Raw genomic sequence first — 456,111 nt, 5'->3', positions numbered from 1 at the left:
GCATCCCGAAGGATGTGCATTTCGTGCTGATCGAAAGCGTCGCCGACCATATCATCGACACGCTCTTCCTGCAGGACGAGAAGGTCGAGGAGGTCGAGGTGAAGATCGTCAAGCTCGCCATCGCCGAGGAGGGCGAGCAGATCGGCATCACCATGCGGCGGTCGCGGAAATGACGCAGAAGCTGGCGCTGGTGACGGGTGGGCTCCACCGCGTCGGCGCCGCGATTTCTGCTCGCCTCGCCCGCGAAGGCTATGCGCTGGCGATCCACAAGCGCAGTCCGGGCGAGGCCGACCCGGTGCTGGCGGACGCACTCGCCGAGACCGGCGCGATCAGCCACCGCTTCGCCGCCGACCTCGCCGATCCGGCGGCGGTCGCCGCGCTGGTCCCCGCGGTGATCGAGAAATTCGGGCGCGCGCCCGACCTGCTCGTCAACAATGCCGCGCTGTTTGCCGAGGGCGCGTGGCAGGATTTGTCCGCTGCCGCGCTCGCCGAAATGATGCAGGTCAACCTGTCCGCGCCGGTGATGCTGGCGAAGACGCTCGTCGCCGTCAGCGAGGGCCAGCGCCCCGCGATCGTCAATATCGTCGATCAGCGCGTCGCGCATCCGGTGCCCGACCAGATCGCCTACAGCCTGTCGAAATCGGCGCTATGGCAGGCGACGGCGACGCTGGCGGTCGCGTTCGGGAACTGCGCGCGCGTCAACGCCGTCGCGCCGGGGCTGACGCTGGCGACCGAGGATTATTCGGCAGCGCAGGTCGAACGGCTGGCAAAGCGGATGCCACTCCGCGCGCTGCCGACGCCGGCGCAAATCGCCGATGCGGTCGTCTATCTGGCGCGCGCCGAGGCGGTGACCGGGCAGACGATCTTCGTCGATGGCGGCGCGCACCTTACACCGATGGGCCGCGATTTCGTGGCGCTGGAGCGGGATTGAAAATCCTTCCTGTCGCGTAACGATGGGGAGGTGGCAGCGCGAAGCGCTGACGGAGGGACCAAAGCACTGCCGTGGCGGCCCCTCCACCACTCGCTTCGCGAGCGGTCCCCCTCCCCATGGCTTCGCCACAGGGAGGATTGGGCGTCAGTAAATATGCACCGCCTTGGTGACGAGATAGCCGTCGAGCCCCTCGGGCCCGCTCTCGCTGCCGAAGCCCGATTCCTTTATCCCGCCGAACGGCGTGTCGAGTGCCGAAATCACGAAGCTGTTCACCCCGACCATGCCGCTTTCGATCGTGTCGACGATGCGGTTGATCCGCCGGCCGTTCTCGGTGAAGGCGAAGGCGGCGAGGCCGTAGGGCAGCCGGTTCGCCTGTTCGAGCGCCTCGTCCTCGCTGCCGAACGGGCGGATCAGCGCCATCGGGCCGAAGGGTTCATTGTTCATCGCATCGGCCTCGACCGGCACGTCGGCAATCGCGGTCGGCTGGAAGAAATAGCCGTTGCCCGTCGCCTCGCCGCCCGCGATGACGCGCGCGCCCTTCGCCTTCGCATCGGCGACCAGCGCTTCGAGCGCGGGGATGCGCCGCGCGTTGGCGAGCGGGCCCATCTGCGTTTCGGCGTCGAGCCCACTGCCGATCTTCACCTTTTGGGTGCGCTCGGCAAAACCCTTGACGAAGGCATCGTAAATGCCCTGCTGGACATAGAAGCGCGTCGGCGAGATGCAGACCTGTCCGGCGTTGCGGAACTTCTGCCACACGACCTTGTCGAGCGTCGCTTCGAGGTCGCAATCGTCGAATATCAGCACGGGGGCATGGCCGCCGAGTTCCATCGTGATGCGCTTCACCCCATCGGCGGCGAGCTTCATCAGATGCTTGCCGACCGCGGTCGAGCCGGTGAAGCTGACCTTGCGGATCACCGGGCTGGCGAGGAGATGGCGGCTGATCATGTCGGGATCGCCATAGACCAGCTGGACGACGTCCCCCGGGATGCCCGCATCGGCGATGCAGCGCATGATCGCGCTGGTGCAGCCCGGGGTTTCCTCGGGCGCCTTCGCGATCACGACGCAGCCCGCGGCGAGCGCGGGGGCGATCTTCTTGACCATCAGGTTGACCGGGAAATTCCACGGGCTGAAGCCCGCGACCGGGCCGACCGGATGTTTGGTGACCATCGCGCGCTGGCCGAGCGGGCGCTGCAGCACGCGGCCCTCGATGCGTTTGCCTGCTTCCGCGAAATAGTCGAACAGGCCGGCGGCCGAAAGCACCTCCCCGCGCGCCTCGGCGATCGGCTTGCCCTGTTCGAGCGTCAGCAAGGTCGCGATATGTTCGACGCGCTCGCGGATGATGCCCGCGGCCTTGTGCATCAACGCGGCGCGTTCGTCGGGGGTTTTCGCGCGCCACACGGGCCAGCCGCGTTCCGCCGCCGCGAGCGCCTCGTCGAGGTCGGCGGCGGTCGCCACGGGCAGTTCGGCGATCGTGCCCGCGGTCGCGGGGTTGAAAACCGGCCGCTCGTCGCGCCCCTCGCCGCTCCGCCACGCACCGTTGATGAAGAGCTGGAGGTCGGCATCGTAGGTCGCTGTCATAGGAGGCACTTTCGCTACACCCCCGAAATCCGTTCGTGTCGAGCGAAGTCGAGACACCCATCGATGGTGCGCAAGGCCGAGAGGCGTCTCGACTTCGCTCGACGCGAACGGGAAGAGGGGCTTGGTCTAACAGATGTCGCCCATATAAGGCCGCTCAGCGATAGTTAAAGCTGATGCTGATCCGTTCGCCCTTGCCCGAATGCGGCATCACTTCGTGTCGCAGCCAGCTTTCCCACAAGAACACGCGGCCCGCAGCGGGTTCGGCATAGACGAAGGGGCGTTGCTGCTCGGGCGCGTCATCGGTGCGCCCGGGCGCGGCCATCAGCATCGGCAGGCGCGGGTCTTCGAGCTTGAGCGCGCCCGATCCCGGCGGGACCGCGACGTAGAAGGTGCCCGACACGATGCTGTGCGGGTGGATATGGCCGCTATGGGTGCCGCCGGGTTTCAGGATGTTGACCCACAGGCTATCGAGCTTCAGCGGCTTGGCGAGATCGAAATGGCACGCCTTGGCGAACGCCTTCACCTCTTTGTCGAGCAGCTTCTTGAGGTCGTAAAAGGCCGGGTCGCGTTCTGGCAGGTCGCCGAGGCTGGCGTAGCTGGTGTAGCCCTTGTAGCCATGCGTGCGGCTCCACGCCTTCCCCGCGCCATCCTCTTCGGCGAACAGGCGGCAGCTCTCCTCCAGCTCTTCGAGCAGGTCGGGCGTGCCGATGTCGGCTTCGTAGAAATTGGTGGCGAAGAGTGTGCGAACGGGCATGATGGCCGCAAAGCATAGGAAGTGCGGACACGCAAGGGAGATGGGTATGGCCGAGTTTGAACTGATAGCCGACGGATTGCGTTTTCCCGAGGCGCCGGTCGTGATGGAAGACGGCAGCGTCATCGTCGTCGAGATCGAGGCGAAGCGGATCACGCGCTGCTGGCCCGGCGGGCGGAAGGAGGTCATCGCGACCCCCGGCGGGGGCCCCAACGGGCTCGCCATCGGGCCCGACGGCAAGCTTTATTGCTGCAACAACGGCGGGTTCAACTATGTCGAATCGAACGGCTATCTGGCGCCGCACGGTATCGCCGACGATTATTCAGGCGGGCGGATCGAGCGCATCGATATCGAGACGGGCGAAGTCGAGGTGCTGTACAAGTCGGGCGATCATGGCGTGACCTTGCGCGGGCCCAACGACATCATGTTCGATACGCACGGCGGCTTCTGGTTCACCGACCATGGCAAGGTCGACTATGCCGCGCGCTGCCACGACATCGTCGGCATTTTTTACGCGAAAGCCGACGGCAGCTTTATCGAAGAAGTGATCTTCCCGAGCTATAATCCGAACGGCGTCGGCCTGTCGCCCGATGGCAGCAAGCTTTACGTGGCCGAAACCTACACCTGCCGCCTGACCCAGTTCAACATCGTCGCGCCGGGCAAGGTCGACGACGCCGCGGGCCCCGGCGGCCCCGGCATCCCGCTCTATCGTCCTGCGGGCTATAAATTCTTCGACAGCCTCGCGATGGAAGCGAACGGCAATATCTGCGTCGCGACGATCGGCGAGTGCGGGATCAGCGTCGTCTCGCCCCAGGGCGAGCTGGTCGAGTTCGTCGCGACCGACGATATTTTCACGACCAACATCGCCTTTGGCGGGCCCGACCGGCAGGATGCCTATATCACCCTGTCGGGCACGGGGCGGCTGGTGAAGACGCGCTGGGCGCGGCCGGGGTTGCAGCTGCAATATTAAAGGACGCCGAATGCACGAGGAAACCCATAGCGTCACGCGGATCAGCTGGCTGCGCGCCGCGATCCTCGGCGCCAATGACGGGATCGTCTCGACCGCCAGCCTGATCGCGGGCGTCGCGGCGGCGGGCGCGTCGGAGGCCTCGATCCTGATCACCGGCAGTGCCGGGCTCGTCGCGGGCGCGATGTCGATGGCGGCGGGCGAATATGTGTCGGTGAGTTCGCAGGGCGACGCGGAGAAGGCCGATGTCGAGCTGGAGAAACGCCACCTCGCCGCCGATCCCGAGTTCGAGCTGGAGGAACTGACGCAGATTTACCAACAGCGCGGGCTCGACCGCGCGCTCGCCGAGCAGGTCGCGGAGCAACTGACCACACACAATGCGCTCGACACCCATTTGCGCGACGAGTTGGGAATGACCGATGCGATGGCGGCGCGGCCGGTGCAGGCGGCGGCGGCTTCGGCGGCGAGCTTTTCGGTTGGCGCGGCGCTGCCGCTCGCGACCGTACTCGTCGATCAGGGCGATTCCTTGCCGTGGACGGTTTCGGCCGCGTCGCTGGTCTTCCTCGCGGTCCTCGGCGCACTCGGCGCATGGGCGGGCAAGGCGCCGATGCTCCGTCCCGTGATGCGCGTGACCTTTTGGGGTGCTTTTGCAATGGCGGCGACGATCGCGATCGGGTCGCTGCTCGGGACGGTGGTGGGCTGATCCGCCTCGCCACCGGGCCCGAATGCCATTCCGGTTCGCCCGACCGCGATTGTCAGGCGCGCTCTCATCTGTATGACTGTCGTCCATCCCGCATTCGTGGGCACGTCAATCGGAGGGGTCCGGAATGAGTTCGACGAGCTGGGCGATCGACATCGATCGCGACGATATCACGCAAGCCAAATTGGTCGAGGACGCGGGCGCACCGCTCGCACCGGGACAGGTGCGCGTGCATCTCGACAGCTATGCGATGACGGCGAACAACATCACCTATGCGGTGTTCGGCAAACCCGCGGGCCTGTTCGGCAACGATCAGGGCTATTGGGATTTCTTCGCCGAGCGGGACGCACCGGGCCGCCTCCCTGTCTGGGGTTTTGCCACCGTGACCGAAAGCCAGGCCGACGGCGTGTCGGCTGGCGATCGCTTCTATGGCTATTATCCGATGGCCGAGAATGCCGTGCTGACTGTCGGCAACGCGGGGCCGGGCGGCTTCACCGATGTCACCCCGCGACGCACCACCCTGCCTCCCATCTACAACAATTATCAGCGGATCGAGGCGCTGACCGATTATCGCACCGCCGACCATGATTATTGGCCGGTGTTCCGCCCGCTCTTCCTGACCGGCTGGCTGATCGGCGACCAGTTCGAGGACGAAGGCGATTATGGCGCCAGCCAGATCCTGATCGCGAGCGCGTCGAGCAAGACCGCGATCGGGCTCGGCTTCACGCTCAAGCGGCGCCCGGAGCCCCGCCCCGAAACGGTCGGCCTGACCAGCGCGGCCAATGTCGACGCCCTCGCCGCGCAGGGCATCTATGACCGGGTGATCAGCTACGACCAGATCATGACGCTCAACGCCGCGACGCCTGCCGCGCTCGTCGATATGGCGGGCAATGGCGCGGTGACGCGCGTCGTGCACAGCCATTTCGGAAACAACCTCAAAGCCTCGATCATCGTCGGCAAGTCGCACTGGGACGCGCAGGCCGACGTCGAAGGCTTGCCCGGCCCCGAACGGCAGGGATTCTTCGCGCCCGGCCGCAGCCAGAAGCGGATCGCCGACTGGGGCGGTGCGGCGTTCGGGCAGAAGATCGCAGAGGCATGGCTGGCCTTCATGGACGTTGCGCCGCGGCTCACGTCGATCGACAAGCGCAGCGGCGACGATGCGGCGGTGGCTGCCTATCATGAAATGCTTTCGGGCCGAGCCAATCCCAGCGCCGGGATCGTCGTCGAACCCTGACCGTCATAGTTGACGTTAACGTCAATCTACGCTCTAGCCATGCCATGTCCCGATACACGCATGTCATCTTCGATTTCGGCGGCGTCATCACCGCCTCGCCCTTCGAAGCCTTCAACCGGCTCGAGGAAGAGCGCGGCCTGCCGCGCGACTTCGTGCGCCGCGTCAACGCCGCCGACCCCGACGGCAACGCATGGGCACGATTCGAACGCGCCGAGATCGATGCGGCGGCGTTCGACACGCTGTTCGCGGCCGAGGCGAAAGCGATGGGTCACATACTGGAAGGCGAAGCGGTGCTGGCGGTACTGGCAGGAGCGGTGCGTCCGGCGATGGTCGCTGCGCTCGATACGCTGAAGGCGAGCAACTTTGGCATTGCGTGCATCACCAACAATGTTCCGTCGGGCAAAGGTGCCGGGATGGCGCGAAGCGAGAAACTCGCCGCCGAGGTCGCGGCGATCATGGCGCGCTTCGACCATGTCATCGAATCGAGCAAGGTCGGCGTCCGCAAGCCTGACCCGCGGATTTATGAAATGATGTGCGAGGCGCTCGGCGCCGAGCCCGCAAACTGCATCTATCTCGACGACCTCGGCATCAACTGCAAGCCGGCGAGCCAGCTCGGCATGCACGCGATCAAGGTAACGAGCGGCGAGCAGGCGCTCGCCGACCTCTCGGCCGCGCTGGGGATGGAACTCCCCTGACAATCAGCCTTTTGATCGCGCGTTGAAAGGCGGCTTTGGGGGAGTGGCCGGTCGTGCACCCCGGCGAAAGCCGGAGCACACGTCTCTATCGGCCGCGTCCGGCCGAAAGCGGCGGCATCGCAGGAGCCAGCCTCACCCGCCCAGCATCGCCTCGACCCACTGCGGCACCAGCTGCGTCGCCGGGCCGTGGCGCGCCTCGTCGAACCAATGGCTGCCCTGGCTCGGTTCCATATTGAGCTCGAGCGTCATCGCTCCCGCGGCGCGCGCCTCGCGCACGAAACCCGCGGCGGGATAGACCGCGCCCGAGGTGCCGATCGACACGAACAGGTCGGTGCGGTTCAGAGCCTGGTAAATTTCCTCCATCCGGTAAGGCATTTCGCCGAACCAGACGATGTCGGGACGGAGGTGCCCCGTCACACCGCACGCGCTGCACGCGGGACGACCCAGCAGCGGGCCGGTCCACGGCACGCGATTGTCGCATGCGGTGCACCAGGCATTCAGATGCTCGCCGTGCATGTGGATCAGCCGCTTCGCCCCCGCGCGCTCATGCAAATCATCGACATTTTGCGTGACGATCAACAGCTCGCCCGGCCATTCGGCGTCGAGCCGCGCGAGCGCGCGGTGCGCCGCGTTGGGCGTCTTGGTCCGGATCGCCTCGCGCCGCATGTCGTAGAAGCGCAGCACCAGGTCAGGGTCGCGGGCAAAGGCCTCGGGCGTCGCCACATCCTCGACGCGATGCTGTTCCCACAGGCCGCCGGCGTCGCGAAAGGTGTCGATGCCGCTTTCGGCCGAAACCCCGGCGCCGGTCAGGATCACGATATTCTGGATTGGAGACATGCTATCCTGTTCTTCTTGATTCGAAGGCGACAACCGCTAGGCGGGCGACATCGTTCAGCATGACGGGGGCACGAAAGGCAAGCCATGACCAGCATCGGCATTATCGGCAGCGAGGGCCGGATGGGCCTCGCGCTCGCCGCCGCCATATCGGAGGCAGGACAGCGCAGTTGCGGCATCGACAAGGGCGGCAATGTCGCGAAGCTCGCGGCGGAGGCCGACATTCTCGTCGATTTCTCGTCGCCCGCCGCGCTCGAGGCGACGCTCGACGCCTGCGTCGCGGCGCGCAAGCCGATCGTCATCGGCACGACGGGGCTCGAGGAGCGCCATCATTATCTGATCGACGATGCCGCCCGGGATATTGCGGTGCTCCAGACCGGCAACACCTCGCTGGGCGTCACGCTGCTCGCGCATCTGGTGCGCGAGGCGGCGGCGCGGCTCGACCCCGAATATGATATCGAAATCCTCGAAATGCACCACCGGAACAAAGTCGATGCGCCGAGCGGCACCGCGCTGCTGCTCGGAGAGGCGGCGGCCGAGGGGCGCGGGATCACCCTCGCAACCTGCTCCGAACGCGGCCGCGACGGCCTCACCGGCGCACGCGGCCACGGCAGGATCGGCTTCGCGAGCCTGCGCGGTGGCACCGTCGCCGGCGACCATGACGTGATCTTCGCGGGCCCCGAGGAGATGATCACCCTGTCGCATCGCGCCGAAAACCGCATGATCTTCGCGCGCGGCGCGGTGCGCGCGGCGCTGTGGCTGATTAACCAGAAGCCCGAACGTTACAGGATGCCGCAGGTGCTGGGGCTTTCGTAAGCGCGATGAAGAAGTCCGACATTTTCGAATTCTATCGCCGTCTCGCCGAGCTGAACCCCAGTCCCGAGACCGAGCTGGAGTTCGGCAACACCTATCAGCTGCTCGTCGCGGTCGTGCTTTCGGCGCAGGCGACCGACGTCGGGGTGAACAAGGCGACGCGTCGGCTGTTTCAGGAGGTGAAGACCCCGCAGGCGATGATGGAGCTCGGCGAAGACGGCCTCAAGCAGCACATCAAGACGATCGGGCTGTTCAACGCCAAGGCGAAGAATGTCATCGCCCTCAGCGAAATCCTCGTCCGCGACCATGGCGGCGAGGTGCCCGCCGACCGCGACACGCTCGTCGAGCTGCCCGGCGTCGGGCGCAAGACCGCCAATGTGGTGATGAACTGCGCCTTCGGGGCGGAAACCTTTGCGGTCGACACGCATATTTTCCGCGTCGGCAACCGCACCGGCCTCGCCCCCGGCAAGACGGTGCTCGCGGTCGAAAAGAAGCTGGAGAAGGAAACCCCGGCGCCCTTCCGCGTCGGCGCGCACCACTGGCTGATCCTCCACGGCCGCTACACCTGCAAGGCGCGCACCCCCGAATGCTGGCGCTGTCCGGTCGATGACCTTTGCCGCTACAAGCCCAAGACGCCGGCCCCCAAGACGAAGAAGGCGGCGTGACGGGAGCACCGGCTTAGGGGTGCGACGCGAGCCGTTGGCCGGGAACCCCGCCCGGTTCAGTTGAGTGCCTTGGCGAGGTTCAGCTTTGCCGCGCGCTCGAAAATCCGTGTGAGCACCGGCTCGGTGTCGGCTACGCGCATCGCGACGTGGAATTCGACCGGCGCGAGCGCGGGCATGGCGTCGATCAGCGCCAGCGCGCCGCTCGCGACTTCGCTGCGCACCATCGGCCGCGGAAAGATGCCGATCCCGCCGCCCGCCTTCGCGATGTCGATCATCGTGCGCGCGTTGTTGCAGAGGTTGAGCGATTTTTGCGCGATTCGCGACGCCGCGATCGCGTCGCGCATCCGGCCGTGGATCGGCGAATGGCTGGCGAGCGACCAGACCGGAAGCGTCGCTTCTCCGCCGGCAAAAGCCGAGGCGACCGCGGGGCTGGCAAGCCACACCAGTTCGACCGCGCCGATCGGGCTCGTTTTCAGCGCCGGATGCGCGATCGGCCCCGCCGCGAAAGCGATGTCGGTGCGCCCGGTGAGCAGTTGCTGGATCAGGTTCGCGGTGAGGTCGATTTCGATTTCGAGACCGACGCCGGGCATATCGGCCTTCAATCCCGCGACGAAGGCGGGAAGGCAGCTCGCCGCGGCGATCTCCCCCGCGCCGATCCGCACCACCCCGCTCGCCTCGCCATAGCCGCCGCTGCCGAGCAGCGCGACCTGCATGTCGCGTAGCAAGGGATCGCAATCGCGCACCAGCTTGCGCCCCGCCGCGGTGAGCGACATTGCGCGCCCTTCGCGGCGGAACAGCGCCGTGCCGAGACGCTGTTCGAGTTCGCGCATCCGCGCCGATACCGTCGGCTGGGTGGTGTTCAGCCGCTCGGCCGCGGCCGAAAAGGTGCCGAGCCGGTCGATCCACAGCAAGGTTTCGAGATGATAGAGCGAGACGCGATTGATAGACATCGTGTATGTATAATCCAAAAATCGAACAATTAGAATTGATGGATCAAATGCGCCAAGGTCGCGCACGAAACATTCAGGAGAGCCGTCCCATGGGGAAGAAGCAATATCCCGACGCCGCCGCCGCCCTCGAAGGCCTGCTGTTTGACGGCATGCAGATTTGCGCCGGCGGTTTCGGCCTGTGCGGCATCCCCGAACGGCTGATCGACGCGATCCGCGACGCGGGCACCAAGGATCTGACGATCGCGAGCAACAACGCCGGGATCGATGGCGAAGGGCTCGGCAAGCTGCTTCGCACCAGGCAGGTCAAGAAGATGATCAGCAGCTATGTCGGCGAAAACAAGGAGTTCGAGCGGCAGTATCTGGCGGGCGAGCTCGAGGTCGAATTCTGCCCGCAGGGCACGCTCGCCGAGCGCTGCCGCGCGGGCGGAGCGGGCATTCCCGGCTTCTACACCAAGACCGGCGTCGGCACCCTCGTTGCCGAGGGCAAGGAGGTGAAAAGCTTCGACGGGCAGGATTATATCCTCGAACGCGGCATCTTTGCCGACCTCGCGATCATCAAGGGGTGGAAGGCCGACGAGAGCGGCAATTTGATCTTCCGCAAGACCGCGCGCAACTTCAACCAGCCGATGGCGACCGCGGCGAAAATCTGCGTCGCCGAGGTCGAGGAAATCGTGCCCACCGGCAGCCTCGACCCCGACTGCATCCACCTGCCCGGCATCTATGTGAAGCGCCTCGTCCTCGGCGCGCCGTACGACAAGAAGATCGAATTCCGCACCACGCGCCCGCGCGAGGCGGCGTGATGCGCGCGCTCCCGCTTGCTGCGGCGCTACTGCTCGGCGGCTGCGCGAGCGCGCCGGCAGAAGTGACCACGGCGCCCGCTCCGCCGCCAGCCGCTGCGCCGGTCGAAACCGCCAAACCGCCGGCCCCGCTGCAATATCTCTATGGCTCGCCCGAAGCCGCCGTTGCTGTGGGCGCCACCAATGCGCGCATCGCGAACTATGGCGCGTGGCGGATCAAGGCGCGCCCGAAGGACAGCGTCGTGCTGGCGGCGGGAGCGACGATGGACGCCCCGACGTTCGAGCCGTGCGGCAACAAGCCCTTCGCCGCGGTGTTCGACGCCGACGAGACTTTGATCTGGAACCTCGGCCCCATGCGCTATTTCGCCGAGAAGCGCACCGGCTTCGATCTCAAGGTATGGGACCAGTGGGAAAAAACGGGCGCGGGCAAGGCGGTCGCGATGCCCGGCACGGTCGAGATGGTGAGCAAGCTGCGCGCCGCGGGAATCACCGTCATCGCCAACACCAATCGCAGCGCCGCCAATGCCAAGGGCAGCGAAGATACGCTCCGCGCCGCCGGGCTTGGCGAGTTCAAGCATGGCGAGACCCTGTTCCTGATGGGCGACGATGCCGGCGGGTCGAGCAAGGATGGACGCCGCGCGACGATCGCATCGCGTTACTGCGTGATCATCCTTGCCGGCGACCAGCTCGGCGATTTCAGCCAGCAGTTCAACGTCAAGGACCTGCCCGCCGCGCAGCGCATGGCGCTCGCGACCAGCGCGGGTGCCACCGCACTCTGGGACAAGGGCTGGTTCCTTTTCCCCAACCCCGTCTACGGCCCGTGGGAAAAACTGGGCTGGGGCGACGCCTTCCCCTCCGACAAGCAATGGGAGCCAAGCCAATGAGCTGGACGCGTGATGACATGGCGGCGCGCGCCGCGAAGGAACTGCAGGACGGCTATTACGTCAACCTTGGTATCGGCATCCCGACTTTGGTCGCGAACCATATCCCGGCGGGGATGACGGTGACGCTTCAGTCCGAAAACGGCATGCTCGGCATCGGTCCCTTCCCGCTCGAGGGCGACGAGGACGCCGACCTGATCAACGCCGGCAAGCAGACGATCAGCGAATTGCCACAGTCGGCCTATTTCTCTTCTGCCGACAGTTTCGCGATGATTCGCGGCGGGCATATCGACCTCACCGTATTGGGCGCGATGGAGATCGCCGAAAATGGCGACATCGCCAACTGGATGATCCCGGGCAAGATGATCAAGGGCATGGGCGGCGCGATGGACCTCGTCGCCGGGGTCAAGAAGATCATCGTCGTGATGGAGCATAATGCCAAGGACGGCAGCCCCAAATTCATTCCCGAATGCACGCTGCCGCTGACCGGCAAGAATGTCGTCGATATGATCATCACCGACCTCGCGGTGTTCAAGCGCGAGGATCACGACAGCCCGTTCAAGCTGATCGAGCTCGCACCGGGGGTGACGGCGGACGAAGTCGCGGCTAAGACAACGGCCAATTATGAGGTCGCCATCTAAACACGGGTCAATGAAGCGGGTCCTTGCCTGCCTCGTCGCTATCGCCGCACTGGGATCGGCCGGCTGGTTCGGCATTCACGCCTTTGGCGACAGCCAGCCCCTTGCCAGCGTCCCGATCCCGATCCAGGCCGCTGAAAACCTGCCCGACACGCCCGCCGAATGGCGCGGCCGGATCGACTATCGCGCGTTCGACCGGCAACTCGCCGACCTGTCGCAGCGACCCGAAATGGCAGGGCTGGCCGTGGCGGTCGTCGAAGACGGCGAATTGCGTTTCCTGCGCACCTATGGCTTCGCCGATGCCGCGACCGGCGCGCCGGTAACGCCGCAGACGCTGTTTCGCTGGGCCTCGGTCTCCAAGACCGCCACGGGCGCGCTCGCGGCCGCGCTGGCGAAGGACGGCGCCGTCGACCTCAATCGTCCGATTTCGCGCTGGCGCACGTCGCTGCGCTTGCCCGGAGGAGCGGAAGAACGCGTCACGGTGGGCGATCTGCTCGCGCAGCGCACCGGCCTTACCAAAAACGCCTATGACGAGAAACTGGAGGAGGGGCAGAGCCCCGAGCTGCTGCGCGCGAGCCTGGCGCTCGCACCGCTGCAATGCGAACCTGGCACCTGCCACACCTATCAGAATATCGCCTTCGATGCCGCGAGCGAGATATTGGGACGGGCCGCGAACGAGCCTTTCTCCAACGCGGTCGAGGACCGGTTTTTCCGCCCGCTCGGCATGGTCAGCGCGGGTTACGGGATGGCGCGGCTGACGGGCGCGAAGGATTGGGCGAGGCCGCACCGCGGCGCGCAGGTCCGCCCGGTCAAGGAGGCGTATTGGCGCGTTCCCGCCGCCGCCGGGGTCGAAAGCGACATCGTCGATTTCGCCAAATGGATGCAGGCGATGATGGGCAGCCGCCCCGACGTGCTGCCGGCACCGGTGCTGGAACTGGCCCATCGCCCCCGCGTCGGCACGGCGCGCCTCTATGGCGGCGCCCTGCGCCAGGCGACGGGTGACGCGGGCTATGGCCTCGGCTGGCGGAGCTTCACTTATGACGGCTACCGGCTCGCGGGCCATTCGGGCGCGGTCGCGGGCTATCGCGCCACGATGATTTTCGAACCCGCGACGCGGACGGGCGTTGTCGCGCTGTGGAACAGCGATTGGGGATTCCCCTTCCGCATCCCGTTCGCGGCGCTCGACAGCTATCACCGGCGGGAAGATGCACGCTGGCTCGATCTCGGCGAGCTGCCGCCGGCGAAGCGCACGGCCGTCGCGACCAAGCCGGTTGCCGAGGCTCCCAAAGGGTAACGCCCCTTGCTCCCGCGCCCGGCGCCTGTGTATCAGGCGCGCGTCCACACAGGCGGGAGGAGAATGATCGATGCGCGTGCTATTGACCGGGTCGTCGGGCTGGCTCGGCCGCACTCTAGCCCCGTTGCTGGTCGAGCATGGCCATCGCATCACCGGGCTCGACGTCGTGCCCGGCGCGCATACCGATGTGATCGGCACCGTCGCCGACCGCGCGCTGATCGAGCGCGTGATGGGCGAGCACGGGATCGAGGCGGTGATCCATGGCGGCGCGCTGCACAAGCCCGATATCGTGCGCTATCCGCGGCAGGCTTTCGTCGACGTCAATGTGACGGGCACGCTGAACCTGATCGAGGCGGCGGTCGCGGCGGGCAACGATCGTTTCCTCTTCACCTCGACGACTTCGCTGATGGTACGCGCCGATGTTCGCGCGGGCGCAGGCGTAAAGGGCGCATGGTGGATGGACGAGGATTTCGCGCCCGTCGAACCGCGCAACATCTATGGCATCACCAAGCTCGCCGCCGAACAGGCCGTCAAGCTGGTCCACCGCGAGCATGGCATCAACGTGGCGATCCTGCGCACCGGCCGCTTCTTTCCCGAGGATGACGACACCCACGCGACCCCGAGCGGCGAAAATCTCAAGGCCAACGAGCTGCTGAACCGCCGCCTGACGGTCGAGGATGCCGCGGGGGCGCATCTCGCCGCGCTCGAGGCGGCGCCGCAGATCGGCTGCGACACCTTCATTCTCTCCGCGCCGCCGCCCTTTGCACGCGAAGACGCCGAAGAGCTTGCCCGCGACGCGCGCGCAGTGATCGCGCGCCAGTACCCCGACGCCGCCGCGCTATACGCCACGAAAGGCTGGGTGCTTCCCGATATCATCGACCGCGTCTACGACCCGTCGCGCGCCGAGCGGCGCTTCGGCTGGCGCGCCAAGAGCGACTTCGGCAGCGTGCTCGCGGCATTGCGCGACGGCACCGACCTGCCCTTCGCGCATGATCCCGACTACACCTCCCCCATTATCGCCCAGGAGCGCGACGCATGTATGTGCTGATCACCGCCAACCGCAATTATTCGAGCTGGTCGCTGCGCCCGTGGATGCTGATGCAGGGGCTCGGCATCGCGTTCGAGGACCGGATCGAGCCCTTTGCCAAGCCGGTGAATTATGACGCTTTCCGCAGCTTTTCGCCGACCGGCCAGGTCCCGGCGCTCGTCCACGAAGGGCGCACCATATATGATTCGCTCGGCATCGCGCTCTATCTCGCCGACCGGCACGACAGCGTGTGGCCGGCAGAGCCCGATGCGCGGGCCTGGGCCCAATGCGCGGTCGCCGAGATGCACAGCGGCTTTTCGGCGCTTCGCAACGATTGCACGATGAATGTGGGGGTGCGGGTAACGCCGAAGCCGATGTCGGATGCGCTAAAGGGCAATGTGACGCGCCTCCGCGAGCTGTTCGAGGAAGGGCTGGCGACGTTCGGCGGCCCGTGGCTGGCGGGTGCCGATTTCTCGGCGGTCGACGCCTTCTTCGCGCCGGTCGCGTTCCGTATTCGCACTTATGGCCTCGACGTCGGCGCCGGACAGGCGTGGACCCGCCATATGCTCGCGCATCCGGCGATGCCGGAGTGGGAGCGGCAGGCGCTGATCGAGGAATGGCGCGAGGAAAGCCACGAGGCGGAGCTGATGGCGGCGGGAGTGATTACGGCGGACTATCGAAACAGCTAGATAGTCCAGACTCCGTCATTGCGTGCGAAGCGAAGCAATCTCCAGCCAGGGGCCGCGCGCAAGAAGGAAAGCCGGGAGATTGCCGCGTCGCCTTCGGCTCCTCGCAATGACAAGTGTCAGTCGGCGATAGCCTCCCGCACCACCGCCACGCCTGCCTCGCGCTGCGCCTTCAGTTCGGCCTTCAGCTTCGCCGGGTCGCGCGCGAGCACGAAGCCGAAGCTCACCCCGCCTTCCTTGCCGATCGTCGCATGGTGGAGCTTGTGCGCCTGCACCAGCCGCTTGGCATAGCCGCGCCGCGGAACCCATTTGAAATAGCGCTGGTGGACGAGGCCGTCGTGAACCAGCGTATAGATGATGCCGTAAAAAAGGATGCCGAGCCCGATCCACGTCCCCGGCTCCCACGCCGCCGCGCCGAGGATCATCGGACTGCCGAGCGCGAACATCGAGATGCTGAGCGCGGCGCCGAAGATCGCGAACAGGTCGTTCTTTTCCAGCAGTTTATCATGCGGCTCGTGATGGTCGCGGTGCCAGGCCCAGCCGAAACCGTGCATGATATATTTGTGGCTCGCCCAGGCGACAAATTCCATCGCCACGACGGTGGCGAGGATGAGGGCAATGATGGCGAGCATCGACATGGGGCGATTATAGGCGCGTTGCATGCGTGAGGCCACACTCCGCTCGTCGACCACCATTGCGACCGAAAATTGCGTTTTTGATCGCCACCGGCTTGCAAAGTTATGCCGCAGGCGTAAGTGAGCCGCATGACTCGGCCCCGCACGCTTTATGAGAAAATCTGGGACGCGCATGTCGTCGAACAGCGCCCCGATGGCACCGCTCTGATCTTCATCGACCGCCACCTCGTCCATGAAGTCACCAGCCCGCAGGCGTTTGCGGGGCTTCGCGCAAGCGGGCGCACGGTGCGCCGCCCCGACCTGACGCTCGCGGTGCCCGACCATAATGTGCCGACGACCGCGCGGCTCGACGCGGCGGGCAACAAGCTGCCGATCGCCGACCCCGAAAGCGCCGCGCAATTGGCGGCGCTCGAGAAGAACGCGCCCGAATATGGCATCCGCTACATCGACGCGGTCGCGCCCGAGCAGGGCATCGTCCATGTCGTCGGGCCCGAGCAGGGCTTTTCGCTGCCCGGCACGACGATCGTCTGCGGCGACAGCCACACCGCGTGCCACGGCGGCATCGGCGCGCTCGCCTTCGGTATCGGGACGAGCGAAGTCGAGCATGTGCTCGCGACGCAGACCCTGCTGCTCCAACCCGCGAAGACGATGGAAGTGCGCGTCGAGGGCGACGTCGGCCCCGGTGTCAGCGCGAAGGACATCATCCTCCACATCACCGGCGTGATCGGCGCCGCGGGCGGTACCGGCCATGTCATCGAATATACCGGCAGCGCGATCCGCGCGCTGTCGGTCGAGGGCCGTTTGACCGTCAGCAACATGGCGATCGAGGGCGGCGCGCGCGCCGGACTGATCGCGCCCGACGAGACGACCTTCGCTTACCTGAAGGGCCGGCCCTATGCGCCGAAGGGCGCCGACTGGGACGATGCGGTCGCGTACTGGAAAAGCCTCGCGACCGATCCGGGCGCGACCTATGACAAAGTTGTGGTGATCGACGCCGCCGATATCGCGCCGAGCGTGACCTGGGGCACGAGCCCCGAGGACGTCGTGCCGATCACCGGCATCGTCCCCGACCCCGCGAGCTTTGCCGATCCGTCGAAACAGGCCGCCGCCGCGAAATCGCTCGCATATATGGGCCTCACCCCCGGCACACGGATGCAGGATGTCGCGGTCGAAAATATCTTCATCGGCAGCTGCACCAACAGCCGCATCGAGGACATGCGCGCCGCCGCCGCGGTGATCAAGGGTCGCCACAAGGCCGACAATGTCAGATGGGCAATCGTCGTGCCCGGCAGCGGGTTGGTAAAGGCGCAGGCCGAGGCCGAGGGGCTCGATCGCATCTTCATCGACGCGGGGCTCGAATGGCGCGAACCCGGCTGTTCGGCGTGCCTTGCGATGAACCCCGACAAGGTCCCCGCCGGCGAACGCTGCGCCTCGACCAGCAACCGAAATTTCGTCGGTCGCCAGGGCCCTGGCGCGCGCACGCACCTCGTCAGTCCGGCGATGGCGGCGGCGGCGGCGGTGACGGGCAAGCTCACCGACGTGCGGGAGCTCATGGCATGACCCCGCTCGACAAGGTCGAAGGCCGCGCGATTCCGTTCGGGCTCAAGAATGTCGATACCGACGTGATCATCCCCGCGCATTGGCTGAAGACGACGACGCGCGAGGGCATGGGACGCGGGGCGTTCGAATCGCTGCGCGCCGATCCCGATAATCTGTTCGACAGCGCCGATTTCAAGGGCGCGCCGATCCTGATCGCGGGCGACAATTTCGGGTGCGGGTCGAGCCGCGAGCATGCCGCTTGGGCGCTCGGCGATCTTGGCATCCGCGTTGTGATCGCGCCCAGCTATTCGGACATTTTCTCGGGCAATGCGGTGAAGAACGGCATCCTGCCCGTCGTATTGCCGCAGGCGGCGATAGATCGATTGATGGAAGTCGCGGCCACCGATCCGGTCTTCGTCGACCTTGAGCATCAGACGGTAACGACGCAGTTTCAGGATCGTTTCAGCTTCGACATCGACCCGTTCCGCAAGATGTGCCTGCTCGAAGGGCTCGACGAGATTTCGCTGACCGAAAAGAGCGATGCCGCGATCGGCGCCTATGAACGACAGCTCGATGCGGATCGTCCATGGATGCGGCCCGCCGCGTAAGACCGAAAAAATATCATAAAGAGGAGAAGATGATGAAGGCTCTCTTGTCGACCGCAACCGGCGGCCCCGAAACGCTGACGCTCGGCGAACTGCCGCGCCCGACGGCGGGCAAGGGCCAGATCGTGATCGATGTGAAGGCCTGTGCGGTCAACTTTCCCGACGTGCTGATCATCGAGGATAAATATCAGTTCAAACCCGAACGCCCCTTTGCCCCCGGCGGCGAAGTCGCGGGGCTGGTCGCGGAGATCGGCGAGGGCGTGACCGAGTTCAAGGTCGGCGACCGGGTGATCGCGGGTTGCGGCAACGGCGGCATGTCCGAAGCCGTCGCGGTCGGCGTCCACAATGTCTATCATTTGCCCGAGGGCCATGATTTCGCCGAGGGCGCATCGCTGCTCATGACCTATGGCACCAGCATTCACGCGCTCGTCGATCGCGGCCATATCAAGGAAGGCGATACCTTGCTGGTCCTCGGCGCATCGGGCGGGGTCGGCATTGCCGCGGTTGAGCTGGGCAAGGCGTTCGGTGCGCGCGTCGTCGCGGGCGTGTCGAGCGAAGAAAAGGGCGAGATCGCGCGCCAGGCCGGTGCCGACGAGGTCGTCGTCTATGGGCGCCAGCCGTTCGACAAGGACCAGTCGAAGGAACTCGCGAACAAGTTCAAGGAAGCCGTCGGCCCGAATGGCGCCAACCTGGTCTATGACGCGGTCGGCGGCGATTATGCCGAGCCCGCGCTGCGCTCGATCGCGTGGGAGGGACGCTATCTCGTCGTCGGCTTCCCCGCCGGCATCCCGCGCCTGCCGCTGAACCTGACCCTGCTCAAGAGCTGCGACGTCGCAGGCGTGTTCTGGGGCGCCTTCGTCGCGCGCGAACCGGTGCGCAATCGTGCCAATATCGCGCGGCTGTTCCAGCTGTGGGAACAGGGCAAGATCAAGCCGCGCGTTACCGGCACCTATGCGCTCGCAGACGGTGGCAAGGCGATCGCCAAGCTCGGCGACCGGACCGCGGTCGGCAAGCTGGTCGTCACCGTCTGAAATATCGCCCCGACCCCGCGCTGGCCGATGCGCTTCGCGCGCGCGCCGCATCGGGGCGGATCGAGGTGCGCGTCACGCCCGGTGCGAACCGCGACGAGATCCGCATCGAGGGCGAAAGCGTGCAAGTCCGCGTCACATCACCGCCGGCTGACGGCGCCGCGAACGAGGCGGTGCTGCGCCTGCTCGCTGCCGCGCTCGGCCGGCCCCCGCGCGATTTGACGCTGCTTCGCGGCGCGACGGCACGCATCAAGCTGATCGGAATTGCGACGAGCCGATAGCGGCGGATTAACCAATTGGCAGGGGCAAGGCGCTATGGACGGAGGCAGGACTAGCTGGGGCCAAGGTGGAGCAATGGCGAAACGCGGATCAAAACGCGAAGAAGGGGACGCGAGTATCGCGAATATTTCGCGTACCCGCCGCGCGCAGCTTGTCGCCGAATTCGAGGGCGAGCTGGGTGTCGACTACAAGGCGCGCGCCGCGGCCGAAGAGGCCGAGCGCCGCTGGATCGCGCGCAAGACGTTCATCGTCTGGACCATCGCGCTGATGTTCTTCGCCATCGCGTGCCAGAAATTGTGGCTGATGGGCAAGGACGTCGACGTGCCCTTTTCCGACATCAACCCGGTGCGCAGCCTGTTCGGCGATTGATGCCGGCCGACGCCCCGGCGCGGATCAATAGACCCGCGCCTTCGGCTTGATATAGTCGACGTCGTCGGACAGCGTATATTCGTGGACCGGGCGGTAATCGAGGCGGACGCCGCCACCCTTGCCGCCCCAGCCTTCGAACCATGCCACCGTATGCTTCATCCAGGTCGCATCGTCGCGGTTCGGGAAATCCTCGTGCGCGTGGGCGCCGCGGCTTTCCTTGCGGTTGAACGCCGAGTGCATCGTCACCGTCGCCTGGCTGATAAGGTTATCGAGTTCGAGCGTTTCGACGAGATCGGTGTTCCAGATCAGGCTGCGGTCGGTGACATGGACGTCGTTCATGCGTTGATAGGTCTTGGTGAGCTTTTCCTTGCCCTCGGCCATCAGTTCGTCGGTGCGGAACACCGCGGCGTGGGCGGACATCGCGCGCTGCATCTCGGTGCGTATTTCCGCGGTCGGCGATCCGCCATTGGCGTTGCGGAAATGGTCGAGACGCGCGAGCGCGAGGTCGGCGCTGTCCTTGGGCAGCGGCTGCTGCGCCGCGCCGGGGGTCAGGATTTCCTTCAGGCGATGGCCCGTCGCGCGGCCAAAGACAACGAGGTCGATCAGGCTGTTCGAGCCCAAACGGTTCGCGCCATGCACCGAAACGCACGCGGCTTCGCCGACCGCGAACAGGCCGGGGACGACCGTGTCGGGCCCATCCTTGCCGAGCGTGACGACTTCGCCATGATAGTTACAGGGGATGCCGCCCATATTGTAATGAACCGTCGGCACGACGGGCAGCGGCTGGCGCGTCAGATCGACGCCGGCGAAAATCTTGCCGCTCTCGGTGATTCCGGGCAGGCGCTCGGCGAGCACCGCGGGATCGATATGATCGAGGTGCAGGTAGATATGGTCGTTGTGCGGCCCGACGCCGCGGCCCTCGCGGATTTCGAGCGCCATCGAGCGCGAGACGACGTCGCGCGACGCCAGATCCTTCGCCGACGGGGCGTAACGCTCCATGAAGCGCTCGCCTTCGCTGTTGGTGAGGTAACCGCCCTCGCCGCGCGCGCCTTCGGTGATCAGCACGCCTGCGCCATAGATGCCGGTCGGGTGAAACTGGACGAATTCCATGTCCTGCAAGGGCAGGCCGGCGCGCAGCACCATGCCGCCGCCGTCGCCGGTGCAGGTATGCGCCGACGTCGCGGTGAAATAGCAGCGGCCATAACCGCCCGTCGCGAGCACCACCGCCTGGCTGCGGAAGCGGTGGATGCTGCCATCCTCCATGCACAGCGCGATCACGCCCCGGCATTCGGGGCCATTGGCGCCATTTTCCATGATCAGGTCGAGCGCGAAATATTCGATGAAGAAGTCCGCGTCATATTTCAGCGACTGCTGATAGAGCGCGTGGAGCATCGCGTGGCCGGTGCGGTCGGCGGCGGCGCAGGTGCGCTGCACCGGCGGGCCTTCGCCCATATTCTGCATATGGCCGCCGAACGGGCGCTGATAGATGGTGCCGTCGGCGTTGCGGCTGAACGGCACGCCTGCATGTTCGAGTTCGTAGACCGCGTTCGGCGCCTCGCGCACCATATATTCGATCGCGTCCTGGTCGCCGAGCCAGTCGGAGCCCTTGACGGTGTCGTACATATGCCATTGCCAATGGTCGGGCGAATTGTTGCCGAGGCTGGCGGCGATGCCGCCCTGCGCCGCGACGGTGTGGCTGCGCGTCGGGAACACCTTGGTGATGCAGGCGGTCTTGAGGCCCGCTTCGGCGCTGCCCATCGTCGCGCGGAGGCCCGAGCCGCCGGCGCCGACGACGACGGTGTCATAGATATGGTCGATGATCTTGTAGGCTTCGGTCATCTTACATGCCCCCAGGAGCGAGCCCGGCGGCGGGCGCAAGCGCGATACGGACAATGGCGAAGATGCCGTAGGCGGCGCCGCCGATCGCGTAGAAGTTCAACAGGACGAGCGACAGGATCCGCGTCGCCTCGCCGTGGACATAGTCCTCGATCATCACCTGCAAGCCGAGCCGCAGGTGCCAGAAGACGCTGACGACCATCAGGATCAGCGCGAGCGCGACCATCGGGTCGGAGGCCCAGCGCAGCACGGCGCCATGATCGCCGAGCGGCAGGCGGAACATCGAGACGACGAACCAGGTGACGAGCAGGACGTTGCCAAGCGCGGTCAGGCGCTGCTGGATCCAGTGATGCGAGCCATGGTGCGACGAGCCGAGCCCGCGCACGCGGCCGAGACGCGTTCCGTTACCCATTGAGCGCCTCCGCAAAGACAGCGAGCCAGACGGCGGCGGTCGCCGTTACCGACCCGACGAAAACAAGGATAGACCAGAGCTTGTTGGTCTTGAGCTCATAGCCCGCGCCGGTGTCGAGCACGAAATGGCGCAGCCCCGAGAAGAGATGCTGAAAAAAGGCCCAGGTCAGGCCGACGAGCACCACCTTGCCGAGAATATTGGTGACCTGGTGGAAAGTCCCGACCTCCGGGCTGGGGTCGTGCCACACGCAGGCGATAAAGGCCGCATAGGCGTCGGGACCGGCGGCGAGCGCGCCGAGCCACCAGAGGAACATCAGCCCGCCGACGATCGCGAGACCGTCGCCACTGACGCGGTGGAAGATGGAAACCGCCATCGCGGGGGTCCATTTATACACCTGTAAATGCGGGGAGCGCGGACGCGCGCTTGGTTCGTTGCCAGCCATATCAGCCCTGTCTTGACTCTAAACGGTCGATGCGCCGCCGGTTAAGCCTTCCCGCCGCGATATGCAATTGCTTAGGAGCATAGGGGAATAAAAGCTTGGGCCCGGGGGTGTGGTGCGACCATGGGTTGCCCTTGCTTTCATCGTCATCCCGGACTTGATCCGGGATCCACGACGACGGCGCGGCCATGGATCCCGGATCAAGTCCGGGATGACGAAGCTGGGATAGGCGATCGGCCGTCTTCCACCCCGAAACCGCCACCGCAGTTCCGCCGATCAAGCTATTCGCGACGTCGGATAGGGCGTGCCGTCCTTGTGGAAATAACCGTCGGGCGTGAAGAGCATGTCGATGTCCGAATAGCCGCCGCCGGTGTCGTGCGCCTTGCCCCCGCCAAGCGCGACGAAGACGCAGTCGGCGTCCGATTCATTGATCAGATGATGGCCGTTGGTGCTGCCCTTGGGCCAGACCGCGATATCGCCGGCGCGCATCGGCCAGCGGCCGTCGTCCTCGACCAGCACCGCCTCGCCCGAAATCATCACGAGCATCTCGTCCTCGCCGTCGTGCCAGTGGCGCTGCGACGACCAGGCGCCGGGTTTCAGCACGACATGACTGGCGGCGAAATCGCTGAGGCCGGTGGGCGGCGCGAGGCGGCGGTACCAGCGGCCTTGCACGGGTTCGTCGTAGGGCGGCGGATAGCCGGTCGTGTTGGTTTGCGGGATGCTGTCGAGATCGAGCTTGGGCATGGCAGTCCTCATGTATTTTGTTCCTTCTTTGTTTCGCACAAAGGTGCGGCGATGCAAAGCCTCGACTTGAACGCGAACGAAGGAGTAAGGGGGCGGACATGACCCATCATGTCGATCCCGTCGAACTCGCCAAGGCACTGATTGCCGCACCGAGCGTCACCCCCGCCACCGGTGCCGTGTTCGACGCGCTGGAGGCGGCGCTGGTCCCGCTGGGGTTCACGGTCGAGCGGTTCATCGACGGCATCGAGCCAGACGGGCCGGTCGAAAATCTGCTCGCGGTGCGCGCGGGCGAGGGGCCGGTTCATTTCGGTTTCGCCGGGCATCTCGACGTCGTGCCGCCGGGCGTCGGCTGGACGGGCGACGCCTTTGCGCCCGAGATCCGCGGCGAATTGCTCTATGGCCGCGGCGCGGTCGACATGAAGGGATCAATCGCGGCCTTCGTGGCGGCCGCGGCCGCGACGCCGATCGACGCGGGCACGATCAGCCTGATCATCACCGGCGACGAGGAAGGCCCCGCAATCTTCGGCACGCGCGCGCTGATGGAGCATATGGAGGGTCGCGGGGTGAAGCCCGACATGATCGTCGTCGGCGAGCCGACCTCGGTAAACCGGCTCGGCGACATGGTGAAGATCGGGCGGCGCGGGTCGGTCAATATCTGGATCGACGTGCCGGGGACGCAGGGGCACGTCGCCTATCCACACCTTGCCGACAATCCGATCCCCAAGCTGGTCAAGATATTGTCGGACATCGATTCGGTGAGCCTCGACGCGGGGACCGACTGGTTCCAGCCGTCGAACATCGAATTCACCGACATCGAGGTCGGCAACGGCGCGACCAACGTCATCCCCGCTTCGGCGCGCGCGCGGCTGTCGATCCGTTTCAACGACCGGCACAAGGGCGCCGACCTGGTCGCGATGATCGAGCGGATCGCACGCAACGTCGAACCCGAGGCCAAGGTGCTCGGCAAGATTTCGGGCGAAGCCTTTCTGACCCCGCCGGGCGAGCTGTCCGAACTCGTCGCCGAGGCCATCCATGCCGAGACCGATTTGCGCCCCGAAATGTCGACGACGGGCGGCACATCGGATGCGCGCTTCCTCCATGCGCTGTGCCCGGTGGTCGAATTCGGGCTGACCAATGCGACGATGCACAAGCTCGACGAGGCGGTCGCGGTCGAAGATCTGCACAAGCTCACCGCCATCTATCGCGGCATATTGATGCGCGCCTTCCTTTAATCCTCGCGGGATCGCCGCAGGATCACATAGACCGCCCCCCCGCCGCCGTGGCTGATGTGCGCGGGGCGGAGCGCGACGATCTGGTCGGCATAGGGCGAATAAGCAAGCCAGTCGGGAAGCGAGGCGCGGATCGCACCGCGCGGGCGCGGGTCGCCGTGCATCATCGGCAGGCGGTCGGCGCCGGGACGCAGCCGCCCCGCGACGACGAGCAGCACGCGCGCGCCGCGCAGCAGCGCACGCCCGATCGCATCGTCGAGCAAGGCCTGAGCCGAAGCGAGGCTGTGGCCGTGAAGGTCGATGCTCATGTCGGGGCGGACAAGCCCCTTCCTCAGGCGGCGGTCCCAATGGCCGTCGAGCGTTGCCTGACTGTGCGCGCGCCGCGGCGGCGGAAGCTTCACCGCGGGACGCGGTGCCGCGGCCGGCGCGGCGGTGCCGCGCGGGGTCGGTTTGGGCGGCTTGACGGTCGGCGGTGCCGCAGGGGCGAGCGGCGCCGTCGGCCTCGGCAGCGGCGTTACCGTTGCCGCGACCTTTTTCCACAGCGCCGTTTCGTCGGGAGCGAGGCGCCGCGGCACATCAAGGCGCCGGGATCAGCCGCGCGATGCTCGCGCGCGGGAGCAGGAGCAGCGCCGAACCGCGCGCCGCCATGCCGCCCGCGATCGCGCGCGCATCCTCGCCCGCGCCCCAAAAGCTGTCGAAGCGGTTGGCGCCCTTGATCGCGCCGCCGGTGTCCTGCGCCACCCACAGACCGTTCGGTTCGGCGCGGTCGAGCGAGAGGAAGACGGGCGCGCCGAGCGGCACATATTTGGGATCGGCGGCGACGCTCGCGCGGCCGGTCACGGGCACGCCGAGCGCGCCGAGCGGGCCAGGGCCGGTGAGTTCGCGGAAGAAGACCCAGCTGGGGTTCTCGTTCATCACCGCGGCGCCGCGCACCGGATCGGCGCGCAGATAGTCGAGGATGCCCTGCATCGATGCCTGCCCGCGCTGTAATTCGCCGCGGTCGAGCAGCAACTTGCCGATGCCGACATAGCCGCGGCCGTTCTGCGTGTCGTAGCCGATCCGCATGACGCCGCCGTCGGGCAGGCGCAGGCGGCCCGAGCCCTGCACCTGCAGGAAGAAGAATTCGGCGGCGTCGGCTGCCCAGGCGATTTCGAGTCCGCGCCCCTCGAGCGCACCGCTTTCGATCGCCGTGCGGTCGTAATAGCGGACAAAATTGCCGTCCTCGACTCGGCCGCGGATCTTGCGGCCCTTGAGGTCGTCGGCGAACTGGCCGAGATCGACTTCGACGAGGTCGGCTGGGCGGCGGTAGATGGGGATGTCATAACCCGGCCGCTGGTCCCGCGAAGCGGCGATTTCGGGTTCGTAATAGCCGGTGACGAAAGCGGTGCCCGCGCCGACCTGCACCGTGCCGAAATAGCGCGCGAAGAAGGTCAGCGCGTCACTGTCCGCCCAGTTTTTCGCCGCGCTGCAGCTTTCGCCCCAGTCGGCGCCCAACGTCAGGCCGCTCGTATCGGTGCGCCGCTGCACCGAAGGGCAGCTGATGCGGAAAGCGGCAAGCGCGGCTGCCGCCTGCTCGGCGGTCACGCCGAGCGTTGCGAAATCGGGACCGGCGATCACGCCGCTGGCGGCGGCGGTCGTTGCCTCGGCCGGGGTCGCGGCGGCAGGAAGCGGCGCGCGCGGGGTGGCGGGAACCGGCTGCGCCGCGGCGCCGGGGCGCTCGGACGGGCGCGGCACATAGGGACGCGGGGTGCCGGCCGGTCGCGATGGCGCGGGGGTGGCTGTCGCCGGGCGGCTGCCGTCCGCCGCAGGCACGACCGAGGCGCAGCCCGACAGCAGCGGCAGGGCGGCGAACAGCGCGAATCCGAAAGTCCGCGCGCGCGGCGCCCCCACCGCCCGGATCATGCGATCAGGCCGATTCGGCTTCGTCGAGCACCCAATTGGGGTCGTTGCTGCCGATCTGGCGGCGGAAGGTCCAGAGATCGTCGGCCTGTGCCGCGTCGCTCATCGACCCGGCGATCAGCTTGCCGTCGGCATCGCGTGTGATCGCGCTGATGTCGGCGTGGTAGCGCACGGTCACGCGCGCTTCGCTGCGGCTCATCTCGACTGCGGTGATCTTGGCCGAATCGATACCGATCAAGCGATTTTCCAACGTTTCGCCGCGCGCTTCGCGGGCTTCGATCGCTTCGACGAAAGCGTCGTAGCTGTCATCGTCGCAGAGGTCGCGCAGCGTGTCGCGGTCGCCCTTCCAATAGGCCTCGAGGATCATGCGATACGCCGCCTCGGCGCCTTCCATGAAGCGGCCGGCGTCGAAATTCCGGTCGGTCGCGAGCAACTGGCGCAGGCCGGCCTCGGCACCGGGCTCATAGACCAGCCCCGCCGTGTCGGCGGATGCGGGCACCACGGCCGGCGCGCCGTCGCCTTCGTCGAGGCGGACCGGCGTCGCGGCTGCGCGCTCGCGCGGCAACACGGGCTCTTGCTCATGCCCCGTGCGCTTGCCGAGCACCGAGTAGAGCCGCATCCCGAGGAAGGCGGCGATCATGGCGAGCAGGACGATCGAAAAAGCGGTCACGGGCAAAAGTCCAATGCGGAGAGCAGAAACATATCTGTCGATACATAGGCGATACGCCGCCTAGTTTCAAATAGCCATGACCGCTCCGGCGGGGCAGGTCAACGATTCCCCCTCAACCGGCGCACCCCTCAGGCGGCCATTGTGCTGGCTGCCGGGCGCTGCTAAGCGCCCCGGCAACCGTGCGCCGCGGTTCCGTACAGCCGCGCGGATGCGGATATTGTTTCCATCTTTTAGCGAAAGTTCCTTTCATCATGGCCGACGAAACGAGCCCCGACCTCAACAATCCCGCCCTGCAGCCGAACGGCGAAGACACGAGCCCGGCGATCGGCCTGATCTCGCAATATGTGAAGGATCTTTCGTTCGAAAATCCGAACGCGCCCGCCGTCTATCAGTGGCAGGAAGCGCCGCAGGTCGATGTCCAGTTCAACATCGCCGCCGACAGCGTCGGCGACAATCTGTATGAAGTGACGCTGAAGATCGACGTGACGTCGAAGACCGAACAGGGCACGAGCTTCGTGATCGACCTGAAATATGCCGGGTTGTTCGGCGTCCGCAACGTCCCCGACGACCAACTGCAGCCCTTCTTCCTTGCCGAAGCGCCGCGCATCCTCTTCCCCTTCGCGCGCCGCGTCGTCGCCGATGCGGTGCAGGATGGCGGTTTCCCGCCGCTGCTGCTCGAACCGATCGATTTCCACGGCCTGTTCATGCAGCAGGTGCAGGCGACGCAGGCCGAAGCGGCCGGCGAAGTCACGGTCGGCCAGGCATAAGCCCCTGAGCGGGGCGGGCTGAAGACTTGAGCAGCCTCGTCAAAAGCGTGGGGACGATCGGCGGCCTGACGATGGTCAGCCGCATTTTCGGCTTCGCGCGCGACATGCTGCTCAGTCGCATTCTCGGCGCCGGCGGCGTCGCCGACGCGTGGCAGCTCGCCTTCCAGCTGCCCAATATTTTCCGCCGCCTGTTCGCCGAAGGCGCATTCGCCGCCGCCTTCATCCCGTTGTTCAACCAGCGGATGACGAAGGACGGCGACCATGGCGAGGCGCGCGCCTTCGCCGACGCGGTGCTCGCGGTGCTGATCCCGGTGCTGATCGTCTTTTCGGCGCTGCTGCTGATCGTCATGCCGTGGGTGATGGGGCTGTTCGCAAGCGACGCGCTGCAGGCCGACGGCGAAACCTTCGACCTTGCCGTCCTGATGGCGCGGATCGCCTTTCCCTATCTGGCTTTCATGAGCGTCGCGACTTTGTTCGCGGCGGTTCTCAACAGCCTGTCGCGCTTCGCCGCCGCCGCCGCCGCGCCGATCCTGCTCAACATCTGCCTGATCGGTGCGCTGCTGCTCGGCCTCGCCACCGGCGACGGCGGCGAAGCGGCGAAGGCGGCAACCGGGCTCTATCTGGCGATTTCGGTCTCGCTGTCGGGCCTGTTCCAGCTCGCCTGGCTCTATTATTGGATACGGCGGTCGGGATTTCGCCCCGCGTTGCGCCGACCGCGGCTGACGGCGGGCGTGCGCGAAATGGGTGCGCTGATCCTGCCCGCGGTGTTCGGTGCCGGCGTCTATCAGATCAGCCGCTTCATCGACCTCTTCTTCATCGCGACGCTGCCCGACAAGAGCATCACCTATCTGGCAATGGCCGACCGGCTCAACCAGCTGCCGCTCGGGATCATCGGCATCGCGCTCGGCACGGCGATCCTGCCCGCGCTGTCGCGCTTCGTCGCACAGGACGATCGCGACGGCGCCTTCCGGCTGCAGAGCAATGCGGTCGAACTGGCGATGCTGCTCACGGTGCCCGCCGCCGTCGCGCTGTTCGTCGCGGGCCCCTCGATCACCAGCGCCTTTTACGTCGGCGGGCAATATAGCGCCGCCGACGGGCTTGCGACCGGCGCGGTCGTCGGCGGGCTTGTCGTCGGCCTGCCCGCCTATGTGCTGGTCAAGGTGCTCGTCCCCAATTTCTTCGCGCGCAAGGACACGCGCACGCCGGTGTGGACCGCGGCGATTTCGCTGGCGGTCAACATCGCGCTCAACCTGCTGCTGATCCCGCCGCTCGGCATCGTGGGGCTTGCGCTGGCGGGGTCGGTCGCCGCCTGGTGCAATGTGGCGATGCTCTATGCCATCCTCCACCGCAGTGGAATGTTCCGCCTGACCGGGCAGGTGGCGGGACGAATCGCGCGCATCGTCCTCGCCGCGGCGGCGATGGCGGCGGCGCTCCATTATGCGATCCCGCTGGCGGGCGGCGCCTTCACCGGCGGCGTGCTCGAACGGATCGTCGCGCTCGCCGCGCTCGTCGCGACGGGCGCGGTCATATTCTTCGGTTGCGCCTTGCTGTTCGGCGTGGTCAATCGCGACACCGTCGGCCAGCTGCGCCGACGCCAACTCTAAACCTCAGACGGGACGATCGACATGCGGACGCTATCGGGCATCCAGCCCACCGGAAATTTGCACCTCGGCAATTATCTGGGCGCGATCCGCAACTGGGTGCGCATGCAGGACGAGATGGAGGGCGAGAAGCTTTATTTCCTCGCCGACCTGCACGCGATCTCGATGCCGCATGTGCCCGCCGAGCTGACCGCCAACACGCGCGCGATGACCGCCGCGCTGGTCGCCTGCGGGATCGACACCGACCGCTCGATCCTCTTCAATCAGGCGCGCGTTCCCGCGCATGCCGAGCTGCAATGGCTGCTGAACGGCACCGCGCGGCTCGGCTGGCTCAACCGCATGACGCAGTTCAAGGACAAGTCGGGCAAGAATCGCGAAAGCGCGTCGGCGGCGCTCTATACCTACCCGGTGCTGCAAGCGGCCGACGTGCTGCTCTATCAGACGACGCACGTCCCCGTGGGCGAGGACCAGAAGCAGCATCTCGAGCTCGCGCGCGACATCGCGCAGAAATTCAACAATGATTATGCCAGCGAAGCGGCACCGGTGTTCACGCTGCCCGAACCGATCATCCCGGCGGGCATGGCGCGTATCATGAGCCTGCGCGACGGCGCCGCGAAGATGTCCAAGTCCGACCCGTCGGACATGAGCCGCATCAACCTGACCGACGATGCCGACACGATGATGCAGAAAATCCGCAAGGCGAAGACCGATCCCGAGGTGCTGCCGTCCGAAGCCGAAGGGCTTGAGGGACGTCCCGAGGCGCGCAACCTTGTCGGCATCTATGCCGCGCTTGCCGATACGAGCGTCGATGCGGTGCTGCGCGACCATGCGGGGCAAGGGTTCGGGGCGTTCAAGCCCGCGCTCGGCGAATTGCTGATCGAAAAGCTGGGCCCGATCAACGCGCGCTTCGTCGCACTCAAGGACGATACCGCCGCGCTCGACGCGATCCTCGACAAGGGCGCCGGGAAGGCGCGTGCGCTCGCGAAGCCGACGCTCGACGCCGCCTATGCCGCACTGGGGCTTTGTCGCTGACGCTTGTGCGCGCGGTTTCGGCATTGTTTCAGGGCGAAATTTCTTGTCTTGGCGTTTCGCGTCCCCATATCGGTACGTGGAACGCCGTGCGACGAAACGGGTTCAACCAAGGTTAAGTCGCGTCGGCATAGTCTATGGTATGAAAGCGCGGCGTGAACGCGCAACCGAATCACGGAGCCAAGACGATGAGCAAGATCAATTTCCGGCGGCTGGGCCTGGCCGTCCTGACGGGCGCGGCACTCGCGCTCGCGGGCTGCGCGACCCCGTTCAAGGCCGATGTCGCGCGCTTCCAGTCGCAACTGCCCGCGCCGCAGGGCCAGAGCTTCGTCGTCGAGGCAAGCAACCCCGCGCTGCAGGGTGGCATCGAGTTCGGCCAATATGCGAATATGGTCGCGGGCGAACTGACGCGTTACGGCTATCGCCCCGCGGCGAACGGCGAACGCGCCGACCTGGTCGTCCGCATGGATTACGGGGTCGACAAGGGCCGCGAACGCGTCGTGTCGAGCCCCGGTTTCGGCGACCCCTGGTACGGCGGCTATTACGGCCGCGGCTTCTATCGCCCGGTGATCGTCGCGGGCCGCGGCGGGCGGCGCTATGTCTATGGCTATCGCGATCCCTTCCTGTGGGGCGGTTTCGGTCCCGGCTGGGGCTATAACGACGTGTCGAGCTACACCGTCTACACCAGCGGGCTGAACCTGCAGATCAACCGCGCCGCCGACGGCTCGCGCCTGTTCGAGGGCCATGCCGAGGCGCAGTCGCGCGACAATAATCTGCAGGCGCTGGTCCCGAACCTCGTCGAAGCGATGTTCACCGACTTTCCCGGCAATTCGGGGGAGCGGGTTCGGATTACGGTAGCGCCGCCCGAAAAGGGCTGAGCGATCTCGACGCCAGAAAATAAAAGGCCCGCCTTCCGGAAGGAAAGCGGGCCTTTTTTGGGTTTGGAGAGGCAGCAATGTCGGCTTTCTACCGAGAGCAGACATCAAATTCTCGTCACCCTGGCGGACGATCAAACCACCTCCCGCAGCATGGGGATATCTCCGGGGATAATCCCGGTATAAACTTGTCGATCAGCTGTTGAGGGCGCGGCGGATCGCGGCGATCTCGGCGTCGAGTTCGCTGTCGGCGACGCGGAGCGCCTCGACCGTGCGCACCGCGTGGATCACCGTCGAATGGTCGCGCCCGCCGAAGCGGCGCCCGATCTCCGGATAGGAGCGCGGCGTGAGTTCCTTGGCGAGATACATCGCGACCTGGCGCGGGCGGGCGATCGCGCGCACGCGGCGCTTCGACGCCATTTCGGACTTGTCGAGCCGGTAGTGTGCGCACACCGCGCGCTGGATCTCGTCGATCGTGATGCGCGGGCGCGCGCTGCGGACATTTTCGGCGAGCCGGTCTTCGGCCAGCGTCAGGTCGACGGTCGTGCCGGTGAGCGCGGCGTAGGCCAGCAGCTTGTTGAGCGCACCTTCGAGCTCGCGGATGTTACGCGTGAAATGCTTGACCAGATAGGCGACGACCGCGTCTGGCACCTCGACCATTGGCATCGCGGCGAGCCGCTGGCGGATGATGCGTTCGCGAAGATCGTCCTCGGGCGCCTCGATATCGGCTACGAGTCCGCCCGAGAGGCGCGACAGGAGCCGCGCCTCGACGCCGTCGAGCATCGCTGGCGGGCGGTCGGCGGTGACGACGAGGCGCTTGCCCGCCGTCATCAGGTCGTCGATCGTGTGGAGCAATTCTTCCTGCGTCGAATTCTTGCCGATCACGAACTGGAGATCGTCGAGCAGCAGCAGGTCGGCGGCGCGCAGCCGCGCCTTGAATGCCATCATGTCGCCGCCGCGCATTGCGCCGACGAATTCGAGCATGAATTTCTCCGCCGACATCAGGATGATGTTCGCGGTCGGGTGCGCCGCGGCATAATCCTGCGCGATCGCCTGGAGGAGGTGGGTCTTGCCCTGCCCGGTGCCCGAGCACAGATAGAGCGGGTTGAACTGCGGCGCCTCGACCATCGCCATGCGGCGCGCGGCGTTGGCGGCGAGGATATTGCTGCGCGCGACGACGAAACGGTCGAACGACAGCCGCGGATCGAAACCGAGCAGCGCGGGATTGGCCGCGGGCGTCGGCGCATCGAAGCGCGGCAGCGGCGGTGCCGCGAGCGCCGCGGCGCGATCGTCGGCGGCGGCCCCGCCACGCACCATGACGCCGCGCACGGCGGGCAGCTGCTGCCGCCACGCGAGTTCGAGGCGGTCGCCGAACCGCTCGTTGATCCAGTTTGCCGAGAAGCGGCTGACCGTTTCGAGCGTGATCACGCCCGAGAGCGAGCAAAAATCGGCAAAGCGCACAGGCTTCAGCCAATGATCGAAGGTGCGCGCGCCAAGGTCGCGACGCAGCCCTTCCGCCACGCGCGGCCAAAGCGTTGCAGCATCGCCGCTCATCGCTCCGCCCTTTGCGTTTTGCTCATGCCGATTGCTGCTCTCTATCACGCCGTGCCGCCCCCTCAGGTCCCCGCGCGCCGGATATTTCGGGCGACCGCCACGCGCCGATCCGTCAGCTGCGCCAAGGCACAGCTTTCCTGTCCGGACAAGCGGTCCGAAAAGTTGCGAATCATGTCGATGTGGCGGCCACCGGCGAAGGCCGACGACGCCCCTGTCTAGTCAGGGCGCGGCGAGTCGATCAAGGGCTGGCCATGTAAAAATACTGAAATAAAAATCTTGACTCACCGGGGGGACCGGAATCCCGCCAAGACGCGATTTTTTCTATTGTTTTCAGTATCTTATTTGTGACAATCCGGAGGCAAAACAACGAATCGCCGTAAATCCGTCACTTACCGCGGTGCAACACTATTGCCACGGCGTTGTCACAATATCCGATGCAAAAAAGGACCCGCGGGCAAGATGCCGGCGGGTCCTTTTTGTTCCCTTTCGGGACGCGATGAATCAGGCGATCGCGTTCACGCTCTTGGTCAGGCGCGAATATTTGCGGGCCACGGTGTTCTTGTGGAGCACGCCCTTCGCGACGCCACGCGCCATTTCGGGCTGCGCCGCCTTCAGCGCGGCAGCGGCGCCATCCTTGTCACCGGCGGCGACGGCGGTTTCGACCTTCTTCACCAGCGTGCGAATGCGCGAAACGCGATTCTTGTTCACGATGGTGCGCGCGGTGTTGCGGCGGATGCGCTTCTTTGCCTGCGGCGTATTGGCCATAAATTCCTCTAGTCTTTCAAACGGTCTACATGGTCGGAGCACAGCCTCAACGGAGCAGCCGAATCGTGCGAGGTGCAGCGAATCAATGTCCGGATGCGGCCGGTTCCGGACGCCCGGACCCTGCTCGAAGGGTGCGCGCATAGCGGCGACAGGCGATTTGGTCAATGGGTTTACGGGAAAAATCCCGCACTAGCGCTGGCATTTGGGGCAATAGAAGGTCGAGCGGCCCGATTGCACGATCCGCGCGATCGTCCCGCCGCATTCGCATTGCTCGCCTTCCCGGCCATAGACGCGCCAGTCCTTGGCGAAATAGCCGAGATCACCTTCGGGGCCGAGAAAATCGCGCAGGGTCGAGCCGCCGGCCGCGATCGCGGCGATCAACACCTCCTTGATCGCGGGGACCAGCAGGGCGAGCTTCGCCCTGGAGACATCGGCGGCGGGCTTCACCGGCGAAATACGCGCCATGTTGAGCGCTTCGCAGACATAGATGTTGCCGAGCCCCGCGACGATGGTCTGGTCGAGCAGCATCGCCTTGACCGGCGCGCGCCGCCCGGCGAGCGCCTTTGCCAGATAGGCGGCATCGAACGCTTCGGACAAGGGTTCGGGACCGAGCGTCACAAAGGCGGAGAAGCGCGTCAGCGGGTCGCCGCTCACCAGGTCGACCGAACCGAAACGGCGCGGATCGTGGAGGAAGAGCCGATGCCCGGCGCCGGTTTCGAGCAGCAGATGGTCGTGCTTGGCCGCCGCGCCGCCCTCGGTCCGCCAACGCCCCGACATGCCGAGGTGGAAGATCATATGGTCGTCGCGGTCAGTCGAGATGACGCCATATTTGGCGCGGCGCGACAAGGTCGTGACCGTCGCCCCGGTCAGCCGCTGCGCAAGGTCGGCGGGAAAGGGCCGACGCAGGTCCGGACGAAATGTGGTGACCGCCGTCAGCCTTTGCCCTTGGAGAAAGGGCGCGAGGCCGCGGACGGTGGTTTCGACTTCGGGCAACTCTGGCATATCGCCTGTCGGGCTACGCGCCATTTGCGCGCGCGACAAGGCCCCGCTAAAGGCCGTTCGACTTTATCTCTCCCCCGCAAAGGCGCGCACTCCATGGCCACCCCCGATACCGTCAGCTTCGGCTATGAACAGGTCCCCGCGGGCGAGAAGACCGCGATGGTTGGCGAAGTGTTCAGCCGCGTCGCGCGCAAGTACGACATCATGAACGACGCGATGTCGGGCGGCATGCACCGCCTGTGGAAAGACCGCTTCGTGCGCCGCGTGAAACCGCGCGAGGGCGAGACGATCCTCGACATGGCGGGCGGCACCGGCGACATCGCCTTTCGCATGGAGCGCTTCGGCGCCAGCATAACCGTCGCCGACATCAACCCCGACATGCTCGGCGTCGGCGTCGAACGCGCCGCCGAGCGCGGCATCGACAGCCTCGTCTGGTCCGAGCAGAATGCCGAGAAGCTCTCCTTCCCCGACCAGTTTTTCGACGCCTATACGATCGCCTTCGGCATCCGCAACGTCACCGACATCCCGGCGGCGCTGAAGGAAGCGCACCGCGTGCTGCGCTATGGCGGGCGCTTTTTCTGCCTCGAATTTTCGACCAACGAATGGCCGGGTTTCGCGCAGGCCTATGACGCTTACTCGCACCACCTCGTCCCCAAGCTCGGCAAGCTGATCGCCGATGACGAGGACAGCTATCGCTACCTGATCGAATCGATCCGCCGCTTCCCGCCGATGCCGAAGTTCGCGCAGATGATCCGCGACGCGGGCTTCACCGCGGTGAAGGTCGAACCGATCCTCGGCGGTCTCGTCGCGATCCACAGCGGGTGGAAAGCTTGACCCGACCCGTCACCCATATCGTCCGCCTGCTGAAGTGGGGGCGCATCCTTGCGCGCCACGGCGCGCTGCGCGGGATCGAGACCGCGCCGCAGACGCCGCCGGGGGTGAAGCGGCTGTGCCGCCTCGCGCGGCTCGGGACGATTCAGCCCAAAATCCCCGATTATGCCGCTGCCTTTCAGGCGATCGGCCCTGCGGCGGTCAAGCTGGGCCAGACGCTCGCGACGCGCCCCGATCTGGTCGGCGAAGAGGCCGCGCGCAACCTGCTGAGCCTGCAGGACGCGCTCGCGCCGGTCGCGTTCGAGCGCATCCGCCAGGAAATCGAGGCGACCTTCGAGGTTCCGCTCGAAAGCCTTTACAGCGCATTCGACCCCGAACCCGTCGGATCGGCGTCGATTGCGCAGGTCCACCGCGCGGTGACGACCGACGGGCGCCAGGTCGCGGTCAAGGTGCGCCGACCCGGCATCGACAAGCAGTTCGCGCGCGACATCGAAACCTATGAATGGGCGGCCGCGCATCTCGAAGCCTTTGGCGGCGAAGCGTCGCGCCTCCGCCCGCGGCAGGTGATCGCCAATTTCCGCCGCTGGACGCTGCGCGAGCTCGACCTGCGCCGCGAGGCCGCCTCGGCGTCCGAACTGGCCGACGCGATGGCGGCGGTGCCCGAATATGAGGTGCCCGCGATCGACTGGGACCGCACCGCCAGCCGGGTGATGACGCTGGACTGGATCGACGGCATCAAGATTTCGCATCGCGAGCAGCTCATCGCCGCGGGGCACGACATGGAAAAATTGTCGGCGAACCTCGTCAACGCCTTCCTGCGCCAGGCGATCGCCGAGGGCTTCTTCCACGCCGACATGCATCAGGGCAATTTGTTCGTGAAGGCCAACGGCACGATCGCGGCGGTCGATTTCGGAATCATGGGGCGGATCAACCGGCAGGCGCGCTACTGGCTTGCCGAGATCCTCTATGGGCTGACCACGGGCAATTACCGCCTCGTCGCCGAAATCCATTTCGAGGCGCAATATGTGCCCGACTATCACAATGTCGAAGAATTCGCGACGGCGCTGCGCGCGGTCGGCGAGCCGATGCGCGGCAAGCCGGTGAGCGAGCTCAGCGTCGGGCAGATGCTCGACGGGCTGTTCGCGATCACGCGCGACTTCGACATGCAGACGCAGCCGCACCTGCTCCTCCTCCAGAAGACGATGGTGATGGTCGAGGGCGTCGCGACGATGCTCAATCCCAAGATCAACATGTGGGACGTCTCGGGTCCCTTCGTAAGCGCATGGATCCGCGACGAACTCGGCCCCGAGGCCGCGCTCGCCGACGGTCTGCGCGAACAGGGCAAGACGCTGGCGTTGATCCCCGACATCATCCGCCGCCTCGACGCGCAATTGCCGAAGAAGGGCGCTGCGCCGCCTGCGCCGCCGCTGCCCGACATTCCGCTGATGTGGGACAAGGGCGAGAAGCGGCGCTGGTGGCGCTATGCGCTGACCGCCGTCGCGGGGGCCGCGGCGGGAGCCGGCCTCCTCAACTGGCTCGGCTGAGCCGGCCAGCGCGTGCGGCCTTTGGTTACCGGACATTTACCCTAAATCATTATGGCCTGACCTCGACCAACCCCGGACGTGAAATCCGGATAGAGCCGAGGTTTCATGCGCCACGACATATTGATTGCCGATTCGCCGCTGACGATCGATGCGCTGCCGCTCGATGTCGCGGTGGTCGTGCCGACGCTCAACGAAGCCGCCAATGTCGAAAAGCTGATCGCGAAACTGTCGGTGGTGCTCGCCGGACGCGGCTGGGAAGTCCTTTTCGTCGATGACAATTCCGCCGACGGGACGAGCGAATTGGTGCGCCGCATCGCCCGCGAATCGCGCCATGTCCGCATCGTCCAGCGCGTCGGCCGGCGAGGCCTGTCGTCGGCGGTGGTCGAGGGCATTTTGGCGACCGCAGCACCCATCGTCGCGGTGATGGACGGCGACCTCCAGCATAGCGAGGACGCGCTGCCGCGGCTGATCGACGCGATTGCGGACGACGGAGCCGATATCGCCGTCGGCACGCGCTATGTCGCGGGCGGCGGGATCGGCGACTGGAACAGCGACCGCGCACGGATGAGCCGGCTCGCGACGCGCGCCGGACAGATCGCGCTCGGCACTGACGTCAGCGACCCGATGAGCGGCTTTTTCGCGATCCGCCGCGACGCCTTCGAGCGCGCCCTGCCGCGCCTCTCCGCGATCGGTTTCAAGATATTGCTCGACATATTGACGTCGAGCCCCACCCCGCTGAAGGTCGCCGAAATCCCCTATCAATTCCGCAGCCGCGAGGCGGGCGAGAGCAAGATCGGGGCGCGCGTGATCGCCGAATATGCCGAACTGATCGCCGACAAGACGATCGGCCGCTTCGTGCCCGTGCGCCTGATCAAATTCCTGATGGTCGGCGGGCTCGGCGTGTTCGTCCACCTCGCCGTGCTGCGCGCGGTGCTCGGCACGGGCAGCGCCTTTGTCGCCGCGCAGACGGCGGCGGTGATGACCGCGATCGCCTTTAACTTCTTCCTCAACAACAGCTTCACCTATGCCGACCGCAAGCTGAAAGGCTGGCGCCTGCTCGGCGGCCTTGCGAGCTTCTATGCGATTTCGGCGCTGGGCGCGGTGGCCAACATCGGCATCGGCACCTGGATGGCGGGACAGGACGAACGCTGGTGGGTCGCGGGGGTCGCGGGCGTCGTCGTCGGCGCGATCTGGAACTTCGCCATGTCGTCGGCGCTGACCTGGCGCAAATGACCGGCGCGGCATCCGGCTGGAACCGTTTTGGCGGGGTATCGCGCCCGGTGGCGGCGGCGGTGCTGGCGCTGCTTGCCCTCGTGATGCTGTGGGGGGCGACCGGCGGCGTCGGGCGCGATCACCTCCGCACCGCGGCGCCGACTTCGGCGCGGTTCGACGGGCTCGTCGGCGATCATGCGCTCTATGCGCGCATTGTGCAGCGTATCGACGCTGGCGAATCCTATTATGCCGCGGCGGCGGCCGAGCACCGGGCAGGAAATTATCCGCTGCGCCCGTTCGTGACGGTCCGCCTGCCGACGCTCGCCTATATCCTCGCCGCACTAGGCGAGCGGAATATGATGCTCGCGCTCCTCCTGATCGGCGGCGCGGCGATCCTCTTCTGGTACCGAAGAATGCGGACCGAGGCCGGTCTGCCCCGCTATGCGGCGGTGGGCGCGCTGTTCGTCGCGGCGAACCTGACGCAACTCGCCGCGCGCGAGTGGCTGTATATTCACGAGGTGGCGGCGGGCGTCCTTCTCGCACTGGCGCTCGCGCTCCATCGCCCGGCGCGGCCGTGGGTGACGATGGCCCTCGTCGCGGCCGCGCTGGCGATCCGCGAGACCGTCCTGCCCGTCGCGATGCTGTTCGGGCTGTTCGCGCTGATCGACCGCGACTGGCGCGCGGCCGCCGGGTGGATGGCGGTCGGTCTGGCCTTTGCGGGCGGGCTCGCTGCCCATATCGCCGCGCTCGCCGCGGTCACATCGCCGGCCGACGCGGCGAGCCAGGGCTGGCACGGGCAAGGCGGCTGGATCGCCTATCTGTCGTTCGTTCAGGCTTCGTCGCTGCTGCGTTTCTTCGCGGGCTGGACCGGCGCGCTGCTCGTCCCGCTCGCGCTGCTCGGGTGGGCCGCGTGGCGCTCGCGGCTCGGGCTGGCCGTGCTCGTCGTCCAGCTCCTTTATGCCGCGCTGCTCATGCTCTTTGCGCGGCCCGCCAATTTCTATTGGGCGATGCTGGTCACGCCGACGCTGTTCATCGGTCTTGCCTTCGCGCCCGCCGCGCTCGCCGCGCTGGCGCGTTCGCTGTGGCGCCCGGCACTCACCGTGGCTCCCGCCGCCTAGCTATCCTTGAACTGGCGCGCCGAAGCGCATAACTGGGGAGCGAAGGAGACGGCGATGAATCACCCCCTGTCGATCGCCGCCTGCGGCGGACCGGCCTGCCCCCGCTGATGGCCGCCCCGCGCATCCTGCTCATCATCGGCGGCGGCATCGCCGCGTACAAGAGCATCGAGCTTGTCCGCCTGCTTCGCAAGGCAGGCATGACCGTGCGCTGCGTGATCACGCGCGCGGGCGAGCAGTTCGTGACCCCGCTGACGCTCGCGGCATTGAGCGAGAACAAGGTCCATACCAATCTCTTCGACCTCAAGGACGAGGTCGAGATGGGGCATATTCAATTAAGCCGCGAGGCCGACCTGGTCGTCGTCGCGCCCGCGACCGCGGCCCTGCTCGCGAAAATGGCCGCTGGCATCGCCGACGACCTTGCGACGACGCTGCTGCTCGCGACCGACAAACCGGTGCTCGCGGCGCCCGCGATGAATGTGCGAATGTGGCTGCACGCCGCGACGCGGCGCAATGTCGCCACGCTGCGCGGCGATGGCGTCACGGTGATGGAACCCGACGAGGGCGAGATGGCGTGCGGCGAATATGGCCCCGGCCGCCTGCCCGAGCCCGAAACGATCAAGGCGGCGATCGATACCGCCCTCGCCCACGCGCCCGCCGCAATACCGCTCACCGGCCAGCCCGATTTCGCGCCTGCGAACCATCGCCCGCTGTTCGGACGCCGCATATTGGTCACCGCGGGGCCGACGCACGAGCCGATCGACCCGGTGCGCTATATCGCCAACCGCTCGAGCGGGAAGCAGGGCTTCGCGATCGCCGCCGCCGCCGCCGAGGCGGGCGCGGAGGTGCTGCTGATCGCAGGGCCGGTGCCGCTGCCGACGCCGCCCGGCGTGATCCGCGTCGATGTCGAGACCGCGGTCGAGATGGCCACCGAAGTCGCCGAGGGCCTGCCGGTCGATGCGGCGATCATGGTTGCCGCGGTTGCCGACTGGCGCGCCGCCGACGCGAAGGCGCAAAAGATCAAGAAGGATGGCAGCGGCACCGTCGCGCCGCTCGCGCTCGCCGAAAATCCCGACATATTGGCGAGCGTCGCCAAAAGCCCGGATCGCCCGCCGCTGCTGATCGGTTTCGCCGCCGAAACCAACGACGTCATCGCGCACGCCGAGGCCAAGCTCGCGCGCAAGGGATGCGACTGGATCGTCGCCAACGACGTGTCCGCCGACCCGATGGGCGGCGAAAGCAACCGGGTGCATATCGTTAGCAAAGACGGCGTAGACAGCTGGGACCGGCTCCCCAAACCGGCCGTCGCCCGCAAATTGATGGAAAAGATCGCCGATGAACTCGACAAGCATGTCCCCCTTGCAAGAGATTGAAATCGCCATCCAGCGCCTGCCGAACGGCGGCGGCCTGCCCCTGCCCGCCTATGCGTCGGATGGCGCGGCGGGGATGGACGTCGTCGCGGCGGAGTCGCTGACGATCCGCCCCGGCACGCGCCACGCGGTCGCGACGGGCTTCGCGATGGCGATTCCCGCAGGGTATGAGGTGCAGGTGCGACCGCGTTCGGGGCTCGCGCTCAAGCATGGAGTCACCTGCCTCAACACGCCGGGAACGATCGACAGCGATTATCGCGGCGAAGTGAAGGTGATCCTCGCCAATCTGGGCGACGAACCCTTCGAGATCAGGCGCGGCGACCGCATCGCGCAACTCGTGCCCGCGCCAGTCCAGCGCGCCGCCTTCGCCGAAGTCGAGACGCTTGACGAGACGGCGCGCGGCGCGGGAGGCTTCGGGTCGACCGGGGTCGAAAGCGACGCCGTCGACGAGACGGCGGACACGTTGGGCCTTGCCTCGCTGTCGGGCATCAAGCTGCGCCGCCCGGGCGAATAATGCTCGGCGACGCCGAACTCGACCGGTACGCACGCCAGATCATCCTTCCGGCCTTTGGCGGCGCGGGACAGGCGAAGCTGAAGGCGGCGCATGTCGCGCTGATCGGTGCGGGCGGGATCGGTTGCCCGGCGATCACCTATCTGGCGGCGGCGGGCGTCGGAAAGCTGACGATCATCGATCACGACCGGGTCGAGCTGTCGAACCTCCAGCGCCAACCGCTGTTTACCGACGCCGACCTGGGCGCGCGCAAGGCGGAGGTTGCGGCAGAGGCGGCGCGGCGGATCAATCCGCACGTCGATGCCGTTGCGGTGGCGCAGCGGCTCGACGACGCGAACGCCGAAGCGCTTCTGGCGGGCGCGAACCTGATCCTCGACGGCTGCGACAATTTCGCCACACGGCTTGCGGTCAACCGCGCGGCGGTGACGCTCCAAATTCCGCTGCTCAGCGTCGCGATCGGCGCGTTCGAGGGACAGGTCGCGCTGTATGAGGGCTGGCGCGCGGGCCATGCCTGCTACGCCTGCCTCGTCGGCAACGATCCCGACCGGCCGGGGATCAACTGCGCCGAAACCGGCGTGATGGGCGCGCTCGCGGGGATGATCGGGACGATGGCGGCGCTGGAGGCGGTGCGCGCGCTTTCCGGCTGGGGATCCCCGCTCGCCGGCCGCCTCGCGATCGTCGATATGCTCGACCGTCGCTGGCGCGAGGTCCGCGTGCCCGAGGACCCCGAGTGCCCGATATGCAAGGCCTGAACATCATCGTCGCGGTCGCCGAGGGGCGGCGGCTCTATGCGGCGCTCGAGGCGGGGATGGCGGCGGCCGCGCTCGGGCGCCGGGTGCGCATCTTCCTGCAGGGCGAAGCCGCGGCGCTGCTGCGCGATCCGGTGTCCTTTGCCGGCGACGAGGCGCGCCGCGCGGCGGGCCAGCCCGACCTTGCCTGGCTGGTCGAGGAAGCGGTGGCGATGGAGGTCGCGCTGTTCGTCTGCCAGTCGGGCATGGCGCTCGTCGGCATGGCGGCGACCGATCTGGTGCCGCACGCCCGCGCTGCGGGACTGGTCAGCTTCATCGCCGACGTGGGCGCCGATGACCGGCTGATCGTCTATTAGGGACACAGACCCTAGGGGTTGTCGCAGACCTTGATCGCGTCCGGTTCGGGGCGTTTGCCCTTGGGCACGAAGCGCGCGAGATAGCCGCCGGCGTGCTGCTTGTCGTCGTAGGAGACGAGCTTGTAGCCCACCGCCTGAAACTCGCAGACGAGCAGACGGAAGGGCGTGCCGTGCTGCGCGATCGGGCGGTCGCCATCAACGACGATCACCTGCCCGCCCGCCCGCAGCGCCGGGCGGAGGCGCCACAGGAAGGCGTAGGGTTCGCCGATCTCGTGATACATATGGACCATGAAAACACGGTCGAAGCTCGCGCCGGGCAAGCGCGGATCGTCGACCGCGCCGAGTTTCAGCGAAACATTATCGAGCCGTTCGCGCGCGACGCGGTCGGCGAGCCGCTCGATTACTTCGGGCATGATGTCCTGCGCGAGCACGCGGCCATTGGCGCCGACGCGCTGCGCGAGGCGGACGGTATAATAGCCGTCGCCCGCGCCGATGTCGGCGACGGTCATGCCGGGACGGACGTCGGCCGAATCCATGACGTCGTCGGCCTCGTTGACGCGATCGCGTGCTTCCTCGGTCGACCATTTGGTCGAGGTGATCGGTGCCACCGGGCGGTCGGCGGGAGGAAATTTACGCGCCGTTTCGATGCGGTCGCTGTCGTCGCCCCAAGGCGCATCGCAACCACCGAGCAGCGGCAGGAGCGCAAGGAGGGCGAGCGCGCGGCGGATCAATCGATGTCCTCCACCTCGACCTTTTCGCCGGTCACCTTCTGCGACAGCGCCGCCGCCATGAACGGGTCGAGCGCGCCGTCGAGCACGTCGCCGGGGGCGGTCGAGGTCACCCCGGTACGCAGGTCCTTCACCAGCTGATAGGGCTGGAGGACGTAGGAGCGGATCTGGTGGCCCCAGCCGATTTCGGTCTTCGCCTGATATTCGCCCGAAGCCGCGGCTTCGCGCTTCTGAAGCTCGGCCTCGTACATCCGTGCCTTGAGCATCCCCATCGCGGTCGCGCGGTTCTTGTGCTGCGAGCGGTCGTTCTGGCTCGCGACGACGATCCCGGTCGGGATGTGCGTGATGCGGACGGCCGAGTCGGTCGTGTTGACGTGCTGCCCGCCCGCGCCCGAGGCGCGATAGGTATCGATCTTGAGGTCGCCCTCGTTGATCTCAATCTCGATATTGTCGTCGATCACCGGATAGACCCAGACGCTCGAGAAGCTGGTGTGGCGGCGCGCCGAGCTGTCATAGGGCGAGATGCGGACGAGGCGGTGGACGCCGCTCTCGGTCTTCGCATAGCCATAGGCATTCTCGCCCTTCACCAGCATCGTCGCCGACTTGATGCCCGCCTGTTCGCCCGCCTGATATTCGACGAGTTCGACCTTCATTCCGCGCTTTTCGGCCCAGCGCATATACATGCGCTGGAGCATTTCGGCCCAGTCCTGGCTCTCGGTCCCGCCGGCGCCGGCATGGACTTCGATATAGGCGTCATTGCCATCGGCCTCACCCGCTAGCAGCGCCTTGATCTTGTCTTCCTCGGCGCGCGCCGCGAGCGCCGCGAGCGAAGCCACCGCCTCGTCGACCATCGCTTCGTCGCCTTCCATCTCGGCGAGTTCGATCAGCTCGGCGGTGTCGGCGCATTCGCTTTCGATCGCGCGCGTGGCCGTGATCGCCTCGTCGAGACGGCGGCGTTCGCGCATGACCTCTTGCGCCGCCTTCGCGTCGTTCCACAGCGTCGGGTCCTCGACCTTCGCATTGAGTTCGTCGAGCCGCCGCACCGCGCGGTCCCAGTCGAGAAAGCGGCGCAGCAACGCCAACGCGGCGCCAATCTTGTCGATATGATCCTGCGCTTCGGCGCGCATGTCCTTGCTCCTGAAATATGTTGGTCCCGCCCTTAGGGCTTCGCGCGCCGCATGAAAAGGCGGCGCGAAAGGAGATGTACGGCGTCAGATGATACCGCCGCGATCCTCCAGGAATTCGCTGTCGCTGCGCCGGCCCGGACTTTGCTGAACGGGCGCGTCCTGACGCCGCGGTGTCTTGACGGGCTTGATCTCTTCTTCGCGGATCGTCCGCCGCGGCTCGCTTTCGGGCTTGAAGGCCTCCCAGATGATCGATGCCTTGGGATCGGTGCCCGGCCAGCTGCCATAGACGCGCCGGCCCGACTGGCGATCGATGCGCACCATGCGGACGCCCTTTGGCGCCGCGAAGGGAATCGGCTGGCGATCGGCGAGCGCCGCGAGCGCAAAATCCTTGAAGATCGGCGCGGCATAGCTGCCGCCCTGCGCATAGCCGCCCATGCTTCGCGGCTGGTCGAAGCCGATATACATGCCCGCGACCACATCGGGCGTGCCGCCGACGAACCAGACGTCGTTCGGCCCCGTCGTCGTCCCGGTCTTGCCGAATAGCGGCACGCCAAGGTCGCGCAGCCGCACTGCGGTGCCGCGCTGGACGACGCCTTCGAGCATATGGACGACCTGATAGGCGGTGATCGGGTCCATCAGCTGCTTGCCCGACTTGGCGAAGCGCGGCATCGGCCGCCCGTCCCAATCCTTTTTGTTGCAGCCTTCGCACGGTTTCCAGTTCGCCGGGAAGATCACCTTGCCGCGGCGATCCTGCGCATAATCGATCACGCGCGGCTTGAGTTCACGCCCGTGATTGGCGAGCATGGCAAAGGCGTTGGTCATCTTCTCGACCGTTGTCGATCCGGCGCCGAGCGCGGTCGATAGATAGGGTTCGTGCTTGCCGATGCCCATCCTGCCGATCATCTCGACGACCGGTTCCATGCCGACCTGACTCGCCGCGCGCACCGTCATCAGGTTGCGCGACTGTTCGAGACCCCAGCGCATCGTATGCTCGCCGCTGCCGCCCGAATTGCCGAAGTTGCGGAAGCATTTGTTGCCCAGCGCCGCGCCCTGATAGACGCAGAACGGCCCGTCGACGATCATCGTCGCCGGCGTCATGCCATTGTCGAGCGCGGCGGCGTAGACGAAGGGTTTGATCGTCGAGCCCGGCTGGCGTTCGGCCTGCGTCGCGCGGTTGAAGGGAGACAGGCGGACGTCGAAGCCGCCCTGCACCGCATAGATGCGGCCCGAATGCGGGCTTTCGACGACCATGCCGCCCGATACTTCGGGAATGTTGCGCAGCGCGTAGCGGTCGGCTCCGGTCGATTTGACGGCGATCAGGTCGCCGGGGCGCATCGCCGAAAAGGCGCTGCCGCCCGTCTTGCGATAACGCAGGGTCGCGGCGCTCGCGGGCAGGCGTCCGCTATCGCCGTTCGCAAAGCCGATCCGCGCCTCGCCGCCCGATTTAGAGAGCACCGCGGCAACGCGCCAATTATCATAGTCGATGCCGATAAAGCTCGACGCCAGGCGGCTCTGCCACTGATCGTCGGCCTCGATCGTCGCGATCGGCCCCGACCAGCCCTTGCCCGCATCATAGCGCTGGAGCCCCTTGCGCAGCGCCATCGCCGCCGCCTGCTGCATCTTGCCGTCATAGGGCGTGCGCACCCAGAGGCCGCCGGCATAGACGCTGAGCGGGCCGTCCTCGGCGGTTTCGCCGAACTGCGCGATCAACTGGCGCCGCACCTCTTCCATATAATAACCGCCGACCTGCGCGATCGCGGTATTGCCACTGTTGGTCAGGCCGAGCGGCATCGCGCGCGCGGCGTCGCGCTGCGCCGCGCTGATCCAGCCATTATCCTCCATCGATCCGAGCACGAAATTGCGGCGCGCCAGCGCCTCGCGCTCGAAGCGCGCGCGGCCATATTTCTCGGGCGCCTTGGGCAGAATCGCGAGGAAGGCCATTTCGTGGAGCTGAAGCTGGTCGACATCCTTGTCGAAATAGGCGCGGCTCGCCGCCTGGACGCCGAAGCTGCGGCGGCCGAGCGGAATTTCGTTGAGATAAAGCTCGAGAATCTGTTCCTTGGTCAGCGCATTCTCGATGCGCATCGCGAGTATCGCCTCGCGCACCTTGCGGCGATAGCTGAGCTCGTTCGTGAGCAGGAGGTTCTTCGCGACCTGCTGCGTGATGGTCGAGGCGCCGATCGGACGGCCGCTGCTCGTCAGGTTGGTGATGATCGCCGAGGCGATGCCCGGATAATCGATGCCGCCGTGGCTGAAGAAGGTCTTGTCTTCGGCCGCGAGGAAGGAGCGCACCAAAAGCTGCGGATATTCGCTATATTCGAGCTGGACGCGGCGTTCACGGGCATAGCTGTGCACCGGCTTGCCCTCGCCATCGCGGACCATCGTCGGCAGCGGCGGCTCATAGTCGCGCAGCTGGTCGACCGAGGGCAGGTCGCGCGCGAAAACAGCCCAGATCAGCGCGATGCCGAGCAGGCCGGCAAGCACCAGATAGCCGAGCCAACGGAACCAGCGCCGCGTCCACATGTCGCGGAACCAGGCGATGACGGCATTGCCGTCGCGGCGGAGGCGAAGGCGGAAATCGGGCGGACTGTCGGCGGCCATATGCCCCGCCTCTAAAGCCTGTGTCGCCGAAAGGGAAGCATGGTTGCGGCGAGGCGGGCTATGAGGCGCTGTCGGCCAGATCGAGCAGCGTCCGGCGTAGCATCGAGGCGACTTCGGCGAAGACGGTGCCGGACGAAACGCGATCTTCTTCGTAAAGCATTTCGTCGACCGCAAAGCCGATCTCGACCGCGAGCCGCAGGGGCGTCCACAGGGTTTGGCGGTCGGCGCCGGGAAGATGCGGGCCACAGGCGTCCGTCAACCGGTCGGCAACATCGCGATGCGATTCGAGTCGGACGTGGACAAGTTGCGGCGACGCGTGGAGTGCGCGCAAAATCCACACCGCCCCCGGTTCGGCGCGCGTCACAGCCGCATTTTCGGCCAGCAGTTCGCCGATATGATCGGCCATGTCCGCGATTCCGGCCGGAGCATGGCGCGCCAGCCAGGCTTCGAGGACGGTGTTCTGGCGTTGCATCAGCCGCCGGCCGAGCGCTTCGAGCACCGCATATTTGTCACCGAAATAACGGTAAAGCGCGGGCGGGGTGAGCCCGGCGCGCGCCGCGATCATATTGGTCGAGATCCGTTCGATTCCGACCTCGGCAAGCAATTCGCCCGCGACGTCGAGCAGGCGTTCGCGCGTCTGGCGCGCGCGATCCTGCTGCGGCGGGCGGCGGGCGGCTACGCTCATCGCGCGCGGCCGCGCGCGCTGACCGGCCAGATGTCGATGAGCGCGTCGCCGGAAACGACATGGTAGAAATCATAGAGATTCACCGTCGGATCGCAGTGCGGAACGGTCAGGCTGACCGGATCGCCGGGGGCGAGTTCGGTCCCGATTTCGGGCGCGATGAGCGCGGCATGTTCGTCGCCCATGAAAGCGAAAAAGGCCGTTTCGGACGCGCCGCGCTGCACCACCGCGACACCGCCGTCGGTCGAGAGCGACTTGTAGCCGGCATCGATCGTGACGAGCCCGCTGTGGTTCGCGCTGACGACGCGCGCATCGACCGACAGCGACACCTCGAACGGCGACGCTTCACCACCCGTGATGTCGCAATCGAGATATTGCTTGTCCATGAAGACGTATGACCCGGCCTGCAACTCGGTGAAGACGCCGAGGTCGAGGTCTATCCGGTGCGTTCCCGTGCCCGATCCGGTGACGATGGCGGGCGCGAAGCCGGCATCGGTCAGCGCGGCGATGACCTCCTGCAGATAGGCGGTGCGCTCGACGATCGCGGCGCGGCGATCGGCATAGCTTTCGATATGCTGCTGCGACCCGCAATAATATTGGACGCCGCGATATCGAAGCTTGGATGACCGGTGGATCGCCTTGGCGAGTGCGACCGCCGCCTCGGCCGAGGCGACACCGGTGCGCGCGATCCCCGGGTCGATGTCGATGACGACGTCGAGCCGCGCGTCGGCAGCGGCGAGCGCGACCTGCACCCGTTCGGCGACGGCGGGATGGTCGACCACCGCCATCAGCCCTTCGGCCCGCGCGGCGAGCCCCGCCAGCCGCTCGACCGCGCGCGGCGCAGCGACGGGCGAGGTGATGAGGATGCCGGTCACGCCGCCATCGGCCAGCACCTCGGCCTCGCCGATCTTGGCGCAGCAGACACCGACCGCGCCCGCCGCGATCTGGCGCTTGGCGATATCGACGCTTTTATGCGTCTTCGCATGCGGGCGCAGCGCGACCCCCTTGCCCGCCGTCAGCGCGGCCATCGCCGCAATATTGCGGTCGAGCGCCTCGACGTCGAGCACCAGCACGGGCGTGTTGAGGTCAGCGCGCGATCCCTGGCGGCCGATCAGATGTTCGTGCAATTCGCGGTCGGTCGTCATGCGAAAAAGGCCTCCAGATGCGGATTGAGAAATTTGCCGCGCGGGTCGGCGGCGTGGCGCACGGCGCTGTAGCGCCCCGCCATCGGATAGAGCGCCGTGACGTCGGCACGGTTCAATGTGTGACGCTTGGCCCAGTGCGGTCGCCCGCCGGCGCTTCGGAAGATCGCCTCGGCCTCGGCGAACAGGGAAGCCCATGGCATCTTCGCATATTGGTGCATCGAGATCGCGGCGACCGGGCCCGCGTTCATCGGGCTCATCCATATATCGTCGGCGGCGACGGTGCGATATTCGAAGGGAAAGGCCACCGGCAGACGTTTCCTTCGGATCCAGCCGACGATCTCGTCCAGCGTGTCGAGCCCGACGGCACGCGGCATTTCATATTCCATCTCCTCGAAGCGGACCGTGCGGTCGGACGGAAAGATGTTGTGCGCGGGGCCGCGGCGGCGGCCCGAAATGCCGCTTTTCATCATCAATCGCTGGAGAAAGGGGGTCAGGAACGGCAGGCGCGCCGAGATATCGAGGATACGGCGAAAGGTCGCCTCCTCCATGTCGGTCGTCGTCGGCGGCGGGTCGCAGGGATCGCAGGGATCGAGCGTCTTCAGGATCACATGGTCGCTGTGCGGGAAGAACCAGAATTCGATATGGCGATGCCGCTGCGCCAGTTCGTCATGGCTTTCGCGGATTTCGGCCCAGCGTCGTTTTTCGATCCGTTCGGCGAGATGAAAGGCCGGGACGACAGCGACCTCGATTTCGGTCGCAACGCCGAACAGCCCGAGCGACAGGCGCTGCGCCTGATAGAGATCGGCGTTGGTCGTCGCATCGCACCAATGCACATCGCCCTCGGCATCGACGAGGCGGAAACCGCGCGCGAAGGTCGAAAGCGAACCAAGATCGACACCGGTGCCGTGGGTGCCGGTCGCCATTGCGCCGGCAAGCGATTGCGGATTGACGTCGCCCTGATTGGCGAGCGCCAGCCCCTCCTCCCACAAGGCCGCGGTGAGCCGGCGGATGCTCCAGCCGGCCGGAATACGCGCGGTCCGGCGGTCGGCGGCCACGCGGATCGTGCCCGCCATATCTTCGAGGCTGAGGATCAGCTCGCTCGATTCGCACAGCGGCATGAAGCTGTGCCCAGCGCCGGTGACGCGCAATTTGCTGGCGCTGCGGACGAGCGCCGCCAGCTCATCCTCGCTTTGCGGGCGCGCAAGGGCGGCGCTCGCGGTCACGCTGCCCGACCAGTTGCTCCACGCCATACGCCTCTCCCAACCCGCCGAGGCTGGCGGCGCACGAAAAGTTAGTCAAGACTATATATTGCCGGAAGGGCGGTTCATCGCTCCGCGATCCGGCGGGCGAAGTGGATCTGCACCGCTTCGCGAACGCCGCGTGCGACCTTCTTCTGGCCGGCGGACGAAGCGAGGAATTCGATATCGTCCTTGTTCGAGATGAAGCCGGTTTCGAAAAGCACCGATGGGGTGTCGGGCGCCTTCAGCACGATGAAGGAGGCGAAGCGGTGCGCGGTGGTGCGGAATTTGACCTCGTCGGACGCCTCGCGCTGAAGCAGCCGCGCGAAGTCGGAGGCGACGTTCATCGACTCGCGCTGGGTGAGGTCGAGCAGGATCGCCGACACGTCGCCGCTATGCGCGCCGAGATCGACGCCATTGATGATATTCGCCTTGTTCTCCCGCGCCGCCAGCCGCGCCGCCTCGCGGTCGGAAGCGACCTCTGACAGCGTATAGATCGACGCGCCGCTGGCCTCCTGGTTTTCGGCGGCGTCGGCGTGGACCGAGATGAACAGGTCGGCTTTCAGCCGCCGCGCGATGCCGTAACGTTCCTCGAGCACGAGGAAACGGTCGTCCGAGCGCGTAAGCGCGACGCGCACCCGGCCCAGCGCGAGCAGATCCTTTCGGATCGCGCGGGCCAGCGCCAGCGTGATGTCCTTTTCCCGGCTGCCGTCGTGCGGCGAGATCGCGCCGGGATCGTGCCCGCCGTGACCGGCGTCGATCACGACCAGCGGCAGCCGCGCATCGGCAGGGCCATCGATGCGCGGCAGCGTCACCGCGGGCTTGGGCTTTCCGATCGGGACGGTCACGCTGTAGCGCTTTTCCGGGCGCTTGGCGCGAAAGCCGGCGAATGATCGCGGTTCGCCGCGCGGAGCCCGCGAAGCAGGCCCAAATTCGCCCGTTATGAGGGGGCGCGGATCGCCATCGATCGCGCCCGCCTGCCCCGGCGATGCTGCCGGGAGGGCTCCGATCAGGCCAATCAGGACGAGCAGCGGACTCATGGCCTGTCTATGCCGTCCACGGCGGGCGATGGTCCAGCTTTATTCGGATTCGTCGGCGCCCGGCACGTCATCGCGGTGAATCCGCCCTTGACCATGGCGGGACAATGCCGCGCCGACCGGCGGGTCAGCCGCCGATTCCGCAAACGCAACCCGATGGTTTTCTTGCAACACCTCCACGCCATCCCATCTTTCTGCGGCGGTTGTGGTTGCCGTCGGTCCGTGCCGATGCTAGCACGCCATCACTGACGGTGTCGTTCCCGGTGCCGTCCGGCCTTTTGAGGGGAGGGCCTGTTCCGCGAATATGCGGATCATGGCCGCCTTGGCGCCGGACATATTGGGAAGGACAAGCCTGCCGCCAGTCCACCCGGTTGACCGGACAGTCGGGGCGTTCGCAAGGCGCCCGCCCTGCCCGCCCGCTCATCCCGTAACAGGTTGATGCCGTATGAGGCTTGCCATGCCCTCTTCATATCCCGACGCGGGCGCTTTCGCCCCGGCCGTCGCCGGATTTGAAGACCGCATGCGCGTCCAGGACCGGACGCAGGCTCCTTTCGGCAATAACGTCTTTTTTCCTTTCATCCGTATCCGCCGCGGCCTTCCGCAAGGAGGGTTAGCGGGATTTTTTGATGGCGCGCCGAGGCGCGCTTGGAGTGTAACTAATGACCACGCGCATGTTGATCGACGCGCGGCACCGGGAAGAAACCCGGGTCGCCGTCACCAAGGGAAACCGAATCGAGGAGTTTGATTTCGAGTCCGCCGAGCACAAGCAGCTCAAGGGCAATATCTATCTGGCCAAGGTGACCCGCGTCGAACCGTCGCTGCAGGCGGCGTTCGTCGAATATGGCGGCAATCGCCACGGCTTCCTCGCCTTCAGCGAAATCCACCCCGACTATTACCAGATTCCGAAAGAGGATCGCGAAGCACTGCTCCGCGAAGAGGCCGAGCACGCCGCCGCCGCCGCGCAGCGCGCCGAGGAGGACCTCGACGAGCTCGAAGGCGATGTCGCCGACGTCGAATATCATGACGAAGACGAAAATGGCGACGCCCCCGCCCCCGAAACCATCGGCGAAGACGCCGACGGCGACGAAGGCGACGCTGAAAACGGCGACGCCGAGGACGGGGAAGAAGGCGCCGAGGAAGGCTCAGAAGGAACCGGGGACGGTCGCGGCGACCGCAAGCGCCGTGGACGCGATGGCCGCAAGGGCGGCCGTGGCCGCGGGCGCGGGCGTCGGGGTGACGACGAGGACGGCGAGAGCCGCATGTCGCTGCGCCGCCGCTACAAGATCCAGGACGTCATCCGTCGCCGCCAGGTGATGCTGGTGCAGGTCGTCAAGGAAGAACGCGGCAACAAGGGCGCTGCGCTCACTACCTATCTGTCGCTCGCCGGCCGCTATTGCGTGCTGATGCCGAACACGATGCACGGTGGCGGGATCAGCCGGAAGATTTCGAACGGCGCCGATCGCCGCAAGCTGAAGGCGATGATCGACGAGCTCAATCTGCCGCCGACGATGGGCTGCATCGTGCGCACCGCGGGGATGAGCCGCACCAAGGTCGAGATCAAGCGCGACTTCGACTATCTCGCGCGCCTGTGGGACGAAATCCGCGAGAATACGCTGGGTTCGAGCGCGCCGGCGCTGATCCATTCGGACAGCGACCTCGTCAAGCGCGCGATCCGCGACATCTATCACAAGGACATCGAGGAAGTGCTCGTCGAGGGCGACGAGGGCTACAAGGCCGCCAAGCAGTTCATGAAGCTGTTGATGCCGAGCCACGCGCGGCGCGTGAAGCAATATGCCGATCCCGTGTCGCTCTATCAGCGTTACGGCGTCGAGGATCAGCTCGCCGGGATGCTCAATCCGGTCGTCCAGCTGAAATCGGGCGGCTATCTGGTGATCAACCCGACCGAAGCCTTGGTGTCGATCGACATCAATTCGGGCCGATCGACGCGCGAGCATAATATCGAGCAGACCGCGCTCAGCACCAACCTCGAGGCTGCGGCCGAAATCGCGCGCCAGCTGCGCCTGCGCGACATGGCCGGGCTGGTCGTGATCGACTTCATCGACATGGATCATGGCTCGAACGTCCGCAAGGTCGAGCGCGCGATGAAGGATGCGTTGAAGAACGACCGTGCGCGCATCCAAGTCGGCCGCATCTCGGGCTTTGGCCTGATGGAGATGAGCCGCCAGCGCTTGCGCACCGGCGTGCTCGAAGCCTCGACGCGTCCCTGCCCGCATTGCGAAGGCACCGGCCTCGTCCGCACCGCCTCGTCGGCGGGTCTCAGCGCACTGCGCCTGATCGAAGAGGAAGCCGCGCGCGGCAAGGGTAACAAGATCACCCTGCGCGCGAGCCAGGAGGCGACCTTCTACCTCCTCAACGAAAAGCGCCGCGAACTGCGCGAGATCGAGGAGCTTTATGGCGTCACGGTCGAGATCCTGCCCGATGGCGAGACCGAAGGTGCGCGCATGGCGGTCGAAGTGAGCGGTCCGCCGCCGATCGCCCGCCGCAGCTTCGCACCGATCACACCGATCGAGGACGATGACGACGACTATCCCGAGGACGAGGAAGAAGAAGCCGAAGAAGAGGCCGCCGAAGATCGTCCTGCGCGTTCGCGTGACCGCGAAGAAGGCGCGCGCGACCGCGAGGAAGGCGATGCCGACGGCGAAGGCCGCAAGCGCCGCCGCCGCCGCCGCCGCGGCCGCCGCGGGCGTCGCGACGAGGAAGGCAACGAGACCGCTGACACCGTCGAAAGCGGCGAGGAAGGCGAAGGCGATGCCGCCGGGGCCGGCGCAGACGAGGAGGCTCCCGCCGACGCAGCCGTGGCTTCCGAGGCGGAGGCCGAAGAGGCCGAAGCCAAGCCGCGGCGCCGCCGCGGTGGCCGGAGCCGCAAAAAGGCCGACGCCGAGGAAAACTCCGGTGAGGCCGTGGCCGAAGAAGCGGCACCGCTAGAAGTGGCCGAAGCGCCGCCCGAACCGGTTGTCGAGGAAGCGCCGGCCGCCGAGGAGAAGCCGAAACGCAAGCGCGCGCCGCGCAAGACCAAGGCCGCCGCGGCCGCCGAAGCCGAAGCTGCGGAAGCCGCTGCAGAGGCGCCGGTCCCCGAAGTGCCTGCCGTCGAAGCGCCGACCGAAGCCGAACCCGCCAAGCCCGCGCCAAAGAAGCGAGCAAGCCGGGCGAAGAAAGCCGTCGCCGCCGAAGCCGCCCCCGAAGCCACGCGCGAGGCCGAACCCGTCGCCGCCAATGGCGACGAGTCGGGCGAAGGCGCCGAGGGCGAACCGCGCCGCGGCTGGTGGCAGCGCACATTTGGCAACTGATTGACCAAGTCGATCGGGCGGAAACTGATCCGCGGCAACCGATCGCAGAATCTGCAAGCTGACCTTGCGTCCGCGCGTGCTGGCCCCCAATAAGCCTTTATGGCTTCACTCGGGGTTCAGGCGCGCGGCGCAAGAGAGGCGGGGATGACCGCTTTCCCGCCGCAACCCGCGTCCGGGGCGCAAAGGCTGCGCCCCATTTTCCATATCCTGCTGACTTTGCTCGCGATGGTCGCGATCGCGATGCGCCCGGCAGCGGCGCAGTCGATCCTGCGCGACGCCGAGACCGAGGCCTTGTTCCAGGACATGATGGACCCGCTGCTCGTCGCCGCGGGGCTCCGGCCCGGACAGGTGCGTGTCCACCTGCTCGGCGACCGCAGCATCAACGCCTTCGTCGCAGGCAGCCAGGATATTTACGTTTTCAGCGGGCTGATCGAGGCGGCCGACAGCGCCGAAGAGGTGCAGGGTGTGCTCGCGCACGAACTCGGCCATGTCATGGGCGGTCACGCGATCCGCGTCAACGAGGGCGCCAAGGCGGCGAGCGGCATTTCGCTGCTCAGCCTGTTGCTCGGCGCCGCGGCGATTGCCGCCGGCGGCGGGGAGGCCGGCATGGGAATCATGATGGCCGGCCAGCAGGCGGCGCTCGGCAAGTTCCTCGCGTTCAGCCGCGTTCAGGAATCGACCGCCGATGCCGCGGGCGCGCAATATCTGTCGAAAGCGGGGATCAGCGGCCGCGGCAGCCTCGCCTTCTTCAAGAAGCTCCAGAACCTCGAATTCCGCTATGCGGTGAAGCAGGACGACGACCAGGCCTATGGTCGCACTCACCCGATGTCGGGCGACCGTATCCAGACGTTACGCGAGGTCTATGTCATCGATCCCGCGTGGAACAAACCCGCCGATCCCGCGATCGAGAAACGATTCCAGCGCATCAAGGCCAAGCTTTCGGGCTATATGTCCGACCCGGAGCGAACGTTGCGCCAGTTTCCGGAGAGCAACAGCAGCATCCCCGCGCGCTATGCTCGCGCCTATGCCTGGCACAAGAGCGCCTATCCGCAAAAGGCATTGGCGGAGGTTGAGGGATTGCTCGCGACGAACCCGAACGATCCCTATTTCCTCGAGCTCGAAGGGCAGGTGCTGCTCGAATCGGGGCGGCCCAAGGACGCCATCCCCCCGCTGCGCAAGGCGGTTTCGCAGTCGCGCTCGCAGCCGCTGATCAGCGCGACGCTGGGCCATGCACTGATCGCGACGGAGGATCCCGCCAATTACCCCGAAGCCGAAGAGGTCCTGAAAACGGCGGTGGCACTCGACAATGAAAATCCTTTCGCCTGGTACCAACTCGGCATCGTCTATGCGAGCAAGGGCGATCAGGCGCGCGCCGCGCTCGCCTCGGCCGAACGCTACAGCCTGGAGGGTGGACAGGCCGGGCTCGCGCTGCGTAATGCCGAAATGGCGATGCAGGGACTGCCCCAGGGCTCCCCCGACTGGATCCGTGCACAGGATATTTCGATGGTGGCTCGCGCCGAGGTGGAACGCGAGCGCAAACGGCGTTAGATTCAAGCAGGGCAAACGGGCACCGCATCGCCAATAATGATGCGCAAGGGCGTGAGGGTCAGCTCCTATGAATGGGACGGCTGAGGTTTGGGGCAAATTTGTTCAGTGCGAGGAAGAGCGGCGCAGGCATATGGGAATATTCCAAGGCGCTCTGACGCGGCAATGGACAAATTTGACCAAATCCCCGAGGGACGGAAAAATGGCTTCCCTCTCGGACCAAATGTCCCTTGGACATAGAACCACTATGACCGGCGGGCCATTCGGCCCGATATGTTCGCCATTTTTCCGCCTCAGCCGTCCCATTCATAGGACCTGACCCTTAGTGACTGACCGAAAAGACGATTATTACCAGCCGTGGCTGCGCGATCCCGCGCCGACGTCGGGCATGGGCGCGCCGACACCGGACGAAGGATTGGCGAAACCGAAGGAGGAGCCCCCCGTCGGCATCGACCTGACACGCTATAACAAGCCCGAGAAGCCGCGCGGCGAGCCGCTGGTAAAGCCCGAGGCGATCAAGGCCGGTGCCGCGAACCTGTGGGACCGCATCCAGGGCGGCGTCGAGGCCTTTGCCGACTGGACGATCCGCGTCGGCGAGCGCGCCGATATTCCCGCACGCGTCGAGGCGATGGAAATCCCCCGCCGCTCGCGCGAACTGGCAGCGAGAACCGGCGCGGCGACCGCGCGCGCGGCGCGCGCCGCGGGACGCGGATCGGCGCAGGCCGGTCGCGCGGCGGCCAAGGCGGGCGGTGAAGCGTGGGAAAAAATGGCACTCGGCGACAAGGCGCGGAAGCTGTCGAGCGAGGCCGGGCGCGGGCTTGGCGAGGTCGCGGGCAAGACCAGGGCGGGGGTCGTCGATATTGCCAAGGCCGGAAGCGAAAGCCTGCGCGAGCAGCTGGGCGATGCGGCGACCAAGCTGCGTCCCGCGCCGCGCGAGGAAATGGCGCCGCCGCCGTCGGGGCTCGAACAATTGCTCGCGCGCGAAGAATCCGAAGCGAAAGCCGCAGCGACGGCGGCCGCCGCGCCCGACCTGCCACTCTTCGCGGGTGACACCGCAATCCCGGCCATGGCGAAGCCTGCTCCGGCGAACGCGGCGGCCATGGCGGAAGGCGACGACCGTTCGCCGATCGCCCCACCGGCGAAGAAGCCCGCGGGCGCCAAAGCCATGTCGGCGCAGCGCCTGCCGCAAATCAAGGGGACCGGGATGGAAGGCGTTGCCACGCGCGCATGGGGCCTTGCGCTCGGCGGCCTGTTGCTACTCGCGCTCGTCTTCTGGCTCGGCGGCCGTTTCGGCGGCGGAATGAGCAAGGCCGAGGTTGAAACCATCGTCGCCGACTATATCAAGGCGAACCCGCAGATCATTCCCGAGGCGCTCGAAGCGCAGCGCAACGGCGAAATCGCGAAGGCGATCGACGCGATCCGCCCGGCGCTCGAAAAGCCCTATGCCGGCGCGTGGGCAGGCAACGCCGACGGCGATGTCACGCTGGTCGTGTTCACCGACTATGCCTGCGGTTTCTGCCGCGCGAGCGTGCCCGACGTCGACCGGCTGATCCGCGAGGACAAGCGCCTGAAGGTCGTGTTCCGCGAGCTGCCGATCATCGCGCCGCAGAGCCGCGACGCCGCGATCATGGCACTCGCCGCCGCGCGGCAGGGCAAATATGACGCCTTCCACCACGCGATGTTCCGGGCATCGTCGCTCGACCCCTCGGCGATCGCCGCGGCGGCGGAAAAGGCGGGCGTCGTGACCGACGGCAGCGCCGACGCGACCGCGAACGAGGCGCTGTTCCAGCGCGAACTCGACAGCAACCTCGCGATCGCGACCCAGCTCCAGCTCAACGCCACCCCGACGTGGGTCGTCGGCGACCAGCTGTTCCAGGGCCAGATCGGCTATGACGCGCTGCGGCAGGCGGTAGCCAAGGCCCGCGCGGCGAAAAGCTGAGGCGGGGGCATTTGGCGACCGTCACGCTCGATCAGGCGCTCGCCAACGCCCGCCAGCTCCTGAACGGCCAGCCCGGGGCGGCGCTGGCGCAGGCGCAGGCGATCATCGACGAAGTGCCGACATCGGCGGCGGCGCACCGCCTTGCCGCGCATGCGCTGCGCGCGCTGAACCGCGAAGGGGAAGCGCAGGCGGCTTCGCTCGCCGCAGTCGGCGCGACGGCCCATGACCCGGCGATGGTCGATGCGGCGCTCGCGCTTTCCGAAAACCGGCTGCCCGACGCCGAGGGCGCGCTGCGCCAGCGACTGCGCGAGGATGCGACCGACGTCGCGGCGATCCGCATGCTCGCCGAGGTAGCGGGGCGGCTCGGGCGCTATGAGGACGCCGAAAAGCTGCTTTCGCGCGCGCTTGCGCTTGCGCCGGGTTTCGGTGCGGCGCGCGCCAATCTCGCGACCGTCTATTACAAGCAGAACCGCTTTGCCGAGGCGGCCGAAACGCTCGAGGCCGTGCTCGAAAGCGATCCGGGTAATCCCGCGCACGCGAACCTTCGCGCCGCCGCGCTCGGGCGCATCGGCGGGTATGACGAAGCGCTCGCGCTTTACGAGGAACTGACGCGCCGTTTTCCCGATCACGCCAAGCTGTGGATGAGCTATGGCCATATGCTGAAGACCGTCGGGCGGCAGGAGGACGGCATCGCCGCCTATCGTCGCGCGCTCGCCGCCGATCCCGGGCTCGGCGAAATCTGGTGGAGCCTCGCGAACCTCAAGACGATCCGCTTCGACGCCGCCGATCGCTCCGCGATGGAAGCGGCGCTGGTTGCCGCCAAACCCGAAAGCGACGCGCGCGCCGACGACCGCCTTCATCTCCATTTTGCGCTCGGCAAGGCGTATGACGACAGCGACGAGCACGAACCCGCCTTTCGCCATTATGCCGCAGGCAACGCGATCCGTTCCGCCCAGCTCGGCTATCGCGCCGCCGAGACGCGCGCGACGGTCGATGCGATCATCGCCGCCAGCACAGCCGAATTCTTCGCTGCGCGCGCCGGCGCGGGCGACCCGGCGCCCGATCCGATCTTCATCCTCGGCATGCCGCGCGCGGGGTCGACGCTGATCGAACAGATCCTGAGCTGCCACTCGGCGATCGAGGGCACGATGGAGCTGCCCGACATCCCTGCGCTCGCGCTCGGACTCGGTCGCGAGACAAAGCAGGACGGACGCCGATGGATCGAGGCGCTGGCCGAGGCGCCGCACGCCCAGCTCGCCGAACTGGGCGCGGCCTTCCTCGATCGCACCGCCGTGCAGCGCAAGACCGGCAAGCCCTTCTATATCGACAAGCTGCCGAACAACTGGCTCTATACCGTTTTCATCCGCCTGATCCTGCCCAATGCGAAGATCATCGACGCGCGGCGCGCGCCCCTCGATTGCTGTTTTTCGAACTTCCGGCAGCATTTCGCCAAGGGGCAGGCTTTCAGCTACGGCCTCGCCGATGTCGGCGCTTATTACTGCGATTATGTCCGGCTGATGGCCCATATCGACGCCGTGCAGCCGGGGCGCGTCCACCGCGTGGTCCACGAAGCGCTGCTCGACGAACCCGAGGCCGAAGTGCGCAAGATGATCGCCTATCTGGGCCAACCGTTCGAGGAGGCGTGCATGGCGTTCCACGCCAACGCGCGCGCGGTGCGCACCGCGTCGAGCGAACAGGTGCGCCGCCCGATCAATCGCGACGGCGTCGGGCAATGGCAGCCTTACGAAGAATGGCTCGGCCCGCTGAAGGACGCATTGGGGCCCGTGCTCACCGCCTATCCGGCCGTGCCCGCCGATTTCGGCTGAGCACGTCCACGACAAAACGTTGCCTTTCGGCAACAGCAGGCGACATTTTCGACCAACGACCGCTGCGCTGCACAACAATGCTTGCGCTTGCGCTGCGCCGCGTCATTCTCCGTCACAGGACTGTCATCTGAGGGGGATCTCATGCGGAAGCTACCGGCAGTATTTACCAAAAGCGGCGCCTTTCTGCTCGGCAGCACGATCCTGTGCACGTCGGGAACCGCGCTCGCGCAGGAGGCGAGCACCAACGACGACCGCGACATCGTGGTCACCGCGTCGAAGCGCGAACAGAATTTGCAGGATGTGCCGCTCGCGATCACCGCGATCGGAACCGAGCGGCTCGACGAGCTGCAGGTCAAGGAATTTCAGGATGTCGTCAAATTCCTGCCGTCGGTGACGATCCAGACCGCTGCGCCCGGGTTCAGCCAGGTCTATTTCCGCGGCGTCGCGTCGGGCGAGAACGCCAATCACTCGGCGTCGCTGCCGACCGTCGGCACCTATCTGGACGAAATGCCGATCACGACGATCCAGGGCGCGCTCGACATCCACGCCTATGATTTGGCGCGCGTTGAGGCGCTCGCCGGGCCGCAGGGAACGCTTTACGGTGCAAGCTCGATGGCGGGGACGATCAAGCTCGTCACCAACCAGCCCGACACCAGCGGCACCTATGGCGAGGTAGGAGTCGAGGTCAACAATGTCGCGCACGGCGATTTCGGCGGCGTGGTCGAGGGCTTCATCAACGCCCCGCTCGGCGAGCGGGCGGCGCTGCGCCTTGTCGGCTGGTATCGCCATGACGCGGGCTATATCGACAATATCCCGGGAAGCCGAACCTATCCGATCAAGCAATTTGTCGGCGACGACCTTGTCGACCTGCCCGGCGACGACATTGTCCAGACCAATGCGGGCCTTGCCGAAAAGAATTACAACGACGCCGACACCTATGGCGCGCGGCTCGCGCTCGGGATCGATCTTGACGACGACTGGACGCTGCGCCCGACGATCATGGGCCAGATCCAGAAGACGAACGGCAGCTTCGCCCAGGAACGGTCGAGCGCCGTCACCGACAAGCTGCAAACCGTCCAGTACAACCCCGAATCGTCGAAGGACAAATGGCTGCAGGCCGCGCTGACGATCGAGGGCAAGCTCGGCAATTGGGATCTGACCGTGACCGGCGGGCACCTGCGCCGCAAGACCGACGTCGAGAGCGACTATTCGGACTATGCCTATTTCTATGACGCGCTCTATGGATCGGCGGTCTATTTCTACGATAATGCGGGCGACCAGATCAGTCCGAACCAGTATATCCAGGGCATCGACCGCTATCGGCGTAATTTCTTCGAAGCGCGCGTCGCCTCGCCCGCCGATGCACGCATCCGCTTTATCGGCGGCGTGTTCTGGCAACGGCAGAAGCATAATATCGAACAGCATTACATCATCGACGACCTGTCCGACGATCTGCAGGTCCCCGGCACCGTCGACAATATCTGGCTGACCAAGCAGATCCGCGTCGACCGCGATTATGCCGCATTCGGCGAGATCAGCTTCGACATCACCGACCAGCTGACGCTGACCGGCGGCGGGCGGGTGTATAAATATGACAACAGCCTCGTCGGCTTCTTCGGCTACAACAACCCCGGCTTCAGCGGCAATCCGGTCTATGCCTGCCAGGGGCCGGCGGTGGTCGACGGGTCGCCCTGTACCAACCTCGACAAGCGGACGAAGAAGACCGACTTCATCCACAAGCTGAACCTCACCTACAAGTTCAGCGACGACGCGCTCGTCTATGCGACCTGGTCGCGGGGTTTCCGCCCCGGCGGGATCAACCGGCGCGGATCGTTGCCGCCCTATGGCTCGGACACGCTCGACAATTACGAGTTCGGGTGGAAGACGAGTTGGGGCCCGGTGCGTTTCAACGGCGCGATATACCAGCAGGACTGGAACGACATCCAGCTCTCCTTCCTCGGCCTCAACGGGCTCAGCGAAATCCGCAATGCGGGTGTCGCGCGGATTCGCGGGATCGAACTCGACCTCGGCTACCGCCAGGACGGCTTCTCGATCAACGCGGGCATGAGCTATAACGACGCCGAAATCCGCCGCGATTTCTGCGCCATTGCCAATGACGCCTTCGACTGCACGCTGCCGGGCGCCGACGGCGCCGACAACGCGCTGCTCGCGCCGAAGGGCACGAGCCTGCCAGTGACGCCGAAGTTCAAGGGCAACATCGTCGCGCGCTATGAATTCCCGGTCGGCGACCTCGGCGCGCACGTCCAGTTCGCGGTCAACCATATCGGCAAGCGTCGCAGCGACGTTCGCACGCTTGAAAATGGCATCAAGGGCATGTTCGACGCCTATACGACCGCCGACGTCAGCGTCGGGGTGAAGGGCGAGAGCTGGAAGGCCGAGCTTTTCGCGACGAACCTGTTCGACAGCAACGGGGTCATCAACGCCGGCGTCCAGTGCCTCGAAACCACTTGCGGCGATCCCGACGGGGTAACCGCGAACGGCGGCGTCTTCTATGACACGGTCATTCGCCCGCGCCTGATCGGCATCAAGGTCAGCAAGGAATTCTGATCGGGTGACCCAGTCACCGACCCGCAGCGAGGGGCCGGGCCGCAAGCTCGGCCTTTCGATGTGTATCGCGCTCGTGATGGGCAATATGATCGGGTCGGGGGTGTTCCTGCTTCCCGCCAGCCTCGCGCCCTTCGGCTGGAATGGCGTCGCGGGCTGGGCGATCACGATCGCCGGCGCGCTGGCGCTCGCAATGGTCCTCGCGCGGCTGACCGTCGCCTTTCCGCAAGCGAGCGGGCCGACCGCCTTCGTCCAGCTCGCCTTCGGGCGCATCCCCAGCTTCATGATCGGCTGGGCCTATTGGGTGTCGGTGTGGACCGCCAATGTGACGCTCGCGGTCGCAGCTGTCAGCTTCCTCAGCCTTTTCGCGCCCGCGCTCGGGCAGCATATGGCGATCTCGACGCTCGCGCTGATCTGGATCGTCACCGCGATCAACTGGCGCGGCGCGCGCGCCGCGGGCCGCTTCCAGGTCGTGACCTTGCTGATCAAGCTGATCCCGCTGCTGACGGTGATCGTCCTTATCCCCGTCGCGTTCGGCGGCGCGGTGCCAGTCGCAACCACCCCCTTTCCGGCCGAGGGGCTGTCGCTGACGGCGGTCAGCGGATCGGCGATCCTGACGCTGTGGGCGTTGCTCGGCTTCGAATCGGCGAGCATCGCGACCGACAAGGTCGAGGATCCGGTCGTCACCATCCCGCGCGCGACGATCATCGGCACGCTCGCGACGGGAATCCTCTACCTCATCGTCTGCTCGGCGGTCGCGCTGATGCTGCCCGCGGACGAGGTTGCGAAGTCCGACGCCCCCTTTGCGCTGTTCGCCGAAACCTATTGGGGGCATGGCCCGGCCTTGTTCATCGCCGCCTTTGCCGCGATCAGCGCGATCGGCGCGCTCAACGGCTTCACGCTGATCCAGGCCGAACTGCCTGCGACGCTCGCGCGCCAAGGCCTGTTCCCCGCGCGCTTCGCCGCGACCAACCGCCACGGCACGCCCATTGTCGCGCTGTTCAGCGCGAGCCTCCTCGCGACCGCCTGCGTCGTGCTGAACAGCAGCAAGTCGACCGCCGAGATGTTCACCTTCATGGCGATATTGTCGACCTCGGTGACGCTGTGGCTCTATCTCTCTTGCGCCGCCGCCGCGCTGCGGCTGCGTGTCGCCATCCCGGTCGCGCTGATCGGCCTCGCCTATTCCGGCTGGACGCTGTGGGGGGCCGGGCCGAATGTCAGCGCGATGAGCCTGATCCTGATGGCGGCGGGGCTGCCGCTTTATTGGTGGACGCGCGAAGCGGCGCCGACCTCAACGCCATCTGGGCGCGAAGAAACCCCGGTCGCGTAGAATCACCTGCGCCGCATTATGCCCCGGCGCGCCGGTCACGCCGCCGCCCGGATGCGTGCCCGCGCCGCACATATAGAGCCCCTTTACCGGTCCGCGATACCCGCCGTTGCCGAGCACGGGGCGCGCCGACCAGAGCTGGTCGAGGCTCATATTGCCGTGCATGATGTCGCCGCCGACGAGCCCGAACTTGCGTTCGAGACCCTTGGGCGAGAGGCGCGTCTGCGCGATGATGCTCGCGCGGAAACCCGGCGCATGCTTCTCGACGGTGTCGAGGATAGCGGCGGCAGCGGCTTCTTCCTCGTCGTCCCAGTCGCGGCCATCGGGCAGCACCGGCGCGAATTGCTGGCAGAACAGGCTGGCGACATGGCTCCCGGGCGGCGCGAGGCTGTCGTCGACGGTCGACGGGATCAGCATCTCGACGATCGGCGCCTTCGACCAGCCATGCTGTTTCGCGTCGAGGAAGGCGCGGTCCATATAATCGAGCGTCGGCGCGAGGATGATCCCCGACTGGTGATGTTCGCCCGGCTCGGGGAGGCAGGTAAAGCGCGGTAGTTCGGACAGCGCGACGTTCATGCGGAAGGTGCCGCTGCCCGCCTTGAAGCCCTTGATCCGGCGCTCGTACCCCGCGGGCAGGTCGCTGGGGTCCATCATGCGCTCGTAAAGCAATTTCGGCCCGACATTGGCGATCACGCGCGCCGCCGCGATTTCCTCGCCGCCGGCCAGCTTGACCCCGACCGCCTTGCCGGCGTCGACGAGCACCTTGTCGACCGGGCTTTCGAGGCTGATCTCGACCCCCAAGTCGCGGCAGACCTTGGCCATGATCTCGGTGATCCTGCCCATGCCGCCGATGCTGTGGCCCCAGGCGCCCTTCTTGCCGTTCACTTCGCCGAAGACGTGATGAAGAAGGACATAGGCGCTGCCCGGCGTGTCGGGGCTGGCATAATTGCCGACGACCGCGTCGAAGCCGAAGGCGGCCTTGACCGCTTCGCTCTCGAACCAGCTATCCAGCATCGTGCGCGCCGATTTCGTAAACAGGTCGAGCACGTCGCGCTGCTGTTCGAGGCTGAGGGTCGCGAAGCGCCGCCCCTGCCGCGCGCCGTCGATCAGCGTGCGAAAGCCATCACCGATGTTGGGCGGAACCTTCAACGCAAGGTCGCGGAGCAGTTCGGCGACATTTTCGAGCGCGTCATAATATTGCGGCAGCACCTCGGCATCACGGTGGCTGAACTTTCGGAACTCGGCCTGCGTGCGTTCGAGCCCGCCTCCGAGCTTGAGGTAGCCCCCATCTTCCTGCGGCAGGAAATTGCTGATCGGACGTTCGATGACGCGATAGCCATGATCGGCGAGCTTCATGTCGGCGATGACCTTCGGCTGGAGCAGGCTGACCGTGTAGCTCGCGACCGAGTTGCGGAATCCCGGCGCAAACTCCTCGGTCACCGCGGCGCCGCCGACGATGTCGCGCGCCTCGACGATCCGCACCTTCAGCCCCGCCTTGGCGAGATAGAAAGCGCAGACGAGGCCGTTGTGGCCGGCGCCGATAATCAGGGCGTCATAGGCTTTGGTCATGAAAATTCTTTCGCAAGCGGGGATTGGACATGCTGGCGGCCGAAGCCGAGGCCGAGGATACGGCCCGGGATGCGGCGGAGCAGCGGGATGCGGTCGAGCAGGCGAACGGCAAGCGGCACGCGGGTGATTTCGCCGCGAAGCATCGGTTCGATGATATTCTGATGCGCGAAGCGCTGGAGCCCCTGCATCCGCGTCGTCGGTTTCCAGCGGCGTTCCTGGACCTTGACGAGCAGCGGGTCGGGGTTTGCGCCCGCAGCCATCGGTGCGGCGAGGATATTGGCGGTGGCCACGGCATCCTGCACCGCGAGGTTTATGCCCACCCCGCCGACCGGCGACATCGCGTGCGCCGCGTCGCCGATCGCGAGCAGGCCCGGCCGCGACCAGCGCGTGAGGCGATCAAGCGCGACGGTGAGCAGTTTTACGTCGTCGAAGCTGGCGATCGTGTCGATCCCGGCGGAAAGACCAGGGACGAGCGCGGTGACATCGTCGCGGAAGGCGGCGATCCCGCTCGCTTCGATCGCCGGCAAGCCGCCCTTTTCGATAATCCGCGCGCATTGCCAATAATCGCCGCGCGGGATGGCGACGACCATGCCGCGCGCGTCGATGGTGCCGAGCGGCACGTCGGTCGGGGCGTCGGCGGGCATCGGGATACGGAACCACAGCACATCCATCGGCGCGCCAAGATCTTCGAGCGGCAGGTCGGCGGCGTCGCGCAGCACCGAGCGGCGGCCGTCGGCGGCGATGACAAGGCGCGCGGCCAATGTCTCGCCCGTGGTCAGGGTCACGCCGTTCACGCGGCCTGCGGCGTCGAAGGTCGGTCCGGCGGCTTCGGTCGACATGCGCAGGTCGAAGGTCGGATAGGCCTTCCCCTGCCGCGCGATGAAATCGAGCAGGTCCCATTGCGGCATCATCGCGACGTACGGCGCGGCGACGGGCAGGCTTTTGAGCGACGCGATCGTGTAGCGCCCGCCGAGCAGGTCGAGGGTCATCGTGTCGACCTTCGCATGCGGCAGGTTCAGCAGCTGATCGAGCAGCCCGATTTCGTGGAACAGGTCGAGCGTCGAGGGGTGCACCGTGTCGCCGCGGAAATCGCGGAGGAAATCGGCGTGTTTTTCAAGGATGGTGACGGGCACCCCGGCGCGCGCGAGCAGCAGGCCCGCGACCATACCGGCGGGGCCGCCGCCGACGATGATGACTGGATCGCTCATACTCCCCTCCCGCTTGCGGGAGGGGCCGGGGGAGGGCCTGTCCCGCTGACAATCGACCGGGAGGAAACAGGCCCTCCCCTAGCCCCTCCCGCAAGCGGGAGGAGAACTCTTACCGGCTCCACCCCGGCGGCGGCGCTGTCTCAAGCCGCGATTCGGGGATCAGGTCGCGCATCCGCGAACAGAAATGCTTGAGGCACACTTCCTTGTCGCTGAGCGGCCCCATGGTGAAGCTCTTCGACGCCATCCCCTGCTGGACGCGGGTGATGAGCGCGGTGTCCTCGGCATTGACCTGGCGGTTGATGCGCCAGTTCAAATAGCGCGCGGCCTTCATCTCGCGGCGCTCATCGGGAAGGACATAGCTAATCTCGCGGATCAGGCAGGTGGTCGGCCCGGTGGGCAACCATTGCATGAAATCGACCTGGTCGGGATAGATGTCGAAGGCGACGTTCGGCCAGAGCTTGAAATAGAGCCAGTGGCGCTGGTTGGCTTCGGGCAGGTGTGGCACCGGGGGCAGCAGCCGCTGGTACATGCGTTCGGACCAGTTCACCGACGGCCGATCGATCAGATCGCCCCACATGCGGTCGACATTGTCCTCGGCCTCGACACCATAGCTTTTGCCGAACAGGCGCGTGAGGCCGGGGTGCGCGACGGGGATGTGGAGGCCGTCCGAATAATTGTCGCCGACATTCTTCCAGTTCACCTCGCGCGGACGCAGCGTGACGCGGCCGAGCGCACCGAGGGCCTCGAAGCGATAGGGCGCGACCTGCGCCTCATAGGGCGCCATCATTCTCGCCACCGACGGACCGCCGTCATCTTCGAGCCGCACGAACCAGAAGCCGCGCCATTGCTCGAGACCGACGGGAACGAGCCCGGCCCTGCCCTTGTCGAGTGTCGGATAGCTGGCCGAGTCGGGCACGCCGGTCAGCCGGCCGTCGAGTTCGTAGGTCCAGGCATGATAGGGGCAGACGAGCTTTTTCGCGCAGCCCGCCGCGCCGTCGAGCAGCCGCGAGCCGCGATGGCGGCAGACGTTGGTAAAGGCGCGAACGACATGATCGATGCCGCGCACGACAATCACGCTCTCGCCGCAATAATCGATGCTGTGCCAGTCGCCGGCGTTCGGAATGTCGCTGTCGTGACAGACGACCTGCCAGCTCGGGCGGAAGATGCGTTCCATCTCGGCGGCGTGGAAATCGGGATCGCTATATGTCCAGGCGGGCAGCGACCAGCCGTCGAGCGGGTCGCGATCGGGTGCGTGAAGCGGTGCAGTTGCCATGGCTCGTTCCTTGTTATACAAACGTATAACAGTATGCAGCCCGCTCGCCAAGCCTTTACGCGCGAAAGCGCCGATGCCCGCCGGGCGGACCTGATCGAGGCAACCGCGGCGTGCCTCGCCGAACACGGCCTTGCGGGGACGAATGTGCGCGCGATCTGCGCAAAGGCGGGGGTGTCGCCGGGGTTGCTGCGGCATTATTTCGGGGGCATCGACGATCTGGTCGCCGCGACCTATCAGGCGACGAGCGACCGGATGGACGCGATTTTCGCGGGCGCGGTCGAGGATGCGGACCATGATCCGCGCGCGCGGCTGACCGCCTATCTGACCGCAAGTTTCCGCCCGCCGGTAACCGATCCCGATCTGCTCGGCGCGTGGACCGCCTTCTGGGCGCTGGCGCGCAGTGACGCGCGCATGGCGGACATCCACGCGGAAAGTTACGCCGGCTATCGCGCGCGGCTGACCGAGTTGCTGACGGCGTGCGACGCGCGCGAGCCCGAGCGGCTCGCGATCATGCTCACCGCGATGGTCGACGGGCTGTGGCTCGAACTGTCGCTCGACGCCGCGAGCTTCGGCGCCGAAGCGGCGGTCGCTATGGTCGAGCGGGCGGTGGGGGCGTTGTTGCCATAGCTGTGCGCCTGCGAAGGCAGGGGCCCAGCCCCGGCCTTCTTCGCATGCGGCGGTTTATCACATAACCTCAGGTGATAGGCCCCTGCCTTCGCAGGGGCGCGGCCTCATTTCGACAAATCGCGAAGCAGGCTGTCCCAATGCGCGAGCGCGGGGGCAATGGCGTCGACGGGCACGCGCTCGTTGAGGCCGTGGGCGAAGCTGTCGCTTGCTTTCGAGAAGAGACCCGCGACGCCATAGCTCGGCACGCCCTGCGCGCGGAAATGATAGGAGTCGGTGGCGCCCGCGCTCATCGACGGAATGATCGGCAAGCCCGGGGCGCGAGCATGCACCGCCTTCTTCACCGCCGCCATCACGTCGGGCCGCAGGGGCGAAGCATCGCTGGCGCTGGCGTCGGGATCGGTGTTCACCTTGACCGCCGGATCGGCAATCACCTTTTCGAGTTCGGCGCGCACGGTTTCGACCGGCACGCCGGGAAAGATACGGCAGTTGATGTTCGCGGTCGCGCGCTGGGGAAGCGCGTTCTCGGCATGACCGCCCTTGACCAGCGTCGGCACGCAGGTCGTGCCGATCTGGCCGACATATTCCGGTTCGGCGCGAATCTTGGCGATCGCCGCGGCGTCGGCGGGATTGGCGGCGAACGCCCTCAATGCCGCGCCGATCTCGCCGCCGACCTGGTCGGCGACGATCGGCATGCCGACCCTGGTCAGCTCATTCTGCTGCGGCGTGAAGCGATAGGCGCCGACCTTGGCGAGCGCGTTCGACAACTGGACGATCGCGTTGACGGGCGAAGGACGCGAGCTGTGGCCACCCGCGTTGGTGACTTCGAGCGTGAAGTCGGCATAGGTCTTCTCGCCCGCCTGCAGCCCATAATATTGCGGCTTGCCATCCTCCGCGATCAGCCCGCCACCGCCGTCGCCATTCAGCGCGAATTCGGCACCCTTATATTTGGCGGCCAGCGCGCGCGTCGTCGTCATCTGCGTTTCCTCATCGCCCGACAAGAGCAGGATGATCGAACGCTTCGGCTTGAAACCGTCCTTCTTGAGCTGCGCCATCGTCGCGACCATCATCGAAACGTCGAACTTGTTGTCCTCCGACCCGCGACCGAAGATATAGCCATCCTCCTCGACCGGCACGAAGGGATCGCGCGTCCAGTCCTTGGGATCGGCCTCGACGACGTCCATATGGCCGAGCAGCACGATCGGCTTCTGCTTCGTCGTGCCTGCGAGCGTCGCGGCGAAGGTCGCCGTTTCGCCCATCGGGGTGATCTCGATATCGCTGTCGGCATAGCCCGCCGCCTTGAGGACGCTCGCATAATAGGCCGCCAGTTCGGGCACCTTGCCGCGCCCTTCGACGGTCGGGATCGCGATGCTGTCCTTCAATATCTTCTTCGCCGCCTCCGTGTCGGCGGGCTTGGCGTGGACGGGCGCGGCGGCGAGCAGGGCGGCGGCGAGGGCGAGCGGGGCGATGAGGCGGTGCATGGCAGCGGACTATGCCGCGTCGGCCCGGCTTCGCAAGGGGGCATCGGCGCGCGAACCCGACGCGCCGTTCAGCCAGGCAGGATTTGCGCGACGGCGGCGCCGGCGATCCGCGCGCTGGCGAGGAGGCGGGGCAGGTCGTGTCCGGCGCGCGCTTTCGCCGAAAGCCCCAGCATGATCGTGCCGACATAGTCGGTCACGCTGTCGGCGGCTTCCGGATGGCGGACGGCGATATAGTCGCGAATCGCCTGCTCCGCTGCGCCACTCAGTGCCCGCGCGGCCTCGCGCGCGCCCTCGTCATTGCAGCGGGTCCCTTCGAGCACGAGGCATCCGCCAGCGTGGGTGCCGGACGCGTAATGGCGGGCGGCCTCCTCCAGCAAGGCGGCAAGCGCGTCTGAGACCGGGGTATCGGCGCGCAGGATGTCGGCGAGCGGGATCGCCGCGGTTTCGGTCCAATGGTCGAGCACGCGCGCGTAGAGGCCGGCCTTGCTGCCGAAAGCGGCGTAGAGGCTCGGCGGGTTGATACCGAGCGCATCGGTGACGTCGGCGACGCTGACCGCGTCATAGCCGCGCGCGTGAAAGAGGTGCTGCGCCGTCGCGACCGCCGCGTCGGGATCGAAGCGGCGCGGACGTCCACGGGCACGGGCACGGGATTTATTTGTAGTCACTATTACAAAATACCTTGACGTTGGCCTTGGGAGTTTTATGTAGTGCTCCCTACATTAATAAGCAAGGAGTCTTCCTGTGTCTGCATTCCAAGGAAAATCCGTTCTCGTCCTCGGCGGCAGCCGGGGCATCGGCGCGGCGATCGTGCGCCGCTTCGCCGCCGACGGCGCGAACGTCGTCTTCACTTACAACGGTTCGCGCGAGGCAGCCGAAACGCTGGCGGCCGAGACCGGGACGAGTGCGGTGCCGACGGACAGCGCCGATCGCGACGCGGTGATCGCGCGGGTGCGCGAGAGCGGCGCGCTCGACATATTGGTCGTGAACGCGGGCTACGCGATTTTCGGCGACGCGCTGGAACAGGATCCCGACGCCATCGACCGGCTGTTCCGCGTTAACGTCCACGCGCCCTACCATGCGTCGGTCGAGGCGGCGCGGCACATGCCCGACGGCGGGCGGATCATCGTGATCGGGTCGGTCAACGGCGACCGTATGCCCGTCCCCGGCATGGCCTCCTATGCGCTGAGCAAATCGGCGCTGCAGGGCATGGCGCGCGGACTGGCGCGCGATTTCGGGCCGCGCGGGATCACGATCAATGTCGTGCAACCGGGGCCGATCGATACCGATGCGAACCCGGAGGACGGCCCGATGCGCGAACTGATGCACGGCTTCATGGCGATCAAGCGCCACGGGCGGCCCGAAGAGGTCGCGGGCATGGTCGCCTGGCTGGCGGGCCCCGAAGCGGGCTTCGTCACCGGCGCGATGCACACGATCGACGGGGCGTTCGGCGCCTGATGCGGCTGGGGCGGCGCCCCCCGCCCCCCCCCCAAGGGGGAGAGCGGCGGGATTCGACCGGAGTTAGCCGTACCCCGGCGAAAGCCGGGGTCCAGAATTCCCGCGCTGGCGTTGCGCTTTTACGCACTGGGCCCCGACATTCGCCGGGGTGCACAAGGGTCAGCTCCCCACCCCAAAGCCGGCGTCGTCGCGGCTAACGCCGCGCGGCGAAGAAGTCCCTCAGCAGCGCCGCCGCCTCGGCTTCGCCGATGCCGTCGTAGATTTCGGGGCGATGGTGGATCGTGGGCTGCGCGAAGGTCCGCGGACCGTGGACGACCGCTCCGCCCTTCGGGTCGTCGGCGCCATAATAGAGCCGCGCGATTCGCGCATGCGCGATCGCGCCCGCGCACATCGCGCAGGGTTCGAGCGTGACATAGAGATCGCACCCGTCGAGCCGTTCGTTGCCGAGCTTCGCCGCCGCGATGCGAATCGCGACGATTTCGGCGTGCGCGGTCGGATCGTGTGATTCGCGCGGGCGGTTGTGGCCCTCGGCGATGATCTCGCCATCCTTGACGATCACCGCGCCGACGGGCACTTCGCCCCATTCGGCGGCGATACGGGCGAGATCGAGCGCGCGGCGCATCGGTTCGGGCAACGGAAAACGGGACATGTTCCCCCGCTAATCGCTTGACGAATCTCCGGCAAGCCGATAAGCGCGCGCCTTTCCCGGCTCACTCCGGTTCTGCATTGCCCGTTTCTCGGGAAGTGCCCGGACGCCGATCCGAAATTTTTTGACGAGGACGAAGACGATGTCGCGCATCTGCGAACTGACCGGCAAGGGCCGCCAGGTTGGCCACAATGTCAGCCACGCCAACAACAAGACCAAGCGCACCTTCCTGCCCAACCTGCAGAATGTGACGCTGCTGTCGGACGCCCTCGGCAAGGGCGTAAAGCTGCGCGTGTCGACCCACGGCCTGCGCACGGTCGAGCATAATGGCGGCCTCGACAACTGGCTGCTCAAGGCCGGCGACGACCAGCTGTCGGCTTCGGCGCGCAAGGTGAAGAAGGAAGTCGCGAAGAAGCTGGCCGAAAAGGCCGCTTAGGCGCTTTGATCCGGCGCGGTTCCGGCCGGAACCGTCTCGGGGCACCAAGAACGCAATCAGGCCGCCGGGTTACTGCGCGGCCTTTTTGCTGTCCGGCATCCTTTTCGGCGGAAGGTCCACCAATTCGAACTGCAGCAGCAGGCTGCGCTGCCAGACGTTGAAATTATCGTCGGCGACGAGCCAGAGAAAGGTGCGGCCACCTTCGACCGACACGGCCGCGCCCTCATAATTTTCGGCGAGCGGCCAGGGCACGCGGCCGATTGTCCGCGCGCGAAGGACGGCGTCTTCCTGGATATCGGCGGGATCGGCGATTGCGATGATCGTCGTGAACACCGGATCGAACCCAAGCCGCCGATGGACGAGCAGGATGCGCCCGTCGGGCAGCGGCGCGGCATCGCTGACCAGGCCGCGCCCGTCCGACGCGTAGAAGAAGCGAAAGGGCTTCGGCCCCGGCGCCGCCGGATCGCCGGTAAAGACCAGCGCCTCGCGCCCGCGCGGATCGTCGTCGGCGTCCTCCGAAAAGACGAGCGTGCGCCCGTCGGCGAGCCGCACCATCGCTTCCGGCCCGCTGTTCGTGGGCCAGCGCGGCGGGGGGAGCTTGCGGCGCGCCTCGATGACCGCAAGGCCGCGATCGAGCCGCCAGATCTGGTTGATCCCTTCTAGCGCGATCCAGCTCTTTCCGCTGGCGCGATCGACGAACATCGCTTCGGCATCGACCGTCGATTTGCGCGCCGGGCGCCCGTCGGGGGTAGGAAGCGCGCGAATCCGGACGTCGGAAACCGCGCCGCGCGAACCGAGCGTGAACCGCGTCCAATAGCCATTGTCGCCGATCAGCTGGAAACCGCCCACCCCTCTCTCAGCCCCCGTCCGCGCGAGCGCAGAGAAGCCACCGAAGCGGCTGTGCGGGCTGACGAGGTGCCATCCGCGCACGAAGCGCATCGTGCCGCCCGCTTCCGCCGTGAAGCGTAGCGGGCGCGCGGCGGCGCTCTCGGTCAAGTCGACGCGCGGAAAGCGCAGGACGGTTCCGGGCATCGGCCCGAGCGCGGCGAAGGCCAGGGCGGCGTAAAGGAGGCGGCGCATCGCGGCGGGTTAGGGTGCCCGCATGGGAAAGGGAAGCGTTTCGGCGCGGAAAGCTGAACAACAGCCAACAATGATGTTCAGGCTTGGCTCAATGCGAATCGGGCAAAACCCCTTCATCGACCACAGCCCCAAAGGGCCAAACGACGAAAGAAGGAGAACGACGATGAAAAAGATGGTGACCCTCTCGATCGCCGCCCTGATGTCCACCGCGACGCTGGGCCTGGCAGCACCCGCCGCGGCGCAGAACGGCTATTACGACCGCGACGGCTATTCGAGCTATTACAGCGGTTATGACCGCGACGACCGTCGCTATGACCGCCGCGATTATCGCCGCGACAACCGCCGCGATTACCGCAACAACCGCAATTATTACCGCGGCGATCGTCGCAACTATCGCCAGTGCGACAAGGGCACCGGCGGGACGATCATCGGCGCGATCGCCGGCGGCCTAGCCGGTCATGAAATCGCCGGTCGCGGCGACCGCACGGTCGGCACGATCATCGGCGGCGCCGTCGGCGCCATCGCCGGCCGCGCGATCGACAAGGGGAACGACGGCTGCCGTTAAGAGGCAGGCCCGACCCCCAATAACTTCCTCTCCCACTTCCCCCGTCCGGCCCCGTGCCGGGCGGGGTTTTCCTTGTTCCCCGGCACCTGGACGGGGCCTTGCCATAATCGCGGGGGGAGCCTAGGTTCTGCGCCAAGTGCACGTTCGCGGTTTTGCGGACGCGTGAGCAGACAGGTAATAATAGCCATGCGGCAAATGGCAGCGCCATCGCGGCGACCGCCGCGGCCCGGCCCGGCGGCAAAAGGACGAAAAGCGGGCGGCGAATCGCGCCCCGTGCCGATCACGCGGTCGCGCAGCTATGCCGCGATCGACCTTGGCACCAACAATTGCAGACTCCTGATCGCGCGCCCGCAAAATGGCGAGCTCGTCGTCATCGACGCTTTTTCGCGCATCGTCCGGCTGGGCGAAGGTTTGCACGGCAGCGGCCGGATCAGCGACGCGGCGATGGACCGCACCGTCGCCGCGCTGGCGATCTGCGCCGACAAGCTGCGCCGCCGCCATGTCTCGCTGTCGCGCGCGGTGGCGACCGAGGCGTGCCGCCGCGCGAGCAACGGCGAAGAGCTGGCCGAACGCGTCCGCCGCGAGACGGGGATCGTCCTCGACATCATTTCGGCCGCCGAGGAAGCCCGGCTCGCGGTGCTGGGCTGCCACAATCTGATGGAGCCCGGCGAAGGCCCGGCGCTGATCTTCGACATCGGCGGCGGATCGACCGAGTTGATGCACGTCGATGTGTCCGACCATGACGTGCAGATCCACGACTGGATCAGCGTGCCGTGGGGCGTCGTGTCGCTGACCGAGCACGCCCCCCTGCCCGACGACAGCCTGGCGGGGCGCCAGGCGGCCTATGCGCATATGCGCGAGGTGACGCGCGAAGCCTTTGCCGGATTTGCGGCGCGCGCCGAACGCTTCACCGGCCAGCCGCTGCGCCTGCTCGGCACCAGCGGCACCGTGACGACGCTCGCGAGCGTCTTCCTGAACCTGCCGCGCTACGACCGGCGCGCGGTCGATGGCCTTGTCGTTCCCGCCGACGCGATGCGCGACATCAGCCGCCGCCTTGCCGACGCGAGCATCGCCGACCGCGCCGAAATCGCCTGCATCGGCCGCGAGCGCGCCGATCTGGTCGTCGCCGGCTGCGCGATCCTCGAAAGCATCATCGACCTGTGGCCCGCCGCGCGCGTCGGCGTCGCTGACCGCGGTATCCGCGAAGGCATTTTACGCTGTCTCGCGATGCAGGGGCGCGACATTCCCGTCACGCGCCGCGAGTATCGCAAATGAGCGGCGGAAAGGGGGGCGCCAAGGGATCGGGGGGGCGCGGTGGCCTGCACGTCCGCGTGAAGACCGCAAAGCGGCGCAGCGTGTCGTCGACGCGCTGGCTGCAACGCCAGCTCAACGATCCCTATGTGCGCCGCGCGCAGGCCGAAGGCTATCGCTCGCGCGCCGCGTACAAGCTGATCGAACTCGACGAGAAATTCGGCTTCCTCAAGAAATCGCGCGCGGTCGTCGACCTGGGCATCACGCCCGGCGGCTGGTCGCAGGTCGTGCGCAAGGCGAACCCGCGCGCGCGCGTCGCCGGGATCGACCTGCTCCATTGCGAGCCGATCGAAGGGGTCGAAATCCTCGAGATGGATTTCATGGACGATGCCGCCCCCGATGCGCTGATCGAGGCGCTCGGCTCCGCCCCCGACCTCGTGATTTCGGATATGGCGGCGAACACCGTCGGCCACCCGCAGACCGACCATCTGCGCACGATCGGCCTCGCCGAGACCGCCGCCGATTTCGCGGTGCAGAATTTGCTGCCCGGCGGCGTTTTCGTGGCGAAAGTGTTCGCGGGCGGCGCCGATCGCGAATTGTTGACTTTACTAAAGCGACACTTTTCAACGGTAAAGCACGCCAAGCCGCCCGCGAGCCGCAAGGGGTCGCCCGAACTTTATGTCATCGCCCAGGGGTTCAAGGGGCGCAGCGATGCCACGGAGACCGAGACGGATTAATCGGGGAATGGGTCGAACCGGGGGGAGAATTTTGATGGGCAAGACGAGGCAGTCGGTGGCGGCTGTAACGCTGGCGGCGCTGATGCTGGCATCGTGCGGCGGCGGCGACGGCGGGACATTGGGTAGCAATCCGGTCACGGTCACCCCGACGCCCAGCCCCACGCCGACCCCGACGCCGAATTGTGCGCTCGCCTCGCGCCAGAGCTTTGCCAAGGCAGTGATCGACGAATGGTATCTGTTCCCGGGCGACGTCGCGAGCGGCGTCAATCCCGGCAGCTACAGCGACGTCCAATCCTATATCGACGCGCTGGTTGCCCCAGCGCGGGCGCTGAACAAGGACCGTTTCTTCACCTACATCACCTCGATCGCCGAGGAGAACGCCTTCTTTTCCAGCGGATCGAGCGCGGGGTTCGGCGTGCTCATGGCCTATGACGCGGCGGGTCAGCGCGTCGTCATCGCCGAAGCCTATGAGGGCGCGCCGGCCTTTGCTGCGGGGATCGACCGCGGCACCGCGATCGTCGGGATCGGCACCAACAGCGGCAATGTGCGGAGCGTTGCGAGCATCGTCGCCGCCGAAGGGACGGCGGGACTGGCCGATGCGCTCGGCCCGAACGATCCGGGGGTGAGCCGCGTGCTGCGCATCACCGACGCGGCCGGCACGCGCGACGTCACCGTCGCCAAGGCCGATTATTCGCTCGACCCGGTTTCGGACCGCTATGGCGCCAAGGTCATCACCGAGGGCGGGCGGAGCTATGGCTATCTCAACCTGCGCAGCTTCATCTCGTCGGCCGACGGCCAGCTGACCAATGCCTTCGCCGATTTCCGCGCGCAGGGCGTCACCGACATCATCATCGATTTCCGCTATAATGGCGGCGGTCTGGTTTCGACGGCCAATCTTATGGGCGACCTGATGGGCGCGGGGCGCGCCGGCCAGCTCTTTTCGCAGACGCGCTTTCGCAGCAGTAAGTCGAGCGAGGACGACGAGCATCGCTTCGCGCCGGTCGCGCAATCGATCGCGCCGACGCGCATCGCCTTCATCGGAACCGGATCGACCGCCTCGGCCAGCGAGCTGGTGATCAATTCGATGCTGCCCTATCTCGGCGCCGACATGACGCTCGTCGGCAGCAACACCTATGGCAAGCCGGTCGGCCAGATCGCGCTCGACAAGGCCGAATGCGACGACCGCATGCGCGTGGTCGCATTCGCCACGGGCAATGCCGCAGGACAGAGCGATTATTATGACGGGCTCGCACCGAAGATCGCGAACAGCTGCGCCGCGAACGATGATCTGACGCTCCCGCTCGGCGACCCGCGCGAGGCGTCGATCCGCGCCGCGATCGACTTCCTCGCCGGCAACGCCTGCCCGACCCGGATCGCCGATGCGAGTGCCGGCGCGGCGGCGCGCAGCAGCCGGATGCTGGTGCCCGCGGCCCCCGCGATGCTGGTGCCCGAGCGCCCGAGCGCGGCGCAGCGGGAATTGCCAGGGCTGTTCTGACCGATCGCGCGCTCCCGTCGCGGCGATTGACCGCGGCCGCCAAAACCGGCTAACGGCCGCGGCAAGCGACAGGTTCCTCGGCGACGGGGACTAAGAGGGAACGGGAAAACCCCGGCTGCCCCTGCAACTGTACGCGGCGAGCCATCGGCCACATGCCATTGGGACTTTCAGTCCCGAGAAGGCGGCCGACCGGCGCTGACCCGCAAGCCAGGAGACCTGCCCGTCGCCGTCGTCTTTCGACCGGACAGGGTGTGCCGGGCGGACGGGGGTGAACCCGCATGACGACAAGCTTGGCCGCGTTCGCGCGCGGGCTCGATGTCGTGCGTCCCCAAAGGACAACCCATCGAGCCCGCGCGCGCGGGCGGCATTGTCGATGGGTTGATTATATGTTCAAATTTATTTTCCGAAGTTCGATCTGCCTTGCCGCCGTCGCGGCCTCCTCCGCCGCGGCCGCCGAGGACGCACCCTCCGCACACGCCGTCGCCGCCGACGGCGACAGCATCATCGTCACCGCGACGCGCGCGCCGCTGGCGCTCGACGAAGTGCCGTCGTCGATAACCGTGCTCGACAAGGAAGCGATCGACCGCGCGCAGGATATCGGCGTCACCGAATTGCTGCTCCGCACGCCGGGTATCAGCATCTCGCGCAACGGCGGCTATGGCACGTCGACCTCGCTGCGCATCCGCGGCGCCGAGTCCGAGCATAGCGTCGTCGTCATCGACGGGGTGAAGCTCAACGATCCATCATCGACCGGCGGCGGCTTCAACTTCACCAATTTGCTGGCGGGCGATATTTCGCGGATCGAGGTGCTGCGCGGGCCACAGTCGATCCTATGGGGCAGCCAGGCGATCGGCGGGGTCGTCAATATCGTCACCGCCTCGCCCGAAAAGGCGCTCGAAGGCAGCTTCGACCTCGAGGCTGGGTCGCGCCAGACCGTCAGCGCGCGCGCCGCGGTCGGCGGGCGAACGGGGCCACTCAGCTGGCGCCTCGGCGGCCAGCGTTTCACCACCGACGGCATTTCGTCGCACGCCGAGGCGTTCGGCGGCACCGAGCGCGACGGCTATCGCAACAGCAATGTCTCGGGCCGCGCCGAACTGGCGCTCGCCGACAATGTCAGCGCCGAAGTGCACGGCACTTATTCGAGCGGCCGGGTCGAATTCGACGGCTTCAACACCGATAGCAACGACTATGGGCTGAACAAGGAATTCGTCGGCTATGCGGGGCTGAATTTCGACCTTGCCGGCGGGCGATTCCGCAACCGGATCGCTTTTGCCTATACCGACACGAACCGCGACAATTTCAACCCTGACCGCGCGCGGCCGCGCAGTTTCGAGGCCGACGGCGCGAACAAGCGCTGGGAATATCAGGGTAGCTTCGACGTCAGCGCCCGCATCACCGCGATTTTCGGGGTCGAAAACGAACGCTCGGACTTTCGCAGCCGCTCGCCCTCGGCATCGCTTGGAACCCCGCTCCCCGATTTCGTGCGCGGCAAGGCCGAGATCACGAGCGTCTATGGCCAGCTCGGCGTCGAGCCGGTTGACGGGCTGACGCTCAACGGCGGCGTCCGTTACGACGATCATGATCGCTACGGCGGGCAGACGCTGTTCGCGGCGGGTGGCGTGTGGCGCCTTTCGACGGGCACGGTGCTGCGCGCGAGCTATGGCGAGGGGTTCAAGGCGCCGGGGCTTTACCAGCTGTTCAGCGAATATGGGAATGTCGGGCTCGACCCCGAGGAAGCGCACGGCTGGGAAGCCGGGATCGAACAGCATCTTCTGGGCCGCAAACTCGTCGTCGGCGCGACCTGGTTCGATCGCACGACGACGAACCAGATCATCTACAATGGCTGTTCGACGCCCTCGACCGATCCGCTCTGCACGGTTCCCGGCATCAACCCGCCCACCCCGCGCTTCGGATATTATCTCAACGTCGCGCGCAGCGAAGCGCATGGCGTCGAAGGCTCCGCGGCGCTCACCCTCGGCGCGCTGACGGTGGACGGCAATTATAGCTGGATCGCCTCCGAGGATCGTTCGGCGGGCGCCAATTTCGGCAATTGGCTGCCGCGCCGCCCGCGCAATACCGCCAATGCATCGGCAAGTTATGGCTTCGGCTTCGGGCTCGAACTCGGCGCGGCGTTGCGCTGGTCGGGCAAGAGCTATGACAATGCGAGCAACGCCCAGCGGCTGGGTGGCTATACGCTCGTCGACCTGCGCGCAGAAGTTGCACTGTCCGACGCGGTGAAGCTGTTCGCGCGTGCCGAAAATATCTTCGCCGAGCATTATATGACGGCCTACCGCTATGGCTCGCTCGGCCGCAGCATCTATGCCGGCATAAGGGGGCGTTTCTGATGCTGACACGCGTCGATCCCGGGCCCGCGGTGGTGGTGTGCAATAGCTGCCGCCACAGCCGCGCGGCCCAAGTCGATGCCGAAGGCGTGCGTGGCGGCGCGCGGCTGGTCGCGGCGCTGAAGCGTCTCAAGCTCGCCGAGCCGCGCTACGCCGGGATCGCGGTGCAGGACATGGCATGCCTCTTTGCCTGCCAGGATCATTGCACCGTCCATCTGCGCGCGCCGGGCAAGATCGGCTATGTGCTTGGGCGGTTCGGCGGCGACGAGGCCTCAGCGCGCGCGATTCTCGACTATGCCGTCCATTATGCGGCGAGCGCGCATGGTCGCGTCGCCTATTCGCTGTGGCCCGAGGGCGTCAAAGGCCATTTCATCGCTCGGACACCACCACCGGGATTTGTTGGCGAATGACCTGTTTTCTGTCGATCGAAGCCTTCGAGGCCGCTCTCGCCGAGCTGCGCGACCCCGATGCCCATGCCGCCGCCGATGCACGCGTGCGGCAGGCCGAGCTGACCAAACCCGCCGGATCGCTCGGGCGGCTCGAGGATCTGGCGATCTTCTTCGCCGGCTGGCAGGGCCGCGCGCGGCCACGGATCGCGCGCGCGCGCGCCGCGATCTTCGCGAGCAATCACGGCGTCACCATCCACGGCGTCAGCGCCTTTCCGCCGAGCGTGACCGCGCAGATGGTCGCCAATTTCGCGAACGGGGGCGCAGCGATCAACGCCTTGTCGGAGGCGGCGGGGGTCGAGCTGACGGTGGTCGCGCTCGACCTCGAGCGGCCGACCGCCGATTTCACGAACGCCCCCGCGATGGCCGAGGCCGAATGCCTCGACGCGCTGAACCGCGGCGCGGCGGTGGTCGAGGCCGATCTCGACCTGATCCTGCTCGGCGAGATGGGTATCGGCAATTCGACCGCCGCCGCCGCGCTCTGCGCGCGCAGCTTTGCCGGCGGCGTGACGGGATGGGTCGGCCCGGGGACCGGGGTCGACGGCCACGGCGTCGCGCGCAAGATCGAGGTGATTGAACGCGCACTCGCCTTCCATGGCGCTGCGCCGCGCTCGGCTTTCGAAACGCTGCGCCGCGTCGGCGGGCGCGAGATCGCGGCAATCGCGGGCGCCATCGTGCGCGCGCGCCAGCTGGGCGTTCCGGTGCTGCTCGACGGCTTTATCTGCACATCGGCAATCGCGCCGCTGGCGGCGGAGAATCCCGCGATCGTCGGCCATTGCATCGCGGGCCATTGCTCGGCGGAGCCGGGGCACAAGCGGCTGCTGGCATTGCTCGGACTCGACCCTTTGCTGTCGCTCGATATGCGGCTCGGCGAAGGCAGCGGCGCGGCGGTCGCGGCCAATATCGTCCGCAGCGCGCTCGCGGCGCACGACCGGATGGCGACCTTTGCCGAGGCGCAGGTTTCGGCGTCGCTGTGAGCGGCTTCGCGCTTCATTTGCTGCGCCACGGCGCGCCCGAAACGCCGGGGCTGCTGATGGGGCGCACCGACGGCTCGCCGACCGCGGCAGGCATCGCCGCTTGCGCCGCGCAAGCCGGAGGCCTCGGCATCGAACGCCTGATCGCGTCCGACCTTCGCCGCAGCCGCGACGCCGGCGAAGTCATCGGCGACGCGATCGGCGTGCCGCTCGCGATCGATCCGCGCTGGCGTGAACTCGATTTCGGCGACTGGGACGGCGGGCCAGCCAGCGCGGTCGACGCGCAGGCGCTCGGCCGTTTCTGGGACGATCCCGACACCAACCCGCCGCCGGGCGGCGAACGCTGGTCGGCGCTGGTTGCGCGGGTGTCCGCGGCAATAGCGGATCTGTCTCCGGTCCCGACGCTGGTCGTCACCCACGGCGGGGCGATGCGCGCGGCGCTGCACCATCTTTGCGGATTCGACCAGCGCCAGCTCTGGGCCTTCGACCTCCCCTATGCGGCACTGCTTTCGCTCCGCGTCTGGCCGGGTGAGCGGCGAAGTGCACAGATTGCAGGGCTTTACCCATGAAAGGGCTGATTATCGCGATCCAGTTCCTGACGCGGCTGCCGACCCCGCGCGTCGCGGTGTCGAGCGACGAATTCGCGGCGTCGATGCGCTGGTTTCCCGCTGTCGGGCTGATCGTCGGTTTTCTCGTCGCCGGCGCGGGTTGGACCGGGGCGCGGATCGATCCATGGACCGGCGCGCTTGCGGCGCTGGTCGTATGGGGCGCCGTCACCGGCGCGCTGCACCTCGACGGGCTGGGTGACATCGCCGACGCGAGCGGTGCGGCGCACAAGCACCGCGACCGGCTGCTCGCGGTGCTGGGCGACCCGCATGCCGGGAGCTTCGCGGTGGTCGCGATCGCCCTGCAATTGATCGCCAAGCTGGTGCTGCTCCACGCATTGCTTGAGCGCGAGGCGTTCGTCGCCATCGCGCTCGTGCCTTTCGCGGCGCGGATCGGCCCGCTGATATGGTCGCGCGTGCTGCCCGACCTGCACGCGGGGCTCGGCTCGCGCTTCCGCAATGTGGTGCGTCCGGCCGATTTGCTGATCTGGGCCCTGCTGCTCGTCGCGGCGGCGTGGGTATCGCCGTCGCTGCTCGCCGCGCCGCTCGTCTTCCTTTTCTGGGGCTGGTGGCTGATGCGCCGGATCGGCGGGATTTCGGGCGACGGGCATGGCGCGGGCATCGAGATCGGCGAAAGCCTGCTCCTCGCAGCCGCGCTGGTGCTGGCGCATTTCGCATGAACGATCGGTGGATCTGGCATGGCGGGGGCATCGAAGCCGCGAAGCGCCATTTCGGCGAAGGCGACTGGATCGACCTGTCGACGGGTCTCAACCCGCATCCCTGGCCAGGCGCCGCGAGCATGGTGTTCGACTGGCGGCGATTGCCCGAGCCCGAGGCCCTCGCACAGCTCGAAGCCAACGCCGCCGCCTGTTTCGGGGTCGATCCGCGTTACGTCTGCGCAGTGCCGGGCAGCGAGATCGGGTTGCGCCTTGTCGGCGCGCTGATCGGGGGCGCCGCACGCCATGTCGTTCCCGGATATCGCACGCATGGTGAGATGATTCCGGACAGCATAGCGACCGACCGCGACGACGCGCCGGGCGCCGCAGGGCATTTGATCCTCGCCAACCCCAACAATCCCGACGGGCGCACCATCGCCGCCGAAGCGATCCGCGAATTGCTCGACCCCCGCGACGGCTGGCTGCTCGTCGATGAGGCCTTTGCCGACGCCGACCCGGCGCAGAGCGTCGCGGCGGCGGTCGATGACGCGCAAAGGCTGATCGTCTTTCGATCGTTCGGCAAATTCTTCGGCCTTGCGGGGGTGCGGCTCGGTTTCGTCCTCGCCCCGCAGGTGATCGTCGCGGCGCTGCGAGCGCGGCTCGGCGCATGGCCCTTGTCCCAAGCGGCCATCGCGATGGGCACCGCCGCCTATGTCGATTCCGGGTGGATCGCCGCGACGCGGCGTCGCCTCCCCGATGACGCTGCGGCGCTCGATGCGATGCTGGCGCGACATGGTTATCGCCCGGCGGGCGCCTGTCCCCTCTTCCGCCTGATCGAGGCCGACGACGCGCGCGCCCTGTTCGAGCATCTCGCCCGGCGCGCGATCCTCACCCGCCCCTTTGCCGAGCAGCCGCGCTGGCTGCGTCTCGGCCTGCCCGCCGACGCCGCGGCGCTCGCGCGGCTCGACGCCGCGCTTGGCCGTGGCTGAGCCCGTCGCGCTCACCGCGCTCGCGCTCGACGCGGCGCTCGGCTGGCCGCGCGCGCTCTATCGACGCGTCGGCCATCCGGTCGGGCTGTTCGCGCGGATCATCGCCGGCTGCGAGGCGCGGTGGAACCGGGCCGAATATGGCTTTGCCAGGCGGCGCGCGCTGGGTGCTTTGGCGCTTGGCTTGCTGTTGTTCGGCACGGGCGGCGCCGGCCTCGCAGTCCAGACGCTGCTGCTCGCGCGCTTCGGGGCATGGGGCTGGATTACCGTCGCGATCCTCGTTTGGCCGGCGCTTGCGCAGCGCAGTCTGTTCGATCATGTCCGCGCGGTCGGCGAGCGGATCGATGCCGGCGACCTGCCCGGTGCCCGCGCGGCCGTCGGGATGATCGTCGGCCGCGACACCGCCGCGCTGGGCGAAGCCGGGGTCGCGCGCGCCGCGATCGAAAGCCTTGCCGAAAGCTTTTGCGACGGGGTCGCCGCGCCGCTTTTCTGGCTGCTGATCTTCGGCCTGCCGGGCGTATGGGCGTATAAGGCGGCGAACACCGCAGACAGCCTGATCGGCCATCGCGAGGACCGCTGGCGCGCCTTCGGCTGGGCGGCGGCCCGCACGGACGATCTCGCGAACTGGATTCCCGCGCGGCTGTCGGGGCTGCTTCTGTGTATCGTCGGCGGCGGATGGCGCATCATGTGGCGCGACGCGCGCAATCACGCCTCGCCCAACGCGGGCTGGCCCGAAGCGGCGATGGCGGGCGCGTTGGGGCTTCGGCTGGCGGGCCCGGTCGCCTATGACGGGGTGATGCACGACAAGCCATGGATCGGCGATGGGGCCAGCGACGCAGGCGGCGGTGATATCGACCGCGCGCTCGCCGTCTATTTGCGCGCCTGCCTGCTCCTGTGGCTGAGCGCGGGGGGCGCGGCATGGCTGCGCTGATGCTGCAGGGTACGGGGTCCGATGTCGGCAAGTCGGTGCTCGTCGCGGCGCTGTGCCGCTGTCTGACCAATCGCGACCTTCGCGTACTTCCATTCAAACCGCAGAATATGTCGAACAATGCCGCGGTCACCGCCGACGGCGGTGAGATCGGGCGCGCGCAGGCGCTGCAGGCGCTGGCGTGCCGCGCGGAGCCGCACAGCGACATGAACCCCGTGCTGCTGAAGCCGCAGGCCGACCGCACGTCGCAACTGATCGTCCACGGACGGGTGCGCGGCACATTGGGCAGCGGCAATTTCCGCGAGGCGCGGGGCGCGCTGATGGCCGAGGTGCTCGAAAGCCATGACAGGCTGCGGCGCCAGTGCGACATTATCATCGTCGAAGGCGCCGGATCGCCGGCCGAGATCAACCTGCGCGCGGGCGACATCGCCAACATGGGCTTCGCGCGCGCCGCGAACGTGCCCGTCGTGCTGATCGGCGATATCGACCGCGGCGGCGTAATCGCGTCGGTCGTCGGGACGCGCGCGGTGATCGAGCCCGACGACGCAGCGATGATCCGCGGTTTTCTGATCAACAAGTTCCGCGGCGACCCCGCGCTGTTCGAGGACGGCTATCGCGCGATCGAGCGGCGGAGCGGCTGGCCGGGGCTGGGCGTCATTCCCTGGCTGAGCGCGGCGGCGCGCTTGCCAAGCGAGGACGCGGTGATCCTCGACCGCGCCGCCGACCCGCAGGAGGGGCGCAAGCTGATCGCCTGCCCGATCCTGCCGCGCATATCGAATTTCGACGATCTCGATCCGCTGAAGCTCGAACCCGGAGTCGAGGTCGTGATGGTGCCGCCGGGGCGGCCGATTCCCGCCGAGGCGGCAATGATCGTGCTGCCGGGATCGAAAGCGACGATCGCCGACCTCGCCGCGCTGCGCGCCGAGGGCTGGGATATCGACATCCGGGCGCACCACCGGCGCGGCGGGCTGATCGTCGGACTGTGCGGCGGATATCAGATGCTCGGGCGCCGGATCGCCGATCCGCTGGGGATCGAAGGCGCACCTGCCGAGGTCGAGGGGCTGGGCCTGCTCGATGTCGAAACGACACTCTCGCCCGCGAAAATATTGCGCCGCGTGCGCGGCACCGCATTGGGTGCGCCGGTGGAAGGCTATGAAATGCACATGGGCGAAACGCGCGGCCCCGGTGCGGCGCGGCGCATGGCGATGCTCGAGGATGGCGCAGAGGACGGCGCGATCGATCCAGCGGGCCGCGTGATCGGCTCCTATCTGCATGGCCTGTTCGCGTCGGCCGACCTGCGCCGCGCGCTACTCGCGCGGATCGATGTCACGGCAAGCGGACGCGATTATGCCGCCGATGTCGACACCGCGCTCGACGATATCGCCGCCGAGTTCGCGCGCTACGCCGATGTTGACGCGATGCTGCGGATCGCGGGGATCGGCGGATGAGCGAGCCGTCGCTGTTCGTGCTCGGCGGCGCGCGGTCGGGCAAGAGCCGCTATGCGCAGGCGCGCGCCGAGGCGGCCGGGGCGAACCCCGTCTTCGTCGCGACCGCCGAAGCCTTCGACGACGAGATGCGCGAGCGCATCGCGCGCCATCGCGCCGACCGCGATATGCGCTGGACGACGGTCGAGGCGCCGCGCGAACTGCCCGCCGCAATCGATGCCATGAATGGAGAAGGAGCCGTCGTGCTCGTCGACTGCCTGACGCTCTGGGTGTCGAACCTGCTGCTCGCCGACGCAAATATCGCGCGCGCCGGGCAGCAATTATGCGATGCGATCGGCCGTTTCGAGGGCACGCTGATCCTCGTCGCCAACGAGGTCGGCCTCGGCATCGTGCCCGACAACGCACTGGCGCGGGCGTTTCGCGACGCGGCCGGGCAGCTCAACCAGTCGGTCGCCGCCACCGCGGCGGAAGTCGTGCTGGTCACCGCCAGCCTCCCGCTCACGCTCAAACCGCGGCATTAGTCTCTACGCTGCGCCAATCATGGTGAACGCACTGTTTACCATGACCATGAAGCAGATTCTCACTTCGCCCCGGCAAAGCGGGCGGCATGAGCAAGTCTGCCCATCCTGTCTACGGCGAGTCGCGGTGGCTTCCTGTCGCCATCGTGATGGCGGCCGCGGCGATGACGCCAACCGCCGTCCATGCATCGCCCAAGCTGCTCAACGTGAAGACGTTGGCGGGCGGCAAGGCGGCGTGCAGCGTCGCCGCGAGCCATGCGGGGACGCAGGCTCCCGCCGATATTTCGCGCGCCATATTGGGCGGCGCGCCGAGCGCGCTCGACCGTATCCGGGCGGAGCAGGGAGCGGAAACGACCGCCGTGCCGGTTACCGCGGGCCTCGCCGGGACGCCCGTCCAGCGGGCGCTCGAACCCGCAAGTCAGCGCCCTATTTCCTTCGCGCTTCCCGCCACCGGCTGCAGCGCCCCCTCTATCCTTCCCTCCTTGGCCGAAGCCGACGCGGCGTCCGAACTCGGCACGCGCGCGATCCCCGTCAGGCGCACGCGCTTCGACGCCCGCTGGAACCGCGTCCGCCGCGCCGCGCCCGCGGCGCTGATGCAGGGCAAGCTTCGCAGCGCCAACGCCTCGCCGGGCCTCGCCGAGCCCGAGTTGCTCGCGCGCGTCAACCAGTGGGTCAACCGCGAGATCGCCTATGTCGGCGACGACCGCAATTACCGCCAGCGCGATTTCTGGGCGACCGCCGAGCAAACGATCGCGCGCGGCAAGGGCGACTGCGAGGATTTCGCGATCCTGAAGATGCAGATGCTGCGCGCCGCGGGAGTCGATGCCGAGCGGATGAAGCTGGTGCTGCTCCGCGATCTTGCCGCCAACGCCGACCATGCCTTCCTGCTCGTCCAGACCGATGCCGGCAAGCTGGTGCTCGATAATGTGACCGACCGGCTTTACGACGGGAGCCAGGCCAATGCGGTGCGCCCGGTGCTGTCGTTCAGCGGCAACCGCCGCTGGGTCCACGCCTATCGCGGCGCGCAGCCGTCGCCGGACCTTGCCGCCCTCCCCGCGTCGGAAAAGAGTTACACACTGGCGCTGAACGATCAGCGTTCGGTGAGCGCCGATCCGCTGACCTTCAAGACCGGTTTCAGCAAATAGCTCAGCACCGACTTTTTGCCGGTCACGATCTCGACATCGCATAGCATGCCCGGAGTGATCGGCAGGCGCCGGCCGTTCGAGGTCAGATAGCTGTTCGACGTTTCGACGACGACGGTGAAATAGGCCTGCCGCTCGACCTCGTCATAGATACTGTCGGCCGACACGCGCACGACCTTGCCGTTGAGGCCGCCATAGATCGAGAAATCATAGGCCGTGACCTTGACGTTCGCGGGATCGCCGACCTTGATGAAGGCGATGTCGCGCGGCGTAACGCGCGTCTCGATCAGCAATTTGTCGCCCAAGGGCACAATCTGCATGATCTGTTCACCCGCGTTCACATAGCCGCCGAGTGTGTTGACGAGCAGGTCGTTGACGACGCCGCGCGCCGGCGAGCGGATTTCGGACCGCGCAAGCCGGCCCTCGGCGCCGCGGATCGTTTCCTCGTTGACCGCCATCTTCGTCGTCAGCTGGCTGCGTTCGTTGAGCGCCTCCTGCTGGAAATCGAAGCGTGCGCGCTGCACCTCGGCGCCGGCTTCGCGCACCGCCGCCTGCGAGCGCGAGATCGCCTGGCGCGCGGCGGCCAGCCGGCCCTGGATATCGACGACCTCGCGCTGCGCGGTCAACAGCTCGGTCTGCGGCACGACGCCCTTTGCCGCGAGCGGTTCGAGCATCGCGACCTGTTGGCGCGCGAGGCGCAGGCTGCTTTCGAGCGACGAGGCGGTGGCCTGCGCTTCGCCCATGTCGCGGCGGCGCTGTTCGACGCTGGCGGACAGCGCGGCGAGCTGGCTTTGCAGCGACGAACGCCGCACCTGGGCAAGGCGCGCTTCGTCGCCGCAATCGGCCCCGGCGCAAGCCGCGCCGCTGCCGCCTTCGCCCGCAAGGCGCGCGGCGCGCTGTGCGAGACGGGCGTTTTCGGTTTCGAGCTGGCCGAGTTCGGACTGCGATGTCGTATTGTCGAGGCGAACGAGCAATTGTCCCTTCTTCACCGTTTGCCCCGACCGGACGAGGATTTCGCGGATCGTCGACGGTTCGGACGACTGGATGATCTGCACCTTCGACGAAGGGATTACGCGCCCCTGCCCGCGCGACACCTCGTCAACGCGCGCGATGCTCGCCCACAGCAGGAACAGGACGAAGCCGGCCGCAGCCGCGACCATGATCTGCTCGCTCCCACGAAGGCGCTGCCAGAATTTCGCGATTCCCATAGTTAGGTTCCGGGCTGGATTTCGGGCGCGGCGTCGGCGCCCTGCTGGCTGGTCAGGCTGTCGAAACGCGCCTTGCTCTGGGTCGGATCGGGAATGTTCGGCACCCAGCCCTTGGTGACATCGACGCGGCCGCCGACGTCGTTGTCGGCGCGGTGATCAGTGGGGTCGCGCGGCAGCGGCACGCCCTGGGTCGCGATCACTACGCCGGGCAACGCCTCGGCAGCCGCCGCACCGCCCGCATAGAGCTGGCTGAAGGCGGGAATATATTCGGCGCCGGTATAGGCGTCGGAAAAGGCCCCGGGCTTCCCCCACGATCCCGGCCAGCGATAGAAGATATGCGCGCCGATCTGCTCGATCTTGGTCAGCTTGGGCGCCCAGCGCGGCAGGACATAATTGGCGTGATAGTGCGTCGCCATGCCGACGCTGATCTCGACATGGCCCGCCAGCGCGGCGCGCGCGATCTCGGCCGAACGGCGCCAAAGCGCGGGCACCGGCGGACGGCGCATCGAGCCGTCGCACGCGAAGCTGAACTGGCAGCCGGGGCGCGTGCTGCCCTGATAGATCACGCCGCAGACGGTGTTCGGATAGGCAGGGTGCTTCATGCGGTTGAGGATAACCTGCGCGACCGCGGCCTTGCCCGCGTCGGATTCGGTCGCGGCCTCATAATAGATCGCCTGCGTCAGGCAGCGCTGCGCGTTGGTCGCCTGCACCAGCGAAACCACCGGCATCATGAACGGCCGCGCCGCCTCGACGGGCAGCGTCGACACGGGAAGCAGCGCATTTCGCGCGACGGCATCGGCGCCCTCGGCGGCCGGAACGATCGAGTCGGTCTCGGTTTCGGTAATCAGCTTCGCGATCGCCTTTCGCTTCGCCGCTTTCGCGGTTTCGGCGGGATCGGCCGTCCAGCTGGCGACAACGCCCTCGACGAAGCGCGCGAGGCGATCGTTCGATGCGGCGAAAAGGATTGCCGCCGCAAACAGCGTGAGCCCCAGCAATATGAACTTCAGGCTCTTCGACGGCCGCCGCGTATCGGCGTCCGCCCAGGGAACCTCGGCGCGGGCCGTACCGTCGCGCCCGATGTTGAGCTCTGGGATCATGATGCCGGTTCCTTGGGCGCTGCGTCTTTGCTCGACCGCGCGAGGATGTCGGCGCGCGGGCCGTCGGCGACGATCCGACCGCCGTCGATGACGATGATGCGGTCGCACATCTGGAGGATCGCTTCGCGGTGTGTCGCAATGATCAGCGTTTGCGATTTCGCGACGGCCTTATCGAGCGCCTCGATGAAAAGCCGTTCGCTCTGCGTGTCCATCGCGCCGGTCGGTTCGTCGAGGAAAAGCAAGCGCGAGGGCGAGGCAAGCGCGCGCGCGATGGTCAGGAAGCCGCGCTGGCCGCCCGACAACTGGCCGCCGCGTTCACCGGTGCCGCGGTCCAGCCCCGTCTCGTCGCGGCCCATGAAGCGGTCGGCGCCGATCGACTGCAGGGTCGCAAGCAGTTCGGCGTCGGTCGCCGCCGGCGCGCAATATTGCATATTCTGCTTGATCGAACCGCTGAACAGCACGGCGTCCTGCCCGACGAAGCGGAATTGCGAGCGCAGATAGATCGGCGAGTGCTGGCGGCTGTCGAGCCCGTCGATGAAGATATTGCCCGCATCGGGCGCATAGAGGCCGCAAAGCAGCCGCCCGAGCGTCGATTTGCCCGACGCGACGCGGCCGACGATCGCGATCCGCTCCCCCGCCTCGATTCGGAGGTCGATGTCGGTGAGCGACGGCGCAGCGGCTCCGGGGTAAGTGAAGGACAGCCCTTCAACCGCGACGTCGCCCTTGTCGATCGTCAGGTTCAGCGCGCTGCTGCCCATGCGGCGTTCGTCGTCTGCGTCGATCATCTGCTGGATGCTCGCCATCGTCGTCAGCGCCTGCCGCCCGCGCGTCATCAGGAAAGCGAGTTGGCCGACAGGGGCCATCGAGCGTCCGGCGAGCATGACGATCGCGATGATCGCCCCCATCGAAATCTTGCCGGCGTCAAAGAGGTAGAAGCCGCCGATGATGAGCGCGAGGCTGGAAAATTGCTGGCCGAGCGTCGCGAGGTTGATCGCGGCGGCGCCGGTCCGGCGCAGCGTCGCCTGGGTCCGCGTGCTGGTATCGACCATCCGGCGCCACTGGCCGAGTACCTGCCCCTCGGCGGCACAGCTCTTGACCGTTTCGGCGCCGCCGATCGCCTCGACCAGCATCGCGTGCTGGATGCTCATGTCGGCCTGGTTATCGAGCGAGGCCTGCATCATCCGCCGCTGAAGGAAGAAACCCGCAATGCCCATCACCGCAATGATCGCGAGCGGGACGAGCGCAAGCCAGCCCGCGAGCACCGCGATCATGATCAGGAAGAGGAAGAGGAAGGCGAGGTCGACGATCAGCACGATCGTCGTCGAGGCGAAGAAATCGCGCACGCTTTCGAATTCGGACACGCGCCGCGCGAGCATCCCGGTGCTGCCGCGCCGGTCGGCGAGCGGCATGTTGAGCACCTTCGAGAAAATCTTCTCGGACAATTTGACGTCGAGGTCGCGGCCGAGATCGTCGAGCAAGGTCGAGCGCGCGAGGCGTAACGTGAATTCGACCGCAAAGGCGAGCAGCGCGCCGATCGCGAGGACCCACAGGCTCGACACCGCCTTGTTCGGTATGACGCGGTCATAGACGTTCATCGTGAACAGCGGCAGCGCGAAGCCGAGCAGGTTGATCATCAGCGCCGCGCCGAGCACGGGATAGAAGGACCGGCGCACCCGCCGCACCTCGCCCCAGAACCAGTGGCGCTTCGCCGGTTCGTCCCACGGCCGCTCCTCGGCGCGGATCGCGGTCGGATCGGCGGCGACGGCCACCGCCTGTCCGGCATAGCTGTCCTCGACCGCCGCCGCGTCGGCCCAGAAAGGCAGGGCAGCGCCGGGTTCCCAGACGAGATATTGCTCGTCCTTCGCCTCAAGCAGCACCGCGCATGTGCCATCGGTGCGGCGGACGATCGCGGGCAGGTCGCGCGCCAGGTTCCGTACCTTGCGCGCATAGAGCCGCTCATTGTTGATGAAGCAGAGGTCGAGCGCGGCTTCGGCCTGATGAAAGGGAAGGAAGCCGCGCTCGTCGCGCGCGAGCGCCGACAGCGCGCCACGCTGGAAATTCTGCCCGAAATGCTGCGCGACAAAGAGGATGCAGGCGATAAGCGGATCGCCCGGCGCCTCCCTACCGATACGCGCAATCGTGGATTGATCCTGCAACATGTCTGGTTTTTCTACTTGGAATCAATCCACTGCTGATCATTGCGGATAACGGCGACGCTGAAGCTCGGCGGGCGCCGGCGGGCCGTAGCCGACCTCTTCGCGTGCATAGACACGGCGCGATTCGGGTGCGGCCAGATTGAACGCGTCGAGCAGATTGTTGGTCGAGGCGAGGATCTGATAGACCGCGAACATCTCCGAGAAGCGCGCGGTTTCGGCGCGGACCTGGACATTGAAGCGCGTGTTCTGCGCATCGAGCACGTCGAGTAGCGAGCGGCGACCGACCCCGAACTGGTCGCGGTACGACAGAAGCAGCTCGTCGGTCGCCTTGCTCTGATCGACCAGGTCGCGGAACACCGCGGTCTGCGTCTCGCGCGCATTCCATGCGCGGCGCGTGTCGGCCTCGGCATTGCGTTCGGCCTCGTGCAAGCGGAAACGGCTCTCGCTCGCGCGGCGCACCATCTCCTGATATTTCGCGCGGTTGATCCCGCCGTCGAAAATATCCCAGCGCATCACGACGCGGCCGAGCAGGTCGTTCGTCTCGCCGCGGAAGGCGTCGATATCGTCGCCGATCCGGCCCGACAGCTCGAGCCCGATCGTCGGGGCGAAATCGCCCTTGGCCTTTTTGGCTTCGGCGTTCGACGCATCGACGTCGGCCTGTGCCTCGAGCACTTTCGGATGCCGCGCGCGGGTGAGACCGACGGCTTCGCTGAGGCTCGCGGGCAGCTTTTCGGCCATCGCCGGCGGCATCTGCACCTCGTCGACCTGAAGCCCGCTCAGCGCGAGCAGTTCGATCCTGGCATTTTGTAGCGCTTCCTTGGCTTCGCTGACGCGCACGCTCGCCGCCTTGGCACGCTCCTGCGCCTGTTGCAGATCGGCGATGCTGATCGAACCCGCGGTCACCCCGCTCGACAGGTCGGAGACGAGGCCGTTGTGGAAGGTCATATTGTCTTCGGCGGCAGCGACGACGCGCTGCTGGAGCAGGATGTCGAGATATTGCCGCGCGCTTTGCAGCGCGATGAATTCGGAGCGCTCGACGACGCGTAGCGCCGCCCCGTCGACGCGCGCCGCCTGGCGCAGCTTCTCGCCGCGGCGCCGCCCGAAGTCGATCAGCGTCTGTTCGGCGCGAATCCCGGCTTCGAGCGGGTACAGCTCGTCGTTGGCGATGCCGAGCGCGCGACGGGTCGCATTTTCGAGCCGACGGACGCCCGCCGACAATTCGAGCGTGACGCGCGGCAGATAAAGGCCCTTCGCCTGCTCGAGCTCGAACTCGATCGCCTGCTTGTTCATTTCGGCCTGATGGATCTGCGGGTTCGAATCGATCGCGACCGCCATGACATTCTGCATGCTGGTCGGCTCGGCCGAAGCCGAGGCCGCGAAGAAGGCCATAGCGAGTGCCGAGGCAAGGCCTGCGAGCTTGTGTTGCGGTCTCATCACTGTCCCCCCATCCCGTTCACTTCGACTTCGACGCGCCGGTTTTCTGGCGTCCGCTGGCCGTCGACGGTCTGGACGCGCGGCTGGCGCTCGCCCATTCCCGAAACGGCGATCGCGCCTGCGGGAATCCCCGCCCCGCCCATCATGTCGGCGATCGCGTGCGCGCGGCGCAGCGCGAGGCCGTCGTTATAGCTATCGGGGCCCGACCGGTCGGTGTGGCCGACGACGGTGAAATTCGCCCAGCCGCAGCGTGCGCGGTTTTCGGCCATGAAAGCCACCGACTGCGCCGCATCGGCGGGCGGGGTGGTCGAATCCCAGTCGAAATAAAAGGTCGACGCGACCTCGGGCGGGCAGTTCTCGGTCGAGGGCGGCGCGGGCGGCACCAGCGGCGCCTCGGGCGCGGGCTGCGGCGCGCGGGTCATCATGCCATAGGCGAAATCGCAGCGGCGCAGGCTTTCGGCGTCCTTGCTGTTCGATTTCAGGAACCCCATCGCGATGCCGCACTGGACCTTCGCCTCCGACGCCCAGGCGTAGCTGCCCGTGTCCGCCGCGGTGACAGCTGGATCGACCGACATCGCCAGCGCCGCATCGTAACGGCTCCGCACCTCGGTCTTGAGTTCGTCGATCGGCCGATCGGCCAGCGCTTGCGCCATCGCGACGCCCGGCTGAGCGAGTAGCAGCCCCGCCAGCGCCCCCGCCATCCATTGTCCCGGTTGATATGCCATGATCTAATCGCCCTCCCACTAGGTCTTTTTGGTCCTGAAATGCGGCGGTCAGGCCGTCGCCAATTGATGAAGATCCTGCTCGATCGCCGGATGCGGCATGATCGCCGCGCCGGGCGCCACGCTCTGGCCCAGGAAGTGTGCGAGGTCGAAAGCGGGCGTTTCACCGCCCGCGACCTGCGCCGCCCCGCCTTTCGCGACGGCGTCGATCAACTGATCGACCGCGTTGCGGCCCTCGATGACTTCCGCGAGCACCGCGGTCGCGGCCGGGTCATGCGCCGCCGCATCGGCGACGCCTGCGTCGGCCGGCAGCGCGGCGAGTGCGAGCAGTCCGTCCATCAGGCCATGAGCCGGGGCCATATGGTCCGCGACCTGATCGAACAGCGCGTCCGCATCGCGCTCGGCGGGCGCGTCGGTCCCCGTATCGTTGCGCCAATCGCCCCGATCCTCGTCGATCGAAGCGGCCGCTGGGTCGTCGGGCGTCGCCGCGGTCGATAGCACGGACGGCGCATCCTCCACCGATTCGAGCGCCGTTTCGTTCGCGATAGGCGGCGTGGTCGCGCCGGAGATCCCGGTCGCCGCGACGGCGCCGCTTCCCTCCGCCGTATCGACGGCAATCGCATTTTCGCTCACCATCTTGTCTATGACCGGACCGTCCGGCTGCGCGTCATGGACCAGCGCGACCAGCGACGCCGCCACCAGCGAGCTCGTCAGCGCCTGGGTGCCCGCCGTCCGTTCGGCGTCGTTCGCCGCGCGGGGGGTGATGAACGACACGTCGCCGACCGCGCCGCTGCTGCCGTCGGTTCGCGTGAAGCTCGCCTCGCCATGGACGATCACCTCGCCCTCGCCGGCGACATAGGCATTGCCGTCGGACGTCAGCGCGATGCTGACGATGCCGAGGTCGGCGAGCGAGCGGAACTCGCCCGCGTCGGTGAGGCCGTCGCCATTCGCGTCCTGCCACACGCCGAAGCTGGCGAATTCGGCGTCCCCGGCGCTGAGCCGGCCGTCGCCATTGCTGTCATATTGCAGCCGCAACCCTTCGAGGTCGGTCGAGCCGGCGACCGAGAAGCTGATCTCGCCGCCATGATTGGCGATGCCGTCCCCGTTGGCGTCGCGAACTAGGATGCCGTCGCCGCGGCCCGCCCACGAGGTCGCCTCGCGCACACCGTCGCCGTCATGGTCGAAGGCGGCTCCCGCAGAAGACGGGACGAAATCGAGCCCGTCGCCGCCGAGGTCGAGCGTCACCGGCGTGACGCGGGTGCCGATCAGCGTCGTCAGATTGGTGATCGTGACGCCCTGCAACTCGATGAGGATATCGTTAGCCGGGTTCGCATCGGCCCCGACCTGCTGATAGACGAAGGTCCGCGTGCCCGCGACGAAAGCGACGGTGGTTCCCGCCGGGCCGAGGTCATTGCGCTGCAGATAATCGACCGCCGCCGCGACATGCGCGTCGCTCGACAGGGTGAGCGCGTTCGCGAAGCTGTTATTGTCGTCGAACGTAATCACGCCGTTGGTGACCGAATGCGAGCGGATCGCTTGTCCGCTGATCGTCAGAACCGAGTTTGTTCCGTCCACCGCGCCATTCCCGTCGGGGACCGGCGTTCCGGGGAGGTTCAAAATATCGGCAGCGAGATTGAAATCAGTGATCACGTCGTGCCCTGTGATCGTCCCGCCATTCCCGCTGCCACCCAACGTCGGGTGGCTGTCGCCCGCGTTGAAGACGTAGGTGTCGCCCCCGGTCCCGCCGGTCATGACATCGCGGCCCGTGCCGCCCTGGATCAGGTCGTCACCACCCCCGGCGTTGATCGTGTCATTGCCTTCCTGACCAAGGATGATGTCGTTGCCGGCGCCGGCATTGATCGTGTCGTTGCCGCCCGTCCGGCCGCTTTCCTGCGCCAGCGCCGTATAATTGGCGCGGACATAGGCGATCGTGTCCTGACGATTCCAGTCGGCGCCATTGCCGGCGGGATCGATCGCTTCGGCGTTCACGCGGCCTTCCAGCGTCTGGAACACCGCCCAGCCCGACCCCGGCGACAGGTTCACGCCGAGCTGCGCCGCGAGGGCGTCGGTGTAAAGCACGTCGCCGAAAATGATGTCGGCGCCGTCGCCGCCGTTGATCGTGTCGTTCCCCGCCGCGGCAAGGTCGGTCGAGCCGCCAAGCACCTGAAGCACCGCCGCGAGCTGTTCGGCGGACGTCGCGTTGGTCGCGCTGCCGGTTCCACCCGAAGCATTGCCATCCTCGACATCGCTGAGCCGCGCCAACAGGCTCGCATTGACGTTGACCCCCACCGAATCGATCGAATAGCCGGTCGCGAGGATCTGCTGCGGTTCGTTCGTCCCATCCGAGCCCAGCACCTGGTTCATCGAATTCTGGACGTTGGTGGCGTCACCGTCGTCGCCGTTGCCGCCATTGTTCCAGACGGTCGGGTTGCCGTCGGACACGAATACGACCTTGTTCACGTCGGCGCCGGTGATCCCGTTACCGCCGTTGATCCAGCTCAGCGCATCCTGCAGGCCGTCCTCGTAATTGGTGCTGCCCGATGCCGTCATCCCGTTGACCGCAGCCTTCGCCGCCGTGACCTGCGCCGCCTGGACCACGCCGTTCACGATGAGGTTGAAGGTTCCGAGATTGTCGCCGTCGCTGTCGAAATCGATCACGGTGATGCGCACATCGAGCGCGCCCGATTGCGACAGGCTGTCGATCAGCGCGTTCACGCCGTTCTTGAGCGCCTGCATCCGCGAAATCGTGCCGCCGCCGAACGCGATCTGGGTCGTCATGCTGCCCGAGCTGTCGAGCACGAGCACGACATTCGCCTGCTGCCCCTCGGTGATCGTCACCGATCCGGGGTCGCCGACGAGCGTGTCGTCAAACGCGCCGCCCGCGATCGCTCCGTCGGGCAGACCCTGCGGATTGGCGACGACATGGTCGGTCGCCTCGCCGCCAACGTCGCCGGTCGCCGACCCGATGACGAGCAGCGGCGATGCGGTCGTGATCGCCAGCGACCCCGGCGCGGTGTCGCCGTCGCCATCCACGATCGTCACGGGGACTTCGAAATTCACCGGATTTTCGGTCTGGACCACCGCGCCGAAGTCGCCGATCTTGAACGTGTCGCCGCCCGCGTGGTGGAATTCGATGCTGTTGTAACCGTCGGCGGTGAAGCCCGCGAGACGGGTGTCCGCGACGACCCCGTCGATCGTCGCTTCGCCGCCGCTGAAGCTGACCGTATAATTCTGCCCGCCGACATTATAGATGCCCGCGGTGGTCACGATCAGCGTCGAACCGTTGTAGCTGATCGCGACCCCGGTGATTATGTCCTGGACCCCGTCGCCGACGTCATTGTCGGTGTCGATGTCGTCGCGCGCGACGATGCGGACGCTGCTGCTGCTGTTGATGTTGGAGAAGAAGGCCGACGCGCCGTTGGCCGAATAATGCGAATCGAACGCGTGAGTCTGATTGGCGATCGGCGCGTAGTCGTTGTTGCCGGGCGTTCCGGTGAGATCGACGACGAAATCGATGCGGACCGCCTCGGTCGGACCGACGCTGTTACCGTCCGATACGCCGGTGTTGGTCGCGTTCGCGTTCATCTTGCCGCCGTCGACGCCGTTCGTCATCGGCGTGATGAGAATGTCGGGGCTGTTATTGTCGCCGGCCAGGGTAAAGCCGATCCACGCGGTGTTGCCGCCGACGATGTCATAGCCGCCGCTGTTGAAATCGATCGTCGCCGTCGAATCGAGCTTCTGGACCATCTCGACCTGATATTGATCCGCATGGCCCGCGGGTTGCAGGCGGATGATGAAGACATCGTCGCCATTCGGCTTTTCAGCGGTCAGGACGGTGCCGTTCGCCGAAATGACATAGGTCAGCATCTGGCCGCCTGAGGTCAGTTCCTGCGCTTGCAGCGCCGCGATCGTCGCGGCGGTGAAAATCACGCTTCCGGGCCCGTCGCCGCCATAATTATTGTCAACGTCGCCGTCGCTATCGAGCGACTGATACACCGACGCGCCCGGCGCGTTGATCAGCGCGGCGGCGAGCGGCGCGATCGCAGCCGGCGCGTCATCCTCCAGCCCGATGGTCAGCGCGGCCGCATTGGTCACGGTCGTCGTGCCGTCGTTCGCGCTTACCGGCACCACAAGCGACAGCGCATCCTCGAGCGTCGTGTCGGGGTGATCGATCGGTCCCTGCAGCGATACGGTGAAATTGCCGCCATTGTCGATCGCGACGCTGATGATCGTTTCGGTCCCGACCTTGCCGAGCAAGAGCTGCGGGTTGGTCGTGTCCCACACGATCGGCTGGCCGCCCGAGAACAGGGCGGTCGCGGGCGCACCGAGCGACAGCGTCAGCGGATCGCCATCGGGGTCGCCGACCGCGATGGTTCCGGTGCGGAGCGTGAGGTTGGTGGTGTCGACAGTCCCGGCGCTGTCGGGCAATCCGCCCGCGAGGCCCTCGTCCGACACGGCGGTCGTCGCCGATCCGATCGTCGGCAGGTCGTTCGCGCCGTTGATCGTGATCGTCAGCGTGGTCGTCGACTGGTCGCCGTCGCCGTCGGTGATCGTATAGGTGAAGGTTTCGGTCAGCGTCTCGCCCACGCCGAGCGCCTGCACCGCCGCATTGCCGTTGTTCAGCGCATAGGTGTAGCCGCCGCCCGCGCCCAGCGTCAGCGAACCATAGCTGCCCCCCAGCGCCGCGCCGACATTGCCCGCCACCGCCGTCGCCGACGTCCCCACGGCAACGCCGGTCACGCTGGCGCCATCGGCGCCCTGTGTGTCGGCGCTGCCCGGCGCGTTGGTCGTGCCGATGCCGGTCATGACATTGCCCGTCGCCCCGCCCGGCGCGTCCTCGGTCACCGCATCACTGTCGGCGCGCGCCGTCGGCAGGTCGTCGGAGACGGTGACCGCCACGCTGCCCGTCGCGGTGTCGCCATCGGCGTCGGTCGCGACGACGCCTACCGAACCGAGGTTCGCCAGATCGTCGAGGTTCAGTCCCGGATGGCTGTCATAATTGTCATTGAGCGTCGCGGTGACCGACGCGCTGTTGCCGACGCGCACCAGGTCGAGCGTAACGACGAGCCGCGCGCCGTCCGAACCCGTGACCTGCGTATCCGACACGCGCACCCAGGTCAGCCCGCCGCCAAGGCCCGCAAGGCTGTTCGCGAAGACGATCGAGGCGATCGCGTCCGAGCCCGGCGTGAAGACGAGCGTGTCGTTCGCCGAATCCGGACCCGCCGGGGTCGATCCGTCGGACAGATTCTGGTCGTCGAGCGCGAGCGTGATCGAACCGCCGCCGAGCGGACCGGCGCCGTCGGTCAGGCTGATCGCCTGCGTCGCGGTCGCGATATCGCCGTCGCCGTCGGTGATCGTGTAGCTGAAGCCGGCATCGACCGCCGCCGCGTTGTTCACCGGATTGGGATCGAATGTCCAGACGCCGGTCGCGGTGAAACTGTAGATGCCGTTCGCGGTCGGGATCACGGTCGTTCCGGCCGCGGCGATCAGGGTCACATTGCCGCCGATCGTCACCGAGGTCAGCGTCGCGCCGTCGGCGCCCTGCGTGTCGTTGGCGAGCAGATTGCCGCCGACCGGAGCCGCGTCTTCGGCCACTACAATGTCCGCATCGGCCGCCGCCGTCGGGATATCGTCGACGATGTTGATCGACAGCAGGCTGTCGGTGTTGTCGCCGTCGGCGTCGGTCAGCTCGACGACGAAATCCTCGAACAGGCTGTTTTCGCCCTGCACAGCGCCATGGGTTTCGGCGGCGCCTAGCGTATAGCTGTAGCTGACCTCGCCGTTCGCCGGATCATAGGCGGTGATGTCGAGCGTGTTGCCGAGCGGCGTGACGATCGTCGCCGGCGTGAAAACGCCATTTGCGATGACCTGCACCCCGTGGACCGACAGGTCGGCAACGCCGTCGGGCGCCGAGATGGTGAAGCTGCCCGTCTGCGTGAGCGACTCCTTCATCGTGTCGGACCCGGCGGGCAGGTCGTCCTCGTCGACCACCGCGTCGCCGCCGTCGAGCTTGGGCGTCAGGTTGGTGATCGTCACGCCGTCGTCGGTGCCGGTCAGCGTGACCGTCAGCGTCGCGGGATCGCTGTCGCCGTCCTTGTCGGTGAGCGTGTAGGTGAATATGTCCGTCAGCGTCGCCCCCGGCGCCAAGCCGTCGATCGCCGCCTGCCCGTCAGGGGTCAGCGTATAGGTCTGGGTGCCGTCGCCATTCAGGGTGATCGTCCCATAGCTGCCCGTCAGGCTGGTGAAGGTCCGGCTGCCCAACCCGTCGGCGCCATTATTGTCGTTGGTATCGACGTCGAAGGTGACAAAGCTCGGCCCGCCCTCAGTCAGTCCCGCGCTATCATCGTTCGCCACCGGCGCATCGTCCCGGAAAACGAGATTCTGGCCGATGTTCGCGGTGGCGCTCGCGGTATCGCCGTCCCCGTCGGTGACCGTCGCGGTCAGGGTGACCAGATTGTCGGCGACAAGACCCGCCGGCTGGTCGGGCCCGCTGTCGGGCGCGTGGACCACGGCGCGGATCTGGTCGAGCGTGACCGTCCCGTCCGCCGCGACGCCGATCGTGAAGACGAGCGCGTCCGAGGTCGCGGTCCGGCCCTGGACCACCCCGCCGACGACGCTGAGCACGACAGCTTCGTTGGTCGCGGTGTCGACAAGACCCGTCGCTCCCGCGTTGATGCCGAGCGCATAGGTCGTCGGGTTGGCGAGGGCCGCTCCGTCGGCGCCGAACACCGGCGTGAACACCGATGTAAAGCTGGCCTGCGCATCGGTGCCCAGCGCCGTTTCATCGACCGTCAGCACCGGCTGCGTGCCGCCTGCGGTGACTGTCGGCGCGTCATCATCAAAGGTGATTTCGAGCGTGCCGGGCGCGGTCGATCCGTCGCTGTCGCTGACGACGAAGCCGAGCGTCGCCGACGCGTCATTTTCATCGCCCTGTGCGGTGTGCAGCACATTGTCGAGCAGAGTGACCGTATAGGCCCCGGTCGCAGGGTCGGTGACTTCGACCGTGAACAGTGCGCCACGCGGCCCGGTGGCCGTCAGCGTGCCCGCGTTCCAGTCATAGGTCACCATTTCGGTGCCGACCATTGCCGTCTGGCCGTCCATCGCGGCAAAGCTCACCGACCCCGCGCCGTCACCGCCGAAATCGAGGTTGAGCGCGCCGCTGAACGTCGCCTGGTCATTGTCGCCGTCGCCGTTTGCGTCGGGAAGATCGCCCGTCATGCTCGCGGGATTGCCGCCGAGCAGCGCATCGTCGTCGACCGACGCCTGCGTCGTGCCCGCGGTGGGGACATTGGCATCGACGATCGTGAAGGTAATCGGCGCGGTCGATGTGTCGCCGTCGCCGTCGGTGACCGTATAGGTCGCCGACGCGCTGCCGGTGCCGGCGACGGCGGCATCGGCGGTGAAGCTGTAGCTGCCGTCGGCCTTCACCTTGATCGTGCCATCGCCGATGTCGATGCCCTGCGAATAGCCGTCCATGCCGAAGACCAGCGCCGTGCCGTTGATTTGGGTGACGCTCGCCCCGTCGGCGCCTTCGACGAAGTCGAGCGTGCCGGTGACGGTCGCGCCCTCGGCGACATTCTGGTTCGGCTCGGCCGCCGCGGCCGGCACGTCGTCGATGACGACGATGTCGAGGCTGGCGTTGGCACCCGACCCGTCGCTGTCGGTGACGGTGACCGGGAAACTGTCGGTCACATTGTCTTCGCCCGCTGCCGGATGGGTCAGCGTGTTGTCACCCAGAACATATTCATAGGTGAAGGTGCCGCCGATCACCGAGCCGTCGCTCGCGGTGACGGGAGTGAAACCGGTGATCGTCACCGTGCCGAGGGGGCTCGTGGTCGTCAGGCCGGGGGTGAAAACGCCGTTCACCATCACCGGCGCGGTGCCGATGGTGACGTCGTCGAGGCCGTCGGGCGCGGCGACGGTGAAGGAACCCGTCTGGGTCAGCGCCGCGGCATCGGGCGACGAGCCGTCGGCCAGGTCGTCCTCGTCGACGATCTCCTCGCCGCCGGGAACCGCCAGGCCATTGATCGTGACCCCGTCGTTGGCACCGTCGATCGTGATGGTCAGCGTCGTGGTGGCGGGATCGCCATCGCCGTCGGTGATCGTGTAAGTGAAGGTCTCGGTCAGCGTCTGGCCGGCCGAGAGGCCCTGCACGGCCGTGTTGCTGTTATCGAGCAAATAGGAATAGCTGCCGTCGGCGTTGAGCGTCAGCGTGCCATAGGTGCTGACGAGCGGCGCGCCGACCGTGCCGCCAACGAGCGCGGTGACGGCCGCACCGTCGGCGCCCTGCGTATCCGCGGCGCCATCGGTGGCGTTCGCGTCACTGCCGCCACTGCCGGTCAGGACGTTTCCGTCCGCGATCAGCGCGCCGTCTTCGGCGACGCTGTCCGCATCGGGGTTCGCCGCCGGAATATCGTCGATGACTTGCACGGTGACGACGCCGGTTGCGGGGTCGCCGTCGGTATCGGTCGCCTGCACGGTGACCGTTCCCAGCGCCTGCGTCTGCGCCGCATTGGCGAGCGCGTGCGGCAGGTTGTCGGCGAGGGTTACGGTGACGCTTGCGGTCGCGGTCGCGCCGGGCGCGATGCTCGCGGGTGCGGTCAGACCGATCGTGATCGCGGCGGGACCGCCCAGCGTCAGCGAGCCGGTGATCGTCTGCCCGTCGGGCGCCATCGACCAGAAGATGTCGGTACCGGCGCCGTCGAGATTGGCGACGAGGCCCGCGACCCCGGTAAAGACGAAGCCCGAGAGCGTGTCCGAACCCGCGGTGAAGCTGAGGTTGCCGCCAGCGGTTTCGGCATTGCTGGCCGGATCGCTGCCGATGGCATCGAGCGCCGCCTCGTTCACGGTCAGCGTGATCGGCTTCGCGTTGCTCGGGTTCGCGCCGTCTGTGATCGCGATCGTCAGGCTGTCCGACGTCGGATCGCCGTCGCGATCGACCGCCGACAGGATGAAGGTCGCGGACGGATTCGTGGCGTCATCCTGATCGGCCGCCGCCGCGAAGCTGAAGCTGCCATCGGCGCCCACCGTCAGCGTGCCGGTCGGCTGCGCGATCGACACGCTGCTCCCCGGCGTCAGCGCAAGCGTGGCGCTGCCGCTGCCGAAACTGACGAGCACCGACGCGACGCCGTCGGCGCCCGCATCGAGCGTCCATGTGCCGTTCGCGGTCGCGCCTTCGACGACGCTCGTCGGCGCATCGGACACGCTGAGCGTCGGAAGGTCATCGACGATGGTGACGCCGAACGCGCCTGACGACTGGGTGCCGTCGCTGTCGGTGACGGTGAAGCCGATGCCCGTCAGAAGATCGCTGTCCTCGACGCCGGGCAGCGCCTGATCGACCGCCTGCGACAGCGTGACCGTATAGCCATAGGTGACTTCGGTCGCGCCGGGACCGGCGGTCGCGCTCGTCAGGCCAATACGGATCACCTCATTGCCGCCGACCGAGCCGACAAGATCGTCGCCAACCTTGGCAAAGGTTACCGGCACGCCGCCAACGGTCAGCTGCGTATCGAGCGCGGCGGCATCGTTCAGGACGAGCGAACCCGCCAGCGTCGCGGGAACATCGCTGCCGAAATCGACAATGATCGTGCCGCTCGCGCTCGCGCTGCCCGTCGAGGTCACCTCGCCCGCGAGGCCGTTGTCGATGTTCGCGCCCGCAAGCCCGTCCTCGTCGACCGTCAAATCGGCCACCTTGCCGATCTGCGGCGCCGAATCGGCGACGAGGGTGATCGTCGCGGTGGCGACGTCGGTGTCGCCGTCGCCGTCGGTGATGCGATACTGGAAGCTGACGGTGCCGCTTTCCTGCGCCGCGGGGGTGTAGGTGAAGCTGCCGTCGCCATTGTTCACGAGCGTGCCGGCGCCGGTCAGCGAACCGGCGACAAGCGCGACCGCAGACGGCTGGACACTGTCGGCGCCCTGCCCGTCGTTGGCGAGCACGTCGATCGTGACGGGCGCATTCTCGACCGTCTGCGCCGTGCTATCGTCGATCGCGTCGGGCACATCGTCGGTGATGCGGATGTCGATCGCCGCGCTGGCACTCGATCCGTCCGCGTCGGTGACGGTGACGCCGACGCTGTCGGTGCGGTCGTCCTGACCCGCGGCGGGATGGTCGGTGCGATTGTCGGTCAGCGTATAGCTATAGGTGAAGCTGCCGCCGATCACCGATCCGTCTGAACCGATAACCGGCGTGAAGCCGATGACCGAGAGCGTGCCATAAGCGGTCGTGACCGATTGCGGCGTGAAGCTGCCGTCGGCGGTAACCAGCGTCAGCGGTGCCCCGAGCGGCACGCCGTTGAAGCTGTCGAGCACGACCATGCCCATGCCGTCGGGGGTCGATACGGCGAAGCTGTCGCCGTCGGTCACGCCGTCGGGGGTCGTGTCCGACCCCGGCGCTTCGCCCGCGCGCGCCGGCAAATCATCCTCGTCGACGAACAATTCGGCGCCTTCCGCGTCGAGGCCGGTGATCGTCACGCCGTCGTCGGCGCCGGTTATGGCGATTGTCAGGGTCGCGGTGGCCGTGTCGCCGTCGCCGTCGGTGATCGTGTAGGTAACGCTGTCGGTCAGCACCTCGCCGACCGAAAGGCCCTGCACCGCCTGCGACGCATTGTCGAGAGCGTAGCTATAGCTGCCGTCGCCGTTCAGGGTCAGCACGCCATAGCTGGTTGCGAAGGCGGCGCCGATCGTGCCGCCGGTCACCGCCGTGACCGCCGCGCCGTCGGCGCCTTGAGTGTCGGCGACGCCGTCGGTCGCATTGGCGTCGCCGCCACCCAAGCCCGTGAGCACATTGCCGTCGGCGACCGCCGGGCCGTCTTCGGTCACGTTGTCGCTATCGTCGCGCGCGGTCGGGACGTCGTCGACGATGCGGACATCGAGGCTGGCGTTCGCGGTCGATCCGTCGCTGTCGGTAACCACGACATCGAAGCTGTCGATGACGCTGTCCTCGCCGTCGGGACCATGCGTCAGCGTATTGTCGGCCAGCACATATTCATAAGTGAAGGTGCCGCCGATCACCGAACCGTCGGCGCCGGTGACGGGGGTGAAGCCGGTGATGTTGACCGTCCCGAGCGGACTGGGCACCGTCGCGGGCGCGAACACGCCGTTCGTCACGACCTGGACGCCGCCGATGGTCACATTGCCGAGCCCATCGGGGGTCGAAACGGTGAAACTGCCGTCCTGTGTCAGCGCGGCGGCATCGGGCGAGGAGCCATCGGCAAGATCGTCTTCGTCGACGGTCAGTTCGGCGCCCTCTCCATCGAGGCCATCGACCGTCACGCCGTCGTCGGCACCGTTGATGGTGATCGTCAGCGTGGTCGTCGAGATGTCGCCGTCGCCATCGGTGATCGTGTAGGTGAAGCTATCGGTCAGCACCTCGCCAGCCGACAGGCCCTGAACAGGCTGCGACGCATTGTCGAGGACATAGCTGTAGCTGCCGTCGCCGTTCAGCGTCAGCGAGCCATAGGCGCCCGCAAGCGGTTCGCCGACGCTGCCGCCCGCCACTCCGGTCACCGTCGCGCCGTCGGCGCCTTGAGTGTCGGCGACGCCGTCGGTCGCATTGGCGTCGCCGCCGCCCAAGCCCGTCAATACATTGCCGTCGGCGGTCGCCGGACCGTCTTCGGTTACGCTGTCGCTATCGGCGCGCGCGGTCGGCGCGTCATCGACGATGGCGATATCGAGCGTGTCTGTCGCCGCGTCGCCATCGACGTCGGTGATGGTAAGGTCGAAGCTGACCCTTGTGCCGTCGCCGTCGAGCGTGTTGTCGATCAGGGTATAGACATAGGTGACCGATCCCTCGCCGGTCGCCGGATCGTAACTATAGCCGGTGACGACGAGCGTTCCTGTTGCGTCGCTCGCGATCGTCTGCGGCAGTGCGCCGGGCGTCAGCGTTACGCCGCCGATCGACACGCTGCCGACGCCGTCGAGCGAAGTGAAGGTGATGGTGCCGCTGGTCGAAGCGCCACCACCTTCACCGCCCCCGAAGGCCGAACCCGGGGTCTCGCCATCGCGGCCCGCCAGGTCGGCTTCGTATACGATAGTCCCGTCATCACCTTCGCCCGGGACGAAAGTGATGACGGTCGGCGCATCGGCGATACGGATCGTCAGGGTCGCCGTCGATGTATCGCCGTCGCCATCGGTGATCTGGTATGTGAAAATATCGTCGACGCCGCCCGGCGTTCCCGGATCGCGGACATAGCTATAGCCACCGTCGGCACCGATGGTCAGCGTGCCATATTGGCCCTGCACCGTCCCCGGCTCGGAGAAACCGCCTTCGCCATCCGCGCCGCGGATGCCCGTCAGCACGGCGTCGTCGGCGCCCGGCGTGTCGGCGCCCGCCGCGTCACTCGTCGTCCCCGCGCCGGTGAGCACATTGCCCGCCTCGGGCGCGAAGCTGCCCGCCGCGACCGCGTCGGTATCGGCGCGCGCGGTCGGGACGTCGTCGACGACATCGATGGTGAGCGTCGCGGTCGCGGTGTCGCCGTCGCGATCGGTGACGACGACGGTGAAGATGTCGGTCGGATCGCCGTTCGCATCGCTGTTGTCGGCCAGCGTGTAGCTGTATCCGACATTGCCTGGCGTCAGGCTGGTGATCGTCAGCTGGCCGAGCGGGGTCGTGATGACCTGGCCGACGGCGGTGACCGCGGTGCCGTTGATCGTGATCGCGTCGAGGCCGTCGGCCGCGTCATAGACGATCGATCCGGTGGTGGTTTCGCTGTTCGCTTCGCTCGCGCTGCCTGCGGGTTCGCCCTCACGCACCGGAAGCCCCGCCTCGTCGACGCTCGCGGTGGCGGCCGCAGCGCCGGCGGGCTGGTCGGGAGTGACGATGACGATCTCGGGTTCGTCGTCGGGCACGGCGGGCAGCAGTTCGCGGTCCTCGGGCTGCGAAAAGGCGAGTTCGGTGTACGGCAGGAGGTCGCCGAGCGCATAGGCGTCCTGGATCGGCCCTTCGGGGTCGGCGAAATTGCCGCCCGAGCTGCGGGTTCCGGCTTCCGGATTCAGTTCGCCCAGATTTTCGAGCAGCTGCGCGACCGTGCTCGCGGGCACCGTGTCGCCATCGATGACGATCGAGGGAATATCGACCGCGCCGTTCGGAATGATCAGTATCTGCCCGTTCGGCAGCGTGACGATCAGGTCGGCGCCCGACACGCTGATGTCATCGACCGATGCGCCGGCGGGCAGGACAATGCGTCCGCTCGCGTCGGGAACGAGGATCGCCTGGATGGCGAGCGGCAGCGCCGATGCGGCCGCGGTCACGTGCGCGGCGGCGACCAGAAATTCGCTATCCGAAACGGCCTGGCTCGACTCTCCCGTCGATCCGCCTCCGCGTTGAAGCCCCGCATTTCCGTTCCGTGCCGGATTGTCGAAAGCATCCATATCTATTTCCCTCGCCCGCACCTCGCCCTGCCGCAAAAACGGCACAGCAAAATTTCCACCAATGTCAGTGCGACCCACTGTCCGAGCGACTCGGACCTTCCCCACCCATCAGGAGAGCATGGATTCTCGAGACTCTGCAAGCGTGTTAACAATTTTTTAGGAAAAGCGGCCTCGCGCTTAACCGTCGCCCATCGGACGCAACATTATCAGCCGGAAGAATCTTACTATTCAATTAGATGAAACAACTTGATGAAGCCGTAGCCTGTTCGCCCGGCGGCCGATTGCGTCCCAATTCGACCCACAAGAAGCTTCGGCTCGTCGCAGTTTTTTCCGGCCCACGGCAACATATCCGTTTAATTGTTAAGTGGCGAGCGTCGCTGCGGTTCTTCACCCCGCCCGATATTTTGCGCCTCCAGCCCCGGCGATCGGGTCGGCAACAAGGCAATTTTAAGCTTGTCGTGCGATATCCGGTCGCCAAAGGAGACGTCGGTGAGATCCTTGCTGGCCCATATCGCCGGACCGTCCGAAACGGCCGACCGCAGGCGGACGCAGCGGCGCACGCTGCGGCTCGACGTTGCGGCGCGATCGGCGACGGCCGAAGCCGCGGTCGTCATCCGCAACCTGTCGCGAACGGGGCTTTTGATCGAGACCGACGCCGCCTTTTCGCTCGGCGAAACCTTTCTGCTCGTCCTCCCCGAACTCGGCGCCGCCCCGGCACGCGTCGTGCGCGAGGACGGCCGGCGCTTCGGGTGCGAGTTTCTGACGCCTGTCCCGGCAAGCGCCATCAGCGCCGCGCTGCTCAAGGCGCCGCACGACGACGAGGATGAGGATGCCGGCGCCGCGGCCGTGCGCGGCTTCGGGGAGCTTTATACGCGGCGCGCACCCAGCGCGGTCCTGTTCACGGCGCTGACGGCCCTGTTCACCGCCGTGATCCTGCTCTTCATCGTCGCACTCGCCTCGCTGACCTTCGCCTAGGCCCGGTCGATCGCCCCCGCGTCGAGCAACGGCGCGGCGTCCATGTCGCCCGCGCCGAGCAGGTCGGCCAGCCGTTCGGCGCCCGCCAGCAGCATCGCCTGTTCCCATGCGGGAAGCGCCGAAAAGCGGTCCGCGAATATTTCCTGCAGCATATCGGGCGCCTCGGCGAGGCAGCGCCGCCCTTTCGCCGTTGCCTCCAACAGCACGCGGCGCTTGTCCTGATCGCTCCGCGACCGTGCCGCGAGATCGAGCGCGACAAGGCGGTCGACGATCGCGGTGATCGTCGCATGGCTGAACTGCAGCCGCCGCGCGATCAGCCCCGGGGTCACCTCCTCACCCACATCGATCTCGCGCAGCACCAGCAATTGCGACGGCGTCAGCCCCGTCGCCGCGGCCAGCCGGCGGGTGCCGCCGTCGGTCGCGCGCAGCACGCGCCGCAAGGCCTTCAACGTCGCGTTCGCAATTTCGGAGTCCATGCGCCCTGTTAGCCGTCCGGCCCGCGCGCGCCAACGCATTATCGCCGATTGCGCAGGCCTGACACAGCGATGTCATATATTTCGATATATGAAATAAAATTACGGCGACGGGTTGAACGCCCGGCTTCAATTCTTATATTTTGCGCGACTCGCGGCCTTTCAGCGCCGCATGAATCCGAAATTTATTTCAGGAGATGAAAGATATTAGATCGGCAAAAAGACGAAGAGTCATTGCCTCCAGGGAAAGATTGGGATGCGGTGCCGGCCTCGGCGAACGATGTGCGGTTCCGGCGCCCGCGCGCGGCCGACGGACCGGCGGTGACGGCGCTGATCGCCGCCTGCCCCCCGCTCGACCGCAACAGCCGCTATTGCAACCTGCTCCAGTGCGAGCATTTCGCCGATCAATGCGTCATCGCCGAAAAGGCGGGGCGGATCATCGGCTGGGTATCGGGCTATCGCCCGCCTTCGGATCCCGCGGCTTTTTTCGTCTGGCAGGTGGCGGTGTCCACCGAGGGACGCGGAAAGCAACTCGCGAGCCGCATGATCGCCGACCTGCTGGGCCGGCCCGCACAGGACGGCGTGACCCACATGATCACCACGATCACCGCCGATAATCAGGCATCGTGGGGATTGTTCCGCAGCCTTGCCCGCAAGTGGGACGCCGAACTCGAACGCAGCGCGCTGTTCGAACGCGAAGTCCATTTCGCGGGCGCCCACGCCACCGAATATCTGGCCCGGATCGGGCCGATCGACCGCACGAAGATAGACGCAGAACAGGGATAAGATGATGATTACGACACCCCAGCCGTCCGGCGCGATTCCGGACAGGAGTATCTATGAGCGCCGCGAATCGGCGGTGCGCAGCTATGCCCGCTCGATGCCGCGCCAGTTCGGCAAGGCCGAAGGCGTGTGGATGCACGACGATCAGGGCGGGCGCTATCTCGACTTCCTGTCGGGCTGCTCGACGCTCAACTATGGCCATAACCACCCGATCCTGAAGCAGGCCTTGCTCGACTATATCGCCGCTGACGGCATCACGCACGGGCTCGACCTGCACACCGATGCCAAGCAGGATTTCCTCAACACCTTCGAGGAGCTGATCCTGAAGCCGCGCGGGCTCGACCATCGTGTGATGTTCACCGGTCCGACGGGCACCAACGCCGTCGAGGCCGCGATCAAACTCGCGCGCAAGATCACCGGCCGCGAAATGGTAATCGCCTTCACCAACGGCTTCCACGGGATGACGCTGGGGGCGCTCGCCTGCACCGGCAACGCCACCAAGCGCGGCGGCGCGGGCGTGCCGCTCAGCCACGTCGCGCACGAGCCCTTTTATGATTATTACGGCCCCGAGGTCGATACCGCCGAACTGCTCGAACAACGTCTCGCCGATCCGTCGAGCGGGCTCGACGCGCCCGCGGCGATCCTGGTCGAGACGGTGCAGGGCGAAGGCGGGCTTAACGCCGCGTCGCCCGAATGGCTGCGCCGGATCGCCGAGATCGCGAAGGCCCACGGCGCGCTGCTGATCGTCGATGACATCCAGGCCGGCTGCGGCCGCACCGGCGGCTTCTTCAGCTTCGAGGATATGGGTTTCACCCCCGATATCGTGACGCTGGCGAAATCGCTGTCGGGCATGGGGCTGCCCTTTGCACTGACCCTGCTGCGTCCCGAACTCGACCAATGGTCGCCGGGCGAGCATAATGGCACCTTCCGCGGCAACAACCATGCCTTTGTCACCGCGACTGCCGCGCTCCGCCATTTCTGGAGCACCGGCGATTTCCAGCGCGACGTCGAACGGCGCGGCGAGCTGCTCGCGATGCGGCTGGGCCGCATCGCCGCCGAACATGGATTCGAAACGCGCGGCCGCGGCATGATGCGCGGCGTCAATGTCGGATCGGGCGAGCTTGCCGGCGCCGTGACCGCCGCCTGCTTCGACGCTGGCCTCATCATCGAGACCAGCGGCGCGCATGACGAGGTGATCAAGGTCCTCGCCCCGCTCGTGATCGACGACGCCGTGCTCGGCGCCGGACTCGACATCCTCGAAACCAAGATCCGCGAGGCGATGGCCAGCGATTATGCCGTCGCCGCCGAATAATCACAGGAGATATCCACATGATCCTTCGCAACCTCAACGCCATCCGCAAATCCGACCGCAACGTCCGTTCGGACGGCTGGGCCAGCGCCCGTATGCTGCTCAAGGACGATGGTATGGGCTTTTCCTTCCATGTCACCACCATGTTCGCGGGCACCGAGCTCAAGATGCACTATCAGAACCATCTGGAGGCCGTCTTCGTGCTCAAGGGCACCGGCACCATCGAAGATCTGGGAACGGGCGAAATCCACCGGCTCGAACCCGGCGTGATGTACGCGCTCAACGACCATGACCGCCATATCGTGCGCCCCGAAACCGACATTCTGACGGCCTGTGCCTTCAACCCGCCGGTGACCGGCAAGGAAGTGCACGACGAAACGGGCGCTTATCCGGCCGACGCCGACCTCGTCGCCGCCGACTGACAATCAGAAAACAGAAAGGGAGACGTCCGATGCAAGACCTCTACCCCTCACGCCAAGCCGCCGAGGCCGAAATGCGGCCGCGGCAGGATCCCGTCGTCCATAGTCAATGGAGCAATGACGCGCCGATCAGCCCGGCCCAGGCCGCGCAGTTCGACCGCGACGGCTACATCGTGCTCGAGGACATCTTCTCGGCCGACGAAGTCGCCTTCCTGCAAAAGGCGGCGGGCAATCTGCTCGCCGATCCGGCGGCGCTCGACGGCGACACGATCGTCACCGAGCCGCAGGGCAACGAGATCCGCTCGATCTTCGAGATTCACGCGCAGAGCACCGCAATGGCGCGGCTCGCCGCTGACGCGCGGCTCGCCGACGTCGCGCGCTTCCTGCTCGGCGACGAGGTTTATATCCACCAGTCGCGCCTCAACTACAAACCCGGCTTCACGGGCAAGGAGTTCTATTGGCACAGCGATTTCGAGACGTGGCACGTCGAGGACGGCATGCCGCGGATGCGCGCGCTGTCGATGTCGGTGCTGCTCGCCGAGAACACCCCGCACAACGGGCCGCTGATGGTGATCCCGGGGTCGCACCGCACTTACCTCACCTGCGTCGGCGAAACCCCCGACGACCATTATCTGAGCTCGCTCAAGAAACAGGAATATGGCGTTCCCGATGAGGAAAGCCTCGCCGAGCTCGCGCACAAGCACGGCATCGTCGCGCCGACCGGCAAGCCCGGCACCGTCATCCTGTTCGACTGCAACCTGATGCACGGGTCGAATGGCAACATCACGCCCTTCCCGCGCGCCAACGCCTTCCTTGTCTATAATGCGGTCAGCAACCGGCTCGAAAAGCCGTTCGGCGTCGACAAACCGCGCCCCTGGTTCCTCGCGCATCGCGGCGAACCCAAACCGCTGACGATCGAACGCGGCCCGCTCGCCGAGACGGTGCCGGCATGACCTGGCATAGCGTCGAGAAAATCGGCGGCACATCGATGGCCGCGACGGCGACCCTGTTCGACAATGTGCTGATCGCAGGGCGCTCGGGCGCCGACCTCTATAACCGCATCTTCGTCGTCTCGGCCTATGCCGGGATGACCGACCTGCTGCTCGAGAACAAGAAGAGTGGGGCGCCGGGCGTCTACGGCCGCTTCGTCGCCGACGACGATGCCGACGGCTGGCGCGAGGCGATGGAAGCCGTCCGCCGCGCGATGCACGAACGCAACGCGGCCATGTTCGCGCGGCCCGAAAGCCGTGCCGAAGCCGATGCCTTCGTCGATACGCGCATCGCCACGGTCGCGTCGTGCCTCGACGATCTGGCCCGCCTGCGCGCGCACGGCCGCTTCTGCGTCAAGGAACAGCTGATGACGGTGCGCGAGCTGCTCGCCGGGATCGGCGAGGCGCACAGCGCGCACAGCACGGCACTGTTGCTGCGCGACCGCGACGTGAACGCGCGCTTCGTCGATCTGACCTTGTGGGACCAGGACGACCTCAGCAGCCTCGACGAACGGATCAGGGAGGCTTTCGCCGCGATCGACCTCGCCACGACGATGCCGATCGTCACCGGCTATGCCGGCTGCGAGGGCGGCATGGTGCGGCGCTATGCGCGCGGCTATACCGAAATGACCTTTTCGCGCCTCGCCGTCCTGACCGGCGCGCGCGAGGCGATCATCCACAAGGAATTTCACCTGTCGAGCGCCGACCCCAGGCTGGTCGGCGAGGACAAGGCGCGCAAGATCGGCCGCACCAATTACGACGTCGCCGACCAGCTTGCGAACCTGGGGATGGAGGCGATCCACCCCGGTGCCGGGCGCGGCCTGCGCCAGACCGACATCCCGCTGCGCGTGCGCAACACGTTCGACCGCGAGGATGGCGGCACGCTCGTCACCGGCGACTATGTCTCCGACGTCCCGCGCGTCGAGATCGTCACCGGCATCCGCCAGTTGCAGGCGCTGCAATTCTTCGAGCAGGATATGGTCGGGGTGAAGGGTTATGACGCCGCGATCCTCGACGCGCTGACGCGCCACCGCCTGTGGATCGTCAGCAAATCGTCGAATGCCAACACGATCACCCATTATCTGTCGGCGAGCGCCGACGCGGTGAAAAAGCTGATCGCCGACCTGCAGAAAGACTATCCCGAGGCCGCCATCTCGGCGCAGCCGGTGGCGATGATATCGGCGATCGGCAGCGATATTTCGCGCCCCGGCCTCGTCCCCGACGCGCTGCGCGCGCTCGACGATGCGGGCATCGCGATGATCGCGATGCAGCATCAGATCCGCAATGTCGATGTCCAGTTCATCGTCGAAAGCCGCGATTTCGATGCGGCGGTGCGTGTGCTACACAAGGCGCTGATCGAGGACGTCGACGCGAGCGCGGAGGGCCGGCGCGCCGCTTGACGCGGCGGCCGGGCGCGGCCGATGTTCGCAACGATCCTGCCCGTGCGGAGCCTGCTGGTCGCGATTTTCGTGATGATGGCGGGCAGCGGATTCCTCTCGACGCTGATCGGGCTCCGGCTCGAACGCGCGGGCAGCGGGACGATGGTGATCGGTGCGGTCGCGACCACCTATTTTGCCGGGCTTGTACTGGGGGCCTTGCGGGCCGGCGACGTCGTGCGCCGCGTCGGCCATATCCGCGCCTTCGCCGCCTTCGTCGCGTTGCTGTCGGCGAGCACGCTCACCTATGCGCTGTTCCAGCACCCGCTGCTATGGGCGGCGCTGCGCTTCGTCGACGGGCTGTGCGTCGCGGGCGTATTCATCTGCGTCGAAAGCTGGCTCAACGACCGCGCCGAGGCGAACACGCGCGGCACGGTGCTCGCCTGGTACATGGTCGCGCTCTATTCGGGGCAGGCGCTCGGGCAGATGCTGCTGCGTTCGGGCAGCAGCGCGCCGCAAATCCCGTTCGAACTCGCCTCGATCCTGATTTCGCTCGCGATCATCCCCGTTTGCCTGACGCGCGCCGCCGCGCCGTCGCTCGAGGATGCGGCCTCGCTGCCGCTGCGGCGCCTGTTCGAAGCCTCGCCGCTCGGCGTCGCGGGCGCGGGGATCACCGGGCTGCTGCTCGGCGCCTTCTATGGCCTTGCCGCCATCTACGCGCGCCGGATCGGCCTCGGCCTCGGCGACACCGCGACCTTCATGATGACCGTGATCCTCGGCGGCGTGGCGCTGCAATGGCCGCTCGGCCGCCTGTCGGACCGCTACGACCGGCGGCGCGTCATCATCGCCTGCTTCGCCGCGACGCTTGGCGTCAGCATCGCGCTTGCCATGGCGCCGACCGGCGTCCTGCTGCTCGGCCTCGGCGCGCTGTTCGGCGGGCTCAGCTTCGCGCTCTACCCGCTGTGCGTCGCCTTTGTGAACGACCGGCTTTTGCCGTCGGAGCGCGTGACCGCGAGCGGCCAGCTCGTCCTTCTCTATTCGACCGGCGCCGCGCTCGGTCCGCTTGGCGCCGCGGCCTCTATGACGCTGGCGGGCGCGGGCGGGCTCTTCCTCTTCATCGCGCTCGCGGCGGGGATGATGCTCGCCTTCGGGCTGTGGCGCCTCGCGACCAGCGATCCGGTGCCCGGCGCCGCGCAGCAGGATTTCCAGATCCTGCCGCGCACGACGCCGGTCGCGGCGCTGCTCGACCCCGCCGGTCCCGATTCTCCCGCCAGTTCCGACTCCCATTCGCAAACAGGTGACCCATGGAAAAGCCCGTAACGACCCACGCCCCGGGGCATCCGCCCCCCTTTCGCAAGCCTTCGCCGCTGCATCGCGCGGTCGGCGCCTCGGCGCTCGGCAATGCGGTCGAGTGGTTCGACTATGGCATCTATGCCTATGGCGTCACCTATATCTCCGCAGCGCTCTTCCCCGGCGATACCGAGGAAGCGGTGCTGTTCGCGCTCGCGACCTTTGCCATCTCCTTCCTCGTCCGGCCGCTCGGCGGGCTGTTCTGGGGGCCGCTCGGCGACCGTATCGGTCGCAAGTCGGTGCTGGCGATGACCATCCTGCTGATGGCGGGCGCGACCTTCGCGGTCGGGCTGATTCCCTCCTACGACAGCATCGGTTTCTGGGCGCCCACCTTGCTGATCCTGCTCCGGATGCTCCAGGGCTTTTCGACCGGCGGCGAATATGGCGGCGCGGCGACCTTCATGGCCGAATATGCGCCCGACGACCGGCGCGGCTTCTATGGCAGCTTCCTCGAATTCGGGACGCTTGCGGGCTTTTCCTTCGGCGCCGCGCTGATGCTCGGCTATTCGCTGCACCTTGGCGACGCGGCGATGCACGAGTGGGGCTGGCGCATCCCCTTCCTGATCGCGGGGCCGATCGGGCTGATCGGCATGTATGTGCGCTCGAAGATGGAGGATACGCCGATTTTCCGCGAGGAAATGGCATCGGCCGAACGGCGCGAGCCGCCGGGGCTCGGGGTCCTTGTCCGCGACTATTGGCGCCCGCTGCTCGTCGTCGGCGGCCTCGTCGTCGCGCTCAACGTCGTCAACTATTCGCTGCTCAGCTATATGCCCACCTATCTGCAGCGACGCATCGGCCTGTCGAACGAAGAGGCGTTGCTCGTGCCGATCATCGGCATGCTCTTCATGATGCTCTTCCTGCCCTTCGCGGGGGCGCTATCCGATCGCGTCGGCCGCCGCGCGATGTGGCGCTGGTCGCTGGTCGGCCTGCTGCTGCTCGTCGTGCCGCTCTATATGCTGATCGGGACGGGGTTCGCCGGCGCGCTGATCGGCTTCATGGCGCTCGGCCTGCTCTATGTGCCGCAGCTCGCGACGATCTCCGCCACTTTCCCCGCGATGTTCCCGACCGCGGTACGCTTCGCGGGTTTCGCGATCGCCTATAATATCTCGACCTCGATCTTCGGCGGCACCGCGCCGATGATCGGCAGCGGTCTGATCAGCCTGACCGGCGATCCGCTGATGCCCGCCTATTATATGATGCTCGCCTGCCTCGTCGGCCTCGCCGCGCTGCGCTACATGCCCGAAACCGCTGGCCGTTCGATGCGCGAAGATCCGTTCAGGCCCGCGCCGGCCGCCGAAAATTGATCGGCGCGCGGCCGGTCGGCACCAGCGGAGGCCCGCGGGCATGGTGTTACCGCTATTCGGAAACTGGAGCGGGCGAAGGGATTCGAACCCTCGACCCCAACCTTGGCAAGGTTGTGCTCTACCCCTGAGCTACGCCCGCTCTGGCGGCTGGAAACCGGTCGGTTCCAGCGGGTGAGGCGGGCGATTAGCACCGGCCTTTTGACTCGGCAACCCCTGATTGCGCATTTTCTCCGAAGGGTTGGCATATCGTCCGCAAATCCCACATAAGCGGGACAAGCGTCCGATCCGCATCGGCGGTGGCGGCGCACATTCTGAACAGGAGCATGTTTTCGTGGCCACTCTCGGTCTGAATCCGCAGGAAAAGGAAGCCGTCGAAGCCTTCCGCCGCGACGTCGTCGAACCGTCGATGAGCAATCTCGTCATCCTCGATTTCTGGGCCGAATGGTGCGGCCCGTGCAAACAGCTCGGCCCCGTGCTCGAAAAGGTTGCCGAGGATTATGCCGACAAGGGCGTCCTGCTGGTCAAGGTCGACGTCGATGCGAATCGCTTCATCGCCGGCCAGTTCCAGGTCCAGTCGATCCCGACCGTCTATGCGATCTTTCAGGGCCAGCCGGTCGCGAACCTGACCAACGCACGCACCGAAAGCCAGCTCAAGGCGATTCTCGACCAGCTGCTCGCACAGCTGCCGATCGAAAGCGCGGCGAAGGACCTCGCGGTCGAGATCGCACCGCTGATCGACATGGGCGAAAGCGTGCTCGCCGAAGGCGACGGCGCGCGCGCCGCGAGCATCTTTGCGCAGATCCTCGAGATGGCGCCCGATAATGCCGCGGCGCACGGCGGGCTGATTCGCGCGTTCGTGCTGACCGGCGATGTCGAGGGCGCGCAGGCGGCGCTCGACGCGCTGCCCGCCGAGATCGCCGCGGATCCTGCCATCGCACAGGCGAAAAGCGCGCTGGCGCTCGCCGCCGACGCCCCCGACCCGGGCGAACTCGCGGCGTTCGAAGCGGCGGTCGCGGCGAACCCCGCCAATCATCAGGCGCGCTTCGACCTTGCGAGCGCGCAGATCGGCGCCGGCCAGCGCGATGCCGCCGCCGACAATCTGCTCCACATCGTCGCGGCCGACCGCGAATGGAACGACGATGCGGCGCGCGCTAAGCTGTTGTCGCTGTTCGAAGCCGTCGGGCTCGAAGACCCGTGGGTCGCCGCGCAGCGCCGCCGCCTGTCGTTGATCCTTTTCGGCTGATGGGCGAAACCGCGCCTTTGACGATCCAGCGGATCGCGATCTTTCCGCTCACCGGCGCGGTGCTGTTCCCGGGGCTGCACCTGCCGCTGCACATTTTCGAGCCGCGCTATTCGGCGATGGTGCAGGAGGTGCTGGCGCGCGACCGGCAAATCGGGATGATCCAGCCGCGCCAGCTTCCCGGCGAAGAGGATCGTGAACCGCCCGCGCTCTATGACGTCGGCTGCGTCGGACGCATCGTTGATGTCGAGGCGCTCGACGAAGGGCGCTTCAACCTCGTGCTCGAAGGCGTCGCGCGTTTTCGTGTCCGTCGCGAGCTCGACGTCACCACGCCGTTTCGGCAGGTCGAGGCGGAGCTCGAGCTTGAGGGTGAAGACGATGCCGTGCTGGCGAGCATCGAACGCGCGAGCCTCGAACGCGAAGCCAAGCGTTTTGCGGCGCGGCAGGGCTATGTCGTCGATTGGGATTCGGTCGGCCAGCTCGACGACGCGACGCTGGTCAACGGCATCGCGCAGGTCGCCCCCTTCGATGCGGCCGCGAAACAGGCGCTGCTCGAAGCGAGCCCGATCGACGCGCGCGCCGAACTGGTCGTCCAGCTGATGCAATTCTTCGGCCGTTTCGACAGCGACGACGGGCGCGCGACGCTGCAGTAACTTTCAGTGAAGCTTGCGGACCGGCGCATGCCGCGCGATGTCGGCGAGCGCCCGGCGCACGATATGACGGTCGCTTTCGCGTAGACGTTCGGCGGCGTCGCTGACCGTCAGATGGCGGCGAACGAGATCCGTCTCGGTCGCAAGCCGCGCGTCCATCCGGGCGCCGTCCGCGCGCGATGCGCTTGATTTTGCGCGGCGACGGTCTGCCCAGTCCTCGACCAGCCGGTCGGCCAGAAGCGCGGCGAGATTGTCGGCCGCGCCTTTTTCGGTCCCGATTTCCGCCGCCGGATCGAGCAGCCACTCGTCGCCGTCTTCCGCCTGTAACGCGTCGATCGACAGCGTCGCGGTGACGTGGCGGCGGCCGGCGCAACGCTGGTCGCCGTGAAGGCGAAGCCGCAGCGCCTGCAACTCGGCACGGATTTGCCAGTTCACATAGGTGGTGAAGCGCGCCCGCGCGGGATCATAGCGTTCGGCGGCGCGGTGGATCGCGATCGCGCAGACCTGCGCCGCGTCCTCGGCGACGTCGGAAAGGCCATAGCTGCGCGTGAAATAGCGGATCCGCGGCGCCGCCAGCGCTGCGAGCCGCGCAAAGGCGCGATCGGCGAGCGCCCGTGCCCGCGCGCCCGGCGCCGCGTCGAGCGCGGTGCGCGCCCGGATATAGTCTGTCACAGCCGTTTCGAGTGCATCGCTTTTTGCCGACATGGCCCCCTCCCCATCCTGCCGCGGCACGGTGCCGCGCGGTTGAGGATAGGCGGGCATGCTTAGCGCCCGCCTGTCCGGGACCTAGGTAGTAATACCTAGATTTCGGCGCCCGCGAGCAGGCGCGGCAGGTCGCCCGCCTCACCGCGCGCTTCGTCCATGAAGAAGCGTTTGAGCATCGGCATGCGCTGCACCGCGCCGAGCCCGGTGCGGCGGACCGCTGCCGCCGTGCGTCCCGGAATGCCGAACAGCCGCGTCAGCCCGTCGGTCGCGAGGCTAACCATCATATTGTCGAGCCCGCGCCAACGCTGGTAGCGCGCGAGCAGCGCCGCATCGCCGAGGTCGAGCCCGAGCCGCGCGCCCTCGACGAGCACTTCGGTCAATGCCGCGACGTCGCGCAGGCCAAGGTTGAGCCCCTGCCCCGCGATCGGGTGAATGCCGTGCGCCGCGTCGCCGACGAGCGCGATCCGGTCGGCGACGATCGAGGCGCTGTGGTGGAAGCCGAGTGGATAGGTCATGCGCGGCGCGACAAGTTCCATCGCACCAAGAACGCCGCCCGCGCGTTTCTGCAGTTCGGCGACGAAGCCGCGCTCTCCGAGCTTGGCGAAGCCGGGACCGTCCTTCTCGGACACGGTCCAGACAAAAGCCGAGCGGTGGCGCCCCCGTTCATCGTCGACGAGCGGCAGCAGCGCGAAGGGCCCCGACGGATAGAAGATTTCGTGCGCGACATGGCCGTGCGGCTTTTCGTGCGCGACCGCGCCGATCATCGCGTGATGATGGTAGGACCAGTTCGCGATGCTGAATCCGGCGGCATCGCGCGTCGGCGAGCGGCGACCCTCGGCCACGACCAGCAGCGGCGCCGCGAGCTTCGTGCCGTCGGCGAGCGTCAGCGTGACGCCATGCCCGTCGATCTCGCGCGACACGACGGCGGCGGGCATCGCAAGTCGCACCAGCGGCGCATTGGCGAGCGCGGCAGCCAGCGCGAGGCGCAATTGACGATTTTCGACCATCGTGCCGAGCGGCGGATCGCCTTCGGCGGTGACGAAATCGAGTTCGCCGCCGCGTCCGCTATCGGGCGCACCGTCGCCCACCTTGATGGCGCGGATCGGACAGCCGTGCCCGGCGAGGCGGTCGGCGATCCCCAGCGCCTCGAACATCTGCCACGTCGCGCTCGCGATCGCCGAGGCGCGGCCGTCGAAGCCGAGCGCGATCGTCGCGACGGGATCGGCGGGATCGACGACCTGGACCGACAGGCCGTGGTGGGCCAGGGCAAGGGCGAGCGCCTGGCCGACGAGGCCGCCGCCCGAAATCAGGACATCGCTGCGCAGGAGTTCGGTCATGGTTTCGCCCTAGCGCGCGGTGGGACGGTTGGAAAGGCTGTGGGCGAGCGCGGGGCCCCGCTTGACGGCGAGTCCGCCCCATGCGCATATCGCCGGATCAACTGACAGGGACCGGAACAAGAGCATGGCTAGCCGCAAGGCCGCACCCGCAAAGGCCGATTGGCGTACGGTTTTCCGCCAAAGCATCGCGCGATCGCTCGTGATCGCGGCGGCGGTGGCGCTCGGGCTCTTCACGCTGTTCCTCACGCTCGCTCTCCTCACCTACGACAGCACCGACGCCGCGCTCAACACCGCGGCGCACGGCACCGCCGCCAACTGGATGGGCAGCGCGGGCGCCTGGTTCGCCGACCTCGGCCTGTCGATCGGCGGCATCGGCGTCGCGCTGCTGCTGCCGCTGCTCGGCATCATCGCATGGCGACTCTGGACCGGCGAAGCCCAGCCTTATTGGCCGCGCCAGCTCGCCTACAGCTTCATCGGCATCCTGCTCGTCGGGCTAGGCGCCGAGCTCTGGTCGCCGGCGACGAATGCCCCGCTGCCCGCGGGCTGGGGCGGGATCATCGCGCTGCTGCTCGGCGGCGCCATCGCGCCCCTCTTCGCTCAGGCGGGCGAACCCGCCGCGGCGCTGATCCGCTTCGCTACGATCCTGCTGCTCGTGGGGCTGGGGTTGTGGCTCGCATGGCGCGCGCTCCGGCTCGAAAAGGGCTGGGCGTCACGGTTCAGGCTACCCGCCGCCCAAAACAGCCGCGTCGTCGAGCCCCCCCGCGTCGCGCGCGCCGACGACCGCGCGCCCGGCCCGATCGAGCCCACCGTGCGGCCGCGCGCCGTGGCCGAGCCGGTCGACCGCGCTCCGCCCGAAATCGCCGATCCCGCGCAGCGCACCGCGCCGTCGAAACCCCGGCCCAAGCCGCAAACCGAGCTGTTCACCAATTACCAGCTGCCGTCGATCGACCTGCTTGCCCCTGCGCCCGAGCGGCCGGCGGGACAGATCGACAAGGCGGCGCTCGAGCGCAACGCGCGGCTGCTCGAATCGGTGCTCGAGGACTTCCAGGTCAAGGGCGTCGTCACTGCGGTGCGCCCAGGACCGGTTGTCACCATGTACGAGCTCGAACCCGCACCGGGCACCAAGGCGAGCCGCGTGTCGAACCTCGCCGACGACATCGCCCGCAACATGTCGGCGCTGTCGGCGCGCATCGCGCCGATCCCCGGGCGCACGGTCATCGGCATCGAGCTGCCCAACGCGCAGCGCGAAGCGGTGGTGCTCCACGAAATCATCGGCAGCGCGCTGTTCCAGGACCAGACCGGGGCGCTGCCGATCATCCTCGGCAAGAATATCAGCGGCGACGCGATGATCGCCGACCTCGCACCGATGCCGCACCTGCTGATCGCGGGCACCACCGGCTCGGGCAAGTCCGTCGGCCTCAACGCGATGATCCTGTCTTTGCTCTACCGCCTCGGCCCCGACCAGGTGAAGATGATCATGATCGATCCAAAGATGCTGGAACTCAGCGTCTATGACGACATCCCGCACCTGCTCGCCCCCGTCGTCACCGAGCCCAAGAAGGCGATCCGCGCGCTTAAATGGGCGGTCGAGCAGATGGAGGACCGCTATCGCATGATGTCCTCGCTGTCGGTGCGCAACCTCGCCTCGTACAACGACAAGGTGCGCGGCGCGCTCGCCAAGGGCAAGTCGCTGGGGCGCCGCGTCCAGACGGGCTATGACCCCGACACCGGCCAGCCGGTCTATGAGGAAGAGACGCTCGACTATCAGCCGCTGCCGCAAATCGTCGTCGTCGTCGACGAACTCGCCGACCTGATGATGACCGCGGGCAAGGAGGTCGAATTCCTGATCCAGCGGCTCGCGCAAAAGGCGCGCGCGGCGGGCATCCACCTGATCCTCGCGACGCAGCGCCCGTCGGTCGACGTCATCACCGGCGTGATCAAGGCGAATTTGCCGACGCGCATCAGCTTCAACGTCACGTCGAAAATCGACAGCCGCACCATCTTGGGCGAGGCGGGCGCCGAGCAGCTGCTCGGCAAGGGCGACATGCTTTACGTGCCCGGCGGCAAGCAGATCACGCGCATCCACGGCCCCTTCGTCTCCGATGACGAGGTGCGCGCGGTCGCCGATCACTGGAAGGCGCAGGGACGCCCCGACTATGTCGAAAGCGTCACCGAGGATCCCGAGGATGGCGGCTTCGCGATGGAGGGCGCCCCTGCGGGCGGCGACAGTGCCGAGGACCGCATGTACGCCAAGGCCTGCCAGATCGTCGCCGAAAGCCAGAAAGCCTCGACGAGCTGGCTGCAGCGCCAACTCCGTATCGGTTACAACAGCGCGGCGCGCCTGATCGAGCGGATGGAGGAGGAAGGCATCGTCAGCCCGCCGAACCATGTCGGCCGCCGCGACGTACTCACCGACCAATATGGGCAGCCGCGCTGAGGAACCTTTTTCCCGGTTCGCGACTTGAACAGCGTCTAACGGCGGGGTTCAGCGCGGGTTCAATGCCCCGATGCGAGGAATCCTCCAATCAATCCGAAAAGATGAGAGCCCGATGATTTTCAAGACCACCCTCCCCCGCGCCCTTGCGTGGACACTCGCTCCCGTCGCCGCCGCCGGTCTTGCAATCGGCGCGCCCGCGATCGCCCAGTCGGCGAACGCGCTGGCTTCGGTGCAGTCGCACCTCAAGTCCACCAGCTCGATGACCGCCAACTTCGTGCAGACCGACCGCAACGGCCAGCGGCTGGGCGGGCAGCTCACGCTGAAGCGCCCCGGCAAGATCCGTTTCCAGTATCAAAAGGACGTGCCCTTGCTGATCGTCGGCGATGGCAGCCGGCTCACCGTGATCGACTATGAAGTGAAGCAGGTACAGAGCTGGCCGGTGAAGAATTCGCCGCTCGGCGCGCTGCTCGATCCCGACCGGGACCTGACCAAATATGCCAAGGTCCTGCCGACCGGGAACAACGATGTGCTGAGCGTCGAGGTCAAGGATCCGAAGCGCCCCGAATATGGCACGATCACCATGGTGTTCGTCCGCGACGGCGCGGCACCCGGCGGACTGCGTCTGCGCGGCTGGGTTGCGCTCGATTCGCAGAACAACCGCACGCGGATCGACCTCAGCAACCAGAAATTCAACGTCGCGGTCGCCGATTCGGCTTTCCGCTGGACCGATCCCCGCCCGAAACGGCGCGGGCGTTAACCCTCGCGCCATCATCGCGTCGGTCCGGCGCCACGGCCGGCGCCGATTTTCCGGACCAACCGTCGCCCTGGATCGACGAACTGCACAGGCGACGCCGAAGCGGGATTTTTGTTCAGCTTGGCGACAGGGAAGGGCGGTTATTCCATCTCTCGAAGGCGCCAACACGGCCCCCGGATTTGGGTTTCCCCCTGTTGCCCCTCCCGGGCTGCCAGGCACCTTCATTCAAGAGCGTGACGAACGCTGACCTTGAACCCCCGTTCCACCGCCCCTGGGACGGGGGTTTAATTTGTCCGGTGTATTTTCTGCCGCCAACGCGGCGGGGCCGCAACAACGACCTCGTTGCGAACCGAACCGCGCGCCGATAGAGCCGACCCCATGACTCGCACCAGCATTGCTTCGTGGAACATCAACAGCGTTCGCGCCCGCATCGGCATCGTCGAGAAATTCCTGCGCGAAGAAGCCCCAGACATCCTCTGCCTTCAGGAAACCAAGGTCGAGTGCAGCCTGTTCCCGCCCGAGATGTTCCGGCGGCTGGGCTACGAGCATATCGTCACCCACGGCCAGCGCATGCACCACGGCGTCGCGATCGTCAGCAAGATGCCGCTGACCGACGTGCGCAAATATGACTGGCAGGCGAATGGCGAGGCGCGCCACGTCGGGGTGACGCTGCCGTGGGGCGTCCGCCTCGACAATGTCTATATCCCCGCGGGCGGCGATATTCCCGACCGCGATCTCAATCCCAAATTCGGGCAGAAGCTCGATTTCTTCGGCCGCATGACCGAATGGTCGGGCGCGCTGAACGGCACGCCGACGGTGCTGACGGGCGATTTCAACGTCGCGCCGCTCGAAAGCGACGTCTGGAACCACAAGGCGCTGCTCGACGTCGTCAGCCACACGCCGGTCGAGGTCGAAACGCTGGCAAGGCTGCAGGCGGCATCGAACTGGGTCGATCTCGGTCGCCACTTCATCGAAGCGCCGACGCCGCTCTACACCTGGTGGAGCTACCGCGCGAAGGACTGGGAGGCGTCGAACCGCGGCCGCCGGCTCGACCATATGTGGGTGACGCCCGACCTGACGGCGAAGGCGGTGTCGCATCGCATCGTCCGGCCGGCGCGCAGCTGGGAACGGCCGTCGGACCATATCCCGCTGATCACCGAGTTCGACTTTTGAGCGATATCGGAGCTCGCCGGGCAGCCCGCGCCATAGACGCGCTGCGGCGTGGCTGGCCGTTCCGCATCGCGGGCGGCGATGGCGCGCTCGACCTGCTCGCCGTCGAAAGCGCGCGCGATGGGGCGCTCACCGACTTCGCCAGCCAGGATGTGCTGCTGTCGGGCGAACGCGCCGTTACGCTCAAGCTCACCAACCAGCGCGCCGCCGCGACGCCCGGACCGGTGCGGCTGGCCCATGCGGCCGATACGGTCGCGGCGGCGCTGGCGATTGCCGACCCGGCGCTTGACCTCGCGAATCCGCTTAAAGGGCCCTTCCGCACGGTCTCGACCGGGGGCGAAACCGCTGCCGCGGCCGCGATGACGATGGCCCGTCATGCCGGGCTGCTCCCGGCCTTTTTCGTGCGCGAAGCGACCGGCGATGCCGAGACCGAATGCGGCGTCGACGATGTCGCCGCGCTGCTCGATCCCGCCCGGCTCGAAATCGCGGCGCGCGCGCGCCTGCCCGTCGCGGCGAGCGAGAGCGCCGAAATCGTCGCCTTCCGTTCGCCCGAGGAGGCATCGGACCATGTCGCGCTGGTCATCGGCGAGCGCGATGCGAATCCGCCCGTGGTGCGCCTGCACAGCGAATGCCTGACCGGCGACGTGCTCGGCAGCCTCAAGTGCGATTGCGGGCCGCAGCTCCACGCCGCGCTCCACGCTATGGCCGATGCCCCGTGGGGCGTGCTGCTATACCTGCGGCAGGAAGGGCGCGGGATCGGCCTCGTCAACAAGCTGCGCGCCTATGCGCTGCAGGACCAGGGCTATGACACGGTCGATGCGAACCTGAGGCTCGGCTTCCCGGTCGAAGCGCGCGATTTCGCAATCGCAGGACGGATGCTCTATCTGCTGAATGTCCCCCGCATCCGGCTGATGACGAACAACCCCGAAAAGGTCGCGCGGCTGGAGAAGGAAGGGGTCGAGGTCGTCGAACGGCTGCCCCTCGCGCTGCCGACGAACAAGTATAACGAGCAATATCTCGCGACGAAGCGCGATCGCACGGGGCACCAGCTTTAGGCGAACGTCATTGCGAGCGAAGCGAAGCGATCTCCAGCTATCGTCCTAAAAGACCGATGGCTGGAGATTGCTTCGTCGCTACGCTCCTCGCAATGACGAGGTGTTGGATTAATGCACGAAGCGCGCCACCACGTCGCGATAGCTGCGGCTGACCTTCACCTGCGCGCCCGATCCGAGCACCAGGAAGCATTCGCCGTTGGTGTGCGGCTTCACCTGCTTGACCTGGCTGAGGTTCACGATCGTCGAACGGTGGACGCGCTGGAAATTGCGCGGGTCGAGCCGCTTTTCGAGATCCTTCATCGTCTCGCGCAGGATCAGCGAATTGTCGGCGGTATAGATGCACATATAATCGCCCGCCGCATCAATGCGTTCGATGCTATCGACATCGACGCGAAAGATCTGGCCGCGATCCTTGATGTTGATCATCTTTTCATAACGGTCGGCGGCGTGCGCGTCGGGCTGCGTTTCGGCGTCATAATCCTCGACCGCTTCGGGCGCGACTTCGGCGAGCACGGTCTTCAGCCGCTCGACCTCGGCCGCACCGCGCTTTTCGGTAAGTCGCTGGCGGACGCGGTCGAGTGCGTCGGCCAGCCGCTCGGGCTCGACCGGCTTCACCAGATAATCGACCGCCTGCGCCTCGAAGGCGCGGATCGCATGGTCCGAATAGGCCGTGACAAAAACCACCAGCGGCGGTTCGACTTCCATCAGTCCCTGAATCACCGAAAAACCATCGAACCCCGGCATCTGGATGTCGAGGAAAACAAGGTCGGGTTTGTGGGTCTTGATCTTTCTTATCGCCTCGCGGCCGTTCTGTGCGGTGTCGACAATTTCGACATCGGCATGCGCTTCGAGCCGCAATTGCAGGCCCTGGGTCGCCAATTTCTCATCATCCACCAGGATGGTTCTGATCGTCATGTGCGTTCGGTTCCAATCGTCATTTGCCCGTCGGGCTGGAACGGAAACTCGATGACCACCGTGAATCCGCCTTCACCGCCCATATGGACGTCGAACCGTTGCTGATCGCCAAAAGCCTGCGCCAGCCGGTCCCTGATGTTGGCTAAACCCACACCGGTCGATTCCGTTGCAACGCCAGTGGTGGGGTCGGTGGGGTCGGCTGACAATCCCGCGCCGGTGTCGGACACGGTGATCCGGACATTTTGACCGGCCAGCTGTGCGGAAATCGTGATATCGGCGCCTTCCTCCTGCGGCGTCACCGCATATTTGATCGCGTTTTCGATGAGCGGCTGAAGCAGAAGCGACGGCAGACGCGCGCGCGAAACCGCCGGATCGATCGCGAAATGCGGACGCAGTCGTTCCTCGAAGCGCATCTTTTCGATATCGAGGTAGAGCTTCAGCGTCTCGATCTCCTGCGCCAGCGTCACCTGCGCGGTCGGCTCGTTCGCGAGCGTGTAGCGCAGGAAGGCCGAGAGGCGCGACAGCATCGCGTTGGCGGGTTCGGCCTGCTTCAAGAGCACGAGCGTCGAAATGCTGTTGAGCGTGTTGAACAGGAAATGCGGGTTGAGCTGGTAGCGCAGCATCGCGAGTTGTGCCGACGCCGCCTGCGCCTCGAGCCGGATGACGCGATCATTCTGCTCCTCGAGTTGGAGGAAATAGTTGATCGCGAAATAGAGCGCCGACCAGGCCGCGAGCGACGTCGCGTCGATATACATCGCGCCGAGCAACAGGCTGGTGAAGCCCGCCTCGCTCGCCGGATTCTGGATCTGCGCCACCCATGCATCGATGAACGCCCAGAGCGCGGTCGCGACGCCGGCGAGGCCGAAGCTGACCCCCCACATGAGCAACGGGCGGCGGCTGATCAGCGCGCGGTAGCAGACCGACAGGATCAGCGTCAGCGAAAAGCCCGTGATCGCCGAAATCGTCTGTGGGATGAAAAAGGTGAAGGCCTGCCCATTGGCAAGCCCCGACACACCGCGCAGCCCAAGCCACGCCGCCCATCCCAATATCTGCAGATTCCAGAAGGCCCGGACCTTGTTATCGAAGAAGGGCCCGGGCGAAGTCAGTCGAAACAGCGGCATGAGGATCCGTCGTATGGCGATGTCAGTGGCCGCGCGCAGGGTAGCGAACGGCGGCGTGGCGGATCATTCCGCCGCGACCGTCGCCGCGGGATTGTCCGCGCGCACGCGCGCCTGCCCCAGCGGCTGCAGCTCCGAGCGATGCTTCCACAGCAATTCCTTGTATCCGATCACCCGGCCGTCGTGCGCGGTCAGCGTGACGGGGCCGATCGGCTGTTCGTCGCGCGCATCGACCAGCACCGGGGTCGAAGGCACGCCCGCGCCCCATTTCTCGCCCCATTGGCGCAGCGCGATCATCGCCGGCAGCAGTTCGATACCCTTTTCGGTGAGCTGGTAGCGGACCTTGCGCCGGTCCTCAGCCATGACCTCGCGCGCCATGATGCCATGGTCGACGAGCTTCGACAGCCGGTTCGACAGGATGTTGCGCGCGATGTTCAGTTCCTGCTGGAACTCCTCGAAATGATGGACGCCGTTGAACGCGGCGCGCAGGATCATAAACGACCATCGCTCGCCCATCGCCTCGAGCGCGAGCGGCAGGGCGCAATTGCCCCCATCGAGATCGTTCAACAATTCGCGTAATTTTCCCATGGCCAATGCCCTAACGTAAAATCGCCCCGTGCGCCAAAAAAATATAAGACCTTCGTTGCATTTCGCAACTCAATTGCTACGGCGCGTTTCGCGGCCCATCGGGCGCGCAAAACAGGAGGTCCAGATGCCCATATTCAAGCTTTCTCCCCTTTTCGGATCGCTGCCGCTGGCTGGCACGGCGCTGATCGGCGGCCTCGCGCTCGTCCCCGCCGCAGCGACGGCGGCGGGTGGAACCTATTACAGCGCCGAACTCGCGAGCCCCGCGCCCAAGGCCCGCTTCGTCGCGCGCGATGTCGTCTGGGCGTGCAAGGATGCCGGCTGCACAGCGGGTCAGGGCACGAGCCGTCCGCTGATTATGTGCGCGGCGCTTGCCAAGGCGGCTGGGCCGGTCGCGAGCTTCACCGCCGGGGGCAAGGCACTCGACGCCGACGAACTCGCGCGTTGCAACAGCGCCAAATAATCGGGAAAGCGAAAGGACCGCCGCATCATGGCGGCGCGGCGGTCCTTGCACGGCTCGGTGCGAGCCGATCAGCCCGCTATGCGGTTGCGCGCGACGACGAGCGACCAGCGTAGGATCGCGGGGGCCTTTGCCAAGACATGCGCGGGGTCTGCACGAAAGGCGCGGCCGACGAGGTCGAGCCGCCAGCGGCGGCGGCTGCGCAGCGCGAGCCCGAGCAGGATTTCACTGCGGCTGTGCGCCGGCAGTGTTTCGGGCAAGGCGCGCTCGACTATCTCGGCAGTCAGCGCCTGGATTCTTTCGGCACGCTGGCTCGTCAGGCTGCCGTCATGTTTGCGATAGAGATAGAGATCCTCGTGCAGGGCGACGAAGGCGAAGCGCTGCGCGGCGCGTAGCCAGAAGTCATAATCCTCGACACCGAACAGCGCGGTGTCATAGCCGCCGAGCGCCTCGGTCACGCGCGCGCGATAAAGGAAACAGGCACCGACATTATTGCCATAGAGCAGCCGATCGACCGGGCCGACGCGCGAGCGGCCGAGTTCGCCCCCAGCATCGTCGATCAGCATGAAATCGGCATGGACGATATCGGCGTCGGGCTTTGCGTCCAGCGTTGCGACGAGGCGGTCGAGCATCTGGGGTCGGAGGAGGTTGTCGTCCGAGGTCCAGCTGTGCAGTTCGCCGCACGCCACGGCAAAGCCGTGATTGAGCGCCGCGGGCAGCCCGACATTCGCATCGAGCCGCAGCAGCCGCACGCGCGTGTCGCGCGCCGCGGCGTCCGCCATGATCGCGGGCGAGGCGTCGCGCGAGGCATCATCGACGAGGATCAGCTCGAAATCGGCGAAATCCTGCGCCAGGACCGACTCGATAGCCTCGGCGAGCCAGCGCGCACCATTGTGCACGGGCATCACCATCGACACCCGCGGCGGCGCTGTCGAATCGAGCGTTTCGGTCCCCATCTCTGATCGTCCTACCCGCGACGAACGATGCTTCCAACGGGCTTTACCAAAGTTGCTAACGACTTCGGCCCCGCGCACACAAATTTCGCATTGCAATATATGCAACATGAACGACATTGGGGACTAAGGGTCAGGACCCACCTATTGCACGATCGAGGTTTGAAGCGATTTTGTTCAGGGCAAGGAAGCGAGGCGCAGGCATATGAGTATATTCCAAGGCTCGCTGACGCGGCCATGGACAAAATCGGTCAAATCCCGAAGGGACGTCGAAATGGCTTCGATCTCGTCCCCGCGCGGCCTTGCTGATGGAACCACCATCTGCGGCGACCACGCGAAGCCGATATCTTCGCCATTTCGACGCCTTGAACGTGCAATAGGTGGGTCCTGACCCTGTGCTGAGGCAATATGAACTTGTCGAGCGCGTGCGCGCTTATGATCCCGACGTCGACGAGGCGCTGCTGAACCGCGCCTATGTGTTCACGGTACAGAAGCATGGCAGCCAGAAACGCGCGTCGGGCGATCCCTATTTCAGCCATCCCGTCGAGGTCGCGGGCATCCTGACCGACCTGCATCTCGACAGCGAGACGATCGTCACCGCGCTGCTCCACGACACGCTCGAGGATACGCTCACGACGCCCGAGGAAATCGAGCGGCTGTTCGGCCCCGATGTCGGCCGGCTCGTCGATGGCGTGACCAAATTGTCGAAGATCGAAGCGCAGACCGAGAATGAGCGCGCGGCGGAAAATCTGCGCAAATTCCTGCTCGCCATGTCGGACGATATTCGCGTGCTGCTGGTCAAGCTCGCCGACCGGCTGCACAATATGCGCACGCTGCATTTCATCAAGAATCCGGACAAAAGGCGGCGCATCGCCAAGGAGACGATGGACATCTATGCCCCGCTCGCCGAGCGGATCGGCATGTATGAATATATGCGCGAGATGCAGCTTCTCGCGTTCAGCGAACTCGAACCCGAAGCCTATGCGACGATCACCGGCCGCCTCGCCAAGCTGACCGCGGGGGGTAAGGACAAGGTCGCGGGGATCAGCCGCGAGTTCAAGGAACTACTCGCCGGGGCGGGGATCGAGGCCGAGGTATCGGGACGCGAAAAGCACCCCTATTCGATCTGGCGCAAGATGCAGGAACGTCACGTCAGCTTCGAGCAGGTGACCGACATCATCGCTTTCCGCATCGTCACCCCGACCGACGCCGACTGCTACGCGGCGCTGGGGCTGATCCATCGCAAATGGAAAATGGTCCCCGGCCGTTTCAAGGATTATATCTCGACGCCGAAGCGCAACGGCTACAAGTCGTTGCACACGACGATCATGCACCAGCAGAATATGCGGATCGAAATCCAGATCCGCAGCCTGGGCATGCACCAGCAGTCCGAATTCGGCCTCGCCGCGCACTGGGCGTACAAGCAGGGCGGCTCGGCGCCCGACGGTCAGGCGGGGTGGATTCGCGACCTCATCGAAATCCTCGAACAGACGCACGACCCCGAAGAGTTCCTCGAAAACACGCGTATCGCGATGTATCAGGACCGCATCTTCGCCTTCACCCCCAAAGGGAGTCTGCACCAGCTGCCCAAGGGCGCGACCCCGGTCGATTTCGCCTATGCCGTCCACACCGGGCTCGGCGACCGCACGGTGGGGGCAAAGGTCAACGGGCGGCTCGTCCCGCTGCGCACCCAGCTTTCGAACGGCGACACCGTCGAAATCCTGTCGTCGGACAAGCAGACGCCGCAGCCCACGTGGCTCGGATTTGCCGTCACCGGCAAGGCGCGCGCCGCGATCCGTCGCCACGTCCGGTCGAAGGAAAAAGTCGAACTCGCGGCTTTGGGCCGCAAAATGTATGACGAGATGGTCGCGCGGCTGCCGAACAAGGTCGGCGACAAGGCGCGCGCTGCCGCGCGCGAACGGCTGAAGCTCGACGACGATACGGCGCTCTATGTCGCGATCGCCAAGCAGCGGCTGACCGACAATGCGGTGCTCGAAGCGCTCGTGCCCGGCATCACCGCCGAGATGAAGACCAAGCCCGGAAAGCTGGTGCAGGGCGCGGCGGTATCGATCGCGGGGCTCACTCCCGGGGTCGCTTACCAGCTCGCCGATTGCTGCCATCCCGTTCCCGGCGACCGCATCGTCGGCCTGTCGCGCCCCGGCGAGGGCATCGAGGTGCATGTCATCGACTGCCCGAAGCTCGCCGACGGGATCGACGCCGACTGGATCGACCTGCGCTGGCAGGAGGACAGCGAGGGCGGCAACGCGCGGCTGTGCATCGTTATCCTCAACGAACCCGGCACGCTCGCCGAAATGTCGGGCATCCTCGCGGCCAATTCGGCGAACATCACCAATTTGCGGCTGTCGAACCGCGAGGGCGGTTTTCACACCTATGACGTCGTCGTCGAGGTGCGCGACGTCCAGCATGTGATGCGTATCCTGTCGGCGCTGCGTGCGTCGGACACGGTGGTGCAGGCCGAACGGCTTTAGGCAGGATTGGGACGCCCGCCTTGGGGTGGTGAGCTGCCGTTCCCTTGTTCGTCATCCCGGACTTGATCCGGGATCCACTGCGGCGCTGAAGTCATGGACCCCGGATCAAGTCCGGGGTGACGATGAAGGAGAACGCACTTCCAGTCGAAACCCGACGCTCCCCTCAATTCGCGTAAAGCAGCGGCGGCCTCCACGCGCTTTCATCGACCTCGTCGCGCACCTTGTAGACCATCCCCTTGCTGTTCAGGAACAGCTTCTCCATTTCGCCGCGCGTGAAGGGGCGCGAGCCGACACGCCCGAACACCGCCATCTGCCCGCCGGTTTCGTCGACCGCGCGGTCGCGGTCGAGACCCTTCGACAAAGCGAGCGCCGGCGACGGTGTCTTTGCCCACGCGATCAATTCGGGGGTCGGCTTGGGCGAGAAGCCATAGAGGCCTGGATTGTCGGGGCTGGTGAGCTGGAGCACCTTGATCCCGTTCCGGCCGTCGGCGACATAGCCGAAGAGCGACGCATTGGTCGATGCGACGATGACGTCCTCGGCATCATTGAGCGCGCCGCCAAAGGTCAGCCCCGGCCAGACGACCGGCGCCGCAGGACGCGTCACATCGACGATCACCAGCCCGTCCGCCTTCGCCGCAACATATATATAGGTGCGCGCGATATAGATTTTGCGCGCATTGGCGAGCCGCACCGTGCCCGCGGGGACCGCGACCGGCTGCGCGAGATTGGTGACGTCGAACAGCTTCACCCCCTCGGCATCGGTCACCCAGAGATAGCGGAACTGCACCGCGCTCGCGCGCGCGTCGGTCAGCGGCAGCTGCGCCGTGACCTTCGGCTGCAGCGGCGCCGTCAGGTCGAGCACGACCAGCCCGGCGTCGGTCGTCACATAGGCGATGCTGCCCGCAAGCGTGATGTGCCGCGCGCCCGCGAGTATATTGCCGTCATTCCACGTCAGCGCGCGCTTCAGCTTGTTGTTGCGGAACTCGCCGTCAGCCATCGTGTCGATGTCGACGAGGATCAGGCCTTCGACGCCGTCGGTGATCACCGCGTAACGATAGATGTCGTGCATCGCCTGTTCGTGGTTCTCGGGGAAATTCTTCACGATATTCTCGTTGCGCGACACGCTGATCGGCTGCGTCGTCGGAAGCGCCATGCAGGTCGCATTCTTCGTCTTCACATGCGTATCGTGCCCGAGCGGCGAGAAGGGCGCGCGAACGATGCGTTCGGAGAAGCCCTTGTTGCCGATCGAGGCGACGTCATAGACGCGGAACCCGCCCTTGCCCTCGGCGACGAACATATATTCGCCGCGCTGTTGCAGGCAGTTGACCCGCCCGCTCGTCCCCTGAACGATATTGGCAAACTCCTCGAGCGCGTGCGTTTCGCCCGATCCTTTTTTGTCGAAGGTCTTGCCGCGCACCCAGTTCTTGAGTTCGCGCCCATTCTGTTCGACGTGCAGCTTCCAATAGTCGGGATAGGCATATCTCTGAAGATAGCTGCCGATCACCGCCTGCGGTTCGTCCCATTCGGTGACCCGCGTCGCCTGAAAGCCGTCTTCCATCCCCGACCAGACGTTGAGGCCGACGAAATTGACGAAATTGGTGCCGAGCAACAGCAGCTGCGACATGACCGCATTATTATCGTCGGCGGCCGACAAATGGCAGTCCGAACATTGCTTGGTTTCCTGCCGGCGCACCGTGTGCGGGAAATGCGGCGCGAACGCCTGGCTCGAATAGCCCGCCGAAGAGATCGGCGGCTGCTGCACATAGATGCGCTCGCGGTTGATGTTCGTCGATGAGAGCACGAGCGCCGAAGTCGAACGCACGGGCGTGATGATGCCGCGCACCTCGCCATCGGGACCGGGTTCGCCGGGCTTGGTGAGCTGGTGCCGGCCGAGCTGGAACATCTCGTCGCGCGCGACCTGCGGGTTGTAGGTCGCGAAGTTGCGCGTCTCTTCGCCCTCGAAATGATGCGACGTCGTCTTCCAGTTCGCCTCGATCGGCAAATGGCAGCCCCCGCAGCTCGTCGTCCATGACAGGTGACAGGTGAAGCAGGTCATCCTGTCGTCGCCGTGCGCGCGGTCTTCCTTGGCGACCCCCGGACCCCATTCGAACTTGCCGTCCTCCGATCCGCTGCGCGCCATCAGCTTGGCGCGCGCCGCCTTGGCATTGAAATGCGGCCCCGGGGTCACTGCCTGCTTGACCAGGCTGACCTGCCATTCGAGCTTGGGGTCGACGATCGAGCGCTGGATCAGGCCGATCACCTCGGCATCGTCATTATACTGGAATTCGAAGCGCCGCCGCCCGTCGGGGTTGCGCAGCAGCGCAAGGTTGGTCCCCTGCGGCCGCGCCGCGACGTTCGACGTGAGCAGGTTCGGGAAGGCATCGGCGGTGCCGTGACAGTCCCTGCAACTGATCTCGACCGCGTTCGCGACTTCGCCCTGAATATAGCCGTTGCCGTGGCTGTCCTGCGCAAAGTGGCAGTCGGCGCACTGCATCCCTTTTTCGGCGTGGATGTCCATCATATGGACCGTTTTGCCGGGGTTGAGGCCCGGCGGCACGAACTTGCCCTCGACGCCGGGCTTGCCCGGATCGGCGCTCGACAGGCAGAGGTCGCGTTCCTTGGGATCGCTGTAATGGCTGCAGCTCTTGCGCCATTTTTCGGGATCCTTGGGGTCGATGATATTCGCCGCGTCGGTGCCCCAGGTCGCCATATTGCCGTCGGCGTTCAGCAGGTTCCCGTTGCGGTCGCGCTTGAAGATGCCGCGGAAGTTCCAGCCGTGACCGTGATAGTCGGCGAACTGCGTGTCCTTGTTGCTGTCGTTGACGTCATAGACGTCGCGCAGGAACTCGACGTCGGCCCACAGCCCGCGCGTCGCCGCGCCCTCGGGGTTGCGTTCGAGCACCTGATGCACTTCGGCGGCGGTCGGATAGCGCTGCTGCTTGTATGTCTTCTGATACTCCGCGTCGCTCATCCCCGGCGGGCGCGGCGCGCTATTCTCCGGGCCCGGCCACATCTGCGGCGCGTCCGATTCATAGTCCCACATCGTATAGCCGAGGTAGGAGTTCAGGAAGATGTTGGGCTGGTGCATGTGGCACGACATGCACTGCGAGGTCGGGATCGCGCGGGTGAAGGCGTGGCTGATCGGATGGCCCGATTCGCGCCGCTGCGGCGATCCGGGGCGCACCGGGACCTCCGGATCGGCGGGGTCGATCAACGTGCCATGCCCGCCGCCGCCATGGTCGCCGGCGTCGGCGCCATGCGCGTCGCCGCCCTTCGGCTTCTTTTCCGCGATCGTCGGGTCGATCGTCGCCGTCTCGCCGTCGCGGCCGAACTGCGCATAGGTCAGGCTGTGCCGCGGCTCGCGGTCGTTGGCATAGACGACGTGGCAGCCCGAACAGCCCGAATGGCGATAATCGCCGGGCTGGTCGTTCGTCCCCATGAACCATGACAACGGATCGTTGAGGCGCGTCTTGTGGATGTTGAGCACGGGGATCGAGACGCGCAGGCCGGTGCCGGGACCACGATTCGATTGTTTGAGGTCGGGGCGCCCCGGCTCCTCGAGCCGCTGGATGCTGCCGGTCGGGTTCGGCAAGCCGATTTCGGGGAATTGCGTGTTGATGTTGCGCCCGCCGCGTTCGAAGACACGGAAGACATCGCCCGGCGGGATAACGTTCCAGCGCGGCAGCGGATACATTTTGGCGAGCGCGCCGCGCTTTTTCTCGGCATCGGTCAATATCTTGTCGAAACCGAAGCTCGGCTTGCACGCTTCCTTATACTCCTCGGCCGTCAGCCGCGACGAGGGCGACAGGATGCACGCCGGCTCGCCGGTGCGCGTATAGGCCTCGCCGAAGACATAATTCTTATAGGGGACGATGCCGTTGTTATACGCCGCACCGCCCCACAACATCGCGCCGGTCGACATCAGCGAGCGCTCGGTCGCCTCGATCACCTCGAGGTGGCACGCCCCGCACGCCTCGCGCGCGATGCGATAGTCGCTGGGGTTCACGAAACGGATGAATTCGGGCGATTCCTTGTTAAGCAGGGTATAGCTGCGCTGCGGGTTCGCCGAGCTGTCGTGCCAGGCACCGGGCAGCGTCGGCTGTGGATGCGCGAGCTTCATAATCGCCTTGTTCGTGGCGTGCGCGTAACCAAGGCTCGGCGTGCCGCGCTGGCTCGCATCGCCGCCGTGGCAATCGGTGCAGCCGAGCTTCACCGCCGGAGTCGCGTGCATCGACGGCTGGTCGGTGCGCGTGTGGCAGCTGTAGCAGCCTTCCGACTTCGCGCTGACATCGGCGTCGCTCTGCTCGCGCGGCGCGGGCGGGGTGAAGCGATATTCGATCTTGAGCGGCTTCTCCTCTTCCGCCGCGCGCGTGACGCTGACGCCCAGGCTGATGCTCATCAGCAGGAAGGCGAACAGGGCGAAGAGTTTGCGCGCCATCATTCGCCCCAGGCCCGGTTCGCATCGAGCGAAGTCGAGATGCCGTGAAGGCAGGCGCGACCGATGGGCATCTCGACTTCGCTCGACGCGAACGGATTATGTGGCAACAGCGCCATCAGAAACTCACGATCACATTGGCGAGGATCGACACATAGGCGTCGTTCTTCTGCTTGTTGTCGAACAGATCCTTGAATCCCTTGCCCGGCAGCAGCACCGCGGCGCTGAGGCGCCCGACGATATTCTGCGTCGCTTTCGGGCGCCAGATCGTCGCGACCGACAGGTCGAAGCCGATATCCTTCGGGATCGACCCTTCGCTGCGCAGCACCTGCAAGCTCGACGTGTCAGCAAACCACAGATGGTTGAAATTGGTGCTGACGCGAAACTCGGGGGTCAGGTCGAAATCGGCGCCCGCGCCGATGAAGACGGTGCCCGGATTGTTGAAGTTCGACTGCCCCTCTTCCTTCGACGAGCGCAGCGAGTTCAAAATGCCGTTGCGCCCGTTGATCGCAATCGCGCGCCCGCCGCCCGCGAAGGGGATCGTCTGGCGGATCCAGTAGCTCGTGTCGGCGCCGCCGAAGATCGGGTTTTCAAAGATCGCGTCGAACCCGCCCTCGGTGTTGTTGTACGGGTCGCCGTCGCCGGTCGCATACAGCCCCGACAGGCGGAAGCGCATCCAGTCATGATCGTAGCTGAGTTCGACCGCGCCAAAGCCCGCGCGGATTTCGGCGGGCTTGCTGGTGAAGAAGCTGTTCCGGTCCTCGCCCAGCGCAGCATAGAAACTCGCGGTCAGGTTGATCCGCCCGATCCGCCCATCGGCGCTGTAGCCGAGGTAGACGACATCATATTCGCGCCCGCGCAGGTCGCCGAGCAGCGCCGGTCGCACCGGGAAACCATTATGGTCGATCTGCACGTCATTCTTTTCGCGGTTCATATTATAGGTGACGCTGATCTGGCTGGTCAGCCCGACGACCGGAAAATCCTGGCGATAAAGGTTGCCGGTAAAGATGAAATCGTCGCGCGGCGTCTGGGTTATGTCGTTGAGGCCCGAATTGGTATCCTTTTCGAGCCGCCAGAACGCCGCGAGATTATATTGGAAGCGGTTGTTGTCGCGGTTGCCGAACAGGCGGATACCAAGCTGGCTGTCGTTGAACAGGAAGCCGCGAAAATCGCTCTGGAACGGCTGGATGCCGAGGCGGATCGAATAGAAATCATAGCGGTCGGACGTGTTGCCGAGATGCTTGTCGACGAACAGCTCCTGCACGCCGAGGAACGAGTCATAGCGATGGCTCGCCTTCGACGGGCGCACGTCGAGCACGCGCCGTTCGGGAACGTCGACATAATTGGCCTGATACGCCAGCGTGATGCGATATTCGATATCGGGAGGCTTGAACGCGGTCGAACCCTTGATCAGCGCCGCGCCGGCGATGACGGTCTGCGCAAAGACGAAGCTGCGGTCCTTGCCGAACACGTCGAGGCTGCCCGGCCGCTCGGTCGTCTGGACGCCGACTGGGATCGGGAAGGTGCGCGGTTCGAACACCGTATCGGACACCGCATTGGCGACAAAAAACCAGTCGTCGCCCTTGATCGGCAGCCATTTGACCTTGCTGCGGTCGATCGCGCGGTCGCCCTTGTACGTATTCTGGTGATAGGGATCGAACCAGCGTTCCTTGACCACGCCCAATGTCTCGATCAGGCGCCAGCGGTCTGGGACGGGCAGCTGATCCTCCATCCCCGGAAACGCCTGCGGCGGCGGCGGACGTAGCGCGCCGACATTGTCCTGGCTGAGCGCGTCGGGCAAGTCGGGGCGATAGCCGGGGCGGCGGCGGCCCTCGATAATCTCGGTGACCAGATCGTCCTTGACCATCTCCTGCCAATTGACGGGCGGCGGCGGCGGGATCAGCTCGTCGGCGGGCTGCTCGGCGGGCGCGGCATCGCCCGCGACCGGCGGGTCTTCGGGCGCGGGCGGCGGCGGCAACGCCTCAGCCTCCGGCGCGCCTTGCGCCGCGAGTGTCGCGATGACCGGCCAAAGGCTGCCCCCCGTCATCATCGCCTATAGCCCGTCGCAGACATTCTGCTGCGCCGTGTCGAGGAACGGCGCGAAGGGACAGCTGATGTAACGCAGGCGAACTCCCGCGCCGACATTGACGACGATCGTGTCCGCGCGAATCGCCTTGGGCGCATTACCGATGCCGCCGACGCGCGCGCCGCCATTATGCGTCCCCAAAAAGCTGATCATGTCGTCCTGGTCGATGCCGTCGCCCGACACGCCGATCGCGCCCACCAGCTGGTTGCCGCGATAGATGGGGACCGAGCCGGGGAAGATCTGGATCCCGTTCTGCAGTCGGTTCTGCCCCGCCGCGACATCGGGCAGCGTCGTGCAGCGCGCCGGCGTATCGGTCGGGCTGGCGCCCGAAACAAAGCCCAGATGCGTGCCGAGATTGCCGATGATCAGCGCCGATTGCAGCCCGGTCGAGAAGGGATTGAACTGCGCGATCGGGCGCGACAGCGGCCCGTGCGGACGGCCCACCTCACCGTCGGGGAAATAGGGCCGCGACAGATTGCCCCCCGAGCGGTCGGCAAAGGCGATCGTGCCGGTCAGCGCCGCCGGATCGTTCAGGAAGCTTCGCACGGCGGGCACGAACTGGCGGACATCGGCGCTGGCATTGGCGCTGAGTTCGCTCCCCGCCTGTGCGCCCGAGAAGAAAGCCGCGGTGCGCGCTTTCTGCAACGATACGTCGGTGCCGAAGATTGGCGCGTCGGGCGAGCGGACGATGCCGAGCACCGCGCCGTGCGTGTCGACGATGCTGATCGTCACCTGCGCGCGGCTGTCGAGCGGGCGGCGGATCTGCGCGCGCGCGCGGCTCATCACCGCGAAGGCTTCCTCGAGCACCGCGCGCGCCTCGGCCTGCGTCAGCGGGGCGCTGTTCGTGGCGCCGTCGGTGCCGGCCCGCAGCGGGTAGCGGTTCGTGCCGCTGCCGTCGGTCAGCACGAACGCGTCGCGGTTGGAAAATTCGGCCGCCGTCGAGGCGCGGATGCCCGACGCTTCGGTGCCATAGGCTATGCCTGCGGTGACCGCGGCATTGGCATAGCCGATCACCGCGACTAGATTGCCCGCAGTGCCATTGAGGCTCGCAAAGCTCGCGCCGCCGCTGCTCATCACCCCTGCGAAGGTCGCATCCGAAAAGCGCAGGCTCGTCCCGTCGACGGTGATCTTGTCGGCGGTGATCGTCGACGGCGGCTCGAAGCCGCGCGTGCCCGCGAGTGCGATAAACTCTTCCGCGTCATTGTCGATATCGAGGATATTCGGATCGCTGCCATAAACGCCGTCGCCCATCACCCCGATACCGCCGACGAGCACGCCATTCTTGTAGAGCGGCAGCCCGCCCGGATCGGCAGCAAGGCCGAGCGGCGAGCGTTTGGGGCCGATCAGCGTCGCTGCGCCGGGTGCGCCGAAACGCGCCGACAGGTCGCTGCACGGCAGCTGGCTGAACTGCACGCCGAACAAGGGACCGCTTTCGAGGCCGACCGTCGTCGGCGCGGGCGGGAAATGTTCCTGGACGATCTGGCTCGCGGTGCGCGTCGAAAAGGCGTTACCGCCGCTCGACAGATAGGCGCCGGTCACCGCTTTCGCGATCGCGCCGCCCTCGGCCGGAAAGGTAACGTTTTGCGCGTCGATATTGTCGCCATTGGGCGCGGGAGCGGTCGTCGCGGTCGCGCGCGCGCCGGTCATGCGGAAGACGCCGAGCACATTGCCGACGCGGTCGGTCACCGCGATCACCGACGGCAGACCCCGCGCCTGTGCTTCCGATATCGCCTGCGCGAGCACGCGCTCGACCTCGGTCGTGGTGAGCGCCTCGGCGGCGGGCGGGGTGTAGAGGCCGCCCGTCGGCGTCGGGGTTGGTGTGGGCGTCGGCGTGGGTGTCGGGGCCGGCGTGCTGCCCCCGCCGCCGCCGCCGCACGATGTCAGCAACAAGGCGCCCATTGCAGCAAGGGCGGCCGAACGGAAAAGACGGGCTTTGCTTCGCATGGCTTACCGCAGCGCCCCGATCGCGCGCACCGCGCTGCCGAACGAAGTCTGGAATTCTGAGGGCTTATAGGCATTGGGGTCCTTCACCGCGGCATAGGCGCGGTCGATGTCGCCGCGGATTCCCGCCGCCGCGCCCACGGTGACGCGCCCCGACGACACCATCGCGTTGAGCAACGTATCGACCCCCATGACGGCCTGCTGCGACCCCGAATAGTCGGTGTAACGATCGCTGATCGCCTTCGCCGAGATCGCATCGACCATCGCGAACGCATCGGCGCCCGAGAAATTGCGCGAGGCGAAGGCGCTCTTGAGTGCCGCCACCGTCTGCGCCAACTGCGCCGCCGCCGCGACCGCACTCGCCCGATCGCTCGCCATGGCCTTGTGAAACGCCGCTGTGCGTGCCGCGAGCTGCTCGGCGAGCGCGGGCGACGCCATGCGTGCGGCAGCGGCGAGCATGATCAGATTCTCGTCATTATAGGGCGGCATGCCTTCGGGGATCGACCGGCCCGGATTGTCGAGCCCGGTGCGCACGGGCTTCGCCTGGTCGAAGATGCGGCGGTGGCAGCTGTGACAGTCGAGGAAGGTGAATTCGGGGAATATCCCCTCGGTCCCGCGCCGCGTCTGAAACAGTGCGAGGCTGCGCTCGAGCGCGGTCGCCTGCCCCACCGCCCACATCTGGACATGATCGGTGCGCCGGCCCGCCACGCCGAACTTGCGCCAGCCATAATCACCATCCTCCTGATGATGCGCCTGGAGCGAGGAGAAGAGGTCGAGCTCGAACGAGATACGCGGATGCCCCGCGGCCATGATGCGGTGGGTGACGAACTGGCCGTCGGCCGCCGAACCGAAGTGGCAATCGACGCACACGCCCGCGCGCACGACCGGATCCTCGAGCTTCTTCAGCCCCGCCGACAGGTTGGCGAGATGCTTGTCGCGCATTTCGCGGTCGGGATCGGCGTTGGTGCCGACCCCGGCATAATGGCTCGCGAGCCAGCCGCCCGCAGGTCCGTGGCACGATTCGCATCCGACGCCGTCCTCGGCGGGGACCGCGCGCGCCGTGCCCGTCGTGCTGTGGCACCCAAGGCACATCTGCGCCTTGGCGGGATCGCCGATACCAAGGTTGCGCGCGATGAACTGGCTGCGGTTATTGTTCAGCACCGCCCAGGCGCGGCTGTGCGCGCCGCCGGGGGTCGAGGGTTCCTGCCAACGCATCAGCTCGTCCTGGCGGACGATTGTGCCATCGCCCTCCATCCGGCCATGACAGGTCGATCCCGCGCAGGATGCGACGCCCGTGTAGCGCGCGTCGCTTTCGCCCTGTGACCGCGCGGGCGGAGCAAAAATGAAGGCGGCAATCGCCAGCGCGCACAGCATAGCGACGAGGACGGCAAATGCCGTCCAAGGTCGATCGCCGCGCTCCTTCCCAGCGTGCGCCGTCATCCGCAATACCCCTTTTCCCCAACCCGGCGCTTTTACGCCTTGGGCCGAATTACACCACCCCGAAAGCCAACATCGCGTCGGCAACCTTCTTGAATCCCGCGATATTGGCGCCCTTCACATAATCAATATAGCCGTCGCCCTGGTCGCCATAGGTCAGGCAGCGCGCGTGGATGCCGTCCATGATGTCTTTCAGCATCTGTTGCAGTTCGCCCTCGCTCCAGCTGCGGCGGCCGCTGTTCTGACTCATCTCGAGTCCCGACACCGCGACGCCGCCGGCATTGGCGGCCTTGCCGGGCGCGAACATGATCTTCGCATCCTTGAAGACATGCACCCCGTCGAGGTTGGTCGGCATGTTGGCGCCTTCGCTGACCGCGATGCAGCCATTCTTGACCAGCGTCTTCGCATCCTCGCCGAGCAGCTCGTTCTGCGTCGCGCACGGCAGCGCGACATCGCACTTCACCCCCCAGGGCGTCTTGCCGGGGGTGAAGGTCGCGCTTTTGAACTCCTCGCAATATTCCTCGATCCGCCCGCGGCGGTGCGTCTTGTGTGCCTTTACCCAGTCGATCTTGTCCTGCGTGATCCCGTCGGGGTCGTGGATGAAACCGCCCGAATCGGACAGCGTCAGCACCTTGCCGCCCATTTGCACGATCTTTTCGGCCGCGTGCGTCGCGACATTGCCCGAACCCGAAATCACGGCGGTCTTGCCGACCAGATCCTGCCCCTTCGCCGCGAGCATGTTGGCCAGGAAATAGACCGCGCCATAACCCGTGGCCTCGGTGCGGATCAGCGAGCCGCCCCATTCGAGCCCCTTGCCGGTGAGCACCCCGGTAAATTCGTTGGTGATGCGCTTATACTGGCCGAACATGAAGCCGATCTCGCGCCCGCCGACGCCGATGTCGCCCGCCGGCACGTCGATGTCCGCGCCGATGTGGCGATACAGCTCGGTCATGAAGCTCTGGCAAAAGCGCATGATCTCGCGCACGCTCTTGCCCTTGGGATTGAAATTCGACCCGCCCTTGCCGCCGCCCATCGGCAGGCCGGTCAGCGCATTCTTGAACGTCTGTTCGAAGGCGAGGAATTTGAGCACGCTTTCGGTGACGCTCGGGTGGAAACGAATGCCGCCCTTGTACGGGCCGATCGCGTTGTTATTCTGGACGCGCCAGCCGCGCTGGACGCGGATATTGCCGTTGTCATCCTCCCAGCAGACGCGGAAGGACACGACGCGGTCGGGCTCAGCGATGCGGCGCAATATCTGCTGCGCGTGATATTCTTCCTTGTCGGCGATGAAATCGAAAATGTCCTCGGACACTTCCTGCACCGCCTGGACGAACTCGGGCTGCCCCGGGTTGCGCCTTTTCACGCCCTCCATGAACGTCGCGAAATCGACGTGATCCGAAATTGCCATGCACCCCTCCCCTGCTGACTGGGAAAGCCGGTGCGACCCCTGACGATTTTATCGTTGACCGACCTTATGTGCCAAAGGCTACACCATCGCCAAACAAAGGCAATATGACGGCGCGCACAGCCCGCATTTTTCACATCGCGTAAAAGAAGGGCAAAAATGAGCGAGGGCGACAAGATGGCCGAAGACGCGAAGCGCGGCATGACGCGTACCAATCGTGCGATACTGATCGCCGCCTTCGTGCTGCTCGCTGCGGCGGTCGGCTATGCGATCTGGCGCGATGCCGCGCCATCGGCCGCCGCTCCGGCCAGCGAAACCGCCGCTGCGCCCTCCGACCAGCTCGCCGCGCTCGAAACGCGAGCGCAGCGCGAACCGAACAGCGCCGATGCGTGGACCGCGCTCGGCGCCGCCAAATTCGACCTCGGCGATTTCGCGGGGGCCATCGCGGCGTATGACAAGGCCGTGGCCCTCTCACCCGAATCGGCGGGATTGTGGTCGGCGCTGGGCGAGGCGCGCGTGATGGCGAGCGACAGCGACCCGATGCCCGCCGCCGCTTCGCAAGCGTTCGACAAGGCGATCGCGCTCGACGCGAGGGATCCGCGCGCGCGCTATTTTCTCGCGGTCCGGAAAGACATCGGCGGTGACCACCAGGGCGCGATCGACGACTGGTTCGCGCTGCTCGCCGACACGCCGCGAGGCGCGCCGTGGGAAGCGGACCTGCGCCGCACGATCGAACAGGTCGGCGCGATCCACAAGATCGAGGTTGCCACGCGCCTTGCCAGCACCCGGCCGCGACCGCTCACCGCCGACGAAATGCCCGTCGCCGCGCGCGCGATTCCGGGGCCGAGCCGCGCCGACATGGAAGCCGCGTCGCAGCTCCCCAAAGGCCAGCAGGATGCGATGATCGAGGGCATGGTGAGCGGGCTTGAGGCCAAGCTCAAGGCCAATCCGGCCGACGTGGACCGCTGGATCATGCTGATGCGCAGCCGCATGACGCTGGGCGAGACGGCGAAGGCGGCGCAGGCGCTGAAGGACGGCGTCGCGGCCAACCCCGCGGCGGCAGGGCGGCTCCAGGCCCAGGCGCAATTGCTCGGCGTGCCGGGCGCATAGACTCGCTTGGCGAAAAGCTGCGAAAGGCGTATGGCGAAGCCGCTGCGGGGGGCAACCATAACAAAGGGTCGCCGCGGCACAATGCCGCGAGACGCTTTCGGACGTATTGCCTGGGACAGCCGTCCACTCTGTATCAGGCCTCGTGGTTGAAGCGCGCCGACGCGCGCCGGCCTTATCCCGCCAACAGCGCCGCATTGCCGCCCGCCGCGGTGATGTCGGTCGAGATCGACTTTTCCTCGGCGAAGCGGTGGAGATAATGCGGACCGCCGGCCTTGGGCCCGGTACCCGACAGGCCGCGCCCGCCAAAAGGCTGCGAGCCGACGATCGCGCCGATCTGGTTGCGGTTGACATAGACATTGCCGACCGCCGCGCGCGCCGCGATATGCGCCGCCACGCCGTCGATGCGCGTGTGGACGCCGAGCGTCAGGCCATAGCCCGAGGCATTGATCGCATCGATCAGCGCGTCGAGTTCGCCGCCCTTCCACGTCGCGACGTGCAGCACGGGACCGAAAATCTCGCGCTTCAAGTCGGTGACATGGTCGAGGCGGATCGCCACCGGCGGCACGAAATGGCCTTCGACGGGCAGGTTCGTCCGCCCCGCTTCGGCGATCACGCGCCCCGCGGCGCGCGCTTCGGCGACATAGGCGGCGATATTCGCGCGCGCCTCCTCGTCGATGATCGGGCCGACGTCGGTCGCGAGGATCGACGGATCCCCGACATTGAGTTCGGCCATCGCGCCCGCGACCATTTCGATCATCGTGTCGGCGACATCTTCCTGCACGCAAAGCAGACGCAGCGCCGAACAGCGCTGACCCGCCGACTGGAACGCCGAAGCGACCGCGTCGCGCGCGACCTGTTCGGGAAGCGCGGTCGAATCGACGATCATCGCATTCGCCCCGCCGGTTTCGGCGATCAAGGTCGCGATCGGTCCGTCGCGCCCCGCGAGGCTGCGATTGATCATCCGCGCGACCTCGGTCGACCCGGTGAAGGCGACACCGATGATGTCGTCATGGCTCGTCAGCGCCGCGCCGACGGTTTCGCCGCGGCCGGGAAGGTAATGCAGCACATTGCCTGGAATGCCGGCCTCGAGCAGCAGCTCGACCGCGGCGTGGGCGATGAGCGGCGTCTGCTCGGCGGGCTTCGCGAGCACGCTGTTGCCCGCGGCGAGCGCCGCCGACACCTGCCCCAGGAAGATCGCGAGCGGGAAGTTCCACGGGCTGATGCACACGAACACGCCTTTGCCTTCGAGCATCAGTTCGTTGCGCTCGCCGGTCGGGCCGAGAAGTGCAACCGGATAGGTGAAGTCGGCGCGCGCCTGCGCGGCATAATAGCGCAGGAAATCGACCGCCTCGCGCACTTCGGCGATCGCATCGACGAGCGTCTTGCCCGCCTCGTCGATCGCGAGGCCGAGGAAGAGCGCGTCATGCTCTTCGAGCAGGTCGGCGGCGCGTTCGAGCCGTTCGGCGCGGAAAGCGCCGCCGGCGAGGCTCCAGTCGCCCTGCGCCTTGCGCGCGGCAGCTACGGCATCGGCGACTGTCGCGGTATCGGCCTCGATCACCTGTCCGACGACCGCCCCCGTCGCGGGATTGCGCACCGGCTCGGCCTTGCCCTTTCGCGAAACACCGCCGACGATGGGCGCCGCGACGAGGTCGCTGCGCCGCGCCGCCCCGATCGCCGAAACCAGCGCTTCGGGCACGCCCGGATCGCCAAGGTCATAGCCGCGCGAATTGCGCCGCGCCGGGTCGAACAGGCCAAGGCCCGTCGCAATGGTCGAAGACGCCGCGCTTGCGACGCTGCGCGGATCGACCGCAAGCTGCTCGGCGGTGACGCCGGGGTCGGAGAATTGGTGCACGAAGCTCGAGTTCGCGCCATTTTCGAGCAGGCGGCGGACGAGATAGGCGAGCAGGTCGCGGTGCGTCCCCACCGGCGCATAGACGCGCACCGGGCGCGGCGGCGGGAAAAGCGCGACCAAGGCGTCGTGGGCGCCCTCGCCCATGCCGTGCAGCCGCTGCAGCTCGTAATCGGCGCCGTCGAACAGCTCCGAGACGAAGGCGAGCGTCATCGCATTATGGCTCGCGAAGGCCGGATAGATGCAATCCTGGCAGTCGCGCAGCAACTGCGCGCAGCGCATGTAATTGAGGTCGGTGTGCAGCTTCGCCGTGAACACGGGGAAGTCGCCGAGCCCCAGCGTCTGCGCGCGCTTGATCTCGGTATCCCAATAGGCGCCCTTGACGAGGCGCATCGACAGCTTGACCCCGCGCGTCCGCGCCCGGTTCGCGAGCCACTCGATCACCGCCGGCGCGCGCTTCTGATACGCCTGGACCACGATGCCAAGCCCGGTCCAGCCGTCGGCGATGCCCGCATCGATCAGCGCCGCGAACACGTCCATATGCGGTTCGAGCCGGTCGCTTTCCTCGGCGTCGATCATCAGCGGGATGTTGACCGCGCGCGCGGCCTTCGCGAGTTCGATGACGTTCGGGATCAGCTCGTCGCGGACACGCGCCGCCTGCAGATATTCGTATCGCGGGTGGAGCGCCGAGAGCTTGATCGAAATGCCGTGATTGGCGTGCGGATCGCCCGGCTTCGCCGCCTTGCCGATCCGCGCGATGGCATTGGCATAGCTGTCGTAGTAGCGCGCCGCATCTTCGGCGGTGCGCGCCGCCTCGCCGAGCATGTCGAAGCTTGCGAGTTCGGACTTTTCCTTGTCGGCGCGCCGACAAGCGGCGTCGATCGTCTCGCCCATCACGAACTGCTGGCCGAGCAGCTTCATCGCCGCGAGCGCCGCCTGCCGGATCACCGGCTCGCCCGAGCGTCGGATCATCGACTTGAGCAGGCCCAGCGGGTTCGCCTTGCTGCCCATCGCGTCGAGCATCAAGGTCGCCGATCCGAGCGACAGGCCGCGCGCCGACAGCGCGACGATCAGCGGACTGTCGTCATCGTCGCCCTCGGCCCAGTGGCGTCCGGCGATCTTGTCGCGGATCAGCGCGTTGGCGGTCGCATTGTCGGGCACGCGCAGCAGCGCCTCCGCAAGGCACATCAGCACGACGCCCTCTTCGGTCGACAGGCGATAGCGGTTCATCAACTGCGCGACGAGTGTCTCGCGCTCGCCCTCGGCCTTCGCCTTGCGGATCAGTTCAAGTCCGCGCCGCGTCACGGCATCGACGCTCGCCGAAGAGGTCGCAAGAGCGGAGCGCAGCTCGGCGACGAGGTCGGCTTCGCTGCGGCGGGCGAGGGCGCGGATGGGCGCGCGATCGGGGCTGTGAGTCATGGCATTCCGTTACCATATCGCCGAAAGTCGATCCGACTTGTTTATTCGCATATCATATATCAATTGACCATGTTTTGGATCAATCCTAGTCGATTTGCATGAAAAGGTCTTCTTCGACAGTCGAAATGGATGAATTCGACCGCAAGATCCTCGCGATTCTGGGCCGCGACGGGCGGATCACCTTTACCGAGCTCGCCTTGCAGGTCGGCCTGTCGAAAACGCCCTGCCAGCAACGCGTGAAGCGCCTGGTCGACAGCGGGCTGATCGTCGGCTTCCGCGCGATCGTCGATCCGGCCAAGGTCGGGCTCGACCATGTCGCCTTCACCGAGGTCAAGCTGTCGGACACGCGCGAGGAGGCATTGAAGCAATTCAACAATGCGGTGCGGCGGATTCCCGAGGTCGAGGAGTGCCATATGATCGCGAGCAGCTTCGACTATCTGCTCAAGGTCCGCACCCCCGACATCCGGCGCTATCGCATCGTGCTCGGCGAGAAAATCTCGAGCCTGCCCCACGTCGCGAGCACGTCGACCTTCGTCGCGATGGAGACGATCCTCGAATCGGCGCGCTGACGCCAAGAGATTGACCGCCGCCCCGGCCTGTGCCAATCGCGCAGGCCACGCGGGTGTAGCTCAATGGCAGAGCAGAAGCTTCCCAAGCTTACGACGAGGGTTCGATTCCCTTCACCCGCTCCAGCTTTCGCGGCGATTGAGCTGAGCTGGATCGAGGCTAGCGAAAACTCGGCCAGACCCTTATGCGGGATGGCGGGGCTTTGCCACGCCGAGCTTATTTCCCTTCATAGGCCTCCACCCTCACCTCCTGCTCGACCAGCTGGATCTCGCGATAGGCGGTCAGGAAGGCGATGTCGGCGGCGTCGCGGCCGGCGCAGATGCGCGCGCATTGGGTGGGCCGGGTCATGCCCGTCGCGTCGGCCATATACCAGTCGCCGTCGAGATAGACTTCCGCGACCGCGTGGAAGTCCATGGGCTTGACGCCGAGCGCATAGACGCTCGCCATGCGCGCCGGGATATGCGCGGCGCGGGCGAGCGCGATCATCACATGCGCATAGTCGCGGCACACGCCGCGCCGCTCGACGAAACTGTCGAGCGCGCCGGTTTCAGCATCGCTCGAGCCCGAGACATAGGTAAAGCGGCTTTCGATCCAGTCGCGCATGCGCGCGACCTTCGCCCCGCCTTCCAGCTCTCCGAAGCGGCGGTCGACGAAGGCGTGGAATTTGTTCGACGGGCAATAGCGCGATTCGTTGAGATAGGGGACGGCCTCCGCAGGGAGCCGATGGAGCGGTACCTCGCCAAGCGACGAAAGGTCGACGTCGGGGCGGTCGATGGCGACGCGCGCACGATATTCGGCGCGCAGCCTGCCCTCGGCGCGCAGCCAGATCGGCTCGCAAATGCCGCCGACGGCGGGAACGCGCGAGATATATTCGGGTTTGCCGAGGTCGAGCGACGCGTCGAGGATGCGCTGGCCGCCGCCGTTCGCCGCCTCGATCTGCAGCATCAGATCGACCGGTTCGGGCAAGCGATAATTTAGGGAGGCGGTTATTTCGAGTTTCATCTATCGGCTACGCATGAGGGAGGCTTCGGTGGCGCTAGGATCGACAAGGACAAAGAGCAAGTGACGTCGTCGCGCACCATCCCGTTCATCGTCGCGACGATCTTCGTGGACGCGGTCGGTTTCGGCATCATCATGCCGGTGCTGCCGCAACTCGTGATGGAGGTCGGCGAGATCGACCTGCCCCACGCGATCGAGGTCGGGGCGTGGATCGGCCTGGTCATGGCGGTCGCGACCTTTCTTGCCTCGCCGGTGCTCGGCAATCTGTCGGACCATTTCGGGCGGCGGCGCGTGCTGCTGCTCGCGCTCGGCGGACTCGCGGTCGATTATGCGCTGCTGACGATCGTCGAAACCTTGCCATGGCTGTTCGTCGCGCGCGCATTGTCGGGGATTTTCGGCGGTAGCTATGCCGCGGCGCAGGCGGCGATCGCCGATATAACGGCGCCGGAAGAACGCGCGCGCAACTTCGGTTTCGTCGGCGCGGCCTTCGGGATCGGCTTCGTCGCGGGACCCGCGATCGGCGGCTTCCTCGGCGAGATCAGCCCGCGCGCGCCCTTCGTCGCCGCCGCGATCCTCGCCGCCGCGAACATGCTCTACGGCCTTTTCATCTTTCCCGAAACGTTGCCGCCCGAGCGACGACGCACCTTCGACTGGCGCCGCGCCAATCCGCTCGGCGCGTGGAAGACGATGCGCGCACTCCCCGGCATGGACGGCGTCGCCGTGGTGCTGGTGCTGTGGCAGATCGCGAGCCTCGTCTATCCGATGACGTGGAGCTTCTATTGCATCGCGCAGCTTGGCTGGACACCGGCGATGATCGGCGCAAGCCTTGCCGCGGTCGGGGTGATGATCGCGCTGGGGCAGATGTTCGTCGTCGGCCCCGCGGTCGCGCGCTTCGGCGAGCGCGACGCGGCGACGCTCGGCATCCTCGTCGCGGTCGCCGTCTATATCGGCTATGCCTTCACCACCTCGACGGTCGGCGCCTTCCTGCTGCTGATCCCCGTAGCGCTGCAGGCGCCGGTGCAGCCGTCGCTGATGGCGATGATGTCGCGCCGCGCAACCGCCGAAACGCAGGGCGAGGTGCAGGGGATTTCGGCGATGGCGATGGGGCTGGGGCAACTCGTCGCGCCGCTATTGCTGACGGGGACGATGGCCTATTTTACCGCCGACAAGGCACCCGTGCATTTCCCCGGCGCGGCGTTCGTTGTCGCCGCGATCTTCGGCTTGCTCGCGATCCTGATGCTCCGCCGCCTGCCGCGCCCGGCGCAGGTCGCCGATCAGATGCCGCCGTCGGTCACCGTATAGCCGAGCGCCTCCAGCCCTGCGGTCAGCATCGCGACGCACGCCGCGACCTCGGCGCCATCGACCGAACGGATGACGAAATTGGCCCCCACCTTGCCCTCGCGAAAGAAGGGATAGCTGCCGATCGCGACCCCTGGATGCTCCTTTTCGCCGAGGCGCAACAGGTCGGCGATCTCGCTTTCGGGCGCCCAGGCGCCGATCGTGTGCGCGGCGAGCGGCGCGCCGCCTTCGAGTTCGCCGGTCAGCGCGTCGAGCATGCCCGCGGTGATATGCGGAACGCCCGCCATCACGAACAGATTGCCGATGCGAATGCCGGGCGCGCCCGACATGCGGTTGGGGATCAGCTCGGCGCCCTCGGGGGTGCGCGCCATGCGCAGCCGCGCCTCGGTCAGCTCGCCGCCGCGCGCACTGTAATAGCGTTCGAGGATCGCGCGCGCATCGGGGTGAACGATCACGCCGACGCCGAGCGCCTTCGCCACCGCATCGACGGTGATGTCGTCGTGCGTCGGGCCGATGCCGCCGGTGGTAAAGACATAGTCGTAGCGCGCGCGGATCGCGTTGAGCGCCTCGACGATCTCCTCTTCGACGTCGGGAACGATGCGCACCTCGCGCAGCCTTATCCCCTGCACGTCGAGCCATGTCGCGATCTGCGACACATTCTTGTCCTGCGTGCGGCCCGAGAGAATCTCGTCGCCGATGACCAGCACGGCGGCGGTCCAGATGCGTTCGTCGCTCATCGCTTTGCCTTAACCCCGAACGATGACAAAACAAGCCCGGTGGAACGGTGATTTCGTTCCTGATATGTTCGCATCCGAATCGAAATGCATGGGAGACGCGCGATGGCCGACGAACTGATTTTCTATACCAACCCGATGTCGCGCGGACAGATCGCGCGCTGGATGCTCGAAGAGGTCGGCGTCGCCTACGAACCGCGCATCCTCGATTATGGCACGACGATGAAGGATGCCGCCTATCTCGAGGTGAACCCGATGGGCAAGGTTCCGGCGATCGTACACAATGGCAAGGCCGTCACCGAATGCGCCGCGATCTGCGCCTATCTCGCCGACGCCTTTCCGGAAGCGGGCCTCGCGCCCGACCCCGCAGACCGCGCCGATTATTATCGCTGGCTCTTCTTCACCGCGGGCCCCGTCGAGCAGGCAATCACCGCCAAGCATTTCGGGATCGAACCCGATACCGACCAACAGCGCATGGCGGGCTTCGGATCACTGGCCGCCGCGCTCGACGCGCTCGAAAGCGCGGTCGCGGGCAAGGCGTTCGTCGCGGGCGATCGTTTCAGCGCCGCCGACGTCTATGTCGGCAGCCAGATCGATTGGGGGCTGCAGTTCGGCACCATCGCGCCGCGCCCGGCGTTCGAGGCTTATGCCGCCGGCCTTCGCGAACGCGCCGCCTACAAGCGCGCGAAGGACATCGACAACGGCCTGATCGCCGAAATGCAGGCGGCGGGCGCCGCGAGATAGGCGAGGAACTCGAAAACGACACAGCCCTCCCGCCTGGGTCGCAGGGGCGGGAGGACTGTGGTTCCGGACCGGCGTGGTGGGCCGGCCCGGAGACGAAATCGGGATGCGGGCCTAGCGCGCCGCGGCTTCGCGAACCTTCTGCACCGCGGGGAGCAGCAGACCGACGAGGATCTGGATCGGGTTCGAGGTCACCGTCATGCCACCTTGCGCGGGCTGCGCCGACTGCGCCATCGCCGGGGTCGCCGACAGGAGGACTGTGAGGGCAAGCGCGGGCGCGAGAATCATCTTCCTGGTCATCGTCATTTCCTTTCCGGATGGGTTCAAGTCGTCGAATTGGGCTCGGGTCGTTCCCGATGACCTGACTTATGCCGCGCGGCGCCGTGCCCGGCGGTGATCGCCGTCACTCGGCCGAATAAATTTCTCAAGTGACTGAAAGAAAACTGAAAAATATTTTAGCGCGTTTTTTCGGGTGAAATCGTCATCCCGGCGAAGGCCGGGATGACGGGATGAGGCGTTCGGCCTAACCGATCAGCCCCTAACCGCGCTTGAGCCGAACGAGTGCGGTGTCGAGCGCCTGGAGGAATTGCGAGCGATCGGCCTTCGAGAAGGGCGGCGGCCCGCCCACCCGGCCGTCCATGCCCGCGCGCAGGTCGGCCATGATCGCGCGCGTCGCGATCGCGGGGCCGATCGATGCCGTCGTAAAGGGTTTGCCGTTGGGCGCGAGCACGCTCGCCCCGGCTTTGAGCGCGCGGTCGGCGAGCAAGATGTCGGCGGTGATCACGACGCTCTTCGCATCCGCCGCCTCGGCAATCCAGTCGTCGGCGGCATCGAAGCCGTCCGAGACGACCACCCGCTCGACCAGCGGGTGCTCGGGCACGCGCAGCCGGCTGTTGCTCACGACCTTCACCTGCGCCTCGTGCCGCCACGCGACACGATAGATTTCGTCCTTCACCGGACAGGCGTCGGCATCGACGAGAATCTGGATGGCGGCAGACATGCAGGAAAGGCTCAGCCGACCTCGACGCCTTTCCAGAAGGCGATGCGGTCCGCAATCGCGGCAGCGGCCTCCTTGGGGTCGGGATAATACCAGGCGGCGTCCGCGTTCACCCGTCCGTCGATGGTGACATGATGATAATGCGCGATGCCTTTCCACGGACACAGGCTCGTCGTCGCGCTATCGGACAAGGCTACGGCATCGACCGCCGCGCGCGGGAAATAATGATTGCCCTCGACCACGACCGTGTCGTCGCTGTCGGCGATCACCGCGCCGTTCCACCGTGCCTGAACCATGACCGCCTCCTTGCGCGCGATTATTTCTTCATATTGTCGAGCCCCGCGACGACCCCCACCTTGGTCGAAGGATTGCTCGCATTGGGCTTTTTCGGCTTTTCGGCCTTGGGCTTGCGGGTTTCGCGGTTCGATTTTTTCTGGCCCTTGGCCATGGTCAATACCTTGAAAAAGGCGGGCGCCTGTGCCCGCCGGCGACGAGCCTACGCGCTTTCGCGGCGCCCGTCGCCCCTTATCCGGCCAGCCCGTCCCACAGCAGCTTGGCGCCGAGCAGCACCATCAGCATATAGATGAGCACATAAAAGCGTTCGGGGTTCATCCGCTTCATCCAGCGCACGGTCAAAAGGGTCGATACGATCGCGAGCGGCATCAGCAGCAGCGCGGCGACGACCACCTCGTGCGGAAAGGCGCCGAGCGCGAGATAGGCGGGCACCTTCATCCAGTTGATCAGCGCGAAGAGGATCGAACTCGTCCCGATGAAGGCGAGGTGCGGCAGGCGGCGCGGCGTGACCCACATCTGGAACGGCGGCCCGCCGGCGTGCGCGATCTGGCTCGTCAGCCCGGTCGCGAAACCGAACAGGCTGCCGACCCAGCCCGGCGACTGTGACGCGGCGACGATCCGCCCGCCGCGCTCGACCCACAGGCGATATAGGCCGAAGGCGAGCGTGATCGCGCCCAAGGCCGCCATCAGCTGCGCTTCGTTCACCCGTTCGGCATAATACCAGCCCGCGAGGATGCCGAGCGCGGCGCCGGGGAGCATCCAGCCAATGATCCAGCCGTCCCATGTCTTGCGGAACGACCAGACGCTGATCACGTCCTGCACGATCAGCACGGGCAGCAACAGCGCCGCCGCGGTCGCGGGCGGCAACACCAATGCAGCCAACGGCGTCGCCAGCGCGCCGACCCCCGCGAGCCCGCCCTTCGCCATGCCGAGCAGCACCACCGCGACGATCAGAATCGCCAGCGTCGCCGGATCGGCCAGGATGCTCATGCCGCGCGGTTCATGCTTCAGGATTGTCCGGCAGGCGCCAGTCGATCGCGCCGCGCCCGTGGCCTTCGAGAAACGCGTTCGCCTGACTGAACGGCCGCGACCCGAAAAAGCCGTTATGCGCCGACAGCGGCGAGGGATGCGGCGCGCGCAGGATCAGGTGCGGGCTTCCCGAGCCCAGACCCGGCACGTTCGCCGCCTTTTTCTGTGCGTGGCTGCCCCACAGGATGAAGACCTTGGGCGCCGGATCGGCCGCGACTGCGGCGACCGCGGCGTCGGTGAACTTCTCCCACCCCTTGCCCTGATGCGACGCCGCCATCCCCGCCTCGACCGTCAGGCAATTGTTGAGCAACAGCACGCCCTGTTCGGCCCAATGTTTGAGATAACCGTGCGAAGCGGGCGCGATACCGAGGTCACTCCGCATTTCCTTATAGATGTTGACGAGGCTCGGCGGCGTGCGCACGCCGGGCTGGACCGAAAAGCAGAGCCCGTGCGCCTGCCCCGGCCCGTGATAGGGATCCTGCCCCAATATCACGACCCGCACATCCTGCGGCGGCGTCGCGTCGAGCGCCGCGAACCAGTCGCGCGGGCGCGGAAAGATCGCCTTCCCCTTCGCGCGCTCGTCGGCGAGGAATTGCCTCAGCGTCGCCATATAGGGCTGCTCGAACTCGCCGCCGATGCGGGTGAGCCAGTCGGGATGCAGTTTGACCTCGGCCATGCCGCGCGCTTCACCAGAGCGGCGCGGGCTTGTCCAGCCCCTGTTCCCCGTCCCCCTCGATGGCGCGATTATCCACGTCGCAAATTTGGACGTCCGCTAGCGAGCGGTTGCGACCGTAAAGCCTCTCTCCTTGGGAGAGAGCTTATGTCCGCTTCCTACCCCAAAAGCCGACCTGCCCGAACTCTAGATCTTCCCGCGCACGCCCAGGAAGAAGCGCCGCCCGAGGTAGTCGTACTGCGTCCCGAACGCCGGCGCCTGGCCGATCACCGGCGGCGTCGCGGTCACCACCGTCGACACGCGCGGCGGCGGCGTGTCGAACAGGTTGGCGACCCCGAGCGTGATACGGAAGCGGTCGTCGACGTCGCGGCTCAGCGACAGCGAATGATAGAAGGTCGCGGGCACGCTCACATCGGGGCAAAAACGCCCGCCCGGACGAAAGCTCGACGTGCGGCACGCATCGCCGCCCTGCGCGCGGAGCAGCTCCTTCATGTTCGATGCCGCGCCGATGACGTCGAGCCCATAGAAAAGCGTCCACGCGTCTTTCGTCCAGCCGAGGTTGAAATCGCCGACCCATTTCGGATTGCCGATCGTGCCATTGTCATCGATCTCGGTGCCGGGAAACAGCTTGACCTTGTCCTCGACCTGCCACGTCATCTGCGCGCGAAAGGCAAGCGATCCCAGATTGCCGAGGTCCTGATCGATCGCGAGCGACAGGTCGACGCCGCGGTTGCGCTGGCGGCTGATGTTGACATAGCGGTCGGTGACGCTCGCGACGCTCTGCGCGTCGGGGCCGGCTGCGGTGCGCGTGAACAGGCCGCAGAAGGCTTCGCTCGTGAAATCGTCCGAATCATAGCAGCCGGCGAGGATGTTGGACGCGCCGAGCAGCGTAATCTCTTGCCTGACCTTGAGGTCGAAATAATCGACGGCGAGGCGCGCCTTGAGCCCGCCCCACAACGCACCCGACAGATCGGGGGTCAGGATGACCGACACCGTCTTCGCGGTCGAGGTTTCGGGCTCGAGCCGGCCAAGCCCGCCGCCCGACACGATCGTCGCCGGGGCGATCCCGCCGGCATAGTCCGGCGCGATGCCGTCGGCGGCGCAATTGTCGAAGACGCGCTGGCTGATCGCGCCCGCCGCGAGCCGCGCTGCGGTCTGGATGCACGGATCGATGTCCTGCTGGCCGAGGAAACCCGTCTGGTCCTGCAGGAACAATTCGAACAGCGCGGGGGCACGGAAAGAGGTGCCCCAGGTGCCGCGGAAACGCAGCCAGTCGGTGACCGCCCAGTCGGCGCCGACCTTCCACGTCGTGTCGCTGAAACCGTCCTGCGCGCCGGTACGCGATGTCGCCTCGACATGCGTATAGCGCGCCGCGCCCGACAGCGTCAGCCGCTCGATCATAGGCACGCCTTCGAGCAACGGCACTTCGACCTCGCCGAAGACTTCCTTCGACACGGTATGCCCCGCGGTGATACCCGAGGTCGTGAAATTGGCGACATTGCCGGCGAGCGTCGCTTCGCCCGGCGTGTCGTCGATCTCGTCACGGCGGATATTCGCGCCGAACGCGACGCCAACGGATCCCGCGGGCAGGGTGAACAGCTTGCCGGTGAGCAGCGCTTCGGCCGAAGTCTGCTTGAACAAGGTGCGGCCCGTCTCGCGGCCCATCAGGAAGGCACGTTCGGCAGGCGTGAAATCGCCGCGCAGCACGCGCGGATCGGTGAAGTCGATGTCGATGCACTCCGCGCCGCGAATCGCCGTGGTCGTCCCCGCGCACGATCGCGTGCGCAAGGTCTGCGAAGCGATCGCGTCCTGATAGATGACATCCTGCGTATAGCTCGCGTCCGACCGGCTGTGCTGGCCGTGGACATCCCATTTCCACCCCGCCCCGAAATCGCCGCGCAGCCCGAGAACGCCGCGATAATAATCGACATCGGCTTGGCTTTCAGACTTCACAAGCACGCGCGGGCGCAGGATGAGGTTGCCGCCGAATTCGGCGTTGAGCGGATCGCCGAGGTCGCCCGGGTCGCAGTTGAACTGCGTCGGATCGCACAGGAAAAAGGGCAGCATTGACGCGCCGGTGAACTGCTGAAGTTCGATCCGCTGGACGCCGTTGTTATGCGACTTGCGGTTGCTGAACAGGAATTCGCCATAGGCGGTGATGCTGTCGGTGACGTCGTAGGCGCCCTCGGCGAACGCGCTGACGCGGCGCACGCCGGAGAATACGTCCGAATCCTGCTCGGCGGGTTCGAACTGGTTGAGCGCGCCGGTCGACGGGCCGTCGAAATTGACCCCGAAGAAATCGGCGGGACCGAACACCCCGATCGGATTATAGGCGTTGATAGGGATGCCGACCCCCGCATATTCATTGCCATATTGGCCCGCGAAAATCGCCTGCCCGTTCGGCGCGATCAGCCCGGGGCCGAAGGTCGGAAAACCGTTTTCATCGACCCCCGAAAAATCGCTGAAGACGATCATATTGGCCTGCGTGCTGCTGCACGCCGGATGCCCGGTGCGGAAATCGACGATATCGGCGCGGCTGCCATCGGCCTCGCGCTTCAGATATTCTTCCGAACAAAAGAGGAAACCGCGGTCGTGGCGCGTCAGATTCTGCTGGCGGAAGACATCGACCGTCGCAAAGATATGCCCCCGGTCGAACTTTTTGCCGAAGCTGGCGTCCGCGCCATAGCTCTCGCCGCCGCCATGCTCGGTGATCGATGAGAAACCGCCCGCCTCGAAACCGTCGAGGTCGTCGCGGGTCAGGATATTGACCACCCCCGCCACGGCGTCCGAGCCATAGATCGACGAGGCGCCGGTCTTGAGCACCTGGACCTCTCGCACCACTGACAGCGGCAGCACATTGAGGTCGAAGGGCGCGACCGCGCCGCGGATGCCCGCGGGCCCCGCACGGCGGCCGTTGATCAGTACCAGCGTGCGCTCGGCGCCGAGCCCGCGCAGCGACACTGTCTGCACATCGTTGCCGCCATTGGCGACGAACCGGTTCGAGATCGCCGAATTGATCTGGATCGACCCTTGCGCCGCCGGGGTGGATCGCAGCACGTCGACGAGCTGGACCTGCCCCTGCAGTTTCGCCGTTTCGGGGTCGATGATCTGGATCGGGTCGGCGCTGGTGAATTCGCTCTTCGCGATGCGCGATCCGGTGACGATAATCTCGTCGCCCTCGGTCTGCGCCGCCGCGGGCGATGCCGCGAGCGCAATCGGCGAGGCCGTTGCGGCCAGAAACACCTGGGCCAAAAACACCTGGGAGCGGGTGCCCATTTCCATCATCCTTGTCCGAATAGAAGTTGATCTCGCCCCCCGGCGCGACGGAAACTAAGCCAAAAGGCGTTTCGATATGGTTTACGCCGCGGTAAGTTTTCGCGGGGCCCCCTTCGTCGCTTGTCGGGGGCGGCGCCCGCCGCTACGCACGCGTCCGAAAGGATCGCGCGATGACCAAGGCAATGGGCGAAACGCTGGAACGGCTGCAGGCGGTTATCGACGACCGGCTCGCGGCGGGCGACGCCGGCGCATCCTATGTCGCGAACCTCGCCGCGAAGGGAAGGGGCAAGATCGCGCAAAAGCTTGGCGAGGAAGCCGTCGAAACGGTGATCGCCGCGGTCAGCGAAGACGATACCGCGCTGGTCGGCGAGGCGAGCGACCTTATCTTCCACCTCGCGATCCTGCTCGCCGCGCGCGGCCTCGGCTGGGACATGATCGCCGCCGAGCTCGACCGCCGCCACGGCACCTCGGGCCACGCCGAAAAGGCCAGCCGTCCCCAATAGGAGCTTTCCCCATGCCGATCGACGCGACGCTTCCTTATGACGACAGCAACATCTTCGCCCGCATCCTGCGCGGCGAGCTGCCCGCGAAGACCATTTATGAGGACGAGTATGCGCTCGCCTTCCACGACATCAACCCGCAGGCGCCCTTGCACATCCTCGTGATCCCCAAAGGGCCCTATGTCAGCTGGGACGACTTCTCCGAACGCGGGAGCGACGCCGAAATCGCGGGCTTTATCCGCGCGGTGGGCAAGGTCGCGCGCGAGCAGGGCCTCGTCGCGCCGGGCTACCGCCTGCTCGCGAACGTCGGTCTCGACAGCCATCAGGAAGTCCCCCACCTCCACGTCCATATTTTTGCCGGACGTCCGCTCGGGCCGATGCTCGCGCGCTGAATTTCGCCGCTGTCGGTGACAGCGGTCACAGCCCATTTCCGAAGTGCGTCTAACCGTGCCCGACGCACGGCGACGGGTGGACTCTTGCCCCTGTTTCCAGCAGGATAAAGATCCGGGCCAAAAGGGGGAGACGAAGCGATGCAGCGGGGATGGCGCAAGCTGGCTACATGGCTGGGCGGCAAGGCAAAGCTGGCGCTGATCCCACCCCTTGCGCTTGCGATGGCGGCGACGGCCACCGCCGACACGGTGCCGCAGGTCACGCTCGCGACCCCCGGCAGTTCGGGCACCGGCGACGGCACGATAACCCGTTTCACGCTGCGCTTTTCCGAAGACATGGTCCCACTCGGCGATCCCCGCGCGCCGGCGCCCGCGACCAACGACTGCAAGCTCGCTTCGTCGGGCCGCTGGGTCGATACGCGCACCTGGGTGCTCGAGTTCGACAAACCGCTCCCCGGCGGTCTCGCCTGTCACGTCGAGCTGCGCGACGGCCTCAAGACCGCGCGCGGCGTTGCGGTCGCGGGCAACAGCCGCTTCGCGCTCGACACCGGCGGCCCCTCGGCGCGCGCCGTGCTCGCGGGAGGTCTCGGCGGCGATATCGAGGAGGAGCAGGTCTTCCTCGTCGCGACCAACGTCGCCGCCGACCGCGCCTCGGTCGGCCGTTTCGGCTATTGCGCGGTCGACGGCATCGGCGAGAAAATCCCGCTCGACGTGCTGCCGCGCGAAACCGCGACCGAAATCCTGACCGGGCTGGGCGACAACAACTGGTCGCGCCAGTCCTTCACCGCCGACGCCGGCCTGCCGCAGCGCTTCCCCGCTGTAGGCGCCGACCGCGACGCCGCGCTCGACCGCATCGTGCCCGTCAAATGCCGCCGCCCGCTGCCACCGGGGCGCGAGATGGCGCTCGTCTGGGATGCGCGGATTTCACAAGCTGGCGTTCCCGGACGCACTGCGGGACGCGACCAGCGTTTCGATTATGATGTCCGCCCCGCCTTCACCGCCAAAATGTCGTGCAGCCGCGTCAATCCGCAGGCGGGGTGCAATCCGATCAAGGACGTCGTGCTGAGCTTCGCCTCACCCGTGCCGCGCGACACGATCCTCGCCGCGACGCTCGACACCGCCGACGGCAAGCGCCTGACGCCGAGGATCGACGATGATGACAAAAACGACGACTGGCTGACCACCGTCCGCTTCACCGGCCCGCTGCCGCAGAATGTCGACGCGACGCTCGTCCTGCCCGCCGACGTCACCGACCAGAGCGGCCGTAAGCTGCAGAACCAGTCGAATTTCCCGCTGAAATTCCACATCGACCGCGCCCCGCCTTTGGTCAAATTCGCCGCCGAATTCGGCATCCTCGAAGCCGGCGAAGGCGGCGTGCTGCCCGTCACCGTGCGCGGCGTCGAAAGCGCGCTCGTTCAGGCGAACCTCAAAATGCCCGCGATCGCGCTTCGGGTGAGCGACGACGATGCCGCGATCGCGCGCTGGCTTCGCCGCGTCGACGACGCCGACGACACCGACTATCGCGAGGAAAAGGACCGCAGCGGCAAAGAGGTCACGGTCAACTACACCGGCACCAAATCGGTGTTCGCGGGTGCTCCATCGGGCGGCGAACGCCGCGACCTGCAACTCTCGCCCCCCGCCGGCGGCAAGGAATTCGAGGTAGTCGGCATCCCGCTCACCGAAAAGGGATTCCATGTCGTCGAGATCGCCAGCCCCGAACTCGGCGCCGCCCTGCTCGGCCGCAAGACGACGCGCTATGTCGCGACCGCCGCGCTCGTCACCAATATGGCGGTGCATTTCAAATGGGGCCGCGAAGGCTCGCTCGCGTGGGTGACCTCGCTCGACACCGGCCTTCCCGTTTCGGGCGCCGAAATCCGCGTCTCGGACAGCTGCACCGGCCGCCTGCTCGCACGCGGCACCGCCGACAAGGCCGGCCGCCTCGCCTTCGCGGGCGGCTTGCCGCAGCCCGAAACCTATTCGAGCTGCGAGGAAACCCCCGATCCGACCAAGAGCGAGGGCCATGCGCTGATGGTCAGCGCCCGCGCGGGCGACGATTTCAGCTTCACCCTCACCGACTGGGGCGATGGCATCCGCCCCTATGACTTCGACCTCCCCTATGGCTGGTCGGAACGCGAGGACATCCTCCACACAATCTTCGACCGCGCGCTGGTGAAAGCGGGCGAGGCCGTCCATATGAAGCATCTACTCCGCCGCCCGATCGGCCTCGGCTTTCGCACCCCCGATGCGCTCGCGGGCAAGCTCCGCCTCGTCCACCGCGGTTCCGACACCGAGTTCGAAATGCCCTTCGCGATTGCCGCGACCGGCAGCGGGGAGACGACATGGAACGTCCCCGCCTCGGCGCCGATGGGCGATTATGAACTCGTCTTCGTGACGAAAGACAAGGATGGCGAGGACAAGACGATATGGACGAACCAGTCGGTCAGGGTCGACGAATATCGCCTGCCGACGATGAAGGCGACGATCACCGGGCCGAAGAATGCGCTCGTGCGCCCGGCTGCGGTCCCGCTCAACCTGTTCGTCGGCTATCTCTCGGGCGGCCCCGCCCCCAATATCCCGGTCGAACTGCGCAGCAATTTCCGCGCGAGCTGGTCGCCGCCGGAAGATTATCGCGACTGGGATTTCGACGGCCAGCCGGTGAAGGAAGGCGTGGTTCAGCTCGACGACAGCGGCGATACGCCGTCGGCCGAACTGCCGCTCGCGCGCTCGGTCCCGCTCACGCTCGACGCGAGCGGCACTGCGACGACGAGTATAACGGTCGACCAGCCGATCACCGAACCGACGCTGATGGCCGCCGAAATGGATTATGAAGACGCGAATGGCGAGACGCTGACGTCGAGCCGCCGCATTACTCTCTATCCGTCCGCCGTTCGGCTGGGCCTTAAGACCGACGGCTGGTTGATGCGCGACAACGACCTCCGCCTCAATTTCATCGCGCTCGACCTCGATGGCAAGCCGATCCGCGGCCAGCGTGTCGCGGTCGCGCTCTATAATCGCGAGATCATCACCGCGCGCCGGCGCCTGATCGGCGGCTTCTACGCCTATGACAACCAGATGCGTACGACGCGCCTCGATGCGACGTGCAGCGCGACGACCGACCGGCTCGGCCGCGCGAGCTGCGCGATGGCGCCTGGCATTTCGGGCGAAGTGACGGTCGTTGCGACGACGGTCGATGCCGACGGCAACGAAGCGCGCGCGGTGCGCTCGGTCTGGCTCGCGGGCGACGACGACTGGTGGTTCGGCGGCGACAACGGCGATCGTATGGACGTGATCGCCGAACAGCCGCGCTATGCGGCGGGCGACACCGCGAAATTCCAGGTCCGCATGCCCTTCCGCGAAGCGACTGCGCTCGTCACCGTCGAGCGCGAGGGCGTCTTGTCGAGCTTTGTCGTGCCGCTGAAAGGCACCAACCCCGTCGTCAAGGTCAAGCTGCCCGCGACCTACGCCCCCGACGTCTATGTCTCGGTGATGGCGGTGCGTGGCCGCGTCACCGGCGGCGAAAGCTGGTTCCGCAAGCTGAAGCGCGCGGCCGGCTTTAGAATCGAGAATAGCGAAGGCGCCCCGCCGACCGCGCTGGTCGACCTTGCCAAGCCCGCCTACCGCATGGGCATCGCGCGCATCAAGGTCGGCTGGGAGGGCCATCAGCTCGGCGTCAAGGTGAAAGCCGACAAGGAAAAATATTCGGTCCGCGAAACCGCGAAGGTCGCGATCGAGGTCAAGACGCCCGGCGGCAAGGCGCCGAAGAACGCCGACGTCGCCTTCGCCGCGGTCGACGAGGCCTTGCTCCAGCTCGCCCCCAACGAAAGCTGGGAAGTGCTGAACGCGATGATGGGCGAACGCACGCTCGACGTGCTCACCTCGACCGCGCAGATGCAGGTGGTGGGCAAACGCCATTATGGCCGCAAGGCGCTCGAACCCGGCGGCGGCGGCGGCGGTGACCTGTCGGGTCTGACCCGCGAAGATTTCCGTCCGGTCCTGCTGTGGAAGGGTAACGTCCCGCTCGATGCGAAGGGCCGCGCGACGGTCGACGTGCCGCTCAGCGACAATCTCTCGGGCTTCCGCCTCGTCGCGATCGCGACCGACGGATCGCAATTTTTCGGCACCGGCGAAACGACCGTCCGCACCGTGCAGGATCTCGGCGTCTTTGCCGGCATGCCCGAACTGGTCCGCACCGGCGACACCTATGACGCGCGCTTCACGCTGCGCAACGGCACCGACAAGCCAATGGAGGTCACCGCGACCCCGACGCTGTCGCCCGCCGTCGCGACCGCGCCGCCGCTCACCGTCACGATCCCCGCGGGCGGCGCGGTGCCGATCAGCTGGTCGATGACCGCGCCCGAACAAACTGGCCCGATCGAATGGACGGTCGAGGCGGTCACCAAGGGCGGCAAGCAGCGCGACCGGCTCGTCTTCCAGCAGCAGGTCGAACCCGCGATCCCGGTCGAAACCTGGGCCGCCAGTCTGTTCCGCGTCGGCCCGAACACGACGCTGCCGATCGCGATCCCGGCGGGCGCGCTGCCCGGCGGCTATGTCGACGTCGCGCTCGCGGGCACGCTCGCGCCGCCCTTGTCGGGGGTGCGCGATTATATGAGCGCCTATCCGTATAATTGCTTCGAACAATCGACCTCGCGCGCGATCGCGCTCGGCGATCTCGGGGGCTGGCAGGCGCTCGCGGGCGCGATGCCGACCTATCTCGATAGTGACGGGCTACTCCGCTATTGGCCCAATGAGCGGATGGAAGGGTCGATCGAGCTTACCGCCTATGTGCTGAGCGTGACCGCGGCAAACGGCTTCGCGATCCCCGAGGCGTCGAAAGCGAAGATGGTCAAGGCGTTGCAGGCGGTCGTCGAAGGACGACTAACGCGCAAAGGCTATGGCCCCTGGGATATCCGCCCCGTCCGCATCGCGGCGCTCGCGGCGCTCGCGCGCAACAATGCGTCGAGCGCGCAGCTGGTGTCGGCGATCGACGTCGCCCCGATCGACATGGCGACCGGCACGCTCGCCGACTGGCTCGTCGTGATCGAACGCACCCCTAGCGTTCGTAACGCCGCAGGGCTGCGCACCGCAGCCGAGGCCGAGCTCCGCAAGCGCCTCGTCTATGAAGGCACGCGTCTCGACCTCATCGACGACGCGCGCGCACCCTGGTGGATGATGACCAGCGGCGACGAAATGGCGATCAAGGCGCTCGAAGCCGTGCTCGGCCGCAAGGGCTGGGAAGATGACGCGGGCAAGCTGATGGTCGGCGTCGCACAGCGTCAGCGCAAGGGCCATTGGGACACCACCCCCGCCAACGCATGGGGCGCAGTCACCGTCCGCCGCTTCGCCGAGCTGTATCCGGCGAGCGCGATCACCGGGGTCACCAGCATCGGCCTTGCCGGCGGCACCGCCTCGCAAAGCTGGCCGCTGCCCGCCGATCCCGCCTCGCCGCTGCGCGTCGCGCTGAACGCCGCGACGATGAGCCTGAAGCATGACGGCACCGGCACCCCGTGGGCCACCGTCAGCGTCAAGGCTGCGGTGCCATTGAAGGAACCGCTCAACGCGGGCTACCGGATCAAACGGTCGGTCAGCATCGTCAAGGCGGCGAACAAGGAGAGGCTGACGCGCGGCGACGTGATCAAGATACGGATCGAGGTCGTCGCGGCCGCCGGCCGGACGTGGGTCGTGATCAACGACCCGATCGCCCCCGGCGCGACGATCGTCGGCAACCTTGGCGGCCAGTCCGAAATGCTCGCCGACCAAGCGAGCGGATCGGGCGCGCAGCCAAGCTATGTCGAACGCGGCAAGGACAGCTGGCGCGGCTATTTCGGCTGGATGCCCGCGGGCACCCACGCGGTCGAATATGTCGTGCGATTGAACGGCTCGGGCCGCTTCACCCTGCCGCCGACGCGCGTCGAGGCGATGTATTCGCCCGCGATCCGCGGCCAATGGCCGAACGCCCCGCTGACGGTGGCGAGCGTCGGGCAGTGATGACGAGCTGCGGACGAACCAGATCCTCCCCGTCGCGAAGCGATGGGGAGGTGGCAGCGCGAAGCGCTGACGGAGGGGTTATGGCGCCACCGCCGCAACCCCTCCACCATCCTGCGGATGGTCCCCCTCCCCATGCCTTCGGCACGGGGAGGATCGTTTAGGCATCACGATCAATGACTCTCCGCAAATCCCGCTGGCGCGACATTCTCGCCTGGCTCGCCCTCACCCTGCTCATCCTCGTCACCATCGCCCACCTTCTCACCCGCCCACCGGCGATGCCCGACTACGCCACCGTCCGCGCCGAATGGCAGCCAAGCGAAGCCTGGCTCACCGATCGCGACGGCCAGCTGCTCGACAGCGAACGCGTCAATTTCGAACGCCGCCGCCTCGCCTGGGTGCCGCTGAACGACATCAGCCCCGCCGTCCGCACCGCCGTCGTGCAAAGCGAGGACCGGCGTTTCTGGTCGCACGGCGGGGTCGACTGGCTCGCGGTCGCCAGCGCGATCCGCGCGCGCCTGACGATGGGGCGGACCGGCGACCGTTCGCGCGGCGCCTCGACGCTGCCGATGCAGCTCGCCGCCTTCCTCGACCCCGGCCTCGCGCAGCCGGGAAAACGCGACTGGCGCACCAAGCTCCGCCAGATGCGCGCCGGACAGGCGCTCGCGGCAAACTGGTCGCACGACGAAATGCTCGAGGCCTATTTCAACCTCCTCCCGCTACGCGGGGAAGCGCAGGGCATCGGCGCGGGCGCGCAAAGCCTGTTCGGCAAGAAGCCCGCCGAAATGACCCGCACCGACGCCGCGCTCTTCGCCGGCCTGCTCCCCAACCCCGCCGCCAGCGCCGAAGTGCTCGGCCGCCGTGCCTGCCGCATCGCCCAAACCAAGGATTGCGCCGCGATCCGCGCCGCCGCCGCGACGCTCGTTTCGGGCGAACATGCCGCGCGCTTCGATCCCGCGCTCGCCCCCCACCTCGCCGTCCGCCTGCTCGACAAGCCGGGCAAGCGCGTCACCACCACCATCGACCGCCGTATCCAGACCGCGGCGATCGTCGCGCTGCGCCGCCAACTCGCCGGGCTCGGCGCCGACCGCGTCCGCGACGGCGCGGTCGTCGTGCTCGACAATGCCACCGGAGAGGTGCTCGCCTATGTCGGCGGCGTCGGCCTCAAATCGACCGCCGCGTCGGTCGACGGCGCCAACGCCCGGCGGCAGGCGGGATCGACGCTGAAACCGCATCTCTATGCGCAAGTGATCGAACATGGCTGGCTCACCGCCGCCTCGATCCTCGACGACAGCCCGGTCCAGCTCGACACCGCCTCGGGACTGTACGTGCCCAAAAACTACGACCACAGCTTCAAGGGCCCGGTCAGCGTCCGCCACGCACTTGCCAGCTCGCTCAACGTCCCCGCCGTCCGCGCCCTCGTCATCGACGACGTCCAGCAATTCCGCGACCGCCTCTGGGCGCTCGGCTACCACGGCCTCGTCGAGGACGGCGAATATTACGGATTCTCGCTGGCGCTGGGCTCCGCCGAAGTTTCGCTCGTAGAACAAGCCAACGCCTTCAGAACATTAGCGAATATGGGCAAGTGGTCACAAGTCCACTTCCTCGATGTGCGCAACGATCGAAAAGTTGCGCGCCAGATCGTAAACCCCGCTGCCGCCTTCATCGTCGGCGACATCCTCGCCGACGCCTCGGCCCGCGCCGACGCCTTCGGCGCCGACAGCGCGCTCCACCTCCCCTTTTGGGCGGCCGCCAAGACCGGCACCTCGAAAGGCATGCGCGACAATTGGTGCGTCGGCTTCACCGACCGCTTCACCGTCGCGGTGTGGGTCGGTAATCTCGAGGGCGATTCGATGCGCGCCGTCTCGGGCACCTCGGGCGCCGCTCCCGTGTGGCGCGACGTGATGCTCGCCCTCCACGCCGGCTATCCCGGCAAGCCGCCGACGATGCCCGAAGGCGTCGAAGCGCGCCAGATCACCCTTCCAGGCACTCGCGAACCGCCACGCCGCGAATATTTTCTCGCCGGCACTGCGCAAACCGAAATGGCCGCGGCGCCCCACGTCGCGCGCCGTCCACGCATCACCAGCCCGGTCAGCGGCAGTGTCTATGCGCTTGACCCCGACATTCCATTGAACCGCCAGCGGCTCGCGGTCGCGGTCAGCGGCGACGTTGCGGGCTACCGGTTGATTCTCGACAAGACATTGCTGGGCGATGCCGATGCGGGACAGCAGATATTGCCGCGTCCCGGCATCCATATGCTCGCGCTCGTCGACCCGGGCGGGCGGATGATCGATCGGGTCCGCTTCACCGTGCGATAAAGTGCGTGTCACATGTCTGAAATTAAGTTGCGCTGACGTGTAGAGCGGCTAGTCTGCCCCGCCAGGAGACGGGCCCGCACCGGGCCCCAAAGGGGACATCTACATGATATTTGGCCGCGTCAAATCACTCGACGCCATCTTGGCCACTGCCGAGAAAAAGTCGCTTCATCGAACACTCGGTGCCTTCCAGCTCACCATGCTGGGCATCGGCGCCATCATCGGCACCGGCATCTTCGTCCTGACCGCCGAAGCTGCTCAAAAGGCAGGCCCGGGCATGATGTGGAGCTTCGTGATCGCGGGGCTCGTCTGCGTCGTCGCGGCGCTCTGCTATTCGGAGCTGGCCTCGATGGTGCCGGTTTCGGGTAGCGCCTATACTTATACCTATGCCGTGATGGGTGAATTGCTCGCCTGGACGGTCGGCTGGGCGTTGATCCTCGAATATGCGGTCGCCGCTTCGGCGGTGTCGGTCGGCTGGTCGGGCTATTTCGTCGGATTGCTCGCGAACGCAGGTATTGACTTGCCGATGGAGTTGACCGTCGGGCCCTATGCGGGCGGCATCGTCAACCTGCCGGCGCTGGTCATCGCGTTGCTGGTTACCTGGCTGCTGATGATCGGTACGACCGAAAGCGCCCGCGTGAATGCGGTTCTCGTGGTCATCAAGGTCACCGCGCTGACCTTGTTCATCGTCCTGACGCTGCCCATGATGAAGGGCCAGAATTTCGATCCTTTCATGCCCAATGGCTGGTTCGGCCAGACGGCGGGACTCGGCGCGGTCGGCGCGGCCGCCTCGATCTTTTTCGCTTACGTCGGCTTTGACGCGGTTTCGACCGCCGCCGAAGAAACCAAGAATCCGCAACGCAACGTGCCGATCGGGCTCATCGCCTCGCTCGGTATCTGCACCATCTTCTATCTCCTCGTCGCCGCCGGCGCGATCGGTACGATGGGCGCCCAGCCGGTAAACGGAGCCGCCGGCGAGATCCTCTCGCCCGGTTCGACGGCGCTCGCGGAACGCTGCGCCTCGCTCGCCGCCATGGGTCAGGAGCCCCTGGTCTGTTCGCGTGAAGCCTTGGCGCACGTGCTGCGCCAAGTCGGCTATCCCGCGATCGGCAATGCGATCGGCATTGCCGCCTTCCTGGCGCTGCCGTCGGTGATCCTGATCATGCTGTTCGGTCAGACGCGCATCTTCTTCGTGATGGCGCGCGACGGTTTGCTGCCCGAAAAGCTCGCGACGATCCATCCGAAGTGGAAGACTCCGCACATCGTGACGATGATCACCGGCGTTGCCGTCGCTTGTTTCGCCGCCTTCCTGCCCGTCGGCAAGCTTGCCGACATTTCGAACTCGGGGACGCTCTTCGCCTTCTTCATGGTGGCGATCGCGGTGCTGATCCTGCGTATCAAGGATCCGGGTCGCCATCGGCCGTTCCGTACGCCGCTCATCTGGGTCGTCGCACCGCTCGCCGTCCTCGGCACGCTCGGCCTTTACATGAACCTGCCCTTCGACGCGAAGATGGTTCTGCCGGTATGGGGCGCCATCGGCCTCGTGCTCTATTTCCTCTATGGCTATCGCAAGAGCCACGTCGGTCGCGGCATCATCGAGGTTCACGAGGACGACAGCGACGCGCCGCCGCCGCCGGTTCCGCCGGCACCCTCGTTCAACTGACGGTTCGGACGATCATAGGGAAAGGGGGCTTCGGCCCCCTTTCTTCTTCGCGCTGCAATCATGCACCGCGGCAGCTTCCCGACCGAATGCTGATATCAGCCTCCCAACTCCGTTCGCATCGAGCGAAGTCGAGATGCCCCTCGGGCTATGCGTCGCGTCGATGGGTGTCTCGACTTCGCTCGGCACGAACGGAAAGAGAGGAACCGCATTTCCCCACCCCAAAGCCGGTAATCCCCTCGCCTTGCCCGTTCGGCAGCAGCGCCAACGCGGCCGCGGCTGGCTGCCGACCGCGCAGCGCTGTTTCTTCCATGCGCCCGAAGCAACGGCCCGGTCCCCCGGGCGGGTCCATTATGGCTTAGAGCCGGACTTACCCCGAGCCTTCGTCCTTCGGTTTGCTGATCTCGGTGACGAGCAGCTTGTCGATCTTGCGCCCGTCCATGTCGATGATCTCGAAACGCCAACCCCTGTCGGTGAACTTCTCGCCTTCGGTCGGCAGATGCTTCAGGATCGCGAGAACATGGCCCGCAGCGGTCGCGTAGTCGCGATCCTCGCCCAGCTCGATGCCAAGCCGCTCGGCCATCTGGTCGGCGGGCATCGATCCGGCGATCAGCAGGCTGCCGTCGTCGCGTTCAACGACGAAAGGCTCGCTGCCGATGTCCTGGTCCGACGCAAATTCGCCCGCGATCGCCGAGAGCAGGTCGGCGGGAGTCACCAGCCCGTCGAAATGGCCATATTCATCGTGAACGAGCAGCATCGGCACCTCGGCAACGCGCAAGGCTTCGAGCGCGTCCATTGCGTCGATCTGGTCGTGGATGACCTTGGCGGGGCGCATCAACTGCTCAAGGTCGAGCGTCTCGCCCTGAAACAGCGCCGCGGCGATATCGCGTGCCTGGACGACGCCGACGATGTCGTCGACCGACCCGCGCGCGACCGGCAGGCGGCTGTGCGGGGTTTCGAGCAATTTGTCGCGCACCCCGCGCGCGTCGAGCGAGATATCGACCCAGTCGACATCCTTGCGCGGCGTCATCACTTCGCGCACCGGCCGGTCGGCGAGGCGCACGACGCCCGAGATGATCGCGCGCTCGCTCTCCTCGATCACTCCCGATTTCGAGGCCTCGGCGACGATCAGGTGCAGTTCCTCGGCGGTCACCCGGTCTTCCGATTCGCGATTGAGGCCGAGCAGGCGGAACACGAGCGCCGAACTATTGTCGAGCAGCCAGACGAGGGGGGCCGCGATCTTCGACAGCCAGATCATCGGCACCGCCATGAAGATCGCGATAGGCTCGGGCGCGCGAAGCGCGAATTGTTTGGGCACCAGTTCGCCCGCGATCAGCGAGATATAGGTGGTGAGCGCGATGACGGTGGCAAAACCTGCCGCCTCGGCGGTATCGGCCTCGAGCCCCAGCCACGCGGCGAGCCGGTCGGCGACCGGCTGTCCCAGACTCGCCCCTGAATAGGCACCGGTAAGCACGCCGATGAGCGTGATTCCGACCTGCACCGTCGACAGGAAGCGGCCCGGGTCGGAAGCGAGCTGTCGCGCGATTTTTGCGCCCCGGCTGCCGCGCTTTTCGGCCGCTTGAAGGCGCGGGTCGCGCGACGAAACGATCGCAAGCTCGGACATGGCGAAAACGCCATTCAAGAGGACGAGGATCAGGATGATCACAACATCCGACCAGGGAAAAGGGGTCATTGGGCGGTCGTACGGCGCGGCGGCGCCCGGCCCCTGTCAGCTTCGGTCATATCCTCCCTATAGGCGAAAGCCGGGACATTACACAATGGCGCACGGCTGAACGCCCTGCTCAGCCGCCATTCAGTCGATTTCGGGAACCAGATCGCCGGCCATATGTTATCGGCACACAGGCGCGGGATGCAGAGGACCAACAGCATCCGCCGGATAAAGGGAGCGACAAATGAACAGCAGGACAATCAAGCTCACCATTTTGACCAGCATCGGCGCAATCGCGCTGACCGGTTGCGTCACCGACCCGGTGACCGGGGAAAGGAAAATATCGAAAGCCGCGATCGGCGGTGTCGGCGGCGCGCTAGGTGGCTATCTGCTCGGCGACCTGATCGGCGGCAAGAACAGCCGCACCGAGGAAATTGTCGGGGCGGGCATCGGCGCGGTCGCAGGCGCAGGTGTCGGCTATTATATGGACCAGCAGGAAAAGAAGCTGCGCGAACGCACGGCGGGCACCGGCATCGACGTCGAGCGTCAGGGCGACCAGCTTGTGCTCAACATGCCGGGCGACGTGACCTTCGACCTCAACAGCGCGATGGTGAAGTCGCAGTTCCGCAGCGCGCTCGACAATGTCGCCTCGACGCTCGCCGAATATCCGAGCACCTATATCGACGTTTACGGCCACACCGATTCGACCGGCAGCGATACCTATAACCAAGGGCTGTCCGAACGCCGCGCCGCATCGGTCGCCGATTATCTGGCGGGCCGCGGCATCCAGCGCGCGCGCATGGCGACGCTAGGCTATGGCGAATCGCAGCTCAAATGCTCGCCCGAGCAGAGCGAGGCCGATTATCAGTGCAACCGCCGCGTCGAAATCCGCATCGCGCCGGTCACGCAGGCCGACGTCAACGCCGCGCAATAACCGGCTCGACCCCGTGGAGAGGAAGGGGCGCCGCTGAGACGGCGCCCCTTTTATGTCAGGCTCGGGAAGCTGGCTTTCAGCCCGTCGATCACGAATTGCGCCGCGAGCGCCGCAAGCAGCACGCCAAGCAGGCGCGTGATTACAGCCTCACCCTTGTTCCCGATGAGGCGCATCAGCGGCCCTGCCGCAAGCAGCGCCGCGAGCGTCAGCAGCAGCACGAGCAGCAGCGCGCCAAAGATGACGAAAGCCCGCTCAAGCCCGTTATTCTGCGACACGAGCAACATCACCGAGGCGATCGACCCCGGCCCCGCGAGCATCGGCATCGCCATCGGAAAGACCGACACATCCTCGATCTCGGGGGTGGCCATGACCTTCTCGGCACGCTGTTCGCGACGTTCGGTGCGCTTTTCGAACACCATGTCGATCGCGATGATGAACAACATGATGCCGCCCGCGATGCGGAAACTGTCGAGATCGATATGGAGGAAGCTGAGCAAGGCTTCGCCGAACATCGCGAAAAAGACGAGGATCAGGCCGGCGATGATCGTCGCACGGATCGCCATCGAGCGGCGCTGCTGCGCGCTGGCGCCGGTGGTCAGGCTGGCGTAGATCGGCGCGCAGCCCGGCGGATCGATCACGACGAACAACGTAACGAAGGCCGAGATGAAAAGGTCGATCATGGCCGCTTCGGTGCCGCGACCTGATCGTCGACGACGGTAGCCATTTCCTTGCCGTCCCACAGGCGGATCGTGACGCGGCGCGACTTGTCGGCGCGGACGGTCGAGGTCCAGCTGAGCGTCTGGTCGCCGGAAAGGCCGACGGCCATATCCTCGCCCTCGCCGCCCGCCTCGATCGGCACGGCGGGCCGCGAACCGCAGACCCCGAGCTTTGATGCGATGAAGTCGGGTGCTTCGCGCGGTGTCGTCAGCGCATCGCCATGGTCGAGAATCCAGCTGAGCCGACCCTTTTCATCGCGCGTCCAGACAGTGGTGAAAAAGCCGTTCGCCGGCCCCTTTTGCCAGGCGCCGGTCGTAACGCCGCTATTCCCGTCGCAGCTGACATAGACGGCGTGCGGTTGCCACTTCACCGCCTCGGCAGGGTCCTTTTGCGATTTCAGCCAGTCGCGCGCCTTCACCCGCTCGGGCACGAACATAACGGCATCGGGATGCGACGTTTCGCGGAACGCGGTCCATTGCCCTTTTTCCTGCGCGAGCCTCGCGAAGCCGATCTCGGCGGCGATGAACGCGCTGGGGTTGGCGGCGAGCGGCCGGTTGCGGAAATCGTCGGCCGACCCTGTACAGCCCGCAAGCATCAGTGCCAGCGCGGGAAAGAGCAGTTGGCGCATCAAAAACCCTCGGGATCGGCAAGGCCCGCGCGGCGATGCGCGGCGACCAGCGTGTTGCGCAGCAGGCATGCGATGGTCATGGGACCGACGCCGCCGGGCACCGGCGTGATCGCATCGGCCACCGCCGCCGCCGCGGCATAGTCGACGTCGCCGACGAGCCGCCCCTTGGCTTCGCCCTGCGCGGGCGGCAGACGGTTGATGCCAACGTCGATCACGATCGCGCCGGGTTTGATCCAGTCGCCCTTCACCATTTCGGCGCGGCCGACCGCGGCGACGACGATATCGGCGCGGCGAACGAGGTCGGGCAGGTCGCGGGTGCGGCTATGCGCCATCGTCACGGTGCAATTGGCGCCGAGCAGCAATTGCCCCATCGGCTTGCCGACGAGGATCGAGCGCCCGACGACGATCGCGTCCTTGCCCGACAGGTCGCCGAGCCGGTCCTGGAGCAGCAGCAGACAGCCGTAGGGCGTGCAGGGCACCATTCCAGCTATGCCGAGCGCGAGGCGGCCCGCGCTGACCGGGGTCAGCCCGTCGACATCCTTGTCGGGGTCGATCGTCGCAACCGCCGCCTGTTCGTCGAGATGGCCGGGGAGCGGGAGTTGCAGGAGGATGCCGTCAACCGCCTCGTCGGCGTTGAGCGCCGCGAGCAGCGCTTCGACCTCATCCTGCGTCGCGGTAGCGGGCAGGCGGTGCTCGAAGCTTTCCATTCCCGCCGCGACCGTCGCCTTGCCTTTCGACCCGACATAGACCGCGCTCGCCGGATCGTCGCCGACAAGAACCACGGCAAGCCCCGGCGCTCGCCCCGTCGCCGCGCGAAACGCCGGAACCGCGTCGGCGATCCGCGCGCGCAAGCCCGCGGCGAAGGCCTTGCCGTCGATCGATTTGGTGGCGGGTACGGAACCTGTCATGCGTCAGGCCATCCCGGTCTGGACGCCGAGCCGGTACAGATAGGCCATGACCGGGCCCTGGATGATGATGAGCAAGATCAGCACCACCATCGGCGTCAGGTCGATGCCTCCGAAATCGGGCATGATGCGCCGGAACGGGCGGTACAGCGGCTCGGTGATCCGGTCGAGGACGTGCCAGAGCTGCCCCACGAAATCATTGTGCGTGTTGATGACGTTGAACGCGATCAGCCACGACATCACGGCCTGGACGATGATGATCCACCAGAGGATGTTGAGCAGGATCGACAGAATATCGAGAAGCATGAAATACAAGGAAGGTCTCCGGCCGAAAAGGTCGATGGCATCAATGTTAGCGGTGAATGAGCGTCCCCGCACCCCTCGCGGTGAAAATTTCGAGCAGCATCGCGTGCGGAATGCGCCCGTCGAGGATGACCGCCGCCTCGACCCCCGCATCGACCGCGGCGACGCAGGTGTCCACCTTCGGGATCATTCCGCCGGTGATTGTGCCGTCGCCCTTCAGCCCGTCGATCGCGGCGCGATCAAGGTCGGTGAGCAGCGCGCCAGACTTGTCGAGCACACCGGCGACGTCGGTGAGCAGGAAGAAACGCTTCGCGCCGAGAGCACCCGCGATCGCGCCCGCCATCGTGTCGGCGTTGATATTATAGGTCGCGCCATCGGCGCCGAGCGCGACAGGCGCGACAACAGGGATGAAATTGTCGTTCGTCAGGTTGACAAGGATCGTCGGGTCGACCGCGACGGGTTCACCGACGAAGCCCAGGTCGACGTGGCGCTCGATCCCCGAATTGGGATCCGGCTCGGTGCGGCTGACCTTTTCGGCCAGCACGAGGTTCGCGTCTTTACCCGAAATGCCGACCGCGCGGCCGCCGAGTCCTGCGATCCAGCTGACGATTTCCTTGTTGATCTTGCCCGCAAGAACCATCTCGGCGACCTCGGCGGTCGCGGCGTCGGTGACGCGGAGGCCGCCGACGAACGTCGATTCAATGCCGAGCTGTTTCAGCATCGCCCCGATCTGCGGCCCGCCACCGTGAACGACGACCGGATTGATGCCGACGGCCTTCAAGAGCACGACATCTTCGGCGAAGTCGCGCTGCGCTTCGGGATCGCCCATCGCATGGCCGCCATATTTGATCACGAAGGTTTCGCCGGCATAGCGCTGTAGATAGGGCAGTGCCTCGACGAGCGTTTCGGCCTTGGCGAGCAGATCGGGCATTTTAGAGGGATCGGTCATCGATATCATCCGGCGTTTTTCGCATCGAGGCTGCGGCCGAGCGCGACCAACCCGGTGATGACGAAAGGAATGACGAGCACCGAAAGCGCGACCTTGGCGAGCATCTGCCCGCCCATCAGGTTCGCGATCGGGAACACGCCGTAAAAGGCGATGGTGACGAACAGCAACGTATCGACGATCTGGCTCAGGGCGCTGGCGATCGCACCCCGAATAGCAAGCCAGGTCGTGCCCGTGCCGGCGGCTTCGCGTCCCCGGAGCTTGCTGAAGATGGTAACGTTCAGAAATTGCGAGGTGCCATAGGCGACGATCCCCGCCGCCATCAGCCGCGGGCTCTGGCCGAGGACCATGTCAAACGCGGCGAGCCGTTCGGGCTGCATTTCGGGCGACGCCGGAAGCGCGAGCACCAGCGCGGTCAGCATGATCGACAGCACCAGCGGGACGAAACCCCAAAGGACGAGCCGGTTCGCGACCGATTGCCCGTGCAGTTCCGACACTGCGCTCGACAGGGCAACGAGGATCAGGAATGCGAAGATACCCGCCTCGACCGCGAGCCAGCCGCCCAAGGCCACCTGCTTGTTCCCGAGCACGCCGGCGAGCACGACCATGCCGCCATAGACGATCGAGAAAAGGAAGAGCGAGGGTGAAAGCGTGCGCGGCAGCGCCGCCGAGGTCGGTTCGGTCATGCCGCCCGATAGTCGGTTTTACGCAGGCTGGAAAGTCCGAGAAGCACGGCTGGCCGCGCGCCCCTTGCCCCGCCGCCAAAGCCCGTTATTCAGGCCCATTAACTTGCGGGGGACGCATTGACATCATGGAACGCCTGATCGGTCTGCTCGGCATCGTCGTATTGCTTGCGATTGCCGTGCTTTTTTCATCGAACCGCCGCTGGATTCGCCCGCGCATCGTCGTTCCCGCCTTCCTGCTCCAGGCCGGTTTCGCAGTGCTCGTAATCGGCACGCCATGGGGGCGCGCGGTGATCCAGGCGATGTCGAACGGCGTGTCGAACCTGCTGGGCTATGCCAAGGCGGGCACCGATTTCATCTTCGGCCCGCTCGCATCGCCCGAAATGGGGGCGAACAGCTTCGCGATCGCCGCGCTTCCGGTGATCATCTTCTTCGCCTCGCTAATCTCGATCCTCTATTATCTCGGCATCATGCAGCTGGTGATCAAATGGGTCGGCGGCGCGATTCAGAAGGTCACCGGAATCACCAAGGTCGAAAGCCTCGGCGCCGCGGCGAACATCTTCGTCGGCCAGTCCGAATCGCCGCTGGTCATCCGTCCCTATCTCGCCGGCCTCACCCCTTCGCAGCTCTTCACTATCATGACGGTCGGCATGGCGGGCGTCGCGGGCACCATCCTCGGCGCCTATGCGAGCATGATCGGCGAGCAGTTGCTCCCCTATTTGCTCGCGGCAAGCTTCATGTCGGCGCCCGGCGGCATATTGATGGCCAAGATCATGATGCCCGACGATCCGAAGGATCTCGGCATCGAGCCGGTGATCATGCCCGAGGCCAGCCACGACGAGGAAAAGCCCGCGAACATCATCATGGCGGCGGCGCAGGGCGCGCAGACCGGCGTCAAGCTCGCCGTCGCGGTCGGCGCGATGGTTCTTGCCTTCGTCGCGCTCGTCGCGCTTGCCAACGGGCTGCTCGCCGGCATCGGCGGCTGGTTCGGCTATGAAGGCCTCTCGTTTCAGGCGGTGATCGGCGCGATCTTTCGCCCCGTCATGTGGCTGATGGGCGTGCCGTGGGACGAAAGCGCGACCGTCGGCGGACTGTTCGGCAGCAAGATCGTGCTCAACGAATTCGTCTCCTTCATCGACCTCGGCAAGGTGCAAGGCGACATGTCGATGGCTGCAGTCGCGATCGCCACCTTTGCACTTTGCGGATTCGCCAATTTCAGCTCGATCGCGATCCAGATGGCGGTGACCGGCGGGCTCGCCCCAAACCAGCGCCCGATGATCGCCAAGCTCGGCCTGAAGGCGCTGCTCGCCGGCAGCCTGTCGAACCTGATGTCGGCGGCGCTCGCTGGGCTGATGCTCGGTATCGCGCCGCCGCTCGCGACACCTCCCAACGAACGCCCCGTGCCCGAAGCATCGGTATCCGCCTCGACACCCGAAACGGCGGAATTGGCAACGTCCCCCAAGACGGCGCCCTGATCTAACGTGCGATGCCGCGTTGGCTTTCGCCGGTCGCTGGGAAAATTTGCAAGCTCCCTCGGGATAACGTAAACTTCCGGGACATAACGAATCTCCGGGTCGCGCCGCAAAATGGGAGGCTGTGATGAAAACCGCTTGTCGTTTGTCGATCCTTGCCGCGGCTGCGGCGTCGATAGGGGCGGGGTTCCTTGCCACGTCGAACGCGCAGTCTCCCGAAGACCGAATGGCCCGGCCGCCCGAAGCGACCATCTATCGCGATGCGGGATATCGCGGCCCGGCGGTGTTCATCGGCGAAGCGAAATCGAACCTCGGCCTCGCGTGGCCGGTCAATTCGATCCGGGTTCCGACCGGGCGCTGGGAACTTTGCGAGAGGACGCGCTATCGCGGCAATTGCCGGACGGTCGATCGCGATACGCCGATGCTCAATAATGTCCTGCGCGGCATCACGGTCCAATCGATGCGTCCGGTAGGTTCGGGCGGCGGCGGAGGCTGGAACCCCAATCCGCCGGCCAACGATCAGGTCGCGCGCGGCAATTTTGCCGAATTCCATACGCAGCCCTCGACCGGCAACTATCGCATCCTCGCCTGCACGCGCGGTTCGGCAACCGCCAATTGCGCGGCGCAAGCGGCCGATAACTGGTGCCGTTCGATCGGCTGGAACGGATCGGCGCGCGAGCATATGGAGACGGTGAGCGGGCGGGTTTATCTCGCCGACGTGCTGTGCGTCCGGTCGGGTTATTGAAGGGGAAGGCGACATGAGGACGACATCTGCTTTCGCGGCGGGCGCCGCAATTCTCGCGCTTAACGCCTGTTCATCGGTGCCGCCGCGCAACACCGGCACCAGCTATGAATGCAACGCGGGCACACGGCTCAAGGTCGATTATGTCGGCGACGGCGCGATCGTGCGCGTCAACGGCGGGCGGACGCTCGTGCTCAAATCAACGCCAGCGAACCGCGGCCAGATTTACGAGAACAAGAGCGGCGTGCGGCTGCAGCGCAACGGCAATGAGGTGACATGGAACACCGCGGCGCGCTCAGCGCCCGAGCGCTGCCGCGTTGTCTACACGCCGCTCTGAGAAGCGCGATCAAGGCCGCGCTGGCGCCTTGCAACCACGCTCAAGCCCGACGCCTTTGAGAAAGCCCCGACGCACCGTCCCCGCATAAACGGCGAGTGCGTAGCGGCGCCGTTCGGCATTGGCGCCGGTTACCTCGCCGATCAGCCCGCGAAAGGGAATGATGCCGCCCGCCACCGTTCCGGCGACGCGACCGGCGGTTTCCTCGCGCTTTTTCGCGCGGCTCTTGTCGACTTGCTCGTTGACATCCGCACCGAGCACTTCGTCGAGCTCGCGCACTTCGCGGATGATAGCGGCGCATTTGCCGAGACCTGCCAGCGAATAGGGATCGCCCTGCACTTCGAGCAGCTTGGGAGGAACCTCCTTGCCGTCGAATGGCTCGGTCACCGAATTGGCCGTATCCTTGATCGTCGAATCTTCGGGGGCACCTTGCTGGGCATGCGCCGATGCAGTTCCGACCAGCAAGATTGCCGCGAGAGCGAGGAAGGCCTTGTTACGCATGATCAACTCATCCCCTACATTTCGCATATCCAACGCACCCGATGCCTTTCGGCTCCGTCGGCCGCCCCTATAGGGCGCGGCGCGCGATAATTTGAACCCATGGCCCCTGCACCCCGTCATAGCCACCGCCAAGCCCTTCCGTGAGATCGAGGCCATCCCAGGGTGCGGCGTCACGATAAGCGGCTTCGAGTTCCTCGCGCGCAAAATAGTTGAAATAGCGTCCGAAACGGTCTCTTCCTTCGCGTCCGCCACCCTTGTAGCTCGCGAAATGCAGTCCGCCGGGCTTTAGCGCGCGATGGATGCGCGCAAGTACGTCGGGAAGATCGCCACGCGGAACATGGAGCAAGCTGGCCGACGCCCATATGGCATCGTAGCGTTCGGCGACGGCGAGTTCGCCGAAGCGCATCACACGAACCGGCCTGCCGAGCCGGGCCTCGGCCTGAATCGCGATCTCGGCCACTCCATCCGTCGGATCGACCATGAAGCCGCGCGCGATCATGTGCGCGGCATCGCGGCCGCCACCGCAGCCGAGTTCGAGAATCTTGGCGCTTTCGGGCAACCGGTCGAGGAAGGAATCGAGATGACGCGCGGCGCCCGTCGGGCCCGACGCCGCATAAACCGGCGCTTCGGCCGCATAGAAGGCAAGGGTCCGGGCGTCGTAGCCACTCACCGCGTGGGCAGGGGCTCGGGACCGCTCCAGTCGTAGAAACCGCGGCCCGCCTTTTTGCCGACCCAGCCCGCATCGACATATTGGACGAGCAAGGGCGCCGGGCGAAATTTCGGATCGCCGGTGCCGCTGTAGAGCACGCGGATGATTTCGAGGCAGGTGTCGAGCCCGATGAAGTCGGCGAGCGTGATCGGGCCCATCGGATGATTGAGGCCGAGGCGGCAGCCGGTGTCGATGTCTTGCATCGTCGCGACGCCTTCGCCGAGCGCGAACACCGCTTCATTGATCATCGGCATCAGCACGCGATTGACGATGAAGCCCGGCGCGTCGTTGGCGTGGACGATTTCCTTGCCGAGCCCGCGGCCGAAGGCCTCGACCTTTGCCAGCGTATCGTCGCTCGTCGCGAGACCGCGGATCAGTTCGATCAGGCCCATGACGGGCACCGGGTTGAAGAAATGCACGCCGATGAAGCGCGCCGGGTCGGGCGCAGCCTGCGCGAGACGCGTGATCGGGATCGAACTGGTGTTCGAAGCGAGGATCGCGGTCGCCGACAGATGTTGGCCGACGCTGGCGAAGATCGTCCGCTTGATTTCCTCGCGCTCGGTCGCCGCCTCGATCACGAGATCGGCGGGGGCGAAGGCCGCATGGTCGGCGACGGGGGTGATGCGGCCCAGCAGCGCGTCGGCGTCGGCCTGTGTCGTCTTTTCTTTTGACACCAGACGGCCGAGCGCCTTGGCGATGCCCGCCTTGCCCGCGTTGGCGCGCGCGATGTCGATGTCGGAGAGGAGCACGTCGTGGCCGGCGCCCGCCGACACCTGCGCGATGCCCGCACCCATTTGCCCCGCCCCGATAACGCCGACGATCATATCCTGCCCTTTCGCTGACAATCTGCCCGTGGCCTTACGGCTTCGAACAGGGGCGTCAAGGGTGAGCGTCAGGGGGCGGAGCGGAACTCGGTCGCTTCGGCCAGGATCAGGGCAAAGGCGGGGTCGGCGTCGTCCCAGGTCGCGATCGGTGTCCAGCCGCCGGCGCGGAGCAGCAGGTTCGCGTCGCGGGGCCCGTATTTATGGCTGTTCTCGCTGTGGATCGTCTCGCCCTTCGCCAAATGATAGCTGTGGCCGTCGACGGTGAAATCCATGTCGCATGCGGCGACGAGATGCATTTCGATACGCGCGTGGACATCGTTCCACACCGCGCGATGGCTGAAATTCTCCACCGCGATATCGCCGCCGAGTTCGCTGTTGATCCGTTCGAGGAGGTTGAGATTGAAAGCAGCCGTCACCCCCGCCGGGTCGTCATAGGCGCGTTCGAGGATGCCGATATCCTTGATCCGGTCGACGCCGATGAGCATCAGCGCCCCGTCGCCGAGCGCGCTGCGCCAGTTGCGCAGGAGGTCGATCGCGGTGCGCGCGACCATGTTGCCGATCGTCGAGCCGGGGAAAAAGCCTAACTTCGCAAGTGGGCAGATTTCGCGCGGCAAATCGACGCGCTGGGTAAAGTCGGCCTCCACCGGATAGATGGCGAGTCCGGGGAAGCGCGCCGCGAGCGCCTCTGCGCTGTCGCGGAGGAAATCGCCCGAAATATCGACCGGCACATAGGCGGCGGGGTCGATCGCGTCGAGGAGCAGCGGCGTCTTGGTCGAACTGCCCGAACCGAGTTCGACGACCGCACGGCCGGGGCCGATCGCCGATGCGATATCGGCGGCGTGGCGCGTCAGCAGGTCGGTTTCGCTGCGCGTCGGATAATATTCGGGGAGCGCGGTGATATCCTCGAACAGCGCCGAGCCGGTCGTGTCGTAGAACCAGCGCGCGGGAATCGCCTTCGGCCGTTGCGAGAGGCCAGCGTGGACGTCGGCGCGGAAGGCGATGTCGACGCCGGTGTCGTCGGCCGAAACCTGACGAAGATTGCGCACAACGCCCATGTCAAAGATCCTTTGCGAGCCGCACGCCGGTGAATTGCCAGCGCTGGTGGGGGTAAAAGAAGTTGCGGTAGGAGGCGCGGCAGTGACCGCGCGGGGTCGCGCAGCTGCCGCCGCGGAGCACGAACTGGCCGCTCATGAATTTGCCATTATATTCGCCCACCGCGCCGGGGGCGGCGCGGAAGCCCGGATAGGGGCGATAGGCGCTGCCGGTCCATTCCCAGACGCTGCCGAACATCTGTTGCAGGCCCGTGTCATCGGCGAGCGGCGCAGGTTGGGCAGGTCCCGCGGCGTCGAGTTGCTGTCCGCCGTCGGGGTCGAAGGACGCGGCGGCAGTTTCCCATTCAGATTCCGTCGGCAGGCGCGCACCGGCCCAGCTCGCGAAGGCGTCGGCCTCGAAAAAGCTGATGTGGGTCACGGGCGCGGCGGGGTCGATGCCCTGCCAGCCCGCGAGGGTAAAATTCTGACCGTCCCGCCAATAGGCCGGCGCCTCGATGCCTTCGGACTGCACCCATGCCCAGCCGTCGCTGAGCCAGAGCGCGGGCGTGCGATAACCGCCGTCGGCGATGAATTCCTGCCATTCGCCGTTCGTCACCGGGCGGCTGGCGAGCGCGTGCGGGGTGAGCAGCACATGGTGGCGCGGCCCCTCGCAGTCGAAGGCGAAGCCGTCGCCCGCATGGCCGGCCGCCGCAATGCCCTCGGCGCCCTTCACCCACCTCATCGCGGAAAACTGCGAAACTTCACGCGCGATCGGCGTTTCCCACGCCGCCGGACCGAGCGGGTTTTGCGCGAAGAGATGCTTCAGGTCGGTGAGCAGCAATTCCTGATGCTGCTGCTCGTGATGGATGCCGAGTTCGACAAGCGCGAGGGCGGAGGGCGGCAGATCGGGCAGCGCGTCCCGCACCGCCGCATCGACATGCGCGCGCCAGACGCGCACCTCGTCGAGTGAGGGGCGCGTCAGCAGACCGCGATGCGGGCGCGCGTGGCGCGGCCCTTCGGCCTCATAATAAGAGTTGAAAAGATAGGGGTATCGCTCGTCGAAAAGACGATAGCCCGGCACATGGTCGCGCAGGATGAAGGTTTCGAAGAACCAGGTCGTGTGCGCGAGGTGCCATTTGGCGGGCGAGGCGTCGGGCATCGACTGCGCGCTCGCATCCGCATCCGAAAGCGTGCCCGCGAGATCGAGCGAGAGGCGCCGCGTCGCGGCGAAGCGCCCAGTCAGCGCCTCGATCGGGTCGGTGCGGGTCGAAGCATCGGTGCGGCTGGCCATGTCGAGACAATCCCCCGAGGTGCGATTCGGTTTCGCGGTTCGTCGGATTATGGTTACAGGGCGCGGAATTGTCTAGAACATTTAGGGAACGCCGGTTCAGCGCGTCGCGCCGGGTTTCCAGAGGATGTCGCCGCCCGCCGCGGCGTTGAGGTGCCGGGTGAGCACGAAGAGATGGTCCGACAGGCGGTTGAGGTAACCCAGCGCGAGCGGGTTGAGCTTGCGCCCTTCGCCCGCCGCGACCGCGGCACGTTCGGCGCGGCGCGCCACCGCGCGGGCGAGGTGGAGCCGCGCGGCGGCTTCGGTGCCGCCGGGCAGGATGAAGCTTTTGAGCGCACCGAGCGCCGCGTTCATAGCGTCGATCTCGTCCTCCAGCCGCGCGATCTGGCTCGGCACGATGCGCAGCGCCATGTCGTGCGGGCCAAAGCCGAACTGGATGTCGGGCGGGGTCGCGAGGTCGGCGCCGAGGTCGAACAGCTCGTTCTGGATTCGCGACAGCATCGCGGCTTCGTCGCGCGCCGGGTCGAGCGCGGCGGCGGCGAGACCGACCCAGCTGTTCGCTTCGTCGACATCGCCGATCGCCGCCATCAGCGCACCGGACTTGGCGATGCGCGACCCATCGACGAGGCCCGTCGTGCCGTCGTCGCCGGTGCGCGTATAGATCTTGTTGAGCTTTACCATTGCCGGGATTTAGCTGCCGGCAGCAAACACGCCGATCAGCACGAGCAGGATGATGGTGATCGCCTGCCACTTCACCCGCGACATCATCATCTTGTTCTGCATCACCTGATTCTCGTGGACCGTGCCGTCCATCTGGGCCTTGTGCCCCTGCGAGAAATAGAAGAGGCCCCGCGCGAGCGAGAAGAGGACGAAGCCGGCGGCGATGACGACGCCAAGGACGAGCAGGATTTCCATAAACCCTATCTAGGGATTTTGCAGCGAATAGCCAGTGGGAAGCCGGTCCGCCGCCAAATCGGCGGCGAGCGCGCGGCCGGCGATGCCCGCATCGCGCAGTCCCTTGAGCGATGCCGCGGCGTCGCGCTTCGCCAGCCTTTTGCCGTCGGGTCCGCAGACGAGCGCGTGGTGACGGTAAACCGGCGCCGGCAGGCCGAGCAGCGCCTGCAACAGCCGGTGGATATCGGTCGAGGCGATGAGGTCGGCACCGCGGATCACATGCGTCACGCCCATCGCGGCATCGTCGAGCGTGCTCGCGAGATGATAGCTCGCGGGCGCGTCCTTGCGCGCGAGGACAATATCGCCGTGCGCCAGGGGGGCGGCGGGACGAAGCCCCTGCTCCATCTCCTCCCATTTCAGGTCGCCCGCAAGCGCCGCGGCGCGCGTCATGTCGAGGCGCCAGCAATGCGGTTCGGCCGCCATGCGCCGTGCGCGCTCGGCGTCGGAAAGGTTGCGGCAGGTGCCGGGATAGGTCGCACCAGACGGGCCGTGCGGCGCCGACAGGCTGGCGGCGATATCGGCGCGGGTGCAAAAGCAGGGATAGACGAGGCCGCGCGCGCAAAGATCGTCGAGCGCGGCGACATAATCGCCGAGCCGATCCGACTGGCGTACCGGATCGCCGTCCCGGTCGAGGCCGAGCCAAGCAAGGTCGGCAAGCGCGGCCGCGACAAACTCCTCGCGCGAGCGGCTGCCGTCGATATCGTCGATGCGAATGCGGAAGCGCCCACCCGCCCCGCGCGCCGCGGCGTGCGCCAAAACCGCACTATAGGCGTGGCCGAGGTGGAGTTCGCCGGTGGGGCTGGGAGCGAAGCGGGTCAGCATCTTCGGTCCCATGAATCCATATGCTGTGCCAAGTCAAAGTGAATCATCCATATCTTGCGACAGATGCCCTCTTGACGGCAGAATCTGATCGGGCATGTAATGATGGTGTCACGCGCGGGAGGCAGTGGCGCGCCATCCCGTGAAGAAATGGGGGCAGCGTTATTTAGCCATGTTCCATCCCGATCTTGCCCGGCACCCCGATAGCTGTCCGGCGCTCGTTCTCAACGCCGATTACACGCCGCTCAGCTATTATCCGCTGAGCCTCTGGCCCTGGCAGACCGCGGTGAAGGCGGTTTTTCTCGACCGCGTCACCATCGTCGAGAATTACGAGCGCGAGATTCATTCGCCGACGCGGACGATGCCGATCCCGAGCGTCATCGCGCTGCGCCAATATGTGAAACCGTCGGAGCATCCGGCGTTCACGCGCTTCAACCTGTTCCTGCGCGACCGTTTCGCGTGCCAATATTGCGGGTCGGGCAAGGACCTGACGTTTGACCATGTCGTGCCGCGCCGGCTGGGCGGGCGCACGACGTGGGAAAATGTCGCGACCGCCTGCGCCCCATGCAACCTGAAAAAAGGCGGCCGCACCCCGCAACAAGCGCATATGCCGCTCTATCGCCAGCCGTGGCGACCGACGAGCTGGCAGTTGCAGGACAATGGCCGGGCGTTTCCGCCCAATTACCTCCACACGAGCTGGATCGACTGGCTGTATTGGGATGTTGAACTCGAAGGCTAGGCTGCGGCGCTTTGGACATGGAGGCTTTGGGGTGGTTTACGGTCTGGCAGCTCAACGGTTTAGAGCCTTAGCTGCCGTTGATCAGTCACTACGCATGAAAAAGCCTTGTGTGAACATCGCATAGAGAATCGCAATTAGTGCGAGCGCGGCCACGAAGCTTCCTAAAGGAACGTGCGTCGCTTGATGCTCACCACGGTTAATCTCATTCGGATCGTAGCCGGCCTCGAGCCCTTCCAGATCCGCCAGTGCTTCGGCGATGTTTCGCCGCTGCTTGTCGGCATAAACTTTGTCTTTTGCACGGATGTCGTCATCGTCTGCCCAATGGCTGAGTCTTTGCCATGCCACACGCTCTAGCTCTGCTAGGCCTTTAGGATCGGGTGCGGCAGCGAATAACTCATTGTTCGTGATGTTGCCGTCGGCTAGCGCTCGCTTCATCATGTCAATCAAGGTGAGCCGGGTGTTCATGCGGTCATCATGGCACCGCTAGGCAGTGCCTGCAAATAGACTGCGCCAGTTCGTTGCTGAACGACTGAGTTCGGTCGATTGCGGTCTTCCATCTCTGGGTTGCGCGCTGTAAACCTTTACCCTTGGGGACGGTTTCAAGGAGACTAAAATGGTTCGCGCGGTCTTTTTCGGGGTTTCCGCCCTTTCGCTCGCCGCGTGCGCAACCACGCCCGCCGAGCGGCCCGTGACCGTCACCGGCAGCATCACCTATCGCGAGCGGATCGCGTTGCCGCCGACCGCGCAGGTCGAAATCACCCTAGCCGACGTCAGCCTGGCCGATGCGCCATCGACGACGATCGCGCAGCAGGCGTTCACCGCCGACGGGCGGCAGGTGCCCTTTGCCTTTTCGCTGACCGTCGATCAGCGCCGGCTCGACCCGCGCCACAGCTATGCGGTGTCGGCGCGCATCAGCGATGCGTCGGGACGGCTGATGTTCATCACCGACACGCGCAACAGTGTTGCGTTCGATGGCCGCCGTGCGATCGATCTGGGGATGTTGATGCTGGTGAAGACGAACTGAAATAAGCCGCGCATAGCTATGCGCGGCTTGACCCTGCACCTTCGCAGGTGCAGCAAGTTGGGCCCATGGGCCCACCTATCCAGATCTCGCAAAATCCCGACATCCGCTATTTGGGGCGGATCCTCGGCGACGTCATTCGCGCCTATGGCGGCGACAAATTGTTCCGCCAGACCGAATATATCCGCTCATCGAGCGTCGACCGGCATCGCGGAATCGCGGGGGCCGAGGCGATCGACCCGGGGCTCGACGCGCTGAGCCTCGACGACACGATCGCCTTCGTGCGCGGTTTCATGCTGTTTTCGATGCTCGCCAACCTGGCCGAAGACCGGCAGGGGGTGGCGGCCGAGCCCGAGGCGACGGTCGCCGCGGCGCTGGAAAAGCTGAAAGCCGACGGGATCGACAGCGATGCGGTCGCGGCGCTGCTCGGCGCCTCGCTCGTCGCGCCGGTACTGACCGCGCACCCGACCGAGGTGCGGCGCAAGTCGGTGCTCGATCACAAGAACCGCGTCGCCGAGCTGATGCGGATGCGCGATGCCGGGCTCGACGAAACGCCCGAAGGCGATGTGATCGAGGACGCGATCCGCCGGCAGGTCGTCCTCCTGTGGCAGACGCGCCCGCTGCGAACCGAAAAATTGTTCGTCGCCGACGAGATCGACAATGCGCTGACCTATTTGCGCGACGTCTTCCTGCCCGTGGTGCCCAAGCTTTACGCGCGGTGGGAAAAGGAGCTGGGGCAGCGCCCCGCGAGCTTCCTGCGCGTCGGCAGCTGGATCGGCGGCGACCGCGACGGCAACCCCTTTGTCACCGCCGAAACGATGCGCATGGCGACCGCGCGCAACGCCGCGGCGGTGATCGGCCATTATATCGACCAGGTCCACGCGCTCGGCGCCGAGCTGTCGGTGTCGTCGAGCCTCGCGCCGGTGCCCGAAGCGGTCGAAGCCTTGGCCGAGGCGAGCGGCGACGGTGCGCCGAGCCGCAGCGACGAACCCTATCGCCGCGCGCTGTCGGGCATTTATGCGCGGCTGTCGGCGACCTATGCGGCGATCACCGGCAAGGCGCCGCCGCGCCCCGCCGCGCTGAAGGGCGAGGCCTATGCCACCCCCGCCGATTTCCGCCGCGACCTCGTCACCATCGCGAACGGCCTGTCGGCGAGCGGCAAGGGCCAGCTCGCGGGAATCGGCGCGCTGGGGCGGCTGATCCGCGCGGTCGAGGTGTTCGGCTTCCACCTCGCGACGCTCGACATGCGGCAGAACAGCGCGGTGCACGAACGCGTGCTCGCCGAGCTGCTTTCGGTATCGGGCGTGTGCGCCGACTATCTGGCGCTGGACGAGGAGGCGCGGGTCGCGCTGCTCACCGCCGAACTGGCGAGCGACCGGCCGCTCGCGGCGCCGTGGCACGAGTGGAGCGAAGAAACCGCGGGCGAGCTTGCGATCGTCCACGCCGCCGCCGATGTGCGCGCGCGGCTCGGCCCCGACGCGATCTGCCAGTGGATCATCAGCATGGCGCAGGACCTGTCCGACCTGCTCGAAGTCCATGTCCTCGCGCGCGAAGCGGGGCTGTGGCGGAGCGGCGGCGACGCGGGCAAGTCGAACCTGATGGTCGTGCCCTTGTTCGAGACGATCGCCGACCTCGACAAGGCGCCGGCGATCATGGCGCGCTATTTCGCGATGCCCGAAATCGGCCCGCAGGTCGGGCAGCGCGGGCATCAGGAAGTGATGATCGGCTATTCGGATTCGAACAAGGACGGCGGTTACATGACCTCGACCTGGGGGCTGCACCAGGCGTCGCAGGCGCTGACCCCGGTGTTCGAGGAGTTCGACACGTCGATGCAGCTGTTCCACGGCCGCGGCGGCGCGGTCGGGCGCGGCGGCGGCAGCGCCTTTGCCGCGATCCGCGCGCAGCCCGCCGGCACGGTGCAGGGACGCATCCGGATCACCGAACAGGGCGAAGTGATCGCGGCGAAATATGGCACGATCGATGGCGCCGCGACAAATCTGGAAGCGATGGTGTCGGCCAGCCTGCTCGCGAGCCTCGAGCCCGAGGCGAAGAGCGACGCCGATGCCGCGCGCTTTGCCGAGGCGATGGACGCTTTGTCCGACACCGCCTTCGCGGCGTATCGCGGGCTCGTCTACGACACGCCGGCGTTCAAGGATTTCTTCCGCGCGATGACGCCGATCGCCGAGATCGCGACGCTGAAGATCGGGTCGCGGCCGTCGAGCCGCACCAAATCGAACGCGATCGAGGATCTGCGCGCGATCCCGTGGGTGTTCAGCTGGGCGCAGGCGCGCACGATGCTGCCCGGCTGGTACGGCACGGGCGAGGCGTTCGCGGCGTTCGAGGACAAGGCGCTGCTGACCGACATGGCGGAAAGCTGGCCCTTCTTCGCCGCGCTGCTCGGCAATATGGAGATGGTGCTCGCCAAGTCGGACATGGGGATCGCGTCGCGCTATGCGGGGCTCGCAAGCCATGTCGAAGGCCATGCCGCGATCTTCGGCCGCATCAAGGACGGCTGGAACCGCGCGCACGACGGGCTGCTGGAGATCACCGGCCAGACGCGCCTGCTCGAGCGGAACCCGGCGCTCGAAGCGTCGATCCGGCTGCGGCTGCCCTATATCGAACCGCTCAACCTGCTCCAGATCGAGTTGATGAAGCGCCACCGCGCGGGCGAGACCGACCCGCGCATCGCCGAGGGCATCCAGCTGACGATCAACGCGATCGCGACGGCGCTGCGGAACAGCGGGTAAGCGCCCAGCGCTTCGTCGCGATGCTCGTCGCAATGACGTGGAGGGTCAGATCTTCGTAATCACCACTTCGCCCTTGGCGTTCGCGCCGTCGGGGGCGAATTTGATCGTGAAGTCGGCGCCGTCCTTGTCCTTGCCCGCGAGCGTGTCGCCGGCGCGCGTGACCTTGACGCCCTTTTTGGCGAATTCGCCCGCCATCCAGTCGGCGGCCTTCGTCGGCGCGGCGGGCGAGGTGAAGCCGAGCTTGACCGTTGCCTGATCGGCGCCGGCCTTGTCGCTGGCGTTGACATCGACCTTGGTCACCTGACTGCCGGGGTAGAGCGTCACGCCGTCGATGTCGAAATCGCTCGCGACATCCAGGTCGACGAAATCGGGGACGTCGATATTGATCGCGGCGCCATCGCCGCCGATGCGGATCTTCCCGCCATCCTTGCCGGTCTGGATCTTGATGCCGCCGCCATCGCCCTCGGCATTGATCGAGACTTCGGTGCCCTCCCCGGCCTTCTTCTCCTCCGACCCGCAGGCGGCGAGGAGCATCATCGGGGGGATCAGAAAAGCGAAACGCATGGCTGGGCTCCTTGGTGCATTATCTGAATAATACACCTCCGAAGCAGACGAGTCAATCGCGTCATGCCGGACTTGATCCGGCATCCATAACAGCGGCGCGGTCGTGGACCCCGGATCAAGTCCGGGGTGACGGACGGCAGATACCGCAGAATCAGGCGTCGATGCTGGTCTTCAAATCGCCGTGGACCAGCCCGCCGTCGACGGTGATCGTGTCGCCGACGACATAGTCGCCCGCCTTCGACGCGAGGAAGATCGCGGCGCCGGCCATATCCTCGGGCACGCCGATGCGCTTGACCGGGATGCTTTTTGCCACCGCATCGCCATGGTCGCGCGCGGCCTTGTTCATGTCCGACTGGAAGGCGCCCGGCGCGATCGCGGTGACGAGGATATGGTCGGTGACCAGCCGCGCCGCCATGCGCTTGGTCAGATAGAGGATCGCCGCCTTCGACGCGTGATAGCTGTAGGTTTCCCACGGGTTCAAACGCATGCCGTCGATCGAGCCGATGTTGATGACCTTCGCGGGGCGATCGGCGGTGCCGCCGGCCTTGAGGAGCCCGTGCAGCGCCTGCGTCAGGAAGAAGGGCGATTTGACGTTGATGTCCATCACCTTGTCCCAGCCCGCTTCGGGAAAGCCCTCGAAGGGTTCGCCCCACGCGGCGCCGGCATTGTTGACGAGGATGTCGAGTCGCTCCTCGCGCGCTTCGAGTTCCTTGGCGAGCGCGCGGCAGCCCTCGACGGTCGCGAGGTCGACGGGCAGACCGATCACCTTGCCAGGATAGCGCGTCTCGAAATCGGCCACGGCTTCCTCGATCTGCGCGGTCTTGCGCGCCGAAATGTAGACGCGCGCGGCGCCCGCGGCGAGATAGCCCTCGACGATCATCTTGCCGATGCCGCGCGAGCCGCCGGTGACGAGCGCGATGCGGCCGTCGAGGCCGAACATTTGCTGGAGGTTCATAAGCTTGGCTCCTTAAAGCCCCTCCCCTTCAGGGGAGGGGTTGGGGTGGGGGCTCGCGGCATGGCGCAAGGCCGATGGCCCCCACCCGCTGCGACTAAGCCAGCAAGCTGGCAAGTCTCGCTGCCCTCCCCTGAAGGGGAGGGCGTAGTCAAAATCAGTAGCCGTTCATGCGCGCGACCTGGTCAATATGGTAATGCACGTCGCCCATATATTCGGCGAGCGCTCGGTCGCGTTTCATATAGAGGCCGATGTCATATTCGTCGGTCATGCCGATGCCGCCGTGCATCTGGACGCCCTCGCGCACCGCGAGGTTCGCGGCGCGGCCGGCCTTCGCCTTGGCGACCGAGACCATCAGCTTCGCGCCTTCGCTGCCCTCGTCGAGCAGTTGCTGCGCCTTCATCACGGTGGCGCGCGCGACTTCCATCTCGCCATAGAGATGCGCGGCGCGGTGCTGGAGGCCCTGGAACTCGCCGATCAGCTTGCCGAACTGCTTGCGTTCCTTGAGGTAATTGACCGTCATGTCCATCGCGCCCTGCCCGACGCCGACCATTTCGGCGGCGGCGCCGGTGCGGGTGGCGGCGAGCAGCGCGTCGAGGATGTCGCCGCCCGCATCGACTTCGCCGATCACGGCGTCGGCATCGACCTCGACGCCGTCGAGCGTGACATGGCTCGCAAGACTCGAGTCCACCAAGCGGCGCGGATCGGCGGTGACGCCTTTCGCATCCTTCGGCACCGCGAAAAGCGTGATCCCGCCGTCGGTCTTCGCAGCGACGATGCTCATATCGGCGACATGGCCGTGGAGGACGAAGCTCTTCTTGCCGTCCAAACGAAACCCGTTGCCGGCGCGCGTCGCCGTCGTCGCGATGCGGTCGGGGCGGTGCTTCGCGCCTTCATCGATCGCGAGCGCGACGATCGCTTCGCCGCTCGCAATGGCCGGAAGCCAGCGGCCCGCCTGCGTGCCGCCGGCCTTCGCCAGCGCGGCGACCGCGCCGACACCGGTCGAGAGGAAAGGCGACGGGGTCAGGTTGCGGCCGATTTCCTCGAGCACGATGCCCGCCTCCATATGCCCCATGCCGAGCCCGCCGTGAGCTTCGGGAACGAGCATCCCGGGCAGACCCATTTCGGTGAACTGCGCCCAGAGGTCGCGCGAAAAGCCGGTCGCGTCGGCGCTGTCGCGAAGCCCGCGCAGGTGCGACACCGGCGCCTGTTCGGCCACGAAAGGCGCGACGCTGTCCTTGAGCATCGCCTGGTCGTCATTGTGGTACAAAGGCATGGGTCAGGCTCCGGGCAGGTCGAGGATACGCTTGGCGATGACATTGAGCATGACTTCGCTCGTGCCGCCTTCGATCGAATTGGCCTTGGTGCGCAGCCAGCCGCGCGCGCGCGCGCCGCCCTTGGTCTCTTCGCTGTCCCATTCGAGCGCTTCGCTGCCGCCGCCCGACATGACGAGTTCGTGGCGGCGCTTGTTGAGCTCGGTCCCGACATATTTCATCATGTTCGACGACGCCGGATGCGCGCGGCCGGTCTTCCACATGTCCATGAAGCGTTCGCCCATGGCCCTGTAGGCAAAGACGTCAACGTCGAACGCCGCCATTTCGGCGCGCAGGATCGGGTCGTCGAGTTCTCCGGAAGCATTCTTGCCGAACGCCTTGGCAAAGGCGCCGCCGATGCTGACCATGTCGCCGCCGGCGCCGCCGCCCGAGATCATCTCGCGTTCGTGGCCGAGCAGATATTTGGCGACGTCCCAGCCGCGGTTGATCTCGCCGACATATTGCGTCTTGGGCACTTCGACATCGTCGAAGAAGGTTTCGCAGAACGGCGAGTTGCCGCTGATCAGGAGGATCGGCTTGGTGGTGACGCCCTTGCTCTCCATGTCGAAGAGCATGAAAGTGATGCCCTGATATTTATTCGCCTTGTCGGTGCGGACGAGGCAGAAGATCCAGTCGGCCTTGTCGGCGTAGCTGGTCCAGATTTTCGACCCGTTGACGACCCAATGATCGCCCCTGTCCTCGCCGAAGGTCTGCAAGGACACGAGATCGCTGCCCGAACCGGGTTCCGAATAACCCTGGCACCAGCGGATTTCGCCGCGCGCGATCGGATTCAGATACTGGACCTTCTGTTCCTCGGTGCCGAATTGCAGCAGCGCGGGGCCGAGCATCCAGATCCCGAAGCTGTCGAGCGGCGAGCGCGCCTTGATGCGCTTCATTTCCTGTTTGAGGATCTTGGTCTGTTCGGGGGTCAGCCCGGCACCGCCATAGGCTTTGGGCCAGTCGGGCACCGTATAGCCCTTGGACACGCAGGCATCGAGCCACTGTTTCTGCGCTTCATTTTTGAATTTGAATTTGCGCCCGCCCCAGCAGACGTCATCCTCGTCGCGGATCGGCTCGCGCATTTCGGCGGGGCAATTCGCCTCCAGCCATTCGCGCACCTCGGTGCGGAAAGCGTCCAGTTCGCTCATCCTTTTGGCTCCTCTTCTGCGCGCAAACCTACGTCCGCTTGGCTGCTTTACGCAAGCGTCAACTTGGCGGGGCGCACCTGCCGTTACGGCGCCGTAGCGTCCGTCAGGCCGACGTTGACGCGTCACCTTTGGCGCCTAAGCTAAGTGGCAAAAGAAAACGGGAGCAGAGATATGCGATTCGCAGGCAAGGTCGCCGTCGTCACCGGCGCAGCATCGGGTATCGGCAAGGCAAGTGTGCTCAAACTGGCGGGCGAAGGCGCGCATGTCTTCGCCGCCGACATCGACGAGGCGGGCGGGCGCGCCCTCGCCGAACAGTCGAACGGCAAGATCGAATTTATCCGCTGCGACGTCACGAAACCGTCGGACATCGAAGCGCTGATGAACGCCGCCGCCGCGAAAGCGGGCGGGATCGATATCGTGTTCAACAATGCCGCCGCGGGCGGCGACCGCGCGCCGATCGACGAGATCACGCCCGAGGGCTGGGACCGCACGATGGACCTCGTCCTCAAGTCGGTTGCGATGGGCATCCGCTACGCCGCGCCGCATATGAAGCATCGCAAGGGTGCGAGCATCGTCAACACCGCGAGCGTCGCCGCGCTGGGCGCGGGCTATTCGCCGATCGCCTATGCGGTGGCGAAGGCGGGGGTGCTGCATCTGTCGAAGGTCGCGGCCACCGACCTGGCGCAATATGGCATCCGCGTGAACGCGATCTGCCCCGGCTTCATCAACACCAATATCTTCACCGCCTCGCTCGAGGTGCCGGGCGAGCTCAAGACGCAGGCGAATGAAGTGATCGCGCAAATGAGCGCCAACGCGCAGCCCGTCGCGCGCGGCGGCCAGCCCGAGGATATCGCCAACGCCGTCGCCTATCTCGCGAGCGAGGAGTCGAGCTTCATGACCGGCACCCACCTGCTCGTCGACGGCGGGCTGACGATCGGCCAGCGCCACGCGTGGGACAAGGAAACGCCGGGCATGTTCGACGCCCTGCTTGCGATGGAGGAAGCGGCGAAAGCCGGAGCCTCCGCGTGAGCGCGGCGACAATCGCGGTTCCGCGCCCCGAGCGCCTGCCCGTCTGGCTGAAGGCCACCCACGGGCTTGGCAGCATCGCCTATGGCGTCAAGGATAACGGGTTTTCGACCTTCCTGCTGCTCTTCTACAATCAGGTTATCGGGCTCGACGCGGGCATCGTCGGCGCCGCGATCATGGTCGCGCTGATCGCCGACGCCTTCGTCGATCCGGTGATCGGCGAACTCACCGACCGCACCCGCAGCCGCTGGGGGCGCCGCCTGCCCTGGCTCTATCTCGCTCCCATCCCGCTCGCAATTGCATGGATGTTGCTGTGGAGCCCGCCCGCGATGAGCGACACGATGACGGTCGCGTGGCTGATCGGCTTTGCGATCATCGTCCGGTCGCTGGTGTCATGCTGCGAAGTGCCATCGGTCGCGATCGTCCCCGAACTGACCGGCGATTATGACGAGCGCACCGCGGTGATGCGCTATCGCTTCCTGTTCGGCTGGGGCGGCGGGCTGCTCATTCTGCTGCTCGCTTATGGGGTTTTCTTCGGCGGCGCCAAGGGGCTTGTCGATCCCGCGGGCTATTTCCCCTATGCGCTCGCCGGGGCGCTGATGATGGCCGGCGCGGTGCTCGTTTCGGCGGCGGGGCAGCACAAACGCATCGCGGTGTCGAACGTCGCCGATGTGAAGCCCAAAACGACGCTGCGGCAGGTGCTCGGCGAGATGCGCGACACGCTGTCGAACCGGGCCTTCCTGTGGCTGATCTTCGCGGCGCTGTTCGGCTTCATCAATCAGGGCATCACCTTCTCGATGAACAATTATCTGCTCGGGTTTTTCTGGCAGTTCACGCAGGGCGAGATGGTCGCCTATGTCTTCCTGCTGTTCGCCTCGATGATCGCGGCCTTCGTGCTCGTCGCGCCGCTCTCGGCAAAGCTTGGCAAACGCGACGGGGCGATTTTCGCCGGCGCCGTCGCGCTGCTCGTCAACAGCGGCATCTATTTCGCGTGGATCCAGGGCGTCTTTCCAGGCCTGCCCGGCAAGCCGAGTGTCGCGACGATGTTCGCGCTGGTGTTCGTGTCGAACAGCTTCTCGATCATCCTGATGATCCTGTCGTCGTCGATGATGGCCGACGTTGTCGAGGCGTCGCAGAGCGAGACGGGGCGCCGCTCCGAGGGACTGTTCTTCGCCGGCTATTTCTTCATGCAGAAATGCGCGACCGGAATCGGCATCTTCGTCGCCGGGCTGATCCTGTCCTTCGCGGCCTTTCCGGCAAATGCGAAGCCCGGCGAGGTCGGCGGCGACGTGCTCGGCAATCTCGCGCTCGGTTATGCGCTCGCGGTGCTGATCATCGGGACGATGGGGCTGATCGTGATGCGAAAATTCCCGATCTCGCGCGCCGACCATGAAGCGCGGCTGGCGTTGCTGGGCGATGCCGCGCGCGCCGAACCCGACGCCAGCGGGGCGCACCCCTGAAGGAAAAATACGCTGGCTGACCAAATGAGGTAATTTTCGGACCGCAGGACTTGGCAAGGCCGGCGAATCGGTCCAAAGGTTTACGTGAACGTAAAGGGAAGGATGCGGAGATGGATTTCGATCTCACCGACCGGCAGGTCTATTGGCGCGACCGCGTGCGCGATTTCATCGAGCGCAAGGTTCGCCCCGCGGTCCCGACCTATAACGAGCAGGACAAGGCCGGCGATCGCTGGAAGGTGATCCAGATCGTCGAGGACCTGAAGGCCGAGGCGAAAGAGGCCGGCATCTGGAACCTGTTCATGCCGCCCAAGTCCGCCGCGCACCATCATGTCGACGAGACGTTCGAGTTCGAGGGACCGGGGCTCACCAACCTCGAATATGCGCTCTGCGCCGAGGAAATGGGCCGCGTCGGTTTCGCGAGCGAGGTGTTCAACTGCTCGGCGCCCGACACCGGCAATATGGAAGTGTTCCACCGTTACGGCACGCGCGCGCAGAAGGACAAATATCTCGGCCGCCTGATGAACGGCGAGATCCGGTCGGCCTTCCTGATGACCGAGCCGCGCGTCGCCTCGTCCGACGCGACCAATATCGAAACGCGCATCGAGCGCGACGGCGACGACTATGTGATCAACGGCACCAAATGGTGGTCGTCGGGCGCGGGCGATCCGCGCTGCGAGGTCGCGATCGTGATGGGCAAGACCGATTTCGCCGCCAAGCGCCATGCGCAGCAGTCGATGGTGCTGATGCCGCTCGACGCTCCCGGCGTGAACATCCTGCGCCACCTGCCCGTCTTCGGTTATGACGATGCGCCGCACGGCCATATGGAAATCGAGCTGAAGGACGTGCGCGTCAACGCCGAGGACGCGATGCTGCTCGGCGAGGGCCGCGGGTTCGAGATCGCGCAGGGGCGCCTCGGGCCCGGCCGCATCCATCACTGCATGCGCACGATCGGCGTGGCGGAAGAAGCGATCGCCAAGATGGCGAAGCGGCTCCAGTCGCGCGTCGCCTTTGGCCGCAAGGTCGCCGAATACAGCATCTGGGAGCATCGCCTCGCCCGCGCGCGCATCGACATCGAAATGACGCGCCTGCTGTGCCTGAAGGCCGCCGACATGATGGACAAGGTTGGCAACAAGTCGGCCGCGGCCGAGATCGCTATGATCAAGGTGCAGGCGCCGAACATGGCGCTGAAGATCATCGACGACGCGATCCAGGCGCATGGTGGCGGCGGCGTGTCGGAGGATTTCGGGCTGGCCAAAGCCTATGCGCATCAACGGACTTTGCGACTCGCCGACGGACCCGACGAAGTGCACGAACGCGCGATCGCGCGGATCGAATTCGCCAAGCATAGCGAAGCGAGCGAGCCGGGCTTCTCGTCGGGCGACATCGGGGTTTCGCGTTAAAAGCAGCATTCGGAGAGATATTGTGACCAAAGCCGCGATTCTGATCGAACCGGGCAAGCCGCTGTCGATCGAGGACGTCGTCGTTGCCGATTGCGGCCCGCACGAGGTGCGGATTCGTACCGCCGCGTGCGGGCTGTGCCATTCGGACCTGCATTTCATCGACGGCGCCTATCCGCACCCCCTCCCTGCCATTCCCGGCCATGAGGCCGCAGGGATCGTCGAGGCGGTCGGCAGCGAGGTGCGCACGGTGAAGGTCGGCGATGCGGTCGTCACTTGCCTTTCCGCCTTTTGCGGGCACTGCGAGTTCTGCGTCACCGGGCGCATGTCGCTGTGCATGGGCGGCGACACGCGCCGCGCCGTCGGCTCCGCGCCGCGCATCACGCGTCCCGACGGGTCGCCGGTCAACCAGATGCTCAACCTGTCGGCCTTTGCCGAAACGATGCTGGTCCATGAACATGCGTGCGTCGCGATCGACCCCGACATGCCGCTCGACCGCGCCGCGGTCATCGGCTGCGCGGTGACGACGGGCGCGGGGACGATCTTCAATGCGTGCAAGGTGACGCCGGGCGAAACCGTCGCGGTCGTCGGCTGCGGCGGGGTGGGCCTCGCGACGATCAACGCCGCCAAGATCGCGGGCGCGGGCCGCATCATCGCCGCCGATCCGGTGCCGGAGAAACGCGCGCTGGCGGTGAAGCTCGGCGCCACCGACGTCGTCGATGCACTCGCCGACGATGCCGCGAAGCAGATCCTCGAGATCAGCAAGGGCGGCGTCGACCATGCGATCGAAGCGGTGGGGCGTCCGGCTTCGGCGAACCTTGCAGTCGCGTCGCTGCGCCGCGGCGGCACCGCGACGATCCTCGGCATGATGCCGCTGTCCGAAAAGGTCGGGCTCAGCGCGATGGACCTGCTGTCGGGCAAGAAATTGCAGGGTGCGATCATGGGCGGCAACCGCTTCCCGGTCGACATCCCCCGCCTCGTCGATTTTTACCTCCGCGGCCTGCTCGACCTCGACTCGATCGTCGCCGAGACGATCCCGCTGGCCAAGGTCAACGAGGGGTTCGACAAGATGCGAAAGGGCGACGCCGCGCGGTCGGTGATCGTTTTCGACCAATGACATTAGACGCGCAAAAGGCTTTCAGCGGCACCGTCGCGCCCGAGGGTGCCGATGTCCTCGACGAAGCGAAGCTGACCGCGTGGATGGAAGCCAATGTGGAGGGGTTCGAAGGCCCGCTGACGCAGCATAAATTCGCCGGCGGCCAGTCGAACCCGACGTACAAGATCTCGGCCGCGTCGGGCAATTATGTGCTGCGCCGCAAGCCGTTCGGTCCGCTGCTCCCGTCGGCGCACGCGGTCGACCGCGAGTATAAGGTGCAGGCGGGACTCCACAAGATGGGCTTCCCGGTCGCGCGCCAATACGGGCTTTGCACCGATGACTCGGTGGTTGGCAGCTGGTTCTACGTCATGTCCATGGTCGATGGCCACACCATCTGGGACGGCGCGATGCCGGGATCGACGCCGGAAAATCGCCGCGCCACTTACGAGGCGATGATCGACACGCTCGCGGCGCTGCACAGCGTCGATGTCGAGGCGGCGGGGCTCTCCGATTTCGGCAAGCCCGGCAATTATTTCGGGCGCCAGGTCGACCGCTGGACCAAGCAATACCGTCTCGCCGAGACCGAGACGATGGACGAGATGGAAAAGCTGATCGCGTTCCTGCCGGCAAGCCTGCCCGAGCAGACGCGCACCAGCGTCGTCCACGGCGACTATCGCATCGACAACATGATCTATGCCAAGGATCGCGCGCAAGTGCTCGCGGTGCTCGACTGGGAGCTGTCGACCTTGGGCGATCCGCTCGCCGATTTCACCTATGTCGCGATGGCGTGGGTGACCGAGAATGGCGGGCGTTCGGGGGTGATGGACCTCGACCGCAAGGCGCTCGGGATTCCCGAATTGGACGAGATGGTCGAGCGCTATTGCGCCGCCACCGGACGCGACGGCGTGCCCGACATGAACTGGTATTTCGCTTATAATTTCTTCCGCCTCGCGGGAATCATCCAGGGCATCAAGAAGCGCGTGATCGAGGGCACCGCCTCGTCGCAGCACGCCAAGGACATGTCCGAACGCGTCCGTCCGCTCGCCGAGCGGGCGTGGGACTTTGCGAGGAAGGCCGGCGCATGAGCCTGTTCGATATGAGCGGCCAGGTCGCGCTGATCACCGGATCGTCGCGCGGCATCGGCAAGGCCACGGCGGAGGCAATGGCCGAACAGGGCGCGAAGGTCGTGATTTCGAGCCGAAAGCAGGATGCGTGCGATGCGACAGCGGCGGAGATCAATGCGCGGTTCGGCGAAGGCACCGCGATTTCGGTCGCCGCCAACATCTCGTCGAAGGACGACCTCCAGAATCTGGTGAACGAGACGCGCGCCGCGTTCGGCAAGATCACTGCGCTCGTCTGCAACGCGGCGTCGAACCCCTATTATGGCCCCGGCCTTGGCATCACCGACGACCAGTTCCGCAAGATCATGGACAATAATATCCTGTCCAACCACTGGCTGATCACGATGGTCGCGCCCGAAATGCTCGAACGCGGCGAAGGGTCGATCACGATCATCAGCTCGATCGGCGGGCTGAAAGGATCGCCGATCATCGGCGCTTACGGGATTTCGAAGGCCGCCGACATGCAGGTCGCGCGCAACTTCTCGGTCGAATTCGGCCCCAAGGGCGTGCGCGTCAACTGCATCGCGCCGGGGCTGGTGCGCACCGACATGGCACGCGCCTTGTGGGAAAATCCCGAAAATCTCAAACGCTCGACCGCCGCCTCGACGCTGAAGCGCATCGGCGAACCGCACGAGATCGCGGGCGCCGCGGTCTTCCTCGCCAGCAAGGCGGGGGCATTCACCACCGGCCAGACCATCGTGTGCGATGGCGGGGCCACGATTTCGGGAGGCGCATGATGGGCGCGTTGGACGGCAAGGTTGCGATCATCACGGGTGCCGGTTCGGGTATCGGCCGCGCGAGCGCGTTGCGCTTCGCCGCCGAGGGCGCGAAGCTCGTCATCGGCGACAAGAGCGCGGCGGTGCACGAGACGGCGCAAATGGTGAAGGACGCGGGGGGCGAGGCCGTCGGGCTCGAAATCGACGCCGGCGTCGAAGCCGATGTGGCGTCGCTCGTTGCGACCGCGAAAGACACTTATGGCGCGCTCGACGTCGCCTTCGCCAACGCCGGGATCATCGGCGACATGGGCGGCATCTTCGATTTCGATCCCGATGCCTGGGCCGAGACGCTGCGCGTCAACCTGATCGGCCCCGCGCTGATGGTGAAACATGCGGGCAAGGCGATGGTCGACCAGGGCCGCGGCGGCGCGATCGTGCTGACCGCGAGCGTCGCGGGGATAAATTCGGGTGCGGGTCCGGGCGCCTATTCGGCGTCGAAGGCAGGGGTGATCAACCTTGCCAAGGTCGCGGCGCAGCAGCTGTCGACGAGCGGCGTGCGCGTCAACGCCGTCTGCCCCGGCCTGACCGAAACGGGAATGACCAAGCCGACCTTCGATTATGCCAAGGCGAAGGAAGTCACGCACAAGTTGGGCCAATTGAACCCGCTCCGCCGCGCGGCGCAGCCCGAGGAGCTTGCCAATGTCGCGCTGTTCCTCGCGAGCGATCAGGCGAGTTACGTCAACGGGCAGGCGATCGCGGTCGACGGCGGGCTGACCAGTTCGCATCCGGTGACGCGCCAGTTGCTTGGCCAGACCTCGCACTGATAGGCAGCCACGCATGACACATGGATTCGACACGACGCGGCTGGACCGCATCCCCGCCTTTCTCGCCGCCAAATATGTCGGCGCCGGCCGGCTGCCGCACGCGGCGACGCTCGTGTCGCGGCGCGGCGAGATCGCGCACCAGTCCGTCATCGGCGACGCGCGGCCGGGCGAGGCGCTGAAAGACGATGCCATCTTCCGCATCGCGAGCATGACCAAGCCGATCACCAGCATCGCCTTCATGATGCTGGTCGAGGAGGGCAAGGTGGCGCTGTCCGATCCGCTGGTCAAATATTGCCCCGAGTTCAAGGAAACCGGCGTGTTCGTTGCGGGCGGCGGCAATGTCCCGTTCCTGACGCGGCCGCCGGCACAACCGATCCGCATGGTCGACCTGCTGCGCCATACGTCGGGGCTGACCTATGGTTTCCAGGAGCGCACCCCGGTCGATGCCGCGTATCGCAAGGCGCGGATCGACGATTTCGACGCCGATTATTCGATGGACAGCTTCATCGCCGACCTCGCGAAAATCCCGCTGCAGTTCGATCCGGGCGCGCACTGGAATTATTCGATGGCGACCGACGTGCTCGGCGCGGTGATCGAGCGGATCGAGGGCAAGCCGTTCGCAGAGGTGTTGCAGGAGCGCATCTTTGGCCCGCTCGGCATGGTCGATACCGGGTTCAAGGTGCCCGCCGACCAGCAGCACCGGCTCGCCGACGCCTATGCTTTCCACCCGAAAGACAAGATGCAGGGCTTTGACGAAGGCGCGCGCAGCCGCTGGGCGAAGGACAGGAGCTTTCATTCGGGCGGCGGCGGGCTCGCCTCGACGCTCCACGATTATCACCGTTTCTGCCTGATGCTGCTCGGCGGCGGCAAGCTGGACGATACACGGATTATCAGCCGCAAGACGCTCGACCTGATGACAGCGAACCACCTTCCCGGCGGCGGCGATTTGACGCAGCATAGCGTCGGTATTTTCAGCGAAGATGAAAATGCGGGCGTAGGTTTCGGGCTCGGCTTTGCCGTCACGCTCGATCCGGCGCGCACGGGTATCCCCGGCTCGGTCGGCGACTTTTACTGGGGCGGCATGTTTTCGACCGGCTTCTTCGTCGATCCGGTCGAGGAAATCTGCATGGTCTTCATGACCCAGCTCATGCCCTCCTCCACCTATCCCGTGCGGCGCGAGGTCAAGACATTGGTCCACGCCGCGATTGATGACTGACATCCAGACCCAAGGAGTTCTCCCATGACCGAAGAAACCCCCGTTTCCGTCACGATGGAAAAGGATGGCGAAATCGCCGTCATCATCGTCAACAACCCTCCCGTGAACGCGCTGAGCTGGCACGTCCGTCAGGGACTCGAAGATAATTTTGGCGCCGCGCTCGCCGACGATAGCGTGCAGGCGATCGTGCTGCGCTGCGCCGGCGCGACCTTCATCGCGGGCGCCGACATCAGCGAATTCGGCAAGCCGCCGCGCGGCCCCGATTTCAACGCGGTGCTGAACAGCATCGAAGCGGCGTCGAAGCCGGTCGTCGCGGCGATCCACGGCACGGCGCTCGGCGGCGGTCTGGAGACCGCGCTCGTCTGTCATTACCGCATCGCCGTTCCTTCGGCGAAGCTTGGCGTGCCCGAAGTGAAGCTCGGCCTGCTGCCCGGCGCGGGCGGTACCCAGCGGCTGCCGCGCGTCGTCGGGGTCGAAGCCGCGGCGACGATGACCTCGACCGGCGACCCGCTGCCCGCCGCCAAGGCGAAAGAGCTCGGCCTTGTCGACGAACTCGCGGGCGAGGACAGCCTGGCCCAGGACGCCATTGCCTTTGCGCGCGCCAAGATCGCCGACGGCCCGCGCCCGACGCGCGAGCGCCCGGTGTTCGGCGACGTCGCGGTGATCGAAAAGCTGAAGGCCGCCAACGCCAAGCGTTGGCGCGGGTTCGAGGCGCCTTACGCTAACCTCGCCTGCGTCGAAGCCGCGACGCGCCTGCCGTTCGAGGAAGGCCTCGCGTTCGAGCGCGAGCAGTTCATGAAGCTGATGTTCGGCAGCCAGTCGGCGGCGCAGCGCCACATCTTCTTCGCCGAGCGCCAGGCGGCGAAGATCGACGGCCTGCCGAAGGATACGCAGCTGCGCGAGATCAAGAAGGTCGGCATCATCGGCGCCGGCACGATGGGCGGCGGCATCATGATGAACTTCCTGCAAAAGGGCATCCCGTGCACGATCGTCGAAATGCAGCAGGACGCGCTCGACCGCGGGCTGGGCGTCGTGCGCAAGAATTACGACGCCTCGGCCGCCAAGGGCCGCTTCAAGCCCGAGCAGGTCGATGCGATGATGGGGCTGATCACCCCGTCGCTCAGCCTCGACGCGCTGGCCGACTGCGACCTCATCATCGAGGCGGTCTATGAGAATATGGACGTCAAGAAGGACATTTTCGGCAAGCTCGACAAGATCGCGAAGCCCGGCGCGATCCTCGCGTCGAACACCTCCTATCTCGACATCGACGAAATCGCGACCGCGACGAGCCGTCCCGGCGACGTGCTGGGCATGCACTTCTTCTCACCCGCCAACGTCATGAAGCTGCTCGAGGTCGTGCGCGGCGACAAGACCGCACCCGATGCGCTGGCGACGGCGATGGCGATCGGCAAAAAGATCGGCAAGGTCGCCGTGGTCGCGGGCGTGTGCGACGGCTTTATCGGCAACCGGATGCTCAAGCCGCGCCAGATGGAGGCGATGAAGCTGCTGCTCGAAGGCGCGACGCCGGCGCAGGTCGACAAGGTGCATGTCGAGTTCGGGATGCCGATGGGGCCGTTCCAGATGAGCGACCTTGCCGGCGTCGACATCGGCTGGCACCGCGACCCCAACCGCATCGAAAGCATCCGCGATGCGCTCGCCGCCGAAGGCCGCTGGGGCCAGAAGAAGCAGGCGGGCTTTTACGACTATGACGAAAAGCGCACGCCGAGCGAAAGCCCGCGCGTTGCCGAGATCATCGAGGAATTCCGCCAAAAGGCGGGGGTCGAGAAGCGCGAGATCACCGATCAGGAGATCATCGAGCGCACCCTCTATCCGATGGTCAACGAAGGCGCGCTGATCCTCGCCGAAGGCAAGGCGCAGCGCGCGAGCGACATCGATGTCGTGTGGATCTATGGCTATGGCTGGCCGGTCTATCGTGGCGGCCCGATGTTCTGGGCGGGGCTGGAAGGCACCGACAAGATCGTCGCGGCGCTCGAGAAACATGGTTTCGAAATCGCGCCGTTGCTGAAAGAGAAAGCGGAAGCGAAGTCGGGCTTCTAAGCCCCGTCCGCTTACGAAAAGCAGGCCGTCTGTCCCAGCGCGGGGCAGGCGGCCTTTCTTTTGCTTCGCGACCGCCACAGGTGCGACCGGAAACTTGCGATTCAGGGTTAAAGCGGTGGCAACACCTGCCGTTACGGCAGAATATGAACGCCATGTCCCTCCTCGCCGTCCTCCTGCTTTCCGGCAGCGTGCCGGCATCAGCCCCGGTGGCGGCGCCGAAGGCGACGGCGGTCGGGATTGCGCGGGCGCGCATCCTGTCGCCCGCCGAGGTGCGGCGCTTCGGGGACCGGATCGAGGTCAGGACCGGCGAGCGCAAGGCCCCGACGCAGGTGCATCGCACCGAACGCAGCGATGGCGGCGAGACGGCGGACTTTTACTGAACCCGATCCCCGTTGGATGAGGGCGTTAGCCCTGCAACGTCTTGATGATCGCCGAAAAGTCGCGGCCGTCCCTGTCGGCCTCGACAAAGGCTTCGTAGAGTTCGCGTGCCTTCGATCCCATCGGGACGTCGGCATCGACGCTTGCAGCGGCCTCCATCGCGAGGCGGAGATCCTTGAGCATCAGCGCCGCGGCGAAGCCGCCCTTGTAATCATTGTCGGCAGGCGTCGTCGGGCCGACGCCGGGGAGCGGCGCGTAGCTGGTCAGCGACCAGCATTGCCCCGACGACACGCTGGCGATGTCGAAAAATTTCTGCGGGTCGAGCCCGAGTTTCTGCGCGAGCGCGAGCGTCTCGCACGTCGCGACCATCGAGGCGCCGAGCAGCATGTTGTTGCAGATCTTCGCCGCCTGCCCCGCGCCCGCGTCGCCGGCGTGGATCACCGCCTTGCCCATTTTCGCAAGGATCGGTTCGGCGCGCGCGAAGCCCTCGTCGGTGCCGCCGACCATGAACGTCAGCGTGCCGGCATTGGCGGCGGCGATGCCGCCCGACACGGGCGCGTCGACGGCGACGAGGCCCGCGTTAGCGGCGGCTTCGATATTACTCCGCGCCGTCGCGACATCAATTGTTGAGCAATCGAGCAGGAGGGTGCCGTCGGCGGCGTGCGGGAAGACGTCGGCTTCATAGACCGACGCGACATGCTTGCCCGCGGGGAGCATCGTGACAACGGCTTCGGCGCCGGTGACGGCTTCCGCAGCGGAGGCAGCGCGCGAACAGCCCGCTTCGACGGCGCGCGCGAACGCCTCTTCGCTGAGGTCGAAGGCGCGGACCTCATGCCCTGCCTTCGCGAGGTTCGCGGCCATCCCGCCGCCCATATTGCCGAGTCCGATAAAAGCGATTTTCATGTCACCGTCCCTTCCAAACGCCTTCGCGCTTCTCGATGAAGGCAGCCATGCCTTCGGCCTTGTCCTCGGTCGCGGCGAGGATCTGGAACAGGCGGCGTTCGTAGATGAGGCCCTGGTCGAGTGTGGTTTCGAACGCGGCGTTGACCATATCCTTGTTCACCATCGCGGCCATCGGCGGCATCGACGCAATCGTCGTCGCGGTCTTGACCGCTTCGTCGACCAGCGTCGCATGTTCGACGACGCGCGCGACGAGGCCTGAGCGTTCGGCCTCCGCGGCATCCATCATCCGGCCGGTCAGGCACATTTCCATCGCCTTCGCCTTGCCGACCGCGCGGGTCAGCCGCTGCGACCCACCCATGCCAGGCGCGACGCCAAGCTTGATTTCGGGCTGGCCGAATTTCGCCTTGTCCGATGCGATGATGAAATCGGCCATCATCGCAAGTTCGCAGCCGCCGCCGAGCGCGAAGCCGTTCACCGCGGCGATCCAGGGCTTCCTCACCTTTTTCACGAAGTCGCTCGTCCATTTCGAGAAGAAATCTTCGAGGTAGAAATCGGACGCGGGCTTGTCGGCCATTTCCTTGATGTCGGCGCCCGCGGCGAAGGCCTTGTCGCCCGAGCCGGTGAGGACGGCGCAGCGCTGGCCGGGGTCGGCCTCGAAGGCGGCGAAGGCGGCGATCAGGTCGTCGAGAACGCCCGAATTGAGCGCGTTCAGCGCCTGTGGGCGGTTGAGCGTCACGAGCGTGACGGCGCCGCGCGTTTCGACGAGAAGGGTTTCGTAGGTCATTCGGCAATCTCCTTCGTCATTCCGGCGAAGCCCGGAATCTCGACGATGAGACCCCGGCCTGCGCCGGGGTGACGGTTTAGGTTAGAGGGGTCCATTTCTCATTTTCAGGCAATGGCGCGAAGATCGCGTCGATCCAGTCTTCGGTCACCGCTTCGGGGGTCGGCGGGTCCCATCGCGGGCTGTTGTCCTTGTCGATAATCAACGCGCGGACGCCTTCGATGAAATCGTGCATCTGAACGACGCGGCTGCCGATCGCATATTCCTGGCGCATCTGCTCGGCGAAGTCGTGCATCTCGCCGCCCTCCTTGAGCTGGCGGAGCGCGACCTTGCACGTCTGCGGGCTTTTGGTGCGCAGCGTCGCGAGCTCCTTTTCGGCCCATTCGCCGCCGTCGGCTTCGAGCGCGGCGAGGATCTCCTCATAGGTGTCGCTCGCGAACAGGCGGTTGATCCGTTCGATATGCTGGGTGATCGCGGCGGGCGGCGCGGTAACCGACAATTCGCCCAGGATGCCGCCGATACGGGTCGGATCGACCGCGATGCGCGCCTTCGCCTCGGCGAGCTTTTCGGACGGGAGGTAATGGGTGGCGAGGCCGAGCGCCAAGCACTCCGCCCCGTCGAGCCGCGCGCCGGTGAGCGCGAGATAGGCGCCGACGCGGCCTTCGAGGCGCGGCAGGTACCAGCCGCCGCCGACGTCGGGGAACAGACCGATCCCCGTCTCGGGCATCGCGAAGCGCGTATGTTCGGTCGCGACGCGATATTTCGCCGGTTGCGAAATGCCGACCCCGCCGCCCATGGTGATGCCGTCCATGAAGGCGACGACCGGCTTGGGGTAAGTGAAGAGCAGGTGGTTGAGGCGGTATTCGGTGTGGAAGAACAGGCGTGCTTCCTTCCCGTCCTTCGCGCCGCTCTCCGCAAGCATGCGGATGTCGCCGCCAGCGCAGAAGCCGCGGCCTTCGCTATGATCGATGATCACCGCCTCGACCGCAGCGTTGCCCTGCCACTTCAGCAGCGCGTCGATCATCGCTTCGCACATGGCGAGGTTGAGCGCGTGGATCGCCTTGGGGCGGTTGAGCGCAATGTGCCCGACGCGGACGTCGGTCGAAATCAAAACATCGTCCGTCATTGGCGCAGCAGGTCCCTTCCGACGATCATCCGCATCACCTGGTTGGTGCCTTCGAGGATCGAATGGACGCGCAGGTCGCGCCAGAAACGCTCGATCGGATAATCTTTCAGATAGCCGTAGCCGCCGAACAGTTGCAGCGCGTCGTTGACGATCTTGCTGCCGCTGTCGGTCGCGAGCCGTTTCGCCATCGCCGAAAAGCGCGACTTGTCGGGGGCGTTCGCGGTGACCTTTGCTGCGGCCATGTAGAGCAGAGCGCGCGCGGCTTCGAGGTCGGTCGCCATGTCGGCGAGCATGAACTGGGTGTTCTGGAAATCGGCGATCGGCTGCCCGAACTGCTGGCGGTCCTTGGTGTAAGCAATTGCCTCGTCGAGGCAGCGCTGCGCGCCGCCCAGCGAGCAGGCGCCGATATTGAGACGGCCGCCGTCGAGCCCCGCCATCGCGAAGCGGAAGCCGTCGCCCTCGGCGCCGACGAGATTTTCGACCGGCACGCGGCAATCCTCGAAGATCACCTGCGCGGTGGGGGAAGCGTTCCAGCCGAGCTTTTTCTCGGGCGCGCCGAAGCTGAGGCCCGGCGTGTCCTTTTCGACGACGAGGCAGCTGATCCCCTTCGACTTTTCCTCGCTGGTGCGGACCATGCACACATAGATGTCGTTGTAGCCCGCGCCCGAGATGAACTGTTTGGTGCCGTTGAGCACATAATGGTCGCCGTCGCGTTTTGCCGACGCCTTGAGCGCCGCGGCGTCGGACCCCGAGCCGGGTTCGGTGAGGCAATAGCTCGCGATCTTCTCCATGCTGACAAGCTCGGGCAGGAAGCGCGCCTTGATCTCCGCGCCGCCGAAGCGGTCGATCATCCAGGTCGCCATATTGTGGATCGAGATATAGGCGCTGGTCGCGGGGCAGCCATAGGCCATCGCCTCCATGATCAGCGCCGCCTCCATCCGGCCGAGCCCGATGCCGCCCGATTCCTCGGCGACGTAAATCGCGCCGAAACCCAACTCGCCCGCCGCCTTCCATACGTCGACGGGATAATGATTTTTTTCGTCCCATTCGGCCGCGAAGGGCGTGATGCGGTCGGCGGTGAATTTGCACGCCATGTCCTGGATGGCGAGCTGGTCATCGGTAAGCTGGAACTGGTCGGTCATGGTCATTTCTCTAGAATCGCCTCCGCTTCGATTTCGACTTTCCACTCGGGGCGGATCAGCGCCGGGATGACGAGCATCGTCGCCGCCGGGCGGATATCGCCGAACACCGCGCCGTGGGCGCGGCCGACGAGGTCGGCGTCGGCGGCGTCGGTGATATACATGCGCGTGCGGACGACATCGACGAAGCTGCCGCCGAGCGCTTCGAGCGCCTCGCCGATGATCGTCAGGCAACGCGCCGCCTGTACCCCCGCATCGCCGGGAGTCGAGCTTCCATCGGGCTCGATCGGCGCGCAGCCGGCGACGTCGATGCGGCTGCCCACCCGAACCGCGCGGCTGTAGCCATAGACGGGTTCGAACGGGGAGGCCGAGCTATGATTGCGCCGGCTGGAATCAGCCACAAGTGACCTGCGTGATCTTGTAAGCGTCGTCGTACATGATGTTCACGCGGTCCTGACGATAGTCCATCGTCATCGCCGAGCGCGGCGGGCCCCAGCGAAGCGTGCGGGCACCCGATGCCTTGAGAATCGTACCGCCGAGGTCGGGGGTCGCGGTCTGCCCGACATAGGATTGCACCGCTTCCACCTTGCACGTCATTTCGGCTTCGGGCGGCGGCGGGGCCGATTCGACGGGGGGCCGCTCCTGCGTACAGGCGGCGAGGGGCAGGACGGCGGCGATTGCGAGCAGGCGAAAGTCCATCGTAAATCTCCCTTTCGAAAATATTATCCGGCGCAGCGCGTATAGCGCATCGCGTCCGCGGCGGCACCCTCACCCGAATCGCGGCGCACGAGCGTCTTGCCGCCATCGGCGAGGTCGAGTTGCATCCGGCGATCCCATTCCTCACCTTCGCCGCTGAACTTGTAATCGGCGACGATGCTGCCCGCGTCGCTTGCCTGAACGCGCGCGAGTTCGCCGTGCGATTCGAAGAAGCGCAGGTTGGTCGCATCGATCGTCAGCGCGGTCAGGTCGGTGCCCCGTCGTGCGGCGCAATCGGCGGCCTTGAGCGCCCAGCGGCCACGGATCGCGGGCGGGATTGTTTTGCCGTCGACCTGGTCGTCGGCTTCGGCCGTTGCCGGCGCCTTGGCCTCGGCGTCCGCCTCGGGCGTTTCGGCGGGCGCCGGACGCTCGGCCTTTTGCAGCGGGCCGACATTCGAGCTGGCTTCGGGGCCCGATTCGTCGTCCTGACCGCCGCTGCACGCGGCAAGCAGCAAAAGCGCCGCAGGCATTGTCCATCGCATCATCGTCATTCTCCTTCGTGGGAGAAATGTTCGACCGGGCGCACTGGTTTCACTGGCGCGCCCGGTGAGCCCGTCAGCCCATCGTCGGGATGACGAAAGCGTTGCCGGCGTCGCCAGCCCCACCCACCCCGTCGGGCCAGCGCTGGGTGATCGTCTTGACCTTGGTCCAGAATTTCACGCCTTCCATGCCATGCTGGTTGGTGTCGCCGAACGCCGAGCGCTTCCAGCCGCCGAAGCTGTGATAGGCGACCGGCACCGGGATCGGCACGTTGATCCCGACCATGCCGACCTGCACGCGCGCGGCAAACTCGCGCGCGGCGTGGCCGTTGCGCGTGAAGATCGCGACCCCGTTGCCATATTGGTGCTTGCTGGGCAGTTCGAGCGCGGTTTCGAAATCGGGGGCGCGGACGATCTGGAGCACGGGGCCGAAGATTTCTTCCTTGTAGCTTTCCATGTCGGGGGTGACGTGGTCGAACAGGGTCGGGCCGACGAAAAAGCCCTTTTCGTGGCCCTGCAAGGTGAAGCCGCGGCCGTCGACGACGAGCTCGGCGCCTTCGTCGGCGCATTTGGCGATCCAGCCTTCGACCTTTTCCTTGTGCGCCTCTGTCACCACGGGGCCGTAATGCGCCTCGGCATCGGTCGACACGCCGACGCGCAGCGCCTCGATCGCCGGGATCAGCTTTTCGCGCAGGCGGTTGGCCGTGTCCTCGCCCACGGGGACGACGACGGGCAGCGCCATGCAGCGTTCGCCCGCCGAGCCGAAGGCGGCGCCGGTGAGGTCGTTCACGACCTGATCGAGATCGGCGTCGGGCATGACGATGCCGTGGTTCTTCGCGCCGCCCATCGCCTGCACGCGCTTGCCGTTCGCGACGCCGCGGTTGTAGACATAATGCGCGATGTCCGACGAGCCGACAAAGCTGACCGCGCCGATGTCGGGATGGTCGAGGATCGCGTCGACCATTTCCTTGTCGCCGTGGACGGTCTGGAAAATGCCCTCGGGCATACCTGCCTCAAGAAACAGTTCCGACAGCCGCACCGGCACCGACGGGTCGCGCTCGCTGGGCTTCAAAATGAAGGCGTTGCCCGTCGCGGTCGCGACGCCGCCCATCCACAGCGGGATCATCGCGGGGAAGTTGAACGGGGTGATGCCGGCGCCGATGCCGATCGGCTGGCGCATCGAATAGACATCGATGCCGGGGCCGGCGCCCTGCGTATATTCGCCCTTAAGCACATGCGGGATGCCGCAGCAGAATTCGATGACTTCGAGGCCGCGCTGGATATCGCCCTTTGAATCGGCGATCACCTTGCCATGTTCGGACGAGAGCATTTCGGCGAGCTGGTTCATATTCGCTTCGACGAGGCGCTTGAATTCGAACATCACGCGCGCGCGGCGCTGCGGATTGGTGGCGGCCCAGGCAGGCTGCGCGGCCTTGGCGGCAGCGACGGCGCGGTCGAGCAGCACACGGTCGCCGAGCGCGACCTGCGCCTGCACGCCGCCATTGTTCGGGTCGAAGACATCGCCCTGGCGGGCGCTGCCGCCGGCACCGCCGACGATGTGATGGTCGATCTGTCGCATGTCCGAGTCTCCCGTAAAAATCTTGCCGATGCAACAGCCCAACCGGCGGCCGATGGCAAGGGATAGACTTGCAGTCCGATACTGCATATTTGCAGCTTATGGACTGGGACAAGCTGCAATATTTCCTGTTCGTCGCACGCCACGGCTCGCTTGCGCGCGCCGGGGCGGCGCTCCACGTCGACGCAACGACGGTGAGCCGCCAGATCAGCGCGCTCGAAACCGCGCTCCAGCAGACGCTCTTCGAACGCGCGACGACGGGTTTCGTTCTGACTGCGGCGGGCCGGGCGCTCGTTCCGCATGCCGAAGCGATGGCCGCGGCGGCGGCGCGCATCCACAAGGCTTCCGAAGGCGGGTCGGCGCTGTCGGGGCAACTCCGCGTCAGCGTGTCCGAAGGCTTCGGCAACAGCTTCATCGCGCCGCGCCTCGCGGGTTTCGTGGCGGCGCACCCCGAGCTCGAGATCGACCTGGTCGCCTCGTCGGGTTTCCTCAACCCGTCGCGGCGCGAGGCCGATATGGCGGTGTTGCTCGCGCGCCCGCGCAAGGGCCCGCTGATCACGCGCAAACTGTCCGATTACAGCCTCGGCATCTACGCGCCCGCCGACCGCCCCGACTGGCACCAAGCGGTCGCCGCCGCGCCGCTGTCGCGCACCGGCATCCCGGTGATCGGCTATATGCCCGACATCCTCTACGCCCCCGAACTCGACTATCTGGGCGAGATCGAGCCGGGACTTCGCGCGACGGTGCGCTCGTCGTCGATCCTCGCGCAGCGGCGGATGATCGCGGGCGGAGCGGGGGTCGGCGTGCTGCCCTGCTTCCTTGCGAGCGGCGATCCGGCGCTGGTGCGCGTGCGGGGCGAACAGACGGTCGCGCGTGCCTTCTGGCTCGCGCTCCACCGCGACGTCGCGCCGCAGCCGCGGATAAGGGCGTTCATCGACTGGCTCGACACCGAGGTGCGCGAGAGCCGGGGGCTGCTGGTTCCGACCTAGGCCGGCCGCCACTCCGACGCGATCAGACCATCTTCGCCGAACAGTTTTGCCATCGCATCCGGACCCGCCGCCGCTTCGCGTAGCTTGTCGGCGAGCGGATCGTCGATCGGGTGATCGCTGCGCAGGAAGGCGATCCATGCCGCGATCGCGGATTCGAGCGAGGAGCACCGCGCCCCGCGTTGCTGATGCCACGCCAGCGTCTCGAGCCAGCGCTGCGGGATCTTCTGACTGCCGTCCATCGCGATCTGGACCAGCCGATGGTTCAGCGCGGGATTGGCGAAGCGGTCGAGCAGCGCATCGGCATAGGCAGCGAGGTCCTGTCCCGGCGCCGCCGCGATCGTCGGCGCGGCCTCGGCGCGCATCAGCCGCTCGATCACCGGACGAACATCGGCGTCGGCGATCGCCTGATGGACATAGTCATGCCCCTTTCCAAGCCCGATATAGGCAAGTGCCGAATGCGCGCCGTTGAGCATCCTGAGCTTGGCGGTCTCATAGGGGGCGACGTCCGCGACAAGTTCGGCCCCGACATTTTCCCAGCGCGGGCGCGGGCCGGCGAAATCATCCTCGATCACCCACTGGCTGAAGCCTTCGGTGACCACCGCCCCGTCGTCGCGCGCACCGAGAGTGGCCTCGATGGCGGCACGGTCGGCGTCGGTCGTCGCGGGGACGATGCGGTCGATCATCGTCGAGGGAGCGCGGCATTCGCTGTCGAACCACCCAAGCACATCGGAATATTCGGCGGCGAGATACTGGCGCATCAGCGCCTTCAGCGCCGCGCCATTGCCGGCGAGATTGTCGCAGCTGAGCAGCGTCAGCCCGCCAAGCCCCGCTGCCTTGCGCGCGGCAAGTCCGGCGCCGACAAAGCGATAGAGGCTCGGCGCACCACGCGCGGCGGCGAGATCGAGCGTGCCATCGGCGCCGCGGAGATAACCCTTCTCGGTAACCGTGAAGCTCACGATATGCGTCGTCGGCGCGGCGATGGCGTCGATGACCGCCTGCGCGTCGTCGGCCGCGACGAGCACATGTCGCACCGCACCGACCACGCGCAGCCGCGTCCCGGCCGCGCGACGCGTCGCGACGGTGTAGAGCCCGCCTTGCGGGTTCAGCTGCGCCGCGACGCCGCCCGAGCGGAGCGACACGCCGATGATGCCCCAGTCGCGATCGCCCGCGTTCATCGCGTCGTCGGTGTAGACCGCCTGATGCGCGCGGTGAAAGGCGCCGATGCCGATATGGACGATGCCGGCCGCCTGGACGGCGCGGTCGTAGTCCGGCGCCTGCACCGACGCCGGGAGTGCCGTATCGGGGCCGAGCCTCACAGCTTGTACGCCGCCTTCGCGAGATTGTAGCTGAGGTCGGCCGCGAGCTCCGCCGCCTCCCATTCCTCGAGTCTGTGCTCGGCAACGAGCTGCGCGAGGAAGCCGCAATCGATACGCCGCGCGACATCGTGGCGCGCCGGGATCGACAGGAAGGCGCGGGTGTCGTCGTTGAAGCCGACCGTGTTGTAGAAGCCTGCGGTCTCGGTCATCTGGTTCCTGAAGCGGCGCATCCCTTCGGGGCTGTCGTGGAACCACCACGCCGGGCCGAGCTTCAGCGCCGGATAATGACCCGCAAGCGGCGCCAACTCTCTCGCGTAGCTCGTCTCGTCGAGGGTGAAGAGGATGATCGTCAGCGCGGCTTCGTTGCCATATTTGCCGAGGAGCGGACGCAGCGCGTGGACATAGTCGGTCGCCATCGGAATATCGGCGCCCTTGTCGCGGCCATAGTTCGCGAACAACCACGGATTGTGATTGCGGAACGCGCCGGGGTGGATCTGCATGACGAGACCGTCATCAAGGCTCATCCCCGCCATTACCGTCAGCATATGCGCGCGGAACAGCTCGGCATCGGCGGCGCTGACATCGGCGCCGGTGACGCGCGCGAACAGCGCCTCGGCCTCGGCCTCGGACAGGTTGGCGGTCGCCGCGGTCGGATGGCCGTGATCGGTCGAGGTCGCGCCCATTTCGGCGAAGAAGGCGCGGCGATTGCGGTGCGCGGCGAGATAGCCCGCATAGCTGAACGCATCCTCGCCCGAGAGGTCGGAGAAGCGCTGGAGGTTGCCCTGAAAGCCCTCGAACTCGGGATCGACCACGGGGTCGGGGCGATAGGCGGTGATGACACGGCCCGCCCATTCGCCGCTGGCGTTGGCGGCGCGGATGACGGCATGATGTTCGAGCGTGTCGAGCGGGCTTTCGGTCGTCGCGATCACCTCGATCCCGAAGCGGTCGAACAGCGCGCGCGGGCGGAAGGCGTCGGTCGCCAGCGCCTCGGTGATCCGGTCGTAATAGAGGTCCGACGTCTCGGCCGAAAATTGCACGTCGAAGCCGAAGGCCTCGGCGAACACCCAGTCCATCCACATGCGGCTCGGCGTGCCGCGGAAGAGATGGTAGTTCCAGGCGAACAGCCGCCAGCTTTCACGCGGATCGGCTTGCCCGTCGCGGATGCCGAGCGCGTCGAGGGATATGCCCTGCGAATAGAGCATCCGGAACACATAATGGTCGGGGTGGAGCAGCAGCTCCGCCGCATTGCCGAAAGGCGCGTTGCCCGCGAACCAGCTCGGGTCGGTGTGCCCGTGCGGGCTGACGATCGGGAGATTCGCGACCTCCGCATAGAGCCGGCGCGCGATGTCGCGCTGCGCCGGATCGGACGGAAAGAGGCGGTCGGGGGAGAGGCGCAGCGGGCGCGGCATGGAGCTATTTTCCGCTTTCCACGCTGACCGGCTCGAGGCGCGGGCTCAGGATATGGACCGCGAGCACCGCGAGGAAATAGACGGTCGTGCAGGCCGCGAAGATGACCGTGTAATTGCCCCCCGTCGCGTCGAGCACGAGCCCGGTCGACTTCGCCATGATCATGCCGCCGACCCCGCCCATGAAGCCGCCGAGCCCGATCACCGAGCCGACCGCGCGTTTGGGGAACATGTCGGGCGGGATCGACAGGATCGTCGACGAAAAGGCCTGGTGCCCGGCGAGCGCGATGCCGATCAGCACGACCGCGAGCCACATATTGGCAAGGCCCGTGACGAACAGCAGGGGCAGCACGCAAAGGCCCGCGCCAATCATCGTGACCTTGCGCGCGAAATTGACGCTGTGGCCCGACTGGATCAGCTTCGACGACACCCAGCCGCCGAAGATGCTGCCGACGTCGGAGAGCAGATACATGATGATCATTGGCAGCAGCACGATCTTCAAGTCGACGTCATAGGTGGTGCTGAAATATTTGGGCAGCCAGAAGAGCATCAGGAACCACACCGGGTCGGTCAGGAATTTGGCGATCGCAAAGGCCCAGGCCTCGCGCTTGGTGACGATCTTGCTCCAGCCGATGCGCTCGATCTTTTCGGGCGGATCATGTTCGATCCACGCGAGCTCGGCCTCGCTGACCTTCCCGCTTTCGCGCGGGTTGCTGTAGAGCCAGAGCCAGAGGAGCAGGAGCAGGAGGCCGAAAGCGCCGGTGTAGATGAAGGTTTCGCGCCAGTCGAAGCCCAGCACGCGCATGCACAAGGCGACCGTCGGCGCGGTGAGGATAACGCCGATCGTCGTCGCGCTGTTGACCCAGCCGATCGCGTAGGAGCGTTCCTTTTGCGGGAACCATTCGCTCGACGCGCGGACGACCGACGGAAAATGCCCCGCCTCGCCGACGCCGAGGATGACGCGCGCGAGCATGAAGGAGACGACCGACGAGGCGAAACCATGCGCGACATGGCCGATCGTCCAGATCGCAATGGCGATTCCGTAGCCGATCTTGGGACCGAAGCGGTCGATCAGCCAGCCCATGAGCAGGAAGCCCAGCGCATAGGCGAACTGGAAGGCGGTGACGATGTTGCCATAGTCGTTCTCGGTCCACTTCAGCTCGTCGCCGAGCGTCGGCGCGAGCAGGCCGAGCATGGTGCGGTCGATATAATTGACCGTGGTAGCGGCGAACAGCACCGCGACGATCAGCCAGCGGTAGCGCCCCGACCGAGGCACCGGCGCCGCCGTCCCTCCGTCCGCGAATGCCTGTGCCATAATCCTCTCCTGTTGTTGGCTTAATAGCCTTTGATCGAGCAGCCGACGCGGATTTTTCCGTCGAAGATTGCTTCGGCACGCTGGCCCGGCCTGATTTCATGAATACCGGTGATCGCACCGGCGGACACCCATGTTCCGGGTGGAATAGCTATGCCGCGCGCGCGCAGGATTTCGATCAGGAACAGCGCCGAGCCGAAGGGGCCGTCGAGCATCGCTTCCATCGTCGCGGCGCCGACCGGCGCGCCGTCGATGGACATTGCCACGGGCATGCGGATGAGGTCGGCGTTCTGCCAATCGGCGATCGGCGGGCCGAGGACCAGCCCCTTGTTGTTGCCATAGTCCGACGCGGTGACCGCGGGACCGTGGCGATTGATCTCGGGAAAGGGCGAACTCGCGATTTCGATTCCCGTGCGGACGTCGGCGATGCAGCCGCGCACACTGTCGATATCATAGGCGCGCGTACCGACGTCGCCGAAGCAGAGCAGCACCTCGGCCTCGGCCGCGGCAAAGCCGGCAGCATAGACCGGCATCTCCGGCCGGTGGGCAACGCCATCGACGATTTCATCGGCGAAGATGGGGCCGGTCAGGCGGTTGCCGCCATAGCGATCGACAAGTTCGGGGGCGATTCGCCCGACCTTCCATCCGCCGATGCGGCGGCCGTCGAACGCGATCGCACGATCCTGGATCGCATAGGCCTCTGCCATCGTCTGCGGCATCGCGCCGGGATAGATGGTAAGCGGTGTCTTTCCCGCACGCGCGTCGATCAGGGCACGCGCCACATTCTCTTGATCGCTTGTCGCCAGCATCTTTCTCATTTCCCTCTCACGCGATGAGGTGTAAGAGACACCGGTGTCAAAGGCAAGCGAATATCGGATGTATGACAAATCTCTTCACCGCGCCGGACGCTGAGCGGCGATGACCGGCGAGAATGGAATCGAGGCGGTGCGGGTCCATGGCGCCGACAATGTCGCGACCGCGATTGCCGACATCGCGGCGGGAAGCATCCTGTCCGCCGACGGCCGCCTTCGGGCCGCGGCCGCGGTTGGACGCGGGCACAAGATCGCGCTCGCGCCGATCGCGCGCGGCGCGGCGGTGATCAAATATGGCTTTCCGATCGGCATCGCGACCGCCGACATCGCTCCCGGCGAGCATGTCCACAGCCACAATCTGGCGACCGCGCTCACCAGCGAGGGCGACTATCGCTATGTCCCGGGCGCATCCGACACGAAGCCCGAGGCCCCGCCGGCGTGGACTTTTCGCGGCTATGTCCGATCCGACGGACGCGTCGGGACGCGCAACGAAATCTGGATCCTGCCGACCGTCGGCTGCGTCGGCAACCTCGCCGCGCGCGTTGCAAGAATCGCCGGCGAACGCCATGCGGGACGCGTCGATGGCGTCCACGCTTTCAAACACCCCTTCGGCTGTTCGCAGCTTGGCGACGATCTCGGTCACACGCGCGCGCTACTCGCGGCGCTCGCGCAGCATCCCAATGCCGGCGGGGTGTTGATCGTCGGGCTCGGATGCGAAAGCAACCAGCTCGGCGCGCTGCTCGACCTGATCCCGGACGAGCGCCGCGCGCATATTCGGACCCTGTCGGCGCAGGCGGTCGAGGATGACGAAGCCGCCTGCCTCGCGCTGGTCGACGAGCTGGCCCAGCGGTGCGCCGACCAGCCGCGCAGCGAGGTGCCGCTCGCAAAGCTGGTGCTCGGCGTCAAATGCGGTGGCTCCGACGGCCTCTCGGGCCTCACCGCCAACCCGCTCGTCGGGCGCATGGCCGATGCCGTGGCGGCGGCAGGCGGCAAGGTGGTGCTGACCGAAATACCCGAAATTTTCGGCGCCGAGCAGCTGCTGATGGACCGCGCGGTATCGCGCGACGTGTTCGACGACACCGTCGCGCTCGTTCGCGATTTCAAGAATTATTTCGTTCGCCACGGCGAACCGGTGAGCGAGAATCCCTCGCCGGGCAATGTCGCGGGCGGGATCACGACGCTCGAGGAAAAATCGCTCGGCGCGGTGCAGAAGGGCGGCAAGGTGCCGCTCGTCGATGTCCGGCGCTATGGCGGCGAAGCCATGCTGTCCGGCCTGACCTTGCTCGAGGCGCCGGGCAATGATGCCGTCTCTTCGACCGCGCTGACCGCGGCGGGCGCGACGATTATCCTGTTCACCACCGGCCGCGGCACGCCGCTCGGCTTTCCGGCGCCGACGCTCAAGATCGCCTCCAACAGCGCGCTGGCGCAGCGCAAGGCGGGGTGGATCGACTTCGATGCGGGACAGGTGCTCGTCGCAGGTTTCGATGCTGCGTCGGGCGCGCTGCTCGACCTCATCGCCGCCACCGCCTCGGGCGGAGCGACGAAGGCCGAAGCCAATGAGGAGCGCGATATCGCGATCTGGAAGTCGGGTGTGACGCTTTAATCGAGCGCCCTGAAGGTGAAGTTGCGGAAGCGCGCCTCGCCCTGCCCCGCCGAATAGAGGCCGGGGCGCAGCATCAGGAAGCCGCCGCGCACATTATGGTGATATCCCGACACCTCCATGCCGCGGTCGAAGCGAACCCATGTCTTTCCGCCGTCGCCGCTGGTGTCATAGGTGACGATATGGCGGTCGTTGGTGACACGCATCCGCATCCGCGTCCCATGCGGGTTGGCGGGCCGTGCGCGTTCGATGCCATATTGGTGGGTGACGAACCGCGCGCCATCGAAGCCGAGCCCGCAATAAAGCTTTTCGTCGTAGAAGAGGATGAGCCCTGCCGTGCCGCCCGGCGCGATCTCGATATCGCATTCGAACCGGTACGCCTGGTCGCCGGCGATCAGCAGCAGCGGCGAGGAATCGACCGGCGCGGTGCCGCGCGCTTTCAGAATGAGCGCCCCATCCTCGACGTGTGCGCGACCGGCTTCGTCCGGCGCCGGCTTGAAGAAATTCCATTTCGCGCCGAGCGCGAGGCTCGCGAAATCGTCCGACAGCGCCATGCCGTGCGGCCCTGCGACCGTGCCGCCTTTCGGTTTCGCGATCGGCCGCGACAGGTCGCCGCCTTTCATGCGCAGCCAGCCGTCATCGGTCCATTCTACGGGATCGAGCAAAGCCTGCCGCCCGAGCGTCCAGTAACCATTCTCATAGCCGTGATAGACGCTCCACCAGTCGCCCGCCGGTCCTTCGACGAGCGTCGCATGACCGCGCGACCACCATTTTTCCGCCGCCGATCTGGTGCGGACGAGCGGATTGGCGCGGCAATTTTCCCATGGACCGTGGATCGATTTCGACCGCGCCGCGATCACCATATGGCCCGTTGGCGGCCCCGCCGTGCCGCCGACCGCAGTGATCATGTAATAATAATCGCCGCGCCGCGTGATCTTCGGCCCTTCGGGCGCGAAGCCTTCGACAACCCAGTCGGAAGGATAGCGCCACGGATCATAGACATGCTCGGGCTCGCCGATGCGTTCGAGGCCATCGTCCGAAAGCCTTACCCGGTCGCCGCCCGACAGGAACAGCCAGCGCGAGCCGTCCTCGCCGACCGCATGGCCGGGGTCGATATGGTCGGGCAGCTTCAGGTCGATCGGTTCGCTCCACGGACCCTCGATCCGGTCGGCCCAGATCACCCAGCTCGTGTTCGGGCCCTTGGTCGGAATGTAGAGATAGAAGCGGCCCCCGTGCTTGCACAGTTCGGGTGCCCATACCGACCCGATATTCTTGCGTAGCGCGGGGCCGATCGGGCGCCAGTTCACCAGGTCGCGCGAATGCCAGATGACCAGACCCGGATAGCTGTCGAAGGTCGAAAAGGTCATATAATAGTCGGCGCCATCCTTCAGGATCGACGGATCGGGATGGTCGCCCGCCATGATCGGATTGAGGAAGCGCCCGTCGCCGAGGTCGGCCTTGCGCTGGCCGTCGAAGCCCTTCGCCCCCGCCGGCGCGGGGCCGGAGCGAGCCGGCGCTGCCGGTGCCCTTGCCAAGGCGGCGGGGGCACCGAAGCCCGAGAAACCTGTCCCCAGCAGCCCGGCTCCGGCCAGCTTGAGCATGTCGCGGCGATCGGTCACCTCTTTCTCCTGAAAAAAGAAAGGCCCGGTTCCCTGAAGACGGAACCGGGCCCCACCGGGACGAACCCTTCGCGTCAGATCTTGAACCGCGCCCCGAACAGGAAGGTGCGGCCGTAGTGGTTGTTCTCGTAATTGCGCTCGGCGAAAATATCGTTGAAGCGATAGCGATAATCGTCGGTCAGATTGGTGCCCTCGATCGACAGTTCGAGCTGCTCGGTCACCTGATAGCGGATCGAGGCATCGACGTTGAACGAGCTGCCATAGCCTTCGAAGATATTGTTGTTGCCGCTGGTGCTGTCGTTGTAGCCGCTGCGCCACGCCGCAGAGGTGCGGATCGAGAATTTGCCGTCGTCATAATAGACGGTGGCGTTCCACGCACGCTTGGCGAGCCCGAGCAGCGGCTGGGTATAGGTGTCCGCGGGTTGCGCTTCGAGCCGGTTGTCAGTCGGATCATAGGCCAGCGGACCGGGGACGGTGTAATCGACATCGCTCTTCACGAAGGTCGCGTTGCCGAGCACGCCGAAGTGGCGCAGCGAGTCCGAGAAGACCGAGAAGGGCAGCTGCAACGACAGTTCCACGCCCTTCAAATTGGCCCCCGGCCCGTTACCGGTCGTTCGATATTCGAATTCCCGGTTGGGATCGGCGCCGTCAACAACCGCAATATATGCCGGCGTTCCGGGCGTGAGCGGCGGCAACGGCACGGGGCTCGATGCGAAAGTGCCCTGGGTAGAGGTCCCGAGCGGGAAGCTCTCGATATCCTTCGCGAACAGCGCGACCGACGCAAGGGCGCCCGGCGCGAAATACCATTCGGCCGCGAGATCGAAGGTCGTTGCCCGATATGGTTCGATAAAGGGATTGCCCGTCGTGACGCGGAAGTTGAATTGATCGACCGACGCGCTGGGCGACAGCGTGCCCAGTGTCGGGCGCGTCATCACCTTCGCGATCGCTCCGCGCAGGATGATGGTCTCGGTCGGGTGGAGATTCACGTTGAACGACGGCAGCCAGTCGTCATAGCTGCGTTTGACGGTAACGAACGAGCCCCCGGTGAATCCCGACGACGACTGGTCGGTCTTGACGTAGCGCACCCCGGCGTTGCCGGTCAGGCGCATGCCGAGCAGGTCGGTTTCGAATTCGGTCATGAACCAGCCGCCATAGGTCTTTTCGGTGACCGCGCGCTGCTGCCCCTCCTGAAGCACGGCAGGACGACCATAAAGGTCGATCAGTGCGGTGCCCGCGTCGAGGTCGGGAACGACCCACGCGTTGGTGTTGCCGTCAGGCTGGCCCGCATCGCCGAGGTTGAAGATTTCGGCAATGTCCGATGTCACCGGCAGGCCGTTGGTACCCGGCGCGCAGGTGAAGGCCGCGCAATAGGTGCTGTCGCGGCTGAACTGGACGGTGTCGAAATCGAACTGACGATAGAAGCCGCCCGCGAGCAGCTTGAACCGGTCGGCGACGTCCCAGTCGAAGTCGGCGGCGAAGGTCTTGAACTTGTTCGTCTGGTACGACGGGCGATCGCGGAATTCGGCAAGCTCGAACGCCTCCGGGTCCTCGATCCCGGGACCGAAGCTGAGCACCGGATATTTCATGTTGGAATAGTCGAAACGGTATCCGGTCGCATCGCGATCGTCGAAGGCGAGCGTCGTTTCGACCGGAATATCGGCCTGCGACTTGGAGAAGCCCGCGAGCAGGTTCACCCCCAGCGTATCGGTCAGCCTTTGTTCCAGCCGGCCCGAGATCTGGTAGAATTCGGTCTCGCTCTGGCGCGAATAACGTTCGGTGCGGACATAGACATTGTCGAGGTCGGCCGCGATCAGATTGTTATTCGCATCAATCGTGTAGTTCGACAGGTCGATCGAACGCTCGTTGCTGCGCAGCAACACTTCGCCCCAATATTCGTCGCGCGTTTCCTTGAACTTCGAATAGAGGCCGTCGATCGAAATGCTGGTGTTCTCGCTCGGCTCGAACTGGATCGACGCCGTCGCGCCGAGACGCGAGCGGTCGTGGTGGACGAGGCCATAGCGCGGAATGCGCGGGTGAAAGGCTTCGGCGACCTCGATGCAGCCGTCCGAGGGATTGGCGACGAAATCGGAACCCGAAAGACAGGTCACGCCATCGACGCTGCGGAACGGCGCCTGCGCCCAGCGCACCGTGTTGTTGCCAAGCTCGTCCGTCCCATAGTCGGACCAGGCGATCGACGCCGACACGCCGAAGGTGCGATCGGCGTTCGTCCAGGCGATGAGGCCCGCGAGGCGCGGATCGACATCCTTGGTCAGATCATTGTAGCGCGCCTGCGCCGAGCCGACGAGCGTCAACCCTTCCTTGCCGCCGAGCGGATTGCCAGTGTTGAGATCGACGACGGCCCCCAGCGAACCCTCGTCGAGCGAGGCCGATGCCGTCTTGTGGACGACGAGCGAGGTGAACAGTTCGGAGGCGAAGACGTTGAAGTCGAACGCGCGGTCGCGGTTCGCCGACGCGCCGTCGGTCGAGGTCGCGATCGTTTCCATCCCGTTGAGACGGACGCGGGTGAATTGCGCGCCGAGCCCGCGCACGGTGATCGCACGGCCTTCGCCGGCGTCGCGCTGGATGGAGATACCGGGGATGCGCTGGAGCGATTCGGCGAGATTCTGGTCGGGGAATTTCGCGATATCCTCCGCGACGATGACATCGACCGCCGAAATCGAATCGCGCTTTTGATCGAGCGCCTTGTCGAGCGATGCGCGAAAGCCGGTGACGACGATCTCGTCTTCGCTCGCGACGGCCTCGCCGGCGGCGTCCTGCGACCAGGCCGGCCCGACGGTCAACGCCGCAAGCGATGCGCCGCACGCCAGCCGGGTCAAAGTGCGAATGCTCCGCATTGCATGAATAGCCATTATCATCCTCCCTTAATCGCCCCGGATCTCGCTCGTGCAAGAAATGACACCGGTTACTTTATTGGATGGAGCGATTTGGCGAATCGCGCCATCCTTTGATTTTTTCAGAGAGCGATGGCGGACGCCAACCAGTGTGGCGAACCGGATCAGACCCTCTCCCTTGGAAATATTTTCTCGTTGACCGATTGGGGTAACCGGTGTCAGGAAGATTGAAGGATACGGGCAGCCGTGTCAATACCCAAAGAAGAGGGAGAGAAATATGCGCCGGAAACCTTGGATTACTGCGCTTTTTCTGGCGCTCGCGATGCCGGGTACGCCGGCATTGGCAACCCACGCCGCGCCATCGGCCTTCCCCGGCGCGGTCGGTCCGGCGGCGACGACGGCGGGTGGGCGCGGCGGCAAGATCCTGCGCGTAACGACGCTGGCGCCCGATGGTCCGGGGTCGCTGAAGGCGGCGATCGAGACGCCGGGGCCGCGCATCGTCGTGTTCGAGGTCGGCGGCGTGATCGACATGGGCCGCAGGACGATCGACATCACCCATCCCTATCTGACGATCGCCGGCCAGACCGCGCCCGGCCCCGGCATCACCCTGATCCGCACCGGCATCGACGTGAAGACGCACGACGTGGTGATGCGCCACCTGCGCGTCTATACCGGCGCCGACGGCCAGCCGAAGCGCAGCGGCTGGGAGGCCGACGCCTTTTCGACCGTCGCGGCACAGAATGTCATCGTCGACCATTGCACCTTCCTGTGGGCGATCGACGAGAATATGTCGGCGTCGGGTCCGCGCTTCACCGGCAAGAATGTCGAGGAATGGCGCAAGGGGACGAGCCACAATATCACCTTTTCGAACAATCTCGCCGCCGAGGGACTCGCCGATGCGAGCCATCCGAAGGGCGAGCATAGCAAGGGATCGCTGATCCACGACAATGCGACGGGGATCGTCTTTTATCGCAATATCTGGGCGCATAATGTCGAGCGCGCGCCGCTGGTAAAGGGCGGGGCGCAGGTGTTGATGGTCAACAACCTGATCTATAACCCCAAACATCGCGCGGTGCATTACAACCTGATGAACCTCGAATGGGTCGGGCACGACTATGTGACGGGCGAGATCACCGCGATCGGCAATGTCATGCGCGGCGGCAACGACACCGACGAAGGCCTGCCCTTCCTGATGCTGGGCGGCGACGGCGACCTCGACTATTATGGCAAGGACAATCTGGCGGTCGATCGCCACGGCAATGCGCTTCCCGAATTCGGCCGCTATGGCGAGACGCAGGCGAAACTGATCCGCGCCAAGGCGCCGCTCGCGCCGGTCGATGGTTACAAGATCCTGCCGGTGCGCGATGTCGAGACCTCGGTGCTGTCGACCGCGGGCGCCCGGCCGTGGGCGCGCGACGCAGAGGAGATTCGCGTGCTGTTCTTTGTCGCCGAAGGGCGCGGCGACATCATCGACGATGAAAGGGAAGTCAGCGCCTATCCCAAGGTCGAAGCGCCAGTACGCGCGCGCTTCGTCGAACAGGATTGGGATCTGGCGACAATGGAACCGAAATCGGGCCGCTACCCCGGCCAGACCGCGCCGATGCCGCAGGAACATCTGTCGGCGCGCGATCGCGAATCGCGCGGAGAGGCGCAATGAGCGCGCTGCTCGCGATCATGCTCGCAGGCGCCGCCGCCCCGGCAATGGTCGTGATCGACGAAGCGGCGACGATTCGCGAGGAAGCCCCGCCGCACGGGGCGATCGGCATGTCCACGGCATATCGGATCAGCGATGCGGTTCCCGCGCCGCGCAGCTTCGAATTCCGCAAGCGCGCGCTGCACGTCGGCGCCGCGATCGGCATCCACGCAATCGACCATGACGAGATCTATTATGTCCTGTCGGGCACGGGCGTCGTTCATTCGGACGGCGAGGAAAGCGAATTGAAAACCGGGTCCGCGGCATGGCTCTACAAGGGCGCGAAGGTCGGTATCCGCCAGACGGGCGGCGAGCCGCTGGTGCTGATCATCGCCTATCCGAACAAGGCGGGCGCACGATGAGCGTCGGTCGCCGCGCGCTGCTGACCGCCAGCCTTGCGCTGCCCTTCGCGAGCGCGGCCGCCCGCGAAGCGTGGACCCGCCCGGCCGGCCTCGCGCCCGATGCAAGCCTGTCGCTTTGGCCCGAGGGCCATATCGCGCCGCCCGCGGGCCTTGTCGAAAGGGTCGTGCAGCGGAGCGACGACGAGCGCGCGAGCGATCGGATGCTCGAAGGCATCACGCGCCCACGGCTCGACATCTTCCGCCCCGCAAAGCCCAATGGCGCGGCCGTGATCCTCGCGCCGGGCGGCGGTTATCGTTATGTCGTGGTCGACAAGGAAGGCTATGAGCTCGCGCGCTGGCTGAGCGCGCGCGGCGTTACCGTCTATGTGCTTTTCTATCGCCTGCCCGGCGACGGCTGGGCGAACGGGTCCGACGTCCCGCTCGCCGACGCGCAGCGCGCGGTGCGGCTGGTGCGCAGCCGCGCGGCGCTCGACGGCATCGACCCGGCGCGCGTCGCCTTTGGCGGATTTTCGGCGGGCGGGCAGGTCGCGACGAGCCTGCTAACGCGCTTCGACGCGAAGGTCTATGACCCGGTCGATGCGGCCGATGCGCTGTCGGGACGGCCCGACGCGCTCGCCGCCATCTATCCCGTCGTGTCGATGGCCCCGGCGATCGCGCATGCGATGAGCCGCGAGAAGCTGATCGGCGCGAGCCCCGACGCGGCGCGCGAAAAGCTCTACTCGCCCGAACGCAATGTCCGCGCCGACCAGCCGCCGGTCTGGCTGCTCCACGCCGAGGACGATGATGTCGTGAAGGTCGAAAACAGCGTGCGGCTGCGCGAGGCGACCCGCGGCATCGGGACGCCGGTCGAGGCGCATTTCTTCGAGCGCGGCGGGCATGGCTTCGGGCTGATGAAGACCGCGGGGCTGCCCGTCGCGATCTGGCCCGAGCTATTGTGGAACTGGCTAGGGTCGCACGGGATCGTCTAGCTGTCGTCATTGCGAGCGAAGCGAAGCAATCCAGGGTGGTTACCGCAGGCGCTGGATTGCCGCGCCGCCTTCGGCGCCTCGCAATGACGGAGTCCTATGTGCCCGGCTGGATATAGGGCACGCGCGCAAACAGCTCGCGCTCCCATTGGCGGGGATCGCTCTGGACGCGACTGCCCGTATCGAAGATCATCGTCCGTCGTTTATCGAGATCATAGGCCGGCCAGCCCGGATCGCCGGTGCGTGCGAAGCGCACGAAGGCGTCCATGACGCGGTCGCTCATCGCCTGTTGCGCGGGGCTTGGATCGGGCATCGTGCCGAAGCTGAGACCGATGTCGTCGGTGTGCTTCGCACGCTCGAAATCGAGCTGGTAGACGAAAGCGGGCGCGCCGGCGCGGGCGCGCGCCTCGGCTTCCTCTACCTGTCCGCGCCAGCTACGCGCGGCGGTAACGATGCGGTGGAAGAGTTCGAGCGGTTCCGCGTTCGGATAATGCGTGCGGAATCGTTCGACGACCCATGAGGGTTCGATATCGATCCGCATCTCGGGCGCGATGCGTGCGGCCAGATTGTCGAAGCCGAGACCCGCGAGTTGCTCGCCGTCCGGTGCATAGAAAGCGCGCGTTTCCATCACCGTATTGCCGAGCATCATGGGGATCCCGAGCGATTGCGGCGCGGCGTCGGGCCAGAAGGGATGGCGCGTCAGGTGCTTCATGTCGAGCACGGGGCCCATGTAGACGCTGCCCCCCAGGATCGGATCGGTCGCCGCCAGCGCGGCGATCAGCTGCTCGACCGGCGCGGTCGCGGGATCGACGCCCCTGCCCAGCTGGCCCAGAAACGCCTGCGCGCGCTTCGTCGCGTTGAGCGGACCCGAGGCGGTGACCTGCTGCCCGCTCATCGTGATCGCTTTGTGGAACAGGCTCTTGGCTTCGGGCATCGCCATCAAGGTCGCGATCTTCGCGCCGCCGCCCGACTGGCCGAAGACGGTGACATTGCCCGGATCGCCGCCAAAGGCCGCAATATTCCGCTGAATCCATTGCAGCGCGGCGATCAGGTCGAGCTGCCCCGCGTTGCCACTGTCGGGAAAACGCGGATCGAGCCCGGCGAGATAGAGATAGCCGAGCGCGTTCAGCCGGTGGTTGACCGTAACGACGACGACATCGCCGCGCGCTGCGAGCGCCGCGCCATCGTTGACGGGATCGGTGACGCTGCCGGTCGAATAGGCTCCGCCATGGAAATAGACCATGACCGGGCATTTCGCCTTGCCCTCGACCGACGGCGTCCAGAGGTTGAGGAACAGGCAGTCTTCGGACTGCGGCCGATAGCGATCGCCGCGCTGCGGGCAGGCGGGACCGAAGTCGGCCAGCGCGATGCGATTGTCGAGCAGCGCGACGGGCGCTTCGAAACGCCTCGCCCTGCCATAGCGGATACCCTTGAACGTGCGAACCTCGCCGCCGGTCCGCGCGAGAAGCGGCGGCGCGAACATGGCGGCCGCACTTGCCGTCATCATCGCGCGACGGGTCAGCTCAGCGCCGGACATCGAGCCCGCCGCCGTGAAAGGCGTCGATATCGGCTTGCCCGAACCCGCTCGCGTCGCCGGGAAGCGAATGTTTGAGCGCGGTCAGCGCGAGGCCGCTTGCCGCCATCGCCTGGGCATCGCCTCCTGCCAGGTGCGCGTGGAGCACCCCGGCGGCAAAGGCGTCGCCCGCGCCGATGCGGTCCACGATGCCGGTGACGTCGATCTCGTCGGTCTGGTGGCAAGAGTCGCGAAGATCGATGCGCGCCGCGATCCGGTGATGGTCCGCGGTAAGCGTATGGCGCGCGGTCGAGGCGATCAGCTTGAGACCCGCGAAGGCGGCGAAGCCCGCTTCGGCCGCCTCGCGTCGCCGGTCCTCGCCCTCGCCGCTGAACTGCTGTCCGAGCACCAGCGACAGGTCGCGATGGTTGCCGAAAAGGATGTCGGCGGTGCCGATCAGCTCGGAGAGAATGGCGCGCGGGTCGCTGTCCCATGCCTCCCACAGCATCGCGCGGTAATTGCCGTCGAAGCTGATGGGCACCCCGAGCCGTTTCGCCGCGCGCGCCGCGCTGAGCGCCGCCTCGGCCGAGCGCGGCCCGAGCGCGGGGGTGATGCCGGAGAGGTGGAGCAGGCCGGCACGCTCGAGCAAGCGGTCGAAATCATAATCCTCGGGACCGGTGGCGGCGAAGCTCGATCCGGCACGGTCATAGACGATTTCGGACGACCGCAGCCCGGCACCGACGCTGAGGAAATAAAGCCCCATGCGGCCCGCACCGGTGGTGACGGCGGTGCAATCGACGCCTGCGCCGCGCACCGCCGCCACTGCTCCGCGACCCAGAGCATTGGGTGGAATCCGGCTGACCATCGCGCAATCATGGCCCAGATGCGCAAGGCCGATCGCCACATTCGCTTCGGCCCCGCCGACGTGCAGCGCCAGCGACGGCGACTGCATCAGCAGTTCGTTGCCCGGCGCGGTCAGGCGGATCAGCAATTCGCCGAAAAAGACCAGCTTGCCTTGCGCCATCCCCAACTCCGTTTTGCCCCCAGCTTGTCGAAGGGCCGTTCTTCTTGTGGACTCAAAAGGCAGAACGGTGCTTCGACAAGCTCGGCACGAACGGCTTTGAGACTGTTTATCGCGCGAGCCAACCGCCGTCGACGGCGAGGATATGGCCCTGCACATAGTCCGACGCCGATGACGCAAGGAAGACTGCGGCACCGCCGATGTCGGCGGGATCGCCCCAGCGGGCCGCCGGGATGCGCTCCATGATCTGGCGGTTGCGCGTTTCGTCGGATTGCAGCGCGGCGGTGTTGTTCGTCGCGATATAGCCGGGCGCGATCGCATTGACCTGCACGCCCTTTGCCGCCCATTCGTTCGCGAGCAGCTTGGTGAGGCCGCCGACCCCCGATTTCGACGCGGTATAGCTCGGCACGCGGATGCCGCCCTGGAAGGTCAGCATCGAGGCGATGTTGATGATCTTGCCCGAGCCGCGCGCGATCATGTGGCGCCCGACGCTCTGACACAGGAAGAAGAGCGTCTTCAAATTGGTGTCCATCACCGCGTCCCAGTCTTCCTCGGTGAAGTCGACCGCGTCGGCGCGGCGGATGATGCCGGCATTGTTGACGAGGATGTCGATGCGGCCGAATTCGGCGAGCACCGCATCGACGAGCGGCTGCACCGCGCCGACGCTCGACAGGTCGGCGGCGAAGTTCTCGGCCCGGCGGCCGAGCCCGCGCACCTTGCCAACGGTCTCGTCGGCGGGCGAGCGGCCCGCGGCGGCGACATCGGCCCCCGCTTCGGCGAGCGCGAGCGCGATCCCCTGCCCGATGCCGGTGTTGGCGCCGGTGACGAGCGCGACTTTTCCTGTGAGATCGAACATCGTCATCCTCTTACCCTTCGCCCTGCCGGATTTGATCCGGCATCCATTCCCGCCATGTCGCCTGGACCCCGGATCAAGTCCGGGGTGACGATAAGTGGATTACGACAGCTGACAGATGTCGAGGACGTTCATGTCGGTATAGTCCTGATTCTCGCCCGCCATCGCCCAGATGAACGCATAGGATTTCGTGCCCGCGCCCATGTGGATCGACCAGGGCGGGCTGATCACCGCCTCCTCATTCTGCATGACGATGTGGCGCGTCGCCTCGCCCTCGCCCATGAAATGCATGACGCGGTCGGTATCGACATTGTCGAGCTCGAAATAGAAATAAATCTCGCTGCGCCGCTCGTGGATGTGCGGCGGCATTGTGTTCCAGACGCTGCCTTCCTTGAGCACGGTCAGCCCCATGACGAGCTGCGCGCTGTCGCACACGCCCGGAATGACGAGCTGGAAGATCGTGCGCTCGTTCGATTCGGCGAGGCTGCCGCGGTCGAGCGCATTGGCGTCGGCGATGCCGAGCTTGCGCGTCGTGAACGCCTTGTGCGCCGGGCACGACGCCAGATAATAGCGCGCGCCCTGCCCTGAAAATTCGACGTCCTTCGCGCCCATCGTCACATAGAGGCAATCCTTGTTGCCGAGCGTGAAGCTCTCGCCGTCAACGGTGACGGTGCCCTCCACCGACGAGACGTTGACGATCGCGAGTTCGCGGCGCTCGAGGAACGGGTGGCCCGCGGCCGACGGCGGCTCGGTCTGCGCCGGCAGCTTGACCGGTGCGCCGCCCACCGCGACGCCGCCGATGACGAAGCGGTCGGCGTGGGTGTAATTGAGGACGCACTCCCCTTCACGGAACAGATTCTGGATCAGGTAGCGATCGCGCAATTCCGCATTCGACACTTCCTCCATCATCACGGGGTGGGTGGCGTAATAGGTCTTGGAAAACATGGGATCGCATCCTCGCTCGATATTTCTGGCTTGTCGCCTTGCTAGTTTTGATGGTAACCGGTGTCAAGAGGTGTTGGCACCCCGCCGGGCGTTGATTTTACGCGTCCGAGCGCCCATCAACACAGGAAAGCGCGGGCCTGGCCAGGGGCTTGCAGGGGAAAGACAGAATATGGCGGCACAAAATAAGGGGCCGGGGGGCAAACAGCCGACGATCAACGATGTCGCGGCGCTTGCGGGGGTTTCGAAAAAGACGGTGAGCCGGGTGATCAACCGCTCCGAATTCCTCACCGACAAGACGCGCGCCGCAGTCGAAAAGGCGATCGAGCAGCTCGGCTTCGTCCCCAATCCGCAGGCACGCGCGCTGGCCTTTCGGCGCAACTTCCTGATCGCCTTGCTCCACGACAATCCCAACGCACAGACGGTGCTCAATTTCCAGCGCGGAGTGCTCGACGCGATCAAGGACAGCGACCTTGCGCTGCTCGTCCGCCCGGTCGATCGCGGGTCGGACAAGATGCTCGAGGACGTGCGCACCTTCCTCGAGAAACAGCGCCCGATCGGCGCGATGCTGTTGCCGCCGATTTCGGAGAATGACGATCTGGCCGCGCTCTGCGAGGACCTCGGCGTGCGTTACGTCCGTATCGGCTCGGCGCGGATCGACGATGCGAAGCACTGCATTTCGTCGAACGACCGCGAGGTCGTCGCCGAGGCGGTGCGCGGACTGATCGCGCTCGGTCATCGCCGCATCGGCTTCGTGCGCGGCCCGGTCGGCTTCCGCTCGGCCGCCGAGCGCGAAGAGGGGTTCCGCGAAGCGCTCGCCGAGGCCGGGCTCGACCTTCCGGCCGAACTCTATGCGCCGGGCAATTACCGCTACACCGCCGGCATCGATGCGGGCGAAGCTCTGCTCTCGCTCGCCGCGCCGCCGACCGCGGTCTTCTGCTCGAACGACGAGATGGCGGCGGGCCTGATGAGCGTCGCGCACGGCAAGGACATCAAGGTGCCGGGCGAACTGTCGATCATCGGCTTCGACGACAGCCCCACCGCGACGCATATCTGGCCCGCGCTCAGCACCGTGCGCTGGCCGATCCGTGAGATGGGTATCCGCGCCGCGCAAACGCTCGTTCCCGATTTCCTGGGGCCGGGCGCCAAGGGTGGGGCCGACGATAGCAATGTCCTCGCCTCGACCTTCGTCGAGCGCCAGTCGGTCACCGCGCCGCCGGCGGACTAGCCCCCGGCGCGCCGGCGCGCGAGCTGATATTCGTAGAGCGACGGCGCGGCATCGACCGCCTGCCCCGTGCCCTCGATATAGGGCGCCGGCGTGTAACTGACCGCGATCTTGCGGTTGGCGTGCAGGCCGACGATCCGCTCGCCCGGCCCTTCGAGCCCGCTCGAAATCATGACCGTCGCATCGGCAGGCACGCTTTCGGGCATCACCAGCCTCGCGTTCCAGAGCGTGTTGTAGAGCCCGTGCCCCGGCTTCCAATAGGGCGCGCCGCCGCCGACCCAGAGCTGATAGTGCCAGCCGTCCTTGCCCTGCTTCGGATCGATGTGCAGTTCGACCTGATCGAACAGATTCTGGTGGTTCGACCCGCTGTGCTGGTCGATCACCGCGTCGCGATCGACGACCGAGCGCAGAAACACCGAGCGTGTCGAGCGCGTGTTGATGCTGACCGGATGGACGACGGGGTTCGCGACCTTCAGATCCTTGACCAGCACATTGTGCACCGCGCCGACATGCACCGAATAATGCGCGCCGCGGTCGCCCGTCGTCGTGATATCGGCAATCGTCAGGCTGGCCGCATTGTCGGTGAGGATGCCGCTGTCCGCCCGGTCGATCGTCAGCCCGCTTATCCAGCCGTCGAAGATGCCGGTCATGTAAATGCCGTTGTAACCCTGCTCCAGATGATGGCCGAACGCCGGCGCCTGGGGAAATTGCAGCCGCAGATTCTGGATGCCGACGTTCGTCAAATGCCGCCAGTCGGCGACCACCGCGGGCTGGTCGGCGCGAACGTCGTGGAGCAAGGGGTCGCCGAGCGTCACCGTCTTTCCCCGGATCGCCGCGATGCGCGTCGCCTGCGCGACCACGGGCCGGTCCGGGAAGGTCCAGTGGTGCGAGCCGATCGGAAGATCGGTGTGACCGTAAAGCGACTTCAAAATCTGGCTCTTGGGCCCGTCGACCGAGAACCACTGGAGTTGCACGACATCGCCGGCCTTGAGCTTGGATGGATCGTCGACCGTCAGCGTGCGGGTAAACTGCTTGCCTGACACGCCGGCCGCGAGCACCGGGTCGCGCACATCCTTCGTCCCGTCGTAGGAGACGGGGCGGCTGCCCTCGGGCGCGACATAGATCATCCCGCCGGCCCAGGTATATTCGGTGAAGAGATAGTCGATATTATGCTGGGGCTCGACCTGCTGCTTCTTCTCGCGCACCAGATAGTCGCGCAGTTCGTCATAATCATGGCTCTTGTCGATCAGCTTCAGCGGGCGCGGGAACCAGAGCTCGCTGCCGCCCGGACCATCGCCCGCGCCGTCGAGAGTGATGTCGCTGCGCGTGATGCGCAGCACTTCGGTGATCTGCGTGCGCCCCTTGGGAAAACGCAGCGTTACCCTGCCCTTCACCGCATTGGCGGCGGCGAGCGCGCGCAACACCGCCTTGCTATCGTCGAGCCCGTCGTCGGGAATCGCACCATGGTCGGTGACCTCGATGATCGTTCCCGCGTCGGCGGGGATGGCGGCGAGGCCGAAGCCATAGCCCGCATAACTGAAGTCGGGCAGCGGATTCGCCGCCATTGTCGCGGCGTCCGAGAGAATTTCGGGCAATTTTGCAGGCTGCGCCTGAAGCGGGAAAGTCAGCGCCGCGCCCAGCGCCAGAACCGAAACAAGGCGCACACGCCGATCACCCGAAATCATAACCCGATAACTCCCTGCGGCTCTTTGGCATGGCGGCGCGCGACCAGTGAAAGGCGGGGCGCCGCCATGCCGGGGACCCGTTTTAAAACTTCGCGCGCACGCCGACCGAAAACCGCCGTTCGGACAGCGCATAGCTGTTGAGCGCGGTCGTGTTGAAATTGCTATACTCGGTCGTCGCCGATTTCTTCGGCAGCAGATTCTGCGCCTGCAGCGACAGCGCGATATTCTTCGTGATGTCGAGCCCGACCTGCGCGTCGAGCTGCGAGCGCGAGCCGACGAAGCTTGGGCGCCCCTGCGAAAATTCGAACACCGCCTCGTCGCGGTAATTATAGGCGAGGCGCGCCGAGAAGGGGCCTTTCTCGTAAAGGCCGACAAGGTTGTAGCTGTTCTTCGACACCGCGACGAGCGGGAAGCCGGCGTTATCCTCGGCATCCGAATAGGTGTAGTTCGCGATCACACCGAAACCGTCGAGCGGCGACGGCAGGAAGTCCATGAACTGCTGGATACCGATCTCGAACCCCTTGATTTTCGCACTCGCAAGATTTTCGGGGCGCGAGAAGGTCAATTCGCGGCCCTGGTCGTCGAGATCGAGGTCGACGCCGGTGGTCACGAAGTTCGCGATGAAATTCTTGATGTCCTTGTAGAAAAGCGCGCCCGAGATCAGCGAGCTTTTCCCCGTATAATATTCGAAGCTGATGTCGGCCTGCGTCGCGATCGGCGGTTCGAGATTCACATTGCCGCCGGTGACCGACAGGTTCGTTGCGTTGAAGAAGGTCGATGGCGCAAGATCGGCGATCGAGGCGCGCTGCATCGTCTGCGAGCCCGAGACGCGGATCAGGAAATCGTCGCTGACGTTGAAGGCGATGTTCGCGCTCGGCAGCACATTGGTATAGCGGTTCTTGTCGGTGACCAGCGTGCTGACGGCGCCGACGTTGACATAGGAATCGACCGACAGGCGCGTTGAGGCGATGCGCACCCCGGCGTTCGCCTTGTATGGAATTCCGGCGATCTCGCCCTCTCCCGACACCATCAGATATCCCGCGAGCGTCTTTTCGCTGAAGTCATAGTCGCGCTGGAGGTTGGGCAGCAACGTCGAACGCCCGTTCGGATCAGGGTTGGGTTCGGCCGCCTGCGCGCGCGTGAAAACATAGTCGAAGGTCGGCGCGGTGCTCAAAAAGCTGCGCGGGAAGGTGCCCGGGATGTCGGACAGGAAATCGCCCGCATCGACAAGCTTCAGATAGGGTTCGATCTCCTCACGCGTCGACGTGACCTGGCTGCGGAAGGCGTTCGAGCGCGCGTGGAGGTCGGTATAGCGCACCCCCGCCGCGATCGTGACGCCGCCCGCGGTCTCGTAACCGACGTCGAGCTTGCCCGTCCATTCCTCGAGCAGGCCGCGCAGGCGGTTGCTGCGTACGCCGTTGTTCGCGGGATTGTACGAGGCGTAATCGGTCGGGTCGAAGGTCCCGCCGAGCGTCAGCGACGGGATCGTCTGGTCGCGGAAATCGAACGCGCCGGGCACGGCGGCGGTCCCCTGCAAGGTGATGATCTGGATCGTCTGGTCGATCGTGCCCTTGCTGTAATAGCCGTCGGCCTCGATCGTCAGCCCGTCGCTCTCATATTTTCCGTTGAGCCCGTAGAGGAAGCTTTCGGTCGGTTCGTTGCGGATCTGCCCCGCAGTGGTGACCGTTCCGTTTGCGTTGCCCGCGACGACCATGCCGTCCTCGACGACGGCACCCGTCACCGGATTGGCGCCGGTGGGCAGGCGGAAGGCGAAGAAATCCTGACGGCGCCCGGTCTTGAGCTTCGAGTAAAGCGCGTCGGCGGTGATCGTGAATTCGGGCGTTACCTCGAACTGGATCGCGCCGTTGAGGCCGAGCCGCGAGCGATCGACGGTGAATTGTTCATATTGGAGCAGCACCGGCGTCGGCTGGACGGTGGTCGTCCCGCCGGCGGTGTAATTGCGGTCGAGGAAATTGTTGCGCTCGAACGTCTGCGTCGTCGAGGTGCGCTTCTGATATTCGCCCGCGATCATGACACCGATGCGGCCGTCGGCGAATTTGGTCGTCGCGAAGCCCGTGATCGCGGGTTCGAACTTGTCCGAATTTTCCGAATAGACGCCCTGCGCGCGCACCGAAATCGTCGGCTCCTTGAACGACAGCGGCTTCGGGGTGACGAGATTGACCGTGCCGCCGAGCCCGCCTTCGGCCTGGCTCGCGAGCGGCGACTTGCGCACTTCGAGGCGACCGAACAGGCTCGACGGCACCGAATCGAGGCCCGACGAGCGGCCGAGCTGGTCGTTCTCGGGCGGCGACAGGCGCGCCGACCAGCCAAGCAACGTGCGGCCGTCGACCTCGACGCGCACCTGTTGCAGGCCGCGGACCGAGACCGACTGGCCTTCGCCGAAGACGCGGGTAATCTGGACCCCGGTGACACGTTGCAGCGCTTCGGCGACGTTCGCGTCGGGAAGCTTGCCGACGTCTTCTGCGGTGATGACGTCGAGCACCTGATCGGCCTCGCGCTTGATGTCGGCCGCCTGTTCGAGCGAAGCACGAATGCCGGTGACGACGATCGCATCCTCTTGGGCTGACGCTGTGGTGTCCTGCGCCCAAGCCGGCGCCATTGCCAGCGCGGCCAGCGATGCGCCGCCCGCGAGCTTCGCCAATGTTCCCGCACCCCATCTTGCCTGAATAGCCATTTCCATCCTCCCACCCGGCAACGGGCAAGTCGCCCGATCGCCCCTGATTTCCCACGGGGATGGCGTCTGACGGCCATTCCCTTGCGAGCCGGCCAACGCGCATCCATTTTCGGTTTCGTTGCCCGGCACTGGTAACCGGTGTCACGAATGATGCGGGAAACAGCGAGCGCGTGTCAAGCAAAAATTGTATGACAACTATCCCATTAGTATGACAACTTTCGGCCGCGGCGCGCGGGATCGCTGCCAACCGAAAAATTGTCGCAAATTGTCGCAACGCGCCCATTGGGCTTGCCAGCGGCGGGGCAATGGGTTGAATAGGCGTAAAACCTCCCCGTTCTGACTTGAAACGAGATTAATCCCTATGCTGGACAAGAGGCCGCTGCTTCGTGCCGGAGCCCTGTGTGCCATCGCCTTGTGTCTTGCCGCCTGTTCCGCCGAAGAGGAAAAGGGCGGACGTGGCGCGCCCGAGGTCGGCTATGTCAGCGTCGCGGTCCAGCCGGTGCCTGTCACCACCTCGCTCGGCGGACGCACGGTCGCCTATGAAACGAGCGAAGTGCGACCGCAGGTCAATGGCCTGATCCGCCGCCGCCTGTTTACCGAGGGCGGTTTCGTCCGCGCGGGCCAGCCGCTCTATCAGATCGACCCCAGCCTCTATCGGGCCGGGGTCGATCAGGCCGCTGCGAACCTCGCCAGCGCGCGCGCCAGCGTGCAGGCGGCCGAAGAGCGCGCCCGCCGCCTCGAACCACTCGCCAAGATGCAGGCGGTCGCCGAGCAGGATTATACCGACGCACTTGCCGAGGCGCGGATGGCGCGCGCGGCGGTCGCGCAGAATAGCGCGGCGCTCGAAACCGCGCGGATCAACCTGCGCTTCGCGACGATCACCGCGCCGATCAGCGGCCGCATCGGCCGATCGCTCGTGACGCCGGGCGGGCTCGTCAGCGCGAGCCAGGCGACGCCGCTCGCGGTGATCCAGCAAACTGATCCGATGTATGTCGACATGCAGCAATCGAGCGCGGAGCTTACCACGCTGCGCCAGGCGATCGAAAGCGGCGGGGTCGATGCCGGCAGCACGTCGGTGCGCCTGCGCCTCGAGGACGGCAGCACCTATGGTTTTGCCGGGACGGTCCAGTTTTCCGACGTCACGGTCAACGAAGCGACCGGCACCGTGACGCTGCGCGCGCGCTTCCCCAATCCCACGGGCGTGTTGCTGCCCGGCATGTTCGTGACCGCGATGTTCGACCAGGCGGTGAACCCGTCGGCGATCCTGCTGCCGCAGGCCGCGGTCCAGCGCGATTTCGACGGTTCCGCCTTCGTCTATCTCGTCGGCAAGGATAACAAGGCGGTGCGGCGCAAGATCGTCGCCGACCGCACGTCCGGTGCCAACTGGGTCGTGACCGACGGGCTGAAACCCGGCGAGCGCGTGATCACGCAGGGAATCGGCAATCTGCGACAGGGCGCAGCCGTCCGCCCCGTGCCCGCGAGCAGCGCACAGCGGGTCGGAACGCCCAAGGGCAGCGGCGCCGGAACGAAGGGCGAATAGCGCCCCATGTCGCGTCTTTTCATCAACCGGCCGATCTTTGCCTGGGTGCTGGCGATCATCGTCATGCTCGGCGGCGTCGGCGCGCTCTTTTCGCTGCCGATCGAGCAATATCCCGACATCGCGCCGACGCAGGTCAATATTCGCGCGACTTATCCGGGCGCGTCGGCCGAGACGATCGAGAACAGCGTCACGCAGGTTCTCGAACAGCAGCTGACCGGGATCGACGGCCTGCTCTATTTCAGCTCGCAGTCGAGTTCGCGCGGACAGGCGAGTATCACCGCGATCTTCGAAAAAGGCACCGACCCCGACATCGCGCAGGTGCAGGTCCAGAACAAGATCCAGTCGGCGGTCTCGCGCCTGCCCCAGCAGGTGCAGCAACAGGGCGTGCGCGTCACCAAGTCCAATTCGGATTCGCTGCTGCTCGTCGGCGTCTACGACACCACCGACACACGCTCGTTCCAGGACGTGTCCGACTATCTGTCCTCCAACATCCAGGACCCTCTCTCGCGCGTCGAAGGCGTCGGCGACGTCAATGTCTTTGGATCGCCGCACGCGATGCGCATCTGGCTCAATCCCCAGCGGCTCGCCGCGGTGTCGTTGATGCCGAACGATGTTGTCGCGGCGATCACCGCGCAGAACAGCGAGGTCGCGGCGGGCGAGGTCGGCGGCCTCCCCGCGCCCGAAGGGCAGATGCTCAACGCGACGGTCACCGCCCAGTCGCGGATGCAGACCGCCGAACAATTCGAGAATATCGTGCTGAAAACGCTGCCCGACGGCGCGACGGTGCGGATCAAGGATATTGCACGGGTCGAGATCGGCGCCGAAAATTACAGCACGGTCGTGCGCATCAACGGCCATCCGGGCGCGGGCATGTCGATTTCGCTGTCGCCGGGGGCAGACGCACTGGAGACCGCCGACCGCGTCAAGGCGCGGATGACCGAGCTTGGCGCCGATTTCCCCGACGGCCTGACCTACAGCTATGCCAATGATTCGACCACCTTCATCAAGCTGTCGGTGAGCGAAGTGCAGAAATCGCTGTTCGAGGCGATCCTGCTCGTGATCCTCGTGATGTTCGTCTTCCTGCAAAGCTGGCGCGCGGTGCTGATCCCCGCGATCGCGGTGCCCGTCGTGCTGCTCGGCACCTTCGGCATCTTCTATATGCTGGGCTTCAGCATCAACACGCTGACCCTGTTCGGACTGACCCTCGCGATCGGCCTGCTCGTCGACGATGCGATCGTCGTGGTCGAGAATGTCGAGCGATTAATGGAAGAAAATCCCGGCATGTCGGCGCGCGAGGCGACGATCCAGTCGATGCAGGAATTGCAGGTCGCGCTGATCGCGATCGCGCTCGTGCTGTCGGCGGTGTTCCTGCCGATGGCCTTTTTCGGCGGATCGACCGGCGTCATCTATCGCCAGTTCTCGGTCACCATCGTCTCGGCGATGGCGCTGTCGGTGCTCGTCGCGCTGATCCTGAGTCCGGCGCTGACATCGACCCTGCTCAAGCCGAAGAATGGCGACGAGGGCAATGGCGGTCGCTTCCCGCGTGTCCACGCCTTTCTCGAGCGCGCCAAGACCGGCTTCAATACACGCTTCGATCGCTCGGTCGACCGCTATGTCGGCAGCGTCACGAAGGTCGTCGATCGCAAATGGCTGTTCCTTGCCATCTATGTCGTGCTGCTCGCAGCCCTCGCCTTCCTCTTCCTCCGTCTGCCGAGCGGGTTTTTGCCCAATGAGGATCAGGGGCGCGTTTCGGTCCAGTTCCGCCTGCCCGCGGGCGCGACGCAGGCGCGCACGCTCGAAGTGCGCGACATGGTCGAAAAATATATGCTGACCGAGGAAAAGGCGAATGTCGGGGCGCTGTTCCTTGTCGCCGGCGGGGGCGGGGGCGGCGGCGCTGTCGGCCAGAATACCGGACAGGGCTTCGTGAACCTAGTCCACTGGGACGAGCGCCCCGGCGAGGAGCGGAGCGCCGAGGCGATCGCGGGGCGCGCGCGCGCCGCGCTCTCCGGCGTGCGCGATGCACAGATATTCGCGCTCGTCCCCGGCGCGGTGCGCGGGCTCGGCGATTCGGCAGGCTTCACGATGCAGCTTCAGAACCGCAGCGGGATGAGCCGCGACGAATTCGTCGCCGCGCGCGAAAAGCTGCTCGCGATGGCGAACGAGAATCCGAAGCTGAGCTCGGTGCGCCTGTCCGACCTGCCCGACGTATCGACACTGAAGATCGACGTCGATACGCAGCGGCTGACCGCCTATGGCATCGACAATGGCGATGTGAACAACACGCTCGCGACCGCGTGGGGCGGGCGTTACGTCAACGACTTCATCGACAAGGGGCGCGTCAAGCGCGTCTATGTCCAGGGCGACGCGCCTTATCGGGCCAAGCCCGAAGACCTCAGCCAATGGTTCGTTCGCTCGACCGACGGGCAAATGTCGCCCTTCTCGGCGTTTGCCACCGTCGGCTGGTCGACGACGCCGAGCAGCAGTTCGCGCTTTCAGGGCGTCCCCGCCTTCGAAATCTCGGGCCAGCCCTCCCCCGGCACCAGCTCGGGCGAGGCGATGGACGAAATGGAGCGGATGGCGAACGAAATCCCCGGCACCAGCGTCGCCTGGTCGGGATCCTCCTATGAAGAACGCCTCTCTTCGGGGCAGGCGCCGTTGCTGTACGGCCTGTCGCTGCTCGTCGTCTTCCTCTGCCTCGCGGCGCTCTATGAAAGCTGGTCGATCCCGCTCGCGGTGCTGCTCGTCATCCCGCTGGGGCTGATCGGCGCGGTGTTCGCGGTGAACCTACGCGGGCTCGAAAACGACGTCTATCTCCAGATCGGCCTGCTTACGACGATGGGGTTAGCTGCGAAAAATGCGATCCTGATGATCGAATTCGCCGAGCAGGAAGAACGCAAGGGCAAACGCGTGATCGAGGCGGCGGTCGAGGCGGCGCGCATCCGCCTGCGTCCGATCCTGATGACGAGCTTCGCCTTCATATTCGGCGTGCTGCCGCTCGCGATCGCGACCGGTGCCGGCGCGAACAGCCGCGTCGCGATCGGCACCTCGGTGATCGGCGGCATGCTCACCGCCGCCTTCCTCGCCATCTTCTTCATCCCGCTCTTCTTCGTCCTCGTCCGCCGCGGCGTGCGCGACGGTCTCGCCGCGGCGCGCGCGCGGTTCAGCAAGAACAAGGGTGACGGCGCGGCGGAGGTTCCGGCATGATTCGCACCCGCGCCCTCCTGCTCGCGGGCACGCTCGCGCTCGCCGGCTGCTCGCTCGCGCCAAAGACAGTGCTGCCGACGCCGCCCGTCCCGCAAAGCTGGCCCGCCGGCGACGCCTATCTGTTGCAGAGCGAGGCGGCGCTGCCGATCCTTTCGTACAAAAGCGTCTTCACCGATCCACGACTCCAGTCGCTGACCGAGCAGGCACTCGCGAACAACCGCGACCTGCGCGTCGCTTACGCCAATGTCGCCGCCGCGCGCGCGCAGGTGCGGGTCACGCGGTCGGGGCAATTCCCCGAACTCGGGATCAGCGCGGGCGCCGGCTATTCGGATTCGAGCGGAAGCGGCACCAGCAGCGGCGCTGGAAGCGGCGGAGGCAGCGGCGATTTCTCGCTACGCGGCGGCATCACCGCCTTCGAACTCGACCTGTTCGGCAAGCTCGCCAATGCGACCGAAGCCGACCGCAACCGCGCGCTTGGAACCGAGGCGGCGTCGCGCACCGTCCGGCTCGCGCTGATCGCCAATCTCGCCGACGCGTGGGCGACCTATGGCGCCGACCGCGACCTGCTGAAAATCGCCGAGGACACCGCCGCCAATGCGCGCGAAAACGTGCGGCTGACCAAGGCGCGGCTCGACGGCGGCGTCGCGCCGCGCACCGACCTGCGCCAGGCCGAACAGATCCTTGCCACCGCCGAGGATTCGATCGCGCAGCAACGGACCGCGCTCGCGCAGGACGAGAATCTGATCCGCCTGCTCGTCGGCGGCGATATCGACCGCGCGCGGCTCCCCACCAGTCTGACCGAAGTCACGCCGTCGGTGGTGGCGCTCCCCGCCGGGGTCCGCTCCGAAATCCTGCTCCGCCGCCCCGACGTGATCGAGGCCGAATATGGCCTGCGCGCAGCCAACGCCGATATCGGCGTCGCGCGCGCACAGCTCTTCCCGTCGATTTCGCTCACCGGCCTGCTCGGCTTCGCGAGCAACGCGCTTTCCAGCCTGTTCGACAGCGGGTCGTTCAGCTGGTCGGCGGGCGGTGATGCCAGCGCGACGATCTTCGACGCGGGCGGCCGCCGCGCGGGGGTCGCGGTCAGCGAGGCGCAGCGCGACGCCGCGCTCGCGAGCTATGAAGGCGCGATCCAGACCGCGTTCCGCGAGGTCGCCGACGCGCTCGCGGTGCAGGGCACGATCGCCGAGCGGGTGCGCGCCGCGGCCGCGAATACGGAGGCTGCGGCCGATACGGCAACGCTCACCGATGCGCGCTACAAGGGCGGGGTCGACAGCTTCCTCTCGAGCCTCGACGCGCAGCGCAGCCTCTATTCGGCGCGGCGGAGCGAGATCGGGACGCAATTGCTGCTCGTCAGCACGCGAATCGCGCTGTTCCGCGCATTGGGCGGCGACAGCCGCGCGGGGATGGAAACGCCCTAACCCACCACATTCGTCATTCTCGCAAAAGCGGGAATGACGAGGTGTAGAGCCATCATCCTGACTCTTCTTGACAAGCGCGACCCCAAAAGCGCTAATAGAACATATCAGGAACAAATGATGCGCGAGTCGTCTTACCCTCTCGCCGGGCTGCGCCAACGCATCGCCCGGATAGCCGCCAGTGGCGGTTTCGAAAGCCGCCCGGCCGAGGGCTGGCTGAAGAGCGGACACGCATCCTTCGACGATGCACTGGGCGGCGGCCTCGCGGTCGGGCGGTGCCATGAATTTTTCGCCGCCGACGCGCTCGACGCGACGAGCGCCGCCGCCTTCGCCGCACTCCTCGCGCTGCGCACGCCGGGCAGGGCGCCGCTCGTCTGGCTACGCACAAGCGATGCCGGCAAGCGCAGCGGTCATATCTATGCCCCCGGCATCGCCGAACTCGGCGGCGACCCCGACCGGCTGCTTCTTGTCGAGACCCCCGATGCGAAGATGTTGCTCGCCTGCGCGAATGACGCGATCCGCTGCGCGGGGTCGGCGGCGGTGATCGTCGAAAGCTGGGGCAGATTCCCTTTATTCGACCTCACGGCGGGACGCCGCCTCGCGCTCGGCGCGCGCGATGCGGGCACGACGCTGCTGATGCTCCGGCTGAATGCAGCCCCGGCCCCGAGCGTCGCCGAAACGCGCTGGAGCGTCGCCGCCGCCGCCTCCCACGCCCTCGAAGCCAACGCCCCCGGCGCGCCCGCCTTCGACCTCGAACTGCTGCGCTGGCGCGGCGGCGCCGCCGGGATGCGCTGGCGACTGGACTGGAACCATGACGAACAAAGCTTCAGCCCAAATGCTGGCGACACGGCGCTATCTGGCACTCTTCTTTCCCTTCCTGCCCGCCGAGCGATGGCTTCGCACGGCGCCGAAGCGGCCTGACGCACCGCTCGTCTTTGCCGAGAAACAGCGCGGTGCGATGCGCCTCGCGAGCGTCGATGCGGCGGCGCTCGCGGTGGGGCTGCGCCCCGGCATGCCGCTCGCCGATGCGCGCGCTCAGGTAGGCGACCTTACGATCGTTTCCCACGATCCGGTGCTCGATCAGGACTGGCTCGACCGGCTCGCGCAGGGCTGCGCGCGCTACACCCCGCTCGTCGCGCTCGATGCCCCCGACGGGCTGATCCTCGACATCGCCGGCGCCGAACATCTTCTGGGTGGCGAGGCGGGCGTGATCACCGACATCGAGATGCGCTTCGCACGGCTCGGCATGACGCTGCGCCATGCACTCGGCCCCACCGCCGACGCCGCGCGCGCGCTCGCGCGCTATCAGGCGCGTCCCGCCCCCGACGAAGCCAGCGCGATCCGCCGCCTGCCCGTCGTCGCGCTCGAACTCGACGCCGAGGCGACGACCGCGCTCGTGCGGGCGGGGTTGAAGACGATCGGCGACCTTGCGAGTCGCCCGATGGCGAACCTCGCCGCGCGTTTCGGGGTCGACGCCGCGATGGCGCTGCGCCGCATATTGGGCGATGCGCCGAGCCCGCTCGATCCGCGCATCGCACCGCCGCCGGTCGTCGCCGAGCGCCGCTTCGCCGAGCCGCTGGGCAGCACGGCCCACGCGACCAAAATCCTCACCGAACTCGCCGCCGAAGCGATCGAGGACCTGGCCGAACGCGGCAAGGGCGGGCGCCATTTCCGCGCGACCTTCTTTCGCAGCGATGGCCTGGCGCGGACGATTGCGATCGAGACGGGGAATCCGACGCGCGACGCCGGCCTTGTCATGCGCCTCTTCGCCGAGCGCATGGATGGCCTCGCCGACCCGCTCGACCCCGGCTTCGGCTTCGACATGATCCGCCTCGCCGTGCCGCGGCTCGAGACGCTCGGCGCGAGCCAGCTCAAGCTCGAAGGCGGCGCGGTGAAGGACGCCGCGATCGACGAACTCGCCGACCGGTTGGCGACGCGGCTCGGGCGCGGGCGCGTGCGGCGCTTCCGACCCGCCGACACGCATATCCCCGAGCAGGCGCAGCTCGAGCTGCCCGCGATCGACGCCCCCGCGCCCCTGCCCTGGCAGGAACCCGATCCCGGCGAGCCGCCGACGCGCCCCTTCCACCTCTTTGACCCGCCGCAGCCGATCGAGGTGATCGCGGAGGTCCCCGACGGCCCGCCGCACCAGTTCCGCTGGCGTCGGCAGGCGCATGCGATCCGCCGTTACGAAGGCCCCGAGCGCATTGCCGCCGAATGGTGGCGGCGCCGCGACAATGGCGGGCTGACGCGCGACTATTACCGCGTCGAGGATGCGCAGGGCCGCCGCTTCTGGCTCTTTCGCCACGGCCTCTACGACGAAAAGCCCGACCCGCGCTGGTATATCCACGGAGTCTTCGCATGAGCGATGCGCCCGAAACCGGCCCCGAAACGGGCTTCGCCGAGCTGGTCGCCGCGACCAACTACAGCTTCCTGCGCGGTGCATCGCATCCGCATGAGATGGTGGCGGAAGCGATCGCCCTCGGCATGACCGGCATCGGCATCGCCGACCGCAACAGCGTCGCGGGGGTGGTGCGCGCGCTGACCGGGCTGCGCAAGCTGCGCGACGATGCCGCCGAAGACGGGATAGAGTTCCCCGACATAAAGCTCGTCGTCGGCGCCCGGCTGGTTTTCGACGACGGCACGCCCGACATCATCGCCTATCCGACCACGCGCCTTGGCTGGGGCCGGCTGACGCGGATGCTGACCATCGGCAATCGCCGTACGACAAAAGGCGGCTGCGTGATGAAGCTCGAAAACCTGCTGATCCACTGCGAAGACATGATCCTGATCGCGATGGCGAGCGAGAAGGATGAAGCCGAGTTGCGCCGCCTCAAAGAGGTCGCACCGGACTCGCTATGGCTCGGCGCGACGATGCCGAGGAGCGGCAGCGATCGTCGCCATCTCGCCCGCCTGTCATCCCTGGCCGACCGCGTCGGCATTCCGATGCTCGCGACCAACGACGCACTTTACGCGACGCGCGGGCAGCGACCACTCCACGACGTCGTCACCTGCATCCGCGAGGGCACGAACCTCCATGATGCCGGCCGCCTGCTGCGCGCCAATGGCGAACGTCATCTGAAGTCGCCGCACGAAATGCGCCGTCTTTTCCGCTCCTGCCCCGAAGCGGTCGACGAGAGCGGAAAGATTCTCGATCGCATCACCTTTTCGCTGCGCGACCTGGAATATGAATATCCGCACGAACCGGTCCCCGAAGGCTGGGAGCCCCAAAGCTGGCTCGAACATATGGTGATGGAAGCCGCGAACAGGCTTCATCCCGATGGATTGCCCGACCGTTGGCAGGAGGTGCTCGACGAGGAGCTCTCGCTCATCCGGAAATGCAACTTCGCCTGCTATTTCCTGACCGTCCACGACATCGTCAATTTCGCCCGCACGCAGGACCCGCCCATCCTTTGTCAGGGGCGCGGATCGGCTGCCAATTCGCTCGTCTGCTATCTGCTCGAAATCACCTCGATCGACCCCATCGCGAACAATCTGCTCTTCACGCGTTTCCTGTCCGAAGAACGGCGCGAGCCGCCCGACATCGACGTCGATTTCGAACACGAACGGCGCGAGGAGGTGATGCAATATATCTATCGCCGCTACACACGGCGGCGTGCGGGCATCGCCGCAACGGTGATCCATTACCGGCCGCGCAGCGCGGTGCGCGAGGCCGGCAAGGCGCTGGGGCTCAGCGAGGATGTCACGCAGCGGCTCGCCGACACGACCTGGGGCAGCTGGGGCAGCGAGATGCCGGTCGAACGCTTTATCGAAGCCGGTCTCGATCCCGAGCTGGATGATATTGCGCGACTGCAGTGGATCGTCGCGCAACTGCTGACCTTCCCGCGCCATTTGTCGCAGCATGTCGGCGGCTATGTGCTGACCGAGGACCGGCTCGACGAGACGGTACCGATCCACAATGCCGCGATGGAAGACCGCACCTTCATCGAATGGGACAAGGACGACATCGACGAACTCAAACTGATGAAGGTCGACGTGCTCGCGCTCGGGATGCTGACCTGCATCCGCAAATGCTTCGACCTGATGCGGTTGCACGGTCTGGACGACCACGACCTCAAATCGGTCCCGCCGGAAGACCCGGTCGTTTATGGCATGCTTTGCAAGGGCGACAGTATCGGCGTCTTTCAGGTCGAGAGCCGCGCACAGATCAACATGCTGCCGCGCCTGCGCCCGCGCGAATTCTATGACCTTGTCATCCAGGTCGCGATCGTCCGGCCGGGACCGATCGAGGGCGATATGGTCCACCCCTATCTGAAGCGCCGCAATGGGGAAGAGGCGGTGGACTTTCCTTCCCCCGCGCCGCCGCACGACCCGCAGGAACTTTACAATCTGCTTCGCAGGACATGCGGCGTCCCCCTCTTTCAGGAACAGGCGATGAAGCTCGCCATCGTCGCCGCCGAATTTACCCCCGACGAAGCCAACGGCCTGCGACGCGCCATGGCGACCTTCCGCAATGCCGGTACGATCCACCAATATAAGGAGAAGATGATCGGCGGCATGGTGCGCCGCGGCTATGAAGCCGATTTCGCGGCCCGATGCTTCAAGCAGATCGAGGGCTTCGGCAGCTATGGCTTTCCCGAAAGCCACGCCCAATCCTTTGCCAAGCTCGTCTATGTCTCATCGTGGCTGAAATGCCACCATCCGGCAGTCTTCGCCTGCGGGATTTTGAACGCGCAGCCGATGGGCTTCTACGCCCCCGCGCAGCTCGTGCGAGACGCCCGCGAGCATGGGGTCGAGGTGCGCGCGGTCGATGTGAATGCGAGCTATTGGGACAACAGCCTCGAACGACGCGACGACGGCAGTCTCGCGCTGCGGCTCGGCTTCCGGCAGGTCGACGGGTTTCGGGAGGAATGGGCAAGGCAGATCGCCGATGCGCGATCCTCGTCCTTCGCCTCGGTCGAGGAACTCGCGCGCCGGGCGAACCTGCCATCGCGCGCGCTGCGCCTGCTCGCCGATGCCGATGCGTGCCGCTCGATGGGGCAGGACCGACGCCCGACGCTGTGGGACGCCCGACGGGTGCGGCAGGGGGTGTTGCCGCTGTTCGGCGCGGCCGAGGCGAACGAGCTGGGCTTCGAGGAGGATGCCGCGCTGCCGCCGACGCCGATGGTCGAAGATGTGCTCACCGATTACCAGACGACGCGCCTGTCGCTGAAAGGCCATCCGATGGCTTTTCTGCGCCGCGATTTCGAGCGCGAAGGCGTGCTGAGCGCCACCCAGGTCGCGGCGGCGAAGAACGGGTCTATCGTCCGCACCGCCGGCGTCGTGCTGATCCGCCAGCGCCCCGGCAAGGGCAATGCGATCTTCATCACGCTCGAGGATGAGGGCGGGATCGTCAACATCCTGCTCTGGGCGCGCCATTTCGAACGCCAACGCCGCGCCGTCATGGCGTCGCGGCTGATGCTCGCCGAGGGCGAAGTGCAACGGAGCAAGGAAGGCGTGATCCACCTGATGGCGACGCGCATCGTCGACCGCACGGCGATGCTCGATACGCTGGCGAGCGACCGGCGCTTCGACCCCGAAGTCTGCCGCGCCGACGAGGTCAGGCATCCGCAGCTGCCGCGCGGCCATGCGGCAAAGCACGGCCATCCGCGCAACGTCCGCATCTTGCCCAAGTCGAGGGATTTTCATTGAGGCGCGGCAGGTGACAAGCCGCGTCGCCCGCAGGCGCGTCGGCTCTGGGGTGGTGAACGGCGGTTTGAAGAAGGCGGGAGGGGATACGGAGCGACCGCAACCGGTTGTTTCCAGCCTTCGTCATCCCGGACTTGATCCGGGATCCATCGCAGCGCTGAAGTCATGGACCCCGGATCGAGTCCGGGGTGACGATGATGGGTGGGTCCGCAACCGGTCGAAACCGGCCGTGACGACCGATCGCCCGCCGATCGCCCAAAAAGAAGATGCCCCGGCTGTGGGGGCCGGGGCATCCAATCAGGCTATCTAAGGGACCAACCGAATATAGCCTGAAACTTGTTCGCTAAACTTAGCGGAGCAGGTTCATCACGCCCTGCGAGCTCTGGTTCGCCTGGGCGAGCATCGCGGTCGATGCCTGCGACAGGATGCCGGCGGCCGCGAGGTTCGTCGATTCGACCGAGAAATCGGCGTCTTCGATACGCGACTTCGATTCCGCCAGATTCGTGACGCTCGACGTCAAATTGTCGACAGCCGAGGTCAGGCGGTTCTGCTGCGCACCCAGGTTGGCGCGTTCAGTGGCGACCGTGTCGATCGCCGTGTCGAGCGTCGCTAGCCCGGCCGATGCACCCGCCGCGGTCGAGAAGTCGAGCGCGTCGACACCGAGAGCGGCGGCCTGAAGGTCGGCGACCGTGATGTTCACGACCTGGCCGGTATCCAGACCCGTCTGGATGTCGAAGCCCGCGGCAACGCTGCCGTTGAGCAGCACATTGTCGTTGAACGAAGTGCGGGTCGCGACGTCGCCGATCTGCGAGATCAGCGCATCGACTTCTTCCTGCACCAGCGTGCGGTCGTCGTCGCTCAGCGTGCCGGTCGAGGCCTGCATCGCCAGGTCACGCATACGGATGAGGATGTCCGAGATGCTACCGGCGGCGCTGTCGGCGGTCTGCGCGAGCGAAATGCCGTCGTTGGCGTTGCGGATCGCCTGGGTCAGGCCGCGGCCGGCAGCTTCCATCCGGGTCGCGATGGCGAGGCCGGCGGCGTCGTCCTTCGCGGCGTTGATGCGCTTGCCGCTCGACAGGCGTTCCATCGCCTGCGACTGCATTTGGCTGGCGACGCGCGAGTTGTTCTGGGCGCGAAGCGCGCTCACATTGGTGTTGATGACAGTCATCTTTGTTCCTTTCCGGCCTCGATGGCCATTCCCGTGATGTGAGGGCTCGAGGAGCGGTCACGAAGCCAGTAACGGCGGGCGGCGACGGCGCTTAAGCCCGGCGCGTCAAAAAAATGCCGAAAGCCGCCCGCCGCCCCAGCGGACTCCATATAAATCACTGATAACATTAGATAGATTTTTTTGGCACGGGCTTTGCATCCTTCTCTGTGCGTGCGGCAGACCGCCGCGCATCAGGACGGATGAAGAAGCAATGAGCACGATTGACCCGAGCCGGCTGCTGCAAATGCGCAGTTCGATCCTCAATCAGAACCAGGCGCTGCAACGCGCCGCCGGCCGGGGCGGCATCGGCGCTGCCGAAGGCACCGAGGCAGCACCCGATTTCGGCGCCGCGATCAACAACGCCCTCCAGCAGGTCAACGCGCAGCAGGCGAAGGCGAGCCAGATCAGCGAAGCCTATGAACGCGGCGACACGCACGACATCGTCAGCGTGATGATCGAGCGCCAGAAAGCTTCGCTCGGCTTCGAAACCACCCTGCAGGTGCGCAACAAGCTGCTGTCCGCGTACCGCGACATCATGAACATGCCGGTGTAATCCATGGCCGAAGCACAAATCCTGACCCCGATCGACGACGGGTCCGCGAACCGCCTCGCCGCCCCCGTCCTGGGCGGCCGTCTCGCACCCTTCACGCAATTCGTCCGCCAGCCGGCGGTGCAACGCGCGCTGCCCGCGATCGCGATGACCTCGGCGATCGGCATCGCCGCGCTTGCCTATTTCACCATGCAGGCCGCGCCGCAGGCGCAGCTGTTCGCCGGGCTCGACGACGCCGACAAGGCGGCGGTCGCCGAGGCCCTGCAGTCACAGGGCATTGCGCACAGCATCGATAGCTCGACCGGTGCGCTGACCGTCGATGCCGACAAGCTCTACCAGGCGCGCATCGCGCTCGCCGGACAGGGCCTGCCCAAGGCGGCGCCAAGCGGCGACAGCCTGATCGCTTCGCTCCCCATGGGGTCGAGCCGCGCGATCGAGGGCGAGGCGTTGCGCTCGGCGCGCGAGGCCGACCTGTCGCGGACGATCGAGACGATCGACGCGGTGAAGAGCGCGCGCGTCCACGTCGCCGCCGCCGAACCGAGCCTGTTCGTTCGCGACGACAAGCCCGCGACCGCATCGGTGATGCTGACGCTGCAGAACGGCCGCTCGCTCAGCGACGGCCAGGTGCAGGCGATCCGCTTTCTCGTCGCCTCGTCGGTCCCCGGGATGAACGCCGAGCAGGTGTCGGTGATCGACCAGCGCGGCGCGCTGTTGTCCGACACCGCGTCGGGCAGCGACATGAAGGCATTCCAGCTGCAATTGCAGGTCGAGGACCGCTTTCGCCGCGCGCTCGACACGTTGCTCGGCCCGATGCTCGGGGCGGGCAATTACACCGTCGAAGTCCACGCCGACGTCGACATGTCCGAAAGCCAGGCAACGCGCGAAAGCTTCCCCGAGAATGACCGCGCGCTGACCAGCGAACAGATCACCCGCTCGACCAGCGGCAGCACCGCTCCCGCCGTCGGCATCCCCGGCGCGCTGTCGAACCAGCCGCCGCAGGCGACGACGGTCACCGCCGAAGGTCCGCAGCCGGCGGCACCGGGCGCCCCGGCGCCGGGCATCGAAAGCAATGAAAACGCCGCCCGCGCCTATGAGGTCGGCCGCGAGATTTCGGTTACGCACTCGCCGCAGGGCAAGCTACGCCGCGTCTCGGTCGCCGTCGCGCTCAACCAGGGCAAGAAGGCGCTGACGCAGGCCGACCTGACCAAGATCGACAGCCTGGTGAAGGGCGCGATCGGTTTCGACGCGGCGCGCGGCGACCTCGTCGCGATCAACCAGCGCCCGTTCGTGGCGGTCGAAGACACGGCGCCCCCCTTCTACGACCAGGGTTGGTTCCTGCCGCTCGTCAAGCAGGTCGGCGCGATCCTCGCCGCGCTGCTCGCCTTCCTGTTCATCGGCCGCCCGATGATCCGCGCGGCGAAGGAACGCGCCGCCAAGCGCGCCGAACAGAATCAGGCGCTGGAGGAATCGCTGCTCGCCGCGACCGACCGCCCCGCGCTCGCCAGCGGTTCGAATCATCGCGAAATCACGCTCGAGATGATCGAACAGGCGCCAAGCTATGAAGCACGCGCCAACCTCGTCCGCGCCTTCGTCCGCCAGGATTCGGCGCGCGCCGCGCTCGTCGTCCGCCACCTGATGCAGGAGGGCGCCCGTGCCTGAAGTCGCCGAACTGGACAATTCGCCCGCCCTGCCGGCGATCGAAGGGTCGGCCGCCGCCGCGATCCTGTTGATGCTGCTCGACGAAAGCGAAGCTGCAACGATTCTGAAACAGCTCGACCCCGATGAGGTGCGACAGCTGGCGAAGGCGATGTTCGACACCGCCAACGCGAGCGAGCAGCAGATCGGACAGGCGCTCGACCGCTTCGTGACGCGCAGCCGCGACGTCAGCGCGCTCGCAATCGGCGCCGACACGCGCATCCGCACCGTGATCAACGAAGCCGTTGGCAACGTCCGCGCCGATAATATCCTCGCCGCCGTCGCGCCGCAGCGCAGCGCCGCGTCGCTCGAAATGCTGCGCTGGATGGACGTCGATGCGATCAGCGGCCTGCTCGCCAGCGAACATCCGCAGGTCGGCGCGCTGATCCTCTCGGTGCTCGTCCCCGACGTCGCCGCGCGCGCGATCGAAACGCTCGACGAACTGTTGCAAGCCGATCTGGTGCTGCGCGCCGCGATGCTGACCTCGGTCCCCGCCGCCGCGATCGAGGATCTCGAATCAGTGCTCGCGAGCGCCAATGTCGATGGCCAGCGCGTCGCCAAGCAGGCGATCGGCGGCCCGAGCGACGTCGCCAAGATCATGAAGAAGATGCCGAAGCAGCTCAGCGAGCGCACGCTCCGCTCGCTCAAGAAGCACGACCGCATCCTCGCCCAGACGATCGAGGAGGAAATGTTCATCTTCGAAAATCTGCGCGACCTCGACAAGAAGAGCCTCAGCGCCGTGCTGCGTTCGGTTGACGCCGCCCAGCTCGCGATCGCGCTCAAGGGCGCCGACGAGGACATGGTCGACATGTGCCTCGCCACAATGTCGCAGCGCGCCGCAGAAACGATCCGCGACGAAATGGCCGAGATGACGATGGTCAAGCGCGCCGACGTCGATGACGCGCAGAAGAGCGTGATGCAGATCGTGCGCCAGATGGCGGCGGCCGGCGAGATCATGATCGCCGGCGGAGGCGACGATTATGTCTGATCCCGCCGTCGAAACAGGCTTCGCACCCGTCCGCCTGGCCGATGCGATGGCGCGCCATGGCGGGTTTCGCCCGCTGTCCTTCGCACCCCCGCCGTCGGCCGCGCCCGAAGAGCCCGAAAACCTCGACCAAATCGACCTCGACGACCCCTTCGCGCTCGGTCTCGCCGAAGGCCAGCGCCTCGCCGAAGCGGCCTTCGTCGCCGAACGTCATCAGCTGCTCGCGCTGCTCGCCGGCGCCGAGGCGCTGCAGGACGAGCCCAGCGAAGAACTTGCACAGCTGATCGCGACGACCGTCGAACGCCTCGTCCGCCAGATCGTCGCCGCCGCGCCGATCGACGCCGAATGGCTGCAAGCGCAGGCCGAGACCGCCGCCGCGCTGGTCGCCGACGCCGACAAGGCGCGCACCTTGTGGGTTCACCCCGACGACGCCGCGCTGCTTGCCGATTGTCCGCTTACCCTCGCGATCGAAAGCGACCCGGCGATGATCCGCGGCACCGTCCGCCTCGAAACCTCGACCGGCTGGATCGAACATGGCCGCGCGGTCTATCTTGAGGAATTGCGCGCCGCGCTCGGCGAAAGCGAAGCCGCATGACGCGCCGCCTCGCCCTCTCGGCGCAGCAGTTGCTCGACCCCGTCGACCTCGCGCACGCCAGCCCGCGCCGCATCGGCACCCTCGTCTCGCACGAGGGCATCATGCTCGAAGTATCGGGCTTCCCGATGCCGCTCGGCAGCAACGTTCGGATCCGGTCGGCAGACAATGATTATGTTTATGGCGAGGTCGTCGGCTTTCGCGGCCACCGCAGCCTCGTCCTCCCCTTCGACACCAACAAGCCGCTCGTCACCGGCGCGCCCGTTGAACCGCATGGCGCGTCGAGCATGGTTGCGGTCGGAAAGACATTGCTCGGCCGCATCATGGACGCGCAGGGCAACCCGCTCGACGGCCGTCCGGCGATCAAGTCGCAGTTCCAGTGGCCGCTCGCGGGGCGGAAGGTCAATCCGCTGCGCCGCGGCCGCGTCACCCGCGCGCTCAACATGGGCGTGCGCGCGATCAACGGCCTGCTCACCGTCGGCGAAGGCCAGCGAGTCGCGATCATCGCCGGGTCGGGCGTCGGCAAGTCGGTGCTGATGGGCCAGATGATCGCGGGCACCGAATGCGACGTCATCGTCGTCGGGCTGATCGGCGAGCGCAGCCGCGAGGTCAGCGATTTCGTCGAAACAAAACTGCCCCCCGAGGTCCGCAAGAAGTCGGTCGTCGTCGCGGTTCCCGCCGACCATCCGCCCTTGCTCCGCCTGCGCGCCGCGATGCGCGCGACCGCGATCGCCGAGGCCTTTCGCGCCGAGGGCAAGAAGGTGCTGCTGCTGATCGACAGCCTGACGCGCGTCGCGCATGCGCAGCGCGAGATCGGCCTGACGCTGGGCGAACCGCCGACGATGAAAGGCTATCCGCCGTCGGTCTTCGCGCTCATCCCCTCGCTCTGCGAACGCGCCGGCATCGACCGCGAAACCGGCGGCTCGATCACCGCGCTCTACACCGTGCTCGCCGACGGCGGCGACATCGACGATCCGGTCGTCGACAGCGCGCGCGCGATCGTCGACGGCCATATCATCCTGTCGCGCGCCCTCGCCGAACAGGGGGTTTATCCCGCGATCGACGTCGCGCGCTCGCTGTCGCGCACGATGGTCGATTCGGTCGACCCCGAACATGCCGCCGCCGCGGCGCGCTTTCGCCAGCTCTGGTCGCTCTATGAAGAGAATCGCGACCTGATGCTGATGGGCGCTTACGTCGCCGGCGCCGACCCGGTGCTCGACATCGCGATCGCCCGTCACGCCGATCAGCTCGCCTATGTTTCGCAGCCCGCGAAAGCGCAGGTCGATTTCGACATTTCCCGCCAAACCCTGATTGAAGGATATTCCGCATGAACGCCCGTACCGCACGCCGCAAACGTATCATCCGCGTGCGCTCCGTCGAACATCAGATGGCGGAGGCCAATCTGGCGCGCGCCAATGGCGAGCTGGCGAACCTCGTCGAGCTGGCGAGGCGGCTCGAAACGCTGCGCGTCGACCTGGCGATGGCGAAGGGCGCGGTCGCCGGCGGCGCGCTCAACACGATCGGCGAGCTCGCGATGCGGCTCGACATCGCGCAGGAAAGCCTGACCGCGCCGCTCAGCAACGCGAGCCAGCGCCGCGACGAAATGGGCGCGCGCGCGCAGAGCGCGATGGCGAAGGAAGAATCGGCGGTGCGCCTTTATGAACGCAGCCGCAAATCGGCACAGGCCGAACAGGAACGCCGCGACGACGCGAACCGCCCGCACCGTCCGCGTGCCGGCATGCGCCTGCGCCTGATCGAAGGCGGCGCGGCATGATGAGCGCGCCCGCCCTTCCCACGCCGCAGGGCGCGATGCCCGCGGGCTTCGCGACCTTCCTCGCCAATATCGGCCAGCTGCCCGAGGGCGGCGGCGAAGGCGGCGGCTTCGACCAGCTGCTCGCCGCAGCGCCGGTCGCGGTGGCCCCCTCCGCCCATGCGGCCGCGACGATCAAGATCGATCCCGCAGCGCCGTCCGAAGCGGTGGCCCCGCAAATCGATACACCGCCGCTCAAGGATGCTGTGAGCGAAACCCCGGTCGTCAAAGCCGAGCCCGCCGAAACCGGCGCCGCGACGCTGGCCGCCAACCTGCTGATCGCGCTGGGCGGCAGCGCCCCCGTTCCGGCGCCCAAGCCCGGCAAACCGGTTCCGGCCGAAACCGAAACCGAAACCGACGCCGCGCCCGGCACGGCGGAAACGGCAGACGCTGTCCCCGCCGCCCCCGCAACCGATCTGGCAGCGGTGGTCGCAGCCGTCATCCCGGCCGCCACGAAGCCCACCAAGCCGGTTGAAGCGCCTCCGGCCCGTGCCGACGCCGAAGCCCCGGAAGCGCTCCTCGCCGCGCGCCCGCGTGATGCCAGGGCGCCGCTGCCGATCCTGAACGGCGCCGAAGCCCCGGTCGCCAAGCCGGGTGAGACCACGCCGTCGATGACGATCCTCTTCACCCAGCCGGCCGCGCAGGGCGCTGCCGCGGTCGCCGAAGCCGCTGCCCCCGTCCAGCTCGCCGAGCGCGTACTCGACATGGATAGCGACGGCGTATGGATCGACCAGCTCGCGCGCGACATCGCGGCGACCAAGTCGGACAGCGGCGACATCAGCTTTCGCCTGATGCCTCGCCACCTCGGCCGCCTCGACGTCGCGATGCACATGGGGGACGAGGGCGTCGCGCTGAAGCTCGACACGCATCATGAAGCGACCGCGACGATCGTTACCGCCGCGCAGGGCCGCCTCGTCGAGGAACTGCGCCAGCAAGGCGTCCGTGTCGCCGGCGCCGAAGTGACCTGCACCCCGGGCGAGACCGGCCGCCAGTCGCAAGGCCACGGTCAGGGCCGCGCCGCCGCGCCCGACCCGGCGCATCTCATCGAAACCGCCACCGAACGCGCCGAACCGCGCGGCGAAGACCGCGCCGCGGACCGCCGCGGCCGCTTCGCCTGATCAGAAAGGGTCCCACCATGGCCAAGGATAATGTCGAAGGCGCCCCCAAGAAAAAGGGCAAGTTCAAGAAGCTGCTGCTGATCGGCGTCGCTGCGGTCGCGCTGATCGGCGCGGGCGCCGGCGCCGGCATCTATTTCGGCGCGCTGTCGGCGCATGAGGCGAAGCCCGAGGATAAATATCCGAAGCTCGTCCTGCGCAGCGAGGACGGCGCCGAACCCGCCGCCGAGGGCGAAGACAAGGAAGCGCCGCCGAAGGTCGGCACCGTGTCGGTCCCGAACGACAAGTTCAAGGTCGACCCGCGAAAGTATGAGATCACCTACTACCCGATCACCGAGAGCTTCACGACCAATCTCGCCGACGGATCGGGGTTCCTCCAGATCGGTATCAGCCTTTCGACCTTTTATGACGGCAAGGTTATCAATAATATCAAACGGCAGGCGGTGCCTATCCGCTCGGTCGTGCTAATGGTGCTCGCCGAACAGGATCCGGTTTTGCTCTCCACATCGCAGGGGAAACAGCGGCTGCAACGTCAGTTGACCGCCGTGATCAACGATGTGCTGCGCGAGAAGGAAGGTTTCGGGGGTATCGACAATGTCTATTTCACGAGTCTGGTGATCCAGTGACCACCAGTCCGAAAACCGTCAAGGCCGTGAAGGCGCCGGCCGCACCCGCGGCCACGCCCGCTGACAGCAAGGAATCCTTGCTGCTGCGCAAGGCTGCGGATGGTTACGCCTTTCCCGCGCTCGAGGGGGTAGCGAACCAGTTCGCACGCAGCTTGCGCGATCTCGTGCGCGCGCTCGGCGCGCCGACGATCCAGGTCGAGCGCGGCGGCGGCGAGCAGATGAGCTTTGCCGACTGGAGAGCGTCGGCCGTCCCGGCGATCTTCTGGCGCTATCACGCGCCGTCGTTCAAGGGGCCGATCCTGGTCGCCGCTCCGCGGACGCTGCTGCTCCAGCTCGTCGACATCTTCTATGGCGGCCGCGGCCAGCTCGCCGCCGAGCGCGAGGAACTGACCGATGCCGAGGATCGCTTCGCGGCGCGCCTCGGTCGCGACATCGGCTTGCAGCTTTCCGCCGCCTGGCGCGGCAAGCTGGCGCTCGAACCCGAACTCGACTGCGTCACGGCCGATCCGGCGAAGCTCGCCGCGGTCCGCGCCGACGACGAATTGTTTGTCCAGCGCTTCACGCTGCGCGGTGCGCCCTTCGACGGGCGCGTCATCCTGTGCGCCTATCCGGTGGCCGCGCTGCGCGGGATCGCCGGGGACGAGCTGCTTCCCGACACGCAGGCGCATGGCGGCGCCGACCCCGCCTGGTCGGGCGCGCTCGACAAGGCGCTGCGCGACGTGCGCATGCCGGTGCGCTCGGTGCTCGCGCGCCCCGAGATCAGTCTCGTCAAGCTGCTCTCGCTCGAGGTCGGCGACATCATCCCGCTTTCCATGCCGCGCCATGTGCCGGTGACCGTCGCCGGGCGCAGCTTTGCATTCGGCAGCATAGGCGAGGCCAATGGCAACGCCGCGATCATGATCGACCATATCGAAAAAGGACCGGACAATGACTGATATCGCCGAAGCCCCGAAGGCCGGGCGCGCCGACCGGCGCGACAAGAGCATCGCCGCCGCGCCCAATTTCGACCTGCTCGCCGGCGTCTCGCTGCGCGTGTCGGTCGAGGTCGGGTCGACGTCGATGACACTCTCCGAACTGCTCGCGCTGGGCGAAGGCAGCGTGATCGAGCTCGACCGCGCCGCGACCGACCTGCTCGACATCTACGCCAACGGCACCCTCATCGCGAAGGGCGAGATCGTCAGCATCGATGGCCGCTATGGCATCCAGGTCGCCGAAGTCGTCGCGCCGGCACGCGGGCTCGAAGGTTTCGAGCGGAGAGCCTGATGCTGGAATATATCCTCCGTCTCCTCATCCTGCTGCCGATCATCGGCGCGATGGCATGGGGTAGCCTGTGGCTGTGGAAGCGCGTCCAGATGGGCGTGCCGCTTGTCGGCGGCGCCGCCAAGACGCGCGCGATCGAGATGGTCGACGTGCTCCCGCTCGGCCCCGGATCGAAGCTCGCGGTGGTCGAATTTGCCGGGCAGCGGGTACTGATCGCGGTGTCGCGCAATGGCATTACGCGGATCGCCGACGACAGCCAGGGCGACTTCCATGCCGACTGATCGCCGTTTCTGGCTGCGCGCCGCGGCGCTCGCGGGCGGCGCCACGCTGCTCTGCGCCGCGCCTGCGGCCTATGCGCAGGCGGCCGATGGCCTCAGCCGCGCGGTGAGCGAGATCGGCGGCGACGGCCGGCCCTTGAGCCTCTCGCTCCAGATTCTCGTCCTGATGAGCCTGCTGACGGTGCTGCCGTCGCTGCTGCTGATGATGACCAGTTTCACGCGTATCATCATCGTGCTGTCGATCCTGCGCCACGCGCTCGGGCTGCAACAGACACCGCCGAACCAGGTGCTCGTTGGTTTGAGCCTGTTCCTTTCGCTGTTCGTGATGCAGCCGGTGATCAGCGAAGTGAACCGCGTCGCGATCGAACCTTATGGCCAAGAACAGATCGACATCGGCGAAGCGGTATCGCGCTCGGGCACCGCGCTCCACGGCTTCATGATGAAACAGACGCGCAAGACCGACCTGATGATGTTCGCCAAGATCGCCAAGGCGCCGAGCTATGCGAGCCCGAAGGACGTGCCCTTCTCGATCCTGCTGCCCGCCTTTGTCACCAGCGAACTCAAGACCGCGTTCCAGATCGGCTTCCTGATCTTCCTGCCCTTCCTCGTCATTGACCTGATCGTCGCGTCGGCGCTGATGTCGCTGGGTATGATGATGCTGTCGCCAACGATCATATCGATGCCCTTCAAATTGCTGCTCTTCGTGCTCGTCGACGGCTGGGCGCTGACGATGGGATCGCTCGCCTCCTCGTTCGTGAGTTAGGGCCCCGACGATGGAGACCGACTATTTCATCGGGGTGGCGCAGCAGTCGCTGTGGATCCTCGCCCTCGCCTCGGCGCCGCTGCTGTTGCCGGTGCTCGTCATCGGCGTGCTGCTCGGCATGGTGCAGGCGGCGACGTCGATCAACGAACAGACGCTGACCTTCGTGCCCAAGCTGATCGTCGCAGCGATCTGCCTCGCGATCTTCGGCGGCAGCATCCTCGTGCTGCTCACCGATTTCACTCGCGAACTGTTCGCGCAGATCCCGGCGCTCGTCCGGTAGGGCGATAGGGCGATAGTGAACCCCGCCGACATCCCGAATATCGAGGCGATGCTCCAGCTGTGGATGCTGGGAATGATCCGCCCCGGCGCCGCGTTCATCGCCGCGCCGGTATTCGGCGCGTCGAGCGTCCCGGTGCAACTGCGGCTGGTGATCGCGCTCGCGGTCGGGGTGCCCGCGGTGGCGGCGTCGGGCATGACGCTGCCGGCCGAAGGCATCGTGTCGGTCCCCGGCTTCTTCTTCATCATTGGCGAGGTGGTGATCGGGCTCGCGATCGGCTTTGTCCTCCAGATGGGGCTCGCCGCCGCCTTGCTCGCGGGCGAAGTGATCAGCAACGCGATGGGCCTCGGCTTCGCGTCGATGGTCGATCCCTTGAGCGGCGCGTCGAGTTCGGCGATCGGCCAGTTCCTCTCGATGATGGCCACCGCGCTGTTTCTTGCCGCCGACGGTCACCTCGTGCTGATCGACATCGTCGTCGACAGCTATAGCGCGCTGCCCCCCGGCAACGCCTTTCCTTCCTGGGACGCGATCGGCGGCCTCATCCGTTTCGGCAGCCTGATGTTCGCGGCCGGGCTGACGATCGCGATGCCCGTGGGATTCGTGCTGATCCTCGTCCAGATCATCATGGGTGTCATCGGCCGCTCGGCGCCGGCGCTCAACCTGTTCGCGGTGGGCATCCCTGCGACCTTGCTGGCGGGGATCGTGCTGCTCGGCGTCGCGACCCCTGCGATGGCAGAGGCGGTCGCGCGCATCCTTTCCGACGCGCTCGACGCCGCGCGCATGATGGCCGGGATCTGAACCGTGGCCGAAGGCAGCGACAAGGACCAGAAAACCGAACAGCCGACGGCGAAGAAGCTCGCCGATTCGGCGCGCGAAGGCGATGTGCTGATGTCGCGCGAGCTGGCGACCGCGCTGATGATGCTGGCCGCCGCGGGATGGATGGTCGCCGCGGGCGGCTGGTTCGTCCAGTCGGCGGGCGACCTCGTCCGCCGCGGGCTGACGCTGACCGCCGCCGACGTCGCCGATTTCGCACCCGCCGAGGCGCTGATGCGCAACGGGGTCGAAATCCTGCTTCCGCTCGCGAGCCTGTTCGCGCTGGCGATCGGCGCCGCGATCGCGGGGCCCGCGATGCTCGGTTCGATGGGCTGGCGCGGCAAGGCGCTCCACTTCAAGGGCAACCGGATCAACCCGCTGAGCGGGCTCAAGCGCATGTTCGGGATGCAGGGCGCGACCGAGCTCGGCAAGGCGATCGCCAAGGTGCTGCTGCTCGGCACGATCGGTTACTGGCTGGTCGCCAGCAGCCTGCCCGCGATCATGACGATGGCGCGGGTCGACCTGATCGCCGCGATCGGCCTCGCCGGAAAGGCGATCGGCCATGCGATGCTGACGCTCGCCGGCGGGCTCGTCGTCATCGCGCTCATCGACGTGCCGGTGCAATGGTTCCAGCGCAATAAAAGACTGATGATGAGCAAGCAGGAGATCAAGGAGGAGATGCGCCAGTCCGACGGCGCGCCCGAACTCAAGCAGGCGCAGCGCCAGCGCGCGCACGAGATTCTGAGCGGGTCGGCGCGCAAGGCGGTGTCCGAGGCGTCGGTCGTCCTCACCAATCCGACCCATTTCTCGGTCGCGCTGCGCTATCGCCCCGGTACCGATGCCGCGCCCGTCGTCGTCGCGCGCGGGCGCGGCGACGTCGCGCTGTCGATCCGCGAGTTGGCGCGCACCGCCAATGTCCCGATGCTCGAATATCCGCAGCTCACCCGAGCCATCTACTTCACCGCGCGCGCCGGCCGCGTGATCCCCGAAGAATTGTTCATCGCGGTCGCCACCGTGCTTGCCTTCGTCTTCCAGCTCGAGCGCGCCGCCGCCGACGGGCTCGCCCAGCCAGCGGTCGATATTCCGCCCTCGCACCGTTTCGATCCCGAAGGGCGCCGTCAGGCTTAATCTTCCGCGCGCGCCGCCGTTAAGCAGTGCGAAGGATATTTCGCCATGGTCAGCTCAATCGCCAACAGCCTCGGTTTCGGCTCCGGCCTCGACGTCAAACAGCTCGTCACCGACCTCGCGAACGCGTCGCGCGAGCCCAAGATCGCGCGCATGGCCGAGCTGACCCAGACGAACCAGACGCGGATCAGCGCGCTGTCGCAAGCCCGCGCCGATCTCGACGGGTTCGCCGATTCACTGAGCCAGATGGTCGCCGACGGAACGCTGCGCAGCACGCCGACCGTGTCCGACGAAAGCGTGCTCGGCGCCACCAGCCGCGCCGGCCTGTCGGCCGACAGCTTCGCCGCGACCGTCGTCGTAAACCAGCTCGCGCGCGCGCAGACCAATTATTCGGGGGTCGTCGCGGACAAGGCCGCCGCGATCGGCACCGGCACAATGACGCTGTCCGTCGGCGGCGTCGATACGACGATCACCATCGACGCCGCGAACAACAGCCTCGACGGGCTGGCCAATGCGATCAACGCCAGCGGCGCGGGCGTCACCGCCTCGATCATCGCCGACGAAGGCGGGCACCGCCTGATCCTGAAAGGCCCGACGGGCGAAGCCGGCGCCTTCACCCTCGCCGCCGACGCGGGCGCGGATCCCGGCCTCTCCGCCTTTGCGACCGGAGGCGGAATGACCGAGGGGCAAAGCGCCGCCAACGCCGAATTCACGATCGACGGCGTCGCCTTCAGCCGCGCCACCAATATCGTCGACGACGTCGTTCCGGGCATGTCGCTCACGCTCAAGAAAGCGGCGCCCGGCCAGCCGGTCGATATCGGCGCGAGCCGGCCGCTCGACATGATCAAGCAGACCGTCGGCGATTTCGTCGCGGTCTATAACCAGCTCAAGAAAAGCCTCGTCTCCGCCTCTAACCTGTCGGGTCCGACCAGCTCGCTCCGCGAACTCGAGCGCGAGCTTTCGGGCCTTCTTCACAAGGTGGTTTCAAGCCACGGGAGCATCAACAAGCTGTCCGATATCGGCATCACGTCGACGAAGGAAGGCCTGCTGGCGGTCGATAGCACCAAGCTCGACAAGGCGCTCGAAACCGACGCGGGTGCGGTCGAGGCGCTGTTCAACCCGCGCCGCGACGCGACTCACACGGAACAGAGCGACCCCGGCATCGCCTTCGCGCTCGACGCGATCCGCGACAAGGCGGTGGGCGCCAACGGCGCGATCGACCGCGTCTCGCAGTCGCTGACCGCGAAACAGGAAAGCCTCGCCGATGAGCTCGAGAAGATCGAGGAGCGCGAGGACGCCTATAAGGCGCGGCTCGAGAAGCAATATGGCGCGCTCGAAGCCAAGCTTGCGGCGTTCAAGGCGACGCAAAGCTATCTGGAACAACAGATTGAGCTCTGGACGAACCAGGGCAATAATTAGGGACCGCCGCCGTGACCGCTACCGCCTCGACCGTCCGGGCGACCGGGCTTTATCGCCGATTGCAGAATGAAAGCCGCGCCGCCGCCGCCGACCCCGTCGAGCTGGTGACGATGCTTTATGACGAGCTCGAAACCGCTGTCGGCGTCCTCGCCGCCATGGTGCGGCAGGGGCAGCGCATTTCGGCCACTGAACCCGCGCACCGCGCACGCGCGATCCTGATCGGTCTCGACGTCAATCTCGACCGCGACAAGGGCGGCGACGTCGCGACGGCGCTATCGCGCGTCTATCGCAGCATGCGCCGCAAGCTCGACGATGCCGTCGCGGCAAACAGCGCCGAAGGACTTTCCGAACTGCTCGAAGGTATCCTCACGATCAGCGCCGCCTGGCGGCAGCTCCGCTGACGCCCGCCGCGATGATCGCCGAATGACAAACGGCCCGCCCTTCGCAGGAAGGAGCGGGCCGATGCCGTTTATCAAGCGAGCCCGCTGGGTACCCGGCCGCCCGAGGTGGGGACGGACGGCCGGGTGGTGCGGGAGCGGACCAGAGCCCCCTTTTTCAGCGGGTGCTGAAACTTGTATCGCAAGCGCTGTCAGGCAGCCTGCTGGTGGACGCCATATTTGCGCATCTTTTCGATCAGCGTCGTGCGCTTCAGCGTCAAAAGGCGCGCGGCTTCCGAAATGATGCCGTCGGCAAGGTCGAGCGCGACGTGGATCTGTTCGAGTTCGATGGTTTCGATCTCGCGCTTCAGGTCGATCGGACGGCCCGGAGCCGGCGTCTTGGCCTGCGGGGCGGCCACGGCGAAAGGCGCTGCGGCAAAATCGTCCGCGCTGGCCTGCACCGCGGCAACGCTGCCAGGGACAGCGTACCGCGGCGCAAGCGCTGCGGTGGGGTTCAAAAGCATCGCGACATCGTCGGCACCGAGCGTCTCGCCGCCATGGAGAACGCTGGCGCGTTCGACGAAATTCCGGAGTTCGCGCACATTGCCCGGCCACCCGTGCTGCATGAGCAGCGCCATCGCGGCGTCGTCATATCGGCATTTGGCATCGGCCGGCATCCGGCGCTGAAAGTGGCGGACGAGCGCCGGGATATCCTCGACGCGGCTGGCCAGGCTGGGGACCTGGAGCACAACCACGCCGAGCCGGAAGAACAGGTCTTCGCGGAATTTGCCATCGGCGATCGCGGCGCCGAGATCCTGGTGGGTAGCCGAAATGACGCGGACATCGACAGCCTTTACCTCGCTGCTGCCGACGCGGACGATCGTTCGGTCTTCGAGCACGCGGAGCAGTTTCACCTGCATGTCGAAACGCATGTCGCCGATTTCGTCGAGGAAGAGCGTACCGCCCTCGCTCGCTTCGAAATGGCCGATGCGGCGGGCATGGGCGCCGGTGAAGCTGCCCTTTTCATGCCCGAACAATTCGGATTCGATAAGTTCGCCGGGGATCGCGCCGCAATTGATCGCCGAAAAGGCCTTGCCCGCACGGGCGCCTTCGTCGTGGATCGCGCGGGCGACCAGTTCCTTGCCCGAGCCCGACGGGCCGCAAAGCATCACCGACGCATTCGAGCGCGCCACGCGCCGGATCATCTCGCGCAGCCGGCAAACCGCCGGGCTCGACCCGATGATCAGCGCTTCGAGCGCTGCATTGTTATTAAGCCCCAGTGTCATTTTGGTCTCCACCGCACCGCCCGCTCGGTGCCCCCTTCGATGGACTCAGGAATTGACGAAACTGGTAAACAAAAGCTTATCGCGCCTTCGCTAAGTCCTTCAAAATTAAGTGATATTGCCAGATTGGAAGTATCTGTGGCGCAAATGCGTTAACTACCTCCGATATGTTGCCAAACTGGCACTAATTATCGAACCCGCGCCAACCGAGGGTGATCGAGATGCGGCGATTGCGCGGATCGAATCGGTCGGAGGGGACATAGGGCTCGCGATCGGCGACTCCCTCGATTCGCGCGAAACGCTCCGACGCGATGCCGCGGAATTCCATATAATGGCGCGTCACTTCGGCGCGATCGACCGATAGTCGCCAATTGTTCGTCCCCGCCTTCGCCGACCATGGCGCGGCATCGGTGTGCCCGCGGACCATGACCTGGTTGGGCACCTCGGCGATCGTCGCCGCGACCTCCGCGAACAGTTTGGCGCCGGCGGGCGTGAGCTGGCTGGTGCCGATCGCGAACATCGAGACATCGGCGTCGTCGACGATGTCGATCCGCAACCCTTCCATCGTTTCGGTGAAGCGCAGGTTCCGCGCAAGGCGTCTGAGTTCGGCCCGACTCTGGATCCGGTCTTTCAGCGACTGGGCGAGCAGGTTGAATTTCTTCGATTCGGCTTCGCGCTCGCGGCCCGACGCCTCGCGCGGCCCGCCGACCGCGTCGCGCGGGATCGTCATCGCGCGCGTGCCGGTTTGCGCCGCGCCATGCGGATAGCGGTCGACCGACACCAGCGAGTCGCCCCCGAACAGGCCGGTCGATCCCGCGGTATCGGTTTGCGTCTGCACGATCGTCGGCGCGAAATAGTCGGCGAGCGCCTTGCGCTGCTTCTCGTTCGTCGCGCCGAGCAGCCACATGAGCAGGAAGAAGGCCATCATCGCGGTGACGAAGTCGGCATAGGCGACCTTCCACGCGCCGCCGTGATGGCCGCCATGCGCTTGCTGGATCACCTTCTTGACGATGACCGGCCGCGGCGGGGTGTTCGGACGCGCCGCCATCAGCGACCCCGCATTCCATCAAATACCTCGGCGAAGCTCGGCTGGTTATGATGGTCGACGCCCGAGCGCGCCGCCTCGATCACCAGCGGCTGCGGGTGGCCGTGGAGCGAGGCGATGATCAGTTGCTTTACCGTGTGATAGATGGCGCCGTCGCTTTCGATCACCGTCTTGGCGCGCGTCGCGAACGGGCCGACGAGGCCATATGCGAGCAGAACGCCGAGGAAGGTTCCGACCAACGCCGAGCCGATCATCGCGCCGAGGATTTCGGGCGGCTTGTCGATCGAGCCCATCGTCTTCACGACGCCGAGCACTGCGGCGACGATACCAAGCGCCGGGAGCGCGTCGGCGAGGCTCTGCAAGCCTTCGGCGGGTTTGAGGCTATGGTGGTGGTGGCTTTTCAGCGCATTGTCCATCACCTCCTCGACCGCGTGCGGGTCGAGCGTCCCCGAGGACACCACCACCAGGCGCAGCGTGTCGCAGATCAAGTGGACGAGCGTGTCGTCCTTCAAGAGCTTGGGATATTGCTGGAAGATCGTCGAATTCTTTGGATCCTCGATATGCGGTTCAACCGCGACCGGACCCTCGGTACGCATCATCTTCATCAGCGACGAGACGAGCAGGATGCAGTCGAGATAATCCTGCTTCTTGTACTGCGGCCCCTTGAACACCTTGCCGAGCCCGCCGGCCAGCGCCTTCAGATCGGCGCCCGAATTGCCGATGATCAGCGAGCCGAGCGCCGCGCCGCCGATGATCAGCATTTCGTGCGGCAGCGCGTGCATGACGGGGCCAAGATTGCCGCCGGTCAGCGCGAAGCCCCCGAAAACCAGCAGGATCAAGACGACGATGCCGACAACGGGAAACATGTGTGCGCAACTCCATTGGGGATCCGGCTGTCGAGGCCGGCCCCCGCGAACTCAGGGACGTCTTGATGTTTAACGGCAGCGGCGCCGCAAGATTGAGGGCCGTCAGGTCAAAATATCGAACAAGGTCTGCCGGTTGATCTTGGCGAAGGCCGCCTGCGCGGCCTGCAACGTCAGGTCTTGGGCGTGAAGCTGGGCGATCGCCTCTTCGAGGTTGGTATCCTCGACCACCGAGCGTTCGTCCTTGAGCGTGATCCCGCGCGACGCGAGGCTGTCGCCGATGCGTTCGAGGCGGCCGCCCGACAGGCCGATCTTGGCATGTTCGTCGGCGACGTGGCTGATCGCGGTCGCGAGCGCGTCGAGCGACGCGTTCATCGCCGTCTTGTCATTCGCCGCGACCGCCGCGGCGGCGTCGCGGATGCCCGTCGACAGGCTGTTGCCGCCGACGACGAAAACATCGGCCGCCGACGGGACGGGCGCGAAGGTGACGTCCGAATCGAAGCGCATCACGCGCGCGGGGCCGGTGGCGAATACCGGCTCGCCGTTCGAATCGCGGGTTGCCGCGAGCGCGTCGAGCTCATCGGCGATCGTCCCGAGTTCGGCGGCGATGGTGGCGCGGTCGGCAGGGTTCGCCGTATCGCTCGCGGCGGCGAGCGTCAGTTCGCGCGCGCGCGACATCAGGTCGCTCACCGATTTCATCACCCCGTCGGCTTGCGACACGAGCGCCGAGGCCGAATTGACGTTGGCCGACCAGGCGGTCATGCTCGCCTGTGTCGTGCCGATCGTCGCGATGCGCCGCGCCGCGACCGGGTCGTCGGACATGCGCAGCAGCTTCTTGCCGCCCGAGATCTGGATCTGCGTCCGCTCGAGCGCGTCGGCGAGCTTCTGTTGGCGCGCGATTTCGCGCGTCATGCGGTTGCCCACGGCATTGATCATGGTTTCGACCTTCCCTTAGAGCGAGCTCAGGAGCGTTTGCATCGTTTCGCGCGCGACCTGGATCGTGCGCGCGGCCGCCGAATAGGCCTGCTGGAAACGCAGCAATTCGGCCGCCTCGGTGTCGAGATCGACCTGGCTGACCCCGTCGCGCGCGGCGGCCGACGCGTCGGCGCGCGTCGCCGCAGCGGCATCCTGCGCGCGCGCCGACGCGACCGTCTGCGCCTGCGTCGCCATATGGCCCGACCAGCGCGCCTCGGGATCGTCCGCCCCGCGCATCGTGCCGAACGCCAGCATATTGCCGTTGCTGCCCGACGCGTCGGCGACGGCCACCTGATCGGGGGTCAGTGCAGCGGCGGTGAGCGTCGCCGCGCTGGTGCCCGTGAAGAGCGGCTGGCCCGGATTGCCGTCGGCATCGGTGCCCGCCTGGTGCGCGGCGTTGAGCTGGGCCGCGAAATCGGTCGCCATCGTATCGAGCGCGGTGCGCTGGTCGGCGACGTGATTGGCGCCCTCCGCCAGCCCCGCGAGCGAGCCGGTCGAGATCGCGAGCGCCCCCCCCCCGACGCTGTACGACAACCGCCCGTCCGGCGCGGCGGTCACCGAAATCGGGTTCACCACGCCGCCGCCGACGAGCAGGTCGCCCGATCCCGCGGCGCGGAGCGTCACCGCGCCATTATTGTCGAAACTCGCGCTGACGCCCGCCTGCGACGACAATTTGTCGAGCAGCCGGTCGCGCTCGTCGAGCAGGCTCGCCTCGTTCGTCGAGCCGGGGCGCGCCTTGCGCAACCCGATATTGATCTGTTCGAGCGCATCGAGGTTCGCGTTGAACGTATCGACCTCGCTCGCGGCGGCGCCCTCGATCCCCTCGCCCATCTTGTCGAGCTGGTCCGCGGCGGTGCGAAAGCCCGATGCGATATCGTCGACCGACTGCAGGAACTGCGCGCGCAGCGTCCGGTTCGAGGGGTCCGAGGTGAGCTGGTCGGCGGTCGTATAGAGGTTGGTGAGGCCGGTCTTGATGCCGTTCGTCTCGTCGCTCAATGCCGCTTCGACCTTGTCGAGCCAGCTGAGCTTCGTCGCCGCGCGCCCCGAATCGCCCGAGGTGATGCGCGAATCCTCGATCAGCCACGCGTCGACCGAACGGTCGAGGCCGCGGATATCGACGCCCCCCGGGTTGGTGTTGCCGCGATAGAAGATCGAATTGCCGCCGCCGACGGCTTCCATCATCTCAAGCCGGCGCCGCGCGTAACCGGGCGTCTGGGCATTGGCGATATTGTCGCCGATCGTCGAAAGCGCGCGTGAATAGGCCTTGAGCCCGCTATAGCCGATGCCGAGCAGGTCGCTCATTGCACGCCTCCCCCGGAACCGCCGGCCGCCGCGCCGCCGGCGAGGCCGCGGAACTGGCGTTCGACCATGTCGGCGATGCCGAACTGGCGCATCGCGGCGAGGCTGTCGGCGGTGCGCGCGTCGGCCATTTCGCGGAAATTGTCGGTCGCGCTCGATCCGAGGATATCGTCGCCGAGCTTCGCCTGGCGCATCGACGCCATCAGCTGGCGCAGGATCACGGCCTCGAACGCCTCGGCCGCCTTGCGCAGCCCGCCGTCGCCGCCCGCCGCAGCCGCAGGGGTCGGCGTCGCCGAAACGGAAGAAATGGGGCTCGTCATATGATCACCAGTTCCGCAGTGAGCGCGCCGGCCTGGCTCAGCGCCTCGAGGATGGCGACGAGGTCGCCGGGAGGAACGCCCAGCCGGTTGATCGAATCGACCAGCTCGGAAAGCGAGGCATTGGGTTGCATCAGGAAGGCCGGGCGATAGTCTTCGGACACCTCGATTTCGCTCGACGGTTCGATCGCGGTCTGACCGCGGCTGAACGGCGCCGGCTGGACGACCATCGGCGCTTCCTTGATCGAGACGGTGAGCTTGCCGTGGCTGACCGCTGCGGTGCCGACGCGGACCGCGCCGTTGATCACTACCGTGCCCGTGCGCGCGTTGACGATCACCTTCGCCGGCGGCTCCGAGCGCGTGACGCCCAGATTCTCGATCTGCGACATCAGCCGCATCCGGTCGTCCCCGTTTCCGCCGGCGCGGATCGCGATGCTGGCGCCGTCGATCATCGACGCGGTGCCGGGGATCGCGGCGTTGATCGCGTCGGTGACGCGCTTGGCATTGGTCGCGTCGAACTGATGCAGGTTGAAGGTGAGGTAGCTCGCCGAGGCGAAGCCGGTGTCGACTGCGCGTTCGACCGTCGCACCGCCCGCGATGCGCCCGCTCGACGGCACATTGACCGTCAGCTTCGACCCGTCGGCGGCATCGACGCCGAGCCCGCCGATCACCAGATTGCCCTGCACCATCGCGTAAATCTGTCCATCGGCGCCATAGAGCGGCGCGAGCACGAGCGTGCCGCCGCGCAGGCTTTTCGCCTTGCCGATCGCCGACACGGTGACGTCGAGGCGCTGGCCGGGCTTGGCGAAGGGCGGCAGCTCGGCGGTGATCATCACGGCCGCAGCGTTTTTGAGCGCCGGGTTCACGCCCGGGGGCAAGGTCAGGCCGAAGCGCGATACCGCGCCGCGCATGCCCAGCGTCGAATAATCGAGGCTGTCGTCGCCCGTGCCCGCGAGCCCGACGACCAGGCCATAGCCCGTCAGCTGGTTCGCACGCAGGCCCTGGAACTGGCCCATATCCTTGATGCGCTCGGCGTGCGCGGGCGCCGCGAAGGCGAGGCTCGCGAACAGAAGCGCAAGAAAGGTGAACAGGGTCGGACGCTGGGTCACTTCAAATTCCTCGGTTAGAAGGGGCTGATGATCGAGAAGAAGCGCTGCAGCCAGCCTTGCCGGCTGGCGCGGGCGATCTCGCCCTTGCCGACGTAGCGGATGTTCGCATTGGCGACGCGCGTCGACAGGATGCGGTTGTCGGGGCTGATGTCGATCGCGCGCACGATCCCCGAAATCTGGACGCGCTCGTCGCCGCGATTGAGCGTCAGGAATTTCTCGCCCTTCACGAGCATCGTGCCGTTGGGATAGACGGCGGCGACAGTCACGCTGACCTCGCCCGACAGCGCGTTCGACTGCGACGCCTCACCCTTGCCCTTGAACTGCTGGCCGCCCCCCATCGCGATATCGCTGGGGTTGAAAAGCGACAGCGGACCGGTGGTCGGCGGGCTGAGGCCGATATCGCCGTCGCGCTGCGTACCCGCGGCGTTGCTCTTTGTCGCGGCGGTGCGCTCGACGAGCTGGATCGTGATGATGTCGCCGATGGCGCCCGCGCGCCCGCCCGAGGTGAGCGGCACATAGGCGCCTTGAAAGATCGAGCCGTTCGCGGGCGGCGGCGGCGGGGGCAGCGGCATCGACACCGCAAAGGCGTCGGGCGGCAGCTTGTCCTTCGCCTGCGCCCCCATGGGCGCAAGCGCGAGGGCCAGCAGCGCCAGCCTAGAGAGTCTGCGACGCATTTTTCATCATCTCGTCGGTGGCCGAAATCATCTTCGAATTGACCTCATAAGCGCGCTGCGTCTCGATCATGTCGACGAGTTCCTCGACCACATTGACATTCGATCCCTCGAGCATGCCGCCGCGCAAGGATCCGCGACCTTCCTCGCCCGCACCGCCGACGAGCGGGGCGCCCGAGGCCTGCGTCTCGACGAGCATGTTGCCGCCGATCGCCTGCAGCCCCGCCGGGTTGGCAAAGCGCGCGATCTCCATCCGGCCGAGCTCGAGCGCGGTGCCGTCGGCGGCGGTCGCCGACACGGTGCCGTCGAGTCCGATCGTCACATTGCTCGCGTCTTCGGGGATCTGGATCGCGGGGGTCAGCGGCTTCCCGTCCGAGGTCACGATCGTCCCGTCGGGCGAGCGGCCGAAATTGCCGGCGCGGGTATAGCCGATACGCCCGTCGGGCATTTCGACCTGGAAATAGCCGGCGCCGTCGATCGCGACGTCGAGGCCGTTGCCCGTCGTCTGGAAGCTGCCCTGCGTATCGATGCGCGCGGTGCCGTTCAAGGCGACGCCGGTGCCGAGGTTGAGCCCTGTCGCATAGCGGTTTTCGGCGGTCGATTGCGCGCCCGCCTGCGTCATCATCTGATAACTCAGCGTCTCGAAGCTCGCGCGGTCGCGCTTGAAACCCGTCGTGTTGACGTTGGCGAGGTTGTTGGCGATCACCTGCATCCGGAAGCCCTGGGCATCCAGACCGGTCCGCGCGACGTGCAAGGCACCGATACTCATTTCAAATTCTCCTTAACGGGGGAGCTGCATCAGATTGGCGGTCGCGCTGTCCATGTCGCGCACGTCGCCGATCATCTTCAATTGCGTGTCCCAGCTGCGGCTCGCCTCGATCATCTCGACGAGCGCGCTGGTGGCGGTGACGTTCGATCCTTCGATCGAGCGGGTGAGGAGGCGCGCTTCGGGATCGTCGGGCAGGATGCCGCCGCCCTTCACGCGGAACAGGCCGTCGAGCCCCTTGGCGATCTCCGACCCCGCCGGCGTCGCGAGCCGCAGCCGGTCGACTTCCTGCGGATTCTCGGCGTCGCCTCCCTGCGGCACGATCCACACACGACCTTCCTGGTCGATGGTGATCGCGTCGGCGGGCGGGATCGTCACCGGGCCCTGCGTGCCCTGGACGGGATTGCCGTCCCCGGTGGTCAAGAGCCCGCTCGGCGCGACCTGCAGGTCGCCGCGCCGCGTATAAGCTTCTTCGCCATCCTTCGCCTGCACGACCAGCAAAGCGTCGCCCTGCATCGCGATGTCGAGGTCGCGGCCCGTCTGGGTGACGGTGCCGGCGCGCATGTCGGCGCCGAGCACTTCTTCCGACGACATCGCGCGCGCGTCGAGCCCGCTGCCGTCGAGCCACAACGACTGGGCATTGGCCATATCGGCGCGGAAGCCGGGCGTCTGCGCGTTCGCCAGATTGTTGGCGATCGCCGTCTGCCGGGACATGCTGCCCCGCATCGCGGTAAGGCTGGTATAGATGAGGCGGTCCATCTGGATACTCCCGGCAGGCGGCGGTCAGGGCTGCGTCAGCGCATGCCGATGATCGTCTGGGTCAGCTGCGACGCGCCCTCGATCGCTTTGGCATTGGCCTGGAAATTGCGTTGCGCCGACATCAGCATCACCAGTTCCTCGGTGATATCGACGTTCGACCGTTCGAGCGCCCCCGAACGAACCGCGCCCATCGAGCCGCTGGTCGGACCGTCGATCGTCGGCGCGCCGCTTTCGCCCGTCGACTGCCAGTGCGCGTCGCCGGTCGGGCGCAGGCCCGACATCGTCGGGAAGGTTGCCATCGCGACCTTGCCGAGCATCTGGTCCTCGCCATTGGCGAAGGTCGCCGTGACGAGGCCGTCGAGGCCGATCGACACATTGACCAGCGACGAGGTCGGATCGGACGGCGCGCCCGTGGGCAGTTGCAGGTCATAGGCGCCGGCGAGCGTGTTGTTGGTGACGTTGCCGTTGGCGTCAACGGGCAGGAGCTGGAGCTTTGCGCCCGTCGTGTCGATGACATAGCCATCGGGCGTCGGTTCGAACGAACCGTTGCGCGTATAGGTGATCGCCTCGGTCGGGGGATTGCCCTTCACGATGAACATGCCCTCGCCGACGATCGCCATGTCGAGCGTCTTTTCGCTCGCTTCGTACGATCCCTGCGTGAACTGCTGGGTGATGCCATTGAGGCGCGTGCCCTGGCCCGCGATCGTCTTCGTCGACTGCGTCGGCGACGAAGCGAAAATGTCGCCGAACTGCGCCTTGCTGCGCTTGAAGCCGACCGAGCCCGCGTTGGCGATATTGTTCGAGATGACCGACATGTCGGTTTGCGAGGCCTTGAGGCCCGAAAGCGAGGTAAAGAATGACATGGACTTATCCTTCCTGGGTGGTGGGGGTCGAGGGCGTTGCGGCCTTGATGTCCTGAAGCAGCTGCGTCTGCGCGGCGAGCTGCTCCGAAATCTGCGCGAGCACCGTGTTGGTTTCGCTGATCCCCGCGAGGCTCGAGAATTGCGCCATCTGCGCGACCATCTCGGTGTTATCGACGGGGTTGAAAGGATCCTGCTGCGACAGCTGCGCGGTCATCAGGCGAAGGAAATCGCTCTGGTCCATCTGCTGACTGCTGCCTTTCGGCTGGATCACCGGATTGTTGTTCGTGATGCTGTAGACGCCCATCTTACTGTCCCATCCTGAGGGTTTCGTTGATCAGGCCCTTCGCGGTTTCGAGGACCTGGACATTGTTCTGATACTGGCGCGCGGTCTCGACCATCTCGACGAGCTCGGCGGCGCTATCGACCGCGGCTTCCCAGACGTTGCCGTCGGCGTCGGCGAGCGGGTTCGACGGATCGTGGCGCTTCGAAGGCGCCATTTTCGAGGTCGTGACCTGGTCGATCTGCACCGTCGCGCGGCCATGGTCGTCCATCACAGTGCGAAAGACGGGCTTCAGCGAGCGGAAGGCGCCCGCTTCGCTGCCCGCGACCGTCCCCGCGTTGGCGAGGTTCGAGGCGGTGGTGTTCAGCCGGACGAGCTGCGCCGACATGGCGCGACCGCTGATGTCGAAGACGGAGAAATTGCCGTTCATCGTCATTCGCCCTTCAGCGCGCGCGACAGCGTGTTGATGCGGCCGCTGAGGAAAGCGAGGCTCGAACGATAGGCGAGCGCGTTTTCGGCATAGGCGGTCTGCTCGGTCGCCATCTCGACGGTATTGCCGTCAAGCGACGCCTGGACGGGCACCCGGTACGACTCCGCGCTTTCGGTCGAGGCACCTTGCTGCGCGAGGTCCAGCGCCTTGGCGAAGTCGAGATCGCGCGCCTTGTAACCCGGCGTCGCGGCATTCGCGATGTTCGACGCGAGCATCATCATGCGCTGGCTGCGAAGCTGGAGTGCCGTCGCATGCAGGCCAAAGAGTTTCTCGGATGCCATCATCACATTCCTTCCATTTCCGCCATCCGGCGGCGGGCCTTCCAATCCCGCCATCCAGCGGCAGGCCTTCGGTTGCCGCCCTCCGGCGTCGGAGCCGTTCGCCGGGGTCCGGCCGGCTGGCACGGACGCGCGGAAAAACACCAAGGCATAATGCAATGGCCGTGCCAAACATGATTTTTCTCATTATTTCAGCTATTTATATAAGATCATGCAAACGACGCCGAGCGGCTCGTCAAAAATCTGACGACGCGCGGTCGCGTCCGGCGGAACCGCGCGTCAAACCGTGACTGGCACGCTTCCTGCACAATATCGGGCGAGCCTATCGGATCGAAGGAGATCGACCTTGTCCCGCAAAATTCTCGCCGGCCTCGCCGCCTGCGCCACCGTCGTCCCGCATATCGCCGGGGCCCAGCAGGCAACCGAGGACTGGCAATCGATCGATGCGCTGACCGCAACGATCGCCAGCGCCCTGGGTCGCACCGCGACCCCGATCGACCGCCGCATCAAGCTTGCGCGCTGTCCCGAACAGGCGTCGATCACCGCCATCGACGCGCGCACGCTCGCGGTGCGCTGCGCCCCGCTCGGCTGGCGCCTGCGCGTCCCGATGACGGGCCCCGCCGGCGCGGCCCCCGCGGCGGCAAACTATGCCCGTCCCGCGGCAAGCGCCCCGGTGATCCGCCGCGGCGACAATGTTCGCGTGACGATCGACACCGACAGCTATTCGATCAGCTATGCCGCGATCGCCGCCGAGGACGGGCGCGTCGGCGAAACGATCGCGCTCAAGGGCAACGACACCCGGTCGTCGCTCAGCGCCACCGTCACAGGCCCCGGACGCGCGGTGCTGCAAGACTGATTTTCGCCTGCTTACCCATCCACCGGGCCCGGGCTGTCGGCTTTCCGACGGCGCCGGGCCTTTCTTTTGTTTTTTGTGATCGGCGGCCTTAATCGCCGCGGATCGCGTCCGTTAAAGCCTTCGTGAACCGCGCCGTCACTTTTCTGACGGCACCGGATGGAGGCTTTTATGTCGGGTGACAGCAAGATCGGACCCGTTGGCGGCGTCGGCCGCACCGGCCCGTTGCGGCGGGTCGCCAGCGACAATGTCGCGGCGCGCGCGCCCGCGCAGCTCCAGCCGGCGCAGGAGAATCTACCGACCGCAAAGCTGACGCGCCTCGCTAACAGCCTGGCCGACCAGTCGCCGCCTGTCGATGTCGCACGCGTCGCCTCGCTGCGCACGGCGATCGCGAATGGCAGCTATGGCGTCCACCCGGCGATCATCGCGAGCGCCATGCTCGATTTCCACGGCCGCGGGACCGACTGATGCTGGCGCAGATGGACGAGGTTCAGTCGCGGCTCAACACGCTCGTCGGCGCGCTCGACGGCCACGACGCCGGCGCGATCATCGCGGCGACCGAGGAACTCGCCACTGCGGTAATCCTGTTTCGCGGCGCGGCGATCCCCGCGGGCAGCGAACATCGCGCGCGCGCGCTGATCGGGCAGACGCTGAACCAGCTTGAGGCCGCGGCGGTGCGCGTCAATATCTTGAAGAACTGGACGCGTCAGAGGATTGACAAGAATCACGAAATCCGCGGCACGCGACCGCGGGGTGCGGCTTTAAGCTACTGATAACCAGATAATTTTCCTAGACTTTCGAGAAATGGCACGATGATTGCTTTTGGTCTGCTGAACAAGCGGAACCAGAGCCATGAACGCAATCAACAATCCCCTAGGCGCCGGCCGCATCGCCGCACCCGTGCTCGATGCGGTGCAGAACGCGTCGGCGCGGTCGGGAATCGATTTCGACTATCTGTTCGACGTCGCCCGCGTCGAGAGCGGCTATAATCCGGCCGCGCAGGCCCAGACCTCATCGGCGCGCGGCCTTTATCAGTTCACCAGACAGACCTGGCTTGCAACGCTCGACCGCCACGGCGCGAACCATGGCCTAGCGTGGGCTGCCGATGCGATCGGCCGCGACGCGTCGGGCCGGCTGACCGTCGCCGACCCCGCGCTCCGCCAGCAGATTTTCGATCTGCGCGACGATCCGACGGCGTCTTCGAACATGGCGGCCGCGCTGACCGGTGACAATCGCACCTATCTCGAAAGCCGGATCGGCCGCGCCGCCGAGCCGGTCGATCTCTATCTCGCGCATTTCCTCGGGAGCGGCGGTGCCGCCAAATTCCTGACGGCGCTCGCAGCCAACCCCGACCAGCCCGGCGCATCGATGATGCCCGAGGCCGCCGCCGCCAATCGTTCGGTCTTTTACGCCGCCGACGGCAGCATGCGCAGCCTTGGCGAGATCCGCGAACGCTTTCGCGTGAAGCTCGAAGAGGGCGGCAAGGTCGAAAATATGAAACCCTTCCCCCCCTCGGGCTGGCACGCGCAGGCGAGCAGTTCGAGCGGGCTCGCGGGCGCCGGCGGAGGCCGTCCGCCGCTCCAGATGATGGATATCCAGCCCATGCCCAAGACGCTCTCGATGGGCTTTGCCGCCGATGCCTACCGGCGGCTCGCCTCGCTTTCGGGAGGCGCCGCATGACCGCGGACTTCAACCTCCGCAACGTCGCGCGTTTCGCCAGCATCTCGGCACTGCCGGCGGGGATGCTGATCCTCGTCGGGCTGATGGTGATCCCGGTCTCGCCGCTGATTCTCGACATCAGCTTCGTCGCGAACATCATGATCAGCCTCCTGATCCTGATGGTCGCGCTGCAGGCCTCGAAACCGCTCGATTTCTCGGCCTTCCCGACCGTGTTGCTCCTCGCGACGCTGTTCCGGCTCGCGCTCAACGTCGCCTCGACACGCGTCGTGCTCGTCCACGGCCACGAGGGCACCTCAGCGGCAGGCCATGTCATCGAGGCGTTCGGCCAGGTCCTGATCGGCGGCGACTATGTCGTCGGCCTGTTCGTCTTTTTCGTGCTGATGATCATCAATCTGATCGTGATCACCAAGGGCGCGGGCCGCGTGTCCGAAGTGTCCGCGCGCTTCACCCTCGACGCGCTTCCCGGCAAGCAGATGGCGATCGACGCCGACCTCAACGCCGGGCTGCTCACCCCTGAAGAGGCCAAGGCGCGCCGCGTCGAGGTCGGCACCGAAGCCGATTTCTACGGCTCGATGGACGGTGCATCGAAATTCGTGAAGGGCGACGCAGTCGCGGGGCTGCTCATCCTGTTCGTCAATATCATCGGCGGGCTGATTCTCGGCATCTTCAGCCACGGGCTCAGCCTGTCCGAAGCCGGCAGCACCTATATCACGCTCGCGATCGGCGACGCGCTCGTCGCGCAGATCCCGGCGCTGCTGCTATCGATCGCCGCCGCCGCGATCGTCACCCGCGTCGCCTCGCCCTTCGACCTCAGCGGCCAGATCGGCAGCCAATTCTCCTCGCCCGTGATCTGGATGGCGGTCGGCGGCATCCTCCTCATCCTCGGCCTCGTCCCCGCGATGCCGCAGCTCTTGATCCTGCCCGCGTCCGCGCTTGCCTTCGCGATCGGCTGGCAGCTCCGCCGCGCCGAGGCGGCGGTCGCCGACCTGCCCGAGCCCGTAGCCCCCGCGCCCGACCCGTCGCATATCGAATGGTCCGATGTCAGCGACGCGAGCGCGTGCCAGCTCGAGATCGGCTATGCGCTCGTCACCCTCGTCGACGAACGCAAGGGGTCGCCGCTGATGACGCGCATCACCGGCATCCGCCGCCAGTTGTCGAAGGAACTCGGCTTCGTCGTTCCGCCCGTGAAGGTCAGCGACGACCTTTCGCTCCCCGGCAACGTCTATCGCATCTCGGTCGCCGGGGTGATCGTCGGCGAGGATGAGGTCTTTCCCAACGAAATGCTCGCGCTCGATTCGGGCGACCTCGTCACCAAGGTCGTCGGCCGCCCGTGCAAGGATCCGACCTTCGGCCTCGACGCGCTGTGGATTCCGAAGGCGATGCAGAATGACGCGATCGCGGCGGGCTATACCGTCGTCGATCCCGCCACCGTCGTCGCGACGCACCTCAACAACAGCATCGTCGGTTCGGCCGCCGAGCTGTTCGGCATCGACGACGCGCAGGCGCTGATCGACAATCTCAAGACCCGTTATCCGCAGCTGGCCCAGAATCTGAGCCCCCAGGGCTATGCGCTGCCGCGCGTCGCGAGCCTCTGCAAATCGTTGCTCGTCGAGCGCGTGCCGCTGCGCGATTTCCGCAAGATCGCCGAAGCGATGGTCGCGCTGGCGGCGCAGCAGTTCGGCGAGATCGACCTTGTCGAAGCGGTGCGCCAGCGCATCGGCGCGCTGATCGTCCAGACGATCGTGCCGAGCCGGATGCCGCTGCCCGTCGTCACCTTCAGCCCCGAGATCGAGATGCTGCTCAATCAGGCGGTTCGCGCCAATCCCGCCGCCGAATGGCCGTTCGAACACGGCCTGGCGATGACGATCATCGAACAGGTCGGTCAGGCGGCCGAACCGCTGCTGCTCCAGACGCGCAGCTTCGCGCTCGTCGCCTCGCCGATCTGCCGCTCCGCCCTCTCGCGCCTCGTGCGCGCCACTTTCCCCGACGTCGCCGTCATCTCCTATCTCGAGATTCCGGCGACCAAGCAGACCGAAATTGTCGCGACGATCGGCGCCGAAGTGCCGCGCCTCGCGGCCGGGCCGGGGGCCCATATGGAGGACCAACCGCATGAGAATTGAGCCCGCCGAGCAGTTTGCCGCGAGCGGCGGCCGCGCGCCGCGAGCGCGCGGCTATGGCGAGAGCGCCGAGGCGCTGGTCGAGGAATATGCGCCGCTGGCGCGCAAGATCGCCTGGCAGGTCTTTTCGCGCGTGTCGCGGACGAGCGAGCTCGACGACCTGATCCAGACCGGGTTGATCGCGCTGATCGAAGCAAGCCGCCATTATGAGGAGCGCGGATTCGCCTTTGCGACCTATGCCACGACGCGCATCCGCGGCGCGATGATCGACCAGCTGCGCCGCGAAGCCGACGTCGGCCGTTCGGCGATGGTCGCCGCGAAGCGGATCCAGGCGATGCGCAGCACGCTCGAACAGCAGCTGATGCGCGCGCCGACCACGGCCGAGATGGCGGTCGCCTTCGACATGTCGGCGGAGGATTATTTCGCGCTCGAACGCAATGCGACGCACGGCCGCTCGACCTCGCTCGACGAGCTGACCGATATCGGCGCCTTCCTTGCGGCTGATGAGGATGCCGGCGCCGACGATCGCTGCGAGCAGGAAGATTTGATGGGCGCGCTGCGCCAGTGCGTCGGCCGCCTGTCCGAGCGCGAGCAGATGGTGCTCCAGCTCTATTTCTTCGAAGAGCTCAACCTGCACGAAATCGGGCTGACGCTCGACGTCAGCGCGGCGCGCATCTGCCAGATCAAGCGCGAGGCGATGGCCAAGGTCGATCGCATGATGAAGGACATGACCGAATAGGCGATTGGCGCAGCTAGGCTGCCAGCTGCAGCATGGCCTGACGGACGCCGCCGACCCTTTCGAAATAGCTGGCCATGCGCTCGGTCCCGTGGTCGCTCAGCCGCACGATCGTGCGGCGGCGATCACGCTCGTCGATCGAGCGATGCACCAGCCCGCGCCGTTCGAGCGATGCGATCATGCGCAGCCCTGACGACAGCGGAACCCCCGCGCCGGTCGCGAGATCGCTGGCGCTGAGCACGCGGCCGTGCGCGCCCGCGAGCATCAGGTCGAGCATCATGTCCCAGACGGGTCCCGATATTTCGGTGTCGCCGAAATGGCTGCGGCGGATGCGCCTGATCTGGATGCTGAGCGACAATTGGTCGAGCAGCCCGGCATCGGACGGAGCGCTGTCGCGCGCCGCCTCGACTCCGCGCACGGCGGCGGGCGGCGATTCCTCGCCGCGGCTCGCGAGCAGTTCGTGGATCTGATCGACCCGCGATTTCAGCTCGGCAATTTCTTCGTTCGAAAACGGCTGCATGTGACGATGCCCCTGGGGAGCCACATTTCAGGCCGTGACGTCATTCCGCCGACTGTAGGATCCCGATGCGTAGATGATCAGCAACAGGATCGGATAGGATATATACACCGAGAGCAGCGAATAGGGCCGCGCCAATATCTCCGAGAACATGAGCTTCTGGATATGCCCGAAAATGGCGATCAGCTGCCATCCGGTGATCCAGTAAGGCCAGAAACTCTGCGTCCGCATGGCGATGAACCAGAAGCTCATCAGAACCAGCACGTCGATGATGAAGATATTGACCTCGATGTTGGTCCAGGTCGGAAAAGGCGTCACGGCCGTCGTGAGGACCGAGGCGATCAATGCCGTATAGGCTGCCCAGCGTTCAAACGGTCCGCCGCGTCGGATCGCGACGGCCACGGTGATGAGCAGAACGGCATAATAGATCGCCACGGACCACATTGTGGCAGTCAACCTTTCTTGCGGATCAACCGGCCTTCGCGAACGTCGGCGCGTCTGCGCCCTGACGGTCGTTGCTGCCTTCGTCGACCAGCTTCGCAGCGGCCGGCTTCACGCCCGCGCCGAACATGCGCGTGCCGAGGCCGACTTCCTTCTGCGTCACCGTCAGCGCCAGATGCGCGTCGGTGAGGAGCTGGCGGACATCGCCGGCGGCGGCCAGCGCCTGTGCGACCTTCGCCATCGCTTCCTGGCCGACGATCGCCGACATGTTCGTCTCGCGGCGCGCGGTGGGCAGCGTCGCGGCGAGCTGGGCGATGCGGATCATCACTTCGTCGATGGCGTCTTCGGCCAGATGCAGCTCGGAAGCGATCTTCTTCGCCGCAGAAACTCGTTGATTCAGCATTATCTTTTTCCTTGAAAAAGAATGCTACCGGTTCCCCCCCGCAGCATTCGTTCGAACATCAGGTCAGAACGCGACCAAGTCCGACAAGGATCGAATAGAGGGCGGAGAAAGCCAAAATCGTCGCGAACGCGATCAGGATTGGCCAGATTATCCTTTCCATCAACCCATGCCGGTTGGCCGGCTGGGACGCGGTAGGAAATGGCGAACCAATATCGAAAATTCGCCGAAACGAACTGCGCCCCGCTTCGGCATCGGCGGGCGGAGCAACGTCGCCTAGGTCGATCAATTGATATGTCAAAGGCTGATAAGGGGTAACATCATCGAAGACACCGTTAACCGCCAGGATTCGCGCTGCCTCTATCCTGTTCGAAACATTAAGCTTTTTCAACACCCGCCGAACCCGTTCATCGACCGTGTGCGGTGAAACGTTCATCAGGCGGGCGATCTGCTTGGAATTTTTGTGCTCGTAAACGTGCCGCAACGTTTCAATCTGCGCGGCGGACAGCAGGCTGAGGTAATTGTCGGGGTCGCCTTGCACGGGGTTGGAATAGAGCATCACGAGTCGAAATCAAGGTCGGTAGCTAGCTAATTTCCTGCCTGACCCACATTCGGCCATCCCCTCTGCGTCCGATTCGCCCCGCTATCGGCTCTCCTTCAGACCGCGATAGCGCTGGATCGACTTTTCGATGTGCCGGCGCGCGGCGCGGCGCGCGGCGACCGGATCGCCCGCCTCGATCGCGACGACGATCGCTTCATGGTCGCGGTTGATCGTGTGCGCGTAGCGCTGATGCCGGACCGGATCGTCGCCCTGCAGATAGAGCCGCCGCGATGGCACGAGCCGGACGCCGAGAAACTGGGTGAACCGCAGGAAATAGGGGTTGCCGGTCGCGCTGGCGATCGCGGCGTGAAAGGCGGCGTCGGCGGCGACCGACGCATCGACGTCGCGGCTTTCCTCCATCGCGTCGAGCGTGCGGCGCAGCGCCGCAAGGTCGGCGTCGGTCCGCCGGCGCGCGGCGAGATCGGCCATCTCGGCCTCGAACCCCATGCGCATTTCGAGGAGCCTCAGCACATCGTCGATTTCGCCGATTTCCTCGGCGGTAACCTGAAAGGCGCGATATTGCGCGCCGTCGGGAACATAGGCGCCCGATCCGCGCCGCGAGACCAGAAGGCCGCGCGCCGCGAGCCGCGAATAGGCCTCGCGCACGACGGTGCGGCTGACGCCGAACGTCTCGGTGATGTCCTTTTCGGTCGGAAAACGCGATCCGACGGGCATTTCGCCCGTCTCGATCTGTTCCTCGAAACGCTGGACCAGATCGTCTGCCAGCGATGCCGCCTTGGTTACCGCCATGGATGCTGCGTTATCATCGCGCCGCGAAGCTGGCTAGGGTCAAGGCCTCGGGCCGGAAATCGGGGCGCTGTGCATCGACATAGCGATTCCAGTCGGCCTCGGTCGCAAAATCGCCACCCTTGTCCCATGCCGCGCCGCTGTAATAGACGAAGGGCCGCCCCGGCTGGACGCGAACGAGGATCAGATAATTGTCGGCGTCCTCGGCGAAACCAGCAAAGGCCGCCGGATCGACGATCACCGCCGCCGCCATCCGCCCCTTGTCGCCGTCGGCGGGCCCCCACCAGCTCATGCGGGCCGCCGCTTCGTCCTTCCTGATGTCACCCAGCTTCGCGCCCCCGATCGGCCGCTTGGAGATGCCGATGCCGACGATCAGCTCGGCATCGCTGCTCGACATGATCGTCGAGTTCAACCGCGTGAAATTCGTGCCCGCGGGCAAGGTGAAGCGTCGCGTCTCGCGCACCGTGCGCTGCGTATCAACGGGCCAGGGTTCGTAATCGACGGCGAAGTCGGCGACGTCCGGTCCCGATCGCAGGATGCGCGGCCGCACATAGTTGCGCGAGGTCCACAGCTTGTTGTCGTGCCAGATGCCAAGCCCGCCAGCGCCGCGCCCCGTGCCGACATTATAGAAATCGACCCCCTCGCCATGGTCGGCATGCTGGTCGCCGGTGCGCAATTGCCGGTCCATATAAGGCCAGCGCACGCGCTTGCCCCACGCGTCGATCCCCGACGACGACGGCGGTTCGGCCGCCTCCAGCGCGCGGCCATAGATGCGAAACGCGATCCGGTCATTTTCCCAGAGCAGGTCGTCGAAACGATAGTCCGCGATCGTGACCGCGGCGCGCGCGCCTTGCTCTTCGACGGTGGCGGGGCGGATCGGCTTATGCTCCTGCGCGCCCGCCGGGGTCGCGAACAGGGCAAGAACAAGAAATAGGTTTCGCATCACCAGCTCCACATTGTGCCGTCCTCAAGCCGATTCACCGGCAGAAAGGCACGGGTATAAGGAAAGGTTCCGGCGAGCGCCTCGTCGATATCGACGCCGAGACCGGGCGCGTCGCCGGGATGAAGCATGCCGTCAGCAAAGCGATAGGCATGCGGGAAGACCGCGTCGGTCTCCGCCGTGTGGCGCATATATTCCTGGATTCCGAAATTGGGAATGGCGAGCCCCAGGTGCAGCGCCGCGGCCATCGTCACCGGCGACAGGTCGGTCGCGCCGTGACAGCCGGTGCGGACCTGGTGCAGGTCGGCGAGCGAAGCGATCTGGCGCATATGGGTGATGCCGCCCGCGTGGAGCACGGTCGCGCGGATATAGTCGATCAGCCGGTTTTCGATCAGCGCCTTGCAGTCCCACACCGACGAGAAGATTTCGCCGACGGCGAGCGGCGTCGTCGTATGCTGGCGGATCAGGCGGAACGCATCCTGATCTTCCGCCGGGGTCGCATCCTCGATCCAGAAGGGGCGGTAAGGCTCCAGATCCTTGCCGAGCCGCGCCGCCTCGATCGGGGTGAGCCGGTGATGGATGTCGTGGAGCAGATGGACGTCCCAGCCGAGCGCCTCGCGCGCCGCAGCGAATAATTCGGGGACGACGCGCATATATTTCGCCGTCGACCAGACATTCTCGGTCGGCAGGTCATTGTCGGCAGGCTCGTAGAAGTAGCGGTCCTTGCTGACGCCATAGGTCGACGCCATCCCCGGCACGCCGCATTGCAGGCGAATCGCCTTATATCCCTGCCGCTGGTAGTCGAGCGCCGCCTCGATCGTATCGGCGATCGTCGCCCCGTTGGCATGGCCATAGACCATGCAGCCCTCGCGCGCCGCGCCGCCGAGCAATTGATAGACCGGCAGCCCCGCGACCTTGCCCTTGATGTCCCACAACGCCATGTCGACCGCCGCGATCGCCGTCATCGTCACCGGGCCGCGCCGCCAATAGGCGCCCTTGTAGAGAAATTGCCAGATATCCTCGATCCGGTGCGCGTCGCGCCCGATCAGGCAGGGGGCGACATGCTCGGACAGATAGTGCGCGACGGCCAGTTCGCGGCCGTTGAGCGTCGCATCGCCAACGCCGGTCGTGCCGTCGTCGCATTCGATCTTCAGCGTCGTGAAATTGCGGCCCGGCGACGTCGATATCACCCGGGCTGACACGATCTTCGGCATTCCATCCCCTCTGGCCAATATGGGCTAGTTGTGTGACAACATTATTGACACTTGCGAGAAAAGGAAAGAGGTATGTCACCGGTGTCAAGGCGAAAAGCCGGGCCGGCTTGAAAGGGAGAGGATATGCCATGTCGCTGAGCCTGTTTTCCATGATGATGACGGCGCCCGCCGCGGTGGCGGCGCCCGCCCAGCCCGCGATGCCGCAGCCCGCCGCGATCCTCGCCGAAACGCGCCGCGTCGCGGACTGGCAGCTCGCGAACCGAACCAACTGGGCGACGATGCCCGCCGCGCGCAAGAGCGTGCAGGAGGTGCGCGACTGGCAGCAGGCAACCTTCTGGGTCGCGCTCACCGAACTTGCGAATCGCGACAGGCGATACGCCAAACCGCTGCTCGATCTCGGCCGCGCCGAGAAATGGCAGATGGGCGACCTTCCCTTCCACGCCGACGACCAGCTGATCGGGCAGGCGTGGCTGTGGGCGGCGCAAAATGGCGCTGGCAGGCAGGCCATCACGCCGATGCGAACCTATTTCGACCATGTGCTCGCCAACCGCCCGACGATCGGGCTCGAATTCATTCCCGTCGCGCCGGGCAAGGGCACATCGACCTGCACCGACCGCTGGTGCTGGTGCGACGCCTTGTTCATGGCGCCCCCGACCATGCTGCGCCTCGCCAAGGCGACGGGTGACAAGCGTTATGCCGATTTCGTGCACGAGGAGTGGAAGGCGACGACCGATTATCTCTTCGACCCGTCGGAGCAGCTCTATTTCCGCGACAGCCGCTTTTTCGACATGCGCGACGCCAAGGGGCGCAAGCTGTTCTGGAGCCGCGGCAATGGCTGGGTGATGGGCGGGCTCGTCCGCGTGCTGCAGGTGCTCGACGAAAAGGACCCCGAGCGCCCCTATTACGAGAAGCTGTTCAAGAACATGGCCACGAAGCTGGTGACGCTGCAAAAGGCCGACGGATACTGGCCCGCCTCGCTGCTTGACGATGATCGCGGCACGCCGCCCGAATCGAGCGGCACCGCCTTCTTCACCTATGCCTTTGCGTGGGGGGTCGACAATGGCTTGCTCGACCGCGCGACTTACGAGCCCGCCGCGGTGCGCGGCTGGGCTGCGCTCGGCCGCGCGGTGCAGCCCGACGGGATGCTCGGCTGGGTTCAGCAGGTCGGCGACCGTCCCGACAGCGTGTCGGCGAAGGAGACGCAATTCTATGGCAGCGGCGCCTATCTGCTCGCCGGGACGGCCATGTACGACTTGGCGAGAAAACGCGGAAGGTCTTGATATCTGGCGGATATACTCCACCGGACCGACCCGCCACGCGAACGATTGACTTCCCCCATCAAAGTTGTAATACATTTCATAAGTTGTATGACATCTAAGATTGACACCGGTATCAACCGGGTCATCGCCGCAGATCAGGGGCGGCAGGAAAAGGAGAGGGAAAATGAAGTCATCATCGGTCTTGCCGACTCGCGCCGCGTTGCTGGCGTCGGCCGCGCTGTTCGCCGCCACGCCCCTGTGGGCACAGGAAGCGCCCGCCGACATCGAAGGCGAGCAGGTTCCGGCGGTCGATGGCGATGACGAAATCCTCGTCACCGGAACGCGCGCGACGCAGCGCAGTTCGATCGAGTTCAAGCGCGCCGCCGACGTCGTCGTCGACGGCCTTGTCAGCGACGAGATCGGCGCCACGCCCGACAATTCGGTCGGCGACACGCTCGAACGCATCGCCGGCGTTTCGGCCGACCGCTTCAAGGGCAATGCCAACGAGCTGTCGGTACGCGGCCTCGGGCCGACGCTCAGCTTCTCGACCTTCAACGGCCGCGAGGTGTCGACGGCGGGACCCGACCGTTCGGTCGCCTTCCAGCAATTCCCGTCGGAGCTGGTGAACGGCGTCCTCGTTTATAAATCACAGCGCGCCGACTTCCTCGAAGGCGGCGTCGGCGGGGTGATCGAACTCCGCTCGATGAAGCCCCTCGACTATGGCAGGCGGCGCATCCAGTTCGAGGTGCGCGGCGATTTCCAGCCGCAGGACAACGATGTCTATCAGCACGACGGGCTCGGCTATCGCGCCAATTTCGCCTATACCGACCAATATGAAACCGGGCTCGGCGACATCGGCGTGTCGATCGGTTACCAGCGGCAGGACACAAGCGCGCCCGAGGATTATTACAACGGCAATTCGACCTTTCAGCTCTGCAACACGTCGGCCGACAATCCCTGGCAGCTGACCGGCAATGCCGCGGCGCAGGCCGCCGCCGGCGCCAATATCAACTGCACCTTCGCCGAGGGACCGCGCACCGCCAATGGCGTCACCGTCGGCGAGACGATCGGCGACACTTATTTCCCGACCTCATCGCGCAGCTTCCGCACCCAAAAGACGTCGGAAGTGCGCGACGGGCTGATCGGCTCGATCCAATGGCGTCCATCGCCCGAATTCGAGGTCGCGATCGACGGCCAATATTCGAAGCGCCGCAGCCGCGAGGACCGCAATGTGCTGGGCATTCCCGAAAGCCTGCGCGGACTCGAGCCGCTGATCATCGGCGACGGCAGCAATGGCTACTCACCCGGCGCGCTGATCAGCTATCGCGGCAATTCGAATATCGAGAACCAGCTCGAAACGCGCCAGCGCAACGAAACCTACAAGGGCGGGGGCCTGGGCCTGATCTGGACGCCCGACCGCTGGACGGTCAGCTTCGACGGCTCCTATTCGGACAGCCACCGCACCGAGACGCAGAAAGCGACGCGCATGCGTTCGAACCGCCGCGTCGGCTATACGCTGACCTATCTGGACGACGATGTCGTGCCGAATGTCGAGTTCGAGGATTTCGACATCACCGACCACGACCTGTTCCTGACCACCGCGCCCAATTCGGTCTATGCGCGCAACCGCTTCGTCACCGACCGCCGCGACCGCATCTGGGCCGGACGGCTCGATATCGAGCGCGAACTCGACGGCTTCATCACCTCGGTCAAGGTCGGCGGCCGCTATTCGGACCATCACCGCACCAACGACAATGCGCGCAACAACGACCTCAACACGCTCGCTGAAATCGACGGCGCTACCCCAGCCGAGCTGATCGCGCAGGCGAACCAGCTATGCCGCGTGCCCTTTACCACCACCAGCTACATACAGGGCATGGGCACCAACGTCACGCGTTGGGCGACCTTCGACAACGACTGCCTGTTCCGCACCTTCACCGGCGGCGACGATGCGCTTCCCTATCCAACCGACGGGCGCGATCCGAGCGACATCGACGTCACCGAGCGCATCTATGCGCTCTACGGCCTCGCCAATTTCGAATCGCAGGCGGGCAGCGTGCCGTTCAGCGGCAATATCGGGCTGCGCTGGGTCAAGACCGAGATCACCTCGATCGGCTATCGCCAGCCCTATGTGATCACGATCGACACCGCCGGCGACAGCTATAGCGTCGACCCCGACCCGAATGGCGAACTCCAGACGAACCGCGCCAAAGGCAGCTATAATTACTTCCTGCCGAGCGCGAATATCGCGTTCGACCTGTTGCAAGAGGTCAAGTTGCGCTTCGCCGCCTATCGCGCGATCGCGCGGTCGGGGATCGAAAGCTTCGGCGCGGGCATCCGGCTCAACCCCTCAGCGGGGACCGGGCTCGACAATATCATCTTCGACGCCACCACCGGCAACCCGAACCTCAAGCCGCTACGCGCGTGGAACCTCGACGCGAGCCTCGAACTTTACGCTTCGCAAGATACGCTGCTCTCGATCGCGGGCTATTATAAATGGGCGAAGGGCACGGTGATCAGCGCCGAGGAGCCGATCCCGACCGATGTCACGATCACGACGATCCGCGACGGCGGCGCGCCGGTAACCGAGACCGTCACCATTTCGCCGGTGGCCCCGACGAACGACAGCGAGACGCGGCACCTCTACGGGATCGAGGCGACCGCGAGCCACGCCTTCACCTGGCTTCCCGACCCGCTCGACGGGCTCGGCATCCAGGGGTCGGTCAACCGCGCCTTCGCCAATTTCGAATATCCCGACACCTCGCCGATCGCCGACTATGTCAACCCGGCGAACCTGATCGGCCTGTCGAAATGGACCGCGAGCGGATCGGTATGGTTCGAGAAATGGGGCCTCTCGCTGCGCGCCAACCTCCGCTACCGCTCGGGCTATTACAAGCCGAACAGCGGCACCAATCGCGAGATTCGCGGCGCCACCTACGTCAATCTTTCGGCGCAGTACAACCTGACCGAGAATGTCCAGGTGAAGCTGCAGGCGCTGAACGTCACCGGCACGAACGACGTCATGTACAAGGGCGGATACGACAGCATCGCCGAGGTGTCGCGCAGCGGCACGCAATATTTCTTCGGCTTCCGGGTCCGCCTGTGACGCCATCGAGTTTAGCCCGACTCCCTTGGGCTATCCTGGCCGCCGCCGCGACTCCGTCCGCGGCGGCGGCTTTTTCCCTGTCCCCGGCGGCGCCCGTCTGCGACGCGAGCGAAGGCTATTCGGCTTCGTTCGACGGTCGCCGCACCTTCGCGTTGCGCCCCGCCGATCTCGAAGCGATCAAGGCGGCGCTGCCGACCAACCCCGCGATCGGCGCCGCATATCGCGACCTGACCGTCCGCGCCGACAAGGCGCTTGCGGCGAAACCCGGGTCGGTGATCGACAAGCGCAGCACCCCCGTGTCGGGCGACCGCCACGACTATGTCAGCCTCGCGCGCTATTGGTGGCCCGATCCCGCGAATCCGAGGGGTCCCTATCGGCGCCGCGACGGCGACACCAACCCGGACATTGAAAGCGACCGCTTCGACCGCGCCGCGCTCGCGCGCATGGTGCGCGACGCCGATACGCTCGCGCTCGCTTATTATTACAGCGGCGAGCGATCATATGCCGACGGCGCCGCGCGCGCCATCCGCGCGTGGTTTCTCGACCCCGCGACGCGCATGAACCCGAACATGAACTTCGCGCAGGCCGTGCCCGGCGTGTCGAACGGCCGCGCCGAAGGCGTGCTCGACGGCGCCGGCTTCATCGCGGCGATCGACGCCGTCGGCCTGATCGCACCCTCGGGCGCGCTGACGCCCGCCGAGACAGAGGCGCTCGAAAGCTGGTTTTCGCGCTACACCGACTGGATGCTGACAAGCCCGAACGGCAGGGCCGAAGGCAAGGCATCCAACAATCACGGTCTCTGGTACGATGCGCAGGTCGCGCGTTTCGCGCTGTTTGCGCGGCGCCCCGATGTCGCGCGCCGGATCGTCGCCGCCTTTCCCGCGAAGCGCCTCGCGCGACAAGTCGATCCATCCGGCGCGCTACCGAAGGAGCTGACCCGGACGCGCAGCTTCCATTATTCGCTCTATGCGCTCTCCGCCGCCTACACAGTCGCCGACAGCGCGGCATGCCTTGGCAGCGACCTTTATCACGTCGAGGAAAAGGGCCGCTCGCTGCGCAAGGCGACCGATTATGTCGCCGCCTTTCGCGGGCGCGCGTCCGACTGGCGCTATCGGGAGCGGGGCTGGCCCGCCGCCATGCTGGACGAACTGCTCGTGCGCGCCGACGACGCGTGGGGTCCGGGCGCCTATCCGCGCGCTGTCGACGGCGACCTGTTGTTGCGCCACCGCATCGCCGTAAAGGACGAACGATGATCGCCCGCCGCACCCTGCTCCTCGCCACGCTTCTCGCCGCGCCTGCGGCATGGGCGCGGCCGGGCGCCGCGACGATCGATGTCCGTGCGATCGAGCGCCGCCGCCTGCTGCCGCAGGCCGAAGCGCTGCTCGCCGCCGAACCGCGCACCGTCGCCGCGGTCCCGGCGCCGCGCAGTCCCGCCGGGCGGCAGGATTATTATTCGGAGGGCGATTATTGGTGGCCCGACCCGGCGAGCCCCGGCGGCCCCTATGTCCGCCGCGACGGCCGCTCGAACCCCGACAAGTTCGACGGCCACCGCGACGCGCTGATCGCGTTCGGGCGTACCGTCCCCGCGCTCGCGGCGCTGTGGAACCTCACCGCCGACGCGCGCTTTGCCGATGCTGCGATGCGCCACCTCCACGCATGGTTCGTCGATCCGAAAACGCGAATGAATCCTAACCTCGACCATGCGCAAGCGATCATCGGCGTCAACAGCGGCCGCGCGATCGGGGTGATCGACACGCTGCAGATCGTCGAGGTCGCGCGCGCCGCGACGCTGTTCGCGCGGCGGAACGCGCCGGGCTATGCCGCGATCCGCACCGACGTCGAGGACTGGTTCGCATCCTATCTGGGCTGGCTCACCACCTCACCCTTCGGCATCGAGGAACGCGACGAGAAGAACAACCACGGCAGCTGCTGGCTGCTGCAGGCGGCGAGCTTCGCCGCGCTGCTCGGCCGCGCCGACATTCTCGCCGACGCCCGAACCCGGCTCAAGACGATCATCGTCCCGACACAGATCGCCCCCGACGGTCGCCAGCCGCTCGAACTCGCGCGCACCAAGCCTTATGCCTATTCGCTCTTCAACCTCGACGTGCTCGCGGCATCGGCGTGGCTGCTCGGCGGCGGCGAACTGATCGGCTGGAAGACCGCCGACGGTCGCTCGATCGCCGGCGCGATCGCATGGATGGCCCCCTATATCGCCGGCAAGGGTAAATGGCCGCGCGCGCCCGATGTCGAATATTGGGACGGCTTCCCGGTGCGCCAGCCGAACCTGCTCTTCGGCGGTCTCGCGCAGCAACGCGGCGACTGGCTGACCCTCTGGCAAAGGCTCGACCCCGATCCCGTTGTCGGCGAGGTCGTGCGCAACTTTCCCGTGCGCCAGCCTTTGCTCTGGCTCTAGTTTCGCCCTTCGATCAGCCCGCGCGCGATCACCTGCGCCTGAATCTCCGCCGCGCCCTCGAAGATATTGAGGATGCGCGCATCGCACAGCACGCGGCTGATTTCATATTCGAGCGCATAGCCGTTGCCGCCGTGGATCTGCAGGCTGGCGTCGGCGTTCGACCAGGCGGCCCGCGCACCGAGCAGCTTCGCCATGCCCGCCTCGATGTCGCAGCGCTTGCCGCTGTCCTTGGCGCGCGCGGCGGCATAGCTCAGCTCGCGCGCCACGACGAAATCGACGAGGCTCATCGCGAGCTTGTCGGCGACGCGCGGGAAATGGACGATCGCCTTGCCGAACTGCTTGCGGGCGAGCGCATAGTCGAGCCCGAGTTCGAGCGCGCGCCGCGCGACGCCGACCGCGCGCGCGGCGGTCTGTATGCGCGCGCCCTCGAAGGTCCGCATCAATTGCTTGAAGCCCTGCCCCTCCTCGCCGCCGAGCAGCGCGTCGGCGGGCGCCGTCATGCCGTCAAACTGCAACGCATATTCGCGCATCCCGCGATAGCCGAGCACTTCGATCTCGCTGCCGCCCATGCCCGCCGCCGGAAAGGGATCAGCGTCGGTCCCGCGCGGTTTCGGGACGAGCAGCATCGAGAGGCCGGCATAGCCCTTCGCGTCGGGGACGGTGCGCGCCAGCAGGGTCATCAGGTCCGAGCGCGCGGCGTGGGTGATCCAGTTTTTCGCGCCGTCGATCACCCAATGATCGTCGGCGCGCCGCGCGCGCGTCTGGAGCGAGCCGAGGTCCGACCCGACGTCGGGTTCGGTGAACACGGCGGTCGGCAACACCTCCCCGCTTGCGATCTTCGGCAGCCATTCCGCCTTTTGCGCGTCGGTGCCGCCCATCGCGATCAGCTCGCCTGCGATCTCCGACCGCGTGCCGAGCGACCCCGCGCCGATCCAGCCGCGCGACAGCTCCTCGGTGACGATGCACATGACGAGCTTACCGAGGCCCAGCCCGCCGAACGCTTCAGGGATGCAGACGCCGAAGGTGCCGAGGTCGGCCATCGCCCGAACGGTGACATCGGGGATCAGCGCGTTGGCGAGGTGCCAGCCATGCGCATGCGGAATGATCGCGGCGTCGGTGAAGCGGCGATATTGATCGCGGATCGCGTCGAGGTCGGCGTCGTGGAGCGTCTCGCTCGGCCAGTGACCCCCGGCGAGCGCAGCGGCGACCTCGGCGCGGGTTGCCGCGTGGTCGGCGTCGAGCAAGTCGGCGCAGGCATTGGCAAGGTTGCACCCGGCGGCGGCAATGCCGAGGTCGGCGGGGCGGAAAATCTCGTTCTGCCCCATCGGCAGCCCGCCGGCGAGCTGTCCGATCCCTTCGGCGAAGGCGAGCGTGGCGATCTTCGCATCGAGCGGGTTCGAGTCCCGGCCGGACTCGCACCAGTCCAGCGTCGCTTCGAGCGCCGCGACCGTCGTCGCGACCCACGCGAAACCGTGCGCCGCGCGCTGCTCGGCGTCGATCGGCCGCGACGCCAGCCGCTCGCCGAGCGCCGTTTGCGCGGCGCCGCGATAGCTCCGCGCGGCGGCGAGGGCCTCCCGCAAATCGGCCATGCTCAGGCGGCGCGCTCGAAGATCGCGGCGATGCCCTGCCCGCCGCCGATGCACATCGTCTCAAGCCCGTAACGGCCGTCGCGGCGCACCAGCTCGCGCGTCAAATTGGCGAGAATACGCCCGCCGGTCGCGCCGATCGGGTGACCGAGCGAGATGCCCGACCCGTTGACGTTCAAAATCTCGTTCCGGCTGTCGTCTTCCGACCAGCCCCAGCCCTTCAACACCGCGAGTACCTGCGGCGCGAAGGCTTCGTTGAGCTCGACGAGGTCGATGTCGCCCCAGCCGAGCCCGCTGCGCGCGAACAGCCGCTCGGCCGCGGGCACCGGGCCGATCCCCATCCGGCTCGGGTCGCAGCCCGCCGCCGCCGCGCTGTGATACCAGGCGATTGGCTCGAGCCCGAGTTCTTCGAGCTTGTCCTCGGCGACGACGAGGCACGCCGCCGCGGCATCGTTTTGCTGGCTCGCGTTGCCCGCCGTCACGACCCCGCCTTCGAGTGGACGCAGCTTGCCGAGCGATTCCATCGTCGCGTCGGCGCGATAGCCCTCATCGTGCGCGAAGATCACCGGATCGCCCTTCTTCTGCGGCACGCTGACCGGCACCAGCTCGTCGTCGAACAGCCCCTTCGCCCACGCCGCCGCCGCGCGCTGGTGGCTCTGCACCGCATAGGCGTCGGCCGCCTCGCGCGTGATGCCATAGTCCTTCGCCAGATTTTCGGCGGTCTCGATCATCCCGGTGATGACGCCGAAGCGTTCGACCGGCTGCGACATCAGCCGGCCGCGCGTCAGCCGGTCGTGGAGCGTGAGGTTGCCCGCGCGAACCCCTTTGCGAATATCGGTCGAATAATGTTCGACGTTCGACATCGACTCGACGCCCCCCGCGGCGACGACGTCGGACATGCCCGTCTGCACCATCATCGCGGCGTTGATCACCGCCTGCAGCCCCGATCCGCAGCGGCGGTCGAGCTGGTAGCCTGGCACCTCGAGCGGCAGGCCCGCGGCGAGCCACGACCAGTGGCCGATGCTCGGCGCCTCGCCATTGCCATAGCCCTGCGAAAAGACGACGTCGTCGACGCGCGCCGGGTCGATCTTCGTCCGCTCGACCAGCGCCTTCAATATCACCGCGCCAAGCTCGCCCGCGGTCATTGACGAAAGCGCGCCCCCGAACTTGCCGACGGCGGTGCGGATCGGGGCGACGATGGCGGCGCGGCGCAGGGTCATTGTTCAATCTCCACTTTTGGCGACGCCGACGATACCGGCATCGATCAGGCGGGCAAGCTCGGCGCTCGAAAGCGACAGGCGGTCCGCCAATATTTCCTCGCTATGCTCGCCGTTGCGCGGCGCGGTGCGCGGCGGCCGGCGCTCCTGCTGCGGCAACGTCGCAAAGGCGCCTGCGGCGGGATAGGCGAAACCGCTGGGGTTGTCGGCGCTCCCGAAGATCGGATTGTCGGCGACGAGCGCCGGGTCCTGCACCGCTTCATACATGGTGCGATAGGGCGAATGGACGATCCCGCCGGCGTCGAAAGCCGCGGCGAGGTCTGCATGGTCGCGCTTCGCGATCGCCGCCTCGAACAGCGGATAGAGCGCATCGCGGTGGTCGAAGCGGAGCCCGTCGTCGGCCGCGAAGGACACGCCGCGCGCCGCCTCGATTCGTGCGACCGCCTCGCCGAGGCCGAGCGCGGCGACGAGGTTCGCCCATTGGCGCGGGGTCACGACGACGATCATCGTTCGCTGTCCGTCGCGCGTCACGAAATCGCGCCCGAACAGCCCGTAAACCGCATTGCCGAGCCGCGGCCGGTTCGCGCCCGAATAGAGCATCTCGGCGACCCCGCCCAAATTGGCGACGGTCCCGATCGCGACGTCGGAAAGCGGAATCCGCACCTCGCCGCCTTCGCCGCTCGCGCTCCGCCGCTGGATCGCCGCGAGCAACGCGAAAGCGGCATAGGCGCCGGTGAGCAAGTCCCACGCGGGCAGCACATGATTGACCGGGTCGGGGCCCGCGCCGGTCAGCATCGGATAACCGACGCTGTTGTTCACCGTATAATCGAGCGCGGGCGAGCCATCGGCCCAGCCCATCACGCGCACGGTGATCAGGTCGGCGCGCCCGTCGGCGAGCTTTTCGTGCGACAGGAAGCCGCCCACCGGGAAATTGGTGATGAACTGCCCCGTCGCGCGCACCAGTTCCTGCAGGATTTCGCGCCCTTCGGGCCGGCCGAGATCAAGCGCGACCGACTTTTTCGCGCGGTTCAGATTTTCCCAATAGAGTGAGTCATTGGCCGCGGTCACCGGCCAGCGCCGGAAATCGGGGCCGCCGCCGATCTGATCGACGCGGATCACCTCGGCGCCCATTTGCGCGCAATAGAGCCCGGCGGTTGGAGAGGCGACGAAGGAGGACGCTTCGATCACCGAGAGGCCGGCCAGCAGGTCGTACATCTGGCGCCTGTCTCCCGCGAAGTCCCGGCGTCTTCCGCCGCAGAATTCTATCTGGCGCACCCGAAGGGATTCGAACCCCTGGCCTCTGCCTTCGGAGGGCAGCGCTCTATCCAGCTGAGCTACGGGTGCTGATAGAGCGCGGCCTCTAGCAAGCCCGCGCCGCGCCAGCAATGGCCTATCGACCGGGGCGCACGGATATGCGAAGCGGGCCCCGCAACGAGGACGGGGAATGTTGGTGAAACCATCCGAACAGAGCTGGCCGATGGCTGCCGACCTTTATGGCGAGATGCAGCTCGAGGCGAACCCGCCCGCGCGGCATCGCTGGCAGGCCTATTTCCCCGGTGTTCTCGTTACCGCGATCGCGGCGCTCGCGGCGGGCTGGCTGGCCGATCATTATGCCGTGCCGATCGTGTTGATGGGGCTGCTGATCGGCCTTGCCCTTTCCTTTCTATCGCAGGACCGGCGCACGCATGCCGGGCTCGACCTGATGTCGCAGACCGCACTCCGCACCGGCATCGTTCTCATCGGCGCGCGGATCACGGCGCAGCAGCTCGCCGACCTTGGCCCCCTGCCCTTCGCTTTGCTGGCGCTGATCATGGTCATGGTCATCCTGATCACGGTCGCGAGCGCGAAGCTGTTCGGGCAAAGCCGCGACGCGGGCCTCCTTGCGGGCGGCGCGACCGCGATCTGCGGCGCCAGCGCAGCGCTCGCGCTCTATTCGCTGATCGGCGACAAACGCGTCGATCAGGCGCGTTTCACCTTAACGCTCGTCGGCATCACCGTCGCGAGTGCGCTCGCAATGACGCTCTATCCGGTGCTCGCCGCGCAATTCGGACTGTCGGATGCGCAGGCGGGGTTCCTGATCGGGGCGTCGATCCACGATGTCGCGCAGGCGATCGGCGGCGGCTTTTCCTATTCGCCTGCCGCCGGCGAGGTCGCAACAATTGTCAAACTGACGCGCGTCACCCTGCTGGCGCCGATGCTGATGCTCGTCGCGCTCTGGCTCGGCCGGAGCGGCGAGGCCGAAAGCAAGACCCGTATTCCGCTGCGCCTGCCCTGGTTCATCCTCGGCTTCCTCATCGTTGCCGCGATCAATTCGCTGGTTGCCGTTCCGAAGCCAGTCGACGATGCGGCTGCTACCGCCGCCTCGGCCTTGCTCCTCCTCGCCATCGTCGCCACCGCGATGAAAGCGCGACTTCATCTGCTGCTCGACCAGGGGTGGCAAAGCTTCGCGCCGATCATCGTGGCGACGCTGACCAGCTTCCTGTTGTCGCTGGCGGCCGCGCTCTGCTTATGACGCCGTGGCGTCACCTCAATAGATTGTAAATTCAGCCTTTTGGTAGCGCCCAGCTCACCGTCAGCTGCGTCGCGCGGCGCGGAATGTCGAGCTTCGCCTCGCTGAAGTTGACCTTTTCATTGGGCGGCAGCATCCGCACCGGCGGCTTGATCGTCCAGCTGTAGACGATGGTCCCCTGCGCATCGCGCAATTCGGCGAGGATCGGCGGCACGCGCTGTTCGCGGTCGGTCGGGTTGATGATCATCCCCGACGCCGCGAAATAGATGGTGCCGTCGGCCAGCTCGCGGTGATCCTGGTTCGGCGGCAACTCGATCACCAGGTCGGGCTCGTCGACCCCGCCCGGCAAGCCCAGCCCCTGCGCCCATCCCGGCAGGCCGAAATAGACAAGCCCCGCCGTCGCGGCGATCATCAGCACGGCGGCGCTCGCGGCAATCGCCGTCCAGCGTTTCGCGGGATTGCGCCGCGGGCGGCGGAACGGCAACGGCGCGTCGGCAGCGGCGGGCGTCGCGCGCGGCGCCGGCTCCGCGGCGGCGGCAAAGGCCGGCGGCGCCGGCGCGGGCTCGGGCTCGGGCTCGGGCGAAGTCTCCGTAACGTCCGGATAACCGGGCGTGGAAACTGGTGCAGGGGCAGGCTCGGCCGCCGGCGTCGGCACCGTCGCGGACGGCGCGATCGGCGCGGCGGGTGCCGCCGCGGGTTCCTGAAACCAGCTATGGCGGCAATTGGCGCAGCGCACCGTGCGCCCCGTCGGTCCGATCGCCGTATCGGGCACGACATAGCGGGTGTGGCAGGACGGGCAGGCAAGGATCATGGCGTCCTCTAAACACGCTGATTCGCGGTGTTGCAAGCGCCGCGTTCCACTCGCACCTTGTCCTTGGTGCATAGCCGTGCGACAGGCAGGCGGATGAGCGGACCAGCGCCCCTGTTCCCAGGCCCCGTGCAGGCACATGGCTGCCCATGCGTGAAGCCATGACGGATCCCGCTCCCGCGCGCCCCGGCGGGGCGATGGTCGAATTCGACGGCGTCGGCCTGCGCTACGGCCCCGATGCCGAGATACTCTCCGACATCAGCTTCAACCTCCAGCCCGGCAGCTTCTATTTCCTCACCGGCGCGTCGGGCGCCGGCAAGACCTCGCTTCTGAAGATGCTCTACCTCGCGCAGCGCCCGAGCCGCGGCATCGTTCGCCTGTTCGGCGAGGATCTCGTCGCGATGCCGCGCCACCGCCTGCCCGGCTTTCGCCGCCGCATCGGCGTCGTCTTCCAGGACTTCCGACTGATCCCGCACTTGAGCGCACGCGACAATATCGCGCTGCCGCTGCGCATCGCGGGGGTCAGCGAAGAGGATCTCGCGGGCCCGGTCGGCGAGATGCTGAGCTGGATCGGGCTCGGCGACCGCGCCGAGGCGCGCCCGGCAACGCTGTCGGGCGGCGAACAGCAGCGCGTCGCGATCGCGCGCGCGGTGATCGCGCGCCCGCAACTGCTCGTCGCCGACGAGCCGACGGGCAACGTCGATCCCGAAATGGCGATGCGTTTGCTGGGACTGTTCGAGGCGCTCAACCGCCTGGGCACCACCGTCGTCGTCGCGACCCACGACATCCACCTGATCAGCCGCATCGAAAATGCGCAGATGATGCGCCTCGAAAAGGGGCGCCTCTCCGACCCCACCGGCGCGCTGCGCTATCCGCCGGCGAACAGAGCCTGATGGGCCGGGCATGATCATCCCGCGCGTCCCCGTCCAGCATCGCCGCCTGCTACCCGATCGCCGCCTGTCGGGGCCGACGCCGTGGGTCGTCGCGATCCTGATGATGCTGACCCTGCTCGCCGCCGCTGCCGGCGTCGGGTTCGCGCGGTCGGCGAATGCGATCGGCGAAGCGATCGCGGGGCGCGTCACCGTCCAGATCGTGACCGCCAACCCGGTGACGCGCGCCGAGCAGGCGGCCGCCCTCCGCCGCGCGGCCGCCGCGCAGCCCTTTGTGCTGTCGGCGCGTTCGGTCGAACGCGAGGAATTGCAGGCGACGCTCGGCCAGTGGTTCGGCAGCGAGGGGAGCGGCCAGGGGGGCGACGACCCGGTGCTGAAATCGCTTCCTCTGCCGGCACTGGTCGATGTGGATTTCGTCGGCGAGGATCGCGCCGGCCATATCGAGGCGCTCGGCGCGCTCGTCGCGCGCGAGGCGCCGGGCGCGCGGATCATCCCGCACGCCGAATGGCTGGGTCCCGTCGCGCGGCTCATCCGCTCGCTCGCGTGGATCGCGGGCGGACTCGTGCTGCTGATGGCGGCGGCGAGCGCCGCGGTGGTGATCATGACGGCGCGCGCCGCGCTCGCCACCCATTTTCCGACGATCGAGATGCTCCACCTGATCGGCGCGACCGATCGCCAGATCACGCGGCTGTTCCAGCGCCGGATCGCGATCGACACCGCTTATGGCATCGCGCTCGGCAGCACGGTCGCCGCGGCGATCCTGCTGCTGATCGGTTGGCAATGGTCGGGGGTCACCGCCGGTCTGGCCGCAACCGCGTCGCTCGGTCCTGCGGGCTGGGCGCTCTTGCTGGCGCTGCCGCTATTGGCTATCGCGCTGGCTGCCCTGACCGCGCGGCAGACCTTGCTCGCGGCGCTCAAGAAGATTTTATGATCAAGCGCCTGATTTCCCTGTTGTTTCTGGCCTGGGTCCTTGGCTTCGCATGGTTTGCGCTGCTGTTGCCGCTGCCCGCCGAAGCGCAAAAGACCGACGCGATCGTCGTGCTGACCGGCGGGCCCGGCCGCATCGACCGCGCGCTCGAACGGCTCGAGGCCGGCGACGCCAAGCGCCTGCTGATCAGCGGCGTCGCGCGCGAGGTGAAGCCGCGCGAGCTCGCCGCCGAATATAAACGTCCCGTCAGCCTGTTCGACTGCTGCATCGCATTGGGGTTCGAGGCCGAGGATACGCGCTCGAACGCGACCGAGGTCGCTACCTGGGCGCAGCGCCGCAAATATAAGAGCATCCGGCTGGTCACGACCGACTGGCACATGCGCCGCGCCGAATATGAAATCGGCCGCGCGGTCGGCGACACGGTGACGATCCTGCCCGACGCGGTACGCAGCCAGCCCAATTTCGCGACGTTGTTCCGCGAATATCATAAATATCTCGCGGGACTGGCGGGCGGCGTTCTGGGTCTCTAAGACCAGCGCCCATGCGCTACGCCGTCGCCCTTGTCCGCTCGATCCTCTTCTGGCTGCTGTTCGTCCTGATGAGCAGCATCAGCTCGATCGGCGCGGTGATCTCGCTGCCGCTCTCGCATCGCGTGACAATCTGGTTCGTGCGCATCTGGGCGCAGTCCCACCGCCTGTTTTGCCGCTTCGTCCTCGGCCAGCGGATCGTCGTAGAGGGCAAGATGCCCGACGCGCCGGTACTTTACGTCTTCAAGCATGAATCGGCGTTCGAGACGATCGAGCAGCCGATGCTGTTCAAACATCCCGCCGTGTTCGCGAAGGAAGAACTGTTCTCGATCCCCGTCTGGGGACAGGCGGCGCGTTTCTACGGACTGATCCCCGTCGACCGCGACGGCGGCGGCAAGGCGATGCGCGCGATGCTCGGCGCGGCGAAGGCGGCGCTCGCGGCGGGGCGGCCCTTGTGTCTCTTTGCCGAAGGCACGCGCGTCCCGCATGGCCAGGCGCCCGAACTGCGCCCCGGCTTTGCCGGCATGTACCGCTTGTTGGGAATCGATGTGATCCCGGTCGCGGTCAACAGCGGCATCGCCTATCCGCCGCGCCGCTGGGTCAAATGGCCCGGCACGATCACCTACAAGGTCGGCGAAACCATCCCCGCCGGCCTGCCACGCGAAGAGGCCGAGGCACGCGTGCGCGCCGCGATCAACGCGCTGAACCCTCCCGAAGCGCTGCTGGAAGGCTGACTCCCCCATCGAGGGGAGAGGTTGGAATTCAGTGCTTGCGCCCGAAATCGGGCGCGGCATCATCCTGGCCCTGTTCGATGATCGACCGCCGGATCGCGCGCGTGCGCGTGAACCAGTCCTCGAGCTTTGCGGCGTCGCCGCGGCGGATCGCCTGCTGGAGCACGGTCAGGTCTTCGTTGAAGCGCTGCAGGGTCGCAAGCACGGCGTCCCTGTTCGACAGGAACACATCGCGCCACATCACCGGATCGCTCGCCGCGATGCGCGTGAAGTCGCGGAAACCGCCCGCCGAATATTTGATTACCTCGCTCTCGGTCACTTCCTCGAGCTCGCTCGCGGTTCCGACGATCGTATAGGCGATCAGGTGCGGCAGATGGCTGGTCACCGCGAGCACCATGTCGTGATGCGCGGCGTCCATCGTCTCGACCCGTGCGCCGAGCGCCTGCCAGAAGGACGTCACCACCGTCACGGCGTCTTCGGACGCGCTTGCATCCGGCGTGACGATGCACCAGCGGCCCTCGAACAGCGTCGCAAAGCCCGCTGCCGGTCCGCTATTCTCGGTCCCCGCGACAGGATGCGCTGGAATGACGACGTGATCGGGTAGCGCCTTTGCCAGCGCGTCGGCCACCCCGGCCTTCGACGAGCCGACGTCCGAAATGATCGCCTCCGCCTTTAGCCCCGGCGCGATCGCCGCAGCCGCGTCGGCCATGCGCCCGACGGGCACGGCGAGGATGACAAGGTCGGCGTCCGCCACCGCGCCGGCCGGGTCGCCGACAATCGCGTCGCAAAAATCGAGTTCGCGCGCGATGTCGCGGACCTCGGCCTTGGCGTCATGGCCGGTGACCGCCACCTGCGGCAGCCGTTCCTTGATCGCGCGCGCAATCGACGAGCCGATCAGGCCCAGTCCGATAATCGCGACGCGTTCTATTCCCATCAGCCGTTCAGCGCGCCGCGGATCGCCGCGGCCAGCCCGCGGGTTTCGTCCTCGGTGCCGATCGTCATACGCAGCGCATTGGGAAGCCCCTGCCCCGGCAGCCAGCGCACGATATAGCCGGCCTCCATCAGACGGTTATAGACCGTCTCGGCGCTCACATCGCCCTCGAACAGCACGAGCAGGAAGTTGCACGCCGACGGCACGACGCGCACGCCATGATTGCCGAGGCTTTCGAGTTCGCCCGCCAGCCAGGCGCGCCATTGGGCATTATGCTCGCGGCTGTGCTTCACGAAATCCTCGTCGCCGAGCGCCGCGACCGCCGCCGCCTGGCCCGCGCGGGTGACGTTGAACGGCAGGCGGATGCGGTGCAGCGCCGAAATCACCTCGGCGGCGGCATAGCCCCAGCCGATGCGCTCGGCGGCAAGCCCGTGGATCTTCGAAAAGGTGCGCGTGATGAACACGTTCGGCTGTGTCTTCGCGAGTTCGAGCCCTCCGTCATCCTCGGCTTCGGACAGATATTCGCTATAGGCCTGGTCGATCACGAACAGCACAGTCTTCGGCAGCCCGGCATAGAGCCGCGCGACTTCCTCGCGCGTTGCGAGCGTGCCGGTCGGATTGTTCGGGTTGGCAAGATAGACGACGCGCGTCTTGTCGGTCACCGCCGCGAGCAGCGCATCGACGTCGGTCGCATAGTCGCGATCATCGGCCTCGACCGGCACCGCGCCGACCCGGCGCGCCGCGATCTCGTAGACCGCAAAGCCGTAGCGAACATAGAGAATCTCGTCGCCGACGCCCGCGTAGGTTCCCGCCGCGAGATGGAGCAGCTCGTCCGACCCGTTGCCGCAGATGATCCGCGCCGGATCGAGCCCGAACTTCGCCGCGATCGTCTCGCGCAATTCGACCGAACCCGGATCGGGATAACGCGACAGCGCGTCGGACGCGCCCTGCGCCGCCGCGAACGCCGCGCGCGCCTTTTCGCCGGTTCCGAGCGGATTTTCGTTCGCACTCAATTTGATCAGCGGACGCCCGTCGGCGCCGGCGGACTTGCCGGGCACATAGGGGGCGATGCCGCTGATCCAGGGCTTGGGGGCGAGAGTGGCGCTGGTGTCGGTCATGCCGCGCCGTTTAACGGCTGGGACGCGCGAGTCCAGCACGTTGACACGCCCCGCGCACCCGCTTAGCCCCGCGCGCACCATGGCGAGCCTTCTCCACCAGATCCAACACCAGAGCGTCACGATCGCGAAGCCGCTGCCGCTCGACAGCGGGCAGGCGTTGCCGTCGGTGACGATCGCCTGGCAAAGCTATGGCGCGCTCGACGCCGACAAGTCGAACGCGGTGCTGATCTGCCACGCGCTCACCGGCGACCAATATGTCGCGAGCGACCATCCGGCGACGGGCAAGCCCGGCTGGTGGGCGCGCATGGTCGGCCCCGGCAAGCCGATCGACACCGACCGCTTCCACGTGATCTGCGCCAATGTGCTCGGCAGCTGCATGGGGACGAGTGGCCCCGCCACCCCCGACGCCGCGACCGGCGCGCCACTCGGCATGGCCTTTCCCGTCATCACCATCACCGACATGGTCCGCGCGCAGGCGATGCTGCTCGACCATCTCGGCATATCGCGGCTTCACGCCGTCGTTGGCGGTTCGATGGGCGGGATGCAGACGCTCGCCTGGGCGACGACTTATCCGGATCGCCTCGCCTCGGCGCTCGTCATCGCCAGCGCGGCGCGCCATTCGGCGCAGAATATAGCATTCCACGAGGTCGGGCGACAGGCAATCATGGCCGACCCCGACTGGCAGGACGGCCAATATTATGGCAGCGCGCGCGCGCCCACCAAGGGCCTCGCGGTCGCGCGCATGGCGGCGCATATCACCTATCTGTCCGAGGAAGGGCTGACCGAGAAATTCGGCCGCCGCCTGCAGGCGCGCGACATCAAGAGCTTCGGCTTCGACGCCGATTTCCAGGTCGAATCCTATCTCCGGCATCAGGGGCTCGCCTTCACCGACCGCTTCGACGCCAACGCCTATCTCTATATCACGCGCGCGATGGATTATTTCGACCTCGCCGACCCGCACGACGGCCGCCTTGCCGGCGCGTTTGCGGCGGCGAAGGACGTGCGCTTCACCCTCGTCAGCTTCGACACCGACTGGCTCTATCCGACGTCCGAATCGCGGCGTGTCGTTCAGGCGCTGCAAAGCGTCGGCGCGGCGGCGAGCTTCGTCGAACTGTCAGCGCCCTTCGGCCACGACAGCTTCCTGCTCGACGTCCCCGCGCTCGACCGGCTCGTTGCGGGCGCGCTCGGATCGGGTTTCTGATGGCGCTGCGTCCCGACCTTGCGATCATTGCCGATGCCGTGCCGGCGACGTCACGCGTCCTCGACGTCGGCTGCGGCGACGGCGAGTTGATGGTTGCGCTGCGCAACAAGGGCGTCGATGCGCGCGGGCTGGAAATCGACCCGGCGAACGTCACCGCGGCGATCGCGCGCGGCCAGTCGGTGGTGCAGGGCGATGCGAACCGCGACCTCGCCGACTATCCCGACGACGCGTTCGACTATGCGATCCTGTCGCAGACGCTGCAGACGACCGAGCGTCCGGACAAGATTGTCGATGAACTGCTGCGCATCGCCCCGCGCGCCTTCGTCAGCTTCCCCAATTTCGCGCATTGGCGCGTCCGGCTAGACCTGCTGTGGGGCGGACGGATGCCGGTGACGCGGCTGCTCCCCGTCGCGTGGTATGAAACGCCCAACATCCACCATGTCACGGTCAGCGATTTTCGTGACTTGCTGCGCGCCAAGGGGATTGCCGTCGAGGCGGCCTGGTATCTGTCGGGCGACAAACCGACCAGCGCCGCCGCCGCAACCTGGCGCGCCGAACATGCGATCTTCTTGATCGCGCGGGGCTGATCCACCAGATTTGCGACCGCTAACGGAAAGCAGCCAACAAATTCTCGTCGCGCCGGACTTGATCCGGGGGTCCATGATTTCAGTGCCGAAGTGGATCGCGGATCAAGTCCGGAAAGACGAAAGAAGGAACCGCCCGCCCAACACGGTAAAAGGCCATCAATCCGGCTTTTTCAGCCCATTCGCCAGAAAGTCATTCGCAATCCGCGCAATTTCGGAAATGTCGCTGTCGGTATCCCACAACCCATAACGCATCCCGAGAAACACGTTCATCCCGCCGATCGCCCAAGCGTGGATCTCGCTGACGTCATCGCGGATTTCACCGCGCGCCGCGCCGCCCTCGAGCCGCTGGCGCACGCGCGCGACGGTCGTTTCATAGTGACGGCGATAGCTTGCGTAATCGACGAACTCGGCCTCGTCGATGATGCGGTAAATCTCCTTATGCTCGCGCACGAAACCGAGATAGGATTCGAGCCCGATGCGTTCGGCGCTGATCTCGTCGGGCGCGGCCTGAACCAGCGGCGTGACATGGTCGCGCAATTGCTCGCTCATATAGCGAACGAGCGCCTGGAAGATTTCCTCCTTCGAATCAAAATAGGTGTAGAAGCTGCCGAGCGCGGTTCCGGCGCGGCGGGTGATCGCGCTGATCGAGGCTTCGTGGAAACCCCGCTCGCCGAATTCGACCGCCGCCGCGTCGAGCAGCTTGCGCAGCGTTCGCCGCCCGCGCTCGGTGCGCGGCGTCTTGTCGCGCGCGTCGCCGGCGCCCGCCCCCATATCGTCTTGGGCCTCTTCGCCCTGCCCCGTGTCGGTTTGCGGCTGATCCATGGCTGCCCTTCCGTCTCCCCCTCCGTCCGGCTCCGCCTGCATCGTGGCATTTCCGCACCACTGGCAAGCAAAAAACGACGAAGCCAACTTCCAAGTTGAAACTTGGTTCACCTTTCATTATTGGAAGCGGCGCGGCTTGGCAAGCACCGGCCCAAGAAAAGCAAACAGGGCGGCGAGGGGTCGCCCATCACATGGGAGAGTTTTCATGCGTCCTTTCGCCCGTCCGCTGCGCCGTGCCATCCTTGCCACCAGCGCGCTTTCGATGATCGCCTTTGCCCCGCCCGCCCTTGCGCAGGAAGAGGGTGTCACCGACGCCGGCGATAACGAGATCATCGTGACGGCACGCCGCCGCGACGAGCGGCTGATCGACGTCCCCGTCGCGATCACCGCTTACTCGGGCGAAGCGCTCGAAAAGGCCGGCGCAATCGACATCACCGACATCGGCGCGACGACGCCCAACACGACACTCGAAGTGTCGCGCGGCTCGAACTCGACGCTGAGCGCCTTCATCCGCGGCGTCGGTCAGCAGGATCCGGTGTCGGGCTTCGAACAGGGCGTCGGCATCTATCTCGACGACGTCTATCTGAACCGGCCGCAGGCAGCGGTGCTCGACATCTACGACGTCGAGCGCATCGAAATCCTGCGCGGGCCGCAGGGCACGCTTTACGGCCGCAACACGATCGGCGGCGCGGTCAAATATGTGACCAAGCCGCTGCCGGAGGAATTCTCGCTCAAGATCAAGGGCACGCTCGGCACCTATGACCAGGCCGACCTCGTCGTCACCGCGAGCGCGCCGATCGGCGACCTCGTGCGCGTCGGCGGCTCGGTCGCGCGCCTGTCGCGCGGCGGTTTCGGCGACAATCTCACCACCGGCACCGAAAATTACAACAAGGACGTCTGGGCCGGCCGCGGCACCGTCGAGCTCGGCGGTTATGACGCCCCCGTGCTGATCCGTATCACCGGCGATTATTCGAAGGACAAGAGCGATCCGCGCGGCGGCCACCGCCTGATCCCCTCGCTCGCCACCGGCGCGCCCGTCCTTGACGACGTCTTCGATTCGCGCGGCGGTCTCAACGACCCGAAACAGGATATCGAGGCCTATGGCCTCGCGATGAACGTCACCGCCGAGCTCAGCGACACCGTGACGCTCCGCTCGATCAGCGCGTGGCGCAAGGACAAGTCGGCCACACCGATCGATTTCGACGCGCTGCCCGCGGTCGACGTCGATGTCCCCGGCTTCTACTTCAACGAGCAGATCAGCCAGGAATTCCAGCTGCTGTACGAAGGCGACCGGCTCAAGGGCCTGCTCGGCTTCTATTATCTCGATGCGACCGCCGATACGCTCTTCGACGTCCGCATCTTCAACACCTTCGCCGGGCTGACCGCCTTTACCGAAGCCGACGTCGATACCACGACCTTTGCCCTGTTCGGCGATGCGACCTTTGACTTCACCGACCGGCTCAGCCTGTCAATCGGCGGCCGCTATACCTGGGACAAGCGGGAGGCCTCGATCCTGCGGCAGAATTATCTCGGCGGCGGGTCGCCGGTATTCGGCGGCGCCGGCGTGCCCTTCGGCGCGCCGGGCACCGATTTCGAGGGTAGCCGCAGCTTTGAAAAATTCACGCCGCGCGCTTCGCTGTCGTTCAAGCCGACGCCCGACCACACGCTCTACGCAAGCTATTCGCAAGGCTTCAAGGGCGGCGGATTCGACCCGCGCGGCGTCGGCGTCAACGCGCCCGCCACAACCCCCGGCATGCCGTCCGATGACGAGGTTGCCGCCTTCCTGAGCTTCCGTCCCGAACAGGTCGACAGCTATGAAATCGGCTATAAAGGCAGCCTGCTCGACGGCGCGCTCAATGTCGCGCTCGCGGGCTTCTACGCCGATTATACCGACGTCCAGATCCCCGGCTCGGTCGCCTGCACGGTGCAAGGCCTGCCGAGCTTCTGCGGCGTCGTGTCCAACGCGGGCAAGGCGACCTTCAAGGGCATCGAGTTCGAAGGCCGCGCGCGGCTGGGCGAGGATATCGCCGCCGTCGGCGACCGGCTGACGCTGTCGACCGCGCTGGGCTATATCGACGCCGAATATAGGGAATATATCACCAATATCGGTGGGGTGCCGACCGATGTCGCCGATTTCCGCGAGGTGCAGAACACACCGAAATGGACCGCCAGCGGAACGCTCGCCTATTCGACCCCCGTCGGCGACGGCGACCTCAGCTTCGCGACGACGCTCTCCTATCGCAGCAAGACCTATCAGTTCGAAATTCCGAACCCCTATATCGACCAGAAGGGCTTTGCGCTGTGGGACGCGAGCATCGTTTACACCGCGCCCGACGACCGCTGGAGCCTGGGGGTGTTCGGCAAGAACATCCTCGACAAGGAGTATAAGACCTCCGGCTATACGTTCATCGTCGTCGACCCGGTCACCGGCGTCCCCGCGCTCGGCGCCAACGGCCTGCCGGTCTCGGCGCTCGGCACCGAGGGCACGCTGACCGCCTTCTACGGCAACCCGCGCCAGGTCTTCGTCACCGGAACGGTCAAATTCTGATCTGAGACAAAGGGGGGGGAGAAGGGGCGTCCGCTGCGGCGCCCCTTTTCTATGCGCCCAGCGGCGGCGCCCCCGTGCGCGCAACCATGCGCTCCCCGTCGATGACGATCGGGCTCGCGACGCCGTCGATCGACGCGCCTTCGGGGCGAAAGCGCATCCCGCGCGCAATCACCTGCGGGTCGGCGAATACCTGCGCGAGGTCGTTGATCGGCCCCGCGGGCACGCCCTCGGCCTCGAGCGCCAGCGCCAGCGGCTGCGCGTCCCATGCGGCGATCTTCGCCGCGAGCAACGGGATCAGCTCGGCGCGGTTCGCGAGCCGCGCGGCATTGTTGACGAAACGCGGATCGTCCGCCCATTCGGGCACCCCCAATATGCCGCAGAGCTTGCGGTATTGGCGGTCATTGCCGACCGCGATCACCAGCTGGCCGTCGGCGGTCGCAAACACCTGATAGGGGACGACATTGACATGCGCGTTGCCCATCCGCTTCGGCGCGACGCCGCTCGCCAGATAATTGGCCGCCTGGTTGGCGAGCACCGCAACCTGCGAATCGAGCAAGGCCATGTCGATATGCGCGCCGCCACCCTTGTCGTCGCCCGTGACGTCACGACGTCGCAGCGCGGCGAGGATCGCGACCGCCGAATACATGCCGGTAAAGATATCTGCATAGGCGATTCCCGCCTTTTGCGGGGCCCCGTCGGGCTCGCCGGTCAGCGACATGAAGCCGCTCATCGCCTGCACGATATAGTCATAGCCGGCGCGATGCGCATAGGGCCCGGTCTGACCGAAGCCGGTGATCGAACAGACGACCAGCCGCGGAAAATCGGCGCGCAGCCGCGCCGGGTCGAGCCCATATTTGGCGAGACCCCCGACCTTGTAATTTTCGATCACGACATCGGCGTCGGCGAGCAGCGCGCGCACCTTCGCCTGCCCATCCGGGCTGGCGATGTCGATCGCGATGCTGCGCTTGCCGCGATTGCAGCTATGATAATAAGCCGCGCCCAGATTGTCGCCTTGAGGGCCCGTCACGAAGGGCGGCCCCCATTCGCGCGTATCGTCGCCCGCACCCGGTCGCTCGACCTTGAACACCTCGGCGCCCAGATCGGCGAGCAATTGCCCGCACCACGGCCCCGCGAGCACCCGCGCCAGTTCGACGACGCGGATGCCTTCCAAGGGCCTAGGCAAAGGCGCTGATGCCTGTAATTGCGCGGCCGAGGATCAGCGCATGGACGTCGTGCGTGCCCTCATAGGTGTTCACCGTTTCGAGGTTCACCGCATGGCGGATCACATGATAGTCGGCCGAAATCCCGTTGCCGCCGTGCATATCGCGCGCGACGCGGGCGATATCGAGCGCCTTGCCGCAATTGTTGCGCTTGAGCAGGCTGATCGCGTCGGGAATGAGCCGGCCTTCATCGATCAACCGGCCGACGCGCAGCGCCGCCTGCGTGCCCAGCGCGATTTCGGTGAGCATGTTGGCGAGCTTCAATTGCACGATCTGGTTTGCCGCGAGCGGACGCCCGAATTGCTTGCGCTCGCCGGTGTAATTGCGCGCCGCCTCATAACAGAATTCGGCCGCGCCCATCGCGCCCCAACCGATGCCGTAACGCGCGCGGTTGAGGCAGCCGAACGGCCCTTTCAGCCCCGACACATGCGGCAACAGCGCGTCCTCGCCAACCTCGACGCCGTCCATCACAATTTCGCCGGTGACCGAGGCGCGCAGGCTCACCTTGCCCTCGATCTTCGGCGCCGACAGCCCCTTCATCCCCTTTTCGAGCACGAATCCGCGGATCGCGCCGTCATGCGCGTCCGATTTCGCCCACACGACGAACACGTCGGCGATCGGCGAATTGGTGATCCACATCTTCGCACCCTTGAGGCGATAGCCGCCTTCGATCTTTTCGGCGCGCGTGCGCATCCCGCCCGGGTCGCTGCCCGCGTCGGGCTCGGTCAGGCCGAAACAGCCGACGAGTTCGCCCGACGTCAGCCCGGGCAGAAATTTGCGCTTCTGCTCCTCGCTGCCATAAGCGTTGATCGGGTGGATCACGAGGCTGCTCTGCACCGAACAGGCCGACCGGTATCCCGAATCGATGCGCTCGACCTCACGCGCGATCAGCCCGTAGCTGACATAATTTAGGCCAGCGCCGCCATATTCGGGATCGATCGTCGCGCCGAGCAGGCCGAGCGCGCCCATTTCCGACATGATCTCGCGGTCGAAACGCTCGTCGAGAAACGCCGAGGTCACACGCGGCAACAACGCATCGGTCGCATAGGAGCGCGCCGTGTCGCGCACCATCCGCTCCTCTTCGCTCAGTTCGGCGTCGAGCTGGAGGGGATCGAGCGGGTCGAGCGCTTCGATGCGCTGCGGATCGGCAAGGGCCATGGGTCAGCTTTCTTCAAGAAGCGACCCATGGGCCCGGGTCGCTAAGGGGTCTCTTCGGCCGTTTTGCGGGCCAATGCGGCAGCCGGGCTGTCGCGCGGCTCCAATATCGCCGCCGTCTCGATCAGGTCAAGCGCGCGCCGCGCCTCATGATAGCGCCGTGCATCCATGAGCCATTCGCTCGCGATGTCCGACCCCGGCATCGCTTCGACCTCGGCGATCGCCTGGTCGGCCTGCCCCGCCGCGAGGTAGCGCCGCGCGCGGTCGAGCCGTTCGGACGCGCGCGGCGACTTGGTGCCGGCCGCACGCACGACGAACAATTCGCCCAGTTCGCGACGAAGCCCGGTCCACAGGCTGCCATCTCCTTCGCCGTTCCGCCCGACGAGTTGCGGTGCCATCGCGTCGAGTTCGGTGCGAAGCCGTTCGAGCGTCACCGGGTCGCGCGACGTATCGATGATCGTCTTGACCGCGTTCGGCTGGTCGTCGCCGAAGCGTAGCCGCAGCTGCGCGTCGAGATAGCCGAGCGACAACCCGCGATCGAGCGCGCGGCGCACCGCGAAGGCGACGAGCAGCCCTTCGGCGCGCGAGGCGTTGCCCGACGCCGATTCGGCCTGAAGCGTGATCCGCGACAGTCGCTGTTCGAGCTCGGCGACGCGCGCCGCGAGCGCGTTCGCACCGTCGACCGGCGCCACGACCAGCGGGGCCGCCGCGGCGGCCCCCTTCGCCGTCCCGTCCGTCAGCAACGGGCTGGCAGTGCCGCCCGGTGCCGTGACCGTCTTGGCGGGCGGCGGCACATTGCTGCCGGTCAGCCAGCGGTTCACCGCCCATCCGCCGCCGACGATCCCGATCAGCAGCAGCAGGAAGGCCCCGATGACGAGGGCGCGGAACGATAGCCCCTTCGCCGGGACCGCCCCGTCCGCAGCCGGGGAGGTTTCGAAGCTGTCGATTGCCATGTTTCTCTTTCGAACGACCCTATTTCGTACCCTTGTGCCACAAAGCACGCGCCTGTGCCAATATGGCGACATCGTCGGGCCGTTCCGCTACCGCGACTTCGCGCCACCCCTCCCCCGCCGCCGCCGCTACAGCAGGGCTGATCGCGGCGAGTGACAGGTGTGCGCGCGCCGCGCCGACGAGGCTCGCCAGGCGCGTTGCCGCGCGCGGGGAGTGCGCAAGCAGCACTGCGGGCGCGGCGATCAGTTCGGCCCATCCCGCCGGCGGCGGAACGGGATCGACGGCATAGCAGGGCAATGGCACGATGGCCGCGCCGCGCGCGTCGAATTCCGACCGTTCGCGGCCGCAAAGCCACAGAATCCGGCGGATATTCGCTGACGTCATGGCATCAAGAAGGCGCTGCGCATCCGCCGTTCCGGTCATCGCCACCGTCAAGCCTGCCGCCCCGGCGGCGCGCGCGGTCGCGGTGCCCACCGCATAGGCGGGGAGGGCGGAAAGGCCGGCAATCCCCGCCCCGGCGAGCCGCGGGGCGAAGGCGCTGGTCAGCAGCAGGGCATCGAAATCTCCGGCCGCCGGAGCGCGCCACTCGACCGGACGCGCCGCGAAAAGCGGCGTTGCATGGACATCGAACCCCATCGCCGTTGCACGCTCGACCGTTGCGGCATTTCCCGGTTCGGGCCGAGTGACGATCAGCGGCAATCCGCCCGTCATGGTGCGAACAATGCCCGGACGCCGTCCGGTGCGTCGGCGAGCAGCCGGCGCGCCAGCGCGGCGGGCGCTTCGGGCTGCGTCACGATCACATGCCCGGCGGCATGCTCCGCCCCGTCCTCCGAAAAAATCTCGGCGTCGAGGCGCAGCGCGCCATCCTCCTGCCAGCGGGCATGCGCCGCCACCGGCGAGCGGCAATCGCCGCCCAGTGCGGCGAGGAAGGCGCGCTCGGCGGCCACCGCGCAGTGCGTCGGCGCATGATCGACCGCGCCGATCAGCGCGATCGCCCTGGCATCGTCGGCGCGGCATTCGATCCCGATCGCGCCCTGCGATGCCGCCGGAAGCAGCAACGCCGCGTCCTGCACCGTCCCGACATCGTGCATCCCGAGCCGTTCGAGCCCTGCGGCGGCGAGCAGCGTCGCATCGGCGTCGCCCCCCGCGATCTTCGCGAGCCGCGTCGCGACATTGCCGCGCAGCAGCACGGTTTCGAGGTCGGGGCGGATCCGCTTCACCTGCGCCGCGCGGCGCGGGCTGCTCGTACCCATCCGCGCGCGCCGGGGCAGGTCGGCGATCGTCGCAGCCTCGATCCCCTCGCGTACCACCAGCCGGTCGCGCGGATCGGCGCGGTCGAGCATCGCTCCCAGGAAAAAGCGCGCATCGCGCAGCGTTTCGACGTCCTTCAGCGAATGAACCGCGATATCGATCCTCCCCGCGTCGAGCGCGGCGTCGAGCTCGCGCGTCCACAGCGCCTTGCCCCCGACCTCGGCGAGCGCGCGGTCCTGGATCCGGTCGCCGGTCGCGGTCATCGGCACAATTTCGAGCGCCGCCACATCGATGCCGTGGGTAGCAATCAGCGCCGCCATCGCCATATGCGCTTGGGCCATCGCCAGCGGCGAGGCACGCGTGCCGATGCGAAACGGGTTTTCGGGGGTCGGGAGTTCAATCATCGCCGCGGTGCTAGAGCATTTCCGGAAAAAGTGGGAACCGGTTTTTCGACCGGAAATGCTCAAGACATCACAAGGAGCCGTTTCCAAGGCTCCGCTGCGGCTTGCCCTGTCGATAAAGGGGCGGGTAAAGGAGCGCGCAATAAATGACCCTGATCCTCGGCCTTGAATCGAGCTGCGACGAAACCGCGGCGGCGCTCGTCGACAGCGAGCGGCGCATTTTGGCGCATCGCGTCGCGGGGCAGGAGGCCGAGCACAGCCCCTATGGCGGCGTCGTCCCTGAAATCGCCGCGCGCGCGCATGTCGACCGGCTTGCGCCGATCGTCGAGGGCGTGCTCGCCGACGCCGGCGTATCGCTCGCCGATGTCGACGCGATCGCTGCGACCGCGGGCCCCGGCCTCATCGGCGGGGTCATGGTCGGGCTCGTCACCGGCAAGGCGCTCGCGCACGCGGCGAACAAGCCGCTGATCGCGGTCAACCATCTCGAGGGTCATGCGCTCAGCCCGCGCCTCACCGATGCGACCCTGGCCTTTCCCTATCTGTTGCTGCTCGTCTCGGGCGGCCATTGCCAGCTGCTGCTGGTCAAGGGCGTCGGCGACTATCGCCGCCTCGCCACCACGATCGACGATGCCGCGGGCGAAGCGTTCGACAAGACCGCGAAGCTGCTCGGCCTCGGCTATCCCGGCGGCCCCGCGGTCGAGCGCGTCGCGCAGGATGGCGACGGCCAAGCCGTTCCGCTCCCCCGCCCGCTCGTCGGCAGCGCCGAGCCGCATTTCTCGTTCGCCGGCCTGAAAAGCGCAGTCGCGCGCGCCGCCGCAAGTGGAGAGCACAGCATTCCCGACCTCGCGGCATCCTTTCAGCACGCGGTCGTCGACTGCCTCATCGACCGCAGCCGCATCGCGCTCGCCGCGTGTCCCGATGCGACCGCCTTCGTCGTCGCGGGCGGCGTCGCGGCCAATGGCGCGATCCGCGCCGCGCTCACCGAGCTCGCCGCGCGCTTCGACAAGGCCTTTGTCGCGCCGCCGCTCTGGCTCTGCACCGACAATGGCGCGATGATCGCATGGGCGGGCGCCGAACGCTTTGCCGCGGGGCTGACCGACCCGCTTGACACGCCCGCCCGCCCGCGCTGGCCGCTCGATCCGGCAGCCGAGGCGGTGCGCGGAGCCGGAGTGAAAGCATGACGTCATACAAGCAATTCGGCGTTGTCGGCGGCGGCGCCTGGGGCACCGCGCTGGCGCAGCTTCTGGCCGCCGACGGCGCGCCGGTGCGCCTCTGGGCGCGCGAACCCGACGTCGTCGCCGCGATCAACGCCGAGCATCGCAATCCCGCCTTCCTCCCCGGCGCGATCCTCTCGCCCTCGCTGACCGCGACCGGTTCGCTGGCCGAAATGGTCGCTCTCGACGCGCTGCTCGTCGTCGTCCCCGTCCCCTTCCTGCGCGCGGTGCTTGGCGAGCTGCCTGCGGGCGACGCCCCGCTGATTTTCTGCAGCAAGGGCATGGAGGCGGACAGCTTCGCCTTCCCGATCGACATGGCACGCGATCTGGCGCCGCGGCGCCCGCACGCGGTGCTCTCGGGTCCCACCTTCGCGCACGAGGTCGCCGCCGGGCTACCGACCGCGATCACCCTCGCCGCCGCCGATGCGGACGTCGCCGGTGACCTCGCGCGCGCGCTCGCCCGCCCGCATTTCCGGCCCTATGTCTCGACCGATGTGATCGGCGCGGAGGTTGGCGGCGCGGTCAAGAATATCCTCGCGATCGCGTGCGGAATCGTCGACGGCGCCGGGCTCGGGCTCAACGCGCGCGCGGCGCTGATCAGCCGCGGTTTCGCCGAAATGACGCGATTCGGCCTCGCCCGCGGCGCCCAAGCCGAAACGCTCGCCGGGCTCGCCGGGCTCGGCGACCTCGTGCTCACCTGCACCTCGTCCAATTCGCGCAATTTCGCGCTCGGCCAGGGGCTCGGCCGCGGCGAAGCGGCGGAGACTCTGATGGCCGATCGCCGCACCGTCGCCGAAGGCGCCTTCAGCGCGCCGGTCGTCGCCGCCGCCGCACGCGTCGACGGGATCGACATGCCGATCACCGATACGGTCGCGCGCCTCGTCGCCGGCGAAGTGCGCGTCGCCGACGCCATTCAGGCCCTGCTCAGCCGTCCGCTGCGATCCGAAGGACGATGAATTGCCGCACACGATTGCCTGCTCCCCCGGGCCGCGCTAAACTGCGCATCAAGGCAAAGCAGAAGGGGCGCCAGGCTTGAGCCAAACCGACAGCGCGGCTGCGCCCCCATTACCCGGCCCATCGCCCGACGCACCCTCGCACGATGCCGACACGGCGGCGCTTGCCAAGGGCGGTCGTACCAATTTCTTCGGATTCATCCTCCGCCTCGTCGCGCGCCTGCCCTTCCTCTATGTGGCGGGCCGCTGGTACGGGCCCGAGGCGGTCGGCCGCTTCGCCTTTGCCGTGCTCGTCATCGAACTCGTCGCGCAGCTTGCGACCTTGGGCCTCAAGCGCGGCCTCGCCGAGCAATTGAGCGCGCCCGAAGCCGACCAGCGCATCGTCGTATGGGACGGCATGTTCGTCGCCTTCGTCGTCTCGGCGGCGGGATCGGCGCTCCTCTTCTTCTTGCCGCAGCTGATGTATCCGGCGGGTGGCGTCGACAGCGCCGATCGCTGGATGGCGCTGCTCGTCTTCGCGATCGCGGGGACCGACATCGCGCTCGCCGCTTGCGCCTATAAATTCGACGTCGGCGCGACGGTGCGCGCGCGCGCGATCGTCGAGCCCTGGGTGATCAGCGTCGCCGCCGCGGGTTTCTGGTTCGTTTCGGCGCGCGACGGGCTGATGCTGTCCTATGCCGCCGCGATGGTCGGCGCCTTTCTCACCGCGCTCGTTCCGATGATCCGCCATTATGGCGGCCCCGGCGTATGGCGCCCGCATCCGGCGCACCTGATCCTGCTCGCCCGGCGCAACGCCCCGCTCGCCGCCGCCGACGCGATCGAATGGGGCACGCGGCGGCTCGACCTCTTCATCCTCGGCCAGTTCACCTCGCCGACGATCTACGGCATCTATTATATGGCGCAGCAGGTCGCCTCGCTGCCGCAAAAGCTGAAGACCAGCTTCGAGCCGATCCTGGGTCCGGTGATCACGCGCAACCTTGCCGAAAAGCGGCTTGGCGCCGTGGCGGCACAGGTCAGCCAGGTCGGTTTCTGGATCATCGCGGCGCAGGCGGGCGTCGCGCTCGCGCTCGGTATTCCGGGCGAGGCGGTGATGGGCCTCGTCGGCCCCGAATTCGTCAGCGGCACCGCCGCGCTCGCCTTCCTGCTCGCCGCCGAAGTCGTCGCCGCAACCGCCGTCGTCAGCGAAGCGGCACTTGTCTATGTCGCGCGCCACCGCAACCTGCTGATCAGCATGGCGACACTCGCGCTCCAGGCGGTCCTCAGCGTCGCGCTGATCCTGATCGCGCAATCGATGGGCTTGCCGACGATCTATTACGCCGCCGCAGTCGCGCTCGCGCTGCTGCTCGCGCTCGGTTTCGCCTCGCTCGTCAAGGCACGGCTACTCGCGCATATCCTCGGCGCCCCGGTGAACAGCCTGCGCTGGGCGCTCGTCTGGGCGACGGCGGGCGCCGCGGTGCTCGGCTGGGGCGCGACGCAGCTGCCCGAATGGGCCGAGCTCTTGATCGGCGTGCCCTTCATCCTCGGCATCTATGGCTGGCTGATCTGGACGCGCGGTTTCGGGCCCGCCGACCGCGAATTGTTCCGGAGGCACCCCGATCCGGCGGCTGCGAACTGACGCCTAATCGACCGCGCGCTGCGCCGCGTCGCCGACATCCTGCGCGGCATCGCCGACCTGCTGCGCGGCTTCGGTGATCGCACCGCTTTCCGCCTTTTCGCTCGCAAGGAATTGAAAGGCGAAAAAGGCCGCGACCAGGATCACGACGAGGAAGATCAGCCCCATGCCGATCCCGCCGCCGCGGCGCGGTTCGCGGTCGATGACCGTAGTGGTATGCGTGGTCCCGTCGGGATCGCGCGTCGTGTGGATTTCGTCGGCCATAAGAATCTCTCCCATGCTGATGGCGCATAGGACGCTTCAACGCCGGCGAAAGTTCCGGCACCGATCCGCTCCCCCACGAAAGCGGAAAAGGATCGCTACGCGAGGCGCGCCGCGACCTTCGCCTTGAGGTCGGTCTGCGCGCGCGGGCCGACCTGCGCGATGATCTCGCGCGCGCACACCGCGCCCATCGTCAGGCAGTCACGCATCGACCGGCCTTCGGCGTGCCCCGCAAGGAAGCCCGCGGCGAACAGGTCGCCCGCGCCGGTGGTGTCGACGACCTGGTCGATCGGCTCGGCGCCGACCTCGGTGCGTTCACCGCCCTCGATCGCGAGCGCGCCATGCGCGCCGCGGGTGACGACGAGCAGCGGCACCTTGGGCGCGATGCCCGCGACCGCCGCCTCGAAATCGTCGGTTTCGGCGAGCGCCCGGATCTCGACCTCGTTCGCGAACAGGATATCGAACAGCCCTTCGGCGATCAGTTGGCGGAAATCGGCGCCGTGGCGCTCGATGATGAAGGCGTCCGACAGGGTGAAGGCGACCTTGCGCCCCGCCGCGCGCGCCACGTCGATCGCGCGCCGCATCGCCGCGCGCGACAGCTCCGGATCCCACAAATAGCCTTCGAGATAGAGGATTTCCGAATCGGCGATCCATGCCTCGTCGATCATCGCCTGTTCGAGCAGGTGGCTCGCCCCCAGAAAGGTGTTCATCGTGCGCTGGCCATCGGGGGTGACGAGGATCAGGCAGCGCGCGGTCGGCGCGCCTTCCTTCAGCGCCGGGGTCTCATAGGCGACGCCCAATGCGCGCAAATCGTGCGTGAAGACATGGCCGAGCTGGTCGTCGGCGACCTGCCCGATGAAGGCGCAGCGTTCGCCGAGCGCCGCCATGCCCGCCAGGGTGTTCGCCGCGCTGCCGCCCGACACTTCGACCGCCGGGCCCATCGCGGCATAGAGTCGCTCGGCCTCTTCGGCGTCGATCAGCCGCATCGACCCCTTGGTCAGGCCTTCGGCCTCGATCAGCGCATCGTCGGCGCGGGCAAGAACATCGACGATCGCATTGCCGATGGCAACGACATCGAAACGGGCGGTGGAGGCCATGGATAATCCTGTGCTGGGTGGAAAAAGCTGCGCGCGCTTTAGGGACGGCGGCGCGCCAAGGCAAGCGTGGGCGCTTGACGCGGGACGCGGCGACCCACATCCCCGCTCCATGACCCGCGCCGCCCACGCCTTCCTGCTCGCGCTGCGAGACCTGCCCCACCCGCGCGTCCTGCGCGTGCTCGCGCAAAGCCTCGCGCTCACACTGCTGCTGCTTGCCGCCTCGGGGGCCGCGATCTTTTTCGCCGCACGCTGGGCGCTCGCCCATTGGCAATGGCTGGACGGAGCGCCGCTCGACATGGCTGGCGTCCTGATCGTCCTCCTCATCGTCGCGGGAAGCTGGCTGCTCTTTCGCGCCGTCGCGATCGTCGTGATCGGCCTCTTCGCCGACGGCATCGTCGCCGATGTCGAAGGGCGCCACTATCCCGCTGCCGCGCGGCGCGCCGTCGATGTCGGCTGGCCGCAGAATATCCGCCTCGCCCTCGCCTCGCTCACCCGGCTGATCGGCGGCAACCTGCTCGCGCTCCCCGTCTATATCGTGTTGCTCGTCACCGGGATCGGCACGCCGATCTTCGCGCTCCTCGTCAACGCGTTGCTGCTGGGCCGCGACCTCGAGGCGATGGTGCTTGCGCGCCACCCGGACCACCCGCGCCTCGACCGGCCGGCGCGCTGGTCGCTCGGGCTGCTGTCCGCCGCAAGCTTCGTGGTGCCCGTCGCCAATTTGTTGGCGCCGATATTGAGCGCCGCTATGGCGGTCCACATGCTGCATCTCGGCAAGGGGGACCCCGAAACATGATCGATAACCGCCGCCTCGGCGCCATTGCGCTGCTCGGCCTGACGCTCGGCGCCTGCGCCGGTCCCGCGATTCCGCGCGCGACACCCCCGCGGTCCACCGCGCCCCCGCCGACGGTCGTGCGACCGGTGCAGAATAATGCGCTGATCGGGAATAGCGCCGACGCGATCGGCCGCATGTTCGGCAAGCCGCGGCTTGACGTCACCGAAGGCGCCGGCCGCAAGCTGCAATATGCCGGGTCGAGCTGCATCCTCGACGTCTATTTCTACGCCCCGCGCGCGGGCGCCGACCCGGTCGCGACGCATGTCGATGCGCGCACCCCCGACGGCCGCAACGCCGAGGTGAACAGCTGCGCGCAGGCGCTGCGGCGTTAGGCTGAGCGGGACCGGCCCGCTTCCCCGACAAACGACGTCACGACGCCAGTTCGTCGAGCCCCCATAAAGCCGCATCGGCGACCATCGGCGATTCATCCGTCGCCAATCTTTCGAGCGCCGGAACGAACGCCCTGTCCCCGCTGTTCCCCGCCGCGATCGCGGCGTTGCGCACCATCCGCCCGCGCCCGATCCGCTTGATCGGCGACCCGGCAAAGACCTGCCGGAACCCCGCATCGTCGAGGTCGAGCAGGTCGCCGATCGATGGCGCCGCCAATTCGGCGCGCGGCAGAAAGGCGCGGTGCGTATGCGCGGTGTCGGCGAATTTGTTCCACGGGCAGGCGGCGAGGCAATCGTCGCACCCATAGACGCGGTTGCCGATCCCGCGCCGCAGCGCCACCGGGATCGGGCCGTTATGCTCGATCGTGAGGTAAGAGATGCAGCGCCGCGCATCGAGCCGGTACGGCGCGGGGAAGGCGTCGGTCGGGCACGCATCCTGGCACGCCGAGCAGCTGCCGCACGTATCGCGCCCCGCCATCGACGGCTCTAGGTCGAGTGTCGTGTAAATCGCGCCCAGGAACAGCCAGCTGCCATGTTCGCGGCTGACGAGGTTGGTGTGCTTGCCCTGCCAGCCGAGCCCCGCCGCTGCCGACAGCGGCTTTTCCATCACCGGCGCGGTGTCGACGAACACCTTGACCTCGGCGTCTTTCGCTTCGCCGACCAGCCATCGCGCGACGGCCTTCAGCGCCTTCTTGACGACGTCATGATAGTCGCCGCCCTGCGCATAGACCGAAATCCGCCCGCGGTCCGGATGCTCGGCCAGCGCTAGCGGATCGAGCGCCGGCGCATAGCTCATCCCCAGCGCGATCACCGATTTTACGTCGGGCCACAGTCCTTTGGGCGATCCGCGCTGCTCGGCGCGGCTCTCCATCCAGATCATGTCGCCGTGGCGCCCCTCGGCAAGCCACTGGTTCAGCCGCGCCGCCGTCTGCGGCGCCGCATCGGCATTTGCGATCCCGAACGCCGCGAACCCATGCGCGCGCGCGACGGCTTCGAGGCGTTCTTCCAGCGGAGGCAAGGCTTCGGCAACCATTGGCGCTCTATACGCGAGCCGCCTCGCCGTGCCATAGCTTGGTATGCGAATGATTGGGGACCAGGGTTGAGCGATTACAGCGTCGAGGCGAACGGCCTCACCAAATATTTCGGCGATTACAAGGCGGTCGATCATGTCAGCCTCGCGGTGCCGGCGGGCAGTATCTATGGCGTGCTCGGCCCCAATGGCGCAGGGAAGACGACCAGCCTCCGCATGACGCTCGGCATCATCGATCCGGATGAAGGGACGAGCCGGTTGCTCGGCGGGCACAAGCCGCAGAGCGTGCGCAGCCGCATCGGCTACCTTCCCGAGGAGCGCGGCCTTTATCCGGGCATGAAGGCGCGCGAGGCGATCGCCTTCATGGGCGCGCTGCGCGGGCTCGACTGGTCCGAAGGGCGCCGCCGCGCCGCGACCTTCATGACCGAACTCGGGCTCGAACGCGTCATCGACGCAAAGATCCGCAAGATGTCGAAGGGCATGGCGCAGATGGTCCAGCTGATCGGTTCGATCGTCCACGCCCCCGACCTGATCGTCCTCGACGAGCCTTTCTCGGGGCTCGACCCCGTCAATCAGGAGCGGCTCGAAACGCTCGTCCGGCGCGAGCAGGAGCGCGGCGCGACGATTCTCTTTTCGACGCATGTGATGGCGCATGCCGAGCGTCTCTGCGACCGCATCGCGATCATCGCGCGCTCGGCGCGGCGCTTCGAGGGCACGGTCGACGAGGCGCGCGCGCTGCTGCCGATGCAGGTGCGCTACACGCCGCGCGACGCCAGCGACCCCGCCGCGGTCGCCGCGAATCTGCCCGCGGGCGCCGAATTGCGCGGCGACGCGTGGCATTTCGCGATCGAGGACGGCGGCGTCGAACCGTTGCTCGCGCGCATCACCGCGAGCGGTCATGGCGTCACCGGCCTGTCGATCAGCCGCCCGGCGCTCCACGACGCTTTCGTCCATATCGTTCGCCAGGTCGACGCCGGCTTCGACGCCGACGCTACCGAGGATGCCGTCGAGGAGGCAAGCGCATGACCCCTTTCGTCCGGAACATGTTCGTGATTGCGCGGCGCGACTTTCTCGCGATCGTCGCGACGCCGACCTTCCTGCTCTTCCTGCTCGCGCCGCTGTTCATGATCGGCATGGGGCTCGCGGGCGGCATGGGCGCGTCGCAGCTCGCCGACAGCGCGCGCGGCGCCGGCCGCATCGTCGCGGTTGCCGATCCCGCCGATATCGAGGCATTGCGCTCCGCCGATACACGGCTGCGCGCGGTCATGCCTCGCGAGCCCGCGCTGCTCGAACTCCGCGTCGCCACCCCCGCCATCGATCCGATCGCCGTCGCGCGCGAAAAGGGCGCCGACACCTATGCCGTGATGAGCGGCGACCTCGCCGCGCCGCGCATCGTCGAACGTGAAAAGGACAGCGGTTCGGGCCGCTATCTCGCCTTGCTCGCGGGCGAAGTGCAACGCGCGCGCGCGGCGGGACCGCTCCCGCCCGTCGCCCCCCGTTTCGAGGCCTTGTCGAGCGGCGGCACCAGTATCGCGGTACAGCAGTCGCTGGGGTTCGGCGCGGTGTTCGTCATCTTCCTCCTCACCCTGCTCCTTGCGGGCCAGACGGTAAGCTCGCTCGCCGAGGAAAAGGGCAACAAGGTCATCGAAATCCTCGCCGCCGCGGTTCCGCTCGAAAGCGTCTTCCTGGGCAAGCTGCTCGGCTTCCTCGGCGTCGCGGTGCTGTTCATCGCCTTCTGGGTCGCGATGGCGGTCGGCGGCGGGCTCGCCGCGGCGATGCTGTCCGATCCCGCGGCGCTGACCTCCACCGAAGGCGCGAGCAAGGCGGCGGCGGCGCTCGCTGCGATGCCGGCGACCGGCTGGCCCTTCTTCCTCGGCATCGGCTTCGTCTATTTCGTCCTCTCCTTCCTGCTGCTCGGCGCCGTCTTCCTCGGCGTCGGCGCCCAGGCGGCGACGGTGCGCGAGATCCAGATGCTCAGCCTGCCGATCACCATTTTCCAGGTCGGCATGTTCAGCTTGTGCGCCGCCGCCGCGAGCGCGCCCGAAAGCAGCCTCGCCCGCTTCGCGCAAATCTTCCCCTTCTCGTCACCGCTCGCCATGGCGGCGCGCGCCGCGACCGACGATGCGAAAGCGATCCATCTGCTCGCGATCGGCTGGCAGGCACTCTGGGTCGCGCTCGTCATCTGGATTTCGGTGCGCCTGTTCCGCGCCGGCGTGCTCAGCAGCGGCAGCGGCTGGAAATTCTGGCGCCGCGCAAGAGGCGCTGCGGCCACCGCGGCTGTCGCCGAAGCTGCTTCATCCCAGCCTCATTGACAAAGCTGTAAACAGTGGCATCCTGCAACTGATCTGGCCGACGGCGGCAAACGCTGCGGCGAGTCCCTTTTGAGGAGGAGGATGCCGATGGCGACCGCAGCTGCGCCCCAGCCCGTCACCGACCGTTATGACATGAGCCCCGCCGCCATCTATTCGGAGGATCGCTGGCAAGCGCCTTTCGCCGAAATCCGCAAAGCCGGCGGCATCGTCAAATGCGAGGACAGCGTCCACGGACCCTATTGGAATATCGCCAGCCATCAGGCGATCCAGCATGTCGAGGCGTTGCCCGACATCTACAGTTCGTCGTGGGAATATGGCGGCATCACGATCCTCGAACGCGACGAGGATGAGGATTTCCGCCTGCCGATGTTCATCGCGATGGACCGGCCGCAGCACACCGACCAGCGCCGCACCGTCGCCCCCGCCTTCACTCCCGCCGAAATGACGCGCCTTTCGGACGACATCCGCCGCCGCACCGGCGAGGTGCTCGACGGCCTGCCGTGGGGTCAGAAGTTCGACTGGGTCGATCGCGTTTCGATGGAACTGACGACGCAGATGCTCGCCTTGCTCTTCGATTTTCCGTGGGAGGACCGGCGCAAGCTCACCGAATGGTCCGACTGGATGGGCGACGTCGAACTCGCGCAAAAGGTCGAGCTCAAGGAACAGCGCCGCGCGGTGCTCGAAGAGGCGTTCGTCTATTTCCAGAAATTGTGGATGGAAAAGCTCGACCAGCCACCCACGCCCGACCTGCTCTCGATGATGCTGCACAGCGAAGCGATGCGGAACATGGACAAATATGAGTTCATCGGGAACCTCGTCCTCCTCATCGTCGGCGGCAACGACACCACGCGCAACACCATGTCGGGGCTCGCATACGGACTCGACAAATTTCCCGAAGAGCGCGCCAAGCTCGAAGCCGATCCGTCTCTGATCCCCAATGCGGTGAGCGAGATCATCCGCTGGCAGACACCGCTCGCGCATATGCGCCGCACCGCGCTCGCCGATGCCGACCTGTTCGGGCACCAGATCAAGAAGGGGGACAAGCTCATCCTCTGGTACCTGTCGGCAAACCGCGACGAGAGCGTCTTCGACGATGGCGATGCGCTGCGGCTCGACCGCGAGAATGCGCGGCGGCACCTCTCCTTTGGCTATGGCGTCCACCGCTGCGTCGGCGCGCGCCTCGCCGAGCTGCAGCTGCGCATCCTGCTCGAGGAGATGGCGGCGCGGCGGATGCGCGTGACGGTCACGGGCGAGCCCGAACGCGTCCACGCCTGTTTTGTCCACGGCTTCCGCGCGTTGCCCGTACAGATCGAGAAATATTGACGCGGTCTTGTAACCCGCGGGCCACGGCATACGTATCGAAGACATGATCGAACGTCGCTACCTTCTCGGCGGACTCGCGCTCGGCGGCGCCATCATCGGCGCGCCGATGCTCTTCGCCAAATCGGGGCGGCCCAAGGCGCAGGCGGGCTGGCAGCTTTCCGACGCCGAATGGAAAAAGCGCCTGTCGCCGCTCCAATATCGCGTGCTTCGCGAGGCGGCGACCGAACGCCCCTTCACCAGCCCGCTCGACAAGGAAAAGCGCGCCGGCATTTTCGCCTGCGCCGGCTGCGCGCTGCCACTCTATTCGAGCAAGACCAAATATGACAGCGGCACCGGCTGGCCGAGCTTCTGGGCGCCTTTGAAGGGCGCGATCGGCACCTCGACCGACCATGACCTCGGATATGCGCGCACCGAAGTCCATTGCCGGCGCTGCGGCGGCCACCTCGGCCATGTCTTCAACGACGGGCCGAAGCCGACGGGAAAACGTTATTGCATGAACGGCGCCGCGCTCAGCTTCCGCGCCGCCTAGGCCCTACTCGGGCTTCACCCGCCACACCGCCAACCCCGCGCGCGATCTGATCGGCACCGTTTCGAGCCAGGCGGGCGGCGTTCCGGCATAGAGCTGCGCCGCCAGCCCGTCCTTGCGCGCGCGGCGATATTTGGTGAAATCATTGGCGGTGCGGCAAAAGACGACCAGCGCCGTCTGCTGCCCGCGCACCAGCGCCTCGGCCTTGGCCGGATCGCCCGCAAAGGCGCGAATCGTATCGGCCATCGCGTACCTGTTGCGATGATGCGGCGTCGCCACCAGGCTGTGCCGCGTCCAGAAAACCAGCGGCGCGCCGAGGTCTATCGGCGTCAGCAGCGTCGTCGCCGGCAGGCGATCAAGGTCGGCGATCGCCGCCGGGTCGAGGCAGTTCGCCTTGTAACGATTGGCCTCGGCCTTCTCGGTGGCCGCCCTTTTCTCTTCGTCCCTGAGCGCGGGGATAACCGGCGTCAGCGCTGCGGCGACCGCCATGCTGCCGAGCAGCGGCAGCGTGAGCGCCGCCATCGCCGACGCGAGGATACGCGGCACGGTCGAGGCGATGGTGCGCGCCCATGCCCATGCGCGGAGGCCCAGCCAGGCGCAGCCTGGCAAGGCGAAGAGGTGGGCGGTCGAGACGGCGCGGAACACGAGCAGCGACAGCGCCGCCGCACCGGCGAGTGCGACGATGACCGTCGCCCAATTCCTTCGATCGGTCGCCTCGATCGAACCGCGCCACGCAAGGAGCGATCCGACGAGACCGACGAGCGACGGCACGAGCACATGAACCATGTCGTGCGGCTTCGCGGCCCACAAGGGCTGGCCTTCGAGGACGTTGCGATACCAAAATTGCACGACGATCGGGTCGAGCGTGGCAAACGGCCCGTTCGCGCATTGCGGTTCGGTCGCCACCAGCGCGCCCGCCGCCGCCACGCCAGCGAGCGCGAGCAGCGTAAAGCGGACCCATACCGCCGCCGGATTGGCGCGCGCCGACGCGAACACGACCGCCGCCGCCACGACGAACGCCGCCATATAGGGGGCCGAGAGCGAATCGCACCAGCTTCCGGTGAGGCCCACCGGGCCGCGGGTCGCGAACTGGAAGAGGATCGCGCCGCCCGCGAGCGCGCCCAGATAGCCGCACAGCCGCGCGCGGTCGTCGCCGCCGCGCCCGAGCGCCCAGCGCAGCGCCGCGAGGCCCGCGAACAGCGCGACGATGGGCAGGCCCTCGATCGACACCGCAAGCAGCGCCGCCGCGAACAGCCCGCCGAGCAGCCCCGCGTGCCAGCTCGCGGGGCGCAGCGCCTGCGCCATCACCAGCATTGCAAGGAAGATCTGCCAGCCATGATGGTCGACGCGAAGCGGCCGGAACTGGACGAGGATATAGCCCGACATGATCAGGAACAGCGGCACGATATAGGCGATGCGGCGGTCGGAGAGGTTGCGATAGCCGAGCGCGCACGCGACGCTCAGCGCCGCGCCGAGCAGCGGCGGCCACAGCGCCATCACGATCCGTTCGGCCATCGCCTGCCCGAACAGCGGCTTCAGCAACAGGATGCCCACGGCCAATGGCGCATCGACGATGCGCGACCAGTGCATCAGCACGCCGCCGCCCGCCGGATTGACGCGATATTGGGAAAGATCCCACCAGCCCTGCCCCGCCAGAAGGTCGCGCACCTGCGCCATGCGCATCGCATCGTCGGTGTCGGCAAGGTCGAGCGCCCCGATCGCCTGCCAGTTGGCGACGATCGCGATCAGGCTCATCAATCCCCAGACGATCAGCGCGATTCGCGCCGGCGTGAACCAGGGGCTGAGCTGGATGCCGTCCGAATCCGAAACGGATGGCGGCGCCGCTTCGTTCATGCCGCGGCGGCCCGAAATACGATATGGCGGCGCAGCAGATAGGTCGTCTGGAAGCTCACGACGATCGCCGCGAGCTTCGCGAGCCGCGGGTCGAGCCCCAGCGAGCTGCCGCCGCCGACGATCGCGGTCGTGACCGCAAGGCCGACGAGCGCCGACCCGACGAAGAGCAGTTTCTGGCGGTGGCGTTCACCCGTGCCGCGCGCCGCGGCGCCGTCGGCGAAGACGAGCCGGCTCGAAATCACCCAGTGGACAAGGATACCCGCGCAATAGCCGGTCGCCGACGCCGTCACCGGCGACAGTCCCGCGTCTAGCAACAGCAGAAACAGCCCCGCATCGCTGCCGAGCGCGAGAACGCTCGCGAGCAGGTAGTTGAGCCATCGAATTTCGCCGCGCCGCACCGACGCGATCAATTTGGTGATGGGTTGCATCGCACCGATCCCCCGGACGGGCCCTGCCTCAGGCGGCCTTCGCGACGCGCGACGGCACGTCGCGGACCGACGCCAGCGCCGCCTGTTCACCCTCGGTGCCGCTTTCATGATATTCGGCGTCCTCGTTGACGCCCCAGATGTCGTAGAGCTTCTCGCCCGCCGCGATGTTGCGCACGGTCAGCATCGCGGTCATCATCGCATGATCCTGGTTGTTATAGCGGTGCATGCCGTTGCGCCCGACCATGTGCAGCGTCGGGTAACGCGCCTCAAGCTCCGACCGCATCGTGTCGACATGCGCGGCATAATCATCGTCGTAAACCGGATAGGCCTTTTCCTGCCGCACCACCGCGCCGCCGACCACATCTTCCGGATCGCAAAGACCCAGGATTTCCATTTCCTTCGTCGCGAGCGCAACCAGTTTTTCGTCGCTCGACGCCCAGAGCCCGTCGCCCTCGAAACAGAAATATTCGAGGCCGACGCATGCAATCGCCGGATCCGGCACCATTTCGGGCGACCAGCTGCGGAAATTCTGTACCCGGCCGACCTGCACCTTGCTGTCGTGGATATAGATCCAGTTGTCGGGGAACAGGTCCTCGGAGCGTATCTTGAGCGCAACGGTCAGGAAGTCGCGATATTTGAGGTTCGGCGCGGCGTTCAGTGCGCACGCGGGCAGCGGATGAATACGCGCCGCCAGCTCGCGCATCGGCGCCGAGCTGATGACATGCGCGGCATCAATCACGACATCGCCGTCGGGGCCGGTCGCGGTCATCCGCCAGCGGCCCGTCTTCTGGTCCTGCGTCAGCTGCTTGAAGCTGTGGCCCATCAGCACATGGTTGCCGCCCGCGACAACCTTGTCGCGCGCTGCGTCCCACATCATGCCGGGACCAAGCCGCGGATAACGGAAGGTTTCGAGCAGGGTCTTGGTCGCCATGCCGTCATTGGGGCGCTTGTTGAGCCCGAGGCTGCGCTTCAGGCCGTCGATCACCGCACCGCCGAGACTCAGCCCCTTGATGCGCTGCGCCGCCCAGTCGGCCGACATTTCGTCGCACGGCATGCCCCACACCTTCTCGGTATAGGTCTTGAAAAAGATCGAATAGAGCTTCTGCCCGAACTGGTTGATCGTCCAGTCCTCGAAGCTGCGCACCGTCTTTTTGGGCAGCAGCTTCGCCTTGGCATAGCTCACCATGCACAGCGTCGAACGCACGATGCCGAGATTCCACAGCGCCTCGAACGCGCGCAAAGGATAGGAATAGAATTTGCCCTCATAATAGATGCGGCTCATCCGCGGGCGCTCGATGAAATCATGCGGAAGAATCTCGTTCCACAGGTCGACGACTTCGCGGCTCTTCGAAAAGAAGCGGTGCCCGCCGATGTCGAAACGAAAGCCCTCATGCTCGACCGTGCGGCTGATCCCGCCGACATAGACCGGGTCCTTCTCGATCACCGTCACGCTATATCCCTGCTGGGTCAGCAGATAGGCGGCGGTCAGACCCGCGGGCCCCGCGCCGATGATGGCGACGTCGGCACTCGTCGGACGGCTTTTCGAACCAGAGGCTTCGGACATTATGTTATTCCCCACAGGCAAATTCATGCTCGCTACCCCTGTGGCCAATCATGGATAAAAACTGGTTAACACCGCATCGGGATTCTGTCGGTAACGCCGCTTCGCGCCTTGGGAAGCCGGCCATATTGCTGTAAACCGGCACAGGCCCAGGAGGCGCACGGCATGGCAGGCGGTCTGGCAATCGTATTGAGCGGCGGCGGCGCGAAAGGCGCGTTCCAGGTCGGCGTCGTCCACGAACTCGTCGTCAATCGCGGTGTCCGGCTCGACATCGTCGCGGGCGTATCGACCGGCGCGATTCAGGCCTTGGGCGTCGCGCAGGACGACGTCCCCGGCCTGCTCGACGCCTGGCTCGGCATCCGCGGCAACAGCTCGATCTATAAATCGCGCCCGCTCGGCGTCGTCGGGGGCTTGCTCGGCGAGGACGCGCTCTACGACACCGGGCCCCTCAAACGCCTGCTCAAGGGCTTCGCGAACGAAGCGAAACTGGGCGCCAGCGGGCGCAAATTGCTGCTCGGCGTCGTCAATCTCGGCACCGGCACCTATCGCACGATCGACGAAAGCGTGCCCGGCATCCACAATTGGGTCTATGCCAGCTGCGCAATGCCGCTCTTCTTCGATCCGCTCAAAACGCGCGCGAGCGACGGGACCGAGGAACAATGGGTCGATGGCGGGGTGCGCGATGTCACCCCCTTGAGCTCGGCGCTCGAAATGAACCCGCGCGGCGTGATCGCGGTGCGCGCCTCGCCCGCACCGCGGCCGGGTGCGGTGCGCACCTTCCCCAACCTCATCAAGATCGGGCTGCGCGCGGTCGACATATTGCAATCGGAGGTTTCGGCGAACGACCTGTCGGGCGCCGCGCTGATCAACGACCTGATCGCCGCGCGCGAGGGCCAGCTTCGCGCGCTCCAGAATGAAGGCATCGGCGGGGCGCAGGCGGCGCGCATCCTCCGCCCGCTCGACGTCCAGATCGCGCGCTACCGCTTCGCGCCGATCCGCATCATCGAACCCGAGGAAGAAGTCGCCGAAACGCTCGAATTCGACCCGGCCAGGATCCGTGCCGCAATCGACGCCGGCCGCCGCGCCGTCGACCGCGAATGGGACGCGCTGGAGCCGCTGCTGAGCTGAGGCGGGCGGAACGTCCGCTTTCTTTCGACCGGAAAGGTGCCTTCCACAATCTCGTCAGCCCGGCGAAGGCCGGGACGACGGATAAGGGAACGTCCACCCCACCCTTAAACCGTCATTCCCCACCAGCCCGCCATCGCCCCGCCCGCCACGACAACGGGCGTCACCCACGCGCCCTTGACGCGCCACGCCACCACCAGTGCCCCGGCAAAGAGTAATGCCGCAAACCATGGCTCCGCGACCCGCTCGGCCGTCGCCTGGCCCAGCTGAACGAAAGTCGCCGCGATAATCCCCACGACCGCGGCGGCAACGCCCGAAAGAAGACGGTGCAACGCCGGATTTTCCACGATCGCCTCCAACCGCTCGAACAGGATCAGCGAGAAGGCGAAGGCAGGCAGGAACATCCCCGCGGTGATCGCCAGCGCGCCGCTCGCGCCGCCCGCCACATAGCCGACGAAGGTCGCGAAAATGACGAGCGGCGCTGGGATCACCCCTGCGAGCGCAATACCATCAAGGAACGTCCCGTCGCCGATCCAGCCGCGCCCGACCGTGTCCGCGCGGACATAGGGGATCGCGGTGTAGGCGCCGCCGAAAGTGAGCAGCCCACCCTTCAGCCCGGCGACAAACAAGGCGGCGAGCGTGACGGGTACCGCCGCCATCGCGGCAGGCCCGGAATCAGTTGGACTCAGCGCCAGATGGATCGTCGTCGCCAAGCCGAGGGCTACCACCACGATCAGGATCGCAGCCGCGGGACGATGCGAAACGGCATAGGCCAGCCCGCCGGCGACAAGCGGAATCCAGAAGGGCACGCCCGCAATCGTCGCGAGCAGGCTCGCGGCGGCGACGAATGCGAGGTGCCGGTCCTCGACGATATGCTCGCCGATCCGCACGACGGCGCGCAGGATGATCGCGAGCACCGCGACCTGCACGCCGAGCAACACGCCGGCGAGCCCGGCCTTGCCCGCGACCCAGCCGACATAGAGCCAGCCTGCGATCAGCATCAGCGCGAGCCCCGGCAGCATGAACCCCAGCCCCGCGAGCAGGCCGCCAATCCGCCCGCGCGCGACCATCCCCAGATGCACGCAAAGCTCGTGCGCTTCGGGCCCGGGCAGCACTTGCAGCACCGCGAGAAGGCGGTTGAAACGCGCCGGGTCGATCCAGCGCTCCTCGTCGATGAGCGCCTGCCGGATCATCGCGATCTGCGCGACCGGGCCACCGAAAGCGAGAAAGCCAAAGCGCAGGAATTTCAGGAACAGCGCCGTCAGGCTGAGGTCCGACGGGCGGGTCTGGTAGAGGTCGGGATTCATGATAACGCTCCGGGCGCCGCGAGAATGCGGCTGATGGAGCGGAACTTGGGCGGAAGTCCCGCCTGAACGGGCGTCCGCGCCGGCCCGTTGCCGCCGATATCATCCGAAGCCGGAACGAAGTCAATCGCGACCGGAGCGTGGTCGAATTGGGTTGAAACATCATTTTTCATAGCTCGTCATCCCGGCGAAGGCGGAGACGACGATTCAATCCGCAATGATCGCGCCCTTGAGTCCGTCGCTGCTTCTCCTTCGCCCGGAGGCCCACGCGGACTGTTGCCATGCGGCGACGGTCCGCCTTGCGCGACCACATCGCGCCGCAGCGGCTTCGGCACCAGCGTCCCCAGCCGCACGCGCGGCGTCGCCCTGCCGGGCGCCGCGTTCACCGCAAAATCGCCGTCGAGCCGCAGCGCCGCCGCCGACGCCTTGTCCAGCCGCACCGTGTAGCGCGCGTACGCCACGCCTTCGAACAGGAAATAGCCGTCGAATTCCGTCTGCGTCGTCGCACGCACGCGGCCTTCGGCGTCGACCAGCTCGACGCGCAGCCCCTCAACCGGATTGCCGCCGTCGCGTCGCACTATTCCCTCGATCTCGCCTGCCGCGACCATCGGTAGTGCAATGCGCGTCGCTACCCCGGGCCGCGGCGCGACCACAACTCCCGGCAGTGCGGGTTGGACATAGGGATCGGGCAGGCTGCCCGCGTCGATCCCGATCATCACCGGCCGGAAGGGTTCCAATCCATCGATCGTTCCGCGCCCGTCCACGTCGGTCGCCGCATCGACAAAGGCGTTGCCTGCGGTCAGCGGCACATCGGGCAGCGCGGCCTCGTCCGGCTGGCGCACCCCGTCGCCATTCTCGTCCATCCAGACATCGGCGATCACCTGGCCGCGGCTCGCGAGCTTTTCGCTCGACACCCGCCAGCCGCCGCCCGCCTTGGGCCCGAAGCTGAAGGCGAGCGCGAGCGACGCCGCGAGCGACCCGTCGCTCGCGACCTCGCCGAATCCCGTCAACTGTAGCCTGTTGAAACGGCGCGTATATCCGAGGCCCGCGCGCGCGCGATCGAGCCCGCGATCATAGCCGAGCTCGCTTCGCCATTCCGCATTGCCCTTCCCCGCCCATTCGCCGATCAGCGTCATGCGCGTGTCGCTATTATCGCCCGACAGCGCGAAGCGCGCCTCGCCGCGGACGCGGACGCGACCGATGCGCGCGTTGGCAAGCAGGGTCGCGGCAAAATTGTCGGGCGGGTCGGGGCCGGCGGGCACCTTGGTCCGGCTCCAGTCGAGCTGGCCGGTGAAGGTCAGCGCGCGGAAACTTGCCGATGCGCGTGCGCTGGCTTCCAGACTGTCGACGCCCGACCAGCGCTCGACGTGGCGCACATCGAAATGGAGCGGCAGGATCGTCTGCCCCAGCTTCACCGACTGGTCGACCGAGACCGACGTGATGCCGTTGATATTGCCGATCAGGCGGTCGGACACGAACCCGCCCCAGCCGCGCATCGCATCGGCACGGACATAGGTTTCGCCGAACGCCGCAAGCCAGCTCGCGCGCGCCGCGACACCGCCCCCGCCACCTCTTGAAGCGTCCGCGTAGGAGCCTCCCACCTCCAGCAGGGTCGGCCCGATCGATCGCCGCAGCGCGACTTCGCCATAATTATATCGGACATTCTCGATCAGCAGGCTGTGCAGATAAGCGGCCGCCGACGTGCGCGTGTCGAGCCCGCGCTCGATTCCCGCGGTGCCGCGCCAACCGCGCCGGAACGCGCCGCCGCGCCGCCCCCCGAATTCGATCAGGTCGGCATTTTCCTGCGCGAACCCCGCCCAATACCAGGTCTGCTGCGGCGGGATCGAATCCATCCCTACCTGCACCTGCCGGATTTCGCGCCTGATCTGCCCCTGCGGCCCGTACAGCACGATCTCGAAGCGGTTCGCGCCATATTGCAGCGGCACATCGATGAATTCATAGCGCCCGTCGCCATTGGGGCTCGTGAAGGCGAGCAGCTGCCCGTTGCGATAGAGCTCGGCGTCCCAGCCCGCGGGCAAATCGCCGCGAAAGGTCGTTTTGTCGAAGGCGTCGGGCCGCTCGACCGGGCGATTGGTCAGCACCGCCCCGCGCCCCGGCGCCGACGCCGCGACGATGCCCGTCGACAGCAGGCTGACGTCCCCGGCGCCATAATGCGTCGCTTTCAGCGGCCCGAGCAGCCGCCCCTCAGGGTCGGTTCGATAGAGCCGCATCCGCAAGCTGTCGGGCACCCCTTCATTGTCCGACGACAGCCGCGCGTCGAAACTCTGCGCCAGCGCCTCGCCCGCGGCGAAAATCTCGTAACGCCCCTGGACATAGGAGCCGCCGCGCCTGTCCGACACGACCCCGGCCGAGGCGACGACATCGACCGACGGCGTCGCCCACGCCTGATAGGGCCGCACCGCTTGCGGCAGGGTCGCAAGGTCGAACTGGCCTTGCGGGCGGATCGACGCCCCGCGCGCGCGCCGTTCGGCGGCGAGCTGGAACGGCAGCTTCTCTTTCGCATCGACGCGCAGCACGGCGTTCGATAGATCGGCCGCCAGCGGAACGCCCAGCCACGCGTTCAAACTGTCCAGATCAACGCACCAGCCCGCGGCGGTGTCGCGGATCGTCGTCGCGCCCAGGCGGAAAGCCTGGCTCCCCGCGCGCACCTCGCCCGCGTCGCGATCGATCGTCAGGCTGCGCCGTTCGTCGAACACCCAGCCGGTTGCGCGGCGCAACTTCCGGTCGACGCGCACCGCCAGATCGAGCGCGAGCACGACATCGCCCAGATCGACGCAAATCCCCTGCGGCGTCTGATAGCCTCGCACCCCGTCGCCGAGCCTATATTGCCCCGACCGCACGTCGAACAGCCAGCTATCGTCCTCATTCGGCGCCCAATTGTCGGCGACCGCGACCGGCTTTTTCTCGACGGCTTCGGCGCCGGCGGGAAGCATCCCCGCCAGCGCCAGCCCCGCGAGGATCGCCGCCCCCCATCGAAAAAGCGCCGCGCGGATCATTGCCCCGACCGCCTCGCTTCGGCCTATGCCGTCATTTCACCATCCGCTCGGCCTCGTCGATCGTCCCGCCGCCGATTTCGCGGTCCTCGCTATACCGTATACGCACCGGGCCCTTGAGCTTCGCCGCAACCTCGCCGGGCACGCGCAGCGAAACGTTACGCTTGCTCACCTCGGAATAGACCGCGATTCCGCGCGCGACGAGCAGCGGCTCGGCGACGCCGGGCCGCGTCACTTCGATATCGCCATAGACCGAGCGGTTTCCCGTGCGCGAAAGGCCGAAATTGAACGCAGGCCCGTCGGCCCCCTCGCTCACCCACGCCGCGCCGATCGACGCGTCGGCGCCCAGGTCGCCGACGCGCACGATAACCGGGATGGTGATGCCATAGATCGGCGTCAGCGCGATCGACACGCCCGTGCTCGCGGGCTTCGTCCCGGCCGCGCCCGCCGGCGCCGCATCGGGAACCGAGCGGAACAGCATGTGCGCGCGATATTCGCCCGGCGGCAACCCCTCGGGCACGCGCACGCCGACGCGCACGACCTGCGGCTGGTTGGGCGGCAAGATCACACGCCGAGGGCTGAAGACGATCATGTCGAGCGCCGCGCGTTCCGCCGGCGTGACATTGTCCTCGGCGATCTCGTCGAGCCCGCCATCGACGGTCATTCGCTTGATCTCGAGGCTGATGCGATAGGTCGCGGGCTCGCTGCCGATATTGTTGAGCACCACTTCGGTGCCGCGTGAGCCGTCGAGGATGACGCGCGTCGGCGCGACGAGCAGGTCGCCCGCGGCATGGGCGGGAGCGGACAGCGCGGCGAGCGCCGCCACGGCGAGCAGGCGGAAAGGCTTTGAAAAGCGCAGCATCGGTACGATCCCCACAATCGTTGGATGTCGGGGGCTGACTGGTCCTCGCCCCGCGGTTGGTCCTCTCCTGCCTGCGCCAACATGGTTGAGATTTCGCTAACCATCGAGGGCGTCGGCGCAAAAAAGGGGCCGCCGGACGCGCGCCCGACGACCCCATTTTCACGGCTGGCGGATCTCGGCCCGCCAGGCCCCCCAATTCTTACTGGTAATTGGCGGTGACGTTGAACGTCCCCGAATAGTCGCCCGACGCCTGGTTGGCGCCGACGCTCAGCGTGCCGCCGACCTGGAAGCTGCCGCCGGCGGCACCCAGCGTGATGCTCGGCGCCGAATAGGTCAGCGTCGACGTCATCGTGCCGCCGAGCGAACCGTTGAGCGTGACGCTCGAATCGCCGCCGACGAGTACCACCGCGCCGCTCGTTCCCTGGACGTCATAGCTGCCCGAGGTCGTCGTGCCCGTGCAGGTCAGCCCCGCGCCGCAGGTCACGCCGCCGGCGGTCGACACGGCGACGGTCGATGCGGTCGCGCCGCTGATGATCGTCGCATATTGCAGGTCGCTGGTCTTGGTGAGCGTGATCTGGCGCAGGATCTTGGCCGTCGCCGTTCCCGTGGCCGTCGCCGCCTGCGTCGCCGAAGCGTTCATGGCGAGGGCAGCAATCGCGGCGCCCAGAAAGGCGCGCTTCATTCCATAGTTGCGCATATGATTTGGTCCCTTGAATTCGGTCAAAATTCGAATGGAAATCCCACCCCATTCGCCGACCTGTTTACGCGGGGACCTGTTCAGGTTTTGCCAGCAAGCTTGGTTAACAGCGCGATAGGAACTGGCCCGGATGGCCGGTTATTATCTTTTAAAATCATATATTTATACATAATATAGGCGGGTCTTCGTGACCGACCATCCCTCCTCGACGGCCCAGGCTGACACAATATACGGCCGTGCCTCACCGATTCGCCGGCTGAGAAATCTTGCACGCAGAGACCGAATTCTCTGCGGCCTCTGCGCGAATCAAAGGAAGAACAAGCGGGGCGGCAACGCGAATCGTTTCCGGCGTCGCCAGCAAAAGGATCAGATCCCTTCGCCCGAGAGCCGCTGGCAGATCATATCGAGCTGGTCGAGCGACGCGAATTTCAGCGTCAGCGCCCCCTTGCCCTCGCCGGCATATTGAATCGCGACCCCGATGCCGAGCAATTCGGAAAGGTGGCGTTCAACCGCGACAATGTCGGGGTCACGCCCGCCGTCCATGCTCTTATATTCGAGCGGCCCCTTGCGCGGCGCATCGCCGCCCTTTGCGGCGCGGACAAGCGCCTCGACGGTGCGAACCGACAGGCCCTCCTTCGCCACGCGGCGCGCGATCGCTTCGGCATCAGCCGCGCCGATCAGCGCGCGTGCATGCCCCATCGCCAGCGATCCGTCGCCGACGAGCTCCTGCACGCTTTCGGGCAGGTCGAGCAGGCGCATCAAATTCGCGACATGGCTGCGCGACTTGCCGACCAGCTTCGCAAGCGCTTCCTGGTTATGGCCGAAATCCTCGATCAACCGGCGATAGGCGCTCGCCTCTTCGATCGCGTTGAGGTCCTGCCGCTGGATATTCTCGACCAGCGCGATCTCATAGGTCGCGGCATCGTCCAGTTCGCGCACCAGCGCGGGAATCTGGTGCAGCCCGGCGCGCTGCGCCGCGCGCCAGCGCCGTTCGCCCGCGACAAGCTGGTACCCGTCGCCATCAGGCGACCGGCGCACGATGATCGGCTGCAGCAATCCGCGCAGCCCGATCGAATCGGCCAGCTCGGCAATGGCATTTTCGTCGAAATGGCGCCGCGGCTGGCCGGGAAGCGGGCGAATCGATCCGACGCCGACATGCTGCACCGCGTCGCCCGATACCGGCGTGGCCTTCGTCGCGCTGCCGGGCGTCGCGAGCACCGGCGCCTCGACCGCGACGTCGCCGAACAGGGCGTTCAGCCCGCGCCCGAGCCCCGACGGCCGCTTGCGCGCAGGCGTCATATCCGGTTGCTTTTCGTCTTTATTATCAGCCATTTATGCCGCCTTGCGGATTTCGGGGAGCCGGTCGATCAATTCGCGCGCGAGCGCAATATAGGCCGCCGATCCGGCGCAGCGATGATCGTAGATCAGCGCCGGCAGCCCATGGCTCGGCGCTTCGGATAGCCGCACGTTGCGCGGTATCACCGTGTCGAACACCACCGGGCCCAACACTTCGCGCACATCGTCGGAAACCTGGTCGGTCAGCCGGTTACGCCGGTCGAACATGGTCAGCGCTACGCCGAGGATCGACAATTTCTGGTTGAAGCGCTCACGCACACGTTCGACCGTGGTGAGCAGCTGGCTGAGCCCCTCGAGCGCGAAAAATTCGCATTGCAGCGGCACGATGAGCGATTCGGCGGCGATCAGCGCGTTGAGCGTCAGCATGCCGAGCGACGGCGGACAGTCGATCAGGCAGATATCCCACTGTCCGGCCTCGGTGCTCGACAAGGCCTGCTGCAGCCGGTGCAGCCGGTCCTGAAATTCGATCAATTCGATCTCGGCGCCCGACAGATCGACCGTCGCCGGTACGATATCGAGCCGCGGTACCGCGGTCGGAATCGCGCATTCGGCGACGCCCGCGTCACCGCGCAGCAATTCATAGCTCGAAAATTCGCGCTGCGATTGCTTGATCCCGAGCCCCGTCGAGGCGTTGCCCTGCGGATCGAGATCGATGATCAGCGTCCGCCAGCCCGTCGCCGCGAGCGCGGTCGCCAGATTGATCGCGGTCGTCGTCTTGCCGACCCCGCCCTTCTGGTTCGCCACGGCAATGCGGATCATCGCTTTCCTCGCTGTTTTGCCGCGATTTTTCCGGTGCCGACCAAAATCTGGCTGTCGGCATCGGTGCGGCTCTGTTCCACGTGGAACATTCTCTGCCATGGCTGCGGCAGCAATGCCAGTTCCTTAACCGCGTTTCGTCCCTTTGGCAGCAGCCAGTACGTCGATTCGGTGGAAAAACGCGCGGATAAGTCGAACAGCCGGTCGAGTGGCGCAAAGGCGCGCGCGCTGATCGTCGCCGCGGGCCGCGTCTCGACGCGCTCGAGCGGCGCCTCGGCGACCTCGACGTGCCTCAGGTCCAGTTCGGCCGCAACCGAGCGCAAAAAGTCACAGCGCTTCTTTCGCGATTCGACAAGCAGCATCGGCCGCGCACTCAGGATAGCGACGACCAGCCCCGGCAACCCCGGCCCGCTGCCCAGGTCAATCCAGAGCCCGTCGCCGTGGCGCGTATCGAACGACAGCAGCTGCGCGCTGTCGGCGATATGCCGCACCCATAGCGTCGGAATCGTCGACGCAGCGATCAGATTCTGCCGCGCATTTTCGGCGATGAGCATCGCCGCAAAACTGTCGAGCCGCGCCCATTGCGCGGCGGTCGGCGCAAACGCCGCGCCAATCCAGGCGCGCGCGGCTTCTTCGCTCATCAGAACCCCGTCATCCACCGTCGCCACCTCAATCTCGTCATTCCCGCGAATACAGCTATCCCGACCCCTCCCCAATGCCTTTCGTCTCTGCGCGAGATTTCGAAATCGTCACGCAAAGGCGCAAAGAAGAAGATGCCATTTCACTTTGACGGCCAGACCCCGACACCGGTGTTGCCATGCAGCCTCCCAATTCCGTTCGCATCCTCGCCGCTCTGCGTGAACCTTTGCCTTCCATCTTCTGCGATCTCTCCGCGAAAATCATTCAGAACATGTCAGCGGCCTACCCAAATCGACGACCTGCGGGCCTCAACAAACTTAGCCGGCGCGGCTCGATTCAAGCCGCGCGTCGCCGGCTGTGCACCATGATCGCGGTCAGCGCCGCCGGCGTCACCCCGTCGATCCGCGCCGCCTGCCCAAGTGTTTCGGGCCGCGCCCTGGTCAGCCGCTCGACCATCTCGCGCGACAATCCGCCGATCGCCGCATAATCGAGCGCGGGATCGAGCATGATCGCCTCGTTCGCCGCGAGCGAGCGCAATTCGGCCTCCTGCCGCGCGATATAGGGTGCATAATGCGCGTCCTCGGCGACCTCCGAGAGAATCGCACAATCAATCGTTTCGAGCTCGGGCGCGAGTAGCGTCAGCCGCGACATCGTCACGTCGGTATAGCGCAGCAGGTCGATCCGGCGCCGCGCGATCCCGTCGCCCGGTAGCCCGAGCCCGATCACGGCATAATCGGCGGTCGCCACCGGCGCATCGAGCAAGGCTTCCGCCCGCGCGCGCTCACCCTGCCGCGCTTCGAACAGCCCCGCGGTCGCCGGCCGCACGAGCCCCAATGCGATGCCCTTCGGCGTTAGCCGCGTCGCGGCATTGTCGGCGCGCAGCCGCAGCCGATATTCGGCGCGCGCGGTGAGCATCCGATACGGCTCGGTCACGCCCTGCAACACCAAGTCATCGACCATCACCCCGATATAGGATTCGCTGCGGTCGAGAATCAGCGCTTCGCGTCCCTGCACCGCAAGCGCGGCATTGGCGCCCGCGACCAGCCCCTGCGCCGCGGCTTCCTCATATCCCGTCGTCCCGTTGATCTGCCCCGCGCACCAGAGGCCACCGATTTCACGCACCTGCAACGTCCGATCGAGCGCGCGCGGATCGATGTGATCATATTCGACCGCATAGCCCGGCACGACCATCTCGACCGTCTCGAGCCCTTCCATCGTACGCAGCATCGCGAGTTGCACATCGGCGGGGAGCGAAGTCGAAATGCCGTTGGGGTAGACGAGGAAGGAATCGAGCCCCTCGGGTTCGAGAAACACCTGGTGCCCGTCGCGATCGGCGAATCGGTGGATCTTGTCCTCGATCGACGGGCAATAGCGCGGCCCCGCCGCGCCAATTGCGCCGGTGAACAGCGGAGAGCGGTCGAGATTCGCCGCGATGATCGCATGGCTTTCGCGGTTGGTGCGCGTGATCGCGCAGAAAATCTGCGGGACCGTCCGCTCGCTGTTCCACGTGGAACAGGTCCAGGTCGCGCCTTCGGCGCTGTCCGAGGCCTGCTCGTCCAGCCGCGCCCAGTCGATCGTCCGCCCGTCGAGCCGCGGCGGCGTCCCTGTCTTGAGCCGCGCCATCGGCAGGTTGGCGGAGCGAAGCTGCTGCGCCAGCCGGTGTGCGCCCGCTTCGCCGATACGCCCTCCCGCCATTCGCTCCTCGCCGCGGAAAAGCCGGCCGCCGAGAAAGGTTCCGGTCGCGAGCACGACGGCGGATGCTGCCAGCCGCGACCCATCGCCGAGCTCCAGTCCTTCGACGCGCGATCCATCGGCCGAAAGCACCAGCGCTGCCGCTTCGCCTGCGACGACCGAGATGCTATCCTCGGCGGCAAGAAAATCCTGGATCGCGTCGCGGTACAGTTTCCGGTCGGCCTGGATCCGCGGCCCTTGCACCGCCGCGCCCTTCGACGCGTTGAGCATCCGGTAATGGATCGCCGCTTTGTCGGCCGCGCGCGCCATCCATCCGTCGAGCGCGTCGACTTCGCGCATCAGATGGCCTTTGCCGAGCCCGCCGATCGCCGGGTTGCACGACATCGCCCCGATCAGCGCGGGATCGAAACTGACGAGCGCAACGCGAGCGCCCAAACGAGCCGCCGCGGCGGCCGCCTCGGTCCCGGCGTGCCCACCGCCGACGACGATGACATCGTAAATCACTGGATCCTGCATGATTGGGGCGCCTTTAGCGCAAAGCGGCCAGCGAATCCACCGCGTCGCGCATCCTGCGATGTTTCACGTGGAACATCATTTCCCGATGCAGAAACGCCCGAACAACGCGTCGAGCATCTCCTCGACTCCCGCCCGCCCGGTGATCCGGTCGAGCGCCGTCCCCGCGAGCCGCAGACGCTCGGCGAGCAGGATCAGGTCGCGCGCCTCGCGTGAACCCGTCTCGATCTCAAGCCATTGTTTTGCCTCGGCAAGCGCGGCGCGCTGACGCTGGCGCAGCGCCGCCTCGCCTTCGCGCGGCAACAAGGTCCGCGCCATCTCGACGATATAGCGGTGGAGCTTCTCCATCCCCTCGCCCGTCGCCGCCGACAGGGCGATATCGGCAAGCGCCGCTTCGGCTTCGGCCGCTGCATCGCCCCGCCAGCGATCGAGCTGCGCCGCGATCAGGATCGCGCGCGGATGGTCTGGCGCTTCCTTGGGCGGCCCGAGCCACAACAATATATCGGCCCTCTCGACCGCCGCCTTCGCGCGGTCGATGCCGATGATTTCGATATCGTCGGTACTTTCGGCGCGCAGCCCGGCGGTGTCTGAAAAGCGCATCGCGATCCCATCCAGCGCCAGCGGGGTTTCGATCACATCGCGCGTCGTTCCCGCGACGGGCGACACGATCGCCAGCTCACGCTGCGCCAAGGCATTGATCAAGGTCGATTTTCCGGCATTCGGCGGTCCCGCGATCACGACCGACAACCCCTCGGCGATTACCTCCGCCGCCGGCCGCGCCAGCCATTCGCCCAGCTCGCCCGCGAGCGCGCCCATCCCCGAAATCAGACGCCGCGCGACATCGTCGCCAGTTTCGACATCGTCCTCGTCGGCGAAATTCAGCTCGGCCTCGGCCCCCGCCATCAGCCCGAGCAATCGATCCTGCCATCCCGCCACCGCGCGCGACACATGCCCGCTCGCCATGCCCAGCGCCTGCACGCGCTGGCTCTCGGTCTCCGCCGCGAGCAGGTCGGCGAGCCCCTCGGCCTCAGCGAGATCGATCCGCCCGTTCTCGAACGCCCGCCGCGTAAATTCGCCCGGCTCCGCGCGCCGCAGTCCCGGCATCGCCCCGAGCGACGCCTCGACCGCCGCGACCACCGCTCGGCCGCCGTGCAGATGCAGCTCGGCCAGATCCTCGCCCGTCGCCGTCGCCGGTCCCGGAAACCAGAAAATCAGCGCCCGGTCGAGCGCCGCGCCGTCGGCGTCCTTCAAGTCCGCGAGCGACGCCCGGCGCACTTTGGGCACCCGCCCCGCAAGCGCGTGCAACGCCTCGCGAGCCCCGGGTCCGCTCACGCGCACGACGCCGATCGCTGCCGGCGGCATCCCGCTCGACAACGCAAAAATCGTATCTCTTACAACGGCTTGGTTCAGCTCTTGCGTCCCTTGGCGGGCTTGTCGTCATCGGCCGCGTCGCTCGATTTCGACGTCCCGCCCATCAGCCCGCCGCCGAACTGGCCGAGCAACGACTGGACGAGTTCGAGCCCGCTGCCGCCCATCGGCACCCAGGTCTTGACCATCGACTGGACGAGGTCGGGGGTGATCCCCTTCGCCATCAGCTCCTTGACGCGGTCGAGGTAGATATCGTGCAGCGGCTCGAGGTCGGGAAGACCGAACAGGCGCCGCGCCTCTTCGGGGGTGCAATCGATCTCGATATTGAACTTCATCGCCTGTCTCCGACCCGAAATGCCCGTTAGCCGCTTGAGCCATGCTCGCAGCCCCGCTAGCTTCGCGCTTTCACAGCAAAGAAGCAAGAGACAGGAGAGCTCCCCGCATGGCCGCGACGAACACCGATATCCCGACGCTCGACGGCGCCGGCACCCTTCCCGCCTATGTCGCGCGTCCCGATGCCGACAGCACTGGCGCGATCATCGTCATTCCCGAAATCTTCGGCGTCAACGAAGGCATCCGCAAGAAATGCGACGACTGGGCGGCCGAAGGCTATCTCGCGATTGCGCCCGACATCTTCTGGCGTTTCGCCCCCGGGGTCGAACTCAATCCCGATGTCGAAGCCGAACTGCAGGAGGCCTTTGGCTATTTCGGCCAATATGATGCCGACGACGGGGTCAAGGATATCGAAGCGGCGATCCGATGGCTCCACGGCCAAGGCGCGACAAAGGTCGGCGCAGTCGGCTTCTGCCTCGGCGGGCGGCTCGCCTATATGACGGCCGCGCGCACCGATATCGACGCGTCGGTCGGCTATTATGGCGTGATGATCGACCAGATGCTGAACGAGAGCCATGCGATCGCCCGGCCGCTGATGCTCCACATCCCGACCGAGGATCATCTCGTCGACCATGATGCGCAAAAGCGGATCCACGAAGGGCTCGACCCGCATCCCAAGGTGACGCTCCACGACTATCAGGGCCTCGACCATGGCTTTGCCGCGACGATGGGCAACCGCCGTGACGAAGAGGGCGCCCGGCTGGCCGACGGCCGCACGCGGGCCTTCTTCGCCGAGCATCTTTCATGAGCGGGCATCCGGGGCTTGCCGCCTGGCACGCCTATATGGCGGACGGCGGCGACCCGCAGGCGCTCAGGGACCTGCTCGCCGCCGATGCGGTGTTCCATTCGCCCGTCGTCCACACGCCGCAGGAAGGACGCGACAAGGTCTTCGCCTATCTCCACGCGGCAAGCCATGTCCTCGGCGGCGACGATTTCCGCTATCTGCGCGAGATCGTCGACGGCGATCAGGCCTGCCTCGAGTTCCAGAGCAATCTCGACGGCATCCAGATCAACGGGGTCGATATCATCCGGTGGGATGAGGATGGAAAAATAAGTGATTTCAAGGTGATGATCAGGCCCTTGAAGGCAATCAACAAAGTCTGGGAAAAAATGGCCGAGATGCTCGCGGCACAGGCCGCGCGCTAGATCAGGCTCAGCCCGGCGAGTTCGCGGTAGAGTTCGGGCGGCAATTCGCCGATGCCGCTGGCATCGTCGATGCCCTTGGGCGCATCGGCGTCGGTCAGGTAGCGCCACCCCTGGTGCGCCCGCTTCGGCTGCGGATGCACGCGTTCGAGCTGGGCGACGCACACGATATCGACCCGCCCGTCGCTGCGATCATCGAAGCGCAGGATCTCGACGCGCGCGACGAGCGTGTGCTTGACGATGAAATGCAGCTTGCCGCCGACCAGCTCGTCGGCCCGCTTGGGCCGAAAGCGCGTCGCAAATCGGATCTCGCCATCTTGGGCATAATTTTCGATCCGCGCTTGCAGCGCCGGATAATCGGAACAACCGACGGCAACGCGGGTCATGTGGAGCTGAGGCATGATCGCGAGATGGGAAGCCGATACGAAAAAGCCAGCCCCCCGGGGGACTGGCTTTTTTGTTTCGAGGCAAGAAAAATCGATTAGCCGAACAGCGTTCCGATCCCGACGCTCTGATCGACCCAGCCTTCGTAAATCATCTTGACCGCGACATAGATAATCACGGCGAGGCCGAGATAGGCGATCCAGCGATAACGCTCGATATATTTGGCGATGATGTTTGCCGCGACGCCCATCAGCGCGACGGCAAAGATCAAACCGACGATAAGGATGCCGGGGTGCTCGCGCGCGGCACCCGCGACCGCGAGCACATTGTCGAGGCTCATGCTGACGTCGGCGACGGCAACCGCCCAGGCGGCACCTGCGAAACTTTTGGCAGGCTTCAGACCCGAATGTTCATCGCCCGCAATCTCGGGCGAACCCTGCGACTGGCCCGTGTGACGCAATTCGCGCCACATTTTCCATGCGACCCAGATCAGGAGCAGCCCGCCGACGAAGATCAGTCCGACAATCTGCATCAGCTGTGTCACAACGAGCGCGAAGGCGATTCGAAGCACAAGCGCCGCGAGCACGCCGATCAGGATGACCTTCTTGCGCTGGTCGGCGGGCAGCCCCGCGGCAAGCGCGCCGACGACGATCGCATTGTCGCCCGCGAGGACGAGGTCGATCATCAGCACCTGCAGGAACGCCGCGAAGGCGGCGGGCTCGGTAATGTTCGAAAAATCCTTGACGATCGCATCCCACATTCCGGCGGGACCGCCGAAACCGCCGGCGTGCGCCGCGGCCTGAGTCAGAAATTCCAAAATCACAGCGGCTCTCCGAAATAGCTGACCTCTGGCATAGGGTCATAAAAGCGATGCAGCAACGCCCGCCACTGCCGATAGCGATCCGATTGCCGGAAGCCGTCGCGGTGATCCGCAATCGACCTCCACTTTACCAAAAGCAGATAGGGCTGTCCGGTTGCCGTCGGGCGGAAAATTTCGAGGAAAATAAAGCCCGGTGAGGCTTCGATCAGCGGTCTGGCTTGGACCATGGCCGCCTCGAACGCCTCTTCGCCGCCCGCCCTGACGGGTAGCAAGGCGTGTTCGAGGATAGCCATGGCGCTGGCTTATTGGTTCATGCTGTCGAAGAAATCCTCGTTGGTCTTCGAATCCTTGATCTTGTCGAGCAGGAATTCCATCGCGTCGATGGTGCCCATCTGCATGAGGATGCGGCGCAGCACCCACATTTTCGACAGCTTGTCCTTTTCGACGAGCAATTCTTCCTTGCGGGTGCCCGACTTGCCGACGTCGAGCGACGGGAAGATGCGCTTGTCGGCGACCTTGCGGTCGAGCACGATTTCGGAGTTACCCGTGCCCTTGAATTCTTCGAAGATGACCTCGTCCATGCGGCTGCCGGTATCGATCAGCGCGGTCGCGATGATCGACAGCGAACCGCCTTCTTCGATGTTACGCGCGGCGCCGAAGAAGCGCTTCGGGCGTTGCAGCGCGTTCGCATCGACACCGCCGGTCAGCACCTTGCCCGACGAGGGAACGACGGTGTTGTAGGCGCGGCCGAGGCGCGTGATCGAATCGAGCAGGATGACGACATCCTTCTTGTGCTCGACGAGGCGCTTGGCCTTTTCGATCACCATTTCAGCGACCTGGACGTGGCGCGTCGCGGGTTCGTCAAAGGTCGAGGAGACAACCTCGCCCTTCACGCTGCGCTGCATGTCGGTGACTTCCTCGGGCCGTTCGTCGACGAGGAGGACGATCAGATAGACCTCGGGATGATTGTCGGTGATCGCCTTGGCGATATTCTGCAGCAGCACCGTCTTACCCGTGCGCGGCGGCGCGACGATCAGCGCGCGCTGGCCCTTGCCCTGCGGGCTGACGAGGTCGATGACGCGCGCCGACTTGTCCTTGACGGTCGGGTCGACGGTATCCAGCGACAGCTTCTGGTTCGGATAGAGCGGCGTGAGATTGTCGAAATTGACGCGGTGACGCACCGCCTCGGGATCGTCGAAATTGACCTTGATCAGCTTGGTCAGCGCGAAATAGCGTTCGCCGTCGCGCGGCGCGCGAATCTCGCCCTCGACCGTGTCGCCGGTGCGCAGGCCATATTTGCGGACCTGGTTCGGCGAAACATAGATGTCATCGGGACCCGCGAGATAGTTCGCGTCCGACGAGCGCAGGAAACCGAACGAGTCGGGGAGAACCTCGATCGTCCCAGATCCAATGATTTCCTCGCCCTCTTCGGCGAGTTCCTTGAGGATCGAGAACATCAGGTCCTGCTTGCGCAGCGTCGATGCGCCTTCGACGCCCAGTTCTTCCGCCATTTCGACAAGCTGGGCGGGCGCTTTGGTCTTGAGTTCTTTGAGATGCATGGGATGGATTCCGGGTAGAAAATCAGGGAGAAATGAAACGAATTCGTTGCACCGCTGGGGTGCCCTATCCGGCCGTGGGACGACCGTTAAAGATAGCGTCGGCGCGGGGACGCGCCGCCCACATGAAGCGGGGTTGATCGGCCCCTATATCCGGGCCGGGTCCAAGTCAATCGGGCTGCGTCTGGAGGCGCGGATTCTACGGGCGGACGACGACGAGGATGACGATGATCGCCGCGGCGATGCCGGGAACCTCGTTGAGCATGCGCAGCTGTTTTTCGGTGAGCGGACGCTCGCCCTTCTTCAGCTTCTTGAAATAGCCGATCATCCAGCCGTGATAGCCCGACAGCCCGACCACGAGCAGCAATTTGGCGATGAACCAGCCCTCGCGCCAATAATCGCCGTTGAAGGCGAGCATCAGCCCGAAAATCCAGACGATGATCAGCGACGGGTTCAGGATGATCCGCCGCAGCCGATCCTCGCGCTCGATCCACGTCCTGTCCTCGTCGGATCCGACCGGCGCCTGGTGGTGATAAACGAAAAAGCGCGGCATCATGAAGAGGCCGGCCATCAGGAAGATCACGAAAATAATATGCGCGGCTTTGACCCAAAGCATCGTCGCCCCCAGAAAACCAGCCAGTTCCATAGATTATCCGCCGCGAACGCGTTTGATGAGATGTTCGACATGCGCGATCGGCGTGTCGGGCACGATGCCATGGCCGAGATTGAAGATATGGGGACGCGACGGGAAAGCCGCAAGGATGCGGTCGATCGCCGTATCGAGCGCCTCGCCCCCGGCGACGAGCGCGAGCGGATCGAGATTGCCCTGCACCGGCAGATGTGACGGCAAGGCGGCATCGGCCCATGCCGGGTCGACCGTCTCGTCGAGTCCTATCGCATCGATCCCGGTCTCGTCGGCATAGGCGCGAAGCTTGCCGCCCGCGCCCTTTGGAAAGCCGATTACCGGCGTATCGGGGTGAAGCGCCTTCAATCGCCGCACGATCTCGGCATTGGGCGCGATCACCCATTGCTCATATTGTGCGGGGGACAGGCTCCCGGCCCAGCTGTCGAACAATTGCACGGCGTCGACGCCATTTTCGATCTGCCCCGACAAATAGGTGACGCTGAGGTCGATGATCGCATCGACGATCGCCTGAAAGGCAGCCGGATCGCCGAAAGCCATGCGCCGCGCCAGCGCCTGGTCCTTCGACCCCTGCCCCGCCACCATATAGGTCGCGACCGTCCAGGGGCTTCCTGCAAAGCCGAGGAAGGTCGTCTCGGGCGGTAGCGATGCTGCAACGCGTACGACAGTCGCATAGATGGGGTCGAGCCGCTGCGGTGCCGCTTCGAGCGACGCCAATGCGCCATCGACGAGCGGCGGCGCGAGCCGCGGCCCCTCGCCCGCCTCGAACCACAGATGCTGGCCGAGCGCGTGCGGGATGACGAGAATGTCGGAAAAGAGGATCGATCCGTCGAAACCGAAGCGGCGGATCGGCTGCAACGTCACTTCGGCCGCGGCCTCGGGATCATAGCAAAGCTCGAGGAAACCGCCTTTGGTTTCCCGAAGCGCGCGATATTCGGGCAGATAGCGTCCCGCCTGGCGCATCAGCCATAGCGGCGGGCGCTCTTGCTGCACTCCGCGCAGCGTGGCGAGCAAGCTCTTCGGTGACGCCTTCACGCGGCCCTTCTTTCTCTCTTCATATATATTTAAATATAATTGTGGTGGTTTGTTGGTCGGCGGACAAGGCGGCTTTAGGCCGGAGCGCCCCTTTTGCCAACAGCTTGACTCCCGTGACGGCAAGCCAGCAGGCAGAGTCGCACCAGGCTTTCCCCCTAATTCACAGCCTGTGGATAAGATTCATCCCGTGTGGATAAGCGGTGGAGCGGAATCGACACGGCGGGGGACGAATCTTTCCTGCCCAATCCGTCCCTGCGCTTATGCCAAACTTGTCCACAGGGCGTTTTTCGTCGGCGCGGGCCTGATCCGGCATTGCCTTTTTTCGCCGATTCCCGCCATGGTGGCGCGATGGGCCGGCTTCACCTCCACCTCATATCCGATTCCACGGGCGAGACGCTCGAAAATATCGCGAAGGCGGCGATCGCGCAGTTCGACGATGTCGAGGTCGTGCGCCATTTCTGGCCGATGGTGCGGTCGGAATCGCATCTCGACCGGATCATGGCCGAGGTGCAGGCGAGTCCCGGCATGATCCTCTTCACCCTCGTCAACGGTGAGCTGCGCGCCAGCCTCGAACGTCGCGCGAGCGCGCACGCTCTTCCCACCGTCGCCGCGCTCGACGCGGTGACCGACGCGCTGTCGCGGATGCTCGGGCAGGAAGCAAAGGCGCGTCCCGGCCGCCAGCATGTCCTCGACGCCGCCTATTTTGCGCGCGTCGAGGCGATTCAGTTCACCGTCGCTCACGACGACGGCATCGGCTGGGAAAATTGGGAACAGGCCGACATCGTCCTCGCGGGCGTGTCGCGCACCTCGAAAACGCCGACGAGTATCTATCTCGCCAATCGCGGCTTCAAGACCGCGAACATCCCGATCGTCCCCGAATCGCCGCCGCCGAACGCGCTGTTCAATCTGAAGCGCCCGATGATCGTCGGGCTGACGACCGGGCTCGACCGGCTCGTTCAGGTTCGCCGCAACCGGCTGCTTTCCTTGAATCAGGCGCCCGAAACCTCTTATGTCGACGACGAACGCGTCAAGGCCGAGCTCGCTTATGCGCGGCGGATGTTCGCCGACAACGGCTGGCCGGTGATCGACGTGACGCGCCGCTCGATCGAGGAAACCGCCGCCGCCGTGATCAAGCTCGTCGAAGACCGCTCCGCCGCAGCATGACCTTGCTCCTCGCCTCGCAAAGCAGCGGCCGCGCCGCGATGCTCCGCGCCGCCGGCCTCGATTTTGAAACAAGCGCCGCGCATGTCGACGAGGAGGCACTGACCGCTTCGCTCCTTGCGGCCGGTCAGACTCCGCGCAACATCGCCGACGCGCTCGCCGAGGCGAAAGCCGTCAAAATCTCGTCGCGCCTTCCCGGGGTCACCGTGCTCGGTGCCGACTCCACGCTTGCGCTCGACGATGGCGCGATGCTCTCGAAACCCGCCACGCCCGAAGAGGCGGCCGAGCATCTCCGCCGCATGGCGGGCGCGCGCCACCGCCTGTTCAGCGCCGCGGTCGCCGCGCGCGATGGCGCGCCGGTATGGCGCGCGATCGGTGAGGCGAAGCTGTGGATGCGCCCCTTGTCGGACGCCTTCATCGCCCACTATGTCGCGCAAAACTGGGACAGCATCCGCTGGACCGTCGGCTGTTACGAAATCGAGGGAGCGGGCGTGCAATTGTTTGAAAAGGTCGAGGGCGATCCCTGGACGATCATCGGCATGCCGATGCTGCCCCTGCTGGCGTGGCTGCGCACCACCGGATTGGCGCCGCAATGAGCACGCCTTTCGCAGAAGTCATCGGCGACCCGATCGCCCAGTCCAAATCGCCACTGATCCACGGCTTCTGGCTCGACGCGCTCGGGCTGCCGGGCGATTACCGCCGCGCGCATGTGAAATCCGAAGAGCTCGCCGCCTATATCGCCGAGCGGCGCATTGATCCCGACTGGCGCGGCTGCAACGTCACCATGCCGCACAAGGCCGCAGTGATGGGTCTTGTCGACGACCCCGGCGACATTCGCGGCACGATCGGCGCGATGAACACCATCGTCCGCCAGCCCGACGGTGCGCTGATCGGCACCAACACCGACGCCGCCGGCTTTTATTCGCCGCTCGCCGAACTCGATCTCGAGGGCGCCCCCGTCGCGGTGGTCGGCGCCGGCGGCGCGGCGCGCGCGGTGCTGTTTGCGCTGGCCCGCGCGAACGTCGGCTCCGTCACCATCCTCAACCGCAGTCCATTGAAAGCGATGGGCCTGCTTGCGACCTTCGGGCTCAGGGGCGATGTCGTGGCGCTCGATGCACAGCTTCCCCCCGTATCTCTGCTCGTCAATTCGAGCAGCCTCGGCATGGCGGGCCAGCCGCCGCTCGATCTCGACCTGTCGCCGCTCCCCGACGACGCGATCGTCTACGACCTCGTCTATTCGCCGCTCCAGACGAGGCTCCTCAAAGCCGCGGCGGCGCGCGGCCTCGACACCGTCGACGGGCTCGACATGCTGATCGGCCAGGCTGCGCTCGCCTTTGAACTCTTCTTCGGCGCCACCCCGCCCGAGGGCCGTGACGAGGAATTACGCGCGCTGCTGGTGGCCGGATAATCGCGTGACCCACCGCCCGCGCCCCGGCTCGCGACTCCGCCGACCGTTCATTCTCGGGCTCACCGGCTCGATCGGCATGGGCAAATCGACCGCGGCGGCGATGTTCGAGCGTGAGGGCGCCCCCGTCTTCGACGCCGATGCCGAAGTGCACCGGCTGCAAGGCCCCGGCGGCGCGCTCGTCGCCGCGATCGAGGCGCGTTTTCCCGGCACCACGGGCCCGAACGGCGTCGACCGGCAGAAACTCGGCGCGCGCGTGATCGGCAATACCCATGAACTCGCCGCGCTCGAAGCGATCGTCCATCCGGCGGTCGGCAAGGCCCAGAAACGCTTTCTCGCGCGCCACCGCGCGCGCGATTTCGTCGTGCTCGACATCCCCCTGCTCTTCGAAAAGGGCGGCTGGCGCAAGGTCGGCGCGATCGCGGTCGTTTCGGCGCCCGCGTGGATGCAGCGCAAACGCGTGATGCGGCGCCCCGGCATGACGACGGCGAAATTGAAGGCGATCCGCCGTCTGCAGGTTCCCGACCGGGTCAAGCGGTCGCGCGCCGATTTCATCATCGAAACGGGCCGCCCCAAAAGCGAGACGCACCGCCAAATTCGTTTCATCACCTCTTGTTTCCACGCCCGATAGGGTCCAGATTGAACCTTCGATGCGCGAGATTATTTTCGATACCGAAACCACGGGTTTCGATCCCAGAAGCGGGGACAGGCTGGTCGAAATCGGATGTGTCGAGTTGATCGGCCGCCGTGAAACCGGCGTCACCTTCCACGCCTATTTCAATCCCGAGCGCGATATGCCCGCCGCGGCCGAAGCGGTGCACGGGCTGTCAATCCAATTCCTTTCGGACAAGCCGCTCTTTGCGACGCGCGTCGACGAACTGCTCGAATTTCTCGGCGATGCGCCGCTCGTCGCGCACAATGCCGCGTTCGACTTCGGATTCGTCAACGCCGAGCTGGCGCGCGCCGGCCGGCCCGCGCTCGACATGGCGCGCATGTGCTGCACGGTGCAGATGGCGCGCAAGCTCCACCCGGGCGCCAAGCACAGCCTCGATGCGCTCTGTACGCGCTACGGCATCGACCGCAGCCACCGCGTCAAGCATGGCGCGCTGCTCGACGCCGAGCTGCTCGCCCATCTCTATATCGAAATGACCGGCGGCCGGCAGATCGGCCTCGGCCTCGGCCTCGGAGCCGCTTCGGCGGTATCGGGGTCGATCGACCTCCCCTCGCCCGCGGCATCGCGCGGTCCCGGCCGCCCCTTTCGCGAACCCCGTCCCCATATGGCGTCGGCCGCCGAACTCGCGCGGCACGCCGAATTTGTCGCAGGGCTGAACCAGCCGCTGTGGCTCGATACGGTGTAACGACTCTCCCATTGTCGTCGCACCGGCCAAGAAGGAGAAGAAAAATGGAAATCCGCGTCTCTGGACACCAGATCGAAACCGGCGAAGCGCTGCAGGCGCATGTGTCGGACCGGATGAACGCGATTGCCGACAAATATTTCTCGCGCGCGATCGGGGCACATGCGACCTTCGGGAAAGGTCCGCACGACAGTTTCCAGTGCGACATCGTCGCGCATGTGATGCAGGGGCTCGTGCTCAAGGGCCATGGCCAGGCGCAGGACGCGCATGTCGCGTTCGAGGGGGCGGCCGAACGCATCGAAAAGCAGCTCAGGCGCTACATGCGCCGGTTGAAGGATCACAATAATGGCGTCGCCGCGCCGTCGCCGACGGTCGACGAGATCGAGGACAATGCAGGCTATACCGTGTTCGATCCTGGCAGCGAGGAAGACGCGGGCGATGCGCCGGCGATCATCGCCGAAACGCGCGTCGATATCCCCAGCAGCAGCGTGTCCGACGCCGTGATGATGCTCGACCTTCGGAACACCAACGCGCTGCTCTTCGTCAACAGCAAGACCGGCGCACACAACATGGTCTATCGCCGCGACGACGGGACAATCGGCTGGGTCGAACCACGATAGGGCTGGCTTTTCTTCGCCATCCGGCTTAAGGGCCGCGCCCAACGATGCCCGAAGCCGGGATGGCGGGGGGCCTGCCACGACAGATCCGCGACCGTTTGCCAGCCCAAGTTCCTGGCGGCGTCCGGCGTTTAACAAGATTTGGCCAGACGATGAATCTTTCTTCCCTTCTCTATCCGGCGACCGTGCGCGCGCATGTTCAGCTCGATTCGAAAAAGGCGCTTTTCCCCTTTGTCGGTGATCTCGCCAGCCGTTCGCTCGGCCTCGACGCCGGCGAAGTCAGCGAGGCGCTGCTCGAACGCGAGCGTCTGGGCTCGACCGGGTTTGGCCGCGGGATCGCGCTTCCGCACGCCAAGATGGCGGACCTCGGCGGGGTGCGCGGCCTGTTCCTGCAACTCGCCAAGCCGATTGATTTCAACGCCGTCGACGGCCTGCCGGTCGACCTGCTCTTCGTCCTGCTCTCGCCGCTCGACGCCGGTGCCGACCATCTGAAAGCGCTCGCGGGCGTGTCGCGGATGCTGCGCAACGAGGCGATCGCCGACCGGCTGCGCGGCGCGAAGAACGACGAGGCGCTCTATGCGCTGCTCGCCGACACCGAAACGCGTGACGCGGCCTGATAAAAGATCAGCCGTGCCCCTGCGAAGGCAGGGGCCCATCACCTGCCGTCGCGATTTCCACCACCGTCTGTTGATGACGGTGCCTTCGGTGATTGGCCCCTGCCTTCGCAGGGGCACAAGCTGATATGACCCGCCTCAAAAGCCGTTTCCTTGTCGATCTGCTGCTTCGTCGCACCGAAGCGGCCGGCGGCTTTGCGACCGTGCTCGCCAAGGGCGACGAAAATTCAGGCATCATCCTTGTCCAGTGCAGCGACCGCGGCCAGCCCGGGCCGCTGCTCGAGCGGCGCTTTGGCGCCGATGGCCACTATATCTGGGAGGCGGTCGGCCCGAGCGATCCAAATGATGGGGAATCGCGCGCAAACTATCAGGATCGGCGGCGGAAGTCCGACCCCGATCTGTGGCTGGTTGAACTGGATATCGCAGATGCGCCACGACTCGTCGCGGAGTGGGCCGCGTTAACTTGACTCTGTTGCGGCGCACAATAGCTGGCGCCCATTCGATAACGCGTAGGTCGTTCCGCGGGTTGCATCGCTTTCTTGCAACGCACCCCGGCAAAACGGTTCGGACACGCAGTCGGACGATGACCGCAGGCGGCGATACAGGACCCTAGTCCCCCCGCCTGGTTTGAGAGGTTCGGATCATCGGCCGCCCTTTTGACGGACACTATGAGTCGCATTTTGAACGTAGCCGGCATGGCTGCCGTCGGCATGACCGCTGCCTCCATGCTGCTTCTGGCGGAACCGGGCTTTGCAAGCGATCTTGCGGCCGACGCCAATATCCCCGCCATCATCCTCCCGGGCGCCGACACGCCGGCGGTCGAGGAAAGGGCGGACCTTCCGACCGAAATCGAAACCCCGGTCGAAGACAGCAACCAGATCGAAGCCGAAGCCGACCCCGCGCCGATCTCGCCCCCGGTGACGGCCGCTTCGCTCGCCGAACTCGTCGCCGCGACACCCAGGCCGGCCGAAATCGATCCCGAACTGCGCTGCCTTGCCGGTGCGGTCTATTTCGAATCGCGCGGCGAATCGCTGCCCGGCCAGCTCGCGGTCGCGCATGTCGTGATCAACCGCGCCAATTCGGGCCGTTTCCCCAAAAGCCTGTGCGGCGTCGTCCACCAGAAAAGCCAGTTCAGCTTCGTGCGCGGCGGCCGGATGCCCGCGATCCGCCAGGGCACCCAGTGGAACAATGCCGTTGCGATCGCCCAGATCGCGCGCGACGGCACGTGGAAGAACCACGCCCCGGGCGCTCTCTTCTTTCACGCGCGCTATGTCTCGCCGGGTTGGCGCAAGACGCGCATCGCGCAGATCGACAATCATATCTTCTATCGCTGATTGCTTGGGCGGGGTGCGCAGGCATCCCGTTCATTGCCAAGCCATAAATGCTGGCGCATGATGCGCCGATGACGCGTCCTCATTCCGCCGCCCTGCTCTGCGCAGCGGCGTTCGCCTTGGCTGGCTGCGCGACGGCGGTGCCGCCGGTCGAAGTCACCCGTTTCCACACCAATGCGGTCGCCGGCTGGGCGCCGGGCACGCGCTACGCCATCGCGACCGCGCCGCTCGATGGTCCGGCGACCGATGTTCCGGGCGCAGCGCCGGGGACGGCGATGCCCTCGCTCGAATGGAACAGCTATCGCACCGCGGTCGACCAGCAGCTCCAGCGGCAGGGGCTTGTCGCGGCGGGAGCGGGCGAACGCGCGCCGCTTCTCGTCCGCATTGCCTTCGAGCGCGCCGAACAGTTGCCCGAGGGCCGCCGTTCGCCGGTGTCGGTCGGCGTTGGCGGGTCTACCGGCAACTACGGCTCGGGCGTGGGGCTCGGCATCGGAATCAATCTCGGCGGCGGACCGAAACGGATGGCCGACCTTCAGCTGTCGGTGCGCATCGACGATGCCGCGACGGGTCAGGCGTTGTGGGAAGGCCGCGCGCTGACCGCGGTTCCGGTCAAGGCGCCCGCGAACCAGCCGAGCCTCGCCGCAGCGAAATTGGCCGAAGCCTTATTCAAGGACTTCCCCGGCGAATCCGGACGCACTATCAGCGTCAAATGACCATCAGCATCAACGCCGCTTTCGACAGCGGCAATATCGTCGTGGAAAATGTCGACGGCACGTCGGCGCGCCTTTCGATTCGCAAGGACCGCGAATCGGACTTTTTCCAGTGGTTCCACTTCCGCGTCGCGTGCCACGTCGGCGACGCGCTTGAACTCGCGATCGGCGGGCTGGCGGAATCGGCCTATCCCGACGGTTGGCCGGGCTATGCCGCATGCGCGAGCACCGACCGCGAACACTGGTTCCGTCTCGACACGGCGTATGACGCCAAAACGGGCGGCGGCACGCTGACGATCCAGCACACCGCCGAAAGCCCGATCCTCTATATCGCCTATTTCGCGCCCTATTCGATGGAACGCCATCACGACCTGATCGCCTCGGTCGCCGAGTGCGAGGGCGTCACCTACCGCTGCCTCGGCACCAGCCTCGAAGGTCAGCCGGTCGACTGCCTCGAAATGGGCAGCGGCGACACGCAGGTGTGGCTCTATGCGCGCCAGCATCCCGGCGAGAGCATGGCCGAATGGTGGATGGAGGGCGCGCTCGAAAAGCTCACCGATTCAGCCGACCCGCACGCACGCTCGCTGCTGCAGAAATGCCGCTTCCATATCGTACCGAACATGAATCCCGACGGATCGCGTCGCGGGCATCTGCGCACCAATTTCGCCGGCGTGAACCTCAACCGCGAATGGGAGAATCCGACCGCCGAGCGCAGCCCCGAAGTGCTCGCAGTTCGGAACGCGATGGACGAAAGCGGCGTCGACTGGGCGATGGACGTCCATGGCGACGAGGCGATCCCCGCGGTCTTCCTCGCGGGTTTCGAGGGCATTCCCTCGCTGAAGGCCGAGCAGGCCGAAAAATATAAGGCGTTCGAGGCCGCGCTCGCGTCGAACACCCCCGATTTTCAGGTCGACCTCGGCTATACCGAATCGGCGCCGGGGCAGGCGAATCTCTCGATGTCGACGACGCAGCTCGCCGAACGCTTCGGCGCGGTGTCGATGACGCTCGAAATGCCGTTCAAGGACAATCGCGACCTGCCCGATCCGGTTCAGGGCTGGTCGCCCGAGCGCTCGAAGCTGCTCGCGCACGCCTGCCTCCAGACGCTGGACCAGATGCTGTGAGTGCCGCCTGGCGGATCGTCGAGGACGATCTGTCGGGCGCGCCCGTCCGCGCGCTGCTCGAGGTGCATTTCGCGGGCATGCTCGCGAACTCACCCGCGGGCAGCTGCCACTTCCTCGATTTCGACGGACTGCGCGCGGGCGACGTGACCTTCTGGTCGATCCACCGGGGTGACGAGCTTGCCGGCTGCGGCGCTTTGAAGATGCTCGATAGCGCGCACGGCGAAATCAAATCGATGCGCACCGCCGAGGCCTTTCTGCGGCAGGGTGTCGCGGCGCATATGCTCGACCATATCATCGATGTCGCGCGCGAACGGGGTCTCGAACGCCTCAGCTTGGAAACCGGGTCGAGCGGGTCGTTCGAGCCTGCCCTCGCGCTGTATCGGCGTTACGGCTTCACCGAGTGCGCGCCCTTCGCCGACTATAAGCCCGACCCGTTCAGCCGCTTCATGACGCGCGCGCTCTGAACGAAAACGGGGCCCGGAAGGGACTCCGGACCCCGCATCATTCAAGTCAGGCTCGCCGGTGCTTACGCGGCCTTCTTGTCCTCGATCACCGGCTGGGCCGTGCCACCGATCGCTATCTTGTGCGGCTTCATCGCCTCGGGCACTTCGCGCACCAGGTCGATGACGAGCAGCCCGTCGGCGAGGTCGGCGCTGGCGACCCGCACGAAATCGGCGAGCTGGAAGCGGCGCTCGAACGCGCGCGTCGCGATGCCGCTATAGAGGAGCTGGCGCCCCTCGCCCTCGGCCACCGGCGCCTTGCGGCCGCTGACGGTCAGCATGTTCTGCTGCGCGGTGATGTCGATTTCGTCGCTCTTGAATCCCGCGACGGCCACCGTGATGCGGAAATGGTCGTCGGCGACCTTTTCGATGTCGAACGGCGGGTAATTTTCCGCGCCCGAACCGCTGGTTTCAAGGAAATCGAACAACCGGTCGAAGCCGACGGTCGAACGGCGATAGGGGGTCCAGTCAAAGCTGTTACGCATGAGTCATTCCTTCCTTTCAAAGCGAAGCAAAGGGACCGCGGGCTCGGCCGCGATCGCCACCCGGCCCCGTATCGGCGGCCGGACGATCCAAATCTGGGTGCAGCCGAAACCATTTCAAGAGGGCGGTTGGCGTTCGGTGAAAAGCCGCGCTAAAGGGCGGCGACTCTCCTCCAGCGCAAGGATCCGAAATGCCCCAGCTCATCCTCATCCGTCACGGCCAGTCGCAGTGGAATCTCGAAAACCGCTTCACCGGCTGGTGGGATGTCGATGTCACCGAAAAGGGCGCGGCCGAAGCCTGGGCGGCGGGCGAGCTGATGAAGGCGAAGAGCGTCGCCCCCGACACCTGCTTCACCTCGGTCCAGACGCGCGCGATCAAGACATTGAACCTCGCGCTCGAGGCGATGGGACGTTTGTGGCTCCCTGTCACCAAGGACTGGCGCCTCAACGAGCGCCACTATGGCGGCCTCACCGGGCTCGACAAGGCCGAGACCGCGGCGAAGCATGGCGACGAGCAGGTCAAGATCTGGCGCCGCAGCTTCGACATTCCGCCGCCGCCGCTCGAAGCCGGCTCCGAATGGAATCTCGCGAGCGACCCGCGCTACGCCGGCATCGCGATCCCGGCGGCCGAGAGCCTCAAGGATACGATCGAACGCGTGCTTCCCTATTATGAAGCCGCGATCGTCCCCGAACTCGCCGCGGGCAAGACGGTGCTGATCTCGGCGCACGGCAACAGTTTGCGCGCGCTCGTCAAGCATCTCTCGGGCATTTCGGACGCCGACATCACCGGGCTCGAAATCCCGACCGGCCAGCCGATCGTCTACGAATTGAACGACGACCTCAGCGCGCGCGAACGCTATTATCTGAGCGAGCGGTAAACGCGGTTCCCCGGCGAAAGCCGGGCTCCATGTCGTGCGTCAGTCGCGCAGCAGCTCGTTGATCCCGGTCTTGGCGCGCGTCTTGGCATCGACGCGCTTGACGATCACGGCGCAGTATAGCGACGGCCCCGGGGTTCCGTCGGGCAGCGGCTTGCCGGGCAGCGATCCCGGCACGACCACCGAGTAAGCGGGAACTTCGCCCATGAAAACCTCGCCCGTCGCGCGGTCGACGATCTTGGTCGACGCGCCGAGATAGACGCCCATCGACAGCACCGCGCCCTCGCGCACGATCACGCCCTCGGCGACTTCGGCGCGTGCGCCGATGAAGGCGCCGTCCTCGATCACCACCGGCCCCGCCTGCAGCGGCTCCAATACGCCGCCGATCCCGGCGCCGCCCGACAGGTGGACGTTGGCGCCGATCTGGGCGCAGCTGCCGACGGTGGCCCAGGCATCGACCATCGACCCCTCGCCGACGTACGCGCCGATGTTGACGAAGCTCGGCATCAGCACCGCGCCCTTGCTGATAAAGGCGCCGCGGCGCACGATCGAGCCGGGAACGGCGCGGAAGCCCGCGTCGCGAAAGCGGTTCTCGCCCCAGCCGGCGAATTTCGACGGCACCTTGTCCCACCAGGTCGCGCCGCCGGCGCCGCCCTCGATGATCTCCATGTCGTTGAGGCGGAACGACAGCAGCACCGCTTTCTTCAGCCACTGGTTGACCTGCCAGGCGCCGCCCGCATCGCGCTCGGCGACGCGATAACTGCCGTCGTCGAGCCCCGCCAGCGCCGTCTCGACTGCGTCGCGCACCGCGCCGGTCGTGGTAAGGCCCAGCGTGTCGCGCGTATCCCACGCGGCTTCGATCGTGCTCTGGAGGTCGGTCGTCATGAAATTCCCCAAGGTGAAGGCAAGGTATCGAGCCAGTCGGCGATGTCGGTCGCGTGGAAATCGACATGGCCCGGCAGGTGGTCGCGATGGCCGCTTTCGCTGCCATTGTCCAGCCACACGGTCGTCATGCCGAGCGCTTTGGCGGGTGTCAGGTTGCGCGCCATATCCTCGACGAACAGGCTTTTCGCTGGATCGATGCCGAGGTGCGCGACCATCATATCATAGGCCGCCGCATCGGGCTTGGGCGTGTAGCGGGTGACGCGAATGTCGCAGATGCCGTCGAACAGGTCGGCGATCCCGCGCGCTTCGAGCACGCGCGCGGCATAATCGGCGTCGGCGTTGGTGAACACCAGCCTGCGCCCCGGCAGCCGCTCGAGCCCGGCGCGCAGCCGCGGGTCGATCGTCAGCCGGTCGAGCGCGATATCATGGACATCGATCAGGAAGGTTTCGGGATCGACGCCGTGATGGCGCATCAGCCCCGCCATCGTCGTACCATGATCATGGAAATATTGCTTCTGCACCCGCCGCGCGTGGGCCGCGTCGACGTCCAGCAACCGCATGATGAAGGCACCCATGCGTTCGTCGATCAGGTCGAACAGCTTCGCCGACGGCGCGTAAAGCGTGTTGTCGAGATCGAAGATCCAGCTGTCGATATGGTCGAGCGCGGGGGGCATGATGGCCGGGCGCATAGGGGTTGGGGTTCGTCGAGGCAAGGCGAACGAAAGATCCTCCCTGTGCCGAATTCACGGGGAGGTGGCAGCGGAGCAGCCGCTGACGGAGGGGCGATGGCGCGGCGCCGCAGCCCCTCCACCATCCTGCGGATGGTCCCCCTCCCCACCGCTTCGCCGCAGGGAGGATCGCAAACCCGCAATTAACCGCAAGATACTATTGCCAAGCCCTCCGCCGCGCTAAAAGCTGGCTATCAGGGCAAAGGGGAACGGCGATGGCCGACGCACACCGACGCAGCCGCATCCAACGGATGGCGCCGCGTCCTTTGCCCCTGTTGCTCGCCATCGCGGGGCTCGCGCTTTCGGCGTGTGGCGGCGGTGGCGGCGGTACCCGCCCCTCGCCGACCCCGGCGCCTCCCCCCGCTCCCGCGCCGGCGCCGGCGCCGACCCCCACGCCGACCCCCACCCCGCCGCCGACGGGCAATTTCGATACCGCCGAAACGCGCATGTCCGACGGCGTCAATTTCCACGGCGCGATCACCGCCTATCAGGCGGGGGCCACCGGCCAGGGCATATTGGCGGGCGTGATCGACGACGGCATCGACCAGGACAGCCCCGAATTTGCCGGGCGAATCTCGTCGCAATCGGCCGACCTTGCGGGATCGCGCGGGATCGATGGCGAAGGGACGCACGGCACCAATGTCGCGCAGCTTCTGCTCGGCCGAAAGGATGACGCCGGCACCTTCGGCATCGCCTTCGACGCCAGCCTGCTCGTGCTGCGCGCCGACCGGCCGGGCAGCTGCGCGACCGAGGATCCGTCGAACGACGAAAGCGGCTGCCGCTATCCCGAAACGGCGATCGCCGCAGGCCTCGACCGCGCGGTCAGTGCGGGCGCGCGCGTCGTCAACATCTCGCTCGGCGGCGAAGATCCGCCCGGCGCGACCCTGCGCGCCGCCGTCTCGCGCGCCACCGCGGCGGGGATCATCGTCGTCGTGGCGGCGGGCAACGACGGCGATACGACCGCGAACGGCAACGACCCGAACAACCCCGATTCTTTTGCGCAGGGGCTGCGCGATGCCGGCGGCGAGCTCGTCCTCATCGCGGGGTCGGTCGATGACGGCGGCGCGATCTCGCCCTTCAGCAACCGCGCGGGCGCCTATGCCAGCTCCTATCTCGCGGCGCTGGGTGAGGGTGTGTGCTGCGCCTATGAAAATGGCGCGCTCAAGACCGAAGGCAATTTCGTCTTTGTGCTCAATGGCACCAGCTTCGCGGCGCCGCAGGTTGCGGGCGCGGTCGCGCTGATCGCAGAGGCCTTCCCGAATCTTTCGAGCCAACAGATCGTCTCGCTCCTCCACCAGTCGGCGCGCGATGCGGGTGCCGCCGGCGCCGATGGCGTCTATGGTCAGGGCATCCTCGACATCGCGCGCGCCTTTCAGCCGATAGGCGCGACCGCGCTCACCGGGACTTCGACCGCCGTCGCGCTCGATGCGCCGCTCGGTATGCTCGGCGGTCCGATGGGCGATGCGGGCGGTGCGGGGACGATCGGCCTTGTCACCGACGGCTTCGGCCGCGCCTTCAACGTCGATTTCGGCGGATCTCTCGGTCTGCGCCGTCCCGACTTCAAACTGTCGGGTGCGATCGGCGGCCTCGTCCGCCAGCAAAGCGCCGCCAGCCAGTCGCTCGCGCTCTCGCTCGTCACCACGCCGGGCGCGGGCGGCAGCGACGCGCTCGCGGGCCTCTCCTTCCACGACGCGCAGCGCGCGCGCACCCTCGCCGCCTCGGCGATAATGCGCCTCGACGCGCACACGCGTATCGGCTTCGCCGCGGGGCGCGGCACCGGCGGCCTGCTCGCGGGCGAGCGCGGCGAAAGCGGCCGGGCGATGCTGATCGGCGACGCCGCGCACGAGGAGCTCGGCTTCGCCGCCAGCCCTGGCGTTGGCACGCTCATACGTCATACTATAAAGCAAAACCAATATGTTAACATATATGCCGAAAGCGGCTGGGTCTCGGGCTCGCGCTGGCAGGACGATCCCCTCCTCCGCTACCGCTCGCGCCGCGACAGCCGCTACCAGCGCTTCGGTGCCGGCTGGGACGGCCGCTTCGGCGCCGTCCGCGCCGCGCTCGACGCCAGCTGGCTCCGCGAATCGGACAGCCTGCTCGGCGCGCGCCTCGGCCCCGTCTTCGGCTCCGGCGGCGCGACCAGCCTGGTCGGCGACGCAAGCCTCACCCTCGATATGCGCAACGATTGGCAAATTGCCGCCGCCTGGCGACAGATGCGGACGCGCCCCGACCGCGCCGGGCTGGTCGCGGGTGGCGCGCTCTGGTCGACCGCATTCTCCTTCGACATCGCCAAGGCCCATCTGCTCCGCCCCGGCGATCGCGCCGCGCTCCGCTTTGCGCAGCCGCTGCGCGTCGCGCGCGGCGGCATCGACCTCATTCTTCCCGTTGCGCACGATTATGCCACCGGCAGGACCGACTTCGCCCGCCGCACCTATAATCTCGCGCCGACGGGCCGCGAACTGGTCGCGGAGGCGAGCTATGCCCTCTCGCTGTTCGGCGGCGAGCTTATCGCCAACACATGGTGGCGCCGCGATCCCGGTCACATCGCCGCGATGCCCGACGACCGGGGCGCGGCGCTCCGCTTTACGGCCGGCTTCTGATCGGCTTTAACGCTCCCCAGTTCAAAAACAGGGGATGCAGACATGAAGCCGCTTTACGTCCTTCCGCTCGCGCTGGTCGGCGCGTCGCTTGCGGCGCCGCTCGCCGCAGAGGCGCCCGCGCGCACCGTCATCCACGCCGGGCAATTGCTCGCCGAACCCGGCAAGCCGGTGCGCGGCGCTTCGACGATCGTCGTCGAGAGCGGCAAGATTCTGAGCATCGCCGACGGTTTCCAGCCCGCCGATCCCGGCGCAACGCTGATCGACCTCAGGGACAAATATGTTCTCCCCGGCCTCATCGACAGCCATGTCCATCTGACGAGCGATGCGGGCGGCATCGCCGGACAGCTCGAGGAAATCACGCTCAGCCCCGCGGCGCAGGCCTTCAATGCCGAGGCCAATGGCATGAAGACGCTGCGCGCCGGCTTCACCACCGTGCGCAACCTCGGCGATGGCGACGGCGCGACGCTGGCGCTCCGCGACGCGATCCTCGCGGGCAAGGTGCGGGGGCCGCGCATCGTCGATGCCGGCGCCAGCATTTCGGGCAGCGCCGGGCATATGGACGGCTCGCTTGGCTATCGCGACGAGCTTCGGCCTTTCTTTGCGGGCGCGGGCAACACCTGCAACGGCGCCGATGATTGCCGCCGCGCGGTGCGGCTGCAGATCGGGCGCGGTGCCGACGTGATCAAATTCGCCTCGACCGGCGGGGTCAACAGCCGCATCGGCGCCGGCCTGGGCAAGCAGATGTTCGACGATGAAGCCAAGGCGATTGTCGAGACGGCGCATATGTTCGGCAAGAAGGTCGCGGTGCACGCGCACGGCGCCGACGGCATCCGCCTCGCGATCGATGCAGGCGCCGATTCGATCGAGCATGGCACGATCCTCGACGACGCGACGATCGCGGCGTGGGCGAAGTCGAAGACCTATTATGTTCCGACGCTTTCGACCGTGAATGGCTACAAGGAACGCCTCGCCGCCAATCCCGACGCTTATGAACCCGACGTGCTGGCGAAGATCAAATGGCGCATCTCGATCACCGGCAAAAGCCTCGAAACGCTCGTGCCCAAAGGCGTGCGCATCGCCTTCGGTACCGATGCCGGCGTATCGAAGCACGGCCGCAACGGCGACGAATTCGAACTGATGGTCCAGCACGGCATGGCTCCGGTCGAGGCGATCAAGGCCGCAACGGTGAACGCCGCCGACCTGCTCGGCCTGTCGGACCAGATCGGCAGCATCGCGCCAGGCAAGAGCGCCGACCTCATCGCGGTCGCGAGCGATCCTGTCGCCGACGTGCGCGTGCTCAAGAAAGTCGATTTCGTGATGGCACGGGGCGAAGTCGTCGACTGATCATAGCGCGCTGCGGAGCGCGAGCCAGCGATCGAGCTTCGCCGCGAAGCCGATCGTATGCGCCGCGCTGCTCGACGGCAGGTCGACCACAGCGACGCCTTCGAGTGGCGGCAATTGCCTTCGCCCGATCGCCGCGGCCTTGCCGCCGTTGAAGGCGATCATGCGAAGGTCGGGCAGATCGGCCATCAGCGCCGCGAGGTCGTGCGCCTCGGCCTCGCGGATCAGCGAGTCGCTGCTGGTGTGTCGCTCGGCGCTGCGGATCACGTCCCAGAGTCCGACCTTAGCCTCGCGCAGCACCGTCAGCCGGTCGTCATAGGGCAGGTCTGCCAGCGGCTGCTCGATAGCCTCGCCCAGCAGGCGCCAGAACTGGTTCGTCGGATGCGCATAATATTGGCGTTCGGCAAGCGAACGCGCGCCGGGCAGGCTTCCCAATATCAGCAACCGCGTGTCGGGCGCGACATGCGGGGCGAAGCTGGCGTGGCGGACGGCGGGCATGACTCGCGATAGCCCGCTCCGTCCGGCGCAACAATATTGCCTGCCTCTTGACCACCGGAGGAATCGGGTCTAGGGGCGCGCTCGACCGAAAAGGGCGGTTTGCTGCCTCTTTCAGTTGCAACAGCGCTTGAACATTGCTGGCGCGGATGGAGCCTCCGGACGATCTTGCAGGTCTGCCGGGGTCTTTTGCTGTTATCAGGTCGGTCGTTTTTCGCCCTTTTTGGCGGGATTGCGGCCGGAGCTTCATCCACCGCAGTACAGTAACCGTTCGCTTTGATGGGCGGACAATTAAAGGTGAAGCATTCATGCCCACGATCAACCAGCTGGTCCGCAAGGGCCGGACTCCCCAGAAGGTGAAGTCCAAGGTCCCGGCGATGGACGCAAACCCGCAAAAGCGCGGCGTTTGCACCCGTGTCTACACGACGACCCCGAAAAAGCCGAACTCGGCGCTCCGCAAGGTTGCGAAGGTCCGCCTGACCAACAGCCGCGAAGTCATCACCTATATCCCCGGCGAAGGTCACAACCTCCAGGAACACAGCGTCGTGCTGATCCGCGGCGGTCGTGTCCGCGATCTTCCCGGTGTGCGTTACCACGTCCTGCGCGGCGTGCTCGATACGCAGGGCGTGAAGGACCGCAAGCAGAGCCGTTCGAAGTACGGCGCGAAGCGTCCGAAGTAAGGACCGCTTTTTCGGCTATTTGATCATCCCGCTGCGCGTCGCGCCGGGATGCTGTTGTAAAGGAATAACCCATGGCTCGTCGTCGTCGTCCTGAACGCCGCGAAATTCTGCCCGATCCCCGTTTCGGTGATACGGTGCTGTCGAAATTCATGAACAGCGTCATGCTGGACGGGAAGAAGTCCGTCGCTGAAAACATCGTTTACGGTGCGCTCGAATCGGTCGAAGCCCGTGCCAAGAAGGAACCGCTCGGCGTGTTCCACGAAGCGCTGGCGAACATCCGTCCGAACATCGAAGTGCGCAGCCGCCGCGTCGGCGGTGCGACCTATCAGGTTCCCGTCGAAGTCCGTCCGGACCGCGCGCAGGCGCTCGCAATCCGCTGGCTGATCACCGCGGCGCGCAACCGCAGCGAAACCACGATGGCCGCGCGTCTGTCGGGCGAGCTCCTCGATGCCTCGAACAACCGCGGCAACGCGGTGAAGAAGCGCGAAGACACGCACCGCATGGCCGAAGCCAACCGCGCCTTCAGCCACTACCGCTGGTAAGCGAAGGCGGGTCATTGGCCCGTCTCGCAATCGCAACAAAACTTCCTATATCGGGGGCGGCTCCAAAAGCTTCCCCCCAAGTCCAAGGAAAAGACCATGGCACGCAGCCATCCGCTCGAACGCTATCGCAATTTCGGTATCATGGCGCACATCGACGCCGGCAAGACCACGACGACCGAGCGCATTCTCTATTACACCGGCAAGTCCTACAAGATCGGCGAAGTCCATGACGGCGCCGCGACGATGGACTGGATGGAGCAGGAGCAGGAGCGCGGCATCACGATCACGTCGGCTGCGACCACCTGCCTGTGGAAGGCCGAAGAGGGCAACGGCCCCGAGCATCGCCTGAACATCATCGACACCCCCGGACACGTCGACTTCACGATCGAAGTCGAACGCAGCTTGCGCGTCCTCGACGGTGCGATCACCGCGTTCGACGGCGTTGCCGGCGTCGAGCCGCAGTCGGAAACCGTGTGGCGTCAGGCGGACAAGTACAAGGTTCCGCGGATGTGCTTCATCAACAAGCTCGACCGCACCGGCGCCGATTTCTATTATTGCGTCCAGACGATCATCGATCGTCTCGGGGCGACCCCGGCTGTCCTCTATCTGCCGATCGGCGCCGAAGGCGGCTTCAAGGGCCTCGTCGATCTCGTCAACGAGCGTGCGATCATCTGGAAGGATGAAAGCCTCGGCGCCGAATTCTTCTATGAGGAAATCCCCGCCGACCTCGCCGACAAGGCGGCCGAATATCGCGAAAAGCTCGTCGAACTCGCCGTCGAACAGGACGACGATGCGATGGAAGCCTATCTCGAAGGCACCGTTCCCGACGTCGCCACGCTCAAGAAGCTGATCCGCAAGGGGACGCTGGCACAGGCGTTCGTTCCGGTGCTCTGCGGCTCGGCGTTCAAGAACAAGGGTGTTCAGACGCTGCTCGACGCAGTCGTCGATTACCTGCCTTCGCCGCTCGACATTCCCGACGTCCAGGGCATCAACCCGGACAACGACCAGCCCGACTCGCGCGAGACGTCGGACTCGGCGCCGCTGTCGCTGCTCGCCTTCAAGATCATGAACGACCCGTTCGTCGGTTCGCTCACCTTCGCCCGCATCTATTCGGGGACCCTGAACAAGGGCACGTACCTGAACTCGGTGAAGGACAAGAAGGAAAAGGTCGGCCGCATGCTGCTGATGCATGCGAACAGCCGCGAAGACATCGAAGAAGCCTATGCGGGCGACATCGTTGCGCTTGCCGGCCTCAAGGAAACCACCACCGGGGACACGCTCTGCGCGACCAACGCGCCGATCATCCTCGAACGGATGGAATTCCCCGAGCCGGTCATCGAGCTGTCGGTGGAACCGAAGACCAAGGCCGACCAGGAACGTATGGGCATTGCGCTCAACCGCCTGGCTGCCGAGGATCCCTCGTTCCGCGTGTCGACCGACCATGAATCGGGCCAGACGATCATCAAGGGCATGGGCGAGCTTCACCTCGACATCCTCGTCGATCGCATGAAGCGCGAGTTCAAGGTCGAGGCGAACGTCGGCGCGCCCCAGGTGGCGTACCGCGAATCGCTCGCGAAGGCTGTCGACGTCGACTACACCCACAAGAAGCAGTCGGGCGGCTCGGGCCAGTTCGGCCGCGTCAAGGTCAGCGTCGCCCCCGGCGAACGCGGCGCGGGCATCACCTTCGTCGACGAGATCAAGGGCGGCAACATTCCGCGCGAATATATCCCGTCGGTCGAAAAGGGCATGCGCGAGTCGGCCGAAAATGGTCACATGATCGGCTTTCCGATCATCGATTTCGAAATCCGTCTGACCGACGGTGCGTACCATGACGTCGACTCGTCGGCGCTGGCGTTCGAAATCGCGGGCCGTGCGGCGATGCGCGAAGTGGCGGCGAAGGCCGGCATCAAGCTGCTCGAACCGGTGATGAAGGTCGAAGTCGTGACCCCTGAGGAATTCATGGGCGACGTGATCGGCGATCTCAACAGCCGTCGCGGGCAGATCCAGGGCACCGACAGCCGGGGCATCGCCCAGGTCGTCGAGGCGATCGTTCCGCTGGCGAACATGTTCGGCTATGTGAACCAGCTGCGCAGCTTCAGCCAGGGCCGCGCCAGCTATTCGATGCAATTCTCGCATTACGAAGAAGTGCCGACCAACGTCGCCGAAGAAGTGAAGGCCAAGATGGCCTGATAGGTCGAAGCCGCGCGGGCTTGCACCGCGCGGCAAGACCCTCTAAGGGCGGCGCCTGATTCAGCAGGCGCGTCCAGGACTGATCAACGCAAACATCGAACAAGAAGGTTGTTACATCATGGCCAAGGCTAAATTTGAGCGGACGAAGCCGCACTGCAACATCGGCACCATCGGTCACGTCGACCATGGCAAGACCTCGCTGACCGCAGCGATCACCAAGATTCTGGCGGAAAACGTCGCGGGTAACGCCGCCGTCGATTTCGCGAACATCGACAAGGCGCCCGAAGAGCGCGAGCGCGGCATCACCATTTCGACCGCCCACGTCGAATATGAAACCGAAGGCCGCCACTATGCGCACGTCGACTGCCCGGGTCACGCCGACTATGTGAAGAACATGATCACCGGTGCCGCCCAGATGGACGGCGCGATCCTCGTCGTGTCGGCCGCTGACGGCCCGATGCCCCAGACGAAGGAGCACATCCTGCTCGCGAAGCAGGTCGGCGTTCCGACCATGGTCGTCTTCCTCAACAAGGTCGACCAGCTCGACGATCCCGAACTGCTCGAACTCGTCGAACTCGAAATCCGTGAAGAACTTTCGAAGCGCGACTTCGACGGCGACAATATTCCGATCATCGCCGGTTCGGCGCTCGCCGCGCTCGAAAGCCGCGACGACAACATCGGCAAGGATGCGATCCTGAAGCTGATGGCTGCCGTCGACGAGTGGATCCCGCAGCCGGAACGCCCGCTCGACAAGCCCTTCCTGATGCCGATCGAAGACGTGTTCTCGATCTCGGGTCGCGGTACCGTCGTTACCGGCCGCGTCGAAACCGGCATCGTCAAGGTTGGTGAAGAAGTCGAAATCGTCGGCATCAAGGACACCAAGAAGACCGTCGTCACCGGCGTCGAAATGTTCCGCAAGCTGCTCGACCAGGGCCAGGCCGGCGACAACATCGGTGCGCTGATCCGCGGCGTCGGCCGTGAAGAAGTCGAGCGTGGCCAGGTTCTGGCGAAGCCCGGCTCGATCACGCCGCACACCGAGTTCACCTCGGAAGTGTACGTCCTGTCGAAGGACGAGGGCGGCCGTCACACGCCGTTCTTCGCGAACTATCGTCCGCAGTTCTACTTCCGCACCACCGACGTCACCGGCGAGGTCATCCTCCCCGAGGGCACCGAGATGGTCATGCCGGGCGACAACGTCCAGCTGTCGGTCAAGCTGATCGCCCCGATCGCGATGGACCCGGGTCTCCGCTTCGCAATTCGCGAAGGCGGCCGCACGGTCGGCGCAGGGGTTGTGGCAACCGTCACAAAGTAATATAGGGCCGCGAGCCGCGCGATTCGGAGTGATTCGCGCGGCTCGTAGCTTAAAGGTTTTTGATGGCCGATCCGGCTTCCCCACGGAAGTCGGAGCAGGCCATTTCGGCTCTTTCGCATCGTTAGACGGGATTCGACTGGAACAGTCATGGAAACGCAGAATATTCGCATTCGCCTGAAGGCCTTTGATCACCGCGTGCTCGATCAGGCCACCACCGACATTGCCGATACGGCACGTCGTACCGGAGCGCTTATTCGCGGCCCGATCCCGCTTCCGACGCGTATTGAAAAATTCACCGTGAACCGCGGCCCGCATGTCGACAAAAAGTCGCGCGAGCAGTTCGAGGTGCGTACCCACAAGCGGCTGCTCGACATCGTGCAGCCCACCCCGCAGACGGTCGATGCGCTGATGAAGCTCGACCTCGCCGCGGGGGTGAACGTTGAGATCAAGCTGGCCTGAGCCAGCGACGCCCCGGTGAAAACCGGGGTCTCTATCGGCAGCCACCTTGGTGACTGCATTGTCCGGAGCGATCCGGATCGACGATAGGGTGGATACCGCCGGTCGCTTTCTCCGGAAGGCATATACGACCGGGCTGCGTCCCCCGTCTCGCCGCCAACCCACGGGAAGGCGGCACCTCAGCCCGGACGGGGCGATGTATCGAAATTTTGGGCTGGGAGGGTTCCGTCGAGGCTTGCCTTGATGGGTCCCGCAAGCCGTGCGGAATGGTCCGCCCGGCCTCTGTTTAGGAGTATGGATCATGCGGACTGGCGTGATCGCGAAGAAAATGGGGATGACCCGCCTGTTTCAGGACGACGGCCGCCACGTGCCCGTCACCGTCCTGAGCCTCGAAGGCTGCCAGGTTGTCTCCGTGCGCGATAAGGAACGCGACGGCTATGTCGCCGTTCAACTGGGTGCTGGCTCGGCCAAGGCGAAGAATGTCGCCAAGCCGCAGCGTGGCGCCTATGGCAAGGCCGAAGTCGAGCCCAAGGCGAAACTCGTCGAGTTCCGCGTCGCCGACGACGCGACGCTCGACGTGGGCGCCGAACTGTCGGCCGACCACTTCGTCGCCGGCCAGATCGTCGACATCCAGGGCGTGACCCAGGGTAAGGGCTTTGCCGGTGCGATGAAGCGCTGGGGTTTCGGCGGTATGCGCGCGACCCACGGCGTTTCGATCAGCCACCGTGCGCATGGTTCGACCGGTAACCGCCAGGATCCGGGCCGCGTCTTCAAGAACAAGAAGATGGCCGGCCACATGGGCGCGCGCAACCGCACCCAGCAGAATCTCGAAATCGTCCGCACCGACGTCGAGCGCGGCCTTCTCTTCGTCAAGGGTTCGGTCCCTGGCTCGAAGGGCGGCTGGCTGCTCGTCCGCGATGCGGTGAAGCTGCCGCGCCACCCCGAAGCCCCCTATCCGGCGGGCATCAAGAGCGCGGCCAACAGCAACGAAGCCCCGGCTGACGCGCCGGTCGAAACGCCGGTTGAAGAAACCGTCGTCGACACCGCGGCCACCGACGGCGCACAGGAGTCCTGATCATGAAGGTCAAGGTTCAGACCCTCGACGGCAAGGCCGGCACCGACATCGATCTCAATGACGATGTGTTCGGCGTCGACGCCCGCGCCGACATCCTGCACCGCGTCGTTGCCTGGCAGCTCGAAAAGCGCCGCGGTCCGGCTCGCGCCGCCCGTGAACGCAGCGATGTGTCGCGCACCGGCAAGAAGTTCGGTCGCCAGAAGGGCGGCGGTACGGCTCGTCACGGCGACCGCAAGGCACCGATCTTCATCGGCGGCGGCAAGGCGCACGGCCCGCGTGCCCGCACCTTCGGCCACTCGCTGAACAAGAAGATCCGCACCCTCGGCCTGAAGATGGCTTTGAGCGACAAGGCGAAGGGCGGCAAGCTCGTCGTCATCGACACGCTCGAACTCAAGGACGCGAAGACCAAGGCGCTCGCCGGCAAGCTCGGCAAGCTCGAGCTCGGCAACCGCGCGCTCTTCATCGATGGCGACGCGGTGCACGAAAGCTTCGCGATGGCTTCGGCCAACCTCATCGGTGTCGACGCGCTGCCGGCCATCGGCGCCAACGTCTATGACATCATCCGAGCCGACACGCTGGTCCTGACCCGCGCGGCGGTCGAAAAGCTGGAGGCCCGCTGCAATGGCTAAGGCAAAAACCATCGACGCGCGTCACTATGACGTGATCCTCGCTCCGGTGATCACCGAAAAGTCGACGCTGCTCAGCGAAAATGACGCCGTGGTGTTCAAGGTCGCGAACGACGCGACCAAGCCCGCCATCAAGGCCGCCGTCGAGGCGCTGTTCGATGTCAAGGTCGTGAGCGTGAACACGCTCGTCACCAAAGGCAAGACCAAGCGCTGGAAGGGCAAGCCCTACACCCGCAGCGACGTGAAGAAGGCGATTGTTCGCCTGGCCGCAGGCCAGACGATCGACGTCACGACCGGCGTCTGATTGTAGGAAGAGGCAGAGAAAATGGCACTTAAATCCTATAATCCGACCAGCCCCGCACAGCGCGGCCTGATCCTCGTCGACAAATCGTCGCTGTGGAAGGGCAAGCCCGTCAAGGCGCTGACCGAAGGCAAGAACAAGACCGGTGGCCGCAACAACAAGGGTCATGTGACCTCGCGCGGTATCGCTGGTGGTCACAAGCAGAAGTACCGCTTCATCGACTTCAAGCGTCGCAAGTGGGACATGCCGGCCACCGTCGAGCGGCTGGAATACGACCCCAACCGCACGGCCTTCATCGCACTGGTGAAGTATGAGGACGGCGAGCAGACGTACATCATCGCGCCGCAGCGTCTGGCGGTCGGCGACACCGTCGTCGCCGGCAAGAAGACCGACGTGAAGCCGGGCAATGCGATGGAATTGTCGCAGATGCCGGTCGGCACGATCGTCCACAATATCGAGATGAAGCCGGGCAAGGGCGGCCAGATCGCCCGTTCGGCTGGCACCTATGCGCAGGTCGTCGGTCGTGACCGCGGTCTCGTGATCGTGCGTCTCGGTTCGGGCGAACAGCGTTACATCCGTGGCGAATGCATGGGCACGGTCGGTGCGGTGTCGAACCCCGACAACCAGAACACCAACCTCGGCAAGGCCGGCCGCAATCGCTGGCTCGGCAAGCGCCCGCTGACTCGCGGTGTCGCGAAGAACCCGGTCGATCACCCGCACGGCGGTGGTGAAGGCCGCACCTCGGGTGGCCGTCATCCGGTTACTCCGTGGGGCAAGCCGACCAAGGGTGCTCGTACCCGTCACAACAAGTCGACCGACAAGATGATCATCCGGTCGCGTCACGCGAAGAAGAAGAGGTAAGCCATGGCTCGCTCGGTCTGGAAGGGTCCCTTTGTGGACCTCCATCTCCTCAAGAAAGCCGAAACGGCCCAGGAAGGCAGCAGCTCTGCGCCTATCAAAACCTGGTCGCGCCGGTCCACCATCCTGCCGCAGTTCGTCGGGCTGACCTTCAACGTCTACAACGGCCGCAAGTTCGTGCCGGTGTCGGTCAATGAAGACATGGTCGGCATGAAGCTGGGTGAATTCGCGCCGACGCGCTTCTTCCCCGGCCACGCGGCTGACAAGAAGGGCAAACGCTAATGGGCAAGGAAAAGTCCCCCCGCCGCGTTGCGGATAATGAGGCATTGTCCGTGGGCACGCAGATCCGCGGCTCGGCGCAGAAGCTGAACCTCGTCGCCGCGCTGATCCGCGGCCGCAAGGTCGAAGACGCAATGAACGTCCTCGCTTTCTCGAAGAAGGCGATGGCCGTCGACGTGCGCAAGGTGCTCGCCAGCGCGGTCGCCAACGCGGAAAACAATCACAACCTCGACGTCGACGCACTCGTCGTCAAGGAAGCGAGCGTCGGCAAGTCGCTCTCGATGAAGCGCTGGCACGCGCGTGGCCGCGGCAAGTCGACCCGGATCGTCAAGCCGTTCAGCCGCATCCGCATTGTCGTGCGCGAACAGGAAGAAGAGGCGTAAGATGGGCCAGAAGAGCAATCCGATCGGCCTGCGCCTGCAGGTCAACCGCACCTGGGACAGCCGCTGGTTCGCCGAGGGCCAGGACTATGGCCGCATGCTTGTCGAGGATCTGAAGATCCGCAAGTTCGTGTTCAAGCACCTGCCGCAGGCCGCGATCTCGAAGGTCGTGATCGAGCGTCCGGCGAAGCTGTGCCGCGTGTCGATCTATGCCGCCCGTCCGGGCGTCATCATCGGCAAGAAGGGCGCGGACATCGAAAAGCTGCGCAAGAAGCTGGGTGAGATGACGGGCAGCGACGTGTCGCTGAACATCGTCGAGATCCGCAAGCCCGAAGTCGACGCCAAGCTCGTCGGCCAGGGCATTGCCGACCAGCTCGAACGCCGCGTCGCGTTCCGCCGCGCCATGAAGCGCGCCGTTCAGTCGGCGATGCGTCTCGGCGCCGAGGGCATCCGCATCAACTGCGCCGGCCGTCTCGGCGGCGCGGAAATCGCGCGCACCGAATGGTATCGCGAAGGCCGGGTGCCGCTGCACACGCTGCGCGCCAATGTCGACTATGCCGAGGCCGAAGCGCACACCGCTTACGGTGTCTGCGGCATCAAGGTCTGGATTTTCAAGGGCGAGATCCTTGGTCACGACCCGATGGCGACCGACCGTCTGATGCTCGACGCGCAGACGACCGGTGTCCGTCCGGCCCGTGAAGATCGCCGCTAAGGACTGCTGACATGCTGCAACCGAAAAAAACCAAGTTCCGCAAGGCCTTCAAGGGCCGCATCCATGGCAATGCCAAGGGCGGTACCAGCCTGAACTTCGGCTCCTACGGGCTGAAGGCGATGGAACCCGAGCGCATCACCGCGCGCCAGATCGAAGCGGCTCGCCGCGCGATCAGCCGCGCGATCAAGCGCCAGGGCCGCCTGTGGATCCGCATCTTCCCCGACGTCCCCGTGTCGTCGAAGCCTGCCGAAGTCCGCATGGGTAAGGGCAAGGGTTCGCCGGAATTCTGGGCCGCGCGCGTGAAGCCGGGTCGCATCCTGTTCGAACTCGACGGCGTCCCCGGCCCGGTGGCCGCGCTGGCGTTCGAACGCGCCGCGATGAAGCTGCCGATCAAGACGAAGGTTATCGCCCGCCTCGGCGACACCTCGCACCTGGAGGGTTAAGGACATGGCCAAGACCGAAGATTTCAAGGCCAAGACCGACGACCAGCTCGCCGAACAGCTTGGCGAACTGAAGCGCGAGGCGTTCAACCTCCGCTTCCAGGCGGCCACCGGCCAGCTTGAAAAGGCCTCGCGCGTCAAGGAAGTGCGGCGCTCGATCGCCCGCATCAAGACGCAGCAGACCGAGCGTTCGCGCTCGGCCGCGAAGTAAGGAGACTATCGATGCCGAAGCGCATTCTGACCGGCACGGTGGTGTCCGACAAGGGCGACAAGACCGTCGTGGTGAAAGTCGAACGGAAGGTGAAGCACCCTCTGTACGGCAAGATCATCCGCCGTTCGAAAAAATATCACGCCCACGATGAGGACAACGCCATCAAGGCCGGCGAAACCGTCCGTATCGAGGAAACGAAGCCGATTTCGAAGCTGAAGACCTGGAAGGTGCTCGACAAGGTCGACACCCACAGCAAGCCCAAAACGGCTGCTGACGCCTGAAGCTGAGTTTCACGGAACCGCCGGGGCATCCCGGTAGGCCAAGGAAGAAGGAAATGCATCGATGATCCAGATGCAGTCACAATTGGAAGTCGCCGACAACAGCGGCGCGAAGCGCGTCCAGTGCATCAAGGTGCTCGGCGGCTCGAAGCGTCGTACCGCCGGCGTGGGCGACGTGATCGTCGTGTCGATCAAGGAAGCCCAGCCGCGCGGCAAGGTGAAGAAGGGCGACGTGCATCGCGCCGTCATCGTCCGCACCGCCAAGGACGTCCGCCGCGCCGATGGCTCGGTGATCCGTTTCGACAGCAACGCCGCCGTGCTCGTCAACAAGAATGAAGAGCCGATCGGCACGCGTATCTTCGGCCCCGTCGTCCGCGAACTGCGCGGCCGCGGCTACATGAAGATCATCAGCCTGGCGCCGGAGGTGCTCTGACCATGGCGAACAAGATCAAGAAGGGCGACACGGTCGTTATCCTGTCCGGCAAGGACAAGGGCAAGACCGGCGAAGTGACGCAGAGCCTGCCGAAGGACGGCAAGGTCGTCGTCGCGGGCGTCAACGTCATCACGCGCCACCGCAAGCCGAGCCAGACCAACCCGCAGGGTGGTCTCGAGCGCAAGGAAGCGCCGCTGTTCGCAAGCAAGGTTGCGCTCGCCGATCCCAAGACCGGCAAGCCGACGCGCGTTCGTTTTGAAACCAAGGACGGCAAGAAGGTCCGTGTGGCCGTGAAGTCCGGGGAGACGATCAATGGCTGATAACTACACCCCGCGCATGCGCACGCGCTACGACGATGTGATCGTCAAGGCGATGACCGAAAAATTCGGTTACAAGAATGCGATGGAAGTGCCGAAGATCGAAAAGATCGTGCTCAACATGGGCGTCGGCGAGGCCACGCAGGACAAGAAGAAGGTCGAAGCGGCCGCTGCCGAGATGGAACTCATCGCCGGCCAGAAGCCCGTCGTGACCAAGGCGAAGAAGTCGATCGCACAGTTCAAGCTGCGCGAAGGCATGCCGATCGGCTGCAAGGTCACCCTGCGCCGCGAACGCATGTATGAATTCCTCGACCGGCTGATCACGATCGCAATGCCCCGCATCCGCGACTTCCGCGGCGTGTCGGCGACCAGCTTCGACGGCCGTGGCAACTATGCCATGGGCCTGAAAGAGCAGATCATCTTCCCCGAGATCAACTATGACCGCATCGACCAGGTGCGCGGTATGGACGTGATCGTCACCACCACCGCCCGTACGGACGAGGAAGCCCGCGAACTGCTCAAGCTGTTCGGCTTCCCCTTCCCGATCGAAGCGCAGGAAAAGGAAGCCGCCTGATCCCGCAAGGGACCAGGCAGGCTCTTTCAAGAAGGAAAGAGAACTTAAGTCATGGCGAAACTGAGTTCGGTAAACAAGAACGAGCGTCGCAAGCAGCTGGTGAAGAAATATGCCGGCCGCTACGCGAAGCTGAAGGCGATCGCGGCGGACACGTCGCTCGACGAAGGCGAGCGTCTGATCGCGCGCCTCAAGATGGCGGAAATCCCGCGCAACGGCAATCCGACCCGCATCCGTAACCGGTGCGAGCTGACGGGCCGCCCGCGCGCTTATTATCGCAAATTCCGGCTGTGCCGTATCCAGCTCCGCGATCTGGCCAACAAGGGCCTGATCCCCGGTGTTGTGAAGTCGAGCTGGTAAGGGACTGACAAGATGGCAATGACCGATCCCCTGGGTGATATGCTCACCCGCATCCGCAACGGCCAGCAGGCGAAGAAGGACAGCGTCCTCACGCCCGCCTCGACGCTGCGCGTCCGCGTTCTCGATGTTCTCCAGCGCGAAGGCTATATCCGCGGCTACAGCGAAGAAGCGCTGGGCGCGAAGGGCCAGCACAAGGGCATCCGCATCGAGCTCAAATATTTCGAAGGCCAGCCGGCGATCCGCCATGTGGCCCGCGTCTCGAAGCCTGGCCGTCGCATCTATTCGGGTTCGAAAGAACTGCCGATCGTGCGCAACGGCCTGGGCATCACCATCGTGTCGACCCCGCGCGGCGTCCTTTCGGACGCCGAAGCCCGCGAACATAATGTCGGCGGCGAAGTGCTGGCGGAGGTGTTCTGATGTCGCGCATTGGTAAAAAGGCAGTAGCGATCCCCGGCGGTGTCACCGCCGCGATCGACGGCGGCGAGCTGTCGGTGAAGGGTCCGAAGGGCACGCTGGCGATGCCGCTGTCCGACCTCATCAAATATGAAGTCGGCGAAGGCAGCATCTCGGTCCAGCCCGCGAACGATACCCGCGAAGCGCGCGCCTTCTGGGGCATGCAGCGGACGCTGGTGCAGAACCTGATCACGGGTGTGACCGAAGGCTTCACCAAGGTGCTCGAAATCACCGGTGTCGGCTATCGCGCCAACTCGCAGGGCAAGACGCTGAAGCTGCAGCTCGGCTACAGCCATGATGTCGATTTCGCGGTGCCCGAAGGCATCGAGATCAAGACGCCGGACAACACGACGATCGAGATCAGCGGCATCGACAAGCAGCAGGTCGGCCAGGTCGCGGCGGAAATCCGCCGTTGGCGCAAGCCCGAGCCCTACAAGGGCAAGGGTATCAAGTATCGCGGCGAGTACATCTTCCGCAAAGAAGGCAAGAAGAAGTAAGCCATGGCACATCTTACCCCTTTCCAAAAACGTCGCCAGCGCGTCCGTACCGCGCTCCGTCAGCGCGCCGCCGGGCGTCCGCGCCTTTCGGTGCACCGCTCGGGCCGTCACATCTATGCGCAGCTCATCGATGACGCCGCCGGCACCACGCTGGCCGCGGCCTCGACGCTCGACAAGGATGTCCGCGGCAAGACCGGCGCGACGACCGCGGCTGCGGCCGACGTCGGTTCGCGCCTCGCCGCTGCCGCCAAGAAGGCGGGCGTGACGCAGGTCGTGTTCGACCGCGGCGGCTTCCTGTTCCACGGGCGCATCAAGGCGCTGGCCGACGCGGCTCGCGAAGGCGGATTGGAGTTTTAATGATGGCTGAAGAAAACAGCACCGGTCCGGGCAACCAGCCCGAAGCGACCCTGGCTCCCGAAGCCACCAACGCCGAAGTCACGAACCAGGCTCCGCGCCGCGGCCGTGGCGGCGGCGGTGGTCGCGATGGTGGACGCGGCGGTCGTGACGGTGGCCGTGGCCGCCGCGACGATCGTCGTCCGCGCGACGAGGATGGCGGCGAAGAGCTGATCGAAAAGCTCGTCCACATCAACCGCGTCTCGAAGACCGTGAAGGGCGGCAAGCGCTTCGGTTTCGCCGCGCTCGTCGTCGTCGGCGATGGCAAGGGTCGCGCCGGTTTCGGCCATGGCAAGGCGCGCGAAGTGCCCGAAGCCATTTCGAAGGCGACCGCTGCCGCGAAGAAGGCGATGATCCGCGTTCCGCTGCGCGACGGCCGCACGCTGCACCATGATGGCCGCGGCCATTTCGGCGCCGGCAATGTGACGCTGCGTTCGGCCCCCGCCGGTACCGGCATCATCGCCGGTGGCCCGATGCGCGCCGTGTTCGAATCGCTGGGCGTTGCCGATGTGGTGACCAAGTCGGTCGGCACCTCGAACCCCTACAACATGATCCGCGCGACTTTCGAGGCGCTCGGCGAACAGACCAGCCCGAAGTCGGTCGCGCAGCGTCGCGGCAAGAAGGTTTCGGACCTGATCAAGCGTGGCGGCGCGTCCGACCGCGCAGCCGAGGCGGAAGCCGCGGCGGTGACGGAGTAAGACAATGGCCGACAAGAAGATCAAGATCCGCCAGATCGGTTCGCCGATCCGTCGTCCGAAGAGCCAGCGCGCCATCCTGACCGGCCTCGGCCTGGGCAAGATGCACCGCGAGGTCGAACTGGTCGACACCCCGGAAGTGCGCGGCATGATCCGCAAGCTTCCGCATATGGTGGAAGTCGTCGAGGGCTAAACGGCAGTGAAGCTCTACCGTGTGTTGACCGGTCCCGATGACAGCGCGTTCTGCGCGCGCGTCGAAGGACTGCTCAACCGGGGGTGGCAGCTTCACGGCAGCCCCTCGATCACCAATGTCGATGGCCGCGGCTATGTCGCCCAGGCCATCGTGATGGAGAAGGCCGGGCCCTATCCCGGTTTTCAGCCGTCGAGTGAAATCGAACCGGACTGAAACCAGTCCATAGCGCGAACACAGCGAAAGCGAGTGCAACCATGACTATCAAGCTTAACGAACTTCGTGACAACAACGGCGCCCGCAAGGGCCGCATGCGCGTCGGACGCGGCATCGGCTCGGGCAAGGGCAAGACCGCCGGCCGCGGCCAGAAGGGCCAGAAGGCGCGCAGCGGCGTTGCGATCAACGGCTTCGAGGGCGGCCAGATGCCGCTCCACATGCGCATCCCGAAGCGCGGCTTCAACAACATCTTCGGCAAGGACTTCGCGATCGTCAATCTGGGCATGATCCAGAAGCTGGTCGACGCGAAGACGCTCGACGCCAAGGCCGTGGTCGATCACGCCGCGCTCAAGGCCGCCGGCGTTGCCCGCGGCGGCAAGGACGGCGTCCGCCTCCTCGCCAAGGGTGAACTCACCACCAAGCTGAACTTCTCGGTCGCTGGCGCGTCGAAGGGCGCGATCGAAGCGGTCGAAAAGGTTGGCGGCAAGGTCGAACTGCCCGAACCCAAGGCCGAAGGCGAAGGCAAGAAAGCCAAGCGCAAGGCCGAAGCGGCAGCCAAGAACTAATGCACTTGGGGGCGGGTCGGCGACAGGTCGATCCGCCCCCGACGCATCTGAATTCGGGCCTTTGCCCTTGCGCTTCGTGACTGGCGAACGCACATAGGCGCCGGGTCGCGGGGGCGCGGTCCGCCACTCGAGGAAAGATCACCATGGCCTCTCGCGCCGACCAGCTTGCATCCAACCTGAACTTTTCGAAGTTCGGTCAGGCGACCGAACTCAAGAACCGCATCTGGTTCACGATCGGCGCGCTGATCGTCTTCCGTTTCCTGTCGTTCGTGCCGCTTCCCGGGGTCGATCCCGTCGCGCTGTCGAACCTTTATTCGCAGGCGGCGTCGGGCGGCGTCCTCGACATCTTCAACACTTTCTCGGGCGGCAGTCTCGAGCGCATGAGCATCATCGCGCTCGGCGTCATGCCCTATATCACGGCGTCGATCGTCGTTCAGCTGGCGGCCGCCTTGTCGCCCAGCCTCGCCGCGCTCAAGAAAGAGGGCGAAAGCGGACGCAAGAAGCTCAACCAGTATACGCGCTACGGCACCGTCGCGCTGACCGCGATCCAGGGTTATTTCATCGCCGTCGGGCTCGAAACGCTCGGCGCGAGCCAGGGCATCGCCGCGGTCGTCGACCCCGGCATGATGTTCCGCGTCGGCGCGGTCATCTCGATCGTCGGCGGCACGCTCTTCCTGATGTGGCTCGGCGAGCAGATCACCAGCCGCGGTATCGGTAACGGCGTTTCGCTGATCATCATGGCGGGCATCCTCGCGCAGTTGCCGCGCAGCTTTGCGCAGATGTTCACGCAGGTCCGCGAAGGTTCGATGGGCGGCGGCACGATCTTTGCCGTCATCGGCGGCGCGATCGTGATCATCGCTTTCATCAGCTTCATGGAACGCGCGCAGCGCCGCGTCCTCGTCCAGTATCCGAAGCGCGCGACGCAGCGCGGCGTGATGCAGGCCGACCGCAGCCACTTGCCGCTCAAGGTCAATACCGCCGGTGTCATCCCGCCGATCTTCGCCTCGTCGCTGCTGCTGATGCCGTTGACGGTGACGCAGATGATGGGGCAGAATGTCCAGGGCGACACTGCAACCGGCGATTTCCTGATCACGCTCAACCAGTATCTCGCGCACGGCCAGCCGCTCTATATGGCGCTTTATGCCGCGGGCATCATCTTCTTCTGCTTCTTCTACGTCGCGGTCGTCTTCAACCCCGAAGAAACCGCCGACAATCTCAAAAAGCAGAACGGCTTCATCCCCGGCATCCGCCCGGGCAAGAATACCGCGACCTATCTCGACTTCGTGCTGACGCGCATCACCGTGCTCGGTGCGGCCTATCTGGCGGCGATCTGTCTGATCCCCGAATATTTCATCGCGCAGTCGGGCCTGCCGTTCCAGCTCGGCGGCACCAGCCTGCTGATCATCGTCAACGTCACGATCGACACGATCAGCCAGATCCAGAGCCACATGCTCGCGCATCAATATGGCGACCTCATCAAGAAGGCCAAATTGAAGGGCGGCGTTGCGCGGCGCTAAGGCGCCCGCTACGGCACTTGCGACACGGTAGGGCAAACAGGGGTCCCCATGACGCTGAACATCATTTTGCTGGGTCCGCCGGGGGCGGGCAAGGGAACGCAGGCGTCGCGCCTCGAGGACGAGCATGGCATGGTCCAGCTTTCGACGGGCGACATGCTGCGCGCCGCGGTCAAGGCGGGAACCCCGATCGGCCTCCAGGCCAAGGCGGTGATGGATGCGGGCGAACTCGTCTCCGACGCGATCGTCTCGGGCCTGATCGGCGAGCGGCTCGACCAGCTCGGCCCCGACGTCTCGGTGATCTTCGACGGCTATCCGCGCACCGCGGCGCAGGCCGACGCGCTCGACACGATCCTCTCGGATCGTGGCCGCAAGCTCGACCATGTGATCGAGCTGCGGGTCGAGGAAGACGCGCTCGTCGACCGCATCACCGGCCGCTTCAGCTGCGCGAAGTGCGGCGCGGGTTACCACGACCGCTACAAGCTCCCCAAGGTGGAGAATGTTTGCGACGTTTGCGGCTCGACGGAATTCAAACGCCGTCCCGACGACAATGAGGAAACGGTCCGCACGCGCATGGCCGAATATCGGGCCAAGACCGCGCCGATCCTGCCGATCTACGAAGCGCGCGGCATCGTGACGCATGTCGACGGCATGGCGCCGATCGACGAGGTCAACGACGCGATCGAAACGATCCTCGCGGGCTGAGTCTAGCCAGTTTCCCCGGCGCCGGTTATTGAGACGCAAAGGGGGGACGGGCTGATGGCGATTTCGGGATATTCCACGGGTGCGGCGCTGGCGGGAGCGCTTGTCTTCGCACCGGCGGCACACGCCAAGATCATAGATCAGGGCGATATCGGCTTTACCGTCGCGCATACGGCGCAGGTCGCCGCGACGCCGGCCGACGTCTGGAAAATGCTCCGCATGCCGCAGAACTGGTGGTCGAAGGAGCATAGCTGGTCCGGTGATGCTGCCAACTTCTGGCTCGATTCGCAGGCGGGGGGCTGTTTTTGCGAAAAACTGCCCGACGCCGGTTCGGGTGTCGGCAGCGTCCAGCATGCGCGCATCGTCTTTGCGAAACCGAACGAACTGCTCCGCCTCTCAGGCGCTTTCGGCCCGCTGCAGGGCGAGGCGCTCGCCGGCACGCTGACGATCCAGGTCAAGGAGACGCCGACGGGGAGCGCGCTGCGCTTCGACTATGTCGTCGGCGGCTATATGCGCTTCAAGGTCGCGGACATCGCGCCTGCGGTCGACAAGGTGATCGGCGAGCAATTGCTTGGGCTCACCAACGCGCTCGGCGGGGCGTTGCCGCCGACGCGCGACGAAAAGGCGGCCGAGAAACCGGCCGCAGAACCCGCTGCGAAAGAAGAGCCCGGGCTCGACGCCGCAGTCGCCGACCTGGTCGAAGAAGAAGCGAAGCCAGCGCCCGACGAAGGCCGCTAGGCGCCGGGCTTTCCGCGCAGCTTCGCGAGCGCCGCGAACGGACCCGCCGCTGCCTCGCTGAGCACACCCTTCTCGGCAAGGATGCGCTCGGCGTCGGGATGGCGCGGGAAGGGATCGAGCGCGAGCGAGAGCGTCTGCACCGCCGCTTCGCCAAGGTCGATCCGGTCGCCTTCGAGGGGTAGCAGGTCAAGGTCCTCACTGCCGATCTCGATCTCCTCATCCTCGCCGACCGGCGCATCGACATCGCGCAGGAAGCGGAGGTCGAACGGCTCGGCGATCGTCCCGGGAACGGGCAGGTCGGTCGCGGCGCACGCCTGCACGACGTCGGCTTGGACTTCGCCTCTCGCAGCGATCCCGCCCGCGATCGCGCGGACATCAGCGGCGAGCGCAAAGCGGTCGAGTGCGACGAGACCGAGGCGCCGGGCGATGGCTGCGCGTGCGTCGGCGTCGGCCTCGACCGCAATCGCGCGGCCGTGCGCCGCATCGGCGAGCGTCACGATCAGGGGGAATTCGGGGGGCGTCACGGCCGCACGCCGTCCAACCTGTCGGCCAAGACCAGATCGGAAACCGGCGTTGCCGCCAGCGCCGCACGGAGCGTAGTCACTTCCGCCAGCACATGCGCCAATCCTGCTTCGTCGGGCGCTTGGCCGCGCCACAGGTTCCGGACCAGCGCCTCGCGCAGTTCCGCCGAGCCGTCGGCGGCGCGATAGGCGCCGAGCCGTCCGCCAAGCGCGCTCATCATCCGGCCGACCTGTTTGCCGACGACCATGTCGCCAAAGCCGATCTGACGCATCTGGCCGTCCATGTCGTTCACGAACAATTCGGTGAGCTGGACCCCGGCGAGTCCTCGTTCCGGATCCTCGTCGACCCGGTGCAGCACAAGCGCGAGTATAAGGCTGATCATGTCGAAGCGACCGTCGAGCGTGTCGGGCACCCCGCCCACGGCATACCAGTGCGGCGCGCGCGCCGTCGCGACGACGGCGTCCCACAGCGGGCGCCGCGCTTCGCGCGGATCGGGTTCGGACCGGAACAATTTGCGAAGTGAAGAAAACATGCCGCAACGCTTAGGCCGAATCGACTGGATGGAAAAGGGGCGCTGGCGCTGACTCTCCGAGTTCAGTCAGCTTGGCGCAAGCTTTGCCGCGGCATAAGCCGCTTGTGCGCGCCGACCGCTTGCGGTTAAGAGGCGCGATTGCCAGCGCCCAATACAAGCGGCGCAACGGAGATATGTTGATGCCGACCCATTACCCGAAGCTTCCCGCCCGGCCCGTGCGCCTGATCGTCGCCGGGCTGGCGCTCGCGCTGACGGCCGGTGGCTGCGCGCAGCTCAAGGGGCGGCAGGGCTATGTCGTCGATCCGATGCTGACCGAAGCGATCACGGCCGGGGTCGATAATCGCGAATCGGTCGAAAAGACACTCGGCCGACCGACGTTCGTTGGCCAGTTCGGTACGGACGAATATTATTATGTTTCGCGCGAAACGCGCCAGCTCGCTTTCGCGCGACCGCGCCCGATCGACCAGCAGGTGTTGCGGGTCCGCTTCGATTCTGCAGGCAATGTTGCCGCGGTCGATCGTACCGGCCTTGAACTGGTGAGCAAGATCAGCCCTGAAGGCGACAAGACTCCGACGCTCGGCCGTCATCGCAGCTTCTTCGAGGATATTTTCGGCAATATCGGCGCGGTCGGCGCTCCGGGCGCGGGGGCGCCGGGCGGACAGTAAACCTGTAGTCGCCTCCACGAAGGCGCCGCCGCAGGGAACCAAATGCCCCCCGCCTAAGCGGGGGGCGACGTCTTTCCTATATTATTGTGCGATTCCACCGGCTGCGAGCACCGCCAGCGTCACGAGGTCGGACGCGGTCGAGGCCATCGTTGCGACCTGAACCGGATTCTCCATACCGACCAGCATCGGGCCGATCACCGCGCCGCCGCCCAGTTCGCGCAGCAGCTTCGCCGACAGGTTCGCCGATTGCAGCCCCGGCATGACCAGCACGTTCGCCGGCCCCGACAGGCGGCAGAAGGGATAATTTTTCATCACCTTCTCGTTGAGCGCGACGTCGGGCGCCATCTCGCCTTCATACTCGAAGGCGGGCTTTCGCCGGTCGAGAATCGCCACCGCTTCGCGGATGCTCTCGAGCCAGCTTCCCTCGGGGTTGCCGAAGGTCGAATAGGAAAGGAAAGCGACGCGCGGTTCGTGCCCCATGCGCCGCGCGACCTGGGCTGTGCGTTCGGCGATGTCGGCCAGCATTTCGGCGGTCGGCCGTTCGTTGACCGTCGTATCGGCCATGAAGATGGTGTGATGCTGGTCGACGAGGACGTGGATGCCGAACGGCGTCTTTCCCTCGGCATGATCAATCACCCGCCGGATTTCGCGCATCGACTGCGAATAGGTTCGCGTCGTGCCGGTGATCATCGCATCGCCGAGCCCCATCTTGAGCAGCAGCGAACCGAAGATGTTGCGGTCGCGGTTGACCATACGCTCGACGTCGCGGCGGAGATAGCCGCGCCGCTGCAGGCGCTCGTACAGCATATCGACCATCTGCGGGACATGCGGCGAATTGACGCTGTTGTGGACCTCGAAGCTTTCGGCGTCGGCGACGCCCATCGCGCGGAGCTTGTCGTGCAGTCCCTCGCGCCCGACGAGCACCGGGATGCCGTATCCGCCGTCGCGGAACTGGATCGCGGCGCGCAGGACCACTTCCTCTTCGCCTTCGGCAAAGACGACGCGCTTCGGATTGTTGCGCGCGGCTTCATAGGCAAGCGTCAGGACCGAGGTGGTCGGGTTGAGGCGCGCGCGCAGCTGGGTGCGATAGTCGTCGAGATTATCGATCGGCCGTTGCGCGACGCCGGTCTTCATCGCCGCTTCGGCGACCGCCGCGGGCACGATTTCCATCAGGCGCGGGTCGAAAGGCGAGGGGATGATATATTCGGGCCCGAAACTCGACGCGCGTCCTCCGTAAGCGGCCGCGACTTCCTCGGGCACCTGCTGGCGTGCGAGGTCGGCAATCGCATAGGCCGCGGCGATCTTCATCTCCTCGTTGATCGCGGTCGCATGGACATCGAGCGCGCCGCGGAAGATGAAGGGGAAGCAGAGGACGTTGTTGACCTGGTTGGGGTAGTCCGAGCGCCCCGTGGCGATGATCGCGTCGGGCCGCGCCGCCCGCGCGTCCGGGGGCGAAATTTCGGGGTCGGGGTTCGCCATCGCGAAGATGATCGGCGCGGGCGCCATGTCCTTGACCATCTCGGGCTTCAGCGCGCCCGCGGCCGACAGGCCGAGGAACACGTCGGCGCCGACGAGCGCTTCGGTCAGGTCGCGCGCTTCGGTCGGCACCGCATGCGCCGACTTCCACTGGTCCATGCCGTCGGTACGGCCCTGATAGATGGTGCCCTTGCGGTCGCACATGATAACATTTTCGTGCCGGACGCCCATCGCCTTGATCAGTGCGGTGCACGCAATCGCCGCAGCGCCGGCGCCGTTGACGACGACCTTCACCGTCGAAAGGTCGCGGCCCGTCAGATAACAGGCGTTTATCAGGCCGGCGGCGGTGATGATCGCGGTGCCATGCTGGTCGTCATGGAACACCGGAATGTTCATGCGTTCCTTCAGCGCCGCTTCGATGATGAAGCAATTGGGCGCGGCGATATCTTCGAGGTTGATACCGCCAAAGCTTGGTGCGAGCAGCTCGACTGCCTCGATGAAGCGCTGGGGATCTTCGGTATCGACCTCGAGGTCGATCGAATCGACGTCGGCGAAGCGCTTGAACAGTACCGCCTTGCCTTCCATCACCGGCTTCGAGGCGAGCGCGCCAAGGTTGCCGAGCCCGAGGATCGCGGTGCCGTTCGAAATCACCGCAACCAGATTGCCCTTGATCGTATAATCATAGGCCTTCGCCGGATCCTCGGCGATCGCGTTCACCGGAACCGCGACGCCGGGCGAATAGGCAAGGCTGAGGTCGCGCTGCGTGGCCATCGGTTTCGATGCGACGATCTCGATTTTCCCGGGCCGGCCATATGCGTGGTAAAGCAGGGCCTCGCGGTCCGAAAACTGCACCTTGCTGCCGCTGTCCATTCTTTGTCCTCTCGAAATATCCACAAGATGCGCGCCCGAATATTTCCCCTAGCGCCGCCTCGCGAAAATGTAACCGGCAATGTTGCACGCCCGTGGCAGCGTATGACTGGACCATATCGCCGCTTCGGACGCGATATGGCTTCGGCGAAATATGACCCTATATCTCCAGTCCAGATGGAGAACAGGATGGCCGGGCAAAGCCAGTATCAGCTTTTCGAAACCGCGGTGGGGGTTGCGGGGATCGGCTGGACCGATGCCGGCATCACGGCGCTGCGTCTGCCCGCAGCGACCGCGCCCGAAGCCGCTCGCGCCATGCTGCGCCGTCTGCCGGACGCGGTCCGCGGCCCGCCGCGGGCCGAAATCATGGCGGTCATCGACGCGGTGGTTCGCTATTATGCCGGCGAACGCATCGAGTTTTTCAGCGTCGCGATCGATTTGGGCGACCGGCCGCCCTTTTTCGCCCGCGTCTATGACCATGTGCGCAAGCTTGGCTGGGGCGAGACAACGACCTATGGCGCGGTAGCGCGCGCACTCGACGCGGGCCCCGAACATGCCCGAGCGGTCGGGCAGGCGATGGCGACCAATCCCGTTCCGCTGATCATCCCCTGCCACCGCGTTCTGGCCGCGGGCGGTGCGATCGGGGGGTTTTCGGCACCGGGCGGCGCGCTGTCGAAGGCGCGCATGCTCGAACTCGAAGGCGTGCCGGTCGCGCCGGTCCAGCAAGGGTTCGATTTTCAGAGCGGGCCCTAGGCGGCCACGGCTTCTTCGCTCCGGCTGGCGGCGGCTTCGAGCAGGCGCTTTTCCAGCGATTTCACGCGCGCCGCGCTGTCGATCTTGTCGCCGATCAGGTCGGTGACGTAGAAGGTGTCTACCGCGCGTTCGCCATAGGTGGCGACATGCGCGCTGTGTACGGTCACCTTTGACTGGAAGAGCGCATAGGCAAGCTGGTTGAGCAATGCGGGCCGGTCCTGCGCATTAACCTCGATCACCGTAAACCGATTGGATGCCTTGTTATCGACGAAGACGCTGGGGGCGATCCGGAAGGCTTCGGCGCGCGTGCGCGGGAGCGCGCGCGCCTCTAGCTTGGGGAGCAGTTTCTGGCGGTTGGCGAGCGCGTCCTCGATCGCGCGGGTCAGGCGCGCGATCTGTCCCGACTCCGCAAAAGGGCGCCCGAGCGGGTCCTGAACGAGGAAGTTGTCGAGTGCGAGCCCGTCACGCGTCGTATGGATGCGCGCGTCGATGATGTTGCCGCCGGCGAGGTGGATGCCGCCAGCCATGCGATAGAAGAGTCCCGGATGGTCGGCGGCGATAACCATGACGAGCGTCGCGCCGCGATCGTTGTCGGGTACCGCGGTGATGTGCAGCGGCGCGTCTCCCGCGTCCCGGATGTGGCGGAGATTGGCGACGATCACCTCGACCGGCTCGGCGATCCAGTAGCTTTCGGGAAGCGGCCTGATGAGTTTGGCGAACGCCTTTTCATCGAGGCCGAGCAGCGTTGCGGCGGCTTCCTTCTTCGCCTCGATCCGCGCCTCGCGTCCCTTTTGCTTGTGGCCGAGGCGCAGCACTTCCTCGGCCGCATCGTAAAGTTCGGTGAGCAGCTGCCGTTTCCAGCTGTTCCACACGCCCGGCCCGACCGCGCGAATGTCGACGACGGTGAGGACGAGTAACAGCCGCAGCCGTTCGGGGCTTTGCACGATCTGCGCGAAGTCGAGGATCGTCTTGAAATCGGCGAGATCGCGCTTGAACGCCGTCGCCGACATCAGGAGGTGATAGCGCACGAGCCAGGATACGGTTTCGGTCTCGGCCGCGCTGAGGCCGAGGCGTGGGCAGACGCGCAGCGCGAGTTCGGCGCCGAGCACACTATGGTCGCCGCCGCGCCCCTTGGCGATGTCGTGGAGAAGCACCGCGACATAGATGACGCGCCGCGAATGGATCTGGTCCATGATCGCGGTCGAGAGCGGATGATCTTCCTTGAGCCGGCCCTGCTCGATGTCGGCGAGGAGCCCGATCGCGCGGATCGTATGTTCGTCGACGGTGTAATGGTGATACATGTCGAACTGCATCTGCGCGACGACGCGGCCGAAGTCGGGGACGAAACGGCCGAAGACGCCCGCCTCGTTCATCCAGCGCAGCACCGTTTCGGGATCGCGCGGGGAGGTCAGCACGTCGAGGAACAGCTCGTTCGCCCGCGCGTCGCGGCGCACCGCCTGCGTCTCGATCAGCTTGGCATCGTGCCGCGCCTGCCGCATCGCCTGCGGATGGATTTCGAGGCCATGCTTGTCGGCGAGCGCGAAAATCTCGACGAGCCGCATCGGATCCTGTTCGAAAAAATCGCCCGAGGGCAGCGCAAGCCGTCCGCGGTCGAGCACGAAGCCATGGAGCTTTCCCGGCCGCCGCCGGATCGTCGGCAGGAAGCGCCGCCCGCGCGCCGCCATCTGGTCGTCGAGATGTGCGAGGAACGTGCCGGTGACGTCGCCGACACTTTTGGCATGGAGGAAATAGAGCTGCATGAACCGTTCGACCGCGCTCTTGCCGGGGCGGTCGGCGAATTTCATGCGGCTCGCGATCTCGCGCTGGAAATCGAAGGTCAGCCGGTCCTCGGCGCGCCCCGCGAGAATGTGGAGGTGGCAACGCACCGCGAGCAGGAAATTTTCGGCGCGTTCGAACTGGCGAAGCTCGCGTGCCGACATCAGCCCCGCATCGACCAGTTCGGGCACGGTGCGCACGCGGTGGATGAACTTGCCGATCCAGAAGAGCGCGTGGAGGTCGCGCAGCCCGCCCTTGCCTTCCTTCACATTGGGCTCGACGACATAGCGCGAATCGCCCATGCGCCTGTGCCGCTCGTCGCGTTCGGCGAGCTTCTCGGCGACGAAAGCCCGTGCGTTACCCGCGACGACCTCGGCGTCGAAGCGCGCCGACGCCTGGTCATACAGATCGCGGTCGCCCCAGATGAAGCGCCCTTCGAGCAGCGCGGTGCGGATCGTCAGATCCTCCTTCGCCGCGCGCACCATCTCGTCTAGCGAGCGCGAACTGTGTCCGACCTTCAGCCCCAGATCCCAGAGCGTATAGAGCTGCGCCTCGATCACCTGCTCGGTCCAGCTCGTCTGCTTGAACGGCGTGAGAAAGCCGATGTCGATGTCGCTGTGTGGCGCCATTTCGCCGCGGCCATAGCCGCCGACCGCGATCAGCGTGATGCGCTCGCCCGCCGAACGGTTGGCGGATGGATAGAGGTATCCGACGGTGAAATCATGGCTGAGACGGATGATCTGGTCGATCAGGAACGCGGTCGCATTCGCCGCGACGCGCCCCGACGAGGGCCGTTCGAGCAGACGCCGTTCGATCTCGCCGCGCCCGGCGTCGAGTGCACCCTTGAGCAGCGCGACCATCGCGCGGCGGCGCGTGCCGGTGTCGCCGCTTTCGGCAGCGATCATATCGAGCTGCGCCGCAAGGTCGCGGCGATCGATGATCGCGCGCCGCTGGTCGAGATTGTCGAACAGCTTGCTCATGCCTCGTCGGCCATCAGGCGCTTGAGCGTGTAGAGCGCATCGAGCGCCTCGCGCGGGGCGAGGGCATCGGGTTCGATCGCCGCGAGGGCTTCGCGCAGCGCATCCTTCGCGGCGCCGGGGGCCTCGGCGAGCGTCGCGGCGAAGAGCGGCAAATCGTCGAGCCCCGCCGCGAGCCCCCCGGTCTTCTCGCGCCCCGCCTCGAGTTTCGCGAGGACTGCCTCGGCGCGCTTGACCACCCCCGCGGGAACCCCTGCAAGTCGCGCGACGGCAAGGCCGTAGCTGCGATCCGCCGGGCCTTCGGCAACTTCGTGGAGCAGGACCAGGTCACCCTGCCACTCGCGTGCGCGGACATGGTGGAGCGAGAGCGCGTTCAGCGTTTCGGCGAGCCGCGTCAGTTCATGATAGTGCGTCGCGAAGAGGCAGCGGCACTTGTTCACCTCGTGCACCGCCTCGACCACCGACCAGGCGAGCGCGAGCCCGTCGTAGGTCGATGTGCCGCGCCCGACCTCGTCGAGGATAACGAAACTTTGCGGCGTCGCCTGCGCAAGGATCGCGGCGGTCTCGACCATCTCGACCATGAAGGTCGAACGCCCGCGCGCAAGATTGTCGCTCGCGCCGACGCGGCTGAACAGCCGGTCGACGAGGCCGAGCTTTGCCGTGGCGGCGGGCACGAATCCGCCGGCCTGCGCGAGCACGACGATTAGCGCGTTCTGGCGAAGGAAGGTCGATTTACCGCCCATGTTCGGGCCGGTGACGAGCCAGAGCCGGTCGGCCTCGGACAGCGCGACGTCATTGGGAACAAAGCGCTCGCCTGATTTTGCGAGCGCCGCCTCGACGACCGGATGGCGGCCGCCGCTGACGTCGAGGCACGGCGTGTCGGCCAGGTCGGGGCGGCACCAGTTATGGCTCATCGCATGGTCGGCGAGCGCGGCGGCGACGTCGATCCGCGCGAGCACGTCGCACGAGGCGGCAATCGCTTCGCGGCGGCCGATCGCGGCGTCGGTGAGCGCCTCAAGATGTGCCGCCTCGGCGGCAATCGCGTGAACGCCCGCTTGCGTGACGCGGCTCGCGGCTTCGTGGAGGTCGGACGAATTGAAGCGTACGACCCCCGCAAGCGTCTGGCGGTGCGTGAAGCCCGATTCGGGCGCCATCAGCGCATCGGCATGCTTCGCGGGCACCTCGACATGATAACCGAGTACGCCGTTATGCCGGATCTTGAGCGAGGCGATCCCGGTGCGGTCGCGATATTGGGCTTCGAGCGCGGCGATCGCCTTGCGCCCGTCGCGCGCGGTTTCGCGCAGCGCGTCGAGCGCATGATCATAGCCTTCGGCGACATAGCCACCCTGCGCCGCATCGACCGGCGGCGTCTCGATCAGCGCGCGGGTGAGTTCGTCGACGAGCGCGCCATGGCCGTCGAGCCCGGGAAGCAGGCGCGCGAGCAGGGGCGGCAGGTCGGTGCGGCGCGCGAGATGTTCGCGCAACAGGCGGGCACCGCCGAGCGCATCGCGGAGCTGCGCGAGGTCGCGTGGCCCGCCGCGCCCCGCAACGAGGCGGCCCAATGCGCGCCCGGCGTCGGGCAGCGCGCGCAGCGCCGCGCGCAGCTCACCGCGCCACAAGGCATCGCGCGCAAGCGCGTCGACGAGGTCGAGGCGGTCGAGGATCGCCGCCTTGTCGGTGAGCGGGCTTGCGAGATCGTCGGCGAGCAACCGTGCGCCTGCTGCCGTCACCGTGCGGTCGATCGTCCCCAAGAGGCTGCCCTCGCGCGTTCCCGCCATCGTGCGGACGAGTTCCAGGCTTTCGCGCGTTGCTGCGTCGATGGCCATCCGTCCCGATGCGAGATGCCGTACTGGCGGCTGGAGGAAGGTCGGCCCGCCGGTGCCGACATGCTCGAGATAGGCGACGAGTGCGCCCATCGCGGCGATTTCGCCGCGGCCGAACTGGCCGAAGCCGTCGAGCGTCTGAACGCCGAAGAAGCTTTCGAGCCGCTTTTGCGCGCCCGTACTCGCAAAGTCCGACGAAGGCCGACGCACAACCTGCCGCGCCGAGGTGATCGGCAGTTCCCCGGCGCTCTCGCTCAGCAGCAACTCCGATGGCGCGAGCCGCGCGAGTTCGGCGTCGATCGCCGACGCGGGCACGGCAACCACCTCGAATCGTCCGGTCGAGATATCGGCGGCGGCGATCGCGAACTCACCTTCGTTCCCCACCTGCGCCAGTGCGGCAAGCCGGTTCGCGCTGCGCCCTTCGAGCAGGCTTTCCTCGGTCAGCGTCCCCGCGGTGACGAAGCGCACGATATCGCGCGCGACGAGCGCCTTCGACCCGCCGCGCGCTTTCGCCTCGGCCGGGGTTTCGACCTGCTCGGCGATCGCGACGCGGTGCCCGGCGCGAATCAGACGCGCGAGATAGGATTCGGCCGAATGGACAGGGACGCCGCACATCGGGACCGGTTCGCCGCCATGTTCGCCGCGCGAGGTGAGCGCGATGTCGAGCGTGGATGCCGCGGCCTTCGCATCGTCGAAGAAAAGCTCGAAGAAATCGCCCATCCGATAGAAAAGCAGGCAGTCGCCCGCCTTGTCCTTGAGCGACCAATATTGCGCCATCATCGGCGTCGCGGCGGGGGCGGCGGTGTTGCTGTTGGCGGGTCGGGGAGCGGTGGCGGCCATCCGCCCCTGCTTAGTCATTGAGGGCGGCAAGGCAAGGACGAGCGGTGCAATGGCGGCATCGGGTGGATAGGCGACAGGCAGCTTTGCACTAACATCCATTCGAAAGCGGACATTCGCGATGCGCGTCATCCAACGTGGATGGGCTCGACGGACCCCTTGGCCAAGCGCCATATTACGTCTTGGGGAACGGGCAAACCGAGAGCGTCTTCCTTGTCCAGATCAAGATACGCTCTTCGAATGAGGCGGCCGATTAATCCATGGGAAACGGCCCCTTCGGTCGCTACCGGCCGTCATCCGAAACGCGCGGTCCATTCAGGCGCTTGACGGCCCCGTCATCGCCGCGGCCGCCGCCAGCAACCCGCCATTGAAGCGCTGCGACAGCGCGGCATCGGGAATTGCGTTGAATGCGTGGATCGCGCCGGCATAGCTGTGCAGGTCGACGGGCACGCCCGCTGCGACGAGCCGGCGTGCATAGTCGAGATTCTCGTCAAAGAAGAGGTCGAGACTCCCCGTCGCGATATAGGCGGGGGGCAGGGCGGTCAGGTCCTCGGCCAGGCTCGGCGAAAACCAGCCGCGGCGGTGGTCGTCGGCCTTGTAATCGCCCTGCAGCGCGCGCCAGCCGAAGCGGTTGCTCGCGCGCGTCCAGATGAACTCGCCGGTCGTCGGATTGGCATAGGGACAGGCATCGCCGCCCGTCCGGTGGTCGAGCATCGGATAGGTGAGAAGCTGGCCCGCGATAGCCGGTCCGCCAAGGTCGCGCGCCATGATCGCGAGCGCCGCCGCGAGCCCCCCGCCCGCGCTTTCGCCGGCGACGACGATCCGGCCCGCGTCGAAACCCAACCCCCGCGCCTGTCCTGCAAGCCATGCGAGCGCCGAATGGCAATCTTCCTGCGGCGCGGGAAAGGGATGTTCGGGGGCGAGGCGATATTCGACCGACGCGACCGGCACACCCGCGGAGGCCGCGAGCAGCGCGGGTCCGGCCTGCATCTGTTCGACCGACCCCATCACCATGCCTCCGCCATGGATGTGCAGGATCGCGCCGCCGCCGGGGCGTGTTTGGGCGGGACGGTAGAGGAATACCGGGATGTCGGGTCCGCCGTGAATCGACGGCACGGTCAGTCGTTCAGGGGAGATCACCGGCGGGGGCAGGATCGAATAGGTCTCCGCCGCCTTGGCGCGAATCTGCGCGATCGGCGCCGCGTCGAGGTCGACCCGTGGAAACAGGTCAATGATCGACGCGATCTCGCGATCGACAAGGTGGCGGGTGTCCATATCAAATGCTCCCTTTCATCCTGCCGAGCGGGCGGATCATCCTCGCAGCGTTGCTCCCACCTTCGCCGCCGCGGCGACCAGCTTGTCGGCGATCGCCTTCAATTCGGCATCGGTGAAGCTTTTCTCGGCCGGTTGCAATTCGACCTCGACCGCCAGGCTCACCTGCCCCTCGGGCACGCCTGACCCGGCAAAACGGTCGAACAGCCGCGCATCGACGATCGCTGCCTTGTCGGCGCCGCGGATCGCGCGCACCAGCTCGGCGGCGGTCAGGCCCGTCGGCGCGAGGAAGGCGAAGTCGCGGCGCACCGATTGCAATGCCGGGGGTGCGAAGGCGGCGCGGGCGGGGCCGCTCGCGCGCTTCGCGGGAAGCGCATCGAGGAAAATCTGCACCGCAATCACCGGGCCGTCGACGTCGAAGGCGCGAGTCAGCGCGGGGTGGAGCGCGCCGAATTCGGCGAGCACCGCCTTGGGACCGAGCCGCAGCGTCGCCGACTGGCCGGGGTGCCAGATGTTGCCGATCGCGACGGCTTCCATCACCTGCAGCCGGTCGGCGGGCGCGCCCGCGGCTTCGAGCAGCGCCAGCGCTGCGGTCTTGGCGTCGAACGCGTCGAACGGCGCGGCCTTGCCCGCCTGCCAGCCGCGCGCGCGCTTGTTGCCCGCCATCAGGATCGCCAGCGTGGGATGTTCGGCGCCCGTCAGGTAGCGCCGCCCGATCTCGAACAGGCGGATGCTCTCCGCGCCGCGGTTCTGGTTGCGCGCCGCCGCGCCGAGCAGGCCGGGCAGCAGCGACGGGCGCATGACTTTCAGATCTTCACTGATCGGGTTGGCGAGGCTCCACGCGCCGCCGCCGAAGGGCGCCGCATCGGCCTCGCTGATGAACGACCAGGTGACGGCTTCGTGGAAGCCCGCGGCGGCGGCGCCGCGGCGCAGGCGGCGTTCGGTCAGCTGTTCCGGGGTCGCGGTCGGCTTTGCCACCCCGTCGGCGCGCGACAGCGGCACCGACGCAATCGCGTCGAAGCCCGTGATGCGTGTGACTTCCTCGACAACGTCGGGCGCACCGTCCATGTCGCGGCGCCAGCTCGGCACCGACACCAGCCAGCGGCCGCCCTGCTCGATCACGCCGAAGCCGAGCGCGGCGAGGATGTCCTTCTGCCGCTCGGGCGCGATGGCGATGCCGCCCAAAGTCGCCGACAGCGCGGGGTCGTAATCGATCGTCCTGACTTCGGCCGGCGGGGTGCCCGCGCGCGTCACCGTCGACGGATTGCCGCCGCAGATATTCAGGATATGCGCCGTGACGATCGCGGTCGCATCGTCGAGGAAGGCCGGATCGACCCCGCGTTCGAAACGGCTGCGCGCGTCGCTGGTCAGGCCGAGCGCCTGGCCCGTCAGCGCGATGCGCTCGGGGGTGAAATAGGCAATCTCGATGAGGACGTCGGTCGTCGTCTCGCTGCATCCCGAATGTTCGCCGCCCATGATGCCGGCGATGTCGTGGACCTCGCGCTCGTCGGCGATCACCGTCATCGTGTCGGTGAGCACATAATCCTTGCCGTTCAGCGCGGTGACGGTCTCGCCGTCCCTCGCGCGCCGGGCGACGAGCGCGCCGGTCAGCTTGGCGCGATCATAGATATGGTTCGGGCGGCCGAGGTCGAACATCACATAATTGCTGATATCGACGAGCGCCGAGATCGAGCGCTGGCCGACCGCTTCCAGACGGCGGCGCATCCATTCGGGCGCGGTGCCGTTGGTGACGCCGCCGATCGTGCGGCCGAAGAAGGCGGGGCAGGCTTCGACATCGTCGGTCCGGATTTCGGTCGCGGGGGCGCTTGTCCCGATGATCGTCGGGACCTCGAGCGGTTTCAGCGCGCCGAGCCCGGCGGCGGCGAGGTCGCGCGCGATCCCGCGCACGCCCATGCAGTCCTGCCGGTTCGGCGTGATCGAGATGTCGACCACCGGATCGCTCGCGCCCGCATAATCGGCGAAGGGCGTGCCGACCGGCGCGTCGTCCGGCAGCTCGATGATCCCGTCATGGTCGTCGCCGAGCTCAAGCTCGCGCGTCGAGCACATCATGCCGTTCGATTCGACACCGCGCACGGCGGCGACCTCCAACTCCATGCCGTTCGCCGGCACGACCGCGCCGGGCAGGCCGAGCACGCCGATCAGGCCTGCGCGCGCATTGGGGGCCCCGCAGACGACGGTGAGCGGCACGCCGTCGCCGCTATCGACGGTCAGCACCTGCAGCTTGTCGGCCTGCGGATGCTTCTCGGCGGTCAGCACCTTCGCGACGCGGAAGCCGGCCAGCTTCTCGGCCGGATTCTCGACGCCTTCGACCTCGTGGCCGATGCGATTGAGCGTCGCGACGACGTCGGCGACCGAATAGTCGCCGTCCAGATGTTCGCGGAGCCAGTCGAGGGTGATCTTCATGCCGAAATCCCCCCGCTGAGCGTGGGGACATTCAGCGCGCCGAACCCGTAGTGCGCGAGCCAGCGGAGATCGCCGTCGAAGAAGGCGCGCAGGTCATCCATGCCATATTTGAGCATCGCGAGCCGATCGACGCCGACACCGAAGGCGAAGCCCTGCCATTCGTCGGGATCGAGCCCGCAATTGGCAATCACGCGGCGGTTGACCATACCGCTGCCAAGCAGCTCCATCCACGCATGGCCCTCGTCGTCGCCATTGCCGCCGACGATGCGGCGGCCCTTTTCCTGTTTATAGCCGACATCGACCTCTGCCGACGGTTCGGTGAAGGGGAAATAGCTCGGGCGCAGCCGCAGCACGATGTCGTCGCGCTCGAAATAGGCCTTCAGGAACGTCTCAAGCGTGTATTTGAGGTGCCCCATATGGATGCCGCGATCGATGACGAGACCTTCGACCTGATGGAACATCGGCGTGTGCGTCGCATCGCTGTCGCTGCGATAGACGCGGCCGGGCGCGATGATGCGGATCGGCGGCTCCTGCGACATCATCGTGCGGATCTGCACCGGCGAGGTGTGCGTGCGCAGCAGCATCGCGCGGCCTTCGGCGTCCTTGTCGGGGAAATAGAAGGTGTCGTGCATCGCCCGCGCCGGATGCGTCTCGGGGATATTGAGTGCGGTGAAATTGTGCCAGTCGTCCTCGATTTCGGGGCCGGTGGCGACGGCGAAACCCATGTCGGCGAAGATTTCGGCGAGTTCGTCCATGACCTGCGAAACCGGATGGACGCTGCCGCGCGGGCCCGCCTCGGCGGGGAGCGTCATGTCGATCGCTTCGGCGGCGAGCTTGACGTCGAGCGCCTCGGCGTCGAGCACTGCTTTGCGCGCGGCGAGCGCGGCGGTGACGCTCTCGCGCAGGCCATGGATCGCCGGCCCCTGCACCTGCCGTTCCTCGGGGCTCATGCCGCCGAGCGTCTTGAGCAGTCCGGTGATGCTCCCCGCCTTGCCGAGCGCGGCGACGCGCAGCGCCTCGACCGCGCCCACGTCGGCCGCGGCTTCGATGTCGCCCAGCAATTGGGTCTGGATGGCCTCGATATCGCTCATCGTCATTCGTCCTGTTCCGGCGGCGCTGCCGCTGCCGGCCTTGTCTTTCCCTGGATTCGGTGGATAGGCGGCTGGCCGCGCGTCCGTCGTCCGCCGCTTGCACCGAAGGCGCCGCGCGGGTCAAGCCCGTTGGCGGAAAAGCGGCCCGCGCTAGCGCGCTCGCGCCGCCTGGTGCGCAATATCGGTCATCAGCTTGCGGAACAGCACGCCGCCTGCGGTGCCCGAGGTCTTCAGCGCGCGCTCGCAGTCGAGCAGGCGGCTCATCAGCCGCGCGATGCGCACCGAATCCCAGATATGAAGCTGCGCGGTTACCGCGTCGCGCTCCTTCCAGAAAATGCCGCTCGACCGCGCCGAGACAACGGTCGCGGGGTGCGCGCCGCCGTCGACTTCAGCGCGCAGGCGTGCCAGTGCGAGCGCACGGATCGCCAATGCGCGGATGATGCGGATTTCGGCGACGCCGACCGCCGCCGCCTTGGCGAGCATTTCGGGCAGGTCGCGCAGCTTCCCGCCGAGCGCGACGTTGATGCATTCGCTGACATCCTCCTCGTGCGTCGCGGCGCCCAGCGCAGCGATGTCGGCGGGTGTGACCTGCCGCTGGCGGTCGGGTCCGGCGTCGAGATAAAGCGCGATCTTCTCGATCTCGCGCCGCATCAGGGCCTGGTCGCCCGAAACGAGGTCGACGAGCAGTTGCACCTCGCCGTTCGCGATCCGGAGCCCCTGCTCCTGCGCCGCCGCCATCGCGATGCCGATGAGCGCGCGCCGGTCGGGCTGGTAGCAGATCGCCGCGACGGCATGGTCCGACCCCTCGACCAGCTTGACGAGTTTGGACTTGGCGGTGACCGACGCGCCCGTCGCGACGACCGGGTTGATCGCGGTTTCGGCAGCGAGCAGCGCCTCGACTGCGGCGAGGCTGTCGTCGCCGCTGCCCAAAAGTTCGAGCTTGATGATACGTGCGGGCGAAAAGAGCGACATCGACGCCGCTTCGGCAGCAAGTAGCGAGGGATCTTGCGCGAGCTGCGATCCGGTCAGGTCGAGCCGTTCGGCATCCTTGCCCGCAAGACCGATGAGGCGGCTTGCGACGGCTTCCATCGTGGCTTCGTCCGGGCCGGTAAGGAGCGCGAAGCGGACCGCGGGGTCGAGGCGCGTCTGGCGTTCGAGTTCGGCGGGCTTGACGCTTTTCATTGCCCGGCGGGTGCGGGTGTCGGCGCGGCTGGCTCGGCCCCCGGCTGGCCGCCACCGCGGTTCGCATAGACTGCGAGGCGCGCGACGATCTGGTCGGCGACGCCCGAGGCGAGTCGTTCGAGCGCGGTCGATTCGGCGGCGATCGTCGCATATTCGCTGCCGACCACGTCGATTCCCGCGTCCGAAAAGGCGGTGGCATCGAGCATCACCTGGCCCGATGCCGAATCGACGAGCTGATAGCGCGCGCGCAAGGTGCGCCGTTCGCGCGTCACCGTATCGTCGGCGCGGACGCCGAAGCCGGTGATCGAATCCTCGAGCCGGACATCAAGGCGGAGGCGCTTGCCCGCGCCCTCGCCGCCCTGCGTCGCCTGCAGCCGGTCGCGCAGCGCGTTGCGGACGAGCCAGCCTTCATGCCCCTCGATCGGCGCGACATCGACGTCGGCGAGAATCTGCGCCACCGCGCCCTTGCTGCCGTTCGCGTATAACGGACGCAGCCCGCAACCGCCGATGGTGAGCGAAGCGGCCGCGAGGCAGGAGACGAGAAGCAAGCGCATCAGGGTACGATATTCACCAAACGGTCGGGCACCACAATCACCTTCTTCGGCGCCGCTCCCGCGAGCAGCTCGACGATGCGCGGGCGCGAGAGCGCCGCAGCTTCGGTCGCCTGCCTGTCGAGCCCCTTGGCGATCGTCATCGTATCGCGGAGCTTACCCGCCATCTGGATCGCGATTGTCACCTCGTCATCGACGAGCAGTGCCGGATCGGCGACGGGCCATGCGGCATCGGCGATCATCGCGGCCGTGCGCTGGCTTGCCGGAAGCGCCGCCCACGCCTCTTCGGCGAGGTGCGGCATCATCGGCGCGACGAGCAGGATCAAGGTGCGGCACGCCTCGGCGCGCGTCGCCGAGGGCTTTGCCTTTTCGATCTCGTTCGCGAGCGCGTGAATCTTTGCCACCGCCTTGTTGAAGCCCAGCGATTCGATGTCGGCGGCGACGCCAGCGATCGCCTGGTGCAGCCTGCGCGCGAGGCCCTTGTCTTCGCCGCCGTCACCGACATTCTCGGTGTCGCCGAACAGCCGCCACAAGCGCTGGACGAAGCGCCACGCGCCCTCGATGCCCGCCTCGCTCCATGGCAGGTCGCGCTCGGGCGGGCTGTCGGACAGCATGAACCAGCGCGCGGCATCGGCGCCATATTGGTCGAGGATGGCGTCGGGATCGACGACATTCTTCTTCGACTTCGACATCTTGATCACGCGGCCGATATCGACCGGCGCGCCGTCGGCGATCAGCGTCGCGCGGTCGGCGCCGCGCTCGACCTCGTCGGGAGTAAAGAAGAGCGACGGCAGGCCTTCGCCCTGGGCGCGGCTGTAGGTTTCGTGCGTCACCATGCCCTGCGTGAACAGGCTGGCGAAGGGCTCCTTGATGTCGATCATGCCCAGCTTGTTCAGCGCGCGCGTCCAGAAGCGCGCGTAGAGCAGGTGGAGGATCGCATGCTCGATGCCGCCGATATATTGATCGACGGGCAGCCAGCGGCGGATGACCTCCGGATCGAAGGGCTTGTCCGCCGGCGCCGACGCGAAGCGCAGGAAATACCAGGAGGAATCGACGAAGGTGTCGAGCGTGTCGGTCTCGCGCACCGCCTCGCCGCCGCACGACGGGCACGCGACATGCTTCCATGTCGGATGGCGGTCGAGCGGATTGCCGGGGACCGAGAAATCGGCGTCCTCGGGCAGCACGACGGGGAGCTGGCTCTTCGGCACCGGCACCATGCCGCACGCCGGACAGTGGACGAAGGGGATCGGGGTGCCCCAATAGCGCTGGCGCGAGACACCCCAGTCGCGCAGGCGCCACACGGTCGTGCCCTTGCCCCAGCCCTCATGCTCGGCGCGCGCGATGATCGCGGCCTTGGCCTCGTCGATGCTCATGCCGTCGAGGAAATGGCTGTTCACGAGGCGGCCCGGGCCGGTATAGGCCTCGGTTCCGGTGAAATGCGGCGCGGTCTCGTCGCCATCGGCGATCACGCGATGGACGGGCAGCTCATATTTGTGCGCGAAATCGAGATCGCGCTGATCGTGCGCCGGGCAGCCGAAGATGGCGCCGGTACCATAGTCCATCAGCACATAATTGACGACCCAGACGGGCAGATGCAGCGCCGGGTCGAGCGGATGCTCGACCGACAGGCCGGTGTCGAAGCCGAGCTTCTCGGCGGTGTCGAGCTGTTCGGCGGCCGTGCCCTGCCGCCGGCACTCTTCGATGAACGCCGCGAGTTCGGGCGAATCCTTGGCGAGCTTCTCCGCCAGCGGATGATCGGGCGAAATCGCGGCGAAGCTCGCGCCATAGAGCGTGTCGGGGCGCGTCGTGAACACGTCGAACCCCGGCGCGCCGCCGGCCAGCCTGAACGAGAATTCGAGTCCCTGCGACTTGCCGATCCAGTTTTCCTGCATCAGCCGCACCTTGTCGGGCCATTTGTCGAGGCTTTCGAGCCCTTCGAGCAGTTCGTCGGCGAAGTCGGTGATCTTCAAGAACCACTGCGACAATTTCTTCTTTTCGACCAGTGCGCCCGAACGCCAGCCGCGACCGTCGATCACCTGCTCGTTCGCCAGCACCGTCATGTCGACGGGGTCCCAATTGACGTAGCTTTCCTTGCGCGCGACGAGCCCCGCGGCGAACAGGTCGAGGAACAGCGACTGTTCCTGCCCGTAATAATCGGGCTCGCATGTCGCGAGTTCGCGGCTCCAGTCGATCGCGAGGCCGAGGCGCTTGAGCTGGCCGCGCATCGACGCGATATTGTCGCGCGTCCAGCCGCCGGGGTGGACGCCCTTTTCCATCGCCGCGTTTTCCGCCGGCATACCGAAGGCGTCCCATCCCATCGGGTGGAGGACGTCGTGCCCGGTCATCCTTTTGAACCGGGCCAGCACGTCGCCCATCGCATAGTTGCGGACATGACCCATATGGATGCGCCCCGAGGGATAGGGGAACATCTCGAGGATATAGGCCTTGGGCCTGCCAGAATCCTTGGCGACGCTGTCGGTCGTGGCAAAGCTGTTCGCCGCCTCCCACGCCTGTTGCCAGCGGGCGTCGGCGGCGAGGGCGCCAAAGCGCGGTTCGCGGGTCATTCGTCGGTTACCCCGTTAGTCTGTCTGGGCGAGCGCGCGTCCGCGCCGCCGGATTAGTCCCTGAAGGCGCTGCGACGCAGGTCGCGGGCGCGGGTGAGGATGATTTCCTCAAGCTTCTGCACCGTCGCCGCCTGCACCGGCGCATCGACCCAGGCGCCGCCCTGCGACACCTGCCGCGACGCCGCGACGCGAAGCGCGTCGGCGCGCAGGTCCTGGTCGAGGATCGACACGGTGACCTTCATCCGCTCGCCCGGATTCGACGGGTTGGCGTACCAGTCGGTGATGACCACGCCGCCCGAGCTATCGGCCTGGAGCAGCGGCATGAACGACAGCGCGTCGAGCGAAGCGCGCCACAAATAGCTGTTCACGCCGATCGTCGTCACCTGGCTGGCGGCGAGGTCGGCGCGCGGCCGGTCCTTGTTCGCGCACGCCGAAAGGCCGAGCGCCGCAAGTCCGAGCAGCGCGAGCGTGGCCGGACGGCGACCGATCGTGACGCCGAGCTTGGCAGGGACGGAAAGCTGGGACATGCGGATAACACCTTATCTCTTTGAGCTCGTCCGAATACAGGAAAATCGGCCGCGCATAACGGAATTGCCAGCGTCTCTATCGCCCTTGCCGCCACCCTGCAAGCGCGGCAATTTCGGCCGCTCCGCCGTTCAGATTCTGGTCAGATTCGAAACGCACTGTGACGATCGCGCAACAATTTCGGCAAAAAGCGGAATCGTTGCAAAGATTTGGCGGGATTCGCTGGCATTATCGGGTCGGCGGTCCTATTTGACGAGTCGATTGGGGTTGGAGTCGCAGAGCAATGGCGCGGACGTCGCGACATTTTTGGAAAGCAGGTCTCACCGCTTTGGCGGTGGTTTCGCTTGCGCTTCCGCCGGCCCTTGCCGCGATGTCGAACGCCGACCGCATTCGCGACACTGCGCTTTCGGAAACATTGTTGGGCCAGTTCACCCCGGCGTCGGGCGACGAGCGGTTGATCGCGCGCTACAACAAGATGTCGGCCGAACAGCGCGGCAATTTCAGCTTTACGCCCGCGCTGCCCGATCGGGCCCGCGAGAACCGCGCGATCACCGTCGTGATTCGCGCCCGCGACGATGCCTCGAGCGCCGCGCGAACCTCGGCGCTGGCGGCGGGACGTACCGCGCCCGTCGCGATCGCCCCGGTCAAATATAATCTCGGCGCGTCGGTCGGCTTCGAGAAGTTCGTCACGCCGTCGCTGCCGCGCGGCACCGATCTGCGCAACCTGCCGGTCGCCAAGGCGCCCGAACAGGACGAGAAAAAGTCACGCTTCGCCACGCGTATGGTGAACCGCCCAAGCGACCCGAGCGGGGCAACCGATCGCGTCACCGCTCCCGGCGAGGCGTCCGCGGTCGATGTCGTCAGCAGCTATCGCCTGACCAAGAATATCGATGTCACGGCGGGCGTGCGCTACAGGAGCGACGACCGCGTCGAACCGCTCACCGATTCGCGGCGCGACAGCCAGGCGGTCTATATCGGAACCGCGTTCCGCTTCTGACGCACCCGGCGCTTCGCCGCCTTCTCATCCCAGGCATCGATCGCCGCCCAGCCGGTTGCCATGTTGCTTGCGCGATTCAGCGCGCGGCCGCGCGGCGCGGTCATGCCCCCGAGCGCGATCGCTCGCGCCCCGGACAGGCGCGCCAGCCGCAGCCACGCCGCCCGGCCAAGGGCCGGCGCGCCGGGATGCGAGCGGGTCGAATGCAGCGGCGAAATGAAGACGGCGTCGGCCCCGGCCCGGCGTGCGCCGCGCGCCTCGCGGGAATCGTGGACGGGCATCGTCACCCGAAGCCCTAGGCGGCGTGCCCTTGCCGCAAGCCGAGCCTCATTCTGGCGGAGGTGGACGCCCCCGGCACCCCAGCGCCACGCCCTGTCGGGTGTTCCGGCAAGCAAGACGACAAGCTTTCGCGCCCGCGCGGTGTACATCAGCCGCCGGAGCAGGCGCCAGCGCGGCCCGGACGCCAGCCCGTCGTGCCGGAAAACGACGCCGCTGCCAGGAGGAATCAACGCAGCCAGTTCGGCCAGACCCGTCTGCGCCCGTTCGTCACTGAACAGCCATTGCTTCGGCAATTTGCGGGGCAGGGGGTGGCGCGGGCGCATCACGCTTTCTATAGGCGCGTCGCGAGCGCGCGCAACGCGCGGGATGGAATGAGACGATGAGCGAAGCAGCCGACCGGTTGGCCGAAGTGCAGGAACATATCGCCGATGCGGCGAAGCGCGCGCAGCGCGAGGCCCGCGAAATCCGCCTGATCGCGGTGTCGAAGATGCACGACGCGCAAGCGATCCGCCCGCTGATCGCGGCGGGTCAGCGCCATTTCGGCGAGAATCGCGTGCAGGAGGCCGCCGCCAAATGGCCCGAGCTGCGCGCCGAAACGCCGGGCATTACGCTGCATCTGATCGGCCAACTGCAATCGAACAAGGCCGAGGAAGCGGTGGCATTGTTCGACGCCATCCATTCGGTCGACCGTTCGTCGCTCGTGCAGGCGCTCGCCAAGGCCTGCGAAAAGGCTGGCAGGCAACCGCAGCTGTTCGTCCAGGTCAATATTGGCGATGAGGAGCAGAAGGGCGGCTGCGCGGTCGCCGACCTGCCCGCGCTGCTCGCCGAGGCGAGGGAAGCCGGGCTGACGATCGACGGCCTGATGGCGATCCCCCCCGCCGACATCGAGCCTGCCCCCTTTTTCGCGCTGCTCGACGAACTCGCCATGCGCAACGGCCTGCCGCTCCGCTCGATGGGGATGAGCGGCGATTACGAGACGGCCGTGATACTCGGCGCGACGCATGTGCGCGTCGGCACGGCGCTGTTCGGGGCGCGGGGTTGAGGGGCCGCTAGCGACCGGCGGTTACCCGCAAAGATGTGTGCCCGGGCTTTCGGCGGGGTGCACTAGAGGGCGCTTCTGACTCCAAAGCGTTTCCTCCCTACTGATACTCCACCGTCACCGGGATCCGGCCCCGATAATCACCGTCGTCGAGCGCCGCGACTTGCAACCGGCCACCGAAGCGAAACCGCAACCGGCCGTCGGCGCCAAGGCGTGGCGCGGCCGACAGGTCGGTGACAAGGCCGGTGACGCGCGCGGTGCGGCCGTGGCCGCCTTCGAGGTCGACGCTCGCGGGCAGGATCACGCGCACCTCGGCGCCGGGTTCGCCGCGCACGGTCACGACACCGGTCAGCGCCAACCCGCCCAGATCGACGACATCGCCGCGCACGCGCCGCGCGCCAGACACCGGATCGAGCTCGACCTCGCCGCCCATCGCGCCGACGGCGAGGCGGCCCATGTCGAGCCGGGTTTCGACTTCGATACGCAGCAGCGCTTCGGTCTTGGCCGCCCCGCCGCTCGCCGCCTTGTCCTGTGTGCAGAGCAGGCATTGCGCGCCCGCGGAGGGCGCAATGCCGAAAGCCAGTGCAAAGCCAAAGAAAAGACGCAATTTCACATCCATCAGGATAGCCTCGACATGGTTAAGCGGCGGTAAAGCGAAGGCGGCGCTAATCGCTGGCCTGTTTCCCGCTTTTCGGCCACATGTGCGCGATGATCACACCCCTGCCGTGCCCCCGGCTGAACGCCCTCGCCACCGCGGTTCCGGGGCATGACATCCATCAAGCCTTTATCGAATGGGCGACGTCGCGGCTGGGCGACGAGCGTGTGCGCGCGATCTTTATCCGGATGGCGGCGCGGTCGGGGATCGACCATCGTTGGTCGGTGCTGCCGCCCACCGGAGCGGGCGGGTCGCCTGTCGCGGCAGGCGGTTTCTACGACGTTCCCGGCCTGCCGCCCACATCGGTCCGTATGGCCGCCTATGCCGAACATGCGCCCGACCTCGCGATGCGGGCGATCGCGGGCCTCGGCGATGCGCTCGATCCGGCGCGCGTCACACATCTGGTCGTCGCGAGCTGCACCGGCTTCGTTGCCCCCGGCATCGACCAGATCCTCGCGCGGCGGCTGGGGCTTTCCGCGACGGTCGAGCGCGTTCTGATCGGCTTCATGGGTTGTTATGCCGGGGTCACCGCGCTGCGCACCGCACGGCATATCGTGCGATCGGAGCCGGACGCGGTCGTTCTGGTCGTAAGCGTCGAATTGTCGACGCTGCACCTCAGCCTGGCCGACGCGCCCGAACCGCTGCTTGCGATGCTGCAGTTCAGCGACGGCGCGGCGGCGGGAATCGTATCGGCGGCGGCGAGTGGTCTCGAACTGGGCGAAGGCCGCAGCCTTGCGCTGGATGATAGCGAAGAGCTGATCCGCTGGGACATCGGCGACAAGGGTTTCGAGATGACGCTGTCGGGTGAAGTGCCGGGACGGCTGCGCGAAACGCTCGCCCGTCCGGACGTCCAGCGCGAATTGTTCGGCGATGCCGGCGCGCCGCCGTTGCTCGCGGTCCACGCCGGCGGCCGGTCGGTGCTCGATGCGGTCGAACATGCGCTGGCGGTCGCGCCGGAGGCGCTCGGCGATAGCCGCGCGGTGCTCGCGCGTTTCGGCAATATGTCGTCGGCGACGATCTTGTTCGTGCTCACCGACATGATGGCGCGCGGCGCGCGCGGCGACGGACTTGCGATCGCTTTCGGCCCTGGCCTCGCCGCCGAGGCGATCCGGTTCCGGGCATGAACCCCTTCGCCAGCCTCGTGCAGCCGATCGCGCGCGAGGAGGAGATGGACGCGGCCGAGCTGTCGTCCGAACGCTATGCGAAGGTGCTTGCCGACCTGTCGCGGATCAACGCCCTGACGCTGGCGCCGCGCCCGACGCTGGGCTTCCTCGAACGGGTCCGCGCGCGCGGCATCGGCGCCCGGCCATGGCGAATCCTCGACGTCGGCTTCGGTGCGGGCGACATGCTCGCGCGGATCGCGCGCTGGGGCGAACGCCGGGGCATTGGCCTCGATCTCGCCGGGGTCGACCTCAACCCGAAAAGCGAGGCCGTCGCCCGGGCGCGGCTTGGCCGGCGGGCGCGGCTCATCTCCGGCGACTATCGCGATCTGGCCGGACAGGGATGGGACATGATCATGTCGAGCCTCGTCAGCCATCATATGACACCCGTGCAGCGGGCCGAATTTCTGCGCTTCATGGAAAGCGAGGCGGCATGCGGCTGGTTGGTCAACGACCTTCACCGCCACCGCCTGCCCTTTGCCGGCTATCCTTTGCTCGCGACGCTGGCGCGGGTTGATCCGATCGTGCGGCGCGACGGGCAATTGTCGGTCGGCCGCGGTTTTCGCCGCGCCGAATGGGCGGCGATGCTCGCCGGCGCGCTGCCTGACGTTGCAGGCGAATGCCGCATCTTCCGCAGCTTTCCCTGGCGCCTCTGCGTCGAGCGCATCCGGTGACCGGGACCGACGCGATCATCATCGGCGCAGGCCCCGCCGGGTCGGCGGCGGCAATCGGGCTGGCGCGCAGCGGCGCCAAGGCGCTGCTGATCGAACGCGCGCGCGAAACGGGCGATGCGCTGTGCGGCGGTTTCCTGAGCTGGCAGACGCTGGCGCGGCTCGATGCGCTCGGGATCGGCGGGGTATCGCTGGGCGGGCAGGCGGTTCGGCGCGTTCGCCTGTTCGCAGGCCAGCGGCGGAGCGAAACGATGCTGCCGGGCGCGGCGCTTGGGGTGTCGCGTCATCGGCTCGATAGTCTGTTGCAGACCGCCGCGGTGGCCGCGGGCGCGGGGCTCGAACGCGGAGTTCATGCGACGGCGATTGGCGAAGGCGCCGTGCAGACGCGCGACGGCGGGATGCTGGCGGCGCCGTCAATCTTCCTCGCGACCGGCAAGCACGGCTTTCGGAGCTTTCCGCGCGAGCCCGCCCAATGGCAGCGAGGCGACCCCGTGATGGGGTTGCGGCTGCGGTTGCCCGCGCATCCCGGGCTCGAGCGGCTGGTCGGCGATGCGGTCGAGCTGCATCTGTTCGACCGCGGTTATGCAGGGCTGGTACGGCAGGAGGACGGCAGCGGCAATCTGTGCCTCGCGGTCCACAAATCGCGGCTCGATCAGGCCGGCGGCGATCCGGCCGGCTTGCTCCGGGCGCTGGGCGATACGCTCCCGCAGCTTGGCGAGCGGCTGGCGCACGCCGACTGGTCGCAAGACATCGATGCGATCGGCCATGTCCCCTATGGCTGGCGGACCGGGGAGACGGCGCGCGGCCTGTTTCGGCTCGGCGACCAGGCGGGCGTGATCCCCAGCCTCGCGGGCGAGGGCATGGGGCTCGCCCTGGCCAGCGCCGATGCCGCGGTGGCGGCGTGGCGTCACGGCGCCGTCGATGCCGCGCCCCTGTTCCAGCGGCGTCTCGCCGCAGCGATGAAACGGCCGTTCGCGCTCGCCGACATCGTCTGGCGGCTCGGCGAAAACCGGAACACGGCCGGGGTCGTGACGAGCCTGGCGTCACTTTTCCCGTCGCTGGTGCGAATGACATCGCAAGCGACGCGCATCGGCTCGCGCTGATCGCCACCCCCTTGCGGTCGGGCCGCGCGTCACCGATATTGGCGACAATGGCGATGGCCGGACACGAGCCGTCCGAAGGAGATCCTCTATGACCGACCCGAAAACCGAAAAGACCCTCGACCCGATGGCGCATCATGTGCTGCGCGAAGGCGGCACCGAACGGGCGTTTACTGGCAAATATACCGACCACAAGGGCGACGGCGTTTATCGCTGCGCGGGATGCGGCACGCCGCTGTTCGACAGCCGCACCAAATATGACAGCGGGTCGGGATGGCCGAGCTATACCGCTCCTGCCGGCGAGGCCGCGGTCAGCGAGCATCATGACATGAGCCACGGCATGATCCGCACCGAAGTGCGCTGCGCGAAGTGCGAAGGCCACCTCGGTCATGTCTTTCCCGACGGCCCCGGGCCCGAAGGGCTGCGCTATTGCATCAACAGCGCGGCGCTTGACTTCGCGGACCGTGGGCAGGATGAGGCGTCAACCGGCGAAGATTGAACCCCTTCCCGGACTGACGCATCTGGGGCGCAGTGAGGGAAGGAATACGGGCTTTGCGCCGCGAGAGACAGCAGGCTTCGTCGAATAAATCGTCATCGTCCAGCAAAGGCCGCGGCCCGGCACGCGGCGCGCCGCCGCGCTGGCGCCTTTGGCTGCGCCGCGCCTTCCGCTGGGGCCTCGGCCTCGCGGTCGTCGGCCTCGTCGCGCTGGGCGTCGCGGTCGGCATCGCGGTGCAGCGGATGCCGAGCTTCGAGGAGCTCAAGAAATCGCCCGCGGGGCAGACGATCCGCGTCCGCGCCGCCGACGGCACGGTCTTCCTGTCGCTCGGACCCAATTACGGCCGCTGGTTGACCCTGCGCGAAACGCCGCAGGTGATGCAGGACGCGATGGTGGCGGTCGAGGACCGGCGTTTTCGTTATCATCCGGGCGTCGATCCCGTCGGCATGGCGCGCGCCGCGGCGTTTGCCGTCGAAAATTACGGCACCGGGCGCCGGATGCAGGGCGCGTCGACGATCACGCAGCAGCTCGCGCGCAACATCTTCTTGTCGAACAGCTATACTTGGGCGCGCAAGATGCGCGAGATGATCCTGTCGCTCGCGCTCGAATGGAAATTCTCGAAGGACCAGATCCTCGAACTCTATCTGAACAAGGTCTATTTCGGCGGCGGCAGCTATGGCATCGACGCCGCGTCGAACAGCTTCTTCGGCCATAGCGCCACCGAAATGTCGCTGTCGGAGGCCGCCGTCGTCGCCGGGCTCGTCAAGGCGCCGTCGCGCTATTCGCCGACCGCCGACGCGCAGGCCGCTTTGGGTCGCGCCGGCGTGGTGCTCGACGTGATGGTTGACGCGGGCGTGATCACCCGCGCACAGGCCGACGCCGCCGAACCGGCCAATGTCCAGCTCGCCAAGGAAACCGGGCAGAACAGCGCGCGCTATTTCAGCGACTGGGCCTTGCCGCAGCTCGACATGCTGATCGACGAAGGCAGCGAGGCATTGGACGTCTACACGACGATCGACCTCGGCATGCAGCGCGCGGCGACCGCGGCGATCCAGGCCGACACGCCGAAGGGCGTGCAGGGCGCGCTGGTGTCGCTCGACCGCGACGGCGCGGTGCGCGCGATGGTCGGCGGCACCGACTATGTCACCTCAAACTATAACCGCGCGACGCAGGCGCTGCGTCAGCCGGGATCGGCGTGGAAATTGTTCGTCTATATGGCGGCGCTCGAGGCGGGGTATAAGGTCAATGACCCGGTCGTCGACGAGCCCGTCACGATCAACGGCTGGAGCCCGCGCAATTCGTCGGGCCGTTTCGCGGGCACGATGGATCTGCGCAGCGCCTTTGCCTATTCGGTCAACACCGTCGCGGCGAAACTGGGCGACGAAGTCGGATTTTCGGCGGTCGCGAACATGGCGCGCCGCTTCGGCATCACCACCCCCGTCAACACGCACCCCTCGATGGTGCTCGGCAGCGCCGAAGTCCGCGTCATCGACATGACTGCGGCCTTTGCCGCGGTATCGCGCGGCGGCGTGTCGGTACAACCCTATGGCATCACCAAGGTGACCACGGCGAGCGGCGAACTGCTCTATCAGCGCCCTGCCGAGCGCGGAGCCACGCTGGTCGACCATTGGGTCGCCGCGGGGATCACCGACCTTTTGCAAACCGCGGTGAACACCGGCACCGGTCGGGCGGCGCAGATCGGCCGTCCCGTCGCGGGCAAGACGGGAACGACGTCGAGCAACAAGGACGGCTGGTTTCTGGGCTTTTCGAGCGGCATCACCACCGGCGTGTGGATGGGCCGCGATGATGCGAAGCCCGTCGGCGGTCTGCAGGGGGGACGCGCCCCGGCACAGGCCTTCGCCGATTATATGCGCGTCGCGGTCGCGCGGCGACCGGTCGAACAGTTCGATACCGAAGTCGTGTTGCCCGAATGGCAGCTCGAGGACGAGGGCGAAGCCTATATGGGAGAGCCCGGCGAAGAAGGATTCGTCGATGAAAATGGCATGCCGATCGAGCTGCCCTATGATAGCCGGCCGCCCGAACCGACGGGACCGATACCGCCGCCCGCCGACGAAGGGCCCGTGCTCGACCAGCAATGGATCGAGGAGCAGACCGGACGGCGCCCGCCCGCCGACAATGGCGCGGCCCCCAGGAACGGCGGCCAGCCCAAGATCATCACGGTGCCGAAAATCGTCCCGCCACCGACGACGAGACCGCCGCCACAGCGACCGTCGTCGGAGCCTTCCGAATAGCTCCTGACCCTAGGGTCGCGTCCCGAACCGCTCAGGCTGTGAAGCGATAGCGGTGGAGCATACGCCCTTCGCGGCGCAGCCAGCCGCGCGCCGCCGCGACGTCGCCGTCGTGCAGTTCGTCGACAAGCGCGTGGAATCCCGCGCCATGGTCCATGTGCCGCAGGTGCGCGACCTCGTGCGCGACGGTTGCGCGGCGGACATGGTTCGGCGCCATCACCAGCCGCCAGCTGTAGCGCAGGTCGCCGTCGTGGGTGCAGCTTCCCCAGCGGCTGCGCGGATCGCCGACGCCTACGCGCCCAACCGCAAGCCCCGCGACGGCTGCGATTTCGCGGCTCTCGCGTTCCATCAGTTCGAGAGCCTGCGCCTTCAACCAGCGTTCGAGGCGCCGCCCGAGCGTTTCGACCGGGCCGCCGACGTGCAGCCTGTCGTCCTCCATGCGGATCGCGCGCGGTGCGGCCGGCGCCCAGTCAATATGGCGTTCGATCCCGCGGAACGGCAGCACTGAGCCTGGTCCGACCATGATCGGCACCACCGCCTTGCCCGCCTGTTCGGCGAGCCAGGCCTGCTGTTCGTTGGCCCATTTGAGCGCAGCGCGCTCACTGGCGCGATACGGCACCGTCAGCCGCAGTTCGCCGCGCGCGCCATCGAAAACCAGGCGATAACGGCGCGACTGCGCATGGCGGACGACGCGCACCGGCCAGGCGTCGTCCCCGACCCGGATGTGCGGCCGGTCGGTCGACGGATCAAATGATGCGTTCGACAAGATGATTCTCGAGCGGCCCCGCGACATCCTCGCCGACCGTCCAGCCGACGATCGACTGTCCCGCGCGATGCACCGCTTCGCGATCGCCGCAGACGAGATAATGCCAGTCGGGCAAGGGTTCACCCTCCGCGCGCAAGCGATAGGCGCAACTCTGCGGCAGCCATTCGAGGTCATCGACCTTCGCTTTGGTCAGCGTCAAACAGTCCGGAACGTGCCGGCGGCGATGCTTGTAATCGCCGCAGCGCGCGGACGAAAGATCGAGTAGGCGGCACGCGACATTGGTGGGATAGATGCGCCCCGTATCCTCGTCTTCCAGCTTGTGCAGGCAGCATTTGCCGCAGCCGTCGCACAAGGCCTCCCATTGCCCGGCGTCGAGGCTGGCTAGCGGCGCTTCCCAGAAGGGGCGCTCCGATGTCGCCCCCGTCATCGCTATTTGACCCATTTCGCCAGCTCGGCAGCGACCTTGTCGGGCGCGCCCTCGTCGACATCGGTCGAAGGGTCGTCGAGGGGCAGCAGGGCGAGCGGCTTGCCGTCGGGATCCATCAGGAAAGCGAGCTGGCTGTGCGCCATCAGATAGCGGTCGGGTGCCGAGCCCGGCACCTTGTTATATGTGACGACATAGGCCTTGGCGGCCGCGGCGATCTGTTCGGGCGCGCCGGTCAGGCCGAGCAGGTGCGGGTGGTAGCGCGCGACGAAGGGCTTCAGCGCCTCGGGCGTGTCGCGTTCGGGATCGACGGTGATGAAGAGCGGCACGACCTTGGCGCCGCGCGTCGCGTCGGCTTTTTCGAACTGCGACAGGCCGCGCATCAGCTTTTGCAGGTCGACCGGGCAGATGTCGGGGCAGAAGCTGTAGCCGAAATAGACGAGCCGATATTGGCCCGCGAAATCGGTATCGCGGACGGTATTTCCATTCTGGTCGATGAGCGTGAACGGGCCGCCGATCCGCGCACCCTCGAGCGGAGGCTTGGCGGGCGCGTTATCCGCCGTGCCATTGCATCCTGCGAGCGCCGCGCCGAAAGCGAGGATCAGACTTGCACGAACAAGCCTTTGTCCCATATTTGCGATATTCATCATGCGGCCAGCCTTGGTCGGCTAGCCGCCGAAAATCAACCATTGTCGTCGCGGTGCGCGGCGGACAAATTGCCCCAGGGGGTTGCCCGATCATGTTTCGACGCGCGGAGTTCCGCCTCGCCTCTTCCCTCATGCTGCTCGCGGTTGCGGGGCTCGTCCACCCGGCGCAGGCGCAGTTCCGCGGCGGCTATGCCTTTTTGCAGGCGGTCGACAACCGCGATGGAACCAAGGCGACCGAAGCGCTGAAGGACGATCCCTCGTTCGTCAACACGCGCAACCCCGACACGGGCGAGACCGCGCTGATCATCGTCGCCAAGCGGCGCGATATCAGCTGGCTGCGTTTCCTGCTCGCCAAGGGCGCTGATCCGTCGATCGGCGATCGCCAGGACGTGACTCCCTTGATGCACACCGCGCTTATCAACTTCACCGACGGCGCCGAAGAGCTCCTCGACAGGAAGGCGCCCGTCGACCAGACCAACCGGCGCGGCGAAACCGCGCTGATCCTCGCGGTGCAGGCAAAAAATGCCGCGATGGTGCGCCTGCTCGTCAAGCGCGGGGCGAATCCCGACAAGGCCGACCATATCGCGGGCATGTCGGCACGCGATTACGCCAAACGTGACGATCGCAGCGGACGAATTGTCGCCTTGCTCGAAGCCAAGGCCGATGCGCCAGCGCGCGAGTTCGGTCCGACCTTCGGCCCGCAATGACCAGTGGAATGTGATGTATGAATTGACAATCACATTATGATGTGAGACATCGGCATTATGTCTACACAGCTCATCGATCGGATCCGCTCTATCGTCGAGGACGGGACGATGTCCCGCTCGGGCCTCGCGCGCGCCGCCGGTCTTCACGCCAACAGCCTGCGCGACCTCGATTCGCCCGGCTGGAACCCCACCGCCGAAACGCTGCGCAAGCTCGAAAACTGGCTGGCGAACGGCAGCGACCTGTCGCCGATGGCCAGCCCCGAGGAAATTATCGCCGAGGCGCGCAACGGCCGCATGTTCATCCTCGTCGACGACGAGGACCGCGAGAATGAGGGCGACCTCGTCATTCCCGCGCAGATGGCGACCCCCGACGCGATCAACTTCATGGCGACGCACGGCCGCGGCCTTATCTGCCTGACGCTGACGAAAGCGCGCGTCGATACGCTCGGGCTCGAACTGATGAGCCGCCAGAACGGTACGCGGCACGAAACCGCCTTTACGACCTCGATCGAGGCGCGCGAGGGCGTCACCACCGGGATTTCGGCGGGCGACCGCGCGCGCACTGTCGCGGTCGCGATCGACGCTGGCAAGACGCGCGACGACATTGTCACGCCGGGCCATATCTTTCCGCTGATCGCGCGTGACGGCGGCGTGCTCGTGCGCGCCGGCCACACCGAGGCATCGGTCGATATCGCGCGGCTCGCCGGGCTGAACCCCTCGGGAGTGATCTGCGAGATCATGAACGACGACGGGACGATGGCGCGCCTCGACGACCTCATCCCCTTCGCGCGGCGCCACGGGCTGAAGATTGGTACGATCGCCGACCTGATCGCCTATCGCAACCGCAGCGACCGGCTGGTCGAATGCGTGTCCGACGAACCGTTCGAATCGGATTATGGCGGCGACTGGCGGCTCAAATCCTATCGCAACAAGATCGACGGCACGGTCAATCTGGTGCTGCAGAAAGGACCGGTCGATCCCGAGGGCGTGACCCTGGTGCGCATGCATCCCGTCTCGATCTTCGACGATATCATGGGCCGGCCGGGCCCCAAGAAGCGCCGCCTGCAACGCTCGATGGACGCGATCGGCGAAGCGGGCGCCGGCGTGATCGTCATGCTGATGCGCCCGCTCCCCGGTTCTGCCGATGCCGACGCGCTTCCACCGCCCACGGGCGGCATGGATCTTCGCACTTACGGGATCGGCGCGCAGATCCTCGCCGACCTCGGCGTCCACGCGATGGAACTGCTCACCCCCACCCACAGCAATATCGTCGGGCTCGAGGGCTATGGCCTGTCGGTCGTCGGCGAACGCCCCATTCCCGGAGAAGCCTGATGGCGCACGTCCTGATCGTCGAAGCCCGTTTCTACAGCCGTTTGAACGACATGCTCCTCGACGGCGTGCGCAGCGCGCTCGAGGCCGAGGGGCACAGCCACGAGACGGTAACCGTTCCCGGCGCATTGGAAGTGCCCGCCGCGATCTCGCTCGCAGCCGACGCCGGACGCTTTGACGCCTATGTCGCGCTCGGCGTCGTGATCCGCGGCGAGACCTATCATTTCGAGGTCGTGTCAAACGAAAGCGCGCGCGGCATCATGGCGCTGACGCTCGACGGGCTGGCGATCGGCAACGGCATCCTGACGGTCGAGAATGAGGAACAGGCGCTTGCGCGCGCCGACAAGACGCGCAAGGATAAGGGCGGCGAAGCGGCCAAAGCCGCGCTCGCGATGCTGGCCCTCAAGGAACAATTCGGTATTGGTTGATCGCCCGCCCCCCAGCCGCCTCTTCGTCGTCGAACGCGGCGGGCGGCTGGTGGTGATCGACCGGGAAACCGGTCAGACGCCGCCGACGGCGGCCGAGCGGATGGATGCCCATGACCGCAATCTCGGCATCGAACCGATCCGGCCCGCCAAGACGCCACCCAAAACGAGCGCGTCCCCCGACATGTCCGCCGCGGCGCGTGCCGAATCGGGATTGACCGCCCGGCCGGCGCCGGTGCCCAAGCCGGCGGCGCGGCCGACCGCGGCGCATGACAGGAAAGAGCGCGCCGACGTCGCGACCACCGGGCGCAACAAGCCATGGAGCCGGCAACCGACCGATCGCTCCGCGCCGCAAGCTGCCCCCGCGCGAATCGCGAGCAACCCCCCGCTCGCAGGCGGTGGCGCCCGCAAGTCGATCGTGACCAGCAAATGGTGGGACGCGAAGGGACCGCGGACGATCGAACTGGGCCCCAAGGGTCAGACCGAACTCACCGGCGGTTTCATGGCCGTCTTTTTCGGACTCGTCATCGCGGCGATCATCGCGCTCTTCATAGAGCCGCTGCTGCTGTTCGTCGGCGCCTTCGTGCTGTTTCGCTTCGGCGGTAACCTCGTCGGCCCGGTCGGGGCGAGGATCGTCGACAAGGCGCTCGCGGAAAAGGGATGATCCGGACGGCGGGAGCCGCCCGGATCGTCAACCTCTTACGCCGGCTGCAACACCGGATAGTCGATGTAGCCCACCGGCCCCGGCGCATACCAGGTCTGCGGATCGTCCGCCGCCCAGTCGGCGCCCGTGCGAATGCGCTCGACGAGGTCGGGATTGCCGATGAAGGGGCGGCCGAAGGCGATCGCATCGGCGGCGCCGTTTGCAAGGGCGTCTTCGGCCAGCGCCACCGTATAATCGCTGTTGAGGATCAGCGGGCCCTTGAAGGCCTGACGGATCGCGGGCGATTGTTTGGGCACATCCGTCCTGCCGAACGTGCCGTCGGGGCCGGGTTCGCGCAGTTCGAGGAAGGCGATGTCCAGCTCGTTCAGCGCCGCCGCCGCCGCCGGGAACAGCTCTTCGGGCGCGCTGTCGTCGACGCCCTGCGTGTCGCCATTGGGCGAGAGGCGCACGCCGACGCGGTCAGCGCCCCAGACCGCGATCAGCGCCTCGGTTACCTCGCGGAGCAGGCGGATGCGGTTTTCGACCGGACCGCCATAATCGTCATCGCGCAGGTTCGACCCATCGCGCAGGAACTGGTCGATCAGATAGCCGTTGGCGCCGTGCAGCTGGACGCCGTCGAAACCGGCGCGCTTCGCATTTTCGGCGGCCTTGGCATAATCGGCGATGACGCGCGGGATTTCGCCGAGCTCGAGCGGGCGCGCGACTTCATATTCAAGCCGGCCGACGGGGGTGTGCGCCTTGCCGGGTGCCTGCGTTGCCGAAGCCGAGACCGGCGGCTTGCCGTCGTTGAACACCGAATGGACGACGCGGCCCATATGCCAGAGCTGCGCAACGATGCGTCCGCCCGCCTCGTGCACCGCATCGGTCACCGGCTTCCAGCCTTCGACCTGTGCGTCGGTCCACAGGCCCGGCGCACTGGGCCAACCGAGCCCTTCCTGCGAAATGCCGGTGGCCTCGGAAATGATCAGCCCCGCCGAGGCGCGCTGGCGATAATATTCGCGCGCGAGCTCGTTGGGCACAAAGCCGGGTCCGGCGCGGCCGCGCGTCAGCGGCGCCATGATGATGCGGTTCGGCGCATCGATCGCGCCCAGTTTGATCGGATCGAACAGTGATACGGCCATGGTTCCTCCACGTTTCACTTTTGTCAGCGACGACCCCTGCGGCCGCCGCCCTGACCCGCGAAGCTATGGACGCAGCGGGGCCGGCACAATGGTGAGTAGCAAAAGAAAATCTAAATGACAGCCAAGAAGGCGCGCCTCGACGCACCCGATGGCGATCCGGTTGCCGAACCGCGCGGTCCGGCCTATCTGGTGCCTATGGCTTCGATCCTTCCCGCCGACCCGACCCTCGAAGAAATTCGCGCCGCGCTCGCGCCGCTGATTGCCGCATCGGCGGCCTTCGACGGATTCGGCGACGCCGCGCTGGCCGACGCTGCGGCACGCGTCGGGATCGATACCGACGTTGCACGGCTCGCCTTTCCGGGCGGGGCACGCGACATGGTCGATGCCTGGTTCGCCGATATCGACGCGGCGATGGAGGCACGCTGGCCTGCCGAAAAACTCGCGAAGCTGAAGATTCGCGAGCGGATCACGACGCTGGTTGAAACGCGCATCGACCTCTTGGCGCCGCACCGCGAATCGCTGCGCCGGGCATTGGCGTTGCTCGCGCTGCCGACAAACGTGCCGCAGGCCGCGAAGCTCGGCTGGCGCGCCGCCGACCATATGTGGCGCCTCGCGGGCGACACCGCGACCGACTATAATCATTACAGCAAGCGCGCGATCCTCGGCGCGGTCTATGGTTCGACGATGGCGGTGTTCCTCAACGACGAGAGCGAGGGTTTCGCCGACACGCGCGCCTTCCTCGCGCGCCGCATCGATCAGGTCATGCGCTTCGAAAGCTGGAAGCATCGCCGCGCGGCGCGCGGCGTCGAACGGCCCAGCCTCGCGCGTTTCGTCGGACGATTGCGCTATCCGGGACGCTGAGCGCCCAAGATAAAGGACTGGCGCTGGGTGAGTGTTATTGATAATCGCTCGCAAATGACTGCTTTGCTCGACAAATCGCCTTTGGGCGTGATGGTGCGGATCGCCCGTATCGACTGGAATGCAATGTCCGACGACGAGGGGCGGCGGTTACGCGAATTCGGCCTGATGGAAGGATGCGAAGTCACCCCGCACCATCGCGGCAGCATCTTCTCGCGCGATCCGCTCGCGCTCACCGTCGGTCGCATGAAGGTGATCATCCGGGCCAGGCAGGCGGCGGCTATCACCGTCGAGCCCGCGGCATGACCGGCGCCATTCCTTCGATCGCACTCGTCGGCAATCCCAATGCGGGTAAGTCGAGCCTGTTCAACGCACTGACCGGCGCGCGGCAGAAGATAGCCAATTATCCCGGTGTCACCGTCGAGCGGAAGGCGGGCCATGCCAGCTTCGCCGACGGCCGACCGCTGTCGCTGATCGACCTTCCCGGCACCTACAGCCTCACCCCTGCGAGCCTCGACGAGGCGGTGACGCGCGACGTCGTGCTCGGCAAACAGGAAGGCGAGACGCGCCCCGACGCGCTGATCGTCGTGCTCGATGCCGCGAATCTCGACAATCATCTCTGCTTCGCGCTCGAACTGCTCGCGCTGAACCTGCCGACCGTCGTCGCGCTCAACATGGTCGACCTTGCGGCGCGCGACGGGCTCACGCTCGACGCCGACCGCCTGTCGAAGGAATTGGGCGTGCCGGTCGTTCCGACGGTGGCGGTGCGCAAGCGCGGGCTGACCGACCTGCTCGCCGCGGTCGACGGCGCGATCCGGTCGCATGCGGCCGGTCGCACGGCCCCTCCGGCCGAAGCCAATGACGCGTCGCTCCACCAGCGCGCCCGCGCGATCGCGAAGGCCGCGATCGTCAGCGAAACCCCGGTGCGCCGCTGGACGCAGCGCGTCGACAATGTGGTGCTGCACCCGGTGGCCGGCATGATCATCCTGCTCGCGCTGATGTTCGTGATGTTCCAGGCGGTCTATGCCTGGGCCGGGCCTCCCGCCGACGCGCTCGAAGCGCTGGTCGGGACAATGCAGGCGTGGGTGGTCGATAATATTCCGCAGAATTTCCTGCGCGACCTCGTCGTCGAAGGGCTGCTTGCCGGCGTCGGCGCGGTCGTGGTCTTCCTGCCGCAGATTCTCATCCTCTTCCTCTTCATCCTGCTTTTGGAAGCGTCGGGCTATATGACGCGCGCCGCCTTCCTGATGGACGGGCTGATGGGCAAGGTCGGCCTGTCGGGGCGCGGTTTCATCCCGCTCTTGTCGAGTTTCGCCTGCGCGGTGCCGGGCATCATGGCGACGCGCGCGATCCCCGATGAAAAGGACCGGCTGACGACGATCCTGATCGCGCCGCTGATGACCTGTTCGGCGCGGCTTCCCGTCTATGCGCTGATCATCGCCGCCTTCATTCCCGACCGCGGCGTCGGCGGCACGGGCGTCGGGCTCCAGGGGCTGGTGCTGTTCGGCCTCTATCTCGCGGGCATCGTCGGCGCGCTCGTCGTCGCCTGGGCGCTGCGCCGCACGGTGGCGAAGGGCGCGGGTGCCGGCTTCATGATGGAAATGCCGCGTTACCAGATGCCGCAGTTGCGCGACGTCCTCCTCGGCCTGTGGCAGCGCGCGTGGATATTCCTGCGCCGCGCCGGCACGATCATCGCGATGACCACGGTCGTCCTGTGGCTGCTGCTGACCTTCCCGCAGGCGCCCGAGGGCGAGAGCCAGGTCGAATATAGCGTCGCGGGCCGCGTCGCGAGCGGGCTCGAGGTCGTCGTCGCGCCGATCGGTTTCAACCACGACATCGCGCTCGCGCTGATCCCCGCGATGGCGGCGCGCGAGGTCGCGGTGTCGGCGATGGCGACCGCGAACGCGATCGATGCCGATGGCGACGAGGATGCGATGGCGCAATCGCTGGGCGAACGGCTGCAGGGCAAGTGGAGCCTTGCCACCGCGCTCGCTTTCCTCGCCTGGTTCGTCTTTGCGCCGCAATGCATTTCGACGATCGCGATCACGCGCCGCGAGACCAATGGATGGAAATGGCCGATGTTCATGGTTGGCTATTTGTTCCTGCTCGCCTATGCCGCTGCTGGTATCACTTACTGGACGGCCGTCGCCTTCGGACTCGGCTGATCCTTCCAACTTTCAAGCGGAGCGGAGCGGCGGATGGCTGGCAGCGTCAACAAGGTAATTCTCATCGGCAACCTCGGCGCCGACCCCGAAATCAAGTCATTCCAGAATGGCGGCAAGATCGCCAACATCCGCATCGCGACCAGCGAGCAGTGGAAGGACCGGATGACCGGCGAGCGCAAGGAGCGCACCGAATGGCATAATGTCGTAATCAACGGCGAAGGGCTGGTCGGCGTGGTCGAGCGTTTCCTGAAGAAAGGCTCGAAAGTCTACATCGAAGGCAGCCTGCGCACCCGCAAATGGCAGGATCGCGACGGCAACGACCGTTACACGACCGAAATCGTGATCGCGGGCATGGGCGGCACGCTGACGATGCTCGACGGCGCGCCGGGCGGCGGTGGTGGCGCACGCAGCGGCGGCGACTGGGGCGGCGGCGCTTCGTCGAGCGGCGGCAGTTGGGATCAGGGCGGCAGCGCCTCCGGGGGCGGCTCGGGCGGCGGCTGGAACCAGGGCGGCGGCAGCGCGGGCGGCGGGCGCCCGCCGTTCGACGACGATCTGGACGACGACGTCCCGTTCTGAGGCTTTTTGAGCGATGGCAACCGACCTGCTGACCGCCGCGGACGTCGCGCGCGGGGTATGCCGGCTGTTCGCGCAGGCGGGGCTGGTCGCGATCCCCGAAGTGCCGCTCCCCAATGGGCGGCGCACCGACCTCACCGCGATCGACGCCAAGGGCCAGATCACGATCGTCGAGATCAAGGTCAGCCGCGCCGACCTCCACGGCGACGGCAAATGGCCCGACTATTGCGACTGGTGCGACCGTTTCTACTGGGCGCTCGCGGCGGGGCTCGACCCAGCAATTCTTGAAACCGAGGGCTATCGCCCGGAAACGTCGGGGCTGATTATCGCCGACCGCTACGGCGCCGCCGTCGTGCGCGAAGCCGCAAGCTGCAATCTCGCCCCCGCGCGGCGCAAGGCCGAGCTGCTGCGCATCGGGCGCCTCGCGATGCGGCGGTCAATGGTGGCAGCCGACCCCGAACTGGCGATGGGGTGGAACGAAGGTTAGTCGCTATCTATCCGAGCTGAATCAAAGCCTGCTTCATATTGCGGCGCCGAATCGGCGATGCAGACCCAAGGCGCTTTCGAGCCGACGAAAATATGCGCCGCATAACCCCGGAAGCCCGGATCGTCGTCGAGCAGGCCCGCCGGCACAAAGAAGAATTTCCCGTTTGCGTCGCTATGCGGCGTCGGGCTGCCACATGTTCGACAAAAAAAGGCCGACCAACTCGTGTCACCCGGGACAGGGAACCGCTCGATAAGCTGCTCGCCGTCCAGCCAGCGAAAGCTGGCAGCCGACGTATAGAAAACGGCGTTTCCGTCGGTGCCCGATACTTTGCGGCATTTCGAGCAATGACACTGCCCTGCCGGTCCGGTTTTTCCGTCGATTTCGAATCGAATCCCGCCGCAAAGGCACGATCCCCGTATTGGACCCGTCTTCGGCGCCGTCCGCTCCGCCGCGCTTTCGGGGATCGGGTTCATCCCCGCGCCTGCATTCGCGCAAGATAGCGCGCGAGGATATCGATCTCCAGATTGACCGGGCGGCCCTCCGCAGCTTCGCCCAGCGTCGTCATCTCCTGCGTGTGCGGGATGATGTTGAGCGTGAAATGCGCCTCGCCGTTCGGCTGATCGGTCACTTCGTTGACGGTGAGCGACACGCCGTCGACGGTGATCGAGCCTTTAGGGGCGATATGCGGCGCGAGCGACGCGGGGGCGACAACGGTCACCGTCACGCTGTCACCCACTGGCTCGACCGACACGATGCGGCCGATATCGTCGACATGGCCGGTGACGATATGCCCGCCGAGTTCGTCGCCGATCTTGAGCGCGCGTTCGAGGTTCAGGCGGCGCCCCGCGTCCCACATGCCGGGCGCCGTGCGCGCGAGCGTTTCGGTGCTCGCGTCGATCGCGAACCAGCCGCCGGGCCCGTTGCTGTCCGCGTCGATGCCCTTGTCCACGACGGTCAAACATGCGCCCGAGCAGGCGATCGATGCCCCGATGTCGATGCTGCCGACGTCATAGGCGGTGCCGATGACGAGCCGCGCGTCGCCGCGGTCCTCGCGGCTGCGGATGGTGCCGATGTCGGTGATGATGCCGGTGAACATATGCGTCCTCAAATAATCCTGATGCGCTCGTAGACGTCGAGCCGGTCGCTGCCAAGCATCCGGCTGTCGGCGAGGCGCCAGCGGCCGTGGGCATCGGCAAGATCGGCAAGGCCGATATCGCCGAGCGCGGCTTTGCCGCCGCCGATCAGGATCGGTGCACGGTAGAGCAGAAGCCGGTCGACACGGTCGGCGGCGAGGAAGGCCGACGCAGCGCCCGCGCCGCCCTCGACCAGCAGCGAGTCGGCATGATCGATCGATTCGGGTGACGCGACGCCCGTCCAGCCTTCGGGTGCGAGGCCGCGGGTCAGCAGGAGTTTTGCGGGGCCGCGATCCTCGAGTCCGGGCAGGCGGACGTCGAGCTTTGGTGCGTCGGCGTCGAACGTGCCGCGTCCGACGAGGATCGCCTGATGCCGCGTACGTTCAAGATGGCCGTGCGCACGCGCGCGGTCGCCGGTAATCCAGCGGCTCGCCCCGTCGGCCATTGCGATGCAGCCGTCGAGCGAGGTCGCGAGCTTGAGCGTGACGAACGGTCGCCCCTCGGCCCGCCGCGTCCACCAGGGCGCCATCGCGGCGCGCGCTTCGGCGGGAAGGACGTTGAAGATGACCTCGACCCCCGCCGCCTGCAACCGCGCAATGCCTTTGCCGTCGGTGCGCGGGTCGGGGTCCTCCGCCGCGATCACGACACGCGCGACGCCCGCCGCGATCAGCAGGTCGCTGCACGCAGGTCCGCGCGCGCTCGCGTGCGCGCATGGTTCGAGCGTGACATAAGCGGTCGCGCCGCGCGCGGCCTCTTTCGCCGCGGCAAGCGCCATCGCCTCGGCATGCGGGCGGCCTCCGGCCTGCGTCCAGCCGCGTCCGATCAGCCTGCCCCTCGCCTCCGCGGGGGAAGGCTGGACGATCAGGCAACCGACGTTGGGATTGGGTGCAGACGCCGGTTGACCGCGCCGCGACAGCGCGATGGCAGCCGCCATCCAGTCGGCGTCGGCGGGCGGCCGCTGCATCGGGTCAGTCGGCGGCTTGGGGTCGCGCGCCGCGCGCCGCGCGCTCGGCGAGCGTCGAGCGCAGCTGCGCCGGTTCGGGCTTTTCCTTCGCCGCTGCCGCTGCTTCTTCGCCCAGCGTTTCGCGCGTCACCTCGTCGGCCTCGCTCGAATCATATTCGATGCCGAGGCTGTCGGCGAAACGCTGATATTCGGCGCGCTTTTCAGCGTTGCGGCGCGTCGTCTCCTTCGCGCGCGCCACCCAGTCGGCGCGAATCTCGTCGGCGCTTCGGTTCGCCGTCCAGTTCTCGAAATAGATGATCTGCGCTTTCGGCTTCTCATAGGGGATCAAATATTGCTCGATCCCGTGGAAAATGAGCCAGGTCAGCGCAAGCGCGACGCCCCAGATCGCCCAGCGATGCGGGCGCGGTTCGCGAATATAGGACCAGAAATCGGACAGGCCGCCGCCGAGATCGACTTTGTTGAACATTCCCATCGGCCCAATTTAGGCGATGTCGTGCTGATTTGCGAGAGGAAGCGGCAACACGCGTGGATTGCGCCGAATGGCGGCTGGGAACGTTCTCGATTGCAAAAAATGCAAGTGCGGATGCTCTTTTCGCAGTTGCAACATTCATTGTGCACTGCAATATCACACTTGCCTTTTAGGCATCCTCTCCCAAAACTTTCACGGGCCACCCTCGGGTGGCCCTTTTTTTTTCGACTTTTTTGGTTGAGAGGGCCGATTCGGCACATCTGAATCAGTCCTGGACTGGCATCCGCGCTTCGAATCGCCGCACTTCGGCGATAAAGCTTCCCGGCAGCGGGGTTGGCTTTCCGCTATCGGTATCGAGATGGGCATAGCTAATCTCGATGTCGGTCAGCCTCTCGTTTCCGCGAAAAATCCCGCAATGAAGCGTGAAACTGGTCCGGCCGAAGCGGCTGATTCGCGCAGCTATCGTGATCAGTTCGTCGAGCCGCGCGGGGGCGTGATAGTCGATCTCGCAATGCGTTTCGCGAATGTCCGTACCATATTGGTTAAAATATGGACCGGGCTGCCCTTCGCCGATCGCGCGGAAATATTCGGTCACGCCGATGTCGGCGTAGACGAGATAATTGGCGTTGAAGACGATATTCTGCCCGTCGATCTCGTTGAAGCGCACGCGCACGCGCTCCTGCACGCGGAAATCGGCGAGCGGCACGTTGCTGCGATGCTCGGTCATGCGGGCGCTCAGGCAGCGAGTGCGGCGGGCGCGCGGTCGAGCGGCGCGCAGGCCGCTTCGAGCCAGTCGCGCTCCTCGCCCGCCATTCCCGCGCCGAGCTTTTCCAACACCTCGGCATGATAGGCGTCCAGCCAGTCTGCCTCGGCCGCCGACAGCAGCGACACATCGACAAGATTTTGTGCGATCGGCGCAAAGGTGATCGTCTCGAACCCCAGCATATCCTCTTCGGCGCCGTCGATGCGGACCGGGGTGACGACGACCAGATTCTCGATGCGGATGCCGAAAGCGCCCGCCTTGTAATAGCCGGGCTCGTTCGAGAGGATCATGCCGGCGTGCAGCGGCTCCTCGGTCCCCGCCTGCCCGCCCGCCGGTTTGGCGATGCGCTGCGGCCCTTCGTGGACCGCCAGGTACGTGCCGACGCCATGCCCGGTGCCATGCGCATAATCGACCCCGTCGGCCCACAGATACTGGCGCGCGAGAATGTCGAGCTGGCTGCCGCGCGTTCCCTTGGGGAAGCGCGCGGTCGCGAGCGCGATATGGCCCTTCAAGACTTGCGTGAAGCGGCGGCGCATCTCGGCGGTCGGCGTGCCGATCGCGATCGTGCGGGTGATGTCGGTCGTGCCGTCGGCATATTGCCCGCCCGAATCGACGAGGTAGAGCGTGCCGGTCTCGATCGCTCGATTGGTGGTCGCGTCGACCTTGTAATGCGGCAGCGCGCCGTTGGGGCCGGCGGCCGAGATGGTGTCGAACGACAGATCCCTGAGGACGCCGCTTTCGTCGCGATATTCGCGCAGCTTCGCGGCGGCGCCGAGCTCGTCGAGCAGGCCCTGGGGCGCCACCTCTTCCATCCATTTTAGGAAGCGCGACACCGCGACGCCATCGCGGACATGCGCGGCGCGGGTGCCGTTCAGCTCGACATCGTTCTTGATCGCCTTGGGCAGCACCGCGGGATCGCGGTGACGCGCGACCTTCGCGCCCGCGCCTTCGAGCGCGGCAAAGATCGCCGCCACCGCGCGGTCGGGATCGACCGCGACCTTCTTGCCCGCGAGATCGGCGAGCGCGGCTTCGAAAGCGTGACGGTCGTGGATACGCACGCTGTTGCCAAGATGCGCGCGCACCGCGTCGGTGATCTTTTCGGGGGCGATGAACAGGTCGGCGGTCGCGTCGGCGTGAAGCAGCGCGAAAGCGAGCCCGACCGGCGTGTGGCTGACGTCGGTGCCGCGCAGGTTGAAGGTCCAGGCGATCGAATCGAGTGCGGTCATCACCGTCGTGTCGAGCCCCTGCGCCTTGAGCCAGTCGGCGATGATCGCGCGCTTCTCGACGGCGCCCTGCCCCGCCAGCGCGGCGTCGTGGACCGTCACCACCGCGTCGCTCGGCGCGGGCTGGTCGTTCCATGCCGCGTCGATCGGGTTGCTTGCCACCGCGACGAGGCTCGCGCCCTTCTCCGCCAGCGCCTTTTCGAGCCCGCGCGCCCAGTCGATGCCGTGGAGCCACGGGTCGTAACCGATCTTCTGCCCCGCGCTGACGTTCGCGCCCATCCATTCGGCGACGCTCGACTGCGGCACGCCGACATAGTCGAAAAGCGAACCATCGACCTGGTCGCGTACCTGCACCGTATAGCGCCCGTCGACGAACACTGCTGCCTTTTGGGGCAGCACCGCAGCGGTCCCCGCCGAGCCGCCGAAGCCCGTCAGCCACGCCATGCGCTGCGCATATTCGCCGACATATTCGCTCATATGCTCGTCGCTGATCGGCACGACGAAGCCGTCGAGGCCTTGGCGCTCGAGTTCGGCGCGGACGCGGGCGAGACGTTCGGCGTAAATGGTTGCGGGGACGGGGCTGGACATGGTCGCTTCCTTGTTCCTACATCGGCTGATCCCGCCCATAGGGGCGGCACCGCGGGGGATTTTGTGATGCGCGCTATTTGGATGTTTCTGGCAGCAATTGCCACCCCGCTTGTCGTATCGCCGCCCCTGTTCGCCAAAGAGAAAGATGCCGCATTGACCAACCCCACGCCCGCCCTGCCCGCCGCCCCCGTCGCGGAAAAGCGCCCGCACGAAATGACGCTGCACGGCAAGACGCTGTCCGACCCGTACCACTGGCTGAAGGACGAGAGCTATCCGGTGATCGATGACAAGGATGTGCTCGACTATGTGAAGGCCGAGAACGCCTGGTTCGACGCCGCGATGAAGCCGCACGCTGCATTGGTCGAAACGCTGTTTCAGGAGATGAAGGGCCGCATCAAGGAGGCCGATTCGAGCGTGCCGCAGAAGGATGGCGACTGGGTCTACTGGGTCGAGTTCGAAGAAGGTGCCGAATATAAGAAATGGTACCGGAGGCCGGCGTCAGGCTCCGGCGACGCGCAGCTGATCCTCGATGAGGTCGCGATGGCCGCGGGCAAGGATTATTTCCGCCTCGCCGAGGTGTCGGTGAGCCCGAACGGCAAGCTGATGGCCTATTCGTTCGACGACAATGGCTCCGAACGGTTCGAGGCGCGCATCCGTAACCTCGAGACGGGCGAATTGTTGCCCGATACGATCCCCGGCACCTTGTCGTCGCTCGTCTGGACCTCGGGCAACGACGCGATCCTCTATGGCCTCGCGAACGAGAATTGGCGCACCGACAATGTCCGGCTGCACAAGCTCGGTACGCCGGTGAGCGAAGACAAATTGCTCTACAAGGAGCCCGACATCGGCTTCGGCGTCGGCATCGGCAAGACCGCGGCCGACAATTATATCGTCATCGCGACGGGCGATAACGAGACGAGCGAAGTCTACCTGCTCCCCGTCGACAATCCCGAGGCCCCGATGCAGCTGGTGTCGGCGCGTCAGAAGGGCCGCGAATATAGCGTCGATGAACGCGACGGGACGCTCTATATCCACACCAACGACGAGCATCCCAATTTCCGCGTCGCCACTGCGAGCCTCAAGGCGCCGGACGATTGGAAGACGCTGATCCCCGGATCGGACACGAATTACATTACGGGCCTGTCGGTCTTCCGCGACTATTTTGTCCTCGAATCGCGCGAGAAGGGCGTCGATCAGGTCGATGTCCGCCAATATGATACACCGCTGACGCCCGGCCGGATCCAGTTCCCCGAAGCCACTTATGTCGCGGGACTCGGCGACAATCCCGAATATCACCAGGACAAGCTGCGGCTCGATTATGAATCGATGGTCACCCCCGACACGGTGTTCGATTACGACCTTGCGAGCGGCAAGCTCAAGACGCTGAAGGTGCAGGAAATTCCGTCCGGTTATAATCATGACAATTATGTAACCGAATTGGTAAACATGCCGGCGCGCGACGGTACCCCGGTCCCCGTGTCGCTCGTCTATAAAAAGGGCACGCCGCGCGACGGAAGCGCGCCGATGCACCTCTATGTCTATGGCAGCTATGGCTATCGCGTCCCGCCGGGTTTCTCCACGACGCGCCTCAGCCTCGTCGACCGCGGCATGATTTACGCCATCGCCCATGTCCGCGGCGGCGACGACCTCGGTCGCGGCTGGTATCTCGCGGGCAAGACCGACAAGCGCAAGAACACGTTCAACGATTTCATCGACGTCGCCAAGGGGCTGATCGCCGCGAAATATACGAGCGCGGGCAAGATTTCGATCGAGGGCCGCTCGGCCGGCGGACAGGTGATGGGCGCGGTCTATAATCAGGCGCCCGAACTGTGGGGCGCGGTGCTCGCGGGCGTGCCCTTCGTCGACGTGATCAACACTATGGTCGACGAGACGCTACCGCTGACCCCCGGCGAATGGCCCGAATGGGGCAATCCGATCACCGACAAGGCGGCGTTCGACTATATGCTGAGCTACAGCCCTTATGACAATGTGACCGCCAAGGCCTATCCGCCGATGCTCGTATCTGCGGGGCTCAACGACCCGCGCGTGACCTATTGGGAGCCCGCCAAATGGGTCGCCAAGCTCCGCGCAACGCGCACCAACGACGCGGCGCTGCTGCTACGCACCAACATCGGCGCGGGTCACGCCGGCAAATCGGGCCGCTGGGGCGCGCTGCGCGAGGATGCCGAGGAGTTTGCCTTCGTGCTAACGCAGCTGGGGGTGGAGAAGTAGGGCGCCAACCGGGCACTATGGGAGAAATGCATACCAGCTTGAGCGCAGACTTGCTCAGCGAAGCATTCCCTGAGTCGCTAGATACGCTCGCGACTGAGGCCGCGACATATGCCTCTGTTCAACTTCAGGCTAGCCAATGGACCGAGCAATTTGAAGTCTCGCTCGGTGGCGAGACAATTCGAATTCCCGCGCGATTGCGTTTCCGCAACAATCACGCTGATGAGGCATTGAACGGCGATATTCGCTTGATGGTGCGGTGCCTGCGATCACGCAGTAGCGACGGGTTTGAACGACAGCGCGCGGTCCGTGACCTCTTGCGGGATATTCAGCCTTGGGCTGCACCGTTCATTGTTGCACTGATCGGCGAATATCTGGTCGAGATTTTGGACGATATCGCTGGCGTGTTCGGCGAATCGGTTCCGGAGCCGATCATTGAGTTTCTGAGAGAAAATCCGGCTTACTGGTTTCTGACGAAGCAACGCGTTTCCAGCTATTGGAATGTCTACTACCGGCGCTCCACGCGGAAAAAAGACTATGTCGGCTTCAAATTGAAGCGTCAGATCGATCGGCATCTACGTCAAGTAGCCAGATAACCCCGCTCCACCAGCTCGCGCTCCAGCGTCTCCGCATCGACGAATTGGTGCCCTGCAATCCCGACCGATTCGGCGCCCGCGACATTCGCCGCGACATCGTCGATGAACAGCGCGCCCGCCGGATCGATGCCGAATCGCTCGATCGCAAGGGCATAGATCGCGGGGTCGGGCTTCATCATTTTCTCGGTGCCCGATACGACGATGTCGCGGAAGCGGTCGAAGACGGGCTGGGTCGGGCGAAAGCCTTCCCAGAATTCATGTCCGAAGTTGGTGATCGCGAAGAGCGGCACGCTCGCATCGTCGAGGCGCTCGACAAGTTCGAGGCTGCCGGGCACCGGGCCGGGGATCGTCTCGTTGAAGCGCGCCGCATAGGCGTCGATCAGCAAGTCGTGCCCCGGAAACTCGGCTTTCAGTTCGGGTACCATCTCGGCGAGCGGGCGGCCGGCATCGTGCTGGAAATGCCATTCGGGCGTGACGACATTCGTCACGAACCATTCAAGCTCCTGCCGGTCAGCGATCAGCTTGGCGAACAGGTGACGCAAATCCCAGTCGAACAGCACCCTGCCGACGTCGAAGATCACGCTTTGGCGAATCATGCTTGCTCCAGACACGCGAAAGCGCCGCCGGAAGCATCCGACGGCGTTACGCTAACTTCGCTATACGCGCGGGGCGAGCAACGCCCCGGCAGGGCCATCAGCCCTGGCGCGCCTTGAAGCGGCGGTTGGTCTTGTTGATCACATAGGTGCGGCCACGGCGGCGAATAACGCGGTTATCCCGGTGGCGGTCCTTCAGCGACTTCAGGCTGTTGCGAATCTTCATGATCTCTGTCCGTAAATCTTGGCGTATTGACGCGAAGCGGCGCAACTATGGGGAAGCGGGTAAAAAGTCAACCGGTTCACTCCCCTAATTTCGTCATGCCGGACTTGATCCCGCATCCATAGCCGCGGCGACGTTATGGACGCGGGATCAAGTCCGGGGTGACGAGGAGGATCATCCCGCCAGCGCCTTTTGACGCCGCCTTTGCACCGACGAACCATAGCCCATCGCCTCGCGATATTTGACCACGGTACGCCGCGCGATGTCGTGGCCTTCGGTCGACAGTCTCTGCGCGATCGTCTCGTCGGAAAGAATCGCCTTCGCGTCCTCGCCCTCGATCATCGCCTTGATCCGGCTCTTTACCGCCTCGGCCGACACCGCGCCGTCGCCCTCGGTCGCGGAAATGCCGGACGAGAAGAAATATTTGAGTTCGAACAGGCCGCGCGCGCAGCTCAGATATTTGTTGCTGGTGACGCGGCTGACGGTCGATTCGTGCATGCCGATCGCTTCGGCGACCTGGCGCAAGGTCAGCGGGCGCATATGCGCGACCCCGTTCAGGAAAAAGCCCTCCTGCTGCTTCACGATCTCGCTCGCGACCTTGACGATCGTGCGCTGGCGCTGGTCAAGCGCGCGCACGAGCCAGTTGGCGCCGGCGAGCTGTTCGGAAAGCCACGCCTTGCTCTTCGCCGCGGCGCCTTGCGCCAGTTCGGTGTAATAGCGGCGGTTGACGAGCAGGCGGGGCAGGGTGCCGCTATTGATCTCGACCGCCCAGCCCTTTGCGGTCTGGCGGATATAGAGGTCGGGAACGACCGCAGGCGCGCCGTCGCCGCCGAATCGGAGGCCGGGCCGCGGGTCATAGCCGCGCAGTTCGCGGATCATGTCGGCAAGATCCTCGTCGTCGACGCCGCAGATACGTTTCAGTTGCGGGAACGCCCCTTTTGCGACCAGATCGAGATGCGCGATCATCGTCGCCATCGCGGGGTCGTAGCGGTCGGCCTCGCGCGCCTGGATCGCGATACATTCGGCAAGGTCGCGCGCGCCGACGCCCGACGGATCAAAACACTGGATGCCGGCCAGCACCGCCTCGACCAGTGCCAGTGGCACGCCGAGCTGCGCGGCGAGCTCGGCTAGGTCGGCGCGCAGGTATCCCGTCTCGTCGATCAGTGCGACGAGCTGCCCCGCGACGATTGCCTCGATCCCGCCGAAACGTTCGCCGACCTGCGCGAGCAGATAGTCGTGGAGCGTGCCTTCATGTTCGGCAAAGCTGTCGAAATCGATATCCTCGCCCGCGCCCGACAGCCCGACATTGTCGCTTGCGCTGTCGTGGTGGAAGCTTTCGGTGAGGTCGACGTCGAGGTCGTTTTCGCTTCCCCCATTGGCCGACAGCGCCTGATCGGCTTCGAGCGACGCGGCTTCGGCCGCGGGCGCATCGCCGCCGACTTCGTCGCCTCCGCCGCCCTCGCTGTCGGGCGAAGCCGTGTCGAGCAACGGATTGCCCTCGAGCGCCTCGGCCAGATAGGCCTCGAGTTCGAGGTTCGACAGCGCCAGCAGCTTGATCGCCTGTTGCAGCTGCGGCGTCATCACCAGCGATTGCGACTGGCGGAGATCGAGGCGTGGACCCAACGCCATCAGCGCGTCACCGCATCACAGGGAGAAACCCTCGCCGAGGTAGAGGCGGCGCACCTCGGGATCGGCGACGAGTTCGGCCGGCGAGCCGGCAAGCAACACCTTGCCGTCATAGATGATGCAGGCACGATCGACGAGGTCGAGCGTTTCGCGCACATTATGGTCGGTGATCAGCACGCCGATGCCGCGCGTCTTCAAATCGGCAACAAGGTCGCGAATGTCGCTGATCGACAGCGGGTCGATGCCCGCGAAGGGTTCGTCGAGCAGGATGATCGACGGATTGGCGGCAAGCGCGCGCGCGATTTCGGCGCGGCGCCGTTCGCCCCCCGACAGCGCCATCGCCGCGGCGTCGCGCAGCCGCGTGAGCCCGAATTCGTCGAGCAGTTCCTCGAGCCGGCGTTCGCGCGCAATCTTGTCGGGTTCGGCGAGTTCAAGCACCGCCTCGATATTCTGCGCCACTGTCATCCCGCGAAAGATCGAGGTTTCCTGAGGTAGATAGCCGAGGCCGAGGATCGAGCGGCGGTACATCGGCAGCGCGGTGATGTCGGCGCCGTCGAGCATGATGCGCCCCGCGTCGGGCTTCACCAGCCCCATGATCGAATAGAAACAGGTCGTCTTGCCGGCGCCGTTGGGGCCAAGCAGGCCGACGACCTCGCCCTTGCCGACCGACAGCGAGACGTCCGACAGCACGACGCGTTTGTCATAGCTTTTGGCGATCGAAATGACCGCCAGTCCGTTGCCCGCGGCGGCATCCTCGCGGACATGCGCTCTGTGCTCGGTGACGCCATGATCGTCATCGGAAAGCGTCGCCACGGTGGATTCGTCGTCGGTCATAGGTTGGTCGGTTCCGTTTCTAGCCCCCGTGCGGCGTTACCCCAGCGACGCGGCCAAGGTCAATCTGGCAAGATTTTTGCAGGATGCGCGGGGGAGGCCGCCGGCAACGGCGCCTAATGCGCGGCCTGCGGACCGCGCACGATCCCTGAGAGGGCAAGCTGATCGTCGATCGCGGCGAGCAGGCGCGCGAGCGCCGTCTCGTCCTTCGCCTCGGCACGCGCGACGAGCACGTCCTGTGTATTCGAGGCGCGCAGCAGCCACCAGCCATCGTCGGTCAGCACGCGCGCGCCGTCGGTCCGGTCGACCTGCGCACCCGATGCGCCGAGCCGGTCGAGAACCTCCTCCACAATGGCGAATTTGCGGCTCTCATCGACCTGGAAGCGCATTTCGGGGGTGTTGACCATCGGCGCCATGGCGCCGCGCAGATCGGTGACGCTCTGCCCCAATTTGGTCGCCGCCTCGATCAACCGTATCGCGGCGTAAGGCGCATCGTCATAACCATAATAGCGGTCGGCGAAAAAGATATGCCCGCTCATCTCGCCCGCCAGCGGGCTCGCGGTTTCTTTCATCTTCGCCTTGATCAGGCTGTGGCCGGTCTTCCACATCAGCGGCTGGCCGCCGAGCTGCGCGACCCGGTCGAACAGCGCCTGGCTCGCCTTCACATCGGCGATGACCGTCGCGCCGGGCAAGTCCTTCAGCACCGCGGCGGCATAGATTTGCAGCAACTGGTCGCCCCAGATGACGCGGCCCTCGCCGTCGATCGCGCCGATGCGGTCGCCGTCTCCATCGAAAGCGACGCCGAAATCGAGGCTCTTCTCCGCGACGAGTTTCCTGAGGTCGGCCAGATTCTTTTCTTCGGTCGGATCGGGATGGTGGTTCGGAAAATGGCCGTCGATGTCGGTGAACAGCAAGTGATGCTCGCCCGGAAGGCGCGCGGTAAGTTTCTCGATGACGGTGCCCGCGGCGCCGTTGCCGGCGTCCCAGCCAATGCGGAAAGCGCCGCCCGCGAACCCCTCGACCAACCGGTCGACATAGGCGTCGACGATATCGATGCTCTGCGACGTGCCTTCGCCAGCCTCCCAGTCGCCCGCGGCGGCCATTTCGCCGATCGCCAGAATGTCGGCGCCGAAGAAGGGACGCCCCTGAAACACCATCTTGAAACCATTATAGTCGGGGGGATTGTGGCTGCCGGTTATCTGTATACCGCCGTCCACATCCTCGGTTGACGCGGCATAATAGAGCATCGGCGTCGGACCGAGCCCGACATTGAGCGCATCGACGCCGGCGGCGTTGATTCCCGCGATCAGCGCGTCGGCGAGCATCGGCGACGACAGCCGCCCGTCATAGCCGACCGCGACGCGCTTGCCGCCCGCGCGGCGGATCAACGTCGCGAAGCTGCGGCCGATGGCATAGGCGTCCTTGTCCGAAAGCGTGTCGCCGACGACTCCGCGAATGTCATATTCGCGGAGCATCGTCGGGTGAAATTGGTGCGTCATCTTGAACCTCTTGGGGAGAGAAGGGATCAGGCGGCGGCGAACAAATCCCCGTCCGGATGCAACCGCTCGCGCGCCGGAAGGTTCAGTCCGCCCATCGCCTCGCGGAGTTCCTGCCGCGCGACGACGTGGCCGATACCCATGCCGCCGAGATGCGCCTTGTCGAGCAGGGTGAGGCCGGCGGGGAAAAGTTCGCGATAGATGACGCGCTCGCCGAGCCCCGGGATGACGCGAAAGCCGACGCGGCGCGACAACTGGGTCAGCGCCTCGCCGACGCGGCGCATATTATGTGCATCGACATGCTGGAGGCGGTTCCTGAGGATGATCCAGTCGATCGTCCGCCCGTCGCTCTTGGCGCGCGCCTTTCGCGTGTCCCAGATGAGTTCGGAATAGAAGCTGGGGCGGGTGACCTGGAACGTCTCGGGATCGACCTGTCCGATCAGGTCGAAGTCGATGAAGCTGTCGTTGATCGGCGTCACCAGCGTGTCGGCGGTTGTTGCCAGGTGGCGCGCGAAGACATCGTCGCGGCCCGGTGTGTCGGCGATCAGATAGTCGGCGTCTTCGGAGAGTCGCGCCACCTGCTCGTCGAGTTCCTCGATCGTCGATCCGGTGAACACCTCGAAGCGCGGCGTCGGTAGCGCAATCTCGCGGCGCTTCGCGGTATTTTCGCGGTTTTCGAGGTAGCGATGAAAGGTGCGCTGGCGCGGGTCGAGGTCGATCCCCGCGACGCGCCATCCCTGGCTCGCCAGCGCGACCGCGAAATGCACGGCGCAGGTCGATTTGCCGGTCCCGCCCTTTTCATTGGCAAAGATGATGCGGTGCGGTGCGGGCGTCGTCATGGGCGTTGCGATTTTCCTGTTGGCACGGCATGGGCGGCCGTCGCGCGAAGTGATATAGTCGCGCCAATATCGGAGGGCGACGAGCCGTGCAAATCATCCGTGACATCGCGATGCTGCACCGTGCCGTTACGGCACTGAAGCAGGGGGGGAAGAGCGTCGCACTCGTGCCCACCATGGGGTCGCTGCACGACGGCCACCTCTCGCTCGTCCGCATGGCGAAGCGCGTCGCCGACCACGCCGTCGTGTCGATCTTCGTCAATCCGACCCAGTTCGGCCCGAACGAGGATTTCGACGCCTATCCGCGCGACGAGGCGCGCGACGCCGCGATGCTCGTCGAGGAAGGCACCAGCCTGCTCTGGGCGCCCGACGTCGCGACGATGTACCCCGCCGGTCACAGCACGCGTATCGAGGTCGCCGAACTTGGCGCCGATTATTGCGGCGCCGCGCGCCCCGGCCATTTCGACGGCGTCGCGACCGTCGTCGCCAAATTGTTCAACCAGGTCCGCCCCGACGTTGCGATCTTCGGCGAAAAGGACTGGCAGCAGCTCGCGATCATCCGCCGCATGGCGCGCGACCTCGATTTCGCGATCGACATATTGGGCGCGCCGATCGCGCGCGATACCGACGGCCTCGCGCTGTCTTCGCGCAACGCCTATCTGTCGAACGAACAGCGCGCGGCGGCGGCCGCCTTTCCGGGCGCGCTGAACGCGGCGGCAAAGGCGATCGCGGGCGGCGCCGACGTCGCCGAGACGCTCGCCAAGGCCGAGGCGGTGATCGTCGGGCGCGGTTTCGAAAGCGTCGATTATGTCGCGCTCGCCGAGGCCGACAGCCTTGAAAGATTGAGCGCTTTCCGCAGGCCCGCACGCCTGCTCGCGGCGGCACGGATCGGAAAAACGCGGCTCATCGACAATCTGCCGGTAGGCTGAACAACGTGGAAACCCCGAGGTTTCCGACGATCTTGGACGATGCCCACAAAAAACGACGTCACCGTTAACGCTTTGTTGACCATAAACCGCAAATTTGACCCCGAGGTCTCCATGTGGGGTGGAGGTAAAGGGGGTTATCATGGCGAACAGTCTGAAGTCTGCCCAATATCTGATCGAGAGCCGCTTGCTCGACGCCGCGCGCGGCGATGCCAATGCCTATTTCGATCTGGGTATCGCGTTTTCGACCGGATCGGGCGGGGTCGATGTCGACCTGATCCAGGCGCATAAATGGTTCAACCTTGCCGCGCTCGGCGGCAATATCGAAGGCCAGCAGTGCCGCGCCGATGTGTCGGGCGAAATGTCGCAGGGCGAAATCGCCGAAGCGCAGCGCCAGGCGCGCGCCTGGCTCGACGAGACGGCCCGCCGTCCCGCCGCCCGGCGGTTCGCGGCGTAAGTTTTCTGCGCTTCGACCTCGTCATGCCGGACTTGATCCGGCATCCATCCGGCTACAAAGCCTCGACCCCGGATCAAGTCCGGGGCGACGACAAGGGCAAAGTCAGCCCTTCCGCTTGAAGGGTGTGTGTCCCTCCAGCCATTCCATCTCGACCGCCTCGGCCTGTCGCTCCTGTTGCAGATAGTCCGCGACCGCGCGGCGAAAGCCGGGATCGGCGATGAAATGCGCCGACCAGGTCGCGACCGGGCCATAGCCGCGGGCAAGCTTGTGCCCGCCCTGTGCACCCGCTTCGACCCGCGAAAGCCCGCGTGCGATCGCGATGTCGATCGCGCGATAATAGCATAGCTCGAAATGCAGATACGGGATCTCGGCCAAGCATCCCCAATAGCGGCCATAAAGTGTGTCGGCGCCCAGGAAGTGCAACGCGCCGGCGACCGGCCGCTCCTCCGCATCATAGGCGATGAGCAGGATGATCTTCTCCGCCATCGCCGCGCCCATCAGGTCGAAAGCGTCGCGCGTGAGGTACGGATGCCCCCATTTGCGCGCGCCGGTATCCTGATAGAATAGCCACATCGCGTCCCAATGCTCGGGACGGATCGCCGCTCCCGTCAGTTCCTCGATGCGCAAACCTTCGACGGCACGGAGCCTTTCCTTGCGCAATTGCTTGCGCTTCTGCGAATTCAACGTGCCAAGGAAATCGTCGAAGCTGGCATAGCCGCTATTCGCGAAATGGAACTGGATATCGCGGCGGACGAGCCAGCCGGCCTCCTCGAACAGCGGCATCTGTTCGGGGGCGACGAAGGTCGCATGCGCCGATGACAAGCCGTTCTGCCGCACCACCGCCTCGGCCGCGCGGAGCAGCAGCAGCGCGTCGGCGCTGTCTTTCGCCAGCAAGCGCGGCCCCGGGACGGGGGTGAAGGGTGCCGCAATCTGAAGCTTCGGATAATAATCGCCCCCGGCGCGCGCCCACGCATCGGCCCACGCATGGTCGAAGACATATTCGCCCTGGCTGTGCGATTTCAGATAGGCGGGCGCGGCGGCGACGAGCGCGCCGGCCGCATCCTCGATCAGCAAGGGTGCGGCCTGCCAGCCGGTGCCCGGCCCCACGCTGCCCGATTCCTCGAGCAACGAAAGGAAGGCATGGCCGACGAAGGGATTGCGGCCGTCGTGTAGCGCGTCCCACGTCGCCGCATCGATTGCGGCGACGCCCGTACCGAGCGAAATCGTCCGTGAGGGTGGGTCGGCTTCGGCCACCGGCGTCCTTAAGCTGGCTTCACCGCAACGATCGCGTCGGCCTCGACCGCCGCGCCGAGCGGTAGCACCGCGACGCCGACTGCGGCGCGCGCATGGCGGCCCGCGTCGCCGAACAGCGTTTCGAAAAGTTCCGATGCGCCGTTCGCGACCTTCGCCTGATCGGTGAAGCTTGGCGCGCTGTTGACGAAAACGCCGAGCTTGACGACGCGCTCGACGCGCGACCAATCGCCGCCGAGCGCCTGCCCGATCTGCGCGACGAGCATCAGTGCGACGCGCTGCGCTGCATCCTGCCCGCCGGCAATGTCCATATCGTCGCCGAGGCGGCCGGTGACCACCTGCCCATCACGGAAGGGCAATTGGCCGCTGACATAAAGCATCCCGCCCTGCTCGACGACGGGTACATAGGCGGCGACCGGGGCGGCGGGCTTGGGCAGCTCGAGGCCGAGTTCGGCGATCTTGGCGGCGATATCCATGGGAGGTTCCTTCTTAAACCGGCTCGGAGGCCGGGGCGGGGATATTTTCGGCGAGGCGCGCCAATATCCAGCGCTGCGCCTCTTTCCAATCGTCGATTCGCGCATGGGCGTATTGCGCCGGTGCGATCTGGCCCGCGATCGCTGGCTCGCCGACCAGGTGGAGCCGCCACACGTCGGGCGCGGTCTCCGCAACCGACTGGTGATGGCCGGCAAGGTCGTCGATGAAAACCGCAACCGAAGGCCGATACTCGTCGATCAGGCGACGCACCGGCCCACCCTTGCCGCCGCGGCTGCCGATGACGGGCGCGCGGAAATCGTGGAGTGCGAGCTGGTCGATCCGCGCCTGCTGATGCTCGGGGCCGACATTGGTGAGGACGACGATATCGGCCTCGGCGCCGATCGCCGCCATTGCCGTCAAGGCACCCGCGATCGGATATTGCCGCGTCATTTCGGTGCGGAAGAAGCCGTCGAGCAGCGGCCACACTTCAGCCGCTTCGAGCGGCGTGCCGCACTCCTTGCGCTTGAGTGCATTGGCAAAGCTCGCATCCTCGATGCGGAAGATCACGCCATGTTCGGCATCGACCCATTCGGCAAAGGGCACGACCATGTGCATCAGCACCTCGTCGCAATCGGTGATGACGAGCGGGCGGTTCATGCAGTCGTTCCTTCAAGTCGTTGGGCCGCAGCGGCAAGGCGGGCAGGCGGCACCTGCAACGCATCGGCGCAGGCGACAAGGTCGTTTTCGTGGGCGGTGAGGAATGAGAGGATCGCCGCGAGCGTCGCCCGTTCGCCGAGTGAAGCGCGCAGCTCGGCGGGCGCGAGCCCGGTGAGCGCGAGCAGCCGCTCGGCGCGCGGCTCGTCGCTCAATATCCAGCCGAGCGCATGGAGCGCCAGCGCCGCATCATCCTCAAGCAAGCCCGATCCCTTCGTCGCGATGCAATTGTGTCGTGCGGCCGATTCGCCTAAACGGGCCGCGCACGCAAGGTGGGGAACGGAACGCACATGGGCAAGACCATCCTGGTCGTCGAGGATAATGAACTCAACCTGCGCCTCTTCTGCGATCTCCTGAACGCCCACGGCTATAGCGCGCATCCGGTGCGCGACGGGCGCGACGCGCTGGCAAAGGCGCGCGAGATTTCGCCTGACCTGATCATCATGGATATCCAGTTGCCGCATGTCAGCGGGCTCGAACTGATCGGGCAGATGAAGGCCGACCTGACGCTGCGCGCGGTGCCGATCATGGCGGTGACCGCCTATGCGGGCAAAGGCGACGAGGAGCAGATCCGCACTGCGGGCGCCGAAGCCTATGTCTCGAAACCGATTTCGGTGATCAAATTCATCGAAAGCGTCGGCGCGTTCGCCTAGCGCCGGTTTCGGACGCATAGTTCCTACGTCGTCAACCCCGCGAAAGCGGGGACCCATCGCGTGCGTAAGTTGATCCCACACCGGGTTCCCGCTTTCGCGGGAATGACGAATATTTGGTGTGCCCGCTTCCCACCCCAATGCCTTCCCCTGTCCCCTAAAAAGGAAAGGGCCTGTCGCGACAGTGCCCGGCCGCGGCAGGCCCTCCCTACGCCCTCCCGCCTTCGGGGAGGGGGAGAGCCCGTCAGAACTGGCCGCGCAAGGTCACGCCATAGGTGCGCGGTTCGCCGGGGAAGCCGACGAACAACTGGTTTGCGGTCGCCGGGAAGCCCAGCGCTGCGGGCGCGGCGACCGAGCGGAACGAGCCGCTGCCCTGCAACGGCATGTCGGCGCCGATCTGATAATATTGCTTGTTGAACAGATTCTGCCCCCACAGCTCGATTCCCCAGCGGCGATCGCGGCCATAGAGGCCGATCCGGCCGTTGAAGACCGCGAAGCCGTCCTGGACCTTTTCGACGTCGAGATCCGACCCGGTGTTGGTGTCGCTCTGGAGGCGCGTGTCGAAATAGACGAGCGCGCTCAGCCCGCTGCCGCCGATCGGCGGCGTCCAGCTGATCCCAGCGGTCGCCACATATTTGGCGGCGTTCGACACGCCGCGGCCGGGTAGCTGGAACAGGACGGGCGACAGCGCCCGCCCGCCGGTGCCGACAAGGTTGCGGCGATAGAGGGTGTCGACATAGGTGAGCCCCATGTTGACCGACAGATGGCGCGCGGGACGCAGGAAGGTCTCGATCTCGAACCCCTTGGCGACGACGCCGGGTTTCAGCCGGTCGGATGCGCAGGCGCCGGTCGCGGCGCTGTTGTCGGTCGGCCCGGTCCCCAGGTCGTCCTTGCACGCCTGGATATTGGTGACCTCGAAATTGACGCCGTTGAAGGTGTTGAGCTGGTAATTACTATAGCCCTGATAAAAGGCCGCGAGATTGACGTCGATCCCCGGACCGTCCCATTTCAGCCCAAGTTCATAGGCGTCGACCTTTTCGCTCGCGAATTGCAGGTCGCTCGCTTCGGGCCGCGCGTTGCCGGACGTGTTCGCGGGCCGCGCGAGCGCCGCGACGCAGGCCGCATCCTGCGCGTCGGACCCCGCAGTGGTGCTGCACGGCCGGTCGAGCGCCGAATAGTCGAGGTTGAAGCCGCCGGCCTTGTAACCCTTCGATGCCGAGGCATAGATCAGCCATTCGGGCGCGGGCTTCCAGCTCAGCACCGCGGTCCCCGTCCACTGGCCCTCGCTGAACTTCGTCCCCGGCGCGCCGCGGACGATGTCCGGCGCGGTGCCGTTGATCACGCAGGCGAGGCTCGCGAGCGCCTGTAGCGGCGAGTTGACGATCGCGGGGCACAAGGTGTTGGTGAAATTGGCGTCCCCCGCCAGGGTCTTCTTTTCGTGGGTGTAGCGCGCGCCGACGGTGAACGTCAGCGTATCCTCGACGATATCGAAGCTGTTATGCGTAAAGATCGCATAGTTGGTGCTGCGCTGCGCAAAGGTCGAGTCATTGTTGCCCGTGCCATTCAGCGGTGCGGCACCGAGTAGCGCGGCGATGCCCTGAAAGCCGGGAAAGCTCGCCGCGGGCAGGTTCGAACAGGTCGCCGAGGCGGGGTTGATGAGGGCAGGCGCGAGCGCCGCCGCCGCAAGGCAATTGGCATAGCGCTGATAGTCGGCGCCATAGACGATATCATCGTCGACATCGAGTTTCTCGTTCGCATAATAGCCGCCGACGAGCCAGTCGAGCCGCCCGTCGAACGCTTCGCCCTGAAGCCTGAGTTCCTGCGTGAACAGCCGGAACCGGCGGTCGAGGTCGGTGCGCCGCAATATGTCGAGCGTGTTGAAATCGGCGTCCTGGCCCTGTGCATTCCTGTAGTCGCGATAGGCGGTGATCGAGGTCAGCGTCGCGCCGCCGAAATCCCAGTCGAGTTCGCCCGACACACCCCAATCCTTGGTGTCCGACCGATAGGTGACGCCCGGGGTCGTCGACTGGCGGCGGACGAAACTGTCGCCCGCGGGTGGAACCTGATGGTTGGCGCCGAGGAACTGGAGCAGCGGCAGCAGCGTGTTGGGCGACGCCACCGGGAAGCCGTCGGGACCGCGCGTCAGGTTGCGCACGGGGTTCAGCAGCACGCCGCCGCAGCAATTCTCGTTGCGCTTCGAATAGTCGGCAATCAGCCGCAGCGTGATATTCTCGGCGGGCTCGAGCAGCAGCTGGCCCTTGGCCAGCCAGCGATCGCGGTCGTTGATGTCGGGCTCGCCGGCGGTCGCATTGTCGATGAAGCCGTCGCGCCGCTGCCAGACGCCGTCGACGCGCACCGCCGCCTTGTCGCCCAGCGGCGCGTTGATCATGCCGTCGACACGCCAATAATCATAATTGCCATATGATAGCGACCCCTTGCCGGCGAACCGGCCGAGTTCGGGCCCCTTGGTGACGATGTTGATCAACCCCGCGGTCGAGTTGCGGCCGAAGAGTGTGCCCTGCGGACCGCGCAGCACCTCGACGCGTTCGATATCGCCGAGTTCGGACAGGCCGACCCCCGTCCGGCTGCGATAGACGCCGTCGATGAACAGGCCGACCGAGGATTCGAGGCCCGGATTCTCGCCGACCGTGCCGATGCCGCGGATGCGCGCGGTGAAATTGACCTCGCTCGTCGCGCCCGACACGAGCAGCGACGGCGCGACCTGCCCCAGCGCACGCACGTCGGTCGCGCCCGTTTTTTCGAGCGTATCGCCGGTGACCGCGGAGACCGCGATGGGCACGTCGGACAGCGCCTCGCTGCGGCGCGTCGCGGTGACGATGATCATGCTGTCGTCGGGTTCGGCGCCCGCGGCATCCTGCGCCATGGCGGGCGCGGCGGCGAGGCCGAGCGAAAGCGGCAGGCCGACGGCGCTGGCGCGCAGCAAGCCGGTGGTAAGGCGGCGACGTTTTTTCATGAAATGACCCTCCTCTCGCAATCTGTCGTCGGCGCGGGGAGAGCGGTTTTGTTTATGGCGCAGGCGTATCACGACTTGCGCGCGCCATGCCAGCGCGTGACCTCTGCCGTAACGTCATTCTGCGAAACGCGCGGCTTTTGTGCCACAGCTGTCAGATATGACGGGTTGACGGGTCTGGATAAAGAAAAGGGGGCGAAGCCATCGGCTCCGCCCCCGGGAAATTCAGGTGATCGTGCGCGATCAGAACTTGCCGCGCAGTGTCACGCCATAGGTCCGCGGTTCGGCAAGGAACTGCGAGAAAATCTGGCGGCCGCCCGGATATTGCGGGTCGGCAAAGGCGGCGCTGGCCGAGGTGCCGCCTTCCTGGAACGGCGAGTTGAAGGCGACCTGGGCATATTGCTTGTTGAAGATATTCTGCGCCCAGAGTTCGATGCCCCATTTCTCGTCGGGACCGCGCACGCCGAGGCGGGCGTTGAACAGTGCATAACCATCCTGTCCCTTCTGCGGGAACAGGTCCGACCCGGTGTTATAGTCGCTGGTCATGCGGCCATCGACATAGACGAGGCCGGTCAGCCCGCTGCTGCCGATGTCGGGGGTCCAGGCAATGCTGCCGGTCGCGACCAGTTCGGGCGCGTTCGACAGATTGTTGCCAGGCAGCAGGCGCAGCGCCTGATCGAGCGGCGCGCCCGAATCATTGCCGACCAGCTGACCGCGATATTTGGTTTTCGCATAGGTCAGGCCGGCGGTCATGCGGAAGCTGCGCGCCGGAACGAGCGAGGCTTCGAGTTCGAAGCCCTGCGACCGGACGCCGTGGCTGACGTCATCGGTGGGGCAGGCGCCGGTCGTCGCCGCCGCGGCGTTATAGTTCGGCGCGCCGGTGAACTTGCTCTGGTCGCGGTCGCCGCCGGCGAGGTCGCTGTCGCAGCCGTTGATGTTCTGGACGAGGAAGACCGTGCCGTTGAACGTGTTGAGCTGGAAGCTCGAGAAATCCGACCGGAAGAGCGTCAGGCCGAGGCCGAACGGTCCGGTCGAATATTTGGCGCCGATTTCATAGCTGTTCACCGTTTCGGGGTCGAACTGCAGCGCGCCGACCAGCGCCTGCGCCCCGCCCGCCGCCGCGAAGGGCAGGATCGGCGATTTCAGCGCCGACCGGTCGAGGTTGAAGCCGCCCGCCTTGTAGCCGCGCGAATAGCTCGCATAGACCATCAGGTCGTCGACCGGCTTGTACGACAGGATCGCCGTGCCGGTGAACTCGTCCTCGCTCCGCTTGTCGTTGATCGACACACCATTGAGTTCGGCGGTCGAATTGCCCTGACAGCTGAGGCCGATGAGCGCGCCCGCGAGCGCGCGCGCCGTGGCGTTCGTGCTCGAAAGATCGTCGAGCACCAGCCCCTGCACGGTGGTGCAGACCGTGTTGTCGTTGGTGAAGCTCGCCGAGAATTTCTTCTTGTCGTTGGTGTAGCGGAGCCCGAAGGTGAAATCGAGCTTGTCGGTGATGTGGAAGATATTGTGCGTGAACAACGCCCAATTCTCGCCATCCTGACGATAGACGTCGTTGATGCTGCCAAGATCGCTGAGCCCGTCGAGCGCATTGAACGCCGCGAGGATGTCGGGCCCCGAAGCACCCGATGCGCCGGCGATCGTCGCCGGCCCGACGCCGGGGAAGACGCACAAGGGGCTGGCCGGCGAGTAGAGACCGGCAAGGCCGCCGCCGGAGATGATGCGGCACGTCGCGAAACGGCCGTAATCTTCTCCGAAGCGGAGGTTGTCGCGCACGCGCAGCTTTTCATTGGCGTAGAATCCGCCGACGAGCCAGTCGAGCTTGCCGTCGAACGCTTCGCCCTGCAGGCGCAATTCCTGCGTGAAGGTGTGGAACTGGCGATAAGCGTCGGCGTCGGGCGCGCGATAGAGGATATCGACGGTGCCATAATCGACGTCGCCCGCCTGGCTCGACCGATATTCGCGGTACGCGGTGATCGAGGTCAGCGTCGCGCCGCCAAAATCATAGTCGATCTGGCCCGAGAAGCCGTAATCCTTCGTCTTGCCGGCGAAGCTGCGTCCCGGCGTGACCGAGATGTCGCGGCTATAGCCCTGGTCGAACGCCGAAAGCGACTGGCCGAGATCGGCCAGCACCTGGACGATGTTGTTCGTGGTATCGCTGGCGGGAACCCCGGGGTTGTTGAGGTTGCCGATATAGGGATTGACCGACGGGCCGACATAGGTGGCGGCGCAGCATTCCTCGTCGCGAGAGGTATAATCGGCAATCAGCCGGACCGACAGCGCGTCAGTCGGCTCGAACAGCAATTGGCCGCGCAGAAAATAGCGATCGCGGTTGTTCACGTCGCGGTTGTTCGCGGTGTCGTTATAAAAGCCGTCGCGCTTGACCCACACGCCGTCGAGGCGTGCGGCGAGCGTGTCGGTGATCGGGCCGGTGACGCTGCCGCCCAGACGCCAGTAATCATAATTGCCATAGGTGATTTCACCGGTGGCGCCGAACTGGAAATCAGGCTTTTTCGAATAGATGCTGATCAGGCCCGCCGACGAGTTGCGGCCGCCGAGCGTGCCCTGCGGGCCGCGCTGCACTTCGATGCGGTCGAGTTCGCCGAGTTCGTTGAGGCCGATGCCCGAACGCGAACGATAGACGCCGTCGATGAAGACCGGAACCGAGCTTTCGAGGCCGGGGTTGTCGCCGACGGTGCCGATGCCGCGGATGCGTGCCGAGCCATTGGCTTCCGAACCCGTCGACGAAACGAGCAGCGACGGCGCGACCTGGTTCAGCTGGCGAATGTCGTTCGCGCCGCTGTTCTGCAGCGTTTCGGCGCTCACCGCCGAAATCGCGACCGGCACGTCGGACAAGAGCTGCGAACGCCCCTGCGCGGTGACGATGATCGGCGTATCGTCGCTGTCGTCGGTCGCGGCATCCGCGGCCGCATCGGCCGGTGCGTCCTGCGCGAAGGCCGGGGCCGCGACCGCCGCCATGGCGATCGAGACGCCGAGCGCGCTGGTGCGGAGAAAACGGGCAGCACGAAGGGAAGATGATTTCATATCGGGCACTCCTCTCAACATTTCATTATTTTTGTTGCGGGGGGAGCATAACTCAATTGCGCCCCCGATCCAGCCGGAGGGGCGTATTTGCGTCGTTTTTGAAGAGGTGATGCTTTTCGGCCACAGGCGGAAAAAGCGCCTGTTCGGCGGGACTTAGGTCCGCGCCTGCCGAAGGAGGCGGCTTGCCGTAGCGTCATCGCGCGCCGGTCCGGGGCAGGGGAAGCCGAGCCGTCGTCCGCCTGCGACGAGCATCGCCTGATAGGGACCGTCGAAATTTTCGGCGATGACCGGGTCATCGGCGGCCAATCCGCCGGTCAGGCTGCCGAAAGCCGGCAGAATCAGCCGCCGCGCGTCGCCCGCGAAGCAGGGGCGGGAAATCGGGCGGCCGCGCACGTTGAGTCGCAATTTTGGGTGGAAATGCCCCGAGATTTCGGGCCGCGTCTCGTTCGTCAGGCTCTGGTGGCGAAAGACGATGCCGTCGACGGCGAGTTCGTCGGCGACCTCGCCGCCCCACGCGCCGCCGGAGAGCCCGTCGTGATTGCCGGCGATCCACAGCAGCCGTGCCGATGCCGCCTGCCGCGCCAATCGATCGGCCACCGCGGGGACTATACGTTCGGCGGCACGGCGGTCGTGGAAGCTGTCGCCAAGGCACCAGATCGCGCGCGCGCCGGTCTGGGCGACGAGCGCGGCGAGCCGGTCGAGCGTGTCATGGCTGTCGTAAGGGGGCAGCGGTTGCCCTAATGCCGCATACCAGCTCGCCTTTTCCAGATGCAGGTCGGCGACGATCAGCGCGCCGTGACGCGGCCAGAACAGCGCCCGGTCGGCCAGCATCTCGAACTGCTGGTCCGCAAAGGCAAAGGTCGGCGCGGCAGACATGGCGCTGCTATGGAGGCGCCGCCGCTCCGCCGCAAGCGCCCATCATGTCCCGGCGCTAACCGCCGACGCGGAGGCCATTGGCGGCAAAGCGCCGCCCCATGTCGCGGCTGGCGCCTTCGGGCAGGTCGAAAACGACACGCTTGTTCGGAAAATCGATTTCGACGCGGTCGAACAGCGACAGGCTGTCCATGCCCAGCAGCAGCGCCGGTCGCTCGACAAGACCCAGCGCGCGGAACGCCTGGCTGTCGGCAAAGCTCACCGGCAGATCATTGACGTCCATGCCGTTGATCACGATGCGCCGGATCGCGGTGCGCACCGCCGGGACCGCCTCGCCGGTCACCGCACCGAGCGTGGTCGGCAGGAAGGGCAGGCGGTTCGCGCGCTTCGCGGCGACGAGTTTCTGCAGCGCGAGATTGCCGACGCTGGTCTGGGCGCCGGTATCGACGATGACATCGATGCGCTTGCCGTCGAGCCGCGCGTCGGACAGGATCAGCCGCCCCGCCGAATTGCGCGCGGTGACGACGATCGCATCATCGTCGCGGATGATCGGGCGCGCGCGCTTGCGCGTTTCCAATATCTCCATCGTCTCCTTGCGGAAATCGATCAGCACCCGTCGCTCCTCGAGCATGTCGACGCCGATCAGCCCCGCAGCGCCGATGTGCCGGCCGAAAAAGGCGGGGGCATCGACCGGTGCGAGGTGCAGGTCGGACATCCGCAGCGCGGCGACGCGGAAGCTTGGCACCACCGCCGATCCGCCGATCGTCGCGAGCTTGAGCTTGCCGCCTTCGACCAGGGCCAGCCGTTCGGCAAGCTCGCGCGCGATCACCGTGCGCTCGGCGCCGGTATCGACGAGGAAGGAAAAAGGGCCTTCGCCGCCGACCATGACCTTCACCGACATGCGCCGTGTCGCGTCGAGGTCGAAAGGCTGGACGAAGGGAACGACCGTGACCGGCGGGGCGATCAGCTCGCCCGGCGGCACCGGCGTCGCGGCAGGCGCGGGTGCGGGATCGTTCGGCGCGGGCGTCGCGGCGGTCAGCGCGGGAGCGGCGAGCAGCAGCGTCAATGGGACGGACCACCTGGTTGCATGGGTCATCGCTGGCATCCTCATTATATCTTGCGCCAGTCTACGCCTGTGCGGCCGTTGCGGCAAGCGATGCGCCGCCGGACGTCCTATTGATGCGGGTCAACGTGCATCGCCTGTTCCGCCAATGCGTCAGCCAGTTCGCCGAGCAGCATGTCGTCGAGGTCGGACGCCGCGACATTCTCGCGCCCGATCAGCACCAGCACGGGGATGGCGAGCGGGCTGATCCGGTCGAGCTTTTGATGCAGCATCGTCCCCGCGGCGCGGTCGAGCAGGTCGCCGAGCCGCGCGACATCGGTCAGCCGCTCGCGCGCGTCGGCCCAGGCGGCTTCGAGGAGCAGGTGGTCGGGCTCATATTTGCGGAGGACGTCAAAGATCAGGTCGGTCGAAAAGGTCACCTGCTTGCCCGTCTTGCGTTTGCCCGGATGCTGGCGCTCGATCAGCCCGCCGATCACCGCGACCTCGCGGAACGCGCGTTTCAACAGGTGCGATCGCTCGACCCATTCGACGAATTCTTCTGACAATATCTCGGAGTCGAACAGATTTTGAGGGTGCGTGACGGGACGCAGCGACCAGATCGCGATCGCATAGTCGGAAGCGACGAAACCGAGCGGCTGCAGCCCGGCGCGTTCCATCCTCTTGGTGATCAGCATGCCGAGCGACTGGTGCGCGTTCCATCCCTCGAACGGATAGCAGACGAGATAGTGATGGCCTTCGTGCGGGAAGGTCTCGACGAGCAGCTCGCCCGGTCGCGGCAGCGCCGAGCGCAGCGCCTGCATCTCGAGCCAGAAGCGCACATCTTCGGGAAACCGCTGCCAGCTTGCGGGATCGGCGAGGAAGGTCCGCACCCGGTCGGCCAGCCGAGTCGATATCGCGAGCCGTGCGCCCATATAGCTCGGGATGCGTGCGGGACGCGTCGTCGCGCGCACGATCAGATCGGTGTCGCGGATGGCCTCGACCTCTAGGCTGAGGCCGGCGAAGGCGAAGGTGTCGCCGGGGGTCAGCGTGCTCGCGAAATATTCCTCGACCTTGCCGAGACGCCGGCCGTTCCTGAAGCGCACGTCGGCCATCGGCGCTTCGACGATGATCCCGGCGTTGAGCCGGTGCTGGGCAGCCAACCGGGGGTGTGCGATGCGCCAGCGTCCCGGCCCGTCAGGGGCGAGGCGGCGGAAACGGTCGTAGCTTTTGAGTGCGTAGCCACCATCGCGCACGAAACCCAGAAGCCGCGCGAAGGTCGGGGCGTCGATCCAGCGGTAGGACGCCGCGGTGCGGATCTCGGCGAGCAGCTCGCCCTCGTCGAACGGCGCCGCGCAGGCGAGCGCCATCACATGTTGCGCGAGCACGTCGAGCGCGCCGGGCCGGAAGCGGTCGGCGTCGCGCTCGCCCGCGCCCACGGCGTCCAATGCGGCCTGCGCTTCCAGATATTCGAAGCGGTTTCCGGGCACGATCAGCGCCCGGCTCGGTTCGTCGAGCCGGTGGTTGGCGCGCCCGATACGCTGCAGCAGCCGTGAGCTTCCCTTGGGCGCCCCCATCTGGATCACGCAGTCGACGTCGCCCCAGTCGAGCCCCAGGTCGAGGCTCGCGGTCGCGACGAGCGCGCGCAGCCGCCCTTCGGCCATCGCCGCTTCGGCCCGTTGGCGCGCCTCGCGATCGAGGCTGCCGTGATGGATCGCGATCGGCAGCGACAGGTCGTTGACCTTCCACAATTCCTGAAAGATCAGCTCGGCAAGCCCGCGCGTGTTGCAGAAGATGATCGTCGTGCGGTTCTTGGCGATGACCTCCATCACCTGATGCACCGCCCACCGCCCCGAATGCCCCGCCCACGGCACCGCGCCTTCGGGGAGCAATATCTCAATGTCGGGCTCGGCGCCCGCCTCGCCCTCGACGAGCGTTACCGTGCCGGCATCGGCATCGGGCGCGAGCCAGCCGGCATATTGCACCGGATCGGCGATCGTCGCCGACAGGCCGACGCGGCGCAGCCCCGGTGCAATCGTCTGGAGCCGTGCCATCGCGAGGCTCAGCAAATCGCCGCGCTTGCCCGGCGCAAAGGCGTGGATCTCGTCGATCACCACCGTCTTCAAATGCGCGAACATGGTGAAGCTGTCGGGATAGGACAGCAGCAGCGACAGCGATTCGGGCGTCGTCAGCAGGATGTTCGGCGGCCGGCTGCGCTGGCGCGCCTTCCTGTCCGACGATGTATCGCCGCTGCGGCTTTCGACGCTGATGCCGAGTTCCATTTCGGCGATCGGGCCGAGGAGGTTGCGCTCGACGTCGGCGGCGAGGGCTTTCAGCGGCGACACATAGAGCGTGTGGAGCCGGTCCGACGGGTGCTGCGCGAGGTCGACGAGGCTCGGCAGAAACCCCGACAATGTCTTGCCCGCCCCCGTCGCCGCGACCAGCAGGGCATGCTCGCCCCTTTCGCCCGCGCCGAGCATATCGGCCTGATGCCGCCGCAGCCGCCACCCGCGCGCGGCGAACCAATCGGCGAAGGGAGCGGGGAGCGGCATGACAGAGATGTGGCGCGGCGCGCGGACGGGGGCAAGAGCTTCAGACCCCTACCGCGCCGGACGGGATTTTCAGAAGATGCCGGCGGCAAGCCCTTCCGCGAGCGCGGCGCCGATGTCGCGCGCTTCGGCCAAGCGGTCCGGCGCGATGGTTTTCGGCGCGAGGATGGCTTCGGGGGTCTGCGCCGCCGTATTGACGATCACCGGCTCGGCGACGCGCTTGAGCCGCCAGCCGGTGGCGACGCGGTCGAGCTGGCGCTGGGCATTCTCGCCGTCGGACCCGGCGCAGATGATCGTCGCATAGGGGCGGCCCTCGAGCTTGCCGAGGCAGGGGTAATAGCAGCGGTCGAACATCTCCTTCATCGCGCCCGACAGCGCGGCGAGATTTTCGGGACCGATGAAGAGATAGCCGCCCGCCGCAAGCAGATCGCCCGGGGTGACGTCGCTCGCCGCGACCAGCCGTGCCGTCGCGGCGCCTTCGGCAGCGGCGCGGGCGAGCGCCTCGCTGCCGCCGGTGCGGCTGTGCCAGACGATCAGCAGGAACGGTGCATCGGTCATGCGGCGATGCTTGCCAAGCAGAAGGGTGCGGCGCAAGCTGCCCCGAAACATTGGGGGAGAGAGAAGATGCGCCGACTGACCGCCCTGCTGCTTGCTGGCTGCCTGCCCTTTACCGTAACCGCCCAGGACGCCGCGAGCGACGCTACGCGGACCGCGCAGGCCGAACTGGCGAAGCGCCTGCCGCTTGATGACCCGCGCGACGAGGCCAATGCGACGCGCGGCAAGATTGCCGAGATTCCCGGCGGACTGATCCAGGCGGCCGACGGCAAGGTCGTGTGGGATCGGCGCCCCTATGCCTTCCTCGACGTCAAGGAGGCTCCCGATACGGTCAATCCGTCGCTCTGGCGGCAGGCGCGGCTCAACAGGGTCCACGGGCTGTTTGAGGTGGTGCCGGGCAAAATCTGGCAAATCCGCGGCTATGATCTCTCGGTCATGACGATCATCCGCGGCAAGACCGGCTGGATCGTCGTCGATCCGCTCTTGTCCGAAGAGACGGCGGCCGCCGGATGGAAGTTGTTCACGGACACGATCGAAGCGAAATCGGGCAAGCGGCCGATCAAGGCGGTGATTTTTTCGCATAGCCACAGCGATCATTTCGGCGGCGTCGGAGGGGTCGTGACGCCCGGGCAGGTCGAGGCAGAGAAAATCCGCATCATCGCGCCGCACGGCTTTTCGGAAGAAGCGACGTCGGAAAATGTCCTCGCGGGTGGCGCGATGGGGCGGCGCGCGCTCTATATGTTCGGCGCCATCGTGCCGCCGGGGCCGAAGGGTCAGGTCGACACCGGACTGGGGCCGAAGCTGTCGTCGGGGACGATCGGCTATATGGAACCGACCGAAAGCGTCGATGAGAAGGGCGGCACGCTGACGATCGACGGGCTGGTCTTCGACTTCCTCGACGCGGGCGGCACCGAGGCACCGTCGGAGTTTGTTTTCTACATCCCCGCCTATACCGCGCTGCACACGACCGAGGTCGTCACCCACAATCTGCACAATATCCTGACCTTGCGCGGGGCGCAGGTGCGCGACGCGCTGCGCTGGTCGAAGGTGATCGACGCGATGCTGCTCAAATGGGGCGGCAAGGCCGAGGTCGCGATGGCGTCGCACCATTGGCCCACATGGGGCGCGGGCGAGGTGAGCGCGCTGCTGGCGAACCAGCGCGATGCCTATCGCTATGTTCACGACCGCACGCTTTTCCTCGCGAATCGCGGTGCGACGCTGCACGAACTCGCCGACCAGACCGCCGAGGCGCCGGTGCAGGCGGCCGATTTTTCGACGCGCGGCTATTATGGCACACTCAACCACGACATGAAGGCGACCTATCAGCGCTATTTCGGCTGGTGGGACGGCAATCCGGCGAACTTCAACCCGTTGCCGCCCGAGCAATCGGCGCCCAAATATGTCGCGCTCGCGGGCGGAGCCGACAAGCTGCTCGCGGCGGGGCGCGAGGCGCTGAAGGCGGGCGATTATCGCTGGGCGGCCGAGCTTTTGAACAAGCTGGTTTTTGCCGAGCCCGATAACAGGGACGCGCGCGCGGCGCTCGCCTCTGCCTATGACCAGCTCGGCTATCAGGCCGAATCGGGGGCGTGGCGGAATTACTATCTCGCCGGGGCGGCCAGCCTGCGCGGCAACGCGGTCGAGGCAGCGACCGGCAATGGCCAGAGCCGCAGCTTTGTGAGCGCCATCCCCACCGGCGTCTTCTTCGACGCGCTCGCGACGCGCTTCGACGCTGCGAAGGGGAGCGCGGTCAAGGGCATTTTCCAGTTCGTCCTGCCCGACAGCCAGGAGACGGTATCGGTCGTCGTCGGCGGCGGGGTCGAATTCCCGCGTTACGGCGTCACCGACCCGGCCCCGACCGCGACGATCACGATCGACCGCAATATCCTCGACGAGGCGATGATGGGGCGCGCGCAATTTCCCGCGCTGATCCAGTCGGGCGCGATTCGTATCGACGGCGACAGACAAGCTTTCCTGTCGTGGTTCGCGCTCCATCCGCCGGCCGATCCGCGCTTCAATGTGGTTGTGCCATAGTCATATAAGACGCTAACGGAGTAACATGACCGACACGCCCGCTGCGCATCCGACCGATCCCCTTGACGCCGAGGCGATCAACGCCGTCGAGGGATTGCACGCGGTCGATCCGGCCTATGCAAAGGTGCTGCGCATCGCGACCGCGCTCAACCTGATCCCCCTCGCAATCGGCGCGAGCGTCTTCGACGCGCTGCTGATCCGTCATATCGAGGGGCCCTACGGGTTGATCACCGCGCTGGCCTGGCTGATTGCGGCCGTCACGATCGTCAGTTTCCCGTCGAGGCGTGTGTCGCGCTGGGGTTACAAGATCGGCGAAGGGCAGCTGCGCGTCGCGCGCGGCTGGCTGTTCCGCACCGACACGATCGTGCCCTTCGTGCGCGTCCAGCATATCGACGTCGGACAGGGCCCGATCGAACGCTGGTTCGGCCTGTCACACCTGATCGTCCACACCTCGGGTACGCACAACAGCACGGTCACGCTGCCGGGATTGCCCAGCGACCTCGCCGCGGCAATGCGCGAGACGATCCGCCGCCATATCCAGACCGACTTCGCGTGAACGACGCCGCCGCCATCGCCGCGCCGGAGGGCGAGGCCCGCTGGCAGCGGCTGCACCCTGCGACGCTGGCGCTCGCGGTCGCGGCGCTCGGCCCGAAATCGCTCAACGTTCTGCCTGCGGTCGCCGCGCTCGGCTTTACGGGCAACTGGATATGGATCGTCCCGGCGGTCGGCGCTTTCCTCCTGATCTCGCTACTCGCCGCGTGGTTCCAATGGCTGCGCTTTCGCTTCCTCGTCGGCGACGACGAAGTGGTGATCGAAAGCGGCGTCCTTGCGCGCCAGCACCGCACCATTCCCTTCGACCGGATCCAGGACGTCAGCATCGAACAGGGGCTGGTCTCGCGCGCGCTGGGCATCGCCAAGGTCGGTTTCGAAACCGGCGCGGGAGGCAAGGAGAATGACGCGAGCCTCAATGCGATCGCGCTCGATGCCGCACAGGTGCTGCGCACGACGATCCGCGCGCATCGCAGCGGCGAGATGATGGCGGAGGCGGCGGCCGGCGCGCCCGCCGCCGCGCCTGCGCAGGAGGACCGGTTGCTCTTCGCCATGGGGCCGAGCCGGCTGCTGACCGCGGGACTGTTCAACTTCTCGCTCGCCGCGCTGGCCGTGGTCGGCGCCGCGATGCAGTTTTTCGACGGTTTGTTTCCGTTCGATTTCAACATCTTCAACCCGATGGACTGGATCGACATTGCGGAGGATTATGGCCTCGACCAATGGCTGCTCGCGCATCGCTGGGTCGCCGCGGCCGGCGGCGTCCTGTCGCTGCTCCTCATCGGTTTCGCGAGCGGGATCGCGACCATGTTTTTCGCCAACTGGGATTTCCGTCTGACGCGCGAGCCGCGCGCGCTGCGCCGCACCCGCGGCCTCACGACGCGAACCGACGTGGCGGTGCCGGTCAAGCGCGTGCAGGCGGCGATTCTCATCACCGGCTGGTTCCGCCGCCGCTTCGGCTGGCACGAATTGCGGCTGCAGAGCCTCGCGAGCGACGGCGAGAAAGAACGCGACCATCAGGTCGTCCCTTTCGGCAAGCTGGACGAGATCGACCCGGTGCTGGACGAGATACTGATCGCGCGGCCGGGCATGGACGCGACATGGCAGCATAGCCACCGAGTCGTCGCCCTCGGCGGGCTGGTCGGCGCGGTGTGCGCCGCAGCGGGCGGCCTTGTCGCGGTGTCGTTCGGACAGCCGCTTGGCTGGCTCGGTCCGGTCGCGGGGTTCCTGATCGGAACCGGGTCGCTGCTGGGCGCGCGCTTCCACCGCTGGACCGAACTCGGCGAGCAAGTCGTGATCCGCCGCGGCATGTGGAAGCCCAAGACGACGCTGCTGCCGCACGCATCGGTGCAGAGCGTCGATCTCAAGAGCGACTTCATCCTCCGCCCGCTTGGCCTTGCGACGCTCGTTTTCGGCGTGCCGGGCGGCAGCTCGCTTGCCACGCACGAAATCCCGGCGATCCCGGCGGCGACCGCGCGCGAATTGCGGCACCGTATCCTCGCAGCGAAGGCACGCCGATGAGCGACGCAGCCCTCGGCATCACGCGTTCGATCATCGGCCAACCATGGCATTGGCGGCGCGCAAGCGCCGACATGGCCGCCGAAAACCTCGCCCCCGACGACCTCGTTACGCAATTGCTGCTCGCGCGCGGGGTAACGCGCGACGACCTCGACCGCCAGCGCGCGCCGACCCTGCGCGGCTTCATGCCCGACCCGTCGCTGTTCCGCGACATGGACGCCGCCGCCGCGCGGCTCGCCGATGCGGTCGAGCGGCAGGAAGCGGTGACGATCTTCGGCGATTACGATGTCGACGGCGCAACCTCGGCGGCGCTGCTCGTGCGGCTGCTGCGCGGGCTCGGCCTGCCCGTCGGCGCCTATATCCCCGACCGTCTGATGGAAGGCTACGGCCCTTCGGGCGCGGCTCTCGTCAAGATCGGCGAGGCGGGGTCGAAGCTCGTTGTCACGGTCGACTGCGGCGCGCAGGCATTCGACGCGATCGCCGAGGCCAAGGCGGCGGGGGTCGAGGTGATCGTCGTCGATCATCACCAATGCGCGACGACGCTGCCCGCGGCGCTCGCGCTCGTAAATCCCAACCGGCTCGACGAGGACGCCGATGCGGCGATCCATGGCAATCTCGCCGCGGTGGGGGTCGCCTTCCTGCTCGGCGCCGCGCTGCTCCGCACCTTGCGGATGCGCGGCTTTTTCGCGAACCGCGACGAGCCCGCGCTGATCGAGCTGCTCGACCTCGTCGCGCTCGGCACCGTCGCCGACGTCGCGCGGCTGACCGGCTTCAACCGCGCGCTGGTGACGCAAGGTCTGAAGGTGATGGCGCGGCGCGGCAATGTCGGCCTCGCCGCGCTGATGGACGCCGCGCGGCTGACCAAGCCGCCGAGCGCGAGCGACATGGGTTTCGCATTGGGTCCGCGGATCAACGCCGGCGGGCGCGTCGGAAAGTCCGACCTCGGCGTGCGGCTGCTCACCACGTCGGACCCGCAGGAAGCCGCCGAAATCGCGCTCGAACTCAACCGGCTGAACGAGGAGCGGCGCGCGATCGAGGCCGCGGTTCTCGAACAGGCGATCGAGGCGAGCGCGGCGTGCGGCAATGCGCCGGTCGCGATCGTCGCCGGACAGGGTTGGCACCCTGGCGTGATTGGTATCGTCGCCGGGCGTCTCAAGGAACGGCTGCATCGCCCGGCCATCGTTATCGCGGTGGACGAGGATGGCACCGGCAAGGGATCGGGGCGCTCGATCAGCGGGGTCGATCTCGGCGCCGCGATCCTCGCCGCGAAGGAAAGCGGCCTGCTCGTCGCGGGCGGGGGCCATGCGATGGCGGCGGGCCTCACGGTCGCCGCCGGCAAGGTCGATGCGCTCGGTGCCTTCCTCAACGACCGCCTCGCCGCCGATGTCGAGCGGGCGAGCGGCGACAAGTCGCTGCTGATCGACGCGGTGCTCGCGCCGCGCGGCATCAATCCGCTGTGGTGCGACGCGATCGAAAGCGCGGGGCCCTATGGCGCGGGCTGGCCCGCGCCGCGCGTCGCGACGGGGCCGGTGCGAATCGTCGAATCGGGCATCGTCGGTACCGACCATGTCCGCCTCATCGTCGCGGGCGACGATGGCGCGCGCTTCAAGGCGGTCGCATTCCGCAGCGCCGAAACCGAACTGGGGCAGGCGCTGCTCCACGCGCGCGGGCGCAAATTGTGGCTCGCGGGCCGCGCAAAACGCGATGATTGGGGCAGCCGCCCCGCCGCGGAACTCCATCTCGAGGATGCCGCGTGGGCCGACTAGCGACCGGGTCGCAGGGTGCGGCGCAATATTTTTGCGCGGGGCGGGCGCCCCACGCTTGACCGCGCTCTAGCGCCCGTCTAAGGCGCCCGCTCACCGATCAGACGGCCCCTTCGTCTAGCGGTCTAGGACGTCGCCCTTTCACGGCGAAAACACGGGTTCGAGTCCCGTAGGGGTCACCATCGGTTCAGCGGGCGGTCGGCCCGCACTTTCCCGGAACATCCGACCCTCAAGGCCCCTTCGTCTAGCGGTCAGGACGCGGCCCTCTCACGGCTGAAACACGGGTTCGATTCCCGTAGGGGTCACCAAAATCCTCTCTCAGAGGTGCACCGGCCGGCTATCACATATCCCAGGGGACCGAAACTTCGTCTCTCAAGAGATGGATGAAACAGGTCGGCTGCATTCCGCGGACGATTCGCGCGGCGGAGAAATCATTCTCTGCACGCGCCGTCCCCCCGCCGTTGTTTGTCGGCGGGTTAGGTGCATCGGGTTGTGCAATGCTCTTGGCTCTTTTCCTGTTCTAGAGTGAGAGAACCGCTAACGAAATAGCCCTATCTCGCCGAGCCATGTCGGCCCACCACTCGGCGCCTAGCCTGACTTGAATATTCCGCAAGCAATGCGGTCGCCGCTATTGCCCGAAGGGTCGGTCTTTTGATCGTCCGCGGACGCATGAACAACCATCGCCGATCCGTCGTCGTCCATCAAACCCGCGAAGGTGGCACCCTTTAGTTCATATTCGAGGGTCCCGCGGCCATTGTCATCGACAACGAGATTGGGCATGTCGCCGGCATGTTGTCCGGCGGGCGCGTCGAGCCCGTGCTGGGCGTCGGCGGGATTCCAATGGCCGCCGGCGCTCTCGAATTTGGGCGCATCACATTTGCCTGTCATGTGAACATGCGCGCCATGCTGGCCGGGCGGAAGCCCTTGGACCTGCAAAGTCAACATGACGCGGCCATTGATGGTGGCCGCTGTGGCCTTGCCTGCCGCCGCGCCGTCCGCTGTCTTGAGATCCGCTGCGGCCCTCTCTGCTGCCGGCGTCTCCCCTGCATTGGTTACCGCTTCGGCGGCTGGCGCATTCTCATCGGCTGGCGGCGTCGATGCGTCCGGCGCATTGCAGCCAGCCAAGAGGAAAGGAATGGCGGTCGCGGTCCAACATAGCTTCTTCATCTTGAGTTCCCTTGTCGGTGATCATGCAAAGCCAACCATTGAATGCCGCCAATGTTCCCTAGAGTGGGTGACAGAGGAGACCTGGCCCGCTCTCGCCGCAGGGACTGGCCGTTGCACGAACCGCTGCGCGGATTGGTGCTAGCCTCGATGTAAAGCGGCCCAGCGATCGCCGCACCTGATTGAACGCGGGCTGCCGCAGGCAGACCC

At 66.3% G+C, this 456,111-nt stretch carries 425 protein-coding genes, 5 tRNA genes and 1 riboswitch (1 of these 431 only partly in view); of the genes, 230 read left to right on the top strand and 200 right to left on the bottom strand.

Annotated elements, in window-relative coordinates:
* A protein-coding gene (locus HDC29_RS13140; RefSeq protein ID WP_179498240.1) for a dihydroneopterin aldolase crosses the window boundary here: on the top strand, positions 1-173 show its end. It extends 199 nt beyond the left edge of the window; 173 of the gene's 372 nt are visible here — the last part of the coding sequence; the start codon falls outside the window, past its left edge; its stop codon occupies positions 171-173.
* Positions 170-931 (top strand): SDR family oxidoreductase, encoded by a 762-nt coding sequence (locus HDC29_RS13135; RefSeq protein ID WP_179498238.1) that lies wholly within the window; start codon positions 170-172, stop codon positions 929-931. The genes HDC29_RS13140 and HDC29_RS13135 overlap by 4 nt, the downstream gene beginning before the upstream one ends.
* A gap of 144 nt (positions 932-1,075) precedes the next feature.
* Here the strand turns inward: HDC29_RS13135 and HDC29_RS13130 are convergent, their stop codons facing one another.
* Both HDC29_RS13130 and HDC29_RS13125 read right to left on the bottom strand, forming a co-directional pair.
* A complete protein-coding gene (locus tag HDC29_RS13130; RefSeq protein WP_179498236.1) occupies positions 1,076-2,509 on the bottom strand; it encodes an NAD-dependent succinate-semialdehyde dehydrogenase in 1,434 nt (477 codons plus the stop codon).
* A gap of 154 nt (positions 2,510-2,663) precedes the next feature.
* Positions 2,664-3,263 (bottom strand): TIGR02466 family protein, encoded by a 600-nt coding sequence (locus HDC29_RS13125; RefSeq protein WP_179498234.1) that lies wholly within the window; start codon positions 3,261-3,263, stop codon positions 2,664-2,666.
* A 46-nt stretch (positions 3,264-3,309) separates the two neighbouring features.
* Here HDC29_RS13125 and HDC29_RS13120 point away from each other — a divergent pair, with 46 nt between their 5' ends.
* From HDC29_RS13120 to HDC29_RS13105, 4 genes are all read left to right on the top strand, one after another.
* Positions 3,310-4,230 carry an SMP-30/gluconolactonase/LRE family protein gene (locus HDC29_RS13120; RefSeq protein WP_179498232.1) on the top strand — a complete coding sequence of 307 codons (921 nt, stop codon included), beginning with the start codon at positions 3,310-3,312 and terminating at the stop codon, positions 4,228-4,230.
* A gap of 10 nt (positions 4,231-4,240) precedes the next feature.
* Positions 4,241-4,930, top strand: a complete 690-nt coding sequence (locus HDC29_RS13115) for a VIT family protein (protein WP_179498230.1) — start codon at positions 4,241-4,243, stop codon at positions 4,928-4,930.
* Positions 4,931-5,054: 124 nt separating this feature from the next.
* The gene (locus tag HDC29_RS13110; protein WP_179498228.1) at positions 5,055-6,161 is read left to right on the top strand and encodes a DUF2855 family protein; all 1,107 of its coding nucleotides are present in this window, start codon (positions 5,055-5,057) and stop codon (positions 6,159-6,161) included.
* 44 nt (positions 6,162-6,205) lie between these two features.
* Positions 6,206-6,856, top strand: a complete 651-nt coding sequence (locus HDC29_RS13105) for an HAD-IA family hydrolase (RefSeq protein WP_179498226.1) — start codon at positions 6,206-6,208, stop codon at positions 6,854-6,856.
* A gap of 132 nt (positions 6,857-6,988) precedes the next feature.
* Here HDC29_RS13105 and HDC29_RS13100 read toward each other — a convergent pair whose 3' ends face one another.
* Positions 6,989-7,693, bottom strand: a complete 705-nt coding sequence (locus tag HDC29_RS13100; RefSeq protein WP_179498224.1) for an NAD-dependent deacylase — start codon at positions 7,691-7,693, stop codon at positions 6,989-6,991.
* 84 nt (positions 7,694-7,777) lie between these two features.
* Between HDC29_RS13100 and dapB the strand changes: the two genes are divergently transcribed.
* Positions 7,778-8,506 (top strand): 4-hydroxy-tetrahydrodipicolinate reductase, encoded by a 729-nt coding sequence (gene dapB, locus HDC29_RS13095; protein ID WP_179498222.1) that lies wholly within the window; start codon positions 7,778-7,780, stop codon positions 8,504-8,506.
* A gap of 5 nt (positions 8,507-8,511) precedes the next feature.
* Complete coding sequence (nth, locus tag HDC29_RS13090; RefSeq protein WP_179498220.1) at positions 8,512-9,168, top strand: endonuclease III; 657 nt, start codon at positions 8,512-8,514, stop codon at positions 9,166-9,168.
* A 56-nt stretch (positions 9,169-9,224) separates the two neighbouring features.
* Here the strand turns inward: nth and HDC29_RS13085 are convergent, their stop codons facing one another.
* Positions 9,225-10,118, bottom strand: a complete 894-nt coding sequence (locus tag HDC29_RS13085; protein WP_179498218.1) for a LysR family transcriptional regulator — start codon at positions 10,116-10,118, stop codon at positions 9,225-9,227.
* 89 nt (positions 10,119-10,207) lie between these two features.
* Between HDC29_RS13085 and HDC29_RS13080 the strand changes: the two genes are divergently transcribed.
* The 6 genes from HDC29_RS13080 (at position 10,208) to HDC29_RS13055 (ending at position 15,444) form a co-directional block, all read left to right on the top strand.
* Positions 10,208-10,918 (top strand): CoA transferase subunit A, encoded by a 711-nt coding sequence (locus HDC29_RS13080; protein WP_179498216.1) that lies wholly within the window; start codon positions 10,208-10,210, stop codon positions 10,916-10,918.
* Positions 10,918-11,799: an HAD family acid phosphatase gene (locus HDC29_RS13075; protein WP_179498213.1), complete on the top strand. Its 882-nt coding sequence runs from the start codon at positions 10,918-10,920 to the stop codon at positions 11,797-11,799. Before HDC29_RS13080 ends, HDC29_RS13075 begins: the two co-directional genes overlap by 1 nt.
* Positions 11,796-12,437, top strand: a complete 642-nt coding sequence (locus HDC29_RS13070) for a CoA transferase subunit B (RefSeq protein ID WP_179498211.1) — start codon at positions 11,796-11,798, stop codon at positions 12,435-12,437. The genes HDC29_RS13075 and HDC29_RS13070 overlap by 4 nt, the downstream gene beginning before the upstream one ends.
* Before the next feature lie 10 nt (positions 12,438-12,447).
* Positions 12,448-13,728 (top strand): serine hydrolase, encoded by a 1,281-nt coding sequence (locus HDC29_RS13065; protein WP_179498209.1) that lies wholly within the window; start codon positions 12,448-12,450, stop codon positions 13,726-13,728.
* Positions 13,729-13,798: 70 nt separating this feature from the next.
* Positions 13,799-14,776, top strand: a complete 978-nt coding sequence (locus HDC29_RS13060) for an NAD(P)-dependent oxidoreductase (RefSeq protein ID WP_179498207.1) — start codon at positions 13,799-13,801, stop codon at positions 14,774-14,776.
* The gene (locus HDC29_RS13055) at positions 14,764-15,444 is read left to right on the top strand and encodes a glutathione S-transferase family protein (protein ID WP_179498205.1); all 681 of its coding nucleotides are present in this window, start codon (positions 14,764-14,766) and stop codon (positions 15,442-15,444) included. The genes HDC29_RS13060 and HDC29_RS13055 overlap by 13 nt, the downstream gene beginning before the upstream one ends.
* A gap of 116 nt (positions 15,445-15,560) precedes the next feature.
* Here HDC29_RS13055 and HDC29_RS13050 read toward each other — a convergent pair whose 3' ends face one another.
* Positions 15,561-16,079 carry a sterol desaturase family protein gene (locus HDC29_RS13050; RefSeq protein ID WP_179498909.1) on the bottom strand — a complete coding sequence of 173 codons (519 nt, stop codon included), beginning with the start codon at positions 16,077-16,079 and terminating at the stop codon, positions 15,561-15,563.
* A gap of 126 nt (positions 16,080-16,205) precedes the next feature.
* Between HDC29_RS13050 and leuC the strand changes: the two genes are divergently transcribed.
* The 5 genes from leuC (at position 16,206) to HDC29_RS13025 (ending at position 19,896) form a co-directional block, all read left to right on the top strand.
* Positions 16,206-17,636: a 3-isopropylmalate dehydratase large subunit gene (leuC, locus tag HDC29_RS13045; protein WP_179498203.1), complete on the top strand. Its 1,431-nt coding sequence runs from the start codon at positions 16,206-16,208 to the stop codon at positions 17,634-17,636.
* Complete coding sequence (gene leuD, locus HDC29_RS13040) at positions 17,633-18,223, top strand: 3-isopropylmalate dehydratase small subunit (protein WP_179498201.1); 591 nt, start codon at positions 17,633-17,635, stop codon at positions 18,221-18,223. Before leuC ends, leuD begins: the two co-directional genes overlap by 4 nt.
* A gap of 32 nt (positions 18,224-18,255) precedes the next feature.
* Positions 18,256-19,251: an NADPH:quinone oxidoreductase family protein gene (locus HDC29_RS13035; RefSeq protein WP_179498905.1), complete on the top strand. Its 996-nt coding sequence runs from the start codon at positions 18,256-18,258 to the stop codon at positions 19,249-19,251.
* 65 nt (positions 19,252-19,316) lie between these two features.
* On the top strand, positions 19,317-19,529 hold the full coding sequence (locus HDC29_RS13030) for a DUF167 domain-containing protein (RefSeq protein ID WP_373562803.1): 213 nt from the start codon (positions 19,317-19,319) through the stop codon (positions 19,527-19,529).
* 73 nt (positions 19,530-19,602) lie between these two features.
* A complete protein-coding gene (locus tag HDC29_RS13025) occupies positions 19,603-19,896 on the top strand; it encodes a hypothetical protein (protein WP_179498199.1) in 294 nt (97 codons plus the stop codon).
* A 24-nt stretch (positions 19,897-19,920) separates the two neighbouring features.
* Here the strand turns inward: HDC29_RS13025 and sdhA are convergent, their stop codons facing one another.
* The 4 genes from sdhA to HDC29_RS13005 form a co-directional block, all read right to left on the bottom strand.
* A complete protein-coding gene (gene sdhA, locus HDC29_RS13020; RefSeq protein WP_179498197.1) occupies positions 19,921-21,735 on the bottom strand; it encodes a succinate dehydrogenase flavoprotein subunit in 1,815 nt (604 codons plus the stop codon).
* Position 21,736: 1 nt separating this feature from the next.
* Positions 21,737-22,144 (bottom strand): succinate dehydrogenase, hydrophobic membrane anchor protein, encoded by a 408-nt coding sequence (gene sdhD / locus HDC29_RS13015; protein ID WP_179498195.1) that lies wholly within the window; start codon positions 22,142-22,144, stop codon positions 21,737-21,739.
* Positions 22,137-22,586, bottom strand: a complete 450-nt coding sequence (gene sdhC / locus HDC29_RS13010; RefSeq protein ID WP_179498193.1) for a succinate dehydrogenase, cytochrome b556 subunit — start codon at positions 22,584-22,586, stop codon at positions 22,137-22,139. The genes sdhD and sdhC overlap by 8 nt, the downstream gene beginning before the upstream one ends.
* Before the next feature lie 273 nt (positions 22,587-22,859).
* The gene (locus tag HDC29_RS13005) at positions 22,860-23,327 is read right to left on the bottom strand and encodes a cupin domain-containing protein (RefSeq protein WP_179498903.1); all 468 of its coding nucleotides are present in this window, start codon (positions 23,325-23,327) and stop codon (positions 22,860-22,862) included.
* Between the two features lie 98 nt (positions 23,328-23,425).
* Here HDC29_RS13005 and dapE point away from each other — a divergent pair, with 98 nt between their 5' ends.
* Positions 23,426-24,559 carry a succinyl-diaminopimelate desuccinylase gene (gene dapE, locus HDC29_RS13000; protein ID WP_179498191.1) on the top strand — a complete coding sequence of 378 codons (1,134 nt, stop codon included), beginning with the start codon at positions 23,426-23,428 and terminating at the stop codon, positions 24,557-24,559.
* Here the strand turns inward: dapE and HDC29_RS12995 are convergent.
* From HDC29_RS12995 to HDC29_RS12985, 3 genes are read right to left on the bottom strand one after another with little or no spacing between them, the layout of a single operon-like run.
* On the bottom strand, positions 24,556-25,131 hold the full coding sequence (locus HDC29_RS12995) for a Smr/MutS family protein (protein WP_179498189.1): 576 nt from the start codon (positions 25,129-25,131) through the stop codon (positions 24,556-24,558). The genes dapE and HDC29_RS12995 overlap by 4 nt on opposite strands.
* A 1-nt stretch (position 25,132) precedes the next feature.
* Positions 25,133-26,458: a murein transglycosylase A gene (locus HDC29_RS12990; RefSeq protein ID WP_179498187.1), complete on the bottom strand. Its 1,326-nt coding sequence runs from the start codon at positions 26,456-26,458 to the stop codon at positions 25,133-25,135.
* Positions 26,459-26,462: 4 nt separating this feature from the next.
* A complete protein-coding gene (locus HDC29_RS12985; protein WP_179498185.1) occupies positions 26,463-27,125 on the bottom strand; it encodes a Tim44/TimA family putative adaptor protein in 663 nt (220 codons plus the stop codon).
* A 251-nt stretch (positions 27,126-27,376) separates the two neighbouring features.
* Here HDC29_RS12985 and secB point away from each other — a divergent pair, with 251 nt between their 5' ends.
* The 4 genes from secB (at position 27,377) to HDC29_RS12965 (ending at position 31,400) form a co-directional block, all read left to right on the top strand.
* On the top strand, positions 27,377-27,892 hold the full coding sequence (gene secB / locus HDC29_RS12980) for a protein-export chaperone SecB (RefSeq protein ID WP_179498183.1): 516 nt from the start codon (positions 27,377-27,379) through the stop codon (positions 27,890-27,892).
* A gap of 26 nt (positions 27,893-27,918) precedes the next feature.
* A complete protein-coding gene (murJ, locus tag HDC29_RS12975) occupies positions 27,919-29,496 on the top strand; it encodes a murein biosynthesis integral membrane protein MurJ (RefSeq protein WP_179498181.1) in 1,578 nt (525 codons plus the stop codon).
* A 21-nt stretch (positions 29,497-29,517) separates the two neighbouring features.
* On the top strand, positions 29,518-30,525 hold the full coding sequence (gene trpS / locus HDC29_RS12970) for a tryptophan--tRNA ligase (RefSeq protein ID WP_179498179.1): 1,008 nt from the start codon (positions 29,518-29,520) through the stop codon (positions 30,523-30,525).
* 185 nt (positions 30,526-30,710) lie between these two features.
* Positions 30,711-31,400 carry a DUF4136 domain-containing protein gene (locus HDC29_RS12965; RefSeq protein WP_179498177.1) on the top strand — a complete coding sequence of 230 codons (690 nt, stop codon included), beginning with the start codon at positions 30,711-30,713 and terminating at the stop codon, positions 31,398-31,400.
* 192 nt (positions 31,401-31,592) lie between these two features.
* Here HDC29_RS12965 and dnaA read toward each other — a convergent pair whose 3' ends face one another.
* From dnaA to mutM, 3 genes are all read right to left on the bottom strand, one after another.
* On the bottom strand, positions 31,593-32,951 hold the full coding sequence (gene dnaA, locus HDC29_RS12960) for a chromosomal replication initiator protein DnaA (protein WP_179498175.1): 1,359 nt from the start codon (positions 32,949-32,951) through the stop codon (positions 31,593-31,595).
* Positions 32,952-33,452: 501 nt separating this feature from the next.
* Entirely contained in the window at positions 33,453-33,716 is a 264-nt protein-coding gene (gene rpsT / locus HDC29_RS12955) for a 30S ribosomal protein S20 (RefSeq protein WP_179498173.1), read from the bottom strand.
* Between the two features lie 189 nt (positions 33,717-33,905).
* The gene (gene mutM, locus HDC29_RS12950; RefSeq protein ID WP_179498171.1) at positions 33,906-34,718 is read right to left on the bottom strand and encodes a bifunctional DNA-formamidopyrimidine glycosylase/DNA-(apurinic or apyrimidinic site) lyase; all 813 of its coding nucleotides are present in this window, start codon (positions 34,716-34,718) and stop codon (positions 33,906-33,908) included.
* A gap of 93 nt (positions 34,719-34,811) precedes the next feature.
* Here mutM and HDC29_RS12945 point away from each other — a divergent pair, with 93 nt between their 5' ends.
* The 8 genes from HDC29_RS12945 (at position 34,812) to HDC29_RS12910 (ending at position 42,403) form a co-directional block, all read left to right on the top strand.
* Positions 34,812-35,549, top strand: coding sequence for a class I SAM-dependent methyltransferase (locus HDC29_RS12945; protein ID WP_179498169.1), 738 nt, complete (start codon positions 34,812-34,814; stop codon positions 35,547-35,549).
* Positions 35,546-37,090 (top strand): 2-polyprenylphenol 6-hydroxylase, encoded by a 1,545-nt coding sequence (ubiB, locus tag HDC29_RS12940; protein WP_179498167.1) that lies wholly within the window; start codon positions 35,546-35,548, stop codon positions 37,088-37,090. Before HDC29_RS12945 ends, ubiB begins: the two co-directional genes overlap by 4 nt.
* Before the next feature lie 105 nt (positions 37,091-37,195).
* Positions 37,196-38,323, top strand: coding sequence for a glycosyltransferase family 2 protein (locus HDC29_RS12935; protein WP_179498165.1), 1,128 nt, complete (start codon positions 37,196-37,198; stop codon positions 38,321-38,323).
* Positions 38,320-39,420 (top strand): hypothetical protein, encoded by a 1,101-nt coding sequence (locus tag HDC29_RS12930; protein WP_179498163.1) that lies wholly within the window; start codon positions 38,320-38,322, stop codon positions 39,418-39,420. Before HDC29_RS12935 ends, HDC29_RS12930 begins: the two co-directional genes overlap by 4 nt.
* Positions 39,421-39,527: 107 nt before the next feature.
* On the top strand, positions 39,528-40,790 hold the full coding sequence (gene coaBC, locus HDC29_RS12925; protein WP_179498161.1) for a bifunctional phosphopantothenoylcysteine decarboxylase/phosphopantothenate--cysteine ligase CoaBC: 1,263 nt from the start codon (positions 39,528-39,530) through the stop codon (positions 40,788-40,790).
* The gene (gene dut / locus HDC29_RS12920; protein WP_179498159.1) at positions 40,768-41,301 is read left to right on the top strand and encodes a dUTP diphosphatase; all 534 of its coding nucleotides are present in this window, start codon (positions 40,768-40,770) and stop codon (positions 41,299-41,301) included. The genes coaBC and dut overlap by 23 nt, the downstream gene beginning before the upstream one ends.
* The gene (locus tag HDC29_RS12915) at positions 41,301-42,050 is read left to right on the top strand and encodes a molybdopterin-synthase adenylyltransferase MoeB (RefSeq protein WP_179498157.1); all 750 of its coding nucleotides are present in this window, start codon (positions 41,301-41,303) and stop codon (positions 42,048-42,050) included. Before dut ends, HDC29_RS12915 begins: the two co-directional genes overlap by 1 nt.
* Positions 42,038-42,403: a DsrE family protein gene (locus tag HDC29_RS12910; RefSeq protein WP_179498901.1), complete on the top strand. Its 366-nt coding sequence runs from the start codon at positions 42,038-42,040 to the stop codon at positions 42,401-42,403. The genes HDC29_RS12915 and HDC29_RS12910 overlap by 13 nt, the downstream gene beginning before the upstream one ends.
* 11 nt (positions 42,404-42,414) lie before the next feature.
* Here the strand turns inward: HDC29_RS12910 and HDC29_RS12905 are convergent, their stop codons facing one another.
* The 7 genes from HDC29_RS12905 to HDC29_RS12875 form a co-directional block, all read right to left on the bottom strand.
* On the bottom strand, positions 42,415-43,134 hold the full coding sequence (locus tag HDC29_RS12905) for a class I SAM-dependent methyltransferase (protein ID WP_179498155.1): 720 nt from the start codon (positions 43,132-43,134) through the stop codon (positions 42,415-42,417).
* Positions 43,131-44,258, bottom strand: coding sequence for a peptide chain release factor 2 (gene prfB, locus HDC29_RS12900; protein ID WP_179498153.1), 1,128 nt, complete (start codon positions 44,256-44,258; stop codon positions 43,131-43,133). The genes HDC29_RS12905 and prfB overlap by 4 nt, the downstream gene beginning before the upstream one ends.
* An 84-nt stretch (positions 44,259-44,342) precedes the next feature.
* Positions 44,343-46,859 carry a penicillin-binding protein 1A gene (locus tag HDC29_RS12895; RefSeq protein ID WP_179498151.1) on the bottom strand — a complete coding sequence of 839 codons (2,517 nt, stop codon included), beginning with the start codon at positions 46,857-46,859 and terminating at the stop codon, positions 44,343-44,345.
* Positions 46,860-46,917: 58 nt separating this feature from the next.
* Positions 46,918-47,544, bottom strand: a complete 627-nt coding sequence (locus HDC29_RS12890) for a TetR/AcrR family transcriptional regulator (protein WP_179498143.1) — start codon at positions 47,542-47,544, stop codon at positions 46,918-46,920.
* The gene (locus HDC29_RS12885; protein WP_179498141.1) at positions 47,541-48,686 is read right to left on the bottom strand and encodes a DSD1 family PLP-dependent enzyme; all 1,146 of its coding nucleotides are present in this window, start codon (positions 48,684-48,686) and stop codon (positions 47,541-47,543) included. The genes HDC29_RS12890 and HDC29_RS12885 overlap by 4 nt, the downstream gene beginning before the upstream one ends.
* Positions 48,683-49,936 (bottom strand): D-arabinono-1,4-lactone oxidase, encoded by a 1,254-nt coding sequence (locus tag HDC29_RS12880; RefSeq protein ID WP_179498139.1) that lies wholly within the window; start codon positions 49,934-49,936, stop codon positions 48,683-48,685. The genes HDC29_RS12885 and HDC29_RS12880 overlap by 4 nt, the downstream gene beginning before the upstream one ends.
* Positions 49,937-50,010: 74 nt before the next feature.
* Positions 50,011-50,964 carry an N-acetylmuramoyl-L-alanine amidase gene (locus HDC29_RS12875; protein WP_179498137.1) on the bottom strand — a complete coding sequence of 318 codons (954 nt, stop codon included), beginning with the start codon at positions 50,962-50,964 and terminating at the stop codon, positions 50,011-50,013.
* 656 nt (positions 50,965-51,620) lie between these two features.
* Here HDC29_RS12875 and HDC29_RS12870 point away from each other — a divergent pair.
* From HDC29_RS12870 to HDC29_RS12845, 6 genes are all read left to right on the top strand, one after another.
* Complete coding sequence (locus HDC29_RS12870) at positions 51,621-54,269, top strand: ribonuclease E/G (protein WP_179498135.1); 2,649 nt, start codon at positions 51,621-51,623, stop codon at positions 54,267-54,269.
* Positions 54,270-54,413: 144 nt separating this feature from the next.
* Complete coding sequence (locus HDC29_RS12865) at positions 54,414-55,817, top strand: M48 family metalloprotease (RefSeq protein ID WP_257018265.1); 1,404 nt, start codon at positions 54,414-54,416, stop codon at positions 55,815-55,817.
* Positions 55,818-56,139: 322 nt separating this feature from the next.
* Positions 56,140-57,753 (top strand): thioredoxin domain-containing protein, encoded by a 1,614-nt coding sequence (locus tag HDC29_RS12860; RefSeq protein WP_179498133.1) that lies wholly within the window; start codon positions 56,140-56,142, stop codon positions 57,751-57,753.
* Positions 57,754-57,764: 11 nt separating this feature from the next.
* Positions 57,765-59,579: a sulfotransferase gene (locus HDC29_RS12855; RefSeq protein WP_179498131.1), complete on the top strand. Its 1,815-nt coding sequence runs from the start codon at positions 57,765-57,767 to the stop codon at positions 59,577-59,579.
* A gap of 141 nt (positions 59,580-59,720) precedes the next feature.
* The gene (locus tag HDC29_RS12850) at positions 59,721-62,147 is read left to right on the top strand and encodes a TonB-dependent receptor (protein ID WP_179498129.1); all 2,427 of its coding nucleotides are present in this window, start codon (positions 59,721-59,723) and stop codon (positions 62,145-62,147) included.
* Between the two features lie 58 nt (positions 62,148-62,205).
* Positions 62,206-63,474, top strand: coding sequence for an amino acid permease (locus HDC29_RS12845; protein WP_179498897.1), 1,269 nt, complete (start codon positions 62,206-62,208; stop codon positions 63,472-63,474).
* Here HDC29_RS12845 and HDC29_RS12840 read toward each other — a convergent pair.
* The 3 genes from HDC29_RS12840 to HDC29_RS12830 form a co-directional block, all read right to left on the bottom strand.
* Positions 63,436-65,040, bottom strand: a complete 1,605-nt coding sequence (locus HDC29_RS12840) for an NAD(P)/FAD-dependent oxidoreductase (protein ID WP_179498127.1) — start codon at positions 65,038-65,040, stop codon at positions 63,436-63,438. The genes HDC29_RS12845 and HDC29_RS12840 overlap by 39 nt on opposite strands.
* Complete coding sequence (locus tag HDC29_RS12835; RefSeq protein WP_179498125.1) at positions 65,037-66,248, bottom strand: FAD-dependent oxidoreductase; 1,212 nt, start codon at positions 66,246-66,248, stop codon at positions 65,037-65,039. Before HDC29_RS12835 ends, HDC29_RS12840 begins: the two co-directional genes overlap by 4 nt.
* A 109-nt stretch (positions 66,249-66,357) precedes the next feature.
* Positions 66,358-67,521: an aromatic ring-hydroxylating dioxygenase subunit alpha gene (locus tag HDC29_RS12830; protein WP_179498123.1), complete on the bottom strand. Its 1,164-nt coding sequence runs from the start codon at positions 67,519-67,521 to the stop codon at positions 66,358-66,360.
* Between the two features lie 33 nt (positions 67,522-67,554).
* On the opposite strand from HDC29_RS12830, the gene HDC29_RS12825 reads away from it, so the two are divergent.
* Complete coding sequence (locus HDC29_RS12825) at positions 67,555-68,148, top strand: TetR/AcrR family transcriptional regulator (RefSeq protein ID WP_179498121.1); 594 nt, start codon at positions 67,555-67,557, stop codon at positions 68,146-68,148.
* A 104-nt stretch (positions 68,149-68,252) separates the two neighbouring features.
* On the opposite strand, the gene HDC29_RS12820 is transcribed toward HDC29_RS12825, so the two are convergent.
* Together HDC29_RS12820 and HDC29_RS12815 are read right to left on the bottom strand one after the other, a co-directional pair.
* Entirely contained in the window at positions 68,253-69,626 is a 1,374-nt protein-coding gene (locus HDC29_RS12820) for a M20/M25/M40 family metallo-hydrolase (protein WP_179498119.1), read from the bottom strand.
* Between the two features lie 68 nt (positions 69,627-69,694).
* Positions 69,695-70,291 carry a TetR/AcrR family transcriptional regulator gene (locus HDC29_RS12815; protein WP_179498117.1) on the bottom strand — a complete coding sequence of 199 codons (597 nt, stop codon included), beginning with the start codon at positions 70,289-70,291 and terminating at the stop codon, positions 69,695-69,697.
* A 76-nt stretch (positions 70,292-70,367) separates the two neighbouring features.
* Between HDC29_RS12815 and bdcA the strand changes: the two genes are divergently transcribed.
* A complete protein-coding gene (bdcA, locus tag HDC29_RS12810; RefSeq protein WP_179498115.1) occupies positions 70,368-71,081 on the top strand; it encodes an SDR family oxidoreductase in 714 nt (237 codons plus the stop codon).
* 193 nt (positions 71,082-71,274) lie between these two features.
* On the opposite strand, the gene tadA is transcribed toward bdcA, so the two are convergent.
* The gene (gene tadA, locus HDC29_RS12805; RefSeq protein ID WP_179498113.1) at positions 71,275-71,730 is read right to left on the bottom strand and encodes a tRNA adenosine(34) deaminase TadA; all 456 of its coding nucleotides are present in this window, start codon (positions 71,728-71,730) and stop codon (positions 71,275-71,277) included.
* A 139-nt stretch (positions 71,731-71,869) separates the two neighbouring features.
* Between tadA and rpmB the strand changes: the two genes are divergently transcribed.
* Positions 71,870-72,163, top strand: a complete 294-nt coding sequence (gene rpmB / locus HDC29_RS12800; RefSeq protein WP_105999446.1) for a 50S ribosomal protein L28 — start codon at positions 71,870-71,872, stop codon at positions 72,161-72,163.
* A 69-nt stretch (positions 72,164-72,232) separates the two neighbouring features.
* Here rpmB and HDC29_RS12795 read toward each other — a convergent pair whose 3' ends face one another.
* A complete protein-coding gene (locus HDC29_RS12795) occupies positions 72,233-73,243 on the bottom strand; it encodes an esterase-like activity of phytase family protein (protein WP_179498111.1) in 1,011 nt (336 codons plus the stop codon).
* Positions 73,244-73,406: 163 nt separating this feature from the next.
* Between HDC29_RS12795 and HDC29_RS12790 the strand changes: the two genes are divergently transcribed.
* The 14 genes from HDC29_RS12790 to HDC29_RS12725 all read left to right on the top strand — a co-directional run bounded on the left by HDC29_RS12790 (position 73,407) and on the right by HDC29_RS12725 (position 87,336).
* A complete protein-coding gene (locus HDC29_RS12790; protein ID WP_179498109.1) occupies positions 73,407-73,808 on the top strand; it encodes a glycine zipper 2TM domain-containing protein in 402 nt (133 codons plus the stop codon).
* Positions 73,809-73,994: 186 nt separating this feature from the next.
* Positions 73,995-75,083 carry a Ppx/GppA phosphatase family protein gene (locus HDC29_RS12785; RefSeq protein WP_179498107.1) on the top strand — a complete coding sequence of 363 codons (1,089 nt, stop codon included), beginning with the start codon at positions 73,995-73,997 and terminating at the stop codon, positions 75,081-75,083.
* Positions 75,080-75,796, top strand: coding sequence for an RlmE family RNA methyltransferase (locus HDC29_RS12780; protein WP_179498105.1), 717 nt, complete (start codon positions 75,080-75,082; stop codon positions 75,794-75,796). Before HDC29_RS12785 ends, HDC29_RS12780 begins: the two co-directional genes overlap by 4 nt.
* A gap of 34 nt (positions 75,797-75,830) precedes the next feature.
* Positions 75,831-77,291 carry a S41 family peptidase gene (locus tag HDC29_RS12775; RefSeq protein WP_179498103.1) on the top strand — a complete coding sequence of 487 codons (1,461 nt, stop codon included), beginning with the start codon at positions 75,831-75,833 and terminating at the stop codon, positions 77,289-77,291.
* A gap of 53 nt (positions 77,292-77,344) precedes the next feature.
* Positions 77,345-77,530, top strand: a riboswitch (cobalamin riboswitch).
* 147 nt (positions 77,531-77,677) lie between these two features.
* Complete coding sequence (locus HDC29_RS12770; RefSeq protein ID WP_179498101.1) at positions 77,678-79,636, top strand: TonB-dependent siderophore receptor; 1,959 nt, start codon at positions 77,678-77,680, stop codon at positions 79,634-79,636.
* Positions 79,636-80,043, top strand: a complete 408-nt coding sequence (locus HDC29_RS12765) for a DUF1636 domain-containing protein (RefSeq protein ID WP_179498099.1) — start codon at positions 79,636-79,638, stop codon at positions 80,041-80,043. Before HDC29_RS12770 ends, HDC29_RS12765 begins: the two co-directional genes overlap by 1 nt.
* Positions 80,040-81,056, top strand: a complete 1,017-nt coding sequence (cobT, locus tag HDC29_RS12760; RefSeq protein ID WP_179498097.1) for a nicotinate-nucleotide--dimethylbenzimidazole phosphoribosyltransferase — start codon at positions 80,040-80,042, stop codon at positions 81,054-81,056. The genes HDC29_RS12765 and cobT overlap by 4 nt, the downstream gene beginning before the upstream one ends.
* Positions 81,053-81,622, top strand: a complete 570-nt coding sequence (locus HDC29_RS12755; RefSeq protein ID WP_179498095.1) for a histidine phosphatase family protein — start codon at positions 81,053-81,055, stop codon at positions 81,620-81,622. The genes cobT and HDC29_RS12755 overlap by 4 nt, the downstream gene beginning before the upstream one ends.
* Entirely contained in the window at positions 81,619-82,338 is a 720-nt protein-coding gene (locus HDC29_RS12750; RefSeq protein WP_179498093.1) for an adenosylcobinamide-GDP ribazoletransferase, read from the top strand. Before HDC29_RS12755 ends, HDC29_RS12750 begins: the two co-directional genes overlap by 4 nt.
* Positions 82,335-83,303: an aminotransferase class I/II-fold pyridoxal phosphate-dependent enzyme gene (locus HDC29_RS12745; RefSeq protein WP_179498091.1), complete on the top strand. Its 969-nt coding sequence runs from the start codon at positions 82,335-82,337 to the stop codon at positions 83,301-83,303. Before HDC29_RS12750 ends, HDC29_RS12745 begins: the two co-directional genes overlap by 4 nt.
* On the top strand, positions 83,296-84,231 hold the full coding sequence (cbiB, locus tag HDC29_RS12740) for an adenosylcobinamide-phosphate synthase CbiB (protein WP_179498089.1): 936 nt from the start codon (positions 83,296-83,298) through the stop codon (positions 84,229-84,231). The genes HDC29_RS12745 and cbiB overlap by 8 nt, the downstream gene beginning before the upstream one ends.
* Complete coding sequence (locus HDC29_RS12735) at positions 84,219-85,676, top strand: cobyric acid synthase (protein WP_179498087.1); 1,458 nt, start codon at positions 84,219-84,221, stop codon at positions 85,674-85,676. The genes cbiB and HDC29_RS12735 overlap by 13 nt, the downstream gene beginning before the upstream one ends.
* Complete coding sequence (cobU, locus tag HDC29_RS12730; RefSeq protein WP_179498085.1) at positions 85,673-86,194, top strand: bifunctional adenosylcobinamide kinase/adenosylcobinamide-phosphate guanylyltransferase; 522 nt, start codon at positions 85,673-85,675, stop codon at positions 86,192-86,194. The genes HDC29_RS12735 and cobU overlap by 4 nt, the downstream gene beginning before the upstream one ends.
* 86 nt (positions 86,195-86,280) lie before the next feature.
* Entirely contained in the window at positions 86,281-87,336 is a 1,056-nt protein-coding gene (locus tag HDC29_RS12725; protein ID WP_179498083.1) for a transglutaminase-like cysteine peptidase, read from the top strand.
* On the opposite strand, the gene HDC29_RS12720 is transcribed toward HDC29_RS12725, so the two are convergent.
* From HDC29_RS12720 to HDC29_RS12695, 6 genes are read right to left on the bottom strand one after another with little or no spacing between them, the layout of a single operon-like run.
* The gene (locus tag HDC29_RS12720; RefSeq protein ID WP_179498081.1) at positions 87,282-88,541 is read right to left on the bottom strand and encodes an HlyD family type I secretion periplasmic adaptor subunit; all 1,260 of its coding nucleotides are present in this window, start codon (positions 88,539-88,541) and stop codon (positions 87,282-87,284) included. The genes HDC29_RS12725 and HDC29_RS12720 overlap by 55 nt on opposite strands.
* A 2-nt stretch (positions 88,542-88,543) precedes the next feature.
* On the bottom strand, positions 88,544-89,638 hold the full coding sequence (locus HDC29_RS12715; protein ID WP_257018262.1) for a cell wall hydrolase: 1,095 nt from the start codon (positions 89,636-89,638) through the stop codon (positions 88,544-88,546).
* Positions 89,635-91,797, bottom strand: a complete 2,163-nt coding sequence (locus HDC29_RS12710; protein ID WP_179498079.1) for a type I secretion system permease/ATPase — start codon at positions 91,795-91,797, stop codon at positions 89,635-89,637. Before HDC29_RS12710 ends, HDC29_RS12715 begins: the two co-directional genes overlap by 4 nt.
* A gap of 36 nt (positions 91,798-91,833) precedes the next feature.
* Positions 91,834-93,228 carry a TolC family protein gene (locus HDC29_RS12705; protein ID WP_179498077.1) on the bottom strand — a complete coding sequence of 465 codons (1,395 nt, stop codon included), beginning with the start codon at positions 93,226-93,228 and terminating at the stop codon, positions 91,834-91,836.
* The gene (locus HDC29_RS12700) at positions 93,228-93,953 is read right to left on the bottom strand and encodes an OmpA family protein (protein WP_179498075.1); all 726 of its coding nucleotides are present in this window, start codon (positions 93,951-93,953) and stop codon (positions 93,228-93,230) included. The genes HDC29_RS12705 and HDC29_RS12700 overlap by 1 nt, the downstream gene beginning before the upstream one ends.
* 48 nt (positions 93,954-94,001) lie before the next feature.
* Entirely contained in the window at positions 94,002-107,318 is a 13,317-nt protein-coding gene (locus HDC29_RS12695) for an S-layer family protein (protein ID WP_179498073.1), read from the bottom strand.
* Between the two features lie 489 nt (positions 107,319-107,807).
* Here HDC29_RS12695 and HDC29_RS12690 point away from each other — a divergent pair, with 489 nt between their 5' ends.
* On the top strand, positions 107,808-108,293 hold the full coding sequence (locus HDC29_RS12690) for a PilZ domain-containing protein (protein ID WP_179498071.1): 486 nt from the start codon (positions 107,808-107,810) through the stop codon (positions 108,291-108,293).
* Here HDC29_RS12690 and HDC29_RS12685 read toward each other — a convergent pair.
* Complete coding sequence (locus tag HDC29_RS12685) at positions 108,290-108,769, bottom strand: MarR family winged helix-turn-helix transcriptional regulator (RefSeq protein ID WP_179498069.1); 480 nt, start codon at positions 108,767-108,769, stop codon at positions 108,290-108,292. The two genes, HDC29_RS12690 and HDC29_RS12685, sit on opposite strands and share 4 nt — an antisense overlap.
* A 279-nt stretch (positions 108,770-109,048) precedes the next feature.
* On the opposite strand from HDC29_RS12685, the gene ectA reads away from it, so the two are divergent.
* The 7 genes from ectA to HDC29_RS12650 are packed head-to-tail and all read left to right on the top strand — an operon-like array spanning position 109,049 to position 116,296.
* Positions 109,049-109,552, top strand: coding sequence for a diaminobutyrate acetyltransferase (gene ectA / locus HDC29_RS12680; RefSeq protein WP_179498067.1), 504 nt, complete (start codon positions 109,049-109,051; stop codon positions 109,550-109,552).
* Position 109,553: 1 nt separating this feature from the next.
* Positions 109,554-110,861, top strand: coding sequence for a diaminobutyrate--2-oxoglutarate transaminase (ectB, locus tag HDC29_RS12675; protein WP_179498065.1), 1,308 nt, complete (start codon positions 109,554-109,556; stop codon positions 110,859-110,861).
* A 17-nt stretch (positions 110,862-110,878) separates the two neighbouring features.
* Complete coding sequence (locus tag HDC29_RS12670) at positions 110,879-111,280, top strand: ectoine synthase (protein WP_179498063.1); 402 nt, start codon at positions 110,879-110,881, stop codon at positions 111,278-111,280.
* Positions 111,281-111,309: 29 nt separating this feature from the next.
* Positions 111,310-112,230 (top strand): ectoine hydroxylase, encoded by a 921-nt coding sequence (gene thpD / locus HDC29_RS12665; protein WP_179498061.1) that lies wholly within the window; start codon positions 111,310-111,312, stop codon positions 112,228-112,230.
* Positions 112,227-113,666: an aspartate kinase gene (locus HDC29_RS12660; protein ID WP_179498060.1), complete on the top strand. Its 1,440-nt coding sequence runs from the start codon at positions 112,227-112,229 to the stop codon at positions 113,664-113,666. Before thpD ends, HDC29_RS12660 begins: the two co-directional genes overlap by 4 nt.
* 21 nt (positions 113,667-113,687) lie before the next feature.
* The gene (locus HDC29_RS12655; RefSeq protein ID WP_179498058.1) at positions 113,688-114,962 is read left to right on the top strand and encodes an MFS transporter; all 1,275 of its coding nucleotides are present in this window, start codon (positions 113,688-113,690) and stop codon (positions 114,960-114,962) included.
* Entirely contained in the window at positions 114,947-116,296 is a 1,350-nt protein-coding gene (locus HDC29_RS12650; protein WP_179498055.1) for an MFS transporter, read from the top strand. Before HDC29_RS12655 ends, HDC29_RS12650 begins: the two co-directional genes overlap by 16 nt.
* Before the next feature lie 64 nt (positions 116,297-116,360).
* Here HDC29_RS12650 and HDC29_RS12645 read toward each other — a convergent pair.
* Positions 116,361-116,435 (bottom strand) — tRNA-Gly (locus tag HDC29_RS12645).
* 192 nt (positions 116,436-116,627) lie between these two features.
* On the opposite strand from HDC29_RS12645, the gene HDC29_RS12640 reads away from it, so the two are divergent.
* Together HDC29_RS12640 and HDC29_RS12635 are read left to right on the top strand one after the other, a co-directional pair.
* Positions 116,628-117,539 carry a tetratricopeptide repeat protein gene (locus HDC29_RS12640; protein WP_179498052.1) on the top strand — a complete coding sequence of 304 codons (912 nt, stop codon included), beginning with the start codon at positions 116,628-116,630 and terminating at the stop codon, positions 117,537-117,539.
* Positions 117,539-118,189 (top strand): LON peptidase substrate-binding domain-containing protein, encoded by a 651-nt coding sequence (locus tag HDC29_RS12635; protein WP_179498050.1) that lies wholly within the window; start codon positions 117,539-117,541, stop codon positions 118,187-118,189. Before HDC29_RS12640 ends, HDC29_RS12635 begins: the two co-directional genes overlap by 1 nt.
* A gap of 3 nt (positions 118,190-118,192) precedes the next feature.
* Here HDC29_RS12635 and HDC29_RS12630 read toward each other — a convergent pair whose 3' ends face one another.
* Positions 118,193-118,891 (bottom strand): sigma factor, encoded by a 699-nt coding sequence (locus HDC29_RS12630; protein ID WP_179498040.1) that lies wholly within the window; start codon positions 118,889-118,891, stop codon positions 118,193-118,195.
* 95 nt (positions 118,892-118,986) lie between these two features.
* On the bottom strand, positions 118,987-120,228 hold the full coding sequence (locus HDC29_RS12625) for an FAD-dependent monooxygenase (protein WP_179498038.1): 1,242 nt from the start codon (positions 120,226-120,228) through the stop codon (positions 118,987-118,989).
* 124 nt (positions 120,229-120,352) lie between these two features.
* Here HDC29_RS12625 and HDC29_RS12620 point away from each other — a divergent pair, with 124 nt between their 5' ends.
* The 4 genes from HDC29_RS12620 to ribA all read left to right on the top strand — a co-directional run bounded on the left by HDC29_RS12620 (position 120,353) and on the right by ribA (position 125,644).
* A complete protein-coding gene (locus tag HDC29_RS12620; RefSeq protein ID WP_179498036.1) occupies positions 120,353-122,665 on the top strand; it encodes a DNA translocase FtsK 4TM domain-containing protein in 2,313 nt (770 codons plus the stop codon).
* A 112-nt stretch (positions 122,666-122,777) separates the two neighbouring features.
* Complete coding sequence (locus HDC29_RS12615; RefSeq protein ID WP_179498029.1) at positions 122,778-123,422, top strand: outer membrane lipoprotein carrier protein LolA; 645 nt, start codon at positions 122,778-122,780, stop codon at positions 123,420-123,422.
* A 375-nt stretch (positions 123,423-123,797) separates the two neighbouring features.
* Positions 123,798-124,592: an exodeoxyribonuclease III gene (locus tag HDC29_RS12610; protein WP_179498027.1), complete on the top strand. Its 795-nt coding sequence runs from the start codon at positions 123,798-123,800 to the stop codon at positions 124,590-124,592.
* A 5-nt stretch (positions 124,593-124,597) separates the two neighbouring features.
* Complete coding sequence (ribA, locus tag HDC29_RS12605; RefSeq protein ID WP_179498892.1) at positions 124,598-125,644, top strand: GTP cyclohydrolase II; 1,047 nt, start codon at positions 124,598-124,600, stop codon at positions 125,642-125,644.
* A gap of 108 nt (positions 125,645-125,752) precedes the next feature.
* Here ribA and HDC29_RS12600 read toward each other — a convergent pair whose 3' ends face one another.
* The 3 genes from HDC29_RS12600 to HDC29_RS12590 form a co-directional block, all read right to left on the bottom strand.
* Entirely contained in the window at positions 125,753-126,559 is an 807-nt protein-coding gene (locus HDC29_RS12600) for a LytTR family DNA-binding domain-containing protein (RefSeq protein WP_179498025.1), read from the bottom strand.
* On the bottom strand, positions 126,556-127,680 hold the full coding sequence (locus HDC29_RS12595) for a sensor histidine kinase (RefSeq protein ID WP_179498023.1): 1,125 nt from the start codon (positions 127,678-127,680) through the stop codon (positions 126,556-126,558). The genes HDC29_RS12600 and HDC29_RS12595 overlap by 4 nt, the downstream gene beginning before the upstream one ends.
* Before the next feature lie 63 nt (positions 127,681-127,743).
* On the bottom strand, positions 127,744-128,265 hold the full coding sequence (locus HDC29_RS12590) for a helix-turn-helix domain-containing protein (protein WP_179498021.1): 522 nt from the start codon (positions 128,263-128,265) through the stop codon (positions 127,744-127,746).
* 124 nt (positions 128,266-128,389) lie between these two features.
* Between HDC29_RS12590 and HDC29_RS12585 the strand changes: the two genes are divergently transcribed.
* Positions 128,390-128,725 carry a hypothetical protein gene (locus tag HDC29_RS12585; RefSeq protein ID WP_179498019.1) on the top strand — a complete coding sequence of 112 codons (336 nt, stop codon included), beginning with the start codon at positions 128,390-128,392 and terminating at the stop codon, positions 128,723-128,725.
* 68 nt (positions 128,726-128,793) lie between these two features.
* On the opposite strand, the gene HDC29_RS12580 is transcribed toward HDC29_RS12585, so the two are convergent.
* Positions 128,794-129,678 (bottom strand): glycosyltransferase, encoded by an 885-nt coding sequence (locus tag HDC29_RS12580; protein WP_179498017.1) that lies wholly within the window; start codon positions 129,676-129,678, stop codon positions 128,794-128,796.
* A 392-nt stretch (positions 129,679-130,070) separates the two neighbouring features.
* Here HDC29_RS12580 and HDC29_RS12575 point away from each other — a divergent pair, with 392 nt between their 5' ends.
* The gene (locus tag HDC29_RS12575) at positions 130,071-132,164 is read left to right on the top strand and encodes a bifunctional (p)ppGpp synthetase/guanosine-3',5'-bis(diphosphate) 3'-pyrophosphohydrolase (protein WP_179498890.1); all 2,094 of its coding nucleotides are present in this window, start codon (positions 130,071-130,073) and stop codon (positions 132,162-132,164) included.
* A gap of 163 nt (positions 132,165-132,327) precedes the next feature.
* Here the strand turns inward: HDC29_RS12575 and HDC29_RS12570 are convergent, their stop codons facing one another.
* The 5 genes from HDC29_RS12570 to gdhA form a co-directional block, all read right to left on the bottom strand.
* The gene (locus HDC29_RS12570) at positions 132,328-136,605 is read right to left on the bottom strand and encodes a hypothetical protein (protein ID WP_373562802.1); all 4,278 of its coding nucleotides are present in this window, start codon (positions 136,603-136,605) and stop codon (positions 132,328-132,330) included.
* A 112-nt stretch (positions 136,606-136,717) separates the two neighbouring features.
* A complete protein-coding gene (locus HDC29_RS12560) occupies positions 136,718-138,649 on the bottom strand; it encodes a hypothetical protein (protein WP_257018261.1) in 1,932 nt (643 codons plus the stop codon).
* Between the two features lie 3 nt (positions 138,650-138,652).
* A complete protein-coding gene (locus HDC29_RS12555) occupies positions 138,653-140,629 on the bottom strand; it encodes a heme-binding protein (RefSeq protein ID WP_179498015.1) in 1,977 nt (658 codons plus the stop codon).
* 3 nt (positions 140,630-140,632) lie between these two features.
* Positions 140,633-142,066 carry a multiheme c-type cytochrome gene (locus tag HDC29_RS12550; protein WP_179498013.1) on the bottom strand — a complete coding sequence of 478 codons (1,434 nt, stop codon included), beginning with the start codon at positions 142,064-142,066 and terminating at the stop codon, positions 140,633-140,635.
* Positions 142,067-142,115: 49 nt separating this feature from the next.
* Positions 142,116-143,471: an NADP-specific glutamate dehydrogenase gene (gdhA, locus tag HDC29_RS12545; protein WP_179498011.1), complete on the bottom strand. Its 1,356-nt coding sequence runs from the start codon at positions 143,469-143,471 to the stop codon at positions 142,116-142,118.
* Between the two features lie 156 nt (positions 143,472-143,627).
* Here gdhA and HDC29_RS12540 point away from each other — a divergent pair, with 156 nt between their 5' ends.
* Entirely contained in the window at positions 143,628-144,578 is a 951-nt protein-coding gene (locus HDC29_RS12540) for a tetratricopeptide repeat protein (protein WP_257018260.1), read from the top strand.
* Between the two features lie 172 nt (positions 144,579-144,750).
* Here the strand turns inward: HDC29_RS12540 and putA are convergent, their stop codons facing one another.
* On the bottom strand, positions 144,751-147,846 hold the full coding sequence (putA, locus tag HDC29_RS12535; protein ID WP_179498009.1) for a bifunctional proline dehydrogenase/L-glutamate gamma-semialdehyde dehydrogenase PutA: 3,096 nt from the start codon (positions 147,844-147,846) through the stop codon (positions 144,751-144,753).
* 98 nt (positions 147,847-147,944) lie between these two features.
* Between putA and HDC29_RS12530 the strand changes: the two genes are divergently transcribed.
* Positions 147,945-148,415: an Lrp/AsnC family transcriptional regulator gene (locus HDC29_RS12530; protein ID WP_179498007.1), complete on the top strand. Its 471-nt coding sequence runs from the start codon at positions 147,945-147,947 to the stop codon at positions 148,413-148,415.
* A gap of 49 nt (positions 148,416-148,464) precedes the next feature.
* Positions 148,465-148,538: transfer RNA gene (locus HDC29_RS12525), tRNA-Gly, on the top strand.
* A gap of 91 nt (positions 148,539-148,629) precedes the next feature.
* Here HDC29_RS12525 and HDC29_RS12520 read toward each other — a convergent pair.
* Complete coding sequence (locus tag HDC29_RS12520) at positions 148,630-149,415, bottom strand: transglutaminase family protein (protein ID WP_179498005.1); 786 nt, start codon at positions 149,413-149,415, stop codon at positions 148,630-148,632.
* Positions 149,416-149,475: 60 nt separating this feature from the next.
* Between HDC29_RS12520 and HDC29_RS12515 the strand changes: the two genes are divergently transcribed.
* Positions 149,476-150,714 carry an MFS transporter gene (locus tag HDC29_RS12515; RefSeq protein ID WP_179498003.1) on the top strand — a complete coding sequence of 413 codons (1,239 nt, stop codon included), beginning with the start codon at positions 149,476-149,478 and terminating at the stop codon, positions 150,712-150,714.
* Here the strand turns inward: HDC29_RS12515 and HDC29_RS12510 are convergent.
* A complete protein-coding gene (locus tag HDC29_RS12510) occupies positions 150,687-151,448 on the bottom strand; it encodes a molybdopterin-binding protein (RefSeq protein ID WP_179498001.1) in 762 nt (253 codons plus the stop codon). The genes HDC29_RS12515 and HDC29_RS12510 overlap by 28 nt on opposite strands.
* Positions 151,449-151,550: 102 nt before the next feature.
* On the opposite strand from HDC29_RS12510, the gene HDC29_RS12505 reads away from it, so the two are divergent.
* Positions 151,551-152,189, top strand: coding sequence for a glutathione S-transferase family protein (locus HDC29_RS12505; protein ID WP_179497999.1), 639 nt, complete (start codon positions 151,551-151,553; stop codon positions 152,187-152,189).
* 111 nt (positions 152,190-152,300) lie between these two features.
* Here the strand turns inward: HDC29_RS12505 and HDC29_RS12500 are convergent, their stop codons facing one another.
* The 7 genes from HDC29_RS12500 to HDC29_RS12475 form a co-directional block, all read right to left on the bottom strand.
* Positions 152,301-152,486 carry a hypothetical protein gene (locus HDC29_RS12500; RefSeq protein ID WP_179497997.1) on the bottom strand — a complete coding sequence of 62 codons (186 nt, stop codon included), beginning with the start codon at positions 152,484-152,486 and terminating at the stop codon, positions 152,301-152,303.
* A gap of 238 nt (positions 152,487-152,724) precedes the next feature.
* Positions 152,725-153,186, bottom strand: coding sequence for a YaiI/YqxD family protein (locus HDC29_RS12495; RefSeq protein ID WP_179497996.1), 462 nt, complete (start codon positions 153,184-153,186; stop codon positions 152,725-152,727).
* 11 nt (positions 153,187-153,197) lie between these two features.
* The gene (locus HDC29_RS12490; RefSeq protein WP_179497994.1) at positions 153,198-153,479 is read right to left on the bottom strand and encodes a DUF427 domain-containing protein; all 282 of its coding nucleotides are present in this window, start codon (positions 153,477-153,479) and stop codon (positions 153,198-153,200) included.
* A 20-nt stretch (positions 153,480-153,499) separates the two neighbouring features.
* Positions 153,500-153,631, bottom strand: coding sequence for a hypothetical protein (locus HDC29_RS19280; RefSeq protein WP_257018259.1), 132 nt, complete (start codon positions 153,629-153,631; stop codon positions 153,500-153,502).
* 77 nt (positions 153,632-153,708) lie between these two features.
* Positions 153,709-154,467, bottom strand: a complete 759-nt coding sequence (locus HDC29_RS12485; protein WP_179497992.1) for a sulfite exporter TauE/SafE family protein — start codon at positions 154,465-154,467, stop codon at positions 153,709-153,711.
* Between the two features lie 10 nt (positions 154,468-154,477).
* On the bottom strand, positions 154,478-155,182 hold the full coding sequence (ung, locus tag HDC29_RS12480) for a uracil-DNA glycosylase (protein WP_179497990.1): 705 nt from the start codon (positions 155,180-155,182) through the stop codon (positions 154,478-154,480).
* Positions 155,183-155,365: 183 nt separating this feature from the next.
* Entirely contained in the window at positions 155,366-158,455 is a 3,090-nt protein-coding gene (locus HDC29_RS12475; RefSeq protein WP_179497988.1) for a TonB-dependent receptor domain-containing protein, read from the bottom strand.
* Between the two features lie 170 nt (positions 158,456-158,625).
* Between HDC29_RS12475 and HDC29_RS12470 the strand changes: the two genes are divergently transcribed.
* The 5 genes from HDC29_RS12470 (at position 158,626) to HDC29_RS12450 (ending at position 169,304) form a co-directional block, all read left to right on the top strand.
* Positions 158,626-158,958 carry a phosphoribosyl-ATP diphosphatase gene (locus HDC29_RS12470; RefSeq protein ID WP_179497986.1) on the top strand — a complete coding sequence of 111 codons (333 nt, stop codon included), beginning with the start codon at positions 158,626-158,628 and terminating at the stop codon, positions 158,956-158,958.
* An 11-nt stretch (positions 158,959-158,969) separates the two neighbouring features.
* Entirely contained in the window at positions 158,970-159,347 is a 378-nt protein-coding gene (locus HDC29_RS12465) for a histidine triad nucleotide-binding protein (RefSeq protein WP_179497984.1), read from the top strand.
* 138 nt (positions 159,348-159,485) lie between these two features.
* Positions 159,486-165,329: an alpha-2-macroglobulin gene (locus HDC29_RS12460; RefSeq protein ID WP_179497982.1), complete on the top strand. Its 5,844-nt coding sequence runs from the start codon at positions 159,486-159,488 to the stop codon at positions 165,327-165,329.
* Positions 165,330-165,502: 173 nt separating this feature from the next.
* Positions 165,503-167,644, top strand: coding sequence for a penicillin-binding protein 1C (gene pbpC / locus HDC29_RS12455; protein ID WP_179497980.1), 2,142 nt, complete (start codon positions 165,503-165,505; stop codon positions 167,642-167,644).
* Between the two features lie 103 nt (positions 167,645-167,747).
* A complete protein-coding gene (locus HDC29_RS12450) occupies positions 167,748-169,304 on the top strand; it encodes an amino acid permease (RefSeq protein ID WP_179497978.1) in 1,557 nt (518 codons plus the stop codon).
* Between the two features lie 367 nt (positions 169,305-169,671).
* On the opposite strand, the gene HDC29_RS12445 is transcribed toward HDC29_RS12450, so the two are convergent.
* Entirely contained in the window at positions 169,672-170,994 is a 1,323-nt protein-coding gene (locus HDC29_RS12445; protein ID WP_179497976.1) for a hemolysin family protein, read from the bottom strand.
* 220 nt (positions 170,995-171,214) lie between these two features.
* On the opposite strand from HDC29_RS12445, the gene HDC29_RS12440 reads away from it, so the two are divergent.
* Positions 171,215-171,904, top strand: a complete 690-nt coding sequence (locus HDC29_RS12440; RefSeq protein ID WP_179497974.1) for an OmpA family protein — start codon at positions 171,215-171,217, stop codon at positions 171,902-171,904.
* A 50-nt stretch (positions 171,905-171,954) separates the two neighbouring features.
* On the opposite strand, the gene HDC29_RS12435 is transcribed toward HDC29_RS12440, so the two are convergent.
* The 6 genes from HDC29_RS12435 to HDC29_RS12410 are packed head-to-tail and all read right to left on the bottom strand — an operon-like array spanning position 171,955 to position 176,089.
* A complete protein-coding gene (locus tag HDC29_RS12435; RefSeq protein WP_179497973.1) occupies positions 171,955-172,584 on the bottom strand; it encodes a MarC family protein in 630 nt (209 codons plus the stop codon).
* Positions 172,581-173,249 (bottom strand): hypothetical protein, encoded by a 669-nt coding sequence (locus HDC29_RS12430; protein ID WP_179497971.1) that lies wholly within the window; start codon positions 173,247-173,249, stop codon positions 172,581-172,583. The genes HDC29_RS12435 and HDC29_RS12430 overlap by 4 nt, the downstream gene beginning before the upstream one ends.
* A complete protein-coding gene (gene folD, locus HDC29_RS12425) occupies positions 173,249-174,157 on the bottom strand; it encodes a bifunctional methylenetetrahydrofolate dehydrogenase/methenyltetrahydrofolate cyclohydrolase FolD (protein ID WP_179497969.1) in 909 nt (302 codons plus the stop codon). Before folD ends, HDC29_RS12430 begins: the two co-directional genes overlap by 1 nt.
* A 3-nt stretch (positions 174,158-174,160) precedes the next feature.
* Positions 174,161-174,460, bottom strand: a complete 300-nt coding sequence (locus tag HDC29_RS12420) for a YggT family protein (protein ID WP_179498882.1) — start codon at positions 174,458-174,460, stop codon at positions 174,161-174,163.
* A gap of 46 nt (positions 174,461-174,506) precedes the next feature.
* Entirely contained in the window at positions 174,507-175,415 is a 909-nt protein-coding gene (gene argB, locus HDC29_RS12415; RefSeq protein WP_373562801.1) for an acetylglutamate kinase, read from the bottom strand.
* The gene (locus HDC29_RS12410; RefSeq protein WP_179497965.1) at positions 175,412-176,089 is read right to left on the bottom strand and encodes a queuosine precursor transporter; all 678 of its coding nucleotides are present in this window, start codon (positions 176,087-176,089) and stop codon (positions 175,412-175,414) included. Before HDC29_RS12410 ends, argB begins: the two co-directional genes overlap by 4 nt.
* A 125-nt stretch (positions 176,090-176,214) precedes the next feature.
* On the opposite strand from HDC29_RS12410, the gene HDC29_RS12405 reads away from it, so the two are divergent.
* From HDC29_RS12405 to HDC29_RS12395, 3 genes are all read left to right on the top strand, one after another.
* Positions 176,215-177,561: a NupC/NupG family nucleoside CNT transporter gene (locus HDC29_RS12405; RefSeq protein ID WP_179497963.1), complete on the top strand. Its 1,347-nt coding sequence runs from the start codon at positions 176,215-176,217 to the stop codon at positions 177,559-177,561.
* 124 nt (positions 177,562-177,685) lie between these two features.
* Positions 177,686-178,303, top strand: coding sequence for a hypothetical protein (locus tag HDC29_RS12400; protein ID WP_179497961.1), 618 nt, complete (start codon positions 177,686-177,688; stop codon positions 178,301-178,303).
* A 13-nt stretch (positions 178,304-178,316) separates the two neighbouring features.
* Positions 178,317-178,637 (top strand): MliC family protein, encoded by a 321-nt coding sequence (locus HDC29_RS12395; protein WP_179497959.1) that lies wholly within the window; start codon positions 178,317-178,319, stop codon positions 178,635-178,637.
* A gap of 9 nt (positions 178,638-178,646) precedes the next feature.
* On the opposite strand, the gene HDC29_RS12390 is transcribed toward HDC29_RS12395, so the two are convergent.
* The 8 genes from HDC29_RS12390 to gluQRS form a co-directional block, all read right to left on the bottom strand.
* On the bottom strand, positions 178,647-179,135 hold the full coding sequence (locus HDC29_RS12390; RefSeq protein ID WP_179497957.1) for a hypothetical protein: 489 nt from the start codon (positions 179,133-179,135) through the stop codon (positions 178,647-178,649).
* Positions 179,136-179,202: 67 nt separating this feature from the next.
* Positions 179,203-179,805, bottom strand: a complete 603-nt coding sequence (locus HDC29_RS12385) for a bifunctional 2-polyprenyl-6-hydroxyphenol methylase/3-demethylubiquinol 3-O-methyltransferase UbiG (RefSeq protein ID WP_179497955.1) — start codon at positions 179,803-179,805, stop codon at positions 179,203-179,205.
* Positions 179,802-180,668 carry a 3-hydroxyacyl-CoA dehydrogenase NAD-binding domain-containing protein gene (locus HDC29_RS12380; RefSeq protein WP_179497953.1) on the bottom strand — a complete coding sequence of 289 codons (867 nt, stop codon included), beginning with the start codon at positions 180,666-180,668 and terminating at the stop codon, positions 179,802-179,804. The genes HDC29_RS12385 and HDC29_RS12380 overlap by 4 nt, the downstream gene beginning before the upstream one ends.
* A gap of 68 nt (positions 180,669-180,736) precedes the next feature.
* Complete coding sequence (gene egtD, locus HDC29_RS12375) at positions 180,737-181,723, bottom strand: L-histidine N(alpha)-methyltransferase (RefSeq protein ID WP_179497951.1); 987 nt, start codon at positions 181,721-181,723, stop codon at positions 180,737-180,739.
* Between the two features lies 1 nt (position 181,724).
* Entirely contained in the window at positions 181,725-182,990 is a 1,266-nt protein-coding gene (egtB, locus tag HDC29_RS12370; protein ID WP_179497949.1) for an ergothioneine biosynthesis protein EgtB, read from the bottom strand.
* A 96-nt stretch (positions 182,991-183,086) separates the two neighbouring features.
* Positions 183,087-183,668: a cob(I)yrinic acid a,c-diamide adenosyltransferase gene (locus HDC29_RS12365; protein ID WP_179497947.1), complete on the bottom strand. Its 582-nt coding sequence runs from the start codon at positions 183,666-183,668 to the stop codon at positions 183,087-183,089.
* 9 nt (positions 183,669-183,677) lie between these two features.
* The gene (locus HDC29_RS12360; protein WP_179497945.1) at positions 183,678-183,902 is read right to left on the bottom strand and encodes an HIG1 domain-containing protein; all 225 of its coding nucleotides are present in this window, start codon (positions 183,900-183,902) and stop codon (positions 183,678-183,680) included.
* 9 nt (positions 183,903-183,911) lie between these two features.
* Positions 183,912-184,763: a tRNA glutamyl-Q(34) synthetase GluQRS gene (gene gluQRS, locus HDC29_RS12355; RefSeq protein WP_179497943.1), complete on the bottom strand. Its 852-nt coding sequence runs from the start codon at positions 184,761-184,763 to the stop codon at positions 183,912-183,914.
* A gap of 169 nt (positions 184,764-184,932) precedes the next feature.
* On the opposite strand from gluQRS, the gene HDC29_RS12350 reads away from it, so the two are divergent.
* Complete coding sequence (locus tag HDC29_RS12350; protein WP_037553138.1) at positions 184,933-185,499, top strand: HNH endonuclease; 567 nt, start codon at positions 184,933-184,935, stop codon at positions 185,497-185,499.
* An 81-nt stretch (positions 185,500-185,580) separates the two neighbouring features.
* On the opposite strand, the gene HDC29_RS12345 is transcribed toward HDC29_RS12350, so the two are convergent.
* Positions 185,581-185,964 (bottom strand): hypothetical protein, encoded by a 384-nt coding sequence (locus HDC29_RS12345; protein WP_179497941.1) that lies wholly within the window; start codon positions 185,962-185,964, stop codon positions 185,581-185,583.
* A gap of 148 nt (positions 185,965-186,112) precedes the next feature.
* Here HDC29_RS12345 and HDC29_RS12340 point away from each other — a divergent pair, with 148 nt between their 5' ends.
* Both HDC29_RS12340 and ppc read left to right on the top strand, forming a co-directional pair.
* Positions 186,113-186,523: a YbaY family lipoprotein gene (locus HDC29_RS12340; RefSeq protein ID WP_179497940.1), complete on the top strand. Its 411-nt coding sequence runs from the start codon at positions 186,113-186,115 to the stop codon at positions 186,521-186,523.
* A gap of 65 nt (positions 186,524-186,588) precedes the next feature.
* The gene (ppc, locus tag HDC29_RS12335) at positions 186,589-189,267 is read left to right on the top strand and encodes a phosphoenolpyruvate carboxylase (RefSeq protein ID WP_179497938.1); all 2,679 of its coding nucleotides are present in this window, start codon (positions 186,589-186,591) and stop codon (positions 189,265-189,267) included.
* A 45-nt stretch (positions 189,268-189,312) separates the two neighbouring features.
* On the opposite strand, the gene HDC29_RS12330 is transcribed toward ppc, so the two are convergent.
* The 4 genes from HDC29_RS12330 to HDC29_RS12315 all read right to left on the bottom strand — a co-directional run bounded on the left by HDC29_RS12330 (position 189,313) and on the right by HDC29_RS12315 (position 193,244).
* Positions 189,313-189,831, bottom strand: coding sequence for a hypothetical protein (locus HDC29_RS12330; protein WP_179497936.1), 519 nt, complete (start codon positions 189,829-189,831; stop codon positions 189,313-189,315).
* Between the two features lie 151 nt (positions 189,832-189,982).
* Positions 189,983-190,786, bottom strand: a complete 804-nt coding sequence (locus HDC29_RS12325) for an SDR family oxidoreductase (RefSeq protein ID WP_179497935.1) — start codon at positions 190,784-190,786, stop codon at positions 189,983-189,985.
* A gap of 154 nt (positions 190,787-190,940) precedes the next feature.
* Entirely contained in the window at positions 190,941-192,059 is a 1,119-nt protein-coding gene (locus HDC29_RS12320) for an acyl-CoA dehydrogenase family protein (RefSeq protein WP_179497934.1), read from the bottom strand.
* A 3-nt stretch (positions 192,060-192,062) separates the two neighbouring features.
* Complete coding sequence (locus HDC29_RS12315; protein WP_179497933.1) at positions 192,063-193,244, bottom strand: acyl-CoA dehydrogenase family protein; 1,182 nt, start codon at positions 193,242-193,244, stop codon at positions 192,063-192,065.
* Between the two features lie 171 nt (positions 193,245-193,415).
* On the opposite strand from HDC29_RS12315, the gene HDC29_RS12310 reads away from it, so the two are divergent.
* The 10 genes from HDC29_RS12310 (at position 193,416) to HDC29_RS12265 (ending at position 204,538) form a co-directional block, all read left to right on the top strand.
* Positions 193,416-194,273: an SDR family NAD(P)-dependent oxidoreductase gene (locus HDC29_RS12310; protein WP_179497932.1), complete on the top strand. Its 858-nt coding sequence runs from the start codon at positions 193,416-193,418 to the stop codon at positions 194,271-194,273.
* Entirely contained in the window at positions 194,270-195,730 is a 1,461-nt protein-coding gene (locus tag HDC29_RS12305; RefSeq protein WP_179497931.1) for an MFS transporter, read from the top strand. Before HDC29_RS12310 ends, HDC29_RS12305 begins: the two co-directional genes overlap by 4 nt.
* 110 nt (positions 195,731-195,840) lie before the next feature.
* Positions 195,841-197,130 (top strand): acyl-CoA dehydrogenase family protein, encoded by a 1,290-nt coding sequence (locus tag HDC29_RS12300; RefSeq protein ID WP_179497930.1) that lies wholly within the window; start codon positions 195,841-195,843, stop codon positions 197,128-197,130.
* A gap of 22 nt (positions 197,131-197,152) precedes the next feature.
* On the top strand, positions 197,153-198,244 hold the full coding sequence (locus HDC29_RS12295; RefSeq protein WP_179497929.1) for a Zn-dependent alcohol dehydrogenase: 1,092 nt from the start codon (positions 197,153-197,155) through the stop codon (positions 198,242-198,244).
* The gene (locus HDC29_RS12290) at positions 198,241-199,308 is read left to right on the top strand and encodes a phosphotransferase family protein (protein WP_179497928.1); all 1,068 of its coding nucleotides are present in this window, start codon (positions 198,241-198,243) and stop codon (positions 199,306-199,308) included. The genes HDC29_RS12295 and HDC29_RS12290 overlap by 4 nt, the downstream gene beginning before the upstream one ends.
* Positions 199,305-200,081: an SDR family NAD(P)-dependent oxidoreductase gene (locus HDC29_RS12285; protein WP_179497927.1), complete on the top strand. Its 777-nt coding sequence runs from the start codon at positions 199,305-199,307 to the stop codon at positions 200,079-200,081. The genes HDC29_RS12290 and HDC29_RS12285 overlap by 4 nt, the downstream gene beginning before the upstream one ends.
* Positions 200,081-200,884 (top strand): SDR family NAD(P)-dependent oxidoreductase, encoded by an 804-nt coding sequence (locus HDC29_RS12280; protein WP_179498880.1) that lies wholly within the window; start codon positions 200,081-200,083, stop codon positions 200,882-200,884. The genes HDC29_RS12285 and HDC29_RS12280 overlap by 1 nt, the downstream gene beginning before the upstream one ends.
* A 13-nt stretch (positions 200,885-200,897) precedes the next feature.
* Entirely contained in the window at positions 200,898-202,100 is a 1,203-nt protein-coding gene (locus HDC29_RS12275) for a serine hydrolase (RefSeq protein WP_179497926.1), read from the top strand.
* 24 nt (positions 202,101-202,124) lie between these two features.
* The gene (locus tag HDC29_RS12270) at positions 202,125-204,158 is read left to right on the top strand and encodes a 3-hydroxyacyl-CoA dehydrogenase NAD-binding domain-containing protein (RefSeq protein WP_179497925.1); all 2,034 of its coding nucleotides are present in this window, start codon (positions 202,125-202,127) and stop codon (positions 204,156-204,158) included.
* Positions 204,159-204,301: 143 nt separating this feature from the next.
* The gene (locus HDC29_RS12265; RefSeq protein WP_179497924.1) at positions 204,302-204,538 is read left to right on the top strand and encodes a hypothetical protein; all 237 of its coding nucleotides are present in this window, start codon (positions 204,302-204,304) and stop codon (positions 204,536-204,538) included.
* A gap of 25 nt (positions 204,539-204,563) precedes the next feature.
* Here the strand turns inward: HDC29_RS12265 and mmsB are convergent, their stop codons facing one another.
* The 8 genes from mmsB to HDC29_RS12225 all read right to left on the bottom strand — a co-directional run bounded on the left by mmsB (position 204,564) and on the right by HDC29_RS12225 (position 211,299).
* Positions 204,564-205,439 (bottom strand): 3-hydroxyisobutyrate dehydrogenase, encoded by an 876-nt coding sequence (gene mmsB / locus HDC29_RS12260; RefSeq protein ID WP_257018258.1) that lies wholly within the window; start codon positions 205,437-205,439, stop codon positions 204,564-204,566.
* A 1-nt stretch (position 205,440) separates the two neighbouring features.
* Positions 205,441-206,223 (bottom strand): enoyl-CoA hydratase-related protein, encoded by a 783-nt coding sequence (locus HDC29_RS12255; protein WP_179497923.1) that lies wholly within the window; start codon positions 206,221-206,223, stop codon positions 205,441-205,443.
* Between the two features lie 76 nt (positions 206,224-206,299).
* Positions 206,300-207,346 (bottom strand): enoyl-CoA hydratase/isomerase family protein, encoded by a 1,047-nt coding sequence (locus tag HDC29_RS12250; protein WP_179497922.1) that lies wholly within the window; start codon positions 207,344-207,346, stop codon positions 206,300-206,302.
* Positions 207,343-208,488 (bottom strand): acyl-CoA dehydrogenase family protein, encoded by a 1,146-nt coding sequence (locus tag HDC29_RS12245; RefSeq protein WP_179497921.1) that lies wholly within the window; start codon positions 208,486-208,488, stop codon positions 207,343-207,345. Before HDC29_RS12245 ends, HDC29_RS12250 begins: the two co-directional genes overlap by 4 nt.
* A 2-nt stretch (positions 208,489-208,490) precedes the next feature.
* On the bottom strand, positions 208,491-208,886 hold the full coding sequence (locus HDC29_RS12240) for a RidA family protein (RefSeq protein ID WP_179497920.1): 396 nt from the start codon (positions 208,884-208,886) through the stop codon (positions 208,491-208,493).
* Complete coding sequence (locus tag HDC29_RS12235) at positions 208,879-209,184, bottom strand: I78 family peptidase inhibitor (protein ID WP_179497919.1); 306 nt, start codon at positions 209,182-209,184, stop codon at positions 208,879-208,881. The genes HDC29_RS12240 and HDC29_RS12235 overlap by 8 nt, the downstream gene beginning before the upstream one ends.
* Before the next feature lie 23 nt (positions 209,185-209,207).
* A complete protein-coding gene (locus tag HDC29_RS12230; protein WP_179497918.1) occupies positions 209,208-209,726 on the bottom strand; it encodes a hypothetical protein in 519 nt (172 codons plus the stop codon).
* Between the two features lie 70 nt (positions 209,727-209,796).
* On the bottom strand, positions 209,797-211,299 hold the full coding sequence (locus HDC29_RS12225; protein ID WP_179497916.1) for a CoA-acylating methylmalonate-semialdehyde dehydrogenase: 1,503 nt from the start codon (positions 211,297-211,299) through the stop codon (positions 209,797-209,799).
* A 98-nt stretch (positions 211,300-211,397) separates the two neighbouring features.
* Here HDC29_RS12225 and HDC29_RS12220 point away from each other — a divergent pair, with 98 nt between their 5' ends.
* Positions 211,398-212,285 (top strand): LysR family transcriptional regulator, encoded by an 888-nt coding sequence (locus tag HDC29_RS12220; protein ID WP_179498876.1) that lies wholly within the window; start codon positions 211,398-211,400, stop codon positions 212,283-212,285.
* On the opposite strand, the gene HDC29_RS12215 is transcribed toward HDC29_RS12220, so the two are convergent.
* The 4 genes from HDC29_RS12215 to HDC29_RS12200 are packed head-to-tail and all read right to left on the bottom strand — an operon-like array spanning position 212,282 to position 217,137.
* The gene (locus HDC29_RS12215; RefSeq protein ID WP_373562800.1) at positions 212,282-213,601 is read right to left on the bottom strand and encodes a mannitol dehydrogenase family protein; all 1,320 of its coding nucleotides are present in this window, start codon (positions 213,599-213,601) and stop codon (positions 212,282-212,284) included. The genes HDC29_RS12220 and HDC29_RS12215 overlap by 4 nt on opposite strands.
* Positions 213,598-215,010: a glucuronate isomerase gene (gene uxaC, locus HDC29_RS12210; protein ID WP_179497912.1), complete on the bottom strand. Its 1,413-nt coding sequence runs from the start codon at positions 215,008-215,010 to the stop codon at positions 213,598-213,600. The genes HDC29_RS12215 and uxaC overlap by 4 nt, the downstream gene beginning before the upstream one ends.
* 4 nt (positions 215,011-215,014) lie before the next feature.
* Positions 215,015-216,322 carry an MFS transporter gene (locus HDC29_RS12205; protein WP_179497910.1) on the bottom strand — a complete coding sequence of 436 codons (1,308 nt, stop codon included), beginning with the start codon at positions 216,320-216,322 and terminating at the stop codon, positions 215,015-215,017.
* Between the two features lie 20 nt (positions 216,323-216,342).
* On the bottom strand, positions 216,343-217,137 hold the full coding sequence (locus HDC29_RS12200; RefSeq protein ID WP_306455583.1) for a 2-keto-4-pentenoate hydratase: 795 nt from the start codon (positions 217,135-217,137) through the stop codon (positions 216,343-216,345).
* 100 nt (positions 217,138-217,237) lie between these two features.
* Here HDC29_RS12200 and HDC29_RS12195 point away from each other — a divergent pair, with 100 nt between their 5' ends.
* Positions 217,238-218,734 carry a UxaA family hydrolase gene (locus HDC29_RS12195; protein ID WP_179497908.1) on the top strand — a complete coding sequence of 499 codons (1,497 nt, stop codon included), beginning with the start codon at positions 217,238-217,240 and terminating at the stop codon, positions 218,732-218,734.
* Here HDC29_RS12195 and HDC29_RS12190 read toward each other — a convergent pair.
* Entirely contained in the window at positions 218,731-220,332 is a 1,602-nt protein-coding gene (locus tag HDC29_RS12190) for a family 43 glycosylhydrolase (protein ID WP_218844574.1), read from the bottom strand. The genes HDC29_RS12195 and HDC29_RS12190 overlap by 4 nt on opposite strands.
* 92 nt (positions 220,333-220,424) lie before the next feature.
* Positions 220,425-223,220: a TonB-dependent receptor gene (locus HDC29_RS12185; protein ID WP_179497904.1), complete on the bottom strand. Its 2,796-nt coding sequence runs from the start codon at positions 223,218-223,220 to the stop codon at positions 220,425-220,427.
* Positions 223,221-223,479: 259 nt separating this feature from the next.
* Here HDC29_RS12185 and HDC29_RS12180 point away from each other — a divergent pair, with 259 nt between their 5' ends.
* From HDC29_RS12180 to HDC29_RS12170, 3 genes are read left to right on the top strand one after another with little or no spacing between them, the layout of a single operon-like run.
* The gene (locus HDC29_RS12180; protein WP_179497902.1) at positions 223,480-224,859 is read left to right on the top strand and encodes a pectate lyase; all 1,380 of its coding nucleotides are present in this window, start codon (positions 223,480-223,482) and stop codon (positions 224,857-224,859) included.
* A complete protein-coding gene (locus HDC29_RS12175) occupies positions 224,856-225,257 on the top strand; it encodes a cupin domain-containing protein (protein ID WP_179497901.1) in 402 nt (133 codons plus the stop codon). Before HDC29_RS12180 ends, HDC29_RS12175 begins: the two co-directional genes overlap by 4 nt.
* Positions 225,254-226,225, top strand: coding sequence for an alpha/beta hydrolase (locus tag HDC29_RS12170; protein WP_179497899.1), 972 nt, complete (start codon positions 225,254-225,256; stop codon positions 226,223-226,225). The genes HDC29_RS12175 and HDC29_RS12170 overlap by 4 nt, the downstream gene beginning before the upstream one ends.
* Before the next feature lie 94 nt (positions 226,226-226,319).
* Here the strand turns inward: HDC29_RS12170 and HDC29_RS12165 are convergent, their stop codons facing one another.
* The 4 genes from HDC29_RS12165 to kduI all read right to left on the bottom strand — a co-directional run bounded on the left by HDC29_RS12165 (position 226,320) and on the right by kduI (position 230,554).
* The gene (locus HDC29_RS12165) at positions 226,320-227,759 is read right to left on the bottom strand and encodes a carboxylesterase/lipase family protein (protein ID WP_179497897.1); all 1,440 of its coding nucleotides are present in this window, start codon (positions 227,757-227,759) and stop codon (positions 226,320-226,322) included.
* On the bottom strand, positions 227,746-228,759 hold the full coding sequence (locus tag HDC29_RS12160) for a sugar kinase (protein WP_179497895.1): 1,014 nt from the start codon (positions 228,757-228,759) through the stop codon (positions 227,746-227,748). The genes HDC29_RS12165 and HDC29_RS12160 overlap by 14 nt, the downstream gene beginning before the upstream one ends.
* Positions 228,760-228,865: 106 nt before the next feature.
* On the bottom strand, positions 228,866-229,618 hold the full coding sequence (gene kduD / locus HDC29_RS12155) for a 2-dehydro-3-deoxy-D-gluconate 5-dehydrogenase KduD (RefSeq protein WP_179497893.1): 753 nt from the start codon (positions 229,616-229,618) through the stop codon (positions 228,866-228,868).
* A gap of 93 nt (positions 229,619-229,711) precedes the next feature.
* Positions 229,712-230,554 carry a 5-dehydro-4-deoxy-D-glucuronate isomerase gene (gene kduI / locus HDC29_RS12150; RefSeq protein WP_179497890.1) on the bottom strand — a complete coding sequence of 281 codons (843 nt, stop codon included), beginning with the start codon at positions 230,552-230,554 and terminating at the stop codon, positions 229,712-229,714.
* Between the two features lie 169 nt (positions 230,555-230,723).
* Here kduI and HDC29_RS12145 point away from each other — a divergent pair, with 169 nt between their 5' ends.
* Entirely contained in the window at positions 230,724-231,779 is a 1,056-nt protein-coding gene (locus HDC29_RS12145) for a LacI family DNA-binding transcriptional regulator (RefSeq protein ID WP_179497888.1), read from the top strand.
* Here the strand turns inward: HDC29_RS12145 and HDC29_RS12140 are convergent.
* A complete protein-coding gene (locus HDC29_RS12140) occupies positions 231,776-233,461 on the bottom strand; it encodes a hypothetical protein (RefSeq protein ID WP_179497886.1) in 1,686 nt (561 codons plus the stop codon). The two genes, HDC29_RS12145 and HDC29_RS12140, sit on opposite strands and share 4 nt — an antisense overlap.
* An 82-nt stretch (positions 233,462-233,543) precedes the next feature.
* Complete coding sequence (locus tag HDC29_RS12135; RefSeq protein WP_179497884.1) at positions 233,544-236,156, bottom strand: TonB-dependent receptor; 2,613 nt, start codon at positions 236,154-236,156, stop codon at positions 233,544-233,546.
* A 361-nt stretch (positions 236,157-236,517) separates the two neighbouring features.
* Here HDC29_RS12135 and HDC29_RS12130 point away from each other — a divergent pair, with 361 nt between their 5' ends.
* From HDC29_RS12130 to HDC29_RS12105, 6 genes are all read left to right on the top strand, one after another.
* Positions 236,518-237,696, top strand: a complete 1,179-nt coding sequence (locus HDC29_RS12130) for an efflux RND transporter periplasmic adaptor subunit (protein WP_179497882.1) — start codon at positions 236,518-236,520, stop codon at positions 237,694-237,696.
* Between the two features lie 6 nt (positions 237,697-237,702).
* Positions 237,703-240,900, top strand: coding sequence for an efflux RND transporter permease subunit (locus tag HDC29_RS12125; RefSeq protein ID WP_179497880.1), 3,198 nt, complete (start codon positions 237,703-237,705; stop codon positions 240,898-240,900).
* On the top strand, positions 240,897-242,321 hold the full coding sequence (locus HDC29_RS12120) for an efflux transporter outer membrane subunit (RefSeq protein WP_179497878.1): 1,425 nt from the start codon (positions 240,897-240,899) through the stop codon (positions 242,319-242,321). Before HDC29_RS12125 ends, HDC29_RS12120 begins: the two co-directional genes overlap by 4 nt.
* A 117-nt stretch (positions 242,322-242,438) precedes the next feature.
* Complete coding sequence (locus HDC29_RS12115; RefSeq protein WP_179497876.1) at positions 242,439-243,239, top strand: ImuA family protein; 801 nt, start codon at positions 242,439-242,441, stop codon at positions 243,237-243,239.
* The gene (locus tag HDC29_RS12110; protein ID WP_257018257.1) at positions 243,154-244,680 is read left to right on the top strand and encodes a DNA polymerase Y family protein; all 1,527 of its coding nucleotides are present in this window, start codon (positions 243,154-243,156) and stop codon (positions 244,678-244,680) included. The genes HDC29_RS12115 and HDC29_RS12110 overlap by 86 nt, the downstream gene beginning before the upstream one ends.
* On the top strand, positions 244,677-247,967 hold the full coding sequence (locus tag HDC29_RS12105; RefSeq protein ID WP_179497872.1) for an error-prone DNA polymerase: 3,291 nt from the start codon (positions 244,677-244,679) through the stop codon (positions 247,965-247,967). The genes HDC29_RS12110 and HDC29_RS12105 overlap by 4 nt, the downstream gene beginning before the upstream one ends.
* Positions 247,968-248,313: 346 nt before the next feature.
* Here HDC29_RS12105 and HDC29_RS12100 read toward each other — a convergent pair whose 3' ends face one another.
* The gene (locus tag HDC29_RS12100) at positions 248,314-249,132 is read right to left on the bottom strand and encodes a flagellin (RefSeq protein ID WP_179497870.1); all 819 of its coding nucleotides are present in this window, start codon (positions 249,130-249,132) and stop codon (positions 248,314-248,316) included.
* Positions 249,133-249,382: 250 nt separating this feature from the next.
* Here HDC29_RS12100 and fliE point away from each other — a divergent pair, with 250 nt between their 5' ends.
* Genes fliE through fliS form a run of 17 tightly spaced genes read left to right on the top strand, consistent with a single transcriptional unit; the run spans position 249,383 to position 262,880 of the window.
* Positions 249,383-249,724, top strand: coding sequence for a flagellar hook-basal body complex protein FliE (gene fliE, locus HDC29_RS12095; protein WP_179497868.1), 342 nt, complete (start codon positions 249,383-249,385; stop codon positions 249,722-249,724).
* Positions 249,725-249,727: 3 nt separating this feature from the next.
* On the top strand, positions 249,728-251,380 hold the full coding sequence (fliF, locus tag HDC29_RS12090) for a flagellar basal-body MS-ring/collar protein FliF (protein WP_179497866.1): 1,653 nt from the start codon (positions 249,728-249,730) through the stop codon (positions 251,378-251,380).
* Positions 251,373-252,404 (top strand): flagellar motor switch protein FliG, encoded by a 1,032-nt coding sequence (fliG, locus tag HDC29_RS12085; RefSeq protein WP_179497864.1) that lies wholly within the window; start codon positions 251,373-251,375, stop codon positions 252,402-252,404. The genes fliF and fliG overlap by 8 nt, the downstream gene beginning before the upstream one ends.
* Entirely contained in the window at positions 252,397-252,996 is a 600-nt protein-coding gene (locus HDC29_RS12080; protein WP_179497862.1) for a FliH/SctL family protein, read from the top strand. Before fliG ends, HDC29_RS12080 begins: the two co-directional genes overlap by 8 nt.
* Entirely contained in the window at positions 252,993-254,324 is a 1,332-nt protein-coding gene (locus HDC29_RS12075) for a FliI/YscN family ATPase (RefSeq protein ID WP_179497860.1), read from the top strand. Before HDC29_RS12080 ends, HDC29_RS12075 begins: the two co-directional genes overlap by 4 nt.
* Positions 254,321-254,767, top strand: coding sequence for a hypothetical protein (locus tag HDC29_RS12070; RefSeq protein ID WP_179497858.1), 447 nt, complete (start codon positions 254,321-254,323; stop codon positions 254,765-254,767). The genes HDC29_RS12075 and HDC29_RS12070 overlap by 4 nt, the downstream gene beginning before the upstream one ends.
* Positions 254,764-255,921 (top strand): flagellar hook-length control protein FliK, encoded by a 1,158-nt coding sequence (locus HDC29_RS12065; protein ID WP_179497856.1) that lies wholly within the window; start codon positions 254,764-254,766, stop codon positions 255,919-255,921. Before HDC29_RS12070 ends, HDC29_RS12065 begins: the two co-directional genes overlap by 4 nt.
* Positions 255,922-255,938: 17 nt before the next feature.
* Complete coding sequence (fliL, locus tag HDC29_RS12060; protein WP_179497854.1) at positions 255,939-256,544, top strand: flagellar basal body-associated protein FliL; 606 nt, start codon at positions 255,939-255,941, stop codon at positions 256,542-256,544.
* Complete coding sequence (locus HDC29_RS12055; protein ID WP_179497852.1) at positions 256,541-257,479, top strand: FliM/FliN family flagellar motor switch protein; 939 nt, start codon at positions 256,541-256,543, stop codon at positions 257,477-257,479. Before fliL ends, HDC29_RS12055 begins: the two co-directional genes overlap by 4 nt.
* On the top strand, positions 257,472-257,807 hold the full coding sequence (gene fliN / locus HDC29_RS12050; protein ID WP_179497850.1) for a flagellar motor switch protein FliN: 336 nt from the start codon (positions 257,472-257,474) through the stop codon (positions 257,805-257,807). The genes HDC29_RS12055 and fliN overlap by 8 nt, the downstream gene beginning before the upstream one ends.
* Positions 257,807-258,085, top strand: a complete 279-nt coding sequence (locus HDC29_RS12045; RefSeq protein ID WP_179497849.1) for a flagellar biosynthetic protein FliO — start codon at positions 257,807-257,809, stop codon at positions 258,083-258,085. Before fliN ends, HDC29_RS12045 begins: the two co-directional genes overlap by 1 nt.
* On the top strand, positions 258,075-258,845 hold the full coding sequence (gene fliP / locus HDC29_RS12040; protein ID WP_257018256.1) for a flagellar type III secretion system pore protein FliP: 771 nt from the start codon (positions 258,075-258,077) through the stop codon (positions 258,843-258,845). The genes HDC29_RS12045 and fliP overlap by 11 nt, the downstream gene beginning before the upstream one ends.
* A 10-nt stretch (positions 258,846-258,855) precedes the next feature.
* Positions 258,856-259,125, top strand: coding sequence for a flagellar biosynthetic protein FliQ (locus tag HDC29_RS12035; RefSeq protein ID WP_179497847.1), 270 nt, complete (start codon positions 258,856-258,858; stop codon positions 259,123-259,125).
* A 15-nt stretch (positions 259,126-259,140) separates the two neighbouring features.
* On the top strand, positions 259,141-259,920 hold the full coding sequence (gene fliR / locus HDC29_RS12030; protein ID WP_179497845.1) for a flagellar biosynthetic protein FliR: 780 nt from the start codon (positions 259,141-259,143) through the stop codon (positions 259,918-259,920).
* 3 nt (positions 259,921-259,923) lie between these two features.
* Complete coding sequence (locus tag HDC29_RS12025; RefSeq protein WP_179497843.1) at positions 259,924-261,063, top strand: flagellar biosynthesis protein FlhB; 1,140 nt, start codon at positions 259,924-259,926, stop codon at positions 261,061-261,063.
* A 45-nt stretch (positions 261,064-261,108) separates the two neighbouring features.
* Positions 261,109-262,479: a flagellar filament capping protein FliD gene (gene fliD, locus HDC29_RS12020; RefSeq protein WP_179497841.1), complete on the top strand. Its 1,371-nt coding sequence runs from the start codon at positions 261,109-261,111 to the stop codon at positions 262,477-262,479.
* Positions 262,480-262,490: 11 nt separating this feature from the next.
* Positions 262,491-262,880 carry a flagellar export chaperone FliS gene (fliS, locus tag HDC29_RS12015; protein ID WP_136172969.1) on the top strand — a complete coding sequence of 130 codons (390 nt, stop codon included), beginning with the start codon at positions 262,491-262,493 and terminating at the stop codon, positions 262,878-262,880.
* Positions 262,881-263,068: 188 nt separating this feature from the next.
* Here fliS and HDC29_RS12010 read toward each other — a convergent pair whose 3' ends face one another.
* The 14 genes from HDC29_RS12010 to HDC29_RS11945 form a co-directional block, all read right to left on the bottom strand.
* Positions 263,069-264,142, bottom strand: a complete 1,074-nt coding sequence (locus tag HDC29_RS12010) for a sigma-54-dependent Fis family transcriptional regulator (RefSeq protein ID WP_179497839.1) — start codon at positions 264,140-264,142, stop codon at positions 263,069-263,071.
* Positions 264,143-264,323: 181 nt separating this feature from the next.
* A complete protein-coding gene (locus HDC29_RS12005) occupies positions 264,324-265,187 on the bottom strand; it encodes a flagellar motor protein MotB (RefSeq protein WP_179497837.1) in 864 nt (287 codons plus the stop codon).
* The gene (motA, locus tag HDC29_RS12000; protein WP_179497836.1) at positions 265,187-266,050 is read right to left on the bottom strand and encodes a flagellar motor stator protein MotA; all 864 of its coding nucleotides are present in this window, start codon (positions 266,048-266,050) and stop codon (positions 265,187-265,189) included. Before motA ends, HDC29_RS12005 begins: the two co-directional genes overlap by 1 nt.
* Positions 266,051-266,152: 102 nt before the next feature.
* Positions 266,153-266,983: a flagellin gene (locus tag HDC29_RS11995; RefSeq protein WP_179497834.1), complete on the bottom strand. Its 831-nt coding sequence runs from the start codon at positions 266,981-266,983 to the stop codon at positions 266,153-266,155.
* Between the two features lie 15 nt (positions 266,984-266,998).
* Complete coding sequence (flgK, locus tag HDC29_RS11990; RefSeq protein WP_179497832.1) at positions 266,999-268,324, bottom strand: flagellar hook-associated protein FlgK; 1,326 nt, start codon at positions 268,322-268,324, stop codon at positions 266,999-267,001.
* Positions 268,321-268,641, bottom strand: a complete 321-nt coding sequence (locus HDC29_RS11985; RefSeq protein ID WP_179497830.1) for a rod-binding protein — start codon at positions 268,639-268,641, stop codon at positions 268,321-268,323. The genes flgK and HDC29_RS11985 overlap by 4 nt, the downstream gene beginning before the upstream one ends.
* Positions 268,638-269,747, bottom strand: a complete 1,110-nt coding sequence (locus tag HDC29_RS11980; protein ID WP_179497828.1) for a flagellar basal body P-ring protein FlgI — start codon at positions 269,745-269,747, stop codon at positions 268,638-268,640. The genes HDC29_RS11985 and HDC29_RS11980 overlap by 4 nt, the downstream gene beginning before the upstream one ends.
* Positions 269,748-269,761: 14 nt before the next feature.
* A complete protein-coding gene (locus HDC29_RS11975) occupies positions 269,762-270,421 on the bottom strand; it encodes a flagellar basal body L-ring protein FlgH (RefSeq protein ID WP_179497826.1) in 660 nt (219 codons plus the stop codon).
* Positions 270,402-271,187: a flagellar basal-body rod protein FlgG gene (gene flgG / locus HDC29_RS11970; RefSeq protein ID WP_179497824.1), complete on the bottom strand. Its 786-nt coding sequence runs from the start codon at positions 271,185-271,187 to the stop codon at positions 270,402-270,404. Before flgG ends, HDC29_RS11975 begins: the two co-directional genes overlap by 20 nt.
* Before the next feature lie 12 nt (positions 271,188-271,199).
* On the bottom strand, positions 271,200-271,943 hold the full coding sequence (flgF, locus tag HDC29_RS11965) for a flagellar basal-body rod protein FlgF (protein ID WP_179497822.1): 744 nt from the start codon (positions 271,941-271,943) through the stop codon (positions 271,200-271,202).
* Positions 271,944-271,978: 35 nt separating this feature from the next.
* Complete coding sequence (locus tag HDC29_RS11960; protein WP_179497820.1) at positions 271,979-272,806, bottom strand: flagellar hook-basal body complex protein; 828 nt, start codon at positions 272,804-272,806, stop codon at positions 271,979-271,981.
* A 4-nt stretch (positions 272,807-272,810) separates the two neighbouring features.
* Complete coding sequence (locus HDC29_RS11955; RefSeq protein WP_179497818.1) at positions 272,811-273,110, bottom strand: flagellar hook assembly protein FlgD; 300 nt, start codon at positions 273,108-273,110, stop codon at positions 272,811-272,813.
* A 1-nt stretch (position 273,111) separates the two neighbouring features.
* Positions 273,112-273,522 (bottom strand): flagellar basal body rod protein FlgC, encoded by a 411-nt coding sequence (gene flgC, locus HDC29_RS11950; RefSeq protein ID WP_037512556.1) that lies wholly within the window; start codon positions 273,520-273,522, stop codon positions 273,112-273,114.
* Positions 273,519-273,860, bottom strand: a complete 342-nt coding sequence (locus tag HDC29_RS11945) for a flagellar basal body protein (protein WP_179498870.1) — start codon at positions 273,858-273,860, stop codon at positions 273,519-273,521. Before HDC29_RS11945 ends, flgC begins: the two co-directional genes overlap by 4 nt.
* A 340-nt stretch (positions 273,861-274,200) precedes the next feature.
* Between HDC29_RS11945 and HDC29_RS11940 the strand changes: the two genes are divergently transcribed.
* The 6 genes from HDC29_RS11940 to HDC29_RS11915 all read left to right on the top strand — a co-directional run bounded on the left by HDC29_RS11940 (position 274,201) and on the right by HDC29_RS11915 (position 279,243).
* Entirely contained in the window at positions 274,201-274,710 is a 510-nt protein-coding gene (locus HDC29_RS11940) for a flagella basal body P-ring formation protein FlgA (RefSeq protein WP_179497816.1), read from the top strand.
* Positions 274,711-274,878: 168 nt separating this feature from the next.
* A complete protein-coding gene (flgM, locus tag HDC29_RS11935) occupies positions 274,879-275,175 on the top strand; it encodes a flagellar biosynthesis anti-sigma factor FlgM (RefSeq protein WP_179497814.1) in 297 nt (98 codons plus the stop codon).
* The gene (locus HDC29_RS11930; protein WP_179497805.1) at positions 275,175-275,480 is read left to right on the top strand and encodes a hypothetical protein; all 306 of its coding nucleotides are present in this window, start codon (positions 275,175-275,177) and stop codon (positions 275,478-275,480) included. The genes flgM and HDC29_RS11930 overlap by 1 nt, the downstream gene beginning before the upstream one ends.
* A gap of 79 nt (positions 275,481-275,559) precedes the next feature.
* Positions 275,560-276,387, top strand: a complete 828-nt coding sequence (locus tag HDC29_RS11925; RefSeq protein ID WP_179497803.1) for a transglycosylase SLT domain-containing protein — start codon at positions 275,560-275,562, stop codon at positions 276,385-276,387.
* Positions 276,384-278,507: a flagellar biosynthesis protein FlhA gene (flhA, locus tag HDC29_RS11920; protein ID WP_179497801.1), complete on the top strand. Its 2,124-nt coding sequence runs from the start codon at positions 276,384-276,386 to the stop codon at positions 278,505-278,507. The genes HDC29_RS11925 and flhA overlap by 4 nt, the downstream gene beginning before the upstream one ends.
* Positions 278,497-279,243 (top strand): sigma-70 family RNA polymerase sigma factor, encoded by a 747-nt coding sequence (locus tag HDC29_RS11915; protein ID WP_179497799.1) that lies wholly within the window; start codon positions 278,497-278,499, stop codon positions 279,241-279,243. Before flhA ends, HDC29_RS11915 begins: the two co-directional genes overlap by 11 nt.
* 13 nt (positions 279,244-279,256) lie before the next feature.
* Here HDC29_RS11915 and HDC29_RS11910 read toward each other — a convergent pair whose 3' ends face one another.
* From HDC29_RS11910 to manD, 7 genes are all read right to left on the bottom strand, one after another.
* Positions 279,257-279,760, bottom strand: a complete 504-nt coding sequence (locus tag HDC29_RS11910) for a MarR family winged helix-turn-helix transcriptional regulator (protein ID WP_179497797.1) — start codon at positions 279,758-279,760, stop codon at positions 279,257-279,259.
* Between the two features lie 27 nt (positions 279,761-279,787).
* Positions 279,788-280,201, bottom strand: a complete 414-nt coding sequence (locus HDC29_RS11905) for a hypothetical protein (protein ID WP_179497795.1) — start codon at positions 280,199-280,201, stop codon at positions 279,788-279,790.
* Between the two features lie 25 nt (positions 280,202-280,226).
* Positions 280,227-280,601: a hypothetical protein gene (locus HDC29_RS11900; RefSeq protein WP_179497793.1), complete on the bottom strand. Its 375-nt coding sequence runs from the start codon at positions 280,599-280,601 to the stop codon at positions 280,227-280,229.
* Positions 280,602-280,659: 58 nt separating this feature from the next.
* Positions 280,660-281,157 carry a response regulator transcription factor gene (locus HDC29_RS11895; protein ID WP_218844563.1) on the bottom strand — a complete coding sequence of 166 codons (498 nt, stop codon included), beginning with the start codon at positions 281,155-281,157 and terminating at the stop codon, positions 280,660-280,662.
* Positions 281,158-281,241: 84 nt separating this feature from the next.
* Positions 281,242-281,949, bottom strand: a complete 708-nt coding sequence (locus tag HDC29_RS11890; protein WP_179497789.1) for a FadR/GntR family transcriptional regulator — start codon at positions 281,947-281,949, stop codon at positions 281,242-281,244.
* A gap of 13 nt (positions 281,950-281,962) precedes the next feature.
* Positions 281,963-282,889 carry a DUF4861 family protein gene (locus HDC29_RS11885; RefSeq protein WP_179497787.1) on the bottom strand — a complete coding sequence of 309 codons (927 nt, stop codon included), beginning with the start codon at positions 282,887-282,889 and terminating at the stop codon, positions 281,963-281,965.
* Positions 282,889-284,100, bottom strand: coding sequence for a D-mannonate dehydratase ManD (manD, locus tag HDC29_RS11880; RefSeq protein WP_179497785.1), 1,212 nt, complete (start codon positions 284,098-284,100; stop codon positions 282,889-282,891). Before manD ends, HDC29_RS11885 begins: the two co-directional genes overlap by 1 nt.
* Before the next feature lie 128 nt (positions 284,101-284,228).
* Here manD and HDC29_RS11875 point away from each other — a divergent pair, with 128 nt between their 5' ends.
* The 4 genes from HDC29_RS11875 to HDC29_RS11860 all read left to right on the top strand — a co-directional run bounded on the left by HDC29_RS11875 (position 284,229) and on the right by HDC29_RS11860 (position 290,878).
* Entirely contained in the window at positions 284,229-285,380 is a 1,152-nt protein-coding gene (locus tag HDC29_RS11875) for a glycoside hydrolase family 105 protein (RefSeq protein WP_179497783.1), read from the top strand.
* A 163-nt stretch (positions 285,381-285,543) separates the two neighbouring features.
* A complete protein-coding gene (locus tag HDC29_RS11870) occupies positions 285,544-288,465 on the top strand; it encodes a TonB-dependent receptor (RefSeq protein ID WP_179497781.1) in 2,922 nt (973 codons plus the stop codon).
* 152 nt (positions 288,466-288,617) lie between these two features.
* The gene (locus HDC29_RS11865) at positions 288,618-289,718 is read left to right on the top strand and encodes an alginate lyase family protein (RefSeq protein WP_179497779.1); all 1,101 of its coding nucleotides are present in this window, start codon (positions 288,618-288,620) and stop codon (positions 289,716-289,718) included.
* Positions 289,715-290,878, top strand: a complete 1,164-nt coding sequence (locus HDC29_RS11860) for an alginate lyase family protein (RefSeq protein ID WP_179497777.1) — start codon at positions 289,715-289,717, stop codon at positions 290,876-290,878. Before HDC29_RS11865 ends, HDC29_RS11860 begins: the two co-directional genes overlap by 4 nt.
* On the opposite strand, the gene HDC29_RS11855 is transcribed toward HDC29_RS11860, so the two are convergent.
* From HDC29_RS11855 to HDC29_RS11840, 4 genes are all read right to left on the bottom strand, one after another.
* Positions 290,875-292,467, bottom strand: coding sequence for an acyl-CoA dehydrogenase family protein (locus HDC29_RS11855; protein WP_179497775.1), 1,593 nt, complete (start codon positions 292,465-292,467; stop codon positions 290,875-290,877). The genes HDC29_RS11860 and HDC29_RS11855 overlap by 4 nt on opposite strands.
* A gap of 2 nt (positions 292,468-292,469) precedes the next feature.
* Positions 292,470-293,684 (bottom strand): acetyl-CoA C-acetyltransferase, encoded by a 1,215-nt coding sequence (locus HDC29_RS11850; RefSeq protein ID WP_179497772.1) that lies wholly within the window; start codon positions 293,682-293,684, stop codon positions 292,470-292,472.
* 3 nt (positions 293,685-293,687) lie between these two features.
* On the bottom strand, positions 293,688-294,896 hold the full coding sequence (locus HDC29_RS11845; protein WP_179497770.1) for a CoA transferase: 1,209 nt from the start codon (positions 294,894-294,896) through the stop codon (positions 293,688-293,690).
* 52 nt (positions 294,897-294,948) lie between these two features.
* Positions 294,949-295,025, bottom strand: a tRNA-Arg gene (locus tag HDC29_RS11840).
* A 100-nt stretch (positions 295,026-295,125) separates the two neighbouring features.
* Here HDC29_RS11840 and HDC29_RS11835 point away from each other — a divergent pair.
* Positions 295,126-296,193 carry a YeiH family protein gene (locus HDC29_RS11835; RefSeq protein WP_218844519.1) on the top strand — a complete coding sequence of 356 codons (1,068 nt, stop codon included), beginning with the start codon at positions 295,126-295,128 and terminating at the stop codon, positions 296,191-296,193.
* Positions 296,194-296,224: 31 nt separating this feature from the next.
* Here the strand turns inward: HDC29_RS11835 and HDC29_RS11830 are convergent, their stop codons facing one another.
* Entirely contained in the window at positions 296,225-297,001 is a 777-nt protein-coding gene (locus tag HDC29_RS11830) for a zinc-ribbon domain-containing protein (protein WP_179497768.1), read from the bottom strand.
* 158 nt (positions 297,002-297,159) lie between these two features.
* Between HDC29_RS11830 and ftsE the strand changes: the two genes are divergently transcribed.
* From ftsE to HDC29_RS11810, 4 genes are read left to right on the top strand one after another with little or no spacing between them, the layout of a single operon-like run.
* Positions 297,160-297,891 carry a cell division ATP-binding protein FtsE gene (gene ftsE, locus HDC29_RS11825; RefSeq protein WP_179497766.1) on the top strand — a complete coding sequence of 244 codons (732 nt, stop codon included), beginning with the start codon at positions 297,160-297,162 and terminating at the stop codon, positions 297,889-297,891.
* 10 nt (positions 297,892-297,901) lie between these two features.
* Positions 297,902-298,819 (top strand): ABC transporter permease, encoded by a 918-nt coding sequence (locus tag HDC29_RS11820; protein WP_179497764.1) that lies wholly within the window; start codon positions 297,902-297,904, stop codon positions 298,817-298,819.
* Entirely contained in the window at positions 298,816-299,346 is a 531-nt protein-coding gene (locus tag HDC29_RS11815; RefSeq protein ID WP_179497762.1) for a YdcF family protein, read from the top strand. Before HDC29_RS11820 ends, HDC29_RS11815 begins: the two co-directional genes overlap by 4 nt.
* Positions 299,347-299,357: 11 nt before the next feature.
* Positions 299,358-300,077: a 1-acyl-sn-glycerol-3-phosphate acyltransferase gene (locus tag HDC29_RS11810; RefSeq protein WP_179497760.1), complete on the top strand. Its 720-nt coding sequence runs from the start codon at positions 299,358-299,360 to the stop codon at positions 300,075-300,077.
* 28 nt (positions 300,078-300,105) lie between these two features.
* Here HDC29_RS11810 and HDC29_RS11805 read toward each other — a convergent pair whose 3' ends face one another.
* Together HDC29_RS11805 and hisC are read right to left on the bottom strand one after the other, a co-directional pair.
* A complete protein-coding gene (locus HDC29_RS11805; RefSeq protein WP_179498866.1) occupies positions 300,106-301,011 on the bottom strand; it encodes a prephenate/arogenate dehydrogenase family protein in 906 nt (301 codons plus the stop codon).
* Entirely contained in the window at positions 301,008-302,123 is a 1,116-nt protein-coding gene (hisC, locus tag HDC29_RS11800) for a histidinol-phosphate transaminase (protein WP_179497758.1), read from the bottom strand. The genes HDC29_RS11805 and hisC overlap by 4 nt, the downstream gene beginning before the upstream one ends.
* A gap of 79 nt (positions 302,124-302,202) precedes the next feature.
* On the opposite strand from hisC, the gene HDC29_RS11795 reads away from it, so the two are divergent.
* Together HDC29_RS11795 and metW are read left to right on the top strand one after the other, a co-directional pair.
* Entirely contained in the window at positions 302,203-303,324 is a 1,122-nt protein-coding gene (locus HDC29_RS11795) for a homoserine O-acetyltransferase (RefSeq protein ID WP_179497756.1), read from the top strand.
* Positions 303,324-303,911 carry a methionine biosynthesis protein MetW gene (gene metW / locus HDC29_RS11790; RefSeq protein ID WP_179497754.1) on the top strand — a complete coding sequence of 196 codons (588 nt, stop codon included), beginning with the start codon at positions 303,324-303,326 and terminating at the stop codon, positions 303,909-303,911. The genes HDC29_RS11795 and metW overlap by 1 nt, the downstream gene beginning before the upstream one ends.
* Positions 303,912-304,067: 156 nt before the next feature.
* Here metW and HDC29_RS11785 read toward each other — a convergent pair whose 3' ends face one another.
* Positions 304,068-304,733, bottom strand: coding sequence for a TetR/AcrR family transcriptional regulator (locus HDC29_RS11785; RefSeq protein ID WP_373562799.1), 666 nt, complete (start codon positions 304,731-304,733; stop codon positions 304,068-304,070).
* A gap of 262 nt (positions 304,734-304,995) precedes the next feature.
* Between HDC29_RS11785 and HDC29_RS11780 the strand changes: the two genes are divergently transcribed.
* Positions 304,996-307,281: a TonB-dependent receptor gene (locus tag HDC29_RS11780; RefSeq protein ID WP_373562814.1), complete on the top strand. Its 2,286-nt coding sequence runs from the start codon at positions 304,996-304,998 to the stop codon at positions 307,279-307,281.
* Positions 307,282-307,330: 49 nt separating this feature from the next.
* Here HDC29_RS11780 and HDC29_RS11775 read toward each other — a convergent pair whose 3' ends face one another.
* From HDC29_RS11775 to hemC, 5 genes are read right to left on the bottom strand one after another with little or no spacing between them, the layout of a single operon-like run.
* A complete protein-coding gene (locus HDC29_RS11775; RefSeq protein ID WP_179497750.1) occupies positions 307,331-308,464 on the bottom strand; it encodes a CaiB/BaiF CoA-transferase family protein in 1,134 nt (377 codons plus the stop codon).
* Positions 308,457-309,659: an acyl-CoA dehydrogenase gene (locus HDC29_RS11770; RefSeq protein ID WP_179497748.1), complete on the bottom strand. Its 1,203-nt coding sequence runs from the start codon at positions 309,657-309,659 to the stop codon at positions 308,457-308,459. Before HDC29_RS11770 ends, HDC29_RS11775 begins: the two co-directional genes overlap by 8 nt.
* A 41-nt stretch (positions 309,660-309,700) precedes the next feature.
* The gene (locus HDC29_RS11765; protein WP_179497746.1) at positions 309,701-310,609 is read right to left on the bottom strand and encodes a mitofilin family membrane protein; all 909 of its coding nucleotides are present in this window, start codon (positions 310,607-310,609) and stop codon (positions 309,701-309,703) included.
* A gap of 19 nt (positions 310,610-310,628) precedes the next feature.
* The gene (locus HDC29_RS11760) at positions 310,629-311,318 is read right to left on the bottom strand and encodes a uroporphyrinogen-III synthase (protein WP_179497744.1); all 690 of its coding nucleotides are present in this window, start codon (positions 311,316-311,318) and stop codon (positions 310,629-310,631) included.
* A complete protein-coding gene (gene hemC / locus HDC29_RS11755; RefSeq protein ID WP_179497742.1) occupies positions 311,315-312,262 on the bottom strand; it encodes a hydroxymethylbilane synthase in 948 nt (315 codons plus the stop codon). Before hemC ends, HDC29_RS11760 begins: the two co-directional genes overlap by 4 nt.
* A 143-nt stretch (positions 312,263-312,405) precedes the next feature.
* Between hemC and tsaD the strand changes: the two genes are divergently transcribed.
* The 3 genes from tsaD to HDC29_RS11740 all read left to right on the top strand — a co-directional run bounded on the left by tsaD (position 312,406) and on the right by HDC29_RS11740 (position 316,041).
* Complete coding sequence (tsaD, locus tag HDC29_RS11750) at positions 312,406-313,440, top strand: tRNA (adenosine(37)-N6)-threonylcarbamoyltransferase complex transferase subunit TsaD (protein WP_179497740.1); 1,035 nt, start codon at positions 312,406-312,408, stop codon at positions 313,438-313,440.
* On the top strand, positions 313,437-314,429 hold the full coding sequence (locus tag HDC29_RS11745; protein WP_179497738.1) for an NAD(P)H-dependent glycerol-3-phosphate dehydrogenase: 993 nt from the start codon (positions 313,437-313,439) through the stop codon (positions 314,427-314,429). The genes tsaD and HDC29_RS11745 overlap by 4 nt, the downstream gene beginning before the upstream one ends.
* Before the next feature lie 76 nt (positions 314,430-314,505).
* Positions 314,506-316,041 (top strand): lipopolysaccharide biosynthesis protein, encoded by a 1,536-nt coding sequence (locus HDC29_RS11740; protein ID WP_179497736.1) that lies wholly within the window; start codon positions 314,506-314,508, stop codon positions 316,039-316,041.
* 3 nt (positions 316,042-316,044) lie between these two features.
* On the opposite strand, the gene HDC29_RS11735 is transcribed toward HDC29_RS11740, so the two are convergent.
* The gene (locus tag HDC29_RS11735) at positions 316,045-316,302 is read right to left on the bottom strand and encodes a hypothetical protein (protein WP_179497734.1); all 258 of its coding nucleotides are present in this window, start codon (positions 316,300-316,302) and stop codon (positions 316,045-316,047) included.
* 95 nt (positions 316,303-316,397) lie between these two features.
* The gene (locus HDC29_RS11730) at positions 316,398-317,396 is read right to left on the bottom strand and encodes an adenosine kinase (protein WP_179497732.1); all 999 of its coding nucleotides are present in this window, start codon (positions 317,394-317,396) and stop codon (positions 316,398-316,400) included.
* 109 nt (positions 317,397-317,505) lie between these two features.
* On the opposite strand from HDC29_RS11730, the gene HDC29_RS11725 reads away from it, so the two are divergent.
* Together HDC29_RS11725 and HDC29_RS11720 are read left to right on the top strand one after the other, a co-directional pair.
* Complete coding sequence (locus tag HDC29_RS11725) at positions 317,506-318,189, top strand: EI24 domain-containing protein (protein WP_179497730.1); 684 nt, start codon at positions 317,506-317,508, stop codon at positions 318,187-318,189.
* The gene (locus HDC29_RS11720; RefSeq protein ID WP_179497728.1) at positions 318,186-318,560 is read left to right on the top strand and encodes a hypothetical protein; all 375 of its coding nucleotides are present in this window, start codon (positions 318,186-318,188) and stop codon (positions 318,558-318,560) included. The genes HDC29_RS11725 and HDC29_RS11720 overlap by 4 nt, the downstream gene beginning before the upstream one ends.
* Before the next feature lie 37 nt (positions 318,561-318,597).
* Here the strand turns inward: HDC29_RS11720 and queG are convergent, their stop codons facing one another.
* Positions 318,598-319,650 carry a tRNA epoxyqueuosine(34) reductase QueG gene (queG, locus tag HDC29_RS11715; RefSeq protein WP_179497726.1) on the bottom strand — a complete coding sequence of 351 codons (1,053 nt, stop codon included), beginning with the start codon at positions 319,648-319,650 and terminating at the stop codon, positions 318,598-318,600.
* A 66-nt stretch (positions 319,651-319,716) separates the two neighbouring features.
* Here queG and HDC29_RS11710 point away from each other — a divergent pair, with 66 nt between their 5' ends.
* The 4 genes from HDC29_RS11710 (at position 319,717) to msrB (HDC29_RS11695) (ending at position 323,811) form a co-directional block, all read left to right on the top strand.
* Positions 319,717-320,673, top strand: a complete 957-nt coding sequence (locus HDC29_RS11710; RefSeq protein ID WP_257018255.1) for an ABC transporter ATP-binding protein — start codon at positions 319,717-319,719, stop codon at positions 320,671-320,673.
* Entirely contained in the window at positions 320,670-321,959 is a 1,290-nt protein-coding gene (locus tag HDC29_RS11705) for an ABC transporter permease (protein WP_179497722.1), read from the top strand. The genes HDC29_RS11710 and HDC29_RS11705 overlap by 4 nt, the downstream gene beginning before the upstream one ends.
* Positions 321,960-322,046: 87 nt before the next feature.
* Positions 322,047-323,282 carry a cytochrome P450 gene (locus HDC29_RS11700; RefSeq protein ID WP_179497720.1) on the top strand — a complete coding sequence of 412 codons (1,236 nt, stop codon included), beginning with the start codon at positions 322,047-322,049 and terminating at the stop codon, positions 323,280-323,282.
* Between the two features lie 106 nt (positions 323,283-323,388).
* Positions 323,389-323,811, top strand: a complete 423-nt coding sequence (gene msrB, locus HDC29_RS11695; RefSeq protein ID WP_373562813.1) for a peptide-methionine (R)-S-oxide reductase MsrB — start codon at positions 323,389-323,391, stop codon at positions 323,809-323,811.
* Positions 323,812-323,814: 3 nt separating this feature from the next.
* Here the strand turns inward: msrB (HDC29_RS11695) and HDC29_RS11690 are convergent, their stop codons facing one another.
* The 3 genes from HDC29_RS11690 to HDC29_RS11680 are packed head-to-tail and all read right to left on the bottom strand — an operon-like array spanning position 323,815 to position 327,654.
* Positions 323,815-325,662 carry a hypothetical protein gene (locus HDC29_RS11690; protein ID WP_179497716.1) on the bottom strand — a complete coding sequence of 616 codons (1,848 nt, stop codon included), beginning with the start codon at positions 325,660-325,662 and terminating at the stop codon, positions 323,815-323,817.
* Positions 325,659-326,090 (bottom strand): GtrA family protein, encoded by a 432-nt coding sequence (locus HDC29_RS11685; protein WP_179497714.1) that lies wholly within the window; start codon positions 326,088-326,090, stop codon positions 325,659-325,661. The genes HDC29_RS11690 and HDC29_RS11685 overlap by 4 nt, the downstream gene beginning before the upstream one ends.
* A gap of 28 nt (positions 326,091-326,118) precedes the next feature.
* Positions 326,119-327,654: an NAD(P)/FAD-dependent oxidoreductase gene (locus tag HDC29_RS11680; RefSeq protein ID WP_179497711.1), complete on the bottom strand. Its 1,536-nt coding sequence runs from the start codon at positions 327,652-327,654 to the stop codon at positions 326,119-326,121.
* 162 nt (positions 327,655-327,816) lie between these two features.
* Between HDC29_RS11680 and HDC29_RS11675 the strand changes: the two genes are divergently transcribed.
* Positions 327,817-328,779 (top strand): patatin-like phospholipase family protein, encoded by a 963-nt coding sequence (locus HDC29_RS11675; RefSeq protein WP_179497709.1) that lies wholly within the window; start codon positions 327,817-327,819, stop codon positions 328,777-328,779.
* A 104-nt stretch (positions 328,780-328,883) separates the two neighbouring features.
* Here HDC29_RS11675 and chrA read toward each other — a convergent pair whose 3' ends face one another.
* The 10 genes from chrA to HDC29_RS11625 form a co-directional block, all read right to left on the bottom strand.
* The gene (chrA, locus tag HDC29_RS11670) at positions 328,884-330,083 is read right to left on the bottom strand and encodes a chromate efflux transporter (protein WP_179497707.1); all 1,200 of its coding nucleotides are present in this window, start codon (positions 330,081-330,083) and stop codon (positions 328,884-328,886) included.
* 176 nt (positions 330,084-330,259) lie between these two features.
* A complete protein-coding gene (locus HDC29_RS11665; protein WP_179497705.1) occupies positions 330,260-333,097 on the bottom strand; it encodes a carboxypeptidase-like regulatory domain-containing protein in 2,838 nt (945 codons plus the stop codon).
* A gap of 31 nt (positions 333,098-333,128) precedes the next feature.
* Positions 333,129-333,956, bottom strand: coding sequence for a molecular chaperone (locus HDC29_RS11660; protein ID WP_179497703.1), 828 nt, complete (start codon positions 333,954-333,956; stop codon positions 333,129-333,131).
* 199 nt (positions 333,957-334,155) lie between these two features.
* Positions 334,156-334,653 carry a DUF4402 domain-containing protein gene (locus tag HDC29_RS11655; protein ID WP_179497701.1) on the bottom strand — a complete coding sequence of 166 codons (498 nt, stop codon included), beginning with the start codon at positions 334,651-334,653 and terminating at the stop codon, positions 334,156-334,158.
* 366 nt (positions 334,654-335,019) lie between these two features.
* Positions 335,020-335,985, bottom strand: a complete 966-nt coding sequence (locus HDC29_RS11650) for a ParB/RepB/Spo0J family partition protein (RefSeq protein WP_179497699.1) — start codon at positions 335,983-335,985, stop codon at positions 335,020-335,022.
* Positions 335,986-336,768: a ParA family protein gene (locus tag HDC29_RS11645; protein WP_179497697.1), complete on the bottom strand. Its 783-nt coding sequence runs from the start codon at positions 336,766-336,768 to the stop codon at positions 335,986-335,988. It abuts the gene before it with no gap.
* Complete coding sequence (gene rsmG, locus HDC29_RS11640; protein WP_179497695.1) at positions 336,765-337,406, bottom strand: 16S rRNA (guanine(527)-N(7))-methyltransferase RsmG; 642 nt, start codon at positions 337,404-337,406, stop codon at positions 336,765-336,767. The genes HDC29_RS11645 and rsmG overlap by 4 nt, the downstream gene beginning before the upstream one ends.
* Positions 337,407-337,740: 334 nt before the next feature.
* Positions 337,741-339,612, bottom strand: coding sequence for a tRNA uridine-5-carboxymethylaminomethyl(34) synthesis enzyme MnmG (gene mnmG / locus HDC29_RS11635; RefSeq protein WP_179497693.1), 1,872 nt, complete (start codon positions 339,610-339,612; stop codon positions 337,741-337,743).
* A 75-nt stretch (positions 339,613-339,687) separates the two neighbouring features.
* Positions 339,688-340,992, bottom strand: coding sequence for a tRNA uridine-5-carboxymethylaminomethyl(34) synthesis GTPase MnmE (gene mnmE / locus HDC29_RS11630; RefSeq protein WP_373562812.1), 1,305 nt, complete (start codon positions 340,990-340,992; stop codon positions 339,688-339,690).
* Between the two features lie 23 nt (positions 340,993-341,015).
* Entirely contained in the window at positions 341,016-341,312 is a 297-nt protein-coding gene (locus tag HDC29_RS11625) for a DUF6489 family protein (protein ID WP_179497691.1), read from the bottom strand.
* Positions 341,313-341,419: 107 nt separating this feature from the next.
* Here HDC29_RS11625 and HDC29_RS11620 point away from each other — a divergent pair, with 107 nt between their 5' ends.
* Positions 341,420-342,118, top strand: coding sequence for a dienelactone hydrolase family protein (locus tag HDC29_RS11620; RefSeq protein ID WP_179497689.1), 699 nt, complete (start codon positions 341,420-341,422; stop codon positions 342,116-342,118).
* A complete protein-coding gene (locus HDC29_RS11615; RefSeq protein ID WP_179497687.1) occupies positions 342,115-342,516 on the top strand; it encodes a nuclear transport factor 2 family protein in 402 nt (133 codons plus the stop codon). The genes HDC29_RS11620 and HDC29_RS11615 overlap by 4 nt, the downstream gene beginning before the upstream one ends.
* Here HDC29_RS11615 and HDC29_RS11610 read toward each other — a convergent pair.
* The 6 genes from HDC29_RS11610 to hemE form a co-directional block, all read right to left on the bottom strand.
* Positions 342,513-342,899 (bottom strand): DUF1489 domain-containing protein, encoded by a 387-nt coding sequence (locus HDC29_RS11610; RefSeq protein ID WP_257018254.1) that lies wholly within the window; start codon positions 342,897-342,899, stop codon positions 342,513-342,515. The two genes, HDC29_RS11615 and HDC29_RS11610, sit on opposite strands and share 4 nt — an antisense overlap.
* A 95-nt stretch (positions 342,900-342,994) precedes the next feature.
* Positions 342,995-343,657: a TerC family protein gene (locus HDC29_RS11605; RefSeq protein WP_218844561.1), complete on the bottom strand. Its 663-nt coding sequence runs from the start codon at positions 343,655-343,657 to the stop codon at positions 342,995-342,997.
* A 59-nt stretch (positions 343,658-343,716) separates the two neighbouring features.
* Entirely contained in the window at positions 343,717-344,010 is a 294-nt protein-coding gene (locus tag HDC29_RS11600) for an antibiotic biosynthesis monooxygenase (protein ID WP_179497683.1), read from the bottom strand.
* Between the two features lie 9 nt (positions 344,011-344,019).
* Positions 344,020-345,276, bottom strand: a complete 1,257-nt coding sequence (gene rho, locus HDC29_RS11595) for a transcription termination factor Rho (RefSeq protein WP_179497681.1) — start codon at positions 345,274-345,276, stop codon at positions 344,020-344,022.
* Between the two features lie 196 nt (positions 345,277-345,472).
* Positions 345,473-345,889: a CopD family protein gene (locus HDC29_RS11590; protein WP_373562798.1), complete on the bottom strand. Its 417-nt coding sequence runs from the start codon at positions 345,887-345,889 to the stop codon at positions 345,473-345,475.
* A gap of 33 nt (positions 345,890-345,922) precedes the next feature.
* Positions 345,923-346,951, bottom strand: coding sequence for a uroporphyrinogen decarboxylase (gene hemE, locus HDC29_RS11585; RefSeq protein WP_179497677.1), 1,029 nt, complete (start codon positions 346,949-346,951; stop codon positions 345,923-345,925).
* A 348-nt stretch (positions 346,952-347,299) separates the two neighbouring features.
* On the opposite strand from hemE, the gene HDC29_RS11580 reads away from it, so the two are divergent.
* From HDC29_RS11580 to HDC29_RS11525, 12 genes are all read left to right on the top strand, one after another.
* Positions 347,300-348,115, top strand: coding sequence for a pyruvate, water dikinase regulatory protein (locus HDC29_RS11580; protein ID WP_179497675.1), 816 nt, complete (start codon positions 347,300-347,302; stop codon positions 348,113-348,115).
* On the top strand, positions 348,112-348,708 hold the full coding sequence (locus HDC29_RS11575; protein WP_179497673.1) for a Maf family protein: 597 nt from the start codon (positions 348,112-348,114) through the stop codon (positions 348,706-348,708). Before HDC29_RS11580 ends, HDC29_RS11575 begins: the two co-directional genes overlap by 4 nt.
* Positions 348,705-349,520: a shikimate dehydrogenase gene (locus HDC29_RS11570; RefSeq protein WP_179497671.1), complete on the top strand. Its 816-nt coding sequence runs from the start codon at positions 348,705-348,707 to the stop codon at positions 349,518-349,520. The genes HDC29_RS11575 and HDC29_RS11570 overlap by 4 nt, the downstream gene beginning before the upstream one ends.
* A 4-nt stretch (positions 349,521-349,524) precedes the next feature.
* On the top strand, positions 349,525-350,148 hold the full coding sequence (gene coaE, locus HDC29_RS11565) for a dephospho-CoA kinase (protein WP_179497669.1): 624 nt from the start codon (positions 349,525-349,527) through the stop codon (positions 350,146-350,148).
* A 19-nt stretch (positions 350,149-350,167) separates the two neighbouring features.
* Positions 350,168-350,875: a DNA polymerase III subunit epsilon gene (gene dnaQ, locus HDC29_RS11560; protein ID WP_179497667.1), complete on the top strand. Its 708-nt coding sequence runs from the start codon at positions 350,168-350,170 to the stop codon at positions 350,873-350,875.
* A gap of 44 nt (positions 350,876-350,919) precedes the next feature.
* Positions 350,920-351,492, top strand: coding sequence for a ribosome hibernation-promoting factor, HPF/YfiA family (hpf, locus tag HDC29_RS11555; RefSeq protein WP_179497665.1), 573 nt, complete (start codon positions 350,920-350,922; stop codon positions 351,490-351,492).
* A gap of 149 nt (positions 351,493-351,641) precedes the next feature.
* A complete protein-coding gene (locus tag HDC29_RS11550; protein WP_179497663.1) occupies positions 351,642-352,106 on the top strand; it encodes a PTS sugar transporter subunit IIA in 465 nt (154 codons plus the stop codon).
* A 125-nt stretch (positions 352,107-352,231) separates the two neighbouring features.
* Complete coding sequence (locus tag HDC29_RS11545) at positions 352,232-352,570, top strand: DUF1491 family protein (RefSeq protein ID WP_179497661.1); 339 nt, start codon at positions 352,232-352,234, stop codon at positions 352,568-352,570.
* Between the two features lie 201 nt (positions 352,571-352,771).
* Complete coding sequence (locus HDC29_RS11540; protein ID WP_179497659.1) at positions 352,772-353,437, top strand: cell wall hydrolase; 666 nt, start codon at positions 352,772-352,774, stop codon at positions 353,435-353,437.
* 68 nt (positions 353,438-353,505) lie between these two features.
* Positions 353,506-354,147, top strand: coding sequence for a DUF4136 domain-containing protein (locus tag HDC29_RS11535; RefSeq protein ID WP_257018252.1), 642 nt, complete (start codon positions 353,506-353,508; stop codon positions 354,145-354,147).
* Positions 354,144-355,265, top strand: coding sequence for a carboxypeptidase family protein (locus HDC29_RS11530; protein WP_179497655.1), 1,122 nt, complete (start codon positions 354,144-354,146; stop codon positions 355,263-355,265). The genes HDC29_RS11535 and HDC29_RS11530 overlap by 4 nt, the downstream gene beginning before the upstream one ends.
* On the top strand, positions 355,262-355,729 hold the full coding sequence (locus HDC29_RS11525) for a GNAT family N-acetyltransferase (RefSeq protein WP_179497653.1): 468 nt from the start codon (positions 355,262-355,264) through the stop codon (positions 355,727-355,729). Before HDC29_RS11530 ends, HDC29_RS11525 begins: the two co-directional genes overlap by 4 nt.
* 62 nt (positions 355,730-355,791) lie before the next feature.
* Here HDC29_RS11525 and HDC29_RS11520 read toward each other — a convergent pair whose 3' ends face one another.
* Positions 355,792-356,250 carry an Hsp20 family protein gene (locus HDC29_RS11520; RefSeq protein ID WP_179497651.1) on the bottom strand — a complete coding sequence of 153 codons (459 nt, stop codon included), beginning with the start codon at positions 356,248-356,250 and terminating at the stop codon, positions 355,792-355,794.
* 188 nt (positions 356,251-356,438) lie between these two features.
* Here HDC29_RS11520 and gpmA point away from each other — a divergent pair, with 188 nt between their 5' ends.
* Positions 356,439-357,125: a 2,3-diphosphoglycerate-dependent phosphoglycerate mutase gene (gene gpmA / locus HDC29_RS11515; RefSeq protein WP_179497649.1), complete on the top strand. Its 687-nt coding sequence runs from the start codon at positions 356,439-356,441 to the stop codon at positions 357,123-357,125.
* A gap of 39 nt (positions 357,126-357,164) precedes the next feature.
* On the opposite strand, the gene dapD is transcribed toward gpmA, so the two are convergent.
* Together dapD and HDC29_RS11505 are read right to left on the bottom strand one after the other, a co-directional pair.
* Positions 357,165-358,007 (bottom strand): 2,3,4,5-tetrahydropyridine-2,6-dicarboxylate N-succinyltransferase, encoded by an 843-nt coding sequence (dapD, locus tag HDC29_RS11510; RefSeq protein WP_179497647.1) that lies wholly within the window; start codon positions 358,005-358,007, stop codon positions 357,165-357,167.
* A complete protein-coding gene (locus tag HDC29_RS11505; protein WP_179498858.1) occupies positions 358,004-358,681 on the bottom strand; it encodes a pyrimidine 5'-nucleotidase in 678 nt (225 codons plus the stop codon). The genes dapD and HDC29_RS11505 overlap by 4 nt, the downstream gene beginning before the upstream one ends.
* 269 nt (positions 358,682-358,950) lie before the next feature.
* Between HDC29_RS11505 and HDC29_RS11500 the strand changes: the two genes are divergently transcribed.
* Together HDC29_RS11500 and HDC29_RS11495 are read left to right on the top strand one after the other, a co-directional pair.
* Positions 358,951-361,335, top strand: a complete 2,385-nt coding sequence (locus HDC29_RS11500; protein WP_179497645.1) for a S8 family peptidase — start codon at positions 358,951-358,953, stop codon at positions 361,333-361,335.
* A gap of 42 nt (positions 361,336-361,377) precedes the next feature.
* Positions 361,378-362,679: an amidohydrolase family protein gene (locus HDC29_RS11495; protein ID WP_179497643.1), complete on the top strand. Its 1,302-nt coding sequence runs from the start codon at positions 361,378-361,380 to the stop codon at positions 362,677-362,679.
* Here HDC29_RS11495 and HDC29_RS11490 read toward each other — a convergent pair whose 3' ends face one another.
* Positions 362,680-363,174, bottom strand: coding sequence for a DNA-deoxyinosine glycosylase (locus tag HDC29_RS11490; protein WP_179497641.1), 495 nt, complete (start codon positions 363,172-363,174; stop codon positions 362,680-362,682). It abuts the gene before it with no gap.
* Between the two features lie 305 nt (positions 363,175-363,479).
* Here HDC29_RS11490 and rpsL point away from each other — a divergent pair, with 305 nt between their 5' ends.
* From rpsL to HDC29_RS11345, 29 genes are all read left to right on the top strand, one after another.
* Positions 363,480-363,851, top strand: a complete 372-nt coding sequence (gene rpsL, locus HDC29_RS11485) for a 30S ribosomal protein S12 (protein ID WP_058805196.1) — start codon at positions 363,480-363,482, stop codon at positions 363,849-363,851.
* A 71-nt stretch (positions 363,852-363,922) separates the two neighbouring features.
* Positions 363,923-364,393, top strand: a complete 471-nt coding sequence (gene rpsG, locus HDC29_RS11480; RefSeq protein ID WP_179497639.1) for a 30S ribosomal protein S7 — start codon at positions 363,923-363,925, stop codon at positions 364,391-364,393.
* Positions 364,394-364,489: 96 nt separating this feature from the next.
* The gene (fusA, locus tag HDC29_RS11475) at positions 364,490-366,583 is read left to right on the top strand and encodes an elongation factor G (RefSeq protein ID WP_179497636.1); all 2,094 of its coding nucleotides are present in this window, start codon (positions 364,490-364,492) and stop codon (positions 366,581-366,583) included.
* Between the two features lie 118 nt (positions 366,584-366,701).
* The gene (gene tuf, locus HDC29_RS11470; protein ID WP_179497634.1) at positions 366,702-367,895 is read left to right on the top strand and encodes an elongation factor Tu; all 1,194 of its coding nucleotides are present in this window, start codon (positions 366,702-366,704) and stop codon (positions 367,893-367,895) included.
* A gap of 147 nt (positions 367,896-368,042) precedes the next feature.
* Positions 368,043-368,354: a 30S ribosomal protein S10 gene (rpsJ, locus tag HDC29_RS11465; RefSeq protein WP_003042199.1), complete on the top strand. Its 312-nt coding sequence runs from the start codon at positions 368,043-368,045 to the stop codon at positions 368,352-368,354.
* 298 nt (positions 368,355-368,652) lie between these two features.
* Positions 368,653-369,426, top strand: a complete 774-nt coding sequence (gene rplC / locus HDC29_RS11460; RefSeq protein ID WP_054590453.1) for a 50S ribosomal protein L3 — start codon at positions 368,653-368,655, stop codon at positions 369,424-369,426.
* Between the two features lie 2 nt (positions 369,427-369,428).
* Entirely contained in the window at positions 369,429-370,055 is a 627-nt protein-coding gene (gene rplD / locus HDC29_RS11455; RefSeq protein WP_093509983.1) for a 50S ribosomal protein L4, read from the top strand.
* Positions 370,048-370,356, top strand: coding sequence for a 50S ribosomal protein L23 (locus tag HDC29_RS11450; RefSeq protein ID WP_179497632.1), 309 nt, complete (start codon positions 370,048-370,050; stop codon positions 370,354-370,356). The genes rplD and HDC29_RS11450 overlap by 8 nt, the downstream gene beginning before the upstream one ends.
* 21 nt (positions 370,357-370,377) lie before the next feature.
* Entirely contained in the window at positions 370,378-371,214 is an 837-nt protein-coding gene (gene rplB, locus HDC29_RS11445; protein ID WP_179497630.1) for a 50S ribosomal protein L2, read from the top strand.
* Between the two features lie 3 nt (positions 371,215-371,217).
* On the top strand, positions 371,218-371,493 hold the full coding sequence (rpsS, locus tag HDC29_RS11440; RefSeq protein WP_166945010.1) for a 30S ribosomal protein S19: 276 nt from the start codon (positions 371,218-371,220) through the stop codon (positions 371,491-371,493).
* Complete coding sequence (gene rplV, locus HDC29_RS11435; RefSeq protein WP_011543083.1) at positions 371,493-371,873, top strand: 50S ribosomal protein L22; 381 nt, start codon at positions 371,493-371,495, stop codon at positions 371,871-371,873. Before rpsS ends, rplV begins: the two co-directional genes overlap by 1 nt.
* Before the next feature lies 1 nt (position 371,874).
* Complete coding sequence (gene rpsC, locus HDC29_RS11430; RefSeq protein ID WP_037556371.1) at positions 371,875-372,582, top strand: 30S ribosomal protein S3; 708 nt, start codon at positions 371,875-371,877, stop codon at positions 372,580-372,582.
* A gap of 11 nt (positions 372,583-372,593) precedes the next feature.
* Positions 372,594-373,025, top strand: coding sequence for a 50S ribosomal protein L16 (gene rplP, locus HDC29_RS11425; RefSeq protein WP_037515653.1), 432 nt, complete (start codon positions 372,594-372,596; stop codon positions 373,023-373,025).
* 4 nt (positions 373,026-373,029) lie between these two features.
* The gene (rpmC, locus tag HDC29_RS11420) at positions 373,030-373,233 is read left to right on the top strand and encodes a 50S ribosomal protein L29 (protein WP_054589693.1); all 204 of its coding nucleotides are present in this window, start codon (positions 373,030-373,032) and stop codon (positions 373,231-373,233) included.
* An 11-nt stretch (positions 373,234-373,244) separates the two neighbouring features.
* Positions 373,245-373,514: a 30S ribosomal protein S17 gene (gene rpsQ / locus HDC29_RS11415; RefSeq protein WP_039578283.1), complete on the top strand. Its 270-nt coding sequence runs from the start codon at positions 373,245-373,247 to the stop codon at positions 373,512-373,514.
* A gap of 61 nt (positions 373,515-373,575) precedes the next feature.
* A complete protein-coding gene (gene rplN / locus HDC29_RS11410; protein ID WP_011543078.1) occupies positions 373,576-373,944 on the top strand; it encodes a 50S ribosomal protein L14 in 369 nt (122 codons plus the stop codon).
* A 2-nt stretch (positions 373,945-373,946) separates the two neighbouring features.
* On the top strand, positions 373,947-374,264 hold the full coding sequence (rplX, locus tag HDC29_RS11405) for a 50S ribosomal protein L24 (protein WP_037556376.1): 318 nt from the start codon (positions 373,947-373,949) through the stop codon (positions 374,262-374,264).
* Entirely contained in the window at positions 374,257-374,835 is a 579-nt protein-coding gene (gene rplE / locus HDC29_RS11400; protein ID WP_179497628.1) for a 50S ribosomal protein L5, read from the top strand. The genes rplX and rplE overlap by 8 nt, the downstream gene beginning before the upstream one ends.
* A gap of 51 nt (positions 374,836-374,886) precedes the next feature.
* The gene (rpsN, locus tag HDC29_RS11395) at positions 374,887-375,192 is read left to right on the top strand and encodes a 30S ribosomal protein S14 (RefSeq protein WP_179497626.1); all 306 of its coding nucleotides are present in this window, start codon (positions 374,887-374,889) and stop codon (positions 375,190-375,192) included.
* A gap of 12 nt (positions 375,193-375,204) precedes the next feature.
* Positions 375,205-375,609 carry a 30S ribosomal protein S8 gene (rpsH, locus tag HDC29_RS11390; protein WP_037556380.1) on the top strand — a complete coding sequence of 135 codons (405 nt, stop codon included), beginning with the start codon at positions 375,205-375,207 and terminating at the stop codon, positions 375,607-375,609.
* Positions 375,609-376,142 carry a 50S ribosomal protein L6 gene (gene rplF, locus HDC29_RS11385; protein WP_179497618.1) on the top strand — a complete coding sequence of 178 codons (534 nt, stop codon included), beginning with the start codon at positions 375,609-375,611 and terminating at the stop codon, positions 376,140-376,142. The genes rpsH and rplF overlap by 1 nt, the downstream gene beginning before the upstream one ends.
* A 3-nt stretch (positions 376,143-376,145) precedes the next feature.
* Complete coding sequence (gene rplR / locus HDC29_RS11380; protein WP_179497616.1) at positions 376,146-376,499, top strand: 50S ribosomal protein L18; 354 nt, start codon at positions 376,146-376,148, stop codon at positions 376,497-376,499.
* Positions 376,500-376,501: 2 nt separating this feature from the next.
* Positions 376,502-377,233 (top strand): 30S ribosomal protein S5, encoded by a 732-nt coding sequence (rpsE, locus tag HDC29_RS11375; RefSeq protein WP_257018294.1) that lies wholly within the window; start codon positions 376,502-376,504, stop codon positions 377,231-377,233.
* Between the two features lie 4 nt (positions 377,234-377,237).
* Positions 377,238-377,423 carry a 50S ribosomal protein L30 gene (gene rpmD / locus HDC29_RS11370; protein ID WP_037515666.1) on the top strand — a complete coding sequence of 62 codons (186 nt, stop codon included), beginning with the start codon at positions 377,238-377,240 and terminating at the stop codon, positions 377,421-377,423.
* A 6-nt stretch (positions 377,424-377,429) separates the two neighbouring features.
* On the top strand, positions 377,430-377,636 hold the full coding sequence (locus HDC29_RS11365) for a DUF1737 domain-containing protein (RefSeq protein ID WP_179497614.1): 207 nt from the start codon (positions 377,430-377,432) through the stop codon (positions 377,634-377,636).
* Positions 377,637-377,677: 41 nt separating this feature from the next.
* On the top strand, positions 377,678-378,202 hold the full coding sequence (rplO, locus tag HDC29_RS11360) for a 50S ribosomal protein L15 (RefSeq protein WP_179497612.1): 525 nt from the start codon (positions 377,678-377,680) through the stop codon (positions 378,200-378,202).
* A gap of 143 nt (positions 378,203-378,345) precedes the next feature.
* On the top strand, positions 378,346-379,719 hold the full coding sequence (secY, locus tag HDC29_RS11355; RefSeq protein ID WP_179497610.1) for a preprotein translocase subunit SecY: 1,374 nt from the start codon (positions 378,346-378,348) through the stop codon (positions 379,717-379,719).
* A 48-nt stretch (positions 379,720-379,767) separates the two neighbouring features.
* Positions 379,768-380,421, top strand: a complete 654-nt coding sequence (locus HDC29_RS11350) for an adenylate kinase (RefSeq protein WP_179497608.1) — start codon at positions 379,768-379,770, stop codon at positions 380,419-380,421.
* Positions 380,422-380,475: 54 nt separating this feature from the next.
* The gene (locus HDC29_RS11345) at positions 380,476-381,156 is read left to right on the top strand and encodes a hypothetical protein (RefSeq protein ID WP_179497606.1); all 681 of its coding nucleotides are present in this window, start codon (positions 380,476-380,478) and stop codon (positions 381,154-381,156) included.
* On the opposite strand, the gene HDC29_RS11340 is transcribed toward HDC29_RS11345, so the two are convergent.
* Positions 381,153-381,680 (bottom strand): DUF177 domain-containing protein, encoded by a 528-nt coding sequence (locus HDC29_RS11340; protein ID WP_179497604.1) that lies wholly within the window; start codon positions 381,678-381,680, stop codon positions 381,153-381,155. The genes HDC29_RS11345 and HDC29_RS11340 overlap by 4 nt on opposite strands.
* Positions 381,677-382,210: a ubiquinol-cytochrome C chaperone family protein gene (locus HDC29_RS11335; RefSeq protein WP_179497602.1), complete on the bottom strand. Its 534-nt coding sequence runs from the start codon at positions 382,208-382,210 to the stop codon at positions 381,677-381,679. The genes HDC29_RS11340 and HDC29_RS11335 overlap by 4 nt, the downstream gene beginning before the upstream one ends.
* Before the next feature lie 179 nt (positions 382,211-382,389).
* On the opposite strand from HDC29_RS11335, the gene HDC29_RS11330 reads away from it, so the two are divergent.
* The gene (locus HDC29_RS11330; RefSeq protein WP_179497600.1) at positions 382,390-382,875 is read left to right on the top strand and encodes an outer membrane protein assembly factor BamE; all 486 of its coding nucleotides are present in this window, start codon (positions 382,390-382,392) and stop codon (positions 382,873-382,875) included.
* 81 nt (positions 382,876-382,956) lie between these two features.
* Here the strand turns inward: HDC29_RS11330 and HDC29_RS11325 are convergent, their stop codons facing one another.
* On the bottom strand, positions 382,957-385,221 hold the full coding sequence (locus HDC29_RS11325; RefSeq protein WP_179497598.1) for an NADP-dependent malic enzyme: 2,265 nt from the start codon (positions 385,219-385,221) through the stop codon (positions 382,957-382,959).
* A 186-nt stretch (positions 385,222-385,407) separates the two neighbouring features.
* Between HDC29_RS11325 and HDC29_RS11320 the strand changes: the two genes are divergently transcribed.
* Complete coding sequence (locus tag HDC29_RS11320; RefSeq protein WP_179497596.1) at positions 385,408-385,971, top strand: methylated-DNA--[protein]-cysteine S-methyltransferase; 564 nt, start codon at positions 385,408-385,410, stop codon at positions 385,969-385,971.
* Here HDC29_RS11320 and HDC29_RS11315 read toward each other — a convergent pair.
* The 9 genes from HDC29_RS11315 to HDC29_RS11275 form a co-directional block, all read right to left on the bottom strand.
* The gene (locus HDC29_RS11315; RefSeq protein ID WP_179497594.1) at positions 385,968-388,727 is read right to left on the bottom strand and encodes a [protein-PII] uridylyltransferase; all 2,760 of its coding nucleotides are present in this window, start codon (positions 388,725-388,727) and stop codon (positions 385,968-385,970) included. The two genes, HDC29_RS11320 and HDC29_RS11315, sit on opposite strands and share 4 nt — an antisense overlap.
* On the bottom strand, positions 388,724-391,387 hold the full coding sequence (gene mutS / locus HDC29_RS11310; protein WP_257018251.1) for a DNA mismatch repair protein MutS: 2,664 nt from the start codon (positions 391,385-391,387) through the stop codon (positions 388,724-388,726). Before mutS ends, HDC29_RS11315 begins: the two co-directional genes overlap by 4 nt.
* A gap of 312 nt (positions 391,388-391,699) precedes the next feature.
* On the bottom strand, positions 391,700-392,659 hold the full coding sequence (locus tag HDC29_RS11305) for an alpha/beta hydrolase (protein ID WP_179497593.1): 960 nt from the start codon (positions 392,657-392,659) through the stop codon (positions 391,700-391,702).
* 36 nt (positions 392,660-392,695) lie between these two features.
* The gene (gene pheT, locus HDC29_RS11300) at positions 392,696-395,080 is read right to left on the bottom strand and encodes a phenylalanine--tRNA ligase subunit beta (protein ID WP_179497592.1); all 2,385 of its coding nucleotides are present in this window, start codon (positions 395,078-395,080) and stop codon (positions 392,696-392,698) included.
* Positions 395,077-396,171, bottom strand: coding sequence for a phenylalanine--tRNA ligase subunit alpha (gene pheS / locus HDC29_RS11295; RefSeq protein WP_179497591.1), 1,095 nt, complete (start codon positions 396,169-396,171; stop codon positions 395,077-395,079). Before pheS ends, pheT begins: the two co-directional genes overlap by 4 nt.
* Before the next feature lie 150 nt (positions 396,172-396,321).
* A complete protein-coding gene (gene holA, locus HDC29_RS11290; RefSeq protein WP_179497590.1) occupies positions 396,322-397,353 on the bottom strand; it encodes a DNA polymerase III subunit delta in 1,032 nt (343 codons plus the stop codon).
* The gene (gene lptE, locus HDC29_RS11285) at positions 397,350-397,907 is read right to left on the bottom strand and encodes an LPS assembly lipoprotein LptE (protein WP_179497588.1); all 558 of its coding nucleotides are present in this window, start codon (positions 397,905-397,907) and stop codon (positions 397,350-397,352) included. Before lptE ends, holA begins: the two co-directional genes overlap by 4 nt.
* Positions 397,907-400,468: a leucine--tRNA ligase gene (gene leuS / locus HDC29_RS11280; protein ID WP_179497586.1), complete on the bottom strand. Its 2,562-nt coding sequence runs from the start codon at positions 400,466-400,468 to the stop codon at positions 397,907-397,909. Before leuS ends, lptE begins: the two co-directional genes overlap by 1 nt.
* Before the next feature lie 53 nt (positions 400,469-400,521).
* Positions 400,522-400,995, bottom strand: coding sequence for a DUF3576 domain-containing protein (locus HDC29_RS11275; protein WP_179497585.1), 474 nt, complete (start codon positions 400,993-400,995; stop codon positions 400,522-400,524).
* 332 nt (positions 400,996-401,327) lie between these two features.
* Here HDC29_RS11275 and HDC29_RS11270 point away from each other — a divergent pair, with 332 nt between their 5' ends.
* Positions 401,328-401,990, top strand: coding sequence for a hypothetical protein (locus HDC29_RS11270; protein WP_326915268.1), 663 nt, complete (start codon positions 401,328-401,330; stop codon positions 401,988-401,990).
* Here the strand turns inward: HDC29_RS11270 and HDC29_RS11265 are convergent.
* Positions 401,963-402,589, bottom strand: a complete 627-nt coding sequence (locus tag HDC29_RS11265) for a thiamine phosphate synthase (RefSeq protein WP_179497581.1) — start codon at positions 402,587-402,589, stop codon at positions 401,963-401,965. The genes HDC29_RS11270 and HDC29_RS11265 overlap by 28 nt on opposite strands.
* Before the next feature lie 56 nt (positions 402,590-402,645).
* On the opposite strand from HDC29_RS11265, the gene HDC29_RS11260 reads away from it, so the two are divergent.
* Positions 402,646-403,308, top strand: coding sequence for a YggS family pyridoxal phosphate-dependent enzyme (locus tag HDC29_RS11260; protein ID WP_179497579.1), 663 nt, complete (start codon positions 402,646-402,648; stop codon positions 403,306-403,308).
* Between the two features lie 97 nt (positions 403,309-403,405).
* Here HDC29_RS11260 and HDC29_RS11255 read toward each other — a convergent pair whose 3' ends face one another.
* Positions 403,406-403,912, bottom strand: a complete 507-nt coding sequence (locus HDC29_RS11255; RefSeq protein WP_257018248.1) for a DUF4402 domain-containing protein — start codon at positions 403,910-403,912, stop codon at positions 403,406-403,408.
* Positions 403,913-404,004: 92 nt separating this feature from the next.
* On the opposite strand from HDC29_RS11255, the gene HDC29_RS11250 reads away from it, so the two are divergent.
* The 5 genes from HDC29_RS11250 to HDC29_RS11230 all read left to right on the top strand — a co-directional run bounded on the left by HDC29_RS11250 (position 404,005) and on the right by HDC29_RS11230 (position 409,639).
* Positions 404,005-405,084 carry a type III polyketide synthase gene (locus tag HDC29_RS11250; RefSeq protein WP_179497574.1) on the top strand — a complete coding sequence of 360 codons (1,080 nt, stop codon included), beginning with the start codon at positions 404,005-404,007 and terminating at the stop codon, positions 405,082-405,084.
* A complete protein-coding gene (locus HDC29_RS11245; RefSeq protein WP_257018247.1) occupies positions 405,081-405,794 on the top strand; it encodes a methyltransferase domain-containing protein in 714 nt (237 codons plus the stop codon). The genes HDC29_RS11250 and HDC29_RS11245 overlap by 4 nt, the downstream gene beginning before the upstream one ends.
* On the top strand, positions 405,791-406,894 hold the full coding sequence (locus HDC29_RS11240; RefSeq protein ID WP_179497572.1) for an FAD-dependent monooxygenase: 1,104 nt from the start codon (positions 405,791-405,793) through the stop codon (positions 406,892-406,894). Before HDC29_RS11245 ends, HDC29_RS11240 begins: the two co-directional genes overlap by 4 nt.
* Before the next feature lie 88 nt (positions 406,895-406,982).
* Positions 406,983-407,390, top strand: a complete 408-nt coding sequence (gene msrB, locus HDC29_RS11235; protein WP_179497571.1) for a peptide-methionine (R)-S-oxide reductase MsrB — start codon at positions 406,983-406,985, stop codon at positions 407,388-407,390.
* A gap of 53 nt (positions 407,391-407,443) precedes the next feature.
* A complete protein-coding gene (locus HDC29_RS11230; protein ID WP_218844511.1) occupies positions 407,444-409,639 on the top strand; it encodes a PBP1A family penicillin-binding protein in 2,196 nt (731 codons plus the stop codon).
* 31 nt (positions 409,640-409,670) lie between these two features.
* Here the strand turns inward: HDC29_RS11230 and HDC29_RS11225 are convergent, their stop codons facing one another.
* The 3 genes from HDC29_RS11225 to HDC29_RS11215 are packed head-to-tail and all read right to left on the bottom strand — an operon-like array spanning position 409,671 to position 411,476.
* Positions 409,671-410,402, bottom strand: coding sequence for a M48 family metallopeptidase (locus HDC29_RS11225; protein WP_257018246.1), 732 nt, complete (start codon positions 410,400-410,402; stop codon positions 409,671-409,673).
* A complete protein-coding gene (locus tag HDC29_RS11220; protein ID WP_179497563.1) occupies positions 410,383-410,829 on the bottom strand; it encodes a YcgN family cysteine cluster protein in 447 nt (148 codons plus the stop codon). Before HDC29_RS11220 ends, HDC29_RS11225 begins: the two co-directional genes overlap by 20 nt.
* A 2-nt stretch (positions 410,830-410,831) precedes the next feature.
* Positions 410,832-411,476, bottom strand: a complete 645-nt coding sequence (locus HDC29_RS11215) for an SCO family protein (RefSeq protein ID WP_179497561.1) — start codon at positions 411,474-411,476, stop codon at positions 410,832-410,834.
* Between the two features lie 89 nt (positions 411,477-411,565).
* Here HDC29_RS11215 and HDC29_RS11210 point away from each other — a divergent pair, with 89 nt between their 5' ends.
* The 4 genes from HDC29_RS11210 to HDC29_RS11195 are packed head-to-tail and all read left to right on the top strand — an operon-like array spanning position 411,566 to position 414,598.
* Complete coding sequence (locus HDC29_RS11210) at positions 411,566-412,180, top strand: ankyrin repeat domain-containing protein (RefSeq protein ID WP_179497559.1); 615 nt, start codon at positions 411,566-411,568, stop codon at positions 412,178-412,180.
* 57 nt (positions 412,181-412,237) lie between these two features.
* Entirely contained in the window at positions 412,238-413,512 is a 1,275-nt protein-coding gene (gene ribB / locus HDC29_RS11205) for a 3,4-dihydroxy-2-butanone-4-phosphate synthase (protein ID WP_179497557.1), read from the top strand.
* Positions 413,512-413,937 (top strand): 6,7-dimethyl-8-ribityllumazine synthase, encoded by a 426-nt coding sequence (ribH, locus tag HDC29_RS11200; protein WP_179497555.1) that lies wholly within the window; start codon positions 413,512-413,514, stop codon positions 413,935-413,937. Before ribB ends, ribH begins: the two co-directional genes overlap by 1 nt.
* Positions 413,930-414,598 carry a hypothetical protein gene (locus HDC29_RS11195; protein WP_179497553.1) on the top strand — a complete coding sequence of 223 codons (669 nt, stop codon included), beginning with the start codon at positions 413,930-413,932 and terminating at the stop codon, positions 414,596-414,598. The genes ribH and HDC29_RS11195 overlap by 8 nt, the downstream gene beginning before the upstream one ends.
* Positions 414,599-414,633: 35 nt before the next feature.
* On the opposite strand, the gene HDC29_RS11190 is transcribed toward HDC29_RS11195, so the two are convergent.
* Positions 414,634-415,719: an alkene reductase gene (locus HDC29_RS11190; protein ID WP_179497551.1), complete on the bottom strand. Its 1,086-nt coding sequence runs from the start codon at positions 415,717-415,719 to the stop codon at positions 414,634-414,636.
* 195 nt (positions 415,720-415,914) lie between these two features.
* On the opposite strand from HDC29_RS11190, the gene HDC29_RS11185 reads away from it, so the two are divergent.
* From HDC29_RS11185 to HDC29_RS11165, 5 genes are read left to right on the top strand one after another with little or no spacing between them, the layout of a single operon-like run.
* Entirely contained in the window at positions 415,915-416,580 is a 666-nt protein-coding gene (locus HDC29_RS11185; RefSeq protein ID WP_179498852.1) for a COQ9 family protein, read from the top strand.
* A 54-nt stretch (positions 416,581-416,634) separates the two neighbouring features.
* Complete coding sequence (locus tag HDC29_RS11180; RefSeq protein WP_179497549.1) at positions 416,635-416,883, top strand: FeoA family protein; 249 nt, start codon at positions 416,635-416,637, stop codon at positions 416,881-416,883.
* Positions 416,880-418,742 (top strand): ferrous iron transporter B, encoded by a 1,863-nt coding sequence (locus HDC29_RS11175; RefSeq protein ID WP_179497547.1) that lies wholly within the window; start codon positions 416,880-416,882, stop codon positions 418,740-418,742. Before HDC29_RS11180 ends, HDC29_RS11175 begins: the two co-directional genes overlap by 4 nt.
* A gap of 33 nt (positions 418,743-418,775) precedes the next feature.
* Entirely contained in the window at positions 418,776-419,318 is a 543-nt protein-coding gene (gene ssb / locus HDC29_RS11170) for a single-stranded DNA-binding protein (protein ID WP_179497545.1), read from the top strand.
* A gap of 13 nt (positions 419,319-419,331) precedes the next feature.
* A complete protein-coding gene (locus tag HDC29_RS11165; protein ID WP_179497543.1) occupies positions 419,332-419,802 on the top strand; it encodes an MmcB family DNA repair protein in 471 nt (156 codons plus the stop codon).
* Here HDC29_RS11165 and HDC29_RS11160 read toward each other — a convergent pair.
* The 6 genes from HDC29_RS11160 to HDC29_RS11135 all read right to left on the bottom strand — a co-directional run bounded on the left by HDC29_RS11160 (position 419,799) and on the right by HDC29_RS11135 (position 424,942).
* Complete coding sequence (locus HDC29_RS11160) at positions 419,799-420,275, bottom strand: GFA family protein (RefSeq protein ID WP_179497541.1); 477 nt, start codon at positions 420,273-420,275, stop codon at positions 419,799-419,801. The genes HDC29_RS11165 and HDC29_RS11160 overlap by 4 nt on opposite strands.
* Positions 420,272-420,898 (bottom strand): riboflavin synthase, encoded by a 627-nt coding sequence (locus HDC29_RS11155; protein WP_179497539.1) that lies wholly within the window; start codon positions 420,896-420,898, stop codon positions 420,272-420,274. The genes HDC29_RS11160 and HDC29_RS11155 overlap by 4 nt, the downstream gene beginning before the upstream one ends.
* An 8-nt stretch (positions 420,899-420,906) precedes the next feature.
* Positions 420,907-421,869, bottom strand: a complete 963-nt coding sequence (gene ribD, locus HDC29_RS11150) for a bifunctional diaminohydroxyphosphoribosylaminopyrimidine deaminase/5-amino-6-(5-phosphoribosylamino)uracil reductase RibD (protein ID WP_179498845.1) — start codon at positions 421,867-421,869, stop codon at positions 420,907-420,909.
* A gap of 34 nt (positions 421,870-421,903) precedes the next feature.
* Positions 421,904-422,365: a hypothetical protein gene (locus HDC29_RS11145; protein WP_257018243.1), complete on the bottom strand. Its 462-nt coding sequence runs from the start codon at positions 422,363-422,365 to the stop codon at positions 421,904-421,906.
* A 268-nt stretch (positions 422,366-422,633) separates the two neighbouring features.
* Positions 422,634-423,095, bottom strand: a complete 462-nt coding sequence (locus tag HDC29_RS11140) for a thioesterase family protein (RefSeq protein WP_179497536.1) — start codon at positions 423,093-423,095, stop codon at positions 422,634-422,636.
* 8 nt (positions 423,096-423,103) lie between these two features.
* Positions 423,104-424,942 carry an aminopeptidase P family protein gene (locus HDC29_RS11135; protein WP_179497534.1) on the bottom strand — a complete coding sequence of 613 codons (1,839 nt, stop codon included), beginning with the start codon at positions 424,940-424,942 and terminating at the stop codon, positions 423,104-423,106.
* Positions 424,943-425,023: 81 nt separating this feature from the next.
* Between HDC29_RS11135 and HDC29_RS11130 the strand changes: the two genes are divergently transcribed.
* Together HDC29_RS11130 and HDC29_RS11125 are read left to right on the top strand one after the other, a co-directional pair.
* A complete protein-coding gene (locus HDC29_RS11130) occupies positions 425,024-427,174 on the top strand; it encodes a S9 family peptidase (protein WP_179498843.1) in 2,151 nt (716 codons plus the stop codon).
* A gap of 38 nt (positions 427,175-427,212) precedes the next feature.
* Positions 427,213-427,767 (top strand): hypothetical protein, encoded by a 555-nt coding sequence (locus HDC29_RS11125; protein ID WP_179497533.1) that lies wholly within the window; start codon positions 427,213-427,215, stop codon positions 427,765-427,767.
* On the opposite strand, the gene HDC29_RS11120 is transcribed toward HDC29_RS11125, so the two are convergent.
* The 6 genes from HDC29_RS11120 to HDC29_RS11095 form a co-directional block, all read right to left on the bottom strand.
* Complete coding sequence (locus tag HDC29_RS11120) at positions 427,752-428,363, bottom strand: HAD family phosphatase (protein WP_179497530.1); 612 nt, start codon at positions 428,361-428,363, stop codon at positions 427,752-427,754. The two genes, HDC29_RS11125 and HDC29_RS11120, sit on opposite strands and share 16 nt — an antisense overlap.
* Before the next feature lie 97 nt (positions 428,364-428,460).
* The gene (gene ykgO, locus HDC29_RS11115; RefSeq protein WP_003046794.1) at positions 428,461-428,586 is read right to left on the bottom strand and encodes a type B 50S ribosomal protein L36; all 126 of its coding nucleotides are present in this window, start codon (positions 428,584-428,586) and stop codon (positions 428,461-428,463) included.
* 171 nt (positions 428,587-428,757) lie between these two features.
* On the bottom strand, positions 428,758-430,212 hold the full coding sequence (rpoN, locus tag HDC29_RS11110; RefSeq protein WP_179497528.1) for an RNA polymerase factor sigma-54: 1,455 nt from the start codon (positions 430,210-430,212) through the stop codon (positions 428,758-428,760).
* A gap of 15 nt (positions 430,213-430,227) precedes the next feature.
* A complete protein-coding gene (lptB, locus tag HDC29_RS11105; protein WP_179497526.1) occupies positions 430,228-431,043 on the bottom strand; it encodes an LPS export ABC transporter ATP-binding protein in 816 nt (271 codons plus the stop codon).
* A gap of 113 nt (positions 431,044-431,156) precedes the next feature.
* On the bottom strand, positions 431,157-432,539 hold the full coding sequence (gene pgmG / locus HDC29_RS11100) for a phosphoglucomutase/phosphomannomutase PgmG (protein ID WP_179497523.1): 1,383 nt from the start codon (positions 432,537-432,539) through the stop codon (positions 431,157-431,159).
* Positions 432,540-432,565: 26 nt separating this feature from the next.
* Positions 432,566-433,375, bottom strand: coding sequence for a division plane positioning ATPase MipZ (locus HDC29_RS11095; RefSeq protein WP_179497521.1), 810 nt, complete (start codon positions 433,373-433,375; stop codon positions 432,566-432,568).
* 86 nt (positions 433,376-433,461) lie between these two features.
* Between HDC29_RS11095 and panC the strand changes: the two genes are divergently transcribed.
* Together panC and HDC29_RS11085 are read left to right on the top strand one after the other, a co-directional pair.
* Positions 433,462-434,301 (top strand): pantoate--beta-alanine ligase, encoded by an 840-nt coding sequence (panC, locus tag HDC29_RS11090; protein WP_179497519.1) that lies wholly within the window; start codon positions 433,462-433,464, stop codon positions 434,299-434,301.
* 139 nt (positions 434,302-434,440) lie between these two features.
* Entirely contained in the window at positions 434,441-434,755 is a 315-nt protein-coding gene (locus HDC29_RS11085) for a hypothetical protein (protein WP_179497517.1), read from the top strand.
* Between the two features lie 102 nt (positions 434,756-434,857).
* On the opposite strand, the gene HDC29_RS11080 is transcribed toward HDC29_RS11085, so the two are convergent.
* Genes HDC29_RS11080 through HDC29_RS11065 form a run of 4 tightly spaced genes read right to left on the bottom strand, consistent with a single transcriptional unit; the run spans position 434,858 to position 437,397 of the window.
* Positions 434,858-436,009: a GNAT family N-acetyltransferase gene (locus tag HDC29_RS11080; RefSeq protein WP_179497515.1), complete on the bottom strand. Its 1,152-nt coding sequence runs from the start codon at positions 436,007-436,009 to the stop codon at positions 434,858-434,860.
* Between the two features lie 8 nt (positions 436,010-436,017).
* The gene (locus HDC29_RS11075; RefSeq protein ID WP_179497513.1) at positions 436,018-436,482 is read right to left on the bottom strand and encodes a RidA family protein; all 465 of its coding nucleotides are present in this window, start codon (positions 436,480-436,482) and stop codon (positions 436,018-436,020) included.
* A gap of 13 nt (positions 436,483-436,495) precedes the next feature.
* A complete protein-coding gene (locus HDC29_RS11070) occupies positions 436,496-437,137 on the bottom strand; it encodes an HAD family hydrolase (protein WP_179497511.1) in 642 nt (213 codons plus the stop codon).
* The gene (locus HDC29_RS11065) at positions 437,134-437,397 is read right to left on the bottom strand and encodes a DUF3572 family protein (protein ID WP_179497509.1); all 264 of its coding nucleotides are present in this window, start codon (positions 437,395-437,397) and stop codon (positions 437,134-437,136) included. The genes HDC29_RS11070 and HDC29_RS11065 overlap by 4 nt, the downstream gene beginning before the upstream one ends.
* A gap of 87 nt (positions 437,398-437,484) precedes the next feature.
* Between HDC29_RS11065 and HDC29_RS11060 the strand changes: the two genes are divergently transcribed.
* A complete protein-coding gene (locus HDC29_RS11060) occupies positions 437,485-437,847 on the top strand; it encodes a response regulator (RefSeq protein ID WP_179497507.1) in 363 nt (120 codons plus the stop codon).
* A 241-nt stretch (positions 437,848-438,088) separates the two neighbouring features.
* On the opposite strand, the gene HDC29_RS11055 is transcribed toward HDC29_RS11060, so the two are convergent.
* The 6 genes from HDC29_RS11055 to HDC29_RS11030 all read right to left on the bottom strand — a co-directional run bounded on the left by HDC29_RS11055 (position 438,089) and on the right by HDC29_RS11030 (position 448,882).
* The gene (locus HDC29_RS11055) at positions 438,089-440,818 is read right to left on the bottom strand and encodes a TonB-dependent receptor (protein WP_179497505.1); all 2,730 of its coding nucleotides are present in this window, start codon (positions 440,816-440,818) and stop codon (positions 438,089-438,091) included.
* 240 nt (positions 440,819-441,058) lie between these two features.
* Positions 441,059-443,863: a TonB-dependent receptor gene (locus HDC29_RS11050; RefSeq protein ID WP_179497503.1), complete on the bottom strand. Its 2,805-nt coding sequence runs from the start codon at positions 443,861-443,863 to the stop codon at positions 441,059-441,061.
* Between the two features lie 153 nt (positions 443,864-444,016).
* Positions 444,017-444,739, bottom strand: a complete 723-nt coding sequence (gene pdeM / locus HDC29_RS11045) for a ligase-associated DNA damage response endonuclease PdeM (RefSeq protein ID WP_179497501.1) — start codon at positions 444,737-444,739, stop codon at positions 444,017-444,019.
* A 55-nt stretch (positions 444,740-444,794) separates the two neighbouring features.
* Positions 444,795-445,832, bottom strand: a complete 1,038-nt coding sequence (locus HDC29_RS11040; RefSeq protein ID WP_179497499.1) for an aspartyl protease family protein — start codon at positions 445,830-445,832, stop codon at positions 444,795-444,797.
* Between the two features lie 77 nt (positions 445,833-445,909).
* Positions 445,910-448,327: a ligase-associated DNA damage response DEXH box helicase gene (locus HDC29_RS11035; protein WP_179497497.1), complete on the bottom strand. Its 2,418-nt coding sequence runs from the start codon at positions 448,325-448,327 to the stop codon at positions 445,910-445,912.
* A gap of 69 nt (positions 448,328-448,396) precedes the next feature.
* Positions 448,397-448,882 carry a flavodoxin family protein gene (locus HDC29_RS11030; RefSeq protein WP_179497495.1) on the bottom strand — a complete coding sequence of 162 codons (486 nt, stop codon included), beginning with the start codon at positions 448,880-448,882 and terminating at the stop codon, positions 448,397-448,399.
* Between the two features lie 66 nt (positions 448,883-448,948).
* Between HDC29_RS11030 and HDC29_RS11025 the strand changes: the two genes are divergently transcribed.
* The 6 genes from HDC29_RS11025 to HDC29_RS11005 all read left to right on the top strand — a co-directional run bounded on the left by HDC29_RS11025 (position 448,949) and on the right by HDC29_RS11005 (position 455,045).
* A complete protein-coding gene (locus HDC29_RS11025) occupies positions 448,949-450,910 on the top strand; it encodes an alkyl/aryl-sulfatase (RefSeq protein WP_179497493.1) in 1,962 nt (653 codons plus the stop codon).
* 25 nt (positions 450,911-450,935) lie between these two features.
* Positions 450,936-451,466, top strand: a complete 531-nt coding sequence (locus HDC29_RS19275; protein ID WP_257018242.1) for a PH domain-containing protein — start codon at positions 450,936-450,938, stop codon at positions 451,464-451,466.
* Positions 451,463-452,977, top strand: a complete 1,515-nt coding sequence (locus tag HDC29_RS11020; protein ID WP_326913899.1) for a PH domain-containing protein — start codon at positions 451,463-451,465, stop codon at positions 452,975-452,977. Before HDC29_RS19275 ends, HDC29_RS11020 begins: the two co-directional genes overlap by 4 nt.
* The gene (gene recJ, locus HDC29_RS11015) at positions 452,974-454,740 is read left to right on the top strand and encodes a single-stranded-DNA-specific exonuclease RecJ (protein WP_179497491.1); all 1,767 of its coding nucleotides are present in this window, start codon (positions 452,974-452,976) and stop codon (positions 454,738-454,740) included. The genes HDC29_RS11020 and recJ overlap by 4 nt, the downstream gene beginning before the upstream one ends.
* A gap of 103 nt (positions 454,741-454,843) precedes the next feature.
* Positions 454,844-454,919: transfer RNA gene (locus HDC29_RS11010), tRNA-Glu, on the top strand.
* A 51-nt stretch (positions 454,920-454,970) separates the two neighbouring features.
* Positions 454,971-455,045, top strand: a tRNA-Glu gene (locus HDC29_RS11005).
* 280 nt (positions 455,046-455,325) lie between these two features.
* On the opposite strand, the gene HDC29_RS19270 is transcribed toward HDC29_RS11005, so the two are convergent.
* Positions 455,326-455,682 (bottom strand): superoxide dismutase family protein, encoded by a 357-nt coding sequence (locus HDC29_RS19270; RefSeq protein ID WP_257018290.1) that lies wholly within the window; start codon positions 455,680-455,682, stop codon positions 455,326-455,328.
* Positions 455,683-456,111: the final 429 nt, after the last annotated feature.

Source organism: Sphingopyxis sp. JAI108, from assembly GCF_013410105.1.
GTDB lineage: Bacteria > Pseudomonadota > Alphaproteobacteria > Sphingomonadales > Sphingomonadaceae > Sphingopyxis > Sphingopyxis chilensis.
Note: the sequence above shows the minus strand (reverse complement) of the source record. Positions and strands in the feature narration are given on the sequence as shown.

Coding starts and splice junctions, on each gene's coding strand:
- HDC29_RS12550 (WP_179498013.1), bottom strand. CDS start 142,066: ATGACGGCGCACGCTGGGAAGGAGCGCGGCGATCGACCTTGGACGGCA.
- HDC29_RS12870 (WP_179498135.1), top strand. CDS start 51,621: ATGACCACGCGCATGTTGATCGACGCGCGGCACCGGGAAGAAACCCGG.
- flgF (WP_179497822.1), bottom strand. CDS start 271,943: ATGGACCGCCTCATCTATACCAGCCTTACCGCGATGCGGGGCAGCATG.
- HDC29_RS12245 (WP_179497921.1), bottom strand. CDS start 208,488: ATGACCGACCAGTTCCAGCTTACCGATGACCAGCTCGCCATCCAGGAC.
- manD (WP_179497785.1), bottom strand. CDS start 284,100: ATGCCGAAGATCGTGTCAGCCCGGGTGATATCGACGTCGCCGGGCCGC.
- HDC29_RS11735 (WP_179497734.1), bottom strand. CDS start 316,302: ATGGCCGACGAAATCCACACGACGCGCGATCCCGACGGGACCACGCAT.
- HDC29_RS12695 (WP_179498073.1), bottom strand. CDS start 107,318: ATGGATGCTTTCGACAATCCGGCACGGAACGGAAATGCGGGGCTTCAA.
- HDC29_RS12410 (WP_179497965.1), bottom strand. CDS start 176,089: ATGACCGAACCGACCTCGGCGGCGCTGCCGCGCACGCTTTCACCCTCG.
- HDC29_RS11860 (WP_179497777.1), top strand. CDS start 289,715: ATGATCGCCCGCCGCACCCTGCTCCTCGCCACGCTTCTCGCCGCGCCT.
- HDC29_RS11685 (WP_179497714.1), bottom strand. CDS start 326,090: ATGCAACCCATCACCAAATTGATCGCGTCGGTGCGGCGCGGCGAAATT.
- HDC29_RS12930 (WP_179498163.1), top strand. CDS start 38,320: ATGACCGGCGCGGCATCCGGCTGGAACCGTTTTGGCGGGGTATCGCGC.
- rpsS (WP_166945010.1), top strand. CDS start 371,218: ATGGCTCGCTCGGTCTGGAAGGGTCCCTTTGTGGACCTCCATCTCCTC.
- HDC29_RS19280 (WP_257018259.1), bottom strand. CDS start 153,631: ATGGCCAAGGGCCAGAAAAAATCGAACCGCGAAACCCGCAAGCCCAAG.
- HDC29_RS12280 (WP_179498880.1), top strand. CDS start 200,081: ATGGGCGCGTTGGACGGCAAGGTTGCGATCATCACGGGTGCCGGTTCG.
- rpmD (WP_037515666.1), top strand. CDS start 377,238: ATGGCCGACAAGAAGATCAAGATCCGCCAGATCGGTTCGCCGATCCGT.
- uxaC (WP_179497912.1), bottom strand. CDS start 215,010: ATGCCGCGCCCGCTGCGCCTCTCCCCCGACCGCCTCTTTCCGTCCGAT.
- HDC29_RS12750 (WP_179498093.1), top strand. CDS start 81,619: ATGAAAGGGCTGATTATCGCGATCCAGTTCCTGACGCGGCTGCCGACC.
- lptE (WP_179497588.1), bottom strand. CDS start 397,907: ATGCGCTTGCTTCTCGTCTCCTGCCTCGCGGCCGCTTCGCTCACCATC.
- rpsT (WP_179498173.1), bottom strand. CDS start 33,716: ATGGCCAATACGCCGCAGGCAAAGAAGCGCATCCGCCGCAACACCGCG.
- fliE (WP_179497868.1), top strand. CDS start 249,383: ATGAGCACGATTGACCCGAGCCGGCTGCTGCAAATGCGCAGTTCGATC.
- HDC29_RS11995 (WP_179497834.1), bottom strand. CDS start 266,983: ATGATCAATGCCGTGGGCAACCGCATGACGCGCGAAATCGCGCGCCAA.
- HDC29_RS13080 (WP_179498216.1), top strand. CDS start 10,208: ATGGGGAAGAAGCAATATCCCGACGCCGCCGCCGCCCTCGAAGGCCTG.
- rpsJ (WP_003042199.1), top strand. CDS start 368,043: ATGGAAACGCAGAATATTCGCATTCGCCTGAAGGCCTTTGATCACCGC.
- HDC29_RS11765 (WP_179497746.1), bottom strand. CDS start 310,609: ATGGCAATCGACAGCTTCGAAACCTCCCCGGCTGCGGACGGGGCGGTC.
- mnmG (WP_179497693.1), bottom strand. CDS start 339,612: ATGCAGGATCCAGTGATTTACGATGTCATCGTCGTCGGCGGTGGGCAC.
- HDC29_RS12220 (WP_179498876.1), top strand. CDS start 211,398: ATGGACTGGGACAAGCTGCAATATTTCCTGTTCGTCGCACGCCACGGC.
- HDC29_RS12890 (WP_179498143.1), bottom strand. CDS start 47,544: ATGAGCGTAGCCGCCCGCCGCCCGCCGCAGCAGGATCGCGCGCGCCAG.
- HDC29_RS12830 (WP_179498123.1), bottom strand. CDS start 67,521: ATGGCAACTGCACCGCTTCACGCACCCGATCGCGACCCGCTCGACGGC.
- rplR (WP_179497616.1), top strand. CDS start 376,146: ATGGCACATCTTACCCCTTTCCAAAAACGTCGCCAGCGCGTCCGTACC.
- tsaD (WP_179497740.1), top strand. CDS start 312,406: ATGACCCTGATCCTCGGCCTTGAATCGAGCTGCGACGAAACCGCGGCG.
- flgG (WP_179497824.1), bottom strand. CDS start 271,187: ATGAGTATCGGTGCCTTGCACGTCGCGCGGACCGGTCTGGATGCCCAG.
- HDC29_RS11030 (WP_179497495.1), bottom strand. CDS start 448,882: ATGACCGATGCACCGTTCCTGCTGATCGTCTGGCACAGCCGCACCGGC.
- HDC29_RS12710 (WP_179498079.1), bottom strand. CDS start 91,797: ATGTTGCAGGATCAATCCACGATTGCGCGTATCGGTAGGGAGGCGCCG.
- HDC29_RS12650 (WP_179498055.1), top strand. CDS start 114,947: ATGGAAAAGCCCGTAACGACCCACGCCCCGGGGCATCCGCCCCCCTTT.
- HDC29_RS12790 (WP_179498109.1), top strand. CDS start 73,407: ATGAAAAAGATGGTGACCCTCTCGATCGCCGCCCTGATGTCCACCGCG.
- HDC29_RS11890 (WP_179497789.1), bottom strand. CDS start 281,949: ATGGCGGTAACCAAGGCGGCATCGCTGGCAGACGATCTGGTCCAGCGT.
- fliN (WP_179497850.1), top strand. CDS start 257,472: ATGACTGATATCGCCGAAGCCCCGAAGGCCGGGCGCGCCGACCGGCGC.
- HDC29_RS11095 (WP_179497521.1), bottom strand. CDS start 433,375: ATGACGACGCCCGCACCGCACCGCATCATCTTTGCCAATGAAAAGGGC.
- HDC29_RS12505 (WP_179497999.1), top strand. CDS start 151,551: ATGGCCGACGAACTGATTTTCTATACCAACCCGATGTCGCGCGGACAG.
- dapE (WP_179498191.1), top strand. CDS start 23,426: ATGACCCATCATGTCGATCCCGTCGAACTCGCCAAGGCACTGATTGCC.
- HDC29_RS12600 (WP_179498025.1), bottom strand. CDS start 126,559: ATGACGATCAGAACCATCCTGGTGGATGATGAGAAATTGGCGACCCAG.
- HDC29_RS12635 (WP_179498050.1), top strand. CDS start 117,539: ATGGGCGAAACCGCGCCTTTGACGATCCAGCGGATCGCGATCTTTCCG.
- HDC29_RS11985 (WP_179497830.1), bottom strand. CDS start 268,641: ATGACGAGCCCCATTTCTTCCGTTTCGGCGACGCCGACCCCTGCGGCT.
- HDC29_RS11315 (WP_179497594.1), bottom strand. CDS start 388,727: ATGAGCAAGCTGTTCGACAATCTCGACCAGCGGCGCGCGATCATCGAT.
- HDC29_RS12275 (WP_179497926.1), top strand. CDS start 200,898: ATGACACATGGATTCGACACGACGCGGCTGGACCGCATCCCCGCCTTT.
- HDC29_RS13070 (WP_179498211.1), top strand. CDS start 11,796: ATGAGCTGGACGCGTGATGACATGGCGGCGCGCGCCGCGAAGGAACTG.
- HDC29_RS11075 (WP_179497513.1), bottom strand. CDS start 436,482: ATGGATATCGCCGCCAAGATCGCCGAACTCGGCCTCGAGCTGCCCAAG.
- HDC29_RS11165 (WP_179497543.1), top strand. CDS start 419,332: ATGGCAACCGACCTGCTGACCGCCGCGGACGTCGCGCGCGGGGTATGC.
- recJ (WP_179497491.1), top strand. CDS start 452,974: ATGAGCGACGCAGCCCTCGGCATCACGCGTTCGATCATCGGCCAACCA.
- gpmA (WP_179497649.1), top strand. CDS start 356,439: ATGCCCCAGCTCATCCTCATCCGTCACGGCCAGTCGCAGTGGAATCTC.
- kduI (WP_179497890.1), bottom strand. CDS start 230,554: ATGTTTTCCAAGACCTATTACGCCACCCACCCCGTGATGATGGAGGAA.
- HDC29_RS12865 (WP_257018265.1), top strand. CDS start 54,414: ATGACCGCTTTCCCGCCGCAACCCGCGTCCGGGGCGCAAAGGCTGCGC.
- ung (WP_179497990.1), bottom strand. CDS start 155,182: ATGGCCGAGGTCAAACTGCATCCCGACTGGCTCACCCGCATCGGCGGC.
- HDC29_RS11975 (WP_179497826.1), bottom strand. CDS start 270,421: ATGCGTCGCAGACTCTCTAGGCTGGCGCTGCTGGCCCTCGCGCTTGCG.
- hpf (WP_179497665.1), top strand. CDS start 350,920: ATGGAAATCCGCGTCTCTGGACACCAGATCGAAACCGGCGAAGCGCTG.
- HDC29_RS11145 (WP_257018243.1), bottom strand. CDS start 422,365: ATGTTCAACAAAGTCGATCTCGGCGGCGGCCTGTCCGATTTCTGGTCC.
- HDC29_RS11770 (WP_179497748.1), bottom strand. CDS start 309,659: ATGGCCCTTGCCGATCCGCAGCGCATCGAAGCGCTCGACCCGCTCGAT.
- flgK (WP_179497832.1), bottom strand. CDS start 268,324: ATGAGCGACCTGCTCGGCATCGGCTATAGCGGGCTCAAGGCCTATTCA.
- HDC29_RS12785 (WP_179498107.1), top strand. CDS start 73,995: ATGCGGCAAATGGCAGCGCCATCGCGGCGACCGCCGCGGCCCGGCCCG.
- HDC29_RS12615 (WP_179498029.1), top strand. CDS start 122,778: ATGATTTTCAAGACCACCCTCCCCCGCGCCCTTGCGTGGACACTCGCT.
- HDC29_RS11260 (WP_179497579.1), top strand. CDS start 402,646: ATGAGCGAAGCAGCCGACCGGTTGGCCGAAGTGCAGGAACATATCGCC.
- flgM (WP_179497814.1), top strand. CDS start 274,879: ATGTCGGGTGACAGCAAGATCGGACCCGTTGGCGGCGTCGGCCGCACC.
- HDC29_RS13050 (WP_179498909.1), bottom strand. CDS start 16,079: ATGTCGATGCTCGCCATCATTGCCCTCATCCTCGCCACCGTCGTGGCG.
- HDC29_RS12845 (WP_179498897.1), top strand. CDS start 62,206: ATGTGTATCGCGCTCGTGATGGGCAATATGATCGGGTCGGGGGTGTTC.
- fliD (WP_179497841.1), top strand. CDS start 261,109: ATGGTCAGCTCAATCGCCAACAGCCTCGGTTTCGGCTCCGGCCTCGAC.
- HDC29_RS12685 (WP_179498069.1), bottom strand. CDS start 108,769: ATGGACTCCGAAATTGCGAACGCGACGTTGAAGGCCTTGCGGCGCGTG.
- HDC29_RS12130 (WP_179497882.1), top strand. CDS start 236,518: ATGCTGGACAAGAGGCCGCTGCTTCGTGCCGGAGCCCTGTGTGCCATC.
- HDC29_RS12590 (WP_179498021.1), bottom strand. CDS start 128,265: ATGGGAAAATTACGCGAATTGTTGAACGATCTCGATGGGGGCAATTGC.
- HDC29_RS11335 (WP_179497602.1), bottom strand. CDS start 382,210: ATGTTTTCTTCACTTCGCAAATTGTTCCGGTCCGAACCCGATCCGCGC.
- gdhA (WP_179498011.1), bottom strand. CDS start 143,471: ATGGCAATTTCGGATCACGTCGATTTCGCGACGTTCATGGAGGGCGTG.
- HDC29_RS12345 (WP_179497941.1), bottom strand. CDS start 185,964: ATGAACACCCGGCTCACCTTGATTGACATGATGAAGCGAGCGCTAGCC.
- HDC29_RS12770 (WP_179498101.1), top strand. CDS start 77,678: ATGTTCAAATTTATTTTCCGAAGTTCGATCTGCCTTGCCGCCGTCGCG.
- HDC29_RS11490 (WP_179497641.1), bottom strand. CDS start 363,174: ATGCCCGCCGTCCGCCACGCCAGCTTCGCCCCGCATGTCGCGCCCGAC.
- tadA (WP_179498113.1), bottom strand. CDS start 71,730: ATGTCCCGTTTTCCGTTGCCCGAACCGATGCGCCGCGCGCTCGATCTC.
- rplP (WP_037515653.1), top strand. CDS start 372,594: ATGCTGCAACCGAAAAAAACCAAGTTCCGCAAGGCCTTCAAGGGCCGC.
- holA (WP_179497590.1), bottom strand. CDS start 397,353: ATGAAAAGCGTCAAGCCCGCCGAACTCGAACGCCAGACGCGCCTCGAC.
- tuf (WP_179497634.1), top strand. CDS start 366,702: ATGGCCAAGGCTAAATTTGAGCGGACGAAGCCGCACTGCAACATCGGC.
- mutM (WP_179498171.1), bottom strand. CDS start 34,718: ATGCCAGAGTTGCCCGAAGTCGAAACCACCGTCCGCGGCCTCGCGCCC.
- HDC29_RS11845 (WP_179497770.1), bottom strand. CDS start 294,896: ATGTACGACCTGCTGGCCGGCCTCTCGGTGATCGAAGCGTCCTCCTTC.
- HDC29_RS12140 (WP_179497886.1), bottom strand. CDS start 233,461: ATGATTTCGGGTGATCGGCGTGTGCGCCTTGTTTCGGTTCTGGCGCTG.
- HDC29_RS12310 (WP_179497932.1), top strand. CDS start 193,416: ATGCGATTCGCAGGCAAGGTCGCCGTCGTCACCGGCGCAGCATCGGGT.
- HDC29_RS12005 (WP_179497837.1), bottom strand. CDS start 265,187: ATGGCGGCGCGTCCGAACACCCCGCCGCGGCCGGTCATCGTCAAGAAG.
- HDC29_RS11220 (WP_179497563.1), bottom strand. CDS start 410,829: ATGACGGGGGCGACATCGGAGCGCCCCTTCTGGGAAGCGCCGCTAGCC.
- flgC (WP_037512556.1), bottom strand. CDS start 273,522: ATGACGATGAACGGCAATTTCTCCGTCTTCGACATCAGCGGTCGCGCC.
- HDC29_RS12135 (WP_179497884.1), bottom strand. CDS start 236,156: ATGGCTATTCAGGCAAGATGGGGTGCGGGAACATTGGCGAAGCTCGCG.
- HDC29_RS11265 (WP_179497581.1), bottom strand. CDS start 402,589: ATGCGCCCGCGCCACCCCCTGCCCCGCAAATTGCCGAAGCAATGGCTG.
- HDC29_RS12360 (WP_179497945.1), bottom strand. CDS start 183,902: ATGGAAATCCTGCTCGTCCTTGGCGTCGTCATCGCCGCCGGCTTCGTC.
- rpoN (WP_179497528.1), bottom strand. CDS start 430,212: ATGGCGTTGGGTCCACGCCTCGATCTCCGCCAGTCGCAATCGCTGGTG.
- HDC29_RS11185 (WP_179498852.1), top strand. CDS start 415,915: ATGGCTTCGATCCTTCCCGCCGACCCGACCCTCGAAGAAATTCGCGCC.
- HDC29_RS12255 (WP_179497923.1), bottom strand. CDS start 206,223: ATGACCTACGAAACCCTTCTCGTCGAAACGCGCGGCGCCGTCACGCTC.
- HDC29_RS12170 (WP_179497899.1), top strand. CDS start 225,254: ATGAGCGTCGGTCGCCGCGCGCTGCTGACCGCCAGCCTTGCGCTGCCC.
- folD (WP_179497969.1), bottom strand. CDS start 174,157: ATGACAGGTTCCGTACCCGCCACCAAATCGATCGACGGCAAGGCCTTC.
- HDC29_RS11085 (WP_179497517.1), top strand. CDS start 434,441: ATGGCGAACAGTCTGAAGTCTGCCCAATATCTGATCGAGAGCCGCTTG.
- HDC29_RS11855 (WP_179497775.1), bottom strand. CDS start 292,467: ATGGCCGATTTGCGGGAGGCCCTCGCCGCCGCGCGGAGCTATCGCGGC.
- HDC29_RS11720 (WP_179497728.1), top strand. CDS start 318,186: ATGATCGATAACCGCCGCCTCGGCGCCATTGCGCTGCTCGGCCTGACG.
- HDC29_RS13075 (WP_179498213.1), top strand. CDS start 10,918: ATGCGCGCGCTCCCGCTTGCTGCGGCGCTACTGCTCGGCGGCTGCGCG.
- HDC29_RS11070 (WP_179497511.1), bottom strand. CDS start 437,137: ATGAACCGCCCGCTCGTCATCACCGATTGCGACGAGGTGCTGATGCAC.
- msrB (WP_179497571.1), top strand. CDS start 406,983: ATGACCGACCCGAAAACCGAAAAGACCCTCGACCCGATGGCGCATCAT.
- ykgO (WP_003046794.1), bottom strand. CDS start 428,586: ATGAAGATTCGCAACAGCCTGAAGTCGCTGAAGGACCGCCACCGGGAT.
- leuC (WP_179498203.1), top strand. CDS start 16,206: ATGACTCGGCCCCGCACGCTTTATGAGAAAATCTGGGACGCGCATGTC.
- HDC29_RS12850 (WP_179498129.1), top strand. CDS start 59,721: ATGCGGAAGCTACCGGCAGTATTTACCAAAAGCGGCGCCTTTCTGCTC.
- HDC29_RS12595 (WP_179498023.1), bottom strand. CDS start 127,680: ATGCCGCTGTTTCGACTGACTTCGCCCGGGCCCTTCTTCGATAACAAG.
- rpsG (WP_179497639.1), top strand. CDS start 363,923: ATGGCTCGTCGTCGTCGTCCTGAACGCCGCGAAATTCTGCCCGATCCC.
- HDC29_RS12185 (WP_179497904.1), bottom strand. CDS start 223,220: ATGGCTATTCATGCAATGCGGAGCATTCGCACTTTGACCCGGCTGGCG.
- prfB (WP_179498153.1), bottom strand. CDS start 44,258: ATGCGCGCCGAAGCGCAGGATCATATCGACAAGATTGGCGCCGCGTTG.
- HDC29_RS12780 (WP_179498105.1), top strand. CDS start 75,080: ATGAGCGGCGGAAAGGGGGGCGCCAAGGGATCGGGGGGGCGCGGTGGC.
- rplC (WP_054590453.1), top strand. CDS start 368,653: ATGCGGACTGGCGTGATCGCGAAGAAAATGGGGATGACCCGCCTGTTT.
- HDC29_RS11505 (WP_179498858.1), bottom strand. CDS start 358,681: ATGCCCCCCGCGCTCGACCATATCGACAGCTGGATCTTCGATCTCGAC.
- HDC29_RS12745 (WP_179498091.1), top strand. CDS start 82,335: ATGAACGATCGGTGGATCTGGCATGGCGGGGGCATCGAAGCCGCGAAG.
- HDC29_RS12570 (WP_373562802.1), bottom strand. CDS start 136,605: ATGATGGCGCGCAAACTCTTCGCCCTGTTCGCCTTCCTGCTGATGAGC.
- HDC29_RS12530 (WP_179498007.1), top strand. CDS start 147,945: ATGAAAAGGTCTTCTTCGACAGTCGAAATGGATGAATTCGACCGCAAG.
- HDC29_RS12340 (WP_179497940.1), top strand. CDS start 186,113: ATGGTTCGCGCGGTCTTTTTCGGGGTTTCCGCCCTTTCGCTCGCCGCG.
- HDC29_RS11350 (WP_179497608.1), top strand. CDS start 379,768: ATGACGCTGAACATCATTTTGCTGGGTCCGCCGGGGGCGGGCAAGGGA.
- metW (WP_179497754.1), top strand. CDS start 303,324: ATGGCGCTGCGTCCCGACCTTGCGATCATTGCCGATGCCGTGCCGGCG.
- hemC (WP_179497742.1), bottom strand. CDS start 312,262: ATGATTGAACTCCCGACCCCCGAAAACCCGTTTCGCATCGGCACGCGT.
- HDC29_RS11180 (WP_179497549.1), top strand. CDS start 416,635: ATGACTGCTTTGCTCGACAAATCGCCTTTGGGCGTGATGGTGCGGATC.
- HDC29_RS11040 (WP_179497499.1), bottom strand. CDS start 445,832: ATGACCCATGCAACCAGGTGGTCCGTCCCATTGACGCTGCTGCTCGCC.
- HDC29_RS12825 (WP_179498121.1), top strand. CDS start 67,555: ATGCAGCCCGCTCGCCAAGCCTTTACGCGCGAAAGCGCCGATGCCCGC.
- leuD (WP_179498201.1), top strand. CDS start 17,633: ATGACCCCGCTCGACAAGGTCGAAGGCCGCGCGATTCCGTTCGGGCTC.
- HDC29_RS12235 (WP_179497919.1), bottom strand. CDS start 209,184: ATGGACTTTCGCCTGCTCGCAATCGCCGCCGTCCTGCCCCTCGCCGCC.
- HDC29_RS12820 (WP_179498119.1), bottom strand. CDS start 69,626: ATGCACCGCCTCATCGCCCCGCTCGCCCTCGCCGCCGCCCTGCTCGCC.
- HDC29_RS13135 (WP_179498238.1), top strand. CDS start 170: ATGACGCAGAAGCTGGCGCTGGTGACGGGTGGGCTCCACCGCGTCGGC.
- dapB (WP_179498222.1), top strand. CDS start 7,778: ATGACCAGCATCGGCATTATCGGCAGCGAGGGCCGGATGGGCCTCGCG.
- nth (WP_179498220.1), top strand. CDS start 8,512: ATGAAGAAGTCCGACATTTTCGAATTCTATCGCCGTCTCGCCGAGCTG.
- HDC29_RS12500 (WP_179497997.1), bottom strand. CDS start 152,486: ATGACCAGGAAGATGATTCTCGCGCCCGCGCTTGCCCTCACAGTCCTC.
- HDC29_RS12080 (WP_179497862.1), top strand. CDS start 252,397: ATGTCTGATCCCGCCGTCGAAACAGGCTTCGCACCCGTCCGCCTGGCC.
- HDC29_RS12490 (WP_179497994.1), bottom strand. CDS start 153,479: ATGGTTCAGGCACGGTGGAACGGCGCGGTGATCGCCGACAGCGACGAC.
- HDC29_RS12795 (WP_179498111.1), bottom strand. CDS start 73,243: ATGCGCCGCCTCCTTTACGCCGCCCTGGCCTTCGCCGCGCTCGGGCCG.
- HDC29_RS12300 (WP_179497930.1), top strand. CDS start 195,841: ATGGATTTCGATCTCACCGACCGGCAGGTCTATTGGCGCGACCGCGTG.
- pgmG (WP_179497523.1), bottom strand. CDS start 432,539: ATGACGCACCAATTTCACCCGACGATGCTCCGCGAATATGACATTCGC.
- HDC29_RS11035 (WP_179497497.1), bottom strand. CDS start 448,327: ATGCCGCTCCCCGCTCCCTTCGCCGATTGGTTCGCCGCGCGCGGGTGG.
- ectB (WP_179498065.1), top strand. CDS start 109,554: ATGATGATTACGACACCCCAGCCGTCCGGCGCGATTCCGGACAGGAGT.
- HDC29_RS11055 (WP_179497505.1), bottom strand. CDS start 440,818: ATGAAAAAACGTCGCCGCCTTACCACCGGCTTGCTGCGCGCCAGCGCC.
- HDC29_RS12285 (WP_179497927.1), top strand. CDS start 199,305: ATGAGCCTGTTCGATATGAGCGGCCAGGTCGCGCTGATCACCGGATCG.
- gluQRS (WP_179497943.1), bottom strand. CDS start 184,763: ATGCTGACCCGCTTCGCTCCCAGCCCCACCGGCGAACTCCACCTCGGC.
- HDC29_RS11945 (WP_179498870.1), bottom strand. CDS start 273,860: ATGATGGCATCCGAGAAACTCTTTGGCCTGCATGCGACGGCACTCCAG.
- HDC29_RS11705 (WP_179497722.1), top strand. CDS start 320,670: ATGACCCCTTTCGTCCGGAACATGTTCGTGATTGCGCGGCGCGACTTT.
- HDC29_RS11175 (WP_179497547.1), top strand. CDS start 416,880: ATGACCGGCGCCATTCCTTCGATCGCACTCGTCGGCAATCCCAATGCG.
- HDC29_RS11910 (WP_179497797.1), bottom strand. CDS start 279,760: ATGCAGCCGTTTTCGAACGAAGAAATTGCCGAGCTGAAATCGCGGGTC.
- rpsH (WP_037556380.1), top strand. CDS start 375,205: ATGGCAATGACCGATCCCCTGGGTGATATGCTCACCCGCATCCGCAAC.
- mutS (WP_257018251.1), bottom strand. CDS start 391,387: ATGGCCGCCACCGCTCCCCGACCCGCCAACAGCAACACCGCCGCCCCC.
- rplO (WP_179497612.1), top strand. CDS start 377,678: ATGACTATCAAGCTTAACGAACTTCGTGACAACAACGGCGCCCGCAAG.
- HDC29_RS11500 (WP_179497645.1), top strand. CDS start 358,951: ATGGCCGACGCACACCGACGCAGCCGCATCCAACGGATGGCGCCGCGT.
- HDC29_RS11325 (WP_179497598.1), bottom strand. CDS start 385,221: ATGGACAGCGGCAGCAAGGTGCAGTTTTCGGACCGCGAGGCCCTGCTT.
- HDC29_RS11665 (WP_179497705.1), bottom strand. CDS start 333,097: ATGATCCGCGCGGCGCTTTTTCGATGGGGGGCGGCGATCCTCGCGGGG.
- HDC29_RS11140 (WP_179497536.1), bottom strand. CDS start 423,095: ATGACCGAGCATCGCAGCAACGTGCCGCTCGCCGATTTCCGCGTGCAG.
- HDC29_RS12435 (WP_179497973.1), bottom strand. CDS start 172,584: ATGATCGACCTTTTCATCTCGGCCTTCGTTACGTTGTTCGTCGTGATC.
- HDC29_RS12715 (WP_257018262.1), bottom strand. CDS start 89,638: ATGATCCCAGAGCTCAACATCGGGCGCGACGGTACGGCCCGCGCCGAG.
- HDC29_RS13035 (WP_179498905.1), top strand. CDS start 18,256: ATGAAGGCTCTCTTGTCGACCGCAACCGGCGGCCCCGAAACGCTGACG.
- HDC29_RS11835 (WP_218844519.1), top strand. CDS start 295,126: ATGTTGGTGAAACCATCCGAACAGAGCTGGCCGATGGCTGCCGACCTT.
- HDC29_RS11215 (WP_179497561.1), bottom strand. CDS start 411,476: ATGATGAATATCGCAAATATGGGACAAAGGCTTGTTCGTGCAAGTCTG.
- rpsL (WP_058805196.1), top strand. CDS start 363,480: ATGCCCACGATCAACCAGCTGGTCCGCAAGGGCCGGACTCCCCAGAAG.
- HDC29_RS12670 (WP_179498063.1), top strand. CDS start 110,879: ATGATCCTTCGCAACCTCAACGCCATCCGCAAATCCGACCGCAACGTC.
- HDC29_RS11130 (WP_179498843.1), top strand. CDS start 425,024: ATGTTTCTGGCAGCAATTGCCACCCCGCTTGTCGTATCGCCGCCCCTG.
- HDC29_RS13130 (WP_179498236.1), bottom strand. CDS start 2,509: ATGACAGCGACCTACGATGCCGACCTCCAGCTCTTCATCAACGGTGCG.
- fliP (WP_257018256.1), top strand. CDS start 258,075: ATGCCGACTGATCGCCGTTTCTGGCTGCGCGCCGCGGCGCTCGCGGGC.
- HDC29_RS11535 (WP_257018252.1), top strand. CDS start 353,506: ATGACGCGTCCTCATTCCGCCGCCCTGCTCTGCGCAGCGGCGTTCGCC.
- ssb (WP_179497545.1), top strand. CDS start 418,776: ATGGCTGGCAGCGTCAACAAGGTAATTCTCATCGGCAACCTCGGCGCC.
- HDC29_RS12720 (WP_179498081.1), bottom strand. CDS start 88,541: ATGGGAATCGCGAAATTCTGGCAGCGCCTTCGTGGGAGCGAGCAGATC.
- HDC29_RS13115 (WP_179498230.1), top strand. CDS start 4,241: ATGCACGAGGAAACCCATAGCGTCACGCGGATCAGCTGGCTGCGCGCC.
- HDC29_RS11495 (WP_179497643.1), top strand. CDS start 361,378: ATGAAGCCGCTTTACGTCCTTCCGCTCGCGCTGGTCGGCGCGTCGCTT.
- rpsC (WP_037556371.1), top strand. CDS start 371,875: ATGGGCCAGAAGAGCAATCCGATCGGCCTGCGCCTGCAGGTCAACCGC.
- rpsE (WP_257018294.1), top strand. CDS start 376,502: ATGGCTGAAGAAAACAGCACCGGTCCGGGCAACCAGCCCGAAGCGACC.
- argB (WP_373562801.1), bottom strand. CDS start 175,415: ATGATATCGATGACCGATCCCTCTAAAATGCCCGATCTGCTCGCCAAG.
- HDC29_RS11305 (WP_179497593.1), bottom strand. CDS start 392,659: ATGGACACCCGCCACCTTGTCGATCGCGAGATCGCGTCGATCATTGAC.
- HDC29_RS12460 (WP_179497982.1), top strand. CDS start 159,486: ATGCAGCGGGGATGGCGCAAGCTGGCTACATGGCTGGGCGGCAAGGCA.
- HDC29_RS12520 (WP_179498005.1), bottom strand. CDS start 149,415: ATGAAACTCGAAATAACCGCCTCCCTAAATTATCGCTTGCCCGAACCG.
- HDC29_RS12230 (WP_179497918.1), bottom strand. CDS start 209,726: ATGATGCGATGGACAATGCCTGCGGCGCTTTTGCTGCTTGCCGCGTGC.
- HDC29_RS12365 (WP_179497947.1), bottom strand. CDS start 183,668: ATGGTAAAGCTCAACAAGATCTATACGCGCACCGGCGACGACGGCACG.
- HDC29_RS12560 (WP_257018261.1), bottom strand. CDS start 138,649: ATGATGACGGGGGGCAGCCTTTGGCCGGTCATCGCGACACTCGCGGCG.
- HDC29_RS11900 (WP_179497793.1), bottom strand. CDS start 280,601: ATGCTGAATCAACGAGTTTCTGCGGCGAAGAAGATCGCTTCCGAGCTG.
- HDC29_RS11810 (WP_179497760.1), top strand. CDS start 299,358: ATGCGCTACGCCGTCGCCCTTGTCCGCTCGATCCTCTTCTGGCTGCTG.
- HDC29_RS11530 (WP_179497655.1), top strand. CDS start 354,144: ATGACCATCAGCATCAACGCCGCTTTCGACAGCGGCAATATCGTCGTG.
- HDC29_RS11210 (WP_179497559.1), top strand. CDS start 411,566: ATGTTTCGACGCGCGGAGTTCCGCCTCGCCTCTTCCCTCATGCTGCTC.
- chrA (WP_179497707.1), bottom strand. CDS start 330,083: ATGAATCCCGACCTCTACCAGACCCGCCCGTCGGACCTCAGCCTGACG.
- rpsQ (WP_039578283.1), top strand. CDS start 373,245: ATGCCGAAGCGCATTCTGACCGGCACGGTGGTGTCCGACAAGGGCGAC.
- HDC29_RS12205 (WP_179497910.1), bottom strand. CDS start 216,322: ATGGCACAGGCATTCGCGGACGGAGGGACGGCGGCGCCGGTGCCTCGG.
- egtB (WP_179497949.1), bottom strand. CDS start 182,990: ATGGCCAGCCGCACCGATGCTTCGACCCGCACCGACCCGATCGAGGCG.
- HDC29_RS12250 (WP_179497922.1), bottom strand. CDS start 207,346: ATGACGGACGATGTTTTGATTTCGACCGACGTCCGCGTCGGGCACATT.
- HDC29_RS12195 (WP_179497908.1), top strand. CDS start 217,238: ATGACCGGCGAGAATGGAATCGAGGCGGTGCGGGTCCATGGCGCCGAC.
- HDC29_RS11815 (WP_179497762.1), top strand. CDS start 298,816: ATGATCAAGCGCCTGATTTCCCTGTTGTTTCTGGCCTGGGTCCTTGGC.
- HDC29_RS12895 (WP_179498151.1), bottom strand. CDS start 46,859: ATGGCCGCCGACAGTCCGCCCGATTTCCGCCTTCGCCTCCGCCGCGAC.
- HDC29_RS12320 (WP_179497934.1), bottom strand. CDS start 192,059: ATGCCTTTGTACCACAATGACGACCAGGCGATGCTCAAGGACAGCGTC.
- HDC29_RS11050 (WP_179497503.1), bottom strand. CDS start 443,863: ATGAAATCATCTTCCCTTCGTGCTGCCCGTTTTCTCCGCACCAGCGCG.
- HDC29_RS11700 (WP_179497720.1), top strand. CDS start 322,047: ATGGCGACCGCAGCTGCGCCCCAGCCCGTCACCGACCGTTATGACATG.
- HDC29_RS11925 (WP_179497803.1), top strand. CDS start 275,560: ATGAACGCAATCAACAATCCCCTAGGCGCCGGCCGCATCGCCGCACCC.
- trpS (WP_179498179.1), top strand. CDS start 29,518: ATGCGGACGCTATCGGGCATCCAGCCCACCGGAAATTTGCACCTCGGC.
- HDC29_RS12465 (WP_179497984.1), top strand. CDS start 158,970: ATGCCGATCGACGCGACGCTTCCTTATGACGACAGCAACATCTTCGCC.
- pheS (WP_179497591.1), bottom strand. CDS start 396,171: ATGAGCGATATCGAGGCCATCCAGACCCAATTGCTGGGCGACATCGAA.
- HDC29_RS19270 (WP_257018290.1), bottom strand. CDS start 455,682: ATGTTGACTTTGCAGGTCCAAGGGCTTCCGCCCGGCCAGCATGGCGCG.
- HDC29_RS12330 (WP_179497936.1), bottom strand. CDS start 189,831: ATGCGTTTCGCTTTTCTGATCCCCCCGATGATGCTCCTCGCCGCCTGC.
- HDC29_RS11785 (WP_373562799.1), bottom strand. CDS start 304,733: ATGGATCAGCCGCAAACCGACACGGGGCAGGGCGAAGAGGCCCAAGAC.
- HDC29_RS11135 (WP_179497534.1), bottom strand. CDS start 424,942: ATGTCCAGCCCCGTCCCCGCAACCATTTACGCCGAACGTCTCGCCCGC.
- HDC29_RS12555 (WP_179498015.1), bottom strand. CDS start 140,629: ATGCGAAGCAAAGCCCGTCTTTTCCGTTCGGCCGCCCTTGCTGCAATG.
- HDC29_RS12430 (WP_179497971.1), bottom strand. CDS start 173,249: ATGCGCCAACTGCTCTTTCCCGCGCTGGCACTGATGCTTGCGGGCTGT.
- HDC29_RS12105 (WP_179497872.1), top strand. CDS start 244,677: ATGAGCGATGCGCCCGAAACCGGCCCCGAAACGGGCTTCGCCGAGCTG.
- HDC29_RS12145 (WP_179497888.1), top strand. CDS start 230,724: ATGGCGGCACAAAATAAGGGGCCGGGGGGCAAACAGCCGACGATCAAC.
- lptB (WP_179497526.1), bottom strand. CDS start 431,043: ATGACCGACGACGAATCCACCGTGGCGACGCTTTCCGATGACGATCAT.
- HDC29_RS13110 (WP_179498228.1), top strand. CDS start 5,055: ATGAGTTCGACGAGCTGGGCGATCGACATCGATCGCGACGATATCACG.
- HDC29_RS11610 (WP_257018254.1), bottom strand. CDS start 342,899: ATGACCCGCGTTGCCGTCGGTTGTTCCGATTATCCGGCGCTGCAAGCG.
- HDC29_RS11830 (WP_179497768.1), bottom strand. CDS start 297,001: ATGATCCTTGCCTGCCCGTCCTGCCACACCCGCTATGTCGTGCCCGAT.
- HDC29_RS11250 (WP_179497574.1), top strand. CDS start 404,005: ATGTGCGCGATGATCACACCCCTGCCGTGCCCCCGGCTGAACGCCCTC.
- HDC29_RS13100 (WP_179498224.1), bottom strand. CDS start 7,693: ATGTCTCCAATCCAGAATATCGTGATCCTGACCGGCGCCGGGGTTTCG.
- rplN (WP_011543078.1), top strand. CDS start 373,576: ATGATCCAGATGCAGTCACAATTGGAAGTCGCCGACAACAGCGGCGCG.
- HDC29_RS11730 (WP_179497732.1), bottom strand. CDS start 317,396: ATGGCCTCCACCGCCCGTTTCGATGTCGTTGCCATCGGCAATGCGATC.
- HDC29_RS11655 (WP_179497701.1), bottom strand. CDS start 334,653: ATGCGCAACTATGGAATGAAGCGCGCCTTTCTGGGCGCCGCGATTGCT.
- flhA (WP_179497801.1), top strand. CDS start 276,384: ATGACCGCGGACTTCAACCTCCGCAACGTCGCGCGTTTCGCCAGCATC.
- HDC29_RS11955 (WP_179497818.1), bottom strand. CDS start 273,110: ATGGGCGTCTACAGCATCACGAACAACAATCCGGTGATCCAGCCGAAA.
- HDC29_RS11680 (WP_179497711.1), bottom strand. CDS start 327,654: ATGTCCGAAGCCTCTGGTTCGAAAAGCCGTCCGACGAGTGCCGACGTC.
- HDC29_RS11625 (WP_179497691.1), bottom strand. CDS start 341,312: ATGAAGTTCAATATCGAGATCGATTGCACCCCCGAAGAGGCGCGGCGC.
- HDC29_RS13105 (WP_179498226.1), top strand. CDS start 6,206: ATGTCCCGATACACGCATGTCATCTTCGATTTCGGCGGCGTCATCACC.
- HDC29_RS12700 (WP_179498075.1), bottom strand. CDS start 93,953: ATGGCATATCAACCGGGACAATGGATGGCGGGGGCGCTGGCGGGGCTG.
- HDC29_RS12610 (WP_179498027.1), top strand. CDS start 123,798: ATGACTCGCACCAGCATTGCTTCGTGGAACATCAACAGCGTTCGCGCC.
- HDC29_RS12620 (WP_179498036.1), top strand. CDS start 120,353: ATGGCTAGCCGCAAGGCCGCACCCGCAAAGGCCGATTGGCGTACGGTT.
- HDC29_RS12510 (WP_179498001.1), bottom strand. CDS start 151,448: ATGAGCGACGAACGCATCTGGACCGCCGCCGTGCTGGTCATCGGCGAC.
- HDC29_RS12010 (WP_179497839.1), bottom strand. CDS start 264,142: ATGACACTGGGGCTTAATAACAATGCAGCGCTCGAAGCGCTGATCATC.
- HDC29_RS11275 (WP_179497585.1), bottom strand. CDS start 400,995: ATGTCCCAGCTTTCCGTCCCTGCCAAGCTCGGCGTCACGATCGGTCGC.
- HDC29_RS11760 (WP_179497744.1), bottom strand. CDS start 311,318: ATGACGGGCGGATTGCCGCTGATCGTCACTCGGCCCGAACCGGGAAAT.
- sdhD (WP_179498195.1), bottom strand. CDS start 22,144: ATGGGTAACGGAACGCGTCTCGGCCGCGTGCGCGGGCTCGGCTCGTCG.
- queG (WP_179497726.1), bottom strand. CDS start 319,650: ATGGTTGCCGAAGCCTTGCCTCCGCTGGAAGAACGCCTCGAAGCCGTC.
- HDC29_RS11905 (WP_179497795.1), bottom strand. CDS start 280,201: ATGTGGTCCGTGGCGATCTATTATGCCGTTCTGCTCATCACCGTGGCC.
- HDC29_RS11660 (WP_179497703.1), bottom strand. CDS start 333,956: ATGCTGCGCTTTTCAAAGCCTTTCCGCCTGCTCGCCGTGGCGGCGCTC.
- pheT (WP_179497592.1), bottom strand. CDS start 395,080: ATGAAGATCACCCTCGACTGGCTCCGCGAACATCTGGACGGCGACTAT.
- HDC29_RS11330 (WP_179497600.1), top strand. CDS start 382,390: ATGCCGACCCATTACCCGAAGCTTCCCGCCCGGCCCGTGCGCCTGATC.
- cobT (WP_179498097.1), top strand. CDS start 80,040: ATGACCTGTTTTCTGTCGATCGAAGCCTTCGAGGCCGCTCTCGCCGAG.
- HDC29_RS12405 (WP_179497963.1), top strand. CDS start 176,215: ATGGAACGCCTGATCGGTCTGCTCGGCATCGTCGTATTGCTTGCGATT.
- rplV (WP_011543083.1), top strand. CDS start 371,493: ATGGGCAAGGAAAAGTCCCCCCGCCGCGTTGCGGATAATGAGGCATTG.
- rplB (WP_179497630.1), top strand. CDS start 370,378: ATGGCACTTAAATCCTATAATCCGACCAGCCCCGCACAGCGCGGCCTG.
- rpmC (WP_054589693.1), top strand. CDS start 373,030: ATGGCCAAGACCGAAGATTTCAAGGCCAAGACCGACGACCAGCTCGCC.
- HDC29_RS11870 (WP_179497781.1), top strand. CDS start 285,544: ATGAAGTCATCATCGGTCTTGCCGACTCGCGCCGCGTTGCTGGCGTCG.
- HDC29_RS11060 (WP_179497507.1), top strand. CDS start 437,485: ATGGGCAAGACCATCCTGGTCGTCGAGGATAATGAACTCAACCTGCGC.
- HDC29_RS13085 (WP_179498218.1), bottom strand. CDS start 10,118: ATGTCTATCAATCGCGTCTCGCTCTATCATCTCGAAACCTTGCTGTGG.
- HDC29_RS11245 (WP_257018247.1), top strand. CDS start 405,081: ATGAACCCCTTCGCCAGCCTCGTGCAGCCGATCGCGCGCGAGGAGGAG.
- HDC29_RS12200 (WP_306455583.1), bottom strand. CDS start 217,137: ATGAGAAAGATGCTGGCGACAAGCGATCAAGAGAATGTGGCGCGTGCC.
- HDC29_RS12070 (WP_179497858.1), top strand. CDS start 254,321: ATGAACGCCCGTACCGCACGCCGCAAACGTATCATCCGCGTGCGCTCC.
- HDC29_RS12045 (WP_179497849.1), top strand. CDS start 257,807: ATGCTGGAATATATCCTCCGTCTCCTCATCCTGCTGCCGATCATCGGC.
- msrB (WP_373562813.1), top strand. CDS start 323,389: ATGCTCTTCGCCAAATCGGGGCGGCCCAAGGCGCAGGCGGGCTGGCAG.
- HDC29_RS12880 (WP_179498139.1), bottom strand. CDS start 49,936: ATGGCGTGGAGCAACTGGTCGGGCAGCGTGACCGCGAGCGCCGCCCTT.
- HDC29_RS11545 (WP_179497661.1), top strand. CDS start 352,232: ATGACCCGCCTCAAAAGCCGTTTCCTTGTCGATCTGCTGCTTCGTCGC.
- ribD (WP_179498845.1), bottom strand. CDS start 421,869: ATGGCGGCTGCCATCGCGCTGTCGCGGCGCGGTCAACCGGCGTCTGCA.
- HDC29_RS11570 (WP_179497671.1), top strand. CDS start 348,705: ATGAGCACGCCTTTCGCAGAAGTCATCGGCGACCCGATCGCCCAGTCC.
- leuS (WP_179497586.1), bottom strand. CDS start 400,468: ATGACCCGCGAACCGCGCTTTGGCGCCCTCGCCGCCGACGCCCGCTGG.
- HDC29_RS12910 (WP_179498901.1), top strand. CDS start 42,038: ATGCAAGGCCTGAACATCATCGTCGCGGTCGCCGAGGGGCGGCGGCTC.
- HDC29_RS13120 (WP_179498232.1), top strand. CDS start 3,310: ATGGCCGAGTTTGAACTGATAGCCGACGGATTGCGTTTTCCCGAGGCG.
- HDC29_RS11615 (WP_179497687.1), top strand. CDS start 342,115: ATGAGCGGGCATCCGGGGCTTGCCGCCTGGCACGCCTATATGGCGGAC.
- HDC29_RS12655 (WP_179498058.1), top strand. CDS start 113,688: ATGTTCGCAACGATCCTGCCCGTGCGGAGCCTGCTGGTCGCGATTTTC.
- HDC29_RS12125 (WP_179497880.1), top strand. CDS start 237,703: ATGTCGCGTCTTTTCATCAACCGGCCGATCTTTGCCTGGGTGCTGGCG.
- rpsN (WP_179497626.1), top strand. CDS start 374,887: ATGGCGAAACTGAGTTCGGTAAACAAGAACGAGCGTCGCAAGCAGCTG.
- HDC29_RS12035 (WP_179497847.1), top strand. CDS start 258,856: ATGGAGACCGACTATTTCATCGGGGTGGCGCAGCAGTCGCTGTGGATC.
- mmsB (WP_257018258.1), bottom strand. CDS start 205,439: ATGAAAATCGCTTTTATCGGACTCGGCAATATGGGCGGCGGGATGGCC.
- HDC29_RS12290 (WP_179497928.1), top strand. CDS start 198,241: ATGACATTAGACGCGCAAAAGGCTTTCAGCGGCACCGTCGCGCCCGAG.
- dnaQ (WP_179497667.1), top strand. CDS start 350,168: ATGCGCGAGATTATTTTCGATACCGAAACCACGGGTTTCGATCCCAGA.
- sdhC (WP_179498193.1), bottom strand. CDS start 22,586: ATGGCTGGCAACGAACCAAGCGCGCGTCCGCGCTCCCCGCATTTACAG.
- sdhA (WP_179498197.1), bottom strand. CDS start 21,735: ATGACCGAAGCCTACAAGATCATCGACCATATCTATGACACCGTCGTC.
- HDC29_RS12585 (WP_179498019.1), top strand. CDS start 128,390: ATGCCCATATTCAAGCTTTCTCCCCTTTTCGGATCGCTGCCGCTGGCT.
- HDC29_RS13065 (WP_179498209.1), top strand. CDS start 12,448: ATGAAGCGGGTCCTTGCCTGCCTCGTCGCTATCGCCGCACTGGGATCG.
- HDC29_RS11895 (WP_218844563.1), bottom strand. CDS start 281,157: ATGCTCTATTCCAACCCCGTGCAAGGCGACCCCGACAATTACCTCAGC.
- HDC29_RS11590 (WP_373562798.1), bottom strand. CDS start 345,889: ATGCTTTGGGTCAAAGCCGCGCATATTATTTTCGTGATCTTCCTGATG.
- HDC29_RS12175 (WP_179497901.1), top strand. CDS start 224,856: ATGAGCGCGCTGCTCGCGATCATGCTCGCAGGCGCCGCCGCCCCGGCA.
- coaBC (WP_179498161.1), top strand. CDS start 39,528: ATGGCCGCCCCGCGCATCCTGCTCATCATCGGCGGCGGCATCGCCGCG.
- HDC29_RS11645 (WP_179497697.1), bottom strand. CDS start 336,768: ATGATCCGCATTGCCGTGGCGAACCAGAAGGGCGGGGTCGGCAAGACG.
- HDC29_RS12075 (WP_179497860.1), top strand. CDS start 252,993: ATGACGCGCCGCCTCGCCCTCTCGGCGCAGCAGTTGCTCGACCCCGTC.
- HDC29_RS12725 (WP_179498083.1), top strand. CDS start 86,281: ATGAGCAAGTCTGCCCATCCTGTCTACGGCGAGTCGCGGTGGCTTCCT.
- egtD (WP_179497951.1), bottom strand. CDS start 181,723: ATGGGCGTTGTGCGCAATCTTCGTCAGGTTTCGGCCGACGACACCGGC.
- HDC29_RS12450 (WP_179497978.1), top strand. CDS start 167,748: ATGATATTTGGCCGCGTCAAATCACTCGACGCCATCTTGGCCACTGCC.
- HDC29_RS11345 (WP_179497606.1), top strand. CDS start 380,476: ATGGCGATTTCGGGATATTCCACGGGTGCGGCGCTGGCGGGAGCGCTT.
- HDC29_RS12270 (WP_179497925.1), top strand. CDS start 202,125: ATGACCGAAGAAACCCCCGTTTCCGTCACGATGGAAAAGGATGGCGAA.
- HDC29_RS13025 (WP_179498199.1), top strand. CDS start 19,603: ATGGCGAAACGCGGATCAAAACGCGAAGAAGGGGACGCGAGTATCGCG.
- HDC29_RS11960 (WP_179497820.1), bottom strand. CDS start 272,806: ATGTCATTCTTTACCTCGCTTTCGGGCCTCAAGGCCTCGCAAACCGAC.
- dapD (WP_179497647.1), bottom strand. CDS start 358,007: ATGACGACCGACCTCCAGAGCACGATCGAAGCCGCGTGGGATACGCGC.
- fliF (WP_179497866.1), top strand. CDS start 249,728: ATGGCCGAAGCACAAATCCTGACCCCGATCGACGACGGGTCCGCGAAC.
- HDC29_RS11450 (WP_179497632.1), top strand. CDS start 370,048: ATGGCTAAGGCAAAAACCATCGACGCGCGTCACTATGACGTGATCCTC.
- HDC29_RS11650 (WP_179497699.1), bottom strand. CDS start 335,985: ATGGCTGATAATAAAGACGAAAAGCAACCGGATATGACGCCTGCGCGC.
- HDC29_RS11320 (WP_179497596.1), top strand. CDS start 385,408: ATGGCCGGGCAAAGCCAGTATCAGCTTTTCGAAACCGCGGTGGGGGTT.
- HDC29_RS12165 (WP_179497897.1), bottom strand. CDS start 227,759: ATGTCCGGCGCTGAGCTGACCCGTCGCGCGATGATGACGGCAAGTGCG.
- HDC29_RS11605 (WP_218844561.1), bottom strand. CDS start 343,657: ATGTGGGATGCGATCGTCAAGGATTTTTCGAACATTACCGAGCCCGCC.
- rplE (WP_179497628.1), top strand. CDS start 374,257: ATGGCTGATAACTACACCCCGCGCATGCGCACGCGCTACGACGATGTG.
- HDC29_RS12115 (WP_179497876.1), top strand. CDS start 242,439: ATGCGCGAGTCGTCTTACCCTCTCGCCGGGCTGCGCCAACGCATCGCC.
- HDC29_RS12705 (WP_179498077.1), bottom strand. CDS start 93,228: ATGAGACCGCAACACAAGCTCGCAGGCCTTGCCTCGGCACTCGCTATG.
- HDC29_RS11160 (WP_179497541.1), bottom strand. CDS start 420,275: ATGAACCCGATCCCCGAAAGCGCGGCGGAGCGGACGGCGCCGAAGACG.
- HDC29_RS12065 (WP_179497856.1), top strand. CDS start 254,764: ATGATGAGCGCGCCCGCCCTTCCCACGCCGCAGGGCGCGATGCCCGCG.
- rho (WP_179497681.1), bottom strand. CDS start 345,276: ATGCATCTCAAAGAACTCAAGACCAAAGCGCCCGCCCAGCTTGTCGAA.
- HDC29_RS12110 (WP_257018257.1), top strand. CDS start 243,154: ATGCTGGCGACACGGCGCTATCTGGCACTCTTCTTTCCCTTCCTGCCC.
- HDC29_RS12775 (WP_179498103.1), top strand. CDS start 75,831: ATGGGCAAGACGAGGCAGTCGGTGGCGGCTGTAACGCTGGCGGCGCTG.
- HDC29_RS12440 (WP_179497974.1), top strand. CDS start 171,215: ATGAACAGCAGGACAATCAAGCTCACCATTTTGACCAGCATCGGCGCA.
- motA (WP_179497836.1), bottom strand. CDS start 266,050: ATGTTTCCCGTTGTCGGCATCGTCGTCTTGATCCTGCTGGTTTTCGGG.
- HDC29_RS11550 (WP_179497663.1), top strand. CDS start 351,642: ATGAATCTTTCTTCCCTTCTCTATCCGGCGACCGTGCGCGCGCATGTT.
- HDC29_RS12190 (WP_218844574.1), bottom strand. CDS start 220,332: ATGCTCAAGCTGGCCGGAGCCGGGCTGCTGGGGACAGGTTTCTCGGGC.
- HDC29_RS11575 (WP_179497673.1), top strand. CDS start 348,112: ATGACCTTGCTCCTCGCCTCGCAAAGCAGCGGCCGCGCCGCGATGCTC.
- ppc (WP_179497938.1), top strand. CDS start 186,589: ATGGGCCCACCTATCCAGATCTCGCAAAATCCCGACATCCGCTATTTG.
- rpmB (WP_105999446.1), top strand. CDS start 71,870: ATGTCGCGCATCTGCGAACTGACCGGCAAGGGCCGCCAGGTTGGCCAC.
- HDC29_RS12735 (WP_179498087.1), top strand. CDS start 84,219: ATGGCTGCGCTGATGCTGCAGGGTACGGGGTCCGATGTCGGCAAGTCG.
- HDC29_RS11025 (WP_179497493.1), top strand. CDS start 448,949: ATGCGCCGACTGACCGCCCTGCTGCTTGCTGGCTGCCTGCCCTTTACC.
- HDC29_RS11600 (WP_179497683.1), bottom strand. CDS start 344,010: ATGGCTATCCTCGAACACGCCTTGCTACCCGTCAGGGCGGGCGGCGAA.
- HDC29_RS12120 (WP_179497878.1), top strand. CDS start 240,897: ATGATTCGCACCCGCGCCCTCCTGCTCGCGGGCACGCTCGCGCTCGCC.
- HDC29_RS12885 (WP_179498141.1), bottom strand. CDS start 48,686: ATGACGACCGACCGCGAATTGCACGAACATCTGATCGGCCGCCAGGGA.
- HDC29_RS12100 (WP_179497870.1), bottom strand. CDS start 249,132: ATGACTGTCATCAACACCAATGTGAGCGCGCTTCGCGCCCAGAACAAC.
- HDC29_RS11850 (WP_179497772.1), bottom strand. CDS start 293,684: ATGACCCTGCGCCGCGCCGCCATCGTCGCCCCGATCCGCACCGCCGTC.
- pbpC (WP_179497980.1), top strand. CDS start 165,503: ATGACTCTCCGCAAATCCCGCTGGCGCGACATTCTCGCCTGGCTCGCC.
- putA (WP_179498009.1), bottom strand. CDS start 147,846: ATGACTCACAGCCCCGATCGCGCGCCCATCCGCGCCCTCGCCCGCCGC.
- HDC29_RS11885 (WP_179497787.1), bottom strand. CDS start 282,889: ATGCGAAACCTATTTCTTGTTCTTGCCCTGTTCGCGACCCCGGCGGGC.
- ftsE (WP_179497766.1), top strand. CDS start 297,160: ATGACGGATCCCGCTCCCGCGCGCCCCGGCGGGGCGATGGTCGAATTC.
- fliL (WP_179497854.1), top strand. CDS start 255,939: ATGGCCAAGGATAATGTCGAAGGCGCCCCCAAGAAAAAGGGCAAGTTC.
- secY (WP_179497610.1), top strand. CDS start 378,346: ATGGCCTCTCGCGCCGACCAGCTTGCATCCAACCTGAACTTTTCGAAG.
- kduD (WP_179497893.1), bottom strand. CDS start 229,618: ATGACGATGTTCGATCTCACAGGAAAAGTCGCGCTCGTCACCGGCGCC.
- HDC29_RS12935 (WP_179498165.1), top strand. CDS start 37,196: ATGCGCCACGACATATTGATTGCCGATTCGCCGCTGACGATCGATGCG.
- HDC29_RS11820 (WP_179497764.1), top strand. CDS start 297,902: ATGATCATCCCGCGCGTCCCCGTCCAGCATCGCCGCCTGCTACCCGAT.
- HDC29_RS12350 (WP_037553138.1), top strand. CDS start 184,933: ATGTTCCATCCCGATCTTGCCCGGCACCCCGATAGCTGTCCGGCGCTC.
- HDC29_RS12965 (WP_179498177.1), top strand. CDS start 30,711: ATGAGCAAGATCAATTTCCGGCGGCTGGGCCTGGCCGTCCTGACGGGC.
- HDC29_RS12875 (WP_179498137.1), bottom strand. CDS start 50,964: ATGAGTCCGCTGCTCGTCCTGATTGGCCTGATCGGAGCCCTCCCGGCA.
- hisC (WP_179497758.1), bottom strand. CDS start 302,123: ATGACCGACACCAGCGCCACTCTCGCCCCCAAGCCCTGGATCAGCGGC.
- dnaA (WP_179498175.1), bottom strand. CDS start 32,951: ATGAGCGGCGATGCTGCAACGCTTTGGCCGCGCGTGGCGGAAGGGCTG.
- HDC29_RS13060 (WP_179498207.1), top strand. CDS start 13,799: ATGCGCGTGCTATTGACCGGGTCGTCGGGCTGGCTCGGCCGCACTCTA.
- HDC29_RS12420 (WP_179498882.1), bottom strand. CDS start 174,460: ATGCTTCTCGATATTCTGTCGATCCTGCTCAACATCCTCTGGTGGATC.
- HDC29_RS11120 (WP_179497530.1), bottom strand. CDS start 428,363: ATGATTCGCCAAAGCGTGATCTTCGACGTCGGCAGGGTGCTGTTCGAC.
- ribH (WP_179497555.1), top strand. CDS start 413,512: ATGGCGCACGTCCTGATCGTCGAAGCCCGTTTCTACAGCCGTTTGAAC.
- HDC29_RS12580 (WP_179498017.1), bottom strand. CDS start 129,678: ATGGGGACCGAAACGCTCGATTCGACAGCGCCGCCGCGGGTGTCGATG.
- HDC29_RS11580 (WP_179497675.1), top strand. CDS start 347,300: ATGGGCCGGCTTCACCTCCACCTCATATCCGATTCCACGGGCGAGACG.
- HDC29_RS12630 (WP_179498040.1), bottom strand. CDS start 118,891: ATGTCGGCAAAAAGCGATGCACTCGAAACGGCTGTGACAGACTATATC.
- HDC29_RS12625 (WP_179498038.1), bottom strand. CDS start 120,228: ATGACCGAACTCCTGCGCAGCGATGTCCTGATTTCGGGCGGCGGCCTC.
- HDC29_RS19275 (WP_257018242.1), top strand. CDS start 450,936: ATGACCGACACGCCCGCTGCGCATCCGACCGATCCCCTTGACGCCGAG.
- HDC29_RS12445 (WP_179497976.1), bottom strand. CDS start 170,994: ATGACCCCTTTTCCCTGGTCGGATGTTGTGATCATCCTGATCCTCGTC.
- HDC29_RS11795 (WP_179497756.1), top strand. CDS start 302,203: ATGGCGAGCCTTCTCCACCAGATCCAACACCAGAGCGTCACGATCGCG.
- HDC29_RS12400 (WP_179497961.1), top strand. CDS start 177,686: ATGAAAACCGCTTGTCGTTTGTCGATCCTTGCCGCGGCTGCGGCGTCG.
- HDC29_RS12325 (WP_179497935.1), bottom strand. CDS start 190,786: ATGAACCTCCAGCAAATGTTCGGCCTCGACGGCCGCATCGCGCTCGTC.
- rplX (WP_037556376.1), top strand. CDS start 373,947: ATGGCGAACAAGATCAAGAAGGGCGACACGGTCGTTATCCTGTCCGGC.
- HDC29_RS11875 (WP_179497783.1), top strand. CDS start 284,229: ATGTCGCTGAGCCTGTTTTCCATGATGATGACGGCGCCCGCCGCGGTG.
- HDC29_RS12660 (WP_179498060.1), top strand. CDS start 112,227: ATGACCTGGCATAGCGTCGAGAAAATCGGCGGCACATCGATGGCCGCG.
- HDC29_RS12835 (WP_179498125.1), bottom strand. CDS start 66,248: ATGAGCGATCCAGTCATCATCGTCGGCGGCGGCCCCGCCGGTATGGTC.
- thpD (WP_179498061.1), top strand. CDS start 111,310: ATGCAAGACCTCTACCCCTCACGCCAAGCCGCCGAGGCCGAAATGCGG.
- HDC29_RS11690 (WP_179497716.1), bottom strand. CDS start 325,662: ATGAACGAAGCGGCGCCGCCATCCGTTTCGGATTCGGACGGCATCCAG.
- HDC29_RS11520 (WP_179497651.1), bottom strand. CDS start 356,250: ATGCGTAACAGCTTTGACTGGACCCCCTATCGCCGTTCGACCGTCGGC.
- HDC29_RS12475 (WP_179497988.1), bottom strand. CDS start 158,455: ATGGGCACCCGCTCCCAGGTGTTTTTGGCCCAGGTGTTTCTGGCCGCA.
- HDC29_RS12315 (WP_179497933.1), bottom strand. CDS start 193,244: ATGAGCGAACTGGACGCTTTCCGCACCGAGGTGCGCGAATGGCTGGAG.
- HDC29_RS13125 (WP_179498234.1), bottom strand. CDS start 3,263: ATGCCCGTTCGCACACTCTTCGCCACCAATTTCTACGAAGCCGACATC.
- HDC29_RS12840 (WP_179498127.1), bottom strand. CDS start 65,040: ATGACCAAAGCCTATGACGCCCTGATTATCGGCGCCGGCCACAACGGC.
- HDC29_RS12380 (WP_179497953.1), bottom strand. CDS start 180,668: ATGATCGTCGGCGTTATCGGGGCGGGGCAAATGGGTGCGGGCATCGCG.
- HDC29_RS12225 (WP_179497916.1), bottom strand. CDS start 211,299: ATGCGACAGATCGACCATCACATCGTCGGCGGTGCCGGCGGCAGCGCC.
- ribB (WP_179497557.1), top strand. CDS start 412,238: ATGTCTACACAGCTCATCGATCGGATCCGCTCTATCGTCGAGGACGGG.
- HDC29_RS12915 (WP_179498157.1), top strand. CDS start 41,301: ATGCTCGGCGACGCCGAACTCGACCGGTACGCACGCCAGATCATCCTT.
- HDC29_RS11620 (WP_179497689.1), top strand. CDS start 341,420: ATGGCCGCGACGAACACCGATATCCCGACGCTCGACGGCGCCGGCACC.
- fusA (WP_179497636.1), top strand. CDS start 364,490: ATGGCACGCAGCCATCCGCTCGAACGCTATCGCAATTTCGGTATCATG.
- HDC29_RS12990 (WP_179498187.1), bottom strand. CDS start 26,458: ATGATCCGGGCGGTGGGGGCGCCGCGCGCGCGGACTTTCGGATTCGCG.
- HDC29_RS12495 (WP_179497996.1), bottom strand. CDS start 153,186: ATGTCTGCCGCCATCCAGATTCTCGTCGATGCCGACGCCTGTCCGGTG.
- HDC29_RS12470 (WP_179497986.1), top strand. CDS start 158,626: ATGACCAAGGCAATGGGCGAAACGCTGGAACGGCTGCAGGCGGTTATC.
- HDC29_RS11675 (WP_179497709.1), top strand. CDS start 327,817: ATGGCAGGCGGTCTGGCAATCGTATTGAGCGGCGGCGGCGCGAAAGGC.
- HDC29_RS11745 (WP_179497738.1), top strand. CDS start 313,437: ATGACGTCATACAAGCAATTCGGCGTTGTCGGCGGCGGCGCCTGGGGC.
- HDC29_RS12265 (WP_179497924.1), top strand. CDS start 204,302: ATGAACGCCATGTCCCTCCTCGCCGTCCTCCTGCTTTCCGGCAGCGTG.
- HDC29_RS11915 (WP_179497799.1), top strand. CDS start 278,497: ATGAGAATTGAGCCCGCCGAGCAGTTTGCCGCGAGCGGCGGCCGCGCG.
- HDC29_RS12540 (WP_257018260.1), top strand. CDS start 143,628: ATGAGCGAGGGCGACAAGATGGCCGAAGACGCGAAGCGCGGCATGACG.
- HDC29_RS12180 (WP_179497902.1), top strand. CDS start 223,480: ATGCGCCGGAAACCTTGGATTACTGCGCTTTTTCTGGCGCTCGCGATG.
- HDC29_RS11780 (WP_373562814.1), top strand. CDS start 304,996: ATGATCGCCTTTGCCCCGCCCGCCCTTGCGCAGGAAGAGGGTGTCACC.
- HDC29_RS11725 (WP_179497730.1), top strand. CDS start 317,506: ATGACCCGCGCCGCCCACGCCTTCCTGCTCGCGCTGCGAGACCTGCCC.
- HDC29_RS12485 (WP_179497992.1), bottom strand. CDS start 154,467: ATGAGCATCCTGGCCGATCCGGCGACGCTGGCGATTCTGATCGTCGCG.
- HDC29_RS12390 (WP_179497957.1), bottom strand. CDS start 179,135: ATGCGTAACAAGGCCTTCCTCGCTCTCGCGGCAATCTTGCTGGTCGGA.
- HDC29_RS12395 (WP_179497959.1), top strand. CDS start 178,317: ATGAGGACGACATCTGCTTTCGCGGCGGGCGCCGCAATTCTCGCGCTT.
- HDC29_RS12945 (WP_179498169.1), top strand. CDS start 34,812: ATGGCCACCCCCGATACCGTCAGCTTCGGCTATGAACAGGTCCCCGCG.
- HDC29_RS12765 (WP_179498099.1), top strand. CDS start 79,636: ATGCTGACACGCGTCGATCCCGGGCCCGCGGTGGTGGTGTGCAATAGC.
- HDC29_RS11155 (WP_179497539.1), bottom strand. CDS start 420,898: ATGTTCACCGGCATCATCACCGACATCGGCACCATCCGCAGCCGCGAG.
- secB (WP_179498183.1), top strand. CDS start 27,377: ATGGCCGACGAAACGAGCCCCGACCTCAACAATCCCGCCCTGCAGCCG.
- HDC29_RS12160 (WP_179497895.1), bottom strand. CDS start 228,759: ATGGCGCAAGGCAAGCTGGTCTTTTTCGGCGAATTGCTGATCCGCCTG.
- HDC29_RS13005 (WP_179498903.1), bottom strand. CDS start 23,327: ATGCCCAAGCTCGATCTCGACAGCATCCCGCAAACCAACACGACCGGC.
- rplF (WP_179497618.1), top strand. CDS start 375,609: ATGTCGCGCATTGGTAAAAAGGCAGTAGCGATCCCCGGCGGTGTCACC.
- HDC29_RS11930 (WP_179497805.1), top strand. CDS start 275,175: ATGCTGGCGCAGATGGACGAGGTTCAGTCGCGGCTCAACACGCTCGTC.
- HDC29_RS13055 (WP_179498205.1), top strand. CDS start 14,764: ATGTATGTGCTGATCACCGCCAACCGCAATTATTCGAGCTGGTCGCTG.
- rsmG (WP_179497695.1), bottom strand. CDS start 337,406: ATGAGCGAAGAAGCCGCGCGCGCCTGGATTGGCGCGGCGTTTGCGCCG.
- HDC29_RS11540 (WP_179497659.1), top strand. CDS start 352,772: ATGAGTCGCATTTTGAACGTAGCCGGCATGGCTGCCGTCGGCATGACC.
- cobU (WP_179498085.1), top strand. CDS start 85,673: ATGAGCGAGCCGTCGCTGTTCGTGCTCGGCGGCGCGCGGTCGGGCAAG.
- dut (WP_179498159.1), top strand. CDS start 40,768: ATGTCCCCCTTGCAAGAGATTGAAATCGCCATCCAGCGCCTGCCGAAC.
- pdeM (WP_179497501.1), bottom strand. CDS start 444,739: ATGTCTGCCGCGCCGACCTTTGCCTTTGCGGACCAGCAGTTCGAGATG.
- HDC29_RS11190 (WP_179497551.1), bottom strand. CDS start 415,719: ATGGCCGTATCACTGTTCGATCCGATCAAACTGGGCGCGATCGATGCG.
- rplD (WP_093509983.1), top strand. CDS start 369,429: ATGAAGGTCAAGGTTCAGACCCTCGACGGCAAGGCCGGCACCGACATC.